Genomic DNA, 345026 nt, shown 5'->3' on the forward strand with positions numbered 1-345026 from the left:
ACTTCATGACCAATGCGAGTCTCTCGGGGAGAGGCAAGTCCGTGAAGACGAGTTCGCCGCGTCGGTTGGCCAAGCGTGGATAAGGTCCTCAAGAAGTCGCGGGGGAAGGCTTCTCGCACGTCCCCGCCGCCATCTCCCGCCGTCGAACCCGAAAAGGCTCCGGTCGCCAAACTGTCCGGCGCGCCCGGCCGGCTGCCTTGCGGGCCGCCGATCGCGATCATCGACATCGGCTCCAACTCCGTCCGCCTCGTCGTCTACGAAGGGCTGTCGCGAGCCCCGACCGCGCTGTTCAACGAGAAGGAGCTCTGCGCGCTCGGGCGTTCCGTCGCCACGACCGGGCGGCTCGCCGAGGAATCGACCGCGCGCGCGCTTGCGGCATTGCGGCGGTTTCGGGCGCTGGCCCGGGCGATGGGGGTCGGCCGCATGTACGTCCTGGCGACCGCCGCGGCGCGGGACGCGGAGAACGGGCCGGAGTTCATCGCGGAGGCCGAGCGCGTCTGCGGCCAGCCGATCGAACTGCTCTCCGGCAAGCGCGAGGCCCGGCTCTCCGCGCTCGGCGTCGTCTCCGGCTTCTTCAAGCCGGACGGCGTGGTGGGCGATCTCGGCGGCGGCAGCCTCGAGCTGATCGACGTCAACAAGCGGCGCGTGGGCGCGGGCGCGACGCTGCCGCTCGGCGGCATCCGTCTGCAGGACGCCTCCGAACGTTCGATCAAGAAAGCCGACCGGCTGGTCCGCGACGCTCTTGAGGATTCCGGACATCTCGACGGGCTGAAGGACAGGACCTTCTATGCCGTCGGCGGCACATGGCGCGGCCTCGCGCACATGCACATGGTGCAGAAGAACTTCCCGCTGCACGTTCTGCACGGCTACACGATACCGGCGCGCGAGGCGCTGGAGTTCTGCCGCGTGGTGCGCCGGGTCGACCCGGACACCCTGCCTGCGGTCGGCGTCGTCTCCGCCGAGCGCCGCCCGCTGCTGTCCTACGGCGCGCTCGTGCTGGAGCACATCATCCGCCTGGGCAGGCCGCGCGAGGTGGTGATGTCGGGCCTCGGCGTGCGCGAGGGGTTGCTCTACGACCTGCTCGACGACGACGCCCGCCGGGAGGACCCGCTGCTCGCCTCCGCCCGTGAGCTCGGCTGGCTGCGCGCCCGCGCTCCCCGGCACGGCGACGATCTGGTCGAGTGGACGGACCGGCTGTTCCGCAGCGTCGACATCGACGAGAGCGCGGAGGAACGCCGCTGGCGGCACGCCGCCTGCCATCTCGCCGACGTCGCCTGGCGCGTTCATCCCGATTACCGCGGCGAGCAGGCGCTCGACATGATCGCCCACGCGGCCTTCGTGGGCATCGATCATCCGGGCAGGGCGTTCATGTCGCTCGCGGTGTTCTACCGGCACATGGGCCTGCTCGACGACGAAGCGAGCCCGCGCATCCGCGAACTCGCCTCCACCCGCATCCTGGACCGGGCGCGCACGCTCGGCGCCGCGATGCGCGTCGCCTACCTGATCTCCGCCGCGCTGCCGGGAATTCTGCCGCGCACGCCGATCGGGTTGAAGCGGGAGGTGCTGACGCTCAAGCTTCCGGCGGAGCTGGCCGACCTCGCGAGCGACCGGCTGAGGAACCGGCTGCAGAAGCTGGGCAAGCTGCTCGCCCGCCGCACGGCGCTCGTGAACGTATGAGCGCCCGGCGACCGCCTCCGCGTCGGCCGACGCGCATCGGGCTGGAAGCCGAGAATGCGGCCGTGACGCCGCCCGAGAGGGGCTCGACGGAGGTCGCCCGCCAGATCCTGCCGACCTCCGGCACGATGATCGGCGTCTGCACCACCCTTGTGGGTCTGGTGAAGCTGCTGGAGGGCCAACTCGGCGGCAGCCACGTCGACGAATGGGGCGCGATCATCGCCGTCGCCTTTCTGGCGAGCGCGATCTTCTCCTATCTCGCGATCCGCGTGTCGCCAGAGTCCCTCGTGTCCGGCCGGACCCTCGAACGGTGCGCGGACGCACTCTTTCTGTTCGGGCTGTTCGCCCTTGTGGTGCTCGTCGGGCTGTTCGCCTTCGAGACCATCTGAGGCTATTCGGCGCTGACGCCGGCCTCCGGCGCCTTGCGTTCGCGATTGCGCCGCGGTCGGGGCGCGGGCAGGGGAGCCTCATCGCCCGCCGCCCGCTCGAGCGCGACGACGCGGCCCCGCTCGACCGCCAGCGCCAGCGTGCCGGCCTTCAGCTTCAGGGCCTGCTCGCCGAACAGCTCGCGCCGCCAGCCATGGAGCGCGGCGACCTTCGCATCGTCGTCCGCCGCGATCCGCTCGAGATCGTCGACGCTGGCGATGATCTTGGCCGCCACGGCGTTGCGTTCGGCGATCATCCGCAGCAGCACCTTGAGCAGCTCGACGGTCGCGGGATTGGCGCCGCCTCCGCTGCGCTCGCGCTCCAGCGCCGGCAGCGTCTGCGGGTCACGCGCGACGCCGCGCGAAACGGCTTCCAGAATGTCCTGCGCGGCGCGGGAGCGTTCATAGCCGCGCGGGAAGGCGCGCAAGCCCGCCAACGCCTCGACGGTGCGGGGAGCGCGCGCGGCGATTTCGAGCAGAGCGTCGTCCTTCAGCACGCGCGAGCGCGGCACGTCGCGGCCCTGGGCCTCGCTCTCCCGCCAGGCCGCGACCTCCATCATCACGGCGAGGTCGCGCGGCTTCTTCAGCCGCGAGCGGAAGCGCTGCCAGGCGTCCTCGGGGTGCGACTGGTACGTGGCGGGGGAGGTCAGAACCTCCATCTCCTCGAAGAGCCACTCGGCGCGGCCGCGCTTCTCGAGGTCGCTGGAGAGCTTCTGGTAAACCTTGCGGAGATGCGTCACGTCCGCGATCGCGTAAGTGACCTGATCCTCCGTGAGCGGGCGCCGGCTCCAGTCGGTGAAGCGTGACGACTTGTCGAGCGCGACGCCGGTCGTGCGCTGGACGAGCTGGTCGTAGGAAATCGAGTCCCCGAAGCCGAGCACCATCGCGGCGACCTGGGTGTCGAACACCGGATGGGGGATCCGCCCGGCGAGATGATGGAAGATCTCGATGTCCTGGCGGCCCGAGTGGAACACCTTCAGCACCGACTCATTGGACATCAGGTCATAGAGCGGCGTGAGGTCGATGTCGGGCGCCAGCGCGTCCACCACCACAGGCCCCTCCTCGTCGGCGAGCTGCACGACGCAGAGCTTCGGCCAGAAGGTCGTTTCTCGCAGAAACTCGGTGTCGACAGTGACGAACGGCGCCTTCGCCATACGGGCGCAGGCTTCTGCGAGAGCGTCGGTGCTGGTGATCATCATCGTGGGGCCGCATATAGCGGCTTCGCCGGGCGATGTCTCGCCTCCGGGCGCCTCGCCTTGACAAGGCCGGGGCCTCATGCCGTGGTCCGGCCGCCTTTTGCGGCGGGACCGCGCCGCCCGAAATCCAGGACTCGTCGCCATGCATCGCTACCGCACCCACACTTGCGGGGAACTCAGGTCTTCCCACGTCGGCGAGACCGTCCGCCTCTCGGGCTGGGTGCATCGCGTGCGCGACCATGGCGGCGTCCTGTTCATCGACCTGCGCGACCATTACGGGCTGACCCAGGTCGTGGTGGATCCCGACAGCCCGGCGTTCAAGATGGCCGAGACGGTCCGCTCCGAGTGGGTGATCCGTTGCGACGGCCGGCTCCGCGCGCGGCCCGAAGGCACAGAGAACGCCGAACTGCCGACCGGCCAGGTCGAGCTCTACTGCACCGAGATCGAGGTTCTGGGGCCGGCGGCCGAGCTTCCGCTGCCGGTGTTCGGCGACCAGGAGTACCCGGAGGAGACGCGGCTCCGGTACCGCTTCCTCGATCTTCGCCGGGAGAAGCTGCACCGGAACATCATGACGCGCGGCGCGATCATCGACGCCATGCGCTCGAAGATGAAGACGCAGGGCTTCTTCGAGTTCCAGACGCCGATCCTGACCGCGTCGAGCCCCGAAGGCGCGCGCGACTTCCTGGTGCCGAGCCGCATCCACCCGGGCAAGTTCTATGCGCTGCCCCAGGCGCCCCAGCAGTACAAGCAGCTGATCATGATGAGCGGCTTCGACCGCTACTTCCAGATCGCGCCCTGCTTCCGCGACGAGGATCCGCGCGCCGACCGGCTCCCGGGCGAGTTCTACCAGCTCGACCTCGAGATGAGCTTCGTCGAGCAGGAGGACATCTTCGCGGCGGTCGAGCCGGTGATCACCGGCGTCTTCGAAGACTTCGCCGGCGGCAAGCCGGTGACGAAGAACTGGCCGCGCATCCCGTACGCCGAAGCGCTGCGGAAGTACGGCACCGATAAGCCGGACCTCCGCAATCCGCTCGTCATGCAGGACGTCTCCGACCATTTCCGCGGCTCGAACTTCAAGGTGTTCGCGCGGATGCTCGAGACCGAAGGCAATCAGGTCTGGGCGATCCCCGGACCGGGCGGCGGCAGCCGCGCGTTCTGCGACCGGATGAACTCCTGGGCGCAGTCGGAGGGCCAGCCCGGGCTCGGCTACGTCATGTGGCGCGAAGGCGGGGAGGGCGCAGGTCCGATCGCCAACAACATCGGCCCGGAACGCACCGCCGCGATCCGCGACCAGCTTGGCCTGAAGGACGGCGACGCGGCCTTTTTCGTCGCGGGCGATCCGTCCAAGTTCGTGCGCTTCGCCGGCCTCGCGCGCACCAGGGTCGGCGAGGAGCTGAAGCTCGTCGATCACGACCGCTTCGAGCTGGCCTGGATCGTCGACTTCCCGATGTATGAGTGGAACGAGGACGAGAAGAAGGTCGACTTCTCGCACAACCCCTTCTCCATGCCGCAGGGGGGCCTCGACGCGCTGAACACGCAGGACCCGCTGACCATCAAGGCGTTCCAGTACGACATCGCCTGCAATGGCTTCGAGATCGCGTCCGGCGGCATCCGCAACCATCGCCCCGAGGCGATGGTCAAGGCGTTCGAGATCGCCGGTTATGGCGAGAAGGACGTGGTGGAGCGCTTCGGCGGCATGTACCGCGCGTTCCAGTACGGGGCCCCGCCGCACGGCGGCATGGCCGCCGGCGTGGACCGCATCGTGATGCTGCTCACGGGCGCCACCAACCTTCGCGAGATCTCGATCTTCCCGATGAACCAGCAGGCGCTCGACCTGCTGATGGGCGCGCCCTCGGACGTCACCCCGAAGCAGCTGCGCGAGTTGCACATCCGGCTCAACCTGCCGCAGGGGCAGGCCCCGACCACCAAGCCGGCCTGACGACCGCCATCAGCGCCGGTTGAGGATCCTGACGTCGATCGTCTGCGCGATCCCCGCCGGTCCCAGCCGCAGCGACTGAAGAAGATCGATCAGCCGGGTGTCCGGCGTCTTGGGATCGATCGTGATGTCGAGCGATATGGGCTGCCGGATGAACGCCGCGAGCGCCTCGGCGGACTGCCTCGCCGGCGGGCCGAACAGGGTCGAGATCTCGTCGCTCGCGCGGACCGCGAGGGCGGCGCGGAAGACGTCGTCCGGTTCGTTGGCGGTGCGCGCCGCCCGCCGGAGGGCGATGTCGAACAGGCCGTCGTTCCGGACGATGATCTTGAACGGCTCGAGGATGATCGCGGACAGCTGGTCGATGAACTCCTGGCCGCGGCTGATCGCGAGTCGAGGGTCGACCTTCGCAAGAGAACCCGAGGCCTCGATCGCGCCGAGATCCTCGATCGTCGTCTTGAGCGAGTCCAGCGAGAGCTCCCGCGTGTTGGGGTCGAGGGTCATCGCAAGCCGGCCGGATCCCTTCACCTGCGTGAGACCGACCCTGCGAGCGGCCGCCGCCAGACGCGACGCGTCATCGGGCGTCACCTCTACGCCCTGGAGCTCAAGCCCCAGATGCTGGGGCACCGCGTCAAGCGGGGCGTCGACATTCACCCGGGCGCTCGCGAGCGCAAACGTGCCGTCCGGATCGCCATAGCGCGCGTCGCGCAGCTCGATGGCGCGAATGCGAGGCGCCGTCAGGACCACGTCGTTCGCGGTCGGCTGCGTCGTCAGCATGATCTCGTCGCGTCCGATGCGCTCCGCATAGGCCGCGAGGCGCGAAGCGTCGAAGCCTCTCAGCTGCGCGTGGGAGACCTGCAACGACCGGCTCCCGGCGCCCGAGGACGTCAGTCCTTCGATCGCGACCTGCTCCAGCCGCGCGTCCGCATACGGACCGACGGAGACCGAGCGGATCGTCGCCGAGAGGTCGCCGTCCCTCGCCGAGGTCTGCTCCACCCGGACGCGGGACAGTTCGATTGCGTCGAAGCTCAGGGCGCGGGCGCCCTCGACGATCATCAGGAGCCCCTGCCTGACGTCGGCCGGGGTCAGCGCCTCCTCGTTCTTCAGCTTCGCGAGAAACCCGTCGATCTCGGCGAACGGAAAGGTGAGGGGACGCAGCTGAACCCCCCTGGTTGAGGCGGCGGCAGCCCGGATGGCGATCTCGCCGCGAGCCGCGCTTCCGGCGCGCAGGGCGAGGCGAGACGCTGAGATCTCGTTGAGGAGCGGCTCCCGACCGCTCGCCTTTTCGCCGGCATAGAAGCGCCACAGCGTCGGGAGGCTGAGCCCGGCCAGCGACGCGGCGCTCGCCGTGAGCTGGACGGGCGGGGCGGCCGGATTCTTGCCGCCGGGCGCCTCGACGGCGATGTCCTCGATCGAGGCGGCGTCGATCACGCCATCCACCAGACGCGTGACCAGGATGTTCTTGAACGAGCGCCGCGTGCCGGTCTTGCCGGCGACGAGCTCGATCAGGGGGATGCTGATCTCGCCCACCGAAACCTGCCCGATGACGTCCGCCTGGCTGGCGGCTCGCGGGCCGGCGCCGGGCGTCGTGACCAGCCCCTCTTCGGGTCCCGAATAATCCTGCAGCTCGATAAGGGGAACCGCGGTGCGGTCGTCGCCCGACAGCAGGGCGACGTCATCGAACACGACCCGGCGGGCCGTCAGTCGCCCCTTGGAGGGCCACGGTTCGATCATCGTCAGGGAGCCGATGCGGATACTCGAGGCGCCGCCCGGCGGATCGATCGTGAGGCCGTGGATCACGACGGTGCGGCTCGCGAGATCAACCGTGACCTCGCCCCTGTGCACCACGGAGGTGCTCCGGATGCGGATGTTCTGCAGCGAATCGTCCACGCGCCTCTCGACGAGGACGCGCACCGCCCATGGCGCGGCCAGGGCGGTCGCCGCTACGAGGATCAGCGCTGCCAGCGCATAAACGCCAACTCTGCGATTCATGCTGGAAAGAACTTTCTGGCGCTTGGGTCGACGGTCGAGTTCAACAACGGCATCGTAGGGCTCACGGTTCATGCGCTTTTCGTCCGCTCGTAGGGCGTCACGAGGAGCGTCCGTGCGGGCCGTACCCTTGACGGCTCGCGGCGGAGGGCGCCATCCCCCTGAACGCGTTGCGCGTGCGTGTTGGAGGAGCGGTATGGCCAGCCAGATGTCGGACGATCTACGCACCGGAGCGCTCGTCTATCACCGCGGCTCCAGCGTCACCGGAGCGCGGCCGGGCAAGCTCGAGATCAAGGCGACGAAGCCGCTCGGCAACCAGCGCGACCTGGCGCTCGCCTACTCGCCCGGCGTGGCCGCGGCCTGCGACGCCATCGCGGAGGATCCCGATCAGGCGGCGGATCTGACGGTCCGCCAGAACCTCGTCGCCGTGCTGACCAACGGCACGGCGGTTCTCGGCCTCGGCAATATCGGTCCGCTCGCCGGAAAGCCGGTGATGGAGGGCAAGGCCGTCCTCTTCAAGAAGTTCGCCGGGATCGACGTCTTCGACATCGAGGTGGCGGAGACCAACGCGCAGCGGCTGATCGAGGTGATCTGCGCGCTCGAGCCCACCTTCGGCGGCATCAATCTCGAGGACATCAAGGCCCCCGAGTGCTTCGAGGTGGAAGAGGGTTGCCGCGAGCGCATGGGCATTCCGGTCTTCCACGACGACCAGCACGGCACCGCGATCATCGTGGCGGCGGCGATCACCAACGGGCTCGAGCTGGCCCGGAAGCGGCTCGCCGACGTCAAGATCGTGACCTCCGGCGCCGGCGCGGCCGCGATCGCATGCCTCAACCTGCTCGTCACGCTCGGCGCGAAGCGCGAGAACATCTGGGTCACCGACATCGAGGGCGTCGTCTACGAGGGCCGCGAGGCGCTCATGGACCGCTGGAAGGCGGTCTACGCCCAGCCGACGGACAAACGGACGCTCGGCGACGTGATCGACGGCGCGGACGTGTTCCTCGGGCTGTCCGCCGGCGGCGTGCTGAAGCCCGACATGGTCAAGCGGATGGCTGAGCGGCCGATGATCATGGCGCTCGCCAATCCGACGCCGGAGATCATGCCCGACGAGGCGCGGCAGGCGAGCCCGGGGGCGATGATCTGCACCGGCCGCTCGGACTTCCCCAATCAGGTCAACAACGTCCTCTGCTTCCCCTACATCTTCCGGGGCGCGCTCGACGTCGCGGCGACGACGATCAACGAGGCCATGAAGGCCGCAGCGGTGCGCGCGATCGCGGCGCTGGCGCGCGAGCCGTCCTCGGACGTGGTGTCTCAGGCCTATGGCGGCGTGACCCGGCTGTTCGGCCCGGATTCGCTGATCCCGAGCCCGTTCGACCCGCGCCTCATTCTGCGCATCGCGCCGGCCGTCGCGCGCGCGGCGATGGAGACGGGCGTCGCCCGCCGGCCGATCGCGGATTTCCGGGCCTATGAGGAGCAGCTCAACCGGTTCGTGTTCCGCTCGGGCTTCATCATGAAGCCCATTTTCGCCGCCGCGAGGGCCGCGCCGAAGCGGGTGATCTACGCCGACGGCGAGGACGAGCGGGCGCTGCGGGCCGCCCAGGTGGCGATCGAGGAGGGGATCGCGACGCCGATCCTGATCGGCAGGCCTCATGTCATGGAGGTTCGGGCCCGGCGGTTCGGGCTGACCTTCAAGCCGGGCGACGACGTCGAGACCATCAATCCCGAGGACGACCGCCGCTACCGCGAGTACGTCGCGCTCTATCAGGAGCGCGCCGGCCGCCGGGGCGCGACCCTCGACCGCGCCCGCACCGTGGTGCGCACCAACGCCACCGTGATCGCAGCCCTCGCCGTGCAGCGCGGCGACGCCGACGCGATGATCTGCGGCATGGAAGGCCGGTTCCGCGACCATCTCGACGCGATCGACCATGTCATCGGGCGCGCGGAGGAGGCCTGCGACTACTCCGCGCTGTCGCTGCTGATCAGCGGGCGCGGCGCGTATTTCCTCGCCGACACTTATGTGACGCCCGATCCGGACGCGGAGAGCATCGCTGACTGCGCGATGCTCTGCGCCAAGAGCGTGGCCCGGTTCGGCCTGACGCCGAAGGTCGCGCTGCTTTCACACTCCAGCTTCGGCTCGGACGACACGCCCGGCGCGATCAAGATGCGCGAGGCGCTCCGCCTGATCCGGTCCCGGGCGCCTGATCTCGAGGTCGACGGCGAGATGGCGGGCGACGTCGCGCTCGAGCCCGCGCTGCGCGAGCGGCTGCTGCCGAGCTCGACGCTCACGGGCGAGGCGAACCTCCTGATCTTCCCCAATCTCGACGCTGCGAACATCGCGAGCCAGCTCATCAAGGGGATCGCCGACGCGCTTCCGGTCGGCCCGATCCTGATCGGGCCCGCGAAGCCCGCTCATGTCCTGACGCCCTCGGTGACCGCCCGCGGGGTCGTCAACATGACGGCGCTCGCGGTGGTGGAGGCGCAGGTCGTCGCCGGAACCCAGTCCGCGGGCTGATTTAGCGGCGCATTAAGCTCCCTGTGGCACGGTCCCGCGCATCTCGGAGTGCGCGGCCGCCGCAGGACGAGCGGAGGCGCGCGCTTGATACGGGACGGCGGACACTCGTGGAGGAAGGCGCTGCTCGGCGGCCTTGCGGTCGCGCTGGCGCCCGTTCTGGGCCTGAACGTGCTGCTGGCCGTCAATTTCGTGACGGCCTCGCAGCGCGACGCCGACGGGGTCGCGGCGGAGGCGCTGGGCTTCGTCGAAGAGCGCCTCGATAACGCGTCCGCCGCCGTCATCGCGCTCGCCCTGAAGGGCGTGTCCGACTGTGAGCCGGCGGAGGCGACCGCCGTCCAGGCGGCCTGGCGCCGGGCGCCGCAGATCTCCGAGATCGCGGTCGTCGACGCCGCGGGCGCCGCGACCTGCTCGGCGCTGGGGACCCCGCGGGTGGTGAGGCGGGCTTCCGCCGAACACGAGGCGATCAGCCCGGAACTCGCCCTGTCGACCGTCACGGCCGGCGAGAACGGCGCCCAGCGGTTCATCCGACTGCAATGGCGCTACCCCGCCGGCGACGGGCTGCGCGCGCTGGTGCCGGGCGATCAGCTGTTCCCGAAGTTCCTGCGCGCCCGGGGCAGCGCGGCCTTCGCCGTGCAGGTCGTGATGCTTGACGGCCCTGTGGTCGCCCGCCGCTTGCTCGACCCGGCGCTGGCGGAGCCGCAGCCCTCGATCATCCCGTCCGTCCACGCGGCGTCCGCGTCGAGCCGCTATCCCATCCGGGTGGACGTCGACATGCCCGGCGGCGCGATCTCGCAGGCCAACAAGAGCCTGTTCGTCTACGCCAACCTCTCCGGCCTGCTGTTCGCGGCGCTGACGGTGGCCGGCGCCGTGCTGCTCAGCCGGCGCTCCGGCGGCCCGGTGCGCGAGATCCATGACGGGATCCGGAGAGGGGAGTTCATTCCCTACTACCAGCCGGTGATCGACATCGTGACCGGGAGGCTGACCGGGTGCGAAGTGCTGGTCCGGTGGCGCAAGCGCGACGGCAGCATCGTTCCGCCGGGGCGCTTCATCTCGCTTGCGGAAGCGAGCGGCGAGATCTTCCCGATGACGCTCGCTTTGATGGAGGCCGCCCGCGACGACCTCGCCGCGTTCTACTGCGACCGGCCGCATCTCAAGCTCGGCTTCAATCTGTTCGCAGGCCATTTCGACGACGTGACGATCGCGGACGAGGTCGAGGCGATCTTCTCCGGCTCGTCGATCCGCATGGGGCAGCTGATGTTCGAGGTGACCGAACGGCAGCCGCTCCACGACATCAGGCGCGCCAGGCAGGTGATCGCGCGCCTGCAGGACCTCGGCGCCCGGGTGGCGCTCGACGACGTCGGCACGGGCCATGGCGGCCTGTCCTATCTTCTGAAGCTCGGCGTGGACGTGATGAAGATGGACAAGATGTTCGTCGACGCGATCGGCACCGATCGGTACTCGGTCGCCATTGTCGACAGCCTCGTGAAGCTCGCCGAGGACATGAATCTTGACCTGATCGCCGAAGGCGTCGAGACCATCGAACAGGTCGAGTATCTCCGCGCGAAGGGCGTTCGGCTCGCGCAGGGTTACGTTTTCGCGCCGCCGCTGCCGGCGTCGTCGTTCCTTGCGCTCGTGGAGGCGATGGCGCCCCTGGCGCGCGAGGTCGAGGACGCCCCAAAACGGCTCGCGTCGGCCTGACGACGCCGACCCGTCAGTGGTCGGTTCACCACTTTCGGCGCCGGCGGCTAGCCGAACGCGCCGGAGCGCCTACAATCCACTGATCCCAATCTGGAGCTCTGACGCCAATGAAAAAACTCGGCTCAATCGTCGCCATCTCCGCTGTCGCGCTCGGTCTGGCCGCCTGCGGCGAGACGCGTAACGAGCGCACGCTTAGCGGCGCGCTGATCGGCACGGGCGTCGGCGCGGCTGCTGGTGGTCTGATCGCGGGCAACGCCACCGGCGCGGTGGTGGGCGGCGCTCTGGGCGCCGCCGGCGGCGCGGTGGTCGGCTCGCAGACGCGCGGCGACCGTTCCCGCTGCTACGCGACCAACCGCTACGGCGAGCGCTATCGGGTCCCCTGCCGCTACTGAGCGGCGCCGAAGCTTTCGTCGACAAGAAGGGGGCGCCCTCTCCGAGGGCGCCCTTTTTATTGGCCGCGGCTCACGCTGCTGGCGAAGCGGCGCGCCTCGTCGGCGGCGCGGAACAGGGCCTTGGCCTTGTTGACGCATTCGGCCTGTTCGGCGGCCGGCGAGGAATCCGCCACGATGCCGGCGCCCGCCTGGACGTGGATGCGACCGTCCTTCACGACCGCGGTGCGGAGCACGATGCAGGTGTCCATCTCGCCATTGGCGCCGAAATACCCGACGCAGCCGGCGTAGACGCCCCGCTTGTCCTTCTCGAGCTCGTCGATGATCTGCATCGCGCGGACCTTCGGCGCGCCCGAGACGGTGCCGGCCGGGAAACCCGCGACCAGCGCGTCCAGGGCGTCGTGCGGCCTCGCCAGCCGGCCCTCGACGTTGGACACGATGTGCATGACCTGGCTGTAGTACTCGAGGAAGAACTGGTCGGTGACGGACACGGTGCCGATCTCCGACACGCGGCCGACGTCGTTTCTTCCGAGATCGAGCAGCATCAGATGTTCGGCCCGCTCCTTGGGGTCGGCGAGAAGCTCGGACGCCAGCGCCCGGTCGGCGGCCGGCGTCGCGCCGCGGGGACGCGTCCCCGCGATCGGGCGAATGGTCACCCTGCCGTCGCGCACCCGCACCAGGATCTCGGGGCTCGAGCCGACGATCTGGAAGCCGCCGAAGTCGAGATAGACGAGGAACGGCGCGGGGTTCGTCCGTCGCAGCGCGCGGTAGAGCGCGAAAGCCGGGAGGTCGAACGGAGCCTCGAAGCGCTGCGACAGCACGACCTGGAACACGTCGCCGGCGGCGATGTACTCCTTCGCACGCGCCACCATCGCCTCATACTCGGCGGGATCCGTGTTCGAACTGAACGCCGCTCCGTCCGACTCCGTCGGCCGCGCAGGTTCCTTCGGCACGGGCCTGTCGAGGCCTTCGACAATCTCGGCCAGCCGGTCCGCGGCTCGGGCGTGCGCGACTTCAGCCGAAACACCCGGCGTCGGCCGGACGGGCGTGACGACCGTGATCTCGTCCTTCACGGAGTCGAACACGACCATCACGGTGGGGCGCATGAGGACCGCGTCAGGCGTTCCGAGCCGGTCCGGATTGGGAGGGCCGATGTCCTCCATCTCCCGAACCATGTCGTAGCCGAGATAACCGAACACCCCCGCCGTCATCGGCGGCAGATTATCCGGCAGGTCGATGCGGGACTCGGCGAGCAGCAGCCTCAGGGATTCCAGCGGATGCTCGGGACAGGGCTCGAAGGTCTCCCGGTCCTGCAGCGCCTGGCGGTTGATCTCCGCCCGTCCGCCGCAGGAGCGCCACAGCACGTCGGGCCTCAGCCCGATCATCGAGTAGCGGCCCCGGGTCGCGCCGCCCTCGACGGATTCCAGCAGGAACGCGTTCGGTCGTCCCTCCGCCAGCTTGAGATAGGCGGACACCGGCGTCTCGAGGTCGCCGACCAGCGTCGTGGCGACGACCTGAGGCTCGCCGGCGGCGTATCCGGGCGAGAACGCCGCGACGTCGGGGAAAACGATCATGAGCCTCGTCCCGGCGGTCAGCTGGCCCCGCCGACGACCTCGGCGATCGCGCCCGGGTCGAAGCGCGTGCCGAGATCCTCGCGAAGTTTCTGCACGAAGGCCGAGACGATGTCGGACCCCATTCCGGAGGCGAGCCTGTCGAGCTGGCCGCTGTCATCGGGGGCCGCCGGATCGAAGGGCCGGATGTTCTCGGCGGTCACCTTGAACAGCAGCCGCGATCCGGTTTCGTCCGCGGCCGTCGCGCCGAAGCCTTCCACGGGGGTCTGGAACACGCTGGTGGCCTGGGCGGCCTTGATCGAGGGCGCGCCGCCGCTGCGGGTGGTCTCCGCCTGCTCGACCTGGAGCTTCTGGGCCGCAGCCACGTCTTCGAGCGTCTTGCCGCCCTTGAGCTCCGCGAGCAGCTCGTCCGTGCGGCGGTCGAGCCGGCGGCGGGCTTCATCCTCGCGCCAGCGGGTCTCAGCCTGCGCGCGCGCTTCGTCGAACGAAAGGTCGCGAGCTTCCGTGACGCCGCGCACGTCGAACCAGACATAGGAATCTTCGGCCGAGACGACGTCGGATTCCACCTCAGGCTCGAACGCCTTGCCCAAGAGCTCGGACGAGAGCGGCAGATCCGACACGCCGGCGCCGTCCGGCGTCCTGCCGCCGCGGTCGACGGCTTCGACGACGCGCACGGGCAGGTTCTGGGCCTTGCCGATCTCCTCCAGCGTGGCGCCGCCGAGCCGGGCCTCGTCGATCTTGTCGTGCAAGGCCAGCACGTCCTTCTTGGCGGAGAGCTCCGCGAGCACGGCGCGGATCTCGTCGCGGACGTCCTCGAAGTTCTTCACACGCTCCTGCTGAATGCCGGTGACGCGAAGAAGGACCGTGGCGTACTGGCCCTGCACGGGAGCGCTGACCTCGCCTTGCTTCAAGGCGAAAGCCGCGTCCGCGACCTTGCGATCGAACATCTCCGCCTTGGTGAGATTGCCCAGGAACGCGTCCTCGGGCTTGATCTTGCGCTGGATCATGAGCTGCTCGAACAGCTCGCCGTTCTTGATCTGCTCGTAGGCGGCCTGCGCCTCCTCGAGGGTCGGGAAGGAGATCTGCTCGATCGAGCGCTTCTCGAGCTCCGAGTACTGGGGCTTGTTCGCGTCGTAATAGGCGCGGATCTCGCTTTCCGGGATGTCCTTCGACGGCGCGATCGCCTTCGCGTCCAGCGCCAGCAGGGCGAGCTTGCGGTACTCCGGAGCGCCGAAGGCGTTCTTGTGCTCGTCGTAATAGGCGCGCAGCGCCTCTTCGCTCGGCGCGGGGATGCTGGCCGGATCCTCCGGCTTGAGCTCCAGATAGGTGATCGACCGGCTGTCGGCGTTGAACGCGTGGATCGCCTGCCGCAGCGCGACCGGCGTCGTCATGTTCGCCGTCATGGCGTCCGTCAGCTGCTTGCGGGCGGTGAAGCTGCGCTGCAGGCGGATGTAGTCGTTCTCGGTCAGATTGTTCTGCCGCAGGATCTCCTGGAACGTCACGCGGTCGAAACCGCCGGTCGGGCCGCGGAACATCTCGTCGTCCTGGACCTCGCGGGCGACTTCCTCTTCGCTGACCGAGAGCCCGAGCTTGGCGACGCGCGAGTCGATCGCGGCCTCATTGACCATGTTGCCGAGCACCCGCTCGCCGACGCCGGCGAGCCGGGCCTGTTCGGGCGTGATGACCCGCTTGGCCTGCTGGCTTATGCGCCGGAGCTCGTTCGAGTAGGCGTTCCGGAACTCGTCGACCGAGATCTTGCGGTCGCCGACGACGGCCGCGTCCCGGCCCCCTCCGCCGACCCGAAAGATGTCGGCCACGCCCCACACCGCGAAGCTCAGCACGAGCACTCCGAGGAAGACCTTGGCGACCCAGCCGGCGGCGCCTTTACGAAGCGTCTGAAGCATCGCGAATTCACGTCTCGCGTTCGAGGAGGGGGCCGGAGCGAAGGCTCCGCTGGCGGCGGCGAGAGCTGACACGCCCCGCTGACCGTCGCAAATCGCAAGCGCGGGAGGAATTTGCAAGCGCGACGGCTTCTGCTAGGTCGCGACGGCCCCGCCGCGACGGCGCGGCTCCGCTTCCGGAGGCAGTGCAGATGTCGAACGCCGCGCGTAAGCCGCTCATCGCAGGCAATTGGAAGATGAATGGTCTGGGCGCGTCCGCGCCCGAATTCGTGCGGATCGTCGGCGCGTATCAGGGGTCGCTGAAGAACGTCGTCGACATCATGGTCTTCCCGCCCGCGACGCTGCTGACGAGCTTCGCGACCTCCACGCGCGGGGCCGGGGTGATCGTCGGCGCGCAGGATTGCCACCCGGCGCCCTCGGGGGCCCACACCGGCGACATCTCGGCCGAGATGATCGCGGACGCCGGCGGCAAGGCGGTGATCGTCGGCCACTCCGAGCGCCGCGCCGAGCACGGCGAGACCGACGCGATCGTCCGGGCGAAGGCGGAAGCCGCGCTGCGGGCCGGCCTGGTGGCGGTGATCTGCGTGGGCGAGACCGAGGAGGACCGTGACGCCGGCAAGGCGTTCGAGGTCGTCGAGCGGCAGCTCGAAGGCTCGGTCCCGAACGCCGCGCGCGCCAAGACCGTCGTGGTGGCCTACGAGCCGGTCTGGGCGATCGGCACCGGCGTGACCCCGACCGTGGAGGAGGTCGCCGAAATGCACGGACGGATCCGGCGCGCGCTGCAGGCGCGGTTCGGCGCGGAAGGCGAGGGGATGCGCATCCTCTATGGCGGCTCCGTCAAGCCGGACAACGCGGCGGAGCTGCTGCGGGCCGGGAACGTCGACGGCGCGCTGGTCGGCGGCGCGAGCCTGAAGGCCGACGATTTCCTCGCGATCGCTCAAGCCGCGCGGGGCTGAGCCCCTTCCAGCGTGAATACAGGAGCGGCCCCCCGCCCGGGGCAAGGTGGCGGGCTGCGCCGCAGTGGTGTACAGAGCGCGCCTTGCGATCTCCCACGCAGGCCCATTCACGATCGAGCGTCATGCAGACCGTCCTTATCGTCATCCATCTCATGATCGTGCTCGCGCTGGTCGTGGTCGTGCTTCTCCAGCGCTCCGAAGGCGGCGGCCTCGGCATTGGCGGCGGCGGCGGCTTCATGGCCGGGCGCAGCCAGAGCAACCCGATGTCGCGCCTGACCGCCTTCCTGGCGGCGGGCTTCTTCGCGACGAGCATTTCGCTGACCATCGTCGCCGGCTATGGCGGCGGGTCGGTGTTCGACCGGCTCCAGCCGACCGGCGCCCAGCCCACCCCGGCGACGCTTCCGGGGTCGCCCAGCGCGCCGCTCGGAAGCGGTCAGGGCGGCATCCTGCCGAGCCTGCAGCCGGCTGGCGGCGGGCAGCAGACCGGCGGCGCAGGAGCGCCTCCGGCGCCGGCTGGCGAGGCCCCCGGGCCGCAGCAGGCCGCGCCTCAGCCCGCCGCCCCGCAGCCTGCCGCCCCGCAGCCTGCCGCCCCGCAGCCGGCTCCTGAGCAGGGCGCGCAGCAGCAGCCGACGCCTCCTGCGCCGGCGACCGAGCAGCCGCAGGCGCCGACGCCCCAGCACTGAGCGGCCAGAAGGCCGCTTGAACGTCAGAGCCAGAATCAGAAAGGCCCGGATCGCTCCGGGCCTTTCTTTTTGTCTGCGGTCCAGGGGGGAGGGGGCGCGGGACGCGCCCCCCGCTCAGCCGCCGGAGGCGCGGCGGCTCCACCAGCCGGTGCGGCGGGGACGGTTCGGATCCTCCGCGACCGGCTCCAGCTCGGCCGGGCGGCGCGGCTCGGGCGTCGGCGCGACAGGCTCGGCCGCAGCCTCCTCCGGCGCGGACTCGGCGGCCGGCGCTTCGACGGAAGCCTCGGGCCGGGACGCGGCCGGCGTCTCAGGGGCCGCAGCCTCCACGTCGGCCGGCTGCCCGGCCTCGGCCGCGGCAGGCTCCGCTTCTGAAGAGGCTTCGGGCGCGACGGGCGCGACGCCGGTCAGGACGGCCGCGTCGCCTGCGTCGGCCGACGCGGCGTCGGCCGGGGCGCCGGCCTCGGCGTCGGTCTCGTCGCGGCGGTTGCGACGCCCGCCCCGCCGACCGCGGCGGCGACGCCTGGCGCCATCGCCTTCGGCCTCGTCCTCTTCGGCGGCAGGCTCGGGCTCGACCGGCGTGGCGACGAGCGGCGTCTCCTCGGCGACGTCGCTGACCGCGGCCTCGACCTCGGCGGGCTCATCGTCCTCTTCCGGCCCGTCCTGGCGATCATCGGCCGCCTCGAGGTTCTGATCACCGTCGCTGCGTCCGCCGCCACGCCGGCGACGGCGGCGCCGCCGGCGACGCCCATTGCCACCCTCCAGCGTATCCTCGTCGCTCGTCGGATGGACCTGTTCCCGGGCGGCCGGCTGTTCGGCCGGCAGCTCCTCGGCCGCCTCGACCGGCGCGAGCTCCTCGGGTTCGACGCTGTCGACCCGGACCTGAGGCGCGGCGAGCCGCGGCGTGCCGCTCGCCGGATCGGTGCGCTCGACCTGCGCATGCTGGCCGGCGGGCAGGTGCTCCTCGGCCGTGACGCTGACGAAGACGCCGAAGCGGTCCTCGATCTCGCGCAGATGGGTCCGCTTCTGGTTCAGGATGTACAGAGCGACTTCGCCGCGCGTCTTGACCAGCAGGTTGCGGGACGCGTCCTTGAGGAGATGGTCCTCGACGGTGCGCAGCACGTGCAGCGCGACCGACGGCACCGCCCGCACGATGCCGGAGCCGCTGCAGAGCGGGCAGACCTCGCTCGAGCTCTCCAGCACGCCGGTGCGGATGCGCTGGCGCGACATCTCCATCAGGCCGAAGTGCGAGATGCGCCCCAGCTGGATGCGCGCCCGGTCGTCCTTGAGGCAATCCTTGAGCTTCTTCTCGACGGCGCGGTTGTTGCGCCCCTCTTCCATGTCGATGAAGTCGATGACGATCAGGCCGGCGAGATCCCGCAGGCGAAGCTGGCGGGCGACCTCCTCGGCGGCCTCCAGGTTGGTGCGAAGCGCGGTGTCCTCGATGTTGTGCTCACGGGTGGAGCGACCCGAGTTCACGTCGATCGCGACCAGAGCCTCGGTCTGGTTGATCACGATGTAGCCGCCGGACTTCATCGTGACGACGTTCGAGAACATCGCGTCCAGCTGGGTCTCGACGCCCATCTTCGAGAACAGCGGCTGGCTGTCCCGGTAGGGCTGGACGATCTTCGCGTAGCTCGGCATGAGCATCCGCATGAAGTCCTTGGCCTCGCGGTAGCCCTCTTCGCCCGCGACGAGAACTTCGTCGATGTCCTTGTTGTAGAGGTCGCGGATCGCGCGCTTGATCAGCGATCCCTCCTCATAGACCAGCGCGGGGGCGCTCGACTTGAGAGTGAGCTCCCGCACCGTCTCCCACAGGCGCATCAGGTATTCGAAATCGCGCTTGATCTCGGGACGCGTGCGGCTGGCGCCCGCGGTCCGCAGGATCACGCCCATCCCCTCCGGCACCTCGAGGTCGGAGGCGACCTCCTTGAGGCGTTTGCGGTCCTGGGCGGAGGTGATCTTGCGCGAGATGCCACCGCCGCGGGCGGTGTTCGGCATCAGCACGGAATAGCGCCCCGCAAGCGACAGATAGGTGGTGAGAGCCGCGCCCTTGTTGCCGCGCTCTTCCTTCACGACCTGAACCAGCAGGATCTGGCGGCGCTTGATGACTTCCTGGATCTTGTAGGAGCGCAGGCGGCGCGGGGCGCGGTCGGGCATCTCCTCGAAAGCCTCCCCGGCGCCGACCGATTCAACGGTCTGCTCCTCCGGGTCGCCGCTTTCGACCTTCTCCTCCTGCTCGGCGACGTGTTGCTCGACCGCGGCTTCGGATCCGGCGTCATCGCCGCCCTCCGAAGCCTCAGCCTCGCCGGACGTCTCGTCGCCGTCCTGCGTCGTCTCCGCGTCGGCGGAGACCGCGTCGTCGCTGTCGGAGGAGGTCGCCTTGGGGCGCGCGCGGCTGCGCCGGCGCCGGTTGGCGGCGGGCTTCTCCTCGGCGGCCTCTTCCTCGGCGTGCGCCTTCTCGTCCTCGGCGATCAGCGCCTGCCGGTCCGCGACCGGGATCTGGTAGTAGTCGGGATGGATCTCGCTGAAGGCGAGGAAGCCATGGCGGTTGCCGCCATATTCGACGAAGGCGGCCTGAAGAGACGGTTCAACCCGCGTCACCTTGGCGAGATAGATATTCCCGCGAAGCTGCTTGCGGTTAGCGCTCTCGAAGTCGAACTCCTCAACGCGGGAGCCTCGAACGACGACCACCCTCGTCTCCTCCGGGTGGGTGGCGTCGATGAGCATTTTATTGGCCATGTAGGGAACTCTTGAGTACGGCCGGGCTGGCTGGCGGCGGTCGAAAAAATCGACAGCGCGGGCAGGGCGCGCGGAAGGCGCGGGGGCACGGCGGCGGTTGGGTTGATTGAGCCTAGGCGGCGCCGCTTTCGCGAAGCCAGCGCGGCGCGCGTGTTCGGCAAACGCCGGCGAAGCCGACGGATCGAGGTTTCGGACGGAGCGGGAGCGGCGTATCTCGCCGTGCGCATTGGTCCGAGCCACCTCGCAAATCTGGAACGGCCCGGGCTCGGTGGCCGGACCGCGTCGCGTGACGTCAACAGCTGGCCCGGCGAAGAAATCGTGGGCCGCTCACGGCGCGTGTCCCGGTCGGCGCCTTGACGCCGGCAGGGTGCTGAACGCTTTCGCTGAGGGTCCTCATTCGCCGTCGGCAGCGACGCAAGCCATTCCCGGACAGGATGCCTTGGAGTGGCGCGCTAAGCTGCGAGGCGGCGCACTGAGGCCGCTCAGACGAAACGGGACGGAAAAAAGACTCGCCGCGTTTCGCCGTGGGCGCCGATGTTTAGCCGAGGAGGCAACCTGTGACAAGAAGTAGGCGCGAGAGCGCGCTTGCGACTTTCCCGAGCGTGAAAGATGACTTCCGGCCGCTCCCGGATGCGCCGCGCCTTCCGCTGATTTAAAGACGATTAACCCTGGGCTCGTAACACGGTTCAGGCTCGATAATCACGCCGTTCGAGAAGCTTCGCGATTCACGATGATCCGTTCGCCTCTCTTCGTCCTTCTGGCGCTCATCGCGCTGATCGCGCCGTGCGGGGTCTCGCTCGCCGAGCCGGCTGCGGCCGCGCGCCCGGTGGCGACTGACGCGCGCATCGCGGGGGACGAGCAGCGCACGCGGCTGATCATCGACCTTTCGGCGTCCGCGGAAATCAGGGCGTTCACTCTCGCCGACCCTTACCGGGTCGTGATCGATATGCCGGAGGTCGCCTTCCGGCTGCCGGAGACCGCTGGCCGCGAGGGCAGGGGGCTGATCAGCGCCTACCGGTTCGGTCTTCTGGCGCCCGGTCGCTCCCGGATCGTGGTCGACGTCAAGCGGCCGGTCGCGATCGACAAGGCCTTCGTGCTCGATTCCGTCGCCGGCCAGCCCGCGCGGCTCGTGCTGGACCTCACGCCGAGCGACCGCAAGGCGTTCCTGCAGTCGCTGTCGAGCCGGGAAGGGGACCCTACGGGCACGATCGACAAGGCGGCCGCCGCCGCGCCGCCGGAGAAGCGCGACCTGCCGGTCGTCGTCATCGACCCGGGCCATGGCGGCGTCGATCCCGGCGCGGCGGGGCCCGCCGGCGCGAGCGAGAAGGACATCGTGCTGGCGTTCGCCAAGCGGCTGAAGGAGAAGATCGAGGCCGGCGGCGTCTCCCGCGTGGTGCTGACGCGGGACGACGACAACTTCATCTCATTGCCCGCCCGCGTGAAGGTGGCGCGCGACAACGCCGCCAGCCTGATGATCTCGATCCACGCCGACACCCTGGCCGATCCTTTCGGCGTCCGCGGCGCCACGATCTACACCCTCTCCGAGAAGGCCTCGGACAAGGAGGCGGAGCGGCTCGCCGAGAAGGAGAACCGCGCCGACCTCATCGCGGGCGTCGACCTGTCGGAGGAGCCGGAGGAGGTGGCGGGCATCCTCTTCGATCTGGCCCGGCGCGAGACCAAGGCCTTCACGACGCAGTTCGCGCGCGGGCTGGTGAAGGAGCTCAAGGAAGCCGCCAAGCTCAACAAGAACCCGCTTCGATCGGCCGGTTTCCGGGTGCTCAGGGCGCCGGACGTGCCGTCGGTGCTTCTCGAGCTCGGCTATCTGTCGAGCCCGGAGGACGCCAAGCTGATGATGTCCGACAAGTGGCGCGATCAGGCGACGGACGCCGTCGCGGAGGCGGTCGCGCGGTACTTCGACACCCGTATCGCGCAGGGCACACCGCGGGCCGTAAATTAACCTCGCGCCGCCTGCGCCGCACATTCTCCACAAAGCGGCTCGATCCCGTGGCATAGCGAGACGCGCGCGATCGGCCAGCATCTGCGCCCGGTCGGGCGGGCTGACGCGTCGCGCTGCGCCAGATATGCGAGGATCGCTTGCGCCTGCTTGTGCGTTTTTTCGGCTTCCTGTTCGCGACCGGAGCTCTCCTGGGCCTCGCCGGGGCCGCGGTCGCGGGCTATTTCGTGTGGAAGTACTCGAAGGAACTGCCCGACTACGAGCAGCTCGCGAAGTACGAGCCGCCGATCATGACGCGGCTGCACGCCAATGACGGCCGCCTGATCGCCGAGTACGCCAAGGAACGTCGCCTGTTCCTGCCGATCCAGGCCATTCCGCAGCGCCTGATCCAGGCCGTGACCTCGGCGGAGGACAAGAACTTCTACGAGCACGGGGGTCTGGATTTCGCCGGCATCGCGCGCGCGGCGCTGTCGAACTTCCAGAACCAGGGCCGGCGGCCGCAGGGCGCGTCCACCATCACGCAGCAGGTCGCCAAGAACTTCCTGCTGACCAACCGGCAGGATTACGAGCGCAAGATCAAGGAGGCGCTGCTCGCGCTCCGGATCGAGCAGACCTACTCCAAGGATCGCATCCTCGAGCTCTATCTCAACGAGATCTATCTCGGGCTCGGAGCCTATGGGGTCGGCGCGGCCGCCCTGGTCTATTTCGACAAGTCCGTCAGCGAGCTGACGCTGGCCGAGGCAGCCTACCTGGCGGCGCTGCCCAAGGCGCCGAACAACTACCATCCGTTCCGCTACCCCGAGCGCGCGATCGAGCGCCGCAACTGGGTGATCGACCGGATGGTCGAGAACGGCTACGCGACCGCCGAGGAAGGGGCCGCGGCCAAGAAGTCTGCGCTCGACGTCGACCCCCGGCCGACCGGCAACCAGCTTCCTGCGAGCGAGTACTTCAACGAGGAGGTGCGGCGGGTCCTCTATGAGCGCTATGGCGAGAAGGGCCTCTACGAAGGAGGCCTCTCGGTCCGCACGACGCTCGACCCGCAGTTGCAGCTGATCGCGCGCAAGTCGCTCAGCGACGGGCTGGTCCGTTACGACGAGGCCCGCGGCTGGCGCGGGCCGCTGCGCGAGATCGATCCGCGCGGCGACTGGGGCCTCGCGCTCGCCGACATCCCCGCCTACACCGACGTGCGTCCGTGGCGGCTTGCGGTGGTGCTCGACGCGGGCGCCGCGCAGGCCTCGATCGGGCTGCAGCCGGGGCGCGACAAGTCCGGCGCCGTGACGCGCGAGCGCGAGACCGGCACGCTGTCGCTCGAGGGCGTGCGGTGGGCGAAGTGGGCCAAGGGCCCTGAGCAGGGCCGGGCGGTCAAGACGGTGTCGCAGGTCGTGAAGCCGGGCGACGTGATCTATGTCGAGCCCGCCAAGGAGGGCTCCTCGGAGTATCGCCTGCGGCAGATCCCGGACATTTCCGGCGGGCTGGTGGCCATGGACCCGTACACTGGCAGCGTGCTCGCGCTCGCCGGAGGGTTCTCCTTTGACGAGAGCCAGTTCAACCGCGCCACCCAGGCGCTCAGGCAGCCGGGCTCGTCGTTCAAGCCGTTCATCTATGCGGCGGCGCTCGACAACGGCTACACGCCCTCGAGCGTCGTGCTCGACGGGCCGATCGAGATCGACCAGGGGCCGGGCATCGGCATCTGGAGGCCCGAAAACTACGCCAAGAAGTTCTACGGCCCCCAGACCCTCCGCTTCGGAATCGAGAAGTCGCGCAACGTCATGACGGTGCGCCTCGCCCAGGACATGGGCATGCCGATTATCTCCGAATATGCGCGCAGGTTCGGCGTGATGGAGGATCTCCCGCCCTACCTGTCGATGGCGCTCGGCGCCGGGGAGACGACCGTTCTTCGGATGACGGCCGCCTATGCCATGTTCGCGAACGGCGGCAAGCGCGTGACGCCGAGCGTGATCGACCGGATCCAGGACCGCACGGGGAAGACGATCTACCGGCATGACGACCGGCAGTGCCTCGGCTGCACGGCGACCGCCTGGGCCGGCCAGGACGAGCCGAAGCTGGTCGACGGGCGCGAGCAGGTGCTGGACCCGATGACCGCCTATCAGATCACCTCGATGATGGAGGGAGTCGTGCTGCGCGGCACCGGCACCGCGGTGCGGGCCGTGGGCAAGCCGATCGCGGGCAAGACGGGGACCACCAACGACTATAAGGACGCCTGGTTCGTCGGCTTCTCGCCCGATCTCGTGGTCGGCGTCTATCTCGGCTACGACAAGCCGCATTCCCTGGGGAGCGGCGAGACCGGCGGCTCCGTCGCCGCGCCCGTGTTCACCGAGTTCATGAAGGCCGCGCTGGCCGACAAGCCCGCCACCCCCTTCCGCGTGCCGCCCGGCATCAAGCTGATCCGCATCAACCCCACGTCGGGGATGCGCGCGTCCGCCGGCGACCCGAAGGTGATCCTGGAGGCGTTCAAGCCGGGGACCGCGCCTGCTGACAGCTACTCGATCATCGGGCAAGCCGCGCCGTCGGATCGTCCGCAGGTCGTGACCCCTGAGGCCGACCGGGCGGTGCGGACAGGCACCGGCGGGCTGTACTGAGCGCCAGATCTGTCGGCGCGGGACGATAGCCACGAGGTCGGCCTCCGCCGCGTCGTCGCCGCGGTGGCGTTGCTCAATCTCGGCTATTTCGGCGTCGAGATCGCCGTCGCGCTGGCTATCGGCTCGGTCTCGCTGTTCGCCGACAGCGTCGACTTCCTCGAGGACGCCTCCGTCAATCTTCTGATCCTGATGGCGCTCGGATGGTCGCTGAGGGCGCGCGCGCGCGTCGGCATGCTGCTCGCGGCGATCCTGCTTGCGCCGACAGCCGCCACCCTATGGACCGCGTGGGACAAGTTCTGGGATCCGGCCGTTCCGACCCCGATCGCCCTGACGCTCGCAGGCGGCGGCGCGCTGCTCGTGAACCTCGTCTGCGCGCTCATGCTGGCCCGCTGGCGCAGCCACGGCGGCAGCCTCACGCGCGCCGCCTTCCTGTCCGCCCGTAACGACGTCGCCGCCAATGTCGGCATCGTGGCGGCCGGAGCCGCGACCTACGCGCTGCACTCGCCGTGGCCGGACCTCGTCGTGGGGCTGGCGATCGCGGCGATGAATCTCGACGCGGCGCGCGAGGTCTGGGAGGCCGCCGGCGAGGAACGCCGCGCGGCGGCCTGAGAGCGGTCAGCCCTCGGTTTCTTCCAGAGTGAGAATCGTGGGGGCGGCCGGCGAATAGTTCGGGATGTCGGCCACGGCGGCCTGGCCCTCGGGGGATCCGAGAGCCGCCTGGATCGCGTCCACGCTGTCGAACGTGCCCACGAACACCCAGAAGAACGCGCCGTCCGCTCCGTCGATGCCCTTCGCGGGTCCGTAGCTGAAGCGTCGAAGGCCGGGCATCTTCTGCACGAGCGGCATGTGCACCGAGCGGAAATGCTGGTCGAACTGCGCCGGATCAGCGGGCTTGGGATACATCACGATGAGCTTGGTCAAGGTCGTCTCCATGTTGGAGCGAACCATCTAGAGCCCGCCCCAGGCATTTCCCACCCGCGCTCGACGAAAGCGCCGAGCGCTCGGCCGGCGGTTTACAGAGACCCGCCCGGCCGCTACCAGTCCCCGCCCCATCCACCAGAACACTCCGGAATCCGAACTGGCCATGCGCGCCGAAATCGAAACCCTCGTTCAGGACATCGAGCAGTCAGTCGGGCTGCTGAGGAGGCATCTTTGACTGGGATCAGTCCCAGTCCCGCCTCGAAGAGCTGAATCACGTCGCCGAGGATCCCGCGCTCTGGGAGGATCCCGAGCGCGCCCAGAAGATCATGCGCGAGCGCACGGCGCTCGACGACGCGATGAGCGGCGTCCTCCGCATCGAGCGCGAGCTCAAGGACAACGTCGAACTGATCGAACTCGGCGAGATGGAGGGCGATGAGACCATCGTCGCCGACGCCGAGAAGGCGCTCAGGGCGCTGAAGGAGGAGACAGGTCGGCGGCAGCTCGAATCTCTGCTTTCGGGCGAGGCCGACGCGTTCGACACCTTCCTGGAGGTGCATCCCGGAGCTGGCGGCACCGAAAGCCAGGACTGGGCCGAAATGCTGCTGCGCATGTACACGCGGTGGGCTGAGCGGCGCGGCTTCAAGATCGAAGTCGTCGACCATCAGAACGGCGAACAGGCCGGCATCAAGTCGGCGACGCTGCAGATCAAGGGCCACAACGCCTATGGCTGGCTCAAGACCGAGGCCGGCGTGCATCGTCTCGTGCGCATCTCGCCGTTCGACTCAAACGCCCGCCGCCAGACGAGCTTCGCGTCCATCGACGTCTACCCGGTGATCGACGACAGCATCAAAATCGAGATCAACGAGTCCGACGTGCGCGTCGACACGATGCGTTCAGGCGGCGCCGGCGGACAGCACGTCAACAAGACGGAATCGGCCGTCCGCCTGGTCCACAACCCGACGGGCATCATGGTGGTCAGCCAGGGCGACCGCTCGCAGCACAAGAACCGCGCGACGGCGTGGGAGATGCTGCGCGCCAAGCTCTACGAGCGCGAGCTGAAGATCCGCGAAGAGGCCGCCGCCGCCGACCAGGCCGCGAAGACGGACATCGGCTGGGGCCACCAGATCCGCTCCTACGTGCTGCAGCCCTATCAGCTCGTAAAAGACCTGCGGACCGGCCACACCTCCACGTCGCCGCAGGACGTGCTCGACGGCGACCTCGACGACTTCATGGAGGCCACGCTCGCGCAGCGCGCCTATGGCGGCGCGGCCGAGCAGGTCGAGGACGTCGACTGATCAGGCCGTTCCGGCCGTCAGGGAGGTCTCTTCTCAGCGTCCGGCCGCAGCCAGCATGCGGCCGGCGTTGAGAAAGCGGAACGGGTCGACCGCCTCGCCGTTGACGCGGGTCTCATAGTGCAGATGAGGGCCCGTGGAGCGCCCCGTCGAGCCGACCCGGCCGAGGGTCGTGCCGAGCCTCACCGCCTGGCCGGGCGACACGGCGATCGAGGACAAGTGCCCGTAGCGGGTCGTGAGGCCGCCGCCGTGGTCGATCTCCACCATGTTGCCATAGCCCCCGGTCGGACCGGCCACCGTGACGTGGCCGGCGGCGGTCGCCTTGACGGTCTCGCCGTGGGTCTCTTCGAAATCGACGCCGGCGTGAAACGCCGCCCGCCCCAGGAACGGGTCGGTCCTGGCGCCGAAACCGCTCGTCACGGAAGCGCCCGGCGCCGGCGTCCTGAGCGGAACCCGGTCAAGGCCATGCTCGAGCGCCTCGACCGCCGCACGTTCCGCGGCGATCTCTGCGGCCCGCGCCTCGAAGGTCAGGGCTCGCGCCGGCAAGGGCTCGAACGGCCCGCCGCGCGCTTTTCCGTCGGCCGGGCCCGGTCGTCTGGCGCCCACTGCATCATAGACCTTCTCCAGCGTCAGACGACGCTCCCCGGTCTTCGAGGCGACGCTTTCGAGCGCGCGGACCTGCCGTTGCTCCGTCTCGTCCATCGCGGCGGCGAGCCGGTCGGTGAGACCTGAAGCTGGGCGTGACCGCTCCGGCGCATCGTCTGCGCTGATGTCGTCAAGGGCGGCGCGGGAGTCGAGCGGTCGGGGTTTCGACGGGTAGACCAGAGAGAGACCGGGCTCGGCCATGTCCGCCCTGACGGGCTCAGTGAGTGCGGCCAGCGTGAGCTGGCGTCGCTCGAGCGCTTCCTGCCGGCCGGCGAGCTCCGCCAGTCGCGCGTCCAGCCCGGCCTTCTCCACAAGCCGCCGCGTCCGGACGCGTCCGAGCTCGTCCCGCAATGCCGAGATCTGGGCCTCGTAACCCTGGCGAGCCGCGCGGGCGCCGTGTCGGAGCTCGGCGACCACGGTGTCGTGGAACAGCATGTAGGCGCCTGCGCCTGCGGACCAGAGCAGAAGCCCGAGAATGAGGGCGGAGAGGATCGTCACGCCGTGACGGGGGAGACACACCGTGATGCGCCGGCCGCCGCGCTCGATGACGATGCGTTCGTCCGCTGCTCGGCGCGGTTGGACGTGAGGGTGAGCCGCCATGTCGTTCCCTGGGATCAGCGCCGGGAACGGTAGATCGTTAGGGTTAATACCCGGCTAAGGTCCCTTGGCGGCTCATATCTCCTCCGCCGCTTTCAGAACCTCCTCGGCGTGGCCCGCCACCTTCACCTTGCGCCACACGCGCGCGACGCGGCCCTCGGCGTCGATCAGCACCGTGGTGCGCTCCACGCCCATGTAGCGGCGGCCATACATGCTCTTCTCCACCCACACGCCATAGGCGGCGAGCGCCTGCTTTTCCTCGTCCGAGGCGAGCGGAAGGTCGAGGCCGTATTTCGTGCGGAACTTGTCGTGGCTTGCGACGCTGTCCGGCGACAGTCCGATCAGTTCCGTTCCGCAGGCGGCGAATCGCGGCATGAGGCGATTGAAGTCGATGGCTTCGCGGGTGCAGCCGGAGGTGTCGTCCTTCGGGTAGAAGTACAGAACGATCTTCCGGCCGCGCAGGTCGCTCAGGCGGACGACGCCTCCGCCGGTGACGGGAAGGGCGAAGTCCGGAGCGGGGGAGCCGATGGCGAGGGCGTCGGTCATGGCGTTTTGCTTCCCTTCATGAAAACGCCCGCATAGTCCCTCACGGGCTTGCTGCGGCAAGGTCGATGTCAGAGTTTGCGCCGGCCGCGTCGAAGCCGTGGCGAGTTTCGCCGCAATGGAGGAAGACGACCCGAGCTGATGGCGGAATCGCGGAAACCAGAGACGTCCCGCCCCCGCGCAACCGCGTTGCCCTGGATGGGCAGGAGCCGGAGCGCGCGCCGGGCCGACGGCCTGCCTGCCGCTCCTCGTCCGACGTCGCGCCGCATTCTGAGCCTCGCCGGGGCTGGGATCCTCGCCATAGCGGTGGCCCTTGCGGCGGCCTGGCTCGCCATCCTCTACATGCCGCTGCCGGCGTCCCAGGTGATTCCGCGGGTCAAGGCCGCCATTCAGGAGCGGCTGGGCGCGGAATACACGGTCGAGATCACGGACGCGCAGCTGCATCGCGGCGTCGACGGGGTCGAACTCCAGCTGGTCGATCTCCTCGTCTCGAAGGCTGCGGGCGGACCGGTGGTGGCGAGCGTGCCACGCGCGGAACTGCGGCTCGACGGGCTGGGCCTGCTCGGGGGCGAGGTCGGCGTCCGGTCCGTCCACGTGACGAGCCCTCGGCTCGACATGCGCTTTGACGACACCGTCGACGCAGCTTCCAAGAATGCGGACCTTCCCGCCCGGGTGCTCGCGGCGATCGGGGATCTCGACCGCCTGCTGGGCCCGGACGGGGCGGCAGGGGCTCTCGAAGAGGTCGTGGTGACGGACGCCACCCTTCTGGTCGCTCCCCGCAGCCGGGCGCCCCTCGCTCTCGACGGGGTCAATCTGCGGCTGTCGCGCGGGACCGGCGGCGCGATCGCGCTCACCGCATCTTCCGCCCGGGGGGACGATCGCTGGACGACCGCCGTGACCGTCACCTCCGCGGCGGCCGACAAGGCGCGGGTGATCGACGTCGGGCTCGAAAACGTGAACCTCGCGCCCTACTCGGCGCCGCTCGCCGAGAAGGCGGGCGCGGCCCCCGTCGCGGGGCGCGTGTCGGGGCATCTCAACGCCGAGATCGGAGGAGACGGCAAGCTGTTGGCCGGAGACGGCCGGCTGGACGCGCGCATGTTGCAGATCTCGCTCCCCGGTCCTCCCGCGCCGGCGCCCCCTCGGCAGATGACGCTCGACCGCGTGCAGATGGCGCTTCGCTGGGATCCTGCCGGGCGGACGCTTCGGCTCGAGCCGTCGCAGATCAGGGGGCCGGGAGGGCAGATGAGCTTCGTGGGCTCGCTTGGCGCTCCGGACAAGCCTGGCGATCCCTGGCTCGCGCAACTGCAGGGCAGCGACATCCTGCTGTCCGGCGAAAGCCCGAGCGACGCGCCATTGCGGCTGGACCGAATCGAGGTCGAAGCGCAGTTCGAGCCCACGGCCGGCGTCCTCGAGATCGCGAAAGCTCAGATTCTCGGTCCGACGGCCGGAGCCGCCGTGAGCGGGCTGATCACTTTCGAAGGCGAAAGTCCGGCGGTCCGCCTGGGCGTCGTCAGCTCACCCATGCCGGCCTCGGCGGTGAAGCGGCTCTGGCCGAGCTTCCTCGCGAGCTCGGTGCGGAGCTGGATCGTCGAGAATGTCAGCGCGGGTCGCGTGGACTCGGTCTCCCTCACCCTCGACATTCCGGCCGGGACGCTGGCGCAGATGGGGCCGCACGACCCGCTTCCCCCCGGTTCGATGGACCTCGACATCCGCTTCACCGACGGCGTCCTGCGCGGCCGACCGGGGATGCCGTGGATCGAGGGCGCCAACGGCAAGGTGACCGCGAGCGCCCGGCGCGTCGACGTCCTGATCGACCAGGCCTATGTCGCGGATCCGGGCCAGGAGGGCGCCCTGTCGGTGTCGAACGTGCGCTTCGTCGTGCCCGAACTCGGTCTCCGATATCCGCCAGCGACGGTGAACTTGAAGATGGAGGGCTCGCTCCGCCGGACGCTGTCCATGGTCGCGTCCGGAGCCTTCGGCCGCAACCCACTCCCGAGCCAGCTGCAGATCTCGAACGTTTCGGGCCGAATCTCGGCGGACGTCGCGGTCAACATGGAGCTCGACCACGAGGAGGCCGCCCCGCCGCCCGTCATCAACGTCGTCGCCGACATGCGCGACGTGAAGATCGCCGATCTCTTCGCGGGCCGCAGCTTCGAGAAGGGCGCGTTCCAGCTCAAGGTCGCGGACGGGCCGCCGACCCTGACCGGAAGCGGCTCGGTGCGGGGCGCTCCCGCGACTGTCTCGATGCTGGAGGAGGCCTCCCCCGCGGGCGGGCCGGCGAGACGGAAGCTCGCGGTGACGCTGACGGCGGACGGGGCGGACTTGACGCGCCTCGGATTCGACGTTTCGGGTTCCCTTCGCGGGGCCGTGCCGCTCTCGGCGGAGCTCTATCTTGATGAGCCGAGCGCGCCGATGACAGTCACGGCCGACCTCGCCAAGGTGGGCATCGACGGCGTGGTGCCGGGCTTCGTGAAGCCCGTGGGTCGGCCGGGACGGCTGAGCTTCAAGGTCGAGCGCAGCCCCGAGAAGACCGTCGTGCGGGACTTCGTGCTCGAGAGCGGCGACAGGAGCGTCCGGGGTGCGATCGAGTTCGGCCCCAAAGGTGATCTCGTCTCCGCGACGCTGCCGATCTACCGGCCCGCCGCCGGCGACGACGCGCGCGTCGAGATCGACAAGGGCCGCGGTGGGATCACCAGGGTCGCGGTGCAGGGCGCTGCGCTCGATCTGAAGCCGCTGATGGACGCCTATCGCAAGCAGACCTCCGAAGCCGTCGGTCCGGCGGGCCGGGGCGACGCAGTCGGCGGCGCGACGAAAAATCTGGACGTCACCGCGAAGCTCGGCACCGGGCTGGGCTATGGCGGCGAGGCGGTCGCGGGCCTGGACCTGAAGCTCGGCGTGCGGGACGGCAAGGTGGTGGACGCCGACGGCTCCGGGCGGATCGGGGCTGGCGCTATCAAGCTTTCGACCGGCGAAGGCGGGAGGCTGAACCTCGCTGGCGGCGACGCGGGCGCGGCGCTCCGGTTCGCAGATCTCTACGGTCGCGTGGATGGCGGTTCGTTCGTCCTCGCCGCCTCCCTTTCCGGAGGCCCCGGAGTGCTGCGCATTCACGACTTCTCGGTGCGGAACGAGAACGCGCTCGAGCGCGTGAGGCGCACGACCGGCGCGGACAGCGCGACGCCTGCCCCAGCGCGGGGCGGAGCGACCCGCTTCGATCGGCTCAAGGTGGACTTCGTGCAGGGCGGCGGTCGCATAGCGGTGAAGGAGGCGGTCGTGTACGGGCCGCAGCTCGGCGCGACCCTTGACGGCGATGTGAACTACGCCGCCGACACGGTCGATCTCGTCGGCACGTTCGTGCCTGTCTACGCGCTCAACAACCTGTTCAGCCGCGTGCCTCTGTTCGGAGCGCTGCTCGGCGGCGGCGAGCATGGCGGCCTGCTCGGGGTGACCTTCAGGGTGCGGGGCCGCACTGCGGCTCCCACGATCACGATCAACCCGATGTCCGCCGTGGCGCCGGGCTTCATGCGCAAGCTCTTCGAGTTCCGGCAGGACGGGCGGCCCGGCAGCGCGCCGGCCACGGCCGGACCCGGTTCCGCCACGCAGCGCTGACGGGGCCGCGCGCTATCCGGCGCGGGGCCGGATGAGCACGTGCTTCTTGCGCCCGAGCGACAGCTTGATGACGCCCTCCGGCGTCAGATCCGCGGCCGTGAGGGTCGCGCGCTCGTCGGTCACCTGACGGTCGTTCACCCGCAGTCCGCCGCCCTTGGCCTGGCGCCGCGCCTCGCCATTGGAGGCGACCAGGCCCGTGAGCTCGGAGAAGGCGGTCAGCACGCCGACACCGTTGCGGAGCGCCTCGGTATCGATCTCCACCGTCGGGAGCGTGTCGGCGAGCGCGCCCTCCTCGAAGGTCTTCCGGGCCGTCGCTTCGGCCTCTTCCGCCGCCGCGCGACCATGGACGATGGCCGTCGCTTCGGTCGCCAGGACCTTCTTGGCCTCGTTGATCTCCGAGCCCTGCAGCGCGGCGAGCCGTTCGATCTCGATCAGCGGCAGGTCGGTGAAGAGCTTCAGGAAGCGGACGACGTCCTCATCCTCGGTGTTCCGCCAGTACTGCCAGAACACGTATGGGCTCGCCATGTCGGCGTTGAGCCAGACGGCGCCGCCAGCGGTCTTGCCCATCTTCGCCCCGGAAGCCGTGGTGATGAGCGGGCAGGTGAGGGCGAACAGCTGCGCGCCGTCGACGCGGCGGCCGAGCTCGATCCCGTTGATGATGTTGCCCCACTGGTCGGAGCCGCCCATCTGCAGCCGGCAGTCGTAGCGCCGCTTGAGCTCCAGGAAATCATAGGCCTGGAGGATCATGTAGTTGAACTCGAGGAACGAGAACGGCTGCTCCTGCTCGAGACGCGACTTCACGCTGTCGAAGCTCAGCATCCGGTTGACCGAGAAGTGTCGGCCGATCTCGCGCAGGAAGGGAACGTACTCCAGCCGGTCGAGCCATTCGGCGTTGTCGACCATGATCGCGTCGGCGGCGCCGTCGCCGAACGACATGAACTGCTTGAAGACCGACTTGATGGTCTCCTTATTGGCCTTGATCCGGGCGTCGTCGAGAAGCGGGCGCTGCTCGTTGCGGAAGGACGGGTCCCCGATCTTCGTGGTGCCCCCGCCCATCAGCACGATCGGCTTGTGGCCCGTGTGCTGAAGCCTGCGCAGCATCATGATGTTGGCCATGTGGCCCACGTGCAGGCTCGGGGCCGTCAGATCGTAACCGATATAGGCGGTGACCGGCCCCTCGACCGCGAGCGCGTCGAGCGCGACGGCGTCAGAGATCTGATGGATCTGCCCGCGTTGGTCGAGCAGGCGCAGGAAGTCGGACTTGTAGGAGGTCATCGGTACGCCGGTCGCTGGAAAGGCGTCCGGATTCCACGTTTTTCGTGCAAAGTCACGCAATGGGATTCGGGAGTCCGCGCATGCGCGCGATCGGACTGATGAGCGGCACCTCCTTCGATGGGGTCGACGTCGCCCTTGTCGAGACCGACGGCGAGCGGATCGAGCGCCTCGGGCCGAGCGGCTACCACCCCTATGACCCGGCCGCGCGCGCGACCCTCTCGAGGGCCGTCGCCGAAACGGCTTCCTTGACCGATCGGACCGCGCGGCCGGGGATTCTCGGCGTCGCCGAGGCGATCGTCACGGGCGCGCACCGGATCGCCGTCGAGCAGTTCCTGGCCGCCCACGACATCGCGCGCTCGGAGATCGACGTGATCGGCTTCCATGGGCAAACGGTCCTGCACCGTCCCGAGGTCGGGCTGACGGTGCAGATCGGAGACGGCGAAGCCCTGGCCCGGGCGCTTGGGCGGCCGGTCGTGTATGATTTCCGCGCCGCGGATGTCGCCGCAGGCGGGCAGGGGGCGCCGCTCGCCCCGACGATCCACCCCGTGCTGACATTCGATCTCGGTCTTCCCCGGCCGCTCGCCGTGCTGAATCTCGGCGGCGTCGGCAACGTCACCTTCATCGGCGAGGGCGGTGAGCTCGTGGCGTTCGACACCGGGCCGGCCAACGCGCTGATGGATGACCGCGTGGCCCGGGAGACCGGCGAGGCCTTCGATCGAGACGGCGCGCTTGCGGAGACCGGGCGCGTTCATCAGGACGCGGTGCAGCGCCTCATGGCGCACCCATATTTCGAGCTGCCGCCGCCGAAATCGCTCGACCGCAACGCCTTCGACGCGTCGGTCACGGATCAGCTCTCGCTGGCAGACGCTCTCGCGACCCTTGCGGCCTTCACCGCAGCCAGCGTGGCGCGAGCCGCCGCGCAGCTGCCGCGGCCTCCGGCCGCCTGGATCGTGGCGGGCGGAGGCGCGCGCAACCCGACGCTGCTGCGGATGCTCAGGGAACGACTGGGCGCGAAGCTGCAGACTGCGGACGAGGTCGGGCTTTCAGGCGACGCGCTGGAGGCGCAGGCGTTCGCGGTGCTCGCGGTGCGAAGCCTCAGAGGGTTGCCGCTGAGCTATCCCGGCACGACCGGCGCGCCCCGCCCGATGACGGGCGGGGTTCTGGCGCGACCCTAGGGGAAGCTCTGCAGCGCCGCCGCAGCCCGCGCGGCTCAGGCGGCGTCTTCGTCCTTGGGCGCCGGGAGCGCCGGGGCCGCCTCAGGCTCCTCGATCGGGCCGAGGCGCTTGTCGAGATAGGCGTTCACCTCGACCAGGAGTTCGTCGATGCGGTTCTCGAAGAAGTGGTTCGCGCCCGGTATCACCGACTGATCGATGACGATGCCCTTCTGGGTCTTCAGCTTCTCGATGAGGGTCTGCACGTCGCGCATCGGCGCCACGCGGTCCTGATCGCCATTGACGAACAGGCCGGACGAGGGACACGGGGCCAGGAACGAGAAATCGAAGCGGTTCGCGGGAGGCGCGACCGAGATGAAGCCTTCCACCTCGGGACGGCGCATGAGCAGTTGCATGCCGATCCAGGCGCCGAACGACACGCCGGCGATCCAGCAGGCCCGCGCGTCGGGGTTCAGGCTCTGCGCCCAGTCGAGCGCCGACGCCGCGTCGGAAAGCTCGCCCGAGCCGTGGTCGAACGAGCCCTGGCTGCGGCCCACTCCGCGGAAATTGAAGCGCAGGACGGAGAATCCGCGGTTCAGGAACGCGTAGTAGAGATTGTAGACGATCTGGTTGTTCATCGTGCCCCCGAACTGCGGGTGCGGGTGCAGGATGAGTGCGATCGGCGCGCGGCGCTTCTTGGCGGGGTGGTAGCGGCCCTCGAGCCTGCCGGCAGGTCCGCTGAAGATCACCTCGGGCATTGTTGGTTCCCTGACTTCTTTGCGCGCCCGCCGAAGATCGTCTTGCGCGGGCGAGCGGCCGTCTCTAGCACGGAAGATCCTCTGGAAGGCAAGGATCGCGCGCCGGTCCCTCATCTAGTGCGCGGACGGCGAGCGCGAAAGGAGCGTCGCTCATGAACGGCGGACGCGTCTATCTCGACCATAACGCCACGACCGCGGCGCGGCCCGCCGTGATCGCCGTGATGTCCGAGGTAATGTCGGCGGTCGGCAACCCCTCCGCGATTCACGCCGAAGGCCGGGCCAAGCGCCGGATCGTCGAGCAGGCGCGGGAGAGGGTGGCGGCCCTGGTCGGCGGCGATCCGGCCTGCGTGACCTTCACCAGCGGTGGAACCGAAGCCTCGAACCTGACGCTCAGCCCCACGGTCCGCGACGGTCGCGACCCCCGCCCAGTGACGCGCCTGTTCGTGTCGGCGATCGAGCATCCCGCGGTTTCGGCAGGCGCCCGGTTTCCCAGAGACGCGGTCGAGACCATTCCGGTGAACGCGGATGGGCTCGTCGAGCTCCCGGCGATCGAGGCCGCTTTCGCGCGGCGCGCCGCCGAACGCCCGCAGGAGCGGGCCATGCTCGCGCTGATGCTCGCCAACAACGAGACGGGGGTGATCCAGCCGGTCGCGGAGGCCTGTGCGATCGCCCGGCGCTTTGGCGGGCTGGTGCACGTCGACGCTGTGCAGGCGGCGGGCAAGATCCCCGTCGACATCGCGGCGCTCGGCTGCGACTTCCTTGCGCTCGCGGCTCACAAGTTCGGCGGACCGGCCGGCGTCGGCGCTCTGGTGCGGGCGGATGAACGTCTGCATGTCGAGGAGCCGGTCGTGCGCGGCGGCGGGCAGGAGAAAGGCTGGCGGGCCGGAACCGAGAATGTCGCCGGGGTCGCGGGTCTTGGCGTCGCCGCCGCGGAGGCGCTGGCGGGATTGGACGCGTTCCAGGGCCTCGCAGGCTTGCGGGATTCGCTTGAAGCCGGCCTGCGGCGGCTGGGAGAGGTGACCATCTTCGGCGAGCGCGCGCCGCGCCTTCCCAACACCTCCTGCTTTGCGGCGCGCGGCGTCCCTTCGGCGCGCGCGATGATTGCGCTCGACCTCGCCGGAATTGCGGTTTCTGCAGGCTCGGCATGCTCTTCGGGCAGAACCAAGCCCTCTGCGGTTCTTGAAGCCATGGGCGTGGATCACAATCTGTCGTCAGGAATGCTGCGCGTCAGCTTCGGCTGGTCGTCGGGTCCAGAGGACGGCGAGCGCTTTCTGGCGGCGTGGGCGGATTTGCTGCAGCCGCGCGAGCGAGGACCCTCCACCTCGGCGGCTTAGTCACCGGAAGACGTTTCCGCTGACGCCGAAGCCCTGCTAGAAGAACTCTAACGACGCCGCAGGCGCGCTGCGGCCGATGGAGCAAGAGAATGCCGGCAGTTCAGGAGACGGTAGCCCGGGTGCGGTCGATCGACGTCGACCAGTACAAGTACGGCTTCGTCACCGAGATCGAATCCGACCGCGCCGAAAAGGGCCTCACGGAAGACACCGTGCGGTTCATTTCAGCGAAGAAGGAAGAGCCGGAGTGGATGCTCCAGTGGCGGCTCGACGCCTATCGCCGTTGGCGGACCATGACCGAGCCGACCTGGGCGAGGGTGGACTATCCGCCGATCGATTACGAAGAGCTCTACTACTACTCGGCGCCGAAATCGTTCGTGGCGCCGAAGACGCTGGACGACGTCGATCCCGAATTGCTGCGCACTTACGAGAAGCTCGGCATCCCGCTGAGGGAGCAGGAGGTGCTCGCCGGCGTGGAGCAGCGGCGCGTCGCGGTCGACGCGGTGTTCGACAGCGTCTCGGTCGCCACCACGTTCAAGGCGGAGCTGGCGCGCGCCGGCGTGATCTTCTGCCCGATCTCGGAGGCCATTCGCGAGCATCCGGAGCTGGTGAAGAAATATCTCGGCTCGGTCGTCCCCACGTCGGACAACTTCTTCGCGACCCTGAACTCCGCGGTCTTCTCGGACGGTTCGTTCGTCTACATCCCGAAGGGCGTCCGATGCCCGATGGAGCTGTCGACCTATTTCCGCATCAATGAGCGGAACACCGGCCAGTTCGAGCGCACGCTCATCATCGCCGACGAGGGCTCCTATGTGAGCTACCTCGAGGGCTGCACGGCCCCGATGCGCGACGAGAACCAGCTCCACGCCGCGGTCGTCGAGCTCGTCGCGCTGGACGACGCCGAGATCAAGTACTCGACCGTCCAGAACTGGTATCCGGGCGACGCCGAGGGCAAGGGCGGAATCTACAACTTCGTCACCAAGCGCGGCGATTGCCGCGGCAAGAACTCTAAGATCTCCTGGACCCAGGTGGAGACCGGCTCGGCCATCACCTGGAAGTACCCGAGCTGCATCCTGCGCGGGGACGGCAGCCGCGGCGAATTCTATTCGATCGCGATCTCGAACGGCCGCCAGCAGGTCGATTCCGGAACCAAGATGATCCATCTCGGTCGGAACACCACGTCCAAGATCATCTCGAAGGGCATCTCGGCGGGGCGCTCCAACAACACCTATCGGGGGCTGGTCTCCGCGCATCGCAAGGCCACAAACGCCCGGAACTTCACGAACTGCGACTCGCTGCTGATCGGCGACAAGTGCGGAGCCCACACCGTTCCGTATCTCGAGGCCAAGACCTCGACCGCCGTGTTCGAGCACGAGGCGACGACGTCGAAGATCTCCGAGGACCAGAAGTTCTACTGCCAGCAGCGCGGGCTGTCTGAGGAGGAGGCCGTGGCGCTCATCGTCAACGGCTTCGTCAAGGACGTGCTGCAGCAGCTGCCGATGGAGTTCGCGGTCGAGGCGCAGAAGCTGATCTCGATCTCGCTTGAAGGCAGCGTCGGCTGACAGGTGGAAGTCGGCCCGGCGGCCGTCCGGCCGCTCCGGGATCGCACGCATGATACTCGCCCATCGCGGGCGCATGCCGGGCAACTCCGCTCGCCCGGCATGACGAAGGGTAGGAACGGAAGAAGATGCTCTCGATCAAGAACCTGCACGCCTCAATCGAGGACAAGCAGATCCTCCGGGGGCTCGATCTTGAGGTCAAAGCCGGCGAGGTCCACGCCATCATGGGCCCGAACGGCTCCGGCAAGTCGACGCTGAGCTACGTGCTGGCCGGCAAGGACGACTACGAGGTCACGGAAGGCTCCGCGACGCTGGACGGCCAGGACCTGTTCGCGATGGAGCCCGACGAGCGCGCGGCCGCCGGGCTCTTCCTGGCGTTCCAGTACCCGCTCGAGATTCCGGGCGTCGCCACCATGACGTTCCTGAAGACCGCCCTCAACGCCCAGCGGCGCGCCCGCGGCGAGGCCGAGCTGCCGACCCCCCAGTTCATGAAGCTGGTGCGTGAAAAGGCCGACTCGCTCAGCATTTCCACGGAGATGCTGAAGCGCGGCCTCAATGTCGGCTTCTCGGGCGGCGAGAAGAAGCGCAACGAGGTCCTGCAGATGGCGCTCCTGGAGCCTAAGCTCTGCGTCCTCGACGAAACCGACTCCGGCCTCGACATCGACGCCCTCAGGATCGTGTCGCAGGGCGTCAACGCGCTCAGGGCGCAGAACCGCTCCTTCGTGGTCATCACGCACTACCAGCGCCTGCTCGACCACATCGTTCCGGACGTCGTCCATGTCATGGCGAAGGGCCGGATCGTCCGCACGGGCGGCGCCGAACTCGCCCACGAGCTCGAGGCGCGCGGCTACGCCGATTACCTCGAAGAAGCGGCTTGAGGACCGATCACGCGATGAACGCGGAAGTCCGCCCGATACGCACGGCCGCCGAGTCCGGCCTGATCGAAGCCTTCGAGGCCGCGCGCGCCGCGCTGCCGGGCGGCGAGACGGCCGCGCGGCTGCGCGAGGACGCGTTCCGCGCCTTTGCAGCCAAGGGCTTGCCGAACCGGCGCGTGGAGGAATGGAAGTACACCGACCTCCGCGCGATCATGCGGGAGGCTCGGCCGCTCGTCGTCACCCTCTCCGAGGCCGACGTGGCTGCTTCGCGGGATCTGCTGCCGTTCGGCGACGTGGATGCGGTGCGCATCGTGTTCGTCAATGGCCGCCTGGCGCCGTCGCTCTCGCAGCTCAACGACGCGCCGGAGGGCATACGCATCGTTCTGTTGGCGGACGCGCTCGCGGCTGACGCGCAGCACGCGCTGTTGCTCGAAGGCGCGCCTGCGGACAACGCCGCGATCGCTCTCAACACCGCCTTCGCCTCGGACGGCCTGATGATCTCGGTCGACGAGGGGGTAAGCGTCGTAAAGCCGATCCATGTCGCGAACGTCCAGACCGGCGGAGCGCACGCGGCCTATGGGCGCGTGCTGGTCTCGGTCGGGAAGGGGGCTTCGCTCACGCTTGTGGAAAGCCACTCCGGCGATCCCGCAGGCCACCAGACCAACACCCTGATCGGCCTCGATCTCGCTGACGACGCCAAGGCTACGCATCTGAAGCTGCAGGACGAGGGTCTCGGGACGCTCCACCTCGCCACGTTCGCCGCGCGGCTGGCGGCTCGCTCCGCCTTGACCTCCGTGTCGCTCTCGTCCGGCGCGGCGGCGGCGCGGCAGCAGGTGTTCCTCGCCTTCAAGGGCGAAAAGGCGACCGCCGACATCAACGGCGCGGGCTTCGCAGGCGGCAGGCGACATCTGGATTCGACCCTCGTCATCCATCATGAGGCGCCGGGCTGCGCGAGCCGCGAGCTGTTCAAGACGGCGCTCGACGGCGAAGCCCGCTCGGTGTTCCAGGGCAAGATCGTCGTCCAGCCGGTTGCGCAGAAGACCGACGGCAAGATGATGGCGAAGGCGCTGCTCCTGTCGAACGACGCCGAAGCCGACGCCAAGCCGGAGCTGGAGATCTTTGCGGACGACGTCGTCTGCGGGCACGGCGCGACCGTCGGCGCGATCGACGACGAACTGCTGTTCTACCTCATGTCGCGGGGCCTCCCCAAAGCCGAGGCCGAGGCGCTCCTGGTGCAGGCCTTCGTGGGCGAGGTGCTCGAGTCGGTCGAACATGACCAGCTCCGCGACGCGCTTTCGGCGCGCGCCGAGCGCTGGCTGCGCGAGCGCGACTGAGGCAGGGCTCGCCGGGAAGGTCCTGGTCATAAACTTCGCTGCGGCCTTGCGTTCGCGGCCGCAGCGGTTAGATCAAGCCCATGTCCCTCGCCGAAAATCTCCGGTCCGCCGCCGCGCCCTACGACGTCGACCGTCTTCGCGCGGACTTTCCGGCGCTAAGCCTGAAGGTTCACGGAAAGCCGCTGGTCTATCTCGACAACGGCGCCTCGGCTCAGAAGCCGGTCCAGGTGCTGGACCGGATGCGGCGCGCTTACGAGACCGAATATTCCAACGTTCATCGTGGCTTGCACCACCTCGCCAACGCCGCGACGGAGGCGTTCGAAGAGGCGCGCGAGCGGGTTCGCAGCTTCCTGAACGCAGGCTCGATCGACCAGATCGTCTTCACGCGATCGGCCACCGAGTCGATCAACCTCGTGGCGAATGGCGTAGGCCTCGGCGGCATCCGCGAGGGCGACGAGATCGTGCTCTCGATCATGGAGCACCACTCCAACGTCGTTCCCTGGCACTTCCTGCGAGAGCGCCGCGGCGCCGTCTTGAAGTGGGTGCAGGTGCGCGAGGATGGCTCCTTCGATCTCGACGCCTTCGAGGCGGCGCTGACCGAGCGGACGAAGTTCGTCGCCATCACGCAGATGTCGAACGTGCTGGGCACTGTCGTGCCGGTGAAGGAGGTCTGCCGCCTAGCACATGAGCGCGGCGCGCAGGTGCTGGTCGACGGCAGCCAGGGCGCGGTCCACCTCGCTCCGGACGTTCAGGACATCGACTGCGACTACTACGTCTTCACCGGCCACAAGGTGTACGGGCCGACTGGCATCGGCGTGCTCTACGGCAAGAAGGAGCGGCTCGAGGCGCTCGCGCCGTTCAACGGCGGCGGCGAGATGATCCGCGACGTCACCGAGGAACTCGTGACCTATGGCGATCCGCCGCACCGTTTCGAGGCCGGGACGCCGCCGATCGTTCAGGCGATAGGGCTTGGCGAGGCGCTCGAGTACATGCGCAGCGTCGGGCGGGAAGCCATCGCGGCGCACGAGACCGCGCTTCGCGACTACGCACATCAGAGGCTCGGCGCCATCAACGCCGTCCGAATCTTCGGGCAGGCGCCGGGGAAGGGCGCGATCGTCTCGTTCAATCTGGAAGGCGCCCACGCTCACGACGTCGCCACAGTGCTGGATCGGTCCGGCGTGGCGGTTCGCGCGGGCACGCATTGCGCTCAACCGCTGTTGAAGCGGCTCGGCGTGACGTCGACGTGCCGTGCGTCCTTCGCGCTTTACAACACGACGGACGAGATCGATCGTCTGGCTGAGGCGCTGACCAGGGCGCGAGACCTGTTCGCTTGAGAGAGGCTCGACCATGAGCGACGTAGCGACGGCCCCAACTCCGGTCGCAGGAGACACCGCGATTCCGGCCGAGGAGCTCACGCGGCTGACGGACGACATCGTCTCTGCGCTTAAGACTGTCTACGATCCCGAGATCCCCGTGGACATCTACGAGCTCGGCCTGGTGTACCGGATCGATATCGCGGACAGCCGCGACGTCACGATCGACATGACGCTGACCGCGCCGGGGTGCCCTGTCGCCGGGGAGATGCCGGAATGGGTGGTGAACGCCGTCGGCGCGATTCCCGGCGTCGGCAAAGTCGACGTCAACATGGTCTTCGACCCGCCCTGGGATCAGAGCCGCATGTCGGACGAGGCCCGGGTCGCGCTCGACATGTGGTGAGGCGGCTCTGAGCGCCGATCCCATTCAGGGCGCTGCTGCGCCACGCCTCACGGGCGTGATCGAGACCGCGATCTACGTCGAGAGCCTTGATCGCGCGGTCGCGTTCTACGACCGCCTGTTCGCCTTGCCGCACCTGTTCGAGAACGACGCGCTGGTGGCGCTCGACGTCGCCGGCCGGAGCGTTCTGCTGCTGTTCGCCCGCGGAGCTTCCGCGCAAGCCCAGACGCCGCCCGGCGGCGTCATTCCCGGTCATGACGCCTCCGGCCGCATCCACTTCGCGTTCGCCGCCGACGACGATCAGCTTCCGCTGTGGGAGGCGCGGCTGGCGGAGGAGGGGGTGCCGATCGAGGGCCGGGTGACCTGGCCACGCGGAGGGACCAGCGTGTATTTTCGAGACCCGGACGGCAATCTGCTGGAGATCGCCACGCCGGGGATCTGGACGACCTACTGAAGCGGGCCGTGCGCCTCGATAAAGTCGCCGCCCGCCACTATATTCGCGAGGGCGGATCAAGGGAGTAGAGGACATGGCGTCGACGCGTCCGCGTCCCAAGGTGATGAGCATGACCGATCGCGCCGCCGAGCGCGTGCGCTCGGTCATCGAGCGATCCGAGACGCCTGTGTTCGGCCTCCGCATCGGCGTGAAGACCGGCGGCTGCGCCGGCATGGAGTACACGCTGGAATACGCGGCCGAGCCCGGTCCGGCGGACGAGGTCGTGGAGGAGAAGGGCGTCCGGGTCCTCATCGACCCGAAGGCGATCCTTTATCTGCTCGGCACCGAGATGGACTTCGTGACCGAGAAGCTCACCCAGCGCTTCGTGTTCAACAATCCGAATCAGACGTCCGCCTGCGGCTGCGGCGAATCCGTCGCCATTACGCCCGCGCGTCCGGACAGCTACGTCCCGGCCGCCTGAGCCGAGCCTCTCGGGCCGGCCGCGGGCGGGTTCGCCCCGGGCGGCGCCCGCTCCAGACTGTTGCTTGCGCCGCTGCAAGGTAGAGCTTCCGCGGCAGTTCGTCCGAAAGGGATGCGACTTCGCGCAGAGCGCCTATGTGGGAAGCGACGCCGCCGCTCCGGCGGCCCCAAGCTCTGGAGTCTCTTTCATGCCGAACGTCGACGTGCTCTTCGAGCCGCTCGCCATGGGCTCGCTCACGCTTCCGAACCGGATCGTGATGGCGCCCCTGACAAGATCGCGCGCAGATCACAAGACGCTCGCGCCGCACGACCTCAACGCGACCTATTACGCTCAGCGCGCCGACGCCGGCCTGATCATCGCCGAGGCGACGCAGATCATGCCGGAAGCGCAGGGCTACGCCTGGACGCCCGGCGTCTACTCGCCCGAACAAATCGCGGGCTGGCGCAAGGTCACGGACGCCGTGCATGCGAAGGGCGGCCGCATCGTGCTGCAGCTCTGGCATGTCGGCCGCATCTCCCATCCGGATCTGCAGCCCGGCGGCGCGGCGCCGGTGGCGCCGTCGGCGATAAAGCCGGAAGGGGCGGCGTTCACCGAGAGCGGCTTCAAGCCTTTCGAGACGCCGCGCGCCCTCGAACTGGAAGAGATTGCGGGCATCGTCGCCCAATTCGGCAAGGCGGCGGCCAACGCCGTCGAGGCCGGATTCGACGGCGTCGAGATTCATGGCGCCAACGGCTATCTGATCGACCAGTTCCTGCGCGACAAGACGAACAAGCGGACGGATGCATATGGCGGGTCGATCGAGAACCGCACGCGGTTTCTCGTCGAGGCGACGGAGGCCGCGGCGCGTGCGATCGGGCGGGAGCGCGTGGGCGTCAGACTCTCGCCCCTGAGCCCGTTCAACGACATTTCGGACTCGAACCCGGAGCCGCTGTTTGTCCGCGCCGTCGAGCGCCTGTCGGAGATCGGCGTCGCGTACATCCACGTCATCGAAGGCGAGACGCAGGGGGCCCGCGCTCCGGAGGGCGGCTTCGACCTCTCTCGCCTCCGTCAGGCGTTCAAGGGCGTCTATATCGGGAACAACAACTACGACCCGGCTCTCGCGGCTGAGCGCGTCGCGTCTGGCGCGGTCGATCTGGTCGCTTTCGGCCGCCCCTTCATCGCCAATCCCGACCTCGTCCAGCGCATTCGCATCGGCGCGCCGCTCGCGAAGCCCGACCGCGACACGCTCTATGGCGGCGGGGCGGCTGGCTATACGGATTACCCGACGCTCACTGAAGCGGATCAGGCGCGAGAAGTGGCCTGATCATCAGGCCTCCGGAGCTGCGCCGTCGTCAGGCGACCCTGGCGGCGGCGGGCTCCATCGCGCGCGCGTCGTCCTCGGCGACCACAAGGTTCCGCCCGCACCGCTTCGCGACATACATGCAGCTGTCCGCGCGGTCGAGGATGCTCTGGGCGCTGTCGCCGCGCCGCCATGTTGCGACTCCGACGGACACCGTGATGCGGCCGAGGTGCTCCCCGGTCGATCGTTTCACGAGGTCCTTGGCCATCACCGCGCGGCGGATGCGCTCGCCTATCGCGGCCGCGGCCGAGAGGGGCGTGTCGGGCAGCACGATCGCGAACTCCTCTCCGCCGAAACGCGCCGTGACGTCTTCGTTCTTGGCGTTCTGCTTCAGCGCGAGCGCGACGAGCCGGAGCACCTGGTCTCCGGTCAGGTGGCCGTAATTGTCGTTGAAGGCCTTGAAGTGATCGATGTCGATGATCAGCAGCGAGAACCGCTGGCCGCGCGTCGCCTCGATCAGGTTCTGTTCAAGCGCCCCCTGAAGAAACTTGCGATTGGCGAGCCCCGTCAGCGGGTCCGTCAGTGACTCCGCGCGGATCACCTCGAGCGTGTTGTGGAGTTCCTGCATCTCGTCATGGGAGGCGGCGAGCTGGCGCTCGAGCTCGCGCGTCCGGTCGACCATGCGCTCGGTAGTGTCCCGCAATCCTCTCGCAAGCTCGCCCAGCGCCTGTCCAACCGGGCCGAGACGATCCGCTTCCGCCGAAACCCGCTGCAGCGTGGCTGCGTAGTCATCGCTCGACTTGCGCGCGTCCTTCAGAACGTCGGCGACTTCCGCGATTTCTGTGAGGATGCGCGAGCCGACATGGTCGACTCGCTCCGAGAGTCGAAGCGGCGAAAGATAAGTTTCGTAGAGCAGGTCGAGATCGGCTTCCGAGATCGATGGATCGCGGTCGAGCGTCTCGTTCACCGCGCGATTGAGAGCCGCGTTGTAGCCCGTCGCGTAAGTATACCAGAACTCGTAATTCCGGGGATATGCAGGATGGCGGTGCACCCTGAGACGCTGGATCGCCGCCTCGCAGAACGCGATGGTGCGGTCGAAATCACTCGCGCCGCTCATCTTCCAAGGCCCCCATACTCGCGACTTCACTGAGGCGCTTCGTGGAGCGATCTTGGCCGCACCGGCAAGTGCCGGTGCGTACATTCTTGCCTAATCCGTAAAGGCCAAGTTACGAACGAGCGGAGCGAGGGTCACGCCCGCTTGGCGCGTGCGGGCCGAAGAAGAAAGGCCGGCACGTGATCCCCGAGACCTACGACGCGTTCGTCTCCGCCTGAGGCCTGAGGACGGCGCTCGACGGGGGCCGGAGCAGCGCGCTCGACGCTCGGAGCACGGCGCTGGCGCGGCGCGACGGCGCGGGGCGCTTCCGTCACCTGCGGCGCCTCGGTCGCCCGCGGCGCGGGGGAAGCGGCGGGCTCGCCTGCCGCACGCTCGGCGTTCCGCTCGGACGCCGCCGAACGGCGCGGTCCGCGCGCCGGCCGTGCGGTTTCCGCCGCGCTCTCGGCGCGGGGGCGGCGCGTGCTCCTGGAACGGGAGCCTTTGGCTTCGGCGGCGGCCTCGAGGTCGACCGGCGCGCCCTGCCACGGGATCGAGGACTGCGTGAGTTTCTCGATGGCGCCGAGATGCTTTGCGTCGGAAGGCGTGACGAGGCTGATGGCGACGCCGCTAAGGCCCGCGCGCCCCGTGCGGCCGATACGATGCACATAGTCTTCCGCGTGGATCGGCACGTCGTAGTTGATGACATGGCTGACTGCCGGGATGTCCAGGCCGCGGGCCGCCACGTCGCTCGCCACAAGAAGATCGACTTCGCCGTTCTTGAAGCTGTCGAGCGCCGCCATGCGGGCGCGCTGGTCGAGATCGCCATGCAGCGCGGCGACCTTGAAGTTGTGCTGCTGGAGCGACTTGTAGACGACTGCGACGTCTCGCTTGCGGTTGCAGAAGATGATGGCGTTCTTGAAGTCCGTGGCGTCCTGGATGACGCGGCGGAGCGCCGCCCGCTTGAGGGCGGGCTCGTCTTCCGTCGCGACCAGCAACTGCGTCACGGTCGCCGCCGTCGTCGAAGGGCGAGCCACCTCGATGCGAACCGGATCGCGGAGGAACTGCTTGGTCAGCCGCTGAATCTCCGGCGGCATGGTGGCCGAGAAGAACAGCGTCTGACGGGAAGGCGGGATCAGCTTGCAGATGCGCTCGATGTCCGGGATGAAGCCCATGTCGAGCATGCGGTCCGCCTCGTCGATGACCAGGATCTCGATACCGGTCAGCAGCAGGCGGCCCCGCTCGAAATGGTCGAGCAGACGGCCAGGCGTCGCGATCAGCACATCGACGCCGCGGGTGAGCTTCGCGTCCTGATCGCCAAAGGAGACGCCGCCGATCAGGAGAGCCATCGAAAGCTTATGGTTCTGGCCGTACTTGCCGAAGCTTTCCTCGACCTGCGCTGCGAGCTCGCGCGTCGGCTCCAGAATGAGCGTACGGGGCATGCGGGCCCGCGCGCGGCCCTGCTCGAGAAGCGTCAGCATCGGAAGGGTGAACGAGGCCGTCTTGCCCGTGCCGGTCTGCGCGATGCCGAGGACGTCCTTGCCCTGCAGCACGTGGGGGATAGCAGCCGCCTGGATCGGCGTGGGCTCGGTGTAGCCCGACGTCTCGACGGCGGCGAGCACCTTCGGGCTCAGTCCAAGTTGTGAAAAAGTCATGACGTCCTTAAAGCCGGCCGGCTAGGGGAGGGCGCGGCGCCAGAGCGCCGCGATTGCTCGCCTCGAGGCGCGCGCCATCGCGCAGCGCCCACGATCTACGTTGGGAAATGAGGCTTTAGGGGCTGATTGTCAATCGCCCGGCCGGGAAACCGCCATCGTAGCCGGCGGCCGCGGCGGGACCGCGGTCGCTGGCGGGCGTTTCGAGGGCGATCGTCAGTTCGTGGCGGGACCAAAACGGGCGTCGCCGGGCTCGCCGATCACGATCACCCAGGTGTCGCGCATCCCGTCCTTGTCCGGAATCGTGTCCAAAAACACGGTGACGCCGGTGTCCGCCGGCTCGGCGCGGACGTCTCCGAAGGTGAGTTCGGCCGCGTCAGGATCCTGGAGTTCCTTGGTCTCGACGACGCGGAAGTCCGGCTCCTCGAGCCACTGCACGTAGAAGCGCTGACGATCACCGTTGAGCACGCCGATCACGCGTGAGAAGCCACGCTTTCCGTCCGCCTCCCAAGGCCCGCCCACCCGGAGCGCGATGACCTGGGCGGGCACTGCCAGAACGTCGTCCGTCTTCGACGCGTCCGCAGAAGGAGAGGGGGCCCCGCCCTCGGGCGGAACGGGCTGTTCGGGCCTGACCGGGCCGGGATCGATCTTGTCGGGCGGGGCCGTCGGGGAGGCGGGCGGCGCAGGCGGCGGCGGGGTTTGTGCGAAGGCAGGCGCTGCCGCCGCGGCCAGGGCGAAGGCGAAGATCAGTCTCAGGCGGCGTCGCATTGCAGACTCCGATCCGGGAACCGTTCGGCCGTTATAGGGCCGTGCGCCGCGAAGGCACGGGGCCTCGCCTACACGTCGACCAGTTCGGCCGCGAAGGGCGCCCGTTCCTGAATGAAGCGGAAGCGCGCGTCCGGCTTCGTTCCCATAAGGCGCTCGACGGCGTCGCGCGTCGGGTCCTCTTCGGACTGCTCGACGGTGACCCGCAGCAGCGTGCGCCGCGCCGGGTCCATCGTGGTCTCCCGCAACTGAGCCGGCATCATTTCGCCTAGGCCTTTGAAGCGGCCGATCTCGACGTTCTTCCCCTTGAACCGCTTAGCCAGGAGCTCGTCCTTATGGGCGTCGTCGCGCGCATAGATGGTCACGCCGCCATGGCTCAGCCGGTAAAGCGGAGGCACGGCGAGGAACAGGTGCCCGTTGCGGATCAGGTCCGGAAGCTCCCGGAAGAAGAAGGTCATCAGAAGAGAGGCGATGTGCGCGCCGTCGACGTCGGCGTCGGTCATCACGATCACGCGGTCATACCGGAGATCGGCGTCGGAGTAGCGCGAGCGGGTGCCGCAGCCGAGAGCCAGCAGCAGGTCCGCGAGTTGCTGGTTCTGGGCCAGCTTGTCGGCGCCCGCGCTCGCGACGTTGAGGATCTTGCCCCGGAGCGGAAGCACCGCCTGGGTGGCGCGGTCGCGCGCCTGCTTGGCGGAGCCGCCGGCGGAATCGCCCTCGACGATGAAGAGTTCTGAACCCTTCGCGCCGGCCTGGCTGCAATCGGCCAGCTTGCCCGGCAGGCGGAGCTTGCGGGTGGCGGTCTTGCGCGCGACATCCTTTTCCTGCCGGCGCCGCAGACGTTCCTCGCCCCGCAGGATGACGCTCTCGAGCAGCCGGTTGGCTTGCTGCGGGGAGGCCGCAAGCCAGTGGTCGAAAGCGTCCTTGACCGCTTGTTCGACGATGCGCGAGGCCTCGGCCGTGGCCAGCCGCTCCTTGGTCTGGCCCTGGAATTCCGGTTCGCGGATGAAGGCGGACAGCATCGCGGCCGCGCCTTGCATCACATCCTCGCCGGTCAGAATCGCGGCGCGCTTGTTGTTGACGAGCTCCGCATAGCCGCGCAGTCCGCGCAGCAGCGCCATCCGCAGGCCGTTCTCGTGGGTGCCGCCTTCGGGCGTTGGGATGGTGTTGCAGTAGGAGCGGCAGAAGCCGTCTTCGCCGTCATCAGTCCAGGCGACCGCCCATTCCACGGAGCCGTGGCCGCCGGGCTTCTTGTGCGAGCCGGCGAACAGCTCCGCGGACAGCTCCCGGTCGGCCAGGCTCGCGGCGAGAAAGTCCTTCAGGCCGCCCGGGAAGTGCAGCGTCGCGCGCTCCGGCGTGTCGTCGCCTGCCGGGATCAGTTCCGCGGGACAGGTCCACCGGATCTCGACGCCCGAGAACAGGTAAGCCTTCGAGCGGGTCATGCGGTAGAGGCGGGCGGGCTGCAGCCGGGCGCCGTCACCGAAGATCTGGGTGTCGGGAAGAAACCGGACCTTTGTGCCGCGCCGGTTGTGGACGGGGCCGATCTCCTCGAGGCCTCCCAGCGGGACGCCTCGCGCGAACGACTGCCGGTAGAGCCGTTGGTTGCGCGCGACCTCGACCTCGAGCCGTTCAGACAGCGCGTTGACCACCGAGACGCCGACGCCGTGCAGGCCGCCGCTGGTCTCGTAGACCTTGGAGTCGAACTTCCCACCCGAATGCAGGGTGGTCATGATGACCTCGAGCGCCGATTTCTCGGGAAACTTGGGGTGCGGGTCGATCGGGACGCCGCGGCCGTTGTCCGTGACGGTGACCGAGCCGTCCGCGCCCACGTCGACCGCGATGAAGGTGGCGTGACCAGCGACCGCCTCGTCCATCGCGTTGTCGATCACCTCGGCGAAGAGGTGGTGCAGCGCCTTCTCGTCGGTGCCGCCGATATACATGCCCGGGCGCCGGCGGACCGGCTCCAGACCTTCGAGCACCTCGATGTCGGCCGCCGTATAGCTCGCCTCGGCCGGCGCGGCGGCGCGGGGCAGGGCGCGCGCGGCCTCCCGCGCGCCGGAACGGCGCGGCGCTTCCGGGGTCGCTCCGGCAAAAAGATCGTTGGTCTTGGCCATTCTCAGATCGCTGATTCGCTCTGACATGCGAGCGACAACATTCTTGCATATGCGAAGTGGCGGCGCCTCCTCGCCGGCGGAGCCGTCGCGCTTCGCGTGGAGCGCCTGTCGCCGCGCGTCGAGATCCACGCATGCCCGCAGCCGCCAGCGCCCGTGCGCGACTTCTACGCTTCTTCATGCGGCACGCCATCAAGACGCGCATGCACGCCAAGCCCGATCTTGGGCGGATACGGCGCTCCATGGAGCTCGTGGCGCGCTACGCCCCGGATCGGCCGAGAGGCGTCGCCATGCGGAAAGGCGTTCTGGCGGGCGTGCCCGTGGAGTGCAGCGCGCCCTCGGGCCACGTGACGGACCGGCGGATCCTTTACCTCCACGGCGGCGGCTTCGTTTCGGGCTCGCCTCGCACCCATCGCGGCATAGCCGGGAGGATCGCTCGGGGGGCGGACGCCCGGGTCGCGGTCATCGACTATCGGCTTGCGCCGGAGCACCCGTTCCCGGCCGCGCTGGAGGACGCCGCCGCGGCGTATCGCGCGCTACTGGAGCAGGGGGCGCCGCCGTCGCGCCTGGCGCTGGTGGGCGACTCGGCCGGCGGCAATCTGGTCTTCGCGCTGCTGCTCAAGCTGAAGGAGGAGGGCGCGCCGATGCCGGCGGCGGCGGTCGCGATGTCGCCTTTCGTCGACCTGACCGGCGGGGGCGAGAGCCTGCGGACGAACGCCGCGCTCGACCCACTGCTGCATGTCGCCGGTCTACCGGCCGTCCTCGACGCTTATGCTCCGAAGCGCGACCTCAAGAACCCCCTGCTGTCGCCGCTTTTCGGGGACCTGAAAGGCCTGCCGCCTTGCCTGATCCAGTGCGGCAGCGACGAGATCCTGTGCGATGACGCCGTGAGAATGCAGCGGGCGCTGCAACGCGCCGGGGTGGACGCCGAACTCGAGGTCTGGAGCGAGATGCCCCACGTCTGGCAGGCTTTCGCCCGGTTGATCCCGGAGGGCCGGACGGCCCTTGAGCGGATCTGCCGTTTCCTTCGGGAGCGGATGGACGACGGAGTCCGGGCAGGGCACGCGGCGTGAGGGCAGGGCGTGGCCCTACCCCGCTGCGCCCCGCTCGACCGCCTTGGCGCGGTTCCACAATTGGTCCATCTCGTCGAGATCGCTGTCCGCAGGCGTTTTCCCCAGCTTCGCAAGCTCTTGCTCGATGGAGCGGAAGCGGCGCTCGAACTTTGCGTTGGAGCGCCGGACAGCCGCCTCGGGGTCGACGCCCACGTGCCGGGCAAGATTCGCCACAGCGCACAGCAGGTCGCCGATCTCGTCCTCCATCGCGTCCTTGTCGCCCGACGAAACCGCCTCCGCGACTTCGTCCATCTCCTCGCGCACCTTGCCGATCACCAGCGAGACGTCGTCCCAGTCGAAGCCCACCGTGGCGACCTTGGCCTGAAGCTTTACAGCGCGCGTGAGGCCGGGCAGGGCGACCGCGACGCCGTCCATCATGCTCGGCGCAGGCGCGGCGTGGTCGCCTCGCGCGGCGGCCCGCTCGGCCTTCTCCTCCGCCTTGATGGAGTCCCAAAGTCGGGCCACCGCGTCAGGGGCCAGATCACGCGCCTCTCCGAAGACATGCGGATGGCGGCGGATCAGCTTGCGGGTGACGCCTTCGACGACGTCTCCGAACGCAAACGCGTCGCGCTCCTCCGCCATGCGGGAGTGGTAGACCACCTGCAGGAGCAGGTCGCCCAACTCTTCCTTCAGATCCAGCAGATCGCCGCGCTGGATCGCGTCCGCGACCTCGTAGGCCTCTTCGATCGTGTAGAGAGCGATCGTCTCGAAGGTCTGCTCGAGATCCCAGGGGCAGCCGGTCCCTGGTTCGCGCAGCGCGGCCATGATCTGGATCAGGCGGGCGATGTCGCGAGAGGGCGTCATTGGGGTCTCCGGCAAGGGCGTCCGAGACGTGCCCGTGGCCGCCCGGCTGGTCAAGGCGCGGCCGCCGCGAGGTCAGCGCAGCAGGCGCGTCAACACCCCAGCATGAGTCGCATAAGATATATTATGGAACTTATTCGGCTGCCCGGATCGCCGTTGCGGGCCCTGCTGTCAGGAAACCGCCTCGCGGTCCCCTGCGGTCTTGGCGGCCGTCGTAGCGCTTTCGATGACGAGACCGTCGAACGCGACGTCGACTGATGGCGGCAGGCTGGCCTTCAAGGTGGCGTAGTCGAGATCCGTATGGAGATTGGTCAGGATGGCGCGGCGGGGCTTCAGCCGCTCGATCCAGCCCAGCGCGTCGCTGACCGAGAAATGGCTCGGATGCGGCGTGTGCCGGAGCGCGTCGACGATCCAGACGTCGAGGCCTTCCAGATAGGCCTGCGACCATTTCGGGATCTCGTTGACGTCCGGCGTGTAAGCGACGTCGCCGAACCGGAAGCCCAAGGCGCGCTCACGTCCGTGAACGAGAGCGATCGGCAAGGCCTCAAGCTCGCCGCCGGGGCCGTCGATGCCGGCCGGCCGGCCGATATGCAGCCGACGCTCGTTCAGGATCGGCGGATAGTCGCTGCCAGGCGGCGTCTTGAAGACGTAGCCGAAGCGGCCGTTGAGAAACCCGGACATCTGCTCGTCGCACCAGATGTCGACGCGGCCGCGCGCGTGGATCGCCAGCGGACGGAGATCATCGATCCCGTGCGTGTGGTCGGCGTGTTCATGTGTGTAGAGGACGCCGTCCACGCGCTCGACGCCCGCGTCGATCAACTGCTCGCGCAGGTCGGCCCCGGTGTCGACGACGACCCGCGTGACGCCGTCCTCTCCCAGCCGCTCGACCATGATCGAGCAGCGGCGGCGGCGATTCCGCGGCTCATTCGGGTCGCAGGCGCCCCAGCCGCTCGCGACCCGCGGGACGCCGCCGGAGGAGCCGCAGCCGAGGATCGTGACGCGCAGCCTCACGCGGCCGCCGAGTCCGTCGAGCTCACTAGAGCATTCCTGTCTGTCTTATTGAAAAGACGGAAGAAATTGTCCGTTGTTATGCGGCGCGCCTCGTCTTCGCTCCAGCCGCGCGTCGCGGCCAGCACAGCGGCCGTTCGGGCGGTGTAGGCCGGCTCGTTACGCTTGCCACGAAATGGATCGGGGGCGAGGTACGGCGCGTCGGTCTCGACCAGCAGCCGGTCCGCGGGCAGCTCGGCCGCGATCGCCCGAAGTTCGTCGGACTTCTTGAACGTCAGGATGCCCGAGAAGGAGACATAGAGGCCGAGCGCGACGCCGCGGCGCGCAAGCTCGGCGCCGGAAGAAAAGCAGTGCAAGACGGCAGGGAAGGCCCCCTTCCCCGCCTCGTCCTCCAGAACCTCGATCATCCTCTCGTCGGCCGACCGGGAGTGGATCACCAGCGGAAGGCCGGTCTCGCGCGCGGCCGCGATGTGCGCGCGAAAGCCCTGTTCCTGCGCTTCCGGCGGGCTGGTGTCGTAATGGAAATCCAGGCCGGCCTCGCCGAAGCCCACGATCTTGGGGTGCTGGGCAAGCCGGATCAGGTCGTCCGTCGTGACGTCGAGCTCCTCATGCGCGTTCTGCGGGTGCGTGCCGACCGTGCCGAACACGTTCGGATAGCGCTCGACAAGCGACAGGACGCGGTCGAACTGCTTCACGCGCGTCGAGATCGTCACCATCAGGCCGACGCCCGCCTCGATCGCGCGCGCGACCACTGCGTCGCGTTCCGGGGCGAAGTCCTGGAAATCAAGGTGGCAGTGGCTGTCGACCAGCGGGGTCACGACGCCGCCTCCGCCGCAGGCTCGACATAGCGCGGGAAGACCGGCTGAGGCGCCGGCAGCGATGCGCCCGGAACGAGACGGCCGCCCTCGCCGAGCGCTGCGAACTCGCGTTTCTCGAGCGGCGTGCCGAGCAAGTCGAGCAGCTTCGAGGACGCTTCCGGCATGAAGGGCTGCGTCAGGATCGAGACCTGCCGCACGACCTCGAGCGTGACGTAGAGCACGGTGGCCATGCGCTCCGGGTCCGTCTTCTTCAGCGCCCACGGTTCCTGGCCCGCGAAGTAGCGGTTGGCGTCAGCCACCACGGCCCAGATCGTCGCCAGCGCATTGTGGAGCGCGAGATCGTCGAAGGCTGCGCGCACTTTGCCGCGGAGGCTGTCGGCCGCGGCGAGCAGCGTGCGGTCCGCCTCCGAGAAGTCGCCGGGCGAGGGCGCCCTGCCCTCGCAGTTTCGCGCCACCATCGAAAGCGAGCGCTGCGCGAGATTGCCGAGGTCATTGGCGAGGTCGGCGTTGATCCGCCCCACGATGGCGTCGTGGCTGTAGGCGCCGTCCTGGCCGAACGGCACCTCGCGAAGCAGGAAGTAGCGCACCTGGTCCGCGCCATAGCCCTCCGCCAACGCCAGGGGGTCGACCACATTGCCGACCGACTTCGACATCTTCTCCCCTCGAAAGTAGAGGAAACCGTGCGCGAAGACGCGCCCGGGCAGCGGCAGACCGGCCGATATCAGGAAGGCCGGCCAGAACACCGTGTGGAAGCGGATGATGTCCTTGCCGATGACGTGCAGGTTCGCCGGCCAGTAGCGCTCGAAGCTCGGCGTGTCGTCTGGGAAGCCGCAGCCGGTGAGGTAATTCGTCAGCGCGTCGACCCAGACATACATGACATGCTTCGGATCGCCCGGAACCGGCACGCCCCAGTTGAAGGTGGTGCGGCTGATCGAAAGGTCAGAGAGCCCCCTCTTCACGAAGGCCAGCACCTCGTTCCGGCGCGCATCGGGACCGATGAAGCCGGGTTGCTCCTCGTAGAGCTTTAGAAGCCGCTCCTGATAGGCCGACAGGCGGAAGAAGTAGCTCTCCTCGACGACCCACTCGACCGGCGCTCCGGTCGGCGCCCTGCGCCCGCCGTCCTCACCGAGGGTGGTTTCGCTTTCGTCGAAATACGCCTCGTCGCGGACCGAGTACCAGCCCTCGTACTTCCCGAGATAGATGTCTCCGGCCTCAGTCATGCGCCGCCAGAGCTCCTGGCTGGCGGCATAGTGGTCGGCGTCGGTGGTGCGGATGAAGCGGTCGAACGAGACGCCGTAGCGCTCGTCCATGGCGCGGAAGCTTTCTGCGTTGCGGGTCGCCCATTCGAGCGGCGTCACGCCCTCGCGCGCCGCCGTCTGGGCCATCTTAAGCCCGTGCTCGTCGGTGCCGGTCAGGAACCGCACATCGCGGCCGTCCAGACGGTGGAAGCGCGCCACCGCGTCTGTCGCGACGGCCTCGTAGAGGTGGCCGATATGCGGCGCGCCATTCGGATAGGCGATGGCGGTCGTGACGTAGAAGGGCGGTTTGGCGTCCGACATTCCGGGCTCGGGTTTCGCCGGGCCGCCGTCAGCGGCGCGCGAGGCCGGCGAGCTCGGTCAGCGTCTCAAGGACGAATGGCCGCCGGTCGAGGTTGAACACCTCGATTTCCCGGGCGGAACGGGCGGTTTTCTCCCACAGCTCCGCAAACCGCGCAAGGCGCGGCTCCCGCAGTGCGGCGCCCGCCGCGACGCGGGCGTGCAGCCAGTCGCCCACGAGGGCCACAAACACCGCGAAGCGCGCTTCCGCGCCACGTCGGCCGAGATCCTCGGCCAGCGCATGAGCCGCCCTGACGTCCACCGCTGGCAACCGGTCGAGCAGGCCGCTCACCGTGGCGCGAAGCGCGGCTCCGTCGCTCGCGAGCAGAGAGAGCGCGCGCGCCACGCTGCCTTCCGCCAGTTCAGCCGCGGTCGCCAGCGCCTCCATCTCATGCTCGTCCGCCAGCTCCGGCAGTCCCTGCAGCACGTCGAGCGTCTGGCGGTCTGAGAGGGGCGCCAGACGAAGCGAGCGGCAGCGTGAACGCACCGGCGCCGGCAGCGCACGCGGGGCGGCGCTGAGCAGAAGGAACAATGCGCGGGGCGGCGGCTCCTCCAGGGCCTTGAGAAGCGCGTTGGCGGCAGCTCCGTTCATGTCATCCGCCGTGTCGACGACGCAGACTCGCCAGCCGCCCTCCCCGGCCGTCGAGCCGAAGAAGGACGCGGTCCGGCGCACGTCGTCGACCCGGATCTCGCCGAAGAATCCTTTGCGGTCGGCGTTCCAGCCGCGCCGGAGCACCAGCAGGTCGGAGTGCGACAGCCGCGCGACCCGCCGGGCGGCGGGGTGATCCGGCGCGATCGCAAGGTCGACGGCGCCCTGAACGGCGGGCCCTGCGGGATCAGGGTGGGCGAGGACGAAACGCGCCAGCCGATAGGCGAGGGTCGCCTTGCCGACGCCTTCGGCGCCCGAGATCAGCCAGGCGTGGTGCATCCGGTCGGAGCGATAGGCCGAAAGCAGCGCCTGCTCGGCTTCGCGGTGTCCCACCAGCCTGAGCGTCTCGCGCGGGTGCGGGCAGCCCTCCCGGCGATCCGATTCCGGCGCCCCTTCCGAAAGGTCGCTCATGCCGGCGCCACGCTGGTGAGATCGAAGCGGCGCGAGACGACGTCCCAGATTCGGTCGGCGACCTCGTTCTCGGCGCCCGTGGCGTCGATCAGCACGCAGCGGTCTGGCTCGTGCCGACAGATGTCGATGAAGGCGCGTCTGAGCCGCTCGTGAAAGGCTCCGTCCTCGGCTTCGAAGCGGTCGCGGGCCCCCTCCCCGGCGCGTGCGCCCGCGCGCCCGAGCCCAAGCTCGGTGGGCGCATCGAGGATGAGCGTCAGGTCGGGGACGCAGTCGCCGGCCGCGACGCGTTCGAGCGCCGAGATCACGTCGGCGTCGACGGCGCCGAGCACGCCCTGATAGGCGCGCGTCGAATCGATGAAGCGATCGCAGAGAACCCAGGCGCCCTGCTCCAGCGCGGGCCGGATGACGCGGTCGACGTGGTCGGCGCGCGCGGAGGCGAGCAGCACGGTCTCGGCCAGCTGCCCGAATGGCTTGGCCCGGCCCGTGAGCAGCAGTTGCCGCAGGCGTTCGGCGCGTGGCGAACCGCCGGGCTCGCGCGTCGTCACGACGCGCTGCTCCCGTTCGCCCAGCCGCGCCGCGAGACGGCGCATCTGGGTCGACTTGCCGACGCCCTCGCCGCCTTCAAAGGTGATGAAGCGGCTCATCAGATCCGGGCGACGATCTTGTCGAACCAGCCGCCCAGGAGCTCGAGCGCGCCGTCGAAGGCGCGCCGGCTCATGTCTCCGACAGGCACATCCTCCGCTGCGAGAAGCGGCGTCTCGGTCGACAGCGTTTCGCCGCGCCAGATCTTCAGGGTGCCGATCCGCGCGCCCTTCGCGATGGGCGCCACGACCGGCCCGTCATAGCTCACCCGCGCCACCACCCTCGCGTCGTCGCCTTTGGGCGTGAGCAACTCCACGGCACGGCCCGCCACCAGGGGAACGTGCAGCGTCGCGCCCCCGAACACCCGGGCTTCCGCGATGTGCTCGTCGGCTGAAAACAGCTCGCGCTGCTCGAACGCGGTGAAGCCCCAGTCGAGCAGCTTGCGCGCTTCCTGCGCCCGGTCCTTCGCCGTTTCGAGGCCGTTCAGCACGACGATCAGCCGCCGGCCGTCCCGCGCCACGGAGCCGACCAGACCGTATCCGGACTCTTCCGTGTAGCCAGTCTTCAGCCCATCGGCGCCTTGATAGTCGGCGAGCAACGGATTGCGGTTGCGCTGGGTGATCTTGTTCCAGGTGAACTCCGGTTCCGCGAAAATCCTGTACTCTTCCGGGTAGGTCTCGATGATGTGCCGCGCGAGCTGCGCGATGTCGCGCGCGGTCATCTTCTGCTGCGGGTCAGGCAGACCGGTCGCGTTGCGGAAGGTCGAGCGGCTCAGCCCAAGCTCCTGCGCGCGGCGGTTCATCATCTCGGCGAAGGCCGACTCGGAGCCCGCGAGGGCGACCGCAAGCGTGATCGCCGCGTCGCCGCCCGACTGGACGATCATGCCGCGCAGGAGATCCGGCAGCGGGACGTCCGAGTTCAGCTTGGCGAACATCGTCGAACCGCGCGAAGGCGCCCCGCCCCGCCGCCACGCGTCCTCGGTGATCCTGAAGCTGTCGTCGGCCTTGAGACGGCCTTCCCGCATCGCCTTGAAGACGAGTTCGGACGTCATCAGCGTGGCCATGCTGGCCGGAGCGGACGGCAGATCGGCCTGCTTCGCGAACAGGGTGGATCCCGCGCCGACGTCGTAGAGATAGGCGATCGGCGAAGTCGTGGGACTCGACGGCGCTGCTGCGAACGTCGCCTGCGGGAGCAGAGCCGCGACGGCGGTGAGGCCGAAGAGCCACGCTCTCCGCGCCGCGCCGACGGAAAGGAACCCGATCATCGCTACGCCACGCCTTTCCTCAGACAGCGAGGATAGGACGCGTCAGGTCCGCGCACAATCGAGGATGCGGAGCACGGCGGTCCGATCGATCGGCAGCGTTAGCGGAATGACGAATAGGCGCTGGCGAGGCCGAGCTGATGAGGGTCGCCGGCCGAAGCGAAGGCGGCGGATCCGAAGCTGTCGAAGCTGTCGGCGATGCGAGAAGCGACCTGGCCGCCAGTCGCCGGCTGCGGCGCTCCGGTCGGCTCGGACGCCGTCTTGGTCAGATCAGGCGCGGAGCTCGCCAGCACCGGCTCCGCCGGCTGGACCACGCGCTTCACAGAAGCGAGCGGCGTCGGCGTGTCGGCGGGCTGCTTCGGCTGCGCCTGAGCGAGCGCCACGGGGACCGCTGGAGCAGCGACCGGCTCGGAGGCGGCGACGGCCGCCAGCGCGGACTCCGCCGAAGGAGCGCTCTCGGCCGCCGCATAGGCGGTCGCCGCCGGGGGCTCGACGGGCGCCGCCGCGGGCGCGGCGCTCGCCACCAGCGTCTCCGGCGAGACGCTGACTTCCGAAGCGAGCTCCGTGTCCTTCACCGGTTTGAGCGAGGCCATCTGGACGCCTTCGGGCGCGCCGGGGCGGCCGAACTCCTGATAGGTCGCGAGAAGCTTCTCGTCGTCGCGGCCGGAGAGAGGAGCGAGCCCGATATAGTCCAGCTTCACATTGCCGACGCCATCGCCGCGGAACCCGAGCACGTCGGCGGCGCGGCGCGAGACGTCGATCATGCGGCCTTTGTGATAGGGGCCGCGGTCATTGACCCTGACGACGATCGAGCGGCCGTTCTTGACGTTGGTCACCCTCACGTAGGAGGGCAGCGGCAGGTTCGGGTGAGCTGCGGTGAAGCCCTTCAGGTCGAAAGTCTCGCCGTTCGCCGTGCGACGGCCCTGAAAAGCCGCGCCGTACCACGAGGCGAGCCCAACCTGCGTGCGCTTCCGCGGCGTCGTCGCTTTCTCGGCCACAATGTAGCGCTTCGCGCCCGCCGGCCGCTCGGCGTTCGCCGCAGCGGCGACCTGCTCGGGCGGGAGCTGCGTCGCCAGCGCGGCGGGCTCAGCGGTGGCGACCTTGGACCCGTTATGGGCCGAGCAGCCTGAGAGCAGGCCCGCCAGCGCTAGGAGGCCTGCTGCAGAGGATACGGAACCGAATTTCGCCGAACGGCGCCATGAACTTGTCGGGGAACTGTGACGCTTCGCGTTAAGTCGTGCCGCCACAGCGTTCATGCCGTTTTCCCCGTTAAGCCGGCGGAGATTGCACGCGACAGACCTGTGGATCAAGTCCGGCTGGCAAAGCGGAGCCCCGACAAGGCCCCCGCGCATCCCCCGAATCGGCTCAGCATATGTGTCCGAACCGTCACTCTGAGTTGGCAAAATGGTCGCTTAATTGCGGCGGCAATGGGGCGTGGCAATAAAGTCTCAACCATATCCCTTAACTGGTGATGAGGAATTTCGAGACAGTCAGCCTGAACGGAACTGCGGCTTGCGGCCGCCGGGCCGGAAACGCTAAATGCGCGGGCGCTTCGGCGATCGCGGAAGGGTGGCCGAGCGGTTTAAGGCAGCGGTCTTGAAAACCGCCGTGCGGGTGACCGTACCGTGGGTTCGAATCCCACCCCTTCCGCCACTTTCCAAATCAGACAGGCTTCAGCGCTGCGTTCGACGACGCGGCTAAGGTCGCGCGGCTCGCTGACCGAGCCTGCGACGCCCGGAAGCGGTCGGTCTAGCGCCCAAACGAAAAAGCCCGGACGCTTGCGCGCCCGGGCTCTTCATTGCGTAGCAGCTAGAGCTTACCAGCCGAACTTGTAAGCGACGCCCGCCATCACGCGATGCTCGCTGTAGTCGGCGCGGCCACGGGCGCCGCTGAAGCTGAAGCTGTCCTTGCCGTAGTCGGCGTAGCGGTAGTCGGCGCGGACCGAGACGTTGTCGGTCGCGGCGTACTCGAGGCCGCCACCGACGGTCCAGCCGACAGCGGTCTTGCTGTCCTTGCCGAAGCCCGCGACGCGCACCTTGCGGTCGGCGTAAGCGATACCGCCGGCGCCGTACACCAGGAAGTTCTCGAACGCGTAGCCGAGACGGGCGCGGGTCGCGCCGTTCCAGCGGGTCTGAGCCTTCACGCCGCCCGACTTGTCGTCGATGTCGGCGTAGTTGAAGTCGGTCTCAATGCCGACCACGACCGGCGAGTTGTCGAACTGGTAGTTGTAGCCAGCGTAGCCGCCGACGACGAAGCCCTTCGGCTTGATGCCGCCGATGTTGGTGTCACCCCAGCTGTAGCCGCCCTGGATACCGATGTACGGGCCGGTCCAGCTGAAGGACGGCACCGGCGCCGCGACGGCGGGAGCGGGCTCATAAGCGGGGAGATCGGCCGCGGACGCAGCCGACGCGAAAGTCAACGCCGCCACAGAGGCTGCGCCGAGAACGATATTGCGGATCATTTGGTTACCCAATCAAGTTGGACGCGAACCCCGATGGCGGTGCGCGGTCATCGCTAAATGACCTCCCTGAGCGCCGTTGTCGACCACCGGTTTGGTCTTCCTTCCGGGGTGAGGACTTTCTGCCACTATGCTCCTAAGAGAGCCTTAATTTTCAGACATCTACTTGCCGCAGAGTCGCCCTTTCGCCGCCATATATTCTAAAGAAAGCCTTTCGACGACCGTCGAAACCTGCGGCGCATCAAGGATTGCGCCAAGACCCTGTCCGGCGCCCCAGATGTCCCGCCAGGGCGTCGCAGAGGCGGCGAAGTCCATGCGGCTCTTGGCGGCTGGCTCCAGCCGGTCTGGATCCATGCCGGCCGCCGCTATGGAGGGCCGCAGATAATTGCCCGCGACGCCGGTGAAGAGCGACGTGTAGACGATGTCGCTCGCCGCCCCGTCGACCAGCATCTGCTTGTACCGCTGATCGGCGTTGGCCTCCTGCGTGGCGATGAAGCGTGTCCCGATATAGGCGAGGTCCGCGCCGAGCGCCTCGGCCGCGAGAATCGCTGCGCCGCTGGCGATCGCTCCTGAAAGCGCGATCGGTCCATCGTAGAAGGCGCGAATCTCCTGGAGCAGCGCGAACGGGCTCAGAGTCCCGGCGTGGCCGCCGGCGCCCGCGCACACGAGGATCAGCCCGTCCACGCCGGCCCTGATCGCCTTCTCGGCGTGCCGGACGGAGATCACGTCATGAAACACGATCCCGCCCCAGCCATGGACCGCCGCCACGACTTCGTCCGGAGGGCGAAGCGAGGTGATGACGATGGGGACGCGGTGCGCCTCGCAGACCCGCATGTCGTCCGCAAGGCGGGCGTTCGAGGCGTGGACGATCTGGTTCACCGCGTATGGCGCGACCGGAGCCTCCGGGTTCGCCGCGGCGAATTCGGCGAGCTCCCGACCGATTCGTTCCAGCCAGACGCCGAGCATCTGCGCAGGACGGGCGTTCAGCGCGGGAAACGCGCCTACGATTCCCGCCTTGCACTGCGCGATCACCAGGTCCGGCCCCGACACGATGAACATCGGGGCGCCGATCACCGGCAGCGACAGACGGCCCTGCAGTATCGGCGGAAGAGGCATGGTGGGCCCGAGGGAGAGACGGCCGATCTGGCTACGGGAAACCGGGTCCCTACTCCGCCGCCAGAACGGGGCCTTGCGAGGCCTTCGCGGCGCGGGCCGCGCGCAGCTTCTCGAAGTCCTCTCCGGCATGATGAGAGGAGCGCGTCAGCGGGCTTGCGGAGACCATGAGGAAGCCCTTGGCGTAAGCGATGGTCTCCAGCGAGGCGAACTCCTGGGGCGGCACGAAACGCTCCACCCTTTGATGGCGGCGGGTCGGCTGGAGGTACTGCCCGATCGTGAGAAAATCGACCTCAGCCGACCGCAGATCGTCCATCAGCTGGAGCACTTCGTTCCGCTCCTCGCCCAGACCGACCATGATTCCGGACTTCGTGAAGATCGTGGGATCGAGCTCCTTCGCCCGCTGCAGCAGCCGGAGCGAGTGGAAGTAGCGCGCTCCGGGCCGCACCGTGAGGTAGAGCGAGGGAACGCATTCGAGGTTGTGGTTGAAGACGTCCGGCCGCGCTTCGATCACGCGCTCCAGCGCCCCGTCCTTGCGGAGAAAATCCGGGGTCAGCACCTCGATCGTCGTGGCCGGGCTCGCGGCGCGCGTGGCCTCTATCACCTCGGCGAAGTGGCGTGCGCCGCCATCCGGCAGGTCGTCCCGGTCGACGGAGGTGATCACGACATGGTGCAGGCCGAGCTTCGCCACGGCTTCCGCGACCCGCGCGGGTTCGCCCGCGTCCACGGCCTCCGGCAGCCCCGTCCGCACGTTGCAGAAGGCGCAGGCCCGCGTGCAGGTGTCGCCCAGGATCATGAAGGTGGCGTGCTTCTTCGACCAGCATTCGCCGATGTTCGGGCAGCCTGCCTCCTCGCAGACCGTCACGAGCTTGTTGGACCGGACGATCTCCTGCGTCTCGCGATAGACCGGAGAGCTGGGTGCGCGAACCCTGATCCAGTCCGGCTTGGCGAGCGCCTCGCTTTCGGGGCGATTGGCCTTCTCAGGATGCCGGGGGCGCGGGGCGCCGTGGGTGCGGTCGAGCACCGTGACCATGGCTCGAGGCGTGTCCTGTTTCGCAGCTGAAAGCCGCAAAGAGAAAGGGAGAGCAGGCGCTCGCCCGCTCTCCCCAAACCTAGTCCATGGCTGGCCGCGCGTCGATGCGCCCGCCGGGCGCCAGAAGCGCGCCTTGAGCAGGTCAGGCCGTGCGGCCGCGAACCATCCGCCACACCCAGATCAGCAGACAGGCGCCGATGACCGCGATGACCGACTGCCAGATCCAGCCATCCGGCGGGACAACGCCCAGCATCCTGAGGATTGCGTTCAGGACGAGCGCGCCCACGATCCCGAGGATGATGTTCATCATCACCCCCATCTCGGATTTCATGATCTGCTCGGCGATCCATCCGGCGATGCCGCCGAGAATGATCGCCATAATCCAGCCGACGCCTTCCATGAAGCAGACTCCCCTGCGTGTTCCATCGGAATAGAGAACCGGGAGCCGACCGGACCGTTCCGCCTCGGCGTAAAAAACCCGCGCTTCAGGTGTGAATCACGCGGCCGTAGGCGTCCAGAACGCTCTCATGCATCATCTCCGAGAGCGTCGGATGGGGGAACACGGCGTGGATGAGCTCCTCCTCTGTCGTCTCGAGATTCATGGCGATGACAAAGCCCTGGATGAGTTCGGTGACCTCTGCGCCGACCATGTGGGCGCCGAGCAACTGGCCGGTTTGCGCGTCGAAGATGGTCTTCACCAGACCTTCGGGCTCGCCAAGCGCGATCGCCTTTCCGTTGCCGCTGAACGGGAAGCGCCCGACCCTGATCTCGCGGCCCTGCTCACGAGCCTTCTTCTCGGTCAGGCCGACCGAAGCGATCTGGGGATTGCAGTAGGTGCAGCCCGGGATCCTGGCCTTGTCCATCGGGTGGACCGGCAAGCCCTTGATGCCCTCCACGCAGATGACGCCCTCGTGCTCCGCCTTGTGGGCGAGCATCGGCGGACCGGCGACATCGCCAATGGCGTAAACGCCCTTGACGTTGGTGCGCCCGACTCCGTCCGTGACAATGACCCCGCGCTCGGTCTTCACGCCGAGAGCCTCGAGACCGAGGTTCTCGATGTTGCCGACGACGCCCACGGCCGAAATGACGCGTTCGACCTTGATCGTCTCGGTCTTTCCGTCGCTGGTCTCCACCGTCGCGGTCACGTCGTCCGCGCCCTTGTCGAGCTTCGCGACCTTCGCGCCGGTGAGAATCCGGATGCCCTGCTTCTCGAAGCGCTTGCGGGCGTGCGCGGCGATCTCCTCGTCTTCGACGGGCAGGATCTGCGGCAGCAGCTCCACCACCGTCACCTCCGCGCCCATGGTGCGATAGAAGCTCGCGAACTCGATGCCGATCGCGCCGGAGCCGATCACCAGGAGCGACTTCGGCATCCGGTCGGGGACCATGGCCTCGAAATAGGTCCAGATCAGCTTTCTGTCGGGCTCCAGCCCCGGCAACGCGCGCGGACGCGCGCCCGTGGAGACGATGATGTTCTTGGCCTGGTAGGTCCCCTCCCCGAGCGCGCCCTTCGGCGGCGGGGCAGGAGGTCCCAGCACTGACTTCTTTGGCGGAACGACCTTCACCTCGCCGGGCTTCGAGATCGTCGCTTCGCCCCAGATGACGTCGATCTTGTTCTTCTTCATCAGGAAGCCGACGCCGCCGTTGAGCTGCGACGACACCCCGCGTGAGCGCTTCACCACGGCCGCCATGTCGAAGCCCACCTTTTCGGCCGTCAGGCCGTAGGCTTCGGGATGCTGGAAATAGTGAAAGACCTCCGCCGAGCGGAGCAGCGCCTTGGTCGGGATGCAGCCCCAGTTCAGGCAGATGCCGCCAAGGTGCTCGCGCTCGACGACGGCCGTCCGGAAGCCGAGCTGTGCCGCGCGGATCGCCGCCACATAGCCGCCCGGTCCGCCGCCGATGATGAGAACGTCATAGGGTTCAGCCATTGGTTCGCGCCGCCTGTCGCTGCTCTACGAGCGCCCCGGCGGAGCCGCTCCTGTTGCGGAGAATGCGCGCCGCCTCGGCGACGCAAGCCTCGAACACGCTGAGATCCGTCAGCGGAAGGGCCCCGCCGCCTGGCTCGGCGCGAAGGAAGGCGCCGCCGGAGCGCCGCACGGCTTCGGCTAGCATCAGGTTCTCGGGCAGGCCGAAATCCTCGACGGCCATGCCATCCTCATGGAACGGCCGGCCGCGGCGGGCCTCCTTCGGCCGACCGCCCATCACCCTGTCACGCAGGACCCGTGGGTCGTTCGAATAGGCGAAGACAGGCTTGCCCATGGCGAAGGCCAGACCGAGCTCGAAGGCGACGCCGATGTCGCCGCTCACGCCGCGAAATGGCGTAAGGTTGGCCAGCATGAGGTCGCAGGCTTCGATCATCCGAAGGTTTCCGGCGAACAGGGAGGCCGGAGACGGCTCTTCACCCGGGACCAGATCATTCTCACAAGGGTCGAGTCCCTCGAAGCCGTGCCGCTGGCAGATCGCCTTCTTGCGCGCCGCCAGCGCCGCCGCCTCCGGCAGGAAAACCTCCGGCCCTGCGAGATAGGCCTTCATCGTCACACGTATTGCGCCACGCCGTCGCCGAAGGACCAGTTCTCCTTCTTCACCTCGACCATGTTGATGATGACGTTGTTCGGCTTGACGCCTGCAGCGCTCTCGAAGCGCGCCGCGATGTTTTTGTAGAGCGCCTGCTTCAGCTCGGTCGAACGCCCTTCGTTGGCGGTGATCTGGACGATCACGAGATCGTCGTCATGCGCGATGTCGAGATAGCTCGCCGCATAGACGAACTCGGACTTGTCGTGCTCGTGGATCACGATGAACTTGTCGTTCTCCGGCACGTTGAAGACCTCTCGCAGGGCCTCGTAGACGCTCTCCGCCATGGCGCGCTTGTGCGCCTCGTTGCGGCCCTTCAGGAGCGAGATTCGGACGAGCGGCATCGGTCTTCCTTGGGTCTTGAGGGCGCGCGGTCAGGCCGCGTCACGCCAGCATCGCGATAGGCTTTTCGATCAGCTTTTTGATTTCGGCGACGAGGGTCGCGCCGAGCGCTCCGTCGACCGCGCGGTGGTCACAGGACAGCGTGACGCTCATGACCGTGGCGACCCGGATCTTCGACCCGACGACGACCGGCCGCTTTTCGCCCGCGCCGACCGCGAGGATCGTCGAGTGCGGCGGGTTGATCACCGCCGTGAAGTCCTTGACCCCGTACATGCCGAGGTTCGACACCGCGGTCGTGCCGCCCTGATACTCCTCAGGCTTGAGCTTACGCTCCCGCGCGCGGGCGGTGAGATCCTTCATCTCCTTCGCGATCGCCGAGAGGCTCTTGGTCTCGACGGCGCGGATGATGGGCGTGATCAGGCCGTTGTTGGGCAGCGCGACAGCCACGCCGACATCCGCATGCTTGTGGCGCAGCATCGCGCCCTCGGTCCAGGTGACGTTGGCGTCCGGCACGCGCGACAGCGCGACGCCGAGCGCCTTCACCACGATGTCGTTGACCGAAACCTTCCACGCGGGTTTGCCGTCCTTCTCGGGCGCGGCGGCGTTCACCTGCTCGCGAAGCGCCAGCAGGTCATCGATGACGCAGTCGACCGTCACATAGAACTGCGGCACGGTCTGCCGCGCCTCCGTCATCCGGCGCGCGATCGTCTTCCGCATGCCGTCATGCGGAATCTCCTCGTAGGAGCCTTCCGGGAACAGCTTCCGGATGGCTTCGTCGGAGACCGGGGTCGGCGCCGAGACGCCGGCGCGGGCTTCCTGGGCCGGCGCCTTCTCTGCGCCGCCGGCGGCTTTCGCCTTCTCGACGTCGGCCTTGACGATGCGCCCATGGGGGCCTGAGCCGGACAGCGCCTTCAGGTCCAGGCCAGCCTCTTTCGCGAGCCGCCGCGCCAGCGGCGATGCGAAGACGCGCTCGCTTGTGTCATGCCCGTTCGCCGTCGGCTGCTTCGGCTTCTCTTCGGTCGCGGGAGCCTTGCCGTGCGCGGCCTCTGACGGCCCGGACGGCTCCGGCGCCGTCGACTCAGTCTTGGCGGCCTTGGGCTGAGCCTCGGCCTTCGGCTTCGCCGTCTCGGTCAGCGCGCTGTCGTCCTCGCCCTCGCCCAGCAAGATGGCGATGGGCTCGTTGACGGCGACGTCGACCGTGCCTTCCGGCACCATGATCTTTCCGATCCGGCCTTCGTCGACCGCCTCGACCTCCATGGTGGCCTTGTCGGTCTCGATCTCCGCGATGACGTCGCCGGACCGGACCTCGTCGCCCTCCTTCACGAGCCACTTGGCGAGGTTGCCCTTCTCCATGGTGGGCGAGAGCGCGGGCATCAGGATATTGGTCGGCATCGGTCTTCAGGCCTCTTCAGAAGGCTTCTGTGGCGTCTGTCGCATCGAACCGAAAGGGGACCGCCAGGAAAACGGCGGGCCCCTTCGGCCTGGCCGTCATGACCGGTAGCAGACCGCTTTCGCCGCCTCGACCACCTCGGCCACGCTCGGCAGAGCAAGCTTCTCGAGGTTCGCCGCGTAAGGCATCGGCACGTCCTTGCCGGACACTCGCGTCACCGGCGCGTCGAGCCAGTCGAAGGCGCGCTCCATGATCCGCGCCGCGATCTCGGCCCCGACGCCGGACTGCGCCCAGCCCTCCTCGACCGTCACGCAGCGGCCGGTCTTCTTCACCGACGCGATGATGGTGTCGGTGTCCATCGGACGCAGGGTCCGGAGGTCGATGACCTCCGCCTCGATCCCTTCCTTGGCGAGCTCCTCGGCGGCCTTCAGCGCATAGGTCATCCCGATCGACCAGGCGACGATCGTCACGTCCTTGCCCGGACGGGCGATCTTCGCCTTGCCGATGGGCACGACGTAATCGTCGAGCTTCGGCACCGGAGAGGACTGGCCATAGAGGATCTCGTTCTCGAGGAACACGACCGGGTTCTCGTCGCGGATCGCCGCCTTGAGCAGGCCCTTGAAGTCGGCCGCCGTATAGGGCGCCACGACGATCAACCCGGGAACGCTCGAATACCAGGCGGAGTAATCCTGGCTGTGCTGCGCCGCGACGCGCGCCGCGGCGCCGTTGGGCCCGCGGAACACGATCGAGCAGCTCATCTGCCCGCCGGACATGTAATTGGTCTTGGCGGCCGAATTGATGATCTGGTCCATCGCCTGCATGGCGAAGTTGAAGGTCATGAACTCCACGATCGGCTTCAGGCCGGCAAGCGCCGCGCCGACGCCGACGCCGGCGAAGCCGTGCTCCGTGATCGGCGTGTCGATCACGCGCTCCGGGCCGAACTCGTCCAGCAGGCCTTGGCTGACCTTGTAGGCGCCCTGATATTCGGCGACCTCTTCTCCCATCAGGAACACGCGTTCATCCGCCCGCATCTCTTCGGCCATGGCGTCGCGCAGGGCTTCGCGGACGGTGAGGGACACCATCTCCGTCCCCTCCGGCACGTCCGGCTCCGGCAGCGCCTCGGGCTGCGGGGGCGCGGCTGCGGCCGAGCCCGTCGCCTTGGCCTCCTGCGGGGACTGCTTGCCCCCAGCCTCGTCTTTCGCGGCGCCCTCCACCGCCGACTTCGCGGCGGCTTCGCCGCCTGAAGTCGGCTCATCCGCCGGAGGTTCGGCGTCCGTTTTCTGCTGCTTGGCGCCCGCCTGGGCGGCGCCGTCGCTCAGGGCTCCTGCGTCTTCGCCCTCGCCGAGGATCAGCGCGATCGGCGTGTTCACCCGGACGTCCTCGGCGCCTTCCTCGATCAGGATCTTGCCAAGCGTGCCCTCGTCGACCGACTCGACTTCCATGGTGGCCTTGTCGGTCTCGATCTCGGCGATCACGTCGCCGGACTTCACCGCGTCGCCCTCCTTCTTCAACCACTTGGCGAGCTTGCCCGCCTCCATGGTCGGCGACAGCGCCGGCATGAGGACTTCGATCGGCATGCGGAAGCGTCCCTCTATTTTACAAGTCTTCTTGTCATCGGCCGCCTCGTGAGGCGGCGGCGCCGGTCAGCGCAGGACGTCGGTCCACAGTTCGGAGGGGTCAGGCTCCGGATCGGAGCTCGCGAACTCGGCGGCGGCGTTGACGATGTCACGCACCTCCTTGTCGACCGCCTTGAGGTCGTCCTCGCTGGCGTGACCTTCCTCGATCAGGCGCTTGCGAATCTGCTCGATCGGGTCGTGCGTCTCCCGCATCTTCTGCACCTCCTCCTTCGAGCGGTATTTCGCCGGATCGGACATGGAGTGGCCGCGATAGCGGTAGGTGATCATCTCGAGGATATAGGGGCCGTTCCCCTCCCGGGCATGGCGCACCGCCCGTTCGCCGGCGGCCTTCACGGCGCGCACGTCCATGCCGTCGACCTGCTCGCCCGGTATGTCGAAGCTCGCGCCGCGGTGGGACAGGTTGGTCGTGGAGGAAGCCCGCTCGACGGAGGTCCCCATCCCGTACTTGTTGTTCTCGATCACGTAGACGATCGGCAGTTTCCAGAGCTTCGCCATGTTGAAGCTCTCGTAGACCTGGCCCTGGTTGGTGGCGCCGTCGCCGAAATAGGCCAGCGTGACCTTGCCGTTCTTGCGGTACTTGTTGGCGAACGCCAGTCCGGTGCCAAGGGAGACCTGCGCGCCCACGATGCCGTGGCCGCCGTAGAAATGCTTCTCCACGCTGAACATGTGCATGGAGCCGCCCTTGCCCTTGGAGTAGCCGCTGCGGCGCCCGGTGAGCTCCGCCATGACGCCCTTCGGGTCCATCTCGCAGGCGAGCATATGGCCGTGGTCGCGGTAGCCGGTGATCACCTGGTCGCCCGGCGTCAGCGCCATCTGCATTCCGATGACGACCGCTTCCTGCCCGATGTAGAGGTGGCAGAAGCCGCCGATCAGACCCATTCCGTAGAGCTGGCCGGCCTTTTCCTCGAAGCGGCGAATCAGCAGCATCTCGCGATGCGCGTGCAGCTCCTCCTCCTTCGAGAAGGTCACGGCCGCATCGGCGGCGCCATGGGCTTCCGGCTGCGCCGAACTGGTGGATTTCGCGGCCTCGGAGGCGCTTTCGCGCTTCGGCGGCTGCTTCTTGGCGGCTGTGGCTGCCATCAGGGTCCCTGGCTTTTTCCTCTTATTTTCTGAGGAAGCTACCGCGCGGGCACGACGAAGGCGAGACGCGTCCTCGCGAGCGGCTTCCATCGCCGATGTGACAGATGATCGACGAAAGTAGCAAGGGGGCGGCGGAGATTCCGCCCATGCGCTCAGTGCGCCTGGATCACCCGGTCATCCCGCCGCAGCCAGCCGAGATCCGCCCGCGCCCGCTCGTCGAGGAGATCGGGGTCGAGCCGGTCGGTGCTGAGCAGGTCTATCCGGTGTTCGATCGCCGCGCGGTCGGCCTTCACCGCCGCGAGTTCGGCGGTGAGCTGCTGGACCTCGATCTCGGTCGAGCGGCTCGCGACGAGCCCATGAGCGCCGACATAAGCCTGCTGGCCGAAATAGCTGACCGCGCCTGCGGCGACGATCCACAAGGAGAGCTGTGCGGCGGCCATGCGCCAACGGGTGCGGACGATCATGCCGCGAGAGTAGCCAACCATGGTTTCCGATCCGTTACGCGGCCCGGCTGAGGCTGTCTCTGAGGCGGCCTGCGGCGCGCGCCAGCGGTCGCTTGGGGCCGCGTCGGCCGGCGCCGCCTGAGGGGGGCGGCGAGGAGGGTTCCTCCTCGTCCTCGAGCCTCAGTCCGGCCCGGATTACGCGGCCTTCGTCGACGCCACGAACGATGAGGGTGGCGGGCCCGAACTCGGCGACGTCGCCGAGTTCGGGCCGGCTCTCGAAGCGGCTCGCGAAGAAGTCCGCCACCGTGCGGTCGCGCTCCTCCGCCGGAACTTCCAGACCGTAGAGTTCAGCCAGCGTGGCGAGCGGCGCGTCGCCCCGCAGCGGAAACTCGCCGAGGGCCGGACGCGCACGTCCAGCTTCGGTCGACGTGAAGAGCCCGTCCAGTTCCGCCACCCGCTCGGGGGCAGCGAGGAAGTAGCCATAGTCGCCGGGCTTGAGGCTGCCCGCCTCCGCGGGGTCGAGGATCTCGTTCGCGCGCACGACCATGATGGGCCGCGCCCAGCGAGGCACCGAGTCTCGCGCCAGGATCGGGCAGTTCGGCGTCACGGCGTAGCCGACCATCTCCTGCGCGAGCTGGCCCGGAAGGTCGATCTCGACCCTGTTGACGGTGCGGAGCGTCTGGCGGACCGCGAGGTTCAGCCGGCGCGCGAGCGGCGGGATCGTCCAGCCCTGCACGATCAGGGAGATGATCACCACCACGAACGCGACGTTGAAATAGATCTGGGCGTTCGGCGCCTGGGCGAGCGTCGGGATCGCCGCCAGGAAGATCGAGACGGCGCCGCGCAGCCCGACCCAGCCGACGAAGGTCATCTCGCGACGAGAGAAGCCGAAAGGCGCGAGACATATTGCGACCGCCGCCGGTCGACCGATGAAGATCAGCACCAGGGCGATCGCGATCGCGGACGGCACCGCCGGCAGCAGCTGCGAAGGCGTCACCAGCATGCCGAGCACGATGAACATGACGATCTGGCAGAGCCAGGTGGCGGTGTCGTGGAAGGCGATGATGCTCGGCAGCGCTCTCACCTTCCGGTTGCCGACGACGATTCCCGCCAGATAGACGGCCAGAAAGCCCGAGCCATGAAGCACCGCTGCGAGCGAGAAAAGCGCGACCGCGCTCGCAACCACGAACAGCGGATGCAGGCCAGAGGGAAGCTCGACCTTGTTGAGCACGAAAGCGAGCGCGAAGCCGCCCGCGACGCCGGCCGCTCCTCCGATCGCTGCCTCCTGGAGGAAGTGGCCGAAGATCGACAGACCGGTGTCCCCGCCCCCCGCCGAGACCAGTCCCACGAGCATCACCGTCAGGAAGACGGCGATCGGATCGTTCGTGCTCGACTCGATCTCCAGGGTCGCATTGACCCGCCGCTGAAGCTGCAGGCCGCTCGACCTGATCAGGAAGAACACGGCGGCGGCGTCGGTCGACGCCACCGTCGCGCCGACCAGCAGCCCCTGGAGCAAGGTGAGGTCGAGCGCCCAGGCGGCGAACGAGCCCACGATGCCCGTGGTGAGCACGACCCCCAAGGTGGCGAGCGTCACGGCGGGCGCCACGGCGCCTGTGATGTGGGACAGGCGCGTGCGGAGTCCGCCGTCGAACAGGATGATCGCGAGCGCCAGCGAACCGATGAGGTAGGTGAGCCGATAATTGTCGAAGGCGACCCCGCCGGGCCCGTCCTGGCCGGTGGCCATTCCGATGACGAGGAAGACGAGCAGCAGCGGCGCTCCGAAGCGCGAAGCGACGAGCGACGACAGGATGCCGACCAGCATCAGCGCGGAGCCGAACAGCAGAACCGCGTTGACGATGGTTATGTTTTCCATGTCCCCCGACATATCTCAGGGCGTGACGCATCGCGCGCCCGCGCGGCCCGCAGGCGTCGTCCGAGCGCCGAAGCCTCAGATGGAGGGCAGGAATTTCACTGACGATTGCCGCCAGATCAAGGCGGAGACGCGCCCGCCTCCGCTTTTGACGCGTGATCCGTCACGACTTGGGAAAATCGAGTCCCATCTCGCGATAACGCTCGGGATCGTCCGCCCAGTTCTCGCGCACCTTCACGAACAGGAAGAGGTGAGCCTCGGCGTCGATGATTTCCGAGATCTCCTTCCGCGCTTCGGTCGAGATCTGCTTCACGGTCTGGCCGCCCTTCCCGATGACGATCCGCTTCTGGGTCTCGCGCTCGACATAGATCGTCTGTTCGATTCGAACGGAGCCGTCCTTGCGCGTCTCCCACTTCTCGGTCTCGACCGTGGAGGCGTAGGGCAGTTCGTCGTGCAGCCGGGCGAACAGCTTCTCCCGGGTGATCTCGGCGGCGAGAACGCGCAGCGGGAGATCGGAGACGTCGTCGGCCGGATAGAGCCAGGGCCCGGCCGGCATCTCGTCCGCCAGATAGGCGACCACGTCGCGCACGCCGTCGCCGGTCAGAGCCGAGACCATGAAGACCCGGTCGAAGCCCACCCGCGCCGTCGCCTCCTGCGCGAGGGCCAGCAGGGTCTCGCGGCGCACGAGGTCGATCTTGTTGAGCAACAGGATTTTCCGCCGAGGGGCCTCCGCCAGCTTGTCGAGGATGGCGACGTTGGCCTCATCCAACCCCTTGCGGGCGTCGATCAGCAGCGCGATCACGTCGGCGTCGGTGGCGCCGCTCCACGCGGTGCTGACCATCGCCCGGTCGAGCCGACGCTTCGGCGGGAAGATGCCTGGCGTGTCGACGAACACCACCTGGGCGCCGTTTTCGATGACCAGGCCGCGCACCAGCGCGCGCGTGGTCTGCACCTTGTGGCTGACGATCGAGACCTTGGTCCCCACAAGCTGGTTCACCAGGGTGGACTTCCCGGCGTTCGGCGCGCCCACGAGCGCGACGAAGCCGCAACGTGTCGCCCCCTCCTCGGCCTGCGCTCTCTCCTTGTCACTCATTCGACATTCCCTGGCAGCTTGCCTTCCTTGACGAGGAGCGCACGAGCGGCCGCCTGTTCGGCGATCCGCTTCGATGGGCCCTCGCCTTCCGCTTCCGCAAGTCCCTCGACGAGGACGGCGACGCGGAATTGCGGGTTGTGGTCGGGTCCCGACCGTTCGATCTCTCGGTAGCTGGGCGTCGCCAATCCGCGGCCCTGCGCCCATTCCTGCAACTCGGTCTTCGGATCCCGGAGGGGACGGCGCGGCGCCAGCATGCGGGGACGCCAGAACCGCTCGACCAGCGCGGCCGCCGGCTCGTACCCGCCGTCGAGATGGACCGCTCCGATCACAGCCTCGCAGACATCCGACAGGATGGCGATCTTCTTCCGCCCGCCGGAGCTCGCCTCGCCCTGCCCCAGCCTGATGTGAGGACCGACGTTCATCGCGTCGGCCACTTCAGCGCAGGCCTCCGCCCGCACGAGCTCCGCCAGCCGGCGGGAAAGCTCGCCCTCGTCAGCCCTCGGAAACTCCGCGATCAGCATCGACGAGATCGCCAGGCCGAGCACGCGGTCGCCGAGAAACTCGAGCCGCTGGTAGCTCCCCAGCCGCCCCTCGGATGATTTGGCGGCGCTGATATGCGTCAGCGCCCGGTCGAGAAGCGAGGGATCGGCGAAGACATGGCCCAGACGCGCCTCGAGCTCCTGGCGCGCGACGGCGGGCCGCTTCATTCGAGCAGCGTTCCGATCCGCGACCAGCGCACGCTCCAGGGCCATTTCCAGAAGGCCCAGGCGTGCTCGCCCCTCTCGACCGAGAAGAACAGGATCTCGGCGCGGCCGACCAGGTTCTCGACCGGCACGTAGCCGACGGCCGACTGGACACGGCTGTCGGTGGAGTTGTCGCGGTTGTCGCCCATCATGAAGAGGTGGCCTTCAGGCACCTCATAGACCGGCGTGTTGTCCAAGAAGCCGTTGGGGTCCATGTCCAGCACATCGTAGGACACGCCATTGTCGAGGGTCTCACGGTAACGCGGGATGCGGCGGGCGGCTCCGCCCTCGCCTTCGACGTAATCCTCCGGCAGCCGGACCTTCGGCACCGGCTTGCCGTTGATGTGAAGCACGCCGTCGATCATCTGGATCCGGTCGCCCGGCAGTCCGATCACCCGCTTGATGTAGTCGGTCCAGCCGTCCTGCGGCACCCACACCTTGAACACCGCGATGTCGCCCCGCTTGGGGAGCGCCCCGAACACACGGTCCGAGAAGATCGGCGGACTGAACGGCAGCGAATGATGGCTGTAGCCGTAGGCGAACTTGTTCACGAACAGGTAGTCGCCGACGAGAAGCGTGTCCTCCATCGATCCGGAAGGAATGTTGAAGGGCTGGAAGATCAGCGTCCTGATCACGACGGCGATCAGCAGCGCCTGAGCGCAGATCTTGACGATCTCGGCGAAGCCGCCCTCGGCGGCTTGCTTCTTTTCTGTCGTCGCGCTCATCGCCGTCTCGTCTGGAATGGGCGCCGTCTTGCGACGCGAAGGCGTGATAGACCCCGCGCCGCCGGGTGGCAATCGAGGCGGGACGTCGCTCCGTTCACGCCTTCGGGCTTGCGCTGATGACGACGACCGCCGCCGCCAGCGGCTCCTCGTCCGTGAGGGTCAGATCGATGCGCGCCTCGTAGCCCGGCGGCGTCAGCCGCTCGAGGTGCTCCCTGGCGCCTCCGGTCAGCGCCAGAGTGGGACGGCCGGAGGGAAGATTGACCACGCCCATGTCGCGCCAGAAGGTGCCGTTGCGGAAGCCGGTGCCGAGCGCCTTGGCGCAGGCCTCCTTGGCCGCGAAGCGCTTCGCGAGCGTCGCGGCCGGGGCGCCCTTGGCGAAGGCGCGCTTGCGCTCGACGTCGGTGAACACCCTTTGCAGGAAGCGTTCGCCGAACCGCTCGAGGGTGCGCTCGATGCGGCGGACGTCGCAGAGGTCGTTTCCGATCCCGAGGATCATGCCGCAGCCCTCCGCCGACCCCGCGCGATAGCGTCTTTCATCGTCCGGACAGCTTCCGGAAGCCCCACCGCCAGCGCCTCGCCGATGAGGAAGTGGCCGATGTTCAGCTCCGCGATTTCGGGCAATCCCGCGATCGTCTCCGCGCTGCCGTAGTCGAGGCCATGGCCGGCGTGGACCTCGAGGCCGAGCTGCGCCGCGCGCGCGGCTGCGTTGGCGAGCCGCTCGAACTCCCGCGCCGCGCGGTCCGTCTGCTCGGCCACGAGCGCCTCGCACCACGAGCCGGTGTGCAGCTCGACGATCGCGGCCCCGAGCTCCGCCGAGACCTCCAGCGCTGCGAAATCGGGTTCGACGAACAGCGACACGCGCACGCCCGCCGCGTCCAGCCGCTCGACGATCGGTCTCAGCTGGGCGCGTTGGCCGACCACGTCGAGCCCGCCTTCGGTGGTTCGCTCCTCGCGCTTCTCCGGAACCAGGCACGCCGCGTTCGGCTTCACGCGGAGCGCGATCGCCAGCATCTCTCCGGTCGCGGCCATCTCCAAGTTCAGCGGCCTGTCGACCTCGGCGCGGAGGCGGTCGATGTCGAGGTCCCTGATGTGACGGCGGTCTTCTCGGAGGTGCGCGGTGACGCCGTCGGCGCCGGCGTCCGCGGCGAGCCGCGCGAATCGAACCGGATCCGGGTGCGCGCCCCCGCGGGCGTTCCGCACCGTCGCGACGTGATCGATGTTGACCCCGAGTCTGACGTGATCAGCCATGTTGTCCTTTCGCCGCGAGGCTCAGCCGTTGACCCGCTCGACGTCGCTGACGACCGGGGCCTGCCTGAGATCGGAGATGATCGCGCCAAGATGCTTGGCGTCGAACACTCCAAGGTCGAACCGGATCTCATGGAAATCGGGCGAGCGCGAGAGCATGCGGACGTCGTCGATGTTCGCTTCGTAGTTGCTGATGATGCCGGCGATCAGCGCGAGCGATCCAGGCTCGTTCATCGAAGTCACCTTGATGCGCACCGGAAAGCGTTCCCGCTTCGAGAAGTCGACGTCCCAGCGCACGTCGAGCCAACGGTCGGGTTGATCGTCGAACGCTTTGAGGGCCGGTGACTGGATCGGATAGATCGTGATGCCCTGCCCTGGGTCCAGGATTCCGACGATGCGGTCGCCCGGAACCGCACCGCCGTCCGGAGCGAACCGGACCGGCAGGTCGCCGCGCAGGCCCCGGATCGGCAGGGACGGCAGCGTCCCATCTCCTGACTCCCCGCCCGGGGCCTTGAACCGCAGGGCGCCGGCGTGGTCGAGGCCGAACCACCCGCTCTCCGGCGCCAGGACGCCCTGCGAGGTCTGGGAGCGGTCGTCCTTCACGTCCGGATGGACGGCGCGCACGACGTCGATCGAGTGCATCTCGCCTCGGCCGACGGCGGCCAGCACGTCTTCCACCGAGTTGCGCGCGAGCCGGTGCAGGAAGGCCTTGAGGCGATCCTCAGCGAACGTCTTGCCGGCCCGCTCGAAGGCGCGCTGCACGATCTGCCGGCCGAGGCCTGCATACTGCGCTCTCACCGCCGACCGGGTCGCGCGGCGGATCGCGGAACGCGCCTTGCCTGTGACGACGATCGACTCCCACGCAGCCGGCGGCACCTGCGCCTCGGAGCGGATGATCTCGACCTCGTCGCCATTGTTCAGAGGCGTCACGAGGGATTCGCTTCGCCCGTTCACCTTGCAGCCGACGCACTCGTTGCCGACGTTGGTGTGCACCGCATAGGCGAAGTCGATGGGCGTCGCGCCGCGCGGCAGCGCGATCAGCCGCCCCTTCGGCGTGAAGCAGAACACCTGATCGTTGAACAGCTCGAGCTTGGTGTGCTCGAGGAACTCCTCAGGGTTGTCGCCCTCCGCGAGCAGTTCGACGGTTCGACGGAGCCATCCATAGGCGCGGCTTTCACGCGCGAAGCTGTCCGGCTCGGCGGTCGACGCATCCTTGTAGAGCGCATGCGCCGCGATGCCGTACTCCGCCAGCCGCTGCATCGCCTCGGTCCGGATCTGCAACTCGACCCGCTGATGCCCTGGTCCGACGATCGTGGTGTGGATCGACCGGTAGTCGTTCGCCTTCGGCGTCGAGATGTAGTCCTTGAACCGCCCCGGCACGGTCGGCCAGCCGGAGTGGAGCGCGCCGAGCGCGCGGTAGCAGTCCGGCACGTCCCCGACCACGACGCGGAAGCCGAAGATGTCGGAGAGCTGTTCGAACGCGACCGACTTGCGCTCCATTTTCCGCCAGATGGAATACGGCTTCTTGGACCGGCCGGTGATCTTGGCCGGGATGCCGAGCGCCTCGAACCGCGCCTCGAACTCGCGCTGGATCTCCGCGATCGCGTCGAGGTTTCGTTCGGCCAGCCTGTTGAGGCGGCCGAGGATGGTGTCGTAGGCGTCCGGGAAAAGCGTCCGGAAGCAGATGTCCTCGAGCTCCTCGCGCAGCGCCTGCATGCCCATGCGGGCGGCGAGCGGCGCATAGATGTCGAGGGTCTCCTGCGCGATCCTGGCGCGTTTCTCCGGCGGCACGAAGTGCAGCGTCCGGAGATTGTGAAGCCGGTCGGCGAGCTTCACCAGCAGCACCCGCACGTCCGCCGCGATCGCGAGCAGAAGCCGCCGCAGGTTTTCGGCCTGCGCGGCCTCCTTGGTGACGAGGTCCAGCCGCTTGAGCTTCGTGAGCCCCTCGACCAGTTCGCCGATCTGCGGGCCGAACAGCGCGTCGATCTCGCCGCGTGTGGCGTCGGTGTCCTCGATCGTGTCGTGCAGCAGAGCGGCCACGATCGTGGCGTCGTCCAGCCTGAGATCCGTGAGGATCGCGGCGACTTCGAGCGGGTGCGAAAAATAGGGATCGCCGGAGGCGCGGGTCTGCGCGCCGTGCGCCTTCATGGCGTAGACGTAGGCGCGGTTCAGGAGCGCCTCGTCGGCGTTGGGATTGTACGCCTTGACGCGCTCGACGAGCTCGTATTGCCGCATCATGGGGCGAGGACCGCCGAAGGTGACGCCGCGCGAAGCGCGCGGGGCCTAGGAAATATCGTGACCGCTGCCGCGGCGCACAAGAATTCTGGGCCAGGACGCGAAAGCGCCGCGCGCGGGGAGCCGCGGCGGCGCTTCGGAACGATCGATGAGCAGCCTGCGCTTACTCTTCGTCTTCGGTCTCGGCCGGGGGCACGAGGCCTTCGAGGCCGCGCAGCAGATCCTCTTCGGTCATGCGATCGAAGGCGACGTTGCCGTCGTCGGCGGGCTGGCCCGCCGTGCCGGCGAGCGCCGGAACGACCTCGGCCTCGGGCTCGTCGACCTCGACGTACTTCTGCAGCGAATGGATCAGGTCCTCACGCAGATCGTCCGGCGCGACGGTCTCCTCGGCGATCTCACGCAGAGCGACGACGGGATTCTTGTCGTTGTCACGATCAATCGTGATCGGCTGACCGGCCGAAATGAGCCGGGCGCGGTGACCGGCGAGCAGGACCAGATCGAAGCGATTCTCGACCTTGTCGATGCAATCCTCGACAGTGACGCGGGCCATGGGGCCGCCGCTCCTCTCATTGCGATTTGCAGGGATGAAGGCGGTCTTTACCGCGCGAGCGTTCCCGTGGCAAGGACCATGCGCCTGTGCGCGCTTCGCCCGGCTTTCGCCCCAGGACGTCAGCCGGACGAGGCGTCGCGCTCCCCAGGACCCTACGAAAGACCGCTACTCACATGTTCTATTCTGATGAGCGTCTGGGCCTTTTCATCGACGGCGCCAACCTCTACGCGACCGCCCGCGGCGTAGGCTTCGACATCGACTTCCGGCGCCTGCTCCGCGAATTCCAGGGGCGCGGCTATCTGATCCGCGCCTATTACTACACCGCCCTGGCCGAGGACCTTGAGGTCTCCACGATCCGTCCGCTGATCGATTGGCTCGACTACAACGGCTATACGGTCGTGACCAAGCCGATCAAGGAATTCACCGACTCTCAGGGTCGGCGGAAGGTGAAGGGCAATCTCGACATCGAGCTCGCGATCGACGCGCTGGAGCTCGCCGACAAGCTCGATCACATGGTGCTGTTCTCGGGCGACGGCGACTTCACTCCCCTGGTTGCGGCGATGCAGCGTCGCGGCGTGCGGGTGACCGTCGTGTCGACCGTGACGACCCAACCCGCGATGATCGCGGACGATCTTCGGCGGCGCGCGGATCACTTCCTCGACCTCGCGGATCTCTCCGCCAAGATCGGGCGCGATCCGGCGGAACGCGTCGCTCGGGAGGCCCGCCGGCAGGCCGCGGTCGACACGACGCCCCACGAGTGACGGGCCGGCTGGTGTCGGCCATGACCGGGGCGGCGCCATCCGGGCCTCCGCGCGACTGCCCGCTGTGCCCCCGGCTTGCGGCGTTCCGCGACGAGCAGCGGGCGCGCTTCCCCGACTGGCACAATGCGCCCGTCGCCTCCTTCGGGCCGCCCTCCCCGCGGCTGCTGATCGTAGGCCTTGCGCCCGGCCTTCGCGGGGCCAACCGGACGGGCCGCCCCTTCACCGGCGACTACGCCGGCGACCTGCTGTACGCGACGCTGCTGAAGTTCGGCTTCGCGGTCGGAACCTATGAGGCGCGCCCCGACGACGGCCTGGCGCTTGTCGAGACGCGCATCGTCAACGCCGTCCGATGCGTGCCGCCGCAGAACAAGCCGGAACCGTCAGAGATCCGCACATGCCGCAGCTTTCTGGAACCCGAGCTCCAGGCGGCGGCTGAAGGCGCGGCCGTGGTGGCGCTCGGCCGGATCGCGCATGACAGCGTGGTGCGGGCGCTCGGCTTCAGGCTGAAGGGCGCTCCGTTCGGACACGGAGCGGAGCACGCGCTCGGCCGCCTGCGCCTCTTCGACAGCTATCACTGCTCCCGCTACAACACGAACACGGGCGTGCTGACGACCGGGATGTTCGAGGCGGTGTTCGGCCGGGTCGCGGCGCATCTCGAAGACGCAGGAGCCCTTATGGCGGCCCGTCCCTAGCCCCTGTCCCTCATGATCCGGGCCTTGTCGCGGTTCCAGGTCCGCTCCTTGTCCGCCTCGCGCTTGTCGTGGAGCTTCTTGCCGCGCGCGAGCGCGATCTCGACCTTCGCCCGGCCGCGGTCGTCGAAATAGATCTTCAGCGGCACCACCGTCATGCCCTCGCGGGTGACGGCGCCGCTGAGCTTGTTGATCTGGTTGCGATGCAGCAGCAGCTTCCGTGGCCGTTTGGTCTCGTGGTTGAAGCGGTTGGCCTGCAGGTACTCGGGGATGTAGGCGTTGTAGAGATACATCTCGCCATTGTACTCGCCCGCGTAGGACTCGCCGATCGTGGCCTTGCCCTGCCGCAGCGACTTCACCTCGGTGCCGACGAGCGCGATGCCGGCCTCGATCGTGTCCCCGATCTCGTAGTTGTGGCGGGCCTTGCGGTTGTCCGCCACGATCTTGAATCGTGGGTTCGGCGCCTTCGCGTTCATGGCTGCATGCCGTTCAACGGCCCGCGACGGCCCTGACGCCCTGGGCCGTCTCATCCGCGGAGATCAGCCCGGCGTGCAGCAGCGCGGCGCGCACCTTGGTTCGCGCGGCGTCGCTGCAGGGCACCATCGGAAGGCGCATCGCCTCCGAGCACCGGCCGAGCATCGCGAGCGCGACCTTCGCCGGGCCGGGATTGGTCTCGCAGAAAAGGTCCGTGTGCAGCGGCATCAACCGGTCCTGATAGGTGAGCGCGGAACGGAAATCGCCCGCGATGCAAGCTTCCTGGAACGCGGCGCAAAGGCCCGGCGCGACGTTGGAGGCCACGGAGATGCAGCCATGGCCGCCATGCGCCATGAAGCCGAGCGCGGTCGCGTCCTCGCCCGAGAGCTGGATGAAGTCCGGGCCCATCGCGGCGCGCTGGAGGCTGACCCGCGCGACGTTCGCGGTGGCGTCCTTGACGCCCACGATGTTCGGCAGCTCGTAAAGCCGCGCCATCGTCTCCACCGACATGTCGATCACCGACCGCCCGGGGATGTTGTAGATCAGGATCGGCAGGCCGGTGGCCTCCGCCACGGCGCGAAAATGCGCGTAGAGCCCCGCCTGGCTCGGCTTGTTGTAGTAAGGCGTGACGATCAACAGTCCGTCAGCGCCGTCCTTCTCGGCGCGCCGGGCGAGCGACACCGCCTCCCGCGTGGAGTTCGATCCCGCCCCCGCGATCACCGGGACGCGCCCCTTCGCCTCCTCCACGCACCAGCGCACGACATCGTTATGCTCGTCATGCGTGACCGTCGGGCTTTCGCCGGTGGTGCCCATGGGCACCAGACCGTGCGTGCCTTCCGCGATCTGCCAGTCGACCAGCGAACGGAACGATGCTTCGTCGAGCGAGCCGTCCTCCAGCATGGGAGTGACGAGGGCGGTGATGGAGCCGTGAAAGATGGGGAGGGTCATTGCCGGACGTCGTCTCAGGACCAGCAACGAGGCGAGCGGGTCCGCGATGGAGGGCCGCGACGCCTTGAGGTCGTCACGTTCGCCCGAACTTGTACTCGCGCGAAGGGCCGACGGAAAGCCCACTTCCGTTAGCGGCGGCGCAACACGCCCATCCCCTTAGGTTAGCCTTTCGTAAAGTCGATCAGGAGAAACTGGGCCATCCGATCCCTGCCCCCAGCGCCCGAACCCGACAGAGAGCCATGTCTGCGTTGAACGCCCTCCGTTGCGGAGTCGCCGTCCTCAGCTTGCTCGCGGCAGCGCCGCATTCCATCGCCGCCGAGGCGGACGCCGATCCGACATCGACCGCCACATTGTCGTCGGCTGAAATCGTGGTCGCCTATGACACGACGACCACCGGCGCCATCTCGTCGAGTTCGCGCTCGGCGCCCAGCGCCAGCGTTTCCGCGAGCGACGTCGCCCAGATCCGCGCCGCGATCGCAGCTTTCGAGCGCGGCGACGTCGCCGGCGCGCGAGCCCTGCGGAGCACGCTCCGCGACCCGGGCGCAGTCGCGTTGCTCGACTGGCTCGGCATCCGCCTGGCGTCTCGCCAGATCGGCTTCGCTCAGATCGACGCCTTCTATCGCGGGCACCGCGACTGGCCGATGGCGAGCTGGGTGCGGCGGCGCGCCGAAGAAGCGCTGTGGCTCGAGAACGTGTCTCCGGCCACGGTGCGTGGCTTCTTCGCCGCCAACGGCCGCCCCGAGCGCGCCGAAGGCAAGCTTGCGCTGGCGCGCGCCCTGCTCGCGTCCGGCAACAAGGAGGCGGCGGCTTCGATCTCCCGCGAGGCGTGGCGAAACGAAGAGCTCGGCGGCGCCCTCGAGGGGCAGGCCTACGCCGCGTTCTCGAAGTTCTTCACCGCGGCGGACCATCGCGCCCGCGCCGAGAAGCGCTTCCTGGCCGATGAGGTCGACGCCGGCCTTCGCGCGGCCGCCCGCGCGGGCGGCGCTTACGTCGCGGTCGCCAAGGCCCGCGCGGCGGTGATCCGCAAGCTGCCGAACGCCGCCGCAGCGCTCGCCGCGGTGCCGAGCTCGGCGCGCTCCGACCCTGGCTACCTGTTCGCCGTCGCCAAGTTCGAACGACGCGCCGAACGGCCCCGCGAGGCCGCGGCGGCGCTCGCCAAGGCGCCCCGCGGCGGCGCCGCGCTCGTCGATCCCGACGCGTGGTCCGTCGAGCGCCGCGTCGTGGCGCGCGACCTGCTCGACGCCGGCGACGCCCGGGGGGCCTACGCGGTCCTCGTGCGCGACGAGCCCGCGTCCGACACCGACAAGGTCGAGTCGCACATGCTTGCGGGGTTCATCGCGCTCCGCGCGATGGGCGACGGAAAGACCGCGCACCGCCATTTCTCCACCGTCCTGAGCGAGGCCACGATTCCCGGCACCGCCTCGCGGGCCCTGTATTGGCAAGGGCGCTCGCTCGAGGCGCTGGGCGACCTGCGCTCCGCGCGCGTCGCCTACGAGAAGGCCGCTCGCCATGTGACGAGCTACTACGGCCAGGTCGCACGAGCCCGTATCGGGCTGCAGGATCTGCCGATCCGGTCTCTGCCGAACCCCACCGCCACGGATCGCGCCACCTTCGGCGCCAGGCTCTCGGTTCGTGCGATCGACCTTCTGTACCGCGCCGACCAGAAGGAACTGGCGCTGCCGCTGGTCGGGGCGCTCGCCGGGGACCTCAAGACGCCAGGCGAAGTCGTGCTGCTCGGCGCCCTGACCCAGCGCTACAAGGATCCTCGCGCGACGCTCGTCGTCGGCAAGGCCGGACTGAACAACGGCTTCGCGGTCGACGCTCTCGCCTATCCGACCGGCGGGATTCCTCGCTTCCAGCCGGTGCCGGGCTCGATCGAGGCGCCCGTGGTGCACGCGATCGCGCGCCAGGAGAGCGCCTTCAATCCCAAGGCCGTGAGCCACGCCAATGCGCGCGGGCTGCTGCAGCTGCTGCCGACGACCGCGGCCAAGACCGCGCGTAACGCGGGCGTTTCGTTCGACGCGAAACGGCTCACCGCCGACGCCGCGTTCAACGCGCAGCTGGGCGCGGCCCATCTCGGCGAACTCGCCCGCAACTACAATGACAGCTACCCGATGGTGTTCGCGGCCTACAACGCAGGGTCCAGCCGGGTCACCCAGTGGATCCAGCGTTATGGCGACCCCCGGCGGCCCGACACCGACCCGGTGGACTGGGTCGAGCGGATCCCCTTCGCCGAGACGCGCAACTATGTGCAGCGGGTGATGGAGAACACGCAGATCTACCGCACGAGGCTGAACGGCCGCACGGCGCTGATGATCGACCGCGACATGGGCCAGCGTCCGGGAGACAGAACGGCGGGCCGCTGAGCGGAGCCGGTTCTGCCGCCACGAAAAACGCCCGGCGGATCGCCGGGCGTTTTGTTTTCCTAGAACGCCACCTGCGTCCGGAAGCCGATCACCTTGGCGTCCCTCAGCCGCCGGTTCGGCCGGTTCGGGTCCGGATCGCCCCCGCCGGGGCGGACGATGTACTGGAAGTAGGGCTGGAGGTTCAGCCAGCCGGTGACCTTCGCCTGGTATGAAGCCTCGATCGCGATCTCCGAGGAGCGCACCGGGCCGCCCGCAGCCCGGTCAGCCCGCTGCGCGTCCTTGCTGATGTGGGCGTAGCCGACCGCGACGCCGAAGACGTCGTCCGGACGTCCGGGCGTGAAGCCCTTCGCGTTGAAGCCGCCGTCGAAATAGTAGTCGATCAGGTTACGGTCGCTGTGCGGCGCCACGACGGCCCGGGCGAAGACCGAAAGGCTCTGGGCCGGACCGGCAGGCGTCGGGTTCTTGAGGTCCGCGACCTCGCCCCCGGACTGCCAGAGAGTCTGGTCGATCACGCCATAGAGCGCATAGGAGCCCCTGTGCCGGATCGGCGCGCCCGCCCCGTCCACCCGTCGCAGATCGTCGAAGTGCAGCGAGTTGTACCAGGCGCCGACCTTGTAGGTGCCGGGCAAGCCGGAGATCTCCGCCTTGTAGATCGCCTCGCCGATCGCGAACGCGCCGTCGTTCACCGGGAAATCGAGATTGTGCTTGTTGACCTTGTCGCGGCCGGCCGGATCGCCGTTGAAGAGGCCTGCCTGAACGCTGAACGCGTCCGTGAAGGCGTAGGATGCGTAGACGCCAGGCGTCGGCACGGGATAGGCCGGCCCGCCGCTGTAGAGGTCGACGCCGTTCAGCCCCGGCCAGCCGAAGCTCGAGTTCACGAACAACGACGCGGTGTCGCTGGTGATGAAGTCGCTGTCGGCAGCGAGCTGGCCGACCTTGAAGACGAGTTTGTCGTCCAGGAGCGTCTGCTTGAGATAGACCTCGCCCAGCAGATTGGCGTGCGGGTACTCGATGTTTGAGATGCCCAGCAGGTTGCCGGTTTCGTTGGCCGTGATGCCCTGTCCGCGGATGAAATAGGCGCCGGCGTAGAACTCGCCCCCGGTCCACCCGACGAGCTTCTCGAGATCGAGCGTCAGGCCGAGCTGGAGGAGGCCCGTGAAGCCTTTGCCCTTCTTCAGCCCGCCGCCGAGGTTGTAGGAAGAATCCGCGGTCAGATCGATGTCGACCTCGACCCCGGCCTCCCGCAGCTTGCTCCGCGCGCCGCCCCAGTCACCGGTAAGCTTCTCGCGCTCCAGAAGGTCGCCGGTCAGCTGCGGCGGAGCGTCTTCGGCCGCGAGCGCGGACGGCGCGGAGAGCGCGCCGTAGCAAAGGACCGAGGCGGATAGGCCGAGCGCCAGCCTGAGGCGGGGTGAGATCGCAGAAGTCATAGGTCTATGTCCACCGCTGCGCGACGTCCCAGGTGAAAATCGGGGAGTCCTGCTGCGGCCCCCGTCTTGAACCGCTAGACGGCACGCTAGACGCCGATCCGCAGCTAAACAACGACGTGGCTGGCGAAAGGACAGTCCTGAGGCGCTTTGCGATCGCTCCGTCGCGAATATACAACATCGGAGCGTTCTTTAAATTTATACTGACTCTAAACCGCAGCGGCCTTGGGTCTAAACGAAAACGGCCCCGCCGAAGCGGGGCCGTTCAAGTCGTGGTCAGATAGTTGGATCAGAAGTCGCGCTGGACGCGGAAGCGGCCGATGACTTCGTCCGTGTCGCGGAGGTTGTAGGTCGACGAACGCTTGGTGACCTTCACGTAGTTCACTTCCGCGCCGATATCGAGCTTCTTCACCGGGCTCCAGATCAGGTTGCCGGTGAGGGTGTAGGCGGCCCAATCGTTGCCAGCGCTCTTCACGTTGACGTCGATGTAGCTGCCCTGGACGGACGAGCGCCACTTCGGATCCCAGTAGTGCAGCAGGCCGAGGTTGAAGGCGTAGGCCTCGGTCTTGCGGATCTTGCCGCCGGCACCGACCTCGAAGTCGACGAGACGGTTGGCGCGCTCGATGTTCTGGGTGTTGGCGATGCCCTGCACTTCGTCGCCCGAGGTGCCGAAGCCGAGGTAGGACAGGGAGCCCGAGGAGTAGCCCGCCGAACCCCAGATGTAGTCGCCCTTGGCGAGAGCCGGCAGGTTGATCTTGACGCCGACCATGCCGCCATAGCCCCAGGCGGTGTCGCGGTTGGTCAGGACAGCGGGAACGCCGCCGGTCTGCTCGGTCGTGATGTTGTGAGCGAAGCCGGACAGCTGCGCCTCGCCCCAGCCCTGCTGGACGCGCAGGTTGCCGACGATGTCGGGGTACTTCTGCTCGTTGTAGTTCGGGGTCACGAAGCCCGGCTGGCCCGGGGTGGTCGCGATGGCGCGACGAGCGGTGCCATCTTCGATCGCGATGCTGGCCGAGAAGCCGGGGGCGAACTCAACCGTGTAGCCGATCAGGGCGAGGGTGCGGTCGGAGACGTAGGGGTTGGCGAAAGTCGCGTAGGGCTTGAAGTCCCAGAAGGAGTCCGTGAGACCCGCGGTCAGGCCCGCGAACTGCACGAAGGCCTTGTCGAACAGGGCGTCGTCGCCGTTGATGTCGCTCTGCGCCACGGCGTTGTTGCCGCCGGACTGACGCTGGAACTGGGCGCGGATGTAGGTGCGGAGCGTGCCGTACTCGGTGTCGGTGCGGGCGTCGAACCAGAGGCGGGCGCGGGCGCGGAAGCCGGTGTTGTTGTTCGGCTTGGTCCCAGCGATGGTCCTGCTGACCTCGCCTGCCGAGAAGTCCAAGCGGGCGAAGCCGCCAATCTGGAGGCAGGTCTCGCTGCCGGGGATGTAGAAGAAGCCCGCGCCGTAGGCGTCGCAGACCTTCACGTACTCGACGGGCTCAGCGCCCGGAAGATCGGCGGCCTGCGCCCCCGAGAGCGCCACGAAGGCAGCAGCGGAGCCCAGCGCCAGGCTCTTGACCAATTTCATTGTTGTCCTCCAACCCCCGAGATCGACAGCTTCAGGCGTCGGCCCTCGGGCCGAACGTTGACATCAGAAGACCGCCGACCCCCGACGATCACCCCGCGACGACCGAACCGGCGCCGCAAACTGACCATATGCGTGGCGTTGATGTGCGCAAGCGCGAACGCGATTGTGGCCGACCTGTGGACGGGCTTTGCTTAACCCTGTGACTGGAATGCCACGAGTATCGCGGCGGCCGGGCGTTTAACGGGGTCGTCGGCGGGTTGAATTCATGGAGCGGTCTGTCAAAGCGCCGATTCCTTCGCCGGCTCCTGCGAATCGTGGGTCCGCTTGACCTTGCCGGAGCCGCGTGAGCACGCTCGCCTCACCTTTCCAAGCCGACCGAGTTTCGCCTGATGCCTACCTCCAATGTCGCCGCTTTCCGCCCTGCCGCGACCAACAACCTCGACGCGTTCTGGATGCCGTTCACCGCGAACCGGCAGTTCAAGGATGCGCCGCGCATGCTCGTGTCCGCGCGGGACATGCATTACGTGGCCGCCGACGGGCGGAAGATCCTCGACGGCACCGCCGGGCTCTGGTGCGTGAACGCCGGCCATGGTCGGCCGAAGATCGTCGAAGCGGTTCAGAGGCAGGTCGCGGAGCTCGACTACGCGCCGGCGTTCCAGATGGGTCATCCCAAGGCGTTCGAGTTCGCGAGCCGCCTGGCGGCGCTCGCCCCGGCTGGCCTCGACCATGTCTTCTTCGCGAACTCAGGCTCGGAGGCCGTGGATACTGCCCTGAAGATCGCCCTCGCCTACCACCGGGCGCGGGGCGAGGGCCAGAGAGTGCGGCTGATCGGTCGCGAGCGCGGCTATCACGGCGTGGGATTCGGCGGCATCTCGGTCGGCGGAATGGTGGCCAATCGAAGGACCTTCGGCCTCGGGCTCCCCGGCGTCGACCACCTGCGCCACACGCATGATCCGGCGCGCAACGCGTTCACCCGCGGCCTGCCGGAGCATGGCGCGGAACTCGCGGACGATCTCGAGCGTCTCGTGGCGCTCCATGGCGCGGAGACGATCGCGGCGGTGATCGTGGAGCCCCTGGCGGGCTCGACCGGCGTCCTGCTGCCGCCGCAGGGCTATCTCGAGCGCCTGCGAGCGATCTGCGACCGCCACGGAATCCTGCTGATCTTCGACGAGGTCATCACGGGCTTCGGCCGCCTCGGCGCGCCCTTCGCTTCGGACCGCTTCGGCGTGACGCCCGACATCATGACCACCGCCAAGGGGGTGACGAACGGGGTCGTGCCCATGGGCGCGGTCTTAGCGTCGGAGGCGATCTACAAGGCCTTCATGTCCGGGCCGGAGCACATGATCGAGCTGTTCCACGGCTACACCTATTCGGGGCATCCGCTCGCCTGCGCCGCGGGGCTCGCCACGCTCGACACCTATCAGGAGGAAGGGCTCCTCACCCGCGCGGCGCGCATGGAGAAGCAGCTCGAGGATGCGGCTTTCGCGCTGCAGGACCTTCCGCACGTCATCGACATCCGCGCCATCGGCCTCGTGGCGGCCATCGAGCTTGAGCCGATCGAAGGAGAGCCGAGCCGGCGCGCCTTCTCGGCCTTCCTGAAGGCGTTCGAGAAGGGGCTGATGATCCGCACGACAGGCGACATCATCGCCTTGTCGCCGCCGCTCATCGTGTCCGAGGCGCAGATTGACGAGATGTTCGGCACGCTGGCCGACGTGCTCCGCGAGATCGGCTGAGCGTCATGTCCGCCGATCGCCCCGTCGGACGCGCCGCCTTTCTCGGCGGCCTGCTCGCCTTCATCACACTCATCGAACTGTCCGTGGTCGGACTGGGCCATGCCCGCAGCCTGCGCGGCGACGCCAACATCCAGTACTGGGCAGTGGTGGCGATCGTCGTCGCCGCTGCTGCGACGGTCCTCTTCAATCTGGCGCGTACGCCGGCTGCGACGAAGACCGGCGAATTGGTGCGCCGCGTGGCCGTGCCTGTCGCCGCGATAGGGCTGGCGATCTTCCTGTGGGAGACCGTGGCGCTCGGCGTCGGCGCTTCGTCGTCGCCGCTGGAGCTCATCGCCGGGGCGTTCCGCTGAGCCTTCTGCTGATTGTGACGCGACGTCCCGTCTGCTACGGTGATGCGTTCGTCACGGTTCCCGGAAGGGACTGAAAGGGAATCCGGTGGGAGGCGCGAGCCTCGAGTCCGGAGCTGCCCCCGCAACTGTGAGCGGCGAGCGGCGCGCCAAATCGAGGCCACTGGACCTATGGTCCGGGAAGGCCGGCGCACCGCAGCGACCCGCGAGCCAGGAGACCTGCCGGAGACGAAGAACGCCAGCGCCCTCGGTGGGAGGGCAAGAGAGGCTCTATGTCGAACGCCACTTCCCTGCCCCGGTCCTCCGCGGCAGGTCTCGTCCAGGCCCGCGCGCTTCCGATCGTGTCCGCCATGCTGCTCGGCGTCATGCTGATCGCCGGCACGGGCTTCGTCTCGATCTCGGCGGTCCACAACGCCGCGCACGATCAGCGCCACGCCATCGGCTTCCCCTGCCACTGAGGGAAGTCACGTGCACATCTTCCGGAACATCGTCTTCGTGGCGGCCATCGTCGGGCTCGCCGCGGGTCTGGTGCTGACTGCGATTCAGCAGTTCGGCACGCAACCGCTCATCGTGAAGGCCGAGGTGGTCGAGCAGCAGCGCGAGGCGGCCGCGGAAGCGCAGCCGCACGAGCACGCGGCGGGCGACCACCATCACGAGGAAGGGGCCTGGGAGCCCGCCGACGGCGCCGAGCGCTTCGGCTGGACCCTGGTGGCCAATATCCTGAGCGGAGTCGGCTTCGCGCTGCTGCTGTTGTCCGCGAGCGAACTGAAGGGCGGGCTGAAGTCGTGGCGCGAGGGGCTCCTCTGGGGCCTAGCGGGTTTCGCGGTCTTCACCCTCGCGCCGAGCGTGGGGTTGCCCCCTCAGGCTCCCGGCGTCGAGGGCGCGCCCGTGCTCGACCGCCAGATCTGGTGGGTGGCGACGGCGGCCGCGACCGCGATCGGTCTCGCGCTGATCGCCTATGGCCGTTCGCCTCTCGCGGCTGTGGCCGCTGTGGCGCTCATCGCCGCGCCGCACATCATCGGGGCGCCGCAGCCCACGGAGCCTCCCGCGATCCCGCACGACCTCGCGCATGGGTTCGTGGTCGCCGTGACCGTCACGGGCTTCCTGTTCTGGGCGACCCTCGGAGCGCTCGCGGGCGCCTTGCGGCCGCGCTTCTCGGACGCCTGAGGCGCAGATGACCGCGCCCGCCCTGCGCGGGGTCACGCTCATCCTCGGCGGCGCCCGCTCAGGCAAAAGCCGCTTTGCTGAAGAGCTGGTCGAGGCGACTGGCTTCGACCGCCTCTATGTCGCGACCGCCGCTGCTTATGACGAGGAGATGGCCGTCCGGATCGCCGAGCACAAAGCGCGGCGGGCCGGGTGGCGCACGGTGGAGGCCCAGCGTGGGCTCGCCGCGGTGCTCAGGACCGAGTCGGGGCCGGAGCGGGCGATCCTCGTCGATTGCCTGACCCTGTGGCTCAGCAATCTGTTGCTCGCCGGCGTCGAGCCGGCGGGGGAGGTCGAAGGACTGCTCGAGGCCCTGCGCGCCGCGCGGGGGCCCGTGGTTCTCGTCTCAAACGAGGTCGGCTTCGGGATCGTGCCCGACAACGCCCTCGCCCGTGCATTCCGTGACCATCAGGGCCGGCTGAACCAGCGTGTCGCCGCCCTCGCAGACCGTGTGACCCTCGTCGCCGCCGGCTTGCCTCTTGACCTCAAGCTCCCGAAGGAGCCGCAATGACCGCCCCCGCAAAGATCCCAGCCACCGTCGTCACCGGCTTCCTCGGCGCCGGCAAGACCACGCTGATCCGTCATCTGATCGCTAACGCCGGTGGGCGCCGCATCGCGCTGATCGTCAACGAGTTCGGCGACGTGGGGATCGACGGCGAGGTGCTGAGGGCCTGCGCCAGCGAGGCCTGCGCCGAGGAGGACATCGTCGAACTCGCCAATGGCTGCATCTGCTGCACGGTCGCCGACGACTTCATCCCCGCGATGGAGACGATTCTCGCGCGCACGGTTCAGCCCGACCACATCGTCATCGAGACGTCGGGCCTCGCCCTGCCGCAACCGCTCGTGCGTGCTTTTCGATGGCCGGAGATCGCCACGCGCGTGACGGTCGACGGGGTCGTGACCGTAGTGGACGGCCCCGCGGTGCGCGCGGGCCGCTTCGCGCATGACGAGGAAGCCGTCGCGGCGCAGCGCGCCGCCGACGAGACGCTCGATCATGAGGATCCGATCGAGGAGCTGTTCGAGGATCAGGTGCGTTCGGCAGACCTCCTGGTGCTGCACAAGGCGGACCTCATGTCGGAGGAAGACGTCGAGGCCGTGAAGACGGAAGTGCTCGCTCACGCGAGCGCCGGCGTCCGCGTGGTCGCGGCCGCAAATGGCGCGCTCCCCGCGGAGGTGCTGCTCGGGCTGACGGGCAATGTGGAGGATAGGATCGACGAGCGCCCGACGACGCACGAGATGGAGGGCGAGACGCAGCACGACCACGACGATTTCGAGAGCTTCGTCGTCGAGGCGCCCGAAGCCCTCGACGCCGCCGAGATTGAGGCGCGCATCCGCAAGGTGCTCGACGCGCACGACGTGCTGAGGCTGAAGGGCTTCGTGCCGGTCGCCGGCAAGGCGGCGCGCCTCGTGATCCAGGCCGTCGGCTCCCGTGTCGACGCCTATTTCGATCGTCCCTGGCGCGAGGGCGAAGCCCGGCGGGGCCGGCTGGTCGTCATCGGCGAGAAGGGGATCGATCAGCGGGCGATCGCGACCGGTCTCGCGGGCTGACCGAAGCCCAGCGGCGCCCGAACGCGTCGAAGAGGCAGATGGAATGAACCGCAGGCGCTCGTGTCGGCGCATTGCGGTTCGGCGGTCCCGGCTCAGGCCGGGACATGATGTCGAACTGGCTGGAAACGCATGCATCTCCTGAAGGCCCAGGGACAGCCGATTGGCGATGGCGCGGAGGCGGTCGATCTCGGCCTGTCGCCGGCTGACATCGTGATCGTGTCTGCGGCCGACACCGAGATCGCCGGCCTCGCGGCGGCGCATGAGGCGCTCGGGCCTCTCGCCCCGAGCCTGAGGCTCGCGAGTCTCCAGAAGCTTCGCCACAACATGTCGGTCGACCTGTTCCTCGAGAACACCGTCGCGCGTTCGAAGCTGTTGGTGCTGCGCCTGCTCGGAGGCGCCTCCTACTGGCCCTATGGCCTCGATGAGAGCATCCGCATCGCGCGGCGGCATGGGGTGAAGCTCGCCGTCATGCCCGGCTGCGGCAACGCCGATGCCGAGCTGATCGCGCGCTCCACCCTGCCCGCGCCCCAGGTCGAGCGGCTGTGGCGGGCGCTCGTGGAGGGCGGACCGGGCAATCTGACGCTCGCGTTGCGGGGCTGCGCTGCGCTCCTCGACGGGCGGGAGCTCGAGGAGGAGCCGTCAGCCATTCCGGCCGCCGGGCTGTTCTGGCCCGAGATCGCTCAGCCGGAGCTCGCCGCAATCCGGGCGCGCTGGCCGGACGGCGCTCCGGTCGCGCCGATCGTGTTCTACCGGGCGCAGTTCCAGGCCGGCGACGTCGCGCCAGTGGCTGCGCTGGTCGCCGCGCTCCTTGAGCGCGGTCTCGCGCCGCTTCCGATCTATGTCTCGTCCCTCAAGGACGCCTCCGCCGCGGGCTTCGTGCGGGATATTTTTGCGGCGACGAGGCCTGACGTGGTGCTCAACGCGACCGCGTTCGCGGTTTCGAAGCCGGGAGGGGCGTGGGACGCCACCCCGCTCGATTCGGCCGACGCGCCGGTGCTGCAGCTGGTGTTCGCTGGCATGGACCGCCGCACGTGGGAAGGCTCCCCCCGAGGGCTCGGCGCGCGCGATCTCGCCATGTCGGTGTCATTGCCCGAGATCGACGGCCGCCTCATGACGCGCGCCGTGGCTTTCAAGTCGGCCGGCCGGATCGACAAGGCCACGGAGACCGAGGTTGTCGCGCTCGAACCGGCGCACGACCGCGTCGGGTTCGTGGCGGATCTCGCCGCGAACTGGGCTCGCTTGCGCCGCGCTGCGCCTGCGGACCGCAGGATCGCGCTCGTGCTGGCGAACTATCCGACCGGCGCCGCCCGGCTCGCCAACGGCGTCGGCCTCGACACGCCGCAAAGCACGGCCGTGATTCTGGAGACGCTGCGGGAAGCTGGTTATGCGGCTGGCGACGCGCCCCCGGCCGGTCCCCAGGTGATCCGGGACATGACTGAGGCGCTCGCGTGGAGCGCTGCGGCGGAGGGTGAAGCGGGCGCGACGCTGCCGCTCGCCAGCTATGAGCGCTTCCTGTCAGGCATTCCGGCGGCGGCGCGCGAGAGGATTTTCGGCCGCTGGGGCCCCCCGGAGGATGATCCGAGCTTCGATCGACGCTCTGGCGGGTTCCGTCTCGCGCTGCGCCGCTACGACAACCTTGTGTTGGGCGTGCAGCCTTCGCGCGGCTTCGACGTCGACCCGAAGGCGGCGCACCACGACCCCGACCTCCCCCCGCCGCACGGGCATCTGGCCTTCTACTGCTGGCTGCGCGAAGCGTTCGGGGCGCATGCGGTCGTGCACGTCGGCAAACACGGCAATCTGGAATGGCTGCCGGGCAAGGCATTGGCGCTGTCGGAGGAGTGCTTTCCGGAGATCGCGCTCGGTCCCCTGCCCCACGTCTATCCGTTCATCGTCAACGATCCCGGCGAGGGCGCGGCGGCCAAGCGGCGCGCCGCGGCCGTCATCGTCGACCACCTCACCCCGCCTCTCGCCCGGGCCGAGGGGACGGCTGCGTTGCGCGAGGTCGAGACGCTGGTCGATGAGTACGCCGAGGCGGAAGGCCTCGACCCGCGCCGCGCGAAGCTGCTGGGCAAGGAGATCCTGTCGCGAGCGGCGGATCTCGGGCTCGATCGGGACTGCGGCTTCTCGATAGCGGACGACCCGGACGACGCGCTGACCAAGCTTGACGCCTTTCTGTGCGAGGTGAAGGAGCTTCAGGTCCGCAACGGCCTGCACGTTTTCGGCCGCTCGCCCCTGGGTCCCCGGCGCGCCGAACTCCTGGCGGCCCTCGCCCGCCCGCCGCGCGGGCCGCTTCCGGGAGACGCTTCCCTGACGCGCGCGCTCGCAGCCGATCTGGGGCTCGTCGGCTTCGACCCTCTCGCCCCGGATTTCTCGGCTCGATGGGACGGGCCGCGGCCCGAGCCGCTGGCGGGAACAAGCTCCGATGCGTGGCGAACCGTCGGCGACACTGTCGAGCGGCTGGAGAAGCTGGCGCTGGCGCTGGTCGAGCAGGCGGCGTCCTCCGGCGCCGCAAGCGGCGACGCGGCCTTGTGCTCACTGCCTCGAACCGCGGCGGTGCTGCACGAGATCGCGACGGTGATCGCGCCCCGCGTGGACGCCAGCGGCGCGGCGGAGGTCGAAGGCCTGTTGCGCGCCCTCGACGGCCGCTTCGTGCCGCCCGGACCGTCCGGCGCGCCGACCCGCGCCCGCCTCGACGCGCTGCCGACGGGCCGCAACTTCTTCGCCCTCGACCCGCGCTCGGCTCCGACCGAAGCCGCCTGGCGACTTGGACGCGCCGCCGCCGACCTGCTCTGCCGTCGGCATTTCCAAGACAATGGCGAGTGGCCGCGGCGGCTCGCAATCTCGGCCTGGGGCACGGCGAACATGCGAACCGGCGGCGACGACGTCGCGCAGGCGCTGGCGCTGATCGGGGTCGCACCGCAATGGGAGGCCGGATCCAGCCGCGTCGTAGGCCTCGAGATCCTGCCCCTCTCCGATCTCGGGCGTCCCCGCGTTGACGTGCTCTTCCGAATCTCGGGCTTCTTCCGCGACGCTTTCCCGTTCCAGATCGACATGATCGATGAGGCTGTCCGCCTCGTAGGGGCCTTGGGGGAGACCGACGAGGACAACCCCATCGCGGCCCGGCTGCGTTCGGAGCGCGCCGCCGGCGGCGTCGGGCACTCGATCTTCGGGGCGAGGCCGGGTGCGTACGGAACGGGGCTCGCGCCGCTGCTGAACGAAGGCGCGTGGGAAAGCCGCGCGGATCTGGCGGACGCCTATCTGGCGGCGAGCGGCTTCGCTTACGGACAGGGCGTGGAAGGCGCGCCGGCGCGTCCGGCGCTGGAGAGAATGGCGTCGTCGGTCGACGCTGTGATCCAGACCCAGGACGCTCGCGAGTACGATCTGCTCGACTCGGACGACGTCCATGAGTTCGCCGGCGGCCTCTCCGCCGCGGTCGAGAAGATCTCTGGCGCGGCGCCGCCCGTCTATCATCTCGACACCTCCCGCACGGAAACCCCGCTCGTGCGGTCGCTTCAGGAAGAGCTCGCGGTGGTGGTGCGCGCCCGCGCCACGAACCCCAAGTGGATCGCCGCGATGCGCGAGCACGGCCAAAAAGGGGCGGCCGAGATGCTCGCGACGGTGCAGAACCTTTCGGGGTTCGCGGCGACGACGGACGCCGTCGCCAGTCATCAGTATGACGCGCTCTACGACGCCTATCTCGCGGACGAGCAGGTCCGCCGCTTCATGGCCGAGGCGAACCCCGCCGCCCTTGAGGCGATGGCGCGGGCGTTCCTCGACGCAGAGCGACGCGGCTTCTGGCGCCCGAAGCGGAACAGCGCCCATGGCGAGCTCGAGCGGCTCGCCCAGCCGACCAGAACGGAGGTTCGAGCATGACGACCGCGGACGGCGCCCGGCACGCCGAGAAGATGAAGGCCCGCAAGGCGCATCAGGACAAGATCGTCGCAGAGCGGCAGGCCGAGAAGGGGCTGCTGATCGTCCACACCGGAAAGGGCAAGGGAAAGTCCACCGCGGCCTTCGGCATGGCGATGCGCGCGATCGCGCACGGCATGAAGGTGGGCGTCGTCCAGTTCATCAAAGGACCGTGGGAATCGGGCGAGCGCGACCTGCTGCGCAAGTTTCCGGAGCAGGTGGAGGTTCACGCCATGGGCGAAGGCTTCACTTGGGAGACGCAGGACCGCGAGCGGGACATCCGGGCCGCCCGAGAGGCCTGGGAAATGTCGAAGCGGTTCATCTCCGATCCCGACATCCGGCTCGTGATCCTCGACGAGCTCAACATCGTGCTGCGCTACGACTACCTGGATCTCGACGAGGTGCTGGCGGCGATCGCGGCGCGCCCGGCCGATACGCACGTGGTGGTGACAGGACGGAATGCGAAGGAGCCGCTGATCGAGGCCGCCGACCTCGTGACCGAGATGACTCAGGTGAAGCATCCCTTCCGCGACGGCGTGAAGGCGCAGGCCGGCATCGAGTTTTGAGCGCACGCAGGAGCGGCGCGCGGCGAGCTGCGGAGGCTTGGGCCTCGTGAACCGGACGCCGGCGATCATGTTTCAGGGCACCGGCTCAAATGTCGGCAAGTCCCTGATCGTGGCGGGTCTCTGCCGCGCATTCGCGCGACGCGGGCTCTCGGTCGCGCCGTTCAAGCCGCAGAACATGTCGAACAACGCGGCCGTAACGGCCGATGGCGGCGAGATCGGGCGCGCTCAGGCGCTGCAGGCCCGCGCCGCCGGGCGCGAGCCGATCGTGGACATGAACCCGGTGCTGTTGAAGCCCGAGAGCGACACAGGCAGCCAGGTCGTCGTGCAGGGCCGAAGGATCGGCAGCTACAAGGGCCGCGCCTACACGGCGCTCAAGCCCACCCTGATGCCCGCGGTGCTCGAAAGCTTCGATCGTCTGGCGGCGACGGCGGACCTCGTGCTGGTGGAAGGCGCAGGCAGCGCCGCCGAGGTGAACCTGCGCGCCGGCGACATCGCCAATATGGGCTTCGCCGAAGCCGCCGATACGCCGGTCGTCGTGATCGGTGACATCGACCGGGGCGGCGTGATCGCGACGCTGGTCGGCGCCCACGCGCTGCTGCCGGCATCGGACCGCGAGCGCGTAAAAGGATTTCTGATCAACCGCTTCCGTGGCGACCTGAGCATGTTCGATGAAGGCATGCGGATCATCGAGCAGCACACGTTATGGCGCCCGCTCGGGATCGCGCCGTGGTTCGCCGACGCCGCGAAGCTTCCTGCCGAGGATTCGGCGGATCTCGCCTCCCGCGCCGGGAGGCCGGGAGGTCCGGTCAGGATCGTCGCGCTCGCGCTGCCCCGCATCGCGAACTTCGACGACCTCGATCCTCTTCGTCTCGAGCCGGAGGTCTCGCTTGATCTGCTGCCGCTCGGCGCGCCGATACCGGCCGACGTGGATCTCGTGCTCATCCCTGGCTCGAAGGCGACGATCGCCGATCTCGCCGCCCTGCGGGGCTGCGGCTGGGAGGAGGACATCAAGGCCCATGTCCGTCGCGGCGGCCGGGTTCTGGGTCTGTGTGGCGGCTACCAGATGCTTGGACGCAGCGTTTCGGATCCCGAAGGCGTCGAAGGGGCGCCGGGGTCATCCCGCGGCCTTGGCCTGCTCGACGTCGAGACGACGCTCGGGGGCGACAAGAGGCTGGCGCGCGTCAGCGGCCGGCATCGGGGCAGCGGCGAGGTGGTGGACGCCTACGAGATCCACATGGGCCGAACGGACGGGCCCGACGCCGCGAGGGCCCCGTTCGACGTCGGGGACCGGCCCGAAGGCGCCGCGGACGCGTCCGGTCGCGTCAGCGGCTGCTATCTGCACGGCGTGTTCGCGCAGGACGGTTTCCGCCGGGCGTTCCTGGCCGAGCTCGGCGCACGCCGCTCAGGCTTCGCCTACGAGGCCACGATCGAAGCCACCCTCGATCGCCTCGCTGACCACCTCGAAGCGCATCTCGACGTCGACGGACTGCTCGCTGTCGCAAACAGCCGCGTCTAGTTCGTCAGACGACGAGCGACGCCGCGCCCAGGATCGCCGCGATCATCGCCGCATGAACGAGGCAGGCCCAGCAGAACAGCTTCAGGGCTGCCGCGATGTCGGACGGCGTGGCGGTCTCACGGCCGCCAGCGTTCATCCAGGGATCATCGACGACCGCGCCCGAGTAGATCCGCGGGCCGCCGAGCGCGATGCCGAGCGCGCCGCCCATCGCGGCTTCCGGCCACCCCGCGTTCGGCGAGGCGTGAAGCCGCGCGTCGCGGCGCATGGCGCTGAGGGCGGCTTTGGCGGAACGGCCGGTCAGAGCCGCCGCGATCACGATCATCAGGCCGGAAAGCCGGGCCGGGATAAAGTTCGTCCAGTCGTCGAGCCGCGCCGAGGCTCGTCCGAAGGCCAGATGCCGCTCCGTCTTGTGGCCGATCATGCTGTCCGCCGTGTTCAGCGCCTTGTAGGCGAACAGGCCTGGCAGGCCGAGCAGCAGGCACCAGAACGCCGGGGCGACGACCCCGTCGGAGAAGTTCTCGGCGCAGGATTCGATCGCCGCGCGGGACACGCCGGCCTGGTCGAGCCGCTTCGGATCGCGTCCGACGATCATCGAGACGGCCTCCCGGGCGGCTGCGAGACCGCCGGCCTCGAACGCCGCCCTGACGGCTGCCACGTGCGTGTACAGGCTGCGTTGCGCGATCAGGATCGAGGCGATCGTCCCCTCGATCAGGACGCCGTAAGGCAGCCCGCCGAACGTCCAGGTCAGCAGGAAGCCGACCGCCGCGGCGCCCGATAGCAGGACGATGAGAGCCCACACGCCGCGCCTGCGGCGCACGCGCTCATCGAGCTCGAGCCTGTTGAGCCTCTTGTCGAGCCCACCGATCGCCGCGCCTGCGACGATCACCGGATGGGCGAGGCGTCGCCACACCCTGGCTGGGTCGCCGATGAGCGCGTCGAGCCCGAGCGCGATCAACACGACCATGGCGTTGTGGACCAGGAACAAGGTTCAGAGGGCCTTCTCGAAAGCCGCCTTGAGGGCCGTATCGAGTCGCTCGAACGCCTCATCGTCGCCTGGCAGGCCGAAGCGGAGGCAATCCGGTCGGTCGTCGAACCGGCGGCACCAGACGCCGGCGCGGGCGAGCGACTCGTGGACGGCGGCCGCGCGCGGATGGCGGCCGGCGCGGAAGAGGTCACAGCCCGAGAGTCCCGTAAAGCCCGCATGGGTGAGGAGGCCGTCGAGTCGCATGGCGTCTACGGTGAGGCGCAGCCGCATGGTGGCGATCCAAGCCTGGTCGGCGAGCGCCGTCAGGCCGGAGACGAGCGCAGGCCCGGAGACGGGCCAGGGTCCCAGCTCCCCCGCGAGTTCGCTGACCATCTCCTGATCGCCGGCCGCGAATCCGAGCCGAAGCCCGGGCAAGCCGAAGAACTTTCCGAACGAGCGCAGAACGACCACGCCGCGCGACGACAGCCTCCCGCCCAGCGCCACTTCTGGCGCCACGTCCGCATAGGTCTCGTCGACCACCAGAAGTCCCTCCCGCTCGGCGAGGCGCTCGGCGAGCTTCTGGAGCTTCTCGGGAGAGGTCGTCCGCCCGAACGGCGTGCTCGGGTTGACCAGAACGACGACGTCGGAGTCCTCCGCCGTCTGCATTTCGCAGATCGTGACCTCGTGGCCGGCGCGCGCCCAAACATAGGCGTGCTCCTCATAGGTCCTGCCGACCACCGCGACCGATCCGCGGACGCGCAGATAGGGCAGCAGCTGGATCATCGCCTGCGCCCCGGGTCCGGCGACGACCGGCACGTCTTCCGGCCATTCGTAGGCCTGCCGCGCCGTTCTCAGCAGGCTCTCCAGGTCTGGAGGCTCCGGAAGCCGGGTCAGCGACGAGGACGGGAACGGCGGCAGCTGGTAGGGGTGCGGGTTGACCCCGGTGGACAGGTCGAGCCATCCCTGCCGTGGTCGTCCATAGGCGGCTTCCGCCCGCGCCAGGTCACCGCCATGCCTCATACGATCCCCTTGGCCGCTCAGCTTTTGAAGTTCGGGCCGAATTGCGCCCGCGTCAACGCGGGCGAACCGGGACCGGCTAGGTATGGCCGCCGGCGGCAGAGTCGATGCTGATGCCCCGCACGGTCGTCACGATCTGCCGGACGTGCCGCCCAGAGGGGCATCCGGACACGTCCGAGCGGCCGGGCGCCGTTCTGGGGCGGGCGGTGCGGGATGCGCTGGCGAACGTTCCGACCGAGGCGCGGCTGGAGGTTCGGGCGATCGCCTGCCTGTCCGCCTGCTCGCGCGCCTGTTCGGCCGTCGTCGCGGCTCCGGGCAAGTTCTCCTATGTGATCGGAGATCTCGAGCCTGTCGACGCCGAGGCGCTGGTCGCTTTCGCGCTGAAACATGCCGAGAGCGCCGACGGAGTTCCGGCGTGGCGCGACAGACCCGCCAAAGTCAGAAAAAGCACGATCGCGCGCGTTCCGCCGGCAGGAATCGAGCACGCGCTCGTCGAGGCGGTCGACGAGTCGCCGTCAACCCACGTCGATGACGTGCAGGAACGAGCCGGAGACGAAATCGCGAACGAGACCGGCTGATCCGCCGCCGGGCAACCTGAACAGCGGCGGCCCCTCCTCGCTCACGACCGCCGCATAGTGGAACTCGTGGGCCCGGCAGACCGATCCGGCCGCGCCAAGGGGGCCCGGCGCGGCGAGTTCAGCGTGCCGGTAGCCGAGGTGCAGGCGGCGTTCGGCGAACGAGGTCTCAAGCGCGAGAAGGCCGAGCATCTCGTGCCGGACTCCATCGGCGTCGACCAGCCACTGCCCCAGCGTCATGTAGCCTCCGCATTCGCCGTAGATCACGGCGCCGGCGTCGCGCGCCGTCATGACGCCTTCGCGGAAGCGGCTCGCGCCGGCGAGGCACCCGGCGTGCAGCTCCGGGTAGCCCCCCGGCAGAAACACCGCATCCGCCTCAGCGCTCGGAGGCTCGTCGGCGAGCGGCGAGAAAAAGCTGAGCTCCGCGCCCGCCTCCCGCCAGCCCTCCAGCACATGCGGGTATGCGAAACGGAAGGCGAGGTCCCGCGCCACCGCGATGCGCGAGCCGAGCGGTGGGACGGGCGGCGGAAGGGCCGTGTAGAGCGGCGTCGGCGGAGCGCTGGCGAGCGACCGCAGCCGGTCCAGGTTCACGTTTCGGGCGACGAGCTCCGCCGCTGTCCGGATCAGGGTCTCGAGTTCTGGCAGTTCCTCGGCCTGGACAAGGCCGAGATGCCGGGATGGCGCCCGCAGGGCGGCGTTTCGCGGCAGGACGCCCAGCACCTCGACCCCGGCGGAGTCGCACCCTTCGCGCAGCAGGGCTTCATGCCGAGCGCTCGCCACCCTGTTCAGCACCACGCCGTCGATCGAGGGGCCGGCGGCGAAGTTGCGGAAGCCGGCCGCGACAGCGCCGACGGACTGCGCCATCCCTGAGGAGTCGATCACCAGCACCACCGGCGCGCTCAAGGTCGCCGCCACCTCGGCCGCCCCGCCGCGCCCCTCGACGCCGGGCTCCGCCGCCTGGTCGAACAGGCCCATGACGCCCTCGACCACGAGGATGTCCGCGCCCTGCCCCGCCTCCACGGCGAGCCGCAGGATACGGTCCCGCCGCATCGCCCACCCGTCCAGGTTCACCGAGGGGCGGCCTGTGGCCGCCTCGTGGAAGCGCGGATCGATGTAGTCCGGCCCGATCTTGGCGGACGCGACAGCGAGCCCCGCGTCGCGAAAGGCGCGCAGCAGCCCCAGCGTCAAAATGGTCTTTCCGGAGCCGCTCGAGGGCGCGGCGACCACGAATGTCGGCGCGCCGCTCATGCGATCGACTCGGCGAACGAGAAGGGGCTGAGGACCGGGGCGAGCGCCACCACCTCGCCCACGACGATCAACGCAGGCGCTTCGGCCCCCTCGGCGTCGCCGGCCGCCAGCCGTTCCAGCGTGGTGCGGATGACTTTCTGCCGGATGGTGGTGGCGTGGCAGACGATCGCCACCGGTTCTTCCGCCTGCCGGCCGGCGGCGAGCAGACGCGCGCCGATCTCACGCATCAGGCGGAAGCCCATATAGACGACCAGCACCGGCGACCCGGCCGCCAGCGCGGGCCAGTCGAGTCGCTCCGAGAGGCCGCCGCCGGCGTCATGCGCTGTGACGAACGTCACGGCCTGGTTGATCTCGCGGTGAGTCACCGGAATCCCGGCGGCGGCCAGACCGCCGACGCCCGCCGTCACCCCGGACGCGACCCGGAACGGGACGCCGGCGGCGACAAGCGCCTGAGCCTCCTCCGCGCCCCGGCCGAACACATACGGATCGCCGCCCTTCAGGCGCGCCACGCGTTTGCCCGCTCGCGCCGCCGTGACGAGCAGGCGGGTGATCTCCGGCTGTTTCGGCGAGGGACGGCCGGCGCGCTTGCCGACGAAGCTCAGTTCGGCGTCCGCGCGGGTGAGCCTCAAAACCTCCTCATTCACCAGCGCATCGAAGAACACGATGTCGGCTTGCGCGAGGGCCCAGGCGGCTTGCAACGTGAGAAGGCCAAGGTCGCCCGGTCCTGCGCCGACAAGCCAGACGCAGCCGCGCGGGAACGGCGGCATCGCCGCAGCGATCGCGTCAGGGAACGCGACGGACGCGCGAGGGAGGGTTGCGTGACGCAGATCGGAAGACATGCGGCGGACCATGACGAGTCACGTCGCGGCGCACAATCCTCCGGGCTGGAACGCGGAGGCTCCCCGGCCGCGACGCGCGGAGCAGCGCCTCGCGTGCTGGTGCTCGGCGGCTCGACCGAGGGCTTCGCCGCGGCCGAGGCGCTGGTGGCGCGCGGCTACGATGTGGTGACCTCCTTCGCCGGGCGCACGAAGCGGAGGCGCGACCCGCTCGGCGCGAGCCGGGTCGGCGGCTTCGGCGGCGTTGACGGTTTCGCCGCCTATCTGGCGGTCGAGGACATCGCGCTGGTGGTGGACGCCACGCATCCCTTCGCGTCGCGGATGAAGAGCAACGCCGCCGCGGCCTGTGCGGAGGTCGGCACGCCCTTGATCCACATCGACCGGCCCCAGTGGACGCGTCAGCCGGGCGATGACTGGCGAGTCGTGCCGGACGCCGCGGCGGCGGCCGAGCTCGCGCCGGCCTCGGATGGAGTGTGCTTCGTCACGCTCGGTCGGCAGCATGTGCATTGCTTCGAGCAGCGGCACGATCTCGAGCTTCTGTTCCGCGTCATCGATCCGCCCGAGCAGCCCTGCCGCCATCCCCGCGCCAGCTTCCTGTTCGATCGCGGGCCGTTCAGCGTCGAGGCCGAGCGCGCCTTGTTCGAGGAGCGGCGCGTGACCTGCCTCGTCACCAAGAACAGCGGGTCCTCGGCCGCGGAGGCCAAGCTCACCGTAGCCCGCGAGCGCGGCGTGCCGGTGATCATCGTCGATCGCCCCGCGCCCGTGGACGGACAGGTGTTCGCGACTGTCGATGAGGCCGTGGCGGCGGTCGCCAAGACGCTTGGTGCCCCGAGGGCGTGATAGCTTGCGGAGGTTCCGCCGCCTTGGAATCGCCGATGACCGCCGCCGCCCCCGCCGAACATCCCGCCGTCGCCCGCTGGCTGACCGTCATCGGCGTCGGCGAAGACGGGGCGGCGGCCCTCACTTGCGAAGCGCTGTCCGCGCTCCGGAAGGCCGAACTGGTCGTCGGGGGGGCGCGTCACCTCGCTCTGCTGCCCGCCGATCTCGCCCCGGCGGCGGAACGGCGGGCTTGGCCATCGCCGATGCTGCCGTTCCTCGATGAGATCGCGGGCTGGCGCGGCCGGCGGGTCGCGGTGCTCGCGAGCGGGGATCCGCTTCTGTACGGGGTTGCGGCGACGCTGCTCGGGCGTTTCGACCGGTCCGAGGTGACGGTGCTGCCGGCTGTGTCGGCCTACCAGCTCGCCTGCGCGGCGATGCTCTGGCCTGTGGCCGAAACGCAGCTCGTCTCGGCCTGCGGGCGGCCCATCGAGACGCTATCCCTCGCGCTGCACCATGGCGCGCGCATCGTGCTTTTCTCCGCCGACGGCTCGACGCCCTCGGCGGCGGCCGCGCTGCTCGCGGCGCAGGGCTATGGCGGGAGCCGGGTGACGGTGCTGGAGCGGCTCGGATCGCCAGACGCCGCGGCCACCGCCACCACTGCGAACGACATGGGGGAGCGGCGCTTCCACGCGCTCAACGCCGTCGCGATCGAAGCGGTCGCGGAGCCGGAAACGAAGGTTTTTCCGAGAACGCCCGGTCTGGCTGACGACGCCTTCGACAATGACGGCCAGATCACGCGCCGCGAAATTCGAGCCGTCACGCTCGCCCGGCTGGCCCCGATTCCGGGAGCGCTGCTCTGGGACGTCGGCGCCGGCTCGGGCTCCATCGGGATCGAATGGATGCGCGCTGCCGCGGGCGCGAGGGCGGTCGGCCTCGAACCCCGCCCGGACCGCGCGGCGCGCGCGAGAGAGAACGCCCGCCGGTTGGGCGTCCCGGGCCTGGAGATCCGGGAGCAGCGGGCGCCCGAAGGTCTTGAGGGCCTGCCGGCGCCGGACGCCGTCTTTCTCGGCGGAGGCGCAGGCGCCGAGGGGGTGATCGAGATCTGCTGGGAGGCCCTCAGGCCGGGAGGCCGGCTTGTCGCGAACGCCGTCACGCTCGAGACCGAGGCTCGGCTCGTCGCGGCTCACCGCAGGCTCGGCGGCGAGCTCGTCCGGATCGAGGCGTCCTATGCGGGCGCGGTCGGCGGGATGACCGGGTGGCGTCCAGCCATGCCGGTGACCCAATTCGCCGCCGTGAAGCCGCGTTGACGCCATGACCGTGTACTTCATCGGCGCCGGACCCGGCGACCCGGATCTCATCACGGTGCGAGGGCGCGATCTGATCGCGCGCTGCCCGGTCTGCCTCTACGCCGGCTCCCTTGTGCCGGCGGCCGTCGTCGCCTGCGCGCCTGCGGGTTCGCGCGTCGTGGACACCGCGGGCATGTCGCTTGAGGAAATCGTCTCGGAGTTCGAGCGCGCCGACACAGCCGGGCTCGACGTCGCGCGCGTTCATTCCGGCGATCCGTCGATCTATGGCGCGACCGCCGAGCAGTTCGCGGCGCTGCGGAAGCGCGACATCCCGTTCGAGATCGTGCCGGGGGTGCCGGCCTTTGCCGCCGCAGCCGCGCGTCTCGGCGTCGAGCTGACGGTTCCTGAGATCGCGCAGACCATCATTCTGAGCCGCCTCTCGGGCCGCGCGTCACGCATGCCCGAGACGGAAACACTCGAGATCATAGCGGCTTCGCGCGGAACCCTCGTGCTGCATCTCGCCGCCCGGCAACTTCCACGGATCGTCGAGGAGCTGACGCCGCTTTACGGTCCGGACTGTCCGGCTGCGCTGGTTGCGCGCGCGACCTGGCCGGACGAAGCCATCGCGCGCGGGACGCTCGGCACGATCGTCGCCGAAGCCGCTCCCCTCGGCGTCGAGCGCACCGCGCTGGTGATCGTCGGTCATGCTCTCAACGGCGTTTCATCAGCAAAAAGCGCGCTTTACGACGAGCGGTACGACCGGCATCTGAAGCCGCGCGAATAGACGTCGCTCGCCTATCCGGCGCGGCCGACGATGTTCCCTTCACGGTCGATGGCCAGCACCTCGATCGCGACCTCCGATCCCCTCAGGGCTGTCTTCGCCGCCTCGCGGGCTCGCTCCGCGACAGCGTCTCCGAGCCCCACTTCGTGGCCGAGCCGCAGCGCGGCGAGCCCGGTCGGCGCGGCGGCGATGCCGGCGACGACGTCGCGACCGGCGCCACGTTCCTCCGCCAGCCGCGCGAGCGCGGCGAGGTCCACCTGGCTCCGTCCGGAGTGCAGATCGAGCGCCCCTGCGGCGAGCTTGGACATCTTTGCGAACCCGCCCGCGATGGTGAGCTTCGGCACCGGATGGCTGCGGAGGTATTTGAGAAGCCCTCCGGCGAAGTCGCCCATGTCGATGATGGCGGTGTCCGGCAGGCCGTAAAGCCGCTTCAAGGCCGTCTCGGAGGTCGCCCCGACGCTCGCGCCGATATGCGGGTAGCCCGCCGCCCGCGCCACGTCGACGCCGCGATGGATCGAATGAATCCAGGCGGAGCAGGAGTAAGGCACCACGACACCCGTGGTGCCGAGCACCGAAAGCCCGCCCACGATGCCGAGCCGCGGGTTCCAGGTCTTGAGCGCCAGAGCCGCGCCGTCGCGGATCGAGATCTCGACCTCCGCGTCCCCTGTGGCCCCCTCGGCGGCCGCCACTTCAGCGATGGCCGCGCGCATCATCTCACGCGGCATGGGATTGATCGCCGGCTCGCCGGGCGGCAGGGGCAGTCCGGGCAGGGTCACTGTCCCGACCCCCTCGCCCGCGCGGAACACCACGCCGGTTCCCGGCGGAAGCAGGCGCACCCGCGACATGACCAGCGCGCCATGCGTCACGTCCGGATCGTCGCCGGCGTCCTTGATGACGCCCGCTCGCGCGTAATCGACGCCCTGCTCTTCCATGGCGAGGGCGAAGGCCGGCTGCTCGCCGCGTGGAAGCGTGATCTGCACGGGGTCCGGGAAAGATCCCGTCAGCAGAGCCGTGTAGGCGGCCTTGGTCGCCGCGGTGGCGCAGGCGCCGGTCGTCCAGCCGCGGCGGAGCGGTCGGCCGTCGTCCTGCGGAGCGTCGAGCGGGTCTTCCATCCCGGCACCCTACAGCGCCAGTGGCTCCTGCGTCTCTGACGCTGGCGCGGCCTCGTAGACGCGGGGCGTGAACATCCAGGGCCGTCCGTCGGCGCGCGCGAACACGCGGCTGCGCGACGATCCGACAAGCACGAGGGTGCGCATGTCCACGTCGTTCGGGTCGAGCGCGCCGAGCGTGATGATCGTCAGGCTCTCGCCCTCCCGCCCGACGTTGCGGGCGAGCGCCACGACGGTCTCGGGCGCGCGATGCCGCCTGAGCACGTCGAGCGCGGCCTCGAACTGCGGCTGGCGGCTGCGTGAGGTCGGATTGTAGAGGGCGAGGACGAAATCCGCGCGCGCTGCGGCTTCGAGCCTCTTCGCGATGATTTCCCAGGGCTTGAGAAGGTTCGACAACGAGATCACTGCGAAATCGTGGCCGAGCGGCGCGCCGAGCCGGGCCGCGGCGGCCTGCATGGCCGACACGCCGGGCGCCACCTCGACGGTGACGTTCGGCCAGCGCGCGGGCTCTGCGGCGAGCGCCTCCATGACGGCCGCCGCCATGCCGAAGATGCCGGCGTCGCCGGAGGAGACGACCGCCACCTCCCGGCCCTGTCCGGCGAGCACCAGCGCGGCCCGGGCCCGCTCGATCTCCACCCGATTGTCGGAGCCATGCCGGCGCTGGCCGGGCCTCTCCGGGACCATGGCGAGATAGACCTCGTAACCGACGAGATCGCTGGCGCGGTCGAGCGCGGCCGAAGCTTCCGGCGTCAGCCAGTCGCGCTCGCCCGGCCCCAATCCGACCACCGTCACGCGGCCCAGCGCGCGCCCGAAGGCGTCCGGCGAAACCGGCTCCGCGAACCGATGAATCCGCAGCCCCGGCTCACCGTGGAGAAGTTCGCCCTGCTCGATCCGCGACGCGACGACGCGGAGCGGGATGCCCCGCTCCGCAAGCCGCTCCACGAACCTGTGGTGGATCGGAGCGCCTTCCGGGGCCGTGGCGAGCGCCAGCGCCTCCGGCGCGATCTCAAGCCTCGCAAGCGCTTCGTCGAGACGCACAAGCGTGGCTTCGTCGGGCCTGTTGAATTCGGCCAGAACGACCTTCGGCCGGTAGAGCAGTCCCTCAGCCGGCGCAGCCGTTGCGGATGCGTCGACGCGCAACAGCACCCTTCCCTCGGCGTCGAGGGGCAGGTCCGAGTCGCGAATCCAGGGGGCGCCGCCCTCCAGCCGCGCCCGCTCTCCTGCAAGGAGCCGCGCGGTCACGGACTTCGCGTCGTCGGGATTGGCGAGGACATAGCCTTCAGGAGGCGCCTCCAGAATGACGCCGAAGCGCCGGGCGCCCGCGCCCGTGATCGCCGCCGTTCCGCCCAGCGCATTCGCGAGCGACCGGGCGAGCGCGTCTCCGCCGACGAGGCCGCCCAGCAACGGCACGACCAGTGCGCCGTCGTCGCTGACCGCCAGCACCGGCGGCTCCGCGCGCTTGTCCTGCAGCAGCGGCGCGACCAGGCGCACCAGGATGCCGGCGGCGCAGACGCCCACGATCGGGCGGCCGGCCCGGAAGAGCTCCGCGACGAGCGCGCTCGAATCCTCGAATGTGCGGTCAACCTGGTCGACGCGGCCGGCGAGTCCGAACGTCTCGCCCGAAACAGCGTCCGCCGCGCGCCGCGCCGTCGCGACCCCGGACACATTGAAGACGATGATCGCGGGACGGCTCACGGCGTTTCGCGGCTCGGCACGACGACGATGGAGAAGTATGGCACGGAGGCCGGATCGACTTCCGCGGCCCGCATCGTGCGCTCCCCTGCTTGGCTGGCGCGCTCGACATAGAAGGCGCGATCGAGCGCCCCGGCCGCCTCGAGCGCCGCACGGACCTTTCCGAAGGTCCGCCCGAGCTTCATCACGACGGCCGCGTCGGCCGCGGCGAGCCGCCGGGTGAGCTCTTCGGGTGGCAGGGTCCCGGGAATGACCGTGACGGTGTCCTTCCGCAGGCACAGGGGCCGTCCGAGCGCGACCGGCCCCGCCATCACCGAGGACACGCCGGGCGTGACGGTCGTCTCGTAACGGTCGTTCAGCCGCGCATGCCAGTAGATGAAGGAGCCATAGAAGAACGGGTCGCCCTCACAGAGCACGCAGACGTTGCGGCCGGCGTCGAGCAGCGAGGCGATCTCATCCGCGCTGCGGTCATAGAACGCGCGCATGACCTCAGGATACGAGGGCAGGTCCGCCTCGGGGCTCGCCGTTATCGGATAGACGAGAGGCAGGAGCTGCTGATCCGGCCGCAGATGCGGCCGCGCCGCCGACAGAGCGACGCCGTCACCGCGCTTCGCCACCGGATAGGCGATGACGTCCGCTTCCTGGATCAGCCGAAGCGCCTTGAGGGTCAGGAGTTCCGGATCGCCCGGGCCGACGCCGACGCCGGAAAGCCTGCCGGGCGTCATTCGCGGGGATCCGCCAGCGCGTTGAGGGCTGCGACGGTCATCGCGCTGCCGCCGCGCCGGCCGAGCAGCGTGATGAACGGCGCGCCGCGCGGGTTCCGCGCCAACTCGTCCTTCGACTCCGCCGCCCCGATGAAGCCGACCGGAAGGCCGACGATCGCCGCGGGCTTTGGCCAGCCCTCGTCCAGTCGGCCGAGCAGGTGGAACAGCGTCGTGGGAGCGTTGCCGACGGCGACGACCGCGCCCTCGATCCGGTCGCGCCAGAGTTCGACCGCCGCGGCGGACCGTGTCGTGCCGAGCTCCGTGGCAAGGCGCGGAGTGGCGGGATCGTCGAGGAGACAGATGACCTGATTGTCCGCCGGAAGCCGCGACCGGGTGACGCCGGACGCCACCATCTTGGCGTCGCAGAGGATCGGCGCGCCGCGTTGAAGAGCCCCGCGCGCAGCGTCCACGACCGTCGCGTCGAAGCGGATGTCGGCGGGCAGGTCCGTCATGCCGCAGGCATGAATCATGCGGACCACGACGCCTGCGACGTCCTCCGGGAGGCCGGAGAGGTCGCTCTCCGCCCGGATCGTCGCGAAAGAGCGGCGATAGATTTCGGCCCCGTCCCTGATGTAGTCCATCGCGCCCGCTTCAATTTCGCGACAGCCTTGTGACGGGACCCCCGCCGCATGGCAAGGCATTCCTTGGCGAACCGCCTAGCGGCCTCTGTGCGCGAGAAGCTCGAAAACGTCTCGCGCACTGACTGCGCCGCGGCGGTCGACGGGTTCCCCCGGCGCGCGGGGAGACGCGGCTCGATGCGCGCTCCAGCCCGGAGACTCTTCGGCGCCCAGCAGGAGCAGATCGGCCGTCGCGGCGCCTGCGCAGCCCCTTGGGCAACCGGAAAGATGCACCCGGACGGCAGCCGGCGGCAGCCGCCACGGCTCCGCCGCCGCCAACTCCAGGACCTCGCGGCCGAGTTCCTTGGCCGGCTCGCGCGCCCGGCTGCAACCGCCCGAGCCGGCGCAGGCGACGACCGTCAGACGTTCGGCGACGCCGAGCGGCGTGAAGCCGCGGCCGACGGATTGAGCGAGCCTCGCCTCGGCCACGGCATGGGACATGCCGAAGATGACGACAGCGGACCACGGCGCCAGCGCCAGCCAGCCCTCCCCGTCCAGCGCCGTCACGTCGGCGAGCCATTCGAGCATGGCTACGTCGAGCCTGCCGACCGGGACCGGGAGGCTGAGCGCGACCCGTTCCGAGCCGCGCTGGGGGACCAGACCAAGCCGCGGCGTGAGCTCCCGCGTGGCCAACGGCTCCGGCGCCTGCCGAACGCCGGGGACGGCCTGCAACGCGGACGTCAAAATCCTCGGATCGAGGTCGTGCGTCCGGGTTTGCGGCCCGGCAGCGGCGGCGGTCTGCGCGATTGCGAGCAGCGCGGCCACGCAAGACTGATCGTCCGCCGCTTCGACGAGCACGTCCCCCGCGGCGATGATCATCGTCCCCTGAGCCGCGGCCCGGCAGGACACGTCTGACGAGATCGCCGCGACGGCTGACCGGCCGCCCCCGTCGAGAACGAAGGAGAACTTGGGCGAGAGCGCGCCGATCCAGGACGCGGATCTGAGCCCTTCGTCGAGCGACGCCGTGATCGGTCGCATGTCGCGAACCTCCTCGGGATCAAGGCCCGAGAAGGGATCGAGGAGGATGTTGCGCCGCCGATCGGCAGGCCCCTCCACGAACAGATCTGCGGCGGAGAGCCTGGCGGCGAGAGCCGGGCCGGCTCCTTCGGGCATCCCGCGAATCTGGAGATTGGCGCGGCTGGTGAGATCAATGACCCCGGAGCCGAGCGTCGCCGCGGCTCCCGCCGTCGCGCGCGCCTGGGCCGCGCTGAGCCGCCCGCCGGGCGCCCGAATCCGTGCGAGCGCGCCGTCGGCCATCGCTGCGAGGTGAAGCACGCCCGGACAATCGGCCATGGTCCTTCCTCGCGGCTTCCACCCGCCGAAGCAAGCGCCGGCTTGATCCTTCGTGAGCGGCGGAATGTGCCGCGCTGCGGAACCCCCTCTTGGCGGGCACGTTGTACAAGCGATCGGCGGGTTTTCCGCCACGAACCTTTGCGAGGATCGATCATGGTGGACAGGAAGATGAGCCCGAGCGCGATGAGCCACGACGCCAGCTCTCAGCTGTCCGAGCTCAGAGCGACCGTTTCTGATCTTGCCGAGCGGGTGGGCGAGCTCAGCGCCGAGCGCGCCAGGGCGGCCCGGAACCGGGCCCGCTCGATGGCCCGCTCGGTCAGCGACTCCGCCAGCACCGTCTATGACGAGGGCGTGGACGCCCTCCACGCCGCGGGCGACAGCGCGCTGTACTATGGGCGGCGCGCCGGAACGGCGGTCCGAAACAATCCGGGCTTGTCCCTGCTTGGTCTTGCGGTCGGCGTCGGGGTCATCGCGGCGATCTGCTACGCGATGCAGGAGGACGACCGGCGCTGGTACGAGCGTCGACGCGGCGGCTGGTTCTGAGTCGTCCGCTCCCACGAGTTCTGAAAAAGGGCGGCGCCGCATGGCGCCGCCCTTTCTGCGTCAGTCGATCTGCGCGCCGGACTCCTTCACGATCGGCGCCCATTTCGCGAGTTCCTTCTGGACGTGCTCGCCCAGCGCCTCGGGGGTGGAGCCGACCACGGTCGCGCTGAAGTCGGCGAGCTTCGCCTTCACGGTCGGGTCGGCGACCGCCTGATTGGCGGCTGCGTTGAGGGCGTCGATGACCTCCTTCGGCGTGCCGGCCGGCGCGAACAGAGCGTTCCACGTGTAGGTGTCGTAGCCCGCGAGGCCACCCTCGGCGATCGTCGGCACGTCTGGGAACGACGGGGCGCGGGTGGCGGTGGTCACGCCGAGCGCGCGCAGCCGGCCGGACTTGATGTGCTCCGTCGAGGACGGAAGGTTGTCGAACATGATCGGCACCTGGCCGGCGATCACGTCGACCAGCGCCGGACCTGCGCCCTTGTAGGGAATGTGGATCATGTCCACCTCGCCGATCTTCTTGAACAGTTCGCCCGAGAGATGCAGCGGAGTCCCGTTGCCGGAGGACGCGTAAGCGTACTTGCCGGGCTCCTTCTTGAGCATCTCGACCAGCTCGGGGACCGACTTCGCCGGGAAGTTCGGATTGACGACCAGAACGTTCGGCACGATGGCGAGCAGCGAGATCGGCGCGAAATCTTTCGCGGCGTCATAGGGCATGCGCTTGTAGAGCGCGGGATTGAGCGCGTGGGTCGCGACGGTCCCCATCAGGATCGTGTAGCCGTCCGGATCCGCCTTCGCGACGGCCGCCGCGCCCAGATTGCCGCCTGCGCCCCCGCGGTTCTCGACCAGGACCTGTTGCTTCAGCGTCTCGCCCATCTTGGCGGCGACGAGGCGCGCCACGAGGTCCGTCGAGCCGCCCGGGGCGAAGGGCACGATCATCGTGATCGGCCGCGTCGGGAAGTCGGCGGCGGAGGCTTGGGACGCGCCCGCAAGCAGCGCAGCGGCCCCAAGCGCGCGCAACGCGCGCGTCATAACTCTCATCATCGGAACATTCCTCCTTCACGCGCCGCCCTTTGCGGGCGGTCTCCGGCTTCCGGCGGCGGGCGCCGGCGTAAAATCTGGCATGCCGCGCGCCGCCGGTCGACGGGCGGCGCGCGAAGAAGAGGCTAACGGCCGATCGCCCTGACGTCGCCGGCGTCGGGGAAACAGGTCGGCGCCCTGCCCTGGCCCGCCTGCCAGCGGCCGACGGCCACGCGGGTCCTGAAGCCGATGAGTCCGTCGGCGGTCCCGACGTCATGCCCTCGCGCCTCCAGCCGCCGCTGCATCGCGGCTATTTCGGCACGTCCCACTCCCTTGGGCGTGGTCCACTTGCCCTGGATCGGGGCTCCGCCCTTCAGCCGATCCGCCAGATGGCCGACGAACAGCGCGTAGAGGTCGGACTCGTTGTATTCCTTGAGGACATAGAAGTTCTTCGAGACGAGGAAGGCCGGGCCCGTGCGGCCCGCCGGCGTCATCAGGTGCAGCGTCGCATCCGGGGCTCCCGGGAGCGCGCCGTCCTTCGCCCGCGCCCCCAGCTTCGTCCATTCCGCTACGGTCTTGCCCTGGTCCGGTCCCTCGAGGGTGCAGGGAACGGACTCCGGCAGGTCGACCTCCGCCCCCCAGCGCCGACCCGGCGCCCAGCCGTGGCGCCGGAGATAATTCGCGATCGAGCCAAGGCTGTCCGGAACCGACTTCCAGATGTCCCTTGCCCCGTCGCCATCCATGTCGACGGCGTTGTCCAGGTATTTCGACGGCAGAAACTGAGGCTGGCCCATCGCGCCAGCCCAGGAGCTCTTCATCTCCTCGAGCGGGATGTGATCGCCCTCCAGGATCTTCAGCGCGGCGATCAGCTCGGGAAAGAACTGTTCCTTGCGAGCGCCCATGAAGGCCTCGGTCGCGAGCGCGCGGATCGCGACGTTCGGGATCTTGGCGCGTCCGAAGCGCGATTCCCGCGCCCATATCGCCACGACGATCTCGCGGGGCACGCCAAAGCGGCGCTCCACGGCGTCCAGCGTCTTGCTCCATCGCTTGAGCTCGACGCGCCCTTCGGCCGAAAGCGCCGCGAAGTTCGGCTCGGCCACGTACCGACCAGGATCGGCGAATTCAGGCTGGCGCTGAGGAGCGCTGTGCGGGGGCGCGCCGGGGGGCGCCAAATCGGGCAGACTCCAATCCAGCGTGAGGCCTCTTATCGCCCGATCGAACGTGTTCGCTGACACGCCGACCTTCAGCGCGGCGGGTCTCACCGTCGCACCGAGCCAGGACTGAAACTCAGCCTCCACCTGCGCGCGACCCGGGGGCGCTGCGTGGGCATATGCAGACGCAAGGCCCGCACAGGCGAGCGCAAGCCAGAACCACCTCCACAGCATCGTCAAAGCGAACTGCCAATTTCGGGGGCGCCGGGGGAGCGGATTTGCATGATCATTCCTCGATGACGAGAGGAACAGTTCCGATGACGGCTGCGTTCTGACAGCGCGTCTTCGGGGTGTCCGGAGAAGCGTCGGTCTTCGTCATCCTGCTCTTCTGAGTAGCTGCCGAATCGCCGAGCTGGCCTTAAGCTCTCATTAACCACGACAGCCTAGCGTCTTCTTCACGCAAAGCTGCAAGGACTCTGCCGATGCCGTCCGCTGCCGCCGCGTTCCGCGAGACTTCGAACAAGCTGCCCCACGGCTTGCCGGAGCCGAATGACTCCGTCGCCGAGATGCGCGCCTTTCTCGCCCGCACCCGACCGCAGTCGCCGTCCGAGGCGCTGCGGCTCCTGCGCAGCGCCTATCCGGATGCGCCGCTCGGCGCGCGGGTCGCAGCCTGCGGGCTCGCCCGGGACTGACCGCCTGTCAGCCCGCGGCCTTGGCGGCGGCCGCCTTGTCCTGCGCGACAAGCCGCCGGTGATGCATGAATGCGAAAGGCAGCGTGCCGAGGTAACCCAGCGTCAGGGCGGTGAGCACCAGCCACGGATATCCGATCAGGAGGGTCACGAACAACGCGCCGGCGATCAGCGCCGGGGCGACGTAGGCCCTGTTGATCCGAGAGCCGAGCTGTTTGCCCGACCATGTGGGGAACGGGCTCACCATCAGCAGGGCGATGCCGATGACGTAAGCGAGCACCACCGGCTCGCCGAGCGGCGTCCGCGGGAAGCCGAGAAAGCCGAGATAGATCGGCAGCAGGGACGAGATCGCGCCGGCCGGCGCCGGAACGCCTGTGAAGAAGGCCCCCGCCCATGACGGCTTCATCGGATCGTCGAGCGCGACATTGAAACGAGCCAGCCGCAGCGCGCCGGCGATCGCGAACACGAGCGAGCCGATCCACCCGATGTTCCCGAGGCCGTTCAGGCCCCAGAAGTAGAGGATCAGCGCCGGCGCGACGCCGAAGTTCACGAAGTCGGTGAGGCTGTCGAGCTCGGCGCCGAAGCGCGATGTGCCCTTCAGGAGGCGGGCCAGCCGGCCATCCACCCCATCGAGAGCGGCCGCGAGCACCACGAGGTAGACCGCGAGCTCGAGCCGGCCCTCAAGCGCCATGCGGATTCCGGTGAGCCCGGCGCACAGCGCCAGCAGGGTCACGAAGTTGGGGATCAGCAGCCTCAGCGGGACGCTGCGCAGACCGCGCCGCTTCTGGATCGGAGCCGCGGGAGAGTGGGCGTCCTGGCCGGGTGACAGGTCCATTCTCAGCCCTTCGCGAAGGCCCGGGTCTCGGGCGCAGCGGCGAGATCTGCGATGATCGTCTCGCCGGCGATCGTCTTCTGGCCAACCCCGACCAGCGGCGTCGCGCCGGCCGGCAGGTAGTGGTCGACCCGGCTGCCGAAGCGGATCAGGCCGAAGCGTTCGCCGGCCGCGAGCGAGTCCTCCTCCCGTACGAAGCAGACGATCCGGCGGGCGACCAGCCCGGCGATCTGCACCACGCCGATGCGACCCCGCAGGGATTCGATCACGAGGCCGTTGCGTTCATTGTCCTCGCTCGCCTTGTCGAGGTCGGCGTTGAGGAATTTGCCCGGCGTGTAGGCCACGCGCGTGACGCGCCCGGCGATTGGCGCGCGGTTCACGTGCACGTCGAACACGTTCATGAACACCGCGACGCGCGGCAGCGGCTCGGCGCCCAGCCCGAGCTCGGCAGGCGGGACGGCGGGGTTCACGTCGCAGACCGTGCCGTCCGCTCCGCTGACCACCAGCCCGTCGCGGATCGGCGTCACCCGGTTCGGATCGCGGAAGAACAGGGCGCACCAGATCGTCGCGCCCACGCCGATCCAGCCGAGCGGCTGCCAGATCAGGAACAGGATGAAAGCGACGATCGCGAAGATCGCGATGAACGGGCGTCCCTCGCGATGGATAGGAACCATCGCGCTGCGGATCGATTTGGTGACATCATCAAGGGCCATGGCGGCAGGTCTTACGCGATCGCTGCGCGGGAACCAAGCCAGCCAGTCGGCGTCCTATTCGGCCGCGTCACGCGGCTCGTCTTCGTCGCCGGGCGGCTCCGGATCGTCGTCGTCGCGGCCGTCGCCTTCCGGATGCGCGGTAGCGATCGCGGCTGCTTCCCCCACGCGCGCCAGCGTCTCCCGCGCCTGATCCGCCTCGCGCTGACGGTTCCAGAGGCTGGCATAGAGACCGCCCTTCGCCATCAGATCCGAATGCGACCCGCGCTCGACGATCTCGCCGGCCTCGAGCACAAGAATCTCGTCGGCGGCGACGATCGTGGACAGCCGATGCGCGATCACGATTGTGGTGCGGCCTCGGGATACCGTCTCGAGGGCGTCCTGGATGTCCTTTTCGGTCGCGCTGTCGAGCGCGGAGGTCGCCTCGTCGAGAATCAGCAGGGGCGGCCCCTTGAGGATGGTCCGCGCGATCGCGACGCGCTGCTTCTCGCCTCCGGAAAGCTTCAGTCCCCGCTCGCCGACCTCCGTTTCGTAGCCCTTCGGGAGCAGGCGGATGAAGCCGTCGATCTGCGCGAGCTCGGCGGCGCGCTCGACCTCTTCGTCCGTGGCGTCCCAGCGGCCGTAGCGGATGTTGTAGCGGACGGTGTCGTTGAACAGCACGGTGTCCTGCGGCACCATGCCGATGGCGTCGCGCAAGGACGTCTGCGTCACGGCGCGGATGTCCTGGCCATCGATCGTGATGCGGCCGGACTGGACGTCGTAGAACCGGAACAGCAACCGGGAGATCGTCGACTTCCCGGCGCCCGAAGGCCCCACGATCGCGACCGTCTTGCCGGCTGGCGCCTCGAAGCTGACGTCCTTCAGGATCTGGCGTTCCGGATCGTAGGCGAAGCGCACGTTCTCGAAGCGGATCGTGCCGCCCGTCACCACCAGCGGCCTTGCGTCGGGACGATCCTGGATCTCGGGCGACTGCTCCAGCAGCCGGAACATCGCCTCGAGATCCGCGACGGCGAGTTTGATCTCGCGATAGACGAACCCCATGAAGTTCAGCGGAACATAGAGCTGGATCATCATGGCGTTGATCAGCACGAAATCGCCGATCGTGTTCCGGCCGGCCTGGATGTCGGCGACCGCCATGATCATGCAGATGGTCAACCCGACCGAGAAGATCAGCGCCTGCCCGGCGTTCAGCCAGGCGAGAGAGGTGTAGGTGCGGATCGCCGCCTTCTCGTACCCGGCCATCGACCGGTCGTAGCGATCCGCTTCGCGAGCCTCATTGCCGAAATACTTGACGGTCTCGTAGTTGAGCAGGCTGTCGATGGCCTTCGAGCTGGCGTCCGTGTCGTTCTCGTTGAGGACCCGGCGGAACCCGATGCGCCGCTCCGTCGCGAAGTAGGTGAAGACCAGGTAGAGCGCGACCATCGCCGCCACGACGCCCGAATAGGCGGCGCGGAACTGCCAGGCGAGCACGCCCAGCACCAGCGCGAACTCCAGGATCGTGGGGACCACGGTGAGCAGCGCGGTGCGGGTCAGGGTCTCGATCGCGAGCCGGCCGCGGTCGACCACGCGGCTGACCGCGCCGGTGCGCCGCGCCAGATGGAACCGCAGGCTCAGCCGGTGCATGTGGCGGAACACCAGCAGCGACAGCCGGCGGACGGCGTGCATCACGACAGGCGCCGTGATGCCGTCGCGTGCCTGCGCCAGCGCCACCATCAGAATGCGGCCAAGGCCGTAGGCGAGGACCATCGCGATCGGCGCCGCGAGCACGTAGCTCCGCCAGCCGTCATCGGTCGCGGGGACGCCGCCCGTCGCGGACAGCGTGAGCGCGTCGGTCGCGAACTTGAAGCCGTAGGGAACGAGGACCGTGATGACCTTGGTCAGAACCAGCAGCACGATCGCGATCGCGATGCGCCGCTTCAGGTCCGGCCTGTCGCTCGGCCAGATGAACGCCTGGAGCCGCCGGATCGTCTGAAAGAAAGCGAACCCGCCGGCGGTCATCTCCGCCGGACCGCCGTCGCGCCGTCGCCTCACCATGGCGACGATCCGCGACGGGCGCCGCCATGCCGGAACTGCTTGGAAACTGTTGTCATGAGCGCCCCGCACGTAAGTCGCATCGACGGTCGCGGCAAGGTCGCGGCCGTCAGCGGGCGGCGGATGGGCTGAGCGGTTCGGAGGGAAGGACGAAGACCTGGTCGGGGTAGATCAGGTTGGGATTGCGGATCTGGCCGTCGTTCGCCTCGAAGATCACCGTGTAGCGGCGGCCGTGCCCATAGGCGGTGCGCGAGATGCGCCAGAGGCTGTCGCCGCGGCGCACCTTGACCGTTTCGAGCGAGGCTATCACCGGGTTGGCGGCGTCCGCCGCTGCCGCCTCGCCTCTCGTCGCAGGGCTGGACCCGGACGCACGCGTTGCGGGATTCGGCTCCGAGGCCCCCTCCCCGGAGGCCGACGGCGTAGCCACAGCGCGCTGCGGAGTCGCGCTCGCGCTCGTGCGGTCAGGTTGCGGGTTCTCCTCAGCGGCCGCCGACGGGGCTTCATAGGTGAAGCGCGCCTCTGCGCGCTCCGCCACCTTGCCGGCCGCGTTCTCGACCCGGTCCACCCGGACCGTGTAATCGCCCGGGCTCAGGCCGCGCTCGACCCGGAGCGACCAACGGCTGTCTTCACCCGCGACCGCCTGCGCCACCAGGGCGCCGTTGAGGTAGATGCGCAGGCTCGCGCCCTGAGGCGCGGCCCCCTGCACGAAAAACCGGCCGCTTTCCGCGTCCACCGCGCCGATCGAAAGCCGTGAAGGCGCCGCGGCGGGCGAGGACTGCGGGCCTGCCGTCGCGGGTTCCGCGCTGGCGGCGACAGTCGGGCCAGGCTTCTGCAGGATCCGGGATGGCGCATTCGGATCGTTCAGGACGACGACCACATCCCGCGAAGGACGCCGTGGCACCGAGACGGTGACGGTCTGCTCGGAAACCTGCTCGCTCCCATCCGCTCCGCGGGTTCGCAACGCCAGGTGATAGTCTCCCGGCGCAAGCGTCGGCGGCGTCATGGCCCACCGGCCTTGGGCGTCCGCCTTTGCGCCGCCGTGCGGCCGCCCATTCGCGAGAAGCTCGACGTCGCAGGGTCCGGAGCACCGGCCGGCGACCACGAGATCGCCCGAAGGCTCGACCCGCACGACATCGAACGTCCCGGACGTCGCCGGCCCGCGATCAGCCGCGCGCAGGGCCGGGGCCGCAGGAGCTGGCGCGCTTGCCGGGGCGCCGGCGGATGATTGATCCGGAGCCGGCGCCGAAGGCGCCCTCTGTGCTGCGGGTCGTTCCGGGGGCGTCGCTTCAGCCGGAGCGTCTTGCCGAGCAGCCGGCGGCTCTGACCGGGCCTCAGGCCTCGCCTCTGCTTTCGGGGCGGGATCGCGGGACGCCTGCGGCGCGCTCAGTTCGCCCGGCCCTTCGGGCCCGGCGCCCAGGCGGCTCAGTCCGCCTTCCCGCCACGCATAGAGGGCGACGAGCCCGGCCACGACCGCGAAACCGATCGCGAAGCCGTTCCTGACCGCAGGGTCCATCGCCATGGCAGAAGCACACCGTCACAGAGGGTTCAATTCGACTCTCCTACAAGGGAACCGGGCTCGATGCACACTATCTGTATGGCAAACGCTGAAAGGATCGCGCCTTGGCCGCAAGCAAGCCGGCCGGGCCAGCTCGACAAATGAATCAGATCAGAAATGTCTGCGTCTATTGCGGCTCCAGCCCCGGCGGGCGCCGCGACTACATGGCTGCGGCCGAGGATCTTGGCAGGACGCTTGCGGAGGCGGGCGTGGGGCTCGTCTATGGCGGCGGAAACATCGGCCTCATGGGGGCCGTGGCACGGGCCGCGCTCGACGCCGGCGGGCGGGTCACCGGGATCATCCCGCAGTTCCTCGTCGAGCGCGAGGTCATGCTCGGCGACGTGCAGGAGTTGCTTGTCACCGCCGACATGCACGAGCGCAAAAGGCTGATGTTCGAACGGTCCGACGCGTTCGTCGCCTTGCCGGGCGGGATTGGAACGCTGGAGGAGCTTGTCGAGCAGCTGACCTGGGCGCAGCTCGGCCGACACGACAAGCCGATCCTGATCGCCGACCTGTTCGGCTTCTGGTCACCGCTGCTCACGTTGCTCGATCACATGACCGAGCACGGCTTCCTGAGGCAGGGGCTCGCCCTGCCCTACCTCGTCGTGAAGCGCGTGGAGGACATCCTGCCGGCGCTCGAGGGGGCCGCGCCGTTGCTCGCCGCGCTGGACGACGAGGCCTCGACCGCCACCCTCGAACAGCTCTGAGGGCGCTCAGAAGGACGGCGTTCGACGGCTCGCGCGCCAGAGCCGCAGCAGGCGTCGCCAGCGGGCGCGTTCCGGCGGCGGAGCGAGCGGTGAATCAGCGTGGTCGAGCCGGTCGAGGTCGCCAGCGACGAGCGCGACCGGCAGGAAAGCTGGCGCGGCGACGGGATCCACGGCCGCAGCCGCGCTTCGCGCCTCGGCCAGCCGGCGCCGCGCCAGATCGCGCAGCTCGGCGGCGAGGCGAGAAAGCTCGGGGCTCGCTCTGCTCTCAGAAAGGTCCTCGCGGGTGACGCCGTGGGCGGCCATGCGGTCGATCGGCAACAGCATCTGGCTGCGCGGCAGCCGGCGGAGGAGCCTGGCGAGGCCCTGCGCGACGCCGGCGAACCCGGCCGCTTCGGCGCCGCCCGGGTCTGCGCCTTCCGCGCAGATCAGCGAAGCGAGCCTCAGCACGACTGACGACGTCGCACCGATGCGCCCCTCTAAGTCGGCCAGCGTGGCGATCGGGTCGTCGTACAGATCGTCCGCGCGGGCGTCGATGAGGTCGAGCAGCGCCTGTCGCGGCAGCCGGCCATGCCGGATCGCGCCTTCGAGCGCCCGCGCGACGGGATGCGCGACGGCGTCGGCGCGCTCCGGGTCGTTCAGCGCGTCACGCCACCACTGCAGGCGGAGTTCGCCGACCATCGGATCGCTGACCAGCCCACGCACCCGCGCGACTTCGGCGTCGAAGGCGTAGAGCGCCAGAAGATGCGCGCGCGCCTCTGCGGGCGTGAACAGCGCTGAGGCGTAACGGTCGAAGTCCGCCTCGCGGACCAGCGAGGCGATCGGGTCGCCGGCGATCGCGGGCGGCACGCCGGTCTCGCTCATGCGACCGCGAGCAGCGCCGCAGCCACCCGCCTCTCTTCGGCGATCAGCACGTTCCAGGTGCGCGCGGCGGCACCGGTCGCCATCACCTCGACCACCATTCCCGCCTCACGGAGCGCCTGCCGCAGGTCGCGCTTGAGCGGCGCGAGATCGGCGCCCGTGCCGATCAGAAGCGTGTCGATCGCCTCGGCTTCCTGAAGCACACGTTCGAACGCGGCAGCGTCGAGATCGGTCGGGGAGCCGCAGCGCCACGCCCACATGCCGGACGGCAGCGCCAGCAATGATCCACGGTGAGAGAGATCGCCGAAGCGGAAGCCGCCGTCGCCATAAGCGTCGATCGCGAAGCGGCCGGGGAGGTGGCGTTCGTCCTCGGAGAAAGACATGAGGCGACTGGCTCCACCGATGTGACTGGACATAAAGGCGCCGCCGCGATTGCGGCAGGCGCCTTCCCCGGTCGACGTCGCCTCAGGCCGGCCGGCGCGAGATGGCGGCCGCCTTCGCGGCGGCCTCCGCCTTGTCGTCGGCGGCGGCGCGCGCTGAGGTTTTCACGCCGAGGTAGATCAGCATCGGACTCGACACGAAGATCGCCGAGTAGGTGCAGATGACGACGCCGAAGAGCATCACGTTGGCGAAGCCCTGGATCGCCTGGCCGCCGAACAGGACGAGCGCGAGCAGAGACAGCGCCGTGGTCGTGGCCGTCATCACGGTGCGCGACATGGTCGAGTTGATCGACAGGTCCAGCAGCTCTGGGGTCGGAAGGTTCTTGTACTTGCGCAGGAGTTCGCGCGTGCGGTCGAACACGACCACGGTCTCGTTCAGCGAGTAGCCGACGATCGTCAGGATCGCGGCGATCGAGGTCATGTTGAACTCTTCGCGCGTGATCACGAAGAAGCCGAGGGTGAGGACGATGTCGTGCATCGTGCCGATGATCGCCCCGATCGCGAACTGCAGCTCGAAGCGGAACCAGAGGTAGGCCATGACCGCGAAGATCGCGAGGACCACGCCCAGCGTGCCGGACTGAACCAGTTCGCCTGAGACACGTGGCCCGACGGTCTCGACCCGCCGGATATTGTAGTCCTTCTCGAAGGCTGCGCGGGCTCGTTGCACGAGCGCGCTCTGCGCCGCCTCGCCGCCGGGCTGGGTGCGGAAACGGACGGAGATATCGCCCGCCGACCCGATTTCCTGGACCTCGACGTCTCCGACTTCGAAGCTCTGCGCGAGAGCCCGGACGACGCCGGGGTCAGCCTTGCCGGTTTTGGCCTGGATCTCGATCAGGGTGCCGCCGGTGAAGTCGATGCCGAAGTTCAGCCCCATCGTGACGAACAGCACGATGGTCATGACGGAGATCGCGGCCGAGAACGGGTAGCTCAGCACGCGCCAACGCACGAAGCGGAACTTGCTGTCGTCGGGGAAGAGACGAATGAGGCGCATGGATCTCGCTTGGCTCCGTCAGAACGGCATGGTCTGCGGCCGCGTGCGGCGGTACCAGACGGCGATCATCATGCGCGTCATCGTCACGGCGGTGATGACCGTCGTCAGGATGCCGAGCAGGAAGACGACGGCGAAGCCGCGCACCGGCCCGGAGCCGAGCATGAACAGAATGATCGCGGCGATCGCCATGGTCGAGTTCGAGTCGAAGATGACAGCGAACGCGTGACGGAAGCCAGCGTCGATCGCAGACACCATGTTGCGGCCGGCGCGGTACTCCTCACGGATGCGCTCATAGATCAGCACGTTGGAATCGACCGCCGTCCCGATCGTCAGCACGATGCCGGCGATGCCGGGCAGCGTCAGCGTCGCGCCAAGCAGCGACATCAGCGCGAAGATGAAGATGACGTGGATCGCCAGCGCGATGTTCGCGAAGAAGCCGAACACGCCGTAGGTCGCGAACATGAAGACCACGACGAAGAGCGCCGCGTACCAGGTCGCCCGCGTGCCGGCGTCGATCGAGTCCTGGCCGAGGCCGGGGCCGACGGTCCGCTCTTCGATCACGGTGAGCGGGGCGGGCAGCGCGCCGGCGCGCAGCAGCACGGCGAGATCGTTGGCGCTCTGGACCGTGAAATTGCCGGAAATCTGACCTTGGCCGCCGGTGATCGGCTCGTTGATACGCGGCGCGGAGATCACCTTGTTGTCGAGCACGATGGCGAAGGGCTTGCCGACATTCGCCTGCGTCACCTCGCCGAAGGCGCGAGCGCCCTTGGTGTTGAACTTGAAATTGACGATGGGCTCGTTGGTCTGGGAGCTGAAGCCCGCCTGCGCATCGGTGAGGTCTTCGCCGGACACCAGCACGCGCCTCTCGACGAGGATCGGCGTGGTCTGTCCGCCGCCGCGATCTTCCTGCAGCACCTCCGTGCCCTCCGGAGGCCGTCCGGCGGCGGCCTGCTCGGCCGGCATCGACAGGTCGACGAGGCGGAACTCGAGCTTTGCGGTCTGGCCGAGAAGGTCCTTGAGCCGTTGCGGATCCTGAAGACCCGGCACCTGAAGCAGGATGCGGTCCGCGCCTTCGCGCTGGATCGAGGGCTCGACCGTTCCGAGCTCGTTCACGCGCCGGTCCACGATCTGCAAGGACTGGTCGACCGCCGCACGAATGCGCGCCTGAAGGGCGGCCTCGGTGAGGGTCGCGGCCACGACGCGGTCGCTCGGCGAAGAAATGTCGACTTCCACCGGCCCGGACCCGCCGAACAGCGTCGTGCCGACCGGGGTCGCGAGCGTGCGGAGCTTCTCGAGCGCGAGAACCTTCTGGGCGGGATCGCGAAGGGTCGCCGAGACGGTGTTCCCGTTCAGCTGGATCGAAGTGGTTCCGATTCGGGCCTCGCGGAGGACGCGGCGCACGTCCTCCTGAAGGGCGATCTGGCGCGACCTGCGCAGCGCCTCGCCGTCGACCTCGAGAAGGAGCTGCGAGCCCCCCTGCAGATCGAGGCCGAGCACGACCGTCCTCGCCGGGAACCAGCTGGGGTACTTGTCGCGCACCGACTGCGGCAGGACGTTAGGCAGCGCGAACAGAATTCCGAGGGCGCACAGCGCGAGGACTGCGACCGTCTTCCAGGTTGAAAAGTAGAGCATGGAGCGCCGAAAGCCCTTCTGCCGGCAGACTGACGTCGAGCGTCAGGGGGCCTCGGTCTTGACGGGCTCGCCCTTGGTGCGAACCTCGGCGATCATGCCGCGCGCCAGGCGGACCCGCACGTTGTCTGCGATCTCGACCTGCACCTCAGCGTCGTCGGTGACCTTGCTCACCTTGCCGATCAGGCCGCCTGACGTGACGATCGTGTCGCCCCGGCGCACATTCTTGATCATCTCCCGATGCTCTTTCGCCCGCTTCTGCTGCGGACGCAGGATCAGGAACCACATGATCACGAAGATCAGGACGAACGGCAGGAGCTGGATAAGGAACTCCGATCCGCCGGGAGCGGATCCCGTGGCCGTCTGGGCGAAGGCGGGGGTGATGAACATGAGAGCTCCGATGGCGGGGTCTTCCGCCTCGCTCTGAAGAGCCGGCTTCAACCTTGGGGAACGCCGCCGAAGCAGGGCCCCGGCGAAAGCGCGCGGACTATAGCCACGGTCCCGGTGAAATCAAATCACGCGTCGGCGCGGCATGCCGACTGCGTCTTTGGTCGGACATGACGTCGACGCAGGCCCTCTCCGACGCCGGCGCCGGTGGACGCCGAAGAGCCGCCCCTTTACCACCGCACCGGCAGCGCTGGTGCCGAGCGCTGCGATCGCAGAGAGACCAGCGCCTTGTCCGATCCGTTCTATTCGATGCCGGCGACCGACACGCGCGACGCGCTGCTGGCGCGGATCGCCGTCGCGCTGGAGCGCATTGCGCCCGCGCGCGCCGAAGCGCCTGACTTCACGGTCGCCGACGCCTTCGTGTGGCAGGCGCCCGAGCGCAGGCTTTCGCCCGTCGCCAAGGTTTCCCGAGTGGACATGGTGCTGCTGAAGGGGATTGATCGCGTCCGCGACCAGCTGCTCGACAACACCTTCCGCTTCGCTCGCGGCAAGCCTGCGAACAACGCGCTGCTGTGGGGCGCGCGGGGCATGGGCAAAAGCTCTCTCGTCAAGGCGACCCATGCGACCGTCGCCACGGCGCTCGAGGCCGAGGGCCAGCCGAAGCTCAAGCTCATCGAGATCCACCGCGAGGATATCGAGACGCTGCCGATCCTCATGGGGCTGCTCAGGCCCGCGCCCTTCCCGTTCCTGCTGTTTTGCGACGACCTCTCCTTCGACCTGGAGGACACTTCCTACAAGTCTCTCAAAGCGGTGCTCGACGGCGGAATCGAGGGGCGGCCCGACAACGTGCTGTTCTACGCGACCTCGAACCGCCGCCATCTGCTCGCGCGCGAGATGATCGAGAACGAACGCTCGACGGCCATCAATCCCGGCGAGGCTGTGGAGGAGAAGGTCTCCCTGTCGGATCGCTTCGGCCTCTGGCTCGGCTTCCATCGCTGCAGCCAGGACGAGTACCTGGCGATGGTGAACGGCTACGCCGAGCATTTCGGGCTGAAGGCGGCGCCCGAGGAGTTGCGCCGCGAGGCCCTGGAATGGGCGACCACCCGGGGCTCGCGGTCGGGCCGCGTCGCCTGGCAGTTCATCCAGGACTTCGCCGGCCGCGTCGGAGCCTGACCCTCACGCCGCGCGCTGCAGCAGGGCCAGATAGGCGGCCCGCGAATCGGGCGGTCTCATCCCTCTGGGCCCCCAGACGCGCGTGTCGAGAAAGTAGCCGGTAAGCGCGAAGCCCGCCGCCACGTCGGCCGCGGTGGGCGAGGCGTTCGCGCCGCCCGCCACCAGGAAGGGCGGCAGCGCGAACAGCTTCTCCGCATAGGGCGCGCCCGCCTCGCGGCCGACGGCGCGGCCGGACTTTGGCGAGACATAGATCAGGTCCTCGACGCCGCCGGTCGCGGCGCAACTGGAAAGATCGAGGCCGAAGCCGAGTTCGCTGAGCACCGCGAGCTCCAGGCGGACCAGAAGGGCCGGCGCGCTGGTCGGATCGTCTAGATGATCGGCCACGACCTCCGCCGCTTCGTAGAGCGCCTCGTGCGGGTCGCGCTCGGGAATGAGGCGCAGGAGCCCGCCGAGGTGCCCGACGCCGTGCAGGGCGTCCGCCCGCTCCATCAGCCGCCCCGCTCGCGCAGACAGCGGCTCGACCGCGAGCGCCCCGAGATGGTCCTCAAGGCGCGCCCGCCACGTCGCCCGCACGGTGTTTCCGGGTTGGAGGGCGGGTTGGAGTTTGCGCGAGCGCCCTCCTCTCACCAGCCCCAGATGCCGACCGTGCGCGCGCGTGAAGAGCTCCAGCACCACGGAGGTCTCGCCGTGCCGCCGCACGCCGAGGATCAGGCCGTCGTCGGTCCACTGCATGCAGCCAAGATGGCGCCGGCGCCCGGCGGCGTCTATGTCGCGGAGAAGGCCGGGCGGCGCCTCACGCCAGCGCCTTCAGCGCCGCCCTGCCCGCATACCTCGCGGTGGAGCCGAGCTCCTGCTCGATCCTCAGCAGCTGGTTGTACTTGGCGACCCGGTCGGAGCGGGCGAGCGAGCCCGTCTTGATCTGCCCGCAATTGGTCGCGACGGCGAGGTCCGCGATCGTCGAGTCCTCGGTCTCGCCCGAGCGGTGGCTCATCACCGCCGTGTAGCCGGCGCGATGGGCCATATCGACCGCCGCGAGCGTCTCGGTCAGCGAGCCGATCTGGTTGACCTTGACCAGGATCGAATTGGCGACGCCCTGCCGGATGCCGTCCGAAAGCCGCGCCACGTTGGTGACGAACAGGTCGTCGCCGACGAGCTGGGTCTTGCTCCCGCAGAGCTCGGTGACGGCCTTCCAGCCTTCCCAGTCATCCTCGGCCATGCCGTCCTCGATCGAGGCGATCGGGTACTTGGAGACCAGGTCGGCGAGGTAGCGCGCCTGCGCCTGCGGGTCGCGGGTCGCGCCCTCCCCCTCGTAGACGTACTTGCCGTCCTTGAAGAACTCGGTCGAGGCGCAGTCCAGCGCCAGGAAGACGTCCTCGCCCGGCCTGTAGCCGGCCGTCTCGATCGCCTTCATGACGAAGCCGAGCGCCTCCTCGGCCGACTTCAGGTTCGGCGCGAAGCCGCCCTCGTCGCCCACATTGGTGTTGTGGCCGGCGTCCTTGAGCTGCTTCTTCAGCACGTGGAAGATCTCGGCGCCGGTCCTCAGCGCCTCAGAGAAGCTCTCCGCGCCGACCGGCATGATCATGAATTCCTGGAAGTCGATCGGGTTGTCGGCGTGCGCGCCGCCGTTGACGATGTTCATCATCGGCACGGGCAGCACGCGCGCCGAGGTTCCGCCGACGTAGCGATAGAGCGGCGCCGCGCTCGCGGCCGCCGCCGCCTTGGCGACCGCCAGCGAGACGCCCAGGATGGCGTTGGCCCCAAGGCGCTCCTTGTTCGGCGTGCCGTCGAGCGCGATCAGCGCCTCGTCGATCTGGACCTGCTCCTCGGCGTCGAAGCCGCCGATGGCGTCGAAGATCTCGCCATTGACCGCGTCGACGGCCTTGGTGACGCCCTTGCCGCCGTAGCGCTTCTTGTCGCCGTCGCGCAGCTCCACCGCCTCATGCGCGCCGGTCGAGGCGCCGGAGGGAACGGCGGCGCGGCCGAGAGAGCCGTCCTCGAGCGTGACGTCCACCTCGACGGTCGGATTGCCGCGGCTGTCCAGGATTTCGCGGGCGACGATGTCGACGATGGCGGTCATGGGCGCAGGGCTCCGGGTTCGGTGGACGGCGCCGCACCTCTAAAGGAACCGTGCGACACGTGAAAGTCGCGGAACGCCGTCTGCGACGCTACATCCGTCGTAGACGCGCCCTTCTCCGGAAGCCGGAGAGGCGGCTTGAGCCGAATGACACTCCGGGAACACAGATGACCGATCTCCAGCTCGGCAAGCAGACGCCGCTGCCGACATCGCCCGACGAAGCCCAGCTCGACCGGGTGCCCAACCCGCACGCCGACACGGACTACGTCACCCGCTTCGTCGCGCCGGAGTTCACCTCGCTCTGCCCGGTGACGGGCCAGCCCGACTTCGCGCATCTGGTGATCGACTATGTGCCGGGCGACTGGCTCGTCGAATCGAAGGCGTTGAAGCTGTTCCTTGGCGCGTTCCGGAACCACGGGGCCTTCCATGAGGACTGCACGGTGGCGATCGGGAAGCGGCTCGTCGCCGCGATCGCGCCGCGCTGGCTGCGGATCGGCGGGTACTGGTATCCGCGCGGCGGCATTCCGATCGACGTGTTCTGGCAGACGGGTCCTGCCCCGGCCGGCCTCTGGATTCCCGACCAGGGCGTCCCGCCATACCGAGGGCGCGGGTGAGCTTTCCGGAAGCGGCGCAAATGCGGCTTTCGGGGGCGCGAAACCGGCGAGGCGCCGCCCCGAAAGAGGCCTCGCGCCGAGAAGCGCTTGAGCCCCCGGGTTCCTGAGCGCGCCGCCCCGGAAACGCCCCACGAAGCAGAAAGATTCGCGGCCGCCGGACACACTAGATCCGTCGCCGGGAGACTGCCCCATGAAGGCCCAGAAGACTGACGGCGCCAGCCGGACCGACACGCTCGTCATCACCAATGGCGACAGCGCGGCCGTGCGCCTCGAGGAGGCCGGGGTCGCCCGCTCGATTCTGCCATGGCGGGACGTTCTGCATGACGGGCCGGTGCCGGCGATCAGCGGCCTGGAGCGGCTGTCGGCGATCCGCGCCGCCTTCATCGCGGCCGATCTCGGACTCTCGGCGGACGAGGTGGGCGCGGAGTTCCGTGAACGCGACGCGACCGTCCGCCGTCACGCCTGCTTCCCGCGGATCGAGATCTGGCTGGAGCACGACCTCTACGACCAGCTGCAGCTCCTGCAGATCCTCGATTTCTTCCGCTCCGAGCGGCGGCTCGAGGGGCTCTATCTCGTGCAGGCGGACGACTATCTCGGCCGGCAGCCCGCCGACGCCATGCGCCGCCTCGCGGGCTCCGCCCAGCCGGTGACGGAAGAGCAGCTCGCGCTCGCCGGCGAGGCGTGGAGCGCATTCACCTCGCCGACCCCGCATGCGCTCGCGGGGCTCGCCGAGCGCGACGTCGAAGCGCTGCCGCATCTTGGGCCGGCGCTGAGGCGGCTGCTCGCCGAGCTGCCCGACCCCGTGCGGGGTCTGACGCTCACGGAGGAGCGCACGCTCGATCGTCTCGCCGAGGGAGAGGCCACGAGCGGAGAGCTGTTCCGTGACGTGACCCGGCAGGAAGACGCCCAGTTCCTCGGGGACGCCAGCTTCTTCCGGCGGCTCGACGGGCTCGCCTTTGCGGATCGTCCGCTGATCGAGGGGCTGCCCGGCCCGTCACAGGCCTATCTGGGGCTCGACCGGCGATCCGTCGGCGAGCACTACGCGGAGTTCGCGCGCGCGCCGCTTCGGCTGACCAAGGCGGGCCGCGCGGTGCTGGCGGGCCGCGCCGACCACCGCGTCCTGAACCGCGTCGACCATTGGGTCGGGGGCGTGCACGTCTCGCCGGCCGCGCTCATCCGCTACGACCGCGCGGGCGGTCACCTGGTCGCGCAGGCCTGAGAACAGCGAGCGCGCCGGCTGGGCCTTAGACCAGCCGGCTTTGTGTCAGCGCCGCCTCGACGAAGGAGGCGAACAGCGGGTGCGGCTCGAACGGCCGCGACTTCAGCTCCGGGTGGAACTGCACGCCGACGAACCACGGATGGTCGGCGTACTCGACGATCTCAGGCAGCAGCCCGTCGGGCGACATGCCCGAGAAGATCAGGCCGTTCGCCTCAAGCCGCTCGCGATAGGCGGTGTTGACCTCGTAACGGTGCCGGTGGCGCTCGGAGATGTCGTAGGAGCCGTAGATCTCGGCCACCTTGGAGCCCCGCGAGAGCCGGGCCTCGTACGCGCCGAGCCGCATCGTGCCGCCCAGGTCGCCTTCGGCGGCGCGACTCTCGAGCGTGTTGCCGCGGGTCCATTCGGTCATGAGACCGACCACCGGCTCCGGCGTCGGCCCGAACTCGGTCGAGTTCGCCTCCTTGACGCCCGCCAGGTTCCGCGCGGCCTCGATGACGGCCATCTGCATGCCGAAGCAGATGCCGAGATACGGAACCTTGCGCTCGCGCGCGAAGGTCGCCGCCCGGATCTTCCCCTCGGCCCCGCGCTGGCCGAACCCGCCCGGAACCAGGATGCCGTGGACATGCTCCAGGAACGGTGCCGGATCCTCGTTCTCGAAGATCTCGCTCTCGATCCAGTCGACGTTGACCTTCACGGTGTTGGCGACGCCGCCATGCACCAGCGCCTCGTAGAGCGATTTGTAGGCGTCCTTCAGGCCCGTGTACTTGCCGACGATCGCGATCGTCACCTCGCCTTCCGGATGGCGGACGCGGCGGGTGACCTCGCGCCAGCGCGACAGGTCGGGCGCGTTCGTGGGCTCGATCCCGAAGGCGCGCAGCACCTCGGTGTCGAGGCCCTCGCGATGATAGGCCTCCGGCACCTCGTAGATGGTGTCGACGTCGCGGGCCTCGATCACGGCCGTCTCGCGGACGTTGCAGAACAGGCCGAGCTTGCGACGCTCCTCCGGCGGAATCGGCCGGTCGCAGCGGCAGAGCAGGATGTCGGGCTGAATGCCGATCGAGCGCAGCTCCTTGACGGAGTGCTGGGTCGGCTTGGTCTTGAGCTCGCCCGCGCTCGGAATGAACGGCAGCAGCGTCAGGTGGATATAGATCGCGTCGCCGCGCGGCAGGTCGTTGCCGAGCTGGCGGATCGCCTCGAAGAACGGCAGTCCTTCGATGTCGCCGACGGTGCCGCCGATCTCGACCAGGACGAAGTCGTAATCCTCGTTGCCCTCGAGGACGAACTCCTTGATGGCGTCGGTGACGTGCGGGATCACCTGCACGGTCGCGCCGAGATAATCGCCGCGGCGCTCCTTCGCGATGATGTCGCGATAGATCCGGCCGGTCGTGATGTTGTCCTGCAGCGAGGTCGGCCGCCCGGTGAAGCGCTCATAGTGGCCGAGGTCGAGGTCGGTCTCCGCGCCGTCGTCGGTGACGAACACCTCGCCGTGCTGAGTCGGGCTCATCGTGCCCGGATCGACGTTCAGATACGGGTCCAGCTTGCGCAGGCGGACCGTATAGCCGCGCGCCTGCAGCAGCGCGCCGAGCGCGGCCGAGGCCAGACCCTTGCCGAGGGAGGAGACCACCCCGCCGGTGATGAAGACGTAGCGCGCCATCCATCCTCTTTCGCGTCAGGGCGCCGTACGCTCCCGCACGACTCTTCAGCACTAGACGGGCGCCCGCCGATTCGGCGAGACGCCGCGGCCCGTTGTCCACAACGCCGCAAACGCACGAACGCCGACCCGCCGGAGGAAGACCTTCCGGGGGACGGGCGGCGGCGTGTTTGAGGCTGGCGGACCTGTTAGCCCGGCTTGATCGCCGCGCAAAGCCCCCGGCGCCGCATGGCTGGGTTTTTTCCATAGACATAACCGCAAGCGGGGACGGCGCCGTCCCACGTTGACCCTCGCTCGCGCGCCCCCCTAGTGTCCCGCGACCGAAGACTGCATGAGGATCGGCATGACCTCCCGACGCGCCGACCGCCGCACCCCGCTCGCCCGTGTCCGCGGGGCCATCGCGGCGCTCGTCGCCTGCGGCGTCTTCGCCGCAGGACTTCCCGCGCCCGCCGCGGCGCAGAGCGGCAGAGGCCTGCCGGTCATCCGCGACGCCGAGATCGAGGACCTGCTGCGCGACTACATGCGGCCGATCTTCCGCGCCGCGGGCGTCGGCGAGGGCGTCGTCGAGATCACCATCGTGAACTCCCGCGAGTTCAACGCCTTCGTGGCGGACGGCAGGCGCATCTTCGTCAACGCCGGCGCCCTGATGGACGCCAAGACGCCGAACGAGGTGATCGGCGTGCTGGCGCACGAGACCGGCCACATCGCGGGCGGACACCTCGCCCGCATGCGGCAGCAGATCGACAACATGCAGACCATGGCGATCGCGGCCATGCTGCTCGGCGCGGGCGCCGTGGGCGCGGCGATGGTCGGCGGCTCGCGCAGCGCGGGCGACGCAGCGCTCGGCGCGGTGATGGGACCGCAGGAGATCATCCGCCGCAGCCTGCTCAGCTATCAGCGCACGCAGGAGGAGGCCGCCGACCGCGCGGCCGTCAGCTACCTCACCAAGACCAAGCAGTCCGCCAAGGGCATGCTCGTCACCTTCAAGCGCTTCGCCGATCAGGTCGCGTTCTCGCGGCGGTTCATCGACCCGTACGCGCAGAGCCACCCGATGCCGCAGGACCGCATCCAGAACCTCGAGGCGCTTGCGCAGAAGAGTCCCTATTACGACACCGCCGATTCGCCCGTCCTCCAGGCGCGCCACGATCTGATGCGGGCCAAGCTGTTCGGTTTCATGGACACGCCGGACGGCGTGGGCAGGCGTTACCCGCCGAGCGACCAGAGCCTGCCGGCGCGCTACGCCCGCGCGATCGCGACCTATCGCTCCGCGCCGCTCCAGGGCGCGGTGGCGCAGATCGACGGCCTCATCTCCGCGCAGCCGCAGAACCCGTATTTCCATGAGCTGAAGGGGCAGGCCTATCTGGAGAACGGCCGGCCGAAGCAGGCGATTCCCGCCCTGCGCCGGGCCGTCGCGCTCGCGCCGGGCGCGCCCTTGATCCGGACCATGCTCGGCCAGGCGCTGATCGCCGACGGCCAGATCGACGCGGCGATCCCGGAGCTCACCAAGGCGGTCGCGCGGGACGACAAGAACGCCGAGGGCTACCGCCAGCTGGCGCTCGCCTATGCGCGCAAGAACCGGCTCCCGGAGGCCGATCTCGCCACCGCGCAGGCCGCCTTCGTCTCGGGAGATTACGGCACCGCGCGCCAGATCGCGGCGCGGGCCAAGGTCGGGCTGAAGCCGAACACGCCGGGCTGGCTGAAGGCCGACGACATCGCGAGCTACCGGCCGCCCGCGGCGAATTGAAGTCGCGCGGCGGCGTTCCGCCGGCCCGCCCCATTTCCAACGCGCCGCTTTTGGATGATATGGCGCACCCGGCTCCCCGGCCGTCGAAACCCTCCTCCCCCCAGGAGCCCTTGATGCGTCTCTTCCTCCGTCTCGCCCTCGCCGGCGCGCTCGCCCTGTCGGCGGCGTGGCCGGCCGTCGCCTTCGACGCCAAGGAGAAGGAGGAGATCGGCGCGGTCGTCCGCGAGTACCTCCTGCAGCATCCGGAGGTGCTGCTCGACGCCCAGCGCGAACTCCAGCGCCGCCAGGAGGCGAGGCTCGACGAGCAGCGCAAGGGCGCGCTCAAGAACTATGTCGCGAAGATTGACGCCTCCAAGCTCCACGCCGTGATGGGCGACCCCAAGGGGGACGTCACGCTGGTGGAGTTCTTCGACTACAATTGCGGCTACTGCCGCCGCGCGCTGCGCGACCTCGACGCCCTGATCGCCGCCGACCCCAAGCTGCGCATCGTGCTGATGGAGCTGCCGGTGATCCGGCAGGAATCGCTCGGCGCCGCGCAGGTCTCGCTCGCCGTCAGCCACGCCGCTCCGGACAAGTTCAGGGCGTTCCACGAAAAGCTGCTCGGCGGCCAGTCGCTCGCCACCAAGTCCCGGGCTCTCGCGGTCGCGAAGGAGGTCGGGCTCGATCCGGCCAAGATCGAGGCGGCGATGAACGGCCCGGAGGTGCGGAAGGCGCTTCTGGAGTCCAAGGAGCTCGCGGACGAGCTCGGCGTCGAGGCGACCCCGACCTTCGTGATCGGCGACGCCGTCGTGCCCAACACCAGCAGCGTCGTCGACGACCTGCAGGGCAGGATCGCGGCGCTCAGGACGTGCGGCAAGTCCGTGTGCTGAGGCGCGCTTGCGCCCGTCCTGCGCGAGCCCGCGGAAGGATGCGCGGAATCGCTTGGGTTCACGCGCGGTCTTCCCTATAACCCCGGACGCTCGCCGCCGACCGGTCCGCATCTCGCGGCCAAGGATCCGCCTGCTCCCGTGACCCCGATCGTCCTCGTCCTCAACGGTCCGAACCTGAACCTGCTCGGCTCGCGCGAGCCGCAGGTCTACGGATCGTCGACGCTGGCCGACATCGAGGCGCGCGCGCGGGAGGTCGGCGAGAAGCTCGGCCTTCATGTCGACTGCCGTCAGTCGAACCATGAGGGCGTGCTGGTGGACTGGATCCAGGAGGCCCGCTCCGGCGTCTCCGGAATCGTCCTCAACGCCGGCGCCTACACCCACACTTCGGTGGCCATCCACGACGCGCTCCGCGCCGTCGGAGTGCCCACCGTCGAGGTCCATCTCTCGAACATCCACGCGCGCGAAGCATTTCGCCACACGTCTTTCGTCTCGCCGATCGCGATCGGCGTCATCGCAGGACTTGGGGTCGACGGCTATGAGTTCGCCCTCCAGGCGCTTGCGCGCCGGATCGAGCACGGCCGGCGCCCAGAGACCCTGACGGCGTGAGCGGCGCGCCCTAAACCTGGGACACCATGACCAACGCAACCGGCAACATCAGCGATCAGGAGCTTGTCCGCGAGCTGGCGGAACTGATGATCGAGAAGGGCCTTAGCGAGGTCGAGATCGAGCGCGACGATTTCCGCGTCCGGGTCGCGCGCCAGACGCTCGCGACCGTCGCCGCCGCCGCCCCGGCGCCTGCCGTTCCGGCCGCCACGGCCGCAGCCGCGCCCGCGGATCCGGCGAAGGCGCAGGGCGCCGTGCTCTCCCCGATGGTCGGCACCGCCTATCTGGCGCCTGAGCCCGGCGCCCGTCCGTTCGTGGAGGTCGGCGCGACCGTCCGGCAGGGACAGACCTTGATGATCGTCGAGGCGATGAAGACCATGAACGCGATACCGGCGCCGAAAGCCGGCGTGGTGCGGGAGGTTCTTGTGACGGACGGGCAGCCGGTCGAGTTCGGTGAGCCTCTCCTGATCGTCGACTGAGCCGATGCCCAGCTTCGACAAGGTTCTGATCGCCAACCGCGGCGAGATCGCGCTTCGCATCCTGCGGGCCTGCAAGGAGCTCGGGATCGCGACCGTTGCGGTGCATTCGACCGCCGACGCCGACGCCATGCATGTCCGCCTCGCGGACGAAAGCGTGTGCATCGGCCCGCCCTCCGCGCGCGAGAGCTACCTCAACATCCCCGCCCTGCTCGCGGCCTGCGAGATCACGGGCGCGGACGCGGTTCATCCCGGCTACGGCTTTCTCTCGGAGAACGCGCGGTTCGCGGAGATCCTCGAGGAGCACAACCTCGTCTTCATCGGGCCGAAGCCCGAGCACATCCGCATCATGGGCGACAAGATCGCCGCCAAGCAGACGGTGAAGCGGCTCGGCATTCCGGTCGTGCCGGGCTCCGACGGCGGGATCACGGACGACGTCGAGGCGCGGCGCGTCGCGCGCGAAATCGGCTACCCCGTGCTGGTCAAGGCCGCGGCCGGCGGCGGCGGGCGCGGCATGAAGGTCGCGATGACCGAAGAGGACCTCGTGGAGGCGCTGCAGACGGCGCGCACCGAGGCGAAGGCCGCGTTCGGCGACGACGCGGTGTACCTCGAGAAGTACCTGGTCCACCCGCGTCACATCGAGGTGCAGGTGCTGGGCGACGGCGAAGGCGCGGCGATCCATCTGGGCGAACGCGACTGCTCGCTGCAGCGCCGCCATCAGAAGGTCTGGGAGGAGGCGCCCTCCCCGGCGCTCAACGCAGCCGACCGCGCCTCGATCGGCGAGACGGTCGCCGCCGCCATGCGCGAGCTCCGCTACCGCGGGGTCGGCACGGTCGAGTTCCTGTACGAGAACGGACGCTTCTACTTCATCGAGATGAACACCCGGATCCAGGTCGAGCACCCGGTGACGGAGATGATCACCGGCATCGACCTGGTCAACGAGCAGATCAGGATCGCGAGCGGCGCCCGGCTGGCGATCGCCCAGGAGGACGTGATCTTCCGCGGTCACGCCATCGAGTGCCGGGTCAACGCCGAGCACCCCGAGACCTTCCGGCCCTCGCCCGGCCGCGTGGCCTACTATCACGTGCCCGGCGGCCTCGGCGTCCGCGTCGATTCCGCGGCCTATCAGGGCTATTCGATCCCGCCGCACTACGACAGCCTGATCGGGAAGCTGATCGTTCACGGGCGCAACCGCACGGAATGCCTGATGCGGCTCCGCCGGACGCTCGACGAATTCGTGGTCGACGGCGTCGAGACGACCCTGCCGTTGTTCCGGCGGCTGGTGCGCAACCAGGCGATCCAGGACGGGGATTACGACATCCACTGGCTCGAGACCTGGCTGGCCGAAATGGCTCCCGACGCTTGAGCGGGACGCGCGCGCACGCGCCCTTCCCCTCTCGCGGCGGCGGTCCTACCTTGACCGGGCGATGACCCGCATCAACGACGTTCTCGTGGAGATCACGCCAGAGGTCCTGCTGAAGGCGTACGCCTGCGGGATCTTCCCGATGGCCGAGAGCGCGGACGATCCAGGTCTCTACTGGATCGAGCCGGAGCTCCGCGGCGTGCTGCCGCTCGATGGCTTCCACGTCTCTTCGCGGCTGGAGCGCACGGTGCGCTCCGACGCCTTCGAAATCCGTGTCGACACCGCCTTCGAGGCGGTGCTGGACGGCTGCGCCGCGCCCGGGGCCGGTCGCGACAAGACATGGATCAACGGCCGCATCCGGCGGCTCTATGGCGATCTCTACGAGATCGGGCATTGCCACAGCGTCGAGGCCTGGCGCGATGACCGTCTCGTGGGCGGTCTCTATGGCGTCGAGCTCGGGGGCGCGTTCTTCGGCGAGAGCATGTTCCACACTGAGCGGGACGCCTCGAAGGTCGCGCTCGTTCACCTCGTCGCCCGCCTTCGGCGCGGCGGCTTCCGTCTGCTCGACACCCAGTTCGTCACCGAGCATCTGAGACGCTTCGGGGCCGTGGAGACGCCGCGGCGCGAATATCACCGATTGCTCGAGCACGCGCTTCGCGTGGAGGCGGACTTCTTCGCCTGGGAGAAGGGCCGGCGGATCGCCGGCGCCGAGGCGCTGGAGGCGCTGAAGTAACGCTTCGGTAAGCAAGAAGAGGGTTACTGAAAGGTAGCATCCCTGCCACGGGTCTACCGCATGAACCCCGAGTCCAGCCGCGATCTCCCGCCATCCGCGTTCGAACCGGCGAAGCCGGAAAGCCGCGACGTCACGATCTGGGCCGCTGAGACGGCGTCCGGACCCGCGCCGCTCTCGGCGCGCGCGAGCCGCTACCTTCCTTATGGGCTGGTCGGGGCCGGACTCCTGGTCTGTGGAATGGCCTTCGCGAATTTCGCCACCGCGCCCTCGCTGACTGACGGGGTGGACGAGATCTCCGCGATCGACGCGCGCCAGATGGGCCTTGCGCTCAATCTCGATCCCACCGGTTCGCGTGCCCGCGACGCGGCGATCAGCAAGGACGTCGGAGCCTTGAAGGCGGAGATCACGCGGCTGCGCCGGGCGCTCGACCAGTCGAAGAACAACCAGGCCTCGCTGTCCAAGGCGGCGGCCGGCCAGGCGGCCGCGAGCCTCGATGAGGTCCGCGCCCTCAAGGCGGAGATCGCCTCCCTCACCAAGACGCTCGAGGAGACGCGCGCCGCCGCCGCGTCCAAGATCGACGCCCTCGCCTCCAAGGTCGATCAGTCGAAGGACGACCAGGCCCGGCTCGCGGAGCTGCGTGACCGGCTGGACAAGATGGAGAAGGCCTCCGCGGAGAAGACCGCGTCCGCCGAGAAGGTCGCGAAGGCCGATCCGGAGACCACCGGCAGCATCTCCAGGCCGGCCGCCTCCGAACGGGTCGTGCGGAACTGGGTCGTGCGCGACGTCTATGACGGTGTCGCTCTGCTGGAGGGCCGCGGGGGCGACCAGATCGAGGTCGAGCGCGGCGCGCGAGCGCCCGGGGCGGGCCGGGTCCGTTCCATCCAGCGCCGAAACGGCGAGTGGGTCGTGGTGACCGACAGCGGCGTGATCCTGCCGCGCTGAGGGCCTTAATCCGGATTTAAAGCGGCGAAGCGCAGGATGGCCGGGACCAACGAGGCTCGACCGATGTCGCCTGCCGTCGAGATGCTGCGCGAGGACCGCCCGGCCCGCCGCGAAGCCGCGCCGCCGAAGATTGCGGTGCTGCTGCCCTGCTACAACGAGGAGGCGGCGGTCGCCGAGGTGGTGCGCGGCTTCAGGGCGGCGCTGCCCACCGCGGAGATCTACGTCTACGACAACAACTCGGCGGATCGCACCATAGAGCGGGCGCTCGAGGCCGGCGCGATCGTCCGGCGGGAGCGCAGGCAGGGCAAAGGCAATGTTGTCCGCCGCATGCTCGCGGACATCGAAGCCGACGTCTACCTGATGGCCGACGGCGACCTCACCTACGATCCCCTGGCTGCGCCCCTGCTGATCGAACGGCTGCTGTCGCACCAGCTCGACATGGTGGTGGCCACCCGCGAGGGCGAAGGCATGCTGGCCCGCAAGGGCCACGCGGCCGGCAACCGCATGTTCAACGGGGTGATCAAGCGGCTGTTCGGCGCCGGGTTCACGGACATCCTGTCAGGGTACCGGGTGGTCTCGCGCCGCTTCGCCAAGTCCTTCCCGACGGCTTCCCACGGCTTCGAGATCGAGACCGAGCTTGCGGTGCATGCGCTCGACCTCCGCCTGGCCGTCGATGAGATCCCGGTGCGCTACGGCAAGCGGCCCGAGAATTCGACGAGCAAGCTCTCGACCTGGCGCGACGGCCTCCGCATCCTCTGGACCATCGCGATGATGTATCGCGCGCTGAAGCCGTTCAAATTCTTCGGCGTCATCGGCGCGGCGCTTGCTCTCATCAGCGTCCTGCTCGCGGCGCCGGTGGTCGAGACATTCCTGGAGACCGGGCTCGTGCCGCGCTTCCCGACCGCGATCCTCGCGGCCAGCGTGATGCAACTCGCCGTCCTGAGCCTGGTCTGCGGCGTGATCGTCGAGGCGATCGCGGAGGGCCGCCGCGAGGCGAAGCGGCTTCGTTACCTGGAGCTGAAGAGAGCCTGACCGCTCCCTCGCCAGCGGGATCAGGCATGCGCTTGGCGCGGCGGCCCGCCGCGCCTATGTTGGGAGCGCTTCCCGACGCCGCGCACGAGCCCCTTTTCCAGATGACCTTTGTCGACGCCCAGACTGCGCCGCTTCGCAAGAACGGCGCGATCAAGATTCACACCGCCGAGGCTTTTGAAGGCATGCGGCGCGCCGGCCGGCTCGTGGCGGAAGCGCTCGACATGCTGCACGACCATGTGAAGCCTGGCGTCACGACGGACGCGCTGGACAAGCTCGCGCTCGAGTTCGGCATGGACCACGGCGCGCTGCCCGCCTGCCTCAACTATCGCGGCTACTCCAAGACGATCTGCACGTCGATCAACCACGTCGTGTGCCACGGCATCCCGAACGACAAGCCGCTGCGCGAAGGCGACATCGTCAATGTCGACGTCACCTACGTCCTCGACGGCTGGCATGGCGACTCGAGCCGGATGTTCGCGATCGGCGCGATCCCGCGCCGCGCCGAGCGGCTGATCGAGATCACCTACGAGTCGCTGATGCGCGGGCTTGCGGTCATTCGTCCCGGCGCGACGACCGGAGACATCGGCGCCGCGATCCAGGAATACGCCGAGGGCGAACGCGCCTCCGTGGTGCGCGACTTCTGCGGCCACGGCATCGGCCGGCTGTTCCATGACGAGCCGAACATCCTGCATTACGGCCGCCGCGGCGAGGGCGCCGAGCTCAAGACCGGGATGTTCTTCACCGTCGAGCCGATGATCAATCTCGGCCGCCCGCATGTGAAGGTGTTGGCGGACGGCTGGACCGCCGTGACGCGCGATCGCTCGCTCTCCGCGCAGTACGAGCACATGGTCGGGGTGACCGAGGACGGCTGCGAGATCTTCACCGAATCCCCGCGCGGCCTCATGGCCCCGAAGTTCGCGACGGTCTGAGCCAGACTCCCGTTCAGCGCCGTCTTGCCGGAGTCGCCGGAGCGCGCCACGATGGCGCTCCCGAACGTCCGGAGCAGCGGCGGACATGCCGTCGGCGAAGCCCGCCTCTCAAGACGCCCCCCTGCCCGGCCTCGACGAGGCGTCCCCGAAGGACGCCCCGCATTATCTCGGCCACCGCGAACGTTTGCGGACGCGGTTCCTCGATGGCGAGGCTGACGCCCTTCCGGATTACGAGCTGCTCGAGCTCATCCTGTTCCGGACGCTGCCGCGCGGCGACGTCAAGCCGCTGGCCAAGGCGCTGCTCGCGACCTTCGGCTCCTTCGCCGACGTTCTGGCCGCGCCGATCGAGCGGCTGGTGGCGATCAAGGGGGTGAAGGAGGCCACCGCGACCGACTTCAAGGTGGTCGAGGCGGCCGCGCGGCGGTTCGCCAAGGGCGCGATCACGAAGCGGCCGGTCCTGGCCTCGTGGTCGGCGGTGCTCGACTATTGCCGCACCGCGATGGCGTTCGACGACCGCGAGCGCTTCCGCATCCTGTTTCTCGACAAGAAGAACGGGCTGATCGCCGACGAGGTGCAGCAGACCGGCACGGTCGACCACACGCCGGTCTATCCGCGCGAGGTCGTGCGGCGGGCGCTGGAGCTGCGCGCGACCGCGCTCATCCTGGTGCACAACCACCCTTCGGGCGACCCGACGCCGAGCCGGGCCGACATTGAGATGACGCGGACGCTGATCGACGTCTCGCGGCCGCTCGGCATCGAGATCCACGACCACGTGATCGTGGGACGGGAGGGTCACGCCAGCTTCAGGGGCCTGAAGCTGATCTGAGCGCCGGCAGCCGCTGAGAACCGGCCGCAACGCAGGCGTGGGGGGCTGAAGCCTCGACGGCGCCAGGGCTTATCAAGGTTGTGGCCATGGTGCACAACCACCCTCCGGGGCCCCGAGGCGCGAGTCGGGCGGACATCGAGATGACGCGAAGCGTGACGGGACGGTCACGCCGGCTCCAGGAGGCCGATCTGAGCAGATCGTGGGCAGCCCTCTGCGATAAAAATCAGCCTTCGGGCTCTTTCCCCGCGCGGCGCCCGTATTAGCATCAGGCTGAAGCGTCAGAAGGAGTCCCGCCCGCTTGCCCTCCCCCGCCTTCGACGAGATGACGCTTTCGGACGGCAGCGTTCGCCCCGCGTACAGGAAACTCGCCGAGTGGCTCGCCGCCGCTCCGCCCGATCTACTCCAGTACCGCGTCAAGGAAGCCGAGCTGCTGTTCCGGCGCATCGGCATCACCTTCGCGGTCTATGGGGACCAGCAGGCGCAGGAGCGCCTGATCCCCTTCGACATCATTCCCCGCATCATCACCGCCGACGAATGGGCGACGCTCACCAAGGGCCTCGTGCAGCGCGTCGAGGCGCTGAACCGGTACATCTCCGACGTCTACGGCAAGCGCGAGATCCTCAAGGCGGGGATCGTGCCCGAAGACCTGGTGTTCCGGAACGAGGCGTTCCGGCCCGAGATGGCCGGAAAGACGCCCCCGCATGACCTGTGGGTGCACATCGCCGGCATCGACGTGGTGCGCGTGGACGCCGACACGTTCTACGTGCTGGAAGACAACGCCCGCACGCCCTCCGGCGTCTCCTACATGCTGGAGAACCGCGAGGTGATGATCCGGCTGTTCCCGGAGCTGTTCTCGCAGCACCGCGTGGCGCCGGTCGAACGCTACGCGGACGAGCTTCTGGCCACGCTGCGCTCGCTTGCGCCGCGGACCAGCTCGGCGGAGCCGGTCGTCGTGCTGCTCACCCCGGGCGTCTACAACTCGGCCTATTACGAGCACTCCTTCCTGGCCGACAAGCTGGGCATCGAGCTGGTCGAGGGCCGGGATCTCTTCGTGCGTGACGAGGTCGTCTACATGCGCACGACGGAGGGGCCGCAGCGCGTCGACGTGATCTATCGGCGGATAGACGACGAGTTCCTCGACCCGCTGGTGTTCCGTCCGGACAGCGCGCTGGGCGTGCCCGGCCTGATGAGCGCCTATCACGCCGGCAACGTCACGCTCACCAACGCGATCGGCACGGGCGTCGCCGACGACAAGGCGATCTACAGCTACATGCCGGAGATCATCCGGTTCTATCTCGGCTCCGAGCCGATCCTGAAGAACGTGCCGACCTATCGCTGCCGCGAGCCGGAGGCGCTGTCCTACGTGCTCGATCATCTCGACGAGCTGGTCGTCAAGGAGGTCCACGGCTCGGGCGGCTACGGCATGCTGGTCGGGCCGCACGCCTCGAAGGAGCAGATCGAGCTGTTTCGCGCGAAGCTCAAGGCGTCGCCCGCCGGCTTCATCGCCCAGCCCACTCTCGCGCTCTCGACCTGCCCCACCTACGTCGCGTCGGGCGTCTCGCCGCGGCATGTGGACCTGCGGCCGTTCGTTCTCACCGGATCGAACGGCGTGCGGATCGTGCCCGGGGGGCTGACCCGCGTGGCGATGCGCGAAGGTTCGCTGGTCGTGAATTCGAGCCAGGGCGGCGGCACCAAGGACACCTGGGTGCTGGACGAATGACCATCCCGCTCCGCTCTCCACAGCACCGCTTGCGCGTGATCTCATGCTGAGCCGCACCGCCGACAATCTGTTCTGGCTGTCGCGCTATATCGAGCGCGCGGAAGCGCTCGCGCGGATCCTGGAGGCCACCCAGCGGCTCGCCTCGTTGCCGGCCGCCTATGGCGGCAAGACCAATGAATGGGAGAGCGCCGTCGCGACCGCCGGCTGCGCCGAGGGCTTTTACGCCAAGCATGGAGAGGCAGATCACGACTCGGTCGTGGCCTATCTCGCCTTCGACCGCGACAACCCTTCCTCCATCCTGAACTGTTTCGAGACGGCGCGGCACAACGCCCGCTCGGTCCGCACCGCGCTCACGATAGAGATGTGGGAGACGATCAACGGCGCCTGGATCGAGCTGCGCCGGCTGGCCGATCGCAGGCTCGCGGGCGAGGAGCTCACCCGCTTCCTGGGCTGGGTGAAGGAGATCGGGCTGCGCTTCGACGGCTCCGCCACCCGGACCATGCTGCGCAACGACATCTACGATTTCTCGCGCATCGGCATGCTGCTCGAGCGCGCCGACAACACCGCCCGCATTCTCGACGTCAAATATCATCTGCTTCTGCCGGAGCAGGGCGAGGTCGGCGGCGGCCTCGACTACTACCAGTGGCAGGCGATCCTGCGCGCGGTCTCCGCGGTGACGAGCTATCACTGGGTCTACCGCGAGAGCGTGAAGCCCTGGCTGATCGCCGACCTGCTGATCCTGAACGACCAGATGCCGCGCTCCTTCGCCGCCTGCTATGGCGAGCTCGTCCGCCACCTCGACCAGCTGGCGCGCGCCTATGGCAGGCAGGGGCCGGCGCAGCGGCTCGCGCGAAGCTGTCGCGCCCGGCTCGAGAACGCCGACATCCGCGACGTCTTCCAGAGGGGACTGCACGAGTTCATCACCGACTTCATCGCCGACAACAATCGACTGGGCGCCGCGGTCCACGAGCAGTATCTCGCGTAACCCATGCGCCTGACCATCCGCCACGAGACGACCTATCGCTTCGAGACGCCAGCCGCGTCCGTCATCCAGACGTTGCGGCTGTGGCCCCGCGGCCATGACGGCCAGCACGTCGTGCGCTGGCGCCTCGACGTCGACCGCAACTGCCGCCTGCGGGCCGCGGAGGACGCGTTCGGCAACCAGGCCCACGTTTTCGCGGCCGACGGCCCGCTGGACGAGATCACGGTCCTGGTCGAGGGCGAAGTCGACACGCAGGACGCCGCGGGCGTCGTCAATCGCGCCGCCGAGCGCTTCCCCCCCGCGCTCTATCTGCGCGAGACGCCGCTCACCGCCCATGATCACGAGATTTCAGCCTTCGCCGAGGAGGTCGGCTCCAGCGCCGGCGGCGGCGAGCTCGCCGCGCTGCACGGGCTGCTCGATCGCCTGCATTCCGAGATGGAGTTCGCGCCGGGCCAGCCGGACGGGGCGACCACGGCCGCCGAGGCTTTCCGCGTGAAGCGCGGCACGGCGCAGGACCTCACCCATGTCTTCCTCACCGCCGCGCGCGGTCTGCAGATCCCTGCCCGCTGCGTCAGCGGCTACGTCCGTCGCGAGGGGGGCGAACCGCAGGATTCGCCGCACGCCTGGGCCGAGGCCTATGTGCCCGACCTGGGCTGGGTCGGCTTCGATCCGACAGAAGGCGTCTGTCCGACCGAATCGCATGTCAGGGTCGCGATCGGGCTCGATTGCCTCGGCGCCGCGCCGGTGCGCGGCTCCCGCTACGGCGGATCGGGAGAGACGATGACGATGAGCGTTCTGGTTCAGGACGCACGAGCCTCTCGCAGTTATCGCCGTTCGTGAGCGTCCAACTGGCGCCCCAATTCGATGCAGCGCGGCATCGCGCGTTGGCGCGTCGGCGTGAGTCTTGATAGCGTCGGCGGCTTCTGTGGGCGGGACGCGTAAATGACCTATTGCGTTGGTATTCTGGTCCGAGATGGACTGGTCATGATCGCCGATACCCGCACCAATGCGGGGATCGACAACATCGCCGTTTTCCGCAAGCTCAAGATCGTCTCGGAGCCCGGGCGGCGCACGCTCGCCATCGCCACGTCCGGCAATCTCTCTGTCAGCCAGTCGGTGATTTCGCTGCTCGCCGAGGGCGTGGAGAACCCGGAGACGGGCGAGCTTGAAACGCTCGAAAGCCAGCCGACCATGTTCAAGGCCGCGCAGCTCGTCGGGCGAGCCGTGCGCGAGGTCTGGCGGGTCGACGGCGCGAGCCTCGAGCAGATGACGGCGCGGTTCGACGTGCAGTTGCTGTTCGGCGGCCAGGTCGCGGGCGGCCGCGTCCGGCTCTTCATGATCTATGCGGCGGGCAACTTCATCGAGGTGACCCCCGACACGCCCTACTTCCAGATCGGCGAGCACAAATATGGCAAGCCGATCCTCGACCGCGCGGTCACCTACGAGACCGACCTCTACGACGCCCTGAAGATCGGCTTGATCTCGATGGACTCCACGATGCGGTCGAATCTCGGGGTCGGGCCGCCGATCGACGTTCTGGTGCTCAGGAAGGACGCGCTGGTCCCGGAGCTCGACTTCAGGATCGAGCCCAACGACCGCTATTTCGTCGACCTGCGCGAGCGCTGGTCGCGCGCGTTGCGCACCGCGCATATGGAGATTCCGCGGCCGCCCTATGGGGCGAACGTGCCGGGAGACGTGGAAGGCTGAGCGGATCCAGGCGATCCGCGCCTACTCGCCGAGCGTGGGCCCCTGCGGCGCCTCCGGCCGGGCGCCGCCTTTGCAGTCGACCAGCCACACGTCGTAGATCGGATGCTCGACGCCGGACAGCCCCGGGCTCGAGGCGAACATCCAGCCCGAGAAGATCTTCCGCCGCTCATTGCTCAGCGTGATTTCTTCGACATCGACATAGGATGTCGTGTTCGGCGCCTCGGTCGGCGGCCGGGTGTAGCAGACATGCGGCGTGACCTTCAGCGCGCCGAAGGTCGCCGTCCTGTCGATCGGCGCGTCGAACTCGGTGATGCGGCCGGTGATCTTGTCCAGCCCGTTGAACACCGCGACCGGGTTCGAGTTGCGTGGCGTGGGCGCGACGATCTCGGGACGCGCGGCCTTCGGCGGGGTGTCCAGCGTCGACGCGCCCGGATTCTGGGCGAGCGCCGGGCCCCACAGAAGAATGAGCGGCAGTGCGATCGTAACGCGACGTGCGGGCACGGGACAGGAACTCTCGCGGCGATCGGGGGCAGCGGGGGTCGACGCCGGAAGATACGTCGAATGAAGCGCTAAGGCGGGCGTCAGTCCTCGGGCGACCAGGCCTTGTAGTCGCCGGTCGCGGCGGGACGCTTGCGGGTCGAGAACGCGGAACCCTGCGGACGATAGGCCTCGACGGTGCCGGTCTTGTTGTCGCGGTGACGCTTCTCCCACTCGCGCGGGACGTAGTTCTCATTCGCGGGCGGCGCGCTCACCGTGTGATGGATCCAGCCGTGCCAGCCGGGCGGGATCGCGGAGGCCTCCGCATAGCCCGAATAGACCACCCAGCGGCGCTCGCTGCCGAAGGCCGCGTTCTTCTTGGGGTCGTTCGGCAGGCGGTAATAGCGGTTGCCGAATTCATCCTCGCCGACGAACTCGCCGCCCCGGGACAACGCGAAGCGCGTGCCCATGGTGGCCTTGTTCCACCAGGTGAAGATGTCGGTCAGGACGCTCATCAGCGACATGGGTCGACTGGCCTCGATGGTTCCGCGCCAACGGTATGGTCCGCGCGGGTCGCCTTGTCCAGAACGGCCGCCTCGGGCATCAGCTTTTGTTCGGCGGATCCGGTTCCTCCCGAAGGCGCCGGTCAGGATTCGGTAACCTCGTCCGGGCGACTCTCCGCCCGCGATGAGCGGGGGCGTGATGAGACTCGAGGAACGCCGGGCGGCGTGGAACGAACGCGCCGTGGCGGCGCTGCACGCGCCGCGCGCTGCGCTCCCGAACGCCGTGCTCGCCCAGGCGCTGGCGGCGCGCTGGACGCCGAGAACGCCCCGCGCGGCGGTCGACGGGTTCTGGCGCGCGCATCCCTTGCGCGCCGATCGCCTGGCGCGCGCCCTGGCGCAGCGGAGCGGCGCGCCGGACGGCTGGCGCTGGACGTTCGCGGGCGAGGATCCCCGGCGGCTGCGCGTCCCGCCCCTCCCCCACCGGCTCGTCAAGGCCGAGGCCCGGCCGGGCCGCTGCGTCGTCTGCGGACAGGCGGTTTTTCGCCTCGGCTGGCATCGCGATCTGTGGGGCGCCGGCGCCACCAACCAGCGGGCGGCCTGGCACGCCTGCTGCGTCGTCGCGTGGAAGCTCTGGAACGCGCCGAGCGACCACCGCCGCCTGCTGGCGAGGGTTCAGGGCCACCGCTGCGCGATCACCCAGAAGCGACTTCTCAGGACCGCGGAGGTCGATCACCGTGTGCCGTTGTTCGAGGTCTGGCGCGACCGGCGCGATCTGCCCTGGCCCGAGCTGCTCGCCTTCTGGGGCGCGCCCAATCTTCAGGTCGTGAACCGCTCCGCCCACACGGGTAAATCGATCGCGGAGACGCAGGACCGCGCGCTTCGCCGCCGCAGCGCGCTGGCGCCGGAGCCGCTTCAGAGCGACCCCAAGGAGCCCTTCCTCAGCTGATTGTGGATGTCGGTCGCGGCCAGAGCCGCATGGCCCGCCGCCACCGAAATCTGGTTGAGCTCGTCGACCACGTCCCCGACGGCGTAAAGCCCCGGCGTGGTGGTTTGCTGATGGGCGTCGGTCTCGATGCAGCCGACGTCGGTGCAGGCCGCTCCGAGGGCTGCCGCGAGCTTCGACTGGGGCTCGTTGCCCATCGCGAAATAGAGCATCTCGAACGTCAGCCGCGCGCCGTCCGCGAGCGCGGCGACGCAGCCAGCGCCAAGCTCGAGATCCCGCAGCGGCGCGCTCGCCACTGCAATCCCGGCGGACGGCGTGATCCCGGCCGGCGCCGCCCGATCCGGGATGACCGTGACCCGGTCCGTGAAGGTGGTGAGGAAATCGGCTTCGGCGAGGGCGCGGTCGAGCGGCCCGAACACGCCGACGTTCCGGTCGGTCGCCTCGAAGCCGTCGCACACCGGGCAAAGCCTGATCACGCCGTCCTCGATGGCCTGCTCGACGCCGGGACGATCGAGCACGTGGTCCTTCACGCCGGCGGCGAGAATGACGGCGGGCGCCGTCAATTCGAACCCTTCGCCGACCGCGCGAAAGCCGCCGCCGTCCGCGCGGCTGAGCTGATCGACGCGCCCCTGGCGCAGCACGGCGCCGTAGCGTTCGGCCTGCTCGCGCAGCCGTTTCAGCAGGTCGCGCCCGGACACGCCCTGCGGGAAAGCCGGCATGTTGTGACTGACCGGGATCCAGCGGGCCCGGCTCCGGCCGTCATCGATCACGACCGCGCGCCGGCGGAACCGCGCCAGATAGGTCGCGGCGATCAGCCCGGCGGGCCCGCCGCCGACGATGATGCAGTCCGGACCGGGCGTCTGCTCCACGGGCTTGCGGTCCGTCAGTCCTTGACGGTCGTGCTCGGGCGATCGTCGGCCGAGGCGTGCTCGACCCGCCACCGCCCGTTCTCGTCCTCATACTCGATGTCGGTGGCGTCGCCGGGGACGCGTTGCTCGCCCGCCGCCCGCTCGGCGGCGGCGTGGGCCGCCTCGCGGCTCGGGAACGTCTCCGAGAACACGTCGCCGAGCTTGTAGGCCCAGCCGTCATTATGTTCGACGATCTCGTACTGAACGTTGGCCATCCACCCCTCCTGCTTCAGCAGAGCAACGAGATCGACGGCTGCTTGTTCCGCAGTGACGGAATACCATCACATCGAGAGGCCGCGGCCCGCGCAATGCGCCGCCTCCTGTCGCGAGGGCCAAGGCTCTTGAACTCCGAAACCGCGCCGGCCATTTCGACGCCGAAAATTCCGCCAGGGGAGCATACGCCGTGACCGTCGACGCCGAGACGCAACCGATTCAGCCGGAAAGCCGGGCTTTCGAGGCCGACGTCGCCAAGCTGCTGCACCTGATGGTGCACTCCGTCTATTCGGACAAGGACGTCTTCCTCCGCGAGCTGATCTCCAACGCCGCCGACGCCTGCGAGAAGCTGCGCTTCGAGGCGATCGAGACGCCCTCGCTGCTGGGCGACGACCCGCAGCCTCGCATAACGGTGCTGGCCGACCCGGAAGCGCGCCGCCTCGTCGTGGAGGACAACGGCGTGGGCATGAGTCGCGACGAGATGGTCGAGGCGCTCGGCACCATCGCCCGCTCCGGCACGAAGGCCTTCGTGGAGCGCATCGAGGCCGCGCAGCAGAAGGAAGGCGCCCAGCTGATCGGCCAGTTCGGCGTCGGCTTCTACTCCGCCTTCATGGTCGCGGACCGCGTCGAGGTGGTCTCCCGCCGCGCGGGGGCCGACGAGGCCGCGAGCTGGGTTTCCGACGGCAAGGGGACGTTCTCCGTGGCGCCCGCGAGCCTGGAGGAGGCCCCCGCGCGCGGGACGCGCGTCATCCTGCATCTGCTCGAGGACGCGGCCCAGTACGCGGAGCGCTGGACGCTCGAAAGCACCATCAAGGCTCAATCCGGCCATGTGCCGGTGCCGATCTGGCTGGTCGAGAAACCGGGCGCCGAGGCGGTCGAGCTTACCGACGGCGCGGCGCTCTGGACCCGGCCCAAGTCGGAGCTCACGAAGGAGGACTACGCCGAGTTCTACCGCGGCCTCGGCGGGGCTTTCGACGAGCCGGCGATGACGGTGCACTACCGCGCCGAGGGCCGGCACGAATACACCGCGCTCGCCTTCGTGCCGTCGAGCCAGCCCTTCGACCTGTTCGATCCGGACCGCAAGGGCCGCATGAAGCTCTATGTCCGCCGGGTCTTCATCACCGACGACGCCGAGCTTCTGCCGCGCTACCTGCGCTTCGTGCGCGGCCTGGTCGACAGCGCCGACCTGCCGCTCAACGTCTCTCGCGAGATGATCCAGGAGAGCCCGATCCTCGGCGCCATCCGCAAGGGCCTGACGAACCGCGTGCTGGGCGACATCGAGAAGCTGGCCGAGACCGACGCCGCCACCTTCGAGACGATCTGGTCGGCGTTCGGGCCCGTGATCAAGGAAGGCCTCTACGAGGACTATGAGCGCCGGGCGCAGCTGCTGGCGCTGTCGCGCTTCCGCACCACGGCCTCGGGCGAGGGCTGGCGCTCGCTCAAGGAGTACGTCGCCGACCTCAAGGAGAACCAGACCGCGATCTACTATCTCGCCGGCGGGGAGCGGGAGCGGCTGCGGGCGTCGCCCCACCTCGAGGGCTTCCGCGCGCGCGGCGTCGAGGTGCTGCTGCTTTCCGACCCCGTCGACAGCTTCTGGGTCACCACGCTGGACGGCTTCGAGGGCAAGCCCTTCAAGTCCGTCACGCAGGGGAACGCCGACCTCGCGCTGATCAGCAAGCTCGACGCCGCCGAGGAGGCGGCGCCCGAGACGCCGCCCTCGGTGGCGGAATTCATCGCCTTCGCCAAGACGGCGCTCGGCGATCAGGTCGCCGACGTGCGCGCGTCCGACCGTCTGACCGAGAGCCCGGTCTGTCTGGTGGCGCCGGACCACGGGCCGGACAGGCAGCTCGAGAAGATCCTCGCGAGCGCAGGCCGCGCGGGCGCGGCCGCCAAGCCGATCCTGGAGATCAACCCGGCCCACGGGCTGATCAAGGCGCTGGCGGCGAAGGACGACGAGGCGCTGCGCGGCGACGCGGTCGCGCTGCTGCTCGACGAAGCCCGGATCCTCGACGGGGAGCGGCCGGCGGACCCGCAGGACTTCTCCGCCAGGCTCGCGCGGGTCCTCGAGCGCGCTCTGGGCTGAGGCGCAAATAGCCGGCGGCGGCGCATCGCCGCCGGCCCGGGCGGCGCTATCTGGCGGCGGATGAAGCGCCCCCGCCTGCTACCGCCCACCGCCGCCGCCGCGTGTCCCTCGGGGAGGCGTCGCGGGCGCCCATGACGCTTCCTCAGGGTCTGTCCTTCGCCATCATCGGGCTGATGATGGCCGCCTTCGTGTGGGGCCGCTTCCGCTATGACGTGGTGGCGGTCGGGGCGCTTCTTGCCGCCCTCCTGGCCGGCGTGGTGAAGCCCGCCGACGCGTTCTCGGGCTTCTCGGACGACATCGTCATCATCGTCGGCAGCGCGCTCGTGGTGAGCGCCGCGATATCCCGGTCCGGCCTGATGGCGGCCGCGGTGCAGCGCTTCGCGCCCAACATCAGCTCGACGCGGGCGCAGCTTCTTCTGCTCGTCGGCGTGGTCACCGTTCTTTCCGCCTTCGTGAAGAATGTGGGCGCGCTCGCGATCATGATGCCGATCGCGATCCAGATGGCGCGGCGCTCCGGCGTGTCGGCGTCGCTCTTTCTGATGCCTATGGCGTTCGGCTCGCTGCTCGGCGGGCTGATGACCCAGATCGGCACCTCGCCGAACGTCATCGTCTCCCGCGTTCGCGGCGAGATGACCGGGACGCCCTTCACCATGTTCGACTTCACGCCGGTCGGGCTCACGCTCGCGGTCGTAGGCGTGTGTTTCCTCGCATTCGCGTACCGGCTGCTGCCGAACCGCGACCGCGCGGGGGCGGACGTCGAAGAGGCGATCGAGATCAAGAACTACGTCACCGAAGCCAGGGTCACCGAAGAGACCACCGCGGTCGCCAAGACCGTCCGCGACCTCGCCGCTCTGGCGTCCGGGGACGCCATGGTCACCTCGATCGTCGACGCGCGCGGGCGCCGCCGGACGCCGATGCCGGACGCGAAGCTGCTCGAGGGCGACGCGCTTCTGATCGAGGGCGACCCGGCGGCGCTCGATCGGATCGTGGCGCGCGGCAAGCTGAAGCTCGCGAGCGCGCGCGCCGGAGAGCCGGAGACCGACATCGGATCTGTCGAAGCCATCATCGGGCCCCGCTCCTCCTTCGTCGGCGCGTCGGCCGAGCGCCTCTCGCTGTTCCACCGGACAGGGGTCGATCTGCTCGCGGTGAGCCGGCGCGACAAGCGCTTCACCGAGCGGCTGCACGAGATCACGCTGGCGGCCGGCGACGTGATCCTGCTGCGGGGCGACCGGACCAGGCTGGCGGAGTTGCTGCGCGAGTGGGATTGCCTGCCTCTGGCGGAGCGCGAGCTGCATCTCGGCATATCGAGGCGGGGCCTGCTTCCGGTCCTGATCCTCGCCGGCGCGATGCTGGCCACCACCCTCAGCCTGACCACCGTGCCTGTGGCCTTCTTCACCGCGGCCGCGCTGATGGTGGCGACGGGCTCATTGCCGGCGCGCGACGCCTATCGGAGCCTCGACGCCCCGATCCTCGTGATGCTGGCGGCGCTCATCCCGGTGAGCGACTCCGTACGAACGACCGGCGCGGCGGACCTCGTGGCGGGCTGGCTTTCGCATGCCGCCGCGGCGCTGCCGCCCTACGGCGCTCTCGCGCTGATCCTCGTCGCGGCCATGGCGGTCACGCCGTTCCTCAACAACGCAGCGACCGTTCTCGTGATGGCGCCGATCGCGGCGCAGTTCGCCACCCAGCTCGGCTTCAGGCCGGACGCCTTCCTGATGGCCGTCGCGATCGGCGCGGGCTGCGATTTCCTCACCCCGATCGGCCATCAGTGCAACACGCTGGTGATGGGCCCCGGCGGCTACCGCTACGGGGACTACGCGCGGCTCGGAGCGCCGCTGTCGCTGCTCGTCGTGCTGGTGGCGGTTCCCATGCTCATGCTCGTCTGGCCGTTGAGGTGAGAGGCGCGCCATCGGCGCGTCCGCCTTGCGCCACGGCGCGACGGGAGCCTAAACCGGGCCAACGCTGATGCCCCACCGGAGCAAGCCGATGCGCGCCGAGGATCCCCGCCCCGTCCGACTCGCCGAATACCGGCCTTCGGACTTCCTGATCGACGCCGTGCATCTCGACGTGAGTCTCGACCCGGAAGCGACCCGCGTGACCGCGCGGCTCGCGATCCGCCCGAACCCGCTCGGTCCCGAGAACGCCGCGCTCAAGCTCGACGGCGAAGACCTCAATCTGGTCTCCGCCGAGATCGACGGCGCTCCGCTCAGGGTCGACGACCTCGACGTGACGCCCTCCTCGCTGACGCTGCCGAATCCGCCCCGCGGGCCGTTCGAGCTGACGCTCACGACGCTCGTCGACCCGTCGGCGAACACCCGCCTGATGGGCCTCTACCGTTCGAACGGCGCCTACTGCACGCAATGCGAGGCCGAGGGCTTCCGTCGCATCACCTACTTCCTCGACCGGCCGGACGTTCTCGCCGTCTATACGACGCGCATCGAGGGACCGGAGGCCGAGACCCCGATCCTGCTCTCCAACGGCAATCTGGTGGAGACGGGCCCGGCTGGCGACGGCCGGCACTTCGCGGTGTGGCACGACCCGCACCCGAAGCCCTCCTACCTGTTCGCGCTCGTGGCCGGCGACCTCGGCGTCGTCGAGGACGCGTTCGTCACGATGAGCGGGCGGCGGGTGGCGCTCAAGGTGTTCGTCGAACACGGCAAGGAAGACCGCGCCCATCACGCCATGGAGTCGATCAAGGCCTCCATGCGCTGGGACGAGGAGACTTTCGGCCGCGAGTACGACCTCGACGTCTTCATGGTCGTGGCGGTGTCCTACTTCAACATGGGCGCCATGGAGAACAAGGGACTGAACGTCTTCAACGACAAGTACGTCCTGGCCAGCCCGGAGACCGCGACGGACGGCGACTACGCCAACATCGAGGCGATCATCGCCCACGAATACTTCCACAACTGGACGGGCAACCGCATCACCTGCCGCGACTGGTTCCAGCTCTGCCTGAAGGAAGGGCTGACGGTGTTCCGCGACCAGGAGTTCACCTCCGACATGCGGTCCCGGCCCGTGAAGCGCATCTCGGACGTGCGCGGTCTGCGCTCCGTCCAGTTCGCCGAGGATGCGGGTCCCCTCGCCCACCCCGTGCGGCCGCAAATCTACCACGAGATCAACAACTTCTACACGCCGACGGTCTACGAGAAGGGCGCGGAGGTGATCCGCATGCTCAAGACCCTGATCGGTCCCGAGGCGTTCCGGGCGGGCATGGACCTCTACTTCGACCGTCACGACGGTCAGGCCTGCACGATCGAGCAGTTCATCGCCTGCTTCGCCGAGGTCTCCGGCCACGACATGAGCCAGTTCCTGCGCTGGTACGATCAGGCGGGGACGCCGGAGGTGGACATCCGCACCGCCTACGATCCGGATCGCAAGACCTTCACGATCGACGCCACGCAGAAGACGCCGCCCACCCCGGGGCAGCAGTTCAAGCAGGCCATGGTGATCCCGCTGGCGCTGGGGCTGGTGGACGAGGACGGCTCGGACATCCCGCTCGTGGTGGGGGGCGCGCACGCCGGGCCGGTGATCGCGCTGACCGCGGAGAACACGCGCATCGTGTTCGAGAACGTCGAGCGCCGGCCTGTCCCGTCGCTGTTCCGCAATTTCTCGGCGCCCGTGAAGCTCCGCTCCGACCAGACCGTCGAGGATCTCCTGTTCCTGGCGCGGAAGGACAGCGACCCCTTCAATCGCTGGCAGGCTGTTCAGACGGTCGCGCTCCGCGGGCTGGTCGCGGGCGTCGCCGCGCTTCGGGAAGGCCGTGAGCCCACGGAGGAGCCGCGCCTGGCCGAGGCCATCGGCCGGGCGTTCGACCCCGCCGAGACGGACTGCGCCTATGCCGCCCAGATCGCCGCGCTGCCGAGCGAAGGCGACGTCGCGCGCGAGATCGGCGAGGACGTCGATCCCGACGCGATCCACTCGGCGCGCTCCTATCTCAAGGCGAGCCTCCGGCAGCGCCTCGCCGAGCCCCTCGCCGCGGCGTTCGACCGACTGGCCGAGCGGGGGCCATACTCGCCCGACGCGGCCGCCGCGGGCCGTCGCGCGCTCAAGATCGCCGCGCTCGATCTGCTCGCCGCGGGCGGCGAGCGAAGCGGCGTCGAGCGCGCCTTCGACCTCTACAAGACCGCCTCCAACATGACGGACCGCGTCATGGCCCTCCAGGTCCTGTCGCTCCACGCGACGGCCGAACGCGAGGAAGCGCTCGAGGACTTCGCGCAGCGCTACGGGACGGACCCGCTGCTGATCGACAAATGGTTCCTGATCCAGGCGTCGGCGCCGCTGCCGGACACGCTCGACCGCGTCCAGTCGCTGATGGCCTCCCCGCTCTTCGACATGAAGAACCCGAACCGGGTGCGCTCGCTGATCGGGGCGTTCGCCTCCGGCAACCCGACCCAGTTCAACAAGGCGGACGGCCGGGGCTACGGCTTCCTCGCCGATGTGGTGACCGAGCTCGACGCCACGAACCCGCAGGTCGCGGCGCGCCTGCTCGGCGCCTTCCGCACCTGGCGGTCGCTCGAACCGCAGCGCCGCCGGCTCGCGGAATCGGCGCTTCAGCGGCTCGCCGCCCTGCCCAGGCTGTCGGCGGACGTGGGCGACATCGTCCGGCGCGCGCTCGCGGCCTGATCACGCGGCAACCGATTCTTTTGACTCAGCTTTTCGCCACGCGGCGAGAAGTATTTAACAAGGGATTAATTCGCACTGGACAGCACGCTACCGAATTGATTCTAATAGCTAAGTCGATTCGACGCGTGGGGGTTCCCGAATCGACTTTCATTAGTATTGTTCGGGAAGGACACTGCGATGGCGCGCGCCACCGTAGCGGGAATGCCATTGCGCCGCGGCGCACGGCAGATCGCAAAAGGATGGCTTAAGCTGCCGCGGCTCGATCTCGCGCCGCTCGAGCCCGTCCTGCGACGCAGCGTCCCGATCCTGATCGTCGTGTTCCTGCTGGTCTTCGGAGGCGGCGCGGTCCTCCAGGCGCTCGACGCGCGGCGGCTCGCGCTCCGTACGGCCTCCGATGACATGTCCGCCCTGGCCGCGATGGCCGCGCTGCAGATGCCGAAGCTCGACGCCTTGAGCGACGCGGCGCTCCGGGACGCCTTCGTCGCCAGCCTGCCGGGCAACGCGCTCGACCACGGCCGGCGGCTCTACGTCGCCGACGACACCGGCAGGATCGTCGCGTCGGTCGGCGCGCCCGAAGGACAGCCGCCCGCCGATCTCGTGACGCTGCTCGGCGCGGCGCAGCCGCTGACCACCTTCGGCGAGCGCGCCGGCGTCATGATCCTGACGCTGCCCGACGGCGCGGCGGCCCTCGCCACGGTGCGCAACATTCCCTCCGGCCGCCCCGGCCAGATCGCCCTTGTGCAGAACGTCGACGACGCGCTCGCGCCGTGGCGGGCGAGCGCGCGCTCGTCCGTCACGCTCTATGCGTCGACGGGTTTCGTGCTGGCGCTGCTCGGGCTCGCCTTCCAGTGGCAGGCCGCGCGCGCCCGCCGCACCGACGATGTGTACGACCGGGTCCAGCACCGCATCGAAACCGCCCTGTCGCGCGGCCATTGCGGGCTGTTCGACTGGGACATCGCGCGCGGCCGCATCTTCTGGTCACGCTCGCTGTTCGAGCTTCTCGGCCATCCGCCGCGCGAGCAGCTGGTGTCGTTCGGCGAGTTCAACTCGCTGGTGCACGCGGACGACATCGACCTCTACGCGCTCGCGGACGAGGTGGCCTCGGGCCGCACCTCCACCATCGACCGCGTCTTCCGGGTGCGGGACGCGCGCGACCAGTGGAAATGGCTGCGCGCGCGCGCCGAGGTGGTGCAGGGCAAGGCGGAGGACGGCGTCCGGCTGATCGGCATCTGCGTCGACGTCACCGAGCACCGCACCCTGGCGGAACGAACCGCCACCGCGGACATGAGGCTGCGCGACGCGATCGAGACGATCTCGGAAGCCTTCGTGCTGTGGGACGCCTCCAACCGGCTCGTCACCTGCAACTCGAAGTTCCAGCAGCTCTACGAGCTCAAGGACGAGGCGGTGCGGCCGGGAACCCTGAGGGACGAGATCATCGCCGCGGGACGGCAGCCGGTGATCGTCAATTCGGTCAGGCCCGACGGTCGGGTGGAGGACGGCGCGCGGTCCTACGAGGCCCAGATCGAGGACGGCCGCTGGCTGCGCATCAACGAGCGCCGCACCAAGGATGGCGGCTTCGTCTCGGTCGGCACCGACATCACCTCGCTGAAGCGTCAGGAAGAGCGCCTGATGGACAGCGAGAAGGCCCTGATGGCGAATGTCGCGGATCTTCGGAAGTCCCGACAGACGCTCGAGATCCAGGCCCAGCAGCTCGCCGACCTCGCCGAGAAATACGCGGAGCAGAAGAGCCAGGCGGAGTTCGCCAGCCAGGCGAAGTCCGAATTCCTCGCGAACATCAGCCACGAGCTCCGCACGCCGCTCAACGCGATCCTCGGCTTCTCCGAAATCATGGAGTCTGGCCTGTTCGGGCCCCTCGGCTCCGAGAAATATTACGAGTATCTGCGCGACATCCGGGAGAGCGGCGTCTACCTGCTCGACGTCATCAACGACGTGCTCGACATGGCGAAGATCGAGGCCGGCCGGTTCCGGCTCGCCCGCGAGACGCTCGACATCGACAAGGTGGTGCTCGACGCGATGCGCGTGATCAGCCCGCGCGCGGAGGAGAAGTCGATCGCGGTGCGGGCCGAGGCCGCCTGCGGCGCCACCGTCGAGGTCGACCGCCGGGCGCTCAAGCAGATCCTCCTGAACCTGCTCTCGAACGCCGTGAAGTTCACGCCGGCGGGCGGCCGCGTCACCATCCGCACCCGGGCCGTGGGCGGGGCCATGAACCTCTATATCGAGGACACCGGCATCGGCATCCCGAAGGACGCGATCGACAAGCTCGGCCGCCCGTTCGAGCAGGTCGAGAACCAGTTCTCGAAGAGCCACAAGGGCTCCGGCCTCGGGCTCGCGATCGCGAAGTCGCTGACCGAGCTGCATGGCGGCTCGATGCGCATCCGCTCCACGGTGGGCGTCGGCACGGTCGTTCTGGTGCGCCTGCCGCTGCGCGCGGACGAGGAGATCCGCGAGGAGCGGATCGCCTGAGGCCGGCCGCTAGCGAAGCCCCGCCAGCACCCGTTCGAACGCCGCCCGGACCTCCTTCTGAAGTCCCTCCAGCGTCGCGGTCAGAACCGCGAAATCCGGCGTCTCCGCGGTGCGCGCGAGAAGCCGTTTCAGGCCCTCCCCCGCCTCGTCCGGATCGAACGGCTTTTCGGTCGCCAGCCTCAGCGCCTGCGTGAGGTCCTGCTGGAGGCGCGCGCCCGCCCGGAACGTCCGCCACGTCTCGTCGTCGAGCAGCCCGGCCTCTCTCGCATGGTCCAGCGCCGGCACGGTCGCGGTCGAGAGGATTTGCGGATGCGTCGCCGCGTGGACGAGCTGCAGCGCCTGCGCCGCGAACTCGATGTCGACGAGGCCGCCCGGCGCATGCTTCAGGTTCCAGGGGCCGCCGTCGCCTTTCTCGCGATCGAGCAGCGCCCTCATCTCGGCGACGTCGCTCGCGATCCTGGCGGCGTCCCTCGGCGTGTGGAGCACCTGGCCGATCGCTCGGCCGACCTGCCTCCGGAACGGCTTGGGGCCGGCCACCACGCGGGCGCGCGACAGCGCCATGTGTTCCCAGGTCTCGGCCTCGTCGGCCTGATACATTCTGAACGCCTTGAGGCGTGTCGCGAGCGGGCCTGAGCGGCCGGAAGGCCGCAGCCGGAAGTCGACCTCATAGAGCACGCCCTCCGCGGTCGGCGCGGAGAGCGCCGCGACCAGCCGCTGCGTCAGCCGCGCATAATACTGGCTTGGGGCGAGCGGCCGCGGCCCGTCGCTATCTCCGGCGTCGTCGGGGTGCTCGTAGAGCAGGATGAGGTCGAGGTCGGAGGCCGCCGTCATCTCCTGCCCGCCAAGCTTGCCAAGCGCGACGACGGCCGCCGCCCCGCCCTCGATGCGTCCGTGAGCCGCCGCCAGCTCCTCCTCCACGAGCCGGAACACGGCCTCCACGAGTCCGTCGGCGATCAGCGCGAAGGCGGGCCCCGCCTGTTCGGCCGTCGCCGCGCCCGCCGCCACCCGCAGCGCGACCAGCGTCTTGAGCTCCTGTCCGACGATGCGCGCGCGATCGAGCGCGTCCTCGTAGGACCGCGCCTCCGAAAGCGCCTGCTGGATCCGCCCATCGAGTTCGTCCCGCGTGGGCAGGTGCCCGAAGAAGGCCGGGTCGAGCAAAGCGTCGAGAACCCGCGGACGACGCGCCAGGATCTCCGCCAGCCGCGGCGCGGCGCCCAGCACCCCGCAGAGCAGTTCCAGAACCTCCGGATTGGCGCGGATCAATGAGAGGAGCCCGACCCCGGAGGAGGTCTGCTCCAGCATCCGGTCGAAGCCGTTGACCACGGCGTCGGGCCGGTCGGACTTCGCGAAGGCGTCGAGCAGCAGGGGAACGAGCTCCGTCAGGAGTTCGCGCGCCTTCGCGGTCCGCATGGAGGCGTAGCGGCCGCGATGCCATCCGCGGATCGTGCGCGACAGCGAGCTCGGCTCCGCGTAGCCGAGCGACGAAAGCGTCGCCAGCGTGTCGGGGTCGTCGTCCTCGCCGGTGAACACCAGGCTGCCGATGTTGGCGGACAGCGTGGGCGCATCCTCGAACAGGCGCGCGTAGTGCCGCTGCACGAGCTTCAGCCGGGCCGTCAGCGCCTTCGCGAAGGGCTCGCGGCCGTCGTAGCCGGCGAAGCGCGCGAAGCGATCGAGCGCTTCCGGTTCCTCGGGCAGCGAATGGGTCTGTTCGTCGGCCACCATCTGGATGCGGTGCTCGAGGCCGCGCAGGAACCCATAGGCCTCGGCGAGTTCGTCGCGCGCCTGGGCGTCGATCCATCCGGCCTCGACCAGGCCGCCCAGCGTCTCGACCGTTCCGCGCGTGCGAAGCGAGGGGTCGCGGCCGCCGGCAACGAGCTGCTGGGTCTGGACGAAGAACTCGATCTCCCGGATGCCGCCGCGCCCGAGCTTGAGGTTGTGCCCTTCGACCGCGATCTCGCCATGCCCCTTGTGGGCGTGGATCTGGCGCTTCATCGCGTGGATGTCCGAGATCGCCGCATGGTCGAGCGAGCGACGCCAGATGAAGGGCGCGAGTTCGCTCAGAAAGGCGTCCCCGGCCGCGCTGTCGCCGGCCACGACGCGCGCCTTGATCATCGCGGCGCGCTCCCAGTTCTGGCCGACGCTTTCGTAATAGGAGAGCGCGGCGTCGCGGGAGATGGCCACCGGCGTCGAGGACGGATCCGGACGCAGCCGGAGATCCACGCGCGCCACATAGCCGTCGGCGGTGCGCTCCTGCAGAAGCTTGGCGATCGCCTGCGTGACCCGGACGAACAGGGGCGTCCGCTCCTCGCCTTCGGCGACGGGCGCGATCTCGGAATCGAAGAACGCGATGAGATCGACGTCTGAGGAGTAGTTGAGCTCGGAGGCGCCGAGCTTGCCCATGCCGAGCACGAAGAAGCCGGAGCCGACTTCCGGGTCGGCCGGGTTCGGCAGCGCGAGCTTGCCGGCGTCGTGCGCGTCCCGCAGGGCGGCGCGCGTCGCGGCCCGGATGGCGGCGTCTGCGAACGACGACAGCGCTCCGGTGACGCGCGCGGCGTCCCATGCTCCCCCGAGGTCCGCGAACCCCACGAGCAGCGCCGCTTCCGCGCGCCCCCTGCGCAGGGCGCCGGCGAGCGGGCGGCGGTCTTCGGCCCGGGAGAGTTCGTCCAGCTCCGCCAGCAGCTCGGCCAGCCGCTCGTCGGGGTCGCAGCGGAGCAGGCGCGCCGCGCGCTCGGGATCACGGGCGATCAGCCCCCAGAGGAACGACGAGCCGTCTGCGATCCCCTCGAGCATCGCGCGCGCCGGGGCCGCGCGGGCGATCTCGGCGAGCGCGGCGGCGTTGGGCTCCTGAAGAAGTTCGCTGACCCGCTCGTGCGCGGCCTCCCGGTCCGCCGCCTGCGGCGCCGCGGTCAGGCGTTCCGCAAGCGTCGCCTGCTGCGACGCCGCGCGTTTGCGTGAGGTCTGTTCCGCCATGCGCCGTCTCCCTGCCGGTCAGGCTTGGAAGAACGACGCGGCCGCCGCAAGGGGCCGATAGGCCAATTGCCTGAAGGGGCCTCAGAGGCCTGCGTCGTAGAACACCTGGTCCATCGCGCGCGCGGGCTCGGCGCAGGGCGATGCGCCGACGACCCGCGCCGGGACGCCGGCCACCGTCACGTTCGGCGGAACGTCGCGCAGCACCACGGAGTTGGCCGCGACGCGCGAGCAGTGGCCGACCTCGATGTTGCCGAGGATGCTGGCGCCCGCGCCGATCAGCACGCCGCGCCGGATCTTGGGGTGGCGGTCCTGGTCGCTCTTGCCGGTGCCGCCGAGGGTGACGCCATGCAGCAGCGAGACGTTGTCCTCCACCACCGCGGTCTCGCCGATCACCACGCCGGTGGCGTGATCGATGAACACGCCACGGCCGAAGGGCGCCGCGGGATGCACGTCGACCTGGAAGATGTTCGAGGCCCGGCTCTGGATGTAGAGCGCGAAGTCGCGCCGCCCCTCGCCCCACAGCCAGTGCGCCAGACGATGCGCCTGGATCGCGTGGAAGCCCTTGAAGTGGAGCAGCGGCTCGATCGCCCGGTGGCACGCCGGATCACGCTCTATGACGGCGTTGAGGTCCGCGCGGATCGCCTGTCCGATCTCCGGATCGGACTGGGTGGCCTCCTCGAAAGCCTGCCAGATCAGGGAACGCGGCACGTCGACATGATCGAGCCTCGCCGCCACCCTGTGGCCGACCGCCTGCTCCAGCCGCTCATGGTTGAGCACGGTGCTCATGATGAAGCCGCCGAGTTCGGGCTCGCGGCGGATGACGTCCTCCGCCTCGGCGCGGATGCGCGCCCATACCGGATCAAGCGTCATGAGGTTGTGGGACTCGGCCCGGGCCAGTTTGCTCATGCTGAAGGTCTCCGCCCGCGGCGCCGTCGCCCCACAGGCTTACCACATGTGGGTAAACGCACAGGCGCCGAAAAGGCGCCGCGCCGCCATGTCGGTCAAGGGCGCCTGGCGAGGAAGGCGAGCACGCCCTCCTTGTAGACCTTGTCGCCGACCGCGCGGTTGTGGTCGCGTCGCGGGATCGGCAGCGCCTCCGCGCCGGGGATCAGCCTGACCAGCGCGTCGAGGTCGCCGGCGACGTCGTCCTCTGTGCCGACCGCGACCAGGACCGGGACCTTGATGGTCCCGAGCATGGCGGCGTCGACCAGCGAACGCTGCGCCCGCATGCAGGCCGAGAGCGCGCGGCGGTCGGACTTCGTCGCCTCCGCGAAGCGGCGGAACATCTTCGCCATGGGATCGACGATGTCGTCCTCGGAGTGCGCGACCAGGCCCTCGGCGATCGCGTCGGCGGAGGGAGCGCCGCGCAGGAGCCCCTCGCCCATTCCGCCCAGGATCGCCGAACGGACGCGCTCAGGATGCTGGATCGCCGTCAGGGCGGTGATGCGGGCGCCCATGGAATAGCCCATCACGTCCGCGCGCTCGATCTTGAGGTGGTCCAGCAGCGCAAGGGCGTCCTGAGCCATGACGTCCGCGCCGTAGAAGGCCGGGTCGTAGAGCTTCTCGCTCGCGCCGTGGCCGCGATTGTCGATCGCGATCACGCGCCGCCGGTCGCGCTTCAGCGTCTCGAACCAGCCCGGGCCCACCCAGTTGACGTCGAGCGACGACGCAAAGCCGTGGATGAGCAGGATCGGGTCGCCCTCACCCTCGTCCCGGTAGGCGAGTTCGAGTCCGTCGGATTGGAACGTCGGCATGAGAACTCCGTCTGGTACGCCAGCGGCGGCACCCTAATCATCCCGGGTCCTGCGCGGAAGTCGGGTGAGCCTTCACGGAGCGGTCGGTTCCGGGCGCGGGGAACCGGTGGTACGAGGACCAGATGGAAAAGAGATTCCCCGTTGCGGCCGGCGTGCTGTTCGGCCTCGGTCTCGGCGGCTTCTTCGACGGCATCGTGCTGCATCAGGTGCTGCAATGGCATCACATGCTGAGCAGCTGGTATCCGATCCGCGATCTCGAGAGCCTCGAGCTGAACACGCTGTGGGACGGCATCTTCCACAGCGCCACCTATGTGTTCGTGGTGCTCGGCCTGTTCATCCTCTGGCGATCGGCGCATCGCCGCCACCTCTACTGGTCCAACCGCTATCTCGTCGCCACGATGCTGATCGGGTTCGGAGCGTTCAACGTGGTCGAGGGTCTGGTCAACCATCAGCTGCTTGGCCTGCACCACGTCAACGAACTCGCGCCGCGCGCGCAGTGGATCTTTTGGGACCTGGGCTTCCTGCTGTGGGGAGCCGCGATGCTGGTCGGCGGCTGGCTGCTCCTGCGGTCCGCCAGAAGAAGGACGCAGTCCGCATGAGCGCCGGAGCGGGAGTGTCTCGGCTGCGCGCCGCGCTGCCCTGGGCGGCGCTCGCCGCGGGGCTCACGGCCGCGACCTACCCGGCCTGGAGCCTGGTCGTGTTCGGCTACAGGCCCACCCTGGACGATCTCCTGACGCTTCGCTGCTTCGGGTTCTGACAGCGGACGTTCCGCGTCTTGCCGGCGCCCGGCAAAATGCGTAAGGCGACGAACGTCACTTTCGAGGAAGCCGCCATGGCCGAACACGCGACGCCGCACTTCGCCAACGACGCAGGCGTCTCCACGATCGCCATCGGCGCGCGCGAGTTCATGTGCATCGGCGCGAAACCGCCGTTCGACCACCCGCATGTCTTTCTCGACATGGGCTCGGACGACGAGATCATCTGCCCCTATTGCTCGACGCTCTACAGGTTCCGCGCGGACCTGCACGCCGACCAGACCGATCCCGCCGGCTGTCTCTGGCGCACGCCCACGCCGGCGTGAGATCGCTGACGACCGGACCCGCCCTGATCGCGGGAGCCGGCGTCGGCGGGCTCACCCTTGCCCTATCTCTCGCCCGCCGCGGCGTCGCCTGCCGCCTGTTCGAACGGGCGCCTGTCCTTGAAGAGACCGGCGCGGGCGTTCAGATTTCTCCCAACGCCGGCCGGGTTCTGGACGCGCTGGGCCTTGGACCTGCTCTCGACGCTGCCGGAACGCGGCCTCAGGCGGTCGCGATCATGGACGGGCCCGGCGGCCGGCTGCTGAAGGCTCTCCCGCTCGGCGCGGAGGCCGAACGCCGCTGGGGCGCGCCGTACCGCGTCATCCATCGCGCCGATCTCCAGACGATCCTGCTGCAGGCAGCCCGGGCCGAGCCCGCGATCGCGCTCATGCTCGGCGCCGAGGTGAAGGAAGCGCGGGAGACCGCCTCGGGCGCCGCGCTCGAACTCGCCACGGCCTCCGGCCCTCAGGCGGTCGAGGGCGCGTGGGTCGCGGGCGCGGACGGGCTTGGCTCCAGCATCCGGCGCGCCGTGAAACTTCCCCTCGCGGCGCGCGCGACCGGACTGACCGCGTGGCGCACGGTGCTGCCCGCAGCGGCCGTTCCGGCGGCTTTCGAGCTGTCGAGGGTGACCGTGGCCCTCGGCCCGGGCGCGCACTTCGTGGTCTATCCGGTGCGCGGGGGGCGCGAGGCGAACCTTGTGTTGATCGGGGATGACCAGACGCCGAGGCCGGAGGAACTGGTGGCGGGCTGGTCCCGGCCGGCCCGGGATCTGGCCGGCGCGGCCGGGACCTGGACCCGTTGGCCGCTGCGCGACCGCTCCCCCGATCCGCGCATGCATCGCGGCCGGATCGCGCTCCTCGGCGACGCCGCGCACGCCGCGCTGCCCTCTCTCGCCCAGGGCGCCGCCTTCGCGATCGAGGACGCGGCCGTGCTGGCGAGGCTGGTCGCGCAGGACGGTCCCGATCCGCTCGCCGCCTATGAAAGAGCGCGGCTGATGCGCGTCGCGCGGCTGCAGATGCGCTCCCGCCGCCAGATCGGGATCGACCACATGTCCGGCCTCGCGGCCCGCGCGCGCAACCTCGCGTTAGCGGCCGCGCCGGCGAGCGCCCTGCTCGCCGGCCTCGACTGGATCTATGGCTGGCGCGACGACGCCTGAGATCAGCGCGCCAGCTTGGCCGCGATCTCTGCGACGTGCCGCCCCTGGAAGCGGGCGCCGTCGAGCTCGTTCGCGGACGGCGCGCGCGACCCGTCGCTCTTCGCCAGCGTCGACGCGCCATAGGGCGATCCGCCGGTGATCTCATCCATGTTCATCTGGCCTGCGAAGGAATAGGGCAGACCGACCACCACCATGCCGTGGTGGAGCAGCGTGGGGATGAAGCTCAGGATCGTGCTCTCCTGCCCGCCATGCTGCGTGGCCGTGGAGGTGAAGACCGACCCGACCTTGCCCACGAGCTTGCCGGAGAACCACAGGCCGCCCGTCTGGTCGATGAAGGAGCGCATCTGCGAGGCCACCGTGCCGAAGCGGGTCGGCGCGCCGAAGATGATCGCGTCGTACTCGGGCAGCTCCTCGACCGTGGCGATCGGGGCCTTCTGGTCGAGCTTGAAATGGCTCTTCTCGGCGATCTCCTGCGGGACCGTCTCCGGAACGCGCTTGACCGCGACGTCGGCGCCCGCCTGCCGGGCGCCCTCGGCTACCGCTTCGGCCATCGTCTCCACGTGGCCGTAGGTGGAATAGTAAAGCACGAGGACTTTCGTCATGACCGGCTCCGTTCGCTTGTGGGTTTGACGCCCTGCTGACGAAGAAGCTGATCGTTGCGCGCGGCGCTGGCAAGCGGGTTGCCGGCGAAGTGTTATTTGCGTGAAAGCAAATTAAGGCGCTCGTCCCTCTGCGTCCGGGGACGGCGCAGGAGGGATCATGAGCGACGAACGGTTTGGTTCTCTGATCCTCAGGCGCGAGGGGGGCCGCGCTTCGATCGTGATCGACCGCCCCGGCAAGAAGAACGCGATCGACGAGGCTGCCTGGCGCGCGTTCACGGACGTCGCGGCCGCGATCGCCGCGGATCCGGAAGTCGCGGTGGTGGTCGTGCGCGGCGCAGGCGGCGCGTTCAGCGCCGGCGCCGACATCGGGGAGTTCGTCACCCTCGCCGAAGCCGACGAGGCGCGCCGGGACGCGTTCGCGGACGCCGTCCGGGACGGCGAGGAGGCGGTGGCCAGCATTCCGCAGCCGACGATCGCGCTGATCGACGGAGCTTGCGTCGGCGGCGGCTGCCAGATCGCCCTCGCCTGCGACATGCGGATCGCAGGGGCGACCGCGCGCTTCGGCGTCACGCCGGCGAAGCTCGGCATCGTGTACCCTGTCGCCAGCACCCGCCGGCTGGTCACGGCTGTCGGGCCGTCGGCCGCGAAGGAGCTGCTTTTCACGGGGCGGCTCATCGACGCGGAGACGGCGGCCGCGATCGGCCTCGTGGACCGCGCCGTCCGGCCCGAACGCCTCGAGGCGGAAGTCGACGAACTGGCCGCGGCGATCGCCGCCAACTCCCGATATTCTCTCGCAGCCGCGAAGCGGACCGTGGACGCTCTCGGCGACCCGGAGCCTGACCTCGCGGCGCTCGAGGCGCTCTGGCGCGGCGGATTCTCGGGCGAGGACCTTGCCGAAGGCGCGCGCGCCTTCCTGGACAAGCGGCCGCCGCGCTTCACATGGCGGCGAGCGCGGGGTCCTCAGCCGGCTTCGTGAACCCGGCGGGCTTGTTTGACAGCGCGGACGCAGCGCTATCATCTCGCATCCGCAGTAATCATCTCATGGGAGCGGACATCAGATGACGAGCCGCATCCTCGCCGTCGATCCTTTCGACCTCGTGGTGTTCGGCGGGACGGGCGACCTCGCTTATCGGAAGCTGTTTCCCTCCCTCTATCGCCGGGACCGCGACGGGCAGATCACGGACCCGAGCCGGATCATCGGCGTCTCACGCCGCCAGCTGAGCCGCGACGAGTTCAGGAAGGAGGTGAGCGAGGCGCTCGAAGCCCATGTCACGGCTGAAGAACGCGAGGGCGACAAGCTTCGGCGATTTCTGGACCGGCTGGACTATCACGCCGTCGACGCCGACCACGACGAAGGCTGGGAGGAGCTTCGGGCGGCCATCGCGGACGGCTTGGACCGGGTGCGCGCGATCTATCTCGCGACCTCGCCGAATCTGTTCGACGCGATCGCCCACGGGCTCGCCAAGTTCGACCTGATCACGCCCAAGACGCGCGTCGTGCTGGAGAAGCCGCTCGGCCACGACCTCGCTTCAGCGCAGGAGATCAACGACGCCGTCGGCGATGTTCTGCCGGAGAGCCAGATCTACCGGATCGACCATTATCTCGGGAAAGAGACGGTTCAGAACCTGATGGCGCTGCGCTTCGCCAACGTGCTGTTCGAACCCGTCTGGAACTCGGCCCATGTCGACCACGTCCAGATCATGGTGGCGGAGAAGATCGGCGTCGAGGGCCGTGGCGGGTACTACGACACCGCCGGCGCGCTTCGCGACATGATGCAGAACCACATCCTGCAGCTGCTCTGCCTCGTGGCTATGGAGCCGCCGTCGGCGATGGAGGCGGACGCGCTGCGGGACGAGAAGCTCAAGGTGCTCAGGGCCCTCAAGCCGATCGACGACAGCAACGTGCGGACCCTGACCGTGCGGGGCCAGTACCGCTCGGGCGTGATCGACGGCAAGTCGGTGCCCGGCTATCTGGAAGAACTCGACGGGGTCGATGAAAGCACGACCGAGACCTACGTGGCGCTGAAGGCCGAAGTGCAGACCTGGCGCTGGGCCGGCGTGCCGTTCTACCTGCGGAGCGGCAAGCGGTTGCCGACCCAGGTGTCCGAGATCGTGATCCAGTTCCGGCAGGTCCCGCTGTCGATCTTCGGATCGGCCGGCGGCTTCCTGGCCCAGAACGCTCTGGTCATACGCCTTCAGCCGGACGAAGGCGTGAAGCTCTATCTGATGATCAAGGATCCCGGCCCGGGCGGAATGCGCTTCCGCGAGGTTCCGCTGAACCTTTCCTTCGCCGAGACCTTCAAGGGCCGGAACCCGGACGCCTATGAGCGGCTGCTGATGGACGTCATCCGCGGGAACCAGGCGTTGTTCATGCGCCGCGACGAGGTCGAGGCCGCGTGGGTCTGGGCCGATCCGATTCTGGAGGCGTGGTCACGGCTCGGCCAGCCGCCGGCGCCCTACACCGCCGGCACCTGGGGACCTTCGAGCGCGGTCGCGCTGATCGAGCGTGACGGCAGAACCTGGCGCGAGGACCCCTCATGATCGGCGTCGACAGGATCCATCTCCGGACCTTCCCGGATCGAACCACCCTGGCGCAGACCCTCGCCGCGGAGGTCGCCGACGCCCTTCGCGCCCAGGTGGCCAAGGGCGACCCGGCTACTCTGGCCGTCTCCGGGGGCGGCACGCCGAAGAAGTTCTTCCGGGAGCTCTCCACGGCGGAGCTCGACTGGGAGGACGTCACCGTCACGCTCGTCGACGAACGCTGGGTCCCGGAGACGGACGACCGGTCCAACGCTCGTCTCGTGAAGGAGAACCTGCTTCAGAACGAGGCCGCTGCGGCGACCTTCGTGCCGCTGGTGACGGACGCGGGCTCGCCGGAGGGCGGCCTGCTCGAGGCGCAGGAGCGGATCGCCGATCTCTCGGGGCCGCTGACCGCCGCGATCCTCGGCATGGGGAGCGACGGCCACACGGCGTCGTTCTTCCCGAAGGGCGACCGCCTCGAGGACGCGCTCGACATGAGCGGGAAGCTGCTGGTGGTCCCGATGCGCGCGCTCGCCGCGATGGAGCCGCGCATCACCCTCACCTTGCCGATGATCCTGGCCGCGAAGTCGCTGGTGCTCCACATCGAGGGGGACAGCAAGATGGCGACCCTCGAGAAGGCGCTCGCCGGGGACGATCCGCTCGAGATGCCGATCCGGGCGGTGATCGAACATGCGCCGCGTCCGCTGGAGGTGGTGTGGGCGCCCTGAGCGCCCGCCGGAAAGCCTGAAACCGGATTCGCAATGACCCTCGACTCGCGCATCGCCGCCGTCACGGAGATGATCGTCGCCCGCAGCCGGGACGACCGCGCGCGCTATCTCGGCGAGATCGAGCGCGCGGCCGCCGCAGGACCGCATCGCGCAGCGCTGTCCTGCGGAAATCTCGCCCACGGCTTCGCCGGCTGCGGCCATGACGACAAGGCGGCGCTCAAGGGCCAGCAGGTTCCGAACGTCGCGGTCGTCACCGCCTACAACGACATGCTGTCGGCGCATCGTCCCTATGAGCGCTACCCCGAACTCATCCGCGCGGCCGCACGGGAGGCAGGCGCGGTCGCCCAGGTCGCCGGCGGCGTGCCGGCGATGTGCGACGGCGTCACGCAGGGGCAGCCCGGCATGGAGCTCAGCCTGTTCTCGCGCGACGTCATCGCGCTGGGGACGGCGGTCGCGCTCAGCCACGACATGTTCGACGCCGGGCTCTATCTCGGCATCTGCGACAAGATCGTGCCGGGCCTCGTCATCGGGGCTCTGGCCTTCGGCCATCTGCCGGCGATCTTCGTTCCTTCCGGGCCGATGCCGACCGGCATCTCGAACGACGAGAAGGCTCGCGTCCGGCAGCTTTACGCCGAGGGCAAGGTCGGCCGCGCCGAACTGCTCGAGTCGGAATCGGCGAGCTACCACTCGCCCGGCACCTGCACGTTCTACGGCACCGCTAACTCCAACCAGATGCTCATGGAGATCATGGGCCTGCACCTGCCCGGCTCGAGCTTCGTGCCGCCCGACACCCCGTTGCGGGACGCGCTGACGCAGGCCGCCGTCCGTCAGGCGCTGGCGATCACGCGCTCCGGCAACGGCTACGCCCCGATCGGCCGGGTTCTGGACGAGAAGGCGTTCGTGAACGGCATCGTCGGGCTGAACGCGACCGGCGGTTCGACCAACCACGCCATCCACCTGATCGCGATGGCGAAGGCTGCGGGCATCACGCTCACCTGGGACGATTTCGACCATCTCTCGGCCGCCACCCCCCTGCTCTGCCGGATCTATCCGAATGGCTCCGCGGACGTGAACCACTTCCACGCCGCCGGCGGGATGCAGTTCCTGATCCGCGAGTTGCGCCGCGCCGGCCTGCTCCATGACGACGTGCTGACCGTCATCGGCCACGGGCTCGCGGACTACGAGAAGGAGCCGGCGCTGGTCGGCGACGAGATCGTTTGGCGTGAGACCGACGCCTCCAGCCGCGACGAGAGCGTGCTCCGCCCCGCCGCCCGGCCCTTCGATCCGGAAGGCGGGCTCAGGCTGCTCAAGGGCAATCTCGGCCGCGCCGTCATCAAGGTCTCGGCCGTCAAACGGGACCGCTGGGTCATCGAGGCGCCGGCGCGCGTGTTCTCCTCGCAGGACGCCCTGGAGGCGGCCTTCCGCTCCGGCGAACTCGACCGAGACGTGGTCGTGGTGGTGCGATTCCAGGGGCCGAAGGCCAATGGCATGCCCGAACTGCACCGGCTGACGCCTGCCCTGTCGGTGCTGCAGAACCGCGGCCACCGCGTAGCCCTGGTGACCGACGGTCGGATGTCAGGCGCCTCGGGCAAGGTGCCGGCGGCGATCCATGTCACCCCCGAGGCGGCGCATGGCGGGGCGATCGGCCGTATCCAAGACGGCGACCTGATCCGCCTGGACGCGGAAGCGGGCGTGCTCGAGGTAAGGACCCCCGCCGGGGAGTTCGAGAGCCGCGTCCCGGCGAGCGAGGAGACCGAGCCGCAATTCGGCATGGGCAGAAACCTTTTCGCGGCCTTCCGCGCCGCGGTGGGCTCGGCGGAACAGGGCGCGAGCGCCATCTGACGGCCGCCCGGCCGCTCTGGAGAGAAGAATGAACGTAGCCCGCGACGCGATTTTCGAACGGCTGTCCGCGCACCGGCGCGATGTGGAGCGCACGCCCCTGAGGCGCATGTTCGCCGACGATCCGCACCGCTTCGCGCGCATGTCGCTCAAGCTCGACGATCTCCTATTCGACTATTCGAAGACGCGCACGACGCCCGAGACGATCTCGCTGCTCGTGGAGCTCGCGCGCGCCTGCGACCTGGAGGGCCGCCGCGACGCGATGTTCTCCGGCGCGAAGATCAACACGACGGAGGGCCGGGCCGTCCTGCACACCGCCCTCCGGGCGGCGGAGGACGCCCGTATCCTCGTCGACGGCCAGGACGTCATGCCCGAGGTGCTCGCGGAGCGCCGCAAGGCCGCGCAGTTCGCCGAGGCGGTGCGCAGCGGCGCCCTTATGGGGGCGACCGGCGAGCGCTTCTGCGACATCGTCAATATCGGCATTGGCGGTTCCGATCTCGGACCGGCGATGGCCGCGACGGCGCTCACCCCCTACACGCAGGCCGGGCTGCGCGGACACTTCGTCTCGAACGTCGACGGCGCCCATATCACCGACACGCTGAGGCGCCTCGATCCGGCCCGGACCCTCGTCCTCGTCGCCTCGAAGACCTTCACCACGCTCGAGACCATGGCCAACGCCCACGCCGCCCGCGGCTGGCTCGTGGGGGCGCTCGGCGAAGCCGCTGTCGGCGCGCATTTCGCGGCGATCTCGACCAATGTCGAGGCGGTCGAAGCCTTCGGCATGTCCGAGGACCGCATGTTCCGCTTCTGGGACTGGGTCGGCGGCCGCTACTCGATCTGGTCCGTCATCGGCCTGTCGCTGACGATCCTGATCGGCGCGCAGAATTTCCAGGCGTTCCTGGACGGCGGCCGGGAGGTGGACGAGCACTTCCGCGACGCCCCGCTCGACCGCAACATTCCGGCTCTCATGGGCCTGCTCGGCGTCTGGCACCGCAACGTCTGGGGCTTCGGCACCCATGCGGTGCTGCCCTATGACCAGCGCCTCGCGCGCTTCCCGGCCTATCTCCAGCAGCTCGACATGGAGTCGAACGGCAAGCGCGTCACCCTCGACGGCGCGCCCGTCGAGCGCGCGACCGGGCCGATCGTCTGGGGCGAGCCCGGCACCAACGGCCAGCACGCCTTCTACCAGCTGCTGCACCAGGGCGCCGACGTCGTGCCCGCGGACATCCTGATGGCCGCGCTGCCGCACGAGAACGTCGGGGATCAGCACGCCATGCTGCTCGCCAACGCGCTCGCCCAGGGCGAAGCCTTCATGAAGGGCCGCACGACCGAGGAGGCCGCCGCGCAGCTGAAAGGCGCCGGCAAGAGCCCCGGGCAGGCGGAGGAGCTTGCGCCGCACAAGACCTTCCCGGGCGACCGGCCGACCTGCGCGATCGCCTACCGCACGCTCGATCCGCGCACGCTTGGACGCCTGATCGCGCTCTATGAGCACAAGGTGTTCACCCAGGGCGTGATCTGGGGGATCAACTCCTTCGACCAGTGGGGCGTCGAGCTCGGCAAGGAGCTCGCCTCGCGCCTGATCCCGGTGATGAAGCGCGAAGCCGGCGCGGAGGAGCTCGACTCGTCCACGCGCGGCCTGGTCGATCACCTGCTCGCGCTGCAGGGCCAGACCGGCTGACACGCGGCGCGCTCCGGCGGCGCAGAGGATTCGCGCCGCCGCGGCGCATCGCCGCTAGACCCGGCGATTGCTTGACTTATCGGGCATGAGCCCGCACATGTCTCAGATCGCTAGATAAAGCGAAACTCGCGTCCAGGCCGCGTGACGCCGGCTCTCGCCGGACCTGCCGGACGCCTCAGAACCCTCATCGACAGCCCAGATCACGCGGGGCGCGTCTCAACGCACCCGCCAGAGCCGTGCGCCCATGAGAGGTGCGGCGGCCGTTGGCTGCATCCGGAAGACTGAACTTGACCAAATTCACCGATCTCGGCCTGTCCGCCCCCGTCCTCGACGCGCTGGCGGCGGAGGGCTACGAGACCCCCACCCCGATCCAGGCCCAGGCCATCCCCACCGTGCTCGCCGGCCGCGACCTCATGGGCATCGCCCAGACGGGCACCGGCAAGACGGCCGCCTTCGCGCTCCCCATCATCGAGCGGCTCGCCGCCAATCCTCGCGTGGCCCCTCGCCGCGGCTGCCGCGTCCTCGTGCTGTCGCCGACCCGTGAGCTCGCGAGCCAGATCGCCGAGAGCTTCCAGTCCTATTCGCGCAACCTGAAGCTCTCGGTCGCCGTCGTGTTCGGCGGCGTCGCGGCCGGTCCCCAGGTCCGCAAGCTCTCGGGCGGCGTCGACATCCTCGTCGCGACCCCGGGCCGGCTGCTCGACCACATCGACGGCAAGATGCTCAGGCTCGACCAGGTCGAGCACTTCGTCCTCGACGAGGCCGACCAGATGCTGGATCTCGGCTTCATCCACGCGATCCGTCGCATCCTGCCGATGCTGCCGCATCGCCGGCAGACGCTGTTCTTCTCCGCCACCATGCCGAAGGCGATCAAGGACCTCGCCGACGCCATGCTGCGGGACCCGGCGACCGTGGCGGTGACGCCGGTCGCCAAGACGGCCGATCGCGTCGAGCAGAGCGTCATCTTCGTCGAGCAGTCCGGCAAGCGGGCGGTTCTGGCCGAGATTCTGCGCACGCCGGATCTCGGCCGCGCCCTGGTGTTCACCCGCACCAAGCACGGCGCCGACAAGGTCGTGCGGCAGCTCAGCGAGGCCGGCATCGAGGCCGCGGCGATCCACGGCAACAAGAGCCAGGCGCAGCGCGAGCGCGCGCTCGGCTCGTTCCGCACCGGCCACCTGCGGGTGCTGGTCGCGACCGACATCGCCGCGCGCGGCATCGACGTCGACGGGGTCACCCATGTGGTGAACCACGACGTCCCCAACGTGCCGGAGTCCTATGTTCATCGCATCGGCCGCACCGCGCGCGCGGGCGCCGAAGGCGTCGCGATCTCGCTCGTCGCCAATGACGAGCGGGCCTATCTGCGCGACATCGAGCGGCTGATCCGGCAGTCCATTCCGGCGACGGACAGGCGGTCCGAAGCCGGCAAGGCCGAGCCGGAAGGCGCCGGCGCAGCGTCCCAGAAGAACCAGCGGCAGGGCGGCCGCCCGCAGGGGCAGCAGCGGCCCGCCGGCGGCGGTCGTCCGCAGCAGGGCCGCGGCGGCCGTGGCGGCGCGCCGGGCGGCGGCGAGCAGCGGCGCGGCCATGGCGGTGCCGAAGCGCAGGGCCGTCACCGCCCCGACGGGCGTCGGGCCGACGGCAGCCGGGCCGATGGCGAGATGTCCGGCATGCCGTTCATGCAGAAGCCCGGCCGACCGGCTGGCCAGCGGCCGCGCGGCGGCCGGCCCGAGGGGCGTCGATCGGCCGATCGCAGCTGATCGGACGGTCCGGAGATACAGGCGCGGACGCCCATCGTCCGCGCCTTTTTCATGTCCGCGATTCCATCGAAGGCCTGGCCTGACTTGCGCCGCGCGCGGCGTCCGCTAGCCTCGCCGCCCCATCCCGAGGCGCGCCGATGCTGACCGAGACCGACACCGTCACCGCAGCCATCGTGGTCATTGGCGACGAGGTGCTGTCGGGCCGGACCCGGGACACCAACAGCGGCCACATCGCCGAGACGCTCACCAGGCTCGGCGTCGATCTGCGCGAGATCCGGGTGGTGCCGGACGAGCAGGCGGCGATCGTCGAGGCGGTCAACGCGCTCCGCGCCCGCGCGACCTACGTGTTCACGACCGGCGGCATCGGGCCGACCCATGACGACATCACGGCGGACGCCATCGCGGCGGCCTTCGGCGTCGGCATCGACCACGATCCGCGCGCGGTCGCAATGCTGCGGGAGCGCTTCTCCGACCCCGCCGATCTCAATGAGGGGCGGCTTCGGATGGCCCGGATTCCGTTCGGGGCGGAACTCATCGCGAACCCGATCTCCAAGGCGCCGGGCTTTCGGCTCGAGAACGTGATCGTCATGGCCGGCGTGCCGGCGATCATGCGCGCCATGCTCGACCAGGTGGCGCCGACGCTGAAGACCGGCGAGCCGATCCTCAGCGAGACCGTCCGGGCCGACGCCAAGGAAGGCGACATCGCGACGCCGCTCGCCGCCGTCCAGCGCGCGCATCCGGAGGTCTCGATCGGCAGCTACCCCTTCATCGAGGGAAACAGGTTCAACACGAACCTGGTGATCCGCTCGCGCGACCCGGCGGCTCTCGCGGCCGCCAAGGCCGCAGTGGCGGAGATGCTTTCGGGGCTTCCCCGGAGCTGAACCCCCGCTGGCGCCGATCCCCGCCGGTGCGTTATGCCGGTGCGGCGCGGACGTGGCGAAACCGGTAGACGCACGAGACTTAAAATCTTGCGCCGCAAGGCGTGCGGGTTCGAGTCCCGCCGTCCGCACCAGACTGAGGTCCTTCCGCGGCTCCCGGGCGCGGTGACGACGCTGTGGCTCGGCGCCCGAAGCCCGCCTATGGTGCGGACACGCCGCCAGACCGACCGGGACTTCCCCGTTCGATGCCCGCGGCGCGCCGAACAAGACGAGAGCGAGCGGATGGCCGAGCCGATTGAGTTCTTCTTCGACTTCGGGTCGGGCTATTCCTGTTTCGCCGCCACCGAGATCGACGATCTCGCCGCGCGCCACGGGCGCAGCGTGCGGTGGAAGGCCTTCAGTCTCGGCTCCTCCTTCAAGGTGACGGAGGCCAAGCCCCTCACCCGCACCCCGCTCAAGGCGGACTATGTGGCGCTCGACTGGGCCCGCATCGCGCGGCTCAAAGGGTTGAGCTTCACGATGCCCGACGGCCACCCCCACGCCGGGATGCCGGCGCTGCGCGGCTTTCACTGGCTGGACGCGCAGGATCCAGCCCTCGCTGTCCGTTTCGCCAAGGACGTCTTCCGCGCGTACTTCTCCGGGGAGCTCGCGATCGACGACGCCGCGGCGGTCGCCGAGATCGCGCGGCCGCTCGGCGCCGAGCCGTCCGCCTTCGTCGCCGCGGTCGCGAGCCCCGAACTGAAGGCCAAGGCGCGCACCGCGGGCGAAGAGGCCGTCGAGCGCGGCGTGTTCGGCGCGCCGTGGATCATCGTCGACGGCGAGCCGTTCTGGGGGTGGGACAGGCTGCCTATGGTCGAGCGCAGACTGGCCGAGGCCACCGCCGCCGCGACTGCGTGATGAACTCAGGCGGCCGGCGTCCCCGCCCCCGGAGCGTAATCCGCCGGATCCTGCTCGCGGGGATTGCGATGCTGGCGGCGGCGGACGCGCAGGCGCAGCTGGCGGGCGTGGTCGAGCGCCACCAGACGACGGAGAGCGCCGCTCTCGGGCGGCCGCTGGTCTACAACGTCTACCGGCCCGCCGCCGAACCCGCCGCAGGGCGACGCTGGCCGACGCTCTATCTGCTCGAAGGCAGGCCCGCCGAGGCCGACTGGCTCGATCAGGGCTTCGTCTACGAGGTCATCGACCAGGCCGTCGCGGAGGGACTCATCCCGCCCACGCTCGTGGTCATTCCGGTCACGCCCTACAGCTGGTACGTCGACAATCCCGATCCCGGCGGCCAGGGCATGATGCGCACGGCGATCCTGCAGGATCTCGCGCCCGCGATCGACGCCCGCTATCCGACCGCGGCGTGTCGTGAGGGACGCGCGATCGCAGGCGTGTCCATGGGAGGCTACGGCGCCCTGCTCTACGCTCTGGATCGTCCGGACGAGTTCGTGGCCGCCGCCAGCTTCTCAGGGGCCATCGCGCCGCCGATCGACGCGCATGACCTCCCGCGCCTGAAGCGGGCCGACGCCTTCTACGATGGCGCTTTCGGACGTCCGCTCGATCGAGACCGCTTCAACGCCTGGAACCTGTTCACCCGCGTGCGGGCGCGACCGGCCGGCGCGGAGCCTGCCCCTGCGATCCTGCTCGCGGCCGGCGACCGGGACCGCGGCGGGCTGATCCAGTCCACGGTGAGGTTCCACGCCGCATTGTTGCGGGCTGGTTTCGACAGCTCGCTGCGCATCGGCCCCGGGGCCCACGACTGGCCGACGTGGCGCGCTCACCTCGCTGACGCCTTGCGCTGGCTGGGACCGAAGCTCACGACGTCCTGCCCTCAGGCCGCCGACAGCCAGGTTCAGAGCCCCGGAAAAGACGAGACGCGACCCACGCCGTGACGTTTTCGCGCGTGACGTTCGCCGCAGCGCAAACGTAGAGCTTCAGAAGGCCTGCGGCGTGACGCGCCGGCGGGCCCCCGACGCAAACTGGCCCGCGAGCGTCCCATGTGGCCACGTCTCCTCTCGGCCGTCATTCTCGCCGCCGGCGTGACCGTCTCTCCCGCGCACGCCGGGGGGCTCGTGGAGCGCGGTCTCGCGGCCCCGAGTCGGGCGCTCGGCCGCCCCATCCGCTACAATCTCTACCTTCCGGCCAAGGCGCCTCCGCCCGGAGCCCGGTGGCCAGTGCTCTACCTGCTCCACGGCGGCGACCCCGGGGAGGCCGACTGGCTCGACGCGGGCGGTCTCGCCTCCACCATGGACAAGGCGATCGCCTCGGGCGCTCTGCCGCCGACCGTCGTCGTCATGCCGTTCGCCGGCGACAGCTGGTACGTCAACAACCGCGACCCGGGCGGAGCGGGCGCGATGGAGACCGCCCTGACCCGCGACCTCGTGGATGCGGTCGACGCGAGGCTGCCCACCGCGGATTGCCGCCAGGGCCGCGCCGTCGCAGGACTTTCGACCGGCGGCTACGGCGCCCTGCTGTTCGCCTTCGACCACCCGACCGCGTACGCCGCTGCCATCAGCCTCTCGGGCAGCATCTCACCGCCCATCGGCCCGCAGATGAAGGCGCGCCTGAAGCGTGCGGAGCGGCTCTATGACGGGGCGTTCGGCGAACCCTTCCGGGCGTCGCGCTTCAACGCCATGAACCTGTTCCCGCGCGTGCCGCTGCTCGGCGTGGGGCTGAAGCCGAAGCCCGCCGTCTATCTCGATGCAGGCGACCACGATCCGAGCGGCATCGTGCAGGGGGCGACGGAACTGCACCTCGCGCTGTTGCGCAGGGGCGTGGACAGCACGCTGCGGGTGGTCGGCGGCCGGCACGAATGGGCGCTCTGGAGACGCGAGCTGGGACCGGCGCTTGCGTGGCTGGGGCCCCGGCTGGACGCGACCTGCGGCCAGCCGGTCGCTGCGGCCAGGACCGGGACGGCGGAGTGATCCCCGTCAGGCGCCTGCGAGCGCCAGCGTCTTCTCGAAGACGATCAGCCCCGTGAGGCAATCCTCCATCGCCCGCCGCGCGCGCGGCCGAGGGCAGTCGAGCGCCTTCGCCACGGTTTCGAGCCGATGGTTCGGCACGTCCTTGACCAGCGATTGCGCGAACCGCATGGCGCAGACCGTGGTGGGCGGCGGCGCCAGGCCGACCCGCTCCGCCTCCGCGACCAGGAAGGCGTTGTCGAAGCCGATATTGTAGGCGACCAGCGGATCGTCGCCGACGAAGGCGAAGAACTTGTCGAGGGCCTCCTTGGGCTCGAGCGCCTCGGCGAAGGCGGCGTCGTCGAGGCCCGTCATGGCGCGGACAAAAGCGGGAATCGGGCGGTCGGGTTTGACGAGGGTCTGGAACGCCTCGACCTGTCCGCTCGCGCGGTCGAACCGGAGAGCCGCAATCTCGATGATGCGGTCCCGCTTGGGCGTCAGGCCGGTGGTCTCCAGATCGAAGAACACATAAGGCGTCTCGCCTGCGGCGATGCTTTCGAGTGGCGTCGACATGCGTGGACCTGAGACTCGCGAGCGGGGGCGTTAACGTTAGCCCCTAGTTCCTACGCAATCGGAAACCCCGCGGAAAGCGCGGCTTTTCGGAAAGGCGCGCGCGTGGCATAGGCTCCGGCATGTCTCACAACAGCTTTGGCCACCTGTTTCGCGTCACGACCTTCGGCGAGAGCCACGGACCGGCGATCGGCGCCGTGGTCGACGGCTGCCCGCCGCGCCTGACCTTCAGCCGCGACGACGTGCAGGCCGCGCTCGACCGCCGCCGGCCGGGGCAGTCGCGCTTCACCACGCAGCGGAAGGAGCCGGACGAGGTCGAGATCCTGTCCGGCGTGATCGAGGAGCAAGCCGGTCGTCTCACCACCACCGGGACCCCGATCGCCCTGCTGATCCGCAACGTGGACCAGCGTTCGAAGGACTATTCCAACATCGCCCAGAGCTACCGGCCGGGTCACGCCGACTACGCCTACGACGCGAAATACGGCGTGCGCGATCATCGCGGCGGCGGGCGGTCCTCGGCGCGCGAGACGGCGAGCCGCGTCGCGGCCGGCGCGATCGCGCGGCTCGTCATCCCCGGCGTCGCCATACGGGGAGCGCTGGTCGCGATGGGCGAGATCGAGATCGACCGCTCGCGGTGGGACTGGTCGGCGGTGGATTCGAACCCGTTCTTCTGTCCAGACCCTGTCGCCGCCAGGGAGATGGAGGCGTATCTCGACGGAATCCGGAAGTCCGGGTCGTCGGTGGGAGCGACCATCGAGATCGTCGCCGAGGGCGCGCCCGCGGGACTCGGCGCGCCGATCTACGGCAAGCTCGACGCCGATCTCGCCGCCGCCCTGATGAGCATCAACGCGGTGAAGGGCGTCGAGATCGGCGCCGGCATGGCGGCCTCCCGGCTCACGGGCGAGCAGAACGCGGACGAGATGCGGCTCGGCCCGGACGGCCGCCCGGTCTTCCTGTCGAACAACGCCGGCGGCGTGCTCGGCGGGATCTCCACCGGACAGCCGATCGTCGCCCGTTTCGCGGTCAAGCCGACGTCCTCGATCCTGACCCCGCGCCGCTCGATCGATCGCAGCGGAGCCGAAGTCGACGTCTCGACGAAGGGCCGCCACGACCCTTGCGTCGGCATCCGGGCCGTGCCGGTCGGCGAGGCCATGATGGCCTGCGTCCTGGCCGATCACGCCCTCCGCCATCGGGGCCAGATCGGCCCTTCGGCGTAGCCTGCCCGCGTCCGAAGAGCGCGCCCCCCGCCGGCGCCAAAGAACGTCATGCGCCCGGATCAAAAACGCGATACGCAATCGCTGCGCGGAGGATTCGTCCGGATCTCCAGACGGATGCCCGGATCCCCTCCGCAGCCGCGAAGCCGTCGCCCGAGCGATGGCCGCACCTGACTTCTGTGAACCGCCGGCGCGAAATGCAGTCCTCGCGCCGGCGGCTTTTTTTGATCTCAGGGCTGGCGGCTCTCGAACAGGTTTCCGGCGACTTCCCGGACCGTCGGCGGCCGCCGCTCGACGAAGGGAAGCGGTCGGCAGACCGCCATGGCTGCGAGCCCGACGCGCGCGGTCAGCAGCCCGTTCAGCACCCCCTCGCCCAGCCGCGCCGACAGCTTCGCCGCGAGGCCGTGGCCGAGCATCTGCTCAAGAAGCCCGTCGCCGACCCCCATGCCGCCGGTGACCGCCAGATGCGCGCCGACGTGCCGCGCCAGCTTCAGGAAGCCGAGCATTCCGGGTCGTCCGCCATAGACAGCGCCGACCTGCCGGATCAGGCGCATCGTCTCGACGAGCACGACCACCAGATCGACCAGCGCGCGCGGCGACACCGCGGTGACCACCGACACCCGTTTCGCCGCTGACGCGATCGCCCGGGTGGCCTCAAGATCGAGCGCCTCGATCAACTCGCGCTCGACGATCCGCAGACGGTCCGAGCCGTCGATGATCTCGTTCGCGTGCGCCGCGATGGCCGCGCGCGCCCGCGCCGTCTCCAGGCGGTTGGCGTAGAGCGCCACGACCTCCGCCACGACCTTCCGGGCCCTGGCGTCGTCGTCGGTCTGGTGGGCCTCCTCCGCTGCGGCCCTGAGGTCCTCGATCTTGTTGAGCCGCAGCAGCGCGGTGACCTCGCGCAGCACGATGGCGAGCGCCGCCAGACCCGCTGCGGCCGCGAGCGCGAGCGCGAGCCAGCCCAGCCAGTCGGACCGGGCGAACAGATCCTCGACCACCCGCGTCGCCCAGAGGCCGAGCGCCAGGCTCCCAAGTCCGCCGAGCGCGCCCCAGAACAGTCCGCCGAGCGAAAGCCCGCGGCGGCGCGGCTTCACCTTTGTGGCGGCGGGCTCAGGCGCGCTCTCGAAGGCGTCCGGCTGCGGCGTCAGCACCACGCCGCCGCGGGCCGTCGAGGTCTCCTCGTCGGGCGCGGCGAGCGTCACGCCGGGATCATTGAGCCGGAAGGCCGCCGGCCTGCGTGGTGCGTCGGTCATCGCGTGCAAAAACCGCTGTGCTCGGTCACTTCAGGGCGTCGCCGATGAGAAATTCCAGGGTCCGGTCGAGCCGGATGTGCGGCAGCTGCGGCGGACGCTCCGAGACCGGGAGCAGCGGCGGGCGGAACTTGATGAAGCGCAGGTCTCCTCCAGCTTCATCATGCGCGCGACCGCGATAGCCGCCGCTGCGCAGCGCCACTTCGGGGTCCGCCGGGAGGTCGCCGGGAAACACCGCGATCTCCTCCTCGCCGTCGAAGATCTGGTCGCCGGAACGTTCGCCCTTCTCGGGCACGCCGATGATCACCGGCAGTTCGTCTCGGCCCTGCCGCGCGCTCGCCTCGCGGGTCGCGCGGACCGCCGCGAGCGCGACGACATCCACCGCCGCGCCGCCGAACTCGGCGCGCTCGATCGCCCGCCCCACCAGCCGCCGGAGAATCGCCTCGAGCCGGTCGTGGCTCGTGTGGTGCAGATGGTCGGCCTTGGTGGCGGCGAACAGCAGCCTGTCGACGCGCGGCCGGAACAGGCTCGACAGCCAGGAATTGTGGCCGTGGCGGAACGCTGAAAGCACGTCGGTGAGCGCGGTCTCCAGATCCGCGACGGCCTCCGGGCCGGCGTTGAGCGCGGCGAGCGCGTCGACCAGCACGACCTGACGATCCAGCCGCGCGAAGTGGTCGCGGAAGAATGGCCGCACGACGTGGGAGCGGTAGGCCTCGTAACGGCGCTCCATCATCGCCCACATCGAGCCCGAAGGCGCGTCGCCGGTTTCGGGAAGCGCGAGCGGCGCGAAGGTCAGGGCGGGGCTGCCTTCGAGGTCGCCCGGCATCAGGAACCGGCCGGGCGGCAGCGTGGAGAGGGCGACCCGCTCGTCGCGACCGGCGCGGAGATAGGCGGTGAAGCGGGCTGCGGCCTCCCGCGCGGCGCTCTCGTCCTCCGGCCCCGCCGGATTGAGCGTCGCCAGATGCGCGCGCCAGGCGGCGGCGATGGGCGCTCGCGTGGGGCCGTCGCTGGACGCGATCGTCCGCGCGCTCCAGGTCCGGAAATCCTGGCCGAGCAGCGCAAGGTCGAGCAGCCACTCGCCCGGGTAGTCGACGATGTCGAGCGTTAGCCGCCGCCCCGCCCGGGTGCCGCCGAACAGGCCCGGGCTCTCGAACTCCACGATCACCCGCAGCTCCGAGATGCGGCGCGTCGATTCCGGCCACGACCGGTCGGGCCCGGTCAGCGCGCGCAGATGCGTCTCCACCTCGAAGCGGGGCACCGCGTCGTCCGGTTGCGGCGCGAGCCGGGCTCCGGCCAGTCGGCCCTGCGCGTAAGCCCTGAAGGCCGGAAGGCGGCCGCCATGGACCAGCGCCTGGACGAGCGCGGTCAGGAACACGGTCTTTCCGGCGCGCGACAGGCCGGTGACGCCAAGCCGTATCGTCGGGTCCAGAGCGCCGGCGGCCGCTTCCGCCAGACTGCGGGCTACGATCCTCGCCTCGTCCAGGAGGCCTTCAAACTTCATTCGCCGCCCTCGCCCAAAGTCTTAGGCGTGACGATCCTGTCCAGCCGGGCGCCGCCGAAAGCTGTGGCGCTCCATCCTCCGTCGGAGAGCTCAAGCACTGCCACGCCGGCGGTGGGCAAAGCCTCCACATGTTCTTGTGAAGCGACCCGGGAGTCTTTGGTCGCAAGCATTTCTACGAATTGCGCGAGCCCCGGGTTGTGGCCGACGATCGCCAACGTTCCGACCTCATCGCCCGCACTCCGCGTCAGGGCGAGCAGCGATCCAGGCGAGGCCCCGTAGATGCCCTCCTCGAACCGAACCTCCGGAGCGCTCGCGAACGCTTCGCTGGCGAGTTCCCAGGTGGCGCGCGCCCGCGCCGCGGTCGAGCAGAGCGTTGCGTCCGGGCGCAGGTCGTTCTCCGCCAGCCAGCGACCCATCCGGGCCGCGTCGGCGCGCCCGCTCTCGACGAGGCGACGCCCGTGATCACCGGATCCGTCGGCGGGCTCGGCCTTGGCGTGGCGGAACAGGATCAGACGGCGCATGAGGCTCCTTCCCGGCGGCGGCGCGAGGCGTCGCCGCGCGCAAGCGAAGTGGGCGCCGCAGGCCGATTCCTCAACCCTATTTCTTCACCAGTTGGAAACCGTTCCGCGCGCTCCCTATTTGTGCGACGCGGTGAACGCCGGATGAACGTCCCGTTCGGTATGAGTTCAAAGCCCGTGCGCAAGACTTCGACCGTGACCCGGAAGCCACGCTCAACCCTGAAAAACTTCGTAGCGGTTATTGAACCTTGGGCGCCCAACTTCCGACAACAGCGAAGCGCAGCAGTTAAGGGACGACCCGCGGCGTAACGGCGGGTCCGGAGCGTCAGTCATCATGTCGAGCATCATGGAACAATACGAGCAACGTGCCAGCGGCTCCTTCGCGTCTGCGATCGACGTCGTTCATCTCAACCGCCAGACGATGGGCGACCGCTCGCTCGAGCGGGAGGTCCTGGAGCTCTTCCGTCGTCAGGCCAGGATCCTGCTTTTCCGGTTCGAGAACCTGACGAATCCTGCGGAGCGGGCCGACGTGGCGCACACGCTGAAGGGCTCGGCCCGCGGCGTCGGCGCGAGCCGGGTCGCCTTCGCGGCGGACGAACTCGAGCGCGCGGCGAAGGCCGGCGAGCCCACCGGCAAGGCCCTGGCCGAGCTGGCGGAAGCCGTCGCCGAGGTGACCTCCGCGATCGAGCTGCGTTTCGGCCTCGACCGCTGATCCCCCAGCCTTCCTGATCCTGCCTGCGCCGGATGCGCCTGCCTTTCTGGCGCGTCCGGGAGAAACGTTCTAGACAGCCGGCGCGCGACCGACGCGCCGCGGCGAGCGGGGACGTCGGCGCATTCCTCCTGCGGCGACGACTCATGGCGAAAATCACGTTCATCGATCCGGCGGGCGAACAGCGCACCGTCCAGGCCGAGCCCGGCTCCACGGTCATGGAGGCGGCGATCCGCAACGACATTCCCGGCATTGACGCCGAGTGCGGCGGCGCATGCTCCTGCGCCACCTGCCACGTCTATGTCGACGAGCAGTGGACCGAGAAGGTCGGCGGCCCCGAGCCGATGGAAGAGGACATGCTGGACTTCGCCTATGACGTCCGGCCGACCAGCCGCCTCTCCTGCCAGATCAAGATCACGCCCGAGCTCGACGGGCTGGTGGTCTCCACGCCCGAGCGGCAGGGCTGAGTCTTCGCTGTTGCGATAAACCCGGCATTATCGTTTTGCACGGCAACATGGCTCCTGCATACGGCGGGGGCTGAGCGTTGAAGATCGTGATCGTCGATCCGAGCAGAGTCGTGCTGAGGCTGGTCGCCGGACCGCTCGAGCAAGCCGGCCACGACACGATCCTGTTCACCGACGCCTCGGCGGCCCTGGCCCACATCCGGGCCGATCTCGCGATCGACGCCCTCTTCACCAGTCTCCAGCCGCACGGCATGAGCGGCCTTGAGCTCTGCCGGCAGGCGCGGGCGCTCGCGGGCTCGCGCCGGCCGCTTTACGTGCTCGTGATGTCCTCATCCTCCGAGCGCAGCACCATCATCGAGGCGCTCGACAGCGGGGCCGACGACTTCATCGGCAAGCCCCCCGCCCCCGAAGAGCTCCTCGCCCGGCTCCGCGTCGCCTCGCGGGTCGCAGGAATGCAGAGCGAACTGATCCGCCTCGCGACGATCGACGCCCTCACGGGCGCGCTGAACCGGCGCGCCTTCTTCGAAGCGGCGGCTGATCTGCCGCGGGCGCCGGACGCGCTGGACGCGGTCGCGATCTTCGACATCGACCGCTTCAAGCAGATCAACGACACGTATGGCCACGCCGCCGGCGACATCGCGATCCAGGCGGTCGCGAGCCTCGCGCGCGGAGCCGCCGACATCGTGGGACGGCTCGGCGGCGAGGAGTTCGGCGTTCTGCTGCCGGGATGCTCCGTGAAGGACGCCGCCTCGCTCTGCGAGGCCATGCGCGTCGCGGTCGCGGCCACGAGCCTGCCGCAGATCGATCCGGACCTGACCGTCACCTGCAGTTTCGGCGCAGGCGAGTGGCGGCGCGGGGAGAGCATCGACGACGCCCTGAAGCGCGCCGACGTCGCGCTCTACGCCGCGAAATCCGGCGGCCGCAATCGCGTCATCGCCGCGACGGCCCCGCTCGACGACCTCGCGGCCATGACCGTCTCCAGCCCTGTCCGGGAGCGGCGCCTCGCGCACGCCTGACCTGCGACGAGGTTCCACGTCGTCCGGCCGACGCTATAGTGGGCGTAGCGAGCACGCTCGCCGCCCCCCGCCAGCTTCTCCCGGACGCTCATGACTGAAACCATCAAGACCGACGTCGTCATCGTCGGAGCCGGCCCCGTCGGGCTCTTCGCCGTCTTCGAGCTCGGCCTGCTCGATATCCGGGCGCATGTCGTGGACATCCTCGACCGGCCCGGCGGCCAGTGCGCGGAGCTCTACCCGGAGAAGCCGATCTACGACATTCCGGCGCTGCCGGTGGTCACGGGCCAGCAGCTCACGGACAATCTTCTGGAGCAGATCAAGCCGTTCCAGCCGACCTTCCACTTCTCCGAGATGGTGACCGGGCTCGAGCGGCTGCCCGACGACCGCTTCCTCCTGAGCACCAATGGCGGCGAGCGGTTCGACACGAAGGTCGTGGTGATCGCCGCGGGCGGCGGCTCCTTCCAGCCGAAGCGTCCGCCGATCCCAGGCGTCGAGGCGTTCGAGGGCAAATCGGTGCACTACGCCGTGCGCAGGATGGAGGCGTTCAGGGGCCGCCACGTCCTGATCGTGGGCGGCGGCGACTCGGCGCTCGACTGGACGTTGAACCTCGCCCCCCTGGCGGCGCGCGTCACCCTGCTTCACAGGCGCGACGCCTTCCGCGCGGCGCCGGACAGCGTCAACAAGATGCGCGCCCTGGTCGACGCCGGCGTGATCGACCTGACGCTCGGACAGGCCGTCGAACTGATCGGCGAGAACGGCGTCCTCGAAGCGGTGCGGGTGAAGCGCGACGACGGCTCGACCCATGAGATCGCCGCCGACGACATGCTTCCGTTCTTCGGCCTGACCATGAAGCTCGGGCCGATCGCCGACTGGGGGCTCCAGCTCAACGAGAACCTGGTTCCGGTCGACACCGAGAAGTTCGAGACCACGACGCCCGGCATCTTCGCCATCGGCGACATCAACGCCTATCCGGGCAAGCTGAAGCTCATCCTGTCCGGCTTCCACGAGGCGGCGCTGATGGCGCAGGCCGCGGCGCGCCGGATCGATCCCGAGAGGCGCATCGTGTTCCAGTACACGACCTCCTCGAGCAATCTTCAGAAGAAGCTGGGCGTCGCCTGAACGGCCCCAGCCGTCCCGACGGGAGACTCGCGGACCCGCTCCGGAGCGTCCGCCGCATCGAAGATGGTGAACAAGCCGTTAACGACGTTTGCCATTCGCCGGATTCCAAGGTTCTCTTAGCAGGTGATGCTCGTTAGCATCGCCGCTGCGGAAATGCCGTTCGGGCTGGCGCAAGCCTGAACGGAGGGGGGAACCGATCCTCGGAGGAATCTTAGCTCGTCTCGACAAGTGTCTGGGCCGAGACCTGATTCTGACGGCGACGATCTCCTCAAAGCGACCGGTTGGTACGGTGTACGGACGCGAGGCGACCGAAAATGGCGAACGTCAATCAGGCTAAGGATCCCGCGGAAGCGGCCCTTTCGGCGATCGAGGAGGCTTTGAACCTCGTCGCGCCTCGCGCGAACGCCACTGTGGAGACGACCGCGAGAGGTCGCGTGGAGCCGGTCGAACCGGCGCCTGCGCGGCCCGCCGAGCCGGCCCTGCCCCCGATCTCCCCCGAGCGCCCGGCCCCGGACCGTTCCGGCCGCCGCGCCCCCGCCAATGACGACGCCCGCTCCTTCGCGCACATCGTCTACGCGTTGCAGCGCAAGCCCTCGCGCGCGCCCTTCGTGCTCGCGACGGTCGCCTCCCTCGTGTGGGCCGGCCTCGGCGCGATCTACGTGTTCGGGGTGCTGGGGCTTGGCCGGCCCGAGACCAACCTCGCCGACGGCGCGGTTCAGGCGCAGCTCGCCGCGGCCTTCCTCGGCGTCGCAGCCCCGATCGTGTTCTTCTACATGCTCGCGATGATGTCGTGGCGCGCCCAGGAGATGCGGCTGGTCGCCCGCTCCATGACGGAGGTCGCGCTGCGCCTCGCGGAACCGGACACCACGTCTTCGGAGGCGATCACTTCGCTCGGTCAGGCGGTTCGCCGCGAGGTCGCCGCGATGGGCGACGGCATCGAGCGCGCGGTCAGCCGCGCGGGCGATCTGGAGTCGCTGGTGCGCGGCGAGGTCTCCACGCTGGAGCGCTCCTTCCACGACAATGAGGTGCGCGTGCGCACCCTGATCGCGGACATCCAGGCCCAGCGCGAGGCCATAGACGGCAATGCCGAGCGCCTGCGCGAGACGATCGCGGGCGCTCACGACGTTCTGGCGCGCGACCTGAACGCGGCGGCGAGCCTTCTGGCCGCCAACATCACGAATTCCGGCGCCCAGGTCACGAGCGAGCTCGACGCGAAGAGCTCCGAGATCGCGCTCGCGATCCAAGAGGCCGGCGAGAACATGCTGGCCGCCATCGGCGGCCGCGGCGCGGAGATGATCGAGCGTCTGGCGTCGAGCGGCGCGGAGGTCGCCCGCGACCTCGACGACACCGGCCGCCGCATCGTCGAGACGCTCGACGAGCGCGCCGAGGCGGCGCGCTCAGCCCTTGGCCAGTCCAGCGACGCCATCATCCGCTCCATCGAGGAGCGCACGACGCTCCTGACCGACCGTCTGCAGGCGACGGGCGCGGAGTTCGACGAGCGCATCGAACGCACCAGCGGCGAAGCGATCAGCGCACTCGCCGCGCGCGGCGAGGCCGTGGCGGCCCAGATCGACCGCGTCGGCGGCTCGATCTCCGACCAGCTTGCGGAACGCGTCGAGACCGTGATCTCGCATCTCGACCGGACCGGCTCGGATCTCGCGCAGACCTTCATCGAGCGCGCGGGCGACGTCACCTCGTCGGTCGAAGCCGCCGGCCGCGACTTCCATCGCGACCTTTCCGAGCGTTCGCGCGAGCTTCTGGAAACGCTCGCCCTGCGCACGAGCGAGCTCACCGCTGCTCTGTCCGAAGCCCGCGGCGGGATCGATTCCGATCTTTCGGAGCGCTCGACCGAACTGCTCGAGACCCTCTCGGACCGTGCCCGCGAGGTCACGGAGGCGCTGGCCGACGCCGGCGCCCATTTCCACGGCTCGATCGACTCCGGCTCGCGCGACATCATCGACGCTCTCGGAGCGCGCTCGCGCGAGTTGGTCGAGACGCTCAGCGGCACTGCGTCCTCCGTCACCGAGGAGTTCGGCTCGCGCGGCGACGGCGCGATCGAGCGCTTCGTCGCGGCGGCCGCGCGCGTTTCGGAAGAGTTCGCCTCCCGCGGCATGCTGTTCAACGACGGGCTGGAGCGCACCGGCCAGCAGCTCACCGAGAGCTTCGCCGAGCGTGCGGAGCTCGTGTTGCGCTCGCTCTCCGAGAAGACCGACGACGCGGCGTCCGGCTTCCGGGCCATCGGCTCCGAGGTCGAGCAGGCTCTCGCGGCGCGGGCGGAGGAAGTCTCCGGCACGCTGCGCGCGGCGAGCGACCGCGCGGTCGAGGCGCTGTCCGCCAGCGGGAGCGACATCACTCGTCGGCTCGACGAGACCAGCAGGAAGGTCGCGAGCGACGTCACGCTGCAGGGCGGCGATCTTGCCGAGCGCCTCACCGAGGCGAGCGCCCGGATGCACGAGGCGATCGTCCTGCATGGCGGCGAGCTGGAGCGGCGCTTCGCTGAGGACGGGGAGCGCATCGCGTCGCTGCTCGAAGCCCAGGGAGAGGATGTCGCCTCCCGCATCACCCGCGCGAGCGACCGCGTGCACGAGGCGATCGTGGTGCGTGGCGACGCGATCGAGGGCGATTTCGACGCCGTCGGCGCGCGCATCGTGGCGGCGATCGACGGCCGCGCTGCGGAGGTCCGCGACACCATCGAATCCGCGGGCGTGACCATCGCGGACGTGCTTTCCGAGCGCAGCGCGATCCTGCTGAACAACCTGGGCGACACCGCCGAGCGCATCCACGAAGTCGTCGTCGTCCGCGGCGGCGAGCTCGAGGACCGGCTCAAGGTCAGCGGCGAGCGGCTCGGCGAGGCGATCGCGGCCCGCGCGTCCGACGCCGAGGCGGCCTTCGGGGCCGCGACCGGGCGCATCACCTCCGGCGTCGAGGAGAAGCTCAAGGCGTTCGAGGAGCGGCTTTCGACCACCGGCGCGTCCGTGGCCGACATCATCGCGGACCGCGGCGGGGCCCTGGCCGACACGCTCGGCGAAACCGCGGAGCGCATCCACGAGATCGTCGTCGAGCGAGGCTCGGATCTCGAGCGCCGGCTCGCGGCGGCGGGCGACGACCTCTCCGCCAAGATCGACGCGCGCGCATCCGCGGCCGAAACGGCGTTCGGGGCGGCGACGGACCGCATCGGGGCCGGCGTCGACCAGAAGCTCAGGGCTTTCGAGGAGCGCCTCTCCACCACCGGCGCAGCTGTGGGCGACATCATCGCCGAGCGCGGCGGCCAGCTCACGATCGCGATCAGCGACACCGCCGAGCGTATCCACGACGCGATCGTCGTGCGTGGCGGCGACCTGCAGGAGCGCCTCGCGACCGCCGAAGGCCGGCTGTTCGAGACCCTCGGCGCCCGCGCCAGCGAGGCCGAGGCCGCCTTCGTGGCCGCACAGGACCGCGCCGGATCGGCCTTCGAGGAGCGCATCCGCACCTTCGAGAGCCGCTTCGACGAGGCCGGCGCGACCCTCGGCGACCGCCTCGCGGGCGAGATCAGCAACGCCGAGCGCATGCTCGGCGACGCCGCCCTGCACGTGGCTCAGCGGCTCGAGGACGGCGCAGCCGCGGCTCGCTCGACGCTGCAGGACTCCGTCGCGGACTTTGGCGGCCTGATGGACGCTCGCGTCTCCGCGATCCGCGAACAGCTCGACCGCGTGGTCGGCGAGATCGACTCGACCGTCGCACGGCGCGGCGAGAAGGTCGGCGAGGCGCTGACCATGGCGGCGGAAGCCTTCAACGATGCGATCGCCGCACGCGGCGGGGCCCTCACCCAGTCGCTGGCCGGCTATCTGACCGGTCTCGAAGAGGCGCTCGACAAGCGCGCTCCGGGTCTCGTGGAGCGTCTCGGCGAGGAGAGCGGCCGCTTCGCCGAGCTCCTGGCGGAACGCGTCGGCGAGGCGGAGCGCAAGCTGGCCGAACAGGGCGATCGCTTCGGGGACGTCGTCTCCGATCGCGTCGCCGAGGCCGCCCGCCGGCTCGGCGACGAGACCGGCCGCGTCGCCCAGGCGCTCGAGGCGCGGCTCGGCGGTTTCGACGAGCGGATCGTGGCGTTCGACGACGCCTCGCGTCAGCACGTCGCCAACCTCGACCAGCGGATCGAGCAGGTCGGGCAGCAGATCGCTGGCCAGATCGGCTCGTTCGACGAGCGGGTCACCCTGCTCGACGACCAGATCGCCAGGCTGGACGGCGCCATGGCCGGCCGCGTGGCCTCGATCGACACCAAGGTCAGCGCCATCGACGAAACCGTCGGCGCGCAGATCGGCAAGATCGACGGCAAGATCGCCACGCTCGACCGCATCATCGGCGAGCGGCTGGGCGCCTTCGACGCGCGCGTCTCGACGCTCGACGGAGCGCTTGGCGAGCGGCTCTCGACCTTCTCGGAGCGCATCGGCGCGCTGGACGGCACGCTCGACGAGCGGATCGCCACGCTGAGCGAGCGCGCCAGCGCTATCGGCTCCGCCGTGGCGCAGAGCTTCGAGAGCTTCGACGACCGCGCGGTCAAGCTGACCCGTTCGGTTGCGGTCCACGTCGCGGGCTTCGACGCCAAGGCTTCCGAGCTCGAGCGGACGCTCGCGGAACGGGCCGACTCCTTCGCGAGCCGCGCGGCCGATCTCGACGCTCTGCTGGCGAACCGGTTCAACTCGTTCGACGACCAGATGGCGACCCGCCTCGGCGACCTCGCGCTGTCGCTCGAGAGCCGGATCACCCGCATCGACGACGGGCTCAGCTCGCGGACGCGGACGCTCAACGAGACGCTCGCGCAGCGGACGCTCGAACTCGCCCGCACGCTGGGCGAAGGCTCCACCACGGTCGCGGCCGCGCTCGCGCAGCGGGCGTCCGAGTTCGCCGCGACGCTGTCGGCGCGCACCGACGATCTCGTCGCCTCGTTCGACGGCAAGGCGGAGGCGGTCAACCGCGCCCTCGGGGCCAAGGCGGTCGAGGTGGGCGACACGCTCGACACCCGCATCGCCCGCTTCGAGATGACGGTTCTGGGCCGCCTCGACTCCGTCAGCGCGGCGCTCGACGAGCGCAGCGCAGGCGTCGCCGAACGGATCAGCGGCAAGATCGAGGGCGTCTCGCAGGCGCTCGGCGAGGTCTCCGGCCGCGTCGAGGCCGAACTCGCACGGCTCGCCGGCGAGACCGCAGAGGCGCTCAGCTCCCGCATCGCCGAGTTCTCGGCGACGCTCGACCAGAATGGCTCCGGCCTGCTCGATCGGCTCAGCCGTCAGGGCGGCGAGGTCACCCGCGAACTCGCGAGCGTCGGCGAGACGGTCGCGAACGCGTTCGACGAGCGCTCCAGCGCGCTGGTCGAGCTGCTCGGCGCCCGCGGCGACGCGTTGCGCGAAACCATCGAGGGTCTGAACGGCGAATTGGTCACGACCTTCGAGACCCGCGGCGCGTCCGCGGTCGCGAATCTGAGCCAGGTCGCCGACCGACTGCGGCTCACCTCGCAGCGGCTTGGCGAGACGCTCGGCGCCGAAACCGCAAAGGCGGTGGAGCAGCTCGACGGCTCCAGCCAGAAGCTCCAGGAGGCCGTCACCGAGGCGACCTCGACCCTCGCCCGCACGATCTCGCGGGAGAGCAAGCGCGCGGTGGCCGAGCTCACCGAGACCCAGACGGCGCTCACCGCCGAGCTCGCCGACGCTCTCGGCAAGCTCTCCGACGCCAATGGCTCGCTGCAGGGCCTGCTCGACGTCGCCGCCAAGAAGCTCGGCGCGGTGGAGACCGACCTCTCGGGCCGCGTGACGGCCTTCGAGGAGATCATGGCCGACATCGCCGAAACGACCACGCGCACCGGCGAGCGCGTCGGCGGCCAGGTGGCCTCGCTGCGCGAGGTTTCGACCAGCGTGCTCGACCGGGTCAGCGAAGTCGCTCGCCAGCTCGAGCACCAGACCCAGGCGATCAGCAAGATCACCGAGACGCTGGACGGCACGCAGACCCGCCTCGCCGGCTCGCTCGAGGAACGGCGCGCCGCCCTCGACGCGCTGGCCGGAGAGCTCGGCGGCAAGGCGAAGGAGCTCGGCGCGGCGCTCGAGGGCTTCACCGCCACGATCGACGGGGCGCTATCGAAGTCCGAACAGCGCGCGCGGCTCGTCGCCGAGGGGCTGGCCGCGCAGGTCGGCGCCACCACCCAGTCGATCGCCGGCGAGTTCGACAAGGTCCGCCAGACCAGCGAGGGCGAGCGGCAGAAGACGGCCGCAGCCCTGAAGGCGGCGAGCGAGGAGGCCGCGCGCGACATCCAGCGCATGCTGGGCGAAGCGAGCGCGAAGTTCGGCGAGGTCACCCGCGAGATGCGGACCATGACCGCTTCGATCCAGGGCGAGCTCGACGCGACCCGCGAACAGCTGCGCCGCGGCGTGCTGGAGATGCCGAAGGAGGCGGAGGAGAACGCAGCCGAGCTCCGTCGCGTCGTGGCCGAGCAGATCAAGGCGCTGACCACCCTCGGCGAGATCGCGGCGCGCCATGGCGCCAGCCTCGACGTCGCCGAGGCCCGCGACCAGCGCGTGATGCGCGGCTCGGCGGCCGTCGCGGCTCCGGCGCGCGGCCCGGCCGCGCCGCCTGCCCCGCGCCAGCCGGCTCCTGCGGCGGCGCCGGCCGCGGCCAGGCCGGCCCCCGCGCCGGCCGCGAAGCCTGCGCCGGCTCAGCCGGCCCGGGTCGCGCAGCCGAAGGCCGCCGGGGCTTCCCGCCCGGCCGAGGCCCGGCCGGCCGAGCCTACGACCGAGGAAGGCGGCAGCTGGATTTCCGGCCTGCTCGCGCGCGCTTCGAGGGAAGAGGAGAACGCCGCTCGCAAGGGCGACGGTGACGCCGCCGCCCGGGAGCCCTCCCGGACGCTCGAATCCCTCGACAACCTGTCGATCGACATCACGCGGATGATCGACCATCAGGCGGTCAGCGAGCTGTGGGACCGCTATCGCCGCGGCGAGCGCAACGTCTTCACGCGCAGGCTCTACACGCTGCAGGGCCAGCAGACCTTCGAGGAGATCCGGCGCAAATATGCGGGCGATCCGGAGTTCCACGCGACGGTCGACCGCTATGTCGAGGAGTTCGAGCGGCTGCTCGACGAGGTGGCGCCGCAGGGCCGGGATGACGCGCTGGCCCAGACCTACCTGACCTCGGAGACCGGCAAGGTCTACACGATGCTCGCCCACGCGGCCGGCAAGTTCGGCCAGTAGGCGCGGCCGGCTCGGTCTCCCCGGAACCTCCCGGGGGGATCGGGGCCGCGCCCCGGCGCGAGCAAGGGGCCCGCTAGAGGGTCCCAGAGACGAGAAAGGGCGCGCGGGATCCGCGCGCCCTTTTCATGTCGGGAGCTATCTGAAGAAAGGACATGGAGAGCGCTCGGCCGGGAGCGCGGCGGAGCTCAGCTGCGGCCGCCGTGGCGGCCGCTCCGTCAGATGCGGCGGCCCGTCCAGACGACGAGGGCTGTCAGCACCTCATCCAGCGCGCTGTCGAGCGCGCGAGCCGCGGCCGGACCGGCGATCGCGGCGTTCAGCGGCCGGCGGGCCGTAAACACTTCGGCGGCGACGATCTTGCCCGTCTTGTCATTGACGATCTTCGCGGTGAGCTCCGCCTTGGCGAGGCCCGAGGTCGCATCGACGTCGAAGGAGCGGAGCTCCGTCACGAGCTGGTAGTCCACCGAGAGCCTGTCGCCCGGCCGGCCGACGGAGCCGAGCCGGTTGGCGTTCTCGTAAGCCTCGATGATCTTGGCCTGCATCAGCTTCGGGAGCCGGTCGGACCACTGCGCGTTCGGCAGATAGGCCACCTCGCCCGGCTTCGGGTGAACCGCGATCCTTTGCCCGTCGAGCACGGCCACGGCGGCCGGCTCGCCCACCACCAGGTTGCCGCGCCCGCGTCCCGCGTCCGGCACATTGCGAGGCGCCGAGAGATCGAAGGTCGTCGGCGGGGAGCCGCCTGCGAGCAGGCTCGTGCAGCTCGAAAGCGCAAGCGCGCCAGCGAGCAGCGCCGCCGCCCGCAACGCGCGAGGTCCGGCTGCGCCGCGCGCGGCCGGCGTCGTTTCGCTCGTGTTCACCTGCAGCGTCCTTGTCATCGACCGCGATACTCCGGCACGCCGCCGCTGTCGCCGAACAGGAACTGGCGGGGGTTCCGTTTGAGCTCCTGGATCACGGAATCCAGATTGTTCAGCGTGCGGCGGCTGTCGGCGACGAAGGCCGAAAGGTCGCGCGTGCCCGAATTCGACAGACGCGTGACGCCCGCCGTGATCTCGGCCGTCCGGCTCTCGAGCTTGATCGCCAGCTCGCGGATCGCCTGCGAGGTCTTCTGGAAGTCGGCGATCGCGCCCTGCGCCTCGCCGCCGCCCACGACCTTGCGGGCGTCGTCCAGCAGTCCGTCGAGCTTGTCGGCGGTGCCTGTCAGCCGCGAGGCGATGCTGCGGGCGTCGGCGACGATCTGGTCCACGTTCTGGGCGTTGCGGCCGAGCGCTTCGGCGAAGGCGTTCACGTTGTCGACGGTCGAGCGGATCTTGTCGCCGTCGATCGCCGAGACAGCGCGGTCGATGCTCGCCACGGTGCGGTTGATCGTCGGACCGTCGATCGAGGTCGCGAGGCCTGCGACGCCGTCGACGGCGCGATTCACCTTCTCGGGGTCGATCGCCGCGATGACCTGCTCGGCGTTGCGCGAGGCGTTCTGAACGTTGTCGATCACGCTGGAGACCTTCGCAGGGTCGATCGACTGGAGCACGGCGGTGAACCGGTCCACGGACGCGTTGACCTTGCTGGGGTCGACCGCGGCCACGATCGCCTGAACCTGCTTGAGGGTGTCCTCGACGCGGGAGCCGGCGCCGCGCAACTGTTCGGCCAGCTGCGCCACGTCGCCGATCGCCTGATCGACCTTCGGGCCGGCGTTCTTGAGCGAATCCGTGAAGGCGACCGCGTTCGACATCGTCTGGTCGACCTTGTTGACGTCGACCGCGCGGACGAGGTTCTGAACGTCGGTGACCAGCGGCACCAGACTGTCGGCGAGATTGCCGATCTGGCGCGCGGCGACGCCGGTGTTCTGCATGAAGCCCTTGATGTCGCCCGAGTTCGCGGCGAGCGCCGCCGTGAACGTCTCGACGTTCTGCAAAGACCGCTCGATCGAGCCGCGGCTGTTGCCTACCAGGCCCTGAATGTCGCCGAACGTGGTCTGCGCCTGCTGCAGCACCGTGCGCGCGCCCTCCAGGATGTCCTGGAACGCCGAGGCTTCCGCGATCAGCACGGGCGCGTTGTTCGGGTCGCCGTCCTTCGTCGTGACGAGCGGGAGAGCCGGCGCGGTCGGCGAGCCGCCGGTGAGCTGCACGACCGCCCCGCCCGTGAGACCGGTCATCTCGAGCCGGGCCCGCGTGTCGGTGCGCACAGGCGTGTTCTTGGCGATCTCCACGCGCGCGATGACCTTGGCGGGGTCCTGCGGGTCGAAGTTCAGGTCCACCACGTCGCCGACGCGGATGCCGTTGAACAGCACTGCGGAGCCGGGCGTCAGGCCCGAGACGGCGCCGGGGAACTGGATGCGATAGATCGCACGGTCGCGGTTCTGGCCGATGTCGGAGAACCACCAGACGAAGGCGAAGGCGGCGGCGATCACCGCCAGGGTGAAGGCGCCGATCAGGGCGTGGTTCGCGCGGGTTTCCATCTGTCCGGTTCGCCTCAGGCCGCCGTGGCGCCAATGCCGGCGGCGCGCGCCCGCTCGCCCCGGAAATACTCTTTCATCCAGGGATCGTCGTTCTTGACCATCTCGGACATCGGGCCGATCGCCAGAACCTTTCCGCCCTTGAGCGCGGCGATCCGGTCGCAGGCGGTGGTCAGCGTGTCCAGGTCGTGGGTCACCAGATAGACGGTCAGGCCCAGGGTCTCCTTCAGGGTCATGATCAGCCGGTCGAACGCGTTCGCGCCGATCGGGTCGAGCCCCGCGGTCGGCTCGTCGAGAAACACGATGTCGGGATCGAGCGCCAGAGCGCGCGCCAGGGCGGCGCGCTTGATCATGCCGCCGGAAAGCTCGGAGGGGAACCGGTCGCCGGCGTCCGGCTTCAGCCCGACCAGATCGATCTTCAGCCGCGCGATCTCCTCCCGCAGCTTGGGGCTGAGCTTGGTGTGCTCGCGAAGCGGCATCTCGACGTTCTGACGCACGGTGAGGGACGAAAACAGCGCGCCCTGCTGGAACAGCACGCCCCAGCGGCGCTCGATCCCGAGCCGCTCCTCGTCCGTCGCTTCGTCGAGATCGACCCCGAACACCTCGACCTTGCCGGCGCGCTTCGGCGTCAGCCCGATGATCGCGCGCAGCGAGACCGACTTTCCGGTCCCGGACGGTCCCACGACGCCCAGGATCTCGCCTTTGCGCACGTCCATGTCCATGCCGTCGATGACGTTGCGCTCGCCGAAGCCGACGACGAGATCGCGCACGCGGATGACGAGCTCCTCCTGGCCGGAGCGGCCCTGGGCGGAATCAGCGGGGGCGTCGTTCATCATATGCCTATCGCCGCGAAGAACATCGCGAACAAGCCGTCGAGGACGATGACGACGAAGATCGACTTCACCACCGAAGACGTCGTCCGCTGACCGAGCGACTCGGCCGAGCCCTTCACCTTCATTCCTTCGGTGCATGCGATCAGGCCGATCACCAGCGCCATGAAGGGCGCCTTGATGATTCCGACGAAGAAGGTCTGCAGCGACAGCGCGTCCTTGAGCCGTTGCAGGAAGGTGATCGGGGTGATGTCGCCATAGCCCCAGGCCACCAGCCCGCCTCCCAGCAGGGCCGCCATCGCGGCCAGGAAGGACAGCAGCGGCATCGCGATCAGCAACGCCGTGAGGCGCGGCATGGCCAGCACCTCGATCGGATCGAGGCCCATCGTCCTCAGGGCGTCGATCTCCTCGCGCATCTTCATGGAGCCGATTTCGGCCGTGAAGGCGGAGCCGGACCGGCCGGCGACCATGATGGCGGTCAGCAGCACGCCGAGCTCGCGCAGCACCAGAATGCCGAGCAGGTCGACCACGAACAGGGTCGCGCCGAAATTGCGGAGCTGGAAGATGCTCTGCTGGGCGACGATGGCGCCGACCAGGAAAGAGATCAGCGTGATGATCGGCACCGCCTGAAGGCCCACCCGATCGAGGTGCGCCACCGAGGCGGTGAAGCGGAACCGCCAGGGCGCGATGATCATCCGCCCGGTGGTGACTACGACCGCGCCGAGGAAGCCGAGGCCCTTCGAGACGTCCGCGCCGGCCGCCTCGACGCGTTCGCCGAAATGGGCGAGCCAGGCCACCACGCCACGGTCGCGCTGCTCCGGAGGCGGCGCATCCTGACCCCGCCCGCGCAGAGCCTCCATGAGGCGCGCATGCTGGGGCCGGACATTGTGAAGCTCGGCCGTCGCTCCTGCGTCTTCCGCGGCGCGCCGCATCCGCTCGATGAGCAACGCGCCGACCGTGTCGAGCCGCTCGAGGCCGGACAGGTCGAACGCGACGGTTTTGCTCTTCGCGACGGAGAAATCGACGGCGTCGATCTTCGGCTGCAGCAGATCGCCGGTCTCGGCGGTCCACGGGCCAAGCGGCGTCAGCACGAGACCGTCGTCGAATGCCTCGACCTTCAGATCCGCGACGTCTTCCGCAACCTGCACCCGGATTCGCCTGTAATCGCGACGCCTTGCCGGTCAGCGCCCCGCTCGTAATACTCAGCCGCGTCGCGTCCTGTCGAGGCGACCGCCCCTTCGGAGACCTTGGTGGAGATCACGAAGCCTTATCTGTTGTTTCTAGGCGACGCTCCCGACGCGCTTGCGGCGAAGACCGCGACCGGCATCGTCGACTGGCGACGCGACTGGTGCGTCGGCCAGATCCGGCTGCCGGGGTGCAAGGCGGACACGGGCCTGCCGGATCTCGACGTCCAGGAGGCGGTCGCGCGGGGCGCGCGGACGATGGTCATCGGCGTCGTGAACGCAGGCGGATCGCTGCCGGAGCACTGGGTCGACCAGATCGTCGCCGCGCTGGAGGCGGGCCTCGACGTCGCGAGCGGCCTGCATGAACGTCTGGGCGACCTGCCGCGCGTCGCGGAGGCCGCCCGCGCGCACGGCCGTCGCCTGCACGACGTCCGGCGCTCCGACCAGCGGTTTGCGACCGGCAAGGGCGTGAAAAGGCCGGGGCGGCGACTGCTGACGGTCGGCACCGACTGCTCGGTCGGCAAGAAATACACCGCGCTGGCCCTTGAGGCCGAAATGCGGGCGCGCGGCCTCGACGCGGAGTTCCGGGCGACAGGCCAGACCGGGGTGCTGATCGCCGACCGCGGCGTCGCGATCGACGCGGTGGTGGCGGACTTCATCTCAGGCGCGGCCGAATGGCTTACGCCCGCAGCCGCGCCGGACCACTGGGACGTGATCGAAGGTCAGGGGTCTCTGTTCCATCCGTCCTTCGCCGGGGTCACGCTCGGCCTGCTGCACGGCGCCCAGCCGGACGCTTTCGTGGTCTGTCACGAGCCGACCCGGACCACGATGCGCAATGTCGATTTCCCCCTGCCGACGATCTCCGACGTCATCGACGAGACGATCGCGGCCGGACGTCTGACCAATCCGGACATCCGTTGCGTCGGGATCGCGATCAACACCGCGGCGCTGCCGGAGGACGAGGCGCGCGCCACGCTGGACGCCGCTCGGGCGGCGCACGCCCTTCCGGTCTCCGATCCCGTCCGCTTCGGCGTGGCGCCGATCGTGGACCGGCTTCTGGCGGAGTTCTCGTGAGTCCTCTTTGCGGTCACGCGCGGAGGGAGCTCTAGCGTTGCCGATCACCCTCGCCTCCCGGATCGAGCGCTGGCCGGTCGCCGGCGCTTTTTCGATCGCGCGCGGCTCCGTGAGCGAAGTCGTGACCGTCGTCGTCGAACTGTCTGACGGAGCGCACCGCGGACGCGCAGAGTGCCGCCCCTATGGCCGCTACGGGGAGACGCCGGATGGCGTAAAATCCGAGATCGACGCTCTCGCGTCCGAGATCGCCTCGGGCCTTGGCCGCGAGGCGCTTCAATCGAGGCTCCCCGCGGACGCGGCGCGCAACGCGCTCGACTGCGCTTTCTGGGACCTGGAGGCGAAGCGGTCCGGCATGAGCGTCGCCGCGTTGGCGGGCATTCCCGAGCCTGCGCCGCTCGTCACCGCGTTCACGCTCAGCCTTGCCGAGCCCGAGGCGATGGCGCGCGCCGCGCAGGCCGCGGCGGACCGGCCGCTGCTCAAGATCAAGCTCGGCGCAGGCGACGGGCGCGACCCCGCGCGGCTGGCGGCCGTGCGCGCCGCAGCGCCCGCGGCCGAACTCATCGTCGACGCCAACGAAGGCTGGCGCGACGACGCCCTGGCCGAGAACCTCGCGGCCTGCGCGGCCGCGCGCGTGACGCTCGTCGAGCAGCCTTTGCCGGCCGGCGAGGACGCGGTCCTCGGCCACATCGCGCGGCCGATACCGGTCTGCGCCGACGAGAGCGCGCATGATCGGGCCAGCCTGTCGGGCCTCGCCGGCCGCTACGACGCCGTGAACATCAAGCTCGACAAGACAGGGGGACTGACGGAGGCGCTCGCCATGGCGGAAGCGGCGCGGGCGGACGGGCTCCTCGTGATGGTCGGCTGCATGCTCGCCTCCTCGCTCGCGATGGCGCCCGCCGTCCTTGTCGCTCAGGGCGCCGCGGTCGTAGACCTCGACGGACCTCTCCTGCTCGCCCGCGATTGTCCGGAAGGCCTGGTCTACCGAGGTAGCCTGCTCCATCCGCCCACCCGGGCGCTCTGGGGATGACGTAACAATTCGTTAACGACACGGCTTTTCGTGCACGGGGAAAGGCCGTTAGATGACCGACTGCGGCGTTGAAGCTTGAAGCGCTGAACGTCGGGAGTCCGGTCGTCATGACAGAGCCGCCTTTTTCTTCGGACGACTATGAGGCGATCGCCGCCGCCGTGATGGAGACGGAGCGGGGTCGCTGGTTCCTGACGGAGTATGCGCGCCGCAACCGCGCGGCCGACACCGCCGCGATCCTGGACGCGCTTTCCGAACTGGAGCGTCGCTTCCAGCAGCAGGCGCCGCAGGCGGACGCCGGCCGTATGGCTCACCTGCTGGGCGCCGCGAGCGAGCGAACCCGGCTTCTGCGAAACGAGCTCAAGCAGGCCGGCGCGGGCAAGCCGGTGGCGCGCGCGTTGCGGCAGCTGAAGCGCCTGGAGCGTCTTGTCGCCCTGGCTTTGAGCGAGGTCGAGCCCTCGGCTGCGAAACGCTCCGTCGCTCAGGCGATCGCCGCCGGGGAGCCGGACGACTTCCTGGCTCACGTAGAAGAGCCCGCGGAGGGCGCCCCTGAGCACCTCGCGGCGGACTGGTCTGACGCAGGCGTCGAGGCCGAACCGAGATCCGACTGCTCCGTGTCGGTAAACGGCCACCTCATCGATCTTCTGGCCCCTGCCCCGGAGATCGAGAGCCCGCCGGATCACGACTCGGAGGAGGACGCCGACCATCCTCAGGCGGTGGTCAGCGCCGATGCGATCGACGACCCGGGACAATCCAAGGCCGCGGCCGCCCGCCACGACGATGAGGCGCCGGTCGTCTTCCGCCCGAATGCGCCTGTCCGGCCGCAGCAGCAGGTCGGGTCCGCCGTAGCGGCGAACGCCCCTCTGGCGGAACTTCTGGCCACCTCCAGCAGGCTCGAGACGCCGAGCTTCGCGCGCTTCGACCCCGACGACGACTCCGCGGCCGGAGCCTCCACGCGGCCGCCGGCGGCGCCCCGGATGCCCGCCGCATGGATGCCGTCCCTTCTCGACGACCTTTCCGAAGAGGAGAAGGCGATCCTCTTCGCCTAGCTTTCCGGGGACCGCTTGCATGACCCATGGCGGGCCAGCACGGCGCGGACGTTCTCGACGAACAACCTGGCCGCTTCTTCCCAGCTGTGGCGCAGCGCCAGAGCCCGCGCCTCGTCGCGGGATGCGGAAAGCCCCCGCAGCGCCGCCGCCCCGAGATCCTCGTCCAGAGCGCCGGCCGCTTCGCCCTGCAGGATGTCTGCCGGGCCGGTGACCGGATAGGCCGCTACCGGGAGGCCGCTTGCCAGCGCCTCAAGAATGACGATGCCGAACGTGTCGGTGCGGCTCGGGAACACGAAGACGTCGCTCGAGGCGTAGGCCTCCGCGAGCGCCTCGCCTTCCAGCGTGCCGACGAACCGGGCATCCGGAAATCTCCGTTCAAGCTCGTCCCTCGAAGGTCCGTCCCCGACCACCACCTTCGAGCCGGGCAGTTCGAGCGAGAGGAAGGCCGCAAGGTTCTTCTCCGGCGCGAGGCGCCCGACATAGAGGAAGATCGGGCGGGGCAGATTGAAGACGTCGACGCCGGGGCGCGGCCGGAACAGCTGCGCGTCGACGCCCCGCGTCCAGCGCATCAGTCGCTTGAAGCCATGCCGCTCGAGGTCACGCGCCAGCGACTCCGTGGCGACCATCACGCCGTCGCCTGCATTGTGAAAACGGCGCAGCCAGGCGTAGGTCAGCCACTCCGGCACGGGGGCGCGCCGCCGGACATATTCGGGGAACCGCGTGTGGTAGCTCGTCGTGAAGGCGCGTCCGCTGCGAAGGCAGGCGCGACGCGCGGCATGCCCGAGCGGCCCTTCGGTGGTGATGTGGACGTGATCGGGCCGGCTCTCCTCGATCATCCGCGACACTCTGGCCGCGCTCGCCAGCGCCAGCCGGATCTCCGGATAGGTCGGCAGAGGGACTGTGCGGAACGCGTCCGGGGTCAGCAGATCGATCTCGGCCCCGAAGGCCGGCGCATGCGCGACCAGATGCTCGATCGTGCGCACGACGCCGTTGACTTGCGGCCGCCAGGCGTCGGTGACGACCAGAACGCGCATTGATGCTCGCGGCTCTCCCTGCCTCGGCGGACGATCAGGCTGCCCGGAGGCCGGAGCCCGCCGGAGCCTCGCGCGCCGGCTTAGTCATCGAACGACGTTCGGCCCAGCGGATGAGCTCGAAGCGTCCGTCGTGATGTTCGACGACCGCGGTGCAGCTTTCAACCCAGTCGCCGGTGTTCACATACGCGACGCCGGCCATGTCATGCATGGTCGCGTGGTGGATATGGCCGCAGATGACGCCGTCGACCCGCTGCTTGCGCGCCTCCGCTGAAAGCGTCTCCTCGAATCGCCCGATGAAGTTCACGGCGTTCTTCACGCGCAGCTTCGCCCATGCGGAGAGCGACCAGTAACTGAGCCCGAGCCGGCGGCGCAGGACGTTGAGGTGGGCGTTCAGGATGAGGGCCGTCTCGTACGCCCAGTCGCCGAGCAGCGCGAGCCATCTGGCGTGGCGCACCACCATGTCGAACACGTCGCCGTGGATGACGAGGAAGCGGCGTCCGTCCGCGGTCTCGTGGATCACGCTTTCGAGCACCTCGATGCCGCCGAAGTGCGAGCCGCAGTACTTCCGCAGGAACTCGTCATGGTTGCCTGGCACGTAGAAGATCCGCGCGCCCTTGCGAGCCTTGCGGAGGAGCTTCTGGACCACGTCATTGTGGCTCTGCGGCCAGTACCAGGTCTGCTTGAGGCGCCAGCCGTCCACGATGTCGCCCACGAGGTAGATCGTGTCGGCGTCGTGCGCCCGAAGGAACTCGAGAAGCATCTCGGCCTGACAGCCCTTGGTGCCGAGATGGAAGTCCGAGAGGAACAAGGCTCTGAAGCGTCGAGGCTCAGGCTCGTCCAAAATGCGCTCCTCCTGTGACGCGTTGCGTTTCCATGGGCGCGAATAGGTCAACTTCGTCTCAATCGTATGACAATCCGTCGGGCTGCGACCCGCGACGCTTTTGTGTGACAGATGGCGCGGCGCCGGCGCGGCGCCAGCGATCGTCGTCGCGAGCCTCTTGAAGCGGTTTCCTGGTATGGCCAACTAAATGGCGACCGGGCCGCCGCTCCTTCCGCGGCCTCTCTGGAGACTGCGATGACCTCGAACCCTTATGCCGACGAAGTAGCCGCCATTCCGGGCGTGCCGCATCGCTGGACGGCGCTCACCATAGCGCTGACCGTCATTGGCTTCGTCGTGTTCTGGCCGCTCGGCCTGGCGATGATCGCCTATGTCCTCTGGGGCGAACGCATCATGGCCTGGGCGCGCGGCGGAGACGGGGCGTTGACCAAGTTCCGGCGCGCAGCCGAGGACATGAGCCGTAATTTCCGGGACGAGTTTGCGCCCAAGAGCGCCGGCGTCCGCCGCCCGACCGGCAACGCCGCCTTCGACGCCTGGCGCGAAGCCCAGATGCGCCGCCTCGACGAAGAGCGCCGGAAGATCGACGAAACCACCGAAGCCTTCGAGGCGCATCTCCGCGCCAAGCGCGGCGCGTTCGATGAAGCCGCGCAGCGCGAGGAGTTCGAGGGTTTCATGGCGGGCCGCCACGGCGGCGTTTGATCGGCCTTCACCGGCCGTGAGACAGAGAAGCCGGCCCATGTGGCCGGCTTTTTCGCATCGGAGGCGCCGCAAGCCGGCGCGGGGAGGAACAATGGATCTCGGCATCGCCGGCCGCACTGCGATCGTCTGCGCGTCCAGCAAAGGGCTCGGTCGAGCATGCGCCACGGCGCTCGCCGCCGAGGGTTGCCGCGTGGTGATCAACGGACGCGATGGGGCGCGCCTCGAACGCACCGCGTCGGAGATCCGCGCCGAGACCGGCGCGGAGGTGATCGCGGTCGTGGGCGACGTGTCGACCTTTGAGGGCCAGGAGGCGTTGCTGAAGGCGGCGCCGCAGCCGGACATCCTCGTGAACAACAATGGCGGACCGCCCCGGAAGGACTTCCGCGAGCTGAACCGGGAGGCGATGCTGGACGGCGTCGTGGCCAACATGGTCACGCCGATCGAGCTGATCCAGCGCGTGATCGACGGCATGGCGGAGCGCGGCTTCGGCCGCATCGTGAACATCACGTCGGCCTCCGTGAAGGCGCCGATCACCGGCCTCGACCTGTCGAGCGGGGCCCGCGCGGGTCTGACCGCCTTCATGGCGGGCGTCGCCCGAACCGTGGCGGACCGCAACGTGACGATCAACGCGATCCTGCCGGGCATGTTCGACACCGACCGACTGCGCGGCGGTTTCCCCGCGGAGGCGCGGCTCACCGGACGGACCGAGGAGGAGGTCGCGGAACGCCGCCGCTCGCTGGTGCCGGCCCGCCGCTTCGGCGATCCGGAGGAGTTCGGCCAGCTCTGCGCGTTCCTGTGCTCACGCCACGCGGGCTACGTTACGGGCCAGAACATCCTGATCGACGGCGGCGCCTTCCCGGGCGCGTTCTAGCCCCTCGCCGGTCGGGAAGGAAAAGGGCCGGCCCTCCCCCAAGGGCCGGCCCTGATCGACGACAGCAGGCGCGCTCAGTCCTTGAGGACGAGCGCGGCCGGCGCGCTGCCGCCGAACTTGTATCGAACCGCTGCCGAAACGATGTGGATGTCCGTCTTCGCCTGAGCCCGGTAGGAGAAGGCCTGCCCGGGGAAAGCGTCGGCGTCTCCGGGATTGATCTCGATCTTCGACTTGTTGGGAACGAAGATGTAGGAATAACCCAGATCGAAGGTGAAGCGGTCGCTGTACTTGTACGAAGCGCCCGCCGACAGCCACCACCGGTCGTCGTCCGGGAGCCGGTTGCTGCGGTTCTTGTCGTTGATCGGCGACAGCTCGTACGCCACGCCGGACCGCAGCGTCAGCTCGGGCGAATAGGCGTATTCGCCGCCGACCGAGAAGAACCACGCGTCCGTGTAGTCGAACGGCAGCGTCGTCACCGTGCCGCCGCCTGTGCGGCTCTTGACCCGAACCCGATCCAGACGGCTCCAGTTCGTCCATTCGAGCCCGGCCAGCATGGTGAACTGTTCGTTCAGCTTCTGCCTCAGGCCGATCGAGACCGTCTCCGGGAGGGTGACGTTCCCCTTGATCTTGGCGTCCGGGAAGCCCGGCGTGGGGAAGTAGAGGTCGCCCTTGAGGTTGTGCTTGATCGCGGAGCGGAAGCCGACGCCGAGCTCGGTTCCTTCCGCCGGCTTTACGGTGAAGCCCGCCGTGAAGCCGACCCCGACGTCGTCGGCCTTGAGCGACGCCGAGCCCGCTCCCGGCAGCGTCGCGCCCGCTCCCAGACCGATGAAAGCCTGTCGCAGGCGGATGTCGAAATACTGTATCTGCACGCCGGCCGCGACGCTGAGCCAGTCATTGACCGTGTAGCCTACGGTCGGGGCGGCGTTGATAGACCGCACCCGCGACGACCGCGCGTAGACCTGTCCGCCCCAGTTGCTGCGGGGGTCCGTCGCCAGCCCGAAGGGCGTGTTCATCGAGAGGCCGATCGCCACCTTCTCGTTGATCCGGTAGGCGTTGTAGCCCGCGATCAGGATCGCGTTCTTGCCGATGTCGCCGCTGTTCCCGAAGATGGCGGTCGGGGTCGAGGCGTCGATGTCGATCTTCGAGGACGGGAAGATGCCCGTGAGATGCTGCTCGCCTTGGTAGGCCTCGACCTGGTTCACCACGGCCGGGTTCCAGAACATCCCCGAGATGGTGTCGCCCCCGCCCGCAGCCATGCCGGCAAAGGAAGCGCCCTGCCCGCTCGCGCTTTGTTCGCGGATGGCGAAGGCCCCGGCGAAGGCCGAAGTGGAGGACGCACAGACCAGGATAGTTGCCGCGGTGGCGAGCCATGGGCGGCTGCGGCGTGACGTATTCGACATGGATCCCCCGGGGCGGCCCCCTTGGGGACCCTTGATCTCGCCGCGATTCACGGCTTCCCGGAGAGGGTGAAAGGCGGGGCGTCATCCCGCAATCAGCGCTCAACCGCGCTCGCGCTCTTTGGCCGCAATTGTGACCCTATCGCACCACATTTCACAGTGTTAGCCGGCAAATCTGTCAGGGCCCCCGCCTTTTGGATGGGGATGAGCCGCTTGGCTGCGCCGCCTGAGTCGCTAAAACGGTTTCAAACAACCGCTTTAGACGCGGCACAAACGGGGAGACGTCGATGAAGCTCGTGCGATTCGGAGAGGCAGGCGCCGAGCGGCCCGGCCTGATCGACGCCGACGGCGCCATCCGGGACCTGAGCGACGTCGCGCCGGACATCGCCGGCGCGACTCTCACCAGGGCGGGCCTGGACCGCATCCGCAGCGTCGACGCATCGAGCCTCCCGATCGTTCCGGCGGACGCGCGCCTCGGGCCGTGCGTCGGCGGCGTGCGCAACTTCATCGGCGTGGGCCTGAACTTCGCCGACCACGCCGCCGAGACCGGGCTGCGGATCCCGCGCGAGCCGATCCTGTTCAACAAGGCGCCGAACTGCATCGTCGGCCCGAACGACGACGTGATGCTCCCCCGGGGACACCAGCGCGTGGACTGGGAGGTCGAGCTCGCCTTCGTGATCGGCGACCGCGCGCTCTACGTCTCCGAGGAGGACGCGCTGTCCCACGTCGCAGGTCTCTGCGTCTGCAACGACGTCTCCGAGCGCTACTTCCAGACGGAACGCTCCGGCCAGTGGACCAAGGGCAAGGGCTGCCCGACCTTCGGTCCCCTCGGGCCGTGGCTCGTGACGCTGGACGAGATCGGCGACCTCGACAATCTGGAGATGTTCCTCGACATCAACGGCCGGCGCGCCCAGACCGGCAACACGTCGACGATGATCTTCAAGATCGCCTATCTGGTCAGCTACATCAGCCAGTTCATGGCGCTCGACCCGGGCGACGTGGTCACCACCGGGACGCCCCCCGGCGTCGGCATGGGGATGACGCCGCCGACCTATCTGAAGCCCGGCGACGTGATGCGCCTCGGCATCGAGGGGCTTGGCGAGCAGCAGCAGAAGGTGGTGGCCTTCCGCGAGGAAGTCGGCGCGCAGCCGTCCCACGCCTATCCGAGCGGCGTCGACTTCGCGCGCTGAGGCGCCGCAGCGCCGGCCGTCGCCAGCTTCCTGGGGAAAACCTTCCCCTGACCCGCGACGCCGGCGCCGCGATGCGGCACGGTCCGCGGTCCAAGGGCGACTGGGAAGTGAATGACGGTCGGCATCGACATCGGGGCGCGGTCCGGCGGGCAGCGCGCCGTCTTCGACCTCGAGGAACTGCTCGCGACGCGTCTGCTGGTGCAGGGCAACTCGGGCTCGGGGAAGTCGCATCTTCTGCGCCGCCTGCTCGAGCAAAGCGCCCCCTGGGTCCAGCAATGCGTCATCGACCCTGAGGGCGACTTCGTCACGCTCGCGGACGCGTTCGGCCATGTCGTCATCGACGCCGCCAGCGTGGAGCGCGAACTCACGGCGATCGCCGAACGCGTGCGCCGGCACCGCGTCTCCGTGATCTTCAACCTCGAGGGCCTCGACGTCGACCGCCAGATGCGGGCGGCGGCGGCTTTCCTGAACGGCCTGTTCGACGCGGACCGGGACAACTGGTACCCGGCTCTCGTCGTCGTGGACGAGGCGCAACTATTCGCGCCGGCGGCCTCCAGCGAGGCGGAGGAGGAGTCGCGGCGGCAGTCGCTGGGCGCCATGACGAACCTGATGTGCCGCGGCCGCAAGCGCGGCCTGGCGGGCGTCATCGCCACGCAGCGGCTTGCGAAGCTCGCCAAGAACGTCGCGGCGGAAGCCAGCAACTTCCTGATGGGCCGCACCTTCCTCGACATCGACATGAGCCGGGCGGCCGACCTGCTCGGCATGGAACGTCGGCAGGCCGAGACGTTCCGGAACCTGGACCGCGGCCAGTTCGTCGCCCTGGGCCCAGCGATCGGCCGCAAGCCGGAGCGGGTCGCGATCGGCCCGGTCAAGACCGAAGCGCGCGGCGGCGGGCCCAAGCTGACGCCGCTGCCGGAAGCCGGCGAGGACGCCGCAGGACTGATCTTCAGCCGGGGAGCGGACGAGATCCGCCCCCGCCCGGCGCCCGCGACCGCCTCGGTCGCGGACGTTCTGGCGCAGCTCTCGCAGCCGCGGGTCGACGCAGACGCGCCCCCGCCGCCGGCCGATCTGTTCGCCGGCGCGGAGCGGGAGGCGAAGATCGCGACGATCATGGCCGAGATGATGGCGGAGCCGGAGGCCGGATTTCAGCCCGTGTCGCTGCTCTATCAGGACTTTCTGGTCCGCTGCCGCATCGCCCGGTTGCCCGGAGAGGCGCCGGACCTGCCTCGTTTCCGCCGCGAGCTCGCGCTCGCCAAGGCGGGGCTGGATCAGGGCTCCGTCGAGTCGTCCGATTGGGACCAGGCGACGCTCGTCGCCGCCTCGCTCCCGGAGGACGTCCGCGGCGTATTCCTGCTGATCGCGCAGGCCGCCCACGGCAAGCATCCCTGCCCGTCCGACGCGGAGATCGCACGCGCCTACGGCACCCGTTCGACCGGACGCGCCCGCCGCTTGCTCACCTATATGGAGGAGCGCGGTTTCCTGAGCTGCGCCGCCGACCTGCGCGGCAACCGCATCGTCATGCTCCCGGATCTCGGCTGGCAGACCGCGCCCGGTCCGGCGGAAGCGCCCGCCGCGGTCGGCTGACCTTCAGGGATCAGGCCGCGCTCCGGACGTCGCCCACCCGCGCCGAGAGGTCGATCCGGGCGACCAGCGGGAGGTGATCGGACGCCTTGCGCGCAAGCGGCGTGTTGTGGACCGCGAGATCGTTGATCAGCCCTCGCGGCCAGCCGATGATCCGGTCCAGCGGGAAGATCGGCCTTCGGGAGGGGAAGCTCGGCAGCGGGTGGGCCTCGCCGAACAGCGGCTCGAACACGTTGAGAGCCGACCGGCGCTTGCGACGCCATTCGTTGAGGTCGCCGAGCAGGATCGTGGGCATCGGCGGCAGGTCCTTGAAGGCGGCAAGCAACGCGTTCGCCTGGCTCACGCGCGATCGCCGCAGCAGACCGAAATGCGCCGCGATGACGCGGAACTGCCCCTCTCCGAGATCGAGCTCCGAGATGATCGCCCCGCGCGGCTCGATGCCCGGAAGCCGCAGCCGCAGCCTTCGATAATGCGTGGGCTCCCCCGCCACCAGCAGGGCGTTGCCATGCCAGCCGTGACCTTCCGGCGCGTCGGATTGCGCAAGCAGGTGCAGGCCCGCCTCGCGTTTCAGCTCGACCGGATCGAGAAGGCCGATGCGCTGGCCGAAGCGGTGGTCGACCTCCTGGAGGGCGACGAGTTGCGGGCCGATCTCCTTCAGCACCTGGACGATCCGGTCGGGCCGCACCTGGCCGTCCGTTCCGCGGCACTTGTGTATGTTGTAGGACGCGACTCTCAAGCGGACCTCGACCCTTTCAGATGTAGGGGGACATCAGCCTGGCCGAGGCGTCCCGCAATTTCGTGATGAAATGGCGACCGTCGACCTCCGCCGCCGTGATGGGCTCCCCGCATTTCTCCTTGATGATCGCCGAGAGCTTTCGCGCGAACTCCGGATCGTAGAACTCCACTGTCAGCTCGAAGTTCAGCCGGAGACTGCGGCTGTCCCAGTTCGCGCTTCCGATCAGGCTCCACTCGTCATCCACCGTCATCAGCTTGGAGTGGTCGAACGGCGGAGGTGACCGCCAGAGCTGGCATCCCGCTTCGATCAGCGGCGAGATATGGGCGCTGCTCGCCCACGCGACGAGCCGGTGATTGTTGACGGCCGGCATGACCAGGCGAACCTTCACCCCTCTCAGGGCCGCGAGTTGCAACGCCGTAAGTAGCTGTTCCTCTGGCAGGAAATAGGGCGTCGCTATGTTGATCGAGCGGCGCGCCGAAGCGATTGCGGAGAGAAGCACCAGCACAAGCTGGTCGACGGACTGGTCAGGCCCGGAAGCGATCGCGCGGGCGAACGCCCGATGCGCCTCCGCCGCGTGAGGAACGTGCGGCTTCCGCAAAGGTTCGCCAGTCGTGAAGTGCCAGTCGTCGTCGAACCCCTCCGCGATCTGCCTGACGACCGGTCCAGACAGCCGGAAATGGACGTCGTGCACCGGGCATTTTGAGGGCCAGTCCCTCAGATTCTCCGCGCCGATGTTCAGACCACCGACGAACGCGGTCTCCCCGTCCACGATCAGCGCCTTCTTGTGCAGCCGCAGGTCGAGCAGCGGCATCTTCCACGGCCAGATCGAATGCAGGAATCTTGCCGCCGGCACGCCCTCCCGACGCAGCGCGTGATAGGCGGGCGAGCGGAAGAAGCCGCCGCCCATCCCGTCGATCAGCACGCGAACCGCGACGCCCCGGCGGTGGGCCCGGGCGAGCGCCTGCACGAATGGCAGCCCGGCCTCGTCGACGCGGAAGATGAAGGTCGCGAGATCGACCGAGCGCGTGGCCTGGTCGATCGCCGCCACCATCTGCGGATAGCCTTCGTCGCCGCAGTGCAGGATCTGCTCGACGGCGGCGGGCTCGACGTCCAGACCCGTGATCGCGCCGACGGCGATCTGCAGACGCTCCGTCTGGGGACTCGGCGCCCCGCCGCCGGTGCGATGGCGGGCATGGCGCGAGTGACGGCCTCTCAGCCTGCGGGCGCGCCGATGCACGCGGTTGATGCCGAAGCCGACGTAGAGCAGCGGGCCGAAGAAGGGCGAAAGCCAGGATATGCCGATCCAGCCGATCGCCGCGCGGACGTCGCGCTTGTTCATCAGCGCGTGGACCGTCACAGCGGCCGCGAAGGTGACGTGCAGGCCGCTGAGCAGAAGCTCCTGGTGTCCGAGCAGATCTATGATCGCGGCGATCTCCATCTAGCCCCGCGTGCGAGGCGGCGCGCTGACCGGCGTCCGCGCTCCGGACCAGCGGCGCGCCTCCCGCCCATCGGGACCGGCGCGCTTGTTATAGCGCGGGCGCGCTGACAGACGGCGAAACGCGGCTGGCCGTGGCGACGCCACGGCGCGCCGGCTCATTCCATGACGGCCGCCTTCATGATACACACCATCGTCGCGTGCAACGGCTGGTCGCCCACGGCCCGCACGACATGCGGCCTGTCGCAGCGGTAGCGCAGCGTTTCGCCGGCCTTCGCGTGCTCCACGACGCCCGCGACCGTCACCTCGGCCTCGCCCGAAAGCACCGAAAGGCACTCCAGCGATCCGCGCTGATGCCCCTCAGACTCGAGAGCCCCGCCGGGCTCCGCGTTGACGTCGTACCACTGCAGCCATTCGACGGTCTTGATCCAGCCGATGATCGACAGCCGCATCTTGCCGTCGTCGGACACGATGTGCGGCGTGTCGCGGCGGGCGAGCTTCTCGACGAAGGGTTCTTCATCCGCGGAAGCCAGCACGCGGTCGATCGACACGTCGAGCGCCTGGGACAGGCGCCAGATGGTGGCGAGCGTCGGGTTCGTCTCGTTGCGCTCGATCTGGCTGATGATCGACTTCGCGACGCCGGACTGCTCTGCCAGCTCGGAAAGAGAGAAGTTGTAGGCCTTCCGCAGCCTCTGGACCGTCTTGCCCAGCTGGCCCGAGACGAAGTGCGCCCCCGTCTCGAGATCGGTCCGCCCCCGCCCGGCCATCATTCATCCTGTTGTTTGAAGGGTCGAACACCCGTTCGTCAGGACGGACGCTACTGGGCTCGCGGGCTTGTCGCAAGCGTCAGCGGTCGTCGGGCGACCACCACCGCGCGAAATGATGGACCGGCCCGTGGCCGCGGCCGACCGAGAGCCCGTCGGCGGCGGCGAGCGCCTCGGCGAGATAGGACCGGGCCGCCCGCACCGCGTCTTCCAGCGCCGCGCCTTGCGCGAGCTTGGCCGCGATCGCGGAGGACAGCGTGCAGCCCGTGCCATGCGTATTCCGGGTCCGCAGGCGCGGCCCCGTTATCCGGCTCGCCGAGCCGTCCGGGGCGATCAGCACGTCGACGCTCTCCGGGCCGTCGGCATGGCCGCCCTTGACCAGAACGGCACGGGCGCCGAGGCGCTGGAGCGCCCGCCCCTGCTCCGCCATCTCGTCCTCGCTGTCTGCGGGATCGCAATCGAGCAGCGCCGCCGCCTCAGGGAGATTCGGGGTGAGCAACAGCGCCAGAGGCGCCAGACGCGACCGCAGCGCCTCGATCGCGTCGCCGGCGAGCAGGCGTGCGCCGGAGGACGCGATCATGACCGGGTCGATCACGACCTTGTCGACGCGGTGACGGACCAGGGCGTCTGCGATCGCTTCGATCGACTCGGCCCGCGAAACCATCCCGATCTTCACGGCCCCGACGGCCAGATCCTCCATCACGGCGTCGATCTGGGCCGCGATGAATTCCGGCGGGGCGTCATGTATGGCGGTCACGCCACGGGTGTTCTGCGCCGTCAGGGCGACGATCGCGGAAGCGCCATAGACGCCAAGCGCCGAAAACGTCTTGAGGTCGGCCTGAATCCCCGCGCCGCCCGATGAATCGGAGCCCGCGATGGTGAGCGCGATCGGAACAGCCATGGCCTCTGATACGGTCCCGTTCCTCAGCGGCCAAGACTCGGCCGCATCGCCTCAGCCGGATTGAGTCTCATTGTCGCGCGGCTTGAGCCAGCGCGCGATCATCCAGCACAGCAGGGCCCAGGAGGCGCCGAGGGTCCAGCCCGCCAGCACGTCCGTCGGATAGTGCACGCCGAGGAACACGCGGCTGAAGCCGACCATCAGCGTCAGCAGGCCGGCCACCGCGAAGATGTAGCCGCGCACGACCTTCTTGCGTTCGGTCCGCGCCAGCAGGGCGCCGAGCGTCAGGAAGGTCGCCGCCGCTCCCATGGCGTGGCCGCTGGGGAAGCTCATCGAGTGGACGGCCACCAGATGATCGACCAGATCGGGCCGCGGCCGCGCGAAGATGTTCTTCAACAGATTGGTGAGGATCGAGCCGCCGATCACCGAGCCGGCGACCAGCGCCGCGTTCGCGAACCGCCGGGTCACCAGCAGGTAGGAGACCACCAGCACGGTCAGAAGCGTCAGCACCGTCACGCCGCCAAGCGCCGTGACGTCGGCCATCATGATCTCAAGCCACTGTGGCCCGATCGGGCGCGCCCGGTCGTTGGGGTCGCGCAGCGCGAGCAGAATGGCCTCGTCGAAGGCGCGCGTGTCGCCTTCCGCCATATTGTCGCTGATGCGCAGGAAGGCGAATGCGAGCCCCGAACACAGCAGGAAGGCGACGAGCGTGCCGAACTCCGGCAGTCGCCAGGACGGCGTCCACCGGACAACAGAGAAAAGCGGCTTGCGCGCAGGTTCCATATCACCGACCCGAGATGCTGAGGTGGGTCGGAGATAGCGCCGGCGCCGGCGTCGACAGCCCCACCTAGGCGTCGCGCTCCTCGACCCGCGCCAGCCCGGCCTTGTCCTTCGTCGGGCCGGGATGGTCCTGTGACGCCTCGCCTGTGCGCGGCTGGTCGGTCGGCGCCTTCTCGGCCTCGCCGCGGGTGGGGCGTTTGCCCTCCGCCGCCTGCTTCAGGATGGTGAGCGCCTCCAGCACATGCGGCTCGAGCCCCCGCCCGCCGGTCGCATCGATATGGCGGAAGATTTCAGCACGCATGCGCGGATCCCAGAAATGCTGGATGTGGTCCAGCACGCCGGGGACGACCTTCTCCTTGGGCTGGCTCTTGAAGAACCACCCGATCTGGTTCGCCATGTAGATCAAGCGATCGAGCGTCGTCTTGTGGTGGTGGCCCTGCGCCTCAGCGACGCCCGCGCTGCCCGGCTGTGCGGTCATTGTCCGGCTCCTCCGGCCGCGAGCTTCTCCGGCTCGGCGGCGATGATGCGATGGTGATGCGTGAAGACTTCGAAGCCGTCCGACCGAGCGATGGCGGCCAGCGTGATTCCGGCCTCGTCGGCCATCCGCACGCCGAGCGCCGTCGGCGCCGAGACCGCCACGACAAGCCCGACGCCGACCACAGCGGCCTTCTGGATCATCTCGACCGACACCCGGCTCGTGAGGACCACGAAGCCGTCCTCGGTCCCCTCGCCCGCACGCGCCAGGGCGCCGGCGAGCTTGTCGAGAGCGTTGTGCCGTCCGACGTCCTCTCGGACTGCGATGAGGCCGGTCTCCGGGCGGAAAAAGCCTGCGGCGTGCACGGCGCGGGTCGCGTGATTGAGCGCCTGCGCGCGGCTCAGCGCCTCCAGGGCCTCGTGGATCTCGCTGGCGGAGAACGTCCGCTCGGCCTCGACGCGCCGGGCCGGCTTCACGGCCTGCTCGAGGCTGTCGATGCCGCACAGCCCGCAGCCGGTCGGACCGGCGAGATTGCGCCGGCGCCGTCCCAACCGCTCGCCAAGCCCTCGCTTGAGCCACATGCGCGCCTCCAGCCCGGCGTCGGCGTGCTCGACGATCTCAAGGCTTTCGATCTCCTCGGGCGCGCCGATGATGCCCTCAGTCAGGCTGAAGCCGATGGCGAAGTCCTCCACGTCCTGGGGGCTCGCCATCATCACGGCTTCGGTGCCGCCGTCATAGACGATCGCGATCGCGGTCTCGGCCGGGCTTGCGCGCTCGGACGTCTCGAGCGCGACGCCGTCGCGCCAGACGGTGCGGGAGATGCGGACGACAGCGGACGGAAGGTTGGTCATGACCGATCATACGACGTCATCCCGGCGCAAGGTAAGGGACGAGAACGGGGATCGAGCGCCGCGCCGGGCTTCATCTCAGAGCGATCCCGGACCGGCGCTCCAAGCGCCGTCCGGGATGACCTTCTGACAAAGCCTACTCTGCGGCTTCCGCCAGGATGCGGCGGCTGAGCCGGGAGTGCTCCTCATACTCCTCCTGCCATGCGCTCGGCCCGTTCGAGGGCGCGACCTGCACGGCCGTCACCTTGTACTCCGGGCAGTTCGTCGCCCAGTCGGAGAAGTCGGTGGTGATGACGTTCGCCTGCGTGTTCGGATGGTGGAACGTCGTGTAGACGACGCCCGGCGCCACCCGGTCGGTGATCAGGGCGCGCAGGCTCGTCTCGCCTGCGCGGCTGCGCAACGTCACCCAGTCGCCGTCCCGGACGCCGCGATCCTCGGCGTCCGCCGGATGGATCTCCAGCCGGTCCTCCTCGTGCCACCGCGAGTTCTCGGTGCGGCGGGTCTGCGCGCCGACATTGTACTGGCTGAGGATGCGGCCGGTGGTGAGAAGCAGCGGGAAGCGCGGACCGACCTTCTCGTCCGTCGGCACATATTCGGTGATGACGAAGTTGCCCTTGCCGCGGACGAACTCGCCGATGTGCATGGTCGGCGTGCCTTCCGGAGCCTCCTCGTTGCAGGGCCACTGCACCGAGCCGAGCTCCTCGAGCTTGGCGAAGGAGACGCCATTGAAGCTCGGCGTCGAGGCCGCGATCTCGTCCATGATCTCGGACGGATGGTTGTAGTCCATCTCGTAGCCCATGGCCTTGGCGATCATCAGCGTGATCTCCCAGTCGCCATAGCCGTTCTTCGGCGCCATCACCTTGCGGATGCGCTGGATGCGCCGCTCGGCGTTGGTGAAGGTGCCGTCCTTCTCGAGGAAGGAGCAGCCCGGCAGGAACACATGGGCGTAATTCGCGGTCTCGTTCAGGAACAGGTCCTGCACGACGACGCACTCCATCGCCTTGAGCCCGCCGATGACATGCTGGGCGTCCGGGTCGGACTGGGCGATGTCCTCGCCCTGCACGTAGAGGCCCTTGAACGTGCCGTCGACGGCGGCGTCGAGCATGTTCGGAATGCGCAGGCCGGGCTCGGGATCGAGCGGCACGCCCCAGAGCTTCTCGTAAAGCTCCCGGGTGTCGTCCTGGCTGACATGGCGGTAGCCCGGGTACTCGTGCGGGAACGAGCCCATGTCGCACGAGCCCTGCACGTTGTTCTGGCCGCGCAGTGGGTTCACGCCGACGCCCTCGCGACCGATGTTGCCGGTCGCCATGGCCAGGTTGGCGATCGCCATCACGGTCGTGGTGCCCTGGCTATGCTCGGTGACGCCGAGGCCATAGAAGATCGCGGCGTTGCCGCCGGTCGCATAGAGCCGCGCGGCCTCGCGGACGAGATGCGCGGGCACGCCCGTCACGGCTTCCGTCGCCTCCGGGGAATGGCGCTCCTCAGCGACGAACTCCGTCCACTCATGGAAGGTGTCGAGGTCCGCCCGCTCGCGGACGAACTCCTCGTTCACGAGGCCCTCGGTCACGATCACATTCGCGAACGCGGTCACCAGCGCCACATTCGTGCCCGGACGCAGCGGCAGGTGGAAGTCGGCCTGGATGTGCGGGCTCTTCACCAGATCGATGCGGCGCGGATCGACGACGATCAGCCGCGCGCCCTGTCGCAGCCGCTTCTTCATGCGCGAGCCGAACACCGGATGGCCGTCGGTCGGGTTCGCCCCGATGACGAAGATCACGTCGGTATGCTCGATCGAGTCGAAGTCCTGCGTGCCGGCCGAGGTGCCGAACGTCGTCTTCAGGCCGTAGCCCGTCGGCGAGTGGCAGACGCGGGCGCAGGTATCGACATTGTTGTTGCCGAAGCCGGCGCGCACCAGCTTCTGGACGAGGTAGGTCTCCTCGTTGGTGCAGCGCGACGAGGTGATGCCGCCGACCGACGAGCGGCCATACTTGCCCTGGATGCGCTTGAACTCGGAAGCCGTGTAGGAGATCGCCTCCTCCCACGAGACCTCGCGCCACGGATCCGTGATGTTGGCCCGGATCATCGGCTTCAGGATGCGGTCCTGATGCTGCGCGTAGCCATAGGCGAAGCGGCCCTTGACGCAGGAGTGGCCGCGGTTCGCCCTGCCGTCCTTCCACGGCGTCATGCGGACGAGCTCGTCGCCGCGCATCTCGGCCTTGAAGGAGCAGCCGACGCCGCAATAGGCGCAGGTGGTGACGACCGAGTGCTCCGGCGTCCCGATGTCGTAGACCGACTTCTCCTGAAGCGTCGCCGTCGGACAGGCCTGCACGCAGGCGCCGCAGGACACGCATTCCGAGGTGATGAACGGCTCGTCCATGCCGGCGGAGACGCGGCTGTCGAACCCGCGGCCGGAGATCGTCAGCGCGAAGGTGCCCTGCACCTCCTCGCAGGCGCGCACGCAGCGCGAGCAGACGATGCACTTCGACGGATCATAGGTGAAGTACGGGTTCGACTCGTCCTTCTTGGAGACGATGTGGTTCTCGCCCTCATAGCCGTAGCGGACCTCGCGGAGGCCCACCACGCCGGCCATGTCCTGCAGCTCGCAATCGCCATTCGCCGAGCAGGTCAGGCAGTCGAGCGGGTGGTCGGAGATGTAGAGCTCCATGACGCCCTTGCGCAGCTGCTTCAGCCGCGGCGTCTGGGTCTTGACCACCATGCCGTCCATCACGGGCGTGGTGCAGGAGGCGGGCGTGCCGGCGCGCCCCTCGATCTCGACGAGGCAGAGCCGGCAGGAGCCGAACGCCTCGACCGAGTCGGTCGCGCAGAGCTTGGGGATCTCGTTGTTGATCTCCATCGCCGCCCGCATGATCGAGGTTCCTTCCGGAACCGTGACCTGCTGGCCGTCGATCATCAGGCTGACGGTCTTCTCCGCCTTCGAGGCGGGGGTGCCGTAATCGATCTCTTGGATGAGGCTCATGACGTTTCCCTCACTCCGCTGCGAGCATGGCCGGGCCACGCCCGAAATCTTCAGGGAAATGGGTGATGGCGCTCATCACCGGATACGGCGTGAAGCCGCCGAGCGCGCAGAGCGATCCCAGCTTCATCGTGTGGCAGAGGTCTTCGACGATCGTGAGCGCCCGCTCGCGCCCCGCGCCGCCGGCGATGACCTGATCGAGCATCTCGACGCCACGGGTTGAGCCGATGCGGCAGGGCGTGCATTTCCCGCAGCTCTCGATGGCGCAGAACTCCATGGCGAAGCGCGCCTGCTCGACCATGTCGACGTTGTCGTCGAAAACGACGATGCCGCCATGCCCGATCAGGCCGTCGCGCTTGGCGAAGGCCTCGTAATCGAAGGGCGTATCGAAGTAGGAGCGCGGGAAATACGCGCCGAGCGGCCCGCCGACCTGCACGGCCCGAACCGGCCGGCCGGTGAACGTGCCGCCGCCGACCTCGTCGACCAGTTCGCCGAGCGTCACGCCGAAGGCGATCTCGTAGAGGCCGCCATATTTGACGTTGCCGGCGAGCTGGATCGGCATGGTGCCGCGCGAGCGGCCGAAGCCGACCTCCGCGTAGGCCTTGGCGCCCTCAGCCAGGATGAACGGCACGGAAGCCAGCGAGATGACGTTGTTGATCACCGTCGGCTTGCCGAACAGGCCCTTGTGGGCCGGCAGCGGCGGCTTGGCGCGGACCAGGCCGCGCCTGCCCTCGAGGCTCTCGAGCAGGGAGGTCTCCTCGCCGCACACATAGGCCCCCGCCCCGACCCGCACTTCCATGTCGAAGGCGTAGTCCGAGCCGGCGACGCTACGGCCGAGATAGCCCGCCATGCGGGCGACCTTGATCGCCCGGTTCATCACCGCGACCGCGTGCGGGTATTCCGAGCGGCAGTAGACGTAGCCCTTGGTGGCGCCGACCGCGAGGCCCGCGATCGTCATGCCCTCGATGAGCTGGAAGGGATCGCCCTCCATGATCATCCGGTCGGCGAACGTGCCGCTGTCGCCTTCGTCGGCGTTGCAGACGATGTACTTCTGGCCGGGAGGGCACTGGGCGACGGTGCGCCACTTGATGCCGGTCGGGAAGCCGGCGCCGCCGCGCCCGCGCAGGCCGGAGTCGAAGACCTCCTCGACCGTCGCCGCGGCGCCGAGCTCGATCGCACGCTCCAAGCCCTTGTAGCCGCCATGGGCGCGGTAGTCGTCCAGCGACACCGGATCGGTGAGGCCGACCCGCTTGAAGGTGAAGCGCTCCTGCTTGGCGAAGAACTGGATCTGCTCGACGTCGCCGAGGCGGAGCGCGTCGCCCTTGCCGTCGAGCAGGCCGGCGTCGAGCAGCGTCTCGACGTCCCGCGCCTTGACGGGACCGTAACCGACGCGGCCGGAGGGCGTGACCACCTCGACCAGCGGCTCCAGCCAGAACATGCCGCGCGAGCCGTTGCGCACGATCTGCGCGTCGACCCCGCGGCGCTCCAGCGCGTCGGCCAGCGCCTTCGCGACCTTGTCGGCGCCGAGCGCGACCGCGCCCGCGTCGCCGGGGACATAGATGCGCGTCGTCATGCCCCGCACTCCGCGGCGATCTCTTCGATCTCCTCGTCATCGATGCGGCCGATCAGCCGGCCGTCGACCATCGCGGCGGGCGCGCAGCTGCACAGGCCGAGGCAGTAGATCGGCTCCAGCGTCACCTGGCCGTCCGGCCGGGTCTCGCCATAGCCGACGTTCAGCGTCTTGGAGATCTTGGCGGCGGTCGCGCGGCCGCCGGCGGCCTGGCAGGCCTCGGCCACACACACCTTCACGACATGCTTGCCGGCCGGCTCGTGACGGAAGTCATGGTAGAAGGTGAGGGTCCCGTGAACCTCTGCGCGCGACAGGTTCAGCGCGCTCGCGATCATCGGGACCGCGTCCTGCGGCACATAGCCGAAGGTCGCCTGCATCGCATGGAGGATGGGCATCGCGGCGCCTTCCAGCGGAAGGTGCTCGGTGATGATCTCCGAGCCGCGAGTCGGCGTCCAGGCCTCGTAACGTCCGCGCGCGACGGTGACCGAATGTCCCATGGTCATGCTGCGGCGCTCCTCCATATAATTTTTCTTATTTCAGAGAGTGGGTCCTCCTTACTGGTGGATCAATTCGCGTGTCTCGTCGCGTCATAGACGATTTCTATGACGCGTCCTCTGCCGGGGCGCGCAGGACCGCGACCTTGGCGGCGAGCGCCTTGGCCTCGGCCACGAGGGCTTTGGTGGCGGGCGTCATGGGCTCGCGATGCGGCACCACCAGCCCCACCGTGTGCACCACCTCCGGCTCCACGATCGGAATCGACCGCACGTTGGGGGGCAATCCCATCGTCTCGCCGAAGCTCTGCGGCATGACGCTGGCCCAGGCGCCGGTGCGCACATGCGCGAACAGCACGACCGTCGAGTTCGATTCGAGAGTGGGCGCAGGCGCGACCCCCGCCTCGCGCAGCAGCCCCTCGACGATCCGTCGGTTCTGCATGTCGGTGGTGAGGAGGCAGAGCGGCAGCCGTCCGACCTCCCGCCATGTCACGGTGTCCCGATCCCCGAGCGGGCCGTCCGCCGACGTCAGCAGCCTGTAGCCCTCCCGCCAGATCGGAACCGCCGAGACGCGGGCTATCGGCTCGTTGTCGAGATAGGTGATGCCGGCGTCGATCTCGAGATTGTCGAGCGCGGTGCCGATGTCGAGGCTCGTGCTGCTGAGGATCGTGAAGCGCACATCCTTGTGCTTCGCCCGGAACGGCGTGGTCAGTTGCGCCACCATCGGCAAGGCGGTCGGGATGACGGCGATCCGCAGGTGGCCGACCACGCCGCGTTTCAGCGCGTCGATGTCCTGGCGCATGGCGCGGGCGTCGCCGACGATCCGGCGCGCCCAGTCGAGCGCGCGCTCGCCTTCCGGCGTGAAGCCGTGGAAGCGCGAACCGCGCTCCACCAGCCGCACCCCAAGCTGGTCCTCGAGTTGTTTGACGCCGGCGGACAACGTCGGCTGCGTGACGCCGCAGGCTTCCGCAGCTCGGCCGAAATGGCGCTCCTGAGCGAGCGCGAGAAGAAAGTCCAGTTTGTCGAGCATAGGCACCGTGTCGCGAGGTTCCGGACAACGATAGGCTGTCCCAGGCGGTCGCGCACCTGCCGTGACGTCCCAGGGCCGGCGCGTCGAACCGTCCCTTGCGGGAGCGCCCTCCCCGCTTAGCTTGAGCGCCGACGGAAACGCGAAAGGACCTGAACCATGGCCGAAGCGACGACGGCGCCGATCGAGCTGCATTACTGGCCGACGCCCAACGGGTGGAAGATCACCATCATGCTGGAGGAGTGCGGCCTGCCCTACCGCGTCGTCCCCGTGAATATCGGCAAGGGCGACCAGTTCGCGCCCGAGTTCCTCAGAATCTCGCCGAACAACAAGATGCCCGCGCTGGTGGACCCGGACGGTCCCGACGGGTCGCCGATCTCGATCTTCGAATCCGGAGCGATCCTGCAGTATCTCGGTCGCAAGACCGGGAAGTTCTATCCCGCCGACGAGCGCCGGCGGGTCGAGGTCGAGGAATGGCTGTTCTGGCAGGTCGGGGGCTTCGGCCCGATGCTGGGCCAGGTTCACCATTTCCGGAACTACGCGCCCGAGCAGATCCCGTACGCGATCGACCGCTACGTCAACGAGGCGCACAGGCTGTACGGCGTTCTGAACCAGCGCCTGAAGGACCGCGACTTCATCTGCGGGGATTATTCGATCGCCGACATGGCCACGGTCGGCTGGGCCAAGCTCTGGGACAAGCAGGGACAGGACCTGAAAGAGTTTCCCGAGGTCGCGCGCTGGCTCGACACGATGCTGGCGCGCCCGGCCGTGGCGCGGGGCCTGGCCGTGAAGGTCGAGGCCCCGGCGTTCGACCTCGCTCAGGACAAGGCGGCGCAGAGCATTCTGTTCGGCCAGCGCGCGCGCGGCGCCTGAGCTTCGCGCCGGAACCGCGGGGGCTTGGCGGACGTTCCGCGAGCGCCACTTTCTCGCGTGTGTTCCGGCGCGGACAAAATGCGCCGGCGGACGACCAGATCAGGAGATCGCTGAATGTCTGACACCACCCAGGGGGCCGCCGGCGCCACCGGCGCGCGCGCGTCATCGGTCGAGGCTGATCTCGAGACGCTGCGGAAGGACGTGGCGACGCTGACCGAGACGCTTTCGGCGCTGATGTCGGACAGCGCGGCGACGGCCCGGAGCGCCGCCCGCGAGGGCATGAACCGCGCCAGCGCCGCGGCCGAAGACGCCAAGGCGCGGGCGCAGGCCGCCGCGGACGACCTGAGCGCGACTATCGTCGAGAATCCTCTCACGGCGGTGTTGGTCGCTCTCGGGCTCGGATACGTCGTGGGCGCGCTCGGCCGGAGCCGCCGCTGATGTTGCGCCTGCTGATGCAGGCAGGCGCGGGACTGGCGACATTCAACCTCGGGCGCAGGATCGCCCGTTTGAAACGCACGGCGATATTTGTCGCCGTGGCGGCGGTGCTCGGCCTGCTCGGCCTTGGCGCGCTTACGGCTGCGGCGATCATCGGCCTTGCGCCCAAGCTCGGCGTGATCTGGGCGCCGGTCGTGGTCGGCGGCGTGCTGATCTTCATCGCGGCTATGCTCGCGTTGATCGGCACGCGGAAGCCGAAGCCTGTCGCATCGCCGTTGTTCGGCCGCATGGCGCAGGTCGGCGTGGCTGGCGCGGCCCTGAACGCCACTCGACCGCCGCCCGCCCGTGCTCGCGGCGGTGACGCGCCCCCTCCGCCGCCGCCTGATCCGAAGAGACGGCGAAAGCGCGTCGTGAACCTGATGCTGATCGCGACGCTCGCCGGCCTGGTGCTCGGCCGCCGGCTCTGAAGAAAGAACGTAGAAAAGGCCGCCGCGGGAGACCGCGGCGGCCTTCTTCATTCGAGGCGTCCAGATCAGTTGCGCGTATCGGTTCCCGGCACAGGCTTGGATCCAGACGAGCCGGAGGTGGCCGCTGATCCGGCGCCAGCCGGGGCCTGCGGCACCGGATGCACCCCGCCGCCCGCGTCGTTGCTGTTCATGCTGGTGCCGCTCGGGCCGGTGGGCTCCTGAGAGGCGCCGCCGCCCATCGACGGCGTCCGGCGGACCTGCTCGTTCGTCCGCTGGTCCTGAGCGTTGTCCGTGTTGCCGGTCGACCTCGCCGGCTGCTCCTGCGCGACCGCCGCCAGCGGCGTCGCGGCGAGGCCGGCGGCGAAGGCGACCGAGGTCACGGCCTTCATCATCTTCAACATTCGTCGTGCACTCCCATGATGACGCGTGGCATGTCGCCCGCACGATCCAGGCGCGCGCACGCTTAGGACGCCATCTGCTGTGCCTCCGCCCGAGATCAAGAAAGGATCTGCGCCCGCGAGGCGAAAAAATTTCTTGGGCTTTTCCGGAACTAAATTGCGGTTCCGCCTCCCTGTTCTGGCCATCGCCTCGGGTAGCGCCGCGATGTCAGCATGCGAGCGCGCGTCGCCAAGGAATGACCCGGCGTGAATTCCCGAACGGAGCGATCATGCGGCGTGGTTTGCGACGCGTGAAGCGGCTTGCCTAACGCTTCCCTTCACCCCGCCAGCGTAGCCCTGATGCTCTTGAGAAAACTCAGATAATGGTCGATTAATTTTACGTTCTATTTGGGGCTCATTTAGCCTGCATTCATGTAAAAGTTTAATCTGGAAGTAGAGAGCAGGCTCGATAGTCGACGGACAGGCGCTCATTCGCGCCAGCCGATCGGCCGAGCCGGCCGACAACGACAGGGGACGAGGCGATGGCTCGCTATGACATGTCCACGATCGAAACCGGCGCGCTGGGCGCGGTCGCGCCGGGCGCGGTCTTCCTCCAGCTCGGCATGGCCGCGGCCCTGGGCCGCCACGGCGCGATCGACCGCGTGGCGGCGCACAAATGGTTCAACCTCGCCGCGCGGGACGGCGTCGCCGAGGCCATCCGCCTGCGGCGGGAGCTGTCGCTCGAGATGAGCGCGGCCGAGATCGCCGACGCCCAGCGCGCCGCGCGCGAGTGGCTCGCCGCCCATTGATCGCGTTCGGGCGTTGACCGCCCGAACGGCCCCGTGTACCCCTGCCGCCACGGAGACGTGGCCGAGAGGCTGAAGGCACTCGTTTGCTAAATGAGCAGACCTGGAAACGGGTCTCGAGGGTTCGAATCCCTCCGTCTCCGCCACTTTACCTCGTAAGCCGTTGATAATTCTGAGGATTTCCACGGAGGCCCTCAGGCATCCGCCAACCTACCCGCCCACCTGCCCGCAGCTAGGTGTGACGGATTGCGACCGCCGCGGCCACGAAAGCAGCCGTGACGAGCGCGGCCAGAACATCTGACCTCCGCACGATGGGGTCGCCGTCGATCAGCGATTCGACCCGATCGGCGTGGGCGTTGGATCGGCGCATATGCCAAAGCAAGAGACGGATGCGGATCATTGCGGCCGCAGATGCGAGGTTCATCCGAACACCTCCGCCCGTAGCGCCTCGGCGATAGCATCCACTCCGATTCGTCTCATCGCTGGAGCGAGCTCGTCCCACTCGTCGCCGAAGCCGCCTTCTGGCGCATCGACCCAAACCGGCCGGCGGTCGAGCCTGGACAGGCGCAGCCGGTAGCCTTTTGCCGTAGCGGCGGCGATCCACTCGCGCGGGGTCATGCTTGACCTCCCGCAAAGCTGGCGCGGCCGGATTCGACGCCCGGTCGGCAACACTGCGTCTCCGGCGGCCAATGCCGCACCGGCCGGGCTGGCTGACGGGCGCGAAAGACCCCGCGGTTCATGATTGGCCTCCTTCGTTTTCTAGGAAGGCGAGAACGGCCGTGACTATGGCCGCATCAGCGAAGTCCATGCTGCCCAGGTTCTTCAGGCAATAGCGCAGACCAAGAGCGGCCGAGACTGCCGAGGTCGGAACCGGAAGGTCGCCCTCGCTGAGCCGCTCGAACGGCGGCCCATAGGTCCGCGCAATGACGGCCTCGTCATATGCGCTGTCTCCCACGCCGGTCATCGGATCAGCCGCATATGCGTCGTCACCGGCTATCGCGGCTTGTATCAATAGGCTGAACGCGTCAGGCCCGGCGTCGGCCAACGCCACGGCTGGCAAAGCAGTCGCGGCCGAAGCCGAGAGCAGGAATCCGCGCCGGTTCATGACAGCACCTTCTCGGCGACGGCCGCTTGCCATTCCTCGCTCTCCCATTCGTCCTGGTCGGTCGACCTGTGCTCCTGGTCCGCACCGTCCTCGGCATCGTCCTCCCGCGGGCCGAGATTGTTGAAGAAGCCGCACCCGTGGGTTTCGTTTGCCGTGTGCTCGAGCGGCTCCGGATCGTGCGGCTCGTCAGCGACGTCGATATCGTCGTCGCTGGCAGGCTCGAGATCCACATCGCCGTCGATCTCGTCGAGGAACAGGATCAGGTCGTCGACCAGTGCCTCTATGAGGCGGCGCATAGCCGGGGTGACCTGGATGAAGTGGGCAGCGGGCAAAGCGGCGCCGGCTGCCGACACGGCTGCGTGCGGCATGGTGTATTCCCTTGAGGCAGTTTCGTAACAGGAATACGATAGCGCTGGCTCGGATTGTTCGTCAATGTATTTCGTAACGGTGTTATGATTTGATCGCCACACAGTGCAAGATGGCTCGCGCCGCCCTTGGCCTTGGCGTCAGAGATCTGGCGAAGGCCGCTGGCGTTTCGCCTGACACCGTCGCTCGTCTTGAGCGGGGCGAATACCTGAAGCCGACCACCGTCGCCGCCCTGCGCACTACTCTCGAAGCAGCTGGCGTCATATTCGTTGCAGAGAACGGTGACGGACCCGGCGTGCGGCTGCGGAAGGGCTTCATGCCGTCGCTCGCGATGAGCGCACCGGCTGCAGAATCGCCCTCGGGGCGGGAAGATGCTCGAGCCGAGGCGGGGCGCGTGTTGGACCGCGCCATGAGCAGCATGGAAGGCACAGACGAGGAAAAGGCCGATCGCCGAGACCGGCTGACAGCTGTGCCGGAAGCAGTCAAGAAAGCTCGTCGTAAACCGAGGCCCGGCCTCTGATGCGGCCGAGGATCGCAGCCGGATGCTGACAGACTGCCAGCGAGGCGCCATTGCGCTTGCGCGCCTATCGCGACGCTACTCGTCGCAACTAGACGACACGCCAGCGTGGCGCGTGAAGCCTTCGGTTCCTTAACCCCTCATGGTCATCCCCCGTGCGTAGCAAGCGCATTCGCCGGCGTCAGGTGACCATACGCGTCCGCCCTACGAACCGATTGGCGTTATCAGGCGGGATGCCCCGGACGGTTGGCGGGTAGCGGAGGCCTGGTGCAACGGCCTCACGACCACGCCAAGTCACCGTAACGTTCGCTCAACATCTATTAACTTCAAAGCGCCTTTCTCCGGACGCGCTTTTCAGTAGGTTGGCCAAGTCGCGGACAAGCTGTTGAAACTCGCTGGACTCCGAAGTCAGCTGGAACTTCGCTCTAAAGCCGGGCGATATTGCAATGTGCGCGTGCGCCGGATGCTTCCCGCCATTGTGGTCGGTGTCGCACTCATCTAGCACACACAGTGCTTTCTCACCCATCAAACGGATTGCTCGGATCTCCTGCGCAAGCGCCCAGACGATCGCGAACAAAGTACGTTGCGCCTCCTCGCGGCGAAGCCGCTCAGCTAGCTCATCGAGCCGAACGCGAGGGGGATCTCCGGCAAGCCTCCAGACCGAAAGTTGATCTCCGAAAAGATCCCTCTTGGCGACTATCCCAAGGCTGATGCGCGCTTTACGCGCGTCACCGGCCGAAGGCGCGAATGCGCCGCGGGCGATTCTTTCTTCACAAGCGACGGGTCCAGGCGAAAGCTGATCGCGCTGCTCCCGCTCGATTTCACACAGCACTGGCGACCCCTAACGCCTTACGAAACTCTCGACGGCAGGGTCCTCAAGTTTGGAAATGATCGCCAGCTCGTCCGACACCGGCACCTGCCACGGCGCATAGTCCTCGGTCCACGGAGAGATCGTCCCAACAAGCCGCCCGTTCCCTAAGAACGTCAGGCAGAACGCTCGCTGCCCCCGCCTCCATTCGAGGACCACGGTACCGTCCTGATCCACTTCAACCTCGGGCTCGACATCGGCAGCCTGATACACCGCGACGCAGGCGCGCGCCACGTCGTCGATGACCCGCTGCGAGGGTGCCACCGTATCAGGGCCCGCCCATCCGTCCCTTAGACGTTCCAAGCGAGCCGATACTGAATTGATGTAGATCTGTGAGAGAGGATTAGCAGTCAGATCGGACAGGGAAACATTCGAGAGAACTAGTAAATCGTCAACATGCATTCTCAGAGTCTTATGGAACTTGGATGCAAATGCACCGAGAACCTTGTTGTTCTTGTAGAGATTTGGGGCACCATAGAAAACAGCCGACGGCGCGTGAGGCAACGCATCCCAGTCCTCAATGTAATGGCTGGAATCCCCCCCAATGACCCACACGTCATTATGAGACGTCAGGGGAATTGTTGTTTTAGAACGGCCCGACAAGAGCCCCACCCCGGAATTCTCCCAGTCAAGCTGCGCAAAACTCAAGTCCATCGGGAAGGCAACAGGGCTATTTGACATGTTCCACGACCCTCCCCAAGCCAATTCTCACGATCATCTCAGGCGCAAGGATGCTTGAGAGCATATTCTTGTTATTATTGTGCATGATGGGCATGATATGCTCTAGGTAATCCGCGCTTCTGCCCGCATCCAAGAATTGGTCAATGTTCCGAACTTGCTGTACATGGTCTAAAACGACGTAATAGCCCGCCTCTTGTCCTCCGGACGGCAGCTGGAGGAACGCATCTTTTCTTCCTTGCACGTTCACCTGATGGAGGATGAGCGCGCCGCCGTGATCGTCGAAGAAGCCAACATTCGAATGGAACAACGGCCCTTTGCGGAAGGCAACATTCGCAAGAACATCGCTCTCTATCAGCAGCCCGCCGATGTTGGACTGCTCCCCCTGCGTTCCCCTGAATCGGTCGGTGAACTGAAGCGAAGGCAGGCCAAACTTGATATCGCCGCTAGCCGCTAGATGGCCCTTCGCGAACGAGAGGAGCCGCTGGGCCGTCGCCCAGATTTTCTCCCACCGTGTGTACCGACGACATTCGACAGCGATCTCGTTTCCTCCGCACCGCAACAACCAAGAAGCCGTACCGTCAGGTCGCCGGTAGGCCAATTCCACAGTCGGCATAGGCTGCTCAGACCCACTGATGGCCGGCAGATCGGAACGCACCTGCTCGTGCGCCTGGGCGAGCGCCTGGAGATCTTGTGGCTCTATGAATCGGTCACATACGACCTTGAAACTCACTAGCTGAACAGCGTGATCGTCGTTGATCGGGTCGAAGTCCATCAGATGTCCGCAAGCCGCCAGCTGGTCATCATCAGCCCTAGTTAGCATGAGATTCTTAAAGACCATATATGCCTGTCTAACGCGGCGCGCAGTCCGTCCGATCGACGAGGGGCTAGGCTCCCACGCGCTCCACGCTCCGCACCCACGTAGTGCTTGCTCCTCCCATCGGCGAGGCCACGCCTGCTTAAGTGATCAAAGTTCCCAACGCGTCCAGCCACTCGTGCACCTTCACGGTGCGCGGCGTAGCGCCGGCGGCGATCTGCGCATGGTACACGGCGACGCCTATGTGACTTCCGCCGTCGACCTCGGCGCGGCGCGCGGCCTCAAACGAGGCGATCCCGTCCGCCGGCTGGAAGGACGTGAGGTCGGCCGGCAACAGCCCTGCATCGCCGGTTGTGAAGGCGGTGACCTCATACACGTTCCCAGGCTCGACGCCGGGCGTCCGGTCGTGCATCGCGCGGTAGAGCAGCCGGGGCCGATCGAGATCGTCGGACCAGCCGCCGATCAGTAGCTCCGTGTCGATATGGCTTGCCTCGCGCATGGCTTCGTCGAACGTGTCGAGCACCGCGTCCAGCCCGCCGATCAGCTCGTCGAATGAGCCGACGCCGTCGCACGCCGCCAAGAACCGCTCGTTCGCGATCCAAGCGCCGCGAGCGATGAAGGCCGCCGTCATGCCGGGAATCCAGATGATCTTTTCCATCTGCCCCACAAGCACACCGGGGCGGCCTTCACAGAAGACAGCGCCGTCGCTCATGAGGTGCAGCCTGTCGGGAAGACAGACGCCGAGCATCGCGCTCATCGGGAAGCTCCATTCGCGAGGCACACCGGCGCGAGCACCGCCCCGGCCGTGCGACAGGGGGTGATCGCGGAGGCCAATACCGTCCCAACGGTGCCTGTGATGCCGGCAGTGGCGAGCATCGAAACGACCAGCGGGGTGATGATGGGATCGGCGTTCGCCGTTCCGGTCGAGCCGAGCAGCGTGGCAAGGCCCGAAAGCCCGGTGAGCCCCAGGCGCATCTTACGCGTGCGTTCCATCAGTAATCCTGTCCTAGCACTTCCTGGTTGTACCTGATCTTGCCGCTCGACCGCGCGCTGTCGCGGACGGCCATGCGGTAGGCTTGCTGCCCCGCCTGCGCGGCGGTCTGGCGCATCGCAGCCATGAGATCCTTGTCGCCCATCGGGCCGACGACCTTGACCGTCATCGACACAGCGGGCGCCGGCAGGCGGCCCGAGCCGGGCCGGGCTTCCGGAATGCGCGGCCGGACGATGGGCGGCGCCAGGCTCTTGTTCGGGATGATCCGGCCCGACGAGCTCGGCGAGAACATCTCCGGCCCCTTCTCTCCGACCAGATAGGTCTTACCCGCGGCCACCGGACCGCCAGCCGCGCGGGCGCCGCCGAAGCTGCCCAGCAGCGAGCCCAAGAGCCCGCCCCCACCGCCAGCGCCACCGCCCCCAAGGAGCGACGAGAACAGGCTGTCGATCAGATTGTCGGTGAGCCGCGACAGCACGCGGTCGAGCGCGTTCCGGAGCGCGTCCGCCGCAGACTTGCCGGCCCTCAGATCGGAGACGAAGCCTTTCACGGCGTCGGCGCCCATATCGCCAAGCTCGCGCTGCGCTTCCGCAAGCTGCTCCGCCGATTGGGCGGCCTGCTCCTGAGCTGCCTTCCGCGCGTATATCTGCTCGACGAGCGCGGCGATGGCTTGCCCTTCCGCGGAGTTGGCGGCCACGCCTGCCGCCTGGATCTCCTGGAGGGCGCGCTGTTGCGCCGCCGTCTCGCCGATCTGCGCTGACTCCAGACGCAGCGCCTCCATCACCCGCTTGACCGCTTCCGCCTGCCGATCGGCCGCGGTCGCCGCCTTGCCGCGCGCGGCCTCCTGAATGGACGACGTGTCAGGGTCGCCGATCGCCGGCTTGCCCCGCTGCCCCGCGGGCTCGACGTGCCAAGGCTCATTGCCGAGCGGGAAGGTCAGGCCGAAGCGAGCGGCGTTGGCATGCGCGTACAGGCGCGCAGCGTCGCTCCCATAGGCTAGGTCTGCCGCCGATCCCTTGTTGTGGTAGCTGGCGCCGGGAGGCGCGACCCACTTGCGGGCCGCCGACTCGCTCCCGTACTTGCGCACGGCGTCCGCGAAAAGCTGCGCCTGCCGCTCATTCGAGCGAAAGCCGGACTGGACTTTGAGGTCATAGCCGGCCTCTCGCGCCGCCGTGATGAACTTGCCCAGGTTGTCGCGAAAGTCGGTCGCGAGGCCCGCCAGCTTCGGATCGACAAAGGTCGCCGGGAGTTGCTGCGTCCGGTCGGGAACGGCCATGCGAGCCGTCCCCTTGGTCGCCTCCAGCGCTCGCCGCAGAACCTCAATCCCCTGCGAGGAAGCCGGAGCCGGCCCGGCAGGCGGGGCCGTCCGCTTGACGCCGTAGTATTCGGCCTCGAGCGGGTTCCCGAACAGATCGGCCATCTTGGCGAAGAAGCTCGAATTGCCGAGCGTGTTTAGGAACTTCTCTGCGTTCATGGTCCAGTCGGCGAGCGCACCGGCCACATTCACGATCGCGGACTTGACCCGGTTGTTGATCGTCTCGGCGATCGTCTGGAATTTGCGGTCGAGCTCCGCGCCCTTCTCGACAAGATCCTTGTCGATGACAACGCCGAGCTTTCGCGCTTCCTCCATATTCAGGCGGATGCCGGCGACGCCCTGGTCGAGGAAGCGGACGAACTGCTCGCCGCCGGTTCCGCCGAAAACCTCGTCAGAGATGCGGATCTGCGCCGCCTTGTCGAAGGCCTGCAGCCTGCCGATGATCTCGAGGAAGAGATCGGACGGGTTCTTGAGCTTCGTCTTGAGATCGTCGGCGCCGTAGCCGAGGCGAGCGAAGGCCTCCGCAGCCGGCCCCTGCCCCGTCACAATGAACTCGTCGGCGCGAAGCTGCAGCTCCTTGAGCCCGTCCGTCAGAGCATCAACGCCGACGTTCGATTGGCGCGCGGCGTAGCCCAGCGCTTGGAACTGCTCGACGTCGACGCCCGCTTTGGCCGCTTCCGCCTTCAGGTCCGACAGGGAGCGCGTGGCCTCCCGGATCGAGGGGACGATGCTGGCAAGGCCCTGCGAAAGGGCGCCGCCGATAAAGCCGCCGGCAAAGCTCGCGCCAAGGGAGCCAAGACCGGAGTCCAGACGCCCCAGCGCGGTGCGGGCCGAGTCACCGATCCCGCGCATCTGCTGCTCGACGCGCGCCCGGCTCCGGCCGACGCGCGCCTCGACCGCGGACATGCTGGTGTCCGTAGAGCGGCGCGCACGGTCAAAGCTGCGCTCATACTGGTTTAGCCGCGCCTCGAGGCTGACGACGAGGCGTTCAACTTCAACGGCCATGCGCCATCCTCACGACTTCGCCGCCTCTCGTGCGGCCTTTGACACGGCTCGCCGAATGCGAGACTTGGCGCGCTTCTTCGTCAGCCGGTACGCAGGGAAAAAGAACGGCTGCGGGGGCGTGTCCTGCGTCCCGAATTCGACGCCGAGCGCGTAGTCGTATGAGACATCAGCGCCGTTCCGGACGGGCTTCGTGGTCGCAGCGCCGCCAGCCACTACCTTGGTCTGCAACTCGTGCTCGCCCGCCACCTTGCGGATCGTGCTGGCGAGCCTCCCGCTCTTTTTCGGGACTAGGGTGCGCGCCGCAAAGACGACCTGAGAGGCCGCAGCGTCGAGCTCGGCCGCCATAGCAGCGCGGGCTTTATCCGGTATCGCAGCCAGCCTCCTGTCCAGCCGACGCCGTGCCGCGCGAAGCTGAGCGTCGCTCACGGCTCCACCTCGAAAACGTTCTTGTCGGGCTCCAGCCCGAACAGCGCGGCTTCGAGGATCATCGCGGCCATCGGCGCCCATCGCCCAGGCCGATCCTCAAGCACCGCCGCGACGTCCTGATTGAACATGCGGTTGCCGCTTGGGTGCGCCCAGCTCAGAATTGACTCCACGTCCGAAAGCGACCACTGCCCGCCGACGAAGCCTGTGAAGGTGTGGTAAACCGTCCTGCCGGTCGTGACAGGTGAATACTGCTCAAACCGCGAGATGTTAGGAATCTGGAACCTAACGTTCTTCCTGCGGCCGAAGGTCTTTGCGACGACGTAATCGAGCTTCTTGGCCATCAGTGCACCGTTGGGAAGTTTTCGAGCAGCCATTCGCGGAGGCTGCGGAGATACGGGCCGCGCTCCGCGGCAGCCGCCGCCGACGCTTCATCGGCGAAGGCCTCCGCAAGGCTCGGCGCGTGGCCCTCGCCGATGATCCTTTTCTTGCCCCGCGCGATCTCGGCTGCGGTGCGGCGGTCGTAATCGGCTGCGGCCTGCGCGATTGCGGCGTCGACCGTCGTGAACTGGTCGGGCTTGCTCACTTGGCGTCCGCCCCCTTCTTGACGGCGAGCGTCCAGCAGCCCGACGAGCCCGGCCGCGCCTTGGTTTCGCGATTGCAGAACCACATGCTGCCGCCGTCCGTGACGACGTTGCCCTTGCTGTAGAGCAAGGCGCCGTCCCAGACGCCGCGATATTCGAGCGCCGGGCGTTCCTCGAGCGCCTTGATCCGAGCTTCTAGGCCAGCGTCATGCGAGGCGATCTCCTGCGCCACGTACCGCTTGACGCTATCGACGAGCTCCGCGGCGAACTCCTTGCCCCAGGCCTCACCCGCCATAGGCCGCACCCGAGATGTAAGCTGCGGCGCCGGCGCGGCGCTTCTGCCAGCGCATCTGCCGAAGGGCTTTGATGCCGACAAGGTTGGACTGGAAGAACGAAGTCAGGACCGTGCTCGCGGTCGGCGGGTCCGTGGGCGCCGAGTCCATCTGCACACTGCCGTGCTCCGCCGCGTCGATCACGATCCCGTCGTCGGCCAGGATGATCTCGGTCGCGTCCACGAGCGCGATCACGCTGCCGACGCCCGGCGAGGTCAGGACCGGAATGCCCATGATGCTGCCGCCGAGCGGCCCGACGTCGCGGAACATCTCGACGTTCAAGCCAGCTAGGCCCGTCGCGGCCGTGGGCGACATCAGGAAGTAGGGAGAGGCGAGCGGGATACCGGCGTCAGTCAGCTTCTTGACCAGCGCCTTGAAGTCCGCCGTGGCGGCTGCGGCGGTCGTGCCGCTCGCGGCGACAGCCGTGGTCCCGTTCGTAATCGAAGCGGGGTTCACGTCATCGACCGCGGCGACGGTCGGATCGACGAACTGCGCATCGGTGAAGGTGATGATCGCCGTCTCGAGATCGAGCTTGATCTGAGCCTCGGCTTCCGGGCTCGTGGATCGCAGCAGCTCTTTCGTGGTGACGACGATGCCGCCGACCTTGGCCGGCTTCAGCGTACCCTCGCCGAACGCCATCGCCGTGACAGGCGTCGGCTTCGCCTCGCCGACCCAGCCCGCCGACGTGCCGCTTGTGGCGACCGGGAACCGCACGCCGAACGGCGCGGGCCGGATGCCGGCCATTCGGCCGATCAGCGTGCGCGGCCGGACCGCCGCTAGGAAGGCGTCGGCGACAGGCGCCAATTCCGCGAGCGGCTTCGCCCAGGTGGCGTCAGTCGTGTCGCCAGCCTCGACCGCAGCCTTCTGGATTACGGCGCCGTATCGTGCCTCAGGCCACCGCGTCTCGCAGATGGACCGGATCTGAAAGCTGTCGCCGCCGGACATTGCGCACGCGATAGCATAGCGCACGAAGTCCTGAGACTTCGCCTCCATGTCATAGCGAGCCACGGTCTGGGTTAGAGCGTTCATCTAGCGCGGTCCTTTGTCCAATCGTTGCCTGGGGACCGTGAGTCAGACTTGGCGCGAGCTCAATGACGTCTGTGGTAAGCGCCGGGCTTATCGCACGCTCGGAACCGCCACGACCTGCCAGAGGATGCCGGCCCGGTCGGTCCCGGCGCGCAGCACGGAAAGCCCGCCAAACTCCTGTCCTTCTAGGGAGGAAAGCAGTTGACCAAGAGCGCGGGCGTTGCGCGCGCCGCACTGGTCGAGCGCCGCGGCGAGGCTCGGAACCGATGTGGTAAGCGGCGGGCTTACCACATCCGCGGCGACGAAAAGGGAGTCGCCATTGGCCTCTGCCAGAGCCTTGAGCAGCGCCACCTTCGGAGCCGGGCGACTTGCGACTGCTTCCCGGATCACCTGCAGCTCGCGCATGGCGCGGTCGATCGCCGACAGCAAAGCCGTGTCGTTCATCCGCAGCGCCAGAGTGAGGGGGGGCGTGTCTGGCTGGACGAGGGGCTTCGGCTGCAGACCGGCGGTGTATTTACGCGCAGATTTTTTCTCGTACCGAGAAATCGTACCGGCATAACCCCAAGAGAATGAAGGGCTTCGGATTGATTTCGGTACGATATCGTACCGGGCATTCGTACCGGGGGGGGGACGTCGACGGTTCGGCCCCATCGGGCTCTCGCACCGGCGCCATCCGAAAACACGCACAAAGCCATATTGACGTTCTGGGAGCGCCAATCTGGCTGCGCCGGGGTGCCGAAATCCGCTGCAGAGAACCTTTTTTCTACCGGTTTAGCGCAGCCGACCTTGGGCGCCGGTCCGCAGAAAACCGCTTGGCGAGACGCGACGGCCCCCCGCCCTCTTGCGATGCGATGGCGTGTTCGGATTGGCCTCGTCAGAACATCAATCTGCAAAAATGCGCGCTTTGGACCCCAGCCGGTCCGCGATCGATCGGCGCGCCAGGTGCGGATGCCCCCGCCCCGATGCCTGCGCCGACCAGGTCGCGCCGGAGCATCCGGAGCACTCGGAGCATTCTCCATAGAGGCCCCACAGCGCCACGCTGTCTCGAATCTCAAAACGCGAGCTTGGTGCTCCGTATGCTCCGGGTGCTCCGGGTGCTCCGGCGCGCGGTGCTCCACTGTGGTCAGCGCCGGAGCCATTGTACCAACCCTTCCGCCGTCTTTTTCGGTGCGCGCACCCACCCGAGCCGTTCAAGCGCAGCTGCGATCCGCCGCTGGTCGGCGGTGCCAAGCCTGCCCCGTTCGATGTTGAGGCACTCCTCTGAGGTGCCGACCTCCTTGACGGTCGTGACCGTCCGGCTCGCCAGGAAGGTCGCTATCACGTCCTCCCAGGCGTCGGCCTCGAAGCGCTCTTCCTGCTGCGGCGCGATATGCTTCCGTTCAAAGTCGCCATCCGGCCACCAGTGCGCGCCGCCGCGGTAGGCTGCGACGGCCTCGGCGAAGAGCTGCTCCCGGTCGCGTTCAAGAGCGTCCGTCTCGATCCGACCGACCTTCACGGGCCAGAAGCGACGGCCGCCCGTCTCGTCGCGGAGGTAGGCGGATTTGTTGGTCGTCCCGATGAAGACGCATTGGCGCGGCTGAACCACCTCCTTGCGCCCGTAGCTCGGCCGGTAACGTTCGACAGGCCTAGTGATGAAGGCCTTGAGGCTCGCGCTTTCGGCACGGCTCATAGCGCTCATTTCGGCGATCTCGATCAGCCATTTGCCAGACAGATGCTGCGCAACGTCCTTGCCGGCGGTGACGTCGGGAAGGTTGTCCGAGAACCACTCGCCGCCGATGATCGCGCAGGCCGTCGACTTTCGCGCGCCCTGCGCGCCCTCGAGCACCATCATGTAATCGGCCTTGCAGCCCGGCTGGAAAATCCGGGCCACCATCGAGACGAAGAACATGTAGCCGATGCCGGACGCGTAGGCGGACGGCTCAACGCCGAGATAGGCAGCGAGCCAGCCCCGAAGCCGCTCCTGACCGTCCCAGGTCAGCGCCTCGAGGTACTCACGCACGGGATGGAAAGCGTTCTCCTGCGCCCTCAGGTCAACCGCCTGGTGCACAACGTCCTTGGAGACCTTCCGCAGCCCTGAGAGCTGCAGGTACTCCTGGATCGCGCTCACATCCGCATCGCTGACCGGACGCGGCGCGAACGGTTCCGTCGGCGGCTTTGCGCCGAATACGGGAACGGGCCGCATAAGCGTGCCGGCGCAGAGCATCTCGTCATAGGCGACGAGCTGCCGAAGCTGCGGATCGCTCCGCATGCCGATCATGACGTTCGCCAGCGTGTTCAACGGCGCGCCGCGTTCGTCGCGCAACGCCTCGTCGACCCAGGCGGCGTTGCCGCCGCCCTCTGCCTTCCGACCGCGATAGCCGAGCAGATTTGGATCGGCGCCCAGCTTCTCGCACAGCCAGAGCGCCGCTCGCCTTGCGTCGGGCGCCCCGCCCCACTCCATCACCAGATCGATTGGCGTACGGCCGCGCTCTTCGCCGAAGTCCTGCACGCCCTGCGGGTGGATGCTGATGTCTTCCTCGAGGCTGCGTCCGAGATCGGCCGACGAGATCCGCCAGGCTCGCGTGCCTTCCTGGAAACGAGCCTGCGGAAAGATGTCCGCGACCCAAGCCTCGATGTTTCGAAGCGCCTCCCGGTTGACTTCCTGAAAGAAGCCGCCGCCGATGATGTTGGCGATCTTCCCTCGCCTGCCGTTGGCGACCGCGACTGGAGTGGCCATCGGATCAGGCTGCGCCTTCACAGCCGGCAGGATGAGCTCGTACAGCCAGGCTGGCGCGGGCGCGAAGACGAACCAGTCCAGGCTCTCGGCGACCCGGTACTCCTTGCCGTCGAACGTGCGGCTCGGCGGGACGATGATGTATCCGCCCTTCCCGCGGACATCGATGCCGTCCGGAAGATCCCCCGAGCTGGTCGTGACCGGCCGCTCAGGATCCCAGGCGAAGAGTAGATGGAGACCGCCGCCGGGTGTCTCGTGAGTATGCGTCGGCGGGACGCCGCCGCGGGCGCGAGACAGGCTCTCCCAGGCCGCGAAGCCGTCGGGGTGGTCGGCAGACTTCGGCTTGTCCGGATCGAGCGCCCACACTCCTGTCGCCGGACCCGTGGGGACGCCGATCATCGCCGCGGGCCATTTTCCCCACCAGTTGCGGATCACAGACTCGTCCGTCGTCGCGTCCTTGAACCCGTGCTCGGTCAGGGGGCGCTTGTTCGCCGGGCTGCAGGGGAAAACAGGCCAACCGCGGGCCGCATAGAACAGCGCATGGTCGACGAGGCGCTCACATACCGGCGGCGCCACCGCGAGATTGGCGCTCATGCGGCGCCTCCAAGATCGGCGTGCTCCGCCATCCAGCGCTCGGCGAAGGCTTCCGCCTCATCCGGATCGCCGAACGTCGCCAGCACGTCGAAGCCGTTCTGACCGTCGTGACGGAACAGCTCGACGTCATAGACGACAGAGCCGCCCTCCCCGCCGTGGTAGGCGGTGATGTCGATGCGGGGCAGGCACGGCTTGGTGGAGCGGCGGAAGGGAAGCACGGTCGCGCTCATCGCCGCGCCTCCTGCGGCCCAAGGCCGGCGAGTTCGACGACAAGCGCAGCCACGGCCGCCGAGACCGCGAAGCGCCGCGAAAGGCGATTGATAATCAGGCTGGGGATGCTATTTTCGGAAGCGTCGATCGTCCCAACGAAGACAGCTTCCGAAGCCTGCCGGCGTCCCACCGCCGCGCAGGCTTCATCGTATCTGGAGCCCATGGATCAAGCGGCCTCCAGACGCGAGGCTTCCCAGGCCTCGACATCTTCACGCCGCCACCGAGTGCAGCCGGTCGAGAGCTTGATGGGCTTCGGGAAGCGACCATCGGCGACCCAGCGCCAGATGGTCTGCCGGACCACGCCGAAGCGCGCAGCTAGGTCCGTGTCACTGAGGTATGTCGTCATTTCTCGCCTCGCGTCGTTATCTGACGCAGGCGAAAATGCGGCCCTCAGAAAGGATCTTCACACATAGGAAGAGGCGCAATCAGGCCGAAGCTATGGGTCGGACCGGCGATGCACCTTCCATGCGTGGAGGCAAGACCGTGCGTTCCAGTCGCGGCCCAACGCTTCGATGAGGTCCTCCAAAAAGTGCAGAAAAGGTCCTTCGCTGGTGTCACCTTTCGGTGCGGCCTTCCCGGTGTTTTCCATCCAAAATCTCCGAGCATTCTCGACCAGAGAGATGCGCGCCCAGGTCTCTGCACTGCGTTGCTGTTTGCTTTCGTCTGGGTAGTGCGAAAGCAGCTCCTCCGCTGAAGTCAAAGCATCCTCTTGATCCACACCGACGAGCGGAGGCATGGGTTCCTGCGGAGCTTGCCCGGTGAGCCCGACGTGGAGCTGCCAACAGAGATCACGAGCTGAGTGCACGATCTCGCCATAGCTGGCCCATACAGCGGCGGTGTGCGGCGACGACTGTCTCCTAGCGCGAGCGTTCCTCCGAAATGTCTCCTCGATGTCCATTCTCAGCTCAGGAGAGAGGGCGTTGAGGGCCTCCCAGGCTTCCGCGATGCCGCGACGCAACTTCGTGAGGTGCTCTCGCTCTTTCTCGCGCCACATTCCCCGCCCGTTCATGTCGACGAGCAGGAAAAACTCGTCGAGTAAGAGGTCGGCGTGATCTCCTAGCTCGATCCCGGGGAAGTGGTCGCGAAGTACGTCGGCGACGGTTGGCCGGTTTTCCTTCCTCATCCGCGCCGCCCTAGCCTGACGACCTTCGCCCCTGCCGCCCCGCTCAGGAACCGGCTCCATGCGTCCATCATGGCCCGCCGCTTCTCAACCATGTCGGACCGGCGATAGGCGCGCTCGACCTCTGAGCCGACGCTGTGCGCCAACGCGATCTCGGCCATGTCACGCGGGTATTCGGTCCGCTCCGCCGCCCAGTCACGGAAGGTCGATCGTAGGCCGTGCGGGACGGCTGGACGCCCGCTGCGCGGGTCCAGATAGCCGGGCCGCCCGGCGGCGACCTCAGCCTCTTGCATACGGCGCATGACGGCTGAGAGCGACATGTCGGACAATGGCCCGCCACGTACTGCGGCGAACACGTAATCGGAGCCGTCGATCCGCGGCAACGTCTCCAGAAGCTCCGCAGCGGCGTCAGACAGCGGGACGCGGTGCTCGGCTCTCATCTTCATGCGCGCGGCCGGGATGATCCAAAGCCGTTTCTTCAGATCGATCTCGCTCCACACGGCGCCGCGGACCTCGCCAGAGCGGGAGGCGCAAAGGGCGAGGAACTCAAGCGCGCGCGTCGCCATGCCGTCCCGGTGCCGGAGCTCGGCGAACCAGGTCGCAGCGTCGTCCAGCGCCAGAGCAGGCTGGTTGTCGACCTTGGCCACCTTCCCAGGTTTCGGAAGGACAGCCTCAAGGTTCCCCTTCCACCGGGCGGGATTGTCGCCGACGCGATGCCCCGCGACGGTGGCCCAATTCAGGATGGACTCGACGCGCCCCCGCAGGCGGGAGGCCGTCTCGGTCTTCACGGTCCAGATCGGCTCGAGCACCCTGAGCATGTCCTGCAGCGCGATGTCGGACACGAGCATGCCTCCGATCAGCGGCGTGGCGTAAACGTCGATCGTCGCCCGCCATTGCTTCCGGTGCTTTTCGTTCCGGAACTCGGCGAGCCGCTTCTCGAGGTACCGCTCGACCGCGTCGGCGAACGTCAGGCCTCGCGCGTGCGCGGCTGCCAGCGACGCTCTTGCGGCCCTCTTCTCGAGAATCGGATCAACGCCAGCGGCGATCTTGTCGCGGACCTCGCGAGCCTTCTCGCGCGCCGCGGCCAGGGTGACGTCAGGATAGCCGCCGAGCCCGATCTCACGTCGACGACCGCCCGCCCGGATACGCAGCAGCCAACTCTTCGCGCCGTTCGGCGTGACCTGCACGGCGAGCCCCGAGACGCCGCCAACGGCATGAACGGTCGGGAGCCGCCCGCCCCCGTGAGCAAGGCGTTTGACGTCCAGAGCAGAGAGCTCGCGCGCCTTCTTCGGCATAGGCCGCCCGTTCGATTCCGGGTCCGTCCGCCATCGACTAAAAAGCCGACCCGCCAACCTACCCGCCCAACGCTTTGTAATTGTATGCGACAGGGAGCGACGGCATGCAACGACGGCGCGGCGCTATACCCTCGATTTTGAACTGTTATGCGACGGGGTGAGACAGGCGGAGACAGGAAGATGCCTTCCTCCGTCTCCGCCACATTCTTCAGCCTAGGCGCTCTAGGGCGAGGCCGCCGTCACAGCCCGGAAGAACCGTCGTTGTTCTCTCCCGACGTCGAACCGGCGACGCGCTGAAAGGCGGTGCTGATCCGAGTCGGTCGCCCGGACGCGAAATCGGACGTGAGGGGCCCTGTCGGCGGCGCTGCGGATCGGTACCTGGTGACCCAATTGGGCGATTGCCCCGGGCTCTCAGCACTGCTCGTCGGGGCCACAGACGACATCGCAAGGCTGGAGCCGCCGCCCAGCGAAGCCGGTGCGCCGAGGGCCGGTTCACCCGCTGATGGCGAAGATCGCGAGCCGGATGCGGGGCCCTGCCCCCTCGTCTTTCAGCCATCGACGCCGTTCAGAAAACCGCGCCGCACGTGAACCGATGCAGCTCGCCTAGCCACACTTGGCGCGCCTGTTCAAGTAATATTCCCAATTCCCGGCCGTCCAGACGCTGTACAACGGCCGATGCCGACACGCGAGGCTCTTGATCCGGGGATCGCTGCGCATCATCGCAGCCAATGGAAGCCAGGCGAGGTTCTGCCTGTAGACTTGCGACACGGCGTTATCGTAGCCCGCGATCCCCTTGATCTTGTAGAACGTGACGGGATCCTCGGCGGCCGAGACCATCAGGTCGATCAACCTTCCCAGAGCGCCGCCGTTCGTGGCGCGGAGGGCCAGGTTTCCGTTCGCTTCCGCAATAGCATCGACCAGGACCAGGGCCTGCGTCGCGAAAAGGCTGTACTCCAGAGCTCTCCCACCCCGCTTCATCTCCCGCGGCAGCGCTCCGTCGGCGTCGACTTGCTCCAGCATCCCGGCCGCGACTGAAACGGCGTGATCCAGATAGGACCTGTCATTGAGCGCGACAGCCGCCGACCCTAACGCCGCCGCTCCCCATGCATCGATGTTGTTGTCGTATGGCTTCATGTCCATGAATGACTTGATCCGGTCCGCCAGCTGCCGGATCCATCTCTCGATCTCTTCGGACTCGTGGCGCGACCCAGGGTTGCCCTCCGTCGCATTCTGGCTGCTGGACTTGAGGATCGCGTAGGCGAGGATTGGCGGGGTCGCGTAAAGGCGGACCCCGCCCGTTTCGTTCCATTCGATCGACTTCAGGAACGTTCCCTGCCGCGCGAAGGACAGTATGTGAGCGAACGCGCATGACGCCGCCGCCCCCGCGACGCCGGTCCTCTCCGCCGCGGCCCGCGTCAGAGAACGTGCGATCGCGTCCTCCGCCGCCCTCAAGTTCGCTGTCCTGGCGTAGTATCCGCGCACCAGATCGGGATCGGCCCGCGAGTTTGTCGGCGGGTCCACGTAATAGCCGCCGCGCGGCATGACCTCCGGAAGCGGCTTCAGCGGCGGACAGTTTTGTTCCGCGGAGTCCTGCGGAGGATGACTCCGTTCCGCCGGCAGAACAAATGGCAGCTTGATCGTGTCAGCCAGGAGCGCGCGAGGCTGTAAGGCGACGGCTACGAAGCCGATCACCAGCGCTATGAGAGCCGATGCGCGCATCGTCCACTCCCACGGAACCTTAGTCGCGCGCGATGGCGCCGAGCGTTTGACCTGACAGGCTTCAGCGCCCGACCGGGCAGTTCAGTCCCGGCGCGGCGTCATTCACCCCTTTTATAACCGCGCTCCAGGCAGAACGAGAAGGAGCCCCCGCCGTCGAGGGAAATCGTCCGGTAGCGCCATCCGTCTTCGGAACAGAACTGGTGGCAGGCCTGGATTACGCCATAGACGACAGGCTTCACCACGTTGCCGACGCAGAAGTCGTGGCCCGCTAGAAGACCACTTGGCTTGAGCTTGCGGGCGCCGAGGCGCAACTCGCTGAGCGTGAGATGGTAGGAATGCGTCGTGTCGATATAGATGAAGTCGAAAAAGCCGTCGTCGAACGCCCCGAGCATCTCCAATGAGCTGCCCACATGACGTTTCACGGAGCCGTTGGCGATCTCCTTCGCGAATTTCTCCTCAACCTTCGCGCGCCCCGCGCTGTATCGCTCCGCCTCCCACATATCGATCAGGTGAAGCTCATCCGGGCGGACCCGATTTAGGATCTCGGAGCTGAAATCCCCGAACGCGACGCCAAGCTCCGCAGCACGGCCGCCCTTCGGAACCCCGTCCAGCAACGCCTCCCTGCTCACGACGAGACGACAGCTTTCGACGTGATGCGGCGCGAGCTTGACGCGCGGCATCGAGTTCCATTGTTCCTGTCGCTTGCTCACCTGAGCAGCACTCTCAACCGCGCCCATGTCGACCTTCCATTCCGAAGATTATCCAGAGCACGTCCCGGGAGCGCCCCTCGGCGCCCACGCGAACGACGTTAACTCGCTGCCAGGCCCGAGCTTTTTCGATCGCGCAGCATCAACATCAAGAACAGAACGCTCAGGCGAAGCACCGAAGCGCCCTCGGCCCACGCAGGCTGCCCCCGCCCTCCTCCGACATCGCTAGCGCCCCAATGCGAGCGATGAAGCACGCGCATTTGGAGCGAGCTCATCAGCCGGGTCGCGCGCCAGAACCCGAAGACTGTCGATGTAACGGGAGGCGAGCACGCCGGGCGAATACATCGCCTGCCTTCGAATCCCGGCCTCCGATGCATCCAGCCAGGCGGCTCTGCTCCGTAGAAGTCTCTCCATCTTCTGGACCGCCGCACACAGGTCGCCAGGGACGAACATGCTGTCGCGCAACCGGCCTTGAAAGAGCTCCGGCAAGGCGCCTGCGCACGCAGCGACGATCGGAAGACCGCATGACATGGCCTCGTGAGCCACCAGGCAGAACGACTCCGCCTCCGATGTGGACAGCAGGACACCGCCCGCCCGAGCGCACGTCTTGTACAATCCGGCCATCGCATCGAGAGGAAGATTATGAAGCCAGGCGACCCCCTCTCTCAGCCCATTGGCGGACAGCTCGGTCAGAAACTCCTCGGTCATCGCAGGCGAGCAGTCGCCGCCGGTGACCATGACGACCTCACATCCGGTTCTGCGGGCGACATCGCCGGCGATGCGGGCGGCGTCCTTCCAGCGCTTGTAGGACGCGATCTTGCCGACCCATAGAACCGTAGGCGGTCCCGCCGGCTCCTCCGGGCCCAGCGGCGGCGGATAGAACCTGTCGCGATCGATGATGTTCGGCGCCACCACGATCTTCTCCGGGCGGTAAGCTCCTGGCAGCGCCTCGATGACCCAGTTCCTGGACCACTCGCTGGGAACCAGAATCTGGTCACACAGCTCCAGCGTCGCGGGGGCGGCCTTCATGAGCGTCTTGAGGGTCGGCGTGTGGATCTCGAACACGACGGTCACCCCGGCATCCTTCAGGGGCGCGACGACCTCCGGCATGTCGAATACGACGACGACATCGGGAGCCGCCTGGCGCAGAAGGTCCGGAAGCGCCCGCTCCACGGAGGGCGTCACCCGGACATCCGACAAACCATGCGCCCTCAGATCCGCGATGCCCCCGAAGTCCCTCTCAAAACACGCGCTGACCTCGATCCCTTCCGCGAACAGCGACGCGAGCCTTGATTTGATGACCGACGTCACTCCGCCGAGATTTGCGTAATAATAACAAAACAGCACCCTCATCGCGCGCCACACGTCATCTGGCGTCGATCCATGATGGAGCCGAGCAGCGTCTCTATCCTGTGCTCCCAGACATTCCTGTCGGCGTCAAAAGGAATGGCGACCGGTCGGCTCGCGATATCATCGTAAGCAGATCTGCAGCATTTCAGAAAACCCGCGAGGTCGTCATAGATATAACAACCCGCCAGCTCGCTAAGCCGGCCCATCTCCGACGACACGACAGGGAGATTGAGGCTTAGATAGTCATACACCTTGATCGGATCGACCGCGCGGGCCAGCGGAGACTGCCTGAACGGGATCATAGCCACGTCCCAATGACTGGTGAGCCCCGGCAGATCCAGCGTCGGCACGGCGCTCAGAACGCGGACGTTCGCGGGAAGCGTCAGATCCGGAGCGCCGAAGCCGATGAGCTCGAAGCGCCAACTCGGCTCCAACCGGGCCGCCGACGCGATGAGGTTGAAGTCGAACCACGCCTCGGTGAGATGCCCGAAATAGCCGATGACCGGCGCGGCGTTCCGACTCCCTGCGCCTGCCCTCGCCGAGCGATACGGGGCCGCCGCTGCGACGAACTCCTTGAACGTGGCGTTGGGAGACAGGAAGCCGGTTCTGCCGCCGCCGGCGAACATCTCCATCTTCTGCAGAAGAGGAGGGCTGACGCACACGATATCGTCGGAGGCGCCCGTCAGAAATCGCTCGAAGGCCGGGCGATACCATTTGCCCACGCCCGCAGCGGCGAACTCCTCCCAGTCGTCGCGCACCTCGTAGACGGTGCGCCATCCATAGAACTTGAAGACGCCGATGGATCGACACGCGACGTCGTCCGGCATGCTGAAGATGGCGATCCGGGCATCCAGGCCGTCGAAAGCAGCGATCCGGCTATACAGCCGGGAGAACACGTCGACGGGCAGCTGGAGAACGTCCGGCACCTGCTGCGCGCAGAGCTCTTCTTGTGCGCTGAACCTGTGGTAGACGTAGACGACCCGGTATCCCAGCCGGGCGAGCGTCTTCGCGGCGATCTGCGGCCGGTTGAGGCGGTTCTCGGCATCGATGGGCTTCGTGGTCGCAGTGATCACGACGAGGCCGAGTGAGCCGGAATGCAGCGTTCCGTGAAGGAACTCGTCGAGCAGTGACTGAGCCTGTTCGAACTGCGTAGCCGCATCCGGTCGGTGCGTTTTCTTGAGAAGGCGGGCGTCTGGAGGGCCTGCCGACCGCCAGGATTGAACCCGAACGTCATACCGCACGGCCGACGGGAGCCCGTCGAACGCCAGCCGGACGACGGCGGCCTCATCGCCATCCCTGAGATCGACGTAGCGGTACGGTCCCACAGCCTCGCTGTGACTTAGCCCGGGAATGCGGCCGGGCACGAGCGATCCCGCTTTGTCGAACTGCCTGACGGCGACTATGTAGGCCTTCTCTGCGTCGCTGGCTCTGCGCGCGATCTCGATCTGCAGATCGACGACAGAGCCTGGCGAGAAACTGCCTTCGTCCACGATCTGGCTCTTGTTGGCGGTGGTCTTGCCCGCCCGCGACCTGACCATGGCGCCCGAGATATCGGGAAACATCGAGAAGGCCATGCGCCCTTCGAAGTTCCAGGAGGAGAGCTCAACCACAAGCCGCCTGGCTCCGGCGGGCGCCTTCACGTACAGGCTAAAAGGAGCGGAGCGGCCTTCGACCGATCCCCGGATGTAGCGATAGGCGCCGCGCTTCGATAAGCCCAACCCCTCATAGGGGGGAGAGATCGGATCGCCCGCCTCGTCGTAAAACACGAAGAAGGCGACGAAGTCCTTGGGGCCGCCCTCGCCGGAACACACTTCCCCGGTGAGAAGCCCAGCTCCCGGTCGCACGTCGAATTCGAGGACCAAAGGCACGGCTCAGGTCGCGCTCAGCGACGGAGGAACAGCTGAGAGACAGAGACCGTCGAGTTTGCAAACCGGTGGAGCGTCAGCTCGACCGAGATCGCCCGTCGCGGCACAGGCAGATCGAACTCGTGATGGACCACGCTGCGATCAGCCGGGCAGCCCAGGTACCGGAAGAGCCCGAACTTCTCGGATCTGCTCCACCCTCTCGGGATGTGATCCGTTATCTCGGCGCCGTCGGCGTCCCGCCAGGAGGCTGACAACAGCGCCCCCTTCTGGTCGGAGTCGCCATCGGCCTTTGGCTCGTAGGACAGCGCGGTCATTAGGGTCAGGGTCTGGCCGGACCGAACAGGCACGAACAGACGGCCGATCCCAGCCCGAGACGTCTGACTGCTGCGCGCGACCGACCCCGGTTCAAAGAAACCGGGACGGGTTCGTTGCTTGCTGATCACCATTGAAACCCCTCCACCCTTCTCTTTTCGGACTACCTTATTACCGTCTGGCCCCGACACCCGTCGTCCCGGTCGGCCGAATCTGAACAACTCCGCTTTCTAAGGTTCGACCGGCTCGGTCACATGGCTGAACCCCATGAAGACCGCTTCGAGCCCATTCGCCACAAGATTGATCGCCAGACGTCTCTTGTACTCTGAACGGCCTTTACAGCATTCGATCAATCTTTATACAATTCCGTTTCGATTATTACGATCGGCACGAAGCGTCGCTTCGCCTGCCTCTTCGGGTTTTGTCATGATCACTCAAGGCGGCGGAACGTAGCGAAGTGCCGTTCAAGGTGCGGCTGCTTCTCGGTGGAGGCGACTTCAAGGCCGCACTCGCCTGCGAGGCCCAGGATGTCCTCTTCCTCGAAGTGATAGAGGGCGCTGGCGTGCTCGCCGTCGAGAGGATCGGCGGCGGTGTAGCGCCGCGGCTCTCCAACGCGTCCCGGATTGTAATAGAAGTCCGCCGAGATAATGCCGCCCGGCGCCAGCACGTCTTTCAACAGACGGAGGATCCAGATGGAATCGGTGTAATTGTGATGAATGAAGAAGTTTCTTCCGACACAGGTGTCGGCTACGCCCCGAAGAGCGCCGATCTTCTCGGCGTCGCCGAGATGCACATATTCACAGTTCTTCGGTGAGGTGAGGCGAGCTATGTGCAAGGCGAAAAGGGAGGCGTCGATCCCGATGAACCTTCCCACAAATCGACTGGCCATCCTGCCGAACATGCCGGGCCCGCAGCCCATCTCAAGAACAGTCTTTCCCACCAGAGCGCTGCCAGGCGCCCACACCTGGGCCGCCTGTGTCTTGAACAGCTTGACGGAGTAAGTCTCCTTGCAGGTGAAGGATGCGATCCGTGACGCCCCTACGGTCAACGCGTACGAAGGTGTGTCCATATCATAGAAGTAGAAGTTGTAATCTCGGTGGATACTGAGATACCTCATCCACTCCTTGTCCCACCGCAGGCTCTGGGCCGCGATGTTCGACTGGAAGTCCGAACCTAGTACGTAGTCTAGCCCGCCCATGCGCCGGCCCTCCTGCTCTCCTGTAGAAAAACCGTTCGTACAGCTCCTCCGCCTGCATAAGGGTAGGCCGCGTGAGCACAGCAGCTGACGGGGAGGTATCCCGCCACTTGTGAGCCCATCGAGATAGAATGCCGCGCCGGCCACCTTGGCAAGAGGCCACAGGCGCCGCGGCGCCTATTTAGGCCTGAGCGATCTCGCGAGCGTTGGCTCCACGTTCATTCAGGGACATCCACGCGGGTGGCGGTGTCTGAAGTCGCTCGCGCTGCGCCGGCGTGGCGCTCCCCAACGTCCTCGGCCGTGCTACGCACGAGGGAAACCCCAAACAGGAGACGCCATGACGTGGACGCGCCGACGCTGTCTGACCGCCATGCTGTCCTGCCCCGCCATCCGGTTCAGCTCGGCGCACGCAGCCGGGTCTGAACCGAAGATCGGGAAGATGGTCGCGGACGTCGCCGCCCCGCTCATGAGGGAGCACGGCGTTCCCGGCCTTGCGGTCGGCGTCGTGACCCCGCAGGGCCGCGAGACGTTCACCTTCGGCGTCTCCTCCAAGCACACCGGGAAGCCGGTCACGACCGACACGCTCTTCGAGATCGGATCGGTCAGCAAGACGTTCACGGCGACCCTCGCCGCCTACGCCGAAGCGCGAGGCCAGCTCGATCTGAACGACCCCGTGACGACGCTGGTCCCCGAGCTGAAGGGCAGCGCGCTCGATGAGGTGAGCCTTCTCAACCTCGCGACCCACACCTCCGGCGGCATGCCCTTGCAGTTCCCCGACTGGGTGAAGGGCCCGGCGGAGATGTGGGAGTTCTACCGGACCTGGAAGCCGAGCGTGGAGCCAGGGTCCTCCCGCGCATACGCGAACCCCAGCATCGGCCTCCTTGGTCTGGCTGCTGCCCGAGCCATGAAGGCGGACTTCGCCGATCTGTCGGAACGCGTGCTCCACCGGGCGCTCGACCTGCAGAACACCTATCTGGCGGTGCCGGCCGCCAGGCAAGCCAGCTACGCGCAGGGTTACACCAGGCACGACCTGCCGGCCCGGCTGACGCCCGGCGTGCTCGCGGAAGAGGCCTACGGGGTGCGGACGACCGTCGCTGACCTGACCCGGTTCATGGAGGCGAATATGGGCCGCCTTGGGCTCGACTCCGACATCGCCAGGGCGCTCTCGACCACGCATCTCGAGCACTTCCGGCTCGGGCCGATGAGGCAGGCGCTGGTTTGGGAGCAGTACGCCCGACCGGTCACGCTGGAGGACCTCCTGGCCGGGAACTCGGCCGAGGTCGCCTACAAGCCGAACAAGGTCGCGAGGATCTCCCCGCCGTCAGCTCCCCGCCCGGGCGCCTGGGTCAACAAGACCGGGTCCACAAACGGCTTCGGCGCCTATGTCGCCTTCGTGCCCTCTCGGGCGCTTGGGGTCGTTCTGCTGGCGAACAAGAACTATCCCGTCGAGGCGCGTGTCGCCGCCGCGTTCGAGATCATGACGAGGCTCGCCGAGGCGAGCGTGCCGCACGACTGACGCGCGGCGATCCCGGGAGCGCAAGACCCCTGTGTCGGTCGTGGGCCTCGGCGCCCGCGGCCGCGCTCTGCTACTGTCGCAGCCTCTTCGATCCCGCGACGGGGGCTGCGGGCGGGGGTAGCCTTTGCCTGGCCAGGATGGTTCGGAGAGAGCAGATGAGCACATTGGAGCGGGCGATCGAGATCGCGAAGGAGGCGCACGCCGGTCAGAAGGACAAGGCCGGCGCCGACTACGTCCAGCACCCGATGAGGGTCGCGTTCTCGCTCCCGCTCGGAAGCGAGGCTCGGATCGTCGGCGTCCTGCACGATGTCGTCGAGGACAGTGACTGGACCCTCGACCGCCTGCGAGCCGAAGGCTTCAGCGAAGCCGTGATCGCTGGCGTCGACGCCCTGACCCGACGCGAAGGCGAGACCTACATGCAGGTCGTGGCCCGCGCGGCGCGCGACCCGATCGGCCGAGCGGTGAAACGGGCCGATCTGCACGACAATATGGACACGAGCCGGCTCGGCGAGATCACCGACGAGGACCGCGAGCGGTTGGCCAGGTACATGACGGCTTTGTCGCTGCTCGACGATATCGAGGCGGGCGCGACCTACCAATGACCGCCTCCCGCTTCGGGCGCGATCATTGCTGCTGCTCAAAGCGCTGAGCGGGCCTCACGGGATGCGGCCTCATTTCGGACAGTTCAACCGGCCCCGCCGTCGTGCGGAATGGCCTGATCGCGCGCGTCCCGGAGCGGAACTCCAGGGAGGCGGCGCGGGCCGCCTCCCTTCGTTCGCGCCCGTCACTCGGCGGCGAGATGCTTCTCCTCGCCCTTGTCGCCGCGGGTCTTCCAGAGCGACACCGCGACGCCGCCGGCGATGAGCGCGAGCGTCACGCCGAGCGAGATCGCCGGGTCGACCTTGCCGAAGAAGTGGGACCAGAAGATCTTGGCGCCGATGAACACCAGCACGAGCGCGAGCGCGTACTTCAGGTAGGCGAAGCGCTGCGCCATCGCGGCGAGCGCGAAATAGAGCGCCCTCAGCCCGAGCACCGCCATGATGTTCGCGGTGAACACGATGTAGGTGTCGGTGGTGATCGCGAAGATCGCCGGCACGGAATCGACCGCGAAGACGAGGTCGGCGACGTTGATCACGACGAGCGCGAGGAAGAGCGGCGTCGCCCACAGCACGAGCTTGCCGGTGACGGGATCGGGCTGGCGAACGAAGAAGCTCTCGCCGTGAAGCGCCGGGGTCACGCGCATGCGCCGCGACAGCCAGCGCAAGGCGGCGTTCTGGGAGATGTCGGTCTCGCCCTCGCCCGCGAACAGCATCTTCACGCCCGTGAAGGCCAGGAAGGCGCCGAAGATCAGCAGGATCCAGTCATAGTCCTGCACCAGCGCCGCGCCGACGCCGATCATCAGGCCGCGCAGCACGAGCACCGCCAGGATGCCCCAGACGAGCGCCCGGTACTGATAGCGCGGCGGGATCGAGAAGTAGCCGAAGATCAGCGCGATGACGAAGACGTTGTCGATCGACAGCGCCTTCTCGATCGCGTAGCCGGTGAAGTAGTTCATGCCGGCTTCCGGTCCCATCGAGGACCAGATCCAGCCGCCGAACGCGACCGCGACGGCGATGTAGAAGGCGGAAAGCTTCAGGCTGTCGGCGACGCCGAGCTCCTTGGACTTGCGGTTCAGGACGCCCAGGTCGAAGGCGAGCAGCACGCCGACGAGGGTGAGGAAGGCAAGCCACAGCCATGCGGGCTTGCCGACGATCTCGGTGAAAAAGAAGTCGGGAAGAAATTCAGCGATCATGCGACGTCGTCGTCCTCTGCTCTCGAGGACGACGGCGAGCGTCGATGCGGACGCTGCGCCACCGCCCCGCGAGGGGTGGGTGGGGCAGTCCGACATCACGTGCTTCGGCAAAGACGAAGAACGCCAGAGGGGCCCGGACCGTTCTGACCAGACCGAAATGGCGCACACGCCGCTCGGGCTCAAGGGCGACGGCGGCCACCTGACGCGACTGTGATCGTGGCCGCGCCGTCTCCGCGCGGGCGAGAGCCGCCCCGCGGAGGATCCGTAACGCGGGCGGACGGCGAGCCTTCCGCTCAGCCGCAGGGCGCGGGCGCGCCGCTCCTTAGATCAAGGCCTTGGGCAGCATCATGTGGATGCCCTTGTTGCCGTCGACGAGCTGCGTCACCCGCACGTCCCCGGCGAGCGAACACAGCATGTAGGCCTCGTTGCGCGTGAGGTTGGATCGCAGGCAGACGTGACGCACCATCTCGCGCACCGCCTGCTTCGCCGCATCGTCCAGATCCTCGTCGAGCCCGATCGAGATCAGATGGGTCCCGGTCTCCGCGAACGGGAACTCGACGGCCATGTCCTTGCGGACGGTGAGCCGGAACGTGCCCTCGATGCCCATCTCGAGCGCCGTGATGCAGACCTCGCCGTCGCCCTGCACCCCGTGGCCGTCGCCTGCGAAGAAAAGCGCGCCTTCGTTGAAGACCGGCAGATAGAGCGTGGTCCCGGGCTTCAGCTCCTTGTTGTCCATGTTGCCGCCAAAGGCGCGCGGAACAGGCGAGCCGCAGCGGCCCCAGGCTGGAGGAGGCGCGACGCCCATGATGCCGAAGAACGGGTCGAGCGGCACCTCCACGCCCCACGGAAGCGTGCAGATCCCTTTGGCGGCGTCGATCGTCGGGTGGATCGTCTCGTAGTCGGTGAACTCGTCCGGGAGCGTCCCGAGCAGCGGAAGGATCGCGACGAACCCCCAGTCCATCGTCGGCCTGGCTTCGAGGATGTCGACCTGCAGCACGTCGCCGGGTTCGGCGCCCTCGACGAAGACCGGGCCGGTGATGAAATGCGGGCCGCCGCTTTGCTGCAGGCTGTCGAGCGCGGCCATGTAGTCCGCGGGCACGCGCGAGGCGTCCGGCGGCAGGCACTCCTTGCCGCCGGCGGGGAACGACGTGAGCGTGACGGTGTCCCCGGAGGCGATGCGCGCGACCGGCTTCAAGGCGCTGTCCAGGTAGCCCCAGACCATGTTCTCGGGCGCAGAGGAGATCGTGTGGTGACGAGCCATGAAGCTTCGCTTTCTGCGTGAGTTTCAGACGGACATGAAACGGGAGAGGCGGTCGCGGCTCATCTCGTCGCGCAGGCCCTGATCGACGACCTGGCCGCGCGAAAGCACCACGAACCGGTCGGCGATCGCCGCGGCGAAATCGAGATACTGCTCGACGAGCAGGATCGAGATCCGGCCCTTGAGACCGCTCAGCACGGTCTCGATGAGCTGGACGATCGAGGGCTGGACGCCCTCGGTGGGCTCATCGAGGATGATCAGCTTCGGCCGCGTTACGAGCGCCCTGGCGATCGCGAGTTGCTGTTGCTGGCCGCCGGAGAGGGCGCCGCCGCGGCGGTCGGCCATCTCGCCCAGCACCGGAAAAAGCCGGATGGCCTCCGAGATCCCCTCCCCGGCCGCGTCGCCATGCGCGCGCGCCGCCACGACGAGATTCTCCCTGACGGTGAGCTCCGCGAAGATCTCCCGGCCCTGGGGCACATAGGCCACGCCCGCGCGCGAGCGGCGGTAGTTCGGGCTCTGCGTGACCTCCGCGCCGTCGAACAGGATCGACCCGCGCGTGACGGGCAGCAGCCCCACGAGGCACTTCAGCAGGGTGGACTTGCCGGCCCCGTTGCGGCCGAGGACCGCGACGCACTGGCCGGGCTCGACCTCGAGCGAAACGCTCCTCAGGACCTGCGAGCCGCCATAATGCTGGTCGAGATCGCGAACCGTGAGCTTCATCGTCTCACCGGCCCAGATAAACGTCGACGACCCGCGCGTCGGCGCGGGCCCGGGCCATGGAGCCCTCGAACAGCGTGCGGCCCTCATGCAGCACAGTCACCCGGTCCGCGATGGCCTCGACGAAGTCCATGTCGTGTTCGACCACCACGATGGCGCGATCGGGGGTCCGCAGGCGCCGAATGAGGGCCGCGGTGCGTTCGGTCTCCTCGTCGGTCAGGCCGGCGACGGGCTCGTCCAGCATCAGCACCCTGGGCTCGGACACGACAACCATGGCGATCTCGAGCCACTGCTTCTGGCCATGGGCGAGTTCGCTCGCGAGCCGGTCCGCATGCTCCGAAAGCCCGACCGTCTCCAGGATCGCCGCGACCTTCTCATGCGATGCCGGGTCGCCGGCGCCGCCCAGTCCGATCTCGACGTTGTCGCGGACGGACAGCGCCTCGAACACGCTCGGCTTCTGGAACTTGCGCCTGACGCCCGACCGGGCGATCGCGCTCTCGCTGCGGCCCGTGAGCTCAAGCCGCTCGTCGAACAGGACGCGTCCGGCCCTGGCGCGGCTGACGCCGGAGATGACGTCGAGCAGCGTGGTCTTGCCGGCGCCGTTCGGGCCGATGACCGCGCGCACCTCGCCATAGTCGATGGCGAGCGACAGATCGTCGATCGCACGGAAGCGGCCGAACTCGACGGTCAGGCCTTCGACCAGCACCGCGACGGTCATGACGCTGCATCCTGCGGCCGCAGCGCGCCGGGGCGCGACAGCAGCGCGGGGCGCCAACGGCCGATGTCGAGCAGCCCGTTCGGGAAGATCAGCGCGACGAGGATGACGAGGCCCGACAGCACGAAGGGCCAGAGTTCGGGAAGCGTCGCCGACAGCGAGAACTTGATGGCGTTGACCAGCACGGCGCCGATCACCGCGCCGGCGAGCCGGCCGCGGCCGCCGATGGCGCACCAGACGGCGATCTCGAGCGAAAGCTCGGGCGAAAGCACGCGGGGATTGATGATGCCGACCTGCGGCACGTAGAGCAGCCCGGCGATCGCAGCGATCACCGCCGACAGGCACCAGACCGCGAGCTTGAGCCGCAGCGTATCGTAGCCGAGCGAGCGCAGCCGGATTTCGTCGTCGCGGGTCGCGACGAGAAGGCGGCCGAACCGGCCGACCATCAGCAGCCGGCATCCGACAAGCGTGACGCCGAGCACCCCCAGGGAAGCGAGCGCGAGCCCGGTCGCCACGCTCGGCGACTGGAACGGCACGCCGAAGATCATCTGAAAACCGGTCATGCCGTTATTGCCGCCGAAGCCGGTGTCGTTCCGGAACATCAGCAGCATCGCCACATAGACCAGCGCCTGGGTGATGATCGCGAAATAGACCCCGCCGACCCGCGAGCGGAACGACACCCAGCCGAACGCGAACGCCGCCCCGAACGAAACCGCGATTGCCGCCAGCAGCGCGACCGGAAAGCTGCCGAGCGGCGCCCACCAGGCCGGAAGCGCCGTCCAGCCCATGAACTGCACGATGTCGGGCGTGACCCCAGTGGTCGCGACGGAATGCTCGAGCAGGTGCATGCCCGCGACGTAGCCGCCGATGGCGAAGAACAGGCCGTGTCCGAGGCTGAGGATGCCCGCATAGCCCCAGATCAGGTCGAGCGCGACGGCGAGCAGGGCGAAGCAGGCGAGTTGCCCGATGATGTTGACGCGATAACCCGACAGGCCGGGCCACAGGGCGACGGCGGCGAAAGCCAGAAGCGTTGCGGCCGCCACGCCCGCGAACACCCGGTCGTCCAGCGCCCGAGCCGGAAGGGGAGGCTTCGGCGCGATCATGCCTGTGCCCTCCCCGCCCTCACTTGCGGCGCCCCTTCACGGCGTAGAGACCCTCGGGCCGCCACTGCAGGAAGGCAATGATCATCAGCAGCACGATCACCTTGGCGGCGACCGCGCCGTAAAGCGGCTCGATCAGAACGTTGATCTGGCCGACGCCGAGCGCGGCGAAGGCCGTGCCCGCGAGCGTCCCCACGCCGCCCAGCACCACGACCATGAAGCTGTCGACGATGAAGTTCGAACCCATCTGCGGGTTCACGTTGTAGATCGGGCAGAGCGCGAGTCCCGCGAGACCGGCAAGGCCCGAGCCCAGGCCGAACGCCATCATGTCGACGCGACGGGTCGCGACGCCCACGCAACCCGCCATCGCGCGGTTCTGGGTGACCGCGCGGATGTTGAGGCCGAGCGGGGTTCGCTTCAGAACGAACCAGGTGAGACCAAGCGTCAGGCCCGCGAACACGATCGCGAACAGGCGGTTCCAGGTGACGATGAAGTCGCCCATCAGGAGACGGCCGCCCGAGATGTACCAGGGCGTCACGAACTGGAGGTTCTGCGTGCCGACCGTGACCCGCATCAGGTTCACCAGCAGCAGGCTGACGGCCCAGGTGGCGAGCAGCGTCATCAGCGGACGGGTGTAGAGGCGCCGCACGATCGTCGCCTCGAGCGCGACCCCGATCCCCGCCGTGGCTAGGAAGACCACCGGGATCGCGGCGATCAGGTACCAGTCGATAAGGCCGGGGGCGACGGCGCGCAGGGCCTCCTGCACCGCATAGGCCACATAGGCGCCGATCATGATGAACTCGCCCTGGGCGAGATTGATCACGCCCATCAGCCCAAAGATGATCGCAAGTCCGGCCGACGCCATGAACAGGATCGAGGCGATAGACAGGCCGTTGTAGAACACGTTGAGCGCGTTCGAGACCGAGAGCCAGCGCCCGATCGAGGCGACGCCGCCGTCGACCGCCATGCGGAAGCCGGGGTCGGTCTGATAGGCTGGATCGCTCTTTAGCGCCTCGATCCGGGTCAGCGACCGGCGGTCCGGGGTCGCGGCGATCCGCTCGATCGCCGCGATGCGCTTGGACATATCCGGCGAATTGAGCAGCGCGGCCTGGCCGACGGCGAGGATGCGGCTCCTCAGCCCCGCGTCAGTTTCGGCCTCTGCCGCCTTCTCGAAGAATTCCGGCCGCAGCGACCCCGCGCGCCGCTCGAGCGCGGTCAGCGCCGCGCCGCGATCGTTCACGGCCGCGCCGCTGCGAAGCGTGGCGGCCGCGCGTACCGTCTCGAACAGCGGCCGGTTCTTCAGGCTGAGCAGCGGAGACGTACCGACCGATCCCTCGACCGGCGAAAGGGTCGCAGCGTTCACGGCGCCCTCGGGGGCCACGATGGCCGGGTCCTGCGGACCGCATTTCAGGCTGCGGTCGATCGCGGCGCCGGACAGCGCGGCGGCCCATCTCGCGTCGTCGGTCGTCGCGTCGACGAGCCCCGCCAACATGGCGTTCGCGGCGTCCGTCATGCCGGCCGCGCCACCGCAGATCTGGCTCGCGATCGCCGCCCGATCAAACGCCGCCGCAGCCGCTCCGCACGTCAGGATCGCGCCGAACAGACCCGCGAACAGGGCACGCCACCACACCGCTATCGGCCCTGCGTCAGGATCAGCCGTACGGGCTCATCGGCACGGGCTTCGGCGTGTCCTCGGACTGCCAGAGCACGTCGAAGCCCTGGGAGTCGTTGACCGAGCCGATGAAGACGCCGCGCGAGACGTAGTTGTTCTCGGCCGTCATGCCGATCTTGTAGCCGGAGGGGCAGTCGAAGCTCAGGCCGGCGAACGCCTTCTGCACTTCCGGCACGTCAAAGGAGCCGGCCTTCTTGGCCGCCAGCGCCCAGAGGTGAACCGCGTCATAGGTCGACACCATGGGGTCGATCGCGACATCCGGGCGGAACGGGGCCTTGGTCCGGCCGACGTAATCGGACCAGGACTTGAGGAACTTCTGGTTCGCTTCGCCCTTGGCCTGCTGGAGATAGGCCCAACAGTTGAGGTGGCCGACGAGCTTCTGCGTGTCGAGGCCCTCGAGGTCCGCCTCCACCATGTCGAGGCCGAGGACCGGCACGTCGGAGGACGAGATTCCCTGGTTCGCGAACTCCCGCATGAAATCCGGGATCGAGGAGCCGACGACGGTCAGCACCACCACGAGCTTCCCGCCCGGCGCGTCCGCGAAGGCGCGGATCTGGTTCACGATGGTCTGGAAGTTCGAGAAGGAGAACGGCACGTACTCCTCCTTCCAGGCGCTCTCCTCGATGCCCTTCGTCTTCCAGTAGCCCTTGAGCTGCTTGTTGATCGTGCGCGGCCAGACATAGTCCGAGCCGACCATGAAGAAGCGTTTCGCCTCCACCCCGTCCGGGCTCATCAGGTAGTCGACCGCCGGCAGCACCGAGCTCGCAGGCGGCGAGTTCACATACACGACGTTCTTCGAGTTCTCGTCGCCCTCGAAATGGAGGGGGTAGAACAGGAGCCCGTTGTTCTGCTCCACCACCGGCAGCACAGATTTGCGGGACACGGACGTCCAGCACCCGAACAGCGCGGCGACCTTGGTCTCCGACAGCATCTGCCGACCAATCTGCGCGTAGAGCGGCCAGTCGGAGGCGGGATCCGACGTGACGACTTCGATCGTGGAGCCGTTGACGCCGCCCGCCGCGTTGATCTCTTCGGCCGCCATCTTGGCGACGAAGTTCATGCGGCCCTCGAGGTTCGCCATGGTGCCCGAGGAGGAGAACAGGCAACCGAGCTTCACCGTCCCCGCCGCACGGGCGGACCGGATCAGCGGCGGCGCCGACAGCGGCAGGAGCGCGCCAGCCGCAGCCGCGCCCGTGGTCCTGAGGAAGGTTCTGCGGTCGAACTTGCTCATCGCCTTGGGCCTTCGGAGGATTTCGTCACCCGACGCTGACGTCGCCGGGTCCCTCCGAGCAAGGTCAAATTTCAGCTTGTGGCGCGCTCCAAATGGGCAGTCGGACAGCCGTCCGGCGGCGATGTCAAAATTGACATCGGGCGATTGGACGCCGGCTCAGCGTCGCCGCCATCGTTGCGGCTCGCGTCGGCCATGCGGTTTCAGAGCTTGCGGGAAGCGGCCTGCGGGATCACCCTGCTCTAAGTATAGGCATGTCCACATCGTGGGCTAAGGCGCGAGGTTCGGAGATGGCCGCGTCGCGTTTGACGGATGAAGAGATCGCGATCCTCCTGGGGGAGGTGGCGGCCGGCGCTTCGCTCGAGGCGGTCTGCGCGAGCGCGCATGTGTCCGTCCGCACCTTCTATCGCTGGAAGCGGAAGTTCGAGGGGCTGACGCCGTCGGGCGTGCGGCAGCTCAAGGCGCTGCGGCGCGAGAACAGCGAGCTGAAGCGCCTTCTTGCCGCACAATCCGGGGGCCGCCTTGAAGCAACGGTCTTGCACCCGGACGCAAGCCGGCCGGCTCCCGACTCCGCCGCCTTGAGAGAAAACCGGGGCGTCAGCCTCGGCCGATTTGCGACGGTCCGATCGGTCGCGTGATGGGACCGGCAACCGCGTCGTGAGCTACCGCGCATCCCGATAGCGCGACGGCGCGACGCCCGTGGCTCGCTGAAACGTCTGCGCGAAGTGGCTTGGGCTCGAATAGCCGACGGCCAGGCCAATCTCCAAGACGGAGCGGTCGGTCTCCCGCAGGAGGCGCTGCGCTTCGGCGATCCTAAGGCCCGTGAAATATCGCTGGGGCGAACAGCCCATGGAGCGGCTGAACACCCGGCTGAAATGGAAGGGGCTCATCTCCGCGACCGAAGCGAGTTCGGCCAGCGAGAACGGCTCGGCGAGGTTGTCACGCATGTGCTGGACGATGGCCCGCGCGCGGAAGGCGGGCAGGCCGCTCCGCCGGCGGATGCGGCGCTCCGGGTCGGCGAACGCGCGCAGGACGCAGACCGCCAGCGCCTGGCCGACGCCCTGCAGAAGCGTCGGCGCGGGCGATGCTCCGCCTGCGATCTCGCGATGGATGAGCTCGAGCAGCGCCGAGACGGCGTGGTCGCGCGCGCCGGACGCCTCACGCAGCGCGGGGCGCTGCGGCTGACCGAACAGATCGGCGGCCGCGGCCTCGATCAGGTGAACGCCGAGATGGACGTGAAGCGCCTCGAAGGAGGCGCCCTCGGCCCGCCATCGCAGCTCATAGGGCTCGTCGGAGTCCACGACGAACAGGTCTCCGCGGCGGACATCGACGGCGCTCCAGCCCCCGCCGAGGTCGCGCTCCTCGACCCGCGCCCCGCCGTCTGCGATCCAGACCAGCAGAGGGTCCGCCACCGCCGGCGCGACGAACGGCTCCGCGATGGTGCGGTGGACGAAGCGCTCGACCAGCAGACCGCCCGGTCCGGTGTCGGCCTGCCCCAGGATCTCGCCCGGGACGTGGCGCAGCAGCGAGCGGGCCCTCGGCGGGGGATCTTCCGCGGTCATCCGATCGGGACGCTCATCCCGCCGTCCGCCATCACGACCGACCCGACGATGAAGCTGGCGCGGTCGGAGGCCAGGAACGCCACGATCTCGGCGATCTCCCGCGGCTGCGCCGCCCGGCCGATCGGCGCCTTGGCGCCGTGCTCGGCGAGGAATTCGCGGCCATCCTCGCGAAAATGATCGAGGATGTTGGTGACGACGTCGCCGACCCCGATCGCGTTGACGCGGACGCCGTGCGGGATCGCCTCCAGAGCCTGGGTCCGGGTCAGCTGCGCCAAGGCGCCCTTCGAGGCGGCGTAGGCGGAGATCCCCGGGAAGGCGAAGAAGGACGCATAGGACGCGATGTTGACGATCGCTCCGGAGCGGCGCGCCATCATGACCTTTTGCGCCTCGCGCGAATGCAGGAACGCGCCGGTGACGTTGGTCTGCATCTGCCAGTCCCACTCTTCGCGGCTGAGCTCGACGAGTTCCTTGTAGATGATCCGCCCGGCGTTGTTGACGAGGATGTCCAGGCCGCCGAACCGCTCGACGGCGAGCTTCACCGCGGCCTCGGCGGAACCGTCGGCCGCGACGTCGGCCACCAGAGGCGCGACGCCGTCGCGCGCGAGTTCCTCGACCGCCGGATTGACGTCCTCCGCCACGACCTTCGCGCCGCGCTCGTGCAGAAGCTCGGCGACGGCGCGGCCGATGCCGCTCGCCGCGCCGGTGACGATCGCGACCTTGCCCGCGACTTCGTTGACGACCGTGTCCTGTGTCATGCCGTATGGCTCCGCATCCTGAGAGATGGCGGCCGCTTCCGGTCTTGGAGGGGGAGCGACCATGAGGCGCCAGACTAGGAGCCGCAGGCGCGCCGCTCGCTCGGGGGTTTGCGCAAGCTGTCGGGATCTTGTGCAAACCCGCGCGGCCTCGGCTTTTCGAGAAGAACAGCGGCTCGCATGGCTTCGCGGGGAGGACGTGACGGCAGGCTCGCCCCCGCCCTCAGGCGGCGCGCGGGCCGCGCCAGCGCTCGATCCGTTCGACATAGGACCGGGCGGCCTCGGCCCTTTCCTCGTCGCTCAGCTTGTTCGCACGATAGACCAGAAACGGCTCGGTCCAGCGCCAGGCGCAGCGGCTCGCGATGGACTGAAGCGGGCGCAGCAACTCGGCCAAGGGAAACAGGTTGACCCCGTCAGGACTGTACGCCTCCGGCGTGTTTCCGGCCGTCGCCGCCACCATCACGGGGAGATCCCGCAGCCTCTCGCCCTCCTGCTCGGGCCGGAGATAGTACATGCGGGTCAGCACGACGTCCTGCCACGCCTTCAGGAGCGGCGGCGGCGCATACCATTGCACGGGAAACTGCAGGATCAGCCGCTCCGCCGAGAAAAGCCGCTCCACCTCCGCGTCCACGTCAATGGAGCGAGGATCGGGATAGAGCGAACCCATGTCGTGGACGACCACGCCCGCCACCTGCGCGGCCGCCTCCGCCAGGGCCCGGTTCGCATGGGACCGGGCATAGTCGGGATGGAACACGAGAAGCTGGGTGGTCATGGCGCCTCCTCGATAACCGTCAATTCAGGCGCCCTTCGGCGGTTGAACGTCATCCTCAGCTTGGCCGCCGAAGCTTGTAGTTGGGACGTACATAGGCGGCCGAGAAACCGGCCTTGTCGTAGTTGCGGAACGACGCGTAGGAGGCCTCTTCGCCCGCAGGCGGACTGGCGGTCTCCGCGGTGAAGCCAAGCACGCCGACCGCTGCGCCGTCGGCCAGGCGCGCCGCGATGAGGCTGGCCTGGGCGCCGCGGCCGCGGGCTTCCGTAAGCGTCGTATCCACGCCGAGCCAGGCGCACTGGCCGTTGATGAACATCGCGCCGGCCGCGACTGGCTCTGGGCCGTCAAAGGCGAGGTAAGTGCGCCAGCCGTCCCGACCGGGAAGACCCGCAAACCACGGCCTTGTCGTCTCTGGCAGGCCGAAGCCCTGCTGGACGACGCGCGCGAACGCGGCGCCGTGGTCACGGCCGACCGAGCGAACTTCGAGGTCGCTCGCGCTGGGGCGGATGGGCATCGAGGCAGGCCGACGCCATTTCGCCCAGCCGGCGCCGGCCGGCTCGAGACCGCGCGCGGCGGCCCATTCCGCGATCGCGGCGGGCTGCGCCGCCGGTGAGATCTGGATCGCCCAACCGTCGGCGGCGTGCCGCTGAAGCCAGGCGAGCGCCTCTTCAAACTGTTCCTTGCTCCACGGGACGCCGACCCCCGGAGCCATCACACGGTTGAACTCCGTAATCGGAACGGCCCGATAGGCCAGGGCGCCCGCGCCGGCCATTCGCCTGCAGGCGAGGCCGGCCTCCGCTGCATGATCGGGTGGTGCGGCTGCGAATAGATCGAGCCACGCGAGGCACTCGGTTTCTTCGATGTCCTGCGCTGCGATCATCCCCGCCTCCTCTCACGGAGCTCTTCAACGGCTCTGCGTTTCACCGACGGCCCGCGCCGCGCAGTCTCGGAGGCGGCTCGCTCATGCCGGTCGACCGTCAGTTCGGAACGCGCGACCAGCCGCAGAACTGCAGCGGTCCCAGGATCTGCCCCCGGGCGGCTGTGGCGGCCTCAGCGAGACTCTCCTCGAGCCGATCGACATCCGGCCGCGGCCAACCGATACGCTCGAGCTGCGGCACGACGTTTCGGAGCGTCGCCGCGTACCAGGCGTAGATCGGAGACTCCGGACCGCCGCCGGCCGGCGCCTCGCAGAACACGGTCGGCAAGCTCATCCCCGCCTGCTGGAAGTGCTCGACGAGACGACTGCCGGAGTCCGGATGCTGCAGGACCGAGCCGAAGGCGGCCACCAGCGCCTCCCACATAACTGTCAACGGCGGCAAGGCGGGCCATGTGGGGTTCTCTCCCCGCAGGGTCGGCTCGTGGAAGGCGACTGTTCCGCCGGGACGCACGCATTCCGCCATAGCCTGGATGAGCCGAGCGGGAGACGCCTGATGGAGGAGGACATAACGGCCGACGGCCATGTCAAACGCGGCCGGCTCCCGGAACGTCTCGTCACCCTGGACGAAGGTGACGTTGTGAACAGCCAGCGCCGCCGCCCGCTCGCGCGCGGCCGCCACGGCTTCGGCGCTGCGATCGACGCCGAGCACGGCCCCGGAGGGCCCGACCAACTCTGCAGCCAGCAGCGAGACCTCCCCATTGCCGCATCCGAAATCGAGCACCCGCATGCCGGGCGCGACGCCCGCCTCCACGAGCATGCGCCGTGTGATCGGCCGCAGGCAGACCGACTGCAGCTCCAGGCGGCGCAGCTCCTCGTCCGCATGGCCGAGGATGTAGGGAATGCTGTCGGGCACATCGCCCTCCTGCCTCTGGTGAAGCCGCCGCACAGCAGAGCAGCGTCGCGTCAGCCAACCTATCAGAAGGTAGGTTTGTGGCTCGATTGAGGTGATCGGGCTCCCCGAACCTTCGGCGCGCGCCATATCGCGAGCGCGTCGCCTTGCTGCGTGGCACGCGATAGCGTCAGGTCGCCCTGAGGGGCTCGTGGAGTACGATTGATGGCCGTCGGACTGATCGCACTGCTCGACGATGTGGCGGCCATCGCCAAGGTGGCCGCCGCGTCCCTCGACGACGTCGCGGGTCAGGCCGCGAAGGCGGGCGTCAAGGCGGCGGGGGTCGTCATCGACGACGCTGCGGTGACGCCGCGCTATGTCGTCGGCTTCGCGGCCGAGCGCGAACTGCCGATCGTGTTCCGGATCGCGCTGGGCTCTCTGAAGAACAAGCTGCTGTATCTGCTGCCGGCGGCGCTTGCCCTCAGCTGGTTCGCGCCCTGGGTGATCACGCCGTTGCTCATGATCGGCGGCGCCTATCTTTGCTACGAGGGAGCGGAGAAGGTCTACGAGGCGCTGTTTCCCCACAAGGCGCACGAGCACGAGAAAGCGGTCGGCGGCGCGGGCGGCGCCGCGGCGCTGGAGCAGCAGAAGATCTCGGGCGCGATCAAGACGGACTTCATCCTCTCGGCTGAGATCATGGCGATCACGCTGGCGGCCGTGCCGGCGGACGCCTCGTTCTGGAACAAGGCGATGGTGCTGGCGGTCGTCGGCCTCCTGATCACGATCGCCGTCTACGGCGTCGTCGCGCTCATCGTGAAGGCGGACGACGCCGGCGTCGCCATGGCGAAGAGCCCGTCCCAGTCGGCCTTCGGGTCCTTCGTGCGGAAGCTCGGCCGCGCGCTCGTCGTCGGAATGCCGTTCCTCCTGAAGGGCCTCGCGATCGTCGGCACGGCGGCGATGATCTGGGTGGGCGGCGGCATCATCGTGCATGGCCTGGCGCATTACGGCTTCACGCACATCGAAGAGGCGCTCCACCACGCCGCCGAGGCCACGTCGCACGCCCTGCCCGCCCTGGCGGGCGCCGCCGGTTGGCTGACGACCGCCGCCGGCTCCGGCGTCGTCGGCCTCGCGATCGGCGCGGCGATCATCCCGCTGGCGAGCTACGTCATCGGGCCGGCGTGGCGCGCCGTCGGGGGGATGTTCGGCAAGAAGAGCGCGCCGGTGGCGACGCCGCATGGCGGCGGCCACTAGAGGGAGGCAGGAGCGCGGCCGAGCCCGGCCTCTCAGCCTTGGCCGGACGCCTGCCGGAACAGCGCCAGGATGGCCTCCAGCAGCGGGACGTTGGCGTTGGTCTCGGCGAAGATCAGCGACACGTTGCGTTGCGCGTCCGAGCCCTCCAGCGGCCGGATCGCCACGCGCTGGCGATACGACTCGAGCGGGCGTTCGGGCACGATCGCGATCCCGATGCCGCGCTCGACCATCTCGATGATGGCCTCGATCGAATCGAGCTCCATGAACTCGTCCGGCTCGATCCGTCGGCTTGCGAGGAACCGGCCGATGATGCGGCCGACGCCCGCATGGCGGTTGAAGCGGATGAAGTTGGCGTCGAGGATCGCCTCGATCGTCGGCGGCGTTCCGGCGTCGAACGCCGAGATCAACGCGAGCCTTTCGCGCATGATGATCTCGCTGCGCAGGCCGGCCGGGAGCTTCGCCGGTTCGGTCACGATCGCGGCGTCCAGCGTTCCGTGCTGCACGCCCTCCACCAGCGGCTCCGACAGAGCGCTCTGAACACGCATATGAATGCCCGGATAGCGCCGGTTGATCGCCTGCAGGACGTTCGGCAGGAACCCGATCGTCGCTGTCGGAATACATCCCAGCATCAGGCTGCCGGTCAGCGCTTCCGTGTTCTCCGCGGTCTCCCGGATGCCTTCGAGCAGCTCCAGGATCTCGCGCGCCGACCGCGCGATCGCGATGCCGGTCGGCGTCATGACGGGAGGACGGACGCTCCGGTCGAACAGGGCGACCTGAAGTTCCTCCTCCAGCGCCTTGATCTGCATGCTGATCGCGGACTGGTTGATCTTCAGTCTCTGCGCCGCCTCGACGAACGACTTCGAGTCCTGGATCGCCACGAGACTTCGCAGAGCCCTCAGGTTCACGCTGGTTCCTCGGTCTCTGGCAAGCCCGGCGCGTTCACTCCGCCGCGGCCGGCGCCGATCGGCTCGCTCGCTGGTCATCCCACGTGCCGTCGCGGGTCTGGGGCAGCCGCCAGCCGAGAACCTTGGAGGCGACCAGCGTGCGCAGCACCTGAGCGGTGCCGCCCCCGATCGTGAACATCCTGACGTCGCGCAGCATGCGCTCGATCGGCAGATCCTGCGAGTAGCCGCGGGCGCCGTAAAGCTGGAGCGCGTCGTTGACGACCTTGAAGGCCGCTTCGGAGGCGAAGATCTTGGCCTGCGCGGCCAGCACCGGGTCGGGGAACGGGCTGCCGTTCGGGCCGCGCGAGCGGGCCGCGGCGTACAGCATGAGCCGGGACGCCGTCAGCTGCATGCTCATGTCCGCCAGCATCCACTGCAGGCCCTGGAACTCGCCGATCGGCCGTCCGAACTGCCGCCGCGTCTTGACCCATTCGGTCGCGAGCTCGAACGCGCCGGACGCGATCCCCATCGCCACCGTCCCGGCGCCTACGCGCTGGCTGTTGTAGGCGTTCATCAGGTCCGCGAATCCGCGCCGGAACCCCGAGGGCGGAACCAGCGCCATGTCCGCAGGGATCTCCAGGTCCTCGAAGGCGAGGCCCCCTTCCGGCATGCCGCGCAGGCCCATGGTGGTCTCGCGGTTCGAGACCCGCAGACCCTTGGCGCCCAGAACGGTCAGAAAGCCGCCGATGCCCTGGTCGACGCCGTCTTCATCGAACACCCGCGCGAAGATCAGGTGGAGCTTCGAGACCCCGGCGCCCGTGATCCAATGTTTCGCGCCGTTGATCACATAGCCGTCGCCGCGCTTGTCGGCGCGCGTCGAGAGGCTCGTGGCGTCGCTGCCGGCGTCAGGCTCCGTGATGCAGATCGCAGGCTTGTCGCCTGAGAGGACGAGTTCGGCGGCCAGACGCTTCTGCTTCTCCGTGCCGTAGGCCATGACGGTCGAGAGCGCGCCCATATTGGTCTCGACGACGATCCGGGCGGCGACCGTGCAGTGCTTCGCGATCTCTTCCACGACGAGGACCGTGTCGAGGAAGGATCTGCCCTGCCCGCCATACTCGGTCGGGATCGTCATTCCCAGGAACCCCTGGCCCCGCATGGCCTCCACCACGTCCCACGGGTACTCGCGGGTCTGGTCGATCTCCACGCCACGCTTGGAAACCACGGAGCGGCCGAACGCGTCAGCCTCAGCCTTTAGTGCAAGCTCCTCGGGCGACAGGCCGTAGGTCATCGGAAACGCCTCCTGTTTCAGCGGATAGGAGCACAGGCATAAATATCAAGCAATCTGATCCCGTGCTGTATCAAAACCAAAAAATATGATTTCGTGGACGCCAGAGACAGGAGGCCGCGGAAGGCGGCGCGCCCCTCCTGTCATCAAACGACGGGGGAAAACCCCCGCGCTGTTGGGAGGACAGGCATGAACTTCAGGACGATCGCAGCGACCGTGATGCTGGCCGCGCTCGGAGCGGCGCCCGCTGTCGCCGGCCCCTATCCGGAGCGCATGGTGCAGATCCTGGTCCCCTATCCGCCCGGCGGGATCACGGACATCGTCGGCCGGATCGTGGCCGATCGGTTCACCACCGAGTTCGGCAAGCCGTTCACGGTCGAGAACCGGCCTGGCGCCGGAGGCATGACCGGCTCCGACGCGGTCGCCCGGTCGAACGACAAGGGCTACACGCTCCTGATGGGATCGGTCGCCAACACGACCTTCCCGGCCGTCAACAAGAAGGTGCCCTACGACCTCGTCACCGATCTGATCCCGCTCTGCCGGGTGATGTCGGTGCCGAACTACCTCGTGGTCAGCGCGGACAGCCCGTACAAGTCCCTGAAGGACCTGCTCGCTGACGCCAAGGCCCGCCCCGGCCAGCTGACGTTCGCTTCGACGGGCCCCGGAGCGACCCCGCATCTGTCCGGCGAGCTCCTCGCGACCATGGCCGGCGTCGACCTCACCCACGTGCCCTACAAAGGCAGCGGGCCCGCCTTCGTAGACCTCATTCCCGGCCGCATCTCGATGATGTTCGACAACGCGGCGTACTCCCAGGTGAAGGCGGGCAAGCTCCGCGCGCTGGCGGTCAGCTCGCCGGAACGCACCCCCGCCGCCCCCGAGATCCCGACGGTCGCGGAATCCGGCGTGCCGGGCTTCTCGGTGACCTCCTGGTACGGCCTCTGGGCGCCCAAGGACACGCCGCCGGAAGCGGTCGAGCTGCTGCGCGGCAAGCTCCAGGCGCTGTTCTCGGAGCCCGGCACGCAGGAGAAGATGGTCACCCTCGGGGGCAAGGCGGATCTCGCCTGCGGCGCGGATTTCGCGACCTTCATCGACGCTGAGCTCGCGAAGTGGCGCAAGGTCGTGGCGGACGCGGACATCAAGATCGAGTAGCAGGCTCCGGAAGGGGTCCCGCGGGAAAGGCCGGCATGACGTTCGCCGACATCATCCTACCGCATGCTGAGCGGCGGCCCGACGCGCCGGCGCTCAGCGACCTCGCGGGAACCGTCAGCTATGGCGAGCTGGCGAACCGGGTGGACGACGCCGCGCGCCGGCTCGCCGCGCTCGGCGTCGAGCCGGGCGACCGCGTGATGATCGTGGGCGAGAACTCCATTCCCCTCGCGGTCGCGATCCTGGCCTGCGCCCGCGCGGGCGGGGTCGCGGTGCTGGAGAACGCCCGTCGCGCGCCCATGGAGGTGGACGCCATTCTGGAGCACAGCCGCCCAAGGCGGGCGCTGTTCGTGTTCGAGCAATCGCGCGACGCCGAGGAGCATGCGGCGCGCGCGGGGGCGCAGATGGTCGATCAGCCCGCGATCGGCAGGCTTGCCGTGACGGGCGAACACCCTTGCGGCTCCTACGCCGCGTCCGGCCCGGACGCCGATCCGGAGCTCGCGGCCTTCATCTACACCACAGGCACCACGGGAGCGCCCAAGGGCGTCATGCTCACGCATGACAATCTCGGCTTCATCGCCGGCATGATGGGGACGCTCCGCGGCGTCGGGCCCACCGACCGGATCTATTGCGTGCTGCCGATCTCCCACATCATGGGGCTCGCCTCGGTGCTGCTCGGCGGCCTGAACGGCGGCGCGCACATCCATCTGAGGTCGCGGTTCTCGGCCGACGCCTGCCTTGCGGACGTCGCCGCGCTCGGCGTCACCGCCCTGCAGGGCGCGACCGCGATGTTCGCCAAGCTCAACGAGGCGGCCGCCCGGGCCGGCTGGCGCGCGCCCCACGCCATGCGGTTCGTGGCCGCCGGCGGCGCTCCGATCGACCTGACCGTGAAGGCGCGCGCCGAGGCCGTGTTCGGCTGCACGCTGCACAACGGCTACGGCCTGACGGAAGCCGCCTCGCTGTGCTGGACGCGCTTCGAGGACGACGTCTCCGACGACTCGGTCGGCCGTCCCCTGCCCGGCGTCGAGCTCCGGCTCGAGAGCCCGGACGGCGGCGCCGTGCCGCCCGGCGAGGCCGGCGAACTGTGGGCGCGCGGCCCGAACGTCATGCGCGGCTATTTCCGAAATCCCGAGCTCACCGCGCGGGCGCTGACGCCGGACGGCTGGTTCAACACCCAGGACCTCGCCCGCATCGACGACGACGGCCGGGTCTACGTCGTCGGCCGCACCAAGGACGTCATCATCCGCTCCGGCTTCAAGGTGAACCCGATCGAGGTCGAGGCCGCGCTGAACCGGCACCCCGCGATCGCGCATTCCGCCGTGGTCGGGCGCCCGGCCGAAGGCAATGAGGACGTGGTGGCCTTCATCGAGCGCCATGACCGCGGGTCGGAGCCGCCGGGCGACCTCGGCGCTCATCTCCAGAGGTGGCTTTCGCCCTACAAGCATCCCAGCAAGGTCGTCGTGGTCGACGCCTTGCCGCTCGCCCAGAACGGCAAGGTGCTGAAGCGCCTGCTCGTCGACATCGCGAAAGGCGCCTGAATGGCCGACGTTGTGACCTATGACTCCGCCGACGGGATCGCGACGATCACGATCAACCGGCCCGAGAAGATGAACGCGATCGACGCCGCGGTGGAGACCGGCCTCGCGGACGCCTGGCGACGGTTCAACGCCAGCCAGGACCGGGTCGCGATCCTCGCCGGCGCGGGCGAGCGCGCCTTCTCGGTCGGCAAGGACCTGAGCTCCGATTCCACGCCGGATTACCGCCGCTTCGTGCCCGGCTACGACATCGCGGTGAAGAAGCCGATCATCGCGGCCGTCAACGGCTGGTGCATCGGCGGGGCGCTCACGCTCGTGATGGCGGCGGACCTTTGCGTCGCCGCCGACAATGCGCGGTTCATGTATCCGGAAGCCAAGATCGGCTTCGCGGGCGGCCTCATCGCGGGCCTCGCGGGACGCATGCCCCACAAGGTCGCCATGGAGGTCATGCTGCTGGGCGAGGAACTCAGCGCCGAGCGCGCCTACCAGGTCGGCTTCGTCAACAAGCTAACGCCTCCCGGCGAGACGCTGGAGGCCGCCCGCGCCTATGCCCGCCGGCTCGCAGACAACGCGCCGCTGGTGCTCGAGATGCTGAAGGGGTTCGCGGGACAGGTGGTCCCGGCGGGCCCGATGGAGCGTGCGAGCCACGCGCTCCGCGAGGTCGAGGCGGTGATGTCCAGCGACGATTTCCGCGAGGGCTTCGCGAGCCGCCGGGAGAACCGCAAGCCGAACTTCACCGGGTCATGAGCCTCCGGCCGCACTCCGAAGGATCCAGCATGCGCATTCTCGTGGTGGGCGCCGGGGCGACCGGCGGCTATTTCGGCGGCCGTCTCGCCGAGGCCGGCCGCAACGTCCAGTTTCTCGTCCGGCCGGCCCGCGCCGATCGGCTGAGAGCCGACGGGCTGCGGATCGTCAGCCCCTATGGCGACCTGACGATCGTCCCGGACGTCGTGACCGCGGGCGAGATCGCCCAGCCGTTCGACGTCATCCTGCTCACCGTGAAGGCGTTCGGCCTTGTGGCTGCGCTCGATGACATCGCGCCGGCGGTCGGCCCTGAGACGATGATCCTGGCCTTCCTGAACGGAATGCGGCATCTCGACCTCATCGCCGAGCGCTTCGACAGGCGGAACCTCGTCGGCTGCGTCTGCAAGGTGGCGACCACCCTCGATCCCGACGGCCGCATCCTGCAGCTCTCGCCGGTGCAGGAGATCGCCTACGGAGAGCTCGACGGAACCGCGTCGGACCGCATGGCCCGGCTCGACGCGACGATGCGGGACGCAGGTTTCTCGGCGCGGCTGTCGACCGACATCGAACGCGAGATGTGGGAGAAGTGGACGCTGCTCGCGACGCTCGCCGCCTCGACCTGCCTGCTCCGCGGCAGCGTGGGCCAGATACTGGCCGCGCCCGGCGGCAGGCAGACCGCCTTCGCGCTGCTGGACGAGGTGACGGCCACCGTCAGCCGCGTCGGGCGTCAGCCGGGCGAGCGCGCGATGGCGGCGATCCGTGCGATGCTGAGCGATGAGGGCTCGTCCCAGACGTCCTCGCTCTATCGCGACGTCATGATCGGCGCGCCGATCGAGGCCGACCAAATTCTCGGCGATCTCCTCGCCCGCGCCCGAACGGCAGGCGTCCCGACGCCGCTGCTCACCGCCGCCTACGCCCAGCTGTCGATCTACGAAGCCGCCCGCCGCGGCTGAAGAGCCCCCCGGACGGGGCCGGACCTACGCTGGCGCCGTCTCCCATGGAGGCGTCTCGGGACGCCTCCGTGGGAATGCGGTCGGCCGTTCAACTCCGCGGGTCGTAAGGGGCCTCTTCCTTCAGCGTCTCGGCGAGCGCGGTGAGGCGCGGGTCGCCGTTCTTCGGCAGGGCGATCCGGAGCTCCACGAGCAGGTCGCCGGCCGCGCCCTTCTTGCCGATGCCCTTGCCGCGCAGCCGCAGGATGCGGCCGCCGTCGGAGCCGGCCGGCACGGTCATCTCGACGGCGCCGTCAAGGGTCGGCACGCGCACTTTGCCGCCGAGCACGGCCTCGTAGATCGTGATCGGAACCTCGACACGCACGTCGCGGCCTTCGGCGCGGAACTCGGGATCCGGCGCGACCCGGATGACGATCAGCGCGTCGCCCGGCTCGCCGCCGAGGCCGCTGGGCGAGCCCTGTCCCTTCAGGCGAATGGTCTTGCCTTCCTCGATGCCCGCGGGCACCGAGACGTCGAGCTCCTTGCCGGTGGGCAGGCGCACGCGCTGCTTGCCGCCGCGCGCCCAGTCGCGGAACGGCACCGTCAGCTCGGCGCGCAGGTCCTCGCCTTTGGGCGGCTCGCCGCCGAAGCCCGCGCCGGAGCGCGGCCGACGGCCGCCGAACGCGCCCAGAAGCTCGTCCAGGATGTCGTCGCCCCCGACGCCGGAGCGGGTGCGGGTTCCGCCGAACGGTCCGCCGGGGCTGAACTCGTAGTCGAAGCGCTGGCCGCGCTGTCCCCACGGCCCGCCCGCGCCGGCGCCCCCGCCCCAGGGCCCGCCCTGCCCGCCTCCGAAACCCTGGAAGCGCGGCTTGCCCTCGGCGTCGATCTCGCCGCGGTCGAACTGGGCGCGCTTCCCGGCGTCCGACAGCAGGTCATAGGCGGAGCCGATCTCGGCGAATTTCTCCTGCGCCGTCGGGTCATCCGGCTTGTGGTCCGGGTGCCAGGCCTTGGCGAGCTTGCGGTAGGCCTTTTTGATCTCGGCGGCGCTCGCCGAACGCGGCACGCCGAGCACGTCGTAAGGATCGCGCATCGCGTCGAGGAATCCGTGTGTTCGAGAAAGCCGCGCACAGTCTAGCGCGCGGCTCGGTTCGTGCTCAATGTGGGCGCCTGTAACATGAATGCAACAGGCCTGGCCGGGGCGTCCAGGCCCTGGTTCGTCGCCTCAGAGCGTGCGGCTCGCGGCCGTGCGGATGGCCACCGCCTCCCAGTAGCCGGCTGCGGTGCGGCAGGCCGTGCCCTCGAGACGCTGCTCGTGCCCGGCGGCGCTGTGGCTCGCCGAGAACGCGCGGCAGGTCGCGCCGTTCTCGGTCGTCGCGCCGGCGGCGGCGCTGAACGCCCCGTAGGCGCCCGAATCGGGATTGGCCCAGGGCACGGACGCATTGGTGGCGTCGGCGGACATGGCGATGCTGAGCGCGCCGCGCGCATAGGCCCAGTCGGACGGCGTGAGCGCGGGAGGCTCCTGGGGCGCCGTCGGCGCATAGGCGGCCGGCGTCGCGACGGGCGCGGCGGCGCCGCTCGCGCCCGGGGGCGGCCCCAGGGGCGCGGAGGTCACTGCGTCGGCCGCTTGGGGCGCCGGCGCGGTCGTGCGGGCGTCGATGCTGCCTGTCTTGATGTCATCGGCGTCGCCGGACAGCGGATAAGTCATGCTGCATGCGGCGGCGAAAAGCGCGACCGTCGAGATCGCAACGACCCGCAGCAGCAGTCGCGCTCGCGGCGCAGCCGACGCTCGTGTAGAGGAGACGCGTGTCGCCAAAGGCGGATCGAGGCTACGCAACAAACTCAGGAACTCCTTGATCGCCGCTGGATTGAACGGCAGGAGCAGTTAATGCCGGGTGACTTCCACGCAGTCGACGACCCCTTCCCTGTGATCGAGGCATGGCTCGAAGAGGCGCGCGCCACCGAGATCAATGACCCGAACGCGATGGCGCTGGCCACCGTGGACGAACACGGGATGCCGGACGTCCGTATCGTCCTGATGAACGGCTTCGACCGCCGCGGGCTGGTCTTCTACACCAATGTCGGCAGCGCCAAAGGCGCCCAGCTCGATCAGCAGCCGAAGGCCGCCGCGGTGTTCCACTGGAAGTCGCTGCGGCGCCAGATCCGCGTGCGGGGCCCTGTCGAGCGCGTCACGGACGCCGAGGCGGACGCCTATTACGCGACCCGTCCGCGGCTCAGCCGCATCGGCGCCTGGGCCTCGCGGCAATCCCAGCCGCTCGCCTCGCGCGCAGCGCTCGAAGAGGCGGTCGCGACGCGCGAAGCCGAGTTCGCCGGCGGCGAGCCGCCGCGGCCAGACTGGTGGACCGGCTTCCGCATCATCCCCATCTCGATCGAGTTCTGGCTGGACCAGCCGTTCCGCCTGCACGACCGCGCGGTTTTCCGGCGCGAAACCCCGGCGGACGCCTGGGTCCGCACCCGCCTCTATCCATGAAGGCTCAAAGCCGCGATGACGACGCCTGACCGACCGGCGGGCACGCCGCCCGCGACCTGCCCGATGTCCGGAATCCGCACGGGCGACGCCGTCCCGAGCATGAGCGCGGCGCCGACGGCCACGACGCAGGGCCCGGGGCCGGGCGCTGCCCCGGCGCCGACGCCGCGCGCGCGACAGAACGGCTCGAACGAGCCGCGGAAGACCCTGCTGCTGACCGGAGCAAGCCGCGGCATCGGGCACGCCACCGTCAAGCGGTTCTCGGCCGCGGGCTGGCGCGTCATCACCTGCTCGCGCCACGCTTTCCCGGAGGAGTGCCCCTGGGGCGCCGGCCCGGAGGACCACATCCAGGTCGACCTCGCCGACGTCGACAGCACGGTGGCGGCGATCGCCGAGGTGCGGGAGCGGCTGGAGGGCGGCGCCCTGCATGCGCTCGTCAACAACGCCGGCATTTCGCCGAAGGGCGCCGGCGGTTCGCGGCTGAACGCGATCGACACCGCGCTCGACGACTGGAAGACAGTGTTCCAGGTGAATTTCTTCGCGCCGATCATGCTGGCGCGCGGCCTGGCCGACGAGCTCACCGCCGCCCGGGGCTCGATCGTCAACGTGACCTCCATCGCCGGCGGGCGGGTGCATCCCTTCGCGGGCGCGGCCTATGCGACCTCGAAGGCGGCGCTGAACGCCCTGACCCGCGAGATGGCCGCGGATTTCGGTCCGCTCGGAGTGCGCGTCAACGCGATCGCGCCCGGCGAGATCGACACGGCGATCCTCTCGCCGGGCACCGACAAGATGGTCAACCAGATCCCGCTGCGGCGCCTCGGCACGCCCGACGAGGTCGCGAAGACGATCTACTTCCTCTGCACGGACATGTCGTCCTACGTCACCGGCGCCGAGATCCACATCAATGGCGGCCAGCACGTCTAGGGACGGGCGACCTCAGCCGGCGGCGCGCATGCGCTGCTTGGCGAAGGGCGACTCGAACGACACGACCGGGCTGGGCCGGCCGATCAGGTAGCCCTGGATCTCCTCGCAGTTGAGCTCCGCCAGGAAGGCGCGCTGTTCCGCGGTCTCCACGCCCTCGGCGGTGATCGGCATGTCGAGGCTCGCGCCGAGCGCCACGACGGCGCGCACGATCGCCTTGGCCTGCGGGCTCGTCGACAGGGTGCGGATGAACGAGGCGTCGATCTTGATGCGATCGAACGGGAACGCCTGCAGATAGGACAGCGAGGAGTAGCCGGTCCCGAAATCGTCCATGGCGATCTGCACGCCGAGCGCCTTCAGCCGCCGGAGCGTCTGCAGCGCGCCGGTCAAGTTGTCGAGCAGCACGCCCTCGGTGATCTCGAGCTCCAGTCGGGTCGCCGGCAGGCCGGTTTCGACCAGGATGGAATGAACCAGCGCGACGATGTCGCCGTGCTGGAACTGGACCGGCGACAGGTTGACCGCGACCTTGCCCGGCCGCACCCAGCGCGCGGCCTCCCGGCAGGCGGTCCTCAGCACCCATTCGCCGATCGGCACGATCGCCGCGGTCTCTTCGGCCACGGGGATGAACTCGACCGGGGGCACCACGCCGCGGGTCGGATGCTTCCAGCGGATGAGCGCCTCGAAGCCCACGATCTCGCCGGTCTTGGTGTTCGCCTGCGGCATCCAGTGCAGGAACATCTCGTTGCGGGTGATGGCCGTCGCGAGGTCCTGCTGGAGGGCCCGGCGCTCCCGCAGGGCCAGGTCCATCTCCGGCTCGAACCCGCGCGAGAGCCCGCGCCCGTCGGCCTTCGCCCGGTAAAGTGCGGCGTCCGCGTTGGCGAACAGCGCGTCGGCGGTCGCGCCATGATGCGGGTAGATCGCGAAGCCGACGCTCGCGCCGCAGCGCAGGGTGCGCCCCGCAACCACGGTTTCGGTGTTCAGCCGCTCGGTCAGGCGGGCCGCGAGCTTGTCGGCGTCGCCGGCGTCGGGACCGGTGCCAATGACGACGAACTCGTCGCCGCCCAGCCGGAACACCATGGCGTCGGGCGCGCCGGCGACGATCCGCCGGGCGGCCGTGCGCAACACCTCGTCGCCCGCCGAATGCCCGAACACGTCGTTCACTTCCTTGAACTTGTCGAGGTCGACGCAGAACAGCGCCACCTCTCCGCCCCGCTTCAGGCTGGCGGTCAGGGCCTCGTTGAAGGCGGCGCGGTTGGCGAGACCGGTCAGCGGGTCGTGGTAGGCGAGATGCCGGATCTGGTGCTCCTTGCGGCGCTGATCGCTCAGGTCGCGGAGCGTGAAGACCCGCCTCTGCCGGCCGTCGATCATGAGATCTCGGCTCGAGATCTCGACCCAGGCGGACTCGCCGCCCGTCGCCTTGAGACCGGCCTCCTGGGGCTTCGCGAGGGACGCCGACAGCACCCGGTCGGGATCGGGAACCTCCAGGAAATCGCGGAACGCCCGGCCGCGCATGACCGTCGGATCTAGCCCCGCGAGACGCGCCGCGGCGGCGTTGATGTCGACGATCTTCAGGTCTTCGCAGATCACGATGCCCTCGCGCGTAAGGTCTGCGAAGGCGCGGTCCCGGGAACTCTGAGGGTGGTCGCCGGAGCGGCCGGCGAGCATCGCTGCGCCGATCACCCCCGCGATCGTCAGTCCAGCCACGAGCGCCAGGAGCAACAGCAACTCGTCGGCGCCGACCGCGGAAGCGGGAACGCGGACGCGCGCATTGGGCGCGAAGCGGACCGCGCCGGAGGCGAGCGCGTGAAACAGAAGTATGGATCCGCCGAACAGCGTCGCGCCGGCCACGCGGCCGACAAGGGTGCGCAGCCGCGCAGCCACGCCGAACCCTGCCGCGGCGACCGCGGCCGCGCCGACGGCGGCGAAGACGATCTCGCCCTGATCGAGGTAGATCCGGCCGGGGAGGCGAAGCCCCGCGACGCCCACATAGTGCGTCGCCGCCGCGCTCGCTCCGAGGATCGCGCCGGCCGCCGCCGCCAAAAGGGCGACCCCGCGCTCGACCTGAGGGGCGAGCAGGAACACGCCCAGTCCGCCCATCACGGCCGCGATGACGAACCCGGCCGCGATCATCCGCACGTCGTAGCCGGCGCCCAGCGCGGGATCGATCAGCGCGACCGTCGCGACATGGGCCCCCCAGACCGTCACGGCGGCGACCGCCGCCCCAAGGGCGACCCACACGGTCTTGAGCTCGGCGCGCTCCGTGGCCTCGGCGCGAGCGAGCGCGAGGCTGAGCAGGAACGGGCCGATCAGGCAGCCGGCCGCGAGCAAAAGATAGGACGTCGGGCCGTGGCCGGTCGCGATGACGTTCTGCATGCTGGGCATCGGGCACCGCGAAGCGGAGTTACGCCTGGCGATGCTAGTCCAGCGGCCGATAATAAAGGGTAAGCGGCTAGAGCCAGCGCCGCCACTTGAAGATCAGGTACGGGACGACCGCGCTCAGGATCATGAGGCCCAGCGCGTAAGGGTAGCCGAAGGTCCATTTGAGCTCGGGCATGTGCTCGAAGTTCATGCCGTAGATCGACGCCACCAGCGTGGGCGGCAGGAAGACGACGGCCATGACCGAGAACAGCTTGACGATGTCGTTCTGGGCGAGGCCCACCATGCCGAGCATGGCGTCGAGCACGAAGGTGATCTTGTCGTTCAGGAAGCTCGCATGCTCGGTCAGCGAGGCGGCGTCACGCTGCATCGCGCGCAGCTGCGCCTTGACCTCCTTGGCCGGCTTCACGCCGTCGATCTCGGCGGCAAGGTAGAGGAAGGCCCGCTGCAGCGTGACGAGGCTCTCGCGGGCCTTCGAGGTCACGTCGCCCTTTCGGCCAATGGCCTTCAGAAGCTCCTGATAGGGCTTGCGATAGGCCTGCGAGCCGGCGCGCTGAAAGATGATCTGCGAGAGCTCCTCAACATCGGCGCCGACATGTTCGAGGATGTCCGCGAGCCGGTCGACGACGGCGTCGAACAGCCCCATCAGCACCGCGTCGGGCGTCCGCATGGACGGAGCATTCTTGCAGGCGCGGGCGGCGAACACCGCGAACGCCGTGGGGTCCTCGTAGCGCACCGTGACAAGCGCGCGCTTGGTCAGGATGAAGGTGACCGCGCTCAGCCTCGGCATTGGGCCGTCGACCTGGCAAAGCAGCGAGGCCGTCATGTAGCGGCCGCCGCCTTCGACATAGAGCCGGCTCGACGGCTCGATCTCGACCATCTCGTCACGGGTGGGGACGCTGGCGCCGATCTGCGCCTCGACCATCCGCTCCTCGTCCGGCGTGGGCGCGACCATGTCGATCCACACGAGGTCGTGGGGCAGCCTGCCGTCCTTCGCCTCGACCCGTTCGAGCGATCCTTCGCGCGCGGCATAGACGATCATCATGGCCGGCCATCCCGGATCAAGAATGGGCAGAACGGGTCCAGCAGCACTCGCGCGGGACGATATCAGGAGGCGGATGACGCTCGCGTCACTCGGGGTCCAGAGGCCGCAGGCCCGTGGGGGCGCCGTCGGCCCCGACCGTGATCGTCTCGACGCGCGCCTCGGCCCGCCTCAGCAACTCGTCGCAGCGCGCCTTCAAGGCCTCGCCGCGGCGGTAGATCTCGATCGATTCCTCGAGCGGCACCTGCCCCTGTTCGAGCCTGCCGACGATCTTCTCGAGCTCGGCAAGCGCCGCCTCGAAAGACAGCGAGGCGACGTCGTCTGGGATTTCCGGCACGGGCGACACCCTCTTTCGAACGAGGTCGCCTTGTAGGCCCGGCTCAGCCGCCCATCAAGGCGCGCACATGCGCGGCGGTGGAGTCGCCGAGGCCGCGCAGGTCGTAGCCGCCCTCCAGCACCGAGACCACGCGGTCGTCGGCGGTCTCGTTCGCGACGTCCAGCAGCATGCGCGTCATCCAGTGGAAGTCCGACGCCTGCAGCGTCAGGCTGCCGAGCGGATCGCGGGCGTGAGCGTCGAAGCCGGCCGAGATCACCAGCAGGTCCGGCGAGAAGGTCCTGAGCGCGGGGATGATGGCGTCTTCGAACGCCTCGCGGAACCTGGCCTCACCGTCGCCGGCGCGCATCGGAGCGTTGACGACGTTGCCGCAGCCCGTCTCGGAGCGCGCCCCAGTGCCGGGAAACAGCGGCATCTGGTGCGTCGAGGCGTAAAACAGCGAGGGGTCGTCCCAGACGAGCGCCTGCGTGCCGTTGCCGTGGTGGACGTCGAAGTCGACGATCGCCACGCGCTCGGCCCCATATTTGCGCTGCGCATGGCGGGCGGCGACGACGGCGTTGTTGAAGAAGCAGAACCCCATCGCCCGCACCGCTTCGGCGTGGTGGCCGGGCGGCCTCACGCCGCAGAAGGCGTTGCGCGCGCGGCCCGCCATGATCTCGTCGGTGGCGTGCACGACCGCGCCGAGCGAACGCAGCAGCGCCTCCCAGGTGCCGCCGCTCATGACGGTGTCGCCGTCGACCATCACCATGCCCTCGCGCGGGCGCATCTCATCGAGCTCGGCCACGAAGTGCTCGGGATGGGCGAGCGCCGCCACGGAAGCTTCCGCAAGGGGCGCCGTGATGCGCACCAGCGACTGGAACGGCTCTGCCTCCAGGGCCTGCTCCACCGCGCGCATGCGCTCCGGCCGTTCCGGATGCCCCTGAGGGACGAGGTGGCCCGCGAAGGCCTCATGGCTGACGTAAAGCGTGCTCACGAACGTCCCCTCCGGTCTGGTGTGCCAGACTTTTCTGCAGAGGTGGGGCGCCGGCTCGCCGCTGTCGAGCGTTTTTAGAAGGCAAGCGCCGCGTCTGCGCCGTCTCCCGCCAGCGAAGCTCCGCCTTCCATGACGGCGCGCGCCAGCCCGTCCGCCTCGACCGCCACGTTCTCGGCGAAGAACCGCGCGACGGCGGCGCGCCTCGGCGCATCCGGATCGTTATGGCCGGCGCCCGCGAGCGCCTCGGCGGCGAGCGCCGCGCCGCCCGCCGCAAGCCCGAACAGGCGCAGGAAAGGCGTCGCGCCCGCAAGCGCCTCCGCCGGATCGCGGCCGGGCGCGGCGAGCCACGTCGTCGCCCTCGACAGCGCCTCGATCGCCTCCGCGAGCCGCGCGCCGGTCCCGCCTAGTGCGGGGGAGCGCGCCTCGTTCAGCCGCGACGCCAGAGCGGCGAACTCGCCGATCAGGTCCCGCGCTGTCCCCCCTTCGGACTGCGGCAGCTTGCGGGTGACGAGATCGATCGCCTGAATGCCGTTGGTTCCCTCGTAGATCGGTGCGATGCGCGCGTCGCGAAGATGCTGGGCGGCGCCTGTCTCCTCCACATAGCCCATGCCGCCATGGACCTGGACGCCGAGCGAGGCGACCGTGCAGCCGATCTCCGTGCCGAACGCCTTGGCGACCGGGATCAGCAGGCTCGCGCGCTCATGCGCGGCCCGCCGCGCCGCTTCGTCCGCGGCGAACCGAGACCTGTCGATCTCGACCGCCGCCCGGTAGCAGATCCCTCGGGCGGCCGCCGTGAGCGCCTTCATGGTCAGCAGCATGCGGCGCACGTCGGGATGCGCCACGATGGCGCTCGGCGCGACGCCGTCGGCCCTGCCCTGCCGGCGCTCATGCGCATAGGCGACGGCGGCCTGCGTCGCCCGCTCCGCGACCGCGACGCCCTGCAGGCCGACGGCGAGGCGGGCGTTGTTCATCATCGTGAACATGCAGGCGAGGCCGCGATTCTCCTCGCCGACCAGATAGCCGACCGCCCCGCCCCGTTCGCCGAAAGCCATCGTGCAGGTCGGGCTGCCGTGGATGCCGAGCTTCTCCTCGATCCCTGCGCAGACCAAATCGTTGTGGTCCCCCAGCGAGCCGTCCGTGGCGACGTGACGCTTCGGCACGAGGAACAGCGAGATGCCGCGCGTGCCCTCGGGGGCGTCCGGCAGCCGCGCCAGCACGAGGTGGAGGATGTTCTCCGCCATGTCGTGCTCGCCATAAGTGATGAAGATCTTCTGGCCGCTGATCCGGTAGGAGCCGTCGCCGGCCCGCTCCGCCCGCGTGCGCAGAAGCGCCAGGTCGGAGCCGGCCTGCGGCTCCGTCAGGTTCATGGTCGCAGTCCATTCGCCGCTGACGAGCCGCGGCAGATACCGCTCCCTGATCTCGGGCGAGGCGTGCCGCTCGAGGCATTCGATCGCGCCATGCGTGAGCAGCGGGCACAGGCCGAACGCCATGGAGCCCTGCGCCCAGAGCTCGCTCGTCAGCGCCCACAGCGCCGTCGGGAGCCCCTGCCCGCCATATTGCTCCTCAGCCGAGATCCCGTTCCAGCCGGCCGCCGCCCAGCGCCGGTAGACATCCGGCCAGCCCGCAGGCGTGGTCACCCGTCCATCCGAGAGCCGGCAACCTTCCCGGTCGCCCACGCGGTTCAGGGGGGCGATCATCTCGGTCGCGAAGTCGCCCGCCTCACCGATGATGGCCGCGACCATCTCCTGATCCAGGTCGGCGTCGAGGCCTTCCTCCCGCGCGGCGGCGAGGCCGCCGGCGTGCTCAAGCGTGAACAGCATGTCGGCGATCGGGGCGCGATAGCTCATCGACGGACCTCAGGCGCTTGACGGCGGCGGCCGGGCCCGGTCAATGCCCGGGCGCAGCCGCAAGGTTAGGACTTGCCCGTGTCGGATAAAGCAAAAGCCGCCGTCGTGGAGACCGGCTTTCGGCCTACGCGCCGCCTGCGGGCGGACCAGGCCGACGAAGCCGGACGGCTGATCGCCGAGGGCGGGCTCGTCGCTTTCCCGACCGAGACGGTCTACGGCCTCGGCGCCGACGCCACCGACGCCGCGGCGGTCGCCGCGCTCTACGCCGCCAAGGGCCGGCCGTCCTTCAACCCGCTGATCGCGCATGTCCGGTCGATCGAGGACGCGCGCCGGCTGGGCGCCTTCGACGCCACGGCCGAGTCTCTTGCCGCGGCGTTCTGGCCCGGCCCTCTGACCCTCGTCGTTCCGGTGGTGGAGAATTGCGCGGTCTGCGATCTGGCGCGCGCCGGACTGCCCACCGTCGCGTTGCGGGCGCCGGACCATCCGGTCGCGCAGGCGTTGCTCGCCTCCGCAGGTCGCCCGGTGGTGGCTCCCTCCGCCAACCGCTCGGGCCGCGTCAGCCCGACGGCGGCGGAGCACGTGCTGGCCGACCTCGACGGCCGGATCGACGCGGTCGTGGACGGAGGCGCGACGCTGGTCGGGGTGGAATCCACCATCGTCGCCTGCTTGGACGGGGAAGCGCGGCTGCTGCGGCCGGGCGGCGTCTCGCGGGCCGAGATCGAGGCGGCGCTCGGGCGACCGCTGGCGCAGGCGCGGGATGACGCGAACGCGCCGATCGCGCCAGGGCGGCTGCTGTCGCATTACGCTCCGGCCGCCGCCGTGCGGCTCGACGCGAGCGACGTCGCGCAGGACGAGGGGTATCTCGGCTTCGGCCCGGACGTGCCCGGGGCCGATCGCGCCGCCGCCTACGAGACGTTGAGCGCTTCGGGCGACCTCAGGGAAGCGGCGGCGCGGCTGTTCGCGGCGCTGAGACGGCTGGACGCGTCGGGCGTGCCCCGGATCGCCGTCGCGCCCATTCCCGAAGGCGGCCTCGGAGACGCGATCCGCGACCGGCTTGCGCGGGCGGCGGCGCCGCGCAGCTGACGCTCAGCCCGGCTTCAGGACCAGCGCCTGGACGGTCGGCAGCTCGATCAGCCGGCCGCGGCCATCGGCGAAGAATTCGTCGAAGGCGCGCTTCGCCCCCGGACATTTGCGCGAGCCGTAATCGTCGCACACCACTATCCCGCCGGGCGCCAGTCGCGGCCAGAAGAACTCCAGCGCGTCCCGCGTGGGCTGGTAGAGGTCGACGTCGACATGGAGCAGCGCGAACGTGCGATCCGCGACCTCCGGAAAGCGCTCCGGAATCCAGCCCTTGAAGAACAGCAGGGTCTTGTCCGGGAAGCCCGCGAGGTTCGCCCGCACGCGATCCTCCGGGACGCTGAGATCAGCCTGATCCCAATAGGCCTTGCCGGTGTCGCTGAGCGCGTCCTCCGGCTGCGGGGCGGACAGCCCTTCGAAGCTGTCGAACAGGCAGTAGGTCCGCTTCGCCTCGTCCGCCGCCAGCATGAAGGCGGTGCTTTTGCCGAAGCGCAGTCCGCATTCCGCGACGTCGCCGGGCACGTGCCGAAGACCGCGCACGACGTTCTGCAGCACGAAACAGCGTTCGTCCGGAATGCCTTCGATGCCCCTGCTGAGGGCGAGGTTGAAGTAGTCGCGCTTGCGCCATTCGGGCGTGCGCTTCTTCTTACGCTGCAGGCCAAGCGCGTCGAGCGCCCGGTCCTTCAAGCCGCGCTTCTTCGCGGCGCGCGCCTTCGGGCCCGCTCCCATCAGCTCTTCCGCCATGAGGCCGGACCTCCTCGTTCAACCCTCGACGCAGCTAGAGTGGATCGGCTTCCTTCCTGTCAAGGCGACAAGACGGGCTGCCCCGGCGCGCGAGCTGGCGTAGGATCGCGCCGCCATGACCCTCTCCCTTCCCCCTGAACTGCTGTCGCGCTTCGCTGCGCTCGTGTCGCCGCAGGACGTGCTGGATGAAGACGCGGCCGCTCCTCGACTCGTCGAGCCGCGCGGTCTGTTTCGCGGCCGAGGGCTCGTGATTCAGCCGAGGACCGTCGAGCAGGTCGCCGCCGTCGTGCGCCTGGCGGCAGAGACCGGCGTCCGGATCGTGCCGCAGGGCGGCAACACCGGACTCGTCGGAGGCCAGACGCCGGATCAGAGCGGCGCCCAGATCGTGCTTTCGACCGCCCGGCTGAACCGCATCCGCGAGGTCGACGCCGACGAGAACGTCATGGTGGTCGAGGCGGGCGTCACGCTCGCGGCGGCCCAGGAAGCGGCCCGGGAGGCGGATCGATTCTTCCCGCTCAGCCTGGGGTCGGAAGGCAGTTGCACGATCGGCGGCAATATCGCCACCAACGCCGGCGGCGTCGGGGTCGTGGCCTATGGCAACACGCGCGATCTCGTGCTCGGGCTGGAGGCCGTGCTTCCGGACGGGCGGATCTGGAACGGCCTGCGCCGGCTCCGGAAGGACAACACCGGCTACGACCTGAAGCAGCTTTTCATCGGCTCGGAAGGCACGCTCGGCGTGGTGACGGCGGCCGTGCTGAAGCTGTTTCCGGCGCCTCGCGATCTCGCCACCGCGTTCGTGGGCCTGCCCTCGGCGGAAGCGGCGCTGGAGCTGTTCCGGCTGGTCAGGCAGCGCGCCGGTTCAGCGCTCACCGGCTGCGAGCTGATGCCGCGCATCGGCATCGACTTCACGCTGCGGCACATGCTCGGCGCCCGTGATCCGCTCGACGCGCCGCACCCGTGGTACCTGCTGATCGAGCTGTCGTCCCCGGTCGAGGGCGGACTGACGGGCCGGCTCGAGGACATCCTGGCCGAGGCCATGGAGGCTGACCTCCTGAGCGACGCCGTGATCGCCGCGTCGGTCGAGCAGACGGCGGCGTTCTGGCGCATCCGGATGGGAATGTCCGAGGTGCAATCCCGTGAAGGCGGCTCGATCAAGCACGACGTCTCCGTGCCGCTCGCCCGCGTCGCCGACTTCATCTCGGAGGCGAGCAGCGCCGTCGAGGCGTTTCTGCCCGGCGCGCGCGTCGTCGCCTTCGGCCATCTCGGCGACGGCAACATCCACTTCAACGTCAGTCAGCCGCTGGGGGCCGACAAGGCCGAATACCTCAAGGCGTGGGCGGCGATGAACGAGGTGGTTCACGCCGTGGTTCACGCGTACGGCGGCTCGATCGCGGCCGAGCACGGGGTCGGGCGCCTGAAACGGGACCTTCTCCCGAGCGTGAAGTCCGACGTCGAGCTCGACGTGATGCGGACGATCAAGCAGGCGCTCGATCCGCAGGGCCTGTTCAATCCCGGCGTGATTCTCGACTAAACCCGGCCTTAACGCAGTTCTGGCTTCATCTGGGCGAACCTCCTCGTCCGGAGCCGCCCGATGATCCGATGCGCCGGCGCTGCAGCGCTCCTGACCGCCGCTCTGCTTGCGGCCCCGCAGGCTTCCGCCCAGGAGCTCGCCTGCGCGCCGCCCGAGGTCGTGAGCGCGCGCTATTCCGAGCAGATCTGCAACCGGGGCGCCACCGGCTTCGTGGTGTGCCGCTGGATCGACCGCCGCCACGACGTCATCGCGCCAGGCGAATGCGTGCCGCGCGTCACGATCGAGGCGGCCGCGCCGAGCGGCCGTAGCATCGTCCTGCCGGCGGCGCCGCTCCGCGGTGCCGCTCGGGGCTTCGTCCGCAAGGAATGAACCTCAGATAAGCCGCGGCTGAAGCGGCTCCGCCTCCTGACGGTCGAACCGCGGCGCCGGCTCCTGCACCTCGGGACCGTCATTGCTCGCCTGGTTCACCCGCGCGCTCACGGCGACCGCGTCGAACCGTCCCGCCGGGGCGGGCTTCAGGCAGCGCATCGCCAGGCTCCCGCCATCGACCCGATTGTCCAGCCAGGCGCCCCAGTGTTCCGGCTCTAGCACGGCCGGCATGCGTTCGTGGATCTCGTCGAGATCGCGGCTCGCCGGCACGGTGGCGATCGCGAAGGAGCGCAGCGGAGCGCCGTCCGGGCGGCGCCAGGTCTCCCATACGCCTGCGAACATCATGGGCCGACGGTCCGCGCGACGGATCAGATAGGGCTGTTTGAACCGGCCGTTCGCGCGCCACTCATACCAGCCGTCGGCCGGCGCGAGGCAGCGCCGCTTCTGCAGCGCCGTGCGAAAAGCCGGCTTCTGCGCAATGGTCTCCGCCCGCGCGTTGAAGATGAGCGGCGCCGCCTTCTCATCGGACGTGAAGGGCGGAATGAGCCCCCAGCGGTGAAGCGCGAGGCGTCGCTCGCCATCCTCCATCAGGGCGACGGGGCAAAGCTGGGTGGGTGAAATGTTGTAGCGCGGGCTGAACTCGGCCGCCGGGATGGCGTCGAGCAGAACCGCAAGGGCCTCCCGTGACGTCGTCTGCGCGTAGCGTCCGCACATGCACGGCTTCCCCGATCATCCCGCCTGCGGCTTAATCGCCGCGAAAGCGCGGTCCGCGATCCTTCGACCCGTTGGTGGTTGCACGCGGCGGCGTTCGCGATCAAGAGCGTATCGCCCGGCAGCAGGAACGGATGGATGAGCGAAGCGACAGACGACCGGCTGCGGCCTGCCCGCCCCCTGCTCGCGGCGAGCCTCGCCTGCTTCCGCGACGGCGCGGTGCTGCTGGCGCGCAGGGGCCGCGCGCCCTCGCAAGGCCTGTGGTCGCTCCCGGGCGGTTTGGTCGAGCTCGGAGAAACCGCCCGCGAAGCCGCTGCGCGCGAGCTTCTGGAGGAGACCGGGGTCCGGGCCGAGGTGGTTGGCCTCGCCGATCTCGTCGAGGTCGTTCGGCGTGACGAAACGGGCGCGGTCGAGCGGCACATGGCCGTGCTCGCCTATGCGGGACGGTGGGTGTCCGGTGAGCCGGTCGCGGGAGAGGAAGCGACTGAGGTCGCGTGGCTCGCGCCGGAGCAGGTCGCCGGACTGGAGGCGACCGCCGGGCTTGCGGAGGTCGTGCGCCGGGCCGCGGAGATCGCGGCGTGATCCTGTCACCGGCTCTGCGCGCCGCCCTCGCGGCCTCGCTTTGTCTCGCCAGCCTCGCGGCCGTCGCGCAGCCCGCCGAGCGCCGCGGCCCCAAGCATGCTCCTGCGCCCCCTCCGGCGGAGGCGCCTCCGCCGCCGGAGCTCTCGGCCCCGCCGCCCTATGAGCCTCAGCTGCTCAGACTGGCCGAGGTTCTCGGCGCCCTGCACCATCTGCGGACCGTCTGCGCGGCGGGCGACGCCGATGTCTGGCGCGATCGCATGGCGGCGCTGATCGAGGCCGATGCGCCCACCCCTGAACGGCGGGACCGCCTCGCCGGCGCCTTCAACGCCAGCTTCCGCACCTGGGCGCGCAGCTACCGGAGTTGCACGCCCGCGGCGGAGGTCGCGGTGAAGCGCTTCCTGCAGGAGGCGGGCAAGCTCGCCTCCGAGGTTCGGCAACGCTACGGCCCGTAGCATTCGATTCAGCTTTTCCCCCGGGGGTTAACCTTTTCTTCGAGAATCGCTCCACCTCGGCCGCGAAGCCGTTACCCTCGCGATGGGTACGAGTAGGGCGACTCATGGCACACGATGATTCGACGTCGGGCGACGCGTCCACGGACGGGCGGCGCGCGGCGCTGGCCTATCTGGACGAGGCTTGGGAAGAGGCGCTGCTCGATGGCATCGCGCCCGATTGCGTTGCGCACGCCGCCCTGTTCGCGGCGCTCAAGGAGCTGGTGATGGCGTTTGGCGAGGAGGCCACGGCCCGCTTCGCCGAGAAGCTGCCGGCGAGCATCCGGGCCGGCGGCTACACGCTGCCGAGCATGCCGCACTGACCGCTCAGTAGCCGAGCGCGACGCCCAGCAGCAGCACGAAGCCGAAGATCGCCAGTCCGCCTCCGGACAGCATGTTGATCCGCGCCAGCCACTTCTCGGCGATGCGTTCCGCCAGGTGACTGGCGCCCATCGACAGCGCCAGCCACCAGGCGGCGCTGCCGATCGCGACGCCCAGCGTCAGCAGGGCCGCGGCGCCGAAATCGCCCGGATTGTCGCCGATGCCGGCGAGTCCGCCGAAGATCGCGAAGAACCCCAGCAGCACCGCCGGATTGGTGACGGTGAGCGCGAACGACGTGCCGGCCGCGCGCAAGAGCGAGGCCCTCGTGTCGTTCGCGGTGTCGCGCGTGACCGAGCTCGGCGCGTAGAGCAGCTTCACGCCGAAGGCGAGAAGCACGGCGGCCCCGACGACCTTGATGACCGGCAGATGGCCTTCCACGAAGGCGGCCGCGGCGCTCACCCCGAAGGCGGCCATGCCGGCGAACAGCACGTCGGCCACGAACGCGCCCGCCCCGGCCGCCAGCGCGGACGTCACGCCGCTGCGGATCGCGCGATGGATGCACATGACGTTGGTGGGGCCCACGGGCGCGTTGACGCCGATACCGATCAGGATGCCGGTCGCGACGAGCGTCAAGTCCATCAAGCGCGCGTTCTCCCGGCTTATGTTCCGCAGATCGCTTCGGGGCTGGGGCGCCGACGAGCGGCGCACCAGAGAGGCAAGCAACCGTGCGGAACGCAACCCCGGACGGATAAACCCCGCGTCAGGACGGCAGTGCGTCAATGAATTCGACGGGCCGTCCGAGACCCGGCGAAACGATCTCGCCTTCCCGCATGACCTGACGGCCCCTGATCACCGTGGCGATCGGCCAGCCGGTGACCTCGACGCCGTCATAGGGCGTCCACTGGCTGCGGGATCCGATCCACGCATTCGTGATGGTCTCGCGGCGCTTCAGGTCGACGATCGTGAGGTCGGCGTCGTAGCCGACCGCGATTCGTCCCTTGCGGGAGATGCCGAAGATCCGCGCCGGCCCGGCGCTCGTCAGGTCGACGAAGCGCGCGAGGCTGAGCCTGCCGGCGGCGACATGGTCAAGCATGACCGGCACGAGCGTCTGGACCCCCGTCATGCCCGAGGGACTCTCCGGATAGGGCTTGGCCTTTTCCTCGAGCGTGTGCGGCGCGTGGTCGGAGCCGAGCACGTCCACGACGCCCTGGTTGAGGCCCCACCAGATGCCGGCGCGGTGCGCGTCGTCACGCACCGGCGGGTTCATCTGCGCGCGCGTTCCGAGCCGCGCATAGGCGTCGGAGCCCAGCGTCAGATGGTGCGGCGTGGTCTCGACGGTCGCGACGTCCTTGAAGTCGGCGAGGTAGCGCATCTCCTCGGCGGTCGAGACGTGCAGCACGTGCACCTTGGCGCCGTGCCGTCTGGCGATCGTCGTCAGCCGCCGGGTGCACTTCATCGCCGCCTCGGCGTCGCGCCAGACCGGATGGCTCGACGGATCGCCCGGCGTCCGCAGATCCTTGCGCTCGGAGAGCCGCGGCTCGTCCTCGGAATGCACGGAGACCCGGCGGCGCGTGCGCTTCAGGATCTCCGACACGCCGGCGTCGTCGGAGACGAGCAGCGAGCCGGTCGACGATCCCATGAAGATCTTGATGCCGGCGGCGCCGGGGAGCCGCTCCAGCTCGGCGACGTCGCGGGCGTTGTCATGCGTGCCTCCGACGAAGAACGCGTGGTCGCAGTGCATGCGGCCCTTCGCGCGGGCCAGCTTGTCCGCGAGCGCCTCCGCCGTGACGGTCAGGGGATTGGTGTTCGGCATCTCGAACACCGCCGTGACGCCGCCCAGCACGGCGGCGCGCGAACCGGTCTCGAGATCCTCCTTGTGGGTCGCGCCCGGCTCCCGGAAATGGACCTGCGTGTCGATGACCCCGGGCAGGACGTGCAGCCCCGAGCAGTCGACGATCTCGCCCGCGTCGGCGCGCCCGAGGTCGCCTATCAGCGCGATGCGGCCGCCGCGCACGCCGATGTCGGCGCGGTGCTCGCCGTCCTGGTTCACGACGACGCCGCCCCGCAGAATGAGGTCGAAAGTCTCGGCCATTGTGGAACCTCCTGCGCAGGATCGGCTTGAGGCCGGTCAGCGGGGTGGCTACCTTCGCCGGAGGCGGATGGCAACACGGACGGAGAAGCCGGATGCGCGGCGCTTTGCTGGACTCACGCGGACTGCTCCATGTCACCGGACCTACGGCCGGAGCGTTCCTGGACAACCTGCTGACCAACAACGTCTCGGGACTCCAGCCCGGCCACGCCGCCTATGCGGCGCTGCTGACGCCACAAGGCAAGATCATAGTCGACATGCTGGCGTCGCCGATCGCCGGCGGTTTCCGGCTCGACGCGCCGGCTCACCTGATCTCCGATCTGACGCGCAGGCTGACGCTTTACCGGCTCCGCTCGAAGATCGAGATCGAGGATGTGAGCGACCGGTGGCAGGTCGCCGTGCTTTGGGGCGATGGCCTCCTGCCGGAGGTCGACGCCGATATCGTCTCCGACCCCCGCCTCCCCGCTCTCGGCCGCCGCGCGTACCTTCCGGCCGGCGCGGCGCTTCCCGACGGCGTCACTCCGTTGAGCGCAGAACACTGGCACGCGCACCGCATCGCGCTTGGCGCGCCCCAGGGCGGACTTGATTTCGTCTATGGCGACGCCTTCCCGCACGAGGCCTGCCTGGACCAGCTCAACGGCGTGAACTTCAAGAAGGGCTGCTATGTCGGACAGGAGGTCGTCAGCCGCATGGAGCACCGCGGCACCGCGCGCACGCGCGTGGCCCCGGTGCTGCTGGATGGCCTGCCTCCGGAAGTCGGGGCCGCCGTGACGGCAGGGGACAAGACGGTCGGCCGGATGGGTTCGTCGGCCGACGGACGCGGGCTCGCCCTGCTGCGCCTCGACCGGGCCGAGGAGGCGCGCGCAGCGGGCGTGCCGCTGATCGCGGGCAACGCCATGCTGACCATCGAGAAGCCCGCCTGGGCGCGGTTCGCCTTCCCCGGGGAAACGACCGCCGCTTGAGCGACGTCGCGCCGCCTTACCCGGACGGGAAGCGCCGGTGCCGCTGGTGCGGGACCGATCCGCTCTATGTCGCCTATCACGACCAGGACTGGGGCGTGCCCGAGCGCGACAGCCGAGCGCTCTACGAGAAGCTCGTCCTCGACGGCTTCCAGGCGGGCTTGGCCTGGATCACGATCCTCAGGAAGCGGGAAGCCTTTCGCGCGGCGTTCGAGGGCTTCCGTCCCGAGAGGATCGCCAACTACGGCGAAGCCGACATCGCGCGATTGATGGCCGACGCCGGCATCGTCCGCTCCCGCGCGAAGATCGAGGGGGCGGTGAAATCCGCCCGCTCCTATCTCGCCATGCAGGAGCGCGGAGAGGACTTTTCTGACTATCTCTGGGGCTTCGTGGGTGGCGAGCCGCTCGTGAACCGCTGGACGTCCCCGGCGGAGGTCCCGGCGTCCACGCCGCTCTCGGAGACGCTTTCGAAGGACCTGAAGAAGCGCGGCTTCGCCTTCTGCGGTCCCGTCATCGTCTACGCCTTCATGCAGGCCGTCGGCATGGTCAACGACCACGTGGTCGATTGCCATCGGCACGCGGAGCTGACGTCGGCCTGAATCCGGCGCCGGCTCAGGCCGCCGCCGGTCGTCCGGCGGACTCGTCGGCGCTTCGCCCGTCCAACTCGGCGTGGAGCTTGCGCTCGTCGAGGACGCCCTCCCACTTCGCCACCACCAGCGTGGCGACCCCGTTGCCGACCAGGTTGGTGAGCGCGCGGGCCTCCGACATGAAGCGATCGATCCCGAGGATCAGCGCGATCGCCACGGTCGGGATGTGCTCGACCGACTGCAACGTCGCCGCGAGCACGATGAAGCCGGAGCCGGTCACGCCGGCCGCGCCCTTCGAGGTGAGCAGCAGAATCGCCAGGATGACGATCTGCTGCCACAGGGTCTGCTCGGTGTTGGTGGCCTGCGCGAGAAAGATCGCGGCCATCGTCAGATAGATGCAGGTGCCGTCGAGGTTGAACGAGTAGCCGGCGGGGATCACCAGGCCGACGACGGATTCCTCCGCCCCCGCGCGCTTCATCTTGTCCAGCATGCGCGGCAGCACGGACTCAGAGGAGGAGGTGCCGAGCACGATCAGCAGTTCCTCGCTGATGTAGCGGACGAACTTGAAGATCGAGAATCCGGTGGCCCAGGCGACGATCCCCAGCACGCCGAAGATGAAGATCAGGCAGGTCAGGTAGAAGGCGCCCATCAGGTAAGCCAGCGGGGCGAGCGCCTGCAGTCCCTGTGAGCCGATGGTGAACGCCATCGCCCCGAAGGCGCCGACCGGCGCCGCGCGCATGACGATCGCCACGATCCGGAAGAAGACCTCCATCGTGCTGTCGATCAGCGCCATCACGGGCCGCCCGCGTTCGCCCAGCGAATGCAGCGCGAAGGCGAACAGGATGGCGATCAGCAGGACCTGAATGATCTCGCCCTGCGCGAAGGCGCCCACCACCTGGTCCGGGATGATGTGGAGGAAGAAGTCGGTGACCGTCTGGCCCTGGGCCGCCTGCTGGTACTTGGCGACCGAGGAGGGGTCGAGCGACGCGGGATCGACGTTCATCCCCGCGCCGGGCTTCAGCACGTTGACCACGACGAGGCCGATGATCAGCGCGACCGTGGTCAGCGCCTCGAAATAGATGATCGCCTTGAGGCCGACCCGGCCGACCTTCCGCATGTCGCTCATGCTGGCGATGCCGTGCACGACCGTCAGGAAGATGATCGGCGCGATCAGCATCTTCACGAGCTTGATGAAGGCGTCGCCGAACGGCTTCATCTGCTTGCCGATGTCCGGCGCGAAGTAGCCAAGCGCGATGCCGAACGCGACCGCGATCAGCACCTGGACATAGAGGATCGTGTACCAAGGGCGCGCGCGCGCCGGCGCCGCCCCTTCGCGTGTCATCGTCATCGTCGGGTCTCCGCTCACTGACCGACGGCGCCGAATAGGTCAGCAGTGCTGGCCGATCAGGTGTCGCAGGCGGCGGTCTTGGCGCCGTACTCCTCCATCGTCAACTCGCCTGCCGCGGCGGCAGGGTCCCGGTCGCGCGAGGGAAGATGGGGTTGCACCCAGTCGATCCGCTTCCATTCCGCCAGGGGCTGCTCGCCGCTCGCCTGCGGCACGTGGCGCGAGGTCTCGACCCTGCGGTAGCGGTGGATGTAGCGGGCGCAGTTGACGAAGGCGTCCGTCACACGCACCCGCAGCGCATAGGCCGCGCCCGGGAAGCTCGCCACCAGTTCGCCGTCCCGGACGACCTCGGCCTCGCCCTGCACGCGCAGTCGATGCGGCGTCTCGAAATCGATGAACAGCATGCCGACCGAATGGGTCGTCGCGATATTGCCCGCCGAAAGGAACATGCCGTTGCCGTCATAGCCGGGGAAGGCGAGCGTCACGGCGTCTAGCACGCGCACGAAGCCGACCGGGCCGCCCTTGTAGGAGACCGTCGGCTTGCCCTCGCCGTCCACGGTCGCGAGAAAGAACATGTCGCGGCTGGCGATGAACGCCTGCTCCTCGGGCGTCAGTTCGCCATGTATGAGCTTCTGCTGCCACAGCTCTGCGAGTCCGCGCGAATCGTGCTCCTGCTGCAGCGCGAGATGCTCGGGTCCGTAGGTGACGGTCATGGGTGTTCTCCCTCAGTCGTTCGTTTTGTTGGGCCGCCCCGGGGCGGCCGGATGTCGTAGAGCGCAATGGCCGAAAAGCTGTCGCCTTCCCTGCCCGTCCAGCGCAAGTCCCCTGCGCCCCCGCGCGCCTGGCAACGCATGTTGTCGGGACGGAGACTGGACCTGCTCGACCCCTCGCCGCTTGACGTCGAGATCGCGGACATCGCGCACGGCCTGGCGCGGGTGGCGCGCTGGAACGGCCAGACATCCGGGGAGCACATCTTCTCCGTCGCCCAGCATTCGCTTCTGGTGGAGGATATCGCCCGGAGGCTCGCGCCCGAGGCGGATGCGCGGGTTCTTGTGGCGGCCCTGCTGCACGACGCCGCCGAATACGTCATCGGCGACATGATCAGCCCGTTCAAGGCCGTCCTGGGGGGCGAGTACAGGGCGGTCGAGAAGCGGCTGATGGCGGCCATTCACCTTCGCTTCGGGTTGCCGCCGGAGCCTGCGGCCGCCACGCTGAAGCTCATCAAGCGCGCCGATGCGACCGCCGCCTTTCTCGAGGCGACGCGGCTCGCGGGTTTTTCCGTCGAGGAGGCGCGGAAGTTCTTCGGGCGGCCCGACGGCGCTCCCGCCAACGCCGACCTCACCCCGTGGCCCGCGTCCGAGGCGGAGGCCCGTTTCCTGGAACGTTTCTCCGCCCTGGCGTCGTGAACGCCGGTCCCGCCCGCGCCGATGGTCGCCATGTCCTCCAGCCCGGCCGCGAGCTAGGCTCGCCGTCGTGATCATCGTGTGTCCGCTCTCCCGCCTGGCCGAGACCCTCGCCGCGACGCGGGCCCGGCGCGTGCTGTCGCTTCTCTCGGAGGGCGCGGCCGCGCCGCGCCTGGACGGGACGGCCGTCGCCGATCACCTCACCTTGCGCTTCCATGACATCGTCGAGCCGCGCCACGGGCATGTCCCGCCGGGCGAAGCGCATGTGCGGCAAGCGCTGGACTTCGCGAGCCGCCCGGAGCCGCTCGTGGTGCATTGCTACGCCGGGGTCAGCCGCTCGACGGCGATGGCCTACGCGATCGCCTGCGCCCGCGAGCCCGCCCGCGACGAGCGGGAGCTTGCGGCCGAGCTCCGGCGCGCCAGCCCGATGGCGACGCCGAACCGGCTGATCGTAAGCCTCGCGGACGACGCCCTCGGCCGGGGCGGACGGATGGCGGAGGCGATCGCCGCCATCGGCCGGGGAGAAGACGCTTTCGAGGGCGCGCCCTTCGCGCTCCATCCGGCGGGCGCGTCGTGAGCGATCGGCCGAACATCGAGATCGGCCTGTCGGCCGCGGTGGTCGCGGTCGAGCGCGACGCCCCGGAAATCCTGGTCGCCCGTTCGCAGGATGATCTGGCGGCGCTGCCGGCCGGTCCGTTCGACCCGCGCCGCCGCCGCACCCTGGAGATCGCGCTCCGCGCCTCGGTCGCGGAGCAGACCGCGCTGGAGCTCGGCTATGTCGAGCAGCTCTACACGTTCGGGGACCGTGGACGCGTGAAGAGTCCGGACGAGGTCGGGCCGCACACGGTTTCGATCGGCTATCTCGCGCTGACGCGCAGGCCGCGCGACGGCGCGGCGCTGGCGGCCGCCGGCGCGGCCTTTCGCCCGTGGTACGGCTTCTTCCCCTGGGAGGACTGGCGGCGACGCAGACCCGAGGTGCTCGACGCCGCGATCCTGCCGGCGCTCAGCCGCTGGACGGCGGAGGCCCCCGAGGCCGGGACCGGCCGCGACCTCCCCCGCCTCGTCAGGGCGCGACTCTGCTTCGGCTTCGACGGCTCGCCCTGGGACGAAGAGAAGGTGCTCGACCGCTACGAGCTCCTCTATGAAGCCGGGCTGGTGGAGGAGGCCAAGCGGGACGGCCGCCCGGCGGCGCTCGCGCGCGGCGAACTGCCCCGGCTGGGCGAGCCCATGCAGGCCGACCACCGCCGGATCCTGGCGACCGCGATGGGGCGCCTGCGGGGCAAGCTGAAATACCGGCCGGTGGTGTTCGAGCTCATGCCGCCTCGCTTCACCCTGACGGCGCTCCAGCAGACCGTCGAGGCGATAGCCGGCAGAAAGCTGCACAAGCAGAACTTTCGCCGGCTGGTCGAGAGCGCGGCGCTGGTGGAGCCGACCGGCGGCGCCGAGACCGCGACCGGCGGCCGGCCCGCGAAGCTCTACCGCTTCCGCCGCGAGGTGGTGGAGGAGCGGCCCGCGCCGGGGCTGCGGTTTGGCCGGGCCTGAGGGCCGGACCGTCACGCCAATGACTTTTGTCTCGTATTCGGCTAAATCCCTTGCGCGGGCGCAATCGCGCAATCTTCGGGACCACCCCATTCATGCTTGCCTGGGATGATTTTCGCCTCGTGAAGGCGATCTCGGAGCGGCGCTCCCTCGCCGGCGCCGCGGAGTTCCTCGGCGTCAACGCCTCAACCGTGTTTCGGCGGCTGGGGGCGTTGGAGGACCGGCTCGGGGCGCGCCTGTTCGAGCGCGGCCGCGCGGGCTACGGGCTGACGCCGGCCGGCGAAGAGATGGCCGGCATCGCCGACCGGATGGCAGACGACATCATCGCCTTCGAACGCCGGGTGTCCGGCCAGGACCTCGCACCTACGGGCGAGCTCCGGGTCACCACCAACGACACGCTGCTGATCCACGCCCTGACCGACGTGCTCGCCGGCTTCCGCAAGGCCTATCCGGAGATCACGCTCGACATCGTGGTCGGGAACGCGGTGCTCAATCTGTCGAAGCGCGACGCCGACATCGCGCTGCGGGTGACGTCCTCGCCGCCGGAGACGTTGGTCGGGCGCCGGCTCGCCGGGATCTTCTGGGCCGTCTACGGCCCTGCCCCGCTCAAGCCGGTCTCGACCATCGAAGAGCTCGACGATATGCCCTGGATCGGGCCCGGCGACATCCTCGCGCCGCTGCAGCGCTGGCTGCGCGACGTCGTGGGCGAGCACAGGGTGGTCTATCGCCTCTCGACGGTGCTCGGCATGGCGGAGGCGATCGGCGCGGGCGTCGGCGTGGGCCCGCTGCCCTGCTTCATCGGCAACCGCTTCCCGAACCTGGTCCGGCTCTACGATCCGCCCGGCCAGCAGCCGCCGGGACTCTGGATCCTGACGCATCCGGATCTGCGGTCGAGCGCGCGGGTGCGCGCCTTCATGGACTATGTCGCGGTCGAACTCGCCAAGCGCCGCCCCTGCTTCGAGGGCGTCAAGGAACGCGAAACCGTCTCCGCCTGAGCCCGGCGCCCGGGGCTTACGCGGCCACCTTGCGCACGTCCTTGACGTCCAGGAACGCCACCTTCTCCCAGCGCTCCTTGGCGCGGGTCATCTGGAAGGCGCTTCCGGCCAGCAGCACCGGGTCGCCGTCGAGATCCTCGGCGACGTTGCCGCGGTTGGCGTTGAGGAACTCCTGAAGATCTTTCTCGGGCCCGGAGACCCATCGGGCGAGCGCGTACTGGCTCTGCTCGAAACCGACCTCGAGCCCATACTCGGCGGCCAGGCGCCCGGTGAGCACGTCGAGCTGAAGCGGCCCGACGACGCCCACCAGCGCCGGGGAGCCGTCAAGCGGGCGGAACACCTGCACGACGCCCTCTTCGGCCAGCTCCTGCAGCGCCTGCTTGAGCTTCTTGGCCTTCATCGCGTCCTCGAGCCGCACCCGGCGCAGGATTTCGGGCGCGAAGCTCGGCACGCCGAGGAAGGAGATGTCCTCGCCCTCGGTCAGCGTGTCGCCGATGCGCAGCAGTCCGTGGTTCGGGATGCCCACCACGTCGCCCGCATAGGCTTCCTCGGCGAGCGCGCGGTCCTGAGCGAAGAAGAACTGCGGCGCGTGAAGCCCGATCGTTTTGGCCGTGCGCGTCTGAAGCACCTTCATGCCGCGCCTGAGCTTGCCCGAGCAAAGCCTTACGAACGCGATACGATCTCGATGGTTGGGGTCCATGTTCGCCTGGACCTTGAAGACGAAGGCCGTCATCCGGTCCTCGGCCGGCCTCACCGGCCGCTTGTCGCTGTCCAGCCCCTGCGGCGCGGGCGCCAGGTCGGCGAGGCCGTCGAGCAGGTCCCGCACACCGAAGTTCCTGAGCGCGGAGCCGAAGAACACCGGGGTCTGGTGGCCCTCGCGGAACGAGGCGAGATCGAAGGGCTTGAGCGCGCCGGCCGCAAGCTCGAGCTCCTCGGTGACCTCAGTGAGCCGGTCGGCCGAGACCAGGCCCTTGAGCGCCTCCATGCCGGTTCCGGAGATGGAATCGCCGCTGTCGACGAGCCGGATGCGCCCGGTCTGAAGCTCATAGGTCCCGGCGAAATCGCGGCCGCGCCCGATCGGCCAGGTGAGCGGCGCGACGTCGAGTGCGAGCGTGCTCTCGATCTCGTCCAGGATCTCGAACGGGTCGCGGCTCTCGCGGTCCATCTTGTTGACGAAGGTCACGATCGGGATGTCGCGCAGGCGGCACACCTCGAACAGCTTGCGGGTGCGCTCCTCGATGCCCTTCGCGGCGTCGATCACCATGACGGCGGAATCGACCGCCGTCAGCGTCCGGTAGGTGTCTTCCGAGAAGTCCTCATGGCCCGGCGTGTCGAGCAGGTTGAACACGCAGTCGCGGTACTCGAAGGTCATGACCGAGGTCACCACCGAGATGCCGCGCTCCCGCTCGATGTTCATCCAGTCCGACCGCGTGCGACGGCGCTCGCCCTTGGCGCGCACCTGACCGGCCAACTGGATGGCGCCGCCGAACATCAGCAGCTTCTCCGTCAGCGTCGTCTTGCCGGCGTCCGGATGGGAGATGATCGCGAAGGTGCGGCGACGCTCGACCTGGCGGGCGAGCGGCGTGGCGGCGGTCGAAACGGCGAGATCGGTCATTCGGCTCTGATCGGCGTGAGCGGGCGGCGCCCGGATGCTGCAGCCTCCCGCGCCGCGCCTTCGGCGGAGACCGCATGGCCAGCCTTCGCCCGTTCCTGCGCCGTTGGAGAGGAATGCCCTTCAAATGGCGGATCACGACGCCTAACGCAATGCGCGCGGCCTCTGGCCCCGCCTACGCTTCGGCGCCGGTGGACGCCGGCGCCCTGCTCTCGGCGGCGGCCGGCTCGGCGGAGGGCCGCGTGAGCCGGGCCCCCTGCTCCCGCGCGCGCGCCGTGCGCCAGCGCTCCCCGTCCCAGGCGCGGACCTCGATGAGCACCTGCCCGGACGGCTCGACCGTCAGCCGGTGATAGGCGTTGGGTTCGCCCCTGAGGCGCGTCGACGTCGCCGTCGAGGCCTGCACGATCAGCATGCGCGTGTCGTCCTCAGCCTCGACCGCATGGGTGTGGACGTAATCGCGATGCAGATGGCCCGAAAGGACGAGCCCGATCCGCAGCTTCTGAAAGCACGCCAGGGCCCTTTCGGCCCGGCCTACGATGGCGAGCTCGGGCTCGGTCTCCGGCGGATGAAGCGGATGGTGAGCGACGACGATGCGGAACAGATTCGGCGGCAGCTCCTGGACGCGCCTCCTGAACTTCCTGAGTTGTCCGACGCCGTAGCGGCCTTTCGACCAGTCGAGCCCGAAGGTGAACCGGCGGGCGGTGTTGAGCCCGACGACCGCGACCGTATCGTCGCGCCAGATCGGCTCGACGTCGCGCGAAACGAAGCGCCTCCACCGCCGGTAGGGGTCCAGGAAGCGCTCGAGCATGTTCAGGTAGGTGATGTCATGGTTCCCCGGCACCGCCAGAACGGGAGCGTTCAGGCTGCGGAGGAAGGCGCCGGACGAGCGGTACTCATGCCGGTGAGCGCGCTGCGTCAGGTCCCCCGACACCGCGATCAGGTCAGGCGGATCGGCGTTGATCTCGTCCCGGAGCGCCTGGACGACGCGTTGGTCCACCCGGTCGAAATGCAGGTCGGAGAGATGCACGATCCGGGTCATGCGGCCGCCTCCGGCGCCGCCGATTCCTCGCCGTGCGGGCGGAGCGCCAGCAGCGCCTTCGGGCGGATCCGATAGAGAAGCGGAGGCTTCAGCAGCATCGTCTCTCCGTCGTTCATCACCCGCAGGAGCTTGCGCCGGCTCGTCACGGTGAGCTCTCGCACCGCGAAGGTCTCGATGTCGGGGTCCTGCCTCCAGTTTCCGATGGCGACCCGCGCCGAAATGCGGATGAGCGGCCAGGCGCTGAGATGCCGCGTCACGTAGAGCGCGAGTTCGCCCCGGTCGAGGCGCGAGCGGCTGAGAAAATGCCCGAAGCCCTCGTCATAGGCGTTGTTCGCGACCACGATCGCCTTGGAGCGAAAGGTGACGGGCCCCTGCCCCAGGTCCAGCCCAACGCGCAGCGGCGGGTAGCGGTAGAGGCCTTTCAGCCCCGCCACCACCAGCCGCCACCAGCCCGTCACGCCCATGTTCTGCCGCCCGCGCTCGCGCCGCTCGGCCAGGCGCGCGGGCACGCCGAGCATGGAGTTGCAGAGGAAAACGTGTCCGTTCACCTCCCCGAGGTCGATCGGGATGCGCTCGGCGGAGGCCAGCGCCACGATCGCCTCATCGAGGTCGAGCGGAATGCCGAGGTCCCGGGCGAGCAGGTTCATCGTGCCGAGCGGCAGCGGCCCCAAAGCCTTGCCGGCGCCAGCGAGCGCCTGGGCGGCGGTCATGATGGTGCCGTCCCCGCCCGCCGTGATCACCGCCTCTACCGGCAGACTGGCGGCATGCTCTGCCCGCGCGACGAGGTCGCTGGCGTCCCCGTCGAGAACGGCTCCGACGTCGAAGCCGGCGTCCGCGAGCTTCCGCTCCAGGTCGCGTGGCGCATCCGTCAGCCCGAGAAGTGCGCCCGACGACCTGTTGATGACGAGCGCGATCTTCATGATCGCGTCACGACCCCGACATGGCCTCGTCCTGCTCGATGAAGCGACGAAGCCGGGCCTGGTCCCGTCCCGCTCCGGTGATGAAGTAGAGAGCCGCGATCGCGAGCAGGAGGCCGATCGCGATCACGGGCGCGGTCCAGCTGCCCTGACCGAGCCGCACCAGGATCAGCGCGGCGCAGACGGCCGCTCCCAGCATCGGCACGAAGACCGGGACCTCGAACTCTCCCGTTCTTTCCGAGGGGCGGCGCTTTAGCACCACGAGCGCCACGTTCACGACGGTGAACACGCTGAGCAGAAGCAGCACCGTGGCCGAGGCGAGCTCCTTGATGTCGCCGACCATCGCGAGAGCCGCCACCACCACGAGCAGCGCCAGGATGGCGACATGCGGCGTCCGGCGGGTCGGATGCACGCGGCCGAGCGCCGCCGGCATCAGGCCCTGCTTGGACATGCCGTAGAGCAGGCGCGAGCCCATGATCCAGTTGACGAGGGCGGTGTTGGACACGGCGAAGATGCTGATCGCGGTGAACAGCGCCGGGGGGAGCCAGGGCGCGGCCTTCTCGACGACCGCGACCAGCGCCAGACCCTCGGATCCAGCGAGTTCGCTCCAGTGCATCACCGAGACGGCGGTGATCGCGATCGCCATGTAGATGATGGTCGCGGCCAGCATCGCGAACACGATGGCGAGCGGCATGTTCCGGCTCGGGTTCTTCACCTCCTCGGAGACGTTCAGCATGTCCTCGAAGCCGATGAAGGAGAAGAAGGTCAGCACCGCGCCCTGCATCACGAGCAGCGCCAGGCCGGCGGCGCCGCTGTCCCCACCCTCCTGCGGCGGGAACTCCAGCAGGCTGTTCGTGCCCCAGTAGCTGAAGCCGACCAGCACCACGAGGATCAGTCCGCCGGCCTCCACGATGGTGCAGACGACATTGGCCCACATCGACTCCTTGATCCCGCGGAGCAGGACGGCCGCCACCAGCAGCAGGAAGCCGAGCGCCAGCACCCAGGTCGGCAGGAACGAGCCGCCGAACAACTGCTGCAGGCCCTGAGCCACCACGTTCGACTGGGTGGCGATCGATGTCAGGCCGGAGCAAACGACCGTCAGGCCGACGACGTAGCTGAGCAGCGGCGCTCCATAGGCGCGCTGGGTGACGTAGGCGGCCCCGCCCGCCTTGGGATATCGCGACACGATGTTGGCGTAGGACAGGCCGGTCAGCATCGCCGCGACCATGCTGACCAGAAAGCCGATCCAGATCGCGCTGCCGAGATCCTTCGCGGCCTGACCGACCAGGCCATAGATGCCGGCGCCCAGCATGCTGCCGAGGCCGTAAAGCGTCACCTGCCAAAGGGTGACCGAGCGGTCGAGGGTCGGCTCTCGCGTAGCGGCAGGCGCAGATCCCATGTCAATCGCAGCCATCCCGAACTCCCTCGCCCGCACTTGAGGTTGAGCTAGCGCGACAGGGAGCGCCGCCAACGGCGCTGCGAAAAGAAGAAGGGCGCGGGAGCCGAAGCGTCCCGCGCCCTTCAGACGTCCGAGCGTTTGGCTCAGTTGGCGCTGCTGCTCAGCAGAGGCGTGATGTTGCGGACGGTGACGCGGCGATTGCGCTCCTCCGCCGCCTCGGTCTTCACCTTCAGGTACTGCTCGCCATAGCCCTGCGTGGTGAGATTCTCCGCCGGGATGTCGAAGTACTTGGTGAGGATCTCGGCCACCGACTCCGCTCGCCGGTCGGAGAGCGACAGGTTGTCGTCGTCGCTGCCCACCGCGTCGGTGTGGCCCTCGATCATGAACACCGTCCTGGGGTTCTTCTTCACGGCCTCCTCCATCGCGAGGCCGACATTCTCGAGCTTCTTGATCTGATCGTCGCGGACCTCCCAGGAGCCCGTGTCGAAGGTGATCGTGTCGAGATCCACGCTGCGGACGCGTTCGCGCAGCGGGGCGTTCTGCCGAATCTCGTCCAGCGAATAGCTGCGCTCGAGCCGTTCGACCGGCGGCGCCATGAAGGTCCGTTCGATCACCTCGTAAGACGCGTCGTCGGCGTCGACCACGTACTCCTCGCGCGGGATCGTGATGCGCGGCGGGGCGAGGTCGAGGTTCACGAACACGCCGGTGCGCGCGCCGCGCGGCCGGTTGTCGATCAGCACGTATTCCTCGCCTCGATAGCGACGGACGCGCCGGATGAGACGCCCGTCCTCGTCGGTGATGGTGATCACCTGCGAGCCGTCGGGCCGTTCCGCGATGCGGCGGATTTCCCCGCCCCTGCGCTCCTCACGGAAATCGCGCGCGCCGTAGCGGAAGCGTTCGCTCTCGTCGCGCCGGATCACGGTGCGGTCGCCCTCACGGATGATCGTCCGGCCGCCGGGCTCGGTGATGATCAACCGGTCGCCCTCGCGCCGCTCGCGACGCTCGGAGCGCAGGTCGTCGATGCGGCGCTCGCGGCGGTCCCGCGCACGATCGTCACGATCGTCCCGGCGCTCGCGCAGCCGCTCCTCGAAGCGCTCGCGCCGCCGATCGGGGCTGGCGTCGCGGTCGTCGCGCCGATCGCGCGCGTCGCGGTCGCCTGGCCGATCACGGTTGTCGCGCGCGTCAGGACGGTCTCCGCGGTTGCGGTCGCGATCGTCCCGAAGCTCCTGCAGGCGGTCCCGGCGGTCGCCCTGCTGGTCGCGATCCCTCTCCTTGTCCCGCGCGTCGGAGCGGTCCCGCTCCTTGTCGGCGCCGCGATCGTCACGCTTGTCGCGCAGTTCCTGCAGACGGTCCTTACGGTCGCCTGCGTCCCGGCCTTTTTCGGATTCCGCCTTGTCCTTGGAGTCGCCTCGGAGCTCCTCAGGCCTGTCCTTCCGACCCTTGGAGTCACGGTCCGAGCTTTCAGCGTCCTTCTTGTCCTTGGACTTGTCGCGCGGCTCCGCAGACCGATCCTTGCGGTCGAAGATGTTCTGGCTCTTGGAGTCGCCGGCCGTATTGGCGTCGCCGCTCTCCTTGGCGCGCTGCTTCTTCTCGCGCGCGTCGGACTTGTCGCCGGCGTCGCCCGCGGCCCGGTCGGGGCCCAACAGATCCCGCTTCTCACGGCTCGGCTTGTCGGTCTGGCGCTGCTCCGGATCGCTCTTCTTGCGCTCGCTGCGGGAGTCCGTCGAATCCGCCTTCGGCTGGCGCATCTCGCGCATCGAATCGTCCTGCGACTCCTTCCGCTTGGACGGGCGTTCGCCGCTGTCCCCGCTGTCGCCGCGATCCGGCTTCGACCTGTGGCCGCGCTCGGACCCACCCTCTTCTGACCTGCGGCTCTTGCGATCGCTGTCGCCGCCGCCCGCTTCCGGATTCAGTCCCTGCGCGAGGACGATGGGCGCGCCCGAGGTCGCGGTCTGCGCAAAACTGGGAGCGGCGAGAGCGACGGCCGGCAGAACCGTGCCGGCGAGCAGAAGAATCCTCGTCGTCTTCATGATCATCCTTGCTTCGTCTAGATCGCGCGCCCGTCCGGGACCGGCGCGCCGCCTCACCCCAAGGGAGGCCAAATAACGGGGGAAGATGGCGGGTCAATGACCTGTGGTCTCAAAGGCCATCAACGGACACGCTATTTGAAGGACAACCAGCGCGCTCCGCCGCCCGCAGGTATTGCGGCGCAACTAAACGTTCATGCGCCGCAGCAGTTCCATGAATATTCATTCAGAACGGTAACATAGTCCGCCCCGGCGCTTAAGCGGGCGAGATGGTCAGCTCGGCTTCCGGCAGACCCTCGAAGATCGCCCGCACGCGCTGGCCCGGCGCCGCCCGCAGAAACGGGGTCGTCGATCCGGTCGTGACCACGTCGCCCGCCATCAGGGGCCGGCCGGATCCGCGCCGGGCGTTGGCCAGATGGGTGAGCAGACGGACAGGGTCTCCCCCGGTGTTGCCGCCCTCATGGGCGAACGCGGTCTCGCCGTCGATGGTCAGGACGACCGGCAGCCGCGCGAGCGGGACGCTCGGCCGTTCGGCCGCCCCGGCGCCGAGCACCAGCAGGCCGTGGCTCTGCCGGTCGGCGATCCTCCACACCGCAGGCGTCGCCGCCCAGTCCGCGAAGGCGGTGTCGAGGACCTCGATGGCGGCGTGCCAGGTGCGGACCGCGTCCAGCACCTCCTCCGGCGAATAGGGCTCGGCGCGGGGCCCAAGGTCGCGCCCGAGCGTGACGGCGATCTCCGCCTCCACGGCGCCGAGCAGGAAGGCGTCCGCCGCGACGGCGGCCGGGCTCGGCCGCACCGTGTCGGCAGTTATCAACCCCATGCCGGGCTCGGCCTCCGGCGTCGGGGCCCCGGTCTTCCAGGCGACGACCGGCCCGAGGCTGGCCACGACAGCCTCGTGGATCGCCCAGGCTTCCGCCTCGTCCGCCGGCGCCAGCTCCGGCGGCGGCGCCTGGATCGGCTGGCGGGACGCCCGCGCCTCGATCAGCAGGCGCGCCGCCTCGGCGACCTTGGGAGCGCGGACGGAAAGCTCGGAGGACGTCATGTCACGGCTCACGGTAAGAGATGGGGGCGAGTTCCAGCGCGCCGGCGCCCGGGTCTTCCCGCAGCACGAAGCCGGCCTTGCGGCTCGAATGCCGCGGTACGTAGTCGAGCGTCGCTTCGGCCTGTTCGGCGATCTGGTCGCCCTTCCTGAGCGTGGCCCGGATCACGACCTCCGCGGCCGCCGAAGGGCCGCGGTTCTCGGTTTCGAAGATCACCACGTAGCCGCTCTCGTTCCTGTCGATCGCGGTGACGCGCGCCACGAGATCCGGAGCGGCAGGGTGGTAGCTCAGCGCCTCCCTGCCCAACAGGCCGAACACGGCGAGCGTGACCAGCGCCCCGACCGCGCCGACCGCCCATTCGAGCCGCCCGACGGCGCGCGGCGGCGCGTCGGACCGCGACTCGTCCTGCGACCGGGGCTGCGCCATCAGCTCTGCCCTCCGACGATCAGCCGCGCGAAGGCGGCGCCGATCGAGGCCGGGAAGCCGAGCACGACCACGAGGCGGAGCGCCGCTCCCGGGCCGAGCCCTTCGAGCCGGCCGAAATCCCACAGCATGGCGGCGCAGACCAGCAGCGCGACGGCGTAGCCGGCGAGCGTGTAGCAGACGAACAGGCTGAAGAAGCCGAGCCCCTCGGGGCGCAGCGCCGCCTGCCCGCGGAACTGCACCGAGTAGACGATCGCGTGCATCGAGACGATCGAAAGCGCGACCAGCGCCAGCGCGTGGAAGGGCGTCATCGAGGCGGCGATCAGGTCGACCTCCTCGGTCGGGGCGATGTTGAAGCACAGGAAGACCGCGCCGGCGGCCAGGAACAGCAGATCGCCCGCATAGCCGGCGCGACGGTTGCGGCTGCGGTCAGCCTCATCGCCCTGTCCGAGTTGCCCCTGAGCGATCACCGCCCCGAAGCTCGCTGGCACCGCCTGGATCACGATCGCCCCGAGCATCTCGTCGAGGGACTGCGACGGGCCGATCACCCCGAACAGCGTCAGCACCACCGTCGACGTCACGAATCCGACGAGCAGCGCGACCAGCGCGTCGCGCACGTCGTCGAGCCACGTCTCGGTCTCCTGGAAGCCGATGTAGTGCGACAGCCCCACCAGCAGCGGCAGCACCGCGAGCAGCAGCAGCATGAGGCGGCCCGGCTCCATGCTTCCGCCGAGCTGCCACATCTCCATCGTCATCAGGACGGGCAGGACGAACACGATCGCGCCGCCGAAAGCCCGCGCGAGAGCCACGAGAAACCCGCGTTCGATCTCGCGGCGACGTTCGGCTGACAAAGCGGGCATGCGCGTCTGGGACCACGGCAGGGAGCAGGACCATCCCGAGCGCCGCGCGCCGCGTCAAGCCGACCATCCGCGATGATCGAGCCCGATGACAAGGACCGCCCAATCAGCGTATGCGTGAGCGCGGGGCCTGTAGCTCAATGGTTAGAGCCGACCGCTCATAACGGTCTGGTTGCAGGTTCGAGTCCTGCCGGGCCCACCAACGATTCCGAGGGGGTTTCCCGCCCCTCTCACTGCAGCCGCGCTCAGCGGCCAATGAAATGGCCAACGATCGCCCGTTCGCGGAGGCGCGTCATGAGCGACGGCGCCTCCACCACCGCGGCTAAGCGAGCGAGCCCCGGCGCAGTGATCGAGAAAAGCTGTTGGACGGCGTCCCGAGCGACGAGGGCCCCGTACTTGCTGTTCATGTGCCGGTGCTCGCCATCGGAGTGAGCGGTCGCGAGGCCCTCAAGCAATTTGATGGATCCCGATCCGAACTCCGGAGCGGTGAAACACTCCTCGACGACGGTCTCGGCCGGCTGGTCGATCAACGTGAAACCCAGCTCGGAGCGCAGCGCATCCATCTCCGCCTCATAGATCGGCCGCATCCTGTCCAAAGCGGACACCGCATCCTCTCGCCAGAACTGAGATTTCGGTTTGACGGTGAGGGAGAAGAACGGCTCCACACTGAGGAGGACCGGCCTGTCGGTGACCGACCGGAGCATGCGGATGATCGATATCGCCCTCCTGCCTCGCAGGGCCCCGCGCGCGGCTTCCTGGAAGCACACCCCCGACAACAGGCTTTCGTACGTGCTGACGCCGAGCCAGTTCGCGGTCCGATGGCGCTGGTTGAACTGCAGCATCCGCAACAGCCCGGCCTGCGCCCCGACGATAACGAATGCATCGTAAGCACTGATGTCGATGCTCGACAGACCGCCGGACGTGAACTCGAGATCCCTTTTCAGCTTCTCGCCCCGTGGGACGAGCGTCGCTCCCTTCAGCTTCAGGCGGCTCAGCCCGCCCGCAGGAGACCCAAAGAACGACGGACTGACCGAGGGGAACTGCGACGCGATCACGTCCCAGCCAAGCTTGAACGACGCCAGGTGCGAATTGCCGATCACGCAGACTTTCACGACGCGAAAGCCCCCAGAAGCTCCTCTTCACATACCAGAGCGCCGGCGCGTTTGGCCTTCGTCTTCATGACCGGAACCGACGGTGGTTTGTGCTGTTCGAAGAAGGTTCGCATCGCGGTGGCGACGCCGTCCGCAGTCACCCCCCGCTTCGTTTCGTCGAAGAAGCGGCCCTCGCTCGCCGAGCTCGCGATTATCTCGTACGATGGGAAATAGTCGATGTCGGGAAACGCCTCGAACAGAGCACCCGCCACCGCCCGCAACACCGACTTCGAGTACAAGTTGGCCGTGAGGGCGTGGTTCCCTGAGACGGTGGCCTTCAGCGGGACCGGCGACACCGTCAGGATGAACCGTATATCTGGGTTCACCTCCTTGATCAGGGCTCGGAAGGCGACGAAGTCGTCGTAGATCTCATTGAAGCCGAAGTTCCGGAAGCCGACTTTGTCCGGGTCATAGGCGCCGGCGAGCACACCGGGCGCGAGCGGATAGACCGTGCCACTCGATTTATGGACCCATCCCTCGGTCAGGCCCATCGTGAAGACGAATATATCCGCAGTCTTCAGCATCTTGCGAACTCGGCTGAGATGCTCCTTCCGATGAAGCTCGACCTCCTGAACAGTGTTCAGCCCGTTCGGCTCCACCGACGGCCGCAGCGCATCGTAGAAGCGGGCGCCCTTCACCCAGACCGCGTCCTCAGGCGTGAACGAGCCGAAAGCCTCCTGTGCGAGCTGTAGCAGCTGCCGCACCAGATAGATGTTCCCGAACCTCGCGGAGTAGAGTTTGTAGCCGTAAGCCTGCGCCTGAGCCTCGGACAGACCGCGGGGCGCGGGCTCAAGATCCAGAACCGTAAAATCGTTCTGGCGAAGGTTTCGGGCTATGTGCTGAGCGAAGCAGCTCCCCGCTGTAGCGATCCTGTGCTCCGGGGCGACCTCAAACCGTTTCTGGTAGAGGTCCGGGTATATCCCAGGTGCGTCGGTCGCGATCGCCCGCTCCCAGTACGCCCGCTTCGGCAATCTGCGATAGGGTTGATCCGCCATGACTGATCAGCTCGACGCTTCGTCAGGTTATAGGGCCCTGATGCTTTTGCTGAGATCAACGCGCTGAGCAATGGCGCGGCCGGCGAGACACGGACGTCGGATCGAACGTTCTCTGCCACGGCGCGACCTCGCCTTCAGGTTGTAACCCATCGTACCTCGGAGGCGGCTAAACGCAAAAGAAAAGATCGGCCCGCGACCGGCCGAATACCGCGGGAGGCAGAATAGATCGGACCAGCAGACCTTTAGAGCGGCAACGCACGCGCCTCAGCGAAGAGGCGCCCTCCGGAGCACGCGTTCAGTCCGCCCTTTGGCCCCAGCGCGACAACGTCCCCGGCGTCCATGGCGGCTGGCGCCGGAGTTACGATCATCGAGGGCATCTTTATACTGGCGCCCCTCATTCGAAAAATAGGACGCCTCCATCAGAACATGGACACGATCCGGCTGGCGAAACTTGCCGAAGAGCACCGGTTGCGGCTCGCCAGGTATATGAGCGCGGTGTCGTTGCTCGACGCCATCGAGGCGGACTGTCGTGGAGCCCCACCGGAGCACGACGAAGACATGTCGATTGGTTCGGCGCCGAAGCAAGACCGTTGTCAGGAGCCTGCGCCCCGAGGGCGCAGACCATTTCTATCCTTTGCCAGACGTTCCGGCTTCGAGGATCGACACGATCGAGAATAGCGTGAAGCAGACAGCGCCCAATCCTACGAGAACGCGCGCCGGAATGAAGAATGAAGGATCGCTGACGGCCGCTTCCGCAAGGAACGCGGAGAAGAACAGGCAGGAGAGGCAGGTCACGATTGGTATCAGGGGAACGCGATTGGCCAGAGAGCATTCACGCCGCCAGACCAACGCCAGCAGCCACACCTTCGAGATGATGCTGTAGCAGATCATGCCGAGCCCGAGCAGAACGCAACCGGGCGCAATTCGCTCAGGTCGATCTGAACTGAACAGCACGAAGAGGCCCAAGCCGAAGGTCGCCGTCCCCATCAACAGGACCCACAGCGTCCAGACCCACCGCTCGGTTTCGCCGAACTGATTGCGGACTTGCCGCACCACTGTCGACACCAGCGCGATCAGGCTCGCGCAGATGGCCGTAAGCCCCATCAGGACATGACCGGCGATGAAATCCGGAGCCGCTGACTCGCGCGCGAGCAACGTCATCGCCCAGACAAAGGCGATCGCGGTCGCCACCAGCGGAACGCAGATCAGACCGAGGCCGGTCGCCGCGCTGTAGGCGTCCCGGGGCGGACCGTCTTCGGCACGGCCATGGGCGTTCCTGGGTATCAGCGTGAAAGCGCTCGAGGCCGTCGCGACGGTGCTGACGCAGGCGGCGATCAGCCCGACGCCGAACATCACATGGCCCGCAACGAAGCTCGGCGCGCTCCCCTGTCGCAGAACCAGAAAGCCCCAGAGCATGGTTGCGACGGCGACCGAGTAGCCAATGACCGGCAGGATGGTCATCCAGGTCCGGCTGAAGGTGTTGGTGAGCTGCCGGATGATCATGGCGGCGGTCGTGAAGAGCGCGACGCAGATAGCGGTCAGCGAGACGAGCACATGACCGGAGACGAAATAATTCGCTCCGTCGCCACCTCGCAGAATGTATGTCCCCAGACCCAGGCACACCGCGCCCATCGCGAGAGGGATCACTCTGAAGAGGATGCTGATCCAGTAGTTCACATGAGCCTCCCTGGCGCTCGGGCGAAGGCGCAGAATGTCCCTTTGCGCCGATCGTGATCCTCGCCGGCGGGAGCCTGACTTTTGGCGTGTAGCGTCCTCAGCGGAGGGTGGACGTTAGAGCGCTTCACGAGGCCTGCGATGATCCAGGTCAAGGGCCAAGGACCGGACGGGCGGGGGCCCCTGCCGCCGCCCCACGCGCCGCGTCCCGCCTGCGGAGAACGGAGAATGGCGGCTTCAGCGCCGCTGCCGAGATCAGCTCACAAGCGGCGGACATCGTTCAGGGCGCTGCTACGTGGTCGGCACGGTTCCGCCGTCGATCGTGTATTCGGCGCCCGTGATCGCTCCGGCGCGTGGCGATGCGAGGAAAGTGATCAGGTCAGCCACCTCCCGCGGCCTTGCCGGCCGCCCCAGCGGGATGCCGCCGAGCGCGTCCATGATGATCTTCTTGCCGCCCTCGTAGTCGACCCCGGCGTCCGCGGCGAGCCGCTCCGCCAGCGCGACCGCCGCTTCCGTCTCGACCCAGCCGGGCGACACCCGCACCACGCGCACGCCCTTGGGCGTGACTTCCTTGGACAGGCTCTTGCTGTAGGTCGAAAGCGCCGCCTTCGCGGCGGCGTAGGCGGTCGTGGCGTCGGGCAGCGGAAGCACGTTCTGGATGGAGGTGACGTGGATGACCACGCCTGACCCCTGCTCCAGCATCGACGGCAGCAGGGCGCGGTCCAGCCGGACGGCCGGCATGAGGTTCTGGTTGAGCTCCCTCTCCCACTCCGCGTCGGAGAGCGCCGCGAAGCCGCCGCCGGGCGCGCTTGAGCCCCCGACCACATTGACGAGAATGTCGATCCCGCCGAGGCGTGCGAGCGCCGCCGCGGCGAGATCGGCGCAGCCCTGCGCCGACGTCAGGTCGGCGGCGACATAGAAAACGCCGGCCTCGCGCTGCTCGGGCGCATTCCGCGCCGCCGCCGCCACCCGGACGCCCGCGTCCCGCAGGTTGCGGACCACCGCCGCTCCGACGCCCTTGGTGCCGCCCGTGACGAGCGCGCGCTTGCCCACCAGGCCAAGATCAAAGTTCATCGCAGTCTCCAGCTGAGAGATTGACGCAGCGCGTCCCGGCGCTGCGGCGCCGGGACGTTTGGCGACCCCTGCTCCGCCGCGCCCGCGCGGGACGAGGCCGAAGGGACCGGTGAGTTTGGCTGGCGCGGCTCAGACGCCGTGCGCTGCGCGGATCATCCGCGCCGCGCGCTCGCCGATGATCGCGCAGGGCGCCTGGGTGTTTCCGGTCGTGACGCGCGGCATGATGGAGGCGTCGGCGACGCGGAGCCCCTGGACGCCATAGACCTCGAGCGCCCCGTTCACGACGGACATGGCGTCCCGGCCCATCCTGGCGGTGCAGCTCTGGTGCCAGTAGGTCACCGCCGCCTCGCGCACGAACTGCTTCATGGCGCCGTTCGAGAGCGGGCCGGGCACAGCCTCCCGCGTGACGAAGGGCTGGAAGGCCCTGGCGGCGCCGAGCTCCCGGCAGAGTTCGACGCATCGGATCGCCGTCTCCATGTCCGCGGGATCGGACAAGGCGTTGGCGTCGATCGTGATCGGCGTCGCGGGATCCGCGCCGGTGAGGCGGACCCGGCCGGAGCTTGATGGCTGAGCGAGCCCGGCGAACATCGTCCAGCCGTGCGCAGGAGCGCCGCGCGCGGCTGTCCGGTCGCTCGGAACCGGAAACTCAACCTGGCAGAACAGCAGGTCGGGCCTCTCCATGTCGGGGCGGCTCTTCCAGTAGAGCGTCGCCTCGCTGCCGCCGTTCCGGGGAGCCAACGGCTCGCGGTACTCCCAGATGCAGCCGAACGACAGGTGGTCCTGCAGATTTTGTCCGACTCCCGGCAGGTGCTGTTTGACGGCTATGTCGAAGCGTCCGAGCTCCGCCTCGTCGCCGACGCCGGAGTGCATGAGCACCTTGGGCGTGTGCATGGCGCCAAGCGACAGGATGACCTCCAGGCGGCAATGGACAGTCGTGACCGCGCCGTCGCGCAGGATCTCGACGCCGGTGGCCCGGCCGCCTTCGATCACCACGCGGCGCACGGTGGCGTGCGTGGCGACGGTGAGGTTCGGCCGATCCAGCCAGGGATGCACATAGGCGCGGAACAGCGAGTGGCGGCGGCCCTCGCGAACCAGGACGTCCGAGATCGCCGCGCCTCCGGGCCCCTCCATCATCGCCCCGTTGGGATGATCGAAGGTCGGGACGCCGAGCTCCGCTGCCGCGTCCAGCATCGCAGTCGCGATCGGGCTCGGGTCAGGCGCGGGCTGCACCCAGACCGGGCCCGACGTTCCGCGGTAGCGCGGGTCGGGCGTTCCCCGCCAGCTCTCGATGTCGCGGTAGATGCCGAGCACGGAGTCGTAGCTCCAGCCCTCCTCCCCCGCCTCGGCCGCGAAGAAATCCCAGTCGCTGCGGTGGCCACGCGCCCAGACCATGACGTTGATGCTGGAGCCGCCGCCGAGCCCCTTTCCCATCGACATGGGAAGCGAGCGGCCGTCGAGATGCCGATTGGGCTCAGCCTGGAAGCCCCAGTCCCGTTCGCTTCCGAGATTGGCCGGCCACAGGGAGGGGTCGAGAACCGCTTCCGCCTCGTCGCCGCCGCCGGCCTCGATCAGCAGGACGCTGACGTCGGGGTTCTGCGACAGCCTGCCGGCGACCACGGAGCCGGACGAGCCCGCGCCGCAGACGATGAAGTCATAGGCCGGCTTGAGGTTCGCGGTCCGCTCCGCCTGAACCCGGGACGCGCGCCGGGCGGAGTCATCGGCCTCGTCGAGAGAGGCGTTCGTCGTCATCGTCTTGTTCCGATCTCGCAACATTGCATGGCTTCGCAGGCCCGGACCCGAAGGCCCGGGCTCGTCGTGCTCTCCAGGCGGCTGGGGTCTGCCGGTCTCCGACAGGACCGGGCCGGCTACCGCGTCTGGGCGGAGAGCCGCCGGGCGGCCTCGTCGATCACGTCGGCGACGGCCCTGGGCTGGGTCATGAAGACGGCATGGCTCGCCGCGACCTCGGTCACGGTCGCCCCGATGCGCGTGGCCATGGCCTTGAGCATCCGCTGGTCGAAGGCCTTGTCCTCGGTGGCGATCACGGCCCAGCTGGGCTTCGTCCGCCAGGCGGCGGTCTCAAGCTTCGTCGCGAATGAGGACATGTTGATCGGGACCTGGGAGTCCCGCAGGAACGCCACTTCCGCATCGCTCGCGTCATTGGCGAAACCAGCCTTGAACGCCTGCGGCTTGACGAAGCCGTAGCCGTCCGGCGTCGTCTCGATGACGAACTCGGGCGGCGTGACGTAGCCCTCATACTGCTGGGCGGTGGTCTCTCCCGCGTCGGGAGACAGGGCGGAAACATAGACTAGGCCCGCGACCTTCGGGTGCGCGCCCGCCTCGGTGATCACCGTCCCGCCCCAGGAATGTCCGACGAGAATGGCCGGGCTGTTCTGCCTACCCAGAACGCGCGTGGTCGCAGCGACGTCGTCAACCAGCGAGGTCAGCGGGTTCTGGACGATCGACACGCGATAGCCGCGTGCGGTCAGCTCGTCGTAAACGCCGCGCCAGCCCGAGCCATCGGCGAACGCGCCGTGCACGAGCACGACGCTCCGGACCGCCTGCGTGTCTGGAATGGGCTGCAAGGGACCCGCATGGGCATAGCTCATGAGACCGCTGGCGGTGGCCGCGGCGGCGATGGTGCGAATGGTGTTGATCACGGCGCTCATCCTATGGGTCGGAGCGCGGATACTAGAAAAACCTCGGTGGAATGTGCTTTCTAAGTTTGCCTGCAAATTTTCGACGTGGCTCAATTTGAGGAACGGATGTTGAAATGATCTCCCCGAAAAGACGCCTTCGATGAGAGATTCTTCCGCCGAGGATCTCGACCGGACGGACGTGAAGATCTTGCGGGCCCTCCACGCGGACGGTCGGCTGACCAACGCCGAACTGGCGGCGCGCGTGGGCGTCAGCCCCGCCACCTGTCACCGCCGCACGCAGCGCCTGTTCGAGAAGGGCCACATCACCGGGGTTCGCGCGGAGGTCGCTCCCGCTTCGGTCGGGCTGGGCGCCCTCGTGATGATCGGCGTCGTGCTCGACCGCTCCTCGCCCGACAGCCGCTACGCCTTCGAGGAGGCGGTGCTGAAGGTGAAGGAGATCCTCGACTGCATTCTGGTGGCGGGCGAGTTCGACTACTTCCTCAAGATCAGGGCCCGCGACATCGCCGACTTCAACAAGCTGCAGAGCCAGACCCTGATCGCCCTCCCTGGCGTGCAGAACACCCGAACCTTCTTCGTCATGAGGGAGGTCAAGGAGAACGGGCGGCTGCCGTTCTGAGGAGCCCAGCCGGGCCGCCGTCTTCGACGAGCGCCCGAGGCCAACAATGGCGACCACAAGCTTCGCCTGCGTCCCCGCGCCGCCGCGGAGACGCTGACCGAAACGAATGCGGCGCACTGTCCGATTACGCTGGCACAGAGGCCTGAGCTGAAAGATCGCCGCCCTTGAAAAAGCGCGCTCAGGTGGACAATCGCCGTCCCAAGCCCCATTTACATAAATCTTGAGCAGAAAGGGTTGCGTATGCAGGCGATCGAACAGGAAGGCCGCGAGGCTTTCGCCACCGGCGTCGACCTCCGGCGCTGTCCGTACAAGGACGTCGCTCGACGCGATGCGTGGTTGAAGGGCTGGGTAGACGCCCGGCGGGTGTCGAGGATGCCCGGCTGAGCCAGGCTCCAGAATGATGCGCTAAGGCCCGCTCATCGCGGGCTTTTTCGTGTCTGGGCCTGACCACCGAAGCGCGACCCGCCTTGCGCTTGGCGCGGGGTCGGCGTCAGGCATGAAGCCTCATTGGGCCTCCCGTTGCCGCCGCCGCTCCTCCCGCTACGGCGGTCCGGCCTGCTGGGCCCGGATCGCGTTGCGATGTCTGGCCCGCTTCCCTTTCGGCCTGATCTCGTCGCGAAATTCGTCCCGCTGCTCATGAACCGAGGCGATGACGGCGCCCGTCGGAAGCCCCAGCTCCAGCAGGACCAGTTCGGAGAGGTGCAGGCTCGGCTCCACGTCCAACGGAACGGCGTCCGTCACACCGAGCCGATAGAGCCGCCTTGCGTCCGCCAGATCTCCTGCGAACGCGACGACGGGAAGCGTCTCGCTCTCCGCCCTGGCGCTCGCCACGATCGCTCTCGTGATCTCGCCCGACGCCGGCGTGACCACCAGCGCCAAGGCTGAGGCGACGTCGCATCGCCGGAGCATTTCGGCGTTCTTCGCGTCGCCGTAGAACACGCGGCTCTCCCCCTGTCGTCTTGCGCGTCTCACCACCCGGATGTCGTCGTCGATCGCGATGAAGGGCACGTCGTGCCGCGCGAGCATCCTGGCCACGACGGCGCCCTTCCGGCCATAGCCGGCGATCACCACGACCGGCTCCGCCACGTCCTCCGGCGGCCCGACTTCGACCTCCTTCCCGCCCTCGGTTCGGGCGGCGAAGCGCCCCCCGGCGGCGATCAGGAAGGGTATCGTCAGCATCGAGATGGTCACGGCCGCCGTCGCGGTCGCGGCGATATCGGGCAAAAGGATCTGTCCTGAGATCGCCGGGCTGAGCAGAACGAAGGCGAACTCGCCGCCGCCCGCCATGATCAGGGCGGTTTCGGCCGATGCGGCGCGCGACAGGCCGAAGGCTCGCCCGCCGAGGAACACGATCACCACCTTGGCGGCGATCAGCGTCGCCGCGATCAGCAGCGTTTCGCCCAGCGCAGCGAAAACCCGTCCGAGGTCCAGTGTGGCCCCGACGGAGAGGAAGAACAGCCCGAGCAGCAGGCCCTTGAAGGGATCGACCAGAGCTTCGATCTGGCGCCGGAACTCGGTCTCCGCGAGCAGCAGGCCCGCCACGAAGGCGCCCAGCGCCATCGACTGGCCGGCGGCGGCGGTGATGAAAGCGGTGCCCAGGATCACCAGCAGACAGGCCGCCATGAACAGTTCCGCGCTGCGGGCCGCGGCCACCCAGCCGAAGATCGGACGCAGCGCCAACCGACCGAACAGGACGAGCGCGCCGACGGCGAGCACTCCGGGACCCAGCGTCTCGACCAGTCGCGGCCCGATCGGTCCTCCGGAGCTCAGCACCGAGACCATCAGCAGCAGCGGCGCGACCGAGAGGTCCTGGAACAGCAGGATGGAGAAGCTGTTGCGGCCCGCGACGCTCTGGAGCCGTCCCCTATCGGCGAGCGTCGGCAGGGCGATCGCGGTGGAGGACAGCGACCCGGCGGCGCCGAGCACCACCGCGGACGCCGGCGGTTGGCCCAGAAGATAGGCGAGCAGCCCCAGGGCGACCGAGCAGGAGACCACCTGAAGAGCGCCGAAGCCGAACACCATCCGGCGCGCGAGCCAGAGGCGCTGCGCCGAGAGCTCGAGCCCCACCATAAACATCAGGAAGACGACGCCGAGCTCCGCGAGAGCGCTGATGTCCTCCCCGTTGTTGATCGTGAGCGGACCGATCCACGGCGCCGCCTGCTCCAGGCTGCCGAGACCGAACGGGCCGAGCGCCAGACCGGCCAGCAGGAACCCGTGTACGGGGCTCAGCTCCAGTCGCTTGAACAGCGGCACCACGAGCCCGGCCACCGCGAGGAACACCAGGGTCTCGGAGTAGTAATGGCTGAAGTAGATCTCCACGGCTCTCCCCGCCCCTCACCCACGCGCGTTATAGCGGGCGCGCGCGGCGGCCGCGATCAGGACACGTCCTGCGCTCGCATGAAGATCCGAATTGCCTGATACGCTGACCTTCGAAGGTGATTCACGGCGGTGGGGCGGGGGCTCATGTTCGATCGAGGCGACGCCCAAGATGGCTGAACCGGAACTGGCGCTCGATCCGATCTTCCTGCTCGGCGCCGGGCGCTGCGGGTCCACCTTCCAGCAGGTCAGACTGTGCGAGACTGGAAACGTCTGGATCTGGGGCGAGCATAGCGGCGTCCTGGCCGGGCTGTTCCGCTGGGGTGGAGAAGCCGCGAACAACAGGCAGCTCACGAAATACGTCTATCCGCGCGAGCCGGTGAGCTCGGCCGAGGAGATCGAGACGCTCCAGCATGACGGCCGCGGCATGGCGTGGATGAACGGCTTCCGCAGGCCGGACCTGATGGCCGCGCAGCGCGCGCTGGTGCTGGAGCTGTTCGCGAAGCGCCTGCCCCCCGGCAAGACGCGCTGGGGCTTCAAGGAAATCCGCTATGGGCCGGCCGATCGCGTGCCGCTCAACCTGCTGCGGATGTTTCCCGCGGGCAGGATCGTGCACACCGTCCGGGCGCCGTTCGCGTCGATCGAGAGCGCGATCGTCGCATGGGAGCTGCCGACGGTGGTCGCGCTGGTGGAGCAGAACGACCAGGCTGCGCTGGACGCGCTCTACCTGAAGCATCTCGACCGCTGGAACGGGATCACCGGATATCTGCTCGACCTGCAGGAGCGCTGGCCGAGGAAGGTTCGCACGTCGCGCATCGAGCATTACGAGGACGAGCGCCGGGAGCTGTTCGCCTTCCTCTCGCTGGAGGCGCCGACCGGCTCCGCCGGGGCGCGCATCTTCAGCAAGGCCGACACGGCGGGCGGCTACCCGGGAATCGCGCGGGCCTTCGCGGAGCGGCGGGAGCGGTTCGAAGCGCGCGTGGCGGCGAACGCCGGCCGCGCCGGCTACGGCTAGGCGACAGGCCGAGCGGCTGCGGCGAGGTTGGGCCGGGCCGCAGGCTGGCGCGGCAAGAGCCCTGCGCCATCGAGGCCCTGCCGGACCTGCTCGACGAGCCTCGCCCGCACGGGCCCAATGTCGACCGGGCGCGGCGCCCAGTCGATCCGCGCGAAGTCCTCGGGCAGATAGACCGGCGTCAGTTCGCGCAGGAAGCTGAAGCGCGCGTCGTCGGTCGCGCGGGCGATCACCACGGGGACGCCGGAGGCGATGCACGGCGTCGCGGCGTGGTGCAGCGGCGTGATCACCAGAGAAGCGGATCTGCGATAGGTCCGCAGAAGGTGGGCGGCGTGGCGCTCGGCGTCGGCTCGCCCCGCCGCGTCAAGCGGAAACCGGTGCACGTGCTTGCGCTGGGACACGAAGTCGAGATTGGCGAACAGCTCTCGGGGCGCGTGCGGCAGCACCTCCGACGGCAGCCGACCCGCCTTGGCGCCGTAGACCACGAAGGTCTTGCCGGCCTCCGGCTCAGCCTCTCGCGGCGGCAGCGCCAGCGTGAGGCAGCCGGTCACGAAGGCGTCGACGCCATGCGCGCGCAGCGTCTCAGCGGTGGCGCTGTCCCGGCAGCCGATCGGCTGGAAGCGGGCGAGATGGTCGCGGAAACGCTCGATGACGGATGCGCGCGCCTGGAACCCGACAAACAGCGGCGTGATCGCCTCCGGCAGCGGAAAGCACCAGTCGTAGAAGCAGCCGTTCATCGGCAGCAGGACGGGCGGCCCCGCATAGGCGGCGATGGTGTCGCGATCGATCGCGACGATCTCCGCCTCCGGCGCCCCGAGCTGCTTGTAGACGCTGCGGATCGCGAGCGTCTGCATGAAGTCGCCGAGGTTCACGGAATAGACGCCGCGACGCTTCATCGCCCGCGCGAACCCGGCGAAGTTCGCATAGCTGAAGGTCAGCACGCCGCATTTCATTACGCGACCTTGCGCTCGCGTCCGTCGTTCTCAAGCCGGTTGCTGATGCGCGAGGCGAAATGTTCGATGTCCTCGGACAGGATCGCCTGCAGGACCGGGTCGCACTTGATGTGGCCGGCGTCGGCGAGCCGCTTCATGAACATGAAGGTGTCGAACACGTCGTGGCGGGCATATTCGAACCAGAGGTCCATCCCCCCGTCGAAGTACCCCGCGTAATGCGGCTGGTCGCCGAGATAGAAATCCGCCCCGTACACCGACACCGGGCGGTCGGCGTGCAGCACGAGGTCGTGCAGGATGTGCCGAAGGGCGAAGCCATGCCCGATGAAGTCGCGCTTCTTCAGGGACGCCCAGATCCTGCTCGGCTGCTCGGGCAGGCTCTTCGCGAAGCGCCTCCGGGTGCTGGGGTGCCGCAGCACGATCAGCTTGGCCGGATGGGCCGCGAGATAGTCCAGGATCTTCTGCGCCCGGCTCCTGACGTAGCCGGTGCCGTAGAAGATGATGTCGGTCCGCGCCCCCGCCAGGGCGCGGTTGTTCTCGATCAGCGCCTGGTCCGTGACGTTGGTGCGCGCCACGAGGTCGTGGGCGTCGATCTCGGCGCCGGCGCTGACGCCGGTCACCGCCGGCCCGACGATCGCGCAGGACTTGCCGCGAAGCATGTCCCGGAACGCCGCGTCTCCTGCCTCGCCGCGATCGGCCAGCAGCCTGCGCGCCTCGTCGACGCGGCCTTCGCTCATCAGCAGATCCAACGTGACGGCGAGCGCTGCGGCTCTGTTTTCGTCCGTCGCCTGCTCCGCCGCAAAGCGGCTGACGAGTTCGTGGCCCGTATCGAAGCGCTCCGCATAGCAGGCGGCCGCCACGGCGAGATGAAGCTCCTCGACGGACTGCGGCGGCGCGTCCTCGGCCGCCGCCAGAACGTGCTCCGCGGCGATCCGCTTGGCGAGCAGCGCGGCGGCCGCGAACTTCTCGCGAAACAGCCGGGCGTAGAGATAGAGCCAGAAATAGGCCGAGAGCTCGGGACGGTCGGCGAGCCGCGCCAGCATGCCGATCGCGTCGCCTTCGCGGGCGTCCCGGGCCCCGAGCGCATGACGCAGCGCCTCGAGCTCCGGCGCCCTGGCGCCGTCTCCGGCCATCATCAGGAACACGTCGGAGCTCTGCGTCTCTCGCCCGAGCTCAAGCGCCAGCCGGCCGCAGGGAAAGCGCTCCCAAGCCCGTTGATAGATGCGCTCCGCGCGCTCCGGCTCTCCGGTCCGCCTCAGGAGAAAAGCGTATGCCGTGAAGCGCGCCAGCGGGGCGTCTTCGGCGTCGATCGATCGCTGATAGGCTTCCGCGGCGCCCTTGTAGTCCTCGATGCGCGTGAGGCAGACGCCAAGCTGGGCGTAGCTGTCGGGGCTGTCGTGGCCAAGACGGATCGCGCGCCGGCGCCACTCCGCCGCGTTCGCGTAGTCGAACCTCTTCTCGTAGCGCCGCGCCTTCTGATAGGCGCGCGCGGCCGCCTTCAGCGTCTTCTCGTCCGGCTCCAAAATCGTCCGCCCGCTGTCCTACCGCGTCGCCGCGGCGCCCCCCGTTCCGCAAAGCGCGCCATCAAACAGACCGACCCCCGCAGGGTCAAGGGAACGGCCCTGCGCGCCGTCCTCCGAGGCCGCGCCACGTGTGGAGCCCGTCACCGGCGCTTTCCCCTCTCGCCGCGCATGGCGAAGCGGGGCGTTCCGGGCCGAATCGTCATCGCCATGTCCGCGGCCGACCATTCCCGCGTCAGGCCAAACCTTCGTGAGACCTCCGGAGGCGCCGGGCCTGCGCCCTGTTTCGGCCTTACTTGCGGTCAAGACCGTCGCCCCCTTTCAGGCGGCGAGGCTCATGACGTCACTGCGGTTCCTGCTGGTCCTGATCGGCTGCCTGGTCGCCTCGGAGGCCTTCGCGCACCCCCATGTCTGGGTCACGGCGCGCAGCGAGCTCGTCTATGGCCCCGAGGGCCGGATGACGGCGGTGCGGCATGCCTGGACCTTCGACGACATGTTCTCGTCCTTCGCCACCCAGGGGCTCGACGCGGACGGCGACGGGAAGCTGACGCGGGAGGAGCTCGCGCCGCTCGCCGAGGTCAACGTGACGTCGCTCGCGGAGTTCAAGTTCTTCACCTTCGGCAAGTTCGGTGACAAGCGCGTGGTGTTCGACACGCCCGTCGACTACTGGCTCGAGAGCGGCCCGCAAGGAGCGCTCACCCTGCATTTCACCCTGCCGGTGAAGGACAACGCCCCCGCGAAGGGCGAGCCCTTCCGAGTCGAGGTCTACGATCCGACCTATTTCGTGGCCTTCGAGTTCGCCAAGGAGGATCCGGCCAGGATCGTCTCTGCGCCCGCAGGCTGCGGCGTCGAGCTCGAGCGCCCGAAAGCGCCGGATGCGGAGCAGTCCAAGAAGCTGAGCGAGAGCTTCTTCAGCGGCCTGTCGCCGGGGGCGAATTTCGGCGCTCAGTTCTCCAACACGCTGCTCGTGGCGTGCCGGTGAATCGATCCCGGCCGCCGTGGCGGCTGCTTGCGCTCGTCGGCGCCGTCGCGCTGGCCTGTGCGGCCGCCCATCCGGCTTGGGCCCAAGGGGCCGCCGGCCCGTTCGGCGTCGGGCGTCCGGACGCGGCCGGCGCGGGCGCGCCGACCGGCGTCTTCGCCTGGATGGCCGCCAAGCAGTCGCTGTTCTACCATGCGCTGTCGCAGGCGATCCGCGCCCTGCGCACCGATTCCGCCGCGCTGTTGTCGCTCGTGGGCCTGTCCTTCGCCTATGGGGTCTTCCACGCCGCAGGCCCGGGCCACGGCAAGGCCGTGATCTCGTCCTATCTGGTCGCGACTGGCGAAGGCTTCCGGCGCGGCGTCGCGCTGTCCTCGCTGGCGGCGCTCGCGCAGGCGGTCACCGCAATCGTGGTCGTTGGAGCGCTCACCGTGGCGCTGGGGGCGACCAGCGTGGCGATGGGAGCGGCCACCTACTGGCTCGAAGCCGCGAGCTACGCAGCGATCACGGCGCTCGGCGCCCTCCTGCTGTGGCGGAAGGGGCGCGGCCTGGCGCGGGCGGCGCGGGGCCTGCCGGTCCATGTCCATGGCCCGGATTGCGCCCATGAGCACGGCGTGGATCCCGCGCTCGTGCAGGGCCCGGTGGACTGGCGGCGCGCCGGCGCCGCCGTGCTCGCCGTCGGTCTCAGGCCCTGCACCGGCGCGCTCATCGTGCTGGTCTTCGCCCTGGCGCAGGGGCTGGCGTGGGCCGGCGTGCTCGCGACGCTGGCGATGGCGGCCGGAACAGCCCTCACCGTCGCGGCGATCGCCTCGCTCGCCGTGGGCGCAAAGGCGACGGCGCTCCGCATCGCTTCCGCCCGGCCGGGCCTCGGCGCGATGCTTCTGGCTGTGCTGGAGACCGGCGCGGCGGCGCTGATCCTCGCGTTCGGCGTCGTCATGCTCGGCGGGCTGCTCAGCGGCAGCGCGCCTCTCGCCGGCTGATCCGCGCGCTCCACATCAGTCACCCCGACGTGAAGCCGTCCGAGGCGCGCCGGCTAACCGAGGATCACGTGGACAAGCCGACCGCTGACCGACCGCCCCTCCCCGCAAGCGCCCCCGAGGCGCCGCGCGGCCAGACATTCGAGCCGGGGTGGAACTGCTGGAAAACCGCCGTCGCGGACCGGATGAGCGTGCTGGTGCATGGCGCGGAGTATTTCGCCGCGCTGGAGACCGCCCTGCGTTCGGCGCGCCGCTCGATCCTGATCATCGGCTGGGACTTCGACCCGAGAATAAGGCTCCGCCTGGACGTCTCCGAAGAGGAATCGCCGCCGCTCGGCCGCCTGTTGCGCCAGCTCGTCGAGGAGCGGCCGGAGCTCGAGGTCCGCGTGCTGGTCTGGAGCTCGGCCGTCGCGCATGGTCCGAGCGGCACCGCCGAGCTGCTGATCGGAACGGAGTGGCAGCAACACCCGCGCATCAGCCTTCGGCTCGACACCACCCATCCGCTCTACGCCGCCCATCACCAGAAGATCGTGGCGATCGACGGCGCGCTCGCCTTCACGGGCGGCATCGACCTCACCGTCAACCGTTGGGACACCGATGAGCACCTCCACCGGGATCCGCGGCGCAAGTCGCACGCCGGCGCCTTCTACGGCCCGATCCACGACGTGCAGGTAGCGTTCGACGGCGAAGCCGCCCGCGAGGTGTTCGATCACGCCTGCTGGCGCTGGAAGAAGGGCACGGGGGAGTCCCCCGAATGCGTCCCTGGTTCGCTCCCTTGGCCGGAGAACGCGCGGACGCATTTCACCGACGTCGACCTCGCGATCGCCCGCACCGTGCCGGACTGGGGCGACGGCCGAAGCGCCCACGAGGCCGCGCGGCTGACGGAGGACATGCTCTGGGCGGCTGAGCGGACCATCTACATCGAAGCCCAGTACTTCGCCGCGACCTTCCTGGGCGACGTCCTGGAGCGCCGCCTCAGCGAGCCGGACGGTCCCGAGGTGATCGCGATCGTGAGCCTCGCCTCGCATGGCTTCATCGAGCGCCAGATCATGGGGCGCAACCGCGACCGGCTGATCCGCCGCCTGCGCCGCGCCGATCGCCACCGCCGGTTCCGCATCTACAATCCGGTGGTGCCGGGCGGCGACAAGGACTGTTCGGTCCTGATCCACTCCAAGCTCGTCATCTCCGACGACCGGCTGCTGCGCGTCGGTTCCTCCAACCTCAACAACCGGTCCGTCGGGCTCGACACGGAGCTTGACGTCGCGATCGAAGCGCGGGACGAAACCGACCGGCGGGCCGTCGCCGCGCTACGGAATCACCTGCTCGCGGAGCATCTCGGCGTGCCCGAGGCGGTTTTCGACGCCACCTTCGCCAAAACCGGCTCCCTGGTCCAAACCATCGAGCGCCTCAACACCGGCGCGCGAGGGCTTCGCTCCTTCGACGCGATCCGCACCCGCGGCTCGACCCGCCCGGTGCCGGGCACCAGCCTGCTCGATCCGGCGCGGCCGTTCGAGCCGCCGTGGCTGCTGCGCCGCCGGGACAAGCGGATCACCCGCCGGCGCGACGCCTGAAGACAAGCTCGGCGCCGAGCAGCGTCAGGGCGCCGATGGCGAGCGGCCCCAGGAAGTAGATCAGCCGGTAGACCAGCAGGCCGCCGATCAGGTCGCTCTGCGGGAGCAGCCGCTGCACGACCGTCTCGATCACCCCGAGCCCGCCGGGCGCGTGGGTGATCATGGTCGCGGCGTTGGCCGCCGCATAGGCGCCGGCGACCTCCGCGTAGCCGGCGTCCGAGATTGCGGCGAGCGCCTGGTGCATGCAGGCCGCGACGCAGGCGAAGTTGACGATCGCGACAAGAACCTGCGCGAGCGCGAGGCGGAACGTCGGCATCCGCAGGCTGCGGCCGAAGACGGTGAAGCCGCGGGGCCGCAGCGCAGCCGCCGCCAGATAGAGCACGGGCGCGGCGAGGCATGCGAGCGCCACCGCGCGGACCGACCTCGCGTCGAGCCGCAGCGCACGCTCCCCGAGGCGTGGATCGGCCAGCAGAGCCGCGCCCGCGAGCGCGAGATGGCCGAGAGCGACCGTGACGCCGCAGAACAGGACGAGCTTCGCGACCTGTTCCGCCGACAGGCCCCAGCGCGAATAGAAGCGGTAGCGGACGGCCCCCGCGCTGGCGCCCGCGAGGCCGAGCGTGTGGCCCAGCGAAAGGCTGCAGAAGGAGGCGAGCGCCGCCTTCCGGTACGGCAGCGGCGCGCCGACATAGCGCAGCCCGAGATAGTCGAAGAAGGTCAGGCAGAAATAGCTCGCCCCCGCGAAGCCGGCGGCCCCCGCCAGGCGCGCGGCCGGAATGGCGCTGACCGCCGCGCCGAGCTCCGCAAGGCTGTAGGGCCGCAGCGCGCGCCAGAGCAGGTAGGCGGCCAGCGCCAGCACGGCCGCGATCCCGACGAGCTTTATGGGTTTGCGCCAGCGCGCCCAGACGCTGCGCCAGCCGGCGAGCGGCGAGGCTGAGGAGAGGCTCATCCGGGCGTCGGGACGCGAAGGTCGGCGCACAGGGGAAGATGGTCGGACGCGATGCGGGCCTCGGGATTGCGGACGGCCCAGAGCCCCCTCACCTCGACCTCCTCGCTGACGAAGATGTGGTCGATCCGCAGCAGCGGCCTGCGCGTCGGGTAGGTGCGGGCGTCGACCTGCGGCCGGGCGTTCTGAACGTCGCGCAGCCGCGCCGCCAGACGCTTGTACGCGCGCGACGTGGGAACCGAGTTGAAGTCGCCCAGCAGCACGATCGGGCTCCTGCAGTCCGGATGACCGAGCCACTCCGGTCCGAGCATCGTTTCGGCCTGAGCGCGGCGCTCGCCGCGCCACAGCCCGAAATGGGTGGTGACGATCTGCACCGCCGCGCCGTCGACCGTGGCTTCCGCCCATAACGCGCCGCGAGGCTCGCGGCTCCAGCGCGCCGGGCCTTCCGAGATCGCCGCCGCCTTCACGAGCCGGACGCCCGGCGCAGAGAGGATGGCGTCGCCATACCGCTCCTCCAGAACGGTCATGGCCGGATGGAAAAACATATCCATTCCGAGCGCTGCGCCGATCTCGGCCGCCTGGTCGACCCCGCCGCTTCGCGCGCGACCGAGATCGAGCTCCTGCAGGGCGACGATCTCCGCCCCGGTCCGAGCGATCACCCGGGCGATCCTCTCCGTGGAGTAGGCGCCATCGAGGCCCAGGCAGCGCCTCACATTATAGGTGAGCACCCGCAGCGATCCCGCGGGCCGATCTGGATCAATCGGCGGCGGCTCGACGAAGTCCTGTGCCCTCATCGGGGCTGCCCAGGGGACTCGGCCGCTCGTCGCGGATTTCTCCGCAAGCTCGGCCGCGCTGCGGAACGTTGTCCTGTCCCTGTGCATTGTTGGAGCAGTTTAGGAGGACGTTCTATGAGAAAGCTCACTCTGATAGCCGCAGCCCTGATCCTCGCGACCCCCGCGTTCGCGCAATCTGTGGGCGAGAAGACCGGCGTCAACTCGGTGCTCGGCATCGCGCCTAGCACTCAAGACTTCGTGACGCAGGCTGGCGCCAGCGACATGTTTGAGATTCAGTCGAGCGAACTCGTGAAATCTCAAGACGTCGATCCGAAGATCAAGAATTTCGCGAACCAGATGGTCGAGGCGCACACCAAGACGTCGTCCGAGCTCAAGTCGATGGTCGACGGCGGCCAGGTCAAGGCGACGATCCCGACCGAGATGTCGAGCGCGCAGAAGAGCATGATGGAGGATCTGAAGGGCCGTAAAGGCGCCGACCTCGGCGATCAGTATATCGACGATCAGGTTTCGGCCCATAAGGACGCGGTCTCGCTGTTCGAGCGCTATGCGGAAGGCGGCGAGGATCCGGCGCTGAAGGCCTGGGCGGGCAAGACCCTGCCCGAGCTGAAGCATCACCTCGAGACGGCGCAGCAGCTCGACAAGTGACCTGATCTCTTGGGATGACCGGCCGCCTTGCGCGGCCGGTCAGTCGGGCGCGCCTCACCGCGCCTCGACATGCTCCTCACGCTCCCCGAACCCTGACGCCGCGCCGATCTGGGCGAGGCGGGAACGACCAAGTAGCGCCGCGCCTTATGCCTCCGGAGTTCTCGTGTCGGAGGTGACGATGGGCAAGGACGGCAGACCCGCGCAGGAGCGTGAATGTCCCGATCTGTCGGGGCGGACCGTGGCGCATCTGTGCATCGACATGCAGAAGATGTTCGCCGAGGACACGGATTGGCGAACCCCTTGGATGGACCGCGTGCTGCCGGTCGTCGAGGACATCGCCCGGCGCCACGCCGCAGAGACCGTGTTCACGCGCTTCATTCCGCCCTCCTCTCCCGAGCAAGCGGAAGGCTCGTGGCGGGCCTATTTCGAACGCTGGCGCGACTTCACCCTCGATCGCATCGACCCGGAGCTGTTGAAGCTGCTCGATCCGCTGGCGCGGCTCACGCCGCCGGCGACGGTTCTCGACAAGCCCGGCTACTCGCCTTTCCACGGCACGCGGCTGCATGAGCAGCTGCGCGAGCGCGGCGTCGACACGCTGGTGATCACCGGCGCCGAGACCGACATGTGCGTCGCGGCGGCGGTGCTGTCGGCCGTCGAGCGGGGCTATTTCGTCGTGCTGGTGAAGGACGCCCTGTGCAGCTCGAGCGACGACACGCATGACGCGCTCATCAAGCTTTACGCCCAGCGGTTCGGCCAGCAGATCTTCCTGACGACGGCCGAGCCGCTGCTCGCGGCCTGGCCGGAGCGCTAGCGCCGCTCAAGCTCCGGAAGCGCGTCGCGCAGTTCCTGAAGCCAGACGTCGGCGACCGAATCCGACGGCGCGCGCCAGTCGCCCCGCGGCGACAGGCTGCCGCCGGCTGAGATCTTAGGGCCGTTCGGCAGCGCGCTGCGCTTGAACTGGCTGGTCTGGAAGAACCGCCGGAGGAAGGCTTCCAGCCAGCTGGCGATCGTCGGCAAGTCGTACGCGTTCTTCGCGGCGTCCGGGAAATGCGCCGGCCACAGGCCCGCGGAGGCGTCCCGCCACGCGTGCCAGGCGAGGAACGCGATCTTCGACGGCGGCAGCCCGTAGCGCAGGACATGGAACAGGAAGAAGTCGTGGAGCTCGTAAGGGCCCACCTTGGACTGCGTGCTCTGGATGGCGCCGGTCTCGTCGGCCGGAACGAGCTCCGGCGAGATCTCCGTGTCCAGGATCGCGTTCAGGATGTCGCCGGTCGCGGCGTCGAACTGCCCGGTCCGGACCGTCCAGCGGATCAGATACTGGATCAGCGTCTTGGGCAGGCCGGCGTTGACCGCGTAATGGCTCATCTGGTCGCCGACGCCATAGGTGCACCAGCCGAGCGCGAGCTCCGAAAGGTCTCCGGTGCCGACCACGAAGCCGCGGCGCTGGTTAGCTAGCCGGAACAGGTAATCGGTCCGCAGGCCCGCCTGAACGTTCTCGAAGGCGATGTCGTAGACCTTCTCGCCGCTCGCGAACGGATGGCCCATGTCGGCGAGCAGCTGCCGGGCGGCGGGCCGGATGTCGATCTCCTCCGCCTCGACGCCGAGAGCGCGCATCAGCCGCCAGGCGTTGCCCTTGGTCTCCTCGCCGGTCGCAAAGCCCGGCATGGTGAAGCCGAGGATCGTCGAGCGCGGAAGCCCCATCAGGTCGCAGGCCTTCGCGGCCACGATCAGCGCATGGGTGGAGTCGAGACCGCCCGAGACGCCGATCACCATGTGCGAGCCGGAGGTCGCCTCGAACCGCCGGACCAGCGCGCTGACCTGGATGTTGAAGCTCTCGTAGCAGTCGAGGTCCAGCCGCTCCGGGGCGTCCGGCACATAGGGGAAGCGGCGGATCGCCCGCCTGAGGCCGAGATCGGCGAAGCTCGGTTGATGGCGGAAGCGGACGGTGCGGAACGCCGTCTCCGGGTGGCCGCTCAGCGCGGCCGCATCGTTGAAGGTCGGCGTGCGGGCGCGTTCCAGGCGAATGCGCTGGACGTCGACGTCGGCCGCGATGATCTGCGGCTCGCGGGAGAACCGCTCCGACTGGGCGAGCGGCTCGCCCAATTCGTAGATCGAGCCCTGGCCGTCCCAGGCGAGGTCGGTGGTGCTCTCGCCGTCGCCGGCCGCCGAATAGGCGTAGGCGGCGACGCAGCGCATCGACTGGGAGGCGCAGAGCAGCGCGCGGTCGGCGGACTTGCCGACGGTGATGTTGGATGCGGAGAGGTTGCAGAGGATCGTCGCCCCGGCGAGCGCGCCCATCGTCGAGGGCGGCGTCGGCGCCCAGTAGTCCTCGCAGATCTCGACGTGGAACACGAAGTCCCGCAGGTCCTCAGCCGCGAACAGCAGGTCCGTCCCGAACGGCGCCGTCTGGCTGGCGACATCGATCTCGAGCCCCCGAAGACCGGCGCCGGAGGCGAACCAGCGCTTCTCGTAATACTCGCGGTAGTTCGGCAGGAAGGTCTTGGGGACCACGCCAAGGACGCGGCCACGGGCGATGGCGATGGCGCAATTGTAGATCCGGCCGTTCCGCCGCAACGGCGCGCCCAGCAGCAGGACCGTGCCGAGGTCGCGGCTGCGCTCGACGACCTCGCCGAGAGTGCGCTCGACGCCGGAGAGCAGCGCGTCCTGGAGGTGGAGATCGTCGATCGCATAGCCCGAAAGGCCCAGCTCCGGGTAGATCAGCAGGTCGACGCCCTGCTCCGCCGCCGAGACCGCCTGCTCGATGGAAGCCGCGGCGTTCCGCTCCGGATCCGCGACGAAGACCTTTGGCGTCGCGACGCCGACGCGCACGAAGCCATGCCGGTGGAACGACGCGAAGCCTGCGGGTTCAGCCATGGGTTCCAAAACAGCTCCGACGCGGACCAGGGGCTCGGCTCGCAGCTATAGGGCCGCGCCGGCGAACCGTCACGTCCGGCCGCTGCCGCCGGCGCCGCCGACGTGGCGCAGCAAGGTCTCGAGACTGGCCGAAGGGTCCTTGCTGGCCCACTCTTCGTCGCTCACGGGCGCCTCAGCCTCGGCGGCCGTTCCGGCGGGCGCGTAGCGGCGGACCATATCGCCGCAGAAGGCCGCGAACTCCTCCGGATCGATCGGCGGGCTGGTGTGGTGAGGCGCGATCCCGCGGTGCTCCGGGGTGAAGCAGAAGGTGACGGTGACGTCGAAATCGGCGAGCGCCGCCATCTGCCGGTCGAACCAGTCGAGCGCGTTGGGGCGGAAGCTGTCGGCCCATGACAGGCCGGTGCGGACATGGCGCACGCCCAGCCGATGCAGCCACGCGACCGCCTCGTCGAGCCGGTGGTCCTCGAAGTGGAACCACTGGCAGACGCCCATTCCCTTCCCCGCCTCGGCGAACGCCTGCAGGGCGGGCTTCGGAGCGCCGTCTTCGCGCAGCAGGCCCATATGGAAATGCCTGTAATAGGACGAGCCCTCCGCCTCGCGATGGCGTGTCGTGGCCTCCCAGGCCTTGGGCAGATCGTAGAGGCTGTACCAGTGCACGCGGTCGACCCTGCCGGCCAGCAGTTCGGCGGTGCGCCGGACGCCCCAGGCCTGGACCTCCTCGGAGCCGAAGCTCGACACGCCGACCTCCGTGACCCAAACGGGAAGATGGGTCGCTCGCCTGATTTCCTCAACCTTTTCCGGCCACTCGTCGATCTTCCAGAGATTCCAGTCGAGCGGGAAGCCATGGACGGCGACGACGTCGACATGGTCGAGCACCCCGCGCTCGGCGAGCCGCAACAGGAAGAACGGGTCGATCGGCGACATGCCGCCCAGCACGCGCGGCAGGGCCGGGTTGGCGGCCTTGATGGCCTTGCCGGCCGCGGTCGCGGTTTCGGCGAAGCGGCTCCAGTCCGGGTCGAGCTCGAGGTCCCAGTGGGACTTGTTGTTCGGCTCGTTCCAGATCATCGCGGCTTCGATCATCGCGCGGCTCCGCGTGCGGGATAGACGGCGCCCTGCCACGGCGATGCGCCGCGGCGGCAGATGAAGGTGTCGGGCTCCGGTCGGGAGACGATCTCGAAGCCGGCGGCGCGCAGCATGGCCTCGGAGCCGGCCCTGTTGGGGATCCACCAGTTGCTCGGATCGCCCGCATAGGCGTGCTCGACGAAATAGGCGAGCGGGTAGCCTTCGGCGTCGAACTCGCCTTCGGAGAACTCATAGTCGGACTTGACCTGATGGACCTCGTCCGTGCCGCGCTGAAGCGTCTGGAACAGCAGCATGTCGCCCGCGACATGCTCGTGGATCAGGTCGAGCGCGAGCAGCGGATGGCGCAGGTGGTAAAGCACGCCCATGAACACCACCACGTCGAACCGCTCCCCGAGCGCCGCCACGTCATAAACCGAGAGCTGCCGGAAGGTGACGTCGAAGCCGAGTATCTCGGCGGCGAACTGCGCCTGGGCGAGATAGCGCTCGTCATGGTCGACCCCGAGCACGCGGCCGGCGCCGCGACGCTTCATCTCGAAGGAATGGAAGCCCGCGTTGCAGCCGATGTCGAGGACGCTGGCGCCGTTCAGGTCGTCGGGCAACGCATGCGCGAACCTGCTCCACTTGTCCGAAGGGTGATTGCCGAGGAAGTGCCCAGGCGCTGTCTCGATCCCGTTGAGGTCGAGATTGTGGAACCAGGGGCCGAGCTCCGCGACGCGCCGGCGAATGTCCTCCACCGCCCTCGGCCCGGCGTCGCCCGGGCTCATCGACGGGTCTCCACCGGACCGAAGTTTCCCGGTTCGCGGCTCAGGACGCCGAACTCGCCCGGCCCGATGTCGATCCTCCAGTAATCGCCAAGCAGCATGCCGAGCTCGCTCAGCAGCACCGACTTGATGACGTCCGCATGGCTCACCACCACGACGATGCGCTCGTCGTAGCGATCCGCCAGCCGGGCGAGGCCGCCGAGCGCCCGCGCCTGGACCTCGCTCATCGTCTCGCCGCCCGGCGCCCGCGCGTGGTCGCGATCCTCGTTCCAGATCCGCCAGCGGGGATCGCCGGCGAGCTCGTCGAACCGCTTTCCGGCCCACTCGCCGACGTCGATCTCGTCGAAGGCTTCGTCGACCTCGACCGGCACGCCGAGGTCCGCCCCGATCACGGCCGCGGTGTCCTGCGTCCGCTCGCGGGGGCTCGCCACTATGGCGGCGGGGCCCCACGCGGCGGCGGGCGCGAAGGCCGCGACCTTCGGGGCGACCCGTCCCGCCTGCCGGCGGCCCTCCTCGTCGATATGGACGCCCGGCGTGCGGCCCAGCAGGCGCTCGCCGAACCCGCGATGGCGGCCGTGCCGGACGAGGAAGAACAGCGCGGTCATGAGTCGTCCGCGCGGCCGTCGACGAAGGCGGCGGCGAGCTCCGCCGCCTCATGGTCGGTGAACTGCCGCGGGGGCGACTTCATGAACCACGCGGAGGGGCCTTCGAGCGGCCCCGCCACGCCCCGGTCGAGCGCGAGCTTCGCGCAGCGCACCGCGTCGATCACGATGCCGGCCGAGTTCGGCGAGTCCCAGACGTCGAGCTTGAGTTCCACGGAAAGCGGCGCGCCGCCGAACGCGGTGCCCTCGAGCCGGATGTACGCGGTCTTGCGGTCCGTCAGCCACGGCACGTGGTCGCTGGGCCCGACATGCACGTCGGAGGCGGGCAACGGCACGTCGAACTGGCTCGTCACGGCCTGGGTCTTGGACACCTTCTTCGAGGTCAGGCGCGATCGCTCCAGCATGTTCTTGAAATCGGAATTGCCCCCGAAATTCAGCTGATAGGTGCGGTCGAGCCGCACGCCGCGCTCGCGGAACAGGTTCGCCAGCGTGCGATGCACGATCGTCGCGCCGACCTGGCTCTTGATGTCGTCGCCGATCAGCGGCAGTCCCCGCTCCCTGAAGCGCTGGGCCCAGGCAGGGTCGGATGCGATGAACACGGGAACGCAGTTGACGAAGGCGCAGCCCGCCTCGAGCGCCTGCTCGGCGTAGTATTCCGTGGCCTGCTGGGAGCCGACCGGAAGGTACGACACGAGGACGTCGGTCGCGCTGTCGCGGAGCGCGTCCGCCACCGCGACCGGCGGCTCCTCGGACTCCGGCACGTCATCCGCGAGGTGCTCGCCGATGCCGTCGAGCGTCGGACCCCGCAGCACGATCGGCCCCGGCTCCGGCAGCTCGGCGAAGCGTAATGTGTCATTGGGCGCCGCCAGCAGGGCCTCGCGCAGCGGCCGGCCGACCTTCGCGGCGCTGACGTCGAAAGCCGCGGAAATCGAGACGTCGTCGACATGATATCCGCCGACGTCCGCGCTCATCAGCCCCGGGATCGGCTCGTTGCCTCTGGCGTCCCGGTAGTACGCGAGCCCTTGCGCGAAGGACGATGCGCAGTTTCCAGCCCCGACGATGCCGACCCTGAGCCCTGGCAAGCTTCTGCCTCCCGGTTTCGCCGCCAGAGCGACGCGCCCCCGTAACGGCCGTTCGTAATCGCGCTCGGAGCCGCCCGTCGCTCGCTCGCGTTAAAACGCCGGGTGAAAGGACCCTGTTCCCAGAAGCCTCGTCGCCACGAACATTTTGTCTAGTTCCCCGGCTCAGCACGGGGAACAAAGGGACGGAGCCTGCTGTTCCCGCGTCGCCATCACACCGAACTCCGGACAGCCATGAGCTCAGCACAAGCCGCCCCGGATCACGGCGTCATCCGCAAGCCAGGAAAGCACCGAGCCTGCGGCTCAGTCATCTTGGGCGCCGCAGGAGACCCTAAGATCCCGCGCTTCTGCGGCAGAGACACGGAAGAAAATCCCGTCAGCGAACACAGCTGCCATCGGCAGCGGGCTCGGAGCTGAGGCATGGCGCAGACAGTTCTCATCACCGGCGGCGCCGGCTTCATCGGGCGCCACGTCGCGTCCGCGCTGATCGCGCGCGGTGACCGGGTCCGGATCCTCGACAGCCTGATCGAGCAGGTCCACGGCGAAGACCCTGCCGTCCCGCTCGCTGACGACTTCATCCGCGGCGACGTCCGCGACGCCTCCGCCATGGCCCGCGCGCTCAAGGGCGTCGACAAGGTCGTCCATCTCGCGGCCGAAGTCGGCGTCGGCCAGAGCATGTACGCCATCGACAAGTATGTCGCCGTGAACGACCTCGGCACCGCCGTGCTGTTCCAGGCGCTCATCGAGCAGCCGGTCCAGCGCGTCGTCGTCGCCTCGTCGATGAGCGTTTATGGCGAGGGCCTGTACCGCGACGCCGATGGCGCGCTGCTCGAGGAAGTGCAGCGCGTGAAGGGTTCGGCCGGCGCATGGGACCCGACCGACGCGCGAGGGCGCCCGCTGATCCCTGTCCCGACGCCCGAGACGAAGCGGCCGAATGTCGGCTCGGTCTATGCGCTGACCAAATACGTCCAGGAGCGGCTGACGCTGAACGTCACTGCGGCCTACGGCATGGAGGGCGCAGCGCTGCGCCTGTTCAACGTCTACGGTCCCGGGCAGGCGCTTTCGAACCCCTACACGGGCGTTCTGGCGATCTTCGCGTCGCGCATCCTCAACGGGCAGGCCCCGCTGGTGTTCGAGGACGGCGAGCAGCGCCGCGACTTCGTGAACGTCGACGACGTTTCGCGCGCCTTCCTGACCATCCTCGACCGCCCGGAGGCGAACGGCGAGGTGTTCAACGTGGCGAGCGGACGCGACCGCTCCATCAAGGACGTCGCCGTTTCGCTCGCCCGCGTCATGGGGCGCGAGGACCTTCAGCCGGAAATCGCCGAGAAGGCGCGCTCGGGCGACATCCGCCACTGCATCGCGGACGTCTCCAAGATCGAGCGCGCGCTCGGCTTCCAGGCGGAGCGCGACTTCGAGAACTCGCTCGGCGAGCTCGTCGAATGGGTGAGCCAGCAGACGCCGGTGGATCGCGTCGGCGACGCCCGTCTGGAACTTGAGAAGCGGGGGCTGATGCGATGAGCGCCGAGCACCGGGGCGGCGGCGCGCCCCGCGCGCCGGCGCTCGTGACCGGCGGCGCGGGCTTCATCGGGTCGAATCTCGTCGACCGCATCGCACGTGACGGCGGTCGCGTCAGGGTGCTCGACTCGCTCGCCCGGCCGGGCGTGGAGATGAACGTCGACTGGCTCCGCCGCCGTCATCCCGAGCGCGTGGAGGTGGTGATCGCGGACGTGCGCGACATGAGCGCCGTAACGGCGGCCATGCGGGACGTCTCGACGGTCTATCATATGGCGGGCCAGACGGCGGTGACGACGAGCCTCGCCGATCCGCGCGCGGATTTCGAGGTCAACGCTCTGGGCACGATCAACGTGCTGGAGGCCGCGCGCCAGAGCTCCCGGCCGCCCGCCGTGATCTTCGCCAGCACCAACAAGGTCTATGGCGATCTCGGCGGTGTGGAGCTCGTGCAGGAGCCGGACGGCTACGCGCCGGTCGACGCCGCGCTGCGGCGCTTCGGCGTCGACGAGAACAGGCCGGTGGACTTCCACACGCCCTATGGCTGCTCGAAGGGGGCGGCCGACCAGTACGTGCTGGATTACTCCCGCAGCTTCGGACTTCCCACCGCGGTGCTTCGCATGAGCTGCATCTACGGCCCGCGCCAGCTCGGCACCGAGGATCAGGGCTGGGTGGCGCATTTCGCGCGCTCGGCGCTCGAGGGCTCGCCGCTGACAATTTACGGCGACGGGCTGCAGGTGCGCGACGTGCTGCATGTCGGCGACGCGGTGGAGGCCTATCTCGCGGCCGCCGACCGGATCGACGCAATCTCGGGACGAGCCTTCAATCTCGGCGGCGGGCCGGAGAACGTCGTGAGCCTGAGGGCAGTCATGGCTGCGATCATCGAGCTCACCGGCCGGCCGATCGCGTCCGAACTCGCGCCGTGGCGCGCCGGCGATCAGCGCTATTACGTGTCCGACACGCGACGCGCGGCCGAGGAGCTGGGCCTGCCGCGGCCTCGACACTGGCGCGACGGGCTCGGCGACCTTATCGCGTGGCTGTCCTCCCTGCGTCGAGAGGCGCCGGCGCTGGCGGTGGCGGGAGGCGCGGCGTGACGCGGCCGCCCGCCACGCGGCGCGCCTTTGGGCCGGCCGGCTGATGGCGGAGGCGCAGGAGCTCCGCCTTCTGCTGACCGCCGACGCCGTTGGTGGCGTCTGGACTCATGCGGTGGAGCTCGCCGCGGGACTTTCGGCGGCTGGGGTGACGACGACGCTCGCGACGCTCGGGCCCGCGCCAACGCCCCGCCAGATCGCTGCCGCCGAGCTTTATCCGGGCGTCACCGTGGCCCCGACGGGGCTGCCGCTCGACTGGCTGGCCCGCTCGCCGGTCGAGATCAGCCACGCGGCCGAGGCGCTGGCCGCCTTCGCGCGCGCCGCCTCGGCGGATGTGGTGCACCTCCATAGCGGGGCCTACGCGCTCGCCAGTTACGACGCGCCGGTCATCGTCAGCTGCCACTCCTGCCTTGCGACCTGGTGGGCCGCGATGCATGGCGGAGAGCCTCCGGCGGACTTTCAGTGGCGGACCGCGGCGACCGCCCACGGCTATGTGGCCGCCGACCGGCTGGTGGCGCCCACGGCCGCGTTCGCAGCCGCCACCCGCACGACCTATGGTCTCGCTGAGGAGCCCGCGGTCGTGCCGAACGGGATCGGCGACGCCCCGCCCGACGAGGCGGTGGCGCCCGGCGTCCCGCAGGTCTTCACCGCAGGCCGGCTGTGGGACGAAGCCAAGAACCTCGCGACGCTGGACAGTGCGGCCCGCGGGATCGCGGCGCCCTTCGAGGCCGCCGGAGCGCTGACCTCGCCGGACGGCGCCGCAGCCATCCGGCTCGAGGCCATCCGGCCGCTCGGCCATGTCGGGGCCGATGACGTCCGGGCCCGGCTCGCCCGCCGCCCGATCTTCGCCTCCGCCGCGCGCTACGAGCCGTTCGGCCTGGCGGCGCTGGAGGCCGCGCGAGCGGGTTGTCCCCTCGTCCTGTCCGACATCCCGACGCTTCGCGAGCTTTGGGACGGCGCGGCTCTGTTTTCTGCGCCCGACGACGCGGGCGGGTTCGCCGGGCTCATCAACGCGCTTCTGGAGGCGCCGGAGGAGCGGGCGCGCCTGGGCGCCCTCGCCCGCCGGCGCGCGCGCCGTTTCACCCGAGGCGCCATGACGTCCGGCATGCTCCGGCTCTACCGTGACGCGCTGGCTGATCCGGGCCACGTCGGAGCGGCGGCATGAAGATCATCTACTTCACGCATTCGCTGCGATCCTGCTGGAACCACGGCAATGCGCATTTCGTGCGGGGCGTGCTGCGCGAACTCGCCGGGGCAGGCCACCGGGTGCGGGCGCTTGAGCCCGAGAACCCGTGGAGCGTGCAGAACCTGGTCGCCGATCACGGCCAGGACGGCTTCGCGCCGTTCTTCGAGGCCTATCCGGAGCTCGCCTTCGAGACCTATCCGGACGGGCCGGACCTCGCCGCGCTGACGGACGGCGCCGATCTCGTGATCGTCCACGAGTGGAACGAGCCGGCGCTCGTCAACGCTCTCGGGGAGCTGCGGGGCCGCGGCGCGCGCTTCACGCTGCTGTTCCACGACACCCATCACCGCATGGCGAGCGAGCCGGACGCGATGCGCCGCTATCGCCTCGACGATTATGACGGGGTGCTGGCCTTCGGCGCGAGCCTCGCGGAGGCCTATCGGCGGCTGGGCTGGGGCCGCCGCGCCTTCGTCTGGCACGAGGCGGCCGACACACGCCTGTTCCGCCCGCCGGCCGATGACGGCGAGCGACAGGGGCTGGTGTGGATCGGGAACTGGGGCGACGACGAGCGCAGCGACGAGCTCCGCCGCTTCCTGCTGAGGCCCGCAGCGGCGGCGGGAGCGCGCCTGGACATCTACGGCGTCCGCTACCCGGAGGGCGCCCTTGCGGAGCTTTCCCGGCACGGCGCGCGGCACCACGGCTGGCTCCCGAACCCGCGCGCGCCGGAGGTCTATGCCCGCCACCTCGCGACAGTCCACGTTCCGCGCCGGCTCTATGTCGAGAGCCTGCCCGGCATCCCGACGATCCGGGTTTTCGAGGCGCTCGCCTGCGGCGCGCCGCTCCTGTCGGCGCCATGGGAGGACAGCGAAGGCCTGTTCGAGCCCGGCCGCGATTTCCTGGTCGCGAGCGACGAAGCCGGGATGACGACCCACATGAGGGCTGTTCAGCACGATCCCGAGCTTCGCCGGGAGCTCGCCCGTAACGGCCTCGCCGCCATTCAGGCGCGGCACACCTGCCGGCATCGCGCCGAGGAGCTCCTCGGCTTCGTGTCCGAACTCAGCGCGCCCCAGATCGAGAGTGCGACCGCATGAAGATCGCGTTCTACGGCTCCAGTCTGCTGTCCTCCTACTGGAACGGGGCGGCGACCTATTACCGGGGCGTCCTCTCCGCCCTCGCCCGCCGCGGCCATGAGATCGTCTTCTACGAGCCGGACGCCTTCGATCGGCAGGCGCATCGCGACATCGAGCCGCCCGACTGGGCGAAGGTCGTGGTGTGGCCGGCGACCCCCGAAGGGCTGCGGGCGGTCGTGGCCGAAGCCCCGCAGGCGGACGTGGTGGTCAAGGCGAGCGGCGTCGGCGTGTTCGACGACGAGCTGGTCGCGCAGACGATGCGGGCCGCGCGCAAGGACGCGTTGCGCATCTTCTGGGACGTCGATGCGCCCGCCACGCTCGCCGAGATCCGGTCGCGACCCGGCCATCCGATCTCGGCGGCGTTCGACGAGATCGACCTTGTGCTGACCTATGGCGGCGGCGCCCCCGTGGTGAACGCCTATGAGGGCCTCGGCGCCCGGCGCTGCGTGCCGGTCTATAACGCGCTGGACCCGTCCTCGCATCATCCGGTCCCACCGGATCCGCGCTTCGCCTGCGACCTCGCCTTCCTGGGCAATCGGCTGCCCGACCGCGAGGCCAGGGTCGAGACCTTCTTCCTTGAGCCCGCCGCGCGCCTGCCCGAGCGCGCCTTCCTGCTCGGCGGATCGGGCTGGGAGCACCGCTCGCTGCCCGCGAACGTCCGCCATCTCGGCCACGTCTATACGCGCGACCACAACGCCTTCAACGTGACGCCCCGGGCGGTCCTGAACATCGCGCGCGACAGCATGGCGGCGACCGGCTTTTCGCCGGCGACGCGGGTGTTCGAGGCGGCCGGGGCCGGCGCCTGCCTGATCACCGACGCATGGGAGGGACTGGAGCTGTTCCTCAAGCCCGACGAGGAGGTGCTGGTGGCGCGCGACGGCGCCGACGTCGCCGAGCATGTCGCGAGCCTCACCCGCGAACGCGCGGAGGCGATCGGCCAGCGGGCGCTGCGCCGGGTGCTGGGCGAGCACACCTATGAGCGGCGGGGCGACCAGGTCGACGCGCTGCTCCGGCAGGAGATCGCCGCCAAACGGGAGAAGAACGCCGCATGAGCCCGCGTCCGCTCGACATCGTCGTTCTCGGCCTCAGCCTCTCCTCCTCCTGGGGAAATGGACACGCGACGACGTTCCGGGCGCTGCTCAAGGCGCTCGGCGCGCGCGGCCATCGCATCCTGTTCCTCGAGCGCGACCAGCCCTGGTATGCGAGCCATCGCGACCTGACCGACCCAGCCTATTGCGAGCTTGCGCTGTACGACAGCGTGGCGGAGCTCGACCGCTGGCGTGACCGCGTCGCCGGCGCGGACGCCGTGGTGGTCGGCTCCTACGTGCCCGATGGGGTCGAGGTCGCGCGCCGCGTCCGGAAGCTCGTGAGCGGCGCCTATCTGTTTTATGACATCGACACCCCGGTCACGCTGAAGGCGGTCGACGAGGCGCGCTGCGCCTATCTCACGCCCGAGATCATCCGACTGTTCGACGTCTATCTGTCATTCACGGGCGGGCCGACGCTGCGGCGGCTCGAGCGCGACTACGGCGCGCGCGCCGCGCGGCCGCTCTACTGCTCCGTGGACCCGGAGGCCTTCGCGCCGCGCGAAACGCAGAAGCGGTGGGACCTCAGCTATCTCGGCACCTACAGCCCCGACCGCCAGCCGAAGCTCGAAACGCTTCTGCTCGAGGTCGCCCGTCGCGCGCCGGACCTGCGGTTCGCGGTCGCCGGCTCGAGCTACCCGGACGACGTCGATTGGCCGGCGAATGTCGAGTGGATCCCGCATCTCGCGCCGCCGGAGCTGCCGGGCTTCTATGCGGCGAGCCGGTTCACCCTGAACCTGACCCGCGCCGACATGATTGCGGCCGGCTACAGCCCGAGCGTGCGGCTGTTCGAGGCCGCCGCGACCGGCTGTCCCGTGGTTTCCGACAACTGGGCCGGGCTCGACGAGCTGTTCCGAGCGGACCGGGAGATCGTCATCGCCGAGAACGCAGACGACGTGCTGCGCGCAGTGGGCGAGTGGCCGGCCGAGCGCGTGGCGGAACTCGCTGCCGCGGCGCGCGCCAGGGTGCTAGACGGGCATACCGCCGACCATCGCGCGCGCGAGTTCGAGGCCTATGTGGACGAGGCGCTGCGCGCGCGAAGCCAAGCCGGCGCGGCAGAGGGGGCTTCGCGCAGCCTCGCGATGGGAGCGTGACGATGCGGAACGTGCGGACCGGCGGAAAGACGGCGGTGGTGGCGGGAGGCGCAGGGTTCCTGGGCTCGCACCTGTGCGACCGGCTGATCGCCGACGGCGCCCGCGTGATCTGCATCGACAACATGCTGACCGGGCGGCCCGAAAACCTCCGGCAGTTCGAGCGCGAGCCGCGCTTCACGCTCATCGAGGCCGACATCATCGATCCCCTGCCCCAGCGGCTGACGGCTAGCCGGGACCCGATCGACGAGATCTTCAACCTCGCCTGCGCGGCCTCGCCGCCGCACTACCAGGCGGCTCCCGAGCACACGATGCTGACGAGCGTCGTCGGGACCCATCAACTGCTGGGGCTCGCGGCTGGCAAGGGCGCGCGCTTCATGCTCGCATCGACCAGCGAGGTCTATGGCGATCCGGACGTCCATCCGCAGCCGGAGACCTACCGCGGCAACGTCAATCCGATCGGTCCCCGCGCCTGCTACGACGAGGGAAAACGCGCCGCCGAGAGCCTCGCATCCGACGCGATCCGGGCGCGCCGGGTCGACGCCCGCATCGCGCGCATCTTCAACACCTATGGGCCGCGCATGCAGCCGGACGACGGCCGGGTCGTGTCGAACGTCATCTGCCAGGCGCTCAGCGGGCGCGACATCACCGTCTATGGTTCGGGCGAGCAGACCCGCTCCTTCTGCTACGTCTCCGACCTGATCGAGGGCTTCATCCGGCTGATGGCGTGCGAGAAGGAGCTTCCCGGCCCGATCAACCTGGGCAATCCGCAGGAGCTCACGGTCAACGAGCTGGTGCGCCTCGTGATGGCCCATCTGGGCGCCGATAGCACCGTCACGACGAAGCCGCTGCCGGTGGACGATCCGCGTCGGCGGCGGCCGGACATCACCCGGTCCCAGACATATCTCGGCTGGTCGCCGACCGTGACCCTGGAGGCTGGTCTGGCAGCGACCTGCGCCTATTTCGTCGAACGGTCCGCCGATCTGCGCAAGCCTCCGGCGGAGGCGGCGGTGAACGACGCGGTCGAAGCGGGGCTGCTCTAGCGCGCTCCACTCGGACGGAGGTTCTGCGAATGCTGAAGCCGGTTCACATCACAGAAGACAGGGACGGCGCCAAGGCCGGCTGGTGGGCCGTGGACGAGCACGGCACGCCGGTGTTCGGCCCCTACCCGACGCGCGAAGCCGTTCTGGTCCACATCGCCGAGAAGCGTGGGGCGGATCAGATCGCCGACGACAACGCCGGGTGAAGCCAGCCGGAACGATTTGTTGCTTGGCGAATTCCTCTTCCGAGGGCGCCGCGAGGCGCGCATCTGGAGGAGGATCCGATGGCCGAACAAGCCGATCCTAACGTAAACCACCGCCCTGCGGTCGCCGATCTCCGGCGGACCGTGGACGAGCTCACCCGCAGGGTCAGCCGCATCAATGGCCGGCCGCGGCACATGTCTCACCGCCTCTTCGAAGACGATGACGACCTCACCACGACCGTGCGGGCGGGCGCCGCGCGCGCGAGGGAGACGGTAGGACAGCATCCCGGTCTGGCTGCGCTTGGCCTCGCCGCCGCGGCCGGCGCCGTGATCGCGATCGCCATGTACTCGAAGGAACGTCAGCGCTCGTCCCGCTTCTGGTGGGACTAAGGGAAGGAGGACCTGTCATGCCTGCAAAGTCCAAGGCGCAGCAGAAAGCCGCTGGCGCAGCGCTTTCGGCCAAGCGCGGAGACACGAAGAAGAGCGACCTGAAGGGCGCGTCGCGCTCGATGGCCGATTCGATGTCGGAGAAGCAGCTCCACGAGCTCGCCTCCACCGACCGGAAGGGCAAGCCCGAGCACGCGTCGAAGTCGGGTTAGTCCCGATCCCACAGGCTCTTGGCTTCGAGGGCGGCGTCAGCCCCCGCTTCGGGAACAAATTCCCTGCCGGGGCGTTCGTCTTGTGCCCAGAAACTGGAGGAACGAAGCCCATGATGAAACGGATCACCCTCGCCGCCGCCGCCTCCGCCCTCATGATCGGCGGAGCCTTCGCCCAGACCGAAATGAAGCAGCCGCAGGAGCCGTCGACGATCGACAAGGGCTCGGCCACCGGCTCCGAGAACACCACGCCGAAGACGACGGGCGCGATGAACAAGGTGGCCCCCGACGTCGCGACCAATCCGCAGGAAATCCAGAAGCAGCAGGCGGATCAGGACGCGCGGCGCGGCGGCGGCGCCGAGAAGCCCCACGACCAGAGCAAGTAATCCGCGAGAGAGCTGTCCGCGGCGCGGACGGCGACCCGGAGCAAGGCGGCCGCCAGCAGCGCGCCGCCTTTTTTCGTGCCGGCGTCAGGCGATCAGGCCGGTGACCCAGTAGCTCGCCGCGGCGATCAAGGCGGCGGCCGGCAGCGTCAGGACCCAGGCGATGACGATGTTGCTCGCGACGGCCCAGCGCACGGCCGAGGTTCGCTTCGCCGCGCCCACCCCGACGATCGCGCCGGTGATGGTGTGCGTCGTTGAGACCGGGATGCCCATCCAGGTCGCCATGAACAGCGTCAGCGCGCCGCCGGTCTCCGCGCAGAAGCCCTGCATCGGCACCAGGCGGGTGATGCGGGATCCCATGGTGTGGACGATGCGCCAGCCGCCGCAGAGCGTTCCGAGCGCCATCGCGGCCTGACAGGTCAGGACAACCCAGAGCGGGATGTGGAACTCGCTGCCGAGATGCCCCTGCGAGTAGAGCAGCACGGCGATGATGCCCATCGTCTTCTGCGCGTCGTTGCCGCCGTGGCCGAGCGAATAGAGCGAGGCCGAGACGAACTGCAGCCGACGGAACTCGCGGTCGACCACGAACGGGCTCTGCCGCACCACGACCCAGGAGACCAGCAGCACCAGCGCGAGCGCCAATAGGAAGCCCACCAGAGGCGAGACCACGATGGCCGCCATGGTCTTGCCGAGGCCGGTCCACACGATCACGCTGAACCCCGCCTTGGCGAGCGCGGCCCCGACGAGGCCGCCGATCAGCGCGTGCGAGCTGCTCGACGGGATCCCCAGCGCCCAGGTGATCAGGTTCCAGGCGATCGCTCCGACCAGGGCGCAGAAGATCACCCTCGGATCGACGATCGAGGCGTCCACGATGCCTGTTCCGATGGTCTGCGCGACGTGCAGCCCGAAGAACAGGAACGCGATGAAGTTGAAGAACGCCGCCCAGGCAACCGCATAGCGCGGGCTCAGCACGCGGGTGGAGACGATGGTGGCGATCGAGTTGGCCGCGTCGTGCAGGCCGTTCAGAAAGTCGAAGAGCAGCGCCACTCCGATCAGTCCGATCAGGAGCGGCAGGGCGAGCGTCGCGGCCTCCGTCATGGGGCGCTCAGACGTTTTCGATCATGATGCCGCTGATCTCGTTCGCGACGTCCTCGAAGCGATCCACGACGTCCTCGAGATGCCGGTAGATCTCGGCGCCGATGAAGTACTCCATCGGATTGTCGCGGCCCACGGACTGGAACAGCTTCTTCAGCCCCTCGTCGTGCAGATCGTCCGAGCGTCCTTCGACGCGCGTCACCCGCTCGGTAAGTTCGCTGATACGGGTGGCGTGCTTGGCGATGGCGCTGAGCAGCGGAACCGCCTCGGCGGTCAGGTTGGCGGCGTCGACCACCGTCACCCCCATTTCGCGCATCAGCGGATCGAAGGTGCGCACCTCGTAGAGAGTGATCACCTTGGCGGTCTTGTTCATCTGGTCGATGGCGTCGTCCATCGACTGGATGAGGTCCTTGATGTCGCCCCGGTCGAACGGCGTGATGAAGCTGCGCCGCACCGTCTGCAGCACCTCCCGGGCGATGTCGTCCGCCTCATGCTCCCAGCGGACGATCTCCGCACAGTAGCGCGGCACCTCGTCGCCGCCCTCGAGCAGCTTCTGCAGCGCCAAGGCGCCGGCCACGAGGGTGCGTGAATGGCTCTCGAACAGGTCGAAGAACCGGTCCTCACGGGGCATCAGTTTGCGGAACGCGCTCAGCATCACCTTCGGCCTCTCGTCGGTCGCCGCCAGGGAGAGTTTCGGATCCGAGGACCCGGGCGTCCGGCTCGTTGGCAGGTGAAGGAAAACGCAGGCCCTGTCCAGTGGCCGCCAGCCGCGCCGGGCGGGGAGCGTCACATTCCCGTCATGCGCTGTGGCGCCTATGCGACGCGCCGTCCCCCTCAGGCCGCGGACGCGCGCTCCCAGTACCCCACTACCATGTGGCGATCGCGGGCGAGCTTCCAGGCTGAGCGGAGATGGGAGCGGATCGCCTTGGCGGTCCCGTATTCACAGGCGACCCAGGCGTAGGGTTCGTGGCCATCCGGCAGCGCCACCGACGCCACGGCGCCGGTCAGCGGCGAGGCCTCCGCGAGGGCGGCGGAGCGATGCAGCCACCGGATCTCGAAGCCGGCCGGCGCCTTCAAGCGAACCTCTTCGCCCGGCCCGTCCACTTCGATCAGGGCGGCCCCGCGGGCCTCCGCCGGCATCAGCTCGAGGGTGCGGGCGATCGCCGGAAGGGCCGTCTCGTCGCCCGCCAGCAAGGTCCAGCCGGACTGCGGCGCCATCTTGCCGACAGGGCCGGCCATGCCGCAGACGGCGCCGAGCCGCGCCTGCGCCGCGAAGCGCGCGCCCGGACCGGGGTCGTCGTGCAGCACGAAGTCGATGTCGATCTCGCCCGCCTCGGGCCGCACCTGACGCACCGTGTAGTAGCGGACGGCGGGCTTGCGCTCCTCCGGCGGCCAGACGATCTGCCCGTCGGCCCCGACCCGCGGCCATTCAGGGACGGCGAGCCCCTCCGGGGGAAAATACATCCGGACGTGGAGGCCTTCGCGCGAATCGAAGCGCGCGAGATCCTCGCCCGAGAAGGTCAGGCGGCGCATCTTCGGCGTGAGCTCGACGACGGACCTGAGGGTGAGTTCCCGGAAGTCCGCGATACGGTCAGACGCCGCGACGTGGCCCCGCCAGGCGATGGTGGGCCTGAAGCCCTCGCAGAACTCCTCGACGTGATCGGCCACGAATGCGCGCAGCAGCTCCAGAGAGCCCAGGTCCGGCGCCGTGATCTCCACCTTGAGCGCGGCCGGCGTGACCTCGATCACGCCGCTTCCGATCCCCAAATCGGCGATGGTTCGGCCGTCGCGGTTCTCGCAGACGACGTCATGCTCCTGCATGTGCTCGATCAGCAGCGACGCCACGCGGGGCGCATCCGGCAACGTCACTTCGGTGCGTGAGATCAGGGACGCCACTGGGTTCCTCCAGATCAGAGCCGCGCCGGGGCGGAACAGAAGGCGTTCTAGTCCGTCCCGCGCGGTCTGCGCAAACGGTTCCTGCTGTTTTGTACTTGTTCTAATTCTGGATCGACTTGGACTGACGGCCTGGGGGAAGCGCCGTGGCGCTCGTCCTCAGGCGGCGACGCTAGGCCAGCGCGCCCGCTCCGCTCTGACAGCGGCGCGACAGCAGGTTTTCCCCGCTGTTATCCCCGCGGGACGGCGTGCGGCCGTCATGGCTCAGATCGGCTCGGAAACGAGCGTCGAGGGCGGCACGATCCCCAGCTCGTAAACCTTCCATTCACCGCCGGCTGACACTATATCTGGTGTCGCGCTGCGGCAACACTCACGAGGGATAGACGGAAGGCCGGGATAACTCGAAAACGCGACTCGACCATCCCGGAGACTCGATCTAGCTTTCGGACCTCGCCGCCGACGCCCCGCAAAGGCGCCTCGGCGGGCCGGGAATTATGAAAGACATCGTCGCGGGCAGGCGCCATCGCCATCCCGATTGCGCCTGCGCAGCCTTTGCGCCGGAACGGTCGTCTGCGTCCTGGCGATGAACAAGAGGCCGCCGGCCGACCGCCGGCCCGAACGTGTCCGAGAGGCAGGTTCGGCATCAGACCTGGAGCTTCGGACGCCATGCGCATCGAACGTCGCTACACCAAGGCCGGCCAGTCTCCTTACGCCGAAGTCCCGTTCCGCAAGGCGACCTCCGAGATCCGCAATCCGGACGGCTCGACCGTGTTCCGCGCGGCCGACATCGACGTGCCGGAGGCGTGGAGCCAGGTCGCCGTCGACATCCTGGCGCAGAAGTACTTCCGCAAGGCCGGCGTGCCGGCCAAGCTGAAAGCGGTCGAGGAGAACACCGTCCCGTCCTGGCTGTGGCGCTCCGTAGCCGACGAGGCCGCGCTCTCCGAGCTGCCCGAGGCCGAACGCTATGGCCCCGAGCGCGACGCCCGGCAGGTGTTCGACCGGCTCGCCGGCACCTGGACCTACTGGGGCTGGACCCACGACTATTTCGACACCGAGGAGGACGCCCGCGCCTTCTTCGACGAACTCGCCTACATGCTGGCGACCCAGAAGGCCGCGCCGAACTCCCCGCAATGGTTCAACACCGGCCTCTTCTGGGCCTACGGGGTCGACGGACCGAGCCAGGGCCACTTCTACGCCGACCACAAGACCGGCGAGGTCCGCCCCTCGGCCTCGTCCTATGAGCGGCCGCAGCCGCACGCCTGCTTCATCCAGGGCGTCTCGGACGACCTCGTGAACGAGGGCGGCATCATGGATCTGTGGGTGCGCGAGGCGCGCCTGTTCAAGTACGGCTCCGGCACCGGCTCGAACTTCTCCGGCCTGCGCGGCGAGGGCGAGCGGCTGTCCGGCGGCGGCAAGTCGTCGGGCCTGATGTCCTTCCTCAAGATCGGCGACCGGGCCGCGGGCGCGATCAAGTCCGGCGGCACCACGCGCCGCGCGGCCAAGATGGTGGTGGTCGACGCCGATCACCCCGACATCGAGTCCTATGTCTCCTGGAAGGTGAAGGAGGAGCAGAAGGTCGCGGCGCTCGTCACCGGCTCGCGGATCGTCAAGAAGCACGTCCGCGCCATCCTCAAGGCCTGCGTGAACTGCGAGGGCGAGGGCGACGACTGCTTCCTGCCGGAGAAGAACCCCGCGCTGAAGCGCGAGGTGAAGCTCGCCCGCAAGGCGCAGGTCTCCGACAACATGATCCGTCGCGTGATCCAGCTCGCCAAGCAGGGCGAGCAGGACATCGACCTCGAGACCTTCACCACCGACTGGGACGGCGAGGCCTACCTCACGGTCTCCGGGCAGAACTCGAACAACTCGGTGCGCGTCACCGACGACTTCCTGCGCGCCGTGGAGAATGACGGCGACTGGACGCTGACCGCCCGCACCACCGGCAAGCCGGTGAAGACCCTCAAGGCCCGCAAGCTGTGGGACCAGATCTCCTACGCCGCCTGGGCCTGCGCGGACCCCGGCGTGCAGTTCCACACCACGGTGAACGACTGGCACACCTGCCCGGCCTCCGGGCCGATCCGGGCGTCCAACCCGTGCTCGGAATACATGTTCCTCGACGACACGGCCTGCAATCTCGCCTCGCTCAACCTGCTGCAGTTCCGCCGCGCGGATAAGTCGTTCGACGTCGAATCCTACGCCCACGCCTGCCGGCTGTGGACGGTGGTGCTCGAAATCTCGGTGCTGATGGCGCAGTTCCCGTCGCGCCAGATCGCGGAGCTGTCCTGGCGCTACCGCACGCTCGGCCTCGGCTACGCCAATATCGGCGGTCTGCTGATGTCGTCCGGCATCGCCTATGACAGCCGCGAGGCGCGCGCGCTGTGCGGCGCGCTCTCCGCGCTGATGACCGGCGTCGCCTACGCGACCTCCGCCGAGATGGCGGGCGAGCTGGGCGCCTTCGAGGGCTTCGCGCCGAACCGCGAGCACATGCTCCGGGTCATCCGCAACCACGCCCGCGCCGCGCGCGGCGAGGCGCAGGCCTATGAGGGTCTGTCCACCCTCCCCGTCCCGCTCGACGTCGCCGCCTGCCCGGAAGCCTCCGTGGTGAAGGCCGCACAGGACGCCTGGGAGCGCGCGCTCAAGCTCGGCGCCGCCCATGGCTTCCGCAACGCGCAGGTCTCGGTCGTCGCCCCGACGGGCACGATCGGCCTCGTGATGGACTGCGACACCACCGGCATCGAGCCCGACTTCGCGCTGGTGAAGTTCAAGAAGCTGGCCGGCGGCGGCTACTTCAAGATCATCAACCGCGCCGTGCCGGAGGCGCTGCGCGCGCTCGGCTACTCGGAAGCCGAGATCGCCGAGATCGAGGTCTACGCGGTCGGCCACGCCTCGATGCGCCAGGCGCCCGCCATCAACCCCGTGACGCTGCGCGCCAAGGGATTCCCGGACGAGCTGATCGACACGCTGGAGGCTGCCTGCAAGTCGGCCTTCGACGTCAAGTTCATCTTCAACAAGTGGACGCTCGGCGAGGAGTTCCTGACCGGCGCCATGAAGGTGCCGGCCGAGAAGCTCGACGACCCGGCCTTCGACCTGCTCGCCCATCTCGGCTTCTCCAAGGCCGAGGTCGAGGCCGCCAACACGCATATCTGCGGGGCCATGACGGTCGAGGGCGCGCCGCACCTGAAGCCGGAGCACTATCCGGTGTTCGACTGCGCGAACCCGTGCGGCCGCACCGGCAAGCGCTTCCTCTCGGTCGAAAGCCACATCCGCATGATGGCGGCGGCGCAGCCCTTCATCTCGGGCGCGATCTCCAAGACCATCAACATGCCGAACGACGCGACCGTCGAGGATTGCGCCAAGGCCTATGAGCTCAGCTGGAAGCTCGCGCTGAAGGCGAACGCCCTCTACCGCGACGGCTCCAAGCTCAGCCAGCCGCTGTCGGCGCAGCTGATCGCCGACGACGAGGAGGACGCCGACGAGGCGGTCGAGGCGCTGGTCGCCCAGCCGCAGGCGGCCCGCACCGCCCAGGTCATCGAGAAGATCGTCGAGCGCGTGCAGATCGTGCGCGAGCGCGAGAAGCTGCCGGGCCGCCGCAAGGGCTACGCCCAGAAGGCGATCGTGGGCGGACACAAGGTGTACCTGCACACGGGCGAGTATGACGACGGCCGCCTCGGCGAGATCTTCATCGACATGCACAAGGAAGGCGCGGCCTTCCGCTCGGTGATGAACAACTTCGCCATCGCGGTCTCGCTCGGCCTGCAGTACGGCGTGCCGCTCGAGGAGTATGTGGAGGCCTTCACCTTCACCCGCTTCGAGCCGGCCGGCTTCGTGCAGGGCAACGACACGATCAAGAACGCGACGTCGATCCTCGACTACGTGTTCCGCGAGCTCGCGGTGTCCTACCTGTCGCGCTACGACCTCGCCCATGTCGACCCGTCGGAGATCACTCCGGACTCGATCGGCAGCGGCGTCAGCCAGGACAAGGCCCCGGCGCCCGCCCCCGTCTCCAAGGGGCTTCTGCGCGGGCGGCAGCTGACGGCGGTCGTGACGCCTGCTCCTTCGGCCGAGCCGCGGGGGGGGGCCCCCCCCCCCCCCCCCCCCCCCCCCCCCCGCCCCCCCCCCCCCCCCCCCCGCCCCCCCCCCCCCCCCCCCCCCCCCAACCCCCCCCCCCCCCCCCCGGGGGCCCCCA

Annotated in this window: 318 protein-coding genes, 4 tRNA genes, 2 pseudogenes and 1 riboswitch (1 of these 325 running past the window's edge); of the genes and pseudogenes, 144 read left to right on the forward strand and 180 right to left on the reverse strand. The window is 68.9% G+C overall.

Going from position 1 to position 345026, the window contains the following annotated elements; translation table 11 throughout:
- The 3 genes from GGR24_RS04755 to GGR24_RS04765 form a co-directional block, all read left to right on the forward strand.
- Positions 1-83, forward strand: partial view of an RNA degradosome polyphosphate kinase gene (locus GGR24_RS04755; RefSeq protein WP_183394095.1) — the 3' portion only. It extends 2122 nt beyond the left edge of the window; 83 of the gene's 2205 nt are visible here — the last part of the coding sequence; the start codon falls outside the window, past its left edge; it ends in the stop codon at positions 81-83.
- Positions 84-171: 88 nt separating this feature from the next.
- A complete protein-coding gene (gene ppx, locus GGR24_RS04760; RefSeq protein ID WP_210286063.1) occupies positions 172-1677 on the forward strand; it encodes an exopolyphosphatase in 1506 nt (501 codons plus the stop codon).
- A gap of 62 nt (positions 1678-1739) precedes the next feature.
- Positions 1740-2063 carry a hypothetical protein gene (locus tag GGR24_RS04765; protein ID WP_183394096.1) on the forward strand — a complete coding sequence of 108 codons (324 nt, stop codon included), beginning with the start codon at positions 1740-1742 and terminating at the stop codon, positions 2061-2063.
- A 2-nt stretch (positions 2064-2065) separates the two neighbouring features.
- Here the strand turns inward: GGR24_RS04765 and rnd are convergent, their stop codons facing one another.
- Positions 2066-3298, reverse strand: coding sequence for a ribonuclease D (gene rnd, locus GGR24_RS04770; RefSeq protein ID WP_183394097.1), 1233 nt, complete (start codon positions 3296-3298; stop codon positions 2066-2068).
- Positions 3299-3437: 139 nt separating this feature from the next.
- Between rnd and aspS the strand changes: the two genes are divergently transcribed.
- A complete protein-coding gene (aspS, locus tag GGR24_RS04775; RefSeq protein ID WP_183394098.1) occupies positions 3438-5234 on the forward strand; it encodes an aspartate--tRNA ligase in 1797 nt (598 codons plus the stop codon).
- A 9-nt stretch (positions 5235-5243) separates the two neighbouring features.
- On the opposite strand, the gene GGR24_RS04780 is transcribed toward aspS, so the two are convergent.
- Complete coding sequence (locus GGR24_RS04780; protein ID WP_183394099.1) at positions 5244-7220, reverse strand: hypothetical protein; 1977 nt, start codon at positions 7218-7220, stop codon at positions 5244-5246.
- A gap of 193 nt (positions 7221-7413) precedes the next feature.
- Here GGR24_RS04780 and GGR24_RS04785 point away from each other — a divergent pair, with 193 nt between their 5' ends.
- From GGR24_RS04785 to GGR24_RS04795, 3 genes are all read left to right on the forward strand, one after another.
- Entirely contained in the window at positions 7414-9729 is a 2316-nt protein-coding gene (locus tag GGR24_RS04785) for a phosphate acyltransferase (protein ID WP_281375289.1), read from the forward strand.
- Between the two features lie 84 nt (positions 9730-9813).
- Complete coding sequence (locus GGR24_RS04790) at positions 9814-11427, forward strand: EAL domain-containing protein (RefSeq protein ID WP_183394100.1); 1614 nt, start codon at positions 9814-9816, stop codon at positions 11425-11427.
- Positions 11428-11534: 107 nt separating this feature from the next.
- Positions 11535-11819: a YMGG-like glycine zipper-containing protein gene (locus tag GGR24_RS04795; RefSeq protein ID WP_183394101.1), complete on the forward strand. Its 285-nt coding sequence runs from the start codon at positions 11535-11537 to the stop codon at positions 11817-11819.
- 56 nt (positions 11820-11875) lie between these two features.
- Here the strand turns inward: GGR24_RS04795 and trpE are convergent, their stop codons facing one another.
- Together trpE and GGR24_RS04805 are read right to left on the reverse strand one after the other, a co-directional pair.
- Positions 11876-13390: an anthranilate synthase component I gene (gene trpE / locus GGR24_RS04800; RefSeq protein WP_183394102.1), complete on the reverse strand. Its 1515-nt coding sequence runs from the start codon at positions 13388-13390 to the stop codon at positions 11876-11878.
- A 17-nt stretch (positions 13391-13407) separates the two neighbouring features.
- Complete coding sequence (locus tag GGR24_RS04805) at positions 13408-15291, reverse strand: peptidylprolyl isomerase (protein ID WP_183394103.1); 1884 nt, start codon at positions 15289-15291, stop codon at positions 13408-13410.
- A gap of 188 nt (positions 15292-15479) precedes the next feature.
- Here GGR24_RS04805 and tpiA point away from each other — a divergent pair, with 188 nt between their 5' ends.
- Both tpiA and secG read left to right on the forward strand, forming a co-directional pair.
- Positions 15480-16244 carry a triose-phosphate isomerase gene (tpiA, locus tag GGR24_RS04810; protein WP_183394104.1) on the forward strand — a complete coding sequence of 255 codons (765 nt, stop codon included), beginning with the start codon at positions 15480-15482 and terminating at the stop codon, positions 16242-16244.
- A gap of 122 nt (positions 16245-16366) precedes the next feature.
- Positions 16367-16927 carry a preprotein translocase subunit SecG gene (gene secG, locus GGR24_RS04815; protein ID WP_183394105.1) on the forward strand — a complete coding sequence of 187 codons (561 nt, stop codon included), beginning with the start codon at positions 16367-16369 and terminating at the stop codon, positions 16925-16927.
- A 114-nt stretch (positions 16928-17041) separates the two neighbouring features.
- Here the strand turns inward: secG and GGR24_RS04820 are convergent, their stop codons facing one another.
- A complete protein-coding gene (locus GGR24_RS04820; protein ID WP_183394106.1) occupies positions 17042-19666 on the reverse strand; it encodes an Rne/Rng family ribonuclease in 2625 nt (874 codons plus the stop codon).
- Between the two features lie 730 nt (positions 19667-20396).
- Here GGR24_RS04820 and GGR24_RS04825 point away from each other — a divergent pair.
- The 3 genes from GGR24_RS04825 (at position 20397) to GGR24_RS04835 (ending at position 24829) form a co-directional block, all read left to right on the forward strand.
- A complete protein-coding gene (locus GGR24_RS04825; RefSeq protein ID WP_183394107.1) occupies positions 20397-21623 on the forward strand; it encodes an N-acetylmuramoyl-L-alanine amidase in 1227 nt (408 codons plus the stop codon).
- A 137-nt stretch (positions 21624-21760) separates the two neighbouring features.
- Positions 21761-24220 carry a penicillin-binding protein 1A gene (locus tag GGR24_RS04830; RefSeq protein WP_183394108.1) on the forward strand — a complete coding sequence of 820 codons (2460 nt, stop codon included), beginning with the start codon at positions 21761-21763 and terminating at the stop codon, positions 24218-24220.
- A gap of 63 nt (positions 24221-24283) precedes the next feature.
- Positions 24284-24829, forward strand: coding sequence for a cation efflux transmembrane domain-containing protein (locus tag GGR24_RS04835; RefSeq protein WP_343066195.1), 546 nt, complete (start codon positions 24284-24286; stop codon positions 24827-24829).
- Positions 24830-24835: 6 nt separating this feature from the next.
- Here the strand turns inward: GGR24_RS04835 and GGR24_RS04840 are convergent, their stop codons facing one another.
- On the reverse strand, positions 24836-25141 hold the full coding sequence (locus tag GGR24_RS04840) for an EthD family reductase (RefSeq protein WP_183394109.1): 306 nt from the start codon (positions 25139-25141) through the stop codon (positions 24836-24838).
- A 163-nt stretch (positions 25142-25304) separates the two neighbouring features.
- Here GGR24_RS04840 and prfB point away from each other — a divergent pair.
- Positions 25305-26436, forward strand: a protein-coding gene (gene prfB / locus GGR24_RS04845) for a peptide chain release factor 2 (RefSeq protein WP_183394110.1) whose coding sequence is annotated in 2 segments (ribosomal slippage) — positions 25305-25373 and positions 25375-26436 — 1131 coding nt in all. Because the reading frame shifts where the segments join, the coding sequence is not laid out codon by codon here.
- A 33-nt stretch (positions 26437-26469) separates the two neighbouring features.
- Here the strand turns inward: prfB and GGR24_RS17755 are convergent.
- Positions 26470-27678 carry a peptidoglycan DD-metalloendopeptidase family protein gene (locus tag GGR24_RS17755; RefSeq protein ID WP_183394111.1) on the reverse strand — a complete coding sequence of 403 codons (1209 nt, stop codon included), beginning with the start codon at positions 27676-27678 and terminating at the stop codon, positions 26470-26472.
- 72 nt (positions 27679-27750) lie between these two features.
- Positions 27751-28221, reverse strand: coding sequence for a peroxiredoxin (locus tag GGR24_RS04855; protein ID WP_183394112.1), 471 nt, complete (start codon positions 28219-28221; stop codon positions 27751-27753).
- Positions 28222-28524: 303 nt separating this feature from the next.
- Between GGR24_RS04855 and GGR24_RS04860 the strand changes: the two genes are divergently transcribed.
- Entirely contained in the window at positions 28525-31824 is a 3300-nt protein-coding gene (locus tag GGR24_RS04860) for a YhdP family protein (RefSeq protein ID WP_343066196.1), read from the forward strand.
- Positions 31825-31836: 12 nt separating this feature from the next.
- Here the strand turns inward: GGR24_RS04860 and tyrS are convergent, their stop codons facing one another.
- The gene (gene tyrS, locus GGR24_RS04865) at positions 31837-33099 is read right to left on the reverse strand and encodes a tyrosine--tRNA ligase (RefSeq protein WP_183394114.1); all 1263 of its coding nucleotides are present in this window, start codon (positions 33097-33099) and stop codon (positions 31837-31839) included.
- An 80-nt stretch (positions 33100-33179) separates the two neighbouring features.
- Here tyrS and GGR24_RS04870 point away from each other — a divergent pair, with 80 nt between their 5' ends.
- Positions 33180-34274, forward strand: coding sequence for an anhydro-N-acetylmuramic acid kinase (locus GGR24_RS04870; protein ID WP_183394115.1), 1095 nt, complete (start codon positions 33180-33182; stop codon positions 34272-34274).
- Between the two features lie 35 nt (positions 34275-34309).
- Here GGR24_RS04870 and GGR24_RS04875 read toward each other — a convergent pair whose 3' ends face one another.
- On the reverse strand, positions 34310-35008 hold the full coding sequence (locus GGR24_RS04875; protein WP_183394116.1) for an alpha/beta hydrolase: 699 nt from the start codon (positions 35006-35008) through the stop codon (positions 34310-34312).
- Between the two features lie 152 nt (positions 35009-35160).
- Between GGR24_RS04875 and GGR24_RS04880 the strand changes: the two genes are divergently transcribed.
- The 9 genes from GGR24_RS04880 to GGR24_RS04920 all read left to right on the forward strand — a co-directional run bounded on the left by GGR24_RS04880 (position 35161) and on the right by GGR24_RS04920 (position 44037).
- Entirely contained in the window at positions 35161-36342 is a 1182-nt protein-coding gene (locus GGR24_RS04880; protein ID WP_183394117.1) for a cysteine desulfurase family protein, read from the forward strand.
- Between the two features lie 89 nt (positions 36343-36431).
- Positions 36432-37901 carry a Fe-S cluster assembly protein SufB gene (gene sufB / locus GGR24_RS04885; protein ID WP_183394118.1) on the forward strand — a complete coding sequence of 490 codons (1470 nt, stop codon included), beginning with the start codon at positions 36432-36434 and terminating at the stop codon, positions 37899-37901.
- Between the two features lie 125 nt (positions 37902-38026).
- Positions 38027-38776: a Fe-S cluster assembly ATPase SufC gene (gene sufC, locus GGR24_RS04890; protein ID WP_183394119.1), complete on the forward strand. Its 750-nt coding sequence runs from the start codon at positions 38027-38029 to the stop codon at positions 38774-38776.
- 14 nt (positions 38777-38790) lie between these two features.
- Positions 38791-40107: a Fe-S cluster assembly protein SufD gene (sufD, locus tag GGR24_RS04895; protein WP_183394120.1), complete on the forward strand. Its 1317-nt coding sequence runs from the start codon at positions 38791-38793 to the stop codon at positions 40105-40107.
- A gap of 80 nt (positions 40108-40187) precedes the next feature.
- Positions 40188-41441 carry a cysteine desulfurase gene (locus GGR24_RS04900; protein WP_183394121.1) on the forward strand — a complete coding sequence of 418 codons (1254 nt, stop codon included), beginning with the start codon at positions 40188-40190 and terminating at the stop codon, positions 41439-41441.
- 13 nt (positions 41442-41454) lie between these two features.
- On the forward strand, positions 41455-41823 hold the full coding sequence (locus GGR24_RS04905) for an SUF system Fe-S cluster assembly protein (protein WP_183394122.1): 369 nt from the start codon (positions 41455-41457) through the stop codon (positions 41821-41823).
- A gap of 55 nt (positions 41824-41878) precedes the next feature.
- Positions 41879-42274: a VOC family protein gene (locus tag GGR24_RS04910; RefSeq protein WP_343066197.1), complete on the forward strand. Its 396-nt coding sequence runs from the start codon at positions 41879-41881 to the stop codon at positions 42272-42274.
- 73 nt (positions 42275-42347) lie between these two features.
- Positions 42348-42734, forward strand: coding sequence for a Fe-S cluster assembly scaffold SufA (gene sufA, locus GGR24_RS04915; protein ID WP_246397935.1), 387 nt, complete (start codon positions 42348-42350; stop codon positions 42732-42734).
- A 187-nt stretch (positions 42735-42921) separates the two neighbouring features.
- The gene (locus tag GGR24_RS04920; protein ID WP_183394123.1) at positions 42922-44037 is read left to right on the forward strand and encodes an alkene reductase; all 1116 of its coding nucleotides are present in this window, start codon (positions 42922-42924) and stop codon (positions 44035-44037) included.
- Between the two features lie 28 nt (positions 44038-44065).
- On the opposite strand, the gene GGR24_RS04925 is transcribed toward GGR24_RS04920, so the two are convergent.
- From GGR24_RS04925 to parE, 4 genes are all read right to left on the reverse strand, one after another.
- Positions 44066-45130 carry a GGDEF domain-containing protein gene (locus GGR24_RS04925; protein ID WP_183394124.1) on the reverse strand — a complete coding sequence of 355 codons (1065 nt, stop codon included), beginning with the start codon at positions 45128-45130 and terminating at the stop codon, positions 44066-44068.
- 131 nt (positions 45131-45261) lie between these two features.
- Positions 45262-46758 (reverse strand): DEAD/DEAH box helicase, encoded by a 1497-nt coding sequence (locus GGR24_RS04930; protein WP_183394125.1) that lies wholly within the window; start codon positions 46756-46758, stop codon positions 45262-45264.
- 213 nt (positions 46759-46971) lie between these two features.
- Positions 46972-47304 (reverse strand): phospholipase D-like domain-containing protein, encoded by a 333-nt coding sequence (locus tag GGR24_RS17470; protein ID WP_210286016.1) that lies wholly within the window; start codon positions 47302-47304, stop codon positions 46972-46974.
- A gap of 287 nt (positions 47305-47591) precedes the next feature.
- Positions 47592-49631, reverse strand: a complete 2040-nt coding sequence (gene parE, locus GGR24_RS04940) for a DNA topoisomerase IV subunit B (protein ID WP_183394127.1) — start codon at positions 49629-49631, stop codon at positions 47592-47594.
- Between the two features lie 131 nt (positions 49632-49762).
- On the opposite strand from parE, the gene GGR24_RS04945 reads away from it, so the two are divergent.
- Positions 49763-50701: an alpha/beta hydrolase gene (locus GGR24_RS04945; protein ID WP_183394128.1), complete on the forward strand. Its 939-nt coding sequence runs from the start codon at positions 49763-49765 to the stop codon at positions 50699-50701.
- A gap of 15 nt (positions 50702-50716) precedes the next feature.
- Here GGR24_RS04945 and mazG read toward each other — a convergent pair whose 3' ends face one another.
- From mazG to GGR24_RS04985, 8 genes are all read right to left on the reverse strand, one after another.
- On the reverse strand, positions 50717-51544 hold the full coding sequence (gene mazG / locus GGR24_RS04950) for a nucleoside triphosphate pyrophosphohydrolase (protein ID WP_183394129.1): 828 nt from the start codon (positions 51542-51544) through the stop codon (positions 50717-50719).
- Between the two features lie 168 nt (positions 51545-51712).
- Positions 51713-52552 carry an MBL fold metallo-hydrolase gene (locus GGR24_RS04955; RefSeq protein WP_183394130.1) on the reverse strand — a complete coding sequence of 280 codons (840 nt, stop codon included), beginning with the start codon at positions 52550-52552 and terminating at the stop codon, positions 51713-51715.
- Positions 52549-53367 (reverse strand): TatD family hydrolase, encoded by an 819-nt coding sequence (locus tag GGR24_RS04960; RefSeq protein ID WP_183394131.1) that lies wholly within the window; start codon positions 53365-53367, stop codon positions 52549-52551. Before GGR24_RS04960 ends, GGR24_RS04955 begins: the two co-directional genes overlap by 4 nt.
- A complete protein-coding gene (metG, locus tag GGR24_RS04965; protein WP_183394132.1) occupies positions 53364-54926 on the reverse strand; it encodes a methionine--tRNA ligase in 1563 nt (520 codons plus the stop codon). The genes GGR24_RS04960 and metG overlap by 4 nt, the downstream gene beginning before the upstream one ends.
- Positions 54927-54954: 28 nt before the next feature.
- Positions 54955-56022 carry a DNA polymerase III subunit delta' gene (locus GGR24_RS04970; protein WP_183394133.1) on the reverse strand — a complete coding sequence of 356 codons (1068 nt, stop codon included), beginning with the start codon at positions 56020-56022 and terminating at the stop codon, positions 54955-54957.
- Positions 56019-56666: a dTMP kinase gene (gene tmk / locus GGR24_RS04975; RefSeq protein ID WP_183394134.1), complete on the reverse strand. Its 648-nt coding sequence runs from the start codon at positions 56664-56666 to the stop codon at positions 56019-56021. Before tmk ends, GGR24_RS04970 begins: the two co-directional genes overlap by 4 nt.
- On the reverse strand, positions 56666-57868 hold the full coding sequence (locus GGR24_RS04980; protein ID WP_183394135.1) for a D-alanyl-D-alanine carboxypeptidase family protein: 1203 nt from the start codon (positions 57866-57868) through the stop codon (positions 56666-56668). The genes tmk and GGR24_RS04980 overlap by 1 nt, the downstream gene beginning before the upstream one ends.
- Positions 57869-57966: 98 nt before the next feature.
- Complete coding sequence (locus tag GGR24_RS04985) at positions 57967-58863, reverse strand: septal ring lytic transglycosylase RlpA family protein (RefSeq protein ID WP_343066198.1); 897 nt, start codon at positions 58861-58863, stop codon at positions 57967-57969.
- 565 nt (positions 58864-59428) lie between these two features.
- Here GGR24_RS04985 and GGR24_RS04990 point away from each other — a divergent pair.
- A tRNA-Ser gene (locus GGR24_RS04990) sits at positions 59429-59518 on the forward strand.
- 163 nt (positions 59519-59681) lie between these two features.
- Here the strand turns inward: GGR24_RS04990 and GGR24_RS04995 are convergent.
- From GGR24_RS04995 to rpoZ, 19 genes are all read right to left on the reverse strand, one after another.
- A complete protein-coding gene (locus GGR24_RS04995) occupies positions 59682-60326 on the reverse strand; it encodes an outer membrane protein (RefSeq protein WP_183394137.1) in 645 nt (214 codons plus the stop codon).
- A gap of 159 nt (positions 60327-60485) precedes the next feature.
- Positions 60486-61439, reverse strand: coding sequence for an NAD(P)H-dependent flavin oxidoreductase (locus GGR24_RS05000; protein WP_183394138.1), 954 nt, complete (start codon positions 61437-61439; stop codon positions 60486-60488).
- 49 nt (positions 61440-61488) lie between these two features.
- On the reverse strand, positions 61489-62469 hold the full coding sequence (gene lipA, locus GGR24_RS05005) for a lipoyl synthase (RefSeq protein WP_183394139.1): 981 nt from the start codon (positions 62467-62469) through the stop codon (positions 61489-61491).
- 142 nt (positions 62470-62611) lie between these two features.
- Positions 62612-62869, reverse strand: a complete 258-nt coding sequence (locus GGR24_RS05010) for a GlsB/YeaQ/YmgE family stress response membrane protein (protein ID WP_183394140.1) — start codon at positions 62867-62869, stop codon at positions 62612-62614.
- 85 nt (positions 62870-62954) lie between these two features.
- On the reverse strand, positions 62955-64394 hold the full coding sequence (lpdA, locus tag GGR24_RS05015; RefSeq protein WP_183394141.1) for a dihydrolipoyl dehydrogenase: 1440 nt from the start codon (positions 64392-64394) through the stop codon (positions 62955-62957).
- The gene (locus GGR24_RS05020; RefSeq protein ID WP_246398078.1) at positions 64387-64998 is read right to left on the reverse strand and encodes a nucleoside 2-deoxyribosyltransferase; all 612 of its coding nucleotides are present in this window, start codon (positions 64996-64998) and stop codon (positions 64387-64389) included. The genes lpdA and GGR24_RS05020 overlap by 8 nt, the downstream gene beginning before the upstream one ends.
- 2 nt (positions 64999-65000) lie before the next feature.
- Complete coding sequence (locus GGR24_RS05025) at positions 65001-65381, reverse strand: tautomerase family protein (protein ID WP_183394143.1); 381 nt, start codon at positions 65379-65381, stop codon at positions 65001-65003.
- A 40-nt stretch (positions 65382-65421) separates the two neighbouring features.
- Positions 65422-66771, reverse strand: coding sequence for a pyruvate dehydrogenase complex dihydrolipoamide acetyltransferase (locus GGR24_RS05030; RefSeq protein ID WP_183394144.1), 1350 nt, complete (start codon positions 66769-66771; stop codon positions 65422-65424).
- Positions 66772-66867: 96 nt separating this feature from the next.
- Positions 66868-68346 carry a pyruvate dehydrogenase complex E1 component subunit beta gene (locus tag GGR24_RS05035; RefSeq protein WP_183394145.1) on the reverse strand — a complete coding sequence of 493 codons (1479 nt, stop codon included), beginning with the start codon at positions 68344-68346 and terminating at the stop codon, positions 66868-66870.
- A 66-nt stretch (positions 68347-68412) separates the two neighbouring features.
- On the reverse strand, positions 68413-69486 hold the full coding sequence (pdhA, locus tag GGR24_RS05040; RefSeq protein WP_183394146.1) for a pyruvate dehydrogenase (acetyl-transferring) E1 component subunit alpha: 1074 nt from the start codon (positions 69484-69486) through the stop codon (positions 68413-68415).
- 152 nt (positions 69487-69638) lie between these two features.
- Positions 69639-69971, reverse strand: coding sequence for an FtsB family cell division protein (locus GGR24_RS05045; RefSeq protein WP_246397936.1), 333 nt, complete (start codon positions 69969-69971; stop codon positions 69639-69641).
- Between the two features lie 13 nt (positions 69972-69984).
- The gene (locus tag GGR24_RS05050; RefSeq protein ID WP_183394147.1) at positions 69985-71802 is read right to left on the reverse strand and encodes a potassium/proton antiporter; all 1818 of its coding nucleotides are present in this window, start codon (positions 71800-71802) and stop codon (positions 69985-69987) included.
- Between the two features lie 160 nt (positions 71803-71962).
- Positions 71963-72892 carry a GTPase Era gene (gene era / locus GGR24_RS05055; RefSeq protein ID WP_183394148.1) on the reverse strand — a complete coding sequence of 310 codons (930 nt, stop codon included), beginning with the start codon at positions 72890-72892 and terminating at the stop codon, positions 71963-71965.
- Positions 72889-73599: a ribonuclease III gene (rnc, locus tag GGR24_RS05060; RefSeq protein ID WP_183394149.1), complete on the reverse strand. Its 711-nt coding sequence runs from the start codon at positions 73597-73599 to the stop codon at positions 72889-72891. Before rnc ends, era begins: the two co-directional genes overlap by 4 nt.
- Complete coding sequence (gene lepB, locus GGR24_RS05065; RefSeq protein WP_183394150.1) at positions 73596-74360, reverse strand: signal peptidase I; 765 nt, start codon at positions 74358-74360, stop codon at positions 73596-73598. Before lepB ends, rnc begins: the two co-directional genes overlap by 4 nt.
- Positions 74361-74454: 94 nt before the next feature.
- Positions 74455-74856 (reverse strand): holo-ACP synthase, encoded by a 402-nt coding sequence (gene acpS / locus GGR24_RS05070; protein WP_183394151.1) that lies wholly within the window; start codon positions 74854-74856, stop codon positions 74455-74457.
- On the reverse strand, positions 74853-75608 hold the full coding sequence (locus tag GGR24_RS05075; RefSeq protein ID WP_183394152.1) for a pyridoxine 5'-phosphate synthase: 756 nt from the start codon (positions 75606-75608) through the stop codon (positions 74853-74855). The genes acpS and GGR24_RS05075 overlap by 4 nt, the downstream gene beginning before the upstream one ends.
- 21 nt (positions 75609-75629) lie before the next feature.
- Entirely contained in the window at positions 75630-77843 is a 2214-nt protein-coding gene (locus tag GGR24_RS05080) for a RelA/SpoT family protein (RefSeq protein WP_183394153.1), read from the reverse strand.
- Positions 77844-78003: 160 nt separating this feature from the next.
- On the reverse strand, positions 78004-78390 hold the full coding sequence (gene rpoZ / locus GGR24_RS05085; protein ID WP_183394154.1) for a DNA-directed RNA polymerase subunit omega: 387 nt from the start codon (positions 78388-78390) through the stop codon (positions 78004-78006).
- Between the two features lie 173 nt (positions 78391-78563).
- Here rpoZ and GGR24_RS05090 point away from each other — a divergent pair, with 173 nt between their 5' ends.
- Together GGR24_RS05090 and GGR24_RS05095 are read left to right on the forward strand one after the other, a co-directional pair.
- Positions 78564-79151: a LabA-like NYN domain-containing protein gene (locus GGR24_RS05090; protein ID WP_183394155.1), complete on the forward strand. Its 588-nt coding sequence runs from the start codon at positions 78564-78566 to the stop codon at positions 79149-79151.
- A 20-nt stretch (positions 79152-79171) separates the two neighbouring features.
- Positions 79172-79843, forward strand: coding sequence for a uracil-DNA glycosylase (locus GGR24_RS05095; protein WP_183394494.1), 672 nt, complete (start codon positions 79172-79174; stop codon positions 79841-79843).
- On the opposite strand, the gene smpB is transcribed toward GGR24_RS05095, so the two are convergent.
- A complete protein-coding gene (smpB, locus tag GGR24_RS05100; protein WP_183394156.1) occupies positions 79840-80316 on the reverse strand; it encodes an SsrA-binding protein SmpB in 477 nt (158 codons plus the stop codon). The two genes, GGR24_RS05095 and smpB, sit on opposite strands and share 4 nt — an antisense overlap.
- Positions 80317-80329: 13 nt before the next feature.
- Positions 80330-81262 (reverse strand): 4-hydroxy-tetrahydrodipicolinate synthase, encoded by a 933-nt coding sequence (gene dapA, locus GGR24_RS05105; protein WP_183394157.1) that lies wholly within the window; start codon positions 81260-81262, stop codon positions 80330-80332.
- 284 nt (positions 81263-81546) lie between these two features.
- Here dapA and GGR24_RS05110 point away from each other — a divergent pair, with 284 nt between their 5' ends.
- Complete coding sequence (locus tag GGR24_RS05110) at positions 81547-83628, forward strand: lytic transglycosylase domain-containing protein (protein ID WP_246397937.1); 2082 nt, start codon at positions 81547-81549, stop codon at positions 83626-83628.
- 59 nt (positions 83629-83687) lie between these two features.
- Here the strand turns inward: GGR24_RS05110 and GGR24_RS05115 are convergent, their stop codons facing one another.
- Both GGR24_RS05115 and GGR24_RS05120 read right to left on the reverse strand, forming a co-directional pair.
- A complete protein-coding gene (locus tag GGR24_RS05115) occupies positions 83688-85055 on the reverse strand; it encodes a carbohydrate porin (RefSeq protein ID WP_183394159.1) in 1368 nt (455 codons plus the stop codon).
- 286 nt (positions 85056-85341) lie between these two features.
- The gene (locus tag GGR24_RS05120; protein ID WP_183394160.1) at positions 85342-86619 is read right to left on the reverse strand and encodes a porin; all 1278 of its coding nucleotides are present in this window, start codon (positions 86617-86619) and stop codon (positions 85342-85344) included.
- A gap of 389 nt (positions 86620-87008) precedes the next feature.
- On the opposite strand from GGR24_RS05120, the gene aptA reads away from it, so the two are divergent.
- From aptA to GGR24_RS05165, 9 genes are all read left to right on the forward strand, one after another.
- Positions 87009-88352 carry an omega-aminotransferase AptA gene (gene aptA / locus GGR24_RS05125; RefSeq protein WP_183394161.1) on the forward strand — a complete coding sequence of 448 codons (1344 nt, stop codon included), beginning with the start codon at positions 87009-87011 and terminating at the stop codon, positions 88350-88352.
- Between the two features lie 5 nt (positions 88353-88357).
- Positions 88358-88702, forward strand: coding sequence for a hypothetical protein (locus GGR24_RS05130; RefSeq protein ID WP_183394162.1), 345 nt, complete (start codon positions 88358-88360; stop codon positions 88700-88702).
- Between the two features lie 37 nt (positions 88703-88739).
- Positions 88740-88940, forward strand: a riboswitch (cobalamin riboswitch).
- Positions 88941-88971: 31 nt separating this feature from the next.
- Positions 88972-89157, forward strand: coding sequence for a CbtB domain-containing protein (locus tag GGR24_RS05135; RefSeq protein WP_183394163.1), 186 nt, complete (start codon positions 88972-88974; stop codon positions 89155-89157).
- A gap of 10 nt (positions 89158-89167) precedes the next feature.
- The gene (locus tag GGR24_RS05140; protein ID WP_183394164.1) at positions 89168-89866 is read left to right on the forward strand and encodes a CbtA family protein; all 699 of its coding nucleotides are present in this window, start codon (positions 89168-89170) and stop codon (positions 89864-89866) included.
- Between the two features lie 7 nt (positions 89867-89873).
- A complete protein-coding gene (gene cobU, locus GGR24_RS05145) occupies positions 89874-90413 on the forward strand; it encodes a bifunctional adenosylcobinamide kinase/adenosylcobinamide-phosphate guanylyltransferase (protein ID WP_183394165.1) in 540 nt (179 codons plus the stop codon).
- Complete coding sequence (gene cobW / locus GGR24_RS05150; protein WP_183394166.1) at positions 90410-91450, forward strand: cobalamin biosynthesis protein CobW; 1041 nt, start codon at positions 90410-90412, stop codon at positions 91448-91450. The genes cobU and cobW overlap by 4 nt, the downstream gene beginning before the upstream one ends.
- 129 nt (positions 91451-91579) lie before the next feature.
- Complete coding sequence (gene cobN, locus GGR24_RS05155; protein WP_183394167.1) at positions 91580-95323, forward strand: cobaltochelatase subunit CobN; 3744 nt, start codon at positions 91580-91582, stop codon at positions 95321-95323.
- Positions 95320-95925: a cob(I)yrinic acid a,c-diamide adenosyltransferase gene (gene cobO / locus GGR24_RS05160; RefSeq protein ID WP_183394168.1), complete on the forward strand. Its 606-nt coding sequence runs from the start codon at positions 95320-95322 to the stop codon at positions 95923-95925. Before cobN ends, cobO begins: the two co-directional genes overlap by 4 nt.
- A gap of 67 nt (positions 95926-95992) precedes the next feature.
- A complete protein-coding gene (locus GGR24_RS05165) occupies positions 95993-97441 on the forward strand; it encodes a cobyric acid synthase (RefSeq protein WP_183394495.1) in 1449 nt (482 codons plus the stop codon).
- Between the two features lie 4 nt (positions 97442-97445).
- Here GGR24_RS05165 and cbiB read toward each other — a convergent pair whose 3' ends face one another.
- Complete coding sequence (gene cbiB / locus GGR24_RS05170; protein WP_246397938.1) at positions 97446-98426, reverse strand: adenosylcobinamide-phosphate synthase CbiB; 981 nt, start codon at positions 98424-98426, stop codon at positions 97446-97448.
- Between the two features lie 3 nt (positions 98427-98429).
- Positions 98430-99425 (reverse strand): threonine-phosphate decarboxylase CobD, encoded by a 996-nt coding sequence (cobD, locus tag GGR24_RS05175; protein ID WP_183394169.1) that lies wholly within the window; start codon positions 99423-99425, stop codon positions 98430-98432.
- Between the two features lie 104 nt (positions 99426-99529).
- Here cobD and GGR24_RS05180 point away from each other — a divergent pair, with 104 nt between their 5' ends.
- Positions 99530-100000 carry a DUF1636 family protein gene (locus GGR24_RS05180; protein WP_183394170.1) on the forward strand — a complete coding sequence of 157 codons (471 nt, stop codon included), beginning with the start codon at positions 99530-99532 and terminating at the stop codon, positions 99998-100000.
- Here GGR24_RS05180 and GGR24_RS05185 read toward each other — a convergent pair.
- Positions 99938-101245 carry a cobyrinic acid a,c-diamide synthase CobB gene (locus GGR24_RS05185; protein WP_183394171.1) on the reverse strand — a complete coding sequence of 436 codons (1308 nt, stop codon included), beginning with the start codon at positions 101243-101245 and terminating at the stop codon, positions 99938-99940. The two genes, GGR24_RS05180 and GGR24_RS05185, sit on opposite strands and share 63 nt — an antisense overlap.
- Positions 101242-102012 carry a uroporphyrinogen-III C-methyltransferase gene (cobA, locus tag GGR24_RS05190; RefSeq protein WP_246397939.1) on the reverse strand — a complete coding sequence of 257 codons (771 nt, stop codon included), beginning with the start codon at positions 102010-102012 and terminating at the stop codon, positions 101242-101244. The genes GGR24_RS05185 and cobA overlap by 4 nt, the downstream gene beginning before the upstream one ends.
- 165 nt (positions 102013-102177) lie before the next feature.
- Between cobA and GGR24_RS05195 the strand changes: the two genes are divergently transcribed.
- Genes GGR24_RS05195 through cobM form a run of 3 tightly spaced genes read left to right on the forward strand, consistent with a single transcriptional unit; the run spans position 102178 to position 104970 of the window.
- Positions 102178-102921 carry a cobalt-precorrin-6A reductase gene (locus GGR24_RS05195; RefSeq protein ID WP_343066199.1) on the forward strand — a complete coding sequence of 248 codons (744 nt, stop codon included), beginning with the start codon at positions 102178-102180 and terminating at the stop codon, positions 102919-102921.
- Positions 102922-102956: 35 nt separating this feature from the next.
- Positions 102957-104207: a precorrin-6y C5,15-methyltransferase (decarboxylating) subunit CbiE gene (gene cbiE, locus GGR24_RS05200; RefSeq protein WP_183394174.1), complete on the forward strand. Its 1251-nt coding sequence runs from the start codon at positions 102957-102959 to the stop codon at positions 104205-104207.
- Between the two features lie 4 nt (positions 104208-104211).
- Entirely contained in the window at positions 104212-104970 is a 759-nt protein-coding gene (gene cobM / locus GGR24_RS05205; RefSeq protein ID WP_183394175.1) for a precorrin-4 C(11)-methyltransferase, read from the forward strand.
- Positions 104971-104981: 11 nt separating this feature from the next.
- On the opposite strand, the gene GGR24_RS05210 is transcribed toward cobM, so the two are convergent.
- From GGR24_RS05210 to GGR24_RS05230, 5 genes are all read right to left on the reverse strand, one after another.
- Positions 104982-106079 (reverse strand): cobalt-precorrin-5B (C(1))-methyltransferase, encoded by a 1098-nt coding sequence (locus GGR24_RS05210; protein ID WP_183394176.1) that lies wholly within the window; start codon positions 106077-106079, stop codon positions 104982-104984.
- Positions 106080-106088: 9 nt separating this feature from the next.
- Positions 106089-107771: a precorrin-3B C(17)-methyltransferase gene (cobJ, locus tag GGR24_RS05215; RefSeq protein WP_183394177.1), complete on the reverse strand. Its 1683-nt coding sequence runs from the start codon at positions 107769-107771 to the stop codon at positions 106089-106091.
- On the reverse strand, positions 107768-108493 hold the full coding sequence (locus GGR24_RS05220; protein WP_183394178.1) for a precorrin-2 C(20)-methyltransferase: 726 nt from the start codon (positions 108491-108493) through the stop codon (positions 107768-107770). Before GGR24_RS05220 ends, cobJ begins: the two co-directional genes overlap by 4 nt.
- The gene (locus GGR24_RS05225) at positions 108490-109113 is read right to left on the reverse strand and encodes a precorrin-8X methylmutase (RefSeq protein WP_183394179.1); all 624 of its coding nucleotides are present in this window, start codon (positions 109111-109113) and stop codon (positions 108490-108492) included. Before GGR24_RS05225 ends, GGR24_RS05220 begins: the two co-directional genes overlap by 4 nt.
- Positions 109114-109188: 75 nt before the next feature.
- Positions 109189-110442, reverse strand: coding sequence for a hypothetical protein (locus GGR24_RS05230; protein ID WP_183394180.1), 1254 nt, complete (start codon positions 110440-110442; stop codon positions 109189-109191).
- A 153-nt stretch (positions 110443-110595) separates the two neighbouring features.
- Here GGR24_RS05230 and GGR24_RS05235 point away from each other — a divergent pair, with 153 nt between their 5' ends.
- Entirely contained in the window at positions 110596-110985 is a 390-nt protein-coding gene (locus GGR24_RS05235; protein WP_183394181.1) for a hypothetical protein, read from the forward strand.
- Between the two features lie 60 nt (positions 110986-111045).
- On the opposite strand, the gene GGR24_RS05240 is transcribed toward GGR24_RS05235, so the two are convergent.
- Positions 111046-112026 carry a Bug family tripartite tricarboxylate transporter substrate binding protein gene (locus tag GGR24_RS05240; protein WP_428978213.1) on the reverse strand — a complete coding sequence of 327 codons (981 nt, stop codon included), beginning with the start codon at positions 112024-112026 and terminating at the stop codon, positions 111046-111048.
- Positions 112027-112148: 122 nt separating this feature from the next.
- Positions 112149-113387: a lytic murein transglycosylase gene (locus GGR24_RS05245; protein ID WP_183394498.1), complete on the reverse strand. Its 1239-nt coding sequence runs from the start codon at positions 113385-113387 to the stop codon at positions 112149-112151.
- 248 nt (positions 113388-113635) lie between these two features.
- On the opposite strand from GGR24_RS05245, the gene GGR24_RS05250 reads away from it, so the two are divergent.
- A complete protein-coding gene (locus tag GGR24_RS05250; protein ID WP_183394182.1) occupies positions 113636-113845 on the forward strand; it encodes a hypothetical protein in 210 nt (69 codons plus the stop codon).
- Between the two features lie 7 nt (positions 113846-113852).
- Here the strand turns inward: GGR24_RS05250 and GGR24_RS05255 are convergent, their stop codons facing one another.
- The 4 genes from GGR24_RS05255 to GGR24_RS05270 all read right to left on the reverse strand — a co-directional run bounded on the left by GGR24_RS05255 (position 113853) and on the right by GGR24_RS05270 (position 118418).
- Entirely contained in the window at positions 113853-114677 is an 825-nt protein-coding gene (locus GGR24_RS05255) for a CDP-alcohol phosphatidyltransferase family protein (RefSeq protein WP_183394183.1), read from the reverse strand.
- 2 nt (positions 114678-114679) lie between these two features.
- Positions 114680-115387: a phosphatidylserine decarboxylase gene (locus GGR24_RS05260; RefSeq protein WP_183394184.1), complete on the reverse strand. Its 708-nt coding sequence runs from the start codon at positions 115385-115387 to the stop codon at positions 114680-114682.
- 54 nt (positions 115388-115441) lie between these two features.
- Positions 115442-117418, reverse strand: a complete 1977-nt coding sequence (locus GGR24_RS05265) for an ABCB family ABC transporter ATP-binding protein/permease (RefSeq protein WP_183394185.1) — start codon at positions 117416-117418, stop codon at positions 115442-115444.
- A gap of 106 nt (positions 117419-117524) precedes the next feature.
- Positions 117525-118418 (reverse strand): LysM peptidoglycan-binding domain-containing protein, encoded by an 894-nt coding sequence (locus GGR24_RS05270; protein ID WP_183394186.1) that lies wholly within the window; start codon positions 118416-118418, stop codon positions 117525-117527.
- A 653-nt stretch (positions 118419-119071) separates the two neighbouring features.
- Here GGR24_RS05270 and GGR24_RS05275 point away from each other — a divergent pair.
- The gene (locus GGR24_RS05275) at positions 119072-119677 is read left to right on the forward strand and encodes an LOG family protein (RefSeq protein WP_183394187.1); all 606 of its coding nucleotides are present in this window, start codon (positions 119072-119074) and stop codon (positions 119675-119677) included.
- 6 nt (positions 119678-119683) lie between these two features.
- Here GGR24_RS05275 and GGR24_RS05280 read toward each other — a convergent pair whose 3' ends face one another.
- The 5 genes from GGR24_RS05280 to yajC all read right to left on the reverse strand — a co-directional run bounded on the left by GGR24_RS05280 (position 119684) and on the right by yajC (position 123985).
- The gene (locus GGR24_RS05280; protein ID WP_183394188.1) at positions 119684-120538 is read right to left on the reverse strand and encodes a phytoene/squalene synthase family protein; all 855 of its coding nucleotides are present in this window, start codon (positions 120536-120538) and stop codon (positions 119684-119686) included.
- Entirely contained in the window at positions 120535-120918 is a 384-nt protein-coding gene (locus GGR24_RS05285) for an Mth938-like domain-containing protein (protein ID WP_183394189.1), read from the reverse strand. Before GGR24_RS05285 ends, GGR24_RS05280 begins: the two co-directional genes overlap by 4 nt.
- A gap of 82 nt (positions 120919-121000) precedes the next feature.
- Positions 121001-121966 carry a protein translocase subunit SecF gene (gene secF, locus GGR24_RS05290; RefSeq protein WP_183394190.1) on the reverse strand — a complete coding sequence of 322 codons (966 nt, stop codon included), beginning with the start codon at positions 121964-121966 and terminating at the stop codon, positions 121001-121003.
- A gap of 18 nt (positions 121967-121984) precedes the next feature.
- Positions 121985-123598, reverse strand: a complete 1614-nt coding sequence (secD, locus tag GGR24_RS05295; RefSeq protein ID WP_183394191.1) for a protein translocase subunit SecD — start codon at positions 123596-123598, stop codon at positions 121985-121987.
- A gap of 42 nt (positions 123599-123640) precedes the next feature.
- On the reverse strand, positions 123641-123985 hold the full coding sequence (gene yajC / locus GGR24_RS05300) for a preprotein translocase subunit YajC (RefSeq protein WP_183394192.1): 345 nt from the start codon (positions 123983-123985) through the stop codon (positions 123641-123643).
- A 306-nt stretch (positions 123986-124291) separates the two neighbouring features.
- On the opposite strand from yajC, the gene GGR24_RS05305 reads away from it, so the two are divergent.
- Complete coding sequence (locus GGR24_RS05305) at positions 124292-125155, forward strand: ATP-binding protein (RefSeq protein WP_183394499.1); 864 nt, start codon at positions 124292-124294, stop codon at positions 125153-125155.
- Between the two features lie 3 nt (positions 125156-125158).
- On the opposite strand, the gene recO is transcribed toward GGR24_RS05305, so the two are convergent.
- Together recO and eno are read right to left on the reverse strand one after the other, a co-directional pair.
- Positions 125159-125887: a DNA repair protein RecO gene (gene recO / locus GGR24_RS05310; RefSeq protein WP_183394193.1), complete on the reverse strand. Its 729-nt coding sequence runs from the start codon at positions 125885-125887 to the stop codon at positions 125159-125161.
- A 61-nt stretch (positions 125888-125948) separates the two neighbouring features.
- Positions 125949-127232 (reverse strand): phosphopyruvate hydratase, encoded by a 1284-nt coding sequence (gene eno, locus GGR24_RS05315; protein WP_183394194.1) that lies wholly within the window; start codon positions 127230-127232, stop codon positions 125949-125951.
- A gap of 164 nt (positions 127233-127396) precedes the next feature.
- On the opposite strand from eno, the gene queF reads away from it, so the two are divergent.
- Together queF and GGR24_RS05325 are read left to right on the forward strand one after the other, a co-directional pair.
- Entirely contained in the window at positions 127397-127843 is a 447-nt protein-coding gene (queF, locus tag GGR24_RS05320) for a preQ(1) synthase (RefSeq protein ID WP_183394195.1), read from the forward strand.
- A gap of 190 nt (positions 127844-128033) precedes the next feature.
- Positions 128034-129062, forward strand: a complete 1029-nt coding sequence (locus GGR24_RS05325) for a hypothetical protein (RefSeq protein ID WP_183394196.1) — start codon at positions 128034-128036, stop codon at positions 129060-129062.
- Positions 129063-129087: 25 nt separating this feature from the next.
- Here GGR24_RS05325 and pyrG read toward each other — a convergent pair whose 3' ends face one another.
- Entirely contained in the window at positions 129088-130716 is a 1629-nt protein-coding gene (gene pyrG, locus GGR24_RS05330) for a CTP synthase (protein ID WP_183394197.1), read from the reverse strand.
- A gap of 340 nt (positions 130717-131056) precedes the next feature.
- Here pyrG and GGR24_RS05335 point away from each other — a divergent pair, with 340 nt between their 5' ends.
- The 14 genes from GGR24_RS05335 to GGR24_RS05400 all read left to right on the forward strand — a co-directional run bounded on the left by GGR24_RS05335 (position 131057) and on the right by GGR24_RS05400 (position 144639).
- Positions 131057-132457 (forward strand): M48 family metalloprotease, encoded by a 1401-nt coding sequence (locus GGR24_RS05335; RefSeq protein ID WP_183394198.1) that lies wholly within the window; start codon positions 131057-131059, stop codon positions 132455-132457.
- A gap of 113 nt (positions 132458-132570) precedes the next feature.
- Complete coding sequence (locus tag GGR24_RS05340; RefSeq protein WP_183394199.1) at positions 132571-133326, forward strand: DsbA family protein; 756 nt, start codon at positions 132571-132573, stop codon at positions 133324-133326.
- 138 nt (positions 133327-133464) lie between these two features.
- Complete coding sequence (gene aroQ, locus GGR24_RS05345) at positions 133465-133932, forward strand: type II 3-dehydroquinate dehydratase (RefSeq protein WP_183394200.1); 468 nt, start codon at positions 133465-133467, stop codon at positions 133930-133932.
- 26 nt (positions 133933-133958) lie between these two features.
- Positions 133959-134408 (forward strand): acetyl-CoA carboxylase biotin carboxyl carrier protein, encoded by a 450-nt coding sequence (gene accB / locus GGR24_RS05350; RefSeq protein WP_183394201.1) that lies wholly within the window; start codon positions 133959-133961, stop codon positions 134406-134408.
- Positions 134409-134412: 4 nt separating this feature from the next.
- A complete protein-coding gene (gene accC / locus GGR24_RS05355) occupies positions 134413-135771 on the forward strand; it encodes an acetyl-CoA carboxylase biotin carboxylase subunit (RefSeq protein ID WP_183394202.1) in 1359 nt (452 codons plus the stop codon).
- A gap of 61 nt (positions 135772-135832) precedes the next feature.
- On the forward strand, positions 135833-136501 hold the full coding sequence (gene aat, locus GGR24_RS05360) for a leucyl/phenylalanyl-tRNA--protein transferase (protein WP_183394203.1): 669 nt from the start codon (positions 135833-135835) through the stop codon (positions 136499-136501).
- A gap of 60 nt (positions 136502-136561) precedes the next feature.
- A complete protein-coding gene (locus GGR24_RS05365; protein WP_183394204.1) occupies positions 136562-137443 on the forward strand; it encodes a hypothetical protein in 882 nt (293 codons plus the stop codon).
- 63 nt (positions 137444-137506) lie between these two features.
- The gene (locus tag GGR24_RS05370; RefSeq protein WP_210286017.1) at positions 137507-138475 is read left to right on the forward strand and encodes a glycosyltransferase family 2 protein; all 969 of its coding nucleotides are present in this window, start codon (positions 137507-137509) and stop codon (positions 138473-138475) included.
- 101 nt (positions 138476-138576) lie between these two features.
- Positions 138577-139404 carry a type I methionyl aminopeptidase gene (map, locus tag GGR24_RS05375; RefSeq protein ID WP_183394205.1) on the forward strand — a complete coding sequence of 276 codons (828 nt, stop codon included), beginning with the start codon at positions 138577-138579 and terminating at the stop codon, positions 139402-139404.
- A gap of 85 nt (positions 139405-139489) precedes the next feature.
- Positions 139490-140230, forward strand: a complete 741-nt coding sequence (gene radC, locus GGR24_RS05380; RefSeq protein ID WP_183394206.1) for a RadC family protein — start codon at positions 139490-139492, stop codon at positions 140228-140230.
- A 322-nt stretch (positions 140231-140552) separates the two neighbouring features.
- On the forward strand, positions 140553-141950 hold the full coding sequence (locus GGR24_RS05385) for a circularly permuted type 2 ATP-grasp protein (protein WP_183394501.1): 1398 nt from the start codon (positions 140553-140555) through the stop codon (positions 141948-141950).
- 43 nt (positions 141951-141993) lie between these two features.
- Positions 141994-142935, forward strand: a complete 942-nt coding sequence (locus tag GGR24_RS05390) for an alpha-E domain-containing protein (RefSeq protein ID WP_183394207.1) — start codon at positions 141994-141996, stop codon at positions 142933-142935.
- A gap of 3 nt (positions 142936-142938) precedes the next feature.
- Entirely contained in the window at positions 142939-143772 is an 834-nt protein-coding gene (locus GGR24_RS05395; RefSeq protein ID WP_183394208.1) for a transglutaminase family protein, read from the forward strand.
- A 102-nt stretch (positions 143773-143874) separates the two neighbouring features.
- Entirely contained in the window at positions 143875-144639 is a 765-nt protein-coding gene (locus GGR24_RS05400; RefSeq protein ID WP_183394209.1) for a proteasome-type protease, read from the forward strand.
- A 21-nt stretch (positions 144640-144660) separates the two neighbouring features.
- Here the strand turns inward: GGR24_RS05400 and GGR24_RS05405 are convergent, their stop codons facing one another.
- A complete protein-coding gene (locus GGR24_RS05405; RefSeq protein ID WP_183394210.1) occupies positions 144661-145140 on the reverse strand; it encodes a DUF2155 domain-containing protein in 480 nt (159 codons plus the stop codon).
- Positions 145141-145220: 80 nt separating this feature from the next.
- Positions 145221-145640, reverse strand: a complete 420-nt coding sequence (locus GGR24_RS05410) for an NADH:ubiquinone oxidoreductase subunit NDUFA12 (protein ID WP_183394211.1) — start codon at positions 145638-145640, stop codon at positions 145221-145223.
- A 178-nt stretch (positions 145641-145818) separates the two neighbouring features.
- On the opposite strand from GGR24_RS05410, the gene GGR24_RS05415 reads away from it, so the two are divergent.
- A complete protein-coding gene (locus GGR24_RS05415) occupies positions 145819-146565 on the forward strand; it encodes a hypothetical protein (protein ID WP_246397940.1) in 747 nt (248 codons plus the stop codon).
- Here GGR24_RS05415 and GGR24_RS05420 read toward each other — a convergent pair.
- Positions 146532-147431 carry an FAD-dependent oxidoreductase gene (locus GGR24_RS05420; RefSeq protein ID WP_183394213.1) on the reverse strand — a complete coding sequence of 300 codons (900 nt, stop codon included), beginning with the start codon at positions 147429-147431 and terminating at the stop codon, positions 146532-146534. The genes GGR24_RS05415 and GGR24_RS05420 overlap by 34 nt on opposite strands.
- A 14-nt stretch (positions 147432-147445) precedes the next feature.
- A complete protein-coding gene (locus GGR24_RS05425) occupies positions 147446-147685 on the reverse strand; it encodes a DUF2188 domain-containing protein (RefSeq protein WP_183394214.1) in 240 nt (79 codons plus the stop codon).
- A gap of 188 nt (positions 147686-147873) precedes the next feature.
- On the opposite strand from GGR24_RS05425, the gene htpG reads away from it, so the two are divergent.
- The 4 genes from htpG to GGR24_RS05445 all read left to right on the forward strand — a co-directional run bounded on the left by htpG (position 147874) and on the right by GGR24_RS05445 (position 156876).
- Positions 147874-149766: a molecular chaperone HtpG gene (htpG, locus tag GGR24_RS05430; protein ID WP_183394215.1), complete on the forward strand. Its 1893-nt coding sequence runs from the start codon at positions 147874-147876 to the stop codon at positions 149764-149766.
- A 131-nt stretch (positions 149767-149897) separates the two neighbouring features.
- Complete coding sequence (locus GGR24_RS05435) at positions 149898-151664, forward strand: SLC13 family permease (RefSeq protein WP_183394216.1); 1767 nt, start codon at positions 149898-149900, stop codon at positions 151662-151664.
- A gap of 88 nt (positions 151665-151752) precedes the next feature.
- A complete protein-coding gene (gene pepN, locus GGR24_RS05440) occupies positions 151753-154392 on the forward strand; it encodes an aminopeptidase N (RefSeq protein ID WP_183394217.1) in 2640 nt (879 codons plus the stop codon).
- A 177-nt stretch (positions 154393-154569) separates the two neighbouring features.
- Entirely contained in the window at positions 154570-156876 is a 2307-nt protein-coding gene (locus GGR24_RS05445; RefSeq protein ID WP_183394218.1) for a PAS domain-containing sensor histidine kinase, read from the forward strand.
- 9 nt (positions 156877-156885) lie between these two features.
- Here GGR24_RS05445 and GGR24_RS05450 read toward each other — a convergent pair whose 3' ends face one another.
- The 3 genes from GGR24_RS05450 to GGR24_RS05460 all read right to left on the reverse strand — a co-directional run bounded on the left by GGR24_RS05450 (position 156886) and on the right by GGR24_RS05460 (position 161600).
- Positions 156886-159846 carry a bifunctional [glutamine synthetase] adenylyltransferase/[glutamine synthetase]-adenylyl-L-tyrosine phosphorylase gene (locus GGR24_RS05450; protein ID WP_183394219.1) on the reverse strand — a complete coding sequence of 987 codons (2961 nt, stop codon included), beginning with the start codon at positions 159844-159846 and terminating at the stop codon, positions 156886-156888.
- Positions 159847-159927: 81 nt separating this feature from the next.
- Entirely contained in the window at positions 159928-160752 is an 825-nt protein-coding gene (gene cysE / locus GGR24_RS05455) for a serine O-acetyltransferase (RefSeq protein ID WP_183394220.1), read from the reverse strand.
- Between the two features lie 95 nt (positions 160753-160847).
- Positions 160848-161600: an alpha/beta fold hydrolase gene (locus tag GGR24_RS05460; protein WP_183394222.1), complete on the reverse strand. Its 753-nt coding sequence runs from the start codon at positions 161598-161600 to the stop codon at positions 160848-160850.
- Positions 161601-161722: 122 nt separating this feature from the next.
- On the opposite strand from GGR24_RS05460, the gene GGR24_RS05465 reads away from it, so the two are divergent.
- The 4 genes from GGR24_RS05465 (at position 161723) to GGR24_RS05480 (ending at position 163832) form a co-directional block, all read left to right on the forward strand.
- Entirely contained in the window at positions 161723-162199 is a 477-nt protein-coding gene (locus GGR24_RS05465) for a DUF2243 domain-containing protein (RefSeq protein WP_183394224.1), read from the forward strand.
- Positions 162196-162357: a hypothetical protein gene (locus GGR24_RS05470; RefSeq protein ID WP_183394225.1), complete on the forward strand. Its 162-nt coding sequence runs from the start codon at positions 162196-162198 to the stop codon at positions 162355-162357. Before GGR24_RS05465 ends, GGR24_RS05470 begins: the two co-directional genes overlap by 4 nt.
- 75 nt (positions 162358-162432) lie before the next feature.
- Entirely contained in the window at positions 162433-162681 is a 249-nt protein-coding gene (locus GGR24_RS05475; RefSeq protein ID WP_183394226.1) for a zinc-finger domain-containing protein, read from the forward strand.
- A complete protein-coding gene (locus tag GGR24_RS05480; protein ID WP_343066200.1) occupies positions 162678-163832 on the forward strand; it encodes an FAD-dependent monooxygenase in 1155 nt (384 codons plus the stop codon). Before GGR24_RS05475 ends, GGR24_RS05480 begins: the two co-directional genes overlap by 4 nt.
- A 2-nt stretch (positions 163833-163834) precedes the next feature.
- Here the strand turns inward: GGR24_RS05480 and wrbA are convergent, their stop codons facing one another.
- Complete coding sequence (gene wrbA / locus GGR24_RS05485) at positions 163835-164434, reverse strand: NAD(P)H:quinone oxidoreductase (protein ID WP_183394227.1); 600 nt, start codon at positions 164432-164434, stop codon at positions 163835-163837.
- Between the two features lie 157 nt (positions 164435-164591).
- Here wrbA and GGR24_RS05490 point away from each other — a divergent pair, with 157 nt between their 5' ends.
- The 11 genes from GGR24_RS05490 to GGR24_RS05540 all read left to right on the forward strand — a co-directional run bounded on the left by GGR24_RS05490 (position 164592) and on the right by GGR24_RS05540 (position 176736).
- Positions 164592-165410, forward strand: coding sequence for an enoyl-CoA hydratase/isomerase family protein (locus GGR24_RS05490; protein ID WP_183394229.1), 819 nt, complete (start codon positions 164592-164594; stop codon positions 165408-165410).
- An 82-nt stretch (positions 165411-165492) separates the two neighbouring features.
- Positions 165493-166974 carry a glucose-6-phosphate dehydrogenase gene (gene zwf, locus GGR24_RS05495; RefSeq protein WP_183394230.1) on the forward strand — a complete coding sequence of 494 codons (1482 nt, stop codon included), beginning with the start codon at positions 165493-165495 and terminating at the stop codon, positions 166972-166974.
- Positions 166971-167681 (forward strand): 6-phosphogluconolactonase, encoded by a 711-nt coding sequence (pgl, locus tag GGR24_RS05500; protein ID WP_183394231.1) that lies wholly within the window; start codon positions 166971-166973, stop codon positions 167679-167681. The genes zwf and pgl overlap by 4 nt, the downstream gene beginning before the upstream one ends.
- 33 nt (positions 167682-167714) lie before the next feature.
- The gene (gene edd / locus GGR24_RS05505; RefSeq protein ID WP_183394232.1) at positions 167715-169523 is read left to right on the forward strand and encodes a phosphogluconate dehydratase; all 1809 of its coding nucleotides are present in this window, start codon (positions 167715-167717) and stop codon (positions 169521-169523) included.
- Between the two features lie 28 nt (positions 169524-169551).
- Positions 169552-171198 carry a glucose-6-phosphate isomerase gene (pgi, locus tag GGR24_RS05510; protein WP_183394233.1) on the forward strand — a complete coding sequence of 549 codons (1647 nt, stop codon included), beginning with the start codon at positions 169552-169554 and terminating at the stop codon, positions 171196-171198.
- A gap of 287 nt (positions 171199-171485) precedes the next feature.
- Entirely contained in the window at positions 171486-172949 is a 1464-nt protein-coding gene (locus tag GGR24_RS05515) for a DEAD/DEAH box helicase (protein ID WP_183394234.1), read from the forward strand.
- A 137-nt stretch (positions 172950-173086) separates the two neighbouring features.
- Complete coding sequence (locus tag GGR24_RS05520; protein WP_183394235.1) at positions 173087-173830, forward strand: competence/damage-inducible protein A; 744 nt, start codon at positions 173087-173089, stop codon at positions 173828-173830.
- Between the two features lie 46 nt (positions 173831-173876).
- Positions 173877-173961, forward strand: a tRNA-Leu gene (locus GGR24_RS05525).
- Positions 173962-174109: 148 nt separating this feature from the next.
- Positions 174110-174724: a 2-hydroxychromene-2-carboxylate isomerase gene (locus GGR24_RS05530; RefSeq protein ID WP_183394236.1), complete on the forward strand. Its 615-nt coding sequence runs from the start codon at positions 174110-174112 to the stop codon at positions 174722-174724.
- Positions 174725-174792: 68 nt separating this feature from the next.
- Entirely contained in the window at positions 174793-175704 is a 912-nt protein-coding gene (locus tag GGR24_RS05535) for an alpha/beta hydrolase (RefSeq protein WP_246397941.1), read from the forward strand.
- Between the two features lie 105 nt (positions 175705-175809).
- Positions 175810-176736, forward strand: coding sequence for an alpha/beta hydrolase (locus GGR24_RS05540; RefSeq protein WP_183394239.1), 927 nt, complete (start codon positions 175810-175812; stop codon positions 176734-176736).
- A gap of 6 nt (positions 176737-176742) precedes the next feature.
- On the opposite strand, the gene GGR24_RS05545 is transcribed toward GGR24_RS05540, so the two are convergent.
- Entirely contained in the window at positions 176743-177285 is a 543-nt protein-coding gene (locus GGR24_RS05545) for a 3'-5' exonuclease (protein ID WP_183394240.1), read from the reverse strand.
- 119 nt (positions 177286-177404) lie between these two features.
- Here GGR24_RS05545 and aroC point away from each other — a divergent pair, with 119 nt between their 5' ends.
- The gene (aroC, locus tag GGR24_RS05550) at positions 177405-178499 is read left to right on the forward strand and encodes a chorismate synthase (RefSeq protein WP_183394241.1); all 1095 of its coding nucleotides are present in this window, start codon (positions 177405-177407) and stop codon (positions 178497-178499) included.
- A 227-nt stretch (positions 178500-178726) separates the two neighbouring features.
- Here aroC and GGR24_RS05555 read toward each other — a convergent pair whose 3' ends face one another.
- From GGR24_RS05555 to GGR24_RS05565, 3 genes are read right to left on the reverse strand one after another with little or no spacing between them, the layout of a single operon-like run.
- Complete coding sequence (locus GGR24_RS05555; RefSeq protein WP_183394243.1) at positions 178727-179749, reverse strand: YcjF family protein; 1023 nt, start codon at positions 179747-179749, stop codon at positions 178727-178729.
- A gap of 25 nt (positions 179750-179774) precedes the next feature.
- Entirely contained in the window at positions 179775-181247 is a 1473-nt protein-coding gene (locus GGR24_RS05560; protein WP_183394244.1) for a YcjX family GTP-binding protein, read from the reverse strand.
- Positions 181244-181768 (reverse strand): SixA phosphatase family protein, encoded by a 525-nt coding sequence (locus GGR24_RS05565; RefSeq protein ID WP_183394245.1) that lies wholly within the window; start codon positions 181766-181768, stop codon positions 181244-181246. Before GGR24_RS05565 ends, GGR24_RS05560 begins: the two co-directional genes overlap by 4 nt.
- A gap of 331 nt (positions 181769-182099) precedes the next feature.
- Between GGR24_RS05565 and GGR24_RS05570 the strand changes: the two genes are divergently transcribed.
- The 5 genes from GGR24_RS05570 to GGR24_RS05590 all read left to right on the forward strand — a co-directional run bounded on the left by GGR24_RS05570 (position 182100) and on the right by GGR24_RS05590 (position 192281).
- The gene (locus tag GGR24_RS05570; protein ID WP_183394246.1) at positions 182100-182477 is read left to right on the forward strand and encodes an Hpt domain-containing protein; all 378 of its coding nucleotides are present in this window, start codon (positions 182100-182102) and stop codon (positions 182475-182477) included.
- Between the two features lie 143 nt (positions 182478-182620).
- Positions 182621-182941, forward strand: coding sequence for a 2Fe-2S iron-sulfur cluster-binding protein (locus tag GGR24_RS05575; protein WP_183394247.1), 321 nt, complete (start codon positions 182621-182623; stop codon positions 182939-182941).
- 86 nt (positions 182942-183027) lie between these two features.
- Entirely contained in the window at positions 183028-183954 is a 927-nt protein-coding gene (locus GGR24_RS05580; RefSeq protein WP_343066214.1) for a GGDEF domain-containing protein, read from the forward strand.
- Between the two features lie 90 nt (positions 183955-184044).
- Positions 184045-185073, forward strand: coding sequence for an NAD(P)/FAD-dependent oxidoreductase (locus GGR24_RS05585; RefSeq protein ID WP_183394249.1), 1029 nt, complete (start codon positions 184045-184047; stop codon positions 185071-185073).
- 314 nt (positions 185074-185387) lie between these two features.
- Positions 185388-192281, forward strand: a complete 6894-nt coding sequence (locus GGR24_RS05590; RefSeq protein ID WP_183394251.1) for an apolipoprotein A-IV repeat region-like domain-containing protein — start codon at positions 185388-185390, stop codon at positions 192279-192281.
- A 215-nt stretch (positions 192282-192496) separates the two neighbouring features.
- Here GGR24_RS05590 and GGR24_RS05595 read toward each other — a convergent pair whose 3' ends face one another.
- From GGR24_RS05595 to GGR24_RS05610, 4 genes are read right to left on the reverse strand one after another with little or no spacing between them, the layout of a single operon-like run.
- Positions 192497-193135, reverse strand: a complete 639-nt coding sequence (locus GGR24_RS05595; RefSeq protein WP_343066201.1) for an ABC-type transport auxiliary lipoprotein family protein — start codon at positions 193133-193135, stop codon at positions 192497-192499.
- Between the two features lie 14 nt (positions 193136-193149).
- Positions 193150-194730, reverse strand: coding sequence for an MlaD family protein (locus GGR24_RS05600; protein ID WP_183394254.1), 1581 nt, complete (start codon positions 194728-194730; stop codon positions 193150-193152).
- A gap of 14 nt (positions 194731-194744) precedes the next feature.
- The gene (locus GGR24_RS05605) at positions 194745-195560 is read right to left on the reverse strand and encodes an ABC transporter ATP-binding protein (RefSeq protein WP_183394503.1); all 816 of its coding nucleotides are present in this window, start codon (positions 195558-195560) and stop codon (positions 194745-194747) included.
- Positions 195560-196705: an MlaE family lipid ABC transporter permease subunit gene (locus GGR24_RS05610; RefSeq protein WP_343066202.1), complete on the reverse strand. Its 1146-nt coding sequence runs from the start codon at positions 196703-196705 to the stop codon at positions 195560-195562. Before GGR24_RS05610 ends, GGR24_RS05605 begins: the two co-directional genes overlap by 1 nt.
- Before the next feature lie 102 nt (positions 196706-196807).
- Between GGR24_RS05610 and dgcN the strand changes: the two genes are divergently transcribed.
- The 3 genes from dgcN (at position 196808) to GGR24_RS05625 (ending at position 199888) form a co-directional block, all read left to right on the forward strand.
- Positions 196808-197815: an N-acetyltransferase DgcN gene (dgcN, locus tag GGR24_RS05615; protein ID WP_183394256.1), complete on the forward strand. Its 1008-nt coding sequence runs from the start codon at positions 196808-196810 to the stop codon at positions 197813-197815.
- 37 nt (positions 197816-197852) lie between these two features.
- A complete protein-coding gene (dgcA, locus tag GGR24_RS05620) occupies positions 197853-198842 on the forward strand; it encodes an N-acetyl-D-Glu racemase DgcA (protein WP_183394257.1) in 990 nt (329 codons plus the stop codon).
- A 107-nt stretch (positions 198843-198949) separates the two neighbouring features.
- On the forward strand, positions 198950-199888 hold the full coding sequence (locus GGR24_RS05625; RefSeq protein ID WP_183394258.1) for a serine/threonine-protein kinase: 939 nt from the start codon (positions 198950-198952) through the stop codon (positions 199886-199888).
- Here GGR24_RS05625 and GGR24_RS05630 read toward each other — a convergent pair.
- Positions 199885-200922 (reverse strand): glycosyltransferase family 4 protein, encoded by a 1038-nt coding sequence (locus tag GGR24_RS05630; protein ID WP_183394259.1) that lies wholly within the window; start codon positions 200920-200922, stop codon positions 199885-199887. The two genes, GGR24_RS05625 and GGR24_RS05630, sit on opposite strands and share 4 nt — an antisense overlap.
- A 34-nt stretch (positions 200923-200956) precedes the next feature.
- The gene (locus GGR24_RS05635) at positions 200957-201766 is read right to left on the reverse strand and encodes a UDP-2,3-diacylglucosamine diphosphatase (RefSeq protein ID WP_343066215.1); all 810 of its coding nucleotides are present in this window, start codon (positions 201764-201766) and stop codon (positions 200957-200959) included.
- A 231-nt stretch (positions 201767-201997) separates the two neighbouring features.
- Between GGR24_RS05635 and GGR24_RS05640 the strand changes: the two genes are divergently transcribed.
- Together GGR24_RS05640 and GGR24_RS05645 are read left to right on the forward strand one after the other, a co-directional pair.
- Positions 201998-202459, forward strand: coding sequence for a DUF2852 domain-containing protein (locus GGR24_RS05640; RefSeq protein WP_183394261.1), 462 nt, complete (start codon positions 201998-202000; stop codon positions 202457-202459).
- A 91-nt stretch (positions 202460-202550) separates the two neighbouring features.
- Positions 202551-203330 carry an SDR family oxidoreductase gene (locus tag GGR24_RS05645; RefSeq protein WP_183394262.1) on the forward strand — a complete coding sequence of 260 codons (780 nt, stop codon included), beginning with the start codon at positions 202551-202553 and terminating at the stop codon, positions 203328-203330.
- Positions 203331-203404: 74 nt separating this feature from the next.
- On the opposite strand, the gene GGR24_RS05650 is transcribed toward GGR24_RS05645, so the two are convergent.
- On the reverse strand, positions 203405-204730 hold the full coding sequence (locus tag GGR24_RS05650) for an OmpP1/FadL family transporter (RefSeq protein ID WP_183394264.1): 1326 nt from the start codon (positions 204728-204730) through the stop codon (positions 203405-203407).
- 284 nt (positions 204731-205014) lie between these two features.
- Between GGR24_RS05650 and GGR24_RS05655 the strand changes: the two genes are divergently transcribed.
- Positions 205015-205917: a fumarylacetoacetate hydrolase family protein gene (locus GGR24_RS05655; protein ID WP_183394265.1), complete on the forward strand. Its 903-nt coding sequence runs from the start codon at positions 205015-205017 to the stop codon at positions 205915-205917.
- 111 nt (positions 205918-206028) lie between these two features.
- Entirely contained in the window at positions 206029-207501 is a 1473-nt protein-coding gene (locus GGR24_RS05660; protein WP_183394267.1) for a helicase HerA domain-containing protein, read from the forward strand.
- Between the two features lie 10 nt (positions 207502-207511).
- Here GGR24_RS05660 and GGR24_RS05665 read toward each other — a convergent pair whose 3' ends face one another.
- From GGR24_RS05665 to GGR24_RS05715, 11 genes and pseudogenes are all read right to left on the reverse strand, one after another.
- On the reverse strand, positions 207512-208234 hold the full coding sequence (locus GGR24_RS05665; RefSeq protein WP_183394268.1) for an endonuclease/exonuclease/phosphatase family protein: 723 nt from the start codon (positions 208232-208234) through the stop codon (positions 207512-207514).
- Positions 208235-208250: 16 nt separating this feature from the next.
- Positions 208251-209672 (reverse strand): phospholipase D-like domain-containing protein, encoded by a 1422-nt coding sequence (locus tag GGR24_RS05670; protein ID WP_183394269.1) that lies wholly within the window; start codon positions 209670-209672, stop codon positions 208251-208253.
- Between the two features lie 155 nt (positions 209673-209827).
- Positions 209828-210436, reverse strand: a complete 609-nt coding sequence (locus GGR24_RS05675; RefSeq protein ID WP_183394270.1) for a helix-turn-helix domain-containing protein — start codon at positions 210434-210436, stop codon at positions 209828-209830.
- A 79-nt stretch (positions 210437-210515) separates the two neighbouring features.
- Positions 210516-211334, reverse strand: coding sequence for a bifunctional hydroxymethylpyrimidine kinase/phosphomethylpyrimidine kinase (thiD, locus tag GGR24_RS05680; protein ID WP_183394271.1), 819 nt, complete (start codon positions 211332-211334; stop codon positions 210516-210518).
- A gap of 51 nt (positions 211335-211385) precedes the next feature.
- Positions 211386-212114, reverse strand: coding sequence for a phosphatase PAP2 family protein (locus GGR24_RS05685; RefSeq protein ID WP_183394272.1), 729 nt, complete (start codon positions 212112-212114; stop codon positions 211386-211388).
- A gap of 205 nt (positions 212115-212319) precedes the next feature.
- Positions 212320-212508: pseudogene (locus GGR24_RS17595) on the reverse strand (formate dehydrogenase subunit delta); the annotation flags it as partial.
- Between the two features lie 77 nt (positions 212509-212585).
- Positions 212586-213437 carry a formate dehydrogenase accessory sulfurtransferase FdhD gene (gene fdhD, locus GGR24_RS05695; RefSeq protein ID WP_183394275.1) on the reverse strand — a complete coding sequence of 284 codons (852 nt, stop codon included), beginning with the start codon at positions 213435-213437 and terminating at the stop codon, positions 212586-212588.
- Between the two features lie 133 nt (positions 213438-213570).
- The gene (gene fdhF, locus GGR24_RS05700; protein ID WP_183394276.1) at positions 213571-216411 is read right to left on the reverse strand and encodes a formate dehydrogenase subunit alpha; all 2841 of its coding nucleotides are present in this window, start codon (positions 216409-216411) and stop codon (positions 213571-213573) included.
- Between the two features lie 10 nt (positions 216412-216421).
- Positions 216422-217981 carry a formate dehydrogenase beta subunit gene (locus GGR24_RS05705; RefSeq protein WP_183394278.1) on the reverse strand — a complete coding sequence of 520 codons (1560 nt, stop codon included), beginning with the start codon at positions 217979-217981 and terminating at the stop codon, positions 216422-216424.
- The gene (locus GGR24_RS05710; protein ID WP_183394280.1) at positions 217978-218481 is read right to left on the reverse strand and encodes a formate dehydrogenase subunit gamma; all 504 of its coding nucleotides are present in this window, start codon (positions 218479-218481) and stop codon (positions 217978-217980) included. The genes GGR24_RS05705 and GGR24_RS05710 overlap by 4 nt, the downstream gene beginning before the upstream one ends.
- 97 nt (positions 218482-218578) lie before the next feature.
- Positions 218579-219499, reverse strand: coding sequence for a LysR family transcriptional regulator (locus GGR24_RS05715; RefSeq protein ID WP_183394281.1), 921 nt, complete (start codon positions 219497-219499; stop codon positions 218579-218581).
- Positions 219500-219655: 156 nt separating this feature from the next.
- Between GGR24_RS05715 and GGR24_RS05720 the strand changes: the two genes are divergently transcribed.
- The 3 genes from GGR24_RS05720 to GGR24_RS05730 all read left to right on the forward strand — a co-directional run bounded on the left by GGR24_RS05720 (position 219656) and on the right by GGR24_RS05730 (position 221271).
- Positions 219656-220369 (forward strand): glutathione S-transferase N-terminal domain-containing protein, encoded by a 714-nt coding sequence (locus GGR24_RS05720; RefSeq protein ID WP_183394283.1) that lies wholly within the window; start codon positions 219656-219658, stop codon positions 220367-220369.
- A 114-nt stretch (positions 220370-220483) separates the two neighbouring features.
- Complete coding sequence (locus GGR24_RS05725) at positions 220484-220807, forward strand: DUF883 family protein (RefSeq protein ID WP_183394285.1); 324 nt, start codon at positions 220484-220486, stop codon at positions 220805-220807.
- A complete protein-coding gene (locus GGR24_RS05730; protein WP_183394287.1) occupies positions 220807-221271 on the forward strand; it encodes a phage holin family protein in 465 nt (154 codons plus the stop codon). Before GGR24_RS05725 ends, GGR24_RS05730 begins: the two co-directional genes overlap by 1 nt.
- A gap of 65 nt (positions 221272-221336) precedes the next feature.
- On the opposite strand, the gene GGR24_RS05735 is transcribed toward GGR24_RS05730, so the two are convergent.
- The gene (locus GGR24_RS05735; protein ID WP_183394289.1) at positions 221337-221672 is read right to left on the reverse strand and encodes a hypothetical protein; all 336 of its coding nucleotides are present in this window, start codon (positions 221670-221672) and stop codon (positions 221337-221339) included.
- Between the two features lie 518 nt (positions 221673-222190).
- On the opposite strand from GGR24_RS05735, the gene GGR24_RS05740 reads away from it, so the two are divergent.
- Together GGR24_RS05740 and GGR24_RS05745 are read left to right on the forward strand one after the other, a co-directional pair.
- The gene (locus GGR24_RS05740) at positions 222191-222457 is read left to right on the forward strand and encodes a sel1 repeat family protein (RefSeq protein ID WP_183394291.1); all 267 of its coding nucleotides are present in this window, start codon (positions 222191-222193) and stop codon (positions 222455-222457) included.
- A gap of 51 nt (positions 222458-222508) precedes the next feature.
- Positions 222509-222600: transfer RNA gene (locus GGR24_RS05745), tRNA-Ser, on the forward strand.
- A gap of 86 nt (positions 222601-222686) precedes the next feature.
- Here the strand turns inward: GGR24_RS05745 and GGR24_RS05750 are convergent.
- From GGR24_RS05750 to GGR24_RS05765, 4 genes are all read right to left on the reverse strand, one after another.
- Complete coding sequence (locus GGR24_RS05750; RefSeq protein WP_183394292.1) at positions 222687-222878, reverse strand: hypothetical protein; 192 nt, start codon at positions 222876-222878, stop codon at positions 222687-222689.
- Positions 222875-223072: a hypothetical protein gene (locus GGR24_RS05755; protein ID WP_183394293.1), complete on the reverse strand. Its 198-nt coding sequence runs from the start codon at positions 223070-223072 to the stop codon at positions 222875-222877. Before GGR24_RS05755 ends, GGR24_RS05750 begins: the two co-directional genes overlap by 4 nt.
- Positions 223073-223190: 118 nt before the next feature.
- Positions 223191-223559: a hypothetical protein gene (locus GGR24_RS05760; RefSeq protein WP_183394294.1), complete on the reverse strand. Its 369-nt coding sequence runs from the start codon at positions 223557-223559 to the stop codon at positions 223191-223193.
- The gene (locus GGR24_RS05765) at positions 223556-223927 is read right to left on the reverse strand and encodes a hypothetical protein (RefSeq protein ID WP_183394295.1); all 372 of its coding nucleotides are present in this window, start codon (positions 223925-223927) and stop codon (positions 223556-223558) included. The genes GGR24_RS05760 and GGR24_RS05765 overlap by 4 nt, the downstream gene beginning before the upstream one ends.
- Before the next feature lie 110 nt (positions 223928-224037).
- Here GGR24_RS05765 and GGR24_RS17600 point away from each other — a divergent pair.
- Positions 224038-224235 (forward strand): annotated as a pseudogene (locus GGR24_RS17600) (helix-turn-helix domain-containing protein); the annotation flags it as partial.
- Positions 224236-224752: 517 nt separating this feature from the next.
- Here GGR24_RS17600 and GGR24_RS05775 read toward each other — a convergent pair.
- From GGR24_RS05775 to GGR24_RS05885, 23 genes are all read right to left on the reverse strand, one after another.
- Entirely contained in the window at positions 224753-225274 is a 522-nt protein-coding gene (locus GGR24_RS05775; protein WP_183394296.1) for a hypothetical protein, read from the reverse strand.
- Positions 225275-225283: 9 nt separating this feature from the next.
- A complete protein-coding gene (locus tag GGR24_RS05780; protein WP_183394297.1) occupies positions 225284-225991 on the reverse strand; it encodes a hypothetical protein in 708 nt (235 codons plus the stop codon).
- Positions 225981-226763 carry a TIGR04255 family protein gene (locus tag GGR24_RS05785; RefSeq protein ID WP_183394298.1) on the reverse strand — a complete coding sequence of 261 codons (783 nt, stop codon included), beginning with the start codon at positions 226761-226763 and terminating at the stop codon, positions 225981-225983. Before GGR24_RS05785 ends, GGR24_RS05780 begins: the two co-directional genes overlap by 11 nt.
- A gap of 184 nt (positions 226764-226947) precedes the next feature.
- Complete coding sequence (locus tag GGR24_RS05790) at positions 226948-227562, reverse strand: hypothetical protein (RefSeq protein ID WP_183394299.1); 615 nt, start codon at positions 227560-227562, stop codon at positions 226948-226950.
- Positions 227559-227798 carry a hypothetical protein gene (locus tag GGR24_RS05795; RefSeq protein WP_183394300.1) on the reverse strand — a complete coding sequence of 80 codons (240 nt, stop codon included), beginning with the start codon at positions 227796-227798 and terminating at the stop codon, positions 227559-227561. The genes GGR24_RS05790 and GGR24_RS05795 overlap by 4 nt, the downstream gene beginning before the upstream one ends.
- Complete coding sequence (locus GGR24_RS05800; protein ID WP_183394301.1) at positions 227798-230113, reverse strand: M15 family metallopeptidase; 2316 nt, start codon at positions 230111-230113, stop codon at positions 227798-227800. Before GGR24_RS05800 ends, GGR24_RS05795 begins: the two co-directional genes overlap by 1 nt.
- Positions 230114-230122: 9 nt before the next feature.
- Positions 230123-230539 carry an HK97-gp10 family putative phage morphogenesis protein gene (locus GGR24_RS05805; RefSeq protein ID WP_183394302.1) on the reverse strand — a complete coding sequence of 139 codons (417 nt, stop codon included), beginning with the start codon at positions 230537-230539 and terminating at the stop codon, positions 230123-230125.
- A complete protein-coding gene (locus GGR24_RS05810; RefSeq protein ID WP_183394303.1) occupies positions 230536-230880 on the reverse strand; it encodes a hypothetical protein in 345 nt (114 codons plus the stop codon). Before GGR24_RS05810 ends, GGR24_RS05805 begins: the two co-directional genes overlap by 4 nt.
- Entirely contained in the window at positions 230880-231122 is a 243-nt protein-coding gene (locus GGR24_RS05815) for a hypothetical protein (protein ID WP_183394304.1), read from the reverse strand. The genes GGR24_RS05810 and GGR24_RS05815 overlap by 1 nt, the downstream gene beginning before the upstream one ends.
- Positions 231119-231415 carry a carbohydrate-binding family V/XII protein gene (locus tag GGR24_RS05820; protein ID WP_183394305.1) on the reverse strand — a complete coding sequence of 99 codons (297 nt, stop codon included), beginning with the start codon at positions 231413-231415 and terminating at the stop codon, positions 231119-231121. The genes GGR24_RS05815 and GGR24_RS05820 overlap by 4 nt, the downstream gene beginning before the upstream one ends.
- Positions 231405-232481 carry a phage major capsid protein gene (locus GGR24_RS05825; RefSeq protein ID WP_183394306.1) on the reverse strand — a complete coding sequence of 359 codons (1077 nt, stop codon included), beginning with the start codon at positions 232479-232481 and terminating at the stop codon, positions 231405-231407. Before GGR24_RS05825 ends, GGR24_RS05820 begins: the two co-directional genes overlap by 11 nt.
- An 87-nt stretch (positions 232482-232568) precedes the next feature.
- Positions 232569-232922: a hypothetical protein gene (locus tag GGR24_RS05830; RefSeq protein WP_183394307.1), complete on the reverse strand. Its 354-nt coding sequence runs from the start codon at positions 232920-232922 to the stop codon at positions 232569-232571.
- A 679-nt stretch (positions 232923-233601) separates the two neighbouring features.
- Positions 233602-235785: a VapE domain-containing protein gene (locus GGR24_RS05835; RefSeq protein ID WP_183394308.1), complete on the reverse strand. Its 2184-nt coding sequence runs from the start codon at positions 235783-235785 to the stop codon at positions 233602-233604.
- Positions 235782-236015 (reverse strand): hypothetical protein, encoded by a 234-nt coding sequence (locus GGR24_RS05840; RefSeq protein ID WP_183394309.1) that lies wholly within the window; start codon positions 236013-236015, stop codon positions 235782-235784. The genes GGR24_RS05835 and GGR24_RS05840 overlap by 4 nt, the downstream gene beginning before the upstream one ends.
- Before the next feature lie 206 nt (positions 236016-236221).
- Positions 236222-236401, reverse strand: coding sequence for a helix-turn-helix transcriptional regulator (locus tag GGR24_RS05845; RefSeq protein WP_183394310.1), 180 nt, complete (start codon positions 236399-236401; stop codon positions 236222-236224).
- A 90-nt stretch (positions 236402-236491) separates the two neighbouring features.
- Positions 236492-237178 (reverse strand): hypothetical protein, encoded by a 687-nt coding sequence (locus tag GGR24_RS05850; protein WP_183394311.1) that lies wholly within the window; start codon positions 237176-237178, stop codon positions 236492-236494.
- On the reverse strand, positions 237175-238470 hold the full coding sequence (locus GGR24_RS05855; RefSeq protein ID WP_183394312.1) for a tyrosine-type recombinase/integrase: 1296 nt from the start codon (positions 238468-238470) through the stop codon (positions 237175-237177). The genes GGR24_RS05850 and GGR24_RS05855 overlap by 4 nt, the downstream gene beginning before the upstream one ends.
- Before the next feature lie 603 nt (positions 238471-239073).
- Complete coding sequence (locus GGR24_RS05860; RefSeq protein ID WP_183394313.1) at positions 239074-240162, reverse strand: alginate lyase family protein; 1089 nt, start codon at positions 240160-240162, stop codon at positions 239074-239076.
- Between the two features lie 125 nt (positions 240163-240287).
- Positions 240288-240926 carry a class I SAM-dependent methyltransferase gene (locus tag GGR24_RS05865; RefSeq protein ID WP_183394314.1) on the reverse strand — a complete coding sequence of 213 codons (639 nt, stop codon included), beginning with the start codon at positions 240924-240926 and terminating at the stop codon, positions 240288-240290.
- 195 nt (positions 240927-241121) lie between these two features.
- The gene (locus GGR24_RS05870) at positions 241122-242249 is read right to left on the reverse strand and encodes a glycosyltransferase family 4 protein (RefSeq protein WP_183394315.1); all 1128 of its coding nucleotides are present in this window, start codon (positions 242247-242249) and stop codon (positions 241122-241124) included.
- The gene (locus tag GGR24_RS05875; RefSeq protein WP_183394316.1) at positions 242246-244108 is read right to left on the reverse strand and encodes a glycosyltransferase family protein; all 1863 of its coding nucleotides are present in this window, start codon (positions 244106-244108) and stop codon (positions 242246-242248) included. Before GGR24_RS05875 ends, GGR24_RS05870 begins: the two co-directional genes overlap by 4 nt.
- A gap of 20 nt (positions 244109-244128) precedes the next feature.
- Positions 244129-244557 (reverse strand): hypothetical protein, encoded by a 429-nt coding sequence (locus GGR24_RS05880; protein WP_183394317.1) that lies wholly within the window; start codon positions 244555-244557, stop codon positions 244129-244131.
- A 296-nt stretch (positions 244558-244853) separates the two neighbouring features.
- The gene (locus tag GGR24_RS05885) at positions 244854-245621 is read right to left on the reverse strand and encodes a class I SAM-dependent methyltransferase (protein WP_183394318.1); all 768 of its coding nucleotides are present in this window, start codon (positions 245619-245621) and stop codon (positions 244854-244856) included.
- A 334-nt stretch (positions 245622-245955) separates the two neighbouring features.
- Between GGR24_RS05885 and ampC the strand changes: the two genes are divergently transcribed.
- Entirely contained in the window at positions 245956-247134 is a 1179-nt protein-coding gene (ampC, locus tag GGR24_RS05890; RefSeq protein WP_183394319.1) for a class C beta-lactamase, read from the forward strand.
- Positions 247135-247289: 155 nt separating this feature from the next.
- A complete protein-coding gene (locus GGR24_RS05895) occupies positions 247290-247736 on the forward strand; it encodes an HD domain-containing protein (protein ID WP_183394320.1) in 447 nt (148 codons plus the stop codon).
- 182 nt (positions 247737-247918) lie between these two features.
- On the opposite strand, the gene GGR24_RS05900 is transcribed toward GGR24_RS05895, so the two are convergent.
- The 7 genes from GGR24_RS05900 to GGR24_RS05930 form a co-directional block, all read right to left on the reverse strand.
- Positions 247919-248926, reverse strand: a complete 1008-nt coding sequence (locus tag GGR24_RS05900; RefSeq protein WP_183394321.1) for a TerC family protein — start codon at positions 248924-248926, stop codon at positions 247919-247921.
- A gap of 322 nt (positions 248927-249248) precedes the next feature.
- On the reverse strand, positions 249249-250187 hold the full coding sequence (locus tag GGR24_RS05905) for an acetamidase/formamidase family protein (protein WP_183394322.1): 939 nt from the start codon (positions 250185-250187) through the stop codon (positions 249249-249251).
- 24 nt (positions 250188-250211) lie between these two features.
- Entirely contained in the window at positions 250212-250904 is a 693-nt protein-coding gene (gene urtE, locus GGR24_RS05910) for an urea ABC transporter ATP-binding subunit UrtE (protein ID WP_183394323.1), read from the reverse strand.
- Between the two features lie 4 nt (positions 250905-250908).
- Positions 250909-251619: an ABC transporter ATP-binding protein gene (locus GGR24_RS05915; RefSeq protein WP_183394324.1), complete on the reverse strand. Its 711-nt coding sequence runs from the start codon at positions 251617-251619 to the stop codon at positions 250909-250911.
- Entirely contained in the window at positions 251616-252719 is a 1104-nt protein-coding gene (gene urtC / locus GGR24_RS05920) for an urea ABC transporter permease subunit UrtC (RefSeq protein WP_183394325.1), read from the reverse strand. Before urtC ends, GGR24_RS05915 begins: the two co-directional genes overlap by 4 nt.
- 19 nt (positions 252720-252738) lie before the next feature.
- Positions 252739-254346: an urea ABC transporter permease subunit UrtB gene (urtB, locus tag GGR24_RS05925; protein ID WP_343066204.1), complete on the reverse strand. Its 1608-nt coding sequence runs from the start codon at positions 254344-254346 to the stop codon at positions 252739-252741.
- A 22-nt stretch (positions 254347-254368) separates the two neighbouring features.
- Complete coding sequence (locus GGR24_RS05930) at positions 254369-255619, reverse strand: transporter substrate-binding protein (RefSeq protein WP_183394326.1); 1251 nt, start codon at positions 255617-255619, stop codon at positions 254369-254371.
- Between the two features lie 287 nt (positions 255620-255906).
- On the opposite strand from GGR24_RS05930, the gene GGR24_RS05935 reads away from it, so the two are divergent.
- Positions 255907-256254: a transposase gene (locus GGR24_RS05935; protein WP_183394327.1), complete on the forward strand. Its 348-nt coding sequence runs from the start codon at positions 255907-255909 to the stop codon at positions 256252-256254.
- Between the two features lie 24 nt (positions 256255-256278).
- On the opposite strand, the gene GGR24_RS05940 is transcribed toward GGR24_RS05935, so the two are convergent.
- The 5 genes from GGR24_RS05940 to GGR24_RS05960 all read right to left on the reverse strand — a co-directional run bounded on the left by GGR24_RS05940 (position 256279) and on the right by GGR24_RS05960 (position 260489).
- Positions 256279-257178 (reverse strand): helix-turn-helix domain-containing protein, encoded by a 900-nt coding sequence (locus tag GGR24_RS05940; RefSeq protein WP_183394328.1) that lies wholly within the window; start codon positions 257176-257178, stop codon positions 256279-256281.
- The gene (locus GGR24_RS05945; RefSeq protein ID WP_183394329.1) at positions 257175-257933 is read right to left on the reverse strand and encodes an SDR family NAD(P)-dependent oxidoreductase; all 759 of its coding nucleotides are present in this window, start codon (positions 257931-257933) and stop codon (positions 257175-257177) included. The genes GGR24_RS05940 and GGR24_RS05945 overlap by 4 nt, the downstream gene beginning before the upstream one ends.
- Before the next feature lie 220 nt (positions 257934-258153).
- Positions 258154-258702 carry an NAD(P)H-dependent oxidoreductase gene (locus GGR24_RS05950; RefSeq protein WP_183394330.1) on the reverse strand — a complete coding sequence of 183 codons (549 nt, stop codon included), beginning with the start codon at positions 258700-258702 and terminating at the stop codon, positions 258154-258156.
- 55 nt (positions 258703-258757) lie between these two features.
- Positions 258758-259579 (reverse strand): GNAT family N-acetyltransferase, encoded by an 822-nt coding sequence (locus GGR24_RS05955; protein ID WP_183394331.1) that lies wholly within the window; start codon positions 259577-259579, stop codon positions 258758-258760.
- Positions 259580-259676: 97 nt separating this feature from the next.
- Positions 259677-260489, reverse strand: coding sequence for a methyltransferase domain-containing protein (locus GGR24_RS05960; RefSeq protein ID WP_183394332.1), 813 nt, complete (start codon positions 260487-260489; stop codon positions 259677-259679).
- A 201-nt stretch (positions 260490-260690) separates the two neighbouring features.
- Between GGR24_RS05960 and GGR24_RS05965 the strand changes: the two genes are divergently transcribed.
- Positions 260691-261716 carry a DUF808 domain-containing protein gene (locus tag GGR24_RS05965; RefSeq protein WP_183394333.1) on the forward strand — a complete coding sequence of 342 codons (1026 nt, stop codon included), beginning with the start codon at positions 260691-260693 and terminating at the stop codon, positions 261714-261716.
- A 32-nt stretch (positions 261717-261748) separates the two neighbouring features.
- On the opposite strand, the gene GGR24_RS05970 is transcribed toward GGR24_RS05965, so the two are convergent.
- Positions 261749-262621: a LysR substrate-binding domain-containing protein gene (locus GGR24_RS05970; RefSeq protein WP_183394334.1), complete on the reverse strand. Its 873-nt coding sequence runs from the start codon at positions 262619-262621 to the stop codon at positions 261749-261751.
- A gap of 34 nt (positions 262622-262655) precedes the next feature.
- Positions 262656-263888: a 3-sulfinopropanoyl-CoA desulfinase gene (gene acdA, locus GGR24_RS05975; RefSeq protein WP_183394335.1), complete on the reverse strand. Its 1233-nt coding sequence runs from the start codon at positions 263886-263888 to the stop codon at positions 262656-262658.
- 186 nt (positions 263889-264074) lie between these two features.
- On the opposite strand from acdA, the gene GGR24_RS05980 reads away from it, so the two are divergent.
- The 4 genes from GGR24_RS05980 to GGR24_RS05995 are packed head-to-tail and all read left to right on the forward strand — an operon-like array spanning position 264075 to position 268263.
- Positions 264075-265034 (forward strand): Bug family tripartite tricarboxylate transporter substrate binding protein, encoded by a 960-nt coding sequence (locus GGR24_RS05980; protein ID WP_183394336.1) that lies wholly within the window; start codon positions 264075-264077, stop codon positions 265032-265034.
- Positions 265035-265069: 35 nt separating this feature from the next.
- Positions 265070-266569, forward strand: a complete 1500-nt coding sequence (locus tag GGR24_RS05985; RefSeq protein ID WP_183394337.1) for a class I adenylate-forming enzyme family protein — start codon at positions 265070-265072, stop codon at positions 266567-266569.
- A complete protein-coding gene (locus tag GGR24_RS05990) occupies positions 266570-267313 on the forward strand; it encodes an enoyl-CoA hydratase-related protein (protein ID WP_183394338.1) in 744 nt (247 codons plus the stop codon).
- A 29-nt stretch (positions 267314-267342) separates the two neighbouring features.
- Positions 267343-268263: a ketopantoate reductase family protein gene (locus GGR24_RS05995; RefSeq protein WP_183394339.1), complete on the forward strand. Its 921-nt coding sequence runs from the start codon at positions 267343-267345 to the stop codon at positions 268261-268263.
- Positions 268264-268351: 88 nt separating this feature from the next.
- On the opposite strand, the gene GGR24_RS06000 is transcribed toward GGR24_RS05995, so the two are convergent.
- The gene (locus tag GGR24_RS06000) at positions 268352-269329 is read right to left on the reverse strand and encodes a DnaJ C-terminal domain-containing protein (RefSeq protein ID WP_183394340.1); all 978 of its coding nucleotides are present in this window, start codon (positions 269327-269329) and stop codon (positions 268352-268354) included.
- A 132-nt stretch (positions 269330-269461) separates the two neighbouring features.
- Entirely contained in the window at positions 269462-269944 is a 483-nt protein-coding gene (locus GGR24_RS06005; protein WP_183394341.1) for an RT0821/Lpp0805 family surface protein, read from the reverse strand.
- Positions 269945-270124: 180 nt separating this feature from the next.
- Here GGR24_RS06005 and pdxH point away from each other — a divergent pair, with 180 nt between their 5' ends.
- On the forward strand, positions 270125-270727 hold the full coding sequence (gene pdxH, locus GGR24_RS06010; RefSeq protein WP_183394342.1) for a pyridoxamine 5'-phosphate oxidase: 603 nt from the start codon (positions 270125-270127) through the stop codon (positions 270725-270727).
- 15 nt (positions 270728-270742) lie between these two features.
- Positions 270743-271648, forward strand: coding sequence for an SDR family NAD(P)-dependent oxidoreductase (locus tag GGR24_RS06015; RefSeq protein WP_246397943.1), 906 nt, complete (start codon positions 270743-270745; stop codon positions 271646-271648).
- A gap of 12 nt (positions 271649-271660) precedes the next feature.
- Here GGR24_RS06015 and GGR24_RS06020 read toward each other — a convergent pair whose 3' ends face one another.
- From GGR24_RS06020 to GGR24_RS06040, 5 genes are all read right to left on the reverse strand, one after another.
- Positions 271661-274018: a putative bifunctional diguanylate cyclase/phosphodiesterase gene (locus tag GGR24_RS06020; RefSeq protein WP_183394343.1), complete on the reverse strand. Its 2358-nt coding sequence runs from the start codon at positions 274016-274018 to the stop codon at positions 271661-271663.
- A gap of 76 nt (positions 274019-274094) precedes the next feature.
- Positions 274095-275066: a magnesium transporter CorA family protein gene (locus GGR24_RS06025; protein ID WP_183394344.1), complete on the reverse strand. Its 972-nt coding sequence runs from the start codon at positions 275064-275066 to the stop codon at positions 274095-274097.
- 85 nt (positions 275067-275151) lie between these two features.
- A complete protein-coding gene (locus tag GGR24_RS06030) occupies positions 275152-275400 on the reverse strand; it encodes an exodeoxyribonuclease VII small subunit (RefSeq protein WP_183394345.1) in 249 nt (82 codons plus the stop codon).
- 43 nt (positions 275401-275443) lie between these two features.
- Entirely contained in the window at positions 275444-276370 is a 927-nt protein-coding gene (locus tag GGR24_RS06035; protein WP_183394346.1) for an arginase family protein, read from the reverse strand.
- Positions 276371-276444: 74 nt separating this feature from the next.
- Complete coding sequence (locus GGR24_RS06040; RefSeq protein WP_183394347.1) at positions 276445-278217, reverse strand: acyl-CoA dehydrogenase family protein; 1773 nt, start codon at positions 278215-278217, stop codon at positions 276445-276447.
- A 78-nt stretch (positions 278218-278295) separates the two neighbouring features.
- Between GGR24_RS06040 and GGR24_RS06045 the strand changes: the two genes are divergently transcribed.
- Positions 278296-279300 carry an L-threonylcarbamoyladenylate synthase gene (locus GGR24_RS06045; protein ID WP_343066206.1) on the forward strand — a complete coding sequence of 335 codons (1005 nt, stop codon included), beginning with the start codon at positions 278296-278298 and terminating at the stop codon, positions 279298-279300.
- 3 nt (positions 279301-279303) lie between these two features.
- On the opposite strand, the gene GGR24_RS06050 is transcribed toward GGR24_RS06045, so the two are convergent.
- On the reverse strand, positions 279304-280038 hold the full coding sequence (locus GGR24_RS06050; protein ID WP_183394348.1) for a TylF/MycF/NovP-related O-methyltransferase: 735 nt from the start codon (positions 280036-280038) through the stop codon (positions 279304-279306).
- A gap of 115 nt (positions 280039-280153) precedes the next feature.
- Between GGR24_RS06050 and GGR24_RS06055 the strand changes: the two genes are divergently transcribed.
- Positions 280154-281569, forward strand: a complete 1416-nt coding sequence (locus GGR24_RS06055; RefSeq protein ID WP_183394349.1) for an FAD-binding oxidoreductase — start codon at positions 280154-280156, stop codon at positions 281567-281569.
- A gap of 60 nt (positions 281570-281629) precedes the next feature.
- Positions 281630-281938 (forward strand): hypothetical protein, encoded by a 309-nt coding sequence (locus GGR24_RS06060; protein ID WP_183394350.1) that lies wholly within the window; start codon positions 281630-281632, stop codon positions 281936-281938.
- Positions 281939-281941: 3 nt separating this feature from the next.
- Here the strand turns inward: GGR24_RS06060 and GGR24_RS06065 are convergent, their stop codons facing one another.
- Positions 281942-282652, reverse strand: coding sequence for an SOS response-associated peptidase (locus GGR24_RS06065; RefSeq protein WP_183394351.1), 711 nt, complete (start codon positions 282650-282652; stop codon positions 281942-281944).
- A 135-nt stretch (positions 282653-282787) separates the two neighbouring features.
- Between GGR24_RS06065 and GGR24_RS06070 the strand changes: the two genes are divergently transcribed.
- From GGR24_RS06070 to GGR24_RS06080, 3 genes are all read left to right on the forward strand, one after another.
- A complete protein-coding gene (locus tag GGR24_RS06070; protein WP_183394352.1) occupies positions 282788-283231 on the forward strand; it encodes an NUDIX hydrolase in 444 nt (147 codons plus the stop codon).
- Positions 283228-283683 (forward strand): TIGR02301 family protein, encoded by a 456-nt coding sequence (locus tag GGR24_RS06075; RefSeq protein WP_343066207.1) that lies wholly within the window; start codon positions 283228-283230, stop codon positions 283681-283683. Before GGR24_RS06070 ends, GGR24_RS06075 begins: the two co-directional genes overlap by 4 nt.
- A gap of 104 nt (positions 283684-283787) precedes the next feature.
- Positions 283788-284042, forward strand: coding sequence for a hypothetical protein (locus GGR24_RS06080; protein WP_183394353.1), 255 nt, complete (start codon positions 283788-283790; stop codon positions 284040-284042).
- A 4-nt stretch (positions 284043-284046) separates the two neighbouring features.
- On the opposite strand, the gene GGR24_RS06085 is transcribed toward GGR24_RS06080, so the two are convergent.
- Both GGR24_RS06085 and GGR24_RS06090 read right to left on the reverse strand, forming a co-directional pair.
- Positions 284047-284679, reverse strand: coding sequence for a LysE family translocator (locus GGR24_RS06085; protein ID WP_183394354.1), 633 nt, complete (start codon positions 284677-284679; stop codon positions 284047-284049).
- A 121-nt stretch (positions 284680-284800) separates the two neighbouring features.
- The gene (locus GGR24_RS06090; protein ID WP_183394355.1) at positions 284801-286132 is read right to left on the reverse strand and encodes a dihydroorotase; all 1332 of its coding nucleotides are present in this window, start codon (positions 286130-286132) and stop codon (positions 284801-284803) included.
- Positions 286133-286224: 92 nt separating this feature from the next.
- Here GGR24_RS06090 and ygfZ point away from each other — a divergent pair, with 92 nt between their 5' ends.
- Both ygfZ and GGR24_RS06100 read left to right on the forward strand, forming a co-directional pair.
- Positions 286225-287091 carry a CAF17-like 4Fe-4S cluster assembly/insertion protein YgfZ gene (gene ygfZ / locus GGR24_RS06095; RefSeq protein WP_183394356.1) on the forward strand — a complete coding sequence of 289 codons (867 nt, stop codon included), beginning with the start codon at positions 286225-286227 and terminating at the stop codon, positions 287089-287091.
- Positions 287088-287687 (forward strand): DNA-3-methyladenine glycosylase I, encoded by a 600-nt coding sequence (locus GGR24_RS06100; protein WP_183394357.1) that lies wholly within the window; start codon positions 287088-287090, stop codon positions 287685-287687. The genes ygfZ and GGR24_RS06100 overlap by 4 nt, the downstream gene beginning before the upstream one ends.
- Positions 287688-287700: 13 nt before the next feature.
- On the opposite strand, the gene GGR24_RS06105 is transcribed toward GGR24_RS06100, so the two are convergent.
- Positions 287701-289023 (reverse strand): C4-dicarboxylate transporter DctA, encoded by a 1323-nt coding sequence (locus tag GGR24_RS06105; RefSeq protein WP_281375291.1) that lies wholly within the window; start codon positions 289021-289023, stop codon positions 287701-287703.
- 56 nt (positions 289024-289079) lie between these two features.
- Complete coding sequence (locus GGR24_RS06110; protein WP_183394358.1) at positions 289080-289733, reverse strand: pyridoxamine 5'-phosphate oxidase family protein; 654 nt, start codon at positions 289731-289733, stop codon at positions 289080-289082.
- 66 nt (positions 289734-289799) lie between these two features.
- On the opposite strand from GGR24_RS06110, the gene GGR24_RS06115 reads away from it, so the two are divergent.
- From GGR24_RS06115 to GGR24_RS06130, 4 genes are all read left to right on the forward strand, one after another.
- Complete coding sequence (locus tag GGR24_RS06115) at positions 289800-290426, forward strand: HD domain-containing protein (RefSeq protein ID WP_246397944.1); 627 nt, start codon at positions 289800-289802, stop codon at positions 290424-290426.
- A gap of 67 nt (positions 290427-290493) precedes the next feature.
- Positions 290494-291000, forward strand: coding sequence for a protein tyrosine phosphatase (locus tag GGR24_RS06120; protein WP_183394359.1), 507 nt, complete (start codon positions 290494-290496; stop codon positions 290998-291000).
- On the forward strand, positions 290997-291965 hold the full coding sequence (locus GGR24_RS06125; protein WP_183394360.1) for an NrtR DNA-binding winged helix domain-containing protein: 969 nt from the start codon (positions 290997-290999) through the stop codon (positions 291963-291965). The genes GGR24_RS06120 and GGR24_RS06125 overlap by 4 nt, the downstream gene beginning before the upstream one ends.
- A 92-nt stretch (positions 291966-292057) precedes the next feature.
- Positions 292058-292957, forward strand: coding sequence for a LysR family transcriptional regulator (locus GGR24_RS06130; protein ID WP_183394361.1), 900 nt, complete (start codon positions 292058-292060; stop codon positions 292955-292957).
- A gap of 16 nt (positions 292958-292973) precedes the next feature.
- Here GGR24_RS06130 and GGR24_RS06135 read toward each other — a convergent pair whose 3' ends face one another.
- The 8 genes from GGR24_RS06135 to GGR24_RS06170 form a co-directional block, all read right to left on the reverse strand.
- Entirely contained in the window at positions 292974-294572 is a 1599-nt protein-coding gene (locus tag GGR24_RS06135) for a peptide chain release factor 3 (protein ID WP_183394362.1), read from the reverse strand.
- A gap of 172 nt (positions 294573-294744) precedes the next feature.
- Complete coding sequence (locus GGR24_RS06140; protein WP_183394363.1) at positions 294745-295608, reverse strand: metallophosphoesterase family protein; 864 nt, start codon at positions 295606-295608, stop codon at positions 294745-294747.
- A complete protein-coding gene (locus GGR24_RS06145; RefSeq protein WP_183394364.1) occupies positions 295605-296528 on the reverse strand; it encodes a diacylglycerol/lipid kinase family protein in 924 nt (307 codons plus the stop codon). Before GGR24_RS06145 ends, GGR24_RS06140 begins: the two co-directional genes overlap by 4 nt.
- 7 nt (positions 296529-296535) lie before the next feature.
- Positions 296536-297939, reverse strand: coding sequence for an APC family permease (locus GGR24_RS06150; protein ID WP_246397945.1), 1404 nt, complete (start codon positions 297937-297939; stop codon positions 296536-296538).
- A gap of 128 nt (positions 297940-298067) precedes the next feature.
- Positions 298068-299954 carry an OmpA family protein gene (locus GGR24_RS17475; RefSeq protein ID WP_246397946.1) on the reverse strand — a complete coding sequence of 629 codons (1887 nt, stop codon included), beginning with the start codon at positions 299952-299954 and terminating at the stop codon, positions 298068-298070.
- Between the two features lie 253 nt (positions 299955-300207).
- Positions 300208-300993 carry a 2-keto-4-pentenoate hydratase gene (locus GGR24_RS06160; protein WP_183394365.1) on the reverse strand — a complete coding sequence of 262 codons (786 nt, stop codon included), beginning with the start codon at positions 300991-300993 and terminating at the stop codon, positions 300208-300210.
- A 1-nt stretch (position 300994) separates the two neighbouring features.
- Positions 300995-301417, reverse strand: a complete 423-nt coding sequence (locus GGR24_RS06165; protein WP_183394366.1) for a TIGR02588 family protein — start codon at positions 301415-301417, stop codon at positions 300995-300997.
- Positions 301417-302274 carry a TIGR02587 family membrane protein gene (locus GGR24_RS06170; protein WP_183394367.1) on the reverse strand — a complete coding sequence of 286 codons (858 nt, stop codon included), beginning with the start codon at positions 302272-302274 and terminating at the stop codon, positions 301417-301419. The genes GGR24_RS06165 and GGR24_RS06170 overlap by 1 nt, the downstream gene beginning before the upstream one ends.
- A 123-nt stretch (positions 302275-302397) precedes the next feature.
- On the opposite strand from GGR24_RS06170, the gene GGR24_RS06175 reads away from it, so the two are divergent.
- Positions 302398-302473 (forward strand) — tRNA-Ile (locus tag GGR24_RS06175).
- 43 nt (positions 302474-302516) lie between these two features.
- Here GGR24_RS06175 and GGR24_RS06180 read toward each other — a convergent pair.
- From GGR24_RS06180 to GGR24_RS06205, 6 genes are all read right to left on the reverse strand, one after another.
- Positions 302517-303371, reverse strand: coding sequence for a hypothetical protein (locus GGR24_RS06180; RefSeq protein ID WP_183394368.1), 855 nt, complete (start codon positions 303369-303371; stop codon positions 302517-302519).
- Positions 303372-303379: 8 nt separating this feature from the next.
- Positions 303380-304417, reverse strand: coding sequence for a GSCFA domain-containing protein (locus GGR24_RS06185; RefSeq protein ID WP_183394369.1), 1038 nt, complete (start codon positions 304415-304417; stop codon positions 303380-303382).
- Positions 304418-305044: 627 nt separating this feature from the next.
- Positions 305045-306094, reverse strand: coding sequence for a DUF2776 family protein (locus GGR24_RS06190; protein WP_183394370.1), 1050 nt, complete (start codon positions 306092-306094; stop codon positions 305045-305047).
- Positions 306095-306382: 288 nt separating this feature from the next.
- On the reverse strand, positions 306383-307165 hold the full coding sequence (locus GGR24_RS06195) for an SDR family oxidoreductase (protein ID WP_183394371.1): 783 nt from the start codon (positions 307163-307165) through the stop codon (positions 306383-306385).
- A 129-nt stretch (positions 307166-307294) separates the two neighbouring features.
- The gene (locus GGR24_RS06200) at positions 307295-308914 is read right to left on the reverse strand and encodes a GMC family oxidoreductase (RefSeq protein ID WP_183394372.1); all 1620 of its coding nucleotides are present in this window, start codon (positions 308912-308914) and stop codon (positions 307295-307297) included.
- A gap of 116 nt (positions 308915-309030) precedes the next feature.
- Positions 309031-309771 carry an alpha/beta fold hydrolase gene (locus GGR24_RS06205; RefSeq protein WP_246398117.1) on the reverse strand — a complete coding sequence of 247 codons (741 nt, stop codon included), beginning with the start codon at positions 309769-309771 and terminating at the stop codon, positions 309031-309033.
- A gap of 190 nt (positions 309772-309961) precedes the next feature.
- On the opposite strand from GGR24_RS06205, the gene GGR24_RS06210 reads away from it, so the two are divergent.
- The gene (locus tag GGR24_RS06210; protein WP_183394374.1) at positions 309962-310438 is read left to right on the forward strand and encodes an Lrp/AsnC family transcriptional regulator; all 477 of its coding nucleotides are present in this window, start codon (positions 309962-309964) and stop codon (positions 310436-310438) included.
- Positions 310439-310678: 240 nt separating this feature from the next.
- A complete protein-coding gene (locus GGR24_RS17905; protein ID WP_428978214.1) occupies positions 310679-310822 on the forward strand; it encodes a ribosome modulation factor in 144 nt (47 codons plus the stop codon).
- A 156-nt stretch (positions 310823-310978) separates the two neighbouring features.
- Here GGR24_RS17905 and GGR24_RS06215 read toward each other — a convergent pair whose 3' ends face one another.
- On the reverse strand, positions 310979-312757 hold the full coding sequence (locus GGR24_RS06215; RefSeq protein ID WP_183394375.1) for a cation:proton antiporter domain-containing protein: 1779 nt from the start codon (positions 312755-312757) through the stop codon (positions 310979-310981).
- Between the two features lie 169 nt (positions 312758-312926).
- Between GGR24_RS06215 and GGR24_RS06220 the strand changes: the two genes are divergently transcribed.
- Positions 312927-313769, forward strand: coding sequence for a hypothetical protein (locus GGR24_RS06220; RefSeq protein ID WP_183394376.1), 843 nt, complete (start codon positions 312927-312929; stop codon positions 313767-313769).
- Here the strand turns inward: GGR24_RS06220 and GGR24_RS06225 are convergent.
- Together GGR24_RS06225 and GGR24_RS06230 are read right to left on the reverse strand one after the other, a co-directional pair.
- A complete protein-coding gene (locus GGR24_RS06225; RefSeq protein WP_183394377.1) occupies positions 313766-314707 on the reverse strand; it encodes a polysaccharide pyruvyl transferase family protein in 942 nt (313 codons plus the stop codon). The genes GGR24_RS06220 and GGR24_RS06225 overlap by 4 nt on opposite strands.
- An 11-nt stretch (positions 314708-314718) precedes the next feature.
- Complete coding sequence (locus GGR24_RS06230) at positions 314719-316239, reverse strand: hypothetical protein (RefSeq protein WP_183394378.1); 1521 nt, start codon at positions 316237-316239, stop codon at positions 314719-314721.
- 334 nt (positions 316240-316573) lie between these two features.
- Between GGR24_RS06230 and GGR24_RS06235 the strand changes: the two genes are divergently transcribed.
- From GGR24_RS06235 to GGR24_RS17825, 3 genes are all read left to right on the forward strand, one after another.
- Positions 316574-317218 (forward strand): DUF1007 family protein, encoded by a 645-nt coding sequence (locus GGR24_RS06235; protein WP_183394379.1) that lies wholly within the window; start codon positions 316574-316576, stop codon positions 317216-317218.
- Entirely contained in the window at positions 317215-318192 is a 978-nt protein-coding gene (locus tag GGR24_RS06240; RefSeq protein WP_183394380.1) for a HoxN/HupN/NixA family nickel/cobalt transporter, read from the forward strand. The genes GGR24_RS06235 and GGR24_RS06240 overlap by 4 nt, the downstream gene beginning before the upstream one ends.
- A 68-nt stretch (positions 318193-318260) precedes the next feature.
- A complete protein-coding gene (locus GGR24_RS17825; protein ID WP_343066208.1) occupies positions 318261-319760 on the forward strand; it encodes a phospholipase D-like domain-containing protein in 1500 nt (499 codons plus the stop codon).
- Here the strand turns inward: GGR24_RS17825 and GGR24_RS06250 are convergent.
- Positions 319738-320706 carry a lysylphosphatidylglycerol synthase domain-containing protein gene (locus tag GGR24_RS06250; RefSeq protein WP_183394381.1) on the reverse strand — a complete coding sequence of 323 codons (969 nt, stop codon included), beginning with the start codon at positions 320704-320706 and terminating at the stop codon, positions 319738-319740. The genes GGR24_RS17825 and GGR24_RS06250 overlap by 23 nt on opposite strands.
- Positions 320703-321497, reverse strand: a complete 795-nt coding sequence (locus GGR24_RS06255; protein ID WP_183394382.1) for an endonuclease/exonuclease/phosphatase family protein — start codon at positions 321495-321497, stop codon at positions 320703-320705. The genes GGR24_RS06250 and GGR24_RS06255 overlap by 4 nt, the downstream gene beginning before the upstream one ends.
- 114 nt (positions 321498-321611) lie before the next feature.
- On the opposite strand from GGR24_RS06255, the gene GGR24_RS06260 reads away from it, so the two are divergent.
- Both GGR24_RS06260 and GGR24_RS06265 read left to right on the forward strand, forming a co-directional pair.
- Complete coding sequence (locus GGR24_RS06260; RefSeq protein ID WP_183394383.1) at positions 321612-322142, forward strand: DUF4142 domain-containing protein; 531 nt, start codon at positions 321612-321614, stop codon at positions 322140-322142.
- A 163-nt stretch (positions 322143-322305) separates the two neighbouring features.
- Positions 322306-322953, forward strand: a complete 648-nt coding sequence (locus GGR24_RS06265; protein ID WP_343066209.1) for a cysteine hydrolase family protein — start codon at positions 322306-322308, stop codon at positions 322951-322953.
- Here the strand turns inward: GGR24_RS06265 and GGR24_RS06270 are convergent.
- The 5 genes from GGR24_RS06270 to GGR24_RS06290 all read right to left on the reverse strand — a co-directional run bounded on the left by GGR24_RS06270 (position 322950) and on the right by GGR24_RS06290 (position 328544).
- Positions 322950-325016: an NAD(+) synthase gene (locus GGR24_RS06270; RefSeq protein WP_183394384.1), complete on the reverse strand. Its 2067-nt coding sequence runs from the start codon at positions 325014-325016 to the stop codon at positions 322950-322952. The genes GGR24_RS06265 and GGR24_RS06270 overlap by 4 nt on opposite strands.
- Before the next feature lie 69 nt (positions 325017-325085).
- Positions 325086-326096: a glycosyl hydrolase gene (locus tag GGR24_RS06275; RefSeq protein ID WP_183394385.1), complete on the reverse strand. Its 1011-nt coding sequence runs from the start codon at positions 326094-326096 to the stop codon at positions 325086-325088.
- Positions 326093-326863, reverse strand: coding sequence for a TIGR04290 family methyltransferase (locus GGR24_RS06280; RefSeq protein ID WP_183394386.1), 771 nt, complete (start codon positions 326861-326863; stop codon positions 326093-326095). Before GGR24_RS06280 ends, GGR24_RS06275 begins: the two co-directional genes overlap by 4 nt.
- Positions 326860-327465, reverse strand: a complete 606-nt coding sequence (locus GGR24_RS06285; RefSeq protein WP_183394387.1) for a histidine phosphatase family protein — start codon at positions 327463-327465, stop codon at positions 326860-326862. The genes GGR24_RS06280 and GGR24_RS06285 overlap by 4 nt, the downstream gene beginning before the upstream one ends.
- Complete coding sequence (locus tag GGR24_RS06290) at positions 327462-328544, reverse strand: inositol-3-phosphate synthase (protein WP_183394388.1); 1083 nt, start codon at positions 328542-328544, stop codon at positions 327462-327464. The genes GGR24_RS06285 and GGR24_RS06290 overlap by 4 nt, the downstream gene beginning before the upstream one ends.
- A gap of 417 nt (positions 328545-328961) precedes the next feature.
- On the opposite strand from GGR24_RS06290, the gene GGR24_RS06295 reads away from it, so the two are divergent.
- From GGR24_RS06295 to GGR24_RS06345, 11 genes are all read left to right on the forward strand, one after another.
- Positions 328962-330062, forward strand: coding sequence for an NAD-dependent epimerase/dehydratase family protein (locus GGR24_RS06295; protein ID WP_183394389.1), 1101 nt, complete (start codon positions 328962-328964; stop codon positions 330060-330062).
- Complete coding sequence (locus tag GGR24_RS06300; protein WP_183394390.1) at positions 330059-331147, forward strand: NAD-dependent epimerase/dehydratase family protein; 1089 nt, start codon at positions 330059-330061, stop codon at positions 331145-331147. Before GGR24_RS06295 ends, GGR24_RS06300 begins: the two co-directional genes overlap by 4 nt.
- 43 nt (positions 331148-331190) lie before the next feature.
- Complete coding sequence (locus GGR24_RS06305; RefSeq protein WP_183394391.1) at positions 331191-332309, forward strand: glycosyltransferase family 4 protein; 1119 nt, start codon at positions 331191-331193, stop codon at positions 332307-332309.
- The gene (locus tag GGR24_RS06310; RefSeq protein ID WP_183394392.1) at positions 332306-333418 is read left to right on the forward strand and encodes a CgeB family protein; all 1113 of its coding nucleotides are present in this window, start codon (positions 332306-332308) and stop codon (positions 333416-333418) included. Before GGR24_RS06305 ends, GGR24_RS06310 begins: the two co-directional genes overlap by 4 nt.
- Positions 333415-334509 carry a CgeB family protein gene (locus tag GGR24_RS06315; protein WP_183394393.1) on the forward strand — a complete coding sequence of 365 codons (1095 nt, stop codon included), beginning with the start codon at positions 333415-333417 and terminating at the stop codon, positions 334507-334509. Before GGR24_RS06310 ends, GGR24_RS06315 begins: the two co-directional genes overlap by 4 nt.
- Positions 334506-335636 (forward strand): CgeB family protein, encoded by a 1131-nt coding sequence (locus tag GGR24_RS06320; RefSeq protein WP_183394394.1) that lies wholly within the window; start codon positions 334506-334508, stop codon positions 335634-335636. The genes GGR24_RS06315 and GGR24_RS06320 overlap by 4 nt, the downstream gene beginning before the upstream one ends.
- A 2-nt stretch (positions 335637-335638) precedes the next feature.
- Complete coding sequence (locus GGR24_RS06325) at positions 335639-336676, forward strand: UDP-glucuronic acid decarboxylase family protein (RefSeq protein WP_183394395.1); 1038 nt, start codon at positions 335639-335641, stop codon at positions 336674-336676.
- Positions 336677-336705: 29 nt separating this feature from the next.
- A complete protein-coding gene (locus tag GGR24_RS06330; RefSeq protein ID WP_183394396.1) occupies positions 336706-336879 on the forward strand; it encodes a hypothetical protein in 174 nt (57 codons plus the stop codon).
- Between the two features lie 78 nt (positions 336880-336957).
- Complete coding sequence (locus GGR24_RS06335) at positions 336958-337266, forward strand: hypothetical protein (protein ID WP_183394397.1); 309 nt, start codon at positions 336958-336960, stop codon at positions 337264-337266.
- Positions 337267-337283: 17 nt separating this feature from the next.
- Positions 337284-337475, forward strand: coding sequence for a DUF3008 family protein (locus tag GGR24_RS06340; protein WP_183394398.1), 192 nt, complete (start codon positions 337284-337286; stop codon positions 337473-337475).
- Between the two features lie 110 nt (positions 337476-337585).
- Entirely contained in the window at positions 337586-337858 is a 273-nt protein-coding gene (locus tag GGR24_RS06345) for a hypothetical protein (protein ID WP_183394399.1), read from the forward strand.
- 84 nt (positions 337859-337942) lie between these two features.
- Here GGR24_RS06345 and GGR24_RS06350 read toward each other — a convergent pair whose 3' ends face one another.
- The 3 genes from GGR24_RS06350 to GGR24_RS06360 all read right to left on the reverse strand — a co-directional run bounded on the left by GGR24_RS06350 (position 337943) and on the right by GGR24_RS06360 (position 340846).
- Positions 337943-338953, reverse strand: coding sequence for an inorganic phosphate transporter (locus GGR24_RS06350; RefSeq protein ID WP_183394400.1), 1011 nt, complete (start codon positions 338951-338953; stop codon positions 337943-337945).
- 7 nt (positions 338954-338960) lie between these two features.
- The gene (locus GGR24_RS06355) at positions 338961-339605 is read right to left on the reverse strand and encodes a DUF47 domain-containing protein (RefSeq protein ID WP_183394401.1); all 645 of its coding nucleotides are present in this window, start codon (positions 339603-339605) and stop codon (positions 338961-338963) included.
- A 179-nt stretch (positions 339606-339784) separates the two neighbouring features.
- Complete coding sequence (locus GGR24_RS06360; RefSeq protein ID WP_183394402.1) at positions 339785-340846, reverse strand: DUF2218 domain-containing protein; 1062 nt, start codon at positions 340844-340846, stop codon at positions 339785-339787.
- A 663-nt stretch (positions 340847-341509) separates the two neighbouring features.
- Between GGR24_RS06360 and GGR24_RS06365 the strand changes: the two genes are divergently transcribed.
- On the forward strand, positions 341510-345026 hold a 3517-nt coding region (locus GGR24_RS06365; RefSeq protein ID WP_183394403.1), incomplete at its 3' end, for a vitamin B12-dependent ribonucleotide reductase.

The sequence above is a fragment of the Hansschlegelia beijingensis genome (assembly GCF_014196425.1).
Classification (GTDB): domain Bacteria; phylum Pseudomonadota; class Alphaproteobacteria; order Rhizobiales; family Methylopilaceae; genus Methylopila; species Methylopila beijingensis.

What these genes read in the sequence shown, in the direction of transcription:
- pyrG (WP_183394197.1), bottom strand. Translation starts at nt 130,716, where the DNA reads ATGGCGCGCTACGTCTTCATCACCGGCGGGGTGGTCTCCTCCCTCGGC.
- GGR24_RS05475 (WP_183394226.1), top strand. Translation starts at nt 162,433, where the DNA reads ATGGCCGAACACGCGACGCCGCACTTCGCCAACGACGCAGGCGTCTCC.
- GGR24_RS04980 (WP_183394135.1), bottom strand. Translation starts at nt 57,868, where the DNA reads ATGATCGGGTTCCTTTCCGTCGGCGCGGCGCGGAGAGCGTGGCTCTTC.
- GGR24_RS06070 (WP_183394352.1), top strand. Translation starts at nt 282,788, where the DNA reads ATGAGCGAAGCGACAGACGACCGGCTGCGGCCTGCCCGCCCCCTGCTC.
- GGR24_RS05660 (WP_183394267.1), top strand. Translation starts at nt 206,029, where the DNA reads ATGACGGTCGGCATCGACATCGGGGCGCGGTCCGGCGGGCAGCGCGCC.
- acpS (WP_183394151.1), bottom strand. Translation starts at nt 74,856, where the DNA reads ATGATCCTCGGGATCGGAAACGACCTCTGCGACGTCCGCCGCATCGAG.
- cobW (WP_183394166.1), top strand. Translation starts at nt 90,410, where the DNA reads ATGACCGCCCCCGCAAAGATCCCAGCCACCGTCGTCACCGGCTTCCTC.
- GGR24_RS05185 (WP_183394171.1), bottom strand. Translation starts at nt 101,245, where the DNA reads ATGAGCGGCGCGCCGACATTCGTGGTCGCCGCGCCCTCGAGCGGCTCC.
- GGR24_RS06340 (WP_183394398.1), top strand. Translation starts at nt 337,284, where the DNA reads ATGCCTGCAAAGTCCAAGGCGCAGCAGAAAGCCGCTGGCGCAGCGCTT.
- GGR24_RS06235 (WP_183394379.1), top strand. Translation starts at nt 316,574, where the DNA reads ATGACGTCACTGCGGTTCCTGCTGGTCCTGATCGGCTGCCTGGTCGCC.
- GGR24_RS05415 (WP_246397940.1), top strand. Translation starts at nt 145,819, where the DNA reads ATGAGACTCGAGGAACGCCGGGCGGCGTGGAACGAACGCGCCGTGGCG.
- GGR24_RS05250 (WP_183394182.1), top strand. Translation starts at nt 113,636, where the DNA reads ATGCCGTCCGCTGCCGCCGCGTTCCGCGAGACTTCGAACAAGCTGCCC.
- GGR24_RS06320 (WP_183394394.1), top strand. Translation starts at nt 334,506, where the DNA reads ATGAGCCCGCGTCCGCTCGACATCGTCGTTCTCGGCCTCAGCCTCTCC.
- aspS (WP_183394098.1), top strand. Translation starts at nt 3,438, where the DNA reads ATGCATCGCTACCGCACCCACACTTGCGGGGAACTCAGGTCTTCCCAC.
- GGR24_RS06145 (WP_183394364.1), bottom strand. Translation starts at nt 296,528, where the DNA reads ATGAAGATCGCGCTCGTCATCAACAGGTCGTCGGGCGCACTTCTCGGG.
- GGR24_RS04780 (WP_183394099.1), bottom strand. Translation starts at nt 7,220, where the DNA reads ATGAATCGCAGAGTTGGCGTTTATGCGCTGGCAGCGCTGATCCTCGTA.
- GGR24_RS05995 (WP_183394339.1), top strand. Translation starts at nt 267,343, where the DNA reads ATGCGCATTCTCGTGGTGGGCGCCGGGGCGACCGGCGGCTATTTCGGC.
- GGR24_RS05760 (WP_183394294.1), bottom strand. Translation starts at nt 223,559, where the DNA reads ATGAACCGGCGCGGATTCCTGCTCTCGGCTTCGGCCGCGACTGCTTTG.
- GGR24_RS05935 (WP_183394327.1), top strand. Translation starts at nt 255,907, where the DNA reads ATGGCCGCGTCGCGTTTGACGGATGAAGAGATCGCGATCCTCCTGGGG.
- GGR24_RS05705 (WP_183394278.1), bottom strand. Translation starts at nt 217,981, where the DNA reads ATGACGACGCGCATCTATGTCCCCGGCGACGCGGGCGCGGTCGCGCTC.
- pepN (WP_183394217.1), top strand. Translation starts at nt 151,753, where the DNA reads ATGCGCGCCGAGGATCCCCGCCCCGTCCGACTCGCCGAATACCGGCCT.
- GGR24_RS05835 (WP_183394308.1), bottom strand. Translation starts at nt 235,785, where the DNA reads ATGAGCGCCAATCTCGCGGTGGCGCCGCCGGTATGTGAGCGCCTCGTC.
- GGR24_RS06005 (WP_183394341.1), bottom strand. Translation starts at nt 269,944, where the DNA reads ATGACTTATCCGCTGTCCGGCGACGCCGATGACATCAAGACAGGCAGC.
- GGR24_RS05340 (WP_183394199.1), top strand. Translation starts at nt 132,571, where the DNA reads ATGCGTCTCTTCCTCCGTCTCGCCCTCGCCGGCGCGCTCGCCCTGTCG.
- GGR24_RS06310 (WP_183394392.1), top strand. Translation starts at nt 332,306, where the DNA reads ATGAAGATCATCTACTTCACGCATTCGCTGCGATCCTGCTGGAACCAC.
- GGR24_RS05765 (WP_183394295.1), bottom strand. Translation starts at nt 223,927, where the DNA reads ATGCCGCACGCAGCCGTGTCGGCAGCCGGCGCCGCTTTGCCCGCTGCC.
- GGR24_RS06105 (WP_281375291.1), bottom strand. Translation starts at nt 289,023, where the DNA reads ATGACGATGACACGCGAAGGGGCGGCGCCGGCGCGCGCGCGCCCTTGG.
- GGR24_RS06195 (WP_183394371.1), bottom strand. Translation starts at nt 307,165, where the DNA reads ATGAACTTTGATCTTGGCCTGGTGGGCAAGCGCGCGCTCGTCACGGGC.
- GGR24_RS06205 (WP_246398117.1), bottom strand. Translation starts at nt 309,771, where the DNA reads ATGAGCTATGCCCATGCGGGTCCCTTGCAGCCCATTCCAGACACGCAG.
- GGR24_RS05305 (WP_183394499.1), top strand. Translation starts at nt 124,292, where the DNA reads ATGCCGGCGACCGACACGCGCGACGCGCTGCTGGCGCGGATCGCCGTC.
- GGR24_RS05955 (WP_183394331.1), bottom strand. Translation starts at nt 259,579, where the DNA reads ATGATCGCAGCGCAGGACATCGAAGAAACCGAGTGCCTCGCGTGGCTC.
- aat (WP_183394203.1), top strand. Translation starts at nt 135,833, where the DNA reads ATGACCCGCATCAACGACGTTCTCGTGGAGATCACGCCAGAGGTCCTG.
- GGR24_RS04795 (WP_183394101.1), top strand. Translation starts at nt 11,535, where the DNA reads ATGAAAAAACTCGGCTCAATCGTCGCCATCTCCGCTGTCGCGCTCGGT.
- GGR24_RS06165 (WP_183394366.1), bottom strand. Translation starts at nt 301,417, where the DNA reads ATGGCGCAGCCCCGGTCGCAGGACGAGTCGCGGTCCGACGCGCCGCCG.
- mazG (WP_183394129.1), bottom strand. Translation starts at nt 51,544, where the DNA reads ATGACGCCCTCTCGCGACATCGCCCGCCTGATCCAGATCATGGCCGCG.
- GGR24_RS04970 (WP_183394133.1), bottom strand. Translation starts at nt 56,022, where the DNA reads ATGAGCGACCTTTCGGAAGGGGCGCCGGAATCGGATCGCCGGGAGGGC.
- GGR24_RS04995 (WP_183394137.1), bottom strand. Translation starts at nt 60,326, where the DNA reads ATGATCCGCAATATCGTTCTCGGCGCAGCCTCTGTGGCGGCGTTGACT.
- GGR24_RS06150 (WP_246397945.1), bottom strand. Translation starts at nt 297,939, where the DNA reads ATGGCTGCGATTGACATGGGATCTGCGCCTGCCGCTACGCGAGAGCCG.
- GGR24_RS05880 (WP_183394317.1), bottom strand. Translation starts at nt 244,557, where the DNA reads ATGGTGATCAGCAAGCAACGAACCCGTCCCGGTTTCTTTGAACCGGGG.
- GGR24_RS05630 (WP_183394259.1), bottom strand. Translation starts at nt 200,922, where the DNA reads ATGCGCGTTCTGGTCGTCACCGACGCCTGGCGGCCGCAAGTCAACGGC.
- GGR24_RS05650 (WP_183394264.1), bottom strand. Translation starts at nt 204,730, where the DNA reads ATGTCGAATACGTCACGCCGCAGCCGCCCATGGCTCGCCACCGCGGCA.
- GGR24_RS04825 (WP_183394107.1), top strand. Translation starts at nt 20,397, where the DNA reads ATGATCCGTTCGCCTCTCTTCGTCCTTCTGGCGCTCATCGCGCTGATC.
- GGR24_RS05930 (WP_183394326.1), bottom strand. Translation starts at nt 255,619, where the DNA reads ATGAGCAAGTTCGACCGCAGAACCTTCCTCAGGACCACGGGCGCGGCT.
- GGR24_RS05645 (WP_183394262.1), top strand. Translation starts at nt 202,551, where the DNA reads ATGGATCTCGGCATCGCCGGCCGCACTGCGATCGTCTGCGCGTCCAGC.
- GGR24_RS05820 (WP_183394305.1), bottom strand. Translation starts at nt 231,415, where the DNA reads ATGGCGGGTGAGGCCTGGGGCAAGGAGTTCGCCGCGGAGCTCGTCGAT.
- urtC (WP_183394325.1), bottom strand. Translation starts at nt 252,719, where the DNA reads ATGATCGCGCCGAAGCCTCCCCTTCCGGCTCGGGCGCTGGACGACCGG.
- GGR24_RS05210 (WP_183394176.1), bottom strand. Translation starts at nt 106,079, where the DNA reads ATGGAAGACCCGCTCGACGCTCCGCAGGACGACGGCCGACCGCTCCGC.
- GGR24_RS06040 (WP_183394347.1), bottom strand. Translation starts at nt 278,217, where the DNA reads ATGAGCTATCGCGCCCCGATCGCCGACATGCTGTTCACGCTTGAGCAC.
- GGR24_RS04900 (WP_183394121.1), top strand. Translation starts at nt 40,188, where the DNA reads ATGTCCCTCGCCGAAAATCTCCGGTCCGCCGCCGCGCCCTACGACGTC.
- secG (WP_183394105.1), top strand. Translation starts at nt 16,367, where the DNA reads ATGCAGACCGTCCTTATCGTCATCCATCTCATGATCGTGCTCGCGCTG.
- fdhF (WP_183394276.1), bottom strand. Translation starts at nt 216,411, where the DNA reads ATGAGCCTCATCCAAGAGATCGATTACGGCACCCCCGCCTCGAAGGCG.
- GGR24_RS05715 (WP_183394281.1), bottom strand. Translation starts at nt 219,499, where the DNA reads ATGCTCGACAAACTGGACTTTCTTCTCGCGCTCGCTCAGGAGCGCCAT.
- cobU (WP_183394165.1), top strand. Translation starts at nt 89,874, where the DNA reads ATGACCGCGCCCGCCCTGCGCGGGGTCACGCTCATCCTCGGCGGCGCC.
- GGR24_RS05605 (WP_183394503.1), bottom strand. Translation starts at nt 195,560, where the DNA reads ATGAACGACGCCCCCGCTGATTCCGCCCAGGGCCGCTCCGGCCAGGAG.
- GGR24_RS05260 (WP_183394184.1), bottom strand. Translation starts at nt 115,387, where the DNA reads ATGGCCCTTGATGATGTCACCAAATCGATCCGCAGCGCGATGGTTCCT.
- GGR24_RS05850 (WP_183394311.1), bottom strand. Translation starts at nt 237,178, where the DNA reads ATGAGGAAGGAAAACCGGCCAACCGTCGCCGACGTACTTCGCGACCAC.
- GGR24_RS05050 (WP_183394147.1), bottom strand. Translation starts at nt 71,802, where the DNA reads ATGGAAAACATAACCATCGTCAACGCGGTTCTGCTGTTCGGCTCCGCG.
- GGR24_RS05120 (WP_183394160.1), bottom strand. Translation starts at nt 86,619, where the DNA reads ATGAAATTGGTCAAGAGCCTGGCGCTGGGCTCCGCTGCTGCCTTCGTG.
- GGR24_RS05520 (WP_183394235.1), top strand. Translation starts at nt 173,087, where the DNA reads ATGCTGACCGAGACCGACACCGTCACCGCAGCCATCGTGGTCATTGGC.
- GGR24_RS05275 (WP_183394187.1), top strand. Translation starts at nt 119,072, where the DNA reads ATGAATCAGATCAGAAATGTCTGCGTCTATTGCGGCTCCAGCCCCGGC.
- GGR24_RS05165 (WP_183394495.1), top strand. Translation starts at nt 95,993, where the DNA reads ATGTTTCAGGGCACCGGCTCAAATGTCGGCAAGTCCCTGATCGTGGCG.
- tmk (WP_183394134.1), bottom strand. Translation starts at nt 56,666, where the DNA reads ATGAGCCGCTTCATCACCTTTGAAGGCGGCGAGGGCGTCGGCAAGTCG.
- GGR24_RS05470 (WP_183394225.1), top strand. Translation starts at nt 162,196, where the DNA reads ATGAGCGCCGGAGCGGGAGTGTCTCGGCTGCGCGCCGCGCTGCCCTGG.
- GGR24_RS05080 (WP_183394153.1), bottom strand. Translation starts at nt 77,843, where the DNA reads ATGATGCGGCAATACGAGCTCGTCGAGCGCGTCAAGGCGTACAATCCC.
- GGR24_RS06210 (WP_183394374.1), top strand. Translation starts at nt 309,962, where the DNA reads ATGAGAGATTCTTCCGCCGAGGATCTCGACCGGACGGACGTGAAGATC.
- GGR24_RS05265 (WP_183394185.1), bottom strand. Translation starts at nt 117,418, where the DNA reads ATGGTGAGGCGACGGCGCGACGGCGGTCCGGCGGAGATGACCGCCGGC.
- GGR24_RS05570 (WP_183394246.1), top strand. Translation starts at nt 182,100, where the DNA reads ATGTCGAGCATCATGGAACAATACGAGCAACGTGCCAGCGGCTCCTTC.
- GGR24_RS05895 (WP_183394320.1), top strand. Translation starts at nt 247,290, where the DNA reads ATGAGCACATTGGAGCGGGCGATCGAGATCGCGAAGGAGGCGCACGCC.
- GGR24_RS06325 (WP_183394395.1), top strand. Translation starts at nt 335,639, where the DNA reads ATGCGGAACGTGCGGACCGGCGGAAAGACGGCGGTGGTGGCGGGAGGC.
- queF (WP_183394195.1), top strand. Translation starts at nt 127,397, where the DNA reads ATGACCGATCTCCAGCTCGGCAAGCAGACGCCGCTGCCGACATCGCCC.
- GGR24_RS06315 (WP_183394393.1), top strand. Translation starts at nt 333,415, where the DNA reads ATGAAGATCGCGTTCTACGGCTCCAGTCTGCTGTCCTCCTACTGGAAC.
- GGR24_RS06275 (WP_183394385.1), bottom strand. Translation starts at nt 326,096, where the DNA reads ATGATCGAAGCCGCGATGATCTGGAACGAGCCGAACAACAAGTCCCAC.
- GGR24_RS06345 (WP_183394399.1), top strand. Translation starts at nt 337,586, where the DNA reads ATGATGAAACGGATCACCCTCGCCGCCGCCGCCTCCGCCCTCATGATC.
- GGR24_RS05675 (WP_183394270.1), bottom strand. Translation starts at nt 210,436, where the DNA reads ATGGCCGGGCGGGGGCGGACCGATCTCGAGACGGGGGCGCACTTCGTC.
- tyrS (WP_183394114.1), bottom strand. Translation starts at nt 33,099, where the DNA reads ATGACCTCCTACAAGTCCGACTTCCTGCGCCTGCTCGACCAACGCGGG.
- GGR24_RS05800 (WP_183394301.1), bottom strand. Translation starts at nt 230,113, where the DNA reads ATGGCCGTTGAAGTTGAACGCCTCGTCGTCAGCCTCGAGGCGCGGCTA.
- dapA (WP_183394157.1), bottom strand. Translation starts at nt 81,262, where the DNA reads ATGACCCTCCCCATCTTTCACGGCTCCATCACCGCCCTCGTCACTCCC.
- GGR24_RS05045 (WP_246397936.1), bottom strand. Translation starts at nt 69,971, where the DNA reads ATGGTTGGCTACTCTCGCGGCATGATCGTCCGCACCCGTTGGCGCATG.
- rnd (WP_183394097.1), bottom strand. Translation starts at nt 3,298, where the DNA reads ATGATGATCACCAGCACCGACGCTCTCGCAGAAGCCTGCGCCCGTATG.
- secF (WP_183394190.1), bottom strand. Translation starts at nt 121,966, where the DNA reads ATGCGCCTCATTCGTCTCTTCCCCGACGACAGCAAGTTCCGCTTCGTG.
- GGR24_RS05750 (WP_183394292.1), bottom strand. Translation starts at nt 222,878, where the DNA reads ATGAACCTCGCATCTGCGGCCGCAATGATCCGCATCCGTCTCTTGCTT.
- GGR24_RS05025 (WP_183394143.1), bottom strand. Translation starts at nt 65,381, where the DNA reads ATGCCGCTCGTCCGAATCTCGCTCCTGAAGGGCCGCAACGAGGCGCAC.
- ygfZ (WP_183394356.1), top strand. Translation starts at nt 286,225, where the DNA reads ATGCGCGGCGCTTTGCTGGACTCACGCGGACTGCTCCATGTCACCGGA.
- GGR24_RS17905 (WP_428978214.1), top strand. Translation starts at nt 310,679, where the DNA reads ATGCAGGCGATCGAACAGGAAGGCCGCGAGGCTTTCGCCACCGGCGTC.
- GGR24_RS05810 (WP_183394303.1), bottom strand. Translation starts at nt 230,880, where the DNA reads ATGGCCAAGAAGCTCGATTACGTCGTCGCAAAGACCTTCGGCCGCAGG.
- GGR24_RS06200 (WP_183394372.1), bottom strand. Translation starts at nt 308,914, where the DNA reads ATGACGACGAACGCCTCTCTCGACGAGGCCGATGACTCCGCCCGGCGC.
- GGR24_RS05900 (WP_183394321.1), bottom strand. Translation starts at nt 248,926, where the DNA reads ATGATCGCTGAATTTCTTCCCGACTTCTTTTTCACCGAGATCGTCGGC.
- GGR24_RS05945 (WP_183394329.1), bottom strand. Translation starts at nt 257,933, where the DNA reads ATGACACAGGACACGGTCGTCAACGAAGTCGCGGGCAAGGTCGCGATC.
- recO (WP_183394193.1), bottom strand. Translation starts at nt 125,887, where the DNA reads ATGCAGTGGACCGACGACGGCCTGATCCTCGGCGTGCGGCGGCACGGC.
- GGR24_RS05545 (WP_183394240.1), bottom strand. Translation starts at nt 177,285, where the DNA reads ATGTCGACGCCACTCGAAAGCATCGCCGCAGGCGAGACGCCTTATGTG.
- GGR24_RS05395 (WP_183394208.1), top strand. Translation starts at nt 142,939, where the DNA reads ATGCGCCTGACCATCCGCCACGAGACGACCTATCGCTTCGAGACGCCA.
- GGR24_RS05730 (WP_183394287.1), top strand. Translation starts at nt 220,807, where the DNA reads ATGTTGCGCCTGCTGATGCAGGCAGGCGCGGGACTGGCGACATTCAAC.
- GGR24_RS05225 (WP_183394179.1), bottom strand. Translation starts at nt 109,113, where the DNA reads ATGGACTACATCAGGGACGGGGCCGAAATCTATCGCCGCTCTTTCGCG.
- pgl (WP_183394231.1), top strand. Translation starts at nt 166,971, where the DNA reads ATGATCGGCGTCGACAGGATCCATCTCCGGACCTTCCCGGATCGAACC.
- GGR24_RS05335 (WP_183394198.1), top strand. Translation starts at nt 131,057, where the DNA reads ATGACCTCCCGACGCGCCGACCGCCGCACCCCGCTCGCCCGTGTCCGC.
- GGR24_RS05030 (WP_183394144.1), bottom strand. Translation starts at nt 66,771, where the DNA reads ATGCCGACCAATATCCTGATGCCCGCGCTCTCGCCCACCATGGAGAAG.
- GGR24_RS17475 (WP_246397946.1), bottom strand. Translation starts at nt 299,954, where the DNA reads ATGAAGACGACGAGGATTCTTCTGCTCGCCGGCACGGTTCTGCCGGCC.
- accB (WP_183394201.1), top strand. Translation starts at nt 133,959, where the DNA reads ATGACCAACGCAACCGGCAACATCAGCGATCAGGAGCTTGTCCGCGAG.
- GGR24_RS05625 (WP_183394258.1), top strand. Translation starts at nt 198,950, where the DNA reads ATGACAGAGCCGCCTTTTTCTTCGGACGACTATGAGGCGATCGCCGCC.
- GGR24_RS05010 (WP_183394140.1), bottom strand. Translation starts at nt 62,869, where the DNA reads ATGGAAGGCGTCGGCTGGATTATGGCGATCATTCTCGGCGGCATCGCC.
- GGR24_RS05965 (WP_183394333.1), top strand. Translation starts at nt 260,691, where the DNA reads ATGGCCGTCGGACTGATCGCACTGCTCGACGATGTGGCGGCCATCGCC.
- GGR24_RS05035 (WP_183394145.1), bottom strand. Translation starts at nt 68,346, where the DNA reads ATGCCGATCGAAGTCCTCATGCCGGCGCTGTCGCCGACCATGGAGGCG.
- cobN (WP_183394167.1), top strand. Translation starts at nt 91,580, where the DNA reads ATGCATCTCCTGAAGGCCCAGGGACAGCCGATTGGCGATGGCGCGGAG.
- GGR24_RS06160 (WP_183394365.1), bottom strand. Translation starts at nt 300,993, where the DNA reads ATGACGTCCTCCGAGCTTTCCGTCCGCGCTCCCAAGGTCGCCGAGGCG.
- cbiE (WP_183394174.1), top strand. Translation starts at nt 102,957, where the DNA reads ATGACCGCCGCCGCCCCCGCCGAACATCCCGCCGTCGCCCGCTGGCTG.
- GGR24_RS05020 (WP_246398078.1), bottom strand. Translation starts at nt 64,998, where the DNA reads ATGAAGGCCTATCTCGCAGGGCCGGAGGTTTTCCTGCCGGAGGCGGCG.
- rnc (WP_183394149.1), bottom strand. Translation starts at nt 73,599, where the DNA reads ATGAAGCGGCCCGCCGTCGCGCGCCAGGAGCTCGAGGCGCGTCTGGGC.
- GGR24_RS05905 (WP_183394322.1), bottom strand. Translation starts at nt 250,187, where the DNA reads ATGGCTCGTCACCACACGATCTCCTCTGCGCCCGAGAACATGGTCTGG.
- GGR24_RS05280 (WP_183394188.1), bottom strand. Translation starts at nt 120,538, where the DNA reads ATGAGCGAGACCGGCGTGCCGCCCGCGATCGCCGGCGACCCGATCGCC.
- cobM (WP_183394175.1), top strand. Translation starts at nt 104,212, where the DNA reads ATGACCGTGTACTTCATCGGCGCCGGACCCGGCGACCCGGATCTCATC.
- GGR24_RS05590 (WP_183394251.1), top strand. Translation starts at nt 185,388, where the DNA reads ATGGCGAACGTCAATCAGGCTAAGGATCCCGCGGAAGCGGCCCTTTCG.
- aroC (WP_183394241.1), top strand. Translation starts at nt 177,405, where the DNA reads ATGTCTCACAACAGCTTTGGCCACCTGTTTCGCGTCACGACCTTCGGC.
- GGR24_RS05725 (WP_183394285.1), top strand. Translation starts at nt 220,484, where the DNA reads ATGTCTGACACCACCCAGGGGGCCGCCGGCGCCACCGGCGCGCGCGCG.
- sufC (WP_183394119.1), top strand. Translation starts at nt 38,027, where the DNA reads ATGCTCTCGATCAAGAACCTGCACGCCTCAATCGAGGACAAGCAGATC.
- GGR24_RS06080 (WP_183394353.1), top strand. Translation starts at nt 283,788, where the DNA reads ATGGCACACGATGATTCGACGTCGGGCGACGCGTCCACGGACGGGCGG.
- GGR24_RS06250 (WP_183394381.1), bottom strand. Translation starts at nt 320,706, where the DNA reads ATGAGCCTCTCCTCAGCCTCGCCGCTCGCCGGCTGGCGCAGCGTCTGG.
- GGR24_RS05130 (WP_183394162.1), top strand. Translation starts at nt 88,358, where the DNA reads ATGTCCGCCGATCGCCCCGTCGGACGCGCCGCCTTTCTCGGCGGCCTG.
- GGR24_RS05740 (WP_183394291.1), top strand. Translation starts at nt 222,191, where the DNA reads ATGGCTCGCTATGACATGTCCACGATCGAAACCGGCGCGCTGGGCGCG.
- GGR24_RS05655 (WP_183394265.1), top strand. Translation starts at nt 205,015, where the DNA reads ATGAAGCTCGTGCGATTCGGAGAGGCAGGCGCCGAGCGGCCCGGCCTG.
- sufB (WP_183394118.1), top strand. Translation starts at nt 36,432, where the DNA reads ATGCCGGCAGTTCAGGAGACGGTAGCCCGGGTGCGGTCGATCGACGTC.
- GGR24_RS05790 (WP_183394299.1), bottom strand. Translation starts at nt 227,562, where the DNA reads ATGAGCGCGATGCTCGGCGTCTGTCTTCCCGACAGGCTGCACCTCATG.
- acdA (WP_183394335.1), bottom strand. Translation starts at nt 263,888, where the DNA reads ATGACCTACGGCCTGTCGCCCGAGGAGCTTGCACTAAAGGCTGAGGCT.
- GGR24_RS05460 (WP_183394222.1), bottom strand. Translation starts at nt 161,600, where the DNA reads ATGCCGACGTTCCAATCCGACGGACTCGAACTCGCCTACCGGGACGAG.
- sufA (WP_246397935.1), top strand. Translation starts at nt 42,348, where the DNA reads ATGGCGTCGACGCGTCCGCGTCCCAAGGTGATGAGCATGACCGATCGC.
- GGR24_RS05435 (WP_183394216.1), top strand. Translation starts at nt 149,898, where the DNA reads ATGACGCTTCCTCAGGGTCTGTCCTTCGCCATCATCGGGCTGATGATG.
- urtE (WP_183394323.1), bottom strand. Translation starts at nt 250,904, where the DNA reads ATGAAGCTCACGGTTCGCGATCTCGACCAGCATTATGGCGGCTCGCAG.
- smpB (WP_183394156.1), bottom strand. Translation starts at nt 80,316, where the DNA reads ATGAACGCGAAGGCGCCGAACCCACGATTCAAGATCGTGGCGGACAAC.
- thiD (WP_183394271.1), bottom strand. Translation starts at nt 211,334, where the DNA reads ATGGCTGTTCCGATCGCGCTCACCATCGCGGGCTCCGATTCATCGGGC.
- GGR24_RS05980 (WP_183394336.1), top strand. Translation starts at nt 264,075, where the DNA reads ATGAACTTCAGGACGATCGCAGCGACCGTGATGCTGGCCGCGCTCGGA.
- GGR24_RS06170 (WP_183394367.1), bottom strand. Translation starts at nt 302,274, where the DNA reads ATGCCCGCTTTGTCAGCCGAACGTCGCCGCGAGATCGAACGCGGGTTT.
- GGR24_RS05385 (WP_183394501.1), top strand. Translation starts at nt 140,553, where the DNA reads ATGACGCTTTCGGACGGCAGCGTTCGCCCCGCGTACAGGAAACTCGCC.
- ampC (WP_183394319.1), top strand. Translation starts at nt 245,956, where the DNA reads ATGACGTGGACGCGCCGACGCTGTCTGACCGCCATGCTGTCCTGCCCC.
- metG (WP_183394132.1), bottom strand. Translation starts at nt 54,926, where the DNA reads ATGTCGGACGCCAAACCGCCCTTCTACGTCACGACCGCCATCGCCTAT.
- GGR24_RS04805 (WP_183394103.1), bottom strand. Translation starts at nt 15,291, where the DNA reads ATGCTTCAGACGCTTCGTAAAGGCGCCGCCGGCTGGGTCGCCAAGGTC.
- GGR24_RS06060 (WP_183394350.1), top strand. Translation starts at nt 281,630, where the DNA reads ATGATCCGATGCGCCGGCGCTGCAGCGCTCCTGACCGCCGCTCTGCTT.
- parE (WP_183394127.1), bottom strand. Translation starts at nt 49,631, where the DNA reads ATGGCCAAGACCAACGATCTTTTTGCCGGAGCGACCCCGGAAGCGCCG.
- GGR24_RS05270 (WP_183394186.1), bottom strand. Translation starts at nt 118,418, where the DNA reads ATGACGCCGCCGACGCTTGCGCCGGGAGACTATCACCTGGCGTTGCGA.
- GGR24_RS05535 (WP_246397941.1), top strand. Translation starts at nt 174,793, where the DNA reads ATGCTGGCGGCGGCGGACGCGCAGGCGCAGCTGGCGGGCGTGGTCGAG.
- rpoZ (WP_183394154.1), bottom strand. Translation starts at nt 78,390, where the DNA reads ATGGCCCGCGTCACTGTCGAGGATTGCATCGACAAGGTCGAGAATCGC.
- GGR24_RS05795 (WP_183394300.1), bottom strand. Translation starts at nt 227,798, where the DNA reads ATGGAACGCACGCGTAAGATGCGCCTGGGGCTCACCGGGCTTTCGGGC.
- GGR24_RS04875 (WP_183394116.1), bottom strand. Translation starts at nt 35,008, where the DNA reads ATGCCCGAGGTGATCTTCAGCGGACCTGCCGGCAGGCTCGAGGGCCGC.
- GGR24_RS06110 (WP_183394358.1), bottom strand. Translation starts at nt 289,733, where the DNA reads ATGACCGTCACCTACGGACCCGAGCATCTCGCGCTGCAGCAGGAGCAC.
- GGR24_RS05870 (WP_183394315.1), bottom strand. Translation starts at nt 242,249, where the DNA reads ATGAGGGTGCTGTTTTGTTATTATTACGCAAATCTCGGCGGAGTGACG.
- GGR24_RS06335 (WP_183394397.1), top strand. Translation starts at nt 336,958, where the DNA reads ATGGCCGAACAAGCCGATCCTAACGTAAACCACCGCCCTGCGGTCGCC.
- GGR24_RS06050 (WP_183394348.1), bottom strand. Translation starts at nt 280,038, where the DNA reads ATGGCGGAAGAGCTGATGGGAGCGGGCCCGAAGGCGCGCGCCGCGAAG.
- GGR24_RS05365 (WP_183394204.1), top strand. Translation starts at nt 136,562, where the DNA reads ATGAACCCCGAGTCCAGCCGCGATCTCCCGCCATCCGCGTTCGAACCG.
- GGR24_RS05865 (WP_183394314.1), bottom strand. Translation starts at nt 240,926, where the DNA reads ATGGGCGCGGTTGAGAGTGCTGCTCAGGTGAGCAAGCGACAGGAACAA.
- GGR24_RS05825 (WP_183394306.1), bottom strand. Translation starts at nt 232,481, where the DNA reads ATGAACGCTCTAACCCAGACCGTGGCTCGCTATGACATGGAGGCGAAG.
- GGR24_RS05950 (WP_183394330.1), bottom strand. Translation starts at nt 258,702, where the DNA reads ATGACCACCCAGCTTCTCGTGTTCCATCCCGACTATGCCCGGTCCCAT.
- accC (WP_183394202.1), top strand. Translation starts at nt 134,413, where the DNA reads ATGCCCAGCTTCGACAAGGTTCTGATCGCCAACCGCGGCGAGATCGCG.
- GGR24_RS05710 (WP_183394280.1), bottom strand. Translation starts at nt 218,481, where the DNA reads ATGACCATGGGACATTCGGTCACCGTCGCGCGCGGACGTTACGAGGCC.
- GGR24_RS06305 (WP_183394391.1), top strand. Translation starts at nt 331,191, where the DNA reads ATGGCGGAGGCGCAGGAGCTCCGCCTTCTGCTGACCGCCGACGCCGTT.
- GGR24_RS05000 (WP_183394138.1), bottom strand. Translation starts at nt 61,439, where the DNA reads ATGCCTCTTCCGCCGATACTGCAGGGCCGTCTGTCGCTGCCGGTGATC.
- GGR24_RS05255 (WP_183394183.1), bottom strand. Translation starts at nt 114,677, where the DNA reads ATGGACCTGTCACCCGGCCAGGACGCCCACTCTCCCGCGGCTCCGATC.
- GGR24_RS05855 (WP_183394312.1), bottom strand. Translation starts at nt 238,470, where the DNA reads ATGCCGAAGAAGGCGCGCGAGCTCTCTGCTCTGGACGTCAAACGCCTT.
- GGR24_RS06255 (WP_183394382.1), bottom strand. Translation starts at nt 321,497, where the DNA reads ATGAGGGCACAGGACTTCGTCGAGCCGCCGCCGATTGATCCAGATCGG.
- tpiA (WP_183394104.1), top strand. Translation starts at nt 15,480, where the DNA reads ATGTCGAACGCCGCGCGTAAGCCGCTCATCGCAGGCAATTGGAAGATG.
- GGR24_RS05235 (WP_183394181.1), top strand. Translation starts at nt 110,596, where the DNA reads ATGGTGGACAGGAAGATGAGCCCGAGCGCGATGAGCCACGACGCCAGC.
- GGR24_RS05490 (WP_183394229.1), top strand. Translation starts at nt 164,592, where the DNA reads ATGAGCGACGAACGGTTTGGTTCTCTGATCCTCAGGCGCGAGGGGGGC.
- GGR24_RS06065 (WP_183394351.1), bottom strand. Translation starts at nt 282,652, where the DNA reads ATGTGCGGACGCTACGCGCAGACGACGTCACGGGAGGCCCTTGCGGTT.
- GGR24_RS06025 (WP_183394344.1), bottom strand. Translation starts at nt 275,066, where the DNA reads ATGATGATCGTCTATGCCGCGCGCGAAGGATCGCTCGAACGGGTCGAG.
- zwf (WP_183394230.1), top strand. Translation starts at nt 165,493, where the DNA reads ATGACGAGCCGCATCCTCGCCGTCGATCCTTTCGACCTCGTGGTGTTC.
- GGR24_RS05840 (WP_183394309.1), bottom strand. Translation starts at nt 236,015, where the DNA reads ATGAGCGCGACCGTGCTTCCCTTCCGCCGCTCCACCAAGCCGTGCCTG.
- GGR24_RS04905 (WP_183394122.1), top strand. Translation starts at nt 41,455, where the DNA reads ATGAGCGACGTAGCGACGGCCCCAACTCCGGTCGCAGGAGACACCGCG.
- GGR24_RS05940 (WP_183394328.1), bottom strand. Translation starts at nt 257,178, where the DNA reads ATGACCGCGGAAGATCCCCCGCCGAGGGCCCGCTCGCTGCTGCGCCAC.
- GGR24_RS06350 (WP_183394400.1), bottom strand. Translation starts at nt 338,953, where the DNA reads ATGACGGAGGCCGCGACGCTCGCCCTGCCGCTCCTGATCGGACTGATC.
- GGR24_RS05425 (WP_183394214.1), bottom strand. Translation starts at nt 147,685, where the DNA reads ATGGCCAACGTTCAGTACGAGATCGTCGAACATAATGACGGCTGGGCC.
- GGR24_RS06055 (WP_183394349.1), top strand. Translation starts at nt 280,154, where the DNA reads ATGACCCTCTCCCTTCCCCCTGAACTGCTGTCGCGCTTCGCTGCGCTC.
- edd (WP_183394232.1), top strand. Translation starts at nt 167,715, where the DNA reads ATGACCCTCGACTCGCGCATCGCCGCCGTCACGGAGATGATCGTCGCC.
- GGR24_RS17755 (WP_183394111.1), bottom strand. Translation starts at nt 27,678, where the DNA reads ATGGCGGCTCACCCTCACGTCCAACCGCGCCGAGCAGCGGACGAACGC.
- GGR24_RS06260 (WP_183394383.1), top strand. Translation starts at nt 321,612, where the DNA reads ATGAGAAAGCTCACTCTGATAGCCGCAGCCCTGATCCTCGCGACCCCC.
- GGR24_RS04930 (WP_183394125.1), bottom strand. Translation starts at nt 46,758, where the DNA reads ATGACTTTTTCACAACTTGGACTGAGCCCGAAGGTGCTCGCCGCCGTC.
- GGR24_RS05445 (WP_183394218.1), top strand. Translation starts at nt 154,570, where the DNA reads ATGGCGCGCGCCACCGTAGCGGGAATGCCATTGCGCCGCGGCGCACGG.
- GGR24_RS05090 (WP_183394155.1), top strand. Translation starts at nt 78,564, where the DNA reads ATGTTCTATTCTGATGAGCGTCTGGGCCTTTTCATCGACGGCGCCAAC.
- GGR24_RS05885 (WP_183394318.1), bottom strand. Translation starts at nt 245,621, where the DNA reads ATGGGCGGGCTAGACTACGTACTAGGTTCGGACTTCCAGTCGAACATC.
- GGR24_RS06090 (WP_183394355.1), bottom strand. Translation starts at nt 286,132, where the DNA reads ATGGCCGAGACTTTCGACCTCATTCTGCGGGGCGGCGTCGTCGTGAAC.
- GGR24_RS05285 (WP_183394189.1), bottom strand. Translation starts at nt 120,918, where the DNA reads ATGTCTTTCTCCGAGGACGAACGCCACCTCCCCGGCCGCTTCGCGATC.
- GGR24_RS05640 (WP_183394261.1), top strand. Translation starts at nt 201,998, where the DNA reads ATGACCTCGAACCCTTATGCCGACGAAGTAGCCGCCATTCCGGGCGTG.
- cobA (WP_246397939.1), bottom strand. Translation starts at nt 102,012, where the DNA reads ATGCCGCCGTTCCCGCGCGGCTGCGTCTGGCTTGTCGGCGCAGGACCG.
- GGR24_RS04785 (WP_281375289.1), top strand. Translation starts at nt 7,414, where the DNA reads ATGGCCAGCCAGATGTCGGACGATCTACGCACCGGAGCGCTCGTCTAT.
- GGR24_RS04945 (WP_183394128.1), top strand. Translation starts at nt 49,763, where the DNA reads ATGCCCGCAGCCGCCAGCGCCCGTGCGCGACTTCTACGCTTCTTCATG.
- lipA (WP_183394139.1), bottom strand. Translation starts at nt 62,469, where the DNA reads ATGGTCACGGTGCTCGACCGCACCCACGGCGCCCCGCGCCCCCGGCAT.
- GGR24_RS06130 (WP_183394361.1), top strand. Translation starts at nt 292,058, where the DNA reads ATGCTTGCCTGGGATGATTTTCGCCTCGTGAAGGCGATCTCGGAGCGG.
- lepB (WP_183394150.1), bottom strand. Translation starts at nt 74,360, where the DNA reads ATGAGCGCGACGACAGAAAAGAAGCAAGCCGCCGAGGGCGGCTTCGCC.
- map (WP_183394205.1), top strand. Translation starts at nt 138,577, where the DNA reads ATGACCTTTGTCGACGCCCAGACTGCGCCGCTTCGCAAGAACGGCGCG.
- GGR24_RS05990 (WP_183394338.1), top strand. Translation starts at nt 266,570, where the DNA reads ATGGCCGACGTTGTGACCTATGACTCCGCCGACGGGATCGCGACGATC.
- trpE (WP_183394102.1), bottom strand. Translation starts at nt 13,390, where the DNA reads ATGATCGTTTTCCCCGACGTCGCGGCGTTCTCGCCCGGATACGCCGCC.
- GGR24_RS05560 (WP_183394244.1), bottom strand. Translation starts at nt 181,247, where the DNA reads ATGAAGTTTGAAGGCCTCCTGGACGAGGCGAGGATCGTAGCCCGCAGT.
- pgi (WP_183394233.1), top strand. Translation starts at nt 169,552, where the DNA reads ATGAACGTAGCCCGCGACGCGATTTTCGAACGGCTGTCCGCGCACCGG.
- GGR24_RS04925 (WP_183394124.1), bottom strand. Translation starts at nt 45,130, where the DNA reads ATGAGCGGCGCGAGTGATTTCGACCGCACCATCGCGTTCTGCGAGGCG.
- fdhD (WP_183394275.1), bottom strand. Translation starts at nt 213,437, where the DNA reads ATGACCAACCTTCCGTCCGCTGTCGTCCGCATCTCCCGCACCGTCTGG.
- GGR24_RS05245 (WP_183394498.1), bottom strand. Translation starts at nt 113,387, where the DNA reads ATGCTGTGGAGGTGGTTCTGGCTTGCGCTCGCCTGTGCGGGCCTTGCG.
- GGR24_RS05830 (WP_183394307.1), bottom strand. Translation starts at nt 232,922, where the DNA reads ATGAACGACACGGCTTTGCTGTCGGCGATCGACCGCGCCATGCGCGAG.
- pdxH (WP_183394342.1), top strand. Translation starts at nt 270,125, where the DNA reads ATGCCGGGTGACTTCCACGCAGTCGACGACCCCTTCCCTGTGATCGAG.
- era (WP_183394148.1), bottom strand. Translation starts at nt 72,892, where the DNA reads ATGAGTGACAAGGAGAGAGCGCAGGCCGAGGAGGGGGCGACACGTTGC.
- GGR24_RS06015 (WP_246397943.1), top strand. Translation starts at nt 270,743, where the DNA reads ATGACGACGCCTGACCGACCGGCGGGCACGCCGCCCGCGACCTGCCCG.
- GGR24_RS06185 (WP_183394369.1), bottom strand. Translation starts at nt 304,417, where the DNA reads ATGGCGGATCAACCCTATCGCAGATTGCCGAAGCGGGCGTACTGGGAG.
- yajC (WP_183394192.1), bottom strand. Translation starts at nt 123,985, where the DNA reads ATGTTCATCACCCCCGCCTTCGCCCAGACGGCCACGGGATCCGCTCCC.
- GGR24_RS06135 (WP_183394362.1), bottom strand. Translation starts at nt 294,572, where the DNA reads ATGACCGATCTCGCCGTTTCGACCGCCGCCACGCCGCTCGCCCGCCAG.
- wrbA (WP_183394227.1), bottom strand. Translation starts at nt 164,434, where the DNA reads ATGACGAAAGTCCTCGTGCTTTACTATTCCACCTACGGCCACGTGGAG.
- GGR24_RS05915 (WP_183394324.1), bottom strand. Translation starts at nt 251,619, where the DNA reads ATGACCGTCGCGGTGCTGGTCGAAGGCCTGACCGTCGAGTTCGGCCGC.
- GGR24_RS05735 (WP_183394289.1), bottom strand. Translation starts at nt 221,672, where the DNA reads ATGTTGAAGATGATGAAGGCCGTGACCTCGGTCGCCTTCGCCGCCGGC.
- GGR24_RS04855 (WP_183394112.1), bottom strand. Translation starts at nt 28,221, where the DNA reads ATGACCGACGCCCTCGCCATCGGCTCCCCCGCTCCGGACTTCGCCCTT.
- aptA (WP_183394161.1), top strand. Translation starts at nt 87,009, where the DNA reads ATGCCTACCTCCAATGTCGCCGCTTTCCGCCCTGCCGCGACCAACAAC.
- GGR24_RS05390 (WP_183394207.1), top strand. Translation starts at nt 141,994, where the DNA reads ATGCTGAGCCGCACCGCCGACAATCTGTTCTGGCTGTCGCGCTATATC.
- GGR24_RS04920 (WP_183394123.1), top strand. Translation starts at nt 42,922, where the DNA reads ATGCCGAACGTCGACGTGCTCTTCGAGCCGCTCGCCATGGGCTCGCTC.
- GGR24_RS06300 (WP_183394390.1), top strand. Translation starts at nt 330,059, where the DNA reads ATGAGCGCCGAGCACCGGGGCGGCGGCGCGCCCCGCGCGCCGGCGCTC.
- GGR24_RS06000 (WP_183394340.1), bottom strand. Translation starts at nt 269,329, where the DNA reads ATGCGCGATCCTTACGACGTGCTCGGCGTGCCGCGTTCGGCGAGCGCC.
- GGR24_RS05115 (WP_183394159.1), bottom strand. Translation starts at nt 85,055, where the DNA reads ATGACTTCTGCGATCTCACCCCGCCTCAGGCTGGCGCTCGGCCTATCC.
- GGR24_RS05685 (WP_183394272.1), bottom strand. Translation starts at nt 212,114, where the DNA reads ATGGAACCTGCGCGCAAGCCGCTTTTCTCTGTTGTCCGGTGGACGCCG.
- GGR24_RS04880 (WP_183394117.1), top strand. Translation starts at nt 35,161, where the DNA reads ATGAACGGCGGACGCGTCTATCTCGACCATAACGCCACGACCGCGGCG.
- GGR24_RS05465 (WP_183394224.1), top strand. Translation starts at nt 161,723, where the DNA reads ATGGAAAAGAGATTCCCCGTTGCGGCCGGCGTGCTGTTCGGCCTCGGT.
- GGR24_RS05450 (WP_183394219.1), bottom strand. Translation starts at nt 159,846, where the DNA reads ATGGCGGAACAGACCTCACGCAAACGCGCGGCGTCGCAGCAGGCGACG.
- GGR24_RS06220 (WP_183394376.1), top strand. Translation starts at nt 312,927, where the DNA reads ATGGCTGAACCGGAACTGGCGCTCGATCCGATCTTCCTGCTCGGCGCC.
- GGR24_RS05780 (WP_183394297.1), bottom strand. Translation starts at nt 225,991, where the DNA reads ATGTCAAATAGCCCTGTTGCCTTCCCGATGGACTTGAGTTTTGCGCAG.
- GGR24_RS05555 (WP_183394243.1), bottom strand. Translation starts at nt 179,749, where the DNA reads ATGACCGACGCACCACGCAGGCCGGCGGCCTTCCGGCTCAATGATCCC.
- GGR24_RS04820 (WP_183394106.1), bottom strand. Translation starts at nt 19,666, where the DNA reads ATGGCCAATAAAATGCTCATCGACGCCACCCACCCGGAGGAGACGAGG.
- GGR24_RS05600 (WP_183394254.1), bottom strand. Translation starts at nt 194,730, where the DNA reads ATGGAAACCCGCGCGAACCACGCCCTGATCGGCGCCTTCACCCTGGCG.
- secD (WP_183394191.1), bottom strand. Translation starts at nt 123,598, where the DNA reads ATGCTCTACTTTTCAACCTGGAAGACGGTCGCAGTCCTCGCGCTGTGC.
- GGR24_RS05370 (WP_210286017.1), top strand. Translation starts at nt 137,507, where the DNA reads ATGTCGCCTGCCGTCGAGATGCTGCGCGAGGACCGCCCGGCCCGCCGC.
- GGR24_RS05530 (WP_183394236.1), top strand. Translation starts at nt 174,110, where the DNA reads ATGGCCGAGCCGATTGAGTTCTTCTTCGACTTCGGGTCGGGCTATTCC.
- GGR24_RS05670 (WP_183394269.1), bottom strand. Translation starts at nt 209,672, where the DNA reads ATGGAGATCGCCGCGATCATAGATCTGCTCGGACACCAGGAGCTTCTG.
- GGR24_RS05240 (WP_428978213.1), bottom strand. Translation starts at nt 112,026, where the DNA reads ATGATGAGAGTTATGACGCGCGCGTTGCGCGCGCTTGGGGCCGCTGCG.
- radC (WP_183394206.1), top strand. Translation starts at nt 139,490, where the DNA reads ATGCCGTCGGCGAAGCCCGCCTCTCAAGACGCCCCCCTGCCCGGCCTC.
- GGR24_RS05095 (WP_183394494.1), top strand. Translation starts at nt 79,172, where the DNA reads ATGACCGGGGCGGCGCCATCCGGGCCTCCGCGCGACTGCCCGCTGTGC.
- GGR24_RS06280 (WP_183394386.1), bottom strand. Translation starts at nt 326,863, where the DNA reads ATGAGCCCGGGCGACGCCGGGCCGAGGGCGGTGGAGGACATTCGCCGG.
- GGR24_RS05075 (WP_183394152.1), bottom strand. Translation starts at nt 75,608, where the DNA reads ATGGCTGATCACGTCAGACTCGGGGTCAACATCGATCACGTCGCGACG.
- GGR24_RS06355 (WP_183394401.1), bottom strand. Translation starts at nt 339,605, where the DNA reads ATGCTGAGCGCGTTCCGCAAACTGATGCCCCGTGAGGACCGGTTCTTC.
- GGR24_RS05585 (WP_183394249.1), top strand. Translation starts at nt 184,045, where the DNA reads ATGACTGAAACCATCAAGACCGACGTCGTCATCGTCGGAGCCGGCCCC.
- GGR24_RS06140 (WP_183394363.1), bottom strand. Translation starts at nt 295,608, where the DNA reads ATGACCCGGATCGTGCATCTCTCCGACCTGCATTTCGACCGGGTGGAC.
- pdhA (WP_183394146.1), bottom strand. Translation starts at nt 69,486, where the DNA reads ATGGCAGCCACAGCCGCCAAGAAGCAGCCGCCGAAGCGCGAAAGCGCC.
- lpdA (WP_183394141.1), bottom strand. Translation starts at nt 64,394, where the DNA reads ATGGCTGAACCCTATGACGTTCTCATCATCGGCGGCGGACCGGGCGGC.
- sufD (WP_183394120.1), top strand. Translation starts at nt 38,791, where the DNA reads ATGAACGCGGAAGTCCGCCCGATACGCACGGCCGCCGAGTCCGGCCTG.
- GGR24_RS05540 (WP_183394239.1), top strand. Translation starts at nt 175,810, where the DNA reads ATGTGGCCACGTCTCCTCTCGGCCGTCATTCTCGCCGCCGGCGTGACC.
- GGR24_RS05985 (WP_183394337.1), top strand. Translation starts at nt 265,070, where the DNA reads ATGACGTTCGCCGACATCATCCTACCGCATGCTGAGCGGCGGCCCGAC.
- GGR24_RS05220 (WP_183394178.1), bottom strand. Translation starts at nt 108,493, where the DNA reads ATGACGCCCGGCAGGCTTTCCGGCGTCGGCGTCGGCCCGGGCGATCCG.
- GGR24_RS05720 (WP_183394283.1), top strand. Translation starts at nt 219,656, where the DNA reads ATGGCCGAAGCGACGACGGCGCCGATCGAGCTGCATTACTGGCCGACG.
- GGR24_RS06295 (WP_183394389.1), top strand. Translation starts at nt 328,962, where the DNA reads ATGGCGCAGACAGTTCTCATCACCGGCGGCGCCGGCTTCATCGGGCGC.
- cysE (WP_183394220.1), bottom strand. Translation starts at nt 160,752, where the DNA reads ATGAGCAAACTGGCCCGGGCCGAGTCCCACAACCTCATGACGCTTGAT.
- cobD (WP_183394169.1), bottom strand. Translation starts at nt 99,425, where the DNA reads ATGAGGCATGGCGGTGACCTGGCGCGGGCGGAAGCCGCCTATGGACGA.
- GGR24_RS06285 (WP_183394387.1), bottom strand. Translation starts at nt 327,465, where the DNA reads ATGACCGCGCTGTTCTTCCTCGTCCGGCACGGCCGCCATCGCGGGTTC.
- GGR24_RS05325 (WP_183394196.1), top strand. Translation starts at nt 128,034, where the DNA reads ATGAAGGCCCAGAAGACTGACGGCGCCAGCCGGACCGACACGCTCGTC.
- GGR24_RS05180 (WP_183394170.1), top strand. Translation starts at nt 99,530, where the DNA reads ATGCTGATGCCCCGCACGGTCGTCACGATCTGCCGGACGTGCCGCCCA.
- GGR24_RS05755 (WP_183394293.1), bottom strand. Translation starts at nt 223,072, where the DNA reads ATGACCCCGCGCGAGTGGATCGCCGCCGCTACGGCAAAAGGCTACCGG.
- GGR24_RS05565 (WP_183394245.1), bottom strand. Translation starts at nt 181,768, where the DNA reads ATGCGCCGTCTGATCCTGTTCCGCCACGCCAAGGCCGAGCCCGCCGAC.
- GGR24_RS06115 (WP_246397944.1), top strand. Translation starts at nt 289,800, where the DNA reads ATGGCCGAAAAGCTGTCGCCTTCCCTGCCCGTCCAGCGCAAGTCCCCT.
- GGR24_RS06020 (WP_183394343.1), bottom strand. Translation starts at nt 274,018, where the DNA reads ATGCAGAACGTCATCGCGACCGGCCACGGCCCGACGTCCTATCTTTTG.
- GGR24_RS06330 (WP_183394396.1), top strand. Translation starts at nt 336,706, where the DNA reads ATGCTGAAGCCGGTTCACATCACAGAAGACAGGGACGGCGCCAAGGCC.
- GGR24_RS05410 (WP_183394211.1), bottom strand. Translation starts at nt 145,640, where the DNA reads ATGTCGCTGATGAGCGTCCTGACCGACATCTTCACCTGGTGGAACAAG.
- GGR24_RS05785 (WP_183394298.1), bottom strand. Translation starts at nt 226,763, where the DNA reads ATGGACTTCGACCCGATCAACGACGATCACGCTGTTCAGCTAGTGAGT.
- GGR24_RS05845 (WP_183394310.1), bottom strand. Translation starts at nt 236,401, where the DNA reads ATGACGACATACCTCAGTGACACGGACCTAGCTGCGCGCTTCGGCGTG.
- GGR24_RS06085 (WP_183394354.1), bottom strand. Translation starts at nt 284,679, where the DNA reads ATGGACTTGACGCTCGTCGCGACCGGCATCCTGATCGGTATCGGCGTC.
- GGR24_RS05400 (WP_183394209.1), top strand. Translation starts at nt 143,875, where the DNA reads ATGACCTATTGCGTTGGTATTCTGGTCCGAGATGGACTGGTCATGATC.
- cobO (WP_183394168.1), top strand. Translation starts at nt 95,320, where the DNA reads ATGACGACCGCGGACGGCGCCCGGCACGCCGAGAAGATGAAGGCCCGC.
- GGR24_RS05575 (WP_183394247.1), top strand. Translation starts at nt 182,621, where the DNA reads ATGGCGAAAATCACGTTCATCGATCCGGCGGGCGAACAGCGCACCGTC.
- GGR24_RS04870 (WP_183394115.1), top strand. Translation starts at nt 33,180, where the DNA reads ATGCGCGCGATCGGACTGATGAGCGGCACCTCCTTCGATGGGGTCGAC.
- GGR24_RS05230 (WP_183394180.1), bottom strand. Translation starts at nt 110,442, where the DNA reads ATGGCCGATTGTCCGGGCGTGCTTCACCTCGCAGCGATGGCCGACGGC.
- eno (WP_183394194.1), bottom strand. Translation starts at nt 127,232, where the DNA reads ATGACCGCCATCGTCGACATCGTCGCCCGCGAAATCCTGGACAGCCGC.
- GGR24_RS06270 (WP_183394384.1), bottom strand. Translation starts at nt 325,016, where the DNA reads ATGGCTGAACCCGCAGGCTTCGCGTCGTTCCACCGGCATGGCTTCGTG.
- GGR24_RS05135 (WP_183394163.1), top strand. Translation starts at nt 88,972, where the DNA reads ATGTCGAACGCCACTTCCCTGCCCCGGTCCTCCGCGGCAGGTCTCGTC.